Source organism: Nonomuraea helvata, from assembly GCF_039535785.1.
GTDB classification, from domain to species: Bacteria; Actinomycetota; Actinomycetes; order Streptosporangiales; family Streptosporangiaceae; genus Nonomuraea; species Nonomuraea helvata.
In genome coordinates this window covers 2526269-2982818 of sequence record NZ_BAAAXV010000009.1, presented here as the reverse complement: position 1 = coordinate 2982818, position 456550 = coordinate 2526269, and the positions used below count along the sequence as shown (strand labels likewise).

422 protein-coding genes, 3 tRNA genes, 3 rRNA genes, 2 pseudogenes and 1 riboswitch (2 of these 431 cut by a window edge) are annotated in these 456550 nt (G+C 68.9%); of the genes and pseudogenes, 200 read left to right on the top strand and 230 right to left on the bottom strand.

Translation table 11 applies throughout. From position 1 onward, the window contains the following. From ABD830_RS47345 to ABD830_RS47335, 3 genes are all read right to left on the bottom strand, one after another. On the bottom strand, positions 1 to 152 hold the 5' portion of the coding sequence (locus tag ABD830_RS47345) for a hypothetical protein (protein WP_345002071.1). Its footprint begins 241 nt before the window's first position; the window shows 152 of its 393 coding nt (coding positions 1-152); it begins with the start codon at positions 150 to 152; the stop codon falls past the left edge of the window. Between the two features lie 161 nt (positions 153 to 313). Further along, positions 314 to 751 carry a DNA-binding protein gene (locus tag ABD830_RS47340; protein ID WP_345002069.1) on the bottom strand — a complete coding sequence of 146 codons (438 nt, stop codon included), beginning with the start codon at positions 749 to 751 and terminating at the stop codon, positions 314 to 316. A gap of 59 nt (positions 752 to 810) precedes the next feature. Further along, on the bottom strand, positions 811 to 1389 hold the full coding sequence (locus tag ABD830_RS47335) for a TetR/AcrR family transcriptional regulator (protein ID WP_345002067.1): 579 nt from the start codon (positions 1387 to 1389) through the stop codon (positions 811 to 813). A gap of 72 nt (positions 1390 to 1461) precedes the next feature. Here ABD830_RS47335 and ABD830_RS47330 point away from each other — a divergent pair, with 72 nt between their 5' ends. Continuing rightward, positions 1462 to 2034 carry a dihydrofolate reductase family protein gene (locus tag ABD830_RS47330; RefSeq protein WP_345002065.1) on the top strand — a complete coding sequence of 191 codons (573 nt, stop codon included), beginning with the start codon at positions 1462 to 1464 and terminating at the stop codon, positions 2032 to 2034. A 17-nt stretch (positions 2035 to 2051) separates the two neighbouring features. Then, positions 2052 to 2210, top strand: a complete 159-nt coding sequence (locus tag ABD830_RS47325; protein ID WP_345002063.1) for a hypothetical protein — start codon at positions 2052 to 2054, stop codon at positions 2208 to 2210. A 70-nt stretch (positions 2211 to 2280) separates the two neighbouring features. Here ABD830_RS47325 and ABD830_RS47320 read toward each other — a convergent pair whose 3' ends face one another. Beyond that, positions 2281 to 2754 carry an NUDIX hydrolase gene (locus ABD830_RS47320; RefSeq protein ID WP_345002061.1) on the bottom strand — a complete coding sequence of 158 codons (474 nt, stop codon included), beginning with the start codon at positions 2752 to 2754 and terminating at the stop codon, positions 2281 to 2283. Between the two features lie 358 nt (positions 2755 to 3112). On the opposite strand from ABD830_RS47320, the gene ABD830_RS47315 reads away from it, so the two are divergent. After that, positions 3113 to 3667, top strand: a complete 555-nt coding sequence (locus ABD830_RS47315) for an EF-hand domain-containing protein (RefSeq protein ID WP_345002059.1) — start codon at positions 3113 to 3115, stop codon at positions 3665 to 3667. Between the two features lie 327 nt (positions 3668 to 3994). Here ABD830_RS47315 and ABD830_RS47310 read toward each other — a convergent pair whose 3' ends face one another. Next, complete coding sequence (locus ABD830_RS47310; protein ID WP_345002057.1) at positions 3995 to 5374, bottom strand: ankyrin repeat domain-containing protein; 1380 nt, start codon at positions 5372 to 5374, stop codon at positions 3995 to 3997. A 363-nt stretch (positions 5375 to 5737) separates the two neighbouring features. Here ABD830_RS47310 and ABD830_RS47305 point away from each other — a divergent pair, with 363 nt between their 5' ends. Beyond that, positions 5738 to 6148 (top strand): RNA polymerase sigma factor, encoded by a 411-nt coding sequence (locus ABD830_RS47305; RefSeq protein WP_345002055.1) that lies wholly within the window; start codon positions 5738 to 5740, stop codon positions 6146 to 6148. A gap of 77 nt (positions 6149 to 6225) precedes the next feature. On the opposite strand, the gene ABD830_RS47300 is transcribed toward ABD830_RS47305, so the two are convergent. Continuing rightward, complete coding sequence (locus ABD830_RS47300; RefSeq protein ID WP_345002053.1) at positions 6226 to 7149, bottom strand: zinc-binding dehydrogenase; 924 nt, start codon at positions 7147 to 7149, stop codon at positions 6226 to 6228. Between the two features lie 619 nt (positions 7150 to 7768). Continuing rightward, a complete protein-coding gene (locus ABD830_RS47295) occupies positions 7769 to 8377 on the bottom strand; it encodes a helix-turn-helix domain-containing protein (protein ID WP_345002051.1) in 609 nt (202 codons plus the stop codon). A gap of 94 nt (positions 8378 to 8471) precedes the next feature. Between ABD830_RS47295 and ABD830_RS47290 the strand changes: the two genes are divergently transcribed. Beyond that, on the top strand, positions 8472 to 9290 hold the full coding sequence (locus tag ABD830_RS47290) for an MBL fold metallo-hydrolase (RefSeq protein ID WP_345002049.1): 819 nt from the start codon (positions 8472 to 8474) through the stop codon (positions 9288 to 9290). A gap of 146 nt (positions 9291 to 9436) precedes the next feature. Here ABD830_RS47290 and ABD830_RS47285 read toward each other — a convergent pair whose 3' ends face one another. Together ABD830_RS47285 and ABD830_RS47280 are read right to left on the bottom strand one after the other, a co-directional pair. Then, entirely contained in the window at positions 9437 to 9736 is a 300-nt protein-coding gene (locus ABD830_RS47285) for a hypothetical protein (protein WP_345002047.1), read from the bottom strand. A 376-nt stretch (positions 9737 to 10112) separates the two neighbouring features. Then, on the bottom strand, positions 10113 to 11966 hold the full coding sequence (locus ABD830_RS47280; RefSeq protein WP_345002045.1) for an extracellular catalytic domain type 1 short-chain-length polyhydroxyalkanoate depolymerase: 1854 nt from the start codon (positions 11964 to 11966) through the stop codon (positions 10113 to 10115). Positions 11967 to 12211: 245 nt separating this feature from the next. Between ABD830_RS47280 and ABD830_RS47275 the strand changes: the two genes are divergently transcribed. The 6 genes from ABD830_RS47275 to ABD830_RS47250 all read left to right on the top strand — a co-directional run bounded on the left by ABD830_RS47275 (position 12212) and on the right by ABD830_RS47250 (position 19487). Beyond that, the gene (locus ABD830_RS47275) at positions 12212 to 12724 is read left to right on the top strand and encodes a MarR family winged helix-turn-helix transcriptional regulator (protein ID WP_345002043.1); all 513 of its coding nucleotides are present in this window, start codon (positions 12212 to 12214) and stop codon (positions 12722 to 12724) included. A 718-nt stretch (positions 12725 to 13442) separates the two neighbouring features. Further along, complete coding sequence (locus ABD830_RS47270) at positions 13443 to 14276, top strand: SAM-dependent methyltransferase (protein ID WP_345002041.1); 834 nt, start codon at positions 13443 to 13445, stop codon at positions 14274 to 14276. A 629-nt stretch (positions 14277 to 14905) separates the two neighbouring features. After that, entirely contained in the window at positions 14906 to 16540 is a 1635-nt protein-coding gene (locus tag ABD830_RS47265) for a cellulose binding domain-containing protein (RefSeq protein ID WP_345002039.1), read from the top strand. 785 nt (positions 16541 to 17325) lie between these two features. Continuing rightward, on the top strand, positions 17326 to 17883 hold the full coding sequence (locus ABD830_RS47260) for a TetR/AcrR family transcriptional regulator (protein ID WP_345002037.1): 558 nt from the start codon (positions 17326 to 17328) through the stop codon (positions 17881 to 17883). After that, positions 17880 to 19202 carry an FAD-dependent oxidoreductase gene (locus tag ABD830_RS47255; protein ID WP_345002035.1) on the top strand — a complete coding sequence of 441 codons (1323 nt, stop codon included), beginning with the start codon at positions 17880 to 17882 and terminating at the stop codon, positions 19200 to 19202. The genes ABD830_RS47260 and ABD830_RS47255 overlap by 4 nt, the downstream gene beginning before the upstream one ends. 48 nt (positions 19203 to 19250) lie before the next feature. Beyond that, positions 19251 to 19487 (top strand): hypothetical protein, encoded by a 237-nt coding sequence (locus ABD830_RS47250; protein WP_345002033.1) that lies wholly within the window; start codon positions 19251 to 19253, stop codon positions 19485 to 19487. Positions 19488 to 19616: 129 nt separating this feature from the next. Here the strand turns inward: ABD830_RS47250 and ABD830_RS47245 are convergent, their stop codons facing one another. Both ABD830_RS47245 and ABD830_RS47240 read right to left on the bottom strand, forming a co-directional pair. Next, positions 19617 to 20510, bottom strand: a complete 894-nt coding sequence (locus tag ABD830_RS47245) for a hypothetical protein (RefSeq protein ID WP_345002031.1) — start codon at positions 20508 to 20510, stop codon at positions 19617 to 19619. 2 nt (positions 20511 to 20512) lie between these two features. Further along, the gene (locus ABD830_RS47240; RefSeq protein WP_345002029.1) at positions 20513 to 21112 is read right to left on the bottom strand and encodes a hypothetical protein; all 600 of its coding nucleotides are present in this window, start codon (positions 21110 to 21112) and stop codon (positions 20513 to 20515) included. Between the two features lie 174 nt (positions 21113 to 21286). Between ABD830_RS47240 and ABD830_RS47235 the strand changes: the two genes are divergently transcribed. The 3 genes from ABD830_RS47235 (at position 21287) to ABD830_RS47225 (ending at position 24506) form a co-directional block, all read left to right on the top strand. Next, a complete protein-coding gene (locus ABD830_RS47235; protein WP_345002027.1) occupies positions 21287 to 22111 on the top strand; it encodes a class I SAM-dependent methyltransferase in 825 nt (274 codons plus the stop codon). Next, positions 22108 to 22758 (top strand): TetR/AcrR family transcriptional regulator, encoded by a 651-nt coding sequence (locus ABD830_RS47230; RefSeq protein ID WP_345002025.1) that lies wholly within the window; start codon positions 22108 to 22110, stop codon positions 22756 to 22758. The genes ABD830_RS47235 and ABD830_RS47230 overlap by 4 nt, the downstream gene beginning before the upstream one ends. Before the next feature lie 404 nt (positions 22759 to 23162). Continuing rightward, complete coding sequence (locus tag ABD830_RS47225; protein WP_345002023.1) at positions 23163 to 24506, top strand: MFS transporter; 1344 nt, start codon at positions 23163 to 23165, stop codon at positions 24504 to 24506. A 389-nt stretch (positions 24507 to 24895) separates the two neighbouring features. Here the strand turns inward: ABD830_RS47225 and ABD830_RS47220 are convergent, their stop codons facing one another. Next, entirely contained in the window at positions 24896 to 25681 is a 786-nt protein-coding gene (locus tag ABD830_RS47220; protein ID WP_345002021.1) for a hypothetical protein, read from the bottom strand. After that, positions 25678 to 26229: an RNA polymerase sigma factor gene (locus tag ABD830_RS47215; RefSeq protein ID WP_345002019.1), complete on the bottom strand. Its 552-nt coding sequence runs from the start codon at positions 26227 to 26229 to the stop codon at positions 25678 to 25680. The genes ABD830_RS47220 and ABD830_RS47215 overlap by 4 nt, the downstream gene beginning before the upstream one ends. Before the next feature lie 102 nt (positions 26230 to 26331). On the opposite strand from ABD830_RS47215, the gene ABD830_RS47210 reads away from it, so the two are divergent. Both ABD830_RS47210 and ABD830_RS47205 read left to right on the top strand, forming a co-directional pair. Next, positions 26332 to 26694 carry a hypothetical protein gene (locus ABD830_RS47210; RefSeq protein ID WP_345002017.1) on the top strand — a complete coding sequence of 121 codons (363 nt, stop codon included), beginning with the start codon at positions 26332 to 26334 and terminating at the stop codon, positions 26692 to 26694. Continuing rightward, a complete protein-coding gene (locus tag ABD830_RS47205; RefSeq protein WP_345002015.1) occupies positions 26691 to 27281 on the top strand; it encodes a site-specific integrase in 591 nt (196 codons plus the stop codon). Before ABD830_RS47210 ends, ABD830_RS47205 begins: the two co-directional genes overlap by 4 nt. A gap of 225 nt (positions 27282 to 27506) precedes the next feature. Here the strand turns inward: ABD830_RS47205 and ABD830_RS47200 are convergent, their stop codons facing one another. After that, a complete protein-coding gene (locus ABD830_RS47200) occupies positions 27507 to 28025 on the bottom strand; it encodes an NUDIX hydrolase (RefSeq protein WP_345002013.1) in 519 nt (172 codons plus the stop codon). 274 nt (positions 28026 to 28299) lie between these two features. After that, complete coding sequence (locus ABD830_RS47195) at positions 28300 to 28713, bottom strand: NUDIX hydrolase (RefSeq protein WP_345002011.1); 414 nt, start codon at positions 28711 to 28713, stop codon at positions 28300 to 28302. Between the two features lie 438 nt (positions 28714 to 29151). Between ABD830_RS47195 and ABD830_RS47190 the strand changes: the two genes are divergently transcribed. Further along, entirely contained in the window at positions 29152 to 29640 is a 489-nt protein-coding gene (locus tag ABD830_RS47190; RefSeq protein ID WP_345002009.1) for a hypothetical protein, read from the top strand. Between the two features lie 284 nt (positions 29641 to 29924). On the opposite strand, the gene ABD830_RS47185 is transcribed toward ABD830_RS47190, so the two are convergent. After that, positions 29925 to 30239 (bottom strand): helix-turn-helix domain-containing protein, encoded by a 315-nt coding sequence (locus ABD830_RS47185; RefSeq protein ID WP_345002007.1) that lies wholly within the window; start codon positions 30237 to 30239, stop codon positions 29925 to 29927. A 72-nt stretch (positions 30240 to 30311) separates the two neighbouring features. On the opposite strand from ABD830_RS47185, the gene ABD830_RS47180 reads away from it, so the two are divergent. Genes ABD830_RS47180 through ABD830_RS47170 form a run of 3 tightly spaced genes read left to right on the top strand, consistent with a single transcriptional unit; the run spans position 30312 to position 32958 of the window. Further along, positions 30312 to 31235, top strand: a complete 924-nt coding sequence (locus ABD830_RS47180) for a hypothetical protein (RefSeq protein WP_345002005.1) — start codon at positions 30312 to 30314, stop codon at positions 31233 to 31235. Then, positions 31232 to 32482, top strand: a complete 1251-nt coding sequence (locus ABD830_RS47175) for a hypothetical protein (protein WP_345002003.1) — start codon at positions 31232 to 31234, stop codon at positions 32480 to 32482. The genes ABD830_RS47180 and ABD830_RS47175 overlap by 4 nt, the downstream gene beginning before the upstream one ends. Then, positions 32449 to 32958: a hypothetical protein gene (locus ABD830_RS47170; protein ID WP_345002001.1), complete on the top strand. Its 510-nt coding sequence runs from the start codon at positions 32449 to 32451 to the stop codon at positions 32956 to 32958. Before ABD830_RS47175 ends, ABD830_RS47170 begins: the two co-directional genes overlap by 34 nt. A gap of 244 nt (positions 32959 to 33202) precedes the next feature. Here ABD830_RS47170 and ABD830_RS47165 read toward each other — a convergent pair. From ABD830_RS47165 to galU, 7 genes are all read right to left on the bottom strand, one after another. Further along, a tRNA-Ala gene (locus ABD830_RS47165) sits at positions 33203 to 33279 on the bottom strand. A gap of 49 nt (positions 33280 to 33328) precedes the next feature. Next, on the bottom strand, positions 33329 to 33907 hold the full coding sequence (gene sepX / locus ABD830_RS47160; protein ID WP_345001999.1) for a divisome protein SepX/GlpR: 579 nt from the start codon (positions 33905 to 33907) through the stop codon (positions 33329 to 33331). Between the two features lie 124 nt (positions 33908 to 34031). Next, the gene (locus tag ABD830_RS47155) at positions 34032 to 34685 is read right to left on the bottom strand and encodes a GNAT family N-acetyltransferase (RefSeq protein WP_345001997.1); all 654 of its coding nucleotides are present in this window, start codon (positions 34683 to 34685) and stop codon (positions 34032 to 34034) included. 46 nt (positions 34686 to 34731) lie between these two features. Next, a complete protein-coding gene (locus ABD830_RS47150; protein WP_345002260.1) occupies positions 34732 to 35211 on the bottom strand; it encodes a MogA/MoaB family molybdenum cofactor biosynthesis protein in 480 nt (159 codons plus the stop codon). After that, on the bottom strand, positions 35211 to 35696 hold the full coding sequence (gene moaC, locus ABD830_RS47145; RefSeq protein ID WP_345001995.1) for a cyclic pyranopterin monophosphate synthase MoaC: 486 nt from the start codon (positions 35694 to 35696) through the stop codon (positions 35211 to 35213). The genes ABD830_RS47150 and moaC overlap by 1 nt, the downstream gene beginning before the upstream one ends. After that, the gene (glp, locus tag ABD830_RS47140; protein WP_345001993.1) at positions 35693 to 36880 is read right to left on the bottom strand and encodes a molybdotransferase-like divisome protein Glp; all 1188 of its coding nucleotides are present in this window, start codon (positions 36878 to 36880) and stop codon (positions 35693 to 35695) included. The genes moaC and glp overlap by 4 nt, the downstream gene beginning before the upstream one ends. Next, positions 36867 to 37769, bottom strand: a complete 903-nt coding sequence (gene galU / locus ABD830_RS47135) for a UTP--glucose-1-phosphate uridylyltransferase GalU (RefSeq protein ID WP_345001991.1) — start codon at positions 37767 to 37769, stop codon at positions 36867 to 36869. The genes glp and galU overlap by 14 nt, the downstream gene beginning before the upstream one ends. A gap of 24 nt (positions 37770 to 37793) precedes the next feature. Between galU and ABD830_RS47130 the strand changes: the two genes are divergently transcribed. From ABD830_RS47130 to mscL, 6 genes are all read left to right on the top strand, one after another. Then, complete coding sequence (locus tag ABD830_RS47130) at positions 37794 to 38363, top strand: 5-formyltetrahydrofolate cyclo-ligase (RefSeq protein WP_345001989.1); 570 nt, start codon at positions 37794 to 37796, stop codon at positions 38361 to 38363. A 23-nt stretch (positions 38364 to 38386) separates the two neighbouring features. Further along, positions 38387 to 39892 (top strand): potassium/proton antiporter, encoded by a 1506-nt coding sequence (locus ABD830_RS47125; protein ID WP_345001987.1) that lies wholly within the window; start codon positions 38387 to 38389, stop codon positions 39890 to 39892. A gap of 43 nt (positions 39893 to 39935) precedes the next feature. Then, a complete protein-coding gene (locus tag ABD830_RS47120; protein ID WP_345001985.1) occupies positions 39936 to 40265 on the top strand; it encodes an FmdB family zinc ribbon protein in 330 nt (109 codons plus the stop codon). 100 nt (positions 40266 to 40365) lie between these two features. Further along, positions 40366 to 41172, top strand: coding sequence for an S-methyl-5'-thioadenosine phosphorylase (locus ABD830_RS47115; RefSeq protein ID WP_345001983.1), 807 nt, complete (start codon positions 40366 to 40368; stop codon positions 41170 to 41172). After that, positions 41169 to 41756, top strand: coding sequence for an RcpC/CpaB family pilus assembly protein (locus tag ABD830_RS47110; protein WP_345001981.1), 588 nt, complete (start codon positions 41169 to 41171; stop codon positions 41754 to 41756). The genes ABD830_RS47115 and ABD830_RS47110 overlap by 4 nt, the downstream gene beginning before the upstream one ends. Positions 41757 to 41777: 21 nt before the next feature. Continuing rightward, positions 41778 to 42170, top strand: a complete 393-nt coding sequence (mscL, locus tag ABD830_RS47105; RefSeq protein WP_345001978.1) for a large conductance mechanosensitive channel protein MscL — start codon at positions 41778 to 41780, stop codon at positions 42168 to 42170. A 9-nt stretch (positions 42171 to 42179) separates the two neighbouring features. Here the strand turns inward: mscL and ABD830_RS47100 are convergent, their stop codons facing one another. Continuing rightward, positions 42180 to 43223, bottom strand: a complete 1044-nt coding sequence (locus tag ABD830_RS47100; protein WP_378520720.1) for a D-alanyl-D-alanine carboxypeptidase family protein — start codon at positions 43221 to 43223, stop codon at positions 42180 to 42182. A gap of 810 nt (positions 43224 to 44033) precedes the next feature. Here ABD830_RS47100 and ABD830_RS47095 point away from each other — a divergent pair. From ABD830_RS47095 to ABD830_RS47085, 3 genes are all read left to right on the top strand, one after another. Beyond that, a tRNA-Arg gene (locus tag ABD830_RS47095) sits at positions 44034 to 44106 on the top strand. A 492-nt stretch (positions 44107 to 44598) separates the two neighbouring features. Then, positions 44599 to 45726, top strand: coding sequence for a pentapeptide repeat-containing protein (locus ABD830_RS47090; protein ID WP_345001974.1), 1128 nt, complete (start codon positions 44599 to 44601; stop codon positions 45724 to 45726). A 968-nt stretch (positions 45727 to 46694) separates the two neighbouring features. After that, on the top strand, positions 46695 to 46829 hold the full coding sequence (locus tag ABD830_RS47085) for a hypothetical protein (RefSeq protein ID WP_345001972.1): 135 nt from the start codon (positions 46695 to 46697) through the stop codon (positions 46827 to 46829). A 191-nt stretch (positions 46830 to 47020) separates the two neighbouring features. On the opposite strand, the gene ABD830_RS47080 is transcribed toward ABD830_RS47085, so the two are convergent. The 5 genes from ABD830_RS47080 to ABD830_RS47060 form a co-directional block, all read right to left on the bottom strand. After that, positions 47021 to 47452: a hypothetical protein gene (locus ABD830_RS47080; protein ID WP_345001969.1), complete on the bottom strand. Its 432-nt coding sequence runs from the start codon at positions 47450 to 47452 to the stop codon at positions 47021 to 47023. Positions 47453 to 47459: 7 nt separating this feature from the next. Continuing rightward, positions 47460 to 48554: a UbiA prenyltransferase family protein gene (locus tag ABD830_RS47075; RefSeq protein WP_345001967.1), complete on the bottom strand. Its 1095-nt coding sequence runs from the start codon at positions 48552 to 48554 to the stop codon at positions 47460 to 47462. Positions 48555 to 48574: 20 nt separating this feature from the next. Next, on the bottom strand, positions 48575 to 50431 hold the full coding sequence (locus ABD830_RS47070) for an nSTAND3 domain-containing NTPase (RefSeq protein ID WP_345001965.1): 1857 nt from the start codon (positions 50429 to 50431) through the stop codon (positions 48575 to 48577). An 80-nt stretch (positions 50432 to 50511) separates the two neighbouring features. Then, on the bottom strand, positions 50512 to 51255 hold the full coding sequence (locus ABD830_RS47065; protein ID WP_345001963.1) for a toll/interleukin-1 receptor domain-containing protein: 744 nt from the start codon (positions 51253 to 51255) through the stop codon (positions 50512 to 50514). 20 nt (positions 51256 to 51275) lie between these two features. Next, complete coding sequence (locus ABD830_RS47060; protein WP_345001961.1) at positions 51276 to 52565, bottom strand: NsdA family TPR-like regulatory protein; 1290 nt, start codon at positions 52563 to 52565, stop codon at positions 51276 to 51278. 435 nt (positions 52566 to 53000) lie between these two features. On the opposite strand from ABD830_RS47060, the gene ABD830_RS47055 reads away from it, so the two are divergent. After that, positions 53001 to 53351, top strand: a complete 351-nt coding sequence (locus ABD830_RS47055) for a hypothetical protein (protein WP_345001959.1) — start codon at positions 53001 to 53003, stop codon at positions 53349 to 53351. 6 nt (positions 53352 to 53357) lie between these two features. Here the strand turns inward: ABD830_RS47055 and ABD830_RS47050 are convergent, their stop codons facing one another. Together ABD830_RS47050 and ABD830_RS47045 are read right to left on the bottom strand one after the other, a co-directional pair. Then, a complete protein-coding gene (locus ABD830_RS47050) occupies positions 53358 to 53651 on the bottom strand; it encodes a hypothetical protein (RefSeq protein WP_345001957.1) in 294 nt (97 codons plus the stop codon). A gap of 2 nt (positions 53652 to 53653) precedes the next feature. After that, complete coding sequence (locus ABD830_RS47045; protein ID WP_345001955.1) at positions 53654 to 55417, bottom strand: DUF6571 family protein; 1764 nt, start codon at positions 55415 to 55417, stop codon at positions 53654 to 53656. 370 nt (positions 55418 to 55787) lie between these two features. Here ABD830_RS47045 and ABD830_RS47040 point away from each other — a divergent pair, with 370 nt between their 5' ends. Continuing rightward, positions 55788 to 55979 carry a hypothetical protein gene (locus ABD830_RS47040; RefSeq protein WP_345001953.1) on the top strand — a complete coding sequence of 64 codons (192 nt, stop codon included), beginning with the start codon at positions 55788 to 55790 and terminating at the stop codon, positions 55977 to 55979. Positions 55980 to 56387: 408 nt separating this feature from the next. On the opposite strand, the gene ABD830_RS47035 is transcribed toward ABD830_RS47040, so the two are convergent. The 9 genes from ABD830_RS47035 to ABD830_RS46995 all read right to left on the bottom strand — a co-directional run bounded on the left by ABD830_RS47035 (position 56388) and on the right by ABD830_RS46995 (position 62466). Continuing rightward, positions 56388 to 57668 carry a tyrosine-type recombinase/integrase gene (locus ABD830_RS47035; protein WP_345001951.1) on the bottom strand — a complete coding sequence of 427 codons (1281 nt, stop codon included), beginning with the start codon at positions 57666 to 57668 and terminating at the stop codon, positions 56388 to 56390. 80 nt (positions 57669 to 57748) lie between these two features. Further along, on the bottom strand, positions 57749 to 57940 hold the full coding sequence (locus tag ABD830_RS47030) for a helix-turn-helix transcriptional regulator (protein WP_345001949.1): 192 nt from the start codon (positions 57938 to 57940) through the stop codon (positions 57749 to 57751). Next, entirely contained in the window at positions 57937 to 59268 is a 1332-nt protein-coding gene (locus ABD830_RS47025; protein WP_345001947.1) for a replication initiator, read from the bottom strand. Before ABD830_RS47025 ends, ABD830_RS47030 begins: the two co-directional genes overlap by 4 nt. A gap of 122 nt (positions 59269 to 59390) precedes the next feature. Beyond that, complete coding sequence (locus ABD830_RS47020; RefSeq protein WP_345001945.1) at positions 59391 to 59549, bottom strand: hypothetical protein; 159 nt, start codon at positions 59547 to 59549, stop codon at positions 59391 to 59393. A 3-nt stretch (positions 59550 to 59552) separates the two neighbouring features. Further along, the gene (locus ABD830_RS47015; protein WP_345001944.1) at positions 59553 to 59714 is read right to left on the bottom strand and encodes a hypothetical protein; all 162 of its coding nucleotides are present in this window, start codon (positions 59712 to 59714) and stop codon (positions 59553 to 59555) included. An 11-nt stretch (positions 59715 to 59725) separates the two neighbouring features. After that, positions 59726 to 60058: a hypothetical protein gene (locus ABD830_RS47010; protein WP_345001942.1), complete on the bottom strand. Its 333-nt coding sequence runs from the start codon at positions 60056 to 60058 to the stop codon at positions 59726 to 59728. A 12-nt stretch (positions 60059 to 60070) separates the two neighbouring features. Beyond that, positions 60071 to 60766 carry a DUF2637 domain-containing protein gene (locus tag ABD830_RS47005; protein WP_345001940.1) on the bottom strand — a complete coding sequence of 232 codons (696 nt, stop codon included), beginning with the start codon at positions 60764 to 60766 and terminating at the stop codon, positions 60071 to 60073. A 4-nt stretch (positions 60767 to 60770) separates the two neighbouring features. After that, the gene (locus ABD830_RS47000) at positions 60771 to 62120 is read right to left on the bottom strand and encodes an FtsK/SpoIIIE domain-containing protein (protein WP_425567255.1); all 1350 of its coding nucleotides are present in this window, start codon (positions 62118 to 62120) and stop codon (positions 60771 to 60773) included. Positions 62121 to 62133: 13 nt separating this feature from the next. Then, on the bottom strand, positions 62134 to 62466 hold the full coding sequence (locus ABD830_RS46995) for an SCO3933 family regulatory protein (protein ID WP_345001936.1): 333 nt from the start codon (positions 62464 to 62466) through the stop codon (positions 62134 to 62136). A gap of 145 nt (positions 62467 to 62611) precedes the next feature. Here ABD830_RS46995 and ABD830_RS46990 point away from each other — a divergent pair, with 145 nt between their 5' ends. After that, positions 62612 to 62995: a GntR family transcriptional regulator gene (locus ABD830_RS46990; protein ID WP_345001934.1), complete on the top strand. Its 384-nt coding sequence runs from the start codon at positions 62612 to 62614 to the stop codon at positions 62993 to 62995. 190 nt (positions 62996 to 63185) lie between these two features. Here the strand turns inward: ABD830_RS46990 and ABD830_RS46985 are convergent, their stop codons facing one another. Then, the gene (locus ABD830_RS46985; RefSeq protein ID WP_345001932.1) at positions 63186 to 64400 is read right to left on the bottom strand and encodes a helix-turn-helix domain-containing protein; all 1215 of its coding nucleotides are present in this window, start codon (positions 64398 to 64400) and stop codon (positions 63186 to 63188) included. A gap of 777 nt (positions 64401 to 65177) precedes the next feature. Here ABD830_RS46985 and ABD830_RS46980 point away from each other — a divergent pair. Together ABD830_RS46980 and ABD830_RS46975 are read left to right on the top strand one after the other, a co-directional pair. Next, a complete protein-coding gene (locus ABD830_RS46980) occupies positions 65178 to 65477 on the top strand; it encodes a winged helix-turn-helix domain-containing protein (RefSeq protein WP_345001930.1) in 300 nt (99 codons plus the stop codon). Between the two features lie 10 nt (positions 65478 to 65487). After that, on the top strand, positions 65488 to 65961 hold the full coding sequence (locus tag ABD830_RS46975; protein WP_345001928.1) for an NUDIX domain-containing protein: 474 nt from the start codon (positions 65488 to 65490) through the stop codon (positions 65959 to 65961). Between the two features lie 607 nt (positions 65962 to 66568). Here ABD830_RS46975 and ABD830_RS46970 read toward each other — a convergent pair. The 3 genes and pseudogenes from ABD830_RS46970 to ABD830_RS46960 form a co-directional block, all read right to left on the bottom strand. Further along, positions 66569 to 67939: pseudogene (locus ABD830_RS46970) on the bottom strand (IS481 family transposase); the annotation flags it as partial. Positions 67940 to 68216: 277 nt separating this feature from the next. Continuing rightward, entirely contained in the window at positions 68217 to 70760 is a 2544-nt protein-coding gene (locus tag ABD830_RS46965; protein ID WP_345001926.1) for a DEAD/DEAH box helicase, read from the bottom strand. Next, positions 70757 to 72814 carry a site-specific DNA-methyltransferase gene (locus tag ABD830_RS46960; protein ID WP_345001924.1) on the bottom strand — a complete coding sequence of 686 codons (2058 nt, stop codon included), beginning with the start codon at positions 72812 to 72814 and terminating at the stop codon, positions 70757 to 70759. Before ABD830_RS46960 ends, ABD830_RS46965 begins: the two co-directional genes overlap by 4 nt. A 413-nt stretch (positions 72815 to 73227) precedes the next feature. Between ABD830_RS46960 and ABD830_RS46955 the strand changes: the two genes are divergently transcribed. Continuing rightward, a complete protein-coding gene (locus ABD830_RS46955; protein ID WP_345001922.1) occupies positions 73228 to 73821 on the top strand; it encodes a hypothetical protein in 594 nt (197 codons plus the stop codon). Between the two features lie 376 nt (positions 73822 to 74197). On the opposite strand, the gene ABD830_RS46950 is transcribed toward ABD830_RS46955, so the two are convergent. From ABD830_RS46950 to selA, 4 genes are all read right to left on the bottom strand, one after another. Beyond that, positions 74198 to 74608, bottom strand: a complete 411-nt coding sequence (locus ABD830_RS46950) for a rhodanese-like domain-containing protein (RefSeq protein ID WP_345001920.1) — start codon at positions 74606 to 74608, stop codon at positions 74198 to 74200. Between the two features lie 30 nt (positions 74609 to 74638). Then, positions 74639 to 74734: transfer RNA gene (locus ABD830_RS46945), tRNA-Sec, on the bottom strand. Positions 74735 to 74743: 9 nt separating this feature from the next. Further along, positions 74744 to 76447, bottom strand: coding sequence for a SelB domain-containing protein (locus ABD830_RS46940; protein ID WP_345001918.1), 1704 nt, complete (start codon positions 76445 to 76447; stop codon positions 74744 to 74746). Then, on the bottom strand, positions 76438 to 77736 hold the full coding sequence (gene selA, locus ABD830_RS46935; protein ID WP_345001916.1) for an L-seryl-tRNA(Sec) selenium transferase: 1299 nt from the start codon (positions 77734 to 77736) through the stop codon (positions 76438 to 76440). The genes ABD830_RS46940 and selA overlap by 10 nt, the downstream gene beginning before the upstream one ends. A gap of 29 nt (positions 77737 to 77765) precedes the next feature. On the opposite strand from selA, the gene selD reads away from it, so the two are divergent. Next, on the top strand, positions 77766 to 78758 hold the full coding sequence (selD, locus tag ABD830_RS46930) for a selenide, water dikinase SelD (protein ID WP_345001914.1): 993 nt from the start codon (positions 77766 to 77768) through the stop codon (positions 78756 to 78758). A 424-nt stretch (positions 78759 to 79182) separates the two neighbouring features. On the opposite strand, the gene ABD830_RS46925 is transcribed toward selD, so the two are convergent. The 10 genes from ABD830_RS46925 to ABD830_RS46880 all read right to left on the bottom strand — a co-directional run bounded on the left by ABD830_RS46925 (position 79183) and on the right by ABD830_RS46880 (position 85117). Then, a complete protein-coding gene (locus ABD830_RS46925; RefSeq protein ID WP_345001912.1) occupies positions 79183 to 79680 on the bottom strand; it encodes a hypothetical protein in 498 nt (165 codons plus the stop codon). 336 nt (positions 79681 to 80016) lie between these two features. After that, entirely contained in the window at positions 80017 to 80517 is a 501-nt protein-coding gene (locus ABD830_RS46920) for a hypothetical protein (RefSeq protein ID WP_345001910.1), read from the bottom strand. 69 nt (positions 80518 to 80586) lie between these two features. Continuing rightward, positions 80587 to 80751, bottom strand: a complete 165-nt coding sequence (locus tag ABD830_RS46915) for a hypothetical protein (RefSeq protein WP_345001908.1) — start codon at positions 80749 to 80751, stop codon at positions 80587 to 80589. Further along, complete coding sequence (locus ABD830_RS46910; protein ID WP_345001906.1) at positions 80745 to 81302, bottom strand: hypothetical protein; 558 nt, start codon at positions 81300 to 81302, stop codon at positions 80745 to 80747. Before ABD830_RS46910 ends, ABD830_RS46915 begins: the two co-directional genes overlap by 7 nt. Continuing rightward, positions 81292 to 81792 carry a hypothetical protein gene (locus tag ABD830_RS46905; RefSeq protein ID WP_345001904.1) on the bottom strand — a complete coding sequence of 167 codons (501 nt, stop codon included), beginning with the start codon at positions 81790 to 81792 and terminating at the stop codon, positions 81292 to 81294. Before ABD830_RS46905 ends, ABD830_RS46910 begins: the two co-directional genes overlap by 11 nt. Further along, complete coding sequence (locus ABD830_RS46900; protein WP_345001902.1) at positions 81789 to 82532, bottom strand: hypothetical protein; 744 nt, start codon at positions 82530 to 82532, stop codon at positions 81789 to 81791. Before ABD830_RS46900 ends, ABD830_RS46905 begins: the two co-directional genes overlap by 4 nt. A gap of 436 nt (positions 82533 to 82968) precedes the next feature. Further along, a complete protein-coding gene (locus ABD830_RS46895; RefSeq protein WP_345001900.1) occupies positions 82969 to 83097 on the bottom strand; it encodes a hypothetical protein in 129 nt (42 codons plus the stop codon). A gap of 63 nt (positions 83098 to 83160) precedes the next feature. Beyond that, positions 83161 to 83388, bottom strand: coding sequence for a hypothetical protein (locus tag ABD830_RS46890; protein ID WP_345001898.1), 228 nt, complete (start codon positions 83386 to 83388; stop codon positions 83161 to 83163). A gap of 409 nt (positions 83389 to 83797) precedes the next feature. After that, the gene (locus ABD830_RS46885; RefSeq protein ID WP_345001896.1) at positions 83798 to 84253 is read right to left on the bottom strand and encodes a hypothetical protein; all 456 of its coding nucleotides are present in this window, start codon (positions 84251 to 84253) and stop codon (positions 83798 to 83800) included. Positions 84254 to 84535: 282 nt separating this feature from the next. After that, positions 84536 to 85117 carry a dihydrofolate reductase family protein gene (locus ABD830_RS46880; RefSeq protein ID WP_345001894.1) on the bottom strand — a complete coding sequence of 194 codons (582 nt, stop codon included), beginning with the start codon at positions 85115 to 85117 and terminating at the stop codon, positions 84536 to 84538. 186 nt (positions 85118 to 85303) lie between these two features. Between ABD830_RS46880 and ABD830_RS46875 the strand changes: the two genes are divergently transcribed. The 4 genes from ABD830_RS46875 (at position 85304) to prfH (ending at position 88672) form a co-directional block, all read left to right on the top strand. Then, positions 85304 to 86002: a hypothetical protein gene (locus tag ABD830_RS46875; RefSeq protein ID WP_345001892.1), complete on the top strand. Its 699-nt coding sequence runs from the start codon at positions 85304 to 85306 to the stop codon at positions 86000 to 86002. An 11-nt stretch (positions 86003 to 86013) separates the two neighbouring features. Then, positions 86014 to 86661 carry a helix-turn-helix transcriptional regulator gene (locus ABD830_RS46870; protein WP_345001890.1) on the top strand — a complete coding sequence of 216 codons (648 nt, stop codon included), beginning with the start codon at positions 86014 to 86016 and terminating at the stop codon, positions 86659 to 86661. A 215-nt stretch (positions 86662 to 86876) separates the two neighbouring features. Further along, positions 86877 to 88052 carry an RNA ligase RtcB family protein gene (locus ABD830_RS46865; protein WP_345001888.1) on the top strand — a complete coding sequence of 392 codons (1176 nt, stop codon included), beginning with the start codon at positions 86877 to 86879 and terminating at the stop codon, positions 88050 to 88052. Further along, on the top strand, positions 88049 to 88672 hold the full coding sequence (gene prfH / locus ABD830_RS46860; protein ID WP_345001886.1) for a peptide chain release factor H: 624 nt from the start codon (positions 88049 to 88051) through the stop codon (positions 88670 to 88672). Before ABD830_RS46865 ends, prfH begins: the two co-directional genes overlap by 4 nt. Before the next feature lie 202 nt (positions 88673 to 88874). Here prfH and ABD830_RS46855 read toward each other — a convergent pair whose 3' ends face one another. Next, complete coding sequence (locus ABD830_RS46855; RefSeq protein WP_345001884.1) at positions 88875 to 90122, bottom strand: benzoate/H(+) symporter BenE family transporter; 1248 nt, start codon at positions 90120 to 90122, stop codon at positions 88875 to 88877. Positions 90123 to 90222: 100 nt separating this feature from the next. Here ABD830_RS46855 and ABD830_RS46850 point away from each other — a divergent pair, with 100 nt between their 5' ends. Then, positions 90223 to 90765 carry a helix-turn-helix domain-containing protein gene (locus tag ABD830_RS46850; RefSeq protein ID WP_345001882.1) on the top strand — a complete coding sequence of 181 codons (543 nt, stop codon included), beginning with the start codon at positions 90223 to 90225 and terminating at the stop codon, positions 90763 to 90765. Between the two features lie 47 nt (positions 90766 to 90812). On the opposite strand, the gene ABD830_RS46845 is transcribed toward ABD830_RS46850, so the two are convergent. After that, the gene (locus tag ABD830_RS46845; protein ID WP_345001880.1) at positions 90813 to 91808 is read right to left on the bottom strand and encodes an aldo/keto reductase; all 996 of its coding nucleotides are present in this window, start codon (positions 91806 to 91808) and stop codon (positions 90813 to 90815) included. A 130-nt stretch (positions 91809 to 91938) separates the two neighbouring features. Between ABD830_RS46845 and ABD830_RS46840 the strand changes: the two genes are divergently transcribed. Next, positions 91939 to 92790, top strand: a complete 852-nt coding sequence (locus ABD830_RS46840; protein ID WP_345001878.1) for a helix-turn-helix transcriptional regulator — start codon at positions 91939 to 91941, stop codon at positions 92788 to 92790. 367 nt (positions 92791 to 93157) lie between these two features. Continuing rightward, on the top strand, positions 93158 to 93901 hold the full coding sequence (locus ABD830_RS46835) for a hypothetical protein (RefSeq protein ID WP_345001876.1): 744 nt from the start codon (positions 93158 to 93160) through the stop codon (positions 93899 to 93901). A gap of 234 nt (positions 93902 to 94135) precedes the next feature. On the opposite strand, the gene ABD830_RS46830 is transcribed toward ABD830_RS46835, so the two are convergent. Next, the gene (locus tag ABD830_RS46830; protein ID WP_345001874.1) at positions 94136 to 94999 is read right to left on the bottom strand and encodes an SDR family oxidoreductase; all 864 of its coding nucleotides are present in this window, start codon (positions 94997 to 94999) and stop codon (positions 94136 to 94138) included. Positions 95000 to 95995: 996 nt separating this feature from the next. Between ABD830_RS46830 and ABD830_RS46825 the strand changes: the two genes are divergently transcribed. Next, positions 95996 to 96589 (top strand): hypothetical protein, encoded by a 594-nt coding sequence (locus ABD830_RS46825; RefSeq protein WP_345001872.1) that lies wholly within the window; start codon positions 95996 to 95998, stop codon positions 96587 to 96589. A 194-nt stretch (positions 96590 to 96783) separates the two neighbouring features. Here the strand turns inward: ABD830_RS46825 and ABD830_RS46820 are convergent, their stop codons facing one another. Then, positions 96784 to 97905 (bottom strand): methyltransferase, encoded by a 1122-nt coding sequence (locus ABD830_RS46820; protein ID WP_345001870.1) that lies wholly within the window; start codon positions 97903 to 97905, stop codon positions 96784 to 96786. Between the two features lie 103 nt (positions 97906 to 98008). Then, entirely contained in the window at positions 98009 to 99169 is a 1161-nt protein-coding gene (locus ABD830_RS46815; RefSeq protein WP_345001868.1) for a serine hydrolase domain-containing protein, read from the bottom strand. 190 nt (positions 99170 to 99359) lie between these two features. Between ABD830_RS46815 and ABD830_RS46810 the strand changes: the two genes are divergently transcribed. Beyond that, positions 99360 to 99743 (top strand): DoxX family protein, encoded by a 384-nt coding sequence (locus tag ABD830_RS46810; protein ID WP_345001866.1) that lies wholly within the window; start codon positions 99360 to 99362, stop codon positions 99741 to 99743. Between the two features lie 10 nt (positions 99744 to 99753). Here the strand turns inward: ABD830_RS46810 and ABD830_RS46805 are convergent, their stop codons facing one another. Continuing rightward, on the bottom strand, positions 99754 to 100302 hold the full coding sequence (locus ABD830_RS46805) for a hypothetical protein (RefSeq protein WP_345001864.1): 549 nt from the start codon (positions 100300 to 100302) through the stop codon (positions 99754 to 99756). Positions 100303 to 100486: 184 nt separating this feature from the next. On the opposite strand from ABD830_RS46805, the gene ABD830_RS46800 reads away from it, so the two are divergent. After that, a complete protein-coding gene (locus tag ABD830_RS46800; RefSeq protein WP_345001862.1) occupies positions 100487 to 101539 on the top strand; it encodes a helix-turn-helix transcriptional regulator in 1053 nt (350 codons plus the stop codon). Between the two features lie 140 nt (positions 101540 to 101679). Here the strand turns inward: ABD830_RS46800 and ABD830_RS46795 are convergent, their stop codons facing one another. Next, positions 101680 to 103278, bottom strand: coding sequence for an FAD-dependent monooxygenase (locus tag ABD830_RS46795; RefSeq protein ID WP_345001860.1), 1599 nt, complete (start codon positions 103276 to 103278; stop codon positions 101680 to 101682). 72 nt (positions 103279 to 103350) lie between these two features. On the opposite strand from ABD830_RS46795, the gene ABD830_RS46790 reads away from it, so the two are divergent. Continuing rightward, complete coding sequence (locus tag ABD830_RS46790) at positions 103351 to 103914, top strand: TetR/AcrR family transcriptional regulator (protein ID WP_345001858.1); 564 nt, start codon at positions 103351 to 103353, stop codon at positions 103912 to 103914. A 7-nt stretch (positions 103915 to 103921) separates the two neighbouring features. Here ABD830_RS46790 and ABD830_RS46785 read toward each other — a convergent pair whose 3' ends face one another. Continuing rightward, positions 103922 to 104827, bottom strand: coding sequence for a LysR family transcriptional regulator (locus ABD830_RS46785; protein WP_345001856.1), 906 nt, complete (start codon positions 104825 to 104827; stop codon positions 103922 to 103924). A 170-nt stretch (positions 104828 to 104997) separates the two neighbouring features. Here ABD830_RS46785 and ABD830_RS46780 point away from each other — a divergent pair, with 170 nt between their 5' ends. Next, positions 104998 to 106281 carry an MFS transporter gene (locus tag ABD830_RS46780; RefSeq protein ID WP_345001854.1) on the top strand — a complete coding sequence of 428 codons (1284 nt, stop codon included), beginning with the start codon at positions 104998 to 105000 and terminating at the stop codon, positions 106279 to 106281. A 39-nt stretch (positions 106282 to 106320) separates the two neighbouring features. On the opposite strand, the gene ABD830_RS46775 is transcribed toward ABD830_RS46780, so the two are convergent. Further along, on the bottom strand, positions 106321 to 106893 hold the full coding sequence (locus tag ABD830_RS46775) for a GNAT family N-acetyltransferase (RefSeq protein WP_345002258.1): 573 nt from the start codon (positions 106891 to 106893) through the stop codon (positions 106321 to 106323). 69 nt (positions 106894 to 106962) lie between these two features. Beyond that, positions 106963 to 107922: a Gfo/Idh/MocA family protein gene (locus ABD830_RS46770; RefSeq protein ID WP_345001852.1), complete on the bottom strand. Its 960-nt coding sequence runs from the start codon at positions 107920 to 107922 to the stop codon at positions 106963 to 106965. 83 nt (positions 107923 to 108005) lie between these two features. On the opposite strand from ABD830_RS46770, the gene ABD830_RS46765 reads away from it, so the two are divergent. After that, positions 108006 to 108893, top strand: coding sequence for a LysR family transcriptional regulator (locus ABD830_RS46765; RefSeq protein ID WP_345001850.1), 888 nt, complete (start codon positions 108006 to 108008; stop codon positions 108891 to 108893). 18 nt (positions 108894 to 108911) lie between these two features. Here ABD830_RS46765 and ABD830_RS46760 read toward each other — a convergent pair whose 3' ends face one another. After that, positions 108912 to 109565: an alpha/beta fold hydrolase gene (locus tag ABD830_RS46760; RefSeq protein ID WP_345001848.1), complete on the bottom strand. Its 654-nt coding sequence runs from the start codon at positions 109563 to 109565 to the stop codon at positions 108912 to 108914. Positions 109566 to 109695: 130 nt separating this feature from the next. On the opposite strand from ABD830_RS46760, the gene ABD830_RS46755 reads away from it, so the two are divergent. Further along, positions 109696 to 110256 carry a hypothetical protein gene (locus tag ABD830_RS46755; RefSeq protein ID WP_345001846.1) on the top strand — a complete coding sequence of 187 codons (561 nt, stop codon included), beginning with the start codon at positions 109696 to 109698 and terminating at the stop codon, positions 110254 to 110256. A gap of 9 nt (positions 110257 to 110265) precedes the next feature. Here ABD830_RS46755 and ABD830_RS46750 read toward each other — a convergent pair whose 3' ends face one another. After that, positions 110266 to 111408 (bottom strand): hypothetical protein, encoded by a 1143-nt coding sequence (locus ABD830_RS46750; RefSeq protein WP_345001844.1) that lies wholly within the window; start codon positions 111406 to 111408, stop codon positions 110266 to 110268. 103 nt (positions 111409 to 111511) lie between these two features. Between ABD830_RS46750 and ABD830_RS46745 the strand changes: the two genes are divergently transcribed. The 4 genes from ABD830_RS46745 to ABD830_RS46730 all read left to right on the top strand — a co-directional run bounded on the left by ABD830_RS46745 (position 111512) and on the right by ABD830_RS46730 (position 115069). Beyond that, on the top strand, positions 111512 to 112825 hold the full coding sequence (locus tag ABD830_RS46745; protein WP_345001842.1) for a hypothetical protein: 1314 nt from the start codon (positions 111512 to 111514) through the stop codon (positions 112823 to 112825). 19 nt (positions 112826 to 112844) lie between these two features. Beyond that, the gene (locus tag ABD830_RS46740) at positions 112845 to 113345 is read left to right on the top strand and encodes a MarR family winged helix-turn-helix transcriptional regulator (RefSeq protein WP_345001840.1); all 501 of its coding nucleotides are present in this window, start codon (positions 112845 to 112847) and stop codon (positions 113343 to 113345) included. Positions 113346 to 113425: 80 nt separating this feature from the next. Beyond that, positions 113426 to 114289: a hypothetical protein gene (locus tag ABD830_RS46735; protein WP_345001838.1), complete on the top strand. Its 864-nt coding sequence runs from the start codon at positions 113426 to 113428 to the stop codon at positions 114287 to 114289. A 48-nt stretch (positions 114290 to 114337) separates the two neighbouring features. Further along, positions 114338 to 115069: a class I SAM-dependent methyltransferase gene (locus ABD830_RS46730; RefSeq protein ID WP_345001836.1), complete on the top strand. Its 732-nt coding sequence runs from the start codon at positions 114338 to 114340 to the stop codon at positions 115067 to 115069. Here ABD830_RS46730 and ABD830_RS46725 read toward each other — a convergent pair. Continuing rightward, positions 115066 to 115206: a hypothetical protein gene (locus ABD830_RS46725; RefSeq protein ID WP_345001834.1), complete on the bottom strand. Its 141-nt coding sequence runs from the start codon at positions 115204 to 115206 to the stop codon at positions 115066 to 115068. The two genes, ABD830_RS46730 and ABD830_RS46725, sit on opposite strands and share 4 nt — an antisense overlap. 278 nt (positions 115207 to 115484) lie before the next feature. Here ABD830_RS46725 and ABD830_RS46720 point away from each other — a divergent pair, with 278 nt between their 5' ends. The 4 genes from ABD830_RS46720 to ABD830_RS46705 all read left to right on the top strand — a co-directional run bounded on the left by ABD830_RS46720 (position 115485) and on the right by ABD830_RS46705 (position 119372). Next, entirely contained in the window at positions 115485 to 116006 is a 522-nt protein-coding gene (locus ABD830_RS46720; protein WP_345001832.1) for a hypothetical protein, read from the top strand. A 382-nt stretch (positions 116007 to 116388) separates the two neighbouring features. Then, positions 116389 to 116955, top strand: coding sequence for a hypothetical protein (locus ABD830_RS46715; protein WP_345001830.1), 567 nt, complete (start codon positions 116389 to 116391; stop codon positions 116953 to 116955). Between the two features lie 16 nt (positions 116956 to 116971). Next, complete coding sequence (locus ABD830_RS46710; RefSeq protein ID WP_345001828.1) at positions 116972 to 117970, top strand: hypothetical protein; 999 nt, start codon at positions 116972 to 116974, stop codon at positions 117968 to 117970. A gap of 292 nt (positions 117971 to 118262) precedes the next feature. Next, positions 118263 to 119372: a Vgb family protein gene (locus tag ABD830_RS46705; RefSeq protein WP_345001826.1), complete on the top strand. Its 1110-nt coding sequence runs from the start codon at positions 118263 to 118265 to the stop codon at positions 119370 to 119372. 50 nt (positions 119373 to 119422) lie between these two features. Here ABD830_RS46705 and ABD830_RS46700 read toward each other — a convergent pair whose 3' ends face one another. The 4 genes from ABD830_RS46700 to asnB form a co-directional block, all read right to left on the bottom strand. After that, a complete protein-coding gene (locus tag ABD830_RS46700) occupies positions 119423 to 120523 on the bottom strand; it encodes a Gfo/Idh/MocA family protein (RefSeq protein ID WP_345001824.1) in 1101 nt (366 codons plus the stop codon). Then, positions 120508 to 121212 carry a ThuA domain-containing protein gene (locus tag ABD830_RS46695; RefSeq protein ID WP_345001822.1) on the bottom strand — a complete coding sequence of 235 codons (705 nt, stop codon included), beginning with the start codon at positions 121210 to 121212 and terminating at the stop codon, positions 120508 to 120510. Before ABD830_RS46695 ends, ABD830_RS46700 begins: the two co-directional genes overlap by 16 nt. Positions 121213 to 121304: 92 nt before the next feature. Further along, the gene (locus tag ABD830_RS46690; RefSeq protein ID WP_345001820.1) at positions 121305 to 122135 is read right to left on the bottom strand and encodes a glycerophosphodiester phosphodiesterase; all 831 of its coding nucleotides are present in this window, start codon (positions 122133 to 122135) and stop codon (positions 121305 to 121307) included. Between the two features lie 183 nt (positions 122136 to 122318). Then, positions 122319 to 124139, bottom strand: coding sequence for an asparagine synthase (glutamine-hydrolyzing) (gene asnB / locus ABD830_RS46685; RefSeq protein WP_378520714.1), 1821 nt, complete (start codon positions 124137 to 124139; stop codon positions 122319 to 122321). Positions 124140 to 124355: 216 nt separating this feature from the next. Here asnB and ABD830_RS46680 point away from each other — a divergent pair, with 216 nt between their 5' ends. Further along, on the top strand, positions 124356 to 124703 hold the full coding sequence (locus tag ABD830_RS46680; protein ID WP_345001815.1) for a luciferase domain-containing protein: 348 nt from the start codon (positions 124356 to 124358) through the stop codon (positions 124701 to 124703). A 7-nt stretch (positions 124704 to 124710) separates the two neighbouring features. Here the strand turns inward: ABD830_RS46680 and ABD830_RS46675 are convergent, their stop codons facing one another. After that, positions 124711 to 125343, bottom strand: a complete 633-nt coding sequence (locus ABD830_RS46675; RefSeq protein WP_345001813.1) for a nucleoside/nucleotide kinase family protein — start codon at positions 125341 to 125343, stop codon at positions 124711 to 124713. A gap of 71 nt (positions 125344 to 125414) precedes the next feature. Between ABD830_RS46675 and ABD830_RS46670 the strand changes: the two genes are divergently transcribed. The 9 genes from ABD830_RS46670 (at position 125415) to hypF (ending at position 136524) form a co-directional block, all read left to right on the top strand. Continuing rightward, entirely contained in the window at positions 125415 to 125882 is a 468-nt protein-coding gene (locus ABD830_RS46670) for a PPOX class F420-dependent oxidoreductase (protein ID WP_345001811.1), read from the top strand. A gap of 121 nt (positions 125883 to 126003) precedes the next feature. Then, the gene (locus tag ABD830_RS46665; RefSeq protein ID WP_345001809.1) at positions 126004 to 126588 is read left to right on the top strand and encodes a hypothetical protein; all 585 of its coding nucleotides are present in this window, start codon (positions 126004 to 126006) and stop codon (positions 126586 to 126588) included. A gap of 28 nt (positions 126589 to 126616) precedes the next feature. Then, positions 126617 to 130909 (top strand): cation-translocating P-type ATPase, encoded by a 4293-nt coding sequence (locus tag ABD830_RS46660; protein WP_345001807.1) that lies wholly within the window; start codon positions 126617 to 126619, stop codon positions 130907 to 130909. A gap of 100 nt (positions 130910 to 131009) precedes the next feature. Next, positions 131010 to 131135: a hypothetical protein gene (locus tag ABD830_RS46655; RefSeq protein WP_345001805.1), complete on the top strand. Its 126-nt coding sequence runs from the start codon at positions 131010 to 131012 to the stop codon at positions 131133 to 131135. 96 nt (positions 131136 to 131231) lie between these two features. Then, positions 131232 to 132179, top strand: coding sequence for a metallophosphoesterase (locus ABD830_RS46650; RefSeq protein ID WP_345001803.1), 948 nt, complete (start codon positions 131232 to 131234; stop codon positions 132177 to 132179). A gap of 71 nt (positions 132180 to 132250) precedes the next feature. After that, positions 132251 to 132526: a GlsB/YeaQ/YmgE family stress response membrane protein gene (locus ABD830_RS46645; RefSeq protein ID WP_345001801.1), complete on the top strand. Its 276-nt coding sequence runs from the start codon at positions 132251 to 132253 to the stop codon at positions 132524 to 132526. A 73-nt stretch (positions 132527 to 132599) separates the two neighbouring features. Then, positions 132600 to 133277 (top strand): alpha/beta fold hydrolase, encoded by a 678-nt coding sequence (locus tag ABD830_RS46640; RefSeq protein ID WP_345001799.1) that lies wholly within the window; start codon positions 132600 to 132602, stop codon positions 133275 to 133277. 159 nt (positions 133278 to 133436) lie between these two features. Continuing rightward, positions 133437 to 134162, top strand: coding sequence for a WD40 repeat domain-containing protein (locus tag ABD830_RS46635; RefSeq protein WP_345001797.1), 726 nt, complete (start codon positions 133437 to 133439; stop codon positions 134160 to 134162). Between the two features lie 112 nt (positions 134163 to 134274). Continuing rightward, complete coding sequence (hypF, locus tag ABD830_RS46630) at positions 134275 to 136524, top strand: carbamoyltransferase HypF (RefSeq protein WP_345001795.1); 2250 nt, start codon at positions 134275 to 134277, stop codon at positions 136522 to 136524. 52 nt (positions 136525 to 136576) lie between these two features. On the opposite strand, the gene ABD830_RS46625 is transcribed toward hypF, so the two are convergent. Continuing rightward, positions 136577 to 137092, bottom strand: a complete 516-nt coding sequence (locus ABD830_RS46625) for a hypothetical protein (protein WP_345001793.1) — start codon at positions 137090 to 137092, stop codon at positions 136577 to 136579. 108 nt (positions 137093 to 137200) lie between these two features. On the opposite strand from ABD830_RS46625, the gene ABD830_RS46620 reads away from it, so the two are divergent. The 13 genes from ABD830_RS46620 to hypE are packed head-to-tail and all read left to right on the top strand — an operon-like array spanning position 137201 to position 146663. Beyond that, positions 137201 to 138247 (top strand): NADH-quinone oxidoreductase subunit B family protein, encoded by a 1047-nt coding sequence (locus tag ABD830_RS46620; RefSeq protein ID WP_345001791.1) that lies wholly within the window; start codon positions 137201 to 137203, stop codon positions 138245 to 138247. Between the two features lie 16 nt (positions 138248 to 138263). Next, positions 138264 to 140069, top strand: coding sequence for a nickel-dependent hydrogenase large subunit (locus tag ABD830_RS46615; RefSeq protein ID WP_345001789.1), 1806 nt, complete (start codon positions 138264 to 138266; stop codon positions 140067 to 140069). Positions 140070 to 140078: 9 nt separating this feature from the next. Beyond that, positions 140079 to 140516 carry a hypothetical protein gene (locus tag ABD830_RS46610; protein ID WP_345001787.1) on the top strand — a complete coding sequence of 146 codons (438 nt, stop codon included), beginning with the start codon at positions 140079 to 140081 and terminating at the stop codon, positions 140514 to 140516. Next, positions 140513 to 141133 (top strand): DUF5947 family protein, encoded by a 621-nt coding sequence (locus ABD830_RS46605; RefSeq protein WP_345001785.1) that lies wholly within the window; start codon positions 140513 to 140515, stop codon positions 141131 to 141133. Before ABD830_RS46610 ends, ABD830_RS46605 begins: the two co-directional genes overlap by 4 nt. Then, positions 141130 to 141348 carry a hypothetical protein gene (locus tag ABD830_RS46600; protein WP_345001783.1) on the top strand — a complete coding sequence of 73 codons (219 nt, stop codon included), beginning with the start codon at positions 141130 to 141132 and terminating at the stop codon, positions 141346 to 141348. Before ABD830_RS46605 ends, ABD830_RS46600 begins: the two co-directional genes overlap by 4 nt. A gap of 11 nt (positions 141349 to 141359) precedes the next feature. Continuing rightward, positions 141360 to 141998, top strand: coding sequence for a DUF6084 family protein (locus ABD830_RS46595; protein ID WP_345001780.1), 639 nt, complete (start codon positions 141360 to 141362; stop codon positions 141996 to 141998). Positions 141999 to 142004: 6 nt separating this feature from the next. Next, positions 142005 to 142883 carry a hypothetical protein gene (locus ABD830_RS46590; protein ID WP_345001778.1) on the top strand — a complete coding sequence of 293 codons (879 nt, stop codon included), beginning with the start codon at positions 142005 to 142007 and terminating at the stop codon, positions 142881 to 142883. Beyond that, a complete protein-coding gene (locus tag ABD830_RS46585) occupies positions 142880 to 143677 on the top strand; it encodes a hydrogenase maturation protease (protein WP_345001776.1) in 798 nt (265 codons plus the stop codon). Before ABD830_RS46590 ends, ABD830_RS46585 begins: the two co-directional genes overlap by 4 nt. An 11-nt stretch (positions 143678 to 143688) precedes the next feature. Then, the gene (locus ABD830_RS54515; protein WP_378520715.1) at positions 143689 to 143796 is read left to right on the top strand and encodes a DUF6893 family small protein; all 108 of its coding nucleotides are present in this window, start codon (positions 143689 to 143691) and stop codon (positions 143794 to 143796) included. Between the two features lie 5 nt (positions 143797 to 143801). Beyond that, positions 143802 to 144167: a hydrogenase maturation nickel metallochaperone HypA/HybF gene (locus tag ABD830_RS46580; RefSeq protein ID WP_345001773.1), complete on the top strand. Its 366-nt coding sequence runs from the start codon at positions 143802 to 143804 to the stop codon at positions 144165 to 144167. Then, on the top strand, positions 144145 to 144417 hold the full coding sequence (locus ABD830_RS46575; protein WP_345001770.1) for a HypC/HybG/HupF family hydrogenase formation chaperone: 273 nt from the start codon (positions 144145 to 144147) through the stop codon (positions 144415 to 144417). Before ABD830_RS46580 ends, ABD830_RS46575 begins: the two co-directional genes overlap by 23 nt. Positions 144418 to 144438: 21 nt before the next feature. Beyond that, positions 144439 to 145593: a hydrogenase formation protein HypD gene (hypD, locus tag ABD830_RS46570; protein ID WP_345001768.1), complete on the top strand. Its 1155-nt coding sequence runs from the start codon at positions 144439 to 144441 to the stop codon at positions 145591 to 145593. Continuing rightward, on the top strand, positions 145590 to 146663 hold the full coding sequence (gene hypE, locus ABD830_RS46565) for a hydrogenase expression/formation protein HypE (protein ID WP_345001766.1): 1074 nt from the start codon (positions 145590 to 145592) through the stop codon (positions 146661 to 146663). The genes hypD and hypE overlap by 4 nt, the downstream gene beginning before the upstream one ends. On the opposite strand, the gene ABD830_RS46560 is transcribed toward hypE, so the two are convergent. From ABD830_RS46560 to ABD830_RS46540, 5 genes are all read right to left on the bottom strand, one after another. After that, complete coding sequence (locus ABD830_RS46560) at positions 146646 to 147245, bottom strand: D-sedoheptulose-7-phosphate isomerase (RefSeq protein ID WP_345001763.1); 600 nt, start codon at positions 147243 to 147245, stop codon at positions 146646 to 146648. The two genes, hypE and ABD830_RS46560, sit on opposite strands and share 18 nt — an antisense overlap. Continuing rightward, positions 147242 to 147454: a HypC/HybG/HupF family hydrogenase formation chaperone gene (locus ABD830_RS46555; protein WP_345001760.1), complete on the bottom strand. Its 213-nt coding sequence runs from the start codon at positions 147452 to 147454 to the stop codon at positions 147242 to 147244. Before ABD830_RS46555 ends, ABD830_RS46560 begins: the two co-directional genes overlap by 4 nt. After that, on the bottom strand, positions 147451 to 147936 hold the full coding sequence (locus ABD830_RS46550) for a phosphoheptose isomerase (protein WP_345001757.1): 486 nt from the start codon (positions 147934 to 147936) through the stop codon (positions 147451 to 147453). Before ABD830_RS46550 ends, ABD830_RS46555 begins: the two co-directional genes overlap by 4 nt. Positions 147937 to 148060: 124 nt before the next feature. Further along, a complete protein-coding gene (locus tag ABD830_RS46545; RefSeq protein ID WP_345001754.1) occupies positions 148061 to 148423 on the bottom strand; it encodes a YciI family protein in 363 nt (120 codons plus the stop codon). A 95-nt stretch (positions 148424 to 148518) separates the two neighbouring features. Further along, a complete protein-coding gene (locus tag ABD830_RS46540) occupies positions 148519 to 151248 on the bottom strand; it encodes a helix-turn-helix transcriptional regulator (protein ID WP_345001752.1) in 2730 nt (909 codons plus the stop codon). A 98-nt stretch (positions 151249 to 151346) separates the two neighbouring features. Between ABD830_RS46540 and ABD830_RS46535 the strand changes: the two genes are divergently transcribed. After that, on the top strand, positions 151347 to 151811 hold the full coding sequence (locus ABD830_RS46535) for an SAM-dependent methyltransferase (protein ID WP_345001749.1): 465 nt from the start codon (positions 151347 to 151349) through the stop codon (positions 151809 to 151811). 18 nt (positions 151812 to 151829) lie between these two features. Beyond that, entirely contained in the window at positions 151830 to 152993 is a 1164-nt protein-coding gene (locus ABD830_RS46530) for an FAD-dependent oxidoreductase (RefSeq protein ID WP_345001746.1), read from the top strand. On the opposite strand, the gene ABD830_RS46525 is transcribed toward ABD830_RS46530, so the two are convergent. The 4 genes from ABD830_RS46525 to ABD830_RS46510 all read right to left on the bottom strand — a co-directional run bounded on the left by ABD830_RS46525 (position 152983) and on the right by ABD830_RS46510 (position 156263). Next, entirely contained in the window at positions 152983 to 154206 is a 1224-nt protein-coding gene (locus tag ABD830_RS46525; RefSeq protein WP_345001744.1) for a cytochrome P450, read from the bottom strand. The two genes, ABD830_RS46530 and ABD830_RS46525, sit on opposite strands and share 11 nt — an antisense overlap. 38 nt (positions 154207 to 154244) lie before the next feature. Then, complete coding sequence (locus tag ABD830_RS46520) at positions 154245 to 154445, bottom strand: ferredoxin (RefSeq protein ID WP_345001741.1); 201 nt, start codon at positions 154443 to 154445, stop codon at positions 154245 to 154247. Next, positions 154429 to 155100: a TetR/AcrR family transcriptional regulator gene (locus tag ABD830_RS46515; RefSeq protein WP_345001738.1), complete on the bottom strand. Its 672-nt coding sequence runs from the start codon at positions 155098 to 155100 to the stop codon at positions 154429 to 154431. The genes ABD830_RS46520 and ABD830_RS46515 overlap by 17 nt, the downstream gene beginning before the upstream one ends. A 215-nt stretch (positions 155101 to 155315) precedes the next feature. Further along, positions 155316 to 156263 (bottom strand): pectate lyase family protein, encoded by a 948-nt coding sequence (locus ABD830_RS46510; RefSeq protein WP_345001735.1) that lies wholly within the window; start codon positions 156261 to 156263, stop codon positions 155316 to 155318. A 336-nt stretch (positions 156264 to 156599) separates the two neighbouring features. Here ABD830_RS46510 and ABD830_RS46505 point away from each other — a divergent pair, with 336 nt between their 5' ends. Beyond that, positions 156600 to 157457 (top strand): hypothetical protein, encoded by an 858-nt coding sequence (locus ABD830_RS46505; protein ID WP_345001732.1) that lies wholly within the window; start codon positions 156600 to 156602, stop codon positions 157455 to 157457. Positions 157458 to 157574: 117 nt separating this feature from the next. Here the strand turns inward: ABD830_RS46505 and ABD830_RS46500 are convergent, their stop codons facing one another. Next, complete coding sequence (locus ABD830_RS46500; protein ID WP_345001729.1) at positions 157575 to 158111, bottom strand: TetR/AcrR family transcriptional regulator; 537 nt, start codon at positions 158109 to 158111, stop codon at positions 157575 to 157577. Positions 158112 to 158195: 84 nt separating this feature from the next. On the opposite strand from ABD830_RS46500, the gene ABD830_RS46495 reads away from it, so the two are divergent. Beyond that, positions 158196 to 159089 carry an LLM class F420-dependent oxidoreductase gene (locus ABD830_RS46495; RefSeq protein WP_345001727.1) on the top strand — a complete coding sequence of 298 codons (894 nt, stop codon included), beginning with the start codon at positions 158196 to 158198 and terminating at the stop codon, positions 159087 to 159089. 16 nt (positions 159090 to 159105) lie between these two features. Here the strand turns inward: ABD830_RS46495 and ABD830_RS46490 are convergent, their stop codons facing one another. The 7 genes from ABD830_RS46490 to ABD830_RS46460 all read right to left on the bottom strand — a co-directional run bounded on the left by ABD830_RS46490 (position 159106) and on the right by ABD830_RS46460 (position 166473). After that, positions 159106 to 160023, bottom strand: a complete 918-nt coding sequence (locus tag ABD830_RS46490) for a TIGR04222 domain-containing membrane protein (protein ID WP_345001725.1) — start codon at positions 160021 to 160023, stop codon at positions 159106 to 159108. A 51-nt stretch (positions 160024 to 160074) separates the two neighbouring features. After that, on the bottom strand, positions 160075 to 161499 hold the full coding sequence (locus ABD830_RS46485) for a pyridoxal phosphate-dependent decarboxylase family protein (protein ID WP_345001723.1): 1425 nt from the start codon (positions 161497 to 161499) through the stop codon (positions 160075 to 160077). Positions 161500 to 161540: 41 nt separating this feature from the next. Next, positions 161541 to 162350, bottom strand: a complete 810-nt coding sequence (locus tag ABD830_RS46480; RefSeq protein WP_345001720.1) for an AraC family transcriptional regulator — start codon at positions 162348 to 162350, stop codon at positions 161541 to 161543. A gap of 73 nt (positions 162351 to 162423) precedes the next feature. Further along, complete coding sequence (locus ABD830_RS46475) at positions 162424 to 162969, bottom strand: helix-turn-helix domain-containing protein (protein WP_345001718.1); 546 nt, start codon at positions 162967 to 162969, stop codon at positions 162424 to 162426. Between the two features lie 49 nt (positions 162970 to 163018). Continuing rightward, on the bottom strand, positions 163019 to 164023 hold the full coding sequence (locus ABD830_RS46470; RefSeq protein WP_345001716.1) for a cytochrome d ubiquinol oxidase subunit II: 1005 nt from the start codon (positions 164021 to 164023) through the stop codon (positions 163019 to 163021). Positions 164024 to 164025: 2 nt separating this feature from the next. Then, positions 164026 to 165456: a cytochrome ubiquinol oxidase subunit I gene (locus tag ABD830_RS46465; protein WP_345001714.1), complete on the bottom strand. Its 1431-nt coding sequence runs from the start codon at positions 165454 to 165456 to the stop codon at positions 164026 to 164028. Between the two features lie 39 nt (positions 165457 to 165495). Continuing rightward, positions 165496 to 166473 carry a LacI family DNA-binding transcriptional regulator gene (locus ABD830_RS46460; protein ID WP_345001712.1) on the bottom strand — a complete coding sequence of 326 codons (978 nt, stop codon included), beginning with the start codon at positions 166471 to 166473 and terminating at the stop codon, positions 165496 to 165498. 73 nt (positions 166474 to 166546) lie between these two features. Between ABD830_RS46460 and ABD830_RS46455 the strand changes: the two genes are divergently transcribed. Together ABD830_RS46455 and add are read left to right on the top strand one after the other, a co-directional pair. After that, positions 166547 to 167491, top strand: a complete 945-nt coding sequence (locus ABD830_RS46455; protein ID WP_345001709.1) for a nucleoside hydrolase — start codon at positions 166547 to 166549, stop codon at positions 167489 to 167491. Further along, positions 167488 to 168399 (top strand): adenosine deaminase, encoded by a 912-nt coding sequence (gene add, locus ABD830_RS46450; RefSeq protein ID WP_345001707.1) that lies wholly within the window; start codon positions 167488 to 167490, stop codon positions 168397 to 168399. The genes ABD830_RS46455 and add overlap by 4 nt, the downstream gene beginning before the upstream one ends. A gap of 141 nt (positions 168400 to 168540) precedes the next feature. Here add and ABD830_RS46445 read toward each other — a convergent pair whose 3' ends face one another. Continuing rightward, a complete protein-coding gene (locus ABD830_RS46445) occupies positions 168541 to 169980 on the bottom strand; it encodes an alpha/beta fold hydrolase (protein WP_345001705.1) in 1440 nt (479 codons plus the stop codon). Between the two features lie 151 nt (positions 169981 to 170131). On the opposite strand from ABD830_RS46445, the gene ABD830_RS46440 reads away from it, so the two are divergent. Further along, positions 170132 to 171331 carry a sensor histidine kinase gene (locus tag ABD830_RS46440; RefSeq protein WP_345001703.1) on the top strand — a complete coding sequence of 400 codons (1200 nt, stop codon included), beginning with the start codon at positions 170132 to 170134 and terminating at the stop codon, positions 171329 to 171331. 27 nt (positions 171332 to 171358) lie between these two features. Continuing rightward, positions 171359 to 172015 carry a response regulator gene (locus tag ABD830_RS46435; RefSeq protein ID WP_345001701.1) on the top strand — a complete coding sequence of 219 codons (657 nt, stop codon included), beginning with the start codon at positions 171359 to 171361 and terminating at the stop codon, positions 172013 to 172015. A 10-nt stretch (positions 172016 to 172025) separates the two neighbouring features. Here the strand turns inward: ABD830_RS46435 and ABD830_RS46430 are convergent, their stop codons facing one another. From ABD830_RS46430 to ABD830_RS46370, 13 genes are all read right to left on the bottom strand, one after another. After that, the gene (locus ABD830_RS46430) at positions 172026 to 173348 is read right to left on the bottom strand and encodes an MFS transporter (RefSeq protein ID WP_345001699.1); all 1323 of its coding nucleotides are present in this window, start codon (positions 173346 to 173348) and stop codon (positions 172026 to 172028) included. Between the two features lie 114 nt (positions 173349 to 173462). After that, complete coding sequence (locus ABD830_RS46425) at positions 173463 to 174740, bottom strand: serine hydrolase domain-containing protein (RefSeq protein ID WP_345001697.1); 1278 nt, start codon at positions 174738 to 174740, stop codon at positions 173463 to 173465. 64 nt (positions 174741 to 174804) lie between these two features. Next, positions 174805 to 175404: a hypothetical protein gene (locus ABD830_RS46420; protein WP_345001695.1), complete on the bottom strand. Its 600-nt coding sequence runs from the start codon at positions 175402 to 175404 to the stop codon at positions 174805 to 174807. Positions 175405 to 175714: 310 nt separating this feature from the next. Continuing rightward, entirely contained in the window at positions 175715 to 176092 is a 378-nt protein-coding gene (locus ABD830_RS46415; protein ID WP_345001693.1) for a hypothetical protein, read from the bottom strand. 348 nt (positions 176093 to 176440) lie between these two features. After that, positions 176441 to 178573 carry a glycoside hydrolase family 43 protein gene (locus ABD830_RS46410; protein ID WP_345001691.1) on the bottom strand — a complete coding sequence of 711 codons (2133 nt, stop codon included), beginning with the start codon at positions 178571 to 178573 and terminating at the stop codon, positions 176441 to 176443. Positions 178574 to 178660: 87 nt separating this feature from the next. Then, positions 178661 to 179470 (bottom strand): carbohydrate ABC transporter permease, encoded by an 810-nt coding sequence (locus ABD830_RS46405; protein ID WP_345001689.1) that lies wholly within the window; start codon positions 179468 to 179470, stop codon positions 178661 to 178663. Then, positions 179467 to 180381: a carbohydrate ABC transporter permease gene (locus tag ABD830_RS46400; protein ID WP_345001687.1), complete on the bottom strand. Its 915-nt coding sequence runs from the start codon at positions 180379 to 180381 to the stop codon at positions 179467 to 179469. The genes ABD830_RS46405 and ABD830_RS46400 overlap by 4 nt, the downstream gene beginning before the upstream one ends. After that, positions 180381 to 181715, bottom strand: coding sequence for an ABC transporter substrate-binding protein (locus tag ABD830_RS46395; RefSeq protein WP_345001685.1), 1335 nt, complete (start codon positions 181713 to 181715; stop codon positions 180381 to 180383). The genes ABD830_RS46400 and ABD830_RS46395 overlap by 1 nt, the downstream gene beginning before the upstream one ends. Positions 181716 to 181854: 139 nt before the next feature. Beyond that, positions 181855 to 183681: an ABC transporter ATP-binding protein gene (locus tag ABD830_RS46390; RefSeq protein WP_345001683.1), complete on the bottom strand. Its 1827-nt coding sequence runs from the start codon at positions 183679 to 183681 to the stop codon at positions 181855 to 181857. Next, entirely contained in the window at positions 183681 to 185516 is a 1836-nt protein-coding gene (locus tag ABD830_RS46385) for an ABC transporter ATP-binding protein (RefSeq protein WP_345001681.1), read from the bottom strand. Before ABD830_RS46385 ends, ABD830_RS46390 begins: the two co-directional genes overlap by 1 nt. 104 nt (positions 185517 to 185620) lie before the next feature. Then, positions 185621 to 186052, bottom strand: coding sequence for a pyridoxamine 5'-phosphate oxidase family protein (locus ABD830_RS46380; RefSeq protein WP_345001679.1), 432 nt, complete (start codon positions 186050 to 186052; stop codon positions 185621 to 185623). 17 nt (positions 186053 to 186069) lie between these two features. Beyond that, positions 186070 to 187497, bottom strand: a complete 1428-nt coding sequence (locus tag ABD830_RS46375; protein WP_345001677.1) for an MFS transporter — start codon at positions 187495 to 187497, stop codon at positions 186070 to 186072. A 71-nt stretch (positions 187498 to 187568) separates the two neighbouring features. Further along, on the bottom strand, positions 187569 to 188048 hold the full coding sequence (locus ABD830_RS46370) for a MarR family winged helix-turn-helix transcriptional regulator (protein ID WP_345001675.1): 480 nt from the start codon (positions 188046 to 188048) through the stop codon (positions 187569 to 187571). A 100-nt stretch (positions 188049 to 188148) separates the two neighbouring features. Here ABD830_RS46370 and ABD830_RS46365 point away from each other — a divergent pair, with 100 nt between their 5' ends. Together ABD830_RS46365 and ABD830_RS46360 are read left to right on the top strand one after the other, a co-directional pair. After that, positions 188149 to 189033: an alpha/beta fold hydrolase gene (locus ABD830_RS46365; RefSeq protein ID WP_345001673.1), complete on the top strand. Its 885-nt coding sequence runs from the start codon at positions 188149 to 188151 to the stop codon at positions 189031 to 189033. Next, the gene (locus tag ABD830_RS46360) at positions 189030 to 190286 is read left to right on the top strand and encodes an MFS transporter (RefSeq protein ID WP_345001671.1); all 1257 of its coding nucleotides are present in this window, start codon (positions 189030 to 189032) and stop codon (positions 190284 to 190286) included. Before ABD830_RS46365 ends, ABD830_RS46360 begins: the two co-directional genes overlap by 4 nt. Before the next feature lie 42 nt (positions 190287 to 190328). On the opposite strand, the gene ABD830_RS46355 is transcribed toward ABD830_RS46360, so the two are convergent. From ABD830_RS46355 to sigJ, 3 genes are all read right to left on the bottom strand, one after another. After that, positions 190329 to 193589, bottom strand: a complete 3261-nt coding sequence (locus ABD830_RS46355) for a glycosyl hydrolase 2 galactose-binding domain-containing protein (protein ID WP_345001669.1) — start codon at positions 193587 to 193589, stop codon at positions 190329 to 190331. An 84-nt stretch (positions 193590 to 193673) separates the two neighbouring features. Next, positions 193674 to 194033, bottom strand: a complete 360-nt coding sequence (locus tag ABD830_RS46350; RefSeq protein ID WP_345001666.1) for a hypothetical protein — start codon at positions 194031 to 194033, stop codon at positions 193674 to 193676. After that, positions 194030 to 194974, bottom strand: coding sequence for an RNA polymerase sigma factor SigJ (gene sigJ / locus ABD830_RS46345; RefSeq protein ID WP_345001664.1), 945 nt, complete (start codon positions 194972 to 194974; stop codon positions 194030 to 194032). Before sigJ ends, ABD830_RS46350 begins: the two co-directional genes overlap by 4 nt. A gap of 153 nt (positions 194975 to 195127) precedes the next feature. Between sigJ and ABD830_RS46340 the strand changes: the two genes are divergently transcribed. The 3 genes from ABD830_RS46340 to ABD830_RS46330 all read left to right on the top strand — a co-directional run bounded on the left by ABD830_RS46340 (position 195128) and on the right by ABD830_RS46330 (position 197134). After that, complete coding sequence (locus ABD830_RS46340; protein ID WP_345001662.1) at positions 195128 to 195634, top strand: carboxymuconolactone decarboxylase family protein; 507 nt, start codon at positions 195128 to 195130, stop codon at positions 195632 to 195634. A gap of 91 nt (positions 195635 to 195725) precedes the next feature. After that, a complete protein-coding gene (locus ABD830_RS46335) occupies positions 195726 to 196238 on the top strand; it encodes an RNA polymerase sigma factor (protein WP_345001660.1) in 513 nt (170 codons plus the stop codon). Then, a complete protein-coding gene (locus tag ABD830_RS46330) occupies positions 196235 to 197134 on the top strand; it encodes a hypothetical protein (RefSeq protein WP_345001658.1) in 900 nt (299 codons plus the stop codon). Before ABD830_RS46335 ends, ABD830_RS46330 begins: the two co-directional genes overlap by 4 nt. Positions 197135 to 197190: 56 nt before the next feature. Here ABD830_RS46330 and ABD830_RS46325 read toward each other — a convergent pair whose 3' ends face one another. The 4 genes from ABD830_RS46325 to ABD830_RS46310 form a co-directional block, all read right to left on the bottom strand. Next, positions 197191 to 198114: a TolB-like translocation protein gene (locus ABD830_RS46325; RefSeq protein ID WP_345001656.1), complete on the bottom strand. Its 924-nt coding sequence runs from the start codon at positions 198112 to 198114 to the stop codon at positions 197191 to 197193. Between the two features lie 32 nt (positions 198115 to 198146). After that, on the bottom strand, positions 198147 to 198374 hold the full coding sequence (locus ABD830_RS46320; RefSeq protein ID WP_486348599.1) for a hypothetical protein: 228 nt from the start codon (positions 198372 to 198374) through the stop codon (positions 198147 to 198149). Between the two features lie 280 nt (positions 198375 to 198654). Next, on the bottom strand, positions 198655 to 198780 hold the full coding sequence (locus tag ABD830_RS46315) for a hypothetical protein (RefSeq protein ID WP_345001654.1): 126 nt from the start codon (positions 198778 to 198780) through the stop codon (positions 198655 to 198657). An 84-nt stretch (positions 198781 to 198864) separates the two neighbouring features. Next, the gene (locus ABD830_RS46310) at positions 198865 to 199509 is read right to left on the bottom strand and encodes a TetR/AcrR family transcriptional regulator (RefSeq protein WP_345001652.1); all 645 of its coding nucleotides are present in this window, start codon (positions 199507 to 199509) and stop codon (positions 198865 to 198867) included. A 116-nt stretch (positions 199510 to 199625) separates the two neighbouring features. On the opposite strand from ABD830_RS46310, the gene ABD830_RS46305 reads away from it, so the two are divergent. The 4 genes from ABD830_RS46305 to ABD830_RS46290 are packed head-to-tail and all read left to right on the top strand — an operon-like array spanning position 199626 to position 203803. Then, positions 199626 to 200123 (top strand): (2Fe-2S)-binding protein, encoded by a 498-nt coding sequence (locus ABD830_RS46305; RefSeq protein WP_345002256.1) that lies wholly within the window; start codon positions 199626 to 199628, stop codon positions 200121 to 200123. Further along, positions 200120 to 201097, top strand: coding sequence for an FAD binding domain-containing protein (locus ABD830_RS46300; RefSeq protein ID WP_345001650.1), 978 nt, complete (start codon positions 200120 to 200122; stop codon positions 201095 to 201097). Before ABD830_RS46305 ends, ABD830_RS46300 begins: the two co-directional genes overlap by 4 nt. Continuing rightward, entirely contained in the window at positions 201090 to 203324 is a 2235-nt protein-coding gene (locus tag ABD830_RS46295) for a xanthine dehydrogenase family protein molybdopterin-binding subunit (RefSeq protein ID WP_345001648.1), read from the top strand. Before ABD830_RS46300 ends, ABD830_RS46295 begins: the two co-directional genes overlap by 8 nt. A gap of 20 nt (positions 203325 to 203344) precedes the next feature. Continuing rightward, positions 203345 to 203803 (top strand): nuclear transport factor 2 family protein, encoded by a 459-nt coding sequence (locus ABD830_RS46290; protein WP_345001646.1) that lies wholly within the window; start codon positions 203345 to 203347, stop codon positions 203801 to 203803. Here ABD830_RS46290 and ABD830_RS46285 read toward each other — a convergent pair. The 8 genes from ABD830_RS46285 to ABD830_RS46250 all read right to left on the bottom strand — a co-directional run bounded on the left by ABD830_RS46285 (position 203796) and on the right by ABD830_RS46250 (position 217481). Continuing rightward, positions 203796 to 205088: an ArsB/NhaD family transporter gene (locus tag ABD830_RS46285; protein WP_345001644.1), complete on the bottom strand. Its 1293-nt coding sequence runs from the start codon at positions 205086 to 205088 to the stop codon at positions 203796 to 203798. The two genes, ABD830_RS46290 and ABD830_RS46285, sit on opposite strands and share 8 nt — an antisense overlap. A gap of 103 nt (positions 205089 to 205191) precedes the next feature. Further along, the gene (locus tag ABD830_RS46280) at positions 205192 to 206385 is read right to left on the bottom strand and encodes a site-2 protease family protein (RefSeq protein ID WP_345001642.1); all 1194 of its coding nucleotides are present in this window, start codon (positions 206383 to 206385) and stop codon (positions 205192 to 205194) included. A 54-nt stretch (positions 206386 to 206439) separates the two neighbouring features. Then, positions 206440 to 208419 (bottom strand): sensor histidine kinase, encoded by a 1980-nt coding sequence (locus ABD830_RS46275; protein ID WP_345001640.1) that lies wholly within the window; start codon positions 208417 to 208419, stop codon positions 206440 to 206442. Between the two features lie 279 nt (positions 208420 to 208698). Next, positions 208699 to 212610 (bottom strand): Ig-like domain-containing protein, encoded by a 3912-nt coding sequence (locus ABD830_RS46270; RefSeq protein WP_345001638.1) that lies wholly within the window; start codon positions 212608 to 212610, stop codon positions 208699 to 208701. 99 nt (positions 212611 to 212709) lie between these two features. Then, the gene (locus ABD830_RS46265) at positions 212710 to 214542 is read right to left on the bottom strand and encodes a glycoside hydrolase family 127 protein (protein ID WP_345001636.1); all 1833 of its coding nucleotides are present in this window, start codon (positions 214540 to 214542) and stop codon (positions 212710 to 212712) included. Continuing rightward, positions 214535 to 215299: a carbohydrate ABC transporter permease gene (locus ABD830_RS46260; RefSeq protein ID WP_345001634.1), complete on the bottom strand. Its 765-nt coding sequence runs from the start codon at positions 215297 to 215299 to the stop codon at positions 214535 to 214537. Before ABD830_RS46260 ends, ABD830_RS46265 begins: the two co-directional genes overlap by 8 nt. Further along, positions 215296 to 216210, bottom strand: a complete 915-nt coding sequence (locus tag ABD830_RS46255) for a carbohydrate ABC transporter permease (RefSeq protein WP_345001632.1) — start codon at positions 216208 to 216210, stop codon at positions 215296 to 215298. Before ABD830_RS46255 ends, ABD830_RS46260 begins: the two co-directional genes overlap by 4 nt. Further along, a complete protein-coding gene (locus tag ABD830_RS46250; RefSeq protein WP_345001629.1) occupies positions 216207 to 217481 on the bottom strand; it encodes an ABC transporter substrate-binding protein in 1275 nt (424 codons plus the stop codon). Before ABD830_RS46250 ends, ABD830_RS46255 begins: the two co-directional genes overlap by 4 nt. Before the next feature lie 111 nt (positions 217482 to 217592). On the opposite strand from ABD830_RS46250, the gene ABD830_RS46245 reads away from it, so the two are divergent. Continuing rightward, positions 217593 to 218606, top strand: a complete 1014-nt coding sequence (locus ABD830_RS46245) for a LacI family DNA-binding transcriptional regulator (protein ID WP_345001627.1) — start codon at positions 217593 to 217595, stop codon at positions 218604 to 218606. 7 nt (positions 218607 to 218613) lie between these two features. On the opposite strand, the gene ABD830_RS46240 is transcribed toward ABD830_RS46245, so the two are convergent. Then, positions 218614 to 219552 (bottom strand): beta-ketoacyl-ACP synthase 3, encoded by a 939-nt coding sequence (locus tag ABD830_RS46240; protein ID WP_345001624.1) that lies wholly within the window; start codon positions 219550 to 219552, stop codon positions 218614 to 218616. Positions 219553 to 219597: 45 nt separating this feature from the next. On the opposite strand from ABD830_RS46240, the gene ABD830_RS46235 reads away from it, so the two are divergent. Both ABD830_RS46235 and ABD830_RS46230 read left to right on the top strand, forming a co-directional pair. Continuing rightward, positions 219598 to 220260, top strand: coding sequence for a TetR/AcrR family transcriptional regulator (locus ABD830_RS46235; protein WP_345001621.1), 663 nt, complete (start codon positions 219598 to 219600; stop codon positions 220258 to 220260). A gap of 52 nt (positions 220261 to 220312) precedes the next feature. Then, entirely contained in the window at positions 220313 to 220981 is a 669-nt protein-coding gene (locus ABD830_RS46230; RefSeq protein WP_345001618.1) for a TMEM175 family protein, read from the top strand. A gap of 113 nt (positions 220982 to 221094) precedes the next feature. On the opposite strand, the gene ABD830_RS46225 is transcribed toward ABD830_RS46230, so the two are convergent. From ABD830_RS46225 to ABD830_RS46195, 7 genes are all read right to left on the bottom strand, one after another. After that, positions 221095 to 221310, bottom strand: a complete 216-nt coding sequence (locus tag ABD830_RS46225) for a hypothetical protein (RefSeq protein WP_345001616.1) — start codon at positions 221308 to 221310, stop codon at positions 221095 to 221097. Between the two features lie 37 nt (positions 221311 to 221347). Beyond that, positions 221348 to 221698: a nuclear transport factor 2 family protein gene (locus tag ABD830_RS46220; protein ID WP_345001613.1), complete on the bottom strand. Its 351-nt coding sequence runs from the start codon at positions 221696 to 221698 to the stop codon at positions 221348 to 221350. A 4-nt stretch (positions 221699 to 221702) separates the two neighbouring features. Then, positions 221703 to 222020 (bottom strand): DUF3140 domain-containing protein, encoded by a 318-nt coding sequence (locus tag ABD830_RS46215; protein WP_345001611.1) that lies wholly within the window; start codon positions 222018 to 222020, stop codon positions 221703 to 221705. A 77-nt stretch (positions 222021 to 222097) separates the two neighbouring features. After that, the gene (locus tag ABD830_RS46210) at positions 222098 to 222544 is read right to left on the bottom strand and encodes a YdeI/OmpD-associated family protein (protein ID WP_345001609.1); all 447 of its coding nucleotides are present in this window, start codon (positions 222542 to 222544) and stop codon (positions 222098 to 222100) included. Next, on the bottom strand, positions 222541 to 223332 hold the full coding sequence (locus tag ABD830_RS46205) for an alpha/beta fold hydrolase (protein WP_345001606.1): 792 nt from the start codon (positions 223330 to 223332) through the stop codon (positions 222541 to 222543). Before ABD830_RS46205 ends, ABD830_RS46210 begins: the two co-directional genes overlap by 4 nt. Before the next feature lie 352 nt (positions 223333 to 223684). Further along, on the bottom strand, positions 223685 to 224701 hold the full coding sequence (locus tag ABD830_RS46200; protein WP_345001604.1) for a LacI family DNA-binding transcriptional regulator: 1017 nt from the start codon (positions 224699 to 224701) through the stop codon (positions 223685 to 223687). A 68-nt stretch (positions 224702 to 224769) separates the two neighbouring features. Next, the gene (locus ABD830_RS46195; protein ID WP_345001602.1) at positions 224770 to 225039 is read right to left on the bottom strand and encodes a sulfurtransferase TusA family protein; all 270 of its coding nucleotides are present in this window, start codon (positions 225037 to 225039) and stop codon (positions 224770 to 224772) included. 103 nt (positions 225040 to 225142) lie between these two features. Here ABD830_RS46195 and ABD830_RS46190 point away from each other — a divergent pair, with 103 nt between their 5' ends. Continuing rightward, positions 225143 to 228004 (top strand): AfsR/SARP family transcriptional regulator, encoded by a 2862-nt coding sequence (locus tag ABD830_RS46190; RefSeq protein WP_345001599.1) that lies wholly within the window; start codon positions 225143 to 225145, stop codon positions 228002 to 228004. Here ABD830_RS46190 and ABD830_RS46185 read toward each other — a convergent pair. From ABD830_RS46185 to ABD830_RS46175, 3 genes are read right to left on the bottom strand one after another with little or no spacing between them, the layout of a single operon-like run. Further along, complete coding sequence (locus tag ABD830_RS46185) at positions 227926 to 229242, bottom strand: FAD-dependent monooxygenase (protein WP_345001597.1); 1317 nt, start codon at positions 229240 to 229242, stop codon at positions 227926 to 227928. The two genes, ABD830_RS46190 and ABD830_RS46185, sit on opposite strands and share 79 nt — an antisense overlap. Positions 229243 to 229289: 47 nt before the next feature. Continuing rightward, positions 229290 to 230174: a phosphotransferase enzyme family protein gene (locus ABD830_RS46180; RefSeq protein WP_345001594.1), complete on the bottom strand. Its 885-nt coding sequence runs from the start codon at positions 230172 to 230174 to the stop codon at positions 229290 to 229292. 10 nt (positions 230175 to 230184) lie between these two features. Then, on the bottom strand, positions 230185 to 230406 hold the full coding sequence (locus ABD830_RS46175; RefSeq protein ID WP_345001592.1) for a hypothetical protein: 222 nt from the start codon (positions 230404 to 230406) through the stop codon (positions 230185 to 230187). A 52-nt stretch (positions 230407 to 230458) separates the two neighbouring features. On the opposite strand from ABD830_RS46175, the gene ABD830_RS46170 reads away from it, so the two are divergent. The 4 genes from ABD830_RS46170 (at position 230459) to ABD830_RS46155 (ending at position 234355) form a co-directional block, all read left to right on the top strand. Further along, on the top strand, positions 230459 to 231595 hold the full coding sequence (locus ABD830_RS46170; RefSeq protein ID WP_345001590.1) for a sensor histidine kinase: 1137 nt from the start codon (positions 230459 to 230461) through the stop codon (positions 231593 to 231595). Beyond that, positions 231592 to 232260 (top strand): response regulator, encoded by a 669-nt coding sequence (locus ABD830_RS46165; RefSeq protein ID WP_345001586.1) that lies wholly within the window; start codon positions 231592 to 231594, stop codon positions 232258 to 232260. Before ABD830_RS46170 ends, ABD830_RS46165 begins: the two co-directional genes overlap by 4 nt. A 97-nt stretch (positions 232261 to 232357) precedes the next feature. After that, complete coding sequence (locus ABD830_RS46160; RefSeq protein ID WP_345001584.1) at positions 232358 to 233605, top strand: cytochrome ubiquinol oxidase subunit I; 1248 nt, start codon at positions 232358 to 232360, stop codon at positions 233603 to 233605. 9 nt (positions 233606 to 233614) lie between these two features. Continuing rightward, positions 233615 to 234355, top strand: coding sequence for a cytochrome d ubiquinol oxidase subunit II (locus tag ABD830_RS46155; RefSeq protein ID WP_345001581.1), 741 nt, complete (start codon positions 233615 to 233617; stop codon positions 234353 to 234355). A gap of 17 nt (positions 234356 to 234372) precedes the next feature. On the opposite strand, the gene ABD830_RS46150 is transcribed toward ABD830_RS46155, so the two are convergent. Next, the gene (locus ABD830_RS46150) at positions 234373 to 236121 is read right to left on the bottom strand and encodes a bifunctional metallophosphatase/5'-nucleotidase (protein WP_345001579.1); all 1749 of its coding nucleotides are present in this window, start codon (positions 236119 to 236121) and stop codon (positions 234373 to 234375) included. Between the two features lie 39 nt (positions 236122 to 236160). Next, positions 236161 to 236895, bottom strand: a complete 735-nt coding sequence (locus tag ABD830_RS46145; protein WP_345001576.1) for an SDR family NAD(P)-dependent oxidoreductase — start codon at positions 236893 to 236895, stop codon at positions 236161 to 236163. Positions 236896 to 236962: 67 nt separating this feature from the next. Between ABD830_RS46145 and ABD830_RS46140 the strand changes: the two genes are divergently transcribed. From ABD830_RS46140 to ABD830_RS46125, 4 genes are all read left to right on the top strand, one after another. Beyond that, entirely contained in the window at positions 236963 to 237559 is a 597-nt protein-coding gene (locus ABD830_RS46140) for a TetR/AcrR family transcriptional regulator (protein WP_345001574.1), read from the top strand. 276 nt (positions 237560 to 237835) lie between these two features. Further along, entirely contained in the window at positions 237836 to 238210 is a 375-nt protein-coding gene (locus ABD830_RS46135; protein ID WP_345001572.1) for a lactococcin 972 family bacteriocin, read from the top strand. A 123-nt stretch (positions 238211 to 238333) separates the two neighbouring features. Next, a complete protein-coding gene (locus ABD830_RS46130) occupies positions 238334 to 240439 on the top strand; it encodes a hypothetical protein (RefSeq protein ID WP_345001570.1) in 2106 nt (701 codons plus the stop codon). An 18-nt stretch (positions 240440 to 240457) separates the two neighbouring features. Then, a complete protein-coding gene (locus ABD830_RS46125) occupies positions 240458 to 241105 on the top strand; it encodes an ABC transporter ATP-binding protein (RefSeq protein WP_345001567.1) in 648 nt (215 codons plus the stop codon). Here the strand turns inward: ABD830_RS46125 and ABD830_RS46120 are convergent. The 4 genes from ABD830_RS46120 to ABD830_RS46105 all read right to left on the bottom strand — a co-directional run bounded on the left by ABD830_RS46120 (position 241092) and on the right by ABD830_RS46105 (position 245158). After that, positions 241092 to 242753, bottom strand: a complete 1662-nt coding sequence (locus ABD830_RS46120) for an alpha-amylase family protein (RefSeq protein WP_345001565.1) — start codon at positions 242751 to 242753, stop codon at positions 241092 to 241094. The genes ABD830_RS46125 and ABD830_RS46120 overlap by 14 nt on opposite strands. A gap of 85 nt (positions 242754 to 242838) precedes the next feature. Further along, positions 242839 to 243984, bottom strand: a complete 1146-nt coding sequence (locus tag ABD830_RS46115; protein ID WP_345001563.1) for a PucR-like N-terminal domain-containing protein — start codon at positions 243982 to 243984, stop codon at positions 242839 to 242841. A gap of 63 nt (positions 243985 to 244047) precedes the next feature. Further along, entirely contained in the window at positions 244048 to 244248 is a 201-nt protein-coding gene (locus ABD830_RS46110; RefSeq protein WP_345001561.1) for an EF-hand domain-containing protein, read from the bottom strand. 31 nt (positions 244249 to 244279) lie between these two features. Further along, positions 244280 to 245158 (bottom strand): LysR family transcriptional regulator, encoded by an 879-nt coding sequence (locus ABD830_RS46105; protein WP_345001559.1) that lies wholly within the window; start codon positions 245156 to 245158, stop codon positions 244280 to 244282. Positions 245159 to 245220: 62 nt separating this feature from the next. On the opposite strand from ABD830_RS46105, the gene ABD830_RS46100 reads away from it, so the two are divergent. Next, complete coding sequence (locus tag ABD830_RS46100; RefSeq protein ID WP_345001557.1) at positions 245221 to 246201, top strand: aldo/keto reductase; 981 nt, start codon at positions 245221 to 245223, stop codon at positions 246199 to 246201. Between the two features lie 65 nt (positions 246202 to 246266). Here the strand turns inward: ABD830_RS46100 and ABD830_RS46095 are convergent, their stop codons facing one another. Together ABD830_RS46095 and ABD830_RS46090 are read right to left on the bottom strand one after the other, a co-directional pair. Next, positions 246267 to 247562: a hypothetical protein gene (locus ABD830_RS46095; RefSeq protein ID WP_345001555.1), complete on the bottom strand. Its 1296-nt coding sequence runs from the start codon at positions 247560 to 247562 to the stop codon at positions 246267 to 246269. Between the two features lie 93 nt (positions 247563 to 247655). Next, on the bottom strand, positions 247656 to 249932 hold the full coding sequence (locus ABD830_RS46090) for an MMPL family transporter (RefSeq protein WP_345001553.1): 2277 nt from the start codon (positions 249930 to 249932) through the stop codon (positions 247656 to 247658). Between the two features lie 180 nt (positions 249933 to 250112). On the opposite strand from ABD830_RS46090, the gene ABD830_RS46085 reads away from it, so the two are divergent. Then, positions 250113 to 251357, top strand: coding sequence for an MFS transporter (locus tag ABD830_RS46085; protein WP_345001551.1), 1245 nt, complete (start codon positions 250113 to 250115; stop codon positions 251355 to 251357). On the opposite strand, the gene ABD830_RS46080 is transcribed toward ABD830_RS46085, so the two are convergent. Both ABD830_RS46080 and ABD830_RS46075 read right to left on the bottom strand, forming a co-directional pair. Next, the gene (locus ABD830_RS46080; protein WP_345001549.1) at positions 251326 to 251811 is read right to left on the bottom strand and encodes a hypothetical protein; all 486 of its coding nucleotides are present in this window, start codon (positions 251809 to 251811) and stop codon (positions 251326 to 251328) included. The two genes, ABD830_RS46085 and ABD830_RS46080, sit on opposite strands and share 32 nt — an antisense overlap. Positions 251812 to 251932: 121 nt before the next feature. Further along, positions 251933 to 252604: a hypothetical protein gene (locus ABD830_RS46075; protein ID WP_345001547.1), complete on the bottom strand. Its 672-nt coding sequence runs from the start codon at positions 252602 to 252604 to the stop codon at positions 251933 to 251935. Positions 252605 to 252619: 15 nt separating this feature from the next. Here ABD830_RS46075 and ABD830_RS46070 point away from each other — a divergent pair, with 15 nt between their 5' ends. The 7 genes from ABD830_RS46070 (at position 252620) to ABD830_RS46040 (ending at position 259266) form a co-directional block, all read left to right on the top strand. Further along, entirely contained in the window at positions 252620 to 253249 is a 630-nt protein-coding gene (locus tag ABD830_RS46070; protein ID WP_345001545.1) for a helix-turn-helix domain-containing protein, read from the top strand. A gap of 93 nt (positions 253250 to 253342) precedes the next feature. Then, complete coding sequence (locus tag ABD830_RS46065; protein ID WP_345001542.1) at positions 253343 to 254512, top strand: homogentisate 1,2-dioxygenase; 1170 nt, start codon at positions 253343 to 253345, stop codon at positions 254510 to 254512. After that, positions 254494 to 255267 carry a hypothetical protein gene (locus ABD830_RS46060; protein ID WP_345001540.1) on the top strand — a complete coding sequence of 258 codons (774 nt, stop codon included), beginning with the start codon at positions 254494 to 254496 and terminating at the stop codon, positions 255265 to 255267. The genes ABD830_RS46065 and ABD830_RS46060 overlap by 19 nt, the downstream gene beginning before the upstream one ends. A 64-nt stretch (positions 255268 to 255331) precedes the next feature. Further along, a complete protein-coding gene (gene fahA / locus ABD830_RS46055; protein WP_345001538.1) occupies positions 255332 to 256435 on the top strand; it encodes a fumarylacetoacetase in 1104 nt (367 codons plus the stop codon). A gap of 74 nt (positions 256436 to 256509) precedes the next feature. After that, complete coding sequence (locus ABD830_RS46050; protein WP_345001536.1) at positions 256510 to 257676, top strand: L,D-transpeptidase; 1167 nt, start codon at positions 256510 to 256512, stop codon at positions 257674 to 257676. Between the two features lie 78 nt (positions 257677 to 257754). Continuing rightward, complete coding sequence (locus tag ABD830_RS46045) at positions 257755 to 258186, top strand: NfeD family protein (RefSeq protein WP_345001534.1); 432 nt, start codon at positions 257755 to 257757, stop codon at positions 258184 to 258186. Positions 258187 to 258189: 3 nt separating this feature from the next. Beyond that, entirely contained in the window at positions 258190 to 259266 is a 1077-nt protein-coding gene (locus tag ABD830_RS46040; RefSeq protein WP_345001532.1) for an SPFH domain-containing protein, read from the top strand. Positions 259267 to 259319: 53 nt separating this feature from the next. Here ABD830_RS46040 and ABD830_RS46035 read toward each other — a convergent pair whose 3' ends face one another. The 5 genes and pseudogenes from ABD830_RS46035 to ABD830_RS46015 all read right to left on the bottom strand — a co-directional run bounded on the left by ABD830_RS46035 (position 259320) and on the right by ABD830_RS46015 (position 262600). Next, positions 259320 to 259835, bottom strand: coding sequence for a hypothetical protein (locus ABD830_RS46035; RefSeq protein ID WP_345001530.1), 516 nt, complete (start codon positions 259833 to 259835; stop codon positions 259320 to 259322). Positions 259836 to 260196: 361 nt separating this feature from the next. Beyond that, on the bottom strand, positions 260197 to 260787 hold the full coding sequence (locus ABD830_RS46030; RefSeq protein WP_345001528.1) for a hypothetical protein: 591 nt from the start codon (positions 260785 to 260787) through the stop codon (positions 260197 to 260199). Next, the gene (locus ABD830_RS46025) at positions 260784 to 261362 is read right to left on the bottom strand and encodes an RNA polymerase sigma factor (RefSeq protein WP_345001526.1); all 579 of its coding nucleotides are present in this window, start codon (positions 261360 to 261362) and stop codon (positions 260784 to 260786) included. Before ABD830_RS46025 ends, ABD830_RS46030 begins: the two co-directional genes overlap by 4 nt. A gap of 68 nt (positions 261363 to 261430) precedes the next feature. Then, a pseudogene (locus tag ABD830_RS46020) lies at positions 261431 to 262084 on the bottom strand (Gfo/Idh/MocA family protein); the annotation flags it as partial. An 18-nt stretch (positions 262085 to 262102) separates the two neighbouring features. Then, a complete protein-coding gene (locus tag ABD830_RS46015) occupies positions 262103 to 262600 on the bottom strand; it encodes a Gfo/Idh/MocA family protein (protein WP_345001523.1) in 498 nt (165 codons plus the stop codon). A gap of 258 nt (positions 262601 to 262858) precedes the next feature. On the opposite strand from ABD830_RS46015, the gene tdh reads away from it, so the two are divergent. From tdh to ABD830_RS45990, 5 genes are read left to right on the top strand one after another with little or no spacing between them, the layout of a single operon-like run. Next, positions 262859 to 263956, top strand: coding sequence for an L-threonine 3-dehydrogenase (gene tdh, locus ABD830_RS46010; RefSeq protein WP_345001521.1), 1098 nt, complete (start codon positions 262859 to 262861; stop codon positions 263954 to 263956). Further along, the gene (locus ABD830_RS46005) at positions 263956 to 265125 is read left to right on the top strand and encodes a glycine C-acetyltransferase (protein WP_345001518.1); all 1170 of its coding nucleotides are present in this window, start codon (positions 263956 to 263958) and stop codon (positions 265123 to 265125) included. Before tdh ends, ABD830_RS46005 begins: the two co-directional genes overlap by 1 nt. Positions 265126 to 265165: 40 nt before the next feature. Further along, entirely contained in the window at positions 265166 to 266068 is a 903-nt protein-coding gene (locus ABD830_RS46000) for a LysR family transcriptional regulator (protein ID WP_345001516.1), read from the top strand. A gap of 27 nt (positions 266069 to 266095) precedes the next feature. After that, the gene (locus ABD830_RS45995; protein WP_345001514.1) at positions 266096 to 266230 is read left to right on the top strand and encodes a hypothetical protein; all 135 of its coding nucleotides are present in this window, start codon (positions 266096 to 266098) and stop codon (positions 266228 to 266230) included. A gap of 23 nt (positions 266231 to 266253) precedes the next feature. Further along, positions 266254 to 267447, top strand: coding sequence for an MFS transporter (locus ABD830_RS45990; RefSeq protein WP_345001511.1), 1194 nt, complete (start codon positions 266254 to 266256; stop codon positions 267445 to 267447). On the opposite strand, the gene ABD830_RS45985 is transcribed toward ABD830_RS45990, so the two are convergent. Continuing rightward, complete coding sequence (locus ABD830_RS45985; RefSeq protein ID WP_345001509.1) at positions 267433 to 269151, bottom strand: GTPase family protein; 1719 nt, start codon at positions 269149 to 269151, stop codon at positions 267433 to 267435. The genes ABD830_RS45990 and ABD830_RS45985 overlap by 15 nt on opposite strands. Further along, positions 269148 to 270839 carry a GTPase family protein gene (locus ABD830_RS45980; RefSeq protein WP_345001507.1) on the bottom strand — a complete coding sequence of 564 codons (1692 nt, stop codon included), beginning with the start codon at positions 270837 to 270839 and terminating at the stop codon, positions 269148 to 269150. Before ABD830_RS45980 ends, ABD830_RS45985 begins: the two co-directional genes overlap by 4 nt. 188 nt (positions 270840 to 271027) lie before the next feature. Here ABD830_RS45980 and ABD830_RS45975 point away from each other — a divergent pair, with 188 nt between their 5' ends. After that, on the top strand, positions 271028 to 271915 hold the full coding sequence (locus ABD830_RS45975; protein ID WP_378521066.1) for an IS5 family transposase: 888 nt from the start codon (positions 271028 to 271030) through the stop codon (positions 271913 to 271915). 24 nt (positions 271916 to 271939) lie between these two features. Here ABD830_RS45975 and ABD830_RS45970 read toward each other — a convergent pair whose 3' ends face one another. The 5 genes from ABD830_RS45970 to ABD830_RS45950 form a co-directional block, all read right to left on the bottom strand. Then, entirely contained in the window at positions 271940 to 272617 is a 678-nt protein-coding gene (locus ABD830_RS45970) for a response regulator transcription factor (RefSeq protein WP_345002255.1), read from the bottom strand. A gap of 44 nt (positions 272618 to 272661) precedes the next feature. After that, entirely contained in the window at positions 272662 to 274074 is a 1413-nt protein-coding gene (locus ABD830_RS45965; RefSeq protein WP_345001505.1) for a sensor histidine kinase, read from the bottom strand. Next, positions 274074 to 274766 carry a response regulator transcription factor gene (locus ABD830_RS45960; RefSeq protein WP_345001503.1) on the bottom strand — a complete coding sequence of 231 codons (693 nt, stop codon included), beginning with the start codon at positions 274764 to 274766 and terminating at the stop codon, positions 274074 to 274076. The genes ABD830_RS45965 and ABD830_RS45960 overlap by 1 nt, the downstream gene beginning before the upstream one ends. 17 nt (positions 274767 to 274783) lie before the next feature. Further along, positions 274784 to 275974 (bottom strand): L-2-hydroxyglutarate oxidase, encoded by a 1191-nt coding sequence (lhgO, locus tag ABD830_RS45955; protein ID WP_345001501.1) that lies wholly within the window; start codon positions 275972 to 275974, stop codon positions 274784 to 274786. A gap of 67 nt (positions 275975 to 276041) precedes the next feature. Next, positions 276042 to 276416, bottom strand: coding sequence for a hypothetical protein (locus ABD830_RS45950; RefSeq protein ID WP_345001498.1), 375 nt, complete (start codon positions 276414 to 276416; stop codon positions 276042 to 276044). 156 nt (positions 276417 to 276572) lie between these two features. Between ABD830_RS45950 and ABD830_RS45945 the strand changes: the two genes are divergently transcribed. From ABD830_RS45945 to ABD830_RS45935, 3 genes are all read left to right on the top strand, one after another. Next, positions 276573 to 277133 (top strand): RNA polymerase sigma factor, encoded by a 561-nt coding sequence (locus ABD830_RS45945; RefSeq protein ID WP_345001496.1) that lies wholly within the window; start codon positions 276573 to 276575, stop codon positions 277131 to 277133. Then, the gene (locus ABD830_RS45940) at positions 277130 to 277810 is read left to right on the top strand and encodes a hypothetical protein (protein WP_345001494.1); all 681 of its coding nucleotides are present in this window, start codon (positions 277130 to 277132) and stop codon (positions 277808 to 277810) included. Before ABD830_RS45945 ends, ABD830_RS45940 begins: the two co-directional genes overlap by 4 nt. 370 nt (positions 277811 to 278180) lie before the next feature. After that, entirely contained in the window at positions 278181 to 281360 is a 3180-nt protein-coding gene (locus tag ABD830_RS45935) for a S8 family serine peptidase (RefSeq protein ID WP_345001491.1), read from the top strand. Between the two features lie 47 nt (positions 281361 to 281407). Here ABD830_RS45935 and ABD830_RS45930 read toward each other — a convergent pair whose 3' ends face one another. Next, entirely contained in the window at positions 281408 to 281569 is a 162-nt protein-coding gene (locus ABD830_RS45930; RefSeq protein WP_345001489.1) for a hypothetical protein, read from the bottom strand. A 79-nt stretch (positions 281570 to 281648) separates the two neighbouring features. Between ABD830_RS45930 and ABD830_RS45925 the strand changes: the two genes are divergently transcribed. Further along, positions 281649 to 282527 carry an alpha/beta fold hydrolase gene (locus ABD830_RS45925; protein ID WP_345001486.1) on the top strand — a complete coding sequence of 293 codons (879 nt, stop codon included), beginning with the start codon at positions 281649 to 281651 and terminating at the stop codon, positions 282525 to 282527. A 161-nt stretch (positions 282528 to 282688) separates the two neighbouring features. Further along, entirely contained in the window at positions 282689 to 283621 is a 933-nt protein-coding gene (locus tag ABD830_RS45920; protein WP_345001484.1) for a GNAT family N-acetyltransferase, read from the top strand. A 45-nt stretch (positions 283622 to 283666) separates the two neighbouring features. On the opposite strand, the gene ABD830_RS45915 is transcribed toward ABD830_RS45920, so the two are convergent. Both ABD830_RS45915 and ABD830_RS45910 read right to left on the bottom strand, forming a co-directional pair. Beyond that, positions 283667 to 284323 carry a response regulator gene (locus ABD830_RS45915; protein ID WP_345001482.1) on the bottom strand — a complete coding sequence of 219 codons (657 nt, stop codon included), beginning with the start codon at positions 284321 to 284323 and terminating at the stop codon, positions 283667 to 283669. Next, positions 284320 to 285423 carry a sensor histidine kinase gene (locus ABD830_RS45910; RefSeq protein WP_345001480.1) on the bottom strand — a complete coding sequence of 368 codons (1104 nt, stop codon included), beginning with the start codon at positions 285421 to 285423 and terminating at the stop codon, positions 284320 to 284322. Before ABD830_RS45910 ends, ABD830_RS45915 begins: the two co-directional genes overlap by 4 nt. Positions 285424 to 285554: 131 nt before the next feature. On the opposite strand from ABD830_RS45910, the gene ABD830_RS45905 reads away from it, so the two are divergent. Beyond that, complete coding sequence (locus ABD830_RS45905; RefSeq protein WP_345001478.1) at positions 285555 to 286853, top strand: alpha/beta hydrolase family protein; 1299 nt, start codon at positions 285555 to 285557, stop codon at positions 286851 to 286853. A gap of 3 nt (positions 286854 to 286856) precedes the next feature. Here the strand turns inward: ABD830_RS45905 and ABD830_RS45900 are convergent, their stop codons facing one another. Further along, the gene (locus ABD830_RS45900; protein WP_345001475.1) at positions 286857 to 287879 is read right to left on the bottom strand and encodes a hypothetical protein; all 1023 of its coding nucleotides are present in this window, start codon (positions 287877 to 287879) and stop codon (positions 286857 to 286859) included. 75 nt (positions 287880 to 287954) lie between these two features. Here ABD830_RS45900 and ABD830_RS45895 point away from each other — a divergent pair, with 75 nt between their 5' ends. Further along, positions 287955 to 288482, top strand: coding sequence for a SigE family RNA polymerase sigma factor (locus tag ABD830_RS45895; RefSeq protein ID WP_345001472.1), 528 nt, complete (start codon positions 287955 to 287957; stop codon positions 288480 to 288482). Beyond that, the gene (locus tag ABD830_RS45890; RefSeq protein WP_345001470.1) at positions 288479 to 289627 is read left to right on the top strand and encodes a hypothetical protein; all 1149 of its coding nucleotides are present in this window, start codon (positions 288479 to 288481) and stop codon (positions 289625 to 289627) included. The genes ABD830_RS45895 and ABD830_RS45890 overlap by 4 nt, the downstream gene beginning before the upstream one ends. Here ABD830_RS45890 and ABD830_RS45885 read toward each other — a convergent pair. Further along, positions 289624 to 290892: an MATE family efflux transporter gene (locus ABD830_RS45885; protein WP_345001468.1), complete on the bottom strand. Its 1269-nt coding sequence runs from the start codon at positions 290890 to 290892 to the stop codon at positions 289624 to 289626. The two genes, ABD830_RS45890 and ABD830_RS45885, sit on opposite strands and share 4 nt — an antisense overlap. 87 nt (positions 290893 to 290979) lie before the next feature. Between ABD830_RS45885 and ABD830_RS45880 the strand changes: the two genes are divergently transcribed. Beyond that, entirely contained in the window at positions 290980 to 291948 is a 969-nt protein-coding gene (locus ABD830_RS45880; protein WP_345001466.1) for an aldo/keto reductase, read from the top strand. Positions 291949 to 292057: 109 nt separating this feature from the next. Here ABD830_RS45880 and thpR read toward each other — a convergent pair whose 3' ends face one another. From thpR to ABD830_RS45860, 4 genes are all read right to left on the bottom strand, one after another. Continuing rightward, positions 292058 to 292615 (bottom strand): RNA 2',3'-cyclic phosphodiesterase, encoded by a 558-nt coding sequence (gene thpR / locus ABD830_RS45875; RefSeq protein WP_345001464.1) that lies wholly within the window; start codon positions 292613 to 292615, stop codon positions 292058 to 292060. Positions 292616 to 292681: 66 nt separating this feature from the next. Further along, entirely contained in the window at positions 292682 to 293911 is a 1230-nt protein-coding gene (locus ABD830_RS45870; protein WP_345001462.1) for an MFS transporter, read from the bottom strand. 23 nt (positions 293912 to 293934) lie between these two features. Further along, a complete protein-coding gene (locus ABD830_RS45865; protein WP_345001460.1) occupies positions 293935 to 294387 on the bottom strand; it encodes a MarR family winged helix-turn-helix transcriptional regulator in 453 nt (150 codons plus the stop codon). A gap of 123 nt (positions 294388 to 294510) precedes the next feature. Continuing rightward, a complete protein-coding gene (locus ABD830_RS45860) occupies positions 294511 to 295953 on the bottom strand; it encodes an NCS2 family permease (protein WP_345001457.1) in 1443 nt (480 codons plus the stop codon). 83 nt (positions 295954 to 296036) lie between these two features. Between ABD830_RS45860 and ABD830_RS45855 the strand changes: the two genes are divergently transcribed. After that, on the top strand, positions 296037 to 296249 hold the full coding sequence (locus tag ABD830_RS45855; RefSeq protein WP_345001455.1) for a DUF2530 domain-containing protein: 213 nt from the start codon (positions 296037 to 296039) through the stop codon (positions 296247 to 296249). 23 nt (positions 296250 to 296272) lie between these two features. Here the strand turns inward: ABD830_RS45855 and ABD830_RS45850 are convergent, their stop codons facing one another. After that, positions 296273 to 299317: a sacsin N-terminal ATP-binding-like domain-containing protein gene (locus ABD830_RS45850; RefSeq protein ID WP_345001453.1), complete on the bottom strand. Its 3045-nt coding sequence runs from the start codon at positions 299315 to 299317 to the stop codon at positions 296273 to 296275. Between the two features lie 57 nt (positions 299318 to 299374). Next, positions 299375 to 300178, bottom strand: a complete 804-nt coding sequence (locus ABD830_RS45845) for a DUF3027 domain-containing protein (protein WP_345001451.1) — start codon at positions 300176 to 300178, stop codon at positions 299375 to 299377. A gap of 125 nt (positions 300179 to 300303) precedes the next feature. Here ABD830_RS45845 and ABD830_RS45840 point away from each other — a divergent pair, with 125 nt between their 5' ends. Then, positions 300304 to 301815, top strand: a complete 1512-nt coding sequence (locus tag ABD830_RS45840) for an MFS transporter (RefSeq protein WP_345001449.1) — start codon at positions 300304 to 300306, stop codon at positions 301813 to 301815. A 23-nt stretch (positions 301816 to 301838) separates the two neighbouring features. On the opposite strand, the gene ABD830_RS45835 is transcribed toward ABD830_RS45840, so the two are convergent. Both ABD830_RS45835 and ABD830_RS45830 read right to left on the bottom strand, forming a co-directional pair. Beyond that, positions 301839 to 302234 (bottom strand): cold-shock protein, encoded by a 396-nt coding sequence (locus ABD830_RS45835; protein WP_345001447.1) that lies wholly within the window; start codon positions 302232 to 302234, stop codon positions 301839 to 301841. Positions 302235 to 302323: 89 nt separating this feature from the next. Continuing rightward, positions 302324 to 302941 carry an HAD family hydrolase gene (locus tag ABD830_RS45830; RefSeq protein ID WP_345002254.1) on the bottom strand — a complete coding sequence of 206 codons (618 nt, stop codon included), beginning with the start codon at positions 302939 to 302941 and terminating at the stop codon, positions 302324 to 302326. A gap of 119 nt (positions 302942 to 303060) precedes the next feature. Here ABD830_RS45830 and ABD830_RS45825 point away from each other — a divergent pair, with 119 nt between their 5' ends. Further along, positions 303061 to 303456, top strand: a complete 396-nt coding sequence (locus tag ABD830_RS45825; protein WP_345001445.1) for a hypothetical protein — start codon at positions 303061 to 303063, stop codon at positions 303454 to 303456. An 80-nt stretch (positions 303457 to 303536) separates the two neighbouring features. Continuing rightward, positions 303537 to 304154 carry a TetR/AcrR family transcriptional regulator gene (locus tag ABD830_RS45820; RefSeq protein WP_345001443.1) on the top strand — a complete coding sequence of 206 codons (618 nt, stop codon included), beginning with the start codon at positions 303537 to 303539 and terminating at the stop codon, positions 304152 to 304154. On the opposite strand, the gene ABD830_RS45815 is transcribed toward ABD830_RS45820, so the two are convergent. After that, complete coding sequence (locus ABD830_RS45815) at positions 304147 to 305049, bottom strand: hypothetical protein (protein WP_345001441.1); 903 nt, start codon at positions 305047 to 305049, stop codon at positions 304147 to 304149. The genes ABD830_RS45820 and ABD830_RS45815 overlap by 8 nt on opposite strands. Before the next feature lie 45 nt (positions 305050 to 305094). Here ABD830_RS45815 and ABD830_RS45810 point away from each other — a divergent pair, with 45 nt between their 5' ends. Continuing rightward, the gene (locus ABD830_RS45810; RefSeq protein WP_345001439.1) at positions 305095 to 307437 is read left to right on the top strand and encodes a helicase-associated domain-containing protein; all 2343 of its coding nucleotides are present in this window, start codon (positions 305095 to 305097) and stop codon (positions 307435 to 307437) included. Between the two features lie 130 nt (positions 307438 to 307567). Here ABD830_RS45810 and ABD830_RS45805 read toward each other — a convergent pair whose 3' ends face one another. Beyond that, on the bottom strand, positions 307568 to 309007 hold the full coding sequence (locus ABD830_RS45805; protein ID WP_345001437.1) for a hypothetical protein: 1440 nt from the start codon (positions 309005 to 309007) through the stop codon (positions 307568 to 307570). Between the two features lie 352 nt (positions 309008 to 309359). Here ABD830_RS45805 and ABD830_RS45800 point away from each other — a divergent pair, with 352 nt between their 5' ends. From ABD830_RS45800 to ABD830_RS45790, 3 genes are all read left to right on the top strand, one after another. Continuing rightward, complete coding sequence (locus tag ABD830_RS45800) at positions 309360 to 310835, top strand: AMP-binding protein (RefSeq protein ID WP_345001435.1); 1476 nt, start codon at positions 309360 to 309362, stop codon at positions 310833 to 310835. A gap of 86 nt (positions 310836 to 310921) precedes the next feature. Next, entirely contained in the window at positions 310922 to 311284 is a 363-nt protein-coding gene (locus ABD830_RS45795; RefSeq protein WP_345001433.1) for a DUF4190 domain-containing protein, read from the top strand. A gap of 140 nt (positions 311285 to 311424) precedes the next feature. Then, a complete protein-coding gene (locus ABD830_RS45790; RefSeq protein ID WP_345001432.1) occupies positions 311425 to 313071 on the top strand; it encodes a DNA repair helicase XPB in 1647 nt (548 codons plus the stop codon). 230 nt (positions 313072 to 313301) lie between these two features. On the opposite strand, the gene ABD830_RS45785 is transcribed toward ABD830_RS45790, so the two are convergent. Further along, a complete protein-coding gene (locus ABD830_RS45785; protein ID WP_345001430.1) occupies positions 313302 to 313637 on the bottom strand; it encodes a hypothetical protein in 336 nt (111 codons plus the stop codon). Positions 313638 to 313839: 202 nt separating this feature from the next. On the opposite strand from ABD830_RS45785, the gene ABD830_RS45780 reads away from it, so the two are divergent. Together ABD830_RS45780 and ABD830_RS45775 are read left to right on the top strand one after the other, a co-directional pair. Beyond that, complete coding sequence (locus ABD830_RS45780; RefSeq protein ID WP_345001428.1) at positions 313840 to 315849, top strand: HelD family protein; 2010 nt, start codon at positions 313840 to 313842, stop codon at positions 315847 to 315849. Positions 315850 to 315929: 80 nt separating this feature from the next. Further along, the gene (locus ABD830_RS45775) at positions 315930 to 316460 is read left to right on the top strand and encodes a YbhB/YbcL family Raf kinase inhibitor-like protein (protein WP_345001426.1); all 531 of its coding nucleotides are present in this window, start codon (positions 315930 to 315932) and stop codon (positions 316458 to 316460) included. Positions 316461 to 316539: 79 nt separating this feature from the next. Here ABD830_RS45775 and groL read toward each other — a convergent pair whose 3' ends face one another. The 5 genes from groL to ABD830_RS45750 form a co-directional block, all read right to left on the bottom strand. After that, positions 316540 to 318165, bottom strand: coding sequence for a chaperonin GroEL (groL, locus tag ABD830_RS45770; RefSeq protein WP_345001424.1), 1626 nt, complete (start codon positions 318163 to 318165; stop codon positions 316540 to 316542). Between the two features lie 584 nt (positions 318166 to 318749). Further along, positions 318750 to 318950, bottom strand: a complete 201-nt coding sequence (locus ABD830_RS45765; RefSeq protein WP_238503559.1) for a cold-shock protein — start codon at positions 318948 to 318950, stop codon at positions 318750 to 318752. Between the two features lie 244 nt (positions 318951 to 319194). Continuing rightward, positions 319195 to 319470 (bottom strand): MoaD/ThiS family protein, encoded by a 276-nt coding sequence (locus tag ABD830_RS45760; protein WP_345001418.1) that lies wholly within the window; start codon positions 319468 to 319470, stop codon positions 319195 to 319197. Positions 319471 to 319494: 24 nt separating this feature from the next. Further along, positions 319495 to 320727: a threonine synthase gene (thrC, locus tag ABD830_RS45755; RefSeq protein WP_345001416.1), complete on the bottom strand. Its 1233-nt coding sequence runs from the start codon at positions 320725 to 320727 to the stop codon at positions 319495 to 319497. 13 nt (positions 320728 to 320740) lie between these two features. Beyond that, positions 320741 to 320882: riboswitch (SAM riboswitch) on the bottom strand. 79 nt (positions 320883 to 320961) lie between these two features. After that, positions 320962 to 321516, bottom strand: coding sequence for an RNA polymerase sigma factor (locus ABD830_RS45750; RefSeq protein WP_345001414.1), 555 nt, complete (start codon positions 321514 to 321516; stop codon positions 320962 to 320964). A 31-nt stretch (positions 321517 to 321547) separates the two neighbouring features. On the opposite strand from ABD830_RS45750, the gene ABD830_RS45745 reads away from it, so the two are divergent. Continuing rightward, on the top strand, positions 321548 to 322978 hold the full coding sequence (locus ABD830_RS45745) for an alpha,alpha-trehalose-phosphate synthase (UDP-forming) (RefSeq protein ID WP_345001411.1): 1431 nt from the start codon (positions 321548 to 321550) through the stop codon (positions 322976 to 322978). 27 nt (positions 322979 to 323005) lie between these two features. Here the strand turns inward: ABD830_RS45745 and ABD830_RS45740 are convergent, their stop codons facing one another. The 3 genes from ABD830_RS45740 to ABD830_RS45730 are packed head-to-tail and all read right to left on the bottom strand — an operon-like array spanning position 323006 to position 324719. Then, positions 323006 to 323575, bottom strand: coding sequence for a hypothetical protein (locus tag ABD830_RS45740; RefSeq protein ID WP_345001409.1), 570 nt, complete (start codon positions 323573 to 323575; stop codon positions 323006 to 323008). Between the two features lie 35 nt (positions 323576 to 323610). Then, a complete protein-coding gene (gene otsB, locus ABD830_RS45735; protein WP_345001407.1) occupies positions 323611 to 324381 on the bottom strand; it encodes a trehalose-phosphatase in 771 nt (256 codons plus the stop codon). 38 nt (positions 324382 to 324419) lie between these two features. Next, entirely contained in the window at positions 324420 to 324719 is a 300-nt protein-coding gene (locus ABD830_RS45730; RefSeq protein ID WP_345001405.1) for a DUF3263 domain-containing protein, read from the bottom strand. Between the two features lie 111 nt (positions 324720 to 324830). Between ABD830_RS45730 and ABD830_RS45725 the strand changes: the two genes are divergently transcribed. The 5 genes from ABD830_RS45725 to ABD830_RS45705 all read left to right on the top strand — a co-directional run bounded on the left by ABD830_RS45725 (position 324831) and on the right by ABD830_RS45705 (position 329111). Further along, positions 324831 to 325637 (top strand): SAM hydrolase/SAM-dependent halogenase family protein, encoded by an 807-nt coding sequence (locus tag ABD830_RS45725; protein ID WP_345001403.1) that lies wholly within the window; start codon positions 324831 to 324833, stop codon positions 325635 to 325637. Positions 325638 to 325799: 162 nt separating this feature from the next. Further along, entirely contained in the window at positions 325800 to 326324 is a 525-nt protein-coding gene (locus ABD830_RS45720) for a hypothetical protein (RefSeq protein WP_345001401.1), read from the top strand. Next, positions 326321 to 327460 carry a S8 family serine peptidase gene (locus ABD830_RS45715; protein ID WP_345001399.1) on the top strand — a complete coding sequence of 380 codons (1140 nt, stop codon included), beginning with the start codon at positions 326321 to 326323 and terminating at the stop codon, positions 327458 to 327460. Before ABD830_RS45720 ends, ABD830_RS45715 begins: the two co-directional genes overlap by 4 nt. Before the next feature lie 65 nt (positions 327461 to 327525). Continuing rightward, on the top strand, positions 327526 to 327930 hold the full coding sequence (locus tag ABD830_RS45710) for a Zn-ribbon domain-containing OB-fold protein (protein WP_345001397.1): 405 nt from the start codon (positions 327526 to 327528) through the stop codon (positions 327928 to 327930). Then, positions 327927 to 329111 (top strand): lipid-transfer protein, encoded by a 1185-nt coding sequence (locus tag ABD830_RS45705; RefSeq protein WP_345001395.1) that lies wholly within the window; start codon positions 327927 to 327929, stop codon positions 329109 to 329111. Before ABD830_RS45710 ends, ABD830_RS45705 begins: the two co-directional genes overlap by 4 nt. A 52-nt stretch (positions 329112 to 329163) precedes the next feature. On the opposite strand, the gene ABD830_RS45700 is transcribed toward ABD830_RS45705, so the two are convergent. The 5 genes from ABD830_RS45700 to ABD830_RS45680 all read right to left on the bottom strand — a co-directional run bounded on the left by ABD830_RS45700 (position 329164) and on the right by ABD830_RS45680 (position 334759). Further along, the gene (locus ABD830_RS45700; protein WP_345001393.1) at positions 329164 to 330177 is read right to left on the bottom strand and encodes an ABC transporter ATP-binding protein; all 1014 of its coding nucleotides are present in this window, start codon (positions 330175 to 330177) and stop codon (positions 329164 to 329166) included. Next, entirely contained in the window at positions 330164 to 331198 is a 1035-nt protein-coding gene (locus ABD830_RS45695; RefSeq protein ID WP_345001391.1) for an ABC transporter ATP-binding protein, read from the bottom strand. The genes ABD830_RS45700 and ABD830_RS45695 overlap by 14 nt, the downstream gene beginning before the upstream one ends. Before the next feature lie 13 nt (positions 331199 to 331211). Beyond that, the gene (locus tag ABD830_RS45690; RefSeq protein ID WP_345001389.1) at positions 331212 to 332186 is read right to left on the bottom strand and encodes an ABC transporter permease; all 975 of its coding nucleotides are present in this window, start codon (positions 332184 to 332186) and stop codon (positions 331212 to 331214) included. Continuing rightward, entirely contained in the window at positions 332179 to 333123 is a 945-nt protein-coding gene (locus ABD830_RS45685) for an ABC transporter permease (protein WP_345001387.1), read from the bottom strand. Before ABD830_RS45685 ends, ABD830_RS45690 begins: the two co-directional genes overlap by 8 nt. 127 nt (positions 333124 to 333250) lie before the next feature. Continuing rightward, a complete protein-coding gene (locus ABD830_RS45680) occupies positions 333251 to 334759 on the bottom strand; it encodes a peptide ABC transporter substrate-binding protein (protein WP_345001385.1) in 1509 nt (502 codons plus the stop codon). 600 nt (positions 334760 to 335359) lie between these two features. On the opposite strand from ABD830_RS45680, the gene ABD830_RS45675 reads away from it, so the two are divergent. From ABD830_RS45675 to ABD830_RS45665, 3 genes are all read left to right on the top strand, one after another. Continuing rightward, on the top strand, positions 335360 to 336295 hold the full coding sequence (locus tag ABD830_RS45675) for an ABC transporter permease (RefSeq protein WP_345001383.1): 936 nt from the start codon (positions 335360 to 335362) through the stop codon (positions 336293 to 336295). Then, positions 336288 to 337154 (top strand): ABC transporter ATP-binding protein, encoded by an 867-nt coding sequence (locus ABD830_RS45670; RefSeq protein ID WP_345001381.1) that lies wholly within the window; start codon positions 336288 to 336290, stop codon positions 337152 to 337154. Before ABD830_RS45675 ends, ABD830_RS45670 begins: the two co-directional genes overlap by 8 nt. A 169-nt stretch (positions 337155 to 337323) precedes the next feature. Then, entirely contained in the window at positions 337324 to 337479 is a 156-nt protein-coding gene (locus ABD830_RS45665) for a hypothetical protein (RefSeq protein ID WP_345001379.1), read from the top strand. 761 nt (positions 337480 to 338240) lie between these two features. Here ABD830_RS45665 and ABD830_RS45660 read toward each other — a convergent pair. After that, positions 338241 to 339263, bottom strand: a complete 1023-nt coding sequence (locus ABD830_RS45660; protein WP_345001377.1) for a hypothetical protein — start codon at positions 339261 to 339263, stop codon at positions 338241 to 338243. 321 nt (positions 339264 to 339584) lie between these two features. Continuing rightward, positions 339585 to 340901, bottom strand: a complete 1317-nt coding sequence (locus ABD830_RS45655; RefSeq protein ID WP_345001375.1) for a KamA family radical SAM protein — start codon at positions 340899 to 340901, stop codon at positions 339585 to 339587. Positions 340902 to 341079: 178 nt separating this feature from the next. On the opposite strand from ABD830_RS45655, the gene ABD830_RS45650 reads away from it, so the two are divergent. The 5 genes from ABD830_RS45650 to ABD830_RS45630 all read left to right on the top strand — a co-directional run bounded on the left by ABD830_RS45650 (position 341080) and on the right by ABD830_RS45630 (position 348268). Beyond that, positions 341080 to 341637 (top strand): DUF1707 SHOCT-like domain-containing protein, encoded by a 558-nt coding sequence (locus tag ABD830_RS45650; RefSeq protein ID WP_345001373.1) that lies wholly within the window; start codon positions 341080 to 341082, stop codon positions 341635 to 341637. A gap of 107 nt (positions 341638 to 341744) precedes the next feature. Further along, positions 341745 to 342764 carry a phosphate acyltransferase PlsX gene (gene plsX / locus ABD830_RS45645; protein ID WP_345001371.1) on the top strand — a complete coding sequence of 340 codons (1020 nt, stop codon included), beginning with the start codon at positions 341745 to 341747 and terminating at the stop codon, positions 342762 to 342764. A gap of 52 nt (positions 342765 to 342816) precedes the next feature. Further along, on the top strand, positions 342817 to 345099 hold the full coding sequence (locus tag ABD830_RS45640) for an HAD-IC family P-type ATPase (protein WP_345001369.1): 2283 nt from the start codon (positions 342817 to 342819) through the stop codon (positions 345097 to 345099). Beyond that, a complete protein-coding gene (gene argS / locus ABD830_RS45635) occupies positions 345096 to 346823 on the top strand; it encodes an arginine--tRNA ligase (protein ID WP_345001367.1) in 1728 nt (575 codons plus the stop codon). Before ABD830_RS45640 ends, argS begins: the two co-directional genes overlap by 4 nt. A gap of 113 nt (positions 346824 to 346936) precedes the next feature. Beyond that, a complete protein-coding gene (locus ABD830_RS45630; protein ID WP_345001365.1) occupies positions 346937 to 348268 on the top strand; it encodes a hypothetical protein in 1332 nt (443 codons plus the stop codon). A 26-nt stretch (positions 348269 to 348294) separates the two neighbouring features. On the opposite strand, the gene ABD830_RS45625 is transcribed toward ABD830_RS45630, so the two are convergent. Next, the gene (locus ABD830_RS45625; RefSeq protein ID WP_345001363.1) at positions 348295 to 348678 is read right to left on the bottom strand and encodes a cell division protein SepF; all 384 of its coding nucleotides are present in this window, start codon (positions 348676 to 348678) and stop codon (positions 348295 to 348297) included. Between the two features lie 519 nt (positions 348679 to 349197). Then, positions 349198 to 351498 carry a hypothetical protein gene (locus tag ABD830_RS45620; protein ID WP_345001361.1) on the bottom strand — a complete coding sequence of 767 codons (2301 nt, stop codon included), beginning with the start codon at positions 351496 to 351498 and terminating at the stop codon, positions 349198 to 349200. A gap of 428 nt (positions 351499 to 351926) precedes the next feature. Here ABD830_RS45620 and ABD830_RS45615 point away from each other — a divergent pair, with 428 nt between their 5' ends. From ABD830_RS45615 to ABD830_RS45605, 3 genes are all read left to right on the top strand, one after another. Next, complete coding sequence (locus ABD830_RS45615) at positions 351927 to 352424, top strand: hypothetical protein (protein WP_345001359.1); 498 nt, start codon at positions 351927 to 351929, stop codon at positions 352422 to 352424. Continuing rightward, positions 352414 to 354186, top strand: coding sequence for a DUF4012 domain-containing protein (locus tag ABD830_RS45610; protein WP_345001357.1), 1773 nt, complete (start codon positions 352414 to 352416; stop codon positions 354184 to 354186). Before ABD830_RS45615 ends, ABD830_RS45610 begins: the two co-directional genes overlap by 11 nt. Before the next feature lie 62 nt (positions 354187 to 354248). Next, positions 354249 to 354824, top strand: a complete 576-nt coding sequence (locus tag ABD830_RS45605) for an arsenate reductase/protein-tyrosine-phosphatase family protein (protein WP_345001355.1) — start codon at positions 354249 to 354251, stop codon at positions 354822 to 354824. Here ABD830_RS45605 and ABD830_RS45600 read toward each other — a convergent pair. The 7 genes from ABD830_RS45600 to ABD830_RS45570 all read right to left on the bottom strand — a co-directional run bounded on the left by ABD830_RS45600 (position 354802) and on the right by ABD830_RS45570 (position 362891). Next, positions 354802 to 356202 (bottom strand): tyrosine-protein kinase domain-containing protein, encoded by a 1401-nt coding sequence (locus ABD830_RS45600; protein WP_345001353.1) that lies wholly within the window; start codon positions 356200 to 356202, stop codon positions 354802 to 354804. The two genes, ABD830_RS45605 and ABD830_RS45600, sit on opposite strands and share 23 nt — an antisense overlap. 4 nt (positions 356203 to 356206) lie before the next feature. Beyond that, positions 356207 to 357235, bottom strand: coding sequence for an MraY family glycosyltransferase (locus ABD830_RS45595; protein ID WP_345001351.1), 1029 nt, complete (start codon positions 357233 to 357235; stop codon positions 356207 to 356209). 8 nt (positions 357236 to 357243) lie between these two features. After that, positions 357244 to 358233, bottom strand: a complete 990-nt coding sequence (locus tag ABD830_RS45590; protein WP_345001349.1) for an NAD-dependent epimerase/dehydratase family protein — start codon at positions 358231 to 358233, stop codon at positions 357244 to 357246. A 57-nt stretch (positions 358234 to 358290) separates the two neighbouring features. Next, complete coding sequence (locus tag ABD830_RS45585) at positions 358291 to 359244, bottom strand: NAD-dependent epimerase/dehydratase family protein (RefSeq protein ID WP_345001347.1); 954 nt, start codon at positions 359242 to 359244, stop codon at positions 358291 to 358293. Beyond that, positions 359241 to 360422: a glycosyltransferase gene (locus tag ABD830_RS45580; RefSeq protein WP_345001345.1), complete on the bottom strand. Its 1182-nt coding sequence runs from the start codon at positions 360420 to 360422 to the stop codon at positions 359241 to 359243. The genes ABD830_RS45585 and ABD830_RS45580 overlap by 4 nt, the downstream gene beginning before the upstream one ends. Positions 360423 to 360662: 240 nt before the next feature. Then, on the bottom strand, positions 360663 to 361679 hold the full coding sequence (locus tag ABD830_RS45575; protein WP_345001343.1) for an NAD-dependent epimerase/dehydratase family protein: 1017 nt from the start codon (positions 361677 to 361679) through the stop codon (positions 360663 to 360665). Between the two features lie 66 nt (positions 361680 to 361745). After that, on the bottom strand, positions 361746 to 362891 hold the full coding sequence (locus ABD830_RS45570; RefSeq protein ID WP_345001341.1) for a glycosyltransferase family 4 protein: 1146 nt from the start codon (positions 362889 to 362891) through the stop codon (positions 361746 to 361748). A gap of 519 nt (positions 362892 to 363410) precedes the next feature. Between ABD830_RS45570 and ABD830_RS45565 the strand changes: the two genes are divergently transcribed. Next, entirely contained in the window at positions 363411 to 364505 is a 1095-nt protein-coding gene (locus ABD830_RS45565; protein ID WP_345001339.1) for a glycosyltransferase, read from the top strand. Positions 364506 to 364619: 114 nt separating this feature from the next. Then, the gene (locus tag ABD830_RS45560; protein ID WP_345001337.1) at positions 364620 to 365732 is read left to right on the top strand and encodes a glycosyltransferase family 4 protein; all 1113 of its coding nucleotides are present in this window, start codon (positions 364620 to 364622) and stop codon (positions 365730 to 365732) included. 1112 nt (positions 365733 to 366844) lie between these two features. Here the strand turns inward: ABD830_RS45560 and ABD830_RS45555 are convergent. The 8 genes from ABD830_RS45555 to ABD830_RS45520 form a co-directional block, all read right to left on the bottom strand. Continuing rightward, positions 366845 to 368161, bottom strand: a complete 1317-nt coding sequence (locus ABD830_RS45555) for a lipopolysaccharide biosynthesis protein (RefSeq protein WP_345001335.1) — start codon at positions 368159 to 368161, stop codon at positions 366845 to 366847. 121 nt (positions 368162 to 368282) lie between these two features. Next, complete coding sequence (locus ABD830_RS45550; protein ID WP_345001333.1) at positions 368283 to 369410, bottom strand: glycosyltransferase family 4 protein; 1128 nt, start codon at positions 369408 to 369410, stop codon at positions 368283 to 368285. Continuing rightward, entirely contained in the window at positions 369407 to 370429 is a 1023-nt protein-coding gene (locus tag ABD830_RS45545; RefSeq protein WP_345001331.1) for a glycosyltransferase family 4 protein, read from the bottom strand. Before ABD830_RS45545 ends, ABD830_RS45550 begins: the two co-directional genes overlap by 4 nt. A 483-nt stretch (positions 370430 to 370912) precedes the next feature. Then, positions 370913 to 371899 (bottom strand): NAD-dependent epimerase/dehydratase family protein, encoded by a 987-nt coding sequence (locus ABD830_RS45540; RefSeq protein ID WP_345001329.1) that lies wholly within the window; start codon positions 371897 to 371899, stop codon positions 370913 to 370915. Between the two features lie 4 nt (positions 371900 to 371903). Further along, the gene (locus tag ABD830_RS45535) at positions 371904 to 373256 is read right to left on the bottom strand and encodes a nucleotide sugar dehydrogenase (RefSeq protein ID WP_345001327.1); all 1353 of its coding nucleotides are present in this window, start codon (positions 373254 to 373256) and stop codon (positions 371904 to 371906) included. 370 nt (positions 373257 to 373626) lie between these two features. Then, positions 373627 to 374643, bottom strand: coding sequence for a glycosyltransferase family 2 protein (locus tag ABD830_RS45530; protein WP_345001325.1), 1017 nt, complete (start codon positions 374641 to 374643; stop codon positions 373627 to 373629). A gap of 392 nt (positions 374644 to 375035) precedes the next feature. Further along, the gene (locus ABD830_RS45525) at positions 375036 to 377234 is read right to left on the bottom strand and encodes a hypothetical protein (protein WP_345001323.1); all 2199 of its coding nucleotides are present in this window, start codon (positions 377232 to 377234) and stop codon (positions 375036 to 375038) included. A gap of 264 nt (positions 377235 to 377498) precedes the next feature. Next, positions 377499 to 378797, bottom strand: coding sequence for a UDP-glucose dehydrogenase family protein (locus ABD830_RS45520; RefSeq protein ID WP_345001321.1), 1299 nt, complete (start codon positions 378795 to 378797; stop codon positions 377499 to 377501). Positions 378798 to 379091: 294 nt separating this feature from the next. Here ABD830_RS45520 and ABD830_RS45515 point away from each other — a divergent pair, with 294 nt between their 5' ends. The 6 genes from ABD830_RS45515 to ABD830_RS45490 all read left to right on the top strand — a co-directional run bounded on the left by ABD830_RS45515 (position 379092) and on the right by ABD830_RS45490 (position 386997). Continuing rightward, complete coding sequence (locus ABD830_RS45515; protein WP_345001319.1) at positions 379092 to 380666, top strand: hypothetical protein; 1575 nt, start codon at positions 379092 to 379094, stop codon at positions 380664 to 380666. A gap of 149 nt (positions 380667 to 380815) precedes the next feature. Beyond that, complete coding sequence (locus tag ABD830_RS45510; RefSeq protein ID WP_345001317.1) at positions 380816 to 383155, top strand: hypothetical protein; 2340 nt, start codon at positions 380816 to 380818, stop codon at positions 383153 to 383155. A 78-nt stretch (positions 383156 to 383233) separates the two neighbouring features. Then, a complete protein-coding gene (rffA, locus tag ABD830_RS45505; protein WP_345001315.1) occupies positions 383234 to 384388 on the top strand; it encodes a dTDP-4-amino-4,6-dideoxygalactose transaminase in 1155 nt (384 codons plus the stop codon). After that, positions 384388 to 385170, top strand: coding sequence for a GNAT family N-acetyltransferase (locus tag ABD830_RS45500; protein WP_345001313.1), 783 nt, complete (start codon positions 384388 to 384390; stop codon positions 385168 to 385170). The genes rffA and ABD830_RS45500 overlap by 1 nt, the downstream gene beginning before the upstream one ends. A 163-nt stretch (positions 385171 to 385333) precedes the next feature. Beyond that, positions 385334 to 385798, top strand: a complete 465-nt coding sequence (locus ABD830_RS45495; RefSeq protein WP_345001311.1) for a GtrA family protein — start codon at positions 385334 to 385336, stop codon at positions 385796 to 385798. A gap of 131 nt (positions 385799 to 385929) precedes the next feature. Beyond that, positions 385930 to 386997, top strand: coding sequence for a glucose-1-phosphate thymidylyltransferase (locus ABD830_RS45490; RefSeq protein WP_345001309.1), 1068 nt, complete (start codon positions 385930 to 385932; stop codon positions 386995 to 386997). A gap of 517 nt (positions 386998 to 387514) precedes the next feature. Here the strand turns inward: ABD830_RS45490 and ABD830_RS45485 are convergent. Both ABD830_RS45485 and ABD830_RS45480 read right to left on the bottom strand, forming a co-directional pair. Then, the gene (locus tag ABD830_RS45485) at positions 387515 to 390637 is read right to left on the bottom strand and encodes a DUF4082 domain-containing protein (protein WP_345001307.1); all 3123 of its coding nucleotides are present in this window, start codon (positions 390635 to 390637) and stop codon (positions 387515 to 387517) included. 959 nt (positions 390638 to 391596) lie between these two features. Further along, positions 391597 to 393750, bottom strand: a complete 2154-nt coding sequence (locus tag ABD830_RS45480) for a DUF4082 domain-containing protein (RefSeq protein WP_345001305.1) — start codon at positions 393748 to 393750, stop codon at positions 391597 to 391599. A 719-nt stretch (positions 393751 to 394469) separates the two neighbouring features. Here ABD830_RS45480 and ABD830_RS45475 point away from each other — a divergent pair. From ABD830_RS45475 to ABD830_RS45465, 3 genes are all read left to right on the top strand, one after another. Further along, positions 394470 to 395414: an ice-binding family protein gene (locus tag ABD830_RS45475; RefSeq protein WP_345001303.1), complete on the top strand. Its 945-nt coding sequence runs from the start codon at positions 394470 to 394472 to the stop codon at positions 395412 to 395414. Positions 395415 to 395698: 284 nt separating this feature from the next. Next, the gene (locus tag ABD830_RS45470) at positions 395699 to 396943 is read left to right on the top strand and encodes a nucleotide sugar dehydrogenase (RefSeq protein WP_345001301.1); all 1245 of its coding nucleotides are present in this window, start codon (positions 395699 to 395701) and stop codon (positions 396941 to 396943) included. Between the two features lie 628 nt (positions 396944 to 397571). Next, entirely contained in the window at positions 397572 to 398450 is an 879-nt protein-coding gene (locus tag ABD830_RS45465) for an FkbM family methyltransferase (protein WP_345001299.1), read from the top strand. A gap of 176 nt (positions 398451 to 398626) precedes the next feature. Here the strand turns inward: ABD830_RS45465 and ABD830_RS45460 are convergent, their stop codons facing one another. The 4 genes from ABD830_RS45460 to ABD830_RS45440 form a co-directional block, all read right to left on the bottom strand. Beyond that, the gene (locus tag ABD830_RS45460; RefSeq protein ID WP_345001297.1) at positions 398627 to 399424 is read right to left on the bottom strand and encodes a choice-of-anchor C family protein; all 798 of its coding nucleotides are present in this window, start codon (positions 399422 to 399424) and stop codon (positions 398627 to 398629) included. Positions 399425 to 399949: 525 nt separating this feature from the next. Next, positions 399950 to 400066 (bottom strand): 5S ribosomal RNA (gene rrf, locus ABD830_RS45450). Positions 400067 to 400144: 78 nt separating this feature from the next. Next, positions 400145 to 403248 (bottom strand): 23S ribosomal RNA (locus ABD830_RS45445). 293 nt (positions 403249 to 403541) lie between these two features. Beyond that, a 16S ribosomal RNA gene (locus ABD830_RS45440) occupies positions 403542 to 405060 on the bottom strand. The 16S, 23S and 5S rRNA genes sit together here, the layout of an rRNA operon. Positions 405061 to 405500: 440 nt before the next feature. Here ABD830_RS45440 and ABD830_RS45435 point away from each other — a divergent pair. Both ABD830_RS45435 and mgrA read left to right on the top strand, forming a co-directional pair. Beyond that, complete coding sequence (locus ABD830_RS45435; RefSeq protein WP_345001296.1) at positions 405501 to 407588, top strand: S9 family peptidase; 2088 nt, start codon at positions 405501 to 405503, stop codon at positions 407586 to 407588. Next, the gene (mgrA, locus tag ABD830_RS45430) at positions 407585 to 408580 is read left to right on the top strand and encodes an L-glyceraldehyde 3-phosphate reductase (RefSeq protein WP_345001294.1); all 996 of its coding nucleotides are present in this window, start codon (positions 407585 to 407587) and stop codon (positions 408578 to 408580) included. Before ABD830_RS45435 ends, mgrA begins: the two co-directional genes overlap by 4 nt. 40 nt (positions 408581 to 408620) lie before the next feature. Here mgrA and ABD830_RS45425 read toward each other — a convergent pair whose 3' ends face one another. Beyond that, positions 408621 to 410996, bottom strand: coding sequence for a lysylphosphatidylglycerol synthase transmembrane domain-containing protein (locus ABD830_RS45425; protein ID WP_345001292.1), 2376 nt, complete (start codon positions 410994 to 410996; stop codon positions 408621 to 408623). 181 nt (positions 410997 to 411177) lie between these two features. Here ABD830_RS45425 and ABD830_RS45420 point away from each other — a divergent pair, with 181 nt between their 5' ends. Then, positions 411178 to 413193: a molybdopterin-containing oxidoreductase family protein gene (locus ABD830_RS45420; protein ID WP_345001290.1), complete on the top strand. Its 2016-nt coding sequence runs from the start codon at positions 411178 to 411180 to the stop codon at positions 413191 to 413193. On the opposite strand, the gene ABD830_RS45415 is transcribed toward ABD830_RS45420, so the two are convergent. Further along, complete coding sequence (locus ABD830_RS45415) at positions 413171 to 413920, bottom strand: alpha/beta fold hydrolase (RefSeq protein WP_345001288.1); 750 nt, start codon at positions 413918 to 413920, stop codon at positions 413171 to 413173. The two genes, ABD830_RS45420 and ABD830_RS45415, sit on opposite strands and share 23 nt — an antisense overlap. Before the next feature lie 70 nt (positions 413921 to 413990). Between ABD830_RS45415 and ABD830_RS45410 the strand changes: the two genes are divergently transcribed. Next, entirely contained in the window at positions 413991 to 414533 is a 543-nt protein-coding gene (locus ABD830_RS45410; RefSeq protein ID WP_345001286.1) for a PadR family transcriptional regulator, read from the top strand. On the opposite strand, the gene ABD830_RS45405 is transcribed toward ABD830_RS45410, so the two are convergent. Both ABD830_RS45405 and ABD830_RS45400 read right to left on the bottom strand, forming a co-directional pair. Then, on the bottom strand, positions 414512 to 414976 hold the full coding sequence (locus tag ABD830_RS45405) for a GNAT family N-acetyltransferase (protein ID WP_345001284.1): 465 nt from the start codon (positions 414974 to 414976) through the stop codon (positions 414512 to 414514). The genes ABD830_RS45410 and ABD830_RS45405 overlap by 22 nt on opposite strands. Before the next feature lie 74 nt (positions 414977 to 415050). Then, the gene (locus ABD830_RS45400; protein ID WP_345001282.1) at positions 415051 to 416856 is read right to left on the bottom strand and encodes an acyl-CoA dehydrogenase; all 1806 of its coding nucleotides are present in this window, start codon (positions 416854 to 416856) and stop codon (positions 415051 to 415053) included. A 102-nt stretch (positions 416857 to 416958) separates the two neighbouring features. On the opposite strand from ABD830_RS45400, the gene ABD830_RS45395 reads away from it, so the two are divergent. From ABD830_RS45395 to ABD830_RS45385, 3 genes are read left to right on the top strand one after another with little or no spacing between them, the layout of a single operon-like run. Beyond that, a complete protein-coding gene (locus tag ABD830_RS45395; RefSeq protein ID WP_345001280.1) occupies positions 416959 to 417756 on the top strand; it encodes a class I SAM-dependent methyltransferase in 798 nt (265 codons plus the stop codon). Further along, a complete protein-coding gene (locus ABD830_RS45390) occupies positions 417753 to 417998 on the top strand; it encodes a DMT family transporter (protein ID WP_345001278.1) in 246 nt (81 codons plus the stop codon). Before ABD830_RS45395 ends, ABD830_RS45390 begins: the two co-directional genes overlap by 4 nt. Before the next feature lie 31 nt (positions 417999 to 418029). Continuing rightward, on the top strand, positions 418030 to 418413 hold the full coding sequence (locus tag ABD830_RS45385) for a VOC family protein (RefSeq protein WP_345001276.1): 384 nt from the start codon (positions 418030 to 418032) through the stop codon (positions 418411 to 418413). Positions 418414 to 418460: 47 nt separating this feature from the next. On the opposite strand, the gene ABD830_RS45380 is transcribed toward ABD830_RS45385, so the two are convergent. Next, entirely contained in the window at positions 418461 to 418910 is a 450-nt protein-coding gene (locus ABD830_RS45380; protein ID WP_345001274.1) for a hypothetical protein, read from the bottom strand. A 108-nt stretch (positions 418911 to 419018) separates the two neighbouring features. Between ABD830_RS45380 and ABD830_RS45375 the strand changes: the two genes are divergently transcribed. Beyond that, positions 419019 to 419957, top strand: a complete 939-nt coding sequence (locus ABD830_RS45375) for an MBL fold metallo-hydrolase (protein ID WP_345001272.1) — start codon at positions 419019 to 419021, stop codon at positions 419955 to 419957. 71 nt (positions 419958 to 420028) lie between these two features. Beyond that, complete coding sequence (locus tag ABD830_RS45370) at positions 420029 to 420253, top strand: hypothetical protein (protein ID WP_345001270.1); 225 nt, start codon at positions 420029 to 420031, stop codon at positions 420251 to 420253. Here the strand turns inward: ABD830_RS45370 and ABD830_RS45365 are convergent. Next, complete coding sequence (locus ABD830_RS45365) at positions 420250 to 420543, bottom strand: Dabb family protein (RefSeq protein ID WP_345001268.1); 294 nt, start codon at positions 420541 to 420543, stop codon at positions 420250 to 420252. The genes ABD830_RS45370 and ABD830_RS45365 overlap by 4 nt on opposite strands. 199 nt (positions 420544 to 420742) lie before the next feature. Here ABD830_RS45365 and ABD830_RS45360 point away from each other — a divergent pair, with 199 nt between their 5' ends. Both ABD830_RS45360 and ABD830_RS45355 read left to right on the top strand, forming a co-directional pair. Next, positions 420743 to 420886 carry a hypothetical protein gene (locus ABD830_RS45360; protein WP_345001266.1) on the top strand — a complete coding sequence of 48 codons (144 nt, stop codon included), beginning with the start codon at positions 420743 to 420745 and terminating at the stop codon, positions 420884 to 420886. Between the two features lie 309 nt (positions 420887 to 421195). Then, the gene (locus tag ABD830_RS45355; protein ID WP_345001264.1) at positions 421196 to 423415 is read left to right on the top strand and encodes a zinc ribbon domain-containing protein; all 2220 of its coding nucleotides are present in this window, start codon (positions 421196 to 421198) and stop codon (positions 423413 to 423415) included. On the opposite strand, the gene ABD830_RS45350 is transcribed toward ABD830_RS45355, so the two are convergent. Genes ABD830_RS45350 through pdhA form a run of 3 tightly spaced genes read right to left on the bottom strand, consistent with a single transcriptional unit; the run spans position 423412 to position 426869 of the window. Then, positions 423412 to 424788 (bottom strand): dihydrolipoamide acetyltransferase family protein, encoded by a 1377-nt coding sequence (locus tag ABD830_RS45350; protein ID WP_345001262.1) that lies wholly within the window; start codon positions 424786 to 424788, stop codon positions 423412 to 423414. The two genes, ABD830_RS45355 and ABD830_RS45350, sit on opposite strands and share 4 nt — an antisense overlap. Positions 424789 to 424800: 12 nt before the next feature. Continuing rightward, positions 424801 to 425781, bottom strand: coding sequence for an alpha-ketoacid dehydrogenase subunit beta (locus ABD830_RS45345; RefSeq protein ID WP_345001260.1), 981 nt, complete (start codon positions 425779 to 425781; stop codon positions 424801 to 424803). Further along, positions 425778 to 426869 (bottom strand): pyruvate dehydrogenase (acetyl-transferring) E1 component subunit alpha, encoded by a 1092-nt coding sequence (gene pdhA / locus ABD830_RS45340; RefSeq protein WP_345001258.1) that lies wholly within the window; start codon positions 426867 to 426869, stop codon positions 425778 to 425780. Before pdhA ends, ABD830_RS45345 begins: the two co-directional genes overlap by 4 nt. Before the next feature lie 233 nt (positions 426870 to 427102). Between pdhA and purS the strand changes: the two genes are divergently transcribed. The 7 genes from purS to ABD830_RS45305 all read left to right on the top strand — a co-directional run bounded on the left by purS (position 427103) and on the right by ABD830_RS45305 (position 435431). Continuing rightward, positions 427103 to 427348, top strand: coding sequence for a phosphoribosylformylglycinamidine synthase subunit PurS (gene purS / locus ABD830_RS45335; RefSeq protein ID WP_345001256.1), 246 nt, complete (start codon positions 427103 to 427105; stop codon positions 427346 to 427348). A gap of 219 nt (positions 427349 to 427567) precedes the next feature. After that, positions 427568 to 427951, top strand: coding sequence for an ATP-binding protein (locus ABD830_RS45330; protein ID WP_345002253.1), 384 nt, complete (start codon positions 427568 to 427570; stop codon positions 427949 to 427951). A 243-nt stretch (positions 427952 to 428194) separates the two neighbouring features. After that, a complete protein-coding gene (gene purQ, locus ABD830_RS45325) occupies positions 428195 to 428875 on the top strand; it encodes a phosphoribosylformylglycinamidine synthase subunit PurQ (RefSeq protein ID WP_345001254.1) in 681 nt (226 codons plus the stop codon). Next, positions 428872 to 431121: a phosphoribosylformylglycinamidine synthase subunit PurL gene (gene purL, locus ABD830_RS45320; protein WP_345001252.1), complete on the top strand. Its 2250-nt coding sequence runs from the start codon at positions 428872 to 428874 to the stop codon at positions 431119 to 431121. The genes purQ and purL overlap by 4 nt, the downstream gene beginning before the upstream one ends. A 106-nt stretch (positions 431122 to 431227) precedes the next feature. Continuing rightward, positions 431228 to 433240, top strand: coding sequence for an adenylate/guanylate cyclase domain-containing protein (locus tag ABD830_RS45315; protein WP_345001250.1), 2013 nt, complete (start codon positions 431228 to 431230; stop codon positions 433238 to 433240). A gap of 33 nt (positions 433241 to 433273) precedes the next feature. Then, entirely contained in the window at positions 433274 to 433936 is a 663-nt protein-coding gene (locus tag ABD830_RS45310) for a Crp/Fnr family transcriptional regulator (protein ID WP_345001248.1), read from the top strand. Between the two features lie 34 nt (positions 433937 to 433970). After that, positions 433971 to 435431 carry an MFS transporter gene (locus tag ABD830_RS45305; RefSeq protein ID WP_345001246.1) on the top strand — a complete coding sequence of 487 codons (1461 nt, stop codon included), beginning with the start codon at positions 433971 to 433973 and terminating at the stop codon, positions 435429 to 435431. Here the strand turns inward: ABD830_RS45305 and ABD830_RS45300 are convergent. Beyond that, the gene (locus tag ABD830_RS45300; RefSeq protein ID WP_345001244.1) at positions 435392 to 436138 is read right to left on the bottom strand and encodes a methylenetetrahydrofolate reductase; all 747 of its coding nucleotides are present in this window, start codon (positions 436136 to 436138) and stop codon (positions 435392 to 435394) included. The two genes, ABD830_RS45305 and ABD830_RS45300, sit on opposite strands and share 40 nt — an antisense overlap. A 9-nt stretch (positions 436139 to 436147) precedes the next feature. Further along, a complete protein-coding gene (locus ABD830_RS45295; protein WP_345002252.1) occupies positions 436148 to 436786 on the bottom strand; it encodes a TetR/AcrR family transcriptional regulator in 639 nt (212 codons plus the stop codon). 72 nt (positions 436787 to 436858) lie between these two features. On the opposite strand from ABD830_RS45295, the gene ABD830_RS45290 reads away from it, so the two are divergent. Next, positions 436859 to 438316, top strand: coding sequence for an MFS transporter (locus tag ABD830_RS45290; protein WP_345001242.1), 1458 nt, complete (start codon positions 436859 to 436861; stop codon positions 438314 to 438316). 16 nt (positions 438317 to 438332) lie between these two features. Here the strand turns inward: ABD830_RS45290 and ABD830_RS45285 are convergent, their stop codons facing one another. Both ABD830_RS45285 and ABD830_RS45280 read right to left on the bottom strand, forming a co-directional pair. After that, entirely contained in the window at positions 438333 to 440207 is a 1875-nt protein-coding gene (locus ABD830_RS45285) for an ABC transporter ATP-binding protein (RefSeq protein ID WP_345001240.1), read from the bottom strand. A 35-nt stretch (positions 440208 to 440242) separates the two neighbouring features. Further along, complete coding sequence (locus ABD830_RS45280; protein ID WP_345001238.1) at positions 440243 to 442306, bottom strand: PhoX family protein; 2064 nt, start codon at positions 442304 to 442306, stop codon at positions 440243 to 440245. Between the two features lie 114 nt (positions 442307 to 442420). On the opposite strand from ABD830_RS45280, the gene ABD830_RS45275 reads away from it, so the two are divergent. Next, positions 442421 to 442858, top strand: coding sequence for a sterol carrier family protein (locus ABD830_RS45275; protein WP_345001236.1), 438 nt, complete (start codon positions 442421 to 442423; stop codon positions 442856 to 442858). Here the strand turns inward: ABD830_RS45275 and ABD830_RS45270 are convergent. After that, positions 442855 to 443889, bottom strand: coding sequence for a DUF4190 domain-containing protein (locus tag ABD830_RS45270; protein WP_345001234.1), 1035 nt, complete (start codon positions 443887 to 443889; stop codon positions 442855 to 442857). The two genes, ABD830_RS45275 and ABD830_RS45270, sit on opposite strands and share 4 nt — an antisense overlap. A gap of 225 nt (positions 443890 to 444114) precedes the next feature. On the opposite strand from ABD830_RS45270, the gene purF reads away from it, so the two are divergent. Both purF and purM read left to right on the top strand, forming a co-directional pair. Further along, positions 444115 to 445551, top strand: a complete 1437-nt coding sequence (gene purF / locus ABD830_RS45265) for an amidophosphoribosyltransferase (RefSeq protein WP_345001232.1) — start codon at positions 444115 to 444117, stop codon at positions 445549 to 445551. Beyond that, positions 445548 to 446573 (top strand): phosphoribosylformylglycinamidine cyclo-ligase, encoded by a 1026-nt coding sequence (gene purM / locus ABD830_RS45260; protein ID WP_345001230.1) that lies wholly within the window; start codon positions 445548 to 445550, stop codon positions 446571 to 446573. Before purF ends, purM begins: the two co-directional genes overlap by 4 nt. Positions 446574 to 446737: 164 nt before the next feature. Here purM and ABD830_RS45255 read toward each other — a convergent pair whose 3' ends face one another. Then, positions 446738 to 446965 carry a DUF3073 domain-containing protein gene (locus tag ABD830_RS45255; protein ID WP_345001228.1) on the bottom strand — a complete coding sequence of 76 codons (228 nt, stop codon included), beginning with the start codon at positions 446963 to 446965 and terminating at the stop codon, positions 446738 to 446740. 150 nt (positions 446966 to 447115) lie between these two features. After that, positions 447116 to 448195, bottom strand: a complete 1080-nt coding sequence (locus ABD830_RS45250; protein WP_345001226.1) for a Glu/Leu/Phe/Val family dehydrogenase — start codon at positions 448193 to 448195, stop codon at positions 447116 to 447118. A gap of 105 nt (positions 448196 to 448300) precedes the next feature. On the opposite strand from ABD830_RS45250, the gene ABD830_RS45245 reads away from it, so the two are divergent. Then, on the top strand, positions 448301 to 449164 hold the full coding sequence (locus ABD830_RS45245) for a DUF8083 family protein (protein WP_345001224.1): 864 nt from the start codon (positions 448301 to 448303) through the stop codon (positions 449162 to 449164). 322 nt (positions 449165 to 449486) lie between these two features. Beyond that, on the top strand, positions 449487 to 449690 hold the full coding sequence (gene bldC / locus ABD830_RS45240; protein WP_013133571.1) for a developmental transcriptional regulator BldC: 204 nt from the start codon (positions 449487 to 449489) through the stop codon (positions 449688 to 449690). 130 nt (positions 449691 to 449820) lie between these two features. On the opposite strand, the gene ABD830_RS45235 is transcribed toward bldC, so the two are convergent. Beyond that, on the bottom strand, positions 449821 to 450471 hold the full coding sequence (locus ABD830_RS45235) for a TetR/AcrR family transcriptional regulator (protein WP_345001221.1): 651 nt from the start codon (positions 450469 to 450471) through the stop codon (positions 449821 to 449823). Between the two features lie 155 nt (positions 450472 to 450626). Between ABD830_RS45235 and ABD830_RS45230 the strand changes: the two genes are divergently transcribed. From ABD830_RS45230 to ABD830_RS45215, 4 genes are all read left to right on the top strand, one after another. Further along, entirely contained in the window at positions 450627 to 451676 is a 1050-nt protein-coding gene (locus tag ABD830_RS45230) for a LacI family DNA-binding transcriptional regulator (RefSeq protein ID WP_345001218.1), read from the top strand. Between the two features lie 215 nt (positions 451677 to 451891). After that, positions 451892 to 452140 (top strand): hypothetical protein, encoded by a 249-nt coding sequence (locus tag ABD830_RS45225; protein ID WP_345001216.1) that lies wholly within the window; start codon positions 451892 to 451894, stop codon positions 452138 to 452140. A 92-nt stretch (positions 452141 to 452232) separates the two neighbouring features. Then, positions 452233 to 453060 (top strand): N-acetylmuramoyl-L-alanine amidase, encoded by an 828-nt coding sequence (locus tag ABD830_RS45220; RefSeq protein WP_345001214.1) that lies wholly within the window; start codon positions 452233 to 452235, stop codon positions 453058 to 453060. Beyond that, positions 453057 to 454649: a beta-N-acetylhexosaminidase gene (locus ABD830_RS45215; protein WP_345001212.1), complete on the top strand. Its 1593-nt coding sequence runs from the start codon at positions 453057 to 453059 to the stop codon at positions 454647 to 454649. The genes ABD830_RS45220 and ABD830_RS45215 overlap by 4 nt, the downstream gene beginning before the upstream one ends. Position 454650: 1 nt before the next feature. Here the strand turns inward: ABD830_RS45215 and ABD830_RS45210 are convergent, their stop codons facing one another. The 3 genes in view from ABD830_RS45210 to ABD830_RS45200 are tightly spaced (at most 10 nt apart) and all read right to left on the bottom strand, a layout consistent with a single transcriptional unit that may run on beyond the window. Next, positions 454651 to 455205, bottom strand: coding sequence for a GNAT family N-acetyltransferase (locus ABD830_RS45210; protein WP_345001210.1), 555 nt, complete (start codon positions 455203 to 455205; stop codon positions 454651 to 454653). A 10-nt stretch (positions 455206 to 455215) separates the two neighbouring features. After that, complete coding sequence (locus ABD830_RS45205; RefSeq protein ID WP_345001208.1) at positions 455216 to 456268, bottom strand: quinone-dependent dihydroorotate dehydrogenase; 1053 nt, start codon at positions 456266 to 456268, stop codon at positions 455216 to 455218. A 6-nt stretch (positions 456269 to 456274) separates the two neighbouring features. Then, positions 456275 to 456550, bottom strand: partial view of a response regulator gene (locus tag ABD830_RS45200; protein ID WP_345001206.1) — the end only. The gene runs 375 nt beyond the window's last position; the window shows 276 of its 651 coding nt (coding positions 376-651); its start codon lies off the right edge, out of view — the gene reads right to left on this strand; its stop codon occupies positions 456275 to 456277.

The following is a 456550-nucleotide window of genomic DNA, read 5'->3' as shown; positions in this document are numbered from 1 at the left end:
CACTCAGCTCTGCAGCGTCCGTTCCGGAGATCTTCCGCGAGGCTGTCGTTGTAGGGGCCCGGCAGTGCGTTGAAGAGGTTCATCTCCTCTGGTCCGGTGATCGGGCGGAAGATCAGGTCGGAAATCACGACGTATGACTCCAGAAGTTTCATTGATGAAACAAGCGCATGATGCCGTTCATCCTCGCCAAGGCCTTGCGCAGCGAGCGCGCTGCTGACTCGACGCCTGCTCCGCTCGCTGACCGGCGGACAACAGCTTCACGCAACCGACGCCGAGCTTCGGCGAGCACGGATGACGGTGGTGGAGGCCCGTGCTACTCCAGACCTTCGACACGGTCCGCGAGGCGTTCGTGGCGTTGCCTGGCAGCTTGTGCGGTGCCGAGCCCGAGCCCGAACGCGATCTCCTGCCAGGTCATGCCGCGGCCCCGCGCCATCTGCAGCAGGCCGGCCTCCAGCGCGTCCAGCTCCCCGCGCACCAGCGGAAGGAGGCTCAACGCCGCGGTGATGTCGGCGTGATCGACCTCCGGCTCATCGTCATCCAGCTGTGCGGCTCCGCTGAGCAGGAACGCCACGAGCCTGACGGCTTCGTGCGGGCCGATGGTGGACGCGTGGACCTGCCGGCCGCGCTGCTCATCGGTGGCCCCGTGCCGCTCGGCGATCCGGAACAGGGACGCGTGCACGCGTTGCGCGCGCGCCTGCTCCGGATGCGGAGGAGTGAAGGGATCGGGGCTTTGATCGACATTCGCAGACATGTGGCTCACGATGCCGCAGCACTCGATTCGATGTCAACTTCCCGTTTTAAACAGATTGTTTAAGAAGATCCATTCAGCGACCTTCGCACGATGGCGTCCACCAGCTCGTGGATCTCTTGCTCCGTGAAGATGTCGGGCAGGGTCAGCCGCTCCACGATGAGCCAGTTCAGCGCGAGGTAGAGGAGCACCACCGAGGTCGAGTCGCCAGGCAGACCTGAAGTGGCGTGGTAGCCGATGTTGGCGTCGATGTCCTCGCGGATGCGCTTGGTCAGCACGGCGCGCAGCTCAGGGCGCCGCGTGGACTCCAGCCGGAGCTCGAGCAGGGCCAGGTAGCCGGAGTTGAAGGCGGAGACCCGATCCACCAGTTCGTGCATGAGCTCGGCATAGCGGGTTTCGTCCTGCACGCCCTCCCGACTGCGGGCGATCGCGGCCTCGTCGGGCAGCAACCGCTCATAGATGCGCCCGCCGACCTGGGTGAACAGGTCGTCGCGGTTGGCGAAGTAGTTGGAGGCCGTGCCCGTGGGCACGGCCGCCTCGGCATCGACGGCCCGGAAGGTCAGCCCCCGCGCTCCCTCCCTGGCCAGCACCTCAATGGCCGCGTCGATCAGCGCCTGCCGCCGCTCGGGATTCTTCCGCACTTGACACCACTCCAGTTGTAGTACTACGTTCAAACCACTCCAAACAGAGTACTACATCAGGAGTTGATTGGTATGCGGAAGCTTGTCAACTACATCGGCGTCTCACTTGACGGCTACATCGCAGGCCCCAACGCCGAGTTCGACTTCTATCCCGTGTCGGACCAGATGGCCGCCTGGATCAACACCCGCTACCCCGAGACGCTCCCCACCCACATCCGCAAGCTCGTCGGCCTCGAGGGCGTGCCCAACAAGGTCTTCGACACGCTGGTGATGGGCCGCGGCACCTACGAGCCGGCCCTGGACGTCCCCACCACCAGCCCGTACTCCCACCTGCGCCAGTACGTCGTCTCCAGCACGCTGACGATCGACGACGCGACGGTGCAGGTGGAGACAGGCGACCCGATCGAGCTCATCCGGCGGCTGAAGGTCGAGGACACCGGCATGGACATCTACCTCTGCGGCGGCGGCAAGCTCGTCGCCTCCCTGCTCCCGGAGATCGACGAGATCATCCTCAAGAGCTACCCCGTGGTGGCGGGTACGGGCATCCCCATGTTCTCCGGACAGTTCCGCCCCACCCTGTTCACCCCCACCCGGCGCGAGTCCTTCGACAATGGCGCCCAGGTCACCTGGCTCACCAGGGCCTAGAACCGCAAGGAGAAAGCATGCATATCAAACTCCCAGCCTCGATCAACCAGGCCGGCACCGACCACCGGTCCCGATCGTCACACCGGCACGAACACCCGGCGCGCGACCTCAAGCCCACCGTCCGGACCAACCTCTCCCGCCGCCCGACCGCCGCCCCTCGCCGCAGCGGGTATTAAGCGGGCCGGTACGGCATCACCGCCTTGAGGGTGCCTCAGCCGGCCGAGATAGCGGCTCACCTGACGGACGTCACCCTGCGGCCAGCACATCGGCCAACAGCTCCGGAAGTCCCACAGGCCGCAGAGTCTCTGTGGTCTCGGCTGCGACAAGCTCAGCCAAGGACCACCATCGGTGGTCAATGATTCCTTCCTGTTCGCCCGGCTCCAGGTAGGCGCGGGTGATGGTCTGTGTGCCGTGCGCCCGCGCCAGGAAGTACCGCTCGTGCATGTGCAGGGGTTCGCCGCCCCACCGGACGTCCGCATCGAGGGTCCACAGGCACGGCCCCCACTCGACCTCCGTCAGTCCGGTCTCCTCCAGCAGCTCCCTACGAGCGGCCTGAAGGAAGTCCTCGTCCTCCTTCAATCCTCCGCCTGGGGGCACCCAGAAGAACTCCCGGACCGGAGACCCGGGAACGACGATGACGCCGTCGTACCTGTGCCGGATCATCAGAATCCGATCGTCCTGGTCCAGCAGCACAATCCGGGCACCTCGTCGGGTCTGCATCGCTTGCTCCCATCTGGCGTGGTCACCGCAAGGCGGTGGCTCCCAAAATTGCAGTCAGCGCATCTGACCGCTGCTCCAGGCCCAGGCGGCGATGTCGGCATTTCTGTGCCCTCGCGCCACAGCGCCTCCACTCCAGATGAGCCGTACTCGTGAACACCCTAAGGTCGACCTTGCAGGGCGGGCAGGGGCATGCGGCTGTATCGCCGGCGGATAGTCCAGCAATAACAAGTGACTAATACGCTTTGGAGTCAATCGACAACCCTTAGTAGCTATGCGGTGTCGGTGACTCGATCGACGCGGGAGCACGGTCCCGCTTCGTGAGCGAGCCTCCTTGCCCGTAGCTCGCGGAGGAGTACGCATGTCCCAGGAATTGATCGAGGCCAACCTCAGTGGCGCGTTCGCCGTACTCGACACCGATGGCGATGGCCACATCACCGCAGCCGACTTCACCGCGAAAGCCGACCAGATGTGCGCTGCCTTCGCGCTCGAGCCGCGATCCCCGCACCACACCGCTCTTCAGCGGGCCTACGCCGCCTGGTGGGAGCAGATCCGCGACGGCGCCGACCGCGATGGCGATGGGAAGGTGAGTCAGGCGGAGTTCGTCGCGGCGATCCGTTCGGGCACCACCACCGACCCGCGTTATCTCCAAACCGTCGACGCGGTATGTCACACCGTGTTCGATGCTGCCGACAGCGACGGTGACAGCCGCATCAGCTGGGAGGAGTTCGCGCGCATGTACGGCGCGGCGGACATGCAGGCCGACACCGCGCGAGTCGCCTTCGACCACCTGGACACCGACAAGGATGGCGCGATCTCCCGCGAGGAGTTCTTGGCCGGCGCGAATGCCTTGCTCTCCAGCGCGGACGTCAGCCAGCCCGGCACCTGGATGCTGGGCGCGACCAGCGCCCACTGAGCGTTGCCCCATGTGACTGCGGGGATGAAGCCGGACTGCCGCGCATCGCGCCGCAGTCCGGCATCGGCCCGCAGACGAGTGCCTGTGTCACAACCTGATGAAGCGTCGTGATCATGCGGTTCCTGTCGGCTCTCAGGAGGCTTTCGGCTGCTCGTTGTCTGTCTGGGGCCAAGGATGATGTCCCATAGACACGCAGATGGACGGGCTACGCCCACGACCCGAGCCCCCGACGAACCTGAATGTCGGGGGCGGGGTCCCTCGTGGACTCGAAGACGAGGCGAAAGCGGATGATCTGCACGGTGTGCAGCCCGGACCCGCGGCAGCAACTCAGCGCGATCGAGACTCGATCAGATCATGGAGCTGCTGAGCCACGGGATCGTGCGGGCGGGCCGCGAAGGCTATGTGCAGCCAGCCGTCGGCGTCGATTTGGAGGAGATCGTCGCGGATGGATGGGTCGGCCCCGCGTTCCAGGAGCAGGCGGATCACGTGGAGACGACCGCCCGGAATTGCCCAATGCAGGCCGGTCCGTCCGAGGTAGGGCGCGACGTCGGGATGGACGCCGCGGTCCAGGAACCAGCGCACGACCTCGATCCGGCCGTGCTGGCAGGCATGGACGAACGCTTCTCCCACGATCTCCTCCGGATCATCGGTCGGCGGCAACCGGGAGGGAAAGCCTGCGCCGGTGTCGGCGAGGTTGGGGCGCGTCGACGCGGCGTCCGGCCGGAGGCTGCCGTCCGCGTCGAAACAGGACTGCACGAGATCCAGCCGGCCGCAGGCGGCGTACGTCCAGAGCGCCTGCGGGACGATTGCGTGCTCGGCGAGCAGGTCGACGACCTCCGTGTTGTCGTGGTAGATGGCGTTCTCCAGCGGGGTGATGCCCCATTTCCGGATGCCAGGATCGGCGCCGGCGTCCAGCAGCAGACGCACGTACTCGACCCGGTTGCAGCGAGCAGCCCAGGCGAGCGGGAGATCCAGGTTGCCGGCCTTGCCGAGCAGTACATCGACTGCGGCGCGTGGTACGCCGAGCTCCCTCTCGAGCCGGACACCGGGGATCATCTCGGGGCCCGCGAGCATGTGCAGCAGGGTGTCGGCCTGCTCGGCGGTCAGATCGGCCAGCCGATGAGTGTCGCCGGCCAGCAGGGCTTCGGCCTCGCGGTGCAGCCGCCGCCGCTTCTCCCGACGGTCGTCGAGATCGCGCCGGGATTTCTCGCTGAACGACACGAGCTCCTGCCAGGTCGGGAAGCCGAGCTCCCGCGCGATGATCAGCCGCGCGTCGCGAAGATCGGCGGTCGTGGCGGAGGTCGCGGTGGCGTGCCGAGGCACGTAGGCCCGCAACCGTTGCAGCGCGCCGGGATCGTCGCGGCGCAACTCGACGAGGAGAGTGTCGGCCATCGAGGCGTAGATGCCCGAACTGATCCCCAAGAGGCGGGAGACCGGCCGGTCCTCGGTGGCGCTGCGGCTTTCGACGTGGGCGCGAAACTCTGCCCAGGTCCGGAATCCGTGTTCCTGAGCAAGCACGAACTGTGCGTCGCTGAGCAAGAACCGCTCGGCGGCCCGCTCGCCCAGCACGTCGGCGACCCGGGCTCCGGCTGTCGCACCGCCCGCCGCGTAAGCGTGATGCAGGTGCTTGGCCTGCTTGCGGTAGTACTCCAGATTCGGATGGGCCGGCAGCTCGAAATGACGATCGGACATCGCAACCCCCTCCATCGCCGAGGTCCGCTTGCCCGGCCGGAAAGAGGTTGATCTTGTCCGGTGCGTTGACGTGCTGCTCGAGGTGGGAAAATCCCTGCCCGCGGACTGGCAGCGCCCTCGCACGCTCCTTTCAGGATAGTGATCGGCTCTGCGCGGAGGCAACCGTTAGAAAGCGTCGAGGAGTCTCCTGATGGGTCAAGGTGCGGCGCCTCGCAGATTCCGGACAGCTGTCAGGTGGCCGATCCGGAGCGGGAATCGTCGGGTGCCGCCGAATCACCGCATCTGAGTCACCCCGCGAGAAGATCGCCGATTTGACGGAAGGGGCTGCCCGGAACGGGCAATCACTGTTGTCCATGTTTCCTGGCAAGAGAGACTTGCATGACCATGTCCCTGGACGGAGCGATCGCCGATCCCGAGCGGTTCGCCACCGTCTTCGATGCGCACTATGAGGAGATACGCCGCTACATCGGCCGTCGCCTCGACATCGACATCGCCGAGGACCTCGCCGCCGAGACCTTCCTCATCGCATTCCGCCGGCGCGGCAGTTTCGACGCCGCCAAAGGCGGCATCAGAGCCTGGCTGTACGGCATCGCCACCCACCTCATCGGCAGGCACCGGCGTGTCGAGCTCCGGCGCTACCGGGCACTGGCCAAATCCGCCCCGTCTGCTGCCGACGGCTTCCACGACCTTCGCTCGTCGTTGGTAGCAGCGGGCCAGGCGGGTACGCGCCGCAATGCCGGCGTTGTAGGCGCCGGATTGCGTTTGACCAGGACGAAAGGCCCCTGCTAGGAGATCGCTTCCCGCGTACCGGGTGATCGTTTCCCGCTCGCTGAGCGCGACACCACGGAGCGAGCGTCGACGTGTGCTCACGCGTGAGGCTTGACGTCGAAGACCGCCTTGCCTGCCACGCGCCGGCCGCGCAGCGCGTCGGCTGCCTCGGCGAAGCGTTCCCAGGAGCCGCGCCAGCTGATCTCGGGAACAAGGGTGCCTTCAGCGACGAGTCGTACCAGTTCGGCCAGGTCGTCGGCGGCTGCGAACTCGTTGACATACGACGTGAGCGTCTTGGGCGGGCCGACGGTCGCATAGGGCGGGAAGACAGCCGGCTCGCCCGAGGTCCACCCGACGGACTGGAGGCTGCCGCCGGGAGCAAGGAGCTCCCAGGCGGTGACCAGATGGGGTCCGCCGACCGTCTCCACGACGATGTCGACGGCTTCTTTGAGGTCGTCCAGGCCGACGACCACTTCATCGGCGCCCACGTCGGCGAGGCCGGCGCCGCGCGTGGGGGAGCCGACAGAGGCGATGACATGCGCTCCGGCGTGGGCGGCGAGTCGCACGGCGTATCGTCCCACGCCACCCGAGGCGCCGGTCACCAGCACGCGCTTGCCGGGTGCGATCCCGGCGCTCCGCAGCGAGCGGAGCGCGGCCAGACCCGCCGTCGGCAATGCGGCCGCCTCGGCCAGTCCTACACCGGCCGGAACTTCGGCTACCGCCGACACATCGACGGCCACCCGCTCCGCGAACGCACCGTAGGCGAAGAGGACGACACGCGTTCCGACAGCGGGGCCGGAGCCGTCCGCCGCTCCCTGCAGGACGACCCCGGCCGCGTCGAGGCCCAGCGGCGCCCCGACCGGAACGCGTCCGGAGAGCGCATTGTTGAGGTCCGCATAGTTGAGCGAGACATGCCGCACTTCAACGAGCAGTTGTCCAGGCCCGGCGACGGGAGTGGCGATCTCCCCGAAGCCGATGCTGGTAGGGGTGGACGGGTCGACGATGAGGGCGCGCGTGGACATTGACATCTCCTGTCGGTGAAGGCCGCGACGAGTTAGGACAGTAGCAGATTGTTTTGTAAAAGACTATCTGCTTATCTACTACTTTTCTCTGGAGGCCGGCGACACGTCGATGCCTGCTGGGGGGTACACGGTGCCGATGAGGTCGGCCAGGAACGCACATCCGCAGCTCACCATGGGCTATTCACAAGTGATTCCGACCTGGGTGAAACGAAGGATTGAGAGGATCGCTTCCCGGCCTCAGGGGGTATTGCCGCAGGAAGCGGCCCTCATCGCCGCCCGGCGATACGAAGGCGTAGCCGATCCCGCAATCGCCGACGTTGATGTGGAACAGCAGATCGTCCGTCAACGTGGACCACCAGCTGCCAGCCTCCCCCGGCTGCTCCTCTCCCTGCAGTCAGTTCGGTTCGACACCCGGTCCCCCCAAGAACTGCTACACATCCCGGCCCGTACGGCGACAGGCCAAGGAAACTCGAGCTCAGCCGACGAGGCCAGGGCTGACAAGAGGTTGTGGCCATATTCCGACGAGGCCTCTCGATAAGCGCTGAGCCGCAGGTCAGCCGAGTGCTGGGGAGTGGCGATGCCCTTGCCGGCTTTGTCCAGGCCCGCAAGCTGCGGACGATCAGGTTCTGCGCGAGATGACCATGATGTATTCGCAGGGAGCGTTCGTTCGGTTGGCGAAGCCGTGGTCCGCGTCGGCCTGAAAGAACAGGGAGTCGCCTGTGTTCAGAGTCTCGCTGATCCCGCCGATCGCGACAGTGAGGGTGCCTTCGAGCACCACGAGTTGTTTCTCCGTACCCGGCGGATACGCGGGCAGCAGCCCGGTAGAGACCTGCGCGGGGAGGTAGTGGACGACCATCTCGGCTCCTCCCGCGCCCGGGGCCGCTGACACCATGTGCCGCTCGAAGCCGGTTTCCGGGTCACGGAAAACGGGGCGATCGTTCTTGCGCATGACAATGGCCACACCAGACGCGGCAGCAGCCGGCGCACCGATCAGGTCCGAGAGTGACGCGTCGAGCGCGTGGGCGATTCTGGACGCGACGCCGATCGTCGGGCTCTTCTCACCGCGTTCGACCTTGGACAGCATCGCCCGGCTGACCGACGACTGTGTGGACAGTTGCTCCAGCGTCAGGCCCGCCTCTTCGCGGCGTCGCCGCACGTTACCGCCGAACGCGCCAGCCAGGTCGTCACCGTGCTGTGGTTCGGCCGCGTCTCCGTCTTGCTCGACCACTGTGCTCCTCGATCGATGGATACCTCGCCGCCCACAGTGTAGTGTTTCTCCTAAAGAAGATAAGATCTTCTATAGGAGACATGACGGAGGTTCCATGCGTTTGATCTCGAGTGGCCGGCACCATGCCACGTTCGAGTTCGGCGATCTGCAGGTGATCTCGTTGCGAGACGGGTACATCGACATGCCGCCGACACGGCTCCGCGACGAGGACGGGCGCACGTTCGATGAGCTGCCGGCCGCCGTCCCGCTGGCCGGCGACAACTTGCGGCTGTCGGTCAACGCCTTCTTCGTCACCGACGGCACGCGGTCGGTTCTCATCGACACCGGCGCGTCCAACGCCTGGCACGACCCCACCATGGGATTGATCTACGACGCGCTCGACGAAGCGGGAATCGACCGCGCGCATGTCACCGATGTGGCCATCACCCACAAGCACGAAGACCACGCGAGCGGCCTGATCGCGCCGGACGGTTCAGAGGCGTTCACCAAACTCGAGCGCGTGTGGATCGGCGCGGGCGACACCTCGGTGTTCACGGGGCGGCTCGAACCGATCCGCGACCGGGTCGTGCCCGTGTCGGAGAAGGTCGCGATCAACGACTGGACCACCGCGATCCCGACACCGGGCCACACACCCGGTCACACCGTCTACGACGTCAGGAGCGGCACCGGCCACCTTCTCGTCTGGGGCGACACCGTTCACGTTCCCACGCTCCAATTCGATCAGCCGAACGTGTCCTGGGAGCTCGACGGCAACCAGTCCCAGGCCCGCGCCGCGCGAGCGGCCCTTCTCCGACAACTGACCCGACCACACCACTTCGTAGCCGGCGCCCACCTCGACTCACCCGGCATCGCCCGTGTAACCCCTTCCGGCGACGGTTATGCGCTGGAATACCTCGCACCACCGATCGGCTGATCGAGCCTGTCGGCTCCGCACCGCGCTCGCGATGGCGGACAAGGGAGGGCAAGCTCGTCCGGCCCGGCTGGGCGCCCACGGACTCGACCACCTGGACGGCCGCCGCGAGGGTGCGTCATGGCTCGTCGGAGTCGAACGAGCCGGCCTCAGGGCCCGCACGACCGCTGGCCTCTTCCGGCGGATTTGGCGAATTGTGCGGCGGGCCGGGTGAACAGCTCCAGCATCTCCAGCGGCAGGTCGTAGACCTGGTTCCGCGGCGCCTTGGCGGCGTACGTGCGCAGATGCTGCAGCAGCTCCTCGTAGTCGGTCATGACGGTGTCGGCCGCGTCCAGTTCCTGCAGCGCCGAGCCGAAGGTGTTGTCCCAGACAAGGTCGGAACGCGTGATCAGCAGCTCGCCGATCAGCTCCTGGACGGTCTTGAACTCTCTGTCTTGCACGGTGATCATGAGCTCTCCTCGGGTGCACCCGGGCCCCGAGACCCGCACGCCCGCCCGCCAGCCCTCCACGCGCTCCCAGCGGTCAACACCACCAGCGCCCTTCGCCACGAACGCCACACGAGCCAGAACCAGCCCGCCCAACGATCCGAAGACCTCGGAAAACACGAAATCCCGTCCGATTCAGATGATCGGACGGGATCCCATCAACCTCAATCCAGCTGTTTCAAGAACGGCCCCGAGCTGGCCCGCGCGGGATTTTGGTCGCCCGGCCGGCACAGCACGATGGCGGTACGCAGCCGGTTCTCCCGCCGACGCGGATCCCTTGATCACGGCCCGCTCCCACCTGTCAACGACCGGGGCCGTCATCAGGGAAGTGCGCTGACGGTCAGGCGCAGGTGTAGCCGGACGGCAGGGCGGTATTGCCGTTGGGCCTGCTCGCTTGGAAGCCGAAGCTGGTGGTGCTGGCTCCCGGCGCGAGCGTGCCGTTGTGGCTGACACTTCTGACCGTGACGGTCTGGCCGCTGGTGGTCACGGTGGCGTTCCACGAGCCGGTCAGGGTGTGCCCGGCCGGCAGGGTGAAGGTGACGGTCCAGCTGGTGATCGTCGAGGTGCTGGTGTTGGTGATGGTCAGCGGCTGGATCACATACCCGTTGCCCCACTGGGACTGCACGGTCGGGGTGGCCGAGCAGGCACCGGTCGTGCCTCCCTGTGTGGTGATCTGCACGGTGTTGGAGATCGGTGAGACGTTACCAGCGGCATCGCGCGCCCGGACCTGGTAGCGGTAGGTGGTGTTCGCGGTCAGGCCCGTGTCGGTGAATGAGGTCGTGGCCGAGGTGCCGACCAGGGTGAACGTGCCGCCCGTCGCGCCGGGAGCGCGCAGGATCTCATAGCCGGTCACACCGGTGTCGTCAGTGGAGGCCGTCCAGGTCAGGCTGGTGCCGGTTGCGGTGGTGCCCGAGGCGGTGAGCCCGGCCGGGGCGGTCGGCGGCGTGGTGTCGCCTCCGGTGGCGGCCGTGGTGAAGGTGGCCGGCACGGAGTTGCCCGACAGGTTGCCCGCGCCGTCACGCGCCCGTACGTACACCTGGTATTGGGTGTTGGCGCTCAGCCCGGTCAAGGTGATCGAGGCGGTGGTGGACTGGCCGAGCTGCGGGTCGGTGGCGCCCTGCTCCCGGTAGATGTTGTAGCCGGCCAAGCCGGAGCCGCCCTGGTCGGTGGACGCGGTCCAGGTCAGTGTGGCAGTGGAGGCGGTCACGTTGGACGCGACCGGGGTGCCTGGCGTGCTCGGCGGCGTGGTGTCGGCCGGACTGGTGGTCAAGCCGAAGAACTCGATGGCGTAGCGGGCCATACCGCTCTGCGGAAGAACATGCCCGGCGCCCTGGATGCTGTACGCCTCCACCTGCACGGTGCCGGACGGATTGGCGTACCGGCTGCGGGTCCAGTTCGCCTGCGGGGTGTCGGTGCTGGTCGGGTTCTGGCTCAGCCCGAACACATTGGTCCACTGCTCGATCGACTCTCGCAGCAGCGAGTAGGGCACGAGGGTGTCGCTGGTGCCGTGCCACAGTTGCATGCGCGGGCGGGGGCCGGAATATCCCGGGTACGCCTGGCGGACCGCATCGCCCCACTGCTGGGGTGTTCGGTCCATGCTCCCGCCGGTGCACCTGCTGCTTCCGGGCGGATAGTCGGAGGCGCCGGCGAAGCAGTTGAAGGGCACACCCATGAAGGAGGCCCCTGCCTTGAACACGTCCGGGTAGACGGCGAGCATGTGCTGGGTCATCATGCCGCCGGACGAGCTTCCAGTGGCGTAGACCCGGTTCGGGTCTCCCTGATAGTTCCGCTCGACATAGTTGATCATTGAGATGATCGAGACCGGATCGCTGCCGCCGCCGCGCTGTTTGGCCGCGTCCGACCAGGTGTCGAAGCAGTTGCCGAACCCTGCCGACTGGGTGGCGGTCGGGTAGATGACGATGAAGCCATATCGATCCGCCAGCGAGGCGAACTCACTGCCCTGGTAGAAGCCAGGACCGGAGCCGCCGCAGCCATGCATCGCAACCACGATCGCCGGCGAGGCCGGGTGCGAGTCCGGCACATAGACGTGCATCCGCATGTTGCCCGGGTTGTTGCCGAAGCTGGTCACCTCCACCAGAGTGGCGGCGACGGCCGGCGATCCGAGTACCACGGTCATGACGGCAAAGAGCGCCGCGGCGCAGGCACTAGCCAGCACCGTGGTCAATCGTCTCATTCGCGCTCCTCCTCTCCGCATCCGCGGCGCGCCGCGGATCGGTCCGCCGCGTATTGACGTCGGTCGCTGGAAAATAGAAGGGCCACGATCCACCGTCAATGCACGCTTGGTGCGTATGCCCGCCAGTTCACCTGGCAGAAAGCTGTTTCCCCTGGTTATCAAGTAACTTGTTATCAAGGACCTTGATAACGGTGCGCGAAACTTACATCGGGGCCCGTTCTGACGGGGCGCGATATCGTCTCCTGGTGACCGATCCGGGTGTCCCCGCGGCCGCTGCGCCGGACGCACCGCCGCCCCGTGTGAGCTACCTGGTGTTCCGGCTGGAACGCCGCATCCGCGCCTGCCTGGATGAAGCGCTCGCCCGGCACGGCATGACGACCACCGAATACATGGCGCTCAGCGAGCTGCGCCTGCGCGACGCCCCATCCTCGGCCGACCTGGCCCGCATCGCCTTCGTCACCCCGCAGGCGATGAACCTGGTCATCCGCGATCTCGAACAACGCGGCCTGATCCGCCGCGACCCGCACCCCCGTGGCGGCCGCGCTCTGCGCACCCGCCTTACCCCGAAAGGCCTGAGCACCCTCCGGCGATGCGACCGCTCCCTCGACAGCATCGAAGCCGTCATGCTCGCCGAGATCGACGACCCGGACCGCACGACAATCGCGGAAACGCTCACGCTGTGCGCCCGAGCCCTCCACCCGGACACGCAGGCCCTGACCCCAGTCCTTCGCTCGCAGAAGCCACCGCCGTCGCCCTAGCCATAGGGTGGTCCATGGCCCGCCATGGACCACAAGCAGCAGCCAGCGCCGTACTCGACCAACCACAGGACGGTGACGGCGTTGGGGTCGTTTCCGCGGACGTCTCCCGGCCCGTAGGCGCTGATGGTCCGGTCATCGTGGCGGCTCCTCAGTCCTGGGGTGGAGGGACGGGCTGTCACGCGATCGCGCGGGATCCGGACGGCGCGGCCCCGTCCGGAGGCTGTGGTCACGGCCGGAGCCGGCCGCGTTCCGGACGGTCGGCGATCAGTGGATCAGTTGTTGCTGGGAGCGCTAACATTCCCGGGCTGACTACAACCCTCTGGCGCGGAAATTTCACAAGGTCGAGCGAGCGGTTAATGTTCATGCAAAGCGCCGTGCCGGGCGAACATGAGGAGAGCGCCCTGTGTCAAGACTCTTCCGCCGGACGATGCCGATCGGCCTAGTGCGGAGCAATCGAGAAGTGAAACGTTCAGCGCCCGCCGCCCCCTGCAGGCCAGTCACCTCGGCGAAGTTTTCACGTGGGAGGGCCCGGGGCCCACGGACGCTACCGGAGCGAGTCGGCGCGCATCGAAACGATCGGGGCGTCGCTGTGGCAAGTTTCGACGCCGTTTCCCGCCAACCCCCCACAGTCGGGCAGTAATTCTTTATCGTTAACAGGCCGCTTCCCGGAGGCACGGGAGCGGCCCTCCTATGCCATGCCAGAAAGCGCAGGGACCAGATGTCCGAGCTGATCGAGCCCGATGCCGCACCGTGGCGGATCAACCCCATGATTCCCCATCCCGCACGGATCTACGATTACCTGCTGGGCGGGAAGGACAACTTCGCGGCCGACCGGGAGGCGGCCGAGCAACTGGTGGCGATCTCCCCCGGCACGCGTGAGGGGGTCCGGGCTCACCGGGCGTTCCTCCGGCGTGCGGTGCGCCATCTCGTCGGCGAGGCGAGGATCGGGCAGTTCCTCGACATCGGCGCGGGCCTCCCGACGCTGGGCAACGTCCATGAGATCGCCCAGGAGGCGATCCCGGACGCTCGCGTGGTCTACGTCGACAACGACCCGATCGTTCTGACACATGGCCGCGCCCTGTTGACCAGCAGTCCCACCGGCGTGACCGAGGTGATCGAGGCCGACCTGCGCCGGCCGCAGGACATCCTGACCCATCCCGACGTGCTGAGCGTGCTCGACTTCAGCCGGCCGATCGCCCTCATCATGGCCGGGGTTCTGCACTTCGTCGCCGACGCCGAGGATCCGTACGCGAGCGTCGAGCAGTTCAAGGAGGCGGTGCCGTCCGGCAGCCACCTGCTGCTCTCACACATCACGCTCGACTTCGCCCCGCAGGTCAGCAGCGACGAATTCAGCAAGCCGTACGACAACAGTGCGGCCCGCATGGTCCCCCGGACGCGCGCCGACGTCCTGCGATTCTTTGACGGCTGGCGGCTGATCAGCCCTGGAGTGGTGGAAGTGGTGGACTGGCGTCCTGACGAGGACGAATACCAGGAGCCGATCCCGGGCGGGGGCCACGCCTGGGCGTACGGCGGCATCGCGGTCAAGCCCTGACATCCCTCGCGGGAGCCCGTGTTACCGAAAGAATTGGGCCCAGGCCGTGGAACCTTTCGACGGGCCGGCGGCGGGGCGGTGCTCGGCGTCGCCAGGTGTAGCACGCTTGTTGCCCTGAAACTTTCAGCATGTCTGCGGGTGAACGATTCGATACGTGCCAGCAAGACAGGCATGGGTCGCCGCTCGTCCCGACAGAGGAGCGGGCCACGCCTTGACGGGGCCTGCACGCCTCGTATTTGCTCCGTCGCACCACCCATCGGCGGAGGGCAGGCGCGGCAGAGCGACGTTAGCAATAACACGATTTTCCGGTCACGCTCTCCAACCGCCACCAAGTCTGCACGGATGAGAGGACTGATCAACCTCATGTTAACGCTAACCGAGGCCCTGGCAGCGCCCTTCCCGGCGGTGCCACAGGCAGGTGAGTGATGTTGCGGCGTAAATCCGTCTTCGCCGCTGTCATGGTCGCGGCGCTTCTCGTGGTGGCCACCGGTGGCACGGCGCTGAGCAGCAGCGAAACCACGTCACGCGCGGCGACCGCCGCCGCAGCGACGCCAGGATGCGGCAAGACTCCAACGCTCAGAAGTGGCACGCAGTCGATTCAGAGCAGCGGCCGGACTCGCTCCTTCATCTTGAGAATTCCCGACAACTACAACAACAACAACCCCTACCGGTTGATCTTCGGGTTCCACTGGAACGGCGGCACCGCCAACGACGTCGACTCGGGCGGGTCCAGCGGATTCACCTGGTCTTACTACGGGCTCAGGCAACTGGCGAACAACACCGCGATCTTCGTCGCCCCCCAGGGGCTGAACAACGGCTGGGCCAATTCCGGCGGCGAAGACCTGACCTTCGTCGACAACATGATCAGGCTGATCGAAGCAGACCTGTGTGTCGACACCACGCAGCTGTTCGCCGGAGGTTTCAGCTACGGCGGCGGCATGAGTTACGCCCTGGCCTGCGCCCGGGCGACGGTCTTCCGCGCGGTCGCGGTCTACTCCGGCGCACAGCTCAGCGGATGCAGCGGCGGCACCCAGCCCATCGCCTACATCGGGCTACACGGCATCAGCGACAACGTCCTTAACATCTCGCTGGGCCGGTCGCTGCGGGACACGTTCGTCAGGAACAACGGTTGCACTTCCCAAAACCCCCGCGAGCCGGCACAGGGCAGCCTGACGCACATCGTCACCGCCTACTCGGGATGCCGATCCGGGTACCCGGTCGTATGGGCGGCGTTCGACGGTGGTCACACCCCCGGTCCAGTGGATGGGTCCACCGCCGACGACGGCGCACGGACCTGGACGAAGGGAGTGGTGTGGAACTTCTTCAACCAGTTCCAGGGCACGAACGACACCACTCCGCCGACCGCTCCGGGCACTCCCGCCGTCTCCAACGTGACCGCTACCAGTGCCGCCCTGACCTGGACGGCATCCACCGACCAGGGCGGCTCCGGCCTGGCCGGCTACAACGTCTACCGGGAGCAGGGCGCCACCGACCCGCTACTCGGCCAGTCCACCACCACCTCGATCACCCTGACCGGGTTGACCGCCGAAACCCAATACCAGGTCTACGTACGAGCACGGGACGGCGCGGGCAACCTGTCGGCCAACTCCGCGCTCGTCACGTTCACCACGGCCTCCACCGGAGGCGACACCACGCCACCGACCGCCCCGGCCGGGCTGGCGGCCTCCGGCACCACCACCGGCAGCACCAACCTGTCCTGGACCGCTTCCACTGACGACGTCGGAGTGACTGGCTACGACATCCTGCGCGCACCCGGGGCCACCGGCGGCACCTTCGCCCAGGTCGGCACCTCGGCCACGACCTCGTTCAGCGACACGGGCCTGACCCCGAGCACCACCTACCGTTACCAGGTCCGCGCGCGGGATGCCGCCGGCAACCTCTCGCCGGTGTCCAACACGGTCCAGGTCACCACCAGCGGCGACACCACCGGAACCTGCACGGCCACGCCGACCGTGCAGTCCCAGTGGGGTACCGGCTACGTGATCCAACCGCTGACCATCACCAATACCAGCACCTCGACGATCACCAGTTGGACGGTCACCTTCACGCTCCCGGCCGGGCACACGCTGACCGGCTCATGGAACGCCACCGTCACCACCAGCGGGCAGACCGTCACGGCCAAGAGCGTGAGCCACAACGGCACGTTGGCCCCCGGAGCCAGCACCACCAGCTTCGGCTTCCAGGCCAGCCGTCCCGACGGCAACACGGCCCTGCCATCCGGATACACCTGCACCGGCCCGTAAACGCCATTCAAGGCCGCCCACACCGGCACCCGCCGGTATGGGCGGCCCCATCGCGAGCAGCGCGGCATTGCCGCTCAAGTGCGGGGACGATGGACGCGCCCGCTCACCTGACCGCTCCGATCGAGCCATCTGGGAATCCCTGCCCGTCGACGGCTCCCTGGCCTGCCCACTGATGCCCGACCGGCTCGCCCCGCCTCCACCAGCGCAGACCCAACCGACCAACCGCGGTCGACCTCAACAACACCCGGCAACGAGCCGCTCACCCGGCGGCCAAACCCCGCGTCCTTCCCCCACAGCCCGACCTGAAAGCCGACGAACTGCCGAGGATCTGCCACCAACACACCATCACCATCCGCAAGGACGACCTCGCCCACCTCGATGAGTTCCGCCAGGACCTGGCCTACCTCAATCCTGCCTGGATCGGAAACCCACAAGTCCGTCCGGCCAACACCGAGGGCCTCAACGGCAGACTCAAGGGACACGACCTCGATCTCGCGACCCCGAGAACCGGCTCGCCCACGGACGCGTCGCCCAGACCATCCTGGTCGCGCTGCTCGTCGCGGTCGCCGACGACCACTTCCTCGATCAGTGGCGCCACACCCACGAGCCCAGACGAGCCCGTCACACTCGCCGACACTCCGCGGACCCCAAACCAGAACGAACCCGATGTCGGTTGTGCCTCACGGCCGCCGAAGGCGGAGTAATCCATCAACCAGTTGGTTGACCGCGTTTGCTGCCATGCACTACGCTCCACCAAGCAGTTGGTTGATAGTGAGGTGTGTGGGATGGCCGAACAGGTCGACCGCCGGCAGGCGCTGGTCAATGCGGCGTTTTCGGCGATTGCAGAGCGGGGCTTCGAAGGCTTCCGGTTGCGCCCGATCGCTGCCGCTGCGGGCATCGACCATTCCACGCTGCACCACTACTTCCCGACCAAGGCGGATCTGATTGCCGCGGTGCTCCAGCACGTCACCAGCCAGTTCGAGGCGACCATGCATGTTGCCCTGGAGCCCGCGGCGCGCTTGCGCCGCCACCTGGGTGAGATCGCCGCGGCAGTGGTGGAGCGGCCCGAGCTGTTCATCGTGCTCGACGAGTTTGATCTACGTGCCCGCCGCGACGCATCCATGGCGGCCACCATCAAACGCGACGAGCAGGGCTGGCGAGACGCGCTCGTGGCGATCTTCGAAGAAGGCGTCGAGCAACGGATCTGGTCAGTGGATCTCGACGTCAACGCCAGTGTGGAGCTGGTGATCGCCACCCTCAAAGGCAGTCGCCTGCGTCCCGAGACGGCCGAGGCCGTCGCCAAGCAGCTGTGCGACCTTTTCTCAACAGGAGCCCGAGCGTGATCAATGTAGTCGTCATCGGTGGCGGCATCGGCGGCCTTGCGCTCGCGCAGGGCTTACGCAAAAACGGCGTCAAGGTCGCGGTGTACGAGCGTGACACGCACCGCGACGACCGCGTGGACCGCTACCGGCTCGCCATATCCCCGGCAGGCAGCCGATCGCTGCGTGCCTGCCTGCCGGACCAGCGGTGGCAGGCGTTCCTGGACACCGCGGGGCGCCCCGGCGGCGGCTTCGGCTTCCTCCGCACCGACCTGCGCCCGCTGGTCGTTGTCGAGGACGCGATCATGTACCCGGAGACCGCTGATCCCGCCGAGCGGTCCTATCCCGTCGACCGCCACACGCTGCGTGGCATCCTCCTCGATGGGCTCGCCGACGTCGTCCATTACGGCAAGATTTTCGAACGCTACGAGCTCGCCGCTGACGGCCGTCCCACCGCCCACTTCGCCGACGGCACCTCGGCCACCGGCGACGTCCTCATCGGCGCCGATGGGATCAACTCTCGCCTGCGATCGCAGTACCTGCCCGCCGCCACCCGCCGCGACGCCCGCGCGTTTGGAGTCGGACTCAAGTTGCCACTTGACGATGACACCCGGGCCTGGCTGCCCGCACGGCTCGGTCAGGGCATGAACCTTGTCCTGACCGGCGCGCCGTACTTTCTTTTCACCTCCGTGTTCGAACGTCAACAACCCGGCCGGGACGACTACCTGCTGTGCGCCTTCGTCGCCCGCAACGACCAGTTCCCGCCACACCCCGAGCGTCTCGACGGCGCCCGGCTCAAGGCTCACATAGCCGAGTTGGCAACCGGCTGGCACCCGCTGCTACGCCGGCTGATCGACGAGTGCCCAGTCAACGACGTGAGCGCTTTCCCGTTCCAGGCCTCGGACCGGCCGGTGCCCTGGACACCCTCGCGGGTCACCGCGCTCGGCGACGCCATGCATGGCATGCCGCCTGCAGGCGGCAACGGCGCCAACACCGCCCTGCGCGACGCCGCCCTGCTCACTCACCAGTTGTCGCAGGCCGTCAGAGGCGAGGCGCCCCTACGCGACATGATCGGCGAGTACGAAGCCGAGATGCGCGAATACGGCTTCCAAGCGGTCGACCTGGCCATGAAGACCCTCCGCCAGGGTCTGATGAGTAACCCGATCGACGTATTCTTCTCTCGCAGCTGGTTCCGTCTGTGCAGCATGGCTGCGCCACTGCGCCGAATGACGTTCGGCAGTAGCTGGGCAAAGATCAGCGAACCCCGCGCATGGGAGCAGGCGGAAACCCGACCGAACCACGAGCCCACGCCGACGACACCCACGACTCCTCAGCGCCGATAGTGATCTGGTGAACGCTTCACGTCCGGTGAGATTCGGTTGTGGGACACCATGACCGGCCAGCAGGCAGGGCCGCCGTTCGCCGGCCCTGCCAACGCCGAGTCGCTGGCCTTCGACTCGGACGGGACGCTCCACGCGACCAGCGACGGACGGGACCTGCTGGACTATTCGACCGACCCCGCACGCGCCGCGAACGCCGTCTGCGCGAGAGCGGGACGGTCGCTGACCGAGGCCGAGTGGCGGCACTACATCCCCTACGTCCCCTACCGGTGGGATGTGTGCGGCTAGCACCGCAAGGGCGAGGACCGCGACATTGGAGCTGCTCAACTGGCATAGGGGTGCCTGCTGCGGATCGGCGACTCGATCAGATACGGGGGCGGCCCGGTCGTCGTAAAGGCCGAGGCCAGGTCGGCCGGCTCAGCACGAGGAGGAGTCCACCGCCGTCCCCTCGGCGCAGGCCGCGGTGACCAGCGTCGTGCGCAGGGTCGTCAGGCTCGGCGGCGTGCTGTTCGCCGGCTCGGTGCCGCCCGCGGGAACCGAGGTCGCCGTAGCCGAAGGCTTGCTCGTCGGCGTGTAGCAGGGGTCGATGAGGTCGTCGCACGTCGGCGAGGGAGACGGCTCTGCTTCGCCGTCCTCGGAGACATAGGTGTACCCGAGGAGCTGCGCCGCGCGCTGGCCGTCCATGAGCGGTGCGATCACGGGGCTGCCCGCCGACTCCTCGACGAAAAGACCCTCGCCGATCGGCGTGTAGACGGACTGAGCATAGGCCAGCTGGGTGGCGTCGGTGATGGGGCGACCGAGAAGCTGCTGCCGTTCCGCCAGGTTGTGGACGAACATCAGACCTGTGCCCGCCGTACCCATGGACTCCTTGAGTTCGGCGAGCGTGGTGGTGACCGGCTGCTCGACCTGGATCCGGATCTTGCCGTCGGTGTAGCCCTGGCCGAGCCGGCCGGCCAGCACCTTGTCGACGCGTACCACCAGGCTGGCGTAACGCATGGCCGCGGCCTCGCTGTCGTAGGCCACGACGGCCGAGCCGCCCGCCGAGTCGTCGGAGGCGAAGGCGATGCCTGGCTCGATGTCTACGACGGTGCCCTGGACGAGCGCTCCGGCGGCCTTGAAGGCACCGGAGTCAGGCGCTCCGGGGACGATGTCGGCCACCGAGTCGAACAGGTAGTCCCCGTCGGACATGCTGACGCCGTAGCTGAGCCGCTGCCAGAAGGAGGGTTCCGGATTGTTGAGGAACGTGCCTGCGAGGGTGCCGGTGGCGATGGCGGCGACGAGGGTGAGGATCACCGCGAAGCGGTTCTTCATGGTTACCACGCCCCGTTGACGTGCGAGCGGTCGTGGCTGCTGTAGGTCTGGGTGGTGGATGTGCCCTGCTTCATGCAGGAGGTCAGATTGGTGTGCCCGAGGCCGATGGCATGCCCGATCTCGTGACAGGCCGTCTTCTTACGGACGGTCGAGCTGGTCATGTCGGCCAGGTCGAAGCGGAGTTCGGCGCGGTCGCACAGGTACTCTCCGCCGATCTGGTAGAGGGCTCTGACGCACTTGGTGGATGCGGTGATGTTGACGCCCGTGCTCGAGCCGTCCCAGTCCTTGCCCCAGTAGTCGGTGTAGTAGGCGTCGTACATCACCAGATCGGTGTGCGTGCCCGCGGTGCTGTCGTAACCGCCGATTCTCAGGTCGGTCTGGTAGTCAAGGTTGGCCATGCCGTAGTCGGCCGCAGTGATCATGTTGCTGGTGAGGGTGGAGCCGTTCCAGTAGACGTCGCGGTTGTCCGTCTTGGGGCAGCACCAGGTGGGGTGGTAGGCGTAGAAGCCAAATGTGTTGGCAACCACTGGGGTGGCGGCCGCGAGCCCGGCCGAGAGTGACGCCACGATGGCGAACACCAGAGCTAGTGCTGACTTGCGCATGGATGAGCAATCTAGGCATTCGCCAGGGTCGCCAAAAAGATCGAAAAGGTGAATCAACTCGCAACAGGGGATGCACAGTGGCTGACTTCAGTGGCCATTGTGGCGCTTGACGGAGGATCAGTCGTCCATCATTATGAACAAATGTTCATGAACGTTCGTTCATAAGGAGCCGACATGACGATCGTCAACACCCATCAAGCCGAGGCCTGGAACGGCTACGAGGGTAAGCACTGGGCCGACCACCATGATCGGTACGACGCCGTGAACAGCGGGTTCAACGACTACTTGCTGCAGAGCGTCAGGGCGGGGGACCGAGTGCTCGACGTGGGGTGCGGCAACGGTCAGGTGAGCAGGCTGGCCGCCCGGCGCGCCGGGCACGTCACAGGTGTCGACCTGTCGGCGCCAATGCTGGGCAGGGCCCGCGCCGCTGCGGCCGATGAGGGTGTCGCCAACATCGACTTCGAGCAGGGCGACGCTCAAGTTCACCCCTTTCCCGCAGACTCGTACGACCTGGCCATCAGCCGCTTCGGGATCATGTTCTTCGCCGATCCGGTGGCCGCCTTCGCCAACATCGCCCGCGCCCTGCGGCCAGGCGGTCGCGTGGCCTTCCTGAGCTTGCGCGGCATGGCCGACAATGACCTCGGCCCCGTGTTCGCCGCCATGGCTTGCCACCTGCCGAAGCCCGAGCCCGTGCCGGACGGAGACGGGCCGACCTCGCTGTCCGATCCGATCCGGATCCATGAGGTGTTCACCGCGGCGGGCTTCACCGGCGTGACGGCGACGCCTGTCGAGGCGTTGCAGGTATGGGGCAGAGACGCCCAGGACGCCGCCGATTTCCTGGCCGCCTGGGGGCCCGTCCGTTTCCTGCTCGATCGAGTCGATGCCACCGCCGCGTCGCGCGCTCGTGCTGCGCTCGTCGACGCTCTTCTCCCTTACGGGCAGGCTGATGCCGTACGGCTGCGCGGCGCCGCCTACCTGATCACGGCGACCCGCCCGTGAGCGCCCGCAAGGCCGCCGCTCTGGGGGAGGGCCATACGCTGCGCGAGCATCTCGTCGCGACCGCCGAACGCCTGCTCGGCCGGCACGGCGCCGCCAATCTGACGGTCCGGGCGATCGCCCGCGAGGCCCAGGTGGCCGACGGGGTGCTGTACAACCACTTCGCCGACAAGGAGGAACTGCTCGCCCTGGCGCTGCACGCGCACGTCCGAACGGTCCAACAGAGCCTCCCCCCGCTGCCGAGCCGTGCGGGTCACGGCGATCTGGAGGACAATCTGCGCGCTTACGTCACGTACGGCGTCAGGCTTCACCTGGCGATTCTGCCCGCCTTCGCCGGCCTGCTGGCGCAGCCCGCCGTTCTGGCCCGTTTCGCTGAGCTGGGCAACCCCATGGGCCAGGGCCGCGGCCTGCACGCCGAGCTGACCGCCTACCTCGGCGCCGAGCAGGCCCTGGGCCGCCTCAGTCCCGAAGCGCATCCCGATGCCGCCGCCACCATGATCGTCGGGGCGTGCCATGAGCTGATCCTCCCCCGTCTGTTCACGGGCGACTCCGTGGCCGACATCGAGGTCCCGCCGAAATTCGTCGATCACCTCGTCAGCACGTGCCTCCACGGCATCACGCTTGCTCCGAGGCAAGAATCGTCGAGGTAACGCCCACCGTTCTCGCCCTGCTCTGCTCAGACAGCGCGGCGGCCCAGGCCGCGCAACTGGTCGGCGGTCAGCGCGGAGACGTTCTGGGGTGTTCACGAGTGTGGGTGACCTGGCCGGACTGAGGGCTCTAAAGATCGCTTCCCGCGCGAGGAGTGATCGTTTCCCGAACTCTGCCGGTACAGTTCTGCATGTTCGGACACGTAGGTCCCTCGGTGGCTAGAGTTGTAGCTGTTGCGGAATCCCGCCCGCCTGGGGAATTGAGGAGCATTGATGTCTACAACGATGACCGGAGCTTCCGTTCGCCCCTTGGTGACCGCGATCGCAGGCTTGTAACGCCGCGCGTGTAGCAGCAAAGTCGGCACACATCCCGGTCGCCGGGGCGAGGTGACACGTATCACCGGCCCTTGGCGCTGTTTGGCGTCTCCGTTCGCCTTTCCGGGAGTTCTGCTGTGTCCGCTCGTCATTCTTCGCTGCTCCGCGCACGTGTCCTGGTCGAACGCCTGATCGCTGCCCCGTTCGGCAGGAAATCTCAACGGCCGAGGTCGGCTCCGCCCGCTCCGGACTCCGCTGATCAGACTGTCAACCGGAATGTCCGCCTGCTGAGCTGGTTCAACTTCTTCGGCGACTTCCGCATGTACGGGCCGATCATGGTCATCTACTTCGCGCAGGTCACCGGCTCGTACACCGCCGCCGCCAGCCTCCTGGCGGTGAAGATGCTGTCTTCGGCAGCGTTCGAAGTCCCTACCGGGGTGCTCTCCGATCGCCTCGGCCGACGCGGCACGATGATCGCCGGTGCCGTCGTCATGGTGGCCGCCCATCTCGGGTACGCCGGCGCTTGGGGCTACGGCCTCCTCCTGGCAGCTGTCGTGCTGGAGGGATTGGCGACCTCACTGTGGAGCGGCAACAACGAGTCTCTGCTCTACGACACGCTGCTCGAAGCCGGCAGGGAGGAGGAGTTTCCCCGGCACTCAGGCCGGGTGAACTCGATGTTCCAGATCGCGCTCGCGCTGGCGGCAGCCATAGGTGGCGTGGTCGCCGGCGCGTGGTCGCCGCGTGTGGTGGTCGTGCTGTCGGTCGTGCCGCAGGTGCTGTGCGTGCTCGTCGCCTTGCGGGTCAGGGAACCGCGGGCGCGCGGCCCGCTGGAATCGAACGTGCTGGTGCATCTCGGATCGGCCCTGCGCGGCATCCGCCGTAATCCGGTGCTCCGCCGGATGACTCTGGTGTCGGCGCTGCGTTACAGCGGCGAAAGCGCGGCCCAGTTGTCGCCTGTTTTCGTGGCAGGGCTGTGGCCGCTCTGGGCGCTGGGTCTGTGGCGCACCTTCGGCCACGGCGTGGCCTTCGTCGGCTTCCGCGTCAGTGGTTGGACGATCGGCCGGGTGGGCGCAGCCCGCACTCTGCTGTTCGGTGAGCTGTTCGACAACATGGCCAACTTCGTGGCGCTGCTGAAGCCGACGGTATTTTCGCCCGTGCTGCTTGGGTCACCGGCTTACGGCATGTCGACAATCGCCCAGCAGACGTTGCTGCAGCGCGAGTTCACCGACCGGGAACGCGCGACAATGGGTTCGCTCGCGTCGCTGTTCGGCAGCGTGCTCTACGCGCTCGTCGCCCTGGGAGCCGGCCTGGTGGCAGACCGTTGGGGCATCGTAGCGGCGTTGCTCGCGATCCAGGCGGTGGCGCTGATCGCACTTCCGCTCGCCTGGTGGGTGCACGCGCACGCTCTTCGCTCCCCGCGGGCGCTGGGACGGTGACGGGCTGAGCGCCTTCTCGGCCCCGGCTGACACCACCCCGGCCTTCCCGGACACCCGCGCTGCGGTTCCCCGCACCAGGACGAACCCGATTAGGAACCCCTGAAACGACAAGATCCCGCCTGATCTCAACGATCAGACGGGATCCCGTCAACTTCAGTCCAGCCGTTTCAAGAACGGCTCCTGGGTGGGGTGTTCACGAGTGAGTCCGAACCGGCATGTAGCGGGCAGTTCGAAGATCGCTTCCCGGAAAGACAGTGATCGTTTCTCGCACGTCCATCCGGCTTCCGCCCTATCCGAAGACCAAGGCCCCGCCCCCTGCCCAGGGGCCGGGTTGACGAGCGCAGTGCCGGTTGGGGTGCGGCGGGCGTCCGCACCCCAATCGGCATATGTCAGCTTCCGGCCATCTCCTTCACCATTGCCGCATCGGGTTCCGCGTCCACGAGGGTGCAAGGCGCGACCGGGCTACCGGCCTTGGCCAGATAGGTGCCGAGCCGCCAGGCCATTCCCAGGTGGTTACCTGGCCGGAACTCCAGCACCAGCGTCTCCCCGTGCCGGATGTAGCTCGGGGAGACCACGAAGGTGTTCCGGTTGATCGGGCTGGCGGCGTCCCGGGAGCGCCAGTTCTCCGGCTTGTCGAACTCCTTGCGCTCCTGTTCGGTCATGTTCTTGGTGCTCGGCGGATCGTAGGTCAGGTCCGCGCCGGCGAAGCGGCCAGGGGCGCACTGCTTGTCCGCTTCGGTGAAGGTCACGTCCGCTGTGATGCCCTCGTCCTTGAGCCTGACCTCCAGCTCGTCAGGATCCCGGAACTCCCGGACCGTCACCTGGACGGTGCCGTCGTCCTTCTTCACCACGGCGTACGCGGCGCTCTGTGCCCCGAAGGTCAACGGCACCGCGATCGCCACAGCCGCGGCGAGGCCTGCGACCGCCGTCCCCGCCAGCAGGCGGCGGCGCAGCGGGGAGGGGCCGTGCCGCGGCGCCGCCGCCGTGACCTCCGGGGACGGGTGGGCATGCCCCGGCCCGGTGGCACGCCTGCCCGGCAGCCAGGACGCGCGACGGCGCACGGGCGGCGTGGCGACGATCTCTTCCAGGAGTTCGTCCATGCCCTGGCTCAGGACGAGTTCGTTGTGCTCGGAGGCCGGGTCGATGGCGGCCAGCATGCGGTCGATCTTGTTCATCGGGTTTCTCCGCTCAGTGAGGTCATGACAGGGGTTTCATCCGTCGTGCCGAGTAGCCGGGCCAGTCGTTTACGAGCCTTGTGCAGTCGCAGCCGGGCGGCGGTGTTGCTGCAGCCCAGTACCGTGGCGATCTGGGGGCCGGTCAGCCCTTCCCACGTGGCCAGGGCGAGCACCTCCCGGTAGGCGGGGTTCAGGGCCGCGAAGGCGGCGCGAATCTCCTCGGTTCGCGGATCGGCGGATGCGGGCTCCTGGCGGACGGCCAGTTCGCCGCGAAGCCGCGCGGCCAGCGCGCTGCGGCGCGATTCCCCTCGTCGATGATTGGCCAGGACGCGACGGGCGGCTCCATACAGCCACAGCAGGGCGGCGTCCCCCTCTGGAACGTCGTCCAGCCGCCGCCACGCGGCGAGAAAGGTCTCCGCGATCACATCGGCGACGTCGTCCACCGAATCGGTACGGCGGAGCGCGTAGCGCTGTATCGCCGGATAGCAGGCGCGGTAGAGGGCCTCGAAACGATCGCGCGCGCCGAGGGGCACGCGTGGATCTCGCACAGGTATCTCCTTGCCGAAGAGTGGCGGAACACCTCACTAGGTGTCCGGCATCTGCGTCAGTGTTTCCTCCCCCGCTCACACGCACAGAGGGGCAGCTGTGGCTTGGCAAGGACCAGTTCGTACGCCGAGCTGATCATCGTGCCCGGCATCACCAAGCTACGCATCCTCGCCGAGACGCACGTCATCCCAGGACTGGGGAAGATCAAACTCCAGCACCTACGTGCCGATCACGTGGATGAGTGGCTTGACCAGCTCGCCAGCAAGCTGGCCAGCACCACCCTCCGCGAGATCCACAGCGTGCTCAAGAGAGCCATCCGGCAAGCTCAGGCACGCGACATGGTCCTCAGGAACGTTGCCGAGCTGGTCACCACACCCACCGGTACGGATGGACGGCCCAGCAAGGCACTCACGCAGCAACAGGCACAAGCCGTGCTCAAGTCTCCGAACTCCACGCCTACGTGGTGATCAGCCTCACCACGGGAGTCCGCACCGAGCAGGCACGGGCGCTGCGCTGGGATCACGTCGTCGCCTGGATACCGAGCCTCAAGACCTGGCATCCGGTGACCGGGGTGGGATTCAAGCACAAGAAGTTCGCCATCTACGTATGGCGTGCCGACCGAGAAGGAGGGGACACCAAGACCCGCAAGTCACGCCGCACGCTCGAACTGCCCAAGCTCGCGGCGCAGGCGCTCCGGCAACACCACACCCACCAAGCCGTGCTCAAGCTCAAGGCCGGCGAGGCTTGGCAAGATCACCGACTGGTGTTCTGCACGAGCGTCGGCACCCCGTTGAACGCCTCGAACGTACGACGGGCATTCCGCAAGATCACCAAACGAGCGGGACTCGGAACCGCCTGGAGTCCCCGAGAACTACGTCACTCGTTCGTCTCCATCATGAGTGACCAAGGCGTACCCATCGAGACCATCGCCGATCTCGTCGGGCACGCGGGCACCAGCTTCACGGAAGCGGTCTACCGGCACCAGCTCAGACCAGTGATCACCAAGGGCGCCCACACCATGAACACCATCTTCGGCGAGAAGTCCAAGGGTTGAGAGTCCGACTGAGATGGCTCCCATCGACTTCCAGACATGAGAAAAGGGCCTCCGGATTACTCCGAAGACCCTTCTCACCTGCATCTTCCTGGTGGGGTGTTCACGAGTAGGTCTGGCCTGGGGCGCTGAGGGTATATCGAAGATCGCTTCCCGAGGCGACGAAGATCGCTTCCCGAGGCATATCCAGCGAGGGCCCCGGGCGGACGGGTATGGCGCTCAGGAGGGTCAGGGGCCGTCACCTGCCACTGCCTCGTCCAGAGCACGGAAGGAGACCCGGGTCGCGGCCAAGTCGGGGTCGCGGACGTATTTCTTCGCCTCGGACTCGGGAACCACCCGCCGATGCCGTATCTCGAACTCCGGCTCCCATTCCTGCAGCCGGACCTCCGCACGCCAGTAAGAGCGGATGAGGACCAGGCCAAGCTCGCGCCCGCGCACGCATTCGCTGCGGGAATATCCAAGCAAGCGGCTACCGATGACGGTGACGCACGCTTCTTCAAGCATTTCCCGGCGAAGGGTCTCCTCGATAGTCTCTGTTCCTTCAGGACGTCCGGCCGGGAAACCCCAGTGCTCGCCGTCATGGCTGATCAGGACCATCTCATTGGCAGCCGTCACGCAGATGCCGGCGGCTCCATGAGCCTTGCCTTCCTGTGGGTCGTCGACAGGGTGCCAGGACACAAGCCAATCCTGGCCGTTCGAATGCGTCAGCATCCGCTCGCCGTCCCGGGCAGGGACAATAGGTGTCATGTGGCTCTCCCCTTGAGGTTTGTGGGCAGAAGGACTGGCCACGTCCGGCTGCCGGATGACTCCGGCATCATGACAGTGATCGACGCAACTCGGCCCACGCTCCGGACCGGCGGGAGTGCCGATCCGGGCGGTGCTCGTCTGTCTGATGGTCTCGATCCACCACAGCGGCAAAGCGTCGAGAAGATCGCTTCCCGAAGGGGTGGTGATCGTTTCCCGTACTGCCGCGTCGTCGACGGGGGCAGACGAGTGGACGCTTGCTGCAGTACGTCGCCTGCTATGGAGCGCCTGGCAGGTCTCGGCGCTGAATCCGCTGGTCGAGTTCCCAAAGCGCTGTCTTGTCGTCGTCGTAACGCAGCGACTCGTATGCGGCCTGATACGGCAGCCACTGTGTGTCTCGATGCTCCGAGGAGAGCACTATCTGAGCCTTTTCTCGGGTGACGTCGCAGGCGAAGAAGTGCTTAGGCACGATATAGAGGTTGTCGGGCCAGAGCTTGCTCGCCGCAAAGCAACTCTTCTCTACTCCGCTTACCATGTCGAGCTTGAACAGCGGTCCTGCCGCAGGCAGGCCGGTCTCCTCGGCGAACTCGCGACGGGCCGCGCTCTCCAGATCCTCGCCTTCCTCGACGCCGCCGGCCACGCTCTGCCAATGAGAATCATCCGCTCTCTGAAAGAGAGCGTATTCCGGCATACCCGCTGTTATCCGGAAAGGAAAACGAGCACGGTGTAGGGCTGGCGCATATGACGTGTCCGATCTGAGAGGCAGGGTCCCTGAATGTGCCGAACAGCGGGAGAGTGACAGCTCAGCGATTACTCCCTGACGATGGATGGTCTCTTCCTTCCCGTCCACAGGCCGCCGGAGCCTTCACCTTGCGTCGCAGGCAGCGGCTCATCCTCAACAGCAGTTTGCGATCTTACTGAACCCTGCCGGTACAGCGCCGCTGTCGAGCCTTCAGGCGGTTTGCAGTCGTGGAGGTGGAGCTGTGCTCGACTGTGAGGGCTGTTGCAAATGTGTCTCTTCACGCGAGCTGCAAAGCCATCTACAGTACGGTTTGCAGGCGCTGCGTGACTGTGTGTGACTGCACACTCCCTGTGGGTTACGCACAGCGCCAGTACGTGGAGGTCGAGCATGACGTGCGAAGCATCGCTGCTGGAGCAGTTGGCTGCGGACGAGGAGTCCGTCCGCGGGCAACTTGAGTCGCTGCGTGAGCAGGTGGCGACCCTGGAAGAGCAACTGCGCGACCTGGCCACCGCCCGAAGGATAGTCGCGCCGATGCTGGCCGGGCGTTCCCGGCCCGAGCAAGCGCCTTCTGACGGAACGCCTGACGCCCCGACGCACACCTCGCCGAAGGAAGCCGCGCCGGCGCCGAAACCGGTCACCGGGCTCGACAAGCAGGTCGTTGTGATCATGGCGAGTTCCGGGCGGACGATGCGCGCCAAGGAAGTGGCTCAAGCGTTGGGCGAGCCCGACGTGCGGGGGCGGGTGGAGACCACCCGAGCACGGCTCAAGCGGCTGACGGCGCTGGGCTGGCTGACCCAGCACGAGCCGGGCCTATTCTCCATCGCCCCGCACATCAATGGCCACGCGCTGGGGGGAGTCGCCAACGACGAGGCATAGAGCAAGAGACACATCGCAGGTCAGGCGCTCAACAACGACGGTCGTGCGGGCGCCGGACAAGACGAGCAGGGTGCCGCCGAGATTAGGCCCTCGGCGGCACCCGAGGTTGCGTGAGCACCCTCCAGGTTCTAACTGACAGTGGCTCGCGCACTCCCGAGAGTAACTCAAATGGGGTCCTTTGGGGGAGGCGTCGAGCCTGGATTTCGCCTGCCCTGCGATCGGCAGGGCAGGGGCAGGAAGGATCGACGATGCCCTCACCAGGGCGAGAAGGGATCCGGCGCGGGTCAGCTTTCACCGGTCCCGGTGTGCGAAGTAGGCCACAGCCGGACGGCCAGGCCAGCCTCCAGTTGGGCGATGGTGGCCACATCCGGCCAGCAACGCCCGACGACCACGTCATTGACGGTCTGCCGGTTCACCCCACTAACCTCCGCCAACCGGCGGAAACTCAGCCCCCGCTCGGCCATCACTCCTCGCAGAGCCGCGGCGATGGCCTGGACGACGGCGGCAGCCGGATGGCCGGACAGATCCGCGTGGGGCCAGTTCTCCGGGTCCTCGGCCAACTCCCGGGGAGAACGGGAACGCCCGCGTCCTCCGACCATGACAAACGACTCCTTTCGGTAGATGTCGTCGCCCTCCGTAACGGCAGATTGTTCTGCCGCTATGGATGGGGTGTGACCCTCGACGCGGAAACCTCCGCCACGATCACCAGCTACCGGCCACAACAGGCCCCGCCGGAATGGGAACAGATCGCCGGGCACGTGCGGATGCTGGTCGCCGCCAGCGCCGACCGCTCCCCCTACCGGGTGCAACGGCTGCTCACCGCGACCACCCGGCTGGCCGTGTGGTGTCACCGCTCCGGACTCCCCGATGACCCGGAAGTGTGGCTGCGGCACGAGACAATCGACGCGTTCATCCTGACCGGCTGCACCGACCTGGCCCCGAGTTCGGCACAGACCTACCGCAGCTGGCTGCGGCACATGCGCGCCACACTGGCCTGGCTGGAACGCGGCGAACAGGCGCCGCCACCGATGACGGCCCCCAAGACGGTCAGCCCGCCCTACTCGCCCGCCCAGCTCGGCCGCCTCCGCGGCTGGGCCGAACCCCTGCCCAGCCAAGCCAGAAGCGACGCGCTGGCGTTGATGGCACTCGCCTGCGGCTGCGGCCTGACCTCCGGTGAGGTGGCCGCCGTCCAAACCGGGCATCTGCGCCGCCTGGACTCCGGCGCGGTCGTGGTCACCGTCCCCGGCACAGACCGGTTGATCGTCTGCCGCGCCGCCTGGCAGAACGTCCTGGCCCACGCCGCCGACCAGCCCGACGACCGGTTCGTGTTCCGGCCCGGGCGCGCCGCCCGGCACGCCAAGAACCTGTTCAGCTCCTGGACCGCCCGCCACACCCCGACCGGCGGCCTGCCCGCCCTGTCGGTGCGCCGGCTGCGCTCCTCCTGGATCGTCGAACTGCTGAGCGCCCGCATCGATCTGGGAGTCGTGGCCGCCGCGGCCGGAATGAGCACCTCCGCACTGGCCCGCTACCAACATTTCGTCCCCGCTTTGGACGAGCCCACCGCGGTCGCGCTGCTGCGCGGCCGCGCCATGTGAGTACGGCGAAGCCACGCGCCTGGCCGCCGCGCACCACCCGAGCCCGAGCCACCCGGCCTCGGCCTCCTGCCAAGCAGACGGCACAGATCCCCAACGCCGTCGTCGGTCACTACGCCCGGCTGCTGGACGACTCCGGCATCCTGCCGCTGATCGACGACGAGCTCGGCCCGAGGCCCGGCCCGCCCGGGCTGCCCATCGCCGCAGTGCTGACCTGCCTGCTGCTGTCCATCAACCACACCGGCAAAGCCACTCTCATCAAGGCCTGGCGGATCGCCGCGTTCTGTCTGAGCGCCGTCGCACGCCATCGGCTCGGCCTGCCCGACATCAACCCCGCAGATGTCCACCAGGTGCTCGCCTCCTCGCGCCGCTTCTACCGGGCCTTCGACCGGCTGACCACCGTGCTGGATCCAGCCCGCCACGATCGGCGCGCCCGCCTGCCCCAGCAGCAGGCCGACACGCTGGCCACCGCCTGGGAGGACGACGACCCAGCACACTCGCGCAAGCGGGAACTGCTGCAGGACATCGCCACCGCGCTGGTTCTCACCCCAGTGCACTGGGCCAAAGGCCGCGGCTACCTCCACCACTTCCGCGGCGACGTCGGCATCGACACCACCGCCACCCCAGTCTTCGCCCGCCCACCCCGAACCCGCCGCTCCACCGGGGAACTCATCGCCTCCACCGAGATCACCGCTGGCTGGCACCACTCGGCCGGCAACGGCCCACCCGAGTACGGCTACAGCGCCACCCTCACCGTCGCCGCCCGCACCCGCCCGGCACTCGGCTCCTTCCCGCAACTGGCGCTCGGCCTGGTCCTCGACACCCCGCACAAACGCATCGGCGCCAACGCCATCGCCACCCTCAAACCCCTGGCCACGCTCGGCTTTCCCACCGGCTTCGCCGTCGCCGACCGCGCCTACACCGACCAGCAACCTGGCCACTTCGCTCAGCCAGCACGCGAACTCGGCTACCGGCTCGCACTCGATTTCAAAGTGGAGCAGCGGGGAGTGCAGGGCAGCGTCCACGACAGCCCGCTCATCGACGGCTCCCCAGCCTGCCCGCTGACGCCCGACAGGCTTGCCCACGCCACCACCGGCCTGGACGACGCCGCCATCCGCACACCATCGCAAGAGCTCACCGCGTTGATCGCCGCGCGAGAGCCGTACTTGCTGCGCCTCAAACAGAGCGCGAACGCAGACGGCACCGTCCGCTACCAGTGCCCAGCGGCCGCCCCACCGCAGTCGACCTGACCGACGCCCGGCAGCGAGCCGCCCACCCCGCGGCCAAACCCCGCATCCTGCCGCCACAACCTGATCTGAAGGCCGACCAACTGCCGAAGATCTGCAGCCAGCACACCATCACCGTCCGCAAGGACGATCTCGGCCACCTCGACAAGTTCCGCCAAGACCTGGCCTACCTGAGTTCCGCCTGGATCGGGACCTACAAGTCTGTCCGGGCCAACACCGAAGGCATCAACGGCAGACTCAAGGGACACGACCTCGACCTCGGCAATGCCAAGAACCGGCTCGCCCACGGCCGCGTCGCCCAGACCATCCTGATCGCGCTGCTCGTCACCGTCGCCAACGACCACTTCCTCGACCAGTGGCGCCACATCCACGAGCCCCACGACGAGCCCGTCACACTCGCTGACACTCCGCAGACTCCAGCCCAGCCCTTCGACGACACACCATCCGCCGGCCAGAGCAGGCCACCACCCACCCCATAAGCCGCAAAACCCGCCACCCTGCCGCAGCGCCCCGCTCACCGTCGGCTTCGCCATGCCCAACGGCCGGATCTCTGTCCTCCACCAGCGGCCTGACACCACCCTGGCCTTCCCGGACACCCGCACTGCGGTCCCCAAACCGGGACGAACCTGATTCGGAAACTCCTGAAACGACAAGATCCCGCCTGATCTCGATGATCAGACGGGATCCCGTCAACCTCAGTCCGGCCGTTTCAAGAACGGCCCCTGGTGGAGATGAGGGGATTCGAACCCCTGACCCCTTCGATGCGAACGAAGTGCGCTACCGGACTGCGCTACATCCCCAAGGACTCGACCAGATTAGCAAACTCCTGAGGGTCCTCGCGCCACCCTTTCAGTCACCCACTGCCCGCTTGGGCGGCTCAGCGTACTGATCGAACAGAACGTCCGGATGCAGCGTCGTGAGATCGATGATCTCCGCCTGGGCGGCCTCGTCCGCCGCCCGCCGCTGTTCACGGGCCCGCCGCAGCCGTTCCGCGCGCATCCGGCGGGCGCGTTCGCGCCGTTCCCGGTCCACTTGTACGGCGATGCGGAGAAAGGCCGCGTACGCGAACATGACGACGACAGAGGGCGCCACGCCCCACCACGGGATCATCTTGACCGCGGCCGTCACGATCGAGGCCAGGACCAGCAGGGCCGTGAAGAACAGGAGCCGCCGCCGACGGGCCACAATGATGGCGCGGCGCCGGAGCCGGAACTGGCGCACGTCGACCTTCTCCACCTCGGCCCCGTCGTCCTCGTCCGCGTCCGAAGGGCCCAGATTGTCGAGGTCGGGAAGCTGATGCTCGCCGGTGTAGTGCTCTTCGAGCTCGGCCAGCTCGGCGAGGTTGGTCTTGTCTCTGCGCAGCCACATCGGAATCAGGACACAAAGCCACATCACGACGATGGCCAGATAGAGGAGGACGCTGCTCACGGCCACCTCCGGGCAGCACAAAGACGCGAGTCTGCTCGTCGCGCCTTCAATGTGCTCACGTCACGCACCGTAAGACCGCGTGTCACTAATTGACGAGCATTCGGTGCGGTGTGTCGCGAGATCGTCAAACCTCTTCGACGGGAGACCCTCCATGAGCGGCTGACTCACGGGCGCGACGCCACTGCACGAGAAGCCCGCCGGGAACGTCCTCGACGGTCAGCGCGTAGCAGATGTGGTCGCGCCAGGCCCCGTCGATGTGGAGTTGGCGCCGCCGAATGCCTTCTTCCCGAAATCCGAGCTTTTCAACCACCCGACGGCTGGCCTGGTTCTCGGGACGGATGTTCGCCTCGAGCCGATGCAGCCCCGTGGTGAAGAAGCAGTGGTCGACGGCCATGGCGAGGGCGGTGGGGGTGATGCCCTTGCCGGCCAGCGCGCCGTCGATCCAGTAGCCGACCTGGGCGGAGCGGGCCGACCCCCACACGATCGCGCCGACGGTCAGCTGCCCCGCGAAGCGCCCCCCGTACGTGATCACCCACGGCATCGCCAGGCCCTGCCTCGCCTCGCGGCGCAGGGTGCCGACCATGGAGACGTAGGGCCCGAGGCCGGTCCTGAACAGCGGAGTCTCGGGGTTGCTCGGCTCCCAAGGACGTAGCCAGTCGGCATTGCGCAGCCGCGTCTCGCGCCACACGCGCACATCGCCCAGCCGCAGCGGCCGGAGGCCTACCGGACCGTCGTTCAGTGTCGCCGGCCAGCCACGAAGTCGATCCACACCACTCATCATCCCCCCATCGGGCATGATGTCGCCACGGATCACGGAATCGAGGTCAGCGCGGGTGATCGCCGCCCCGAACCTGATCGACCGCGTGCTGGAGAATCGGCGCGAGTACGGCGACGCCATCGCGTACGCCACCGGACGATCCGGGCAGATTCACGATCAACGTGTCACCTGCCTGGCCTGCGAGACCTCTGGACAGCACGGAGGCAGGGACCTTGTCCCGGTTCGCCAGCCGGATGGCCTCGGCTATACCGGGAATTTCCCGAGAAATTACCCGGGCGGTCATCTCCGGCGTCAGGTCCATGGGGGTCAGCCCGGTCCCTCCGGTGGTCACGATGACGTCGTATCCCTCCGCCACCCCGTCACGAAGGGCGCCTTCGACCGCCTCCCCGTCGGGCACCACCAGGGGGCCGTCCACGACCTCGCAGCCCGCCTCACGATGGAGCAGATCGGCGAGGAGTGGACCGGATTTGTCGGCATAAATCCCGGCGGACGCCCGGTTCGACACGGTGATCACGAGCGCCCGCATCACGTCGCGTCCCTGCTCCAGCGACCGGTCTTGCCGCCCAGCTTCTCCTCCACCCGCACATCGGTGATCACCGCGCCCGGATCCACCGCCTTGACCATGTCGAACAGCGCCAGCGCCGCCACCGAGACCGCCGTCAACGCCTCCATCTCCACCCCGGTGCGGTCGGCCGTCTTCACCCGGCAGGTGATCGCCACGCCCCAGTCCTCGACGTCCAGCGTGACCTTGACCCCGTGCAGCGCGATCGGATGGCAGAGCGGGATCAGGTCGGGCGTCCGTTTCGCACCCATGATCCCCGCGATCCGCGCCACCCCCAGCGCGTCCCCCTTGGGCACCTCGCCAGAGCGCAGCAGCGACACGACCTCGCCGGACAGCAGCACCCGTCCGGTGGCCGTGGCAGTCCGGGCCGACACGTCCTTGGCGGACACGTCCACCATGCGAGCGGCCCCTGTCTCATCGACATGGGTCAGCCCACTCTGCTCACTCACAGCGGAATCACCTTTACCATCGACCCCTCGGGCACTTCGGTCACGTCCTCGGCCACCACGATCAGCGCGTTCGCCGCGGCCAGGGCGGCGAGCTGGTGCGAACCCTGCCCGTGCACCGGCGTCACCGTGCCGTCGGAGGCCAGCACTCCGCGCAGGAACGACCGGCGCCCCGCAGGCGACCGCAACGGCCCGGTGACGCGAGCGGTGACCGCCTCCGGCACCTCCGCGGGAAGCCCGCGCATCCTGTCGAGCGCCGGACGTACGAACAGCATGAAAGACACGAAAGACGACACCGGGTTGCCGGGCAGCGCGAAGATCGGCACCTGGTCCTCCCCCAGCACGCCGAACCCCTGCGGCATCCCCGGCTGCATCGCCACCTTCTCGAACCGGACCGTCCCCAGCGGCGACAGAGCCTCCTTGACCGGCTCGTACGCCCCCATGGACACCCCGCCGCTGGTGATGATCGCATCGGCCCGTACCAGATGCGTGTCGAGCCGGTCGAGCAGCACCGCCGGATCGTCCCCGACGGACCCCGCCCGGAACCCCTCGCCTCCCGCCTCGCGCACGGCCGCGGTCAGCGTGAAGCTGTTGGAGTCCCAGATCTGCCCGGGAGCCAGCGGGCCGCCCGGCTCGACCAGCTCCGCGCCCGTCGAGATGACGACGACCCGGGGCCGGGGCCGCGCCCAGACCCGCCGCCGCCCCACCCCGGCGATGATCCCGAGCTGGGCCGGCCCGATCACCGTGCCCGGTTTGAGAACGACCTCGCCGGCCCCTACGTCCTCCCCTGCCCGCCGGATCGCGTTGCCGGCGCTCGCCGGACGTGTGATCCGTACGGAGACCGTCCCCCCGTCCGTCCACTCCACCGGCACCACGGCATCGGCCCCGGCAGGCATGGGAGCGCCGGTCATGATCCGTACGGCATGCCCGGGACCCACGGCCCGCAGCTCCATGGAACCGGCCGCCACATCGTCGATCACCGGCAGCGTGACGGGGACATCCGAGACGTCGGCGGCACGTACGGCATATCCGTCCATGGCCGAGTTGTCGAACGGTGGCAGCGGCACCGGCGACGAGACCTCCTCGGCCAGCGTCGCCCCCAGAGTCTGCTCCAGCTCCAGCTCGATCGGCGCCAGCGGACGGACGGTGGCCAGGATGTCAGCCAGGTGCTGATCAACCGACTTCATCGAGGAACTCCCGCAGCCACGGCAGGAACTCCGGCGCAAGATCCTCCCGATCCGCCGCGAACTTCACCACCGTCCGCAGATAGTCGAGCTTGTCACCGGTGTCGTACCTGCGCCCTCGGAACAGCACCCCATGCACGGGACCGCCTTCCGAGGAGCCGCGCCCGGCGAGCGTCCGCAGCGCGTCGGTGAGCTGGATCTCGCCTCCACGCCCCGGCGGCGTGTTCTCCAGCACCTCGAACACCGCCGGATCGATCACATAACGTCCGATGATCGCCCAGTTGGACGGCGCCTCGTCGGCCGGCGGCTTCTCCACCAGATCGGTCACGCGTACGACGTCGTCCTCGGCGGTCGCCTCGATGGTCGCGACGCCGTACAGGGAGACCTGCTCCTTGGGCACCTCCATCAGCGCGATCACGCTCCCACCGAACGTGTCACGCACCTCGATCATGCGCTTGAGCAGCGGGTCGCGACGGTCGATCAGGTCGTCGCCGAGCAGACAGGCGAAGGGATGGTCACCGACGTGCTGCTTGGCGCAGAGCACCGCGTGGCCGAGCCCCTTCGGCTCGCCCTGCCGTACGTAGTGAAGGGTCGCCAGCGAGGCGGGCTCGCGTACCTGGGACAGCCGGTGCTCGTCTCCCTTAGCCTCAAGGGCCTCCTCCAGCTCGAACGCGCGGTCGAAATGATCTTCGATGGACCGTTTATTCTTGCCGGTGACCATGAGCACATCGAGGAGCCCCGCCGAGGCGGCCTCCTCGACGACATACTGGATCGCGGGCTTGTCGACGATGGGCAACATCTCCTTCGGTGTCGCCTTGGTCGCCGGAAGAAACCGGGTGCCCAGACCCGCGGCGGGCACGACGGCTTTCGTCACAGGGTCGAAGTCAGCCATGAGTAGACCCTAGTGGAGGTACCTGTGGACAAGCTGAACCTGCGTCGGGAGCTGAGCTCCGCGCGTGCCTCCCTCTCCCCCGAACAACTGCGCGCAAACGCCATCAGGGTCCGCGAAACACTGCTCGACCAACCGTGGGTCCAGATGGCCGGTCTCGTGGCCTGCTACTGGTCAACGGGGTCCGAGCCGGAGACGCACGGGCTCGTGTTCGCTCTGTGGAAACATGGAGCCACCGTTATCCTCCCCGTCCTCCGTGAGGACTATGACCTGGATTGGGCGGTGTACGACGGGCCTGACTCGCTGGCCCCGGGCCGCTTCGGGATCATGGAGCCGGTCGACACCCGCCGCGGCGTCGACGCCATCCGCACTGCCGCGCTCGTGATCGTGCCCGCGCTGGCGGTGGACAGGAAGACAGGTGTACGGCTCGGACGCGGCGGCGGCTCGTACGACCGCGCCCTGGCCAGAGTCGGTCCCAACGTCCCGACGGTCGCGCTGCTCCACGAGGGGGAACTGATGGACGATCTCCCCGCGGAGCCGCATGACCGGCACGTCCGTTTTGCCGTGACACCAGAAGGACTCACTAGTCTTATGTGAACGCAGGTACGAGAGGGGGCCAGATGACGCTGGATGTCTGGCTCCTTCTTGGCGCCGCGATCGTCATCGCGGCCATCGCGTCCGTACGCGTCGCGCACCGCACCGGCCTGCCCAGTCTGCTGGTGTTCCTCGGGTTCGGCCTGGTCCTGGGCGAGGCCGGGTTCGGGATCCCCTTCGACAATCCGCAGCTCGCCCAGCAGATCGGGCTCACGGCGCTGGCGGTGATCCTGGCCGAAGGCGGCCTCACCACGAACTGGTCCCATGTGCGGCGTTCCGTCCCTTTGGCCCTGGTGCTGGCGACGGTGGGCGTGGCGGTCAGCATCGTGGTGGTGGCGCTGGTCGTACAGGGACTTCTCGGCATAGACCGAACGTCGGCGCTGATCCTCGGCGCGGTCCTGGCCTCCACGGACGCCGCCGCAGTCTTCTCCGTACTGCGCAGGCTGCCGCTGCCCGCGCGGCTCGCGGGCGTGCTGGAGGCGGAGTCCGGTTTCAACGACGCGCCCACGGTGATCGCGGTCGTGCTGCTGAGCGGGGCCTCGCAGTCGTCGCCGAGCCTGGGAACGTTCCTCTTGGAGACCTCGCTCGAGCTGATCATCGGCGCCGCGGTCGGCCTGGCCGTCGGCCCGGCAGGCGCGTACGCGCTGCGCCGCGTCGCCCTCCCCGCCTCCGGCCTCTATCCCCTCGCCGTGCTGTCGCTCACCTTCGTCTCGTACGGCGGCGCCGTGCTGCTGCACGGGTCCGGATTCCTGGCCGTCTACCTGACGGCGTTGATCCTGGGCAATTCGCGCCTGCCGCACCGGGCGGCGACCAGGGGGTTCGCGGAGGGCGCGGCGTGGCTGGCGCAGATCGGGCTGTTCGTCATGCTCGGTCTGCTGGCCAGCCCCAGCGAGATGCCGTCGGCCATCGTGCCCGGCCTGATCGCCGGCACCGTCCTCGTGCTGGTGGCGCGGCCGCTGTCCGTCATGGCGAGCTCGCTGCTGTCGTGGGTGCTGCGGGTCGGCCGCGTGACCTGGCGTGACCAGGCGTTCCTGTCGTGGGCGGGGCTGCGCGGCGCGATCCCGATCGTGCTGGCGACCATTCCGTGGGCGTCCGGCGTCGAAGGGTCCAAGGAGATCTTCAACGAGGTCTTCGTGATCGTCATCGTGTTCACCCTGCTCCAGGGGCCGACGCTGCCGTTCGTGGCCCGGCTGCTCGGCGTGGCCGCGCCTGGGGAGGCGCACGATCTCGAGGTGGAGTCGGCGCCGCTGGAGGAGCTCAAGGCGGACCTGCTGCAGGTCAAGGTGCCCATCGGCTCCAAGCTGCACGGAGTGGAGGTCTTCGAGCTCCGCCTGCCCGCGGGCGCGCAGGTGACCCTGGTCGTCCGCGACGGCAAATCGTTCGTACCCGAGGGCAACACCAGGATCAGGGCGGACGACCAGCTCCTGCTGGTCACCACGGCCTCCTGCCGCGACCAGGTGGAGCGCCGCCTGCGCGCGGTGAGCCGCAGCGGCAAGCTGGCCGGTTGGTACGGCGAGCGGGGACTGGAATAGGCGTTTGACCTAATCGGTTAGCATTAGCAGTCGCATCCCTCGAGTGCCAGACCTGAAGGAGGAGCGCGTGCCGACCTACCAGTACGCCTGCAACGACTGCGGTGAGCAGCTCGAGGTCGTTCAGAAGTTCACCGACGACGCGCTGACGGTTTGCCCAGCTTGCCAGGGAAACCTGCGGAAGGTCTTCTCCGCTGTCGGCATCGTGTTCAAGGGCTCGGGCTTCTACCGGACTGACAACCGCTCGTCCTCGACCTCGGCTTCCACCACTTCTTCCTCGTCGTCGTCGAAGACCTCGGAGAGCAAGTCGGAGAGCAAGTCCGCCGACACGAGCTCGTCGAAGCCTGCCGCCGCTCCGGCCGCCGCCTCCAGCTGACCTGTGCGTGGCCGCCCAGCGCGGCCACCTATGGCGAGTTATCCACAGAACGGGATTCGGGCCGCCCGGGCCCGCCGCCGATCCGGCTACTCTCTCGGCCATGGTCACTCGCGCAGACATCGGCGTCATCGGCGGATCGGGCTTCTACTCCCTGCTCGACGACGCGGAGGAGATCGAGCTCGCCACGCCTTACGGGCCCCCGAGCGATGTCGTCACGGTCGGACGCATCGGCTCGCGTTCCGTCGCGTTCATCCCCAGACACGGGCGAGATCATCGCTTCCCGCCGCACCGCATCCCCTATCGCGCCAACCTCTGGGCGCTGCGCTCCCTGGGCGTCCGACAGGTGCTCGCGCCCAGCGCCGTAGGCTCGCTCAGACCGGAGTACGGCCCCGGCGCCATGGTCATCCCCGACCAGCTCGTAGATCGCACCTCAGGGCGCGTACAGACCTATTACGACATCGACGGCGCGGTCCATGTCTCCTTCGCCGACCCCTACTGCCCGTCAGGCCGCGCCACCGCGGTGGAGACCGCCCGCGCCGCCGGCTGGGAGACCGTCGACGGCGGCACCCTGGTGGTCATCGAAGGCCCGCGCTTCTCGACCCGGGCCGAGTCGCAGTGGTTCGCCGGCAACGGCTGGTCGATCGTCGGCATGACCGGGTTCCCCGAGTCGATCCTGGCCCGCGAGCTGGCCCTCTGCTACACGTCGCTCTCCCTGGTGACCGACCACGACGCCGGGGTGGAGGCCGGCCAGGGCGTCACGCACGACGAGGTCCTCGAGTTCTTCGCCCAGAATGTCACGCGCATGCGCACCCTGGTGGCGGAGGCCGTGCAGGCCCTGCCCGAGGAGCGCACATGCCCCTGCGGCACGGCCCTCGACGGGATCAAGCTCCCCTTCGAGCTGCCGTGATCCAGTCCTGGCTGACCCGCTACGGCCGCCGTCGCCGCCTCATCGCGGCGGCGCTGGCCGCCCTCGCCGTCATGTCCGCATTCGTCGCCACCCGCCCCACCCCCGAGGCCACCGTCCTGGTGGCGACCCGCGACCTGTCCCCCGGCCCTCTCAGCCCGGGCGACTTCGTCCCCGCCTCGCTCAACCATCCACCCACCGGCGCCGTACGCGCGGCCGCGGCGGGCCAGGTGCTGGCGAGCCCCATGCGCAAGGGCGAGCCGCTGACCGACGTCCGTCTCCTCCAGTCGTTCCGCCTGCCGCCCGGCATGGTGGCCACACCTGTGCGCATAGCCGACGCGGCTGCCGCGAAGCTCCTCTCCCCCGGCGCCACGATCACCGTCCTGGCCACGTGGGAGGAAGCCCAGCCGGCCCGCCCTGTGGCCGAGGAGGTACGGGTCATCACCATCCCACCGCCGGCCCAGGCTGCGAGCGAGGCCCACGGCGCCCTGGTGGTGCTGGCGACCACTCCCACCCAGGCGGCAGAGCTGGCGGCGGCCCAGACCACCGGCCATCTCTCGATCACCATGAAACCCAACTTAACGTAATCGATCGATTACGATTCCCCCATGAACGGACTCAAGAGGTTCCTCATGCAGGGAAGCGTCATCGACCTGGCCGCGGCGTTCGCCATCGGTGCGGCCTTCACCTCGGTCGTGCAGTCGTTCGTGGCCGACGTCCTCACGCCGCTGATCTCGGCCCTCGGAGGCCTGCCCGACTTCTCCACACTCAAGATCACAGTGGGCCGATCCGACTTCACGTACGGCCACTTCGTCAACGCGGCCATCTCGTTCCTGATGATCTCCGCAGCGATCTACTTCCTGGTGATGAGGCCGTACAAACATCACAGAGACCGCACCGCAGCCAAGATAGGGTCCAGAACCCGCGACTGCCCCGAATGCCTGTCGAAGATCCCGAAGGCGGCGTCCCGCTGCGCCTTCTGCACCGCGCAGATGGCTTAGGACCAGCCGCTAGAGCAGCGAATTGCTCTTCGGGTCATACTCCCAGTGCCATGGCTCGAACGGGCCGGTGTAGGCCCAGGAGGGATGGAACCACCCATACTTCTTGGAGTTCCGCTCCATCCAGACGAACTCCGTGGACCCGGACCTCTCCACCCCGCCACACAGGTCCACGGCCAGGCCGAGCCCGTGGTTACTACGCCCTGGCACGGCGGCGAACCCCGGCCGCCGGTAGTAGATCGACTGCTGCTCGGCCAGGCTCCGATAGGCGTCCCTGACGCACATGCTCTTCCCGAACCGCCGCCGATAGGCCTCGTTCAGGCTCACGAAGGCGATGGTGGCGTCGGCCCGCAGGCTGAACCCCTTCTGCTGCAACGGGCAGAGCATGGCCTTGGGAATCAGACCATTGGGATACTCGTTGGCCGTCGCCGCCCGCAGCGGGTTGCACCCCAGCGCCGCCCGCCCGACCTTGTCAACCTTGATCCCCATCTTCACGAGCGCCGCCGTGAGCGACTTCACGATCTTGTCCGACCGCTGCCGCAACGTGTCCACCTCGGCCGACTCCTGAGCCTCGGCCAGCAGGTTCCCGGCGCGGAGCTCCTGCGCCTCCGCGGCCAGCCGCTCCGCCTCCTGGTAGAGCGCGCTGGTCTGCTCGACAGCCTGCTGCCGTACGGAAAGGATCTGCGTCACATCGCTGAGCGCCCGCAGCGTGTTCTCATTCGCGCTCCCGGACACGAACGGCGTGATCCCGTCCCCCAGGAGCGGCTGCTCATACAGCAGCTCGGCCATCTGCGACACGGGCTGCCGCATCACCGCCACCCGCCGCTCCAGCTCCTGCAGCGCCGCCAGCTTCTCCTTCAGCTGCTTGTCGGATGCGGCGATGTCCGCCCGCCGCTTCTCAAGGGCCTTGGTGGCGTCCTCGAGCTCCTTGGCCGACTGCTCGGCCTCTTTCCGCAGCGCGCTGAGGCTGCCGGGATCCGGCTTCTCCTGCACCCGTACGGCCTGCGCCTGCGCGCGCCCCTGCCCGGAAGGCACCAGAAGAGAAGCCACCGCCATGACAACCGCGATCAGACCCGCTGATCGAGGGGCTGGCACGTTCGACTCCTCCGTTTGCAAACTCGTTACCCTGGTCAGGCACGCACGTTACTACAGCCCCCCGAGTGCCCGAGCCGAACTCGGGAGAGCTGTTATGAGACAAAAGACCCACCCTGTCCCGTCACCTCCACATAAGCGCCCCCGACGTACCGCCCCTCACAGATCAGGCGCGCCGGACCCCAGTACCGGGATCCCGATCTCCATCCCCGCCTGCCGCTCCTTTTCGAGGCACATATCCCACAACCAGGTATCCGCCCACTCCTCAGGACACCCGCCCTCCTGCGTCCGCACAGGAGCCGGCGTAACGGGCTCCTCATACCTGGGCTCTTCAGTAGCGACGGGACGGGGAGCCACAACGTCCTGCGGCCGCGACGCCTCGCGCACGGGCCCCGGCACACCACCCTCGTACACCCGATCCGGATGCGCCGGCGCCCGCATCAACACCGGCCCGAAGCCCAGCCTCCCGACGCCCTCCCCCAACACCACCCGGCCGCCGCCCCCCTGCTCAAACCCCCGCATCTCCCCGGCCAACAACCCCCCGGCCAGAATCGCCGGCGCCAACAACGCCCCGAACAACACGACGGGGCGCCGACGTGCTTGCTTGCATCGCCTCGTGGTCACAGGCAGACGCTATCCACGCGGGATGCGGCGGATTCTGATCACTTGTCATGCCTTTACCGCAGCTCAGAGCTCCCATAACCAACCCCACCAAACTGACCCCGGCCCTACGTCCCACGCAGTGCCAGACTTTCGCTAGGCTTACGAGAGTCCGCCTCCGTAGCTCAGGGGATAGAGCACCGCTCTCCTAAAGCGGGTGCCGCAGGTTCGAATCCTGCCGGGGGCACTCTTCTTCACCAGGCATTTCAGCCTCTGACCTGCGGTTTTCCTGCCGCAGGTCTTTTGCTTGTCAGGCGCAGGTAGGTCGCCGAGAGCATCCATATGCAGCCGTAGGACCATGATCCGGGGATATGCTCGGGATGATCTTGATGGTGTACCCCCAGGTCAGACCTCAATTCTGAGTCATTCAGGTCTCCAGCAACCACCACGATCATCAGGCCAGCGTGACCGGGACACGTCACGCCGAACGCCGACAGCCCCCGCCACCGAAGCGAATCCAACTTGATCGGTGTCCGCCTCCGGCCGTACCTCGCTGGACGCGAAACATAGCAACTCGGCTCCCACCCGACTTGGGATCAGGTGGCCCCTTTCTGTAGCCATCGTGCCAAAGCACCCCGGGAGACGACTGCGGGCTGCCAAGCTTGGGCAGGTGGCAAAGAAACCCCTCGCTCGCAACCGAAGAGAAGTCCTTCCCCCGAGCGAAATGGGGGGCGTCCGCTTGACGCCGATCGGCGTGGCCATAGCAGGCGCCTTGCTGCTGGCCGTTGTTGGAGTAGCCGGCCTGGTCACGGCTCTGCTGCTTGTCTGGGGAGCTCCCGTGATGGAGCGGACCCCCACGCTGTCACTTGCGAGCCTCCTGGAAATGATCAAAATCTCTGGCGCCTCAGTCGCCGGAGTCGGCGGCGTGATCGCGCTCGTTGTGGCCTACCGGCGGCAGCGCGTGGTTGAGACGACTTCCGCGCTCGAGCATTCCAAGGAGGACCGTGAACGCTCTCGTGTGTTCAACGAACGCTTCGCAACCGCCTGCGGCCAGCTCGGCGAGGACAACGCGGCGGTGCGGCTGGCAGGCGTCCATGCGCTCGCCGGGCTCGCTGACGACTGGCCTGCTGGCCGTCAGACGTGCATCGACGTACTGTGCGCCTACCTACGCATGCCCTACGAGATCAGCCCCGAGCCAGATGCCTCCATGGAACACCGGCTCCATCTGCGGTCGATGACCGAGGTCAGACGCACGATCTGGCGGATCATCGGAGCTCACCTGCGGCTGGAGGCAGGACCGTCGTGGCGCGGGCACGACTTCGACTTCACCGGCGCCATGATCGACTGCGATGTCCCCTTCTTCGGGGTGCGGCTTTCAGCCGGCACGCTGATGTTCAACGGTGCCCAGATCGTCAGTGGAAACGTCTGGTTCCACAACGCCGAGTTCTCAGGCTGTGAGGTGGTCTTGTCCAACATGGAGTTGATCGGAGGCGAGCTGTCGTTCCAGGGCGCAACATTCTCCAACGGCGTGATTTGGCTGGTGGGCGCGGAGTTCCGCGGCGGAGAGGTGTCCTTTGGACATGCCGACTTCTGCGGTGCCGAGGTCTGGTTCCACAACGCACAATTCGGCGGGAGCAAGGCGTGGTTCGACCAGGCACGGTTCGGCAACGGTAAGGCCTATTTCGGCACAGCGACGTTCAACGGGAGCGAGGTCACCTTCGAAGGGGCACGGTTCGAAGGCGGCGAAGTGGATCTGCGAGCCGCCTCCGGCGTGGCCCCCTCCTCGTTCGGACTGCCCGCCGCCGCTCCTGGTCTACTTCTGCCTCCTCCGGAGGAGTGCACTGTTCACCAGGATCCGGATCAGTAGGGCGTGCGATGGCGCTTCCGCGGACACGTTCGTCTCGGAAGTGGCAGCGGTGTTCAGCCGGACCACTAGATCGACATCCGGTCAGCCCCAACCTTTCGTGGTCTGATCTGGCCGGAATTGGCCAACACCAGCCGCTCCACCAGGGCGCTTGAGGCGAAGATCCCGGTGTCCAGCTGGGCGAGGCAGGTCGTCATGCCCCAGTGGGAGCCCGTCCTGTCGATCAACACTCAGCAGGATGGGGGCATTCTTGTCGAGACCGAGCCAGGACTGTTCGCTCAGCCTCGCCCCCCAGCCCGACTGATAACGCCCTGACCAGCCCGCCTTCCCTAAGGCAAAGGACGAAAAGGGCATCAACTCGCGCGATGCCCACTCCGACCTCAACAAAGGGCCCAAGTGTTCGATTGACTCTGTATGGCGCTGAGATGGCCGTAGACGCCTGCAACCCGCGCTCCGCCCTTCGATGCCAACACCAAAGGAAAAATGAGATGCGGTAACCGCAAATTATCGGGATCTAAAACGGCGAAAATAACGGCACCGCATAAGCACATACGGACGGTGGAAAAGATGGCAGCAAAAATGGTCGACAGAACGGTGGAGTGAACGGGCGCGCGTAGCGCCTAGCGCGGGGTGCACCACGCGGCCGACCTGGCGCACGAGTACGGCGCTGCGCTGCCGACGTGGACAGTGTGGAGTTGACTGGTTAACCAGTCCACTGATCTTCCGAGCGCTACGACGCTACAGATTCTTTGTAGCACCGTAGGGTTCTGTAGGAACTCGGGAATGCCCGGCAAACGGAAGCGGCACGGGTTACGATGTCGCACGAGAAAAGCCCAACCCCTGGCACGGGGTTGGGCTATTCACGGGTCCGGCCGGGGCCCGGCGCGAACATCATTAAGATATGACCACTCTTAAGGATAGCGCGCTAACCCCAGGTCGGGCCCTCGTTCCCCAAGTTAGGAGGGCTCGCTTTGAGGCGCGTCAAGATCATTATTGAGATTCCTGCGTGGGTCATCCACCTGGCGTGGGCGGCTGTCGCCACCGCCGCTGCGGTGGTGTTGGCGAAGTCGGGTGCGACCATCGGGTTCGCCATCGGCAGCAAGTAGCGCTTGGACACAGTGGAGGCGGCCGTTGTGCGATGTGGTCGCCTTCACTGTGTCCAACTGCCTGGCGTCCTTACGTGCCTCGTTTGCAGGGGCCGAGGTGTCCTTGATCTGGGATTGGATGGCGACGACGCCTTGGGCTCCCCGCGGCAATGTGAGGTGGACCGGAGACAAGCTTGTCTGCGCCCTGTCCGTTAATCACCCATGGTTCCGCCAGTGCGCCCGTCCGGTGGAGCGTGGAAGGTGGATCCTTCGATACGCCCAGCCTGGATGACCAGGCCTGACCGAACTCGACCGCTGATGTGGTTATAAACGGTGCCCGCTGATGGAGCCGGAAGGTTCTGCAGCTCCTCAACGAGGCTGGGATCTCGTCTAAGCAGGGGCAATAGGCGGGTGCGCCATTCCGCCTCGATCGTCGCCACCCGCGTGTCATCGCCGCTCGCGAGGGCGTACAGGAGGGCGGCGCGGGAGCTCTCCAGCTCCTGCAGCAGGTTGCCTTCCTCATCGTCACCCCGACCGAGCATGTGCGTGAGTCTCCCTTTCACCTGCGTCCAGGCATCGGAAATCATCAAGGTGATCAAGGTCGTGGCACCGGAGGTGGCCAATGCGATCAGTTCGGCTTCCATGGTCTCCTCAGTTCTGTTCGTAACGACCGTCCTGCCGGTAGTCGTCTTGGTCGTCCTGGAAGGCATCCGGCTTGTTGGCCGTGGTGTCCGGTGGCACATCGTCGTCATAGGCGGCTCCAGGGTCGGCCAGGCCGAACCTGAGTAAGATCTCATCGGCCACATCGGCCCGGCCGTATTTGCTGACCAGCATGGCGATCTGGTGGATGAATAGGTCTCTCTGCTCCTGTAGATCGAGGGTGCGGAGGAAGGCGGCCAGGCAGTCGGCCGGTGAAGCGCCGTTCGTGGACGGCTTCTCGCCGTAATGTCCGAAGGGCAGGCTCGTGTAGGTGGCCGGCTCGGGCATTTCCTTGTTGTTGGCCGCCGATGACAACGTGGCGAGCAGGCCTATGTCGTTCACCGTCTTCTCCACATGGTCGTCGTTCTTGACGAGCCACCAGACGACCGCACTGCCGGTGTCCTTAAGCACGTCCTCGCCGAGGTACTCGCGTTTGCTCTGCTCGTACTTGCGGTCGTGTTCCCAGACCACTCGGTCCTTGCGCACCATGGCGAGCTTGTCCAGACGTTCCTGATCCTGGGTGGAAAGAGTGACCTGCACGGATTCGGCCATCGCCTGTACATAGCCGGTGGCGTCGTCCCGCATCGTGCCCAGGACGCCGCCCAGCTCATGCGCGACGAGCGCGGCCCGTCCCGGCTCCCGGCGTTCGGTGATATCCCTGGCACGCCTGAGTATCGCGTCCACGGCCAATGCCGCGGGATTGACCAGCGTGTTGTCCCACGATTGCTTGAGGGGTGACCAGAGAACCGTCGCGGAGAACAGGAAGTCGTAGTCCTCTTCCTGGCTTGGCAACGGGACCTGCTCGACCCGCTGTTCACGGGGCTCGATCGGAGGCGGCGGAGGAGGTACGTAGAGGGTCGACGGCTCTACCGGACCGTGCCTCCCGCGCTGGCCCCAGAGCCTGAACAGCAGTACCGTCAAGGCCACAAGCGCGATCCCGACGGCTGTGAGCCATATCCCACGCGGAGCGAAGGCAATGAGGCCGGCCAGCAGGATCCCACCGACGGCGAACGCGTAGATCGTGACCGTGTTACGGCCGGAGCTCATGATGTACTCCACATGGTTGATCAAGTGACCTGGATGCCTTGGGCGGTGCAGATCTTCCGCAGGACGAGATCGACGAAGGCGGCGGAGCGCTCCCGGCCGCCCGCGATGAAGCGGGGCAGGGCGCGGGCTTCGGTGTAAAGGCGGCCCAGGACACCGCCGCGCTGCTCGCCTCCGGCGACGAGGACGCCGATGAGGGCGTCACGGTGTCGATCGTCATGGAAGGCCGCGATGAGCCATTGGCGCAACCCTGGTTTCCAGGCCACCTCACCGCGTTCGTGAAAGGCGCGCCTCCACCCCTCGGCCAGCATGTCGCGAACGTCTGCTTCGGCGATCAGCGGCCGGTTGCGGTTCACGGGATCAGTGAACGCCGCGGGATTAGCCAATTCTAGGAAGAGATCGATGTCAATGTCCCATTGCCTGCCGACCGTGGGGAGCCGGGTGAGCCGCTGGAGAAGGTGCCGGAGCATCCATGGGTCACCGGCCACCATCCCTAACAGTGCGGTTCGAGCATCCGTACTCTGGCTCTCCCGCCTGGCCAGATGGTGGAGGCGCACGATGGCCTGATCCGGGTGCGTGACGGCGATGACGTCGGTGCACATCATGATGATCACCTGGGCCAACGCCTCGGAGGTGCGGCGATCGGTCGCCCAGTTGTAGATCTGCTGGCGGAAGAATCTGCCGTGCTCTTCAACACTCAGCGCGTGTCGCAGTGCCCGGTCGGCCGCCATCTGTCTGCGGTAGGTCTTTGATCCCCTGGTCCATCCGGTAACTGAATCGACCAGTGTCTGCCGGTACCTCGGGTGCAGACACTGCTCAGCGAAGCGCATGACTAGGTCGTCGCGCTCCATTTCGTCCAGTTCCGGATGGTCGACCATCGCTGCGACCCACCGCTGTATGCCGTCACGCAATCCTGGCATGTTGTGCCAGAAGTGCGTGCGGACCGCAGCGTCGTACCCTAGCTCCCTGAAACGAACATGACGGTTGCTATCCAGCTTCGCACCGATGTGGTCCAGGCTCTCGACCAGATCGGAACGCTCCAGAGTATGGCGCTCATCCGCATACTCGACGCTTTCAAGCAGCGCCGCGGCGGCGCTGTAGACATGGTCTACGTGGGCCTGATGCAGCATGGCCGTGGCCAGGAGCAATGCCCGTTGAGGACCGAGACGCAGCTTGGACACTGCCGTAGCGACGTCAGCGCCGCGGCCGGTGGACGCAGACTCCGCCGCCTTATACCAGGCGAGGTAGCCGGCGCCGGGCGCATTCTCGTACGCCTTCCTGACGAAACCGGCGAACCCGGCAACCTCCAGCATGGCCCTGTCGGTACTGAGGAACGCGGGCTGAGGGCTGGTAGTGGCCTCAGGGACACCCTCCAACCGCAGGTGTCGACGAAGCACCTCGTGTGCCGAGGGACGCTTGATCCAGGAGTGGAACTGCCCGAACTCCGGCCGAAGCGTTTCACTCCCTCTAACGGGCAGCACGACCACCAGCAGAGCGCCGTGCTGATCGACGCGCTTGCGCAAAGACGAAAGATCTTCCTGGAGGGCGTGCCAGGTCCCCTCGTCGGCACGTGACAGGTCGAGCCACACGCGATCATCGTCGACGATGAAATCCGGCTCCACCTGGTACTTTCCGTTCTCGTCCTCCCAGGACAGCTCGTAGAATCGCTCGCCGCCTGAGGACAACTCGCGTAAGAGCACCTTGGCTGCGGTAGTTCTGCCGCTGCCCGGCTCTCCGTCAAGGAGCAAAAGCCGGTGTGTCGCCAGGGTTTCGTGCGCCTGACCGTAGCCGGGAGGGTGCACAAAGCGCTGCCAGAGCCAATCCAGATCCTTGATGGAGGTCAAGCGTGCTTTCCGGCTTCGAGCTTCCGCATCGGCCATGATCGCCGTGTAGTACAAGTTGCCTGCCCCCGCATGGACGGGCCCGTGAACGTCCGAGATGTGAGGCGGCACGGGGCCGGTCAACGCTCGTCCTCCCCCTCCTCTTTGCGGGGCGAGCCCCCGAAGTCATGTCGGATTCCGCCCTGGTTGTCGCCCGCGATGTACGTCGCTCCTGTCCCCGAGACATGCGGGGAGTTGTGATAAAGGTCGCCTCTGCCAGTGTGGATCGGCCCTTGGTTTCCCTTGATGACGGTGCCGGCGACGTCGCCTGTGAATTCCCGGCTCTGGACAACATTCCCGCGCACCTCGTCGACCGAGTTACGCACCTCGCCCACCTCCGGCTCCTGATGTGCGATCCGATCCGCGGTCTTGAGCTCGGGCACTTTCGCGGCGAGCAGGTTCCCGATGCGCGTCAGACCTGCTTGGAGGTCATGTAGGTCCAGTCGGACCGACTGGACGTCGGCTAGCCGCTGCAACTCCGCAGGCAGGTCGGCGGGGTTCAGCCGCTCAGTCTTCCGCCCATCCAGGACTGGGATCACTTCAATGCCGCAGGTGAAGGCTTCCAGGATCTCCTTGCGAACCCAGTCGCTTTCGTTGTGCAGTTTGGGGTGCTTGGACCAGCTCTCGCCGATGACAGCCAGCACGACGGAGCTGCGGCGTATCGCGCTGATCAGCTCTTCCTGATATACGGCTCCTGGCTGAATGGACTTGGAGGCGCGGAAGAAGTGTTCGGTGCCGAAGCGGTGAGAGAGGTCCCGCTCGAGCAGGCCTGCGATCTTCTCGCCATCCCCAGTGCGGTAGTTGATGAACACCTCGTTCGCCACTTGATACCTCTTCTCTGGGTCTACGGATTGACGGCGTCGAAGGCCGCGCCGAGCTCGGGCGCCAGCTGGCGCACCGCCGCGTTATTCGGGTGCCGAGCCAGCGTTCGCGCGAGCTTGCGCATGTCCTGAGCGATGGTCGCTGAGCTCACGGCCATGGCGCTGCCGAGCAGCTGCCCTATCAGATGACAGGCCTGCTCGATCTCGCCCGCCACTGCATGGGCAAGCGCGTGGCGCATGCCATAGCGGACCTGTGTGCGCAGCGCCTGTGGCGGTACCAGGGCGATCTGCCGGCCGATAATCTCAGCCGCAGGCTGAGGACGTCCGAGGTCGTACAAACACCAACCCTTGATCATCTCTACCGGGTCGGACAGGTTCATAGTGCCGATGGTGGGCGTATTCGGTTGCGGCGTCTCCCGGGCGAGCAATGAGCGAGCCCTGTCGAGGCTGCGCATGCAAGCGTCGTAGTCACCGGCGAGGGCGTGGCCCTGGGCTTCACGCTGCGCGGCTAATCCACGGATGCGCGGCGGCAGCCTGCTGGCCTGTGCCTGCCTGGCCAGCGCTATTGTCTGTACGGCGTCGTCGCGATACAGCTTGACCAGGGCGCGGCGGACGTGCCCGTACGCGGCCATATCACCATCGCCACCAGCTGCGGCGAGGTCAATCGCCCGCTGCGTCCACCACAATGCGGCCTCATCATTTCCGGCTTCTTGCATCATCCATCCGGTGTATTCGGCATACCGCGAGGCCAGCCGGAGGAGCCCTTCGCGAGTAGGTGGCCTCGTACGAGAGGACAGCTCCTGCAGCGAATGCGTCTGAGCAATGAGGGCCGGTAACACCAGGCCCGGGCCCGCCACCTGGCCGAGCTGCCGATAGTGGTCGAACAGAGCCCTGGACATGCCCAGCAGAGTCGTGTCGGCGGAGAAGGTGATGTCCGGAGGACCGATGCTCATACCGGCGACCGACGCGACACCCATAGCCATCATCTGCCGACGGCTCAATGGTTGGAACCAGCTCTGCCCGTCACTGGACAACCGCATCAACCACACCTCCTCCTCCCCGCTGTTATGTGCCTCGATGGCCTCCGTGTTGATAGGCCGAATGGGGGCAAGGGTCGCGAGGTCGCCCCCAGCGTCAAGCGCGGTGTCACACAGGCGCGCCAGCTCCCGGCTTGGCGCTTTCAGCCCTCGCTCGACCTTGCTCAACTGAGCCTTGCTGTAATGGACGAGCTTGGACAGGCTCGTGAGTGTGAGACCGGCGGCTAGACGTCGCCTGCGAAGTTCCCGGCCGAAGCTGAGCGGCTCCTGAACCACCTGGACCTCCCTCGCAGTCCGCTGCAGCCGAGAGTCACTGCTTGTAAGAGTGCGTCAGCGGTGCCGGTCGAACAAGCCCCGCTATCGTGTTTCCCGTTTCCACCTGCGCGCCCGCGTCTGGCCGGCCAGGCAGAGCTGTGGCGGCCCCTGATCGCCTGGCCGTATCTCACTGCGGCGGGTGCCGGGTGGACTGTTATGACGGCGTTCGCGGCAGCGCGGATTGACCTCTATCACGGCTCGCTATAGCAGGAACGAATTGGATGTACGAGCGGGGACTGGTCAGATAAGGTCCGAATCGTGCGCCTGAGTGCGTTATCTAGGGCAGTTGCCGCGATACTTGCCTGTTTCGCGGTCCTAGCAGGCTGTTCGGGAGAGTCGGACCCGCCAACGTTTGATGAGTCGACCCGCCAACTCGTGAGCGACGGGGACGCACTAATGTCGCTGATTGAGTCAGACCTGACGGGGCTGACGAAGGAGCGGGCCGACCAGGACCGGACGACTTCATGCAGCACAGGCCAATCCCAGCGATATTTCGTGGCCAAGGGGAACTTTGCTGACCCGGCCAGGCAGGATCCGCTCAGCCGTATCGCGCTGCTGAAAGGCAAGCTTGACACCATGGGGTACCGGGAGGTTGTGGATGAACTCGACCTCTCAGAGGACGATCTCGGCGTGACGGTGGTAGTCAACGACAAGGCCAAGCTGACCTTTGTGCTCCTAGGGCGCTTGTCCGACACTCCCAATCTCGTGATCGTCGGAAAGACGGAGTGCTATCCCCGCAACGGCTGAAGCCGCTTACATTGGATCCGACACTTGAGCGGCCTCCTCGCGGAGTTGCCTGGCGCGGCGGCGGAGGTTCTCGGCAGTGGCCAAGCAGCCGTTTTCGAGGTTGGCCATCTGGCGCCTGAGCTGGACGGCGTGGGTGAGGTACCGGTCTGCGGCCGGTCCCTTCCAGAACGACTCACTGCCGCTTCGTTCCGACGGGATACCGGCAAACACGTCGGCAAGGGTCTTGGCATATCGAATGAAGGTAGTGGCGAGTGCCTCCTTCTCCGCCGCCTCACGAAGCAGTTGGTGTTTGATCGGCATGGTCAGCCACCCCGTATCCTTAGTGCTTCAGTCAAGGCGCTCAGGAGCCGTCCCTTGATCGCCTCTCGCATCATGGCTCTGTCTGCCGCCCCGAGCGGCGGCTGCCCATGGGCCTTGAGCGACTCAGCCAGGAAAGCCACCTGCTGTTCCACCAGCTTGTTGGCAACGGCATCGGCTGTCTCAGGCGTCTTCTTATCGAGATAGTCCGTGATCATGTCCTTCATGACGTCTTTGAAGTCGTCGAGAGCCTTGTCCTTGCCAGTCGAGACGAGCGCGCTCTCTATGGGCAGGTACTTGTTGTTGAAGTAATCGACGGGCATGAGGACGTAACCGGCTATCTGTTCGGCGTATTCGTCGTCGCTCCACTCCGCGTACGTTGAGCCTGACAGCAAGAGGTTCGCCATCGCCCCCGTGCGTTCGGCGAGGTTCACGTGTGCTTCTCGGCTGTAGGAGTCCGGGGCGAAGGGATGGAAGCGACCCATGTCCAGTTCCTTGGTGTACTCCTTCGCCGCCTTCATCAACGTGTCGGCTGCGGCTGGGTCCTGCATCAGCGCACCCATGAAGCGGGCGCTCACGGTGGCGTCCAGCTTGTCCCACGGCGGTCCAGGTTTCAGATAAGGCACCTCCGGCGAATTGCGCACAGCCTGTCCTCGGGCGAGCTTGTCGAGGATAGGCTTTATGTCCTGGGCCAGCATTCGGCTGATAGGCGAGTTGGCGAAGGTTCCGAGACTGCCGCCGACCCAGAGACTGTTCTCGGATCCGATGCTGTTGATGACGGTGAGCCAAGCCCGATCTCGCGCGTCGTCCGTCCCGGAGCCAGGCTTCAACGCGCCATGAAGAGCCTTCGCCAGCATTTCCTCATACGCGGGAACACCAGTCGACCTGATGGTGTAGGCGTCCAGCAGGACACCGGCCTCCTTGGGGTGCTCGGCCAGCAATCGCTGGAACGCCTCTGGATTGGCTTCATACGCCTTGGCCAGGTTGTACAGGTTCCAGTTGGGATCGGTGGGAAACGCGTCGGAGTTCGGAGGCCGGTTCAGCAGACTGGTCGCCACCTTGTTGAGGAACGTGCCAGACTGCGGAGCTAACCCAACAAGAGCCGTCAGGATGTCCGATGGGGCCGTCTCGGCCATCTTCTGCCACTCGTTTCCGAGTCGCCCGGAGCCCTCTGCGCTGGCGAAGGCCCTAGCCAGGAGGCCCGGCGAGGCATCAGCAGCCCGCTTCAGCGCGTCCGGGGTCAATCCTCTGCGGTCCCCTTTGGCTTGGGTGTTCATCCAGTCACGGAACAACTTCTCGAGTACCTCGGGGCCGAGCGCGGTAAGGAGCGTCGCGGCGTAGGCAGGATCGTCGGCCCTACCCTTGAGTGCCGCCAGCGCCTTCTCCACCTCGCTCCAGCTCTGCCCCGATAGGTACTGATCGTGGTGTTTGAGCGCTTCGGTGATGGCGGTGGCATCCCTTTTTGCCGCCTGCACTGCATCCGCCTCGCTGCTGAAGGGCAAGGTACCGGTTAGCATGCCCTTCTGCTGTGTCGGCACCACTCGTTTAAGGGTGTCGACACGCCATTTGAGGTCCTGCTGCGACTCATGGAAGAAAGCCCAGGTGCGGTGCATGGGGGTAACCCCCTCGTGGCCTGCCCAGTCCTCACCGGCCTCAGCAATCGCCGCTTCCAGCCCTGGCCGCGCCCTCCCCAGGACATCCTTTCCGGCCTCCATCTGCCGGATCAGCTTGTCTGCGCCGAGGGGATCGATCCCGACGAACTCCCCCATGGACCCTCCCGGAGGGTGTGGCTACACGCCGGGAGTTAAGCACAACGGACGTCTCGGGTAAACATGTTATGCATTCTTACAAAGAGGTTGAACCGTCTATATGCGTTTGACCGTAATAAGTCTGGACGTAGCCGAAGCTTCGCCAGGGTCGAATACCTAACCCAACAACTCATGGCAAACACGGTTGCGAATCCGGAACTCGGGACGGGAAGGTGGGAACAGCTCGTCGCACCGCGCGGAGATCAGCGAGGCCACGCGATTCCTATTGCTGTCCTTCGGATCGACGTCCCTGGTCGTTCTCGCACGATCAGCGATGATCGTGGTCTTCCTCCGTGGGGACTCCGGGACATGCCGATGGCGCTGGCGAGGCATGGCCGAGGCCGCCGATCGACGACGGTTCCCCGACGATATCGCCTGGCTCTTCGACGCTTTGAGGCTTGGGTTCGGCGTCGCCGCGGACAGCGTCTGCGGTGCAGGCGTGGACGTCGGCGGCGAGGTGGCCACAATCGAGCGTGCGCCAACGCTCTGGCGGGGTGTCGGCATCGAGACGACGTTCGATTGAGTCGAGGCGCTGTCGGTGCCCCACGCACTCGACCAGATGCCGAGGCCTACGCAGGCTAGAAAGCCAACGATGAGCGCCGACCGGGTCAGGCGAGCCCGATCTCTCAGCATTGAGGGCTCTGGTGGAGTTGGGGTCGAGTACCTTCGCCAGCTGAAGGAGTCGGACGCTGCGAGGAGCCGGGGCCGGGCTCGGATCGGCAGGCCGCACGGCGGGCGCCGCATCGGACGGGGTTCTTCGGGCGAGGGGGTGGGGTGGCCTTGATCTTTGTGCATAATCCTCCCTACTCACTACCCGTGACTGCCAGCGTGCCGCAGCGCGACCATGACCAGTGGGAACGACTCGGCAAAGAGAGCAGTGCCAGTCGAACCGGCCCCGGGACGACCAGGGCCGGAGACGGATAAATGTGGGCTATAGGTCCAGGGCGCTGTTGATTTTGCTGTTGACCTGCTCTTGCTGGCCATCGATGCACTTGGCGTAGACCCGCAGGAGCACGTCAACGCTGTGGCCGGCACGCTTGGCGACCTCAGGTGCAGGAACGCCTGCGTTCAGCCAGAGCGAGACTGCGGCGTGGCGGAGGTCGTACGGCCGGGCGGCCAGCGACGAGGCGACCTGTTCTGGGGTGAGGGCGAGTTTGCGGGCTTCCTTCCAGACGGAGGAGTGTGCCGAGCTGGAGTAGGTGCCGCCGGTGCTCGTGGTGAAGATCCTGCCGTCCTCCGCGCTGCCGTACTTGGCGATGTGCTCGCGGAGCATCGCGACCAGTACGGGCGGGATGGGGATCTCTCGAGTCTCCTTGTCCGCGCGGTGCTTCAGACGGCGCGATTCGTGGGTCTCGCCCGAGTTGGTCCAGCGCTTCGTTGCCTGGGGTCGTGCTCTCTCCAGGACGATCAGACCCCAGCCCGTCTCGGGCAGCGTGCAGTTTCTCAGCCTGAGGTCAGCCGCCTCCTCCGGTCGGAGCGCGGCGTAGTACATGCAGGCGAACAGCGCTTGGAGCCGCGCGCCTCGCTTGCGACCGACCTTGGGAACGGCGTCGAGGAGTTGCCGCGCTTGTGCAGGGTTGACCACCGTGCGGGGATCCACGACTGTCACGGCCTTGGGCACTGTCCATTTGATCTCGTCCAGCGGGTTGCTGCTGAACACCTTCTGCTCTACCGCGTGCTCCAGGAGGTGATGCAGGACGGCGCGCTTGCGTCGTACCGAGTTCGCCCCCGCGGGGGCGCCGGCGAAGGTGACTGAGATGGCGTCGAGCGCCGTACGAAGGACGTTCGCGTCTGCCAGCTCTGACAGCGGAAGGGATGCCCTTTCCAGCCAGCTCAACGCTGCAGCCTGGGCCGTAGAAAGGGCAGTCCGCCTGCTCTCGGGAAGGAGAACGTGATCCCTGAGGACCTCCCGCAGCTCTTCTGCGGTGGGACGACGTGGCCCATCAGCCACTAGCACTGGGATCAGCGTCAGGAGCGCGTATGTGTCGGTCTCGCGAGTCCTGGCAGCCGAGGTGTTCCACCGCCGAAGGACATACGCCTGACCGAATTCCAGGAACGACGGTCCCGAGGTCTTCTGCGCGAGCATCGACACTGGCAGGCCAGTGGCGATGTCGAACTCCTCCCCCGCTTTGACCGCCTGGCGTAGGTCGGACATGAAGGCGTTGGCCAGCCCCTTAGTGCGAAAGGTCTTGGATCTGTCCTTGCTCGCCACTCGCCAACGCGCGATGTAGGCGGGCGTGCCGCGGTTGGTGCGCTGCTGGACCTGGCCGATCTGGACGTAATAGGTAGTGTTCACTTCGCCTCCCGCCGCGAGTCGAGCCAGGTCATGAGGTCGCTCCGCCAGACGCGGAGTTCGAGGTTGGGCAGTTGGACGCAGACCGGGGCACGGCCGAGCTCGCGCCAGCGGTAGAAGGTGCGGCGGGAGACTCCGCCCAGTTCGGCGCAGACCTGCGGAACAGTCAGCAGTTCGTCACTTCTGCTCATTGGGGATCACCGCCGACGCTTGGGAGCCGAACGCCGGTGAGCGCAGCCGCCAGGAATTGCTCTCCTAGGGAGAGCCCGCGCCCGGCGTACTGCCAGTGGGTGACGACCAGGACGGTGTCCTCCTCGAAGAGCGGGAGCCGTCCGGTGGTGATTTCTTCGGTGCGCATGTGTTCTTCGCGGGCGGCGCGGAGTTCGCCGAGGGTGGTGGAGTAGTGGCGGCTCTTGGTGGAGAAGTGGCCGCGGAAGCCGAGCATGTGAGCCCAGTGGATCAGCCGGAGGTCGGCCAGGTCGGGGTGGCTGCCCAGGCGCATGCAGGCGGCGATGAGCCGGCGGGCGTGCTCGCGGATGGGCAGGGCGGCCAGGTCATCGAGGGGTTGGATGCGGCGATCGAGGGTGCCGACGCACTCGGCGGCCTTGGTGGCGTACTTGGCGATGTAGCCGGCGACGGCCTGTTCGGTGAGGTCGCCGTCGAGGGTGATGCGGCGGACGTCGAGTTGGGTGCCCCAGCGGAAGGTGCGGCTCAGTGGTTTGATCTCGGCTGTCACCGCGGAGGCTGCATGATCGACGGCTTGGGCCAAGGCGTCTGCCGTCGCCCAGCAGGGGGGCGGTGAGTGGGGTCCGTCTGGCCCGTCGAGGCGGATGACGGCGTGGAAGTGGACGACGCCGCGGCGCTGGTATTCGGCGACCTTGGCGAAGGCGATGGTGACGTGTTCGCGCAGGGCCTTGACGGTCAGGCCGTTGATCTTGGCGAAGCGGCGGCACAGGGCGAGGGTGAAGCGGCGCCAGAGTTCGGGGCTGATGGCGTTGAACAGGACGGAGCCGTCGTAGTCGTAGCAGTCGGGGCACAGCGGCTCGCCGAGTCGAGGGTCGTCGGCGCTGTGGCGCGTGGTGCAGGACATCACGCGCCCGTGCGGGCAGGTCTGGGCTTCGCGGCGGGCGTGGCAGGGCAGGGTCTTGCCGTTCTTCTCTCGCTGCACGTGCACGGCTCCGAAGGAGGGTGCGGTGAGGGTGACGAACAGGCACGGGTGGGCGCTGACGGTCTCGGGCACGCCCTTGCCTCCGACGAGGCCGGCGCGGATGAGTTGGTAGGTGTCGGCGCGGTAGACCTCGGCGCAGGCCGGGCAGCGGGAGGCGCGGCGGGTCTTGCACGGTACGCGTAGGACGCCGTCCGGCTCGTGAATGGTGCTGTAGCGGTGGAGAAGTTGACCGGTTGCGCGGTCGTAGTGTTCGACTTTGCCGCGCAGGTGGATGGGCTGGCGGCATCCGCCGGTCCGCTTGATCTGGCAGGCCCAGCGGTCGTAGTTCGGGTCATGAAGTCGGGAGATCATCCCGGCTATGGCGTGTGGGTGGTGCAAGATGGATCCGTCCTATCCGGATGTTCTCTGGAGTGGGATGGCCCCTCACCTGGCGCGGAACTTGGCGGTTGTGTGGCCAGGTGAGGGGATCTCGGCTATGCGCCGTGGTTGTCGATGCCGGTGCCGTCGCAGTCCCGGCAGGTGTCGCGCTCGCTGTCGAGGCCCGTGCCGTTGCAGGTGCAGCAGCGGCCGTGGGCGAGCAGGACGACGTCGAGGATGTCGGGCCAGTCGGCCTCGGGCACTTCGGGCTCCATGGCTCAGTGGCCCTTGCGCGGGGTGATCGTGACGTATATCCGGTAGTTGCGCGGACGGTTCCGGTCCGGGAAGGCCCGCGACATTGACGTGACGGTGAAAAGCTGGCGGAGGTGGATCATGCCGAGGGTGAGCTCGGCGCGGTTGCCTTCAAGGCGGATTCGCATGGTGGTATCTCCTAGAGGTCGTCGGTCTTAATGCAGTCGCGGTAGCTGTCTATGGCGGCGTGGCGGGCTCGGGCGGCGGCGAGGATGGCCGTGAATTCGTAGCGGACCGGCCCGAAGTCGATGGCGGTCATGTAGTGGCCGTGGGGCAGGTGATCGAGGTCGATTTCCGTGCCCAGCAGGGCGGCGACCTTGTCGACCTCGGCGCACATCTGGTGGTCGGGGCCGTTGGCGGGGAAGGCGCGGATGATGACGGGTGCCACCGAGACCGGTATCTCGGGGTTGGCTTTGAGGAATCCCGCCAGGGCGATGAGTCCGGCGATGAGGGCGTCTCGTTCGTTGTTCATGGTGATCGCCTTTCAGGTGGCTTCCGATGTGGTCCGCAGGGTGCGGAGCAGGTCGGAGGCGAGTTGGTTGGACACGCCCAGGCGGGCGCGGAGAATGTCGCGGGTGATGGGCTTGCCGTGCCTGGCCTGGTGTTCGTCGGCTACGCGGTGGGCGTAGTCGACAAGTGCCGGGGACGGTCCTGGTTGTTCGTCCTGGCCGTCCCGGGCTGGGACGAGAGCAGGACGATCGGCGGCAGGGACGGCTGCGGGTTCGTCGGGACGGGGACGGGACGGTGAGACGTCTGCCGGGGATGTCTCGGAGACGTCCGGGGACGGGATGGGACGAGGGCCGGACGTCCGGCGTTCGAGCATCGAGACCGCGACGAGGAAGGCGGCCGCCGGGGTTGCCGCGGTGATCCAGCCCCACACCGTTGGGTCGGCTTGTTGCAGGTTGGCGGCCAGGGACAGGACGATTCCGCCGGCCAGGACGAGGACGGGCCAGGAGATCAAGCCGCGCCGCCTGCGGCCGGTCTTCTTGTCGCGTTGGCGTTCGCGAGCAGCCATGACGCAAGTGAGGTCGATGCAGACTGCCACGGCCCAGGCCATCCAGCCGGACTGTCCGTGTTCGCTGGCGGTGTCGCGGATGTGGGTGAAGGACCCAGCTCCAGCGATGAGGGCCAGGACGAGGACGGGGCCGGTGTCCAGCAGCCAGCGGGCGAGGCGTCGCATCGGTTCAGGCCTTTCGCGGATCCGGGATGGAGTTGAGGAACTCGGCGAGGTCGGCGTCGCTCATCTGCGCGGCATGGCCGGAGACGAGGTCAGCCCAGGTGGGTGTTCTGTCGGCGTAGGCAGTGGCAGCGTGTTCGGCGGCTTGCTCGCTGACGTAGAAAGAGCGGGCCCGGTACCACTGACCGTCCTGCGAGGCGACGATCGCGACGCCCGGTGTCTCGGCGGGGATCGCGCGCGCCGAAGCGAGCGCGGCAGGGTCGAGGTCGCCGAGCGTCATGGTGGCGGTCTCTGGATCGTTGACGCGGTGACAGATCCGTCCCGAGCACTGGGCCCGCAGTGCGGTCACCCCGGGCCCGAGGTCGGAGCCGATCCGCTGGCCACAGCAGAACAGGTAGATGCCGAACGCCCGCCCGAGCTGTGCCACCCGCAGGAGAGCTGTCGAGGTCTTGGCGATCTCGTCTTTCTCGCTCTTGTCGGCCATCAGGTACAACTCGGCCAGTTCGTCGACGAGCACGACGATGGGCGTGGGCCGCTGATCGTCCGGCAGTTGCCAGATGTTGCGGGCGCCGGCCTCTCGGCACAGGGCCATGCGGCTGGTCATCAGGCCGACGAGGTCATCCAGCAGAGCGACGCATTCGGCCCGCGTGGTGGCCAGCGCCGACAGGCGCGGGCTGTACGGGGTGAACTCCACGCCGCCCTTGAGGTCGAAGCCGACCAGCGCGACCGGTTGCGGTGCCAGCCCTTGGACAAGGGCGTTGGCGAGGTTGGACTTGCCGGACTGCGTTGCTCCGGCGTTGAGCCAGTGCGGGACGGTTCTGAAGTCGATGATCCAGGGGCCGCCGGTTTCCAGCCGGCCCACGTTGACCTTGAGCAGTTCGGGTGAGGAAGGCAGGGTCTCGACCCGGACGAGTGGATCTCGCACGGTGGCGGACAGGACGACTCGTCCGGGACGAGGGGACGAGACGCGAACGGCGTGCACGCCCCAGGAATGTGCGAGCCGTTCGGCAGCGTCGGCGTAGTCGGCGGGGATCTGGCCCTCGAGCGTGTGCAGGGTGACCCGCCAGCCGTACCGGGTGGGCTTGGGCAGCCACATGAATGGCTTGGTGTCCACGGCGATGCGCTGCCACTTACGCCGGACGCGGACGACGCCGGTCGAGGCGACGAGGCCTGGGACGGTGGTGAACCAGAAGCGCTGGCGCTTCTTGGTGAGATTGCAGCCGAGGGCGACCTTGCGCCAGGTGGCCCGTACGGTGATCGCGGTCAGCGGGAAGGCAACCACGAGCCAGAACGACCGGTAGTGCCAGCGGCGCCAGGCCCAGAGCCCGGCCGCCGAAGCGGCCAGGACTCCGAGCATCAGGAGGGTTGTGTCAGACACGGAGCGGCTCCGCGTCAACCGGTAGGAGGGCCGCGGCGCGGTAGGAGATGCCCCACCGGCCGGCGATCTCCCACACGTAGCCGACCAGGCCCGTGGGGTTGATCTGCTGACCGGCGCCGATCGGGGGCTCCCCCGATGTGGCGATTTTGACGAGTTCGATCCGGCCGAACTCGTCTTCCACCGACACGGTCACCTCGTACACGGTGTTGCCGTTCTTGTCGGTCTTGATCTCGCCCGTGTCCTTGTTGAGCAGCCGCGGCTTGGGCGACTTCACGCAGGTGATCACGAGCTTGGAAGTGTCGACAGGGATGGGGACGGTGCGCATGAGAGCTGGTCTCCTTTGAAGGTGATGTGCTAGATACAAAGATATCTAGGTATCTAGCTCTGTAAACCGAGATAGCTAAGTTGGCTCGAGATTTTCTTACAGGTTGCCCAGAGACCTAGGCATCTAGAACCGCTACTGTGGGGATATGGCATCCACTGACCGGCGCCGGCCGTACCTGAGGATTGCCGAGGACATCCGGCGCGACATCGCATCGGGCCGGTACGCGGTCGGGGAACGCCTCCCCGTAGCCCGCGAACTGGCGGAGCGGTACGGCGTTGCCATGATGACCATCGGCAACGCCCTGGCCGTGCTCCGCGACGAGGGACTCATCGAGACCCGCCAGGGAGCCGGCAGCTTCGTCAGCCGTACGCCCGACGACGAAACCGCCGCCCCCACCCCTGGCGAGCACAGCGAAGAGTTCCGGATCATCTCCGAGCAGCTGCGCGAGATGCGCCAGTACATGCACAAGCTGACGGTCAGGCTGGACGAGCTAGATGCTCGGACCCGTCCTGATCAAGCCGAGCAGTGATCCTGATCGCTCGACGCTGGAGTTCGGCCAGGTCGACCGCGATCTCTGCCAGCTCGCGTAGCAAGATCTGTCGTTCGATCTCACTGAGACCCACGAGTTACTACCCCATTCGTGTAGGCAGGACGCCGATGCGCCCCCGGGTTACCTGACGGGTGGGGAACCAATGCGCGGATAGGCTCCGTTCTTGCGGTCAGAGCAGCCGCATCACCTTGGCGAGATTAAGGATCTCGCGCTGACGATGCAGCCGCCCGCTGTCGCGAAGGTCACGCACGATGTTGCGTACCAACGGACGGTTGCGGACATGCTGCGGAGCGATCCGATCGGCCCGCAGCAGAGCGTCCGCCGCTTCGTTGTCCTTTCTGTTCATGTGATATCCCGCCGCAGTACAGGTCCAGTAGTGAGCCTGCCGCTCCGACGAGGCGATCTCGGCGATCTCTACGTGTTCAGCCCGGGAGATGACATCGCGTGGCCGACCGAGCTCCATGCTGACCTCGACGGCGTGGATAGTGGTGTTCACCCGGTTGAACTGCGTCTGGAAGACGTTGCCGTCCCGCGGCAGGACCTCGGCGACGCGGCGAGCCTCCTCAAAGTGGCTTTCCGCTTCTCTTTGATCCCACAGCCGGGAGTACGCCACGGCCGCCCGCAGGTGCAGCGCACCCCACATCGCTTTGATGGTGTCGTCCGTACCCACGTGCGGTTCGATCTGGTCGAGCGCTGACAGGGCTGCGTCCTTGGCGGGGTCGAGCTGGGCCTCATGCAGCCATACCCCGCACAGATCCCAGCTGGCTGCCGCGATCAGGCCGGGCGAGCCCACCCGTTGAGCGGCGACGAGTTCGCGCTGTACCGCAGTCCAGCCCAGGTCGTGATGTCCCAGGAGATTGGAGGACACCCGTGCCATATGGCAGGCCCGCAGCATCAGCGCTTCGGCTCGATCGCGATCGGCTGACGAATCGTTCGTGATGGCGATCAGGTCGGTGAGGATCCTGGGCAACACCTCACCCAGGGCGGTGAACTTGGCGTCCTGGCGGAGTTGCTCCGCGAGCCGAACGTTCGCCTCCAGTTCCTGCAGTGCGTGGGGCTCCCCCGCCGCCGGCCGCACCACCCCGCTCGGTAGCGAGGCCTGTTGGAGTGCGAGGCGAAGCCCCGGCACGGCGGCGTGCCCGGAGTCGAGTTCCGTCGTCTCGTGTCGGTACGGCTGACCGGTCAGCTCGGCGACCTCCACCCCGAGGACGTCAGCGAGCTGCCCGACGACGCTCATCCGATCGAGCGGCATCCGACCGTTCTCGACCTTCGACAGCCAGGAGACAGAACGGCCGATCTTCTCAGCGAGGGTTGCTTGATCCCAGCCCTTGCGGTGACGAGCCCGCGCGATCCGCTGGCCTTGCGTCACGTACTCTGTTGCCACGTCCCCGCCCCTTCTTCTCGTCGTCGCTTGCTTCGACGATAAGACGGGTGACCTGCGTCACTGGCAGAAAAACTGCCAGTGGGCGAGCATGCGAAACCGCAGGTCGGCCCTCGACCTGCGGAAACGCGCCGTCACGCAGTAATTGCAAAACGTGACGCTACGTGTGCGGGCTGTCAGTTCGGCGTGTCCTCACCTCGCCTGGCCGTCCATGATCCGTCGCCAAAGCGCCTCGGCGTCAGCGACCCTCACCCACGGGCTCTCGACGACGGTCACCGGGGAGACGGATCGGTCGTACCGCCGCACGAATCCCAGCCCAGCGGAAACGCACTGCTCGAAGACCAGCGGCGAGCACTCGCACGTGTAGGCCCGGACTCGGATACAGTTCGCGCGTCGCTCGCTGGGCAACCATCTGACCGCAGCCGCATCAGGGCGGGGCGGTGCAGGGTGCATGCTGTGAAGGCCGTCAAACTCAGTCACCGCTCACCGTCCTCGTCTCACACGAGCACCCACGCCCGGTCGGTGGCACCAGGCGAGGACCAGGAGGCTTAGGTAGGCGTTGGTGAGCCAGCGGCCAGCTTTGGTCACATTGTGCGCTCTTGTGAGGCGCCCAGTTGAACCGCACAAGCGGAGCCCCACCCGGAGGGGTCCTGGACCAACGCTCACCAACGCCATGCCTCCAAGCTAGCAAGCCTGTAAGTGCCTGTCTACCCCATGAAGCTCCATGGCGCTTCATGATCTGGTGCGAAGGGCCGTGAAACGCCCTCCTACTCTCATAGCGTGGCCAGATATGTCGAGCACACGCGCACCTGGGAGTTCGACGAGGACCGTTCCCGCTGGGAGCAGATCCTCGAAGTCCTCGTCGCGCGCATCGACTCCGGTGAGTGGGGACCCAAGTTCAAGATTTCCGAGGTCAAGCTCATGGAGGAGTTCGGGGTCGCCCGCCCCACCATACGTAAGGCCATGGAACGCCTCAGAACCGCCGGCAAGGTCTACACCGTCCCGAACCTGGGCAGCTTCGTGAACGCCGACGGCGAGGTACGCAGAAGCAAAGAGGCCAAGGAGCCGCCGGCGGAGTAGGCTCCGGCCCGTGAGCCAACGGATCGACTACCACAACGACCCGAACGCCCCCGCGGCCAACAGTCTCGTCCCGTCCGTGAATGTCGTGGTGACCAACGACGCCGGCGAGGTGCTGCTGATCCGCCGTTCCGACAACGGCAACTGGGCTCTACCCGGCGGCGCCATCGATCTTGGCGAGTCCATCCCGCAGGCAGCCATCCGGGAGACACTCGAAGAGACCGGGATCACCTGCGAGATCACGGGACTGGTCGGCACCTACAGCGATCCCCTCCACGTCATCCACTACACCAGCAACGACGAGGTGCGGCAGGAGTTCTCCCTCGTTCTCATCGCCCGGGCCATCAGCGGCCAGCCGACTCCGAGCAGCGAATCGAGAGAGGTGCGCTGGGTGCCGCGGCACGAACTCGACATGTACAGCATGCACCGCTCCATGCGTATGAGGGTCAACCACTACCTCGAAGACAACGGCCCACACATCGGCTAAATCAGCCATAGACACCGGCTGTCAAGCATCAACCGCGACGGATGCGACAACGACACATAACCGCAGCTCAGAGGCATGATCGATCGATCGATCTTGTCTAGTCCCATGAGATGCCTGACGTTTCTGTCCCAGGACACAGGCGACAGGTGATCTAGGAAACATGGTCGACCTTGTAGGGCCGATGCGCTTTGACGTTGCGGACCGGAAGGTCGGTGGTGCGGTGCACGGTGCGCGGCCCTTCGTCCAGGTCGATGGTCAGGGTGGTGTCGCTGACGTGCACGGTGACGACCCGGCCGACATACAGCCGGCCGAGGGAGACAGTCTGCCGGGTGACCATGATCACGCCGAAGGAGTTCGCGCGGCGCTGCACCATGATCGGCGACCGCTCCGGGACCGGCGGCGGGCCGGCGGGGCGGGCGCCGCGCAACTGCAGGCACTTCTGCCAGATCAGCGGATTCGGCCGGACCCGCAGCAACTGCCGGGTGTCAGGGTCAAGGAACATCAGCGTCTTCTCCTCGATCCGGATGGTGACCCGGCGCCCGCCCAGAATCTCGGCAGCCAGCAGATAGCGACCGGCCAAGCTGACCAGGCCGTACTTGTTCACCGTCCGCTCCACCTCCACCACGGCGTCGTTCTCGGCCTGCGGCAGCGGCGACGGCCCGGCCACACGGCCACCGCCGGCGAACAGGCGGGCCAGGTCGTTGGTGGACAGATGCGAGCGCAGGCTCTTTAGCCGCGCCCCGCCCACCAGCAGATGGATCACGTTCACGTCCGCCCAGAAGGTGATCACCTGGCCGGCGCGGGCCGGGCCGAGCCAGAACTGCTTGCCCGCCACGCCCAGGTTGCCGCTGGCCGGCACCACCCGATCGAACTCGATCGGCCCACCCGACCAGGACGCCGCCGATGTCGTCGGCCGCTTGGCCACCTGTGTGTCCTCGTCGCTGCTTTTCCGGTGCTTCGGCGGCGCAGCAGTGGCGTCGGCAGCTGTCTCGTCCATCACGCCATCTGCAGCGGGTGCCGGGTCCGGCTGGACGGTCAGAATCGCCGGCAGCCGCAGCGGCAGCAGCTCCCGCTCGGTCGCGCTCACGGGCGTGAACCGGTCAGTCGGGACCGCCATGTCCAGGCTCTGATGCGGCCGGGCGGTGTTGTAATGCTCCACCCACGCATCCAGCTCAGCCTGGAACGCCGCCAGGTCCTCGAACGGGCCGGCGTCATCCAGCAGCTCACGACGCAGGCTCTGATGGAAACGCTCCACCTTGCCCGTCGTGGTCGGCGAACGCGGCTGGGTGAGCCGATGGACGATGGCATTGTCCCGGCAAATCCGGTCAAACAACACCTCACCGCCGTGCCCGAACCGCGCGGTGAACTGCTTGCCATTGTCCGTCAGCACCTCACCCGGCGCCCCGAACGCCCGCAACGCCTCGACAAAGGCCAGACAGACCGCCCGACCGGTGGCCCGCACCACCGCCTTGGCAATGACGCAGAAGCGGGAGTGGTCGTCGACGCCGGTGACCACCTTCACCTCGCGACCATCGGCCAAGAACACACCGCCGACGATGTCCATCTGCCATAACTCCATCGGCGCCTCACGCTGCCAGCGACGGAAGACCCGCTTACGCCGCCCAGCACCCGGCTCGATCAGGCCATGGCGCACCAGCGCCCGATACACCCCCATCCGCGACGGCGTCGGATCCACACCCCGACGCCCAGCCTCATGCGCCAACCGGACCGGTCCCCACCGCGGATGCTGGCGCCGCAGCTCACACACCAGCACCTCTACCTCCGGCCGCATCTGCGACGGAGACGAATGCGGCCGCCGAGAACGGTCCACCAGACCGCCCAACCCCGACTCCCGATAGCGCGACACCCAGCCCGACAACGTCTGCCGCGCCACCCCCACCTCCCGCGCGACCTCGGTTACCGATGCGCCGGCCAGCACCGCCAGCACAGCCCGATACCGCTGCTCGACAACGGACATATCCACCAGGGCCAATCCCGGCCTCCTGACGCGCGACGCCGCAACGACGCACGCCAGACTGGCCGAAAACAGCACCTGTCGCCGATGTCTTGGGACTCACGCGTCAAGCATGTCCCGGGACAGCACATCGATCGATCGATCTGCTGGATGAGACTTTTCCCTACGACTTCAAGGCAGGCCACCTGCGGCGGCCTGCCGCGCGTCCGGGCGGTCTGCTGGCCGCGCTGCGGCTCTCCGGCCGGTCGCGGCCAGCACCGCCCACGCGCCAGCAACGCAGCTATGGGTAGTTGATGCCGTCGCTGTCGAAGAGATCCTCGATCAGGGCTTTGTTGGTGGCCACGGAGAGTTTGGCGTCGATGCCGCTCCTCGTGAGGTCGAGCGCCCGCAGGCTATTGTCGACTCTGATGACCGCCAGGCATCGTCGAACCCAATCGGGGTGATCCTGCGCGTATTTGGCTAGCGCCGTCCATTTGGCCGAGGTGTCGCCTAGGTCATGCCGGTGCGGATCGACGATGTCCAGCACGTAATTCTCGTCGCCGTCTTCATGCCAGAACAGGAAGTCCGGGTGCATAAGTAGGTGCTTGTCGCCAAACTCGTATGGAACGGCGAGCGCGTGACGCCCGGAAGATGGGTTGCGGTACCAGCCGACGAGGGTCTCGGCGGCCAGTTCTGCGTCGAGCACTTCTTTCTCCCACGATGATCGGGAGGTATCGACCGGGAACCTGCCCGCGTTGGGCTTGCCGTCACCGATGACGTACAGGTGGTGCGCATACGTTGGGATCGACTCGGTCTTACCTTTGATGATTCTCTCCGTCGCCACCGGATAGACGTCGCGGGCTTGGACGGTGGTCGGGTGCATCGGTGAGGTGCCGATGTAGAAGAGCGGTTCGATCAGATCACGAACATCGTGCGGTTTGACGGAGACCTTGGCCTGGTGTTGTTTGCGCCATGTGCCGATCAACTCGGCTGCCTGCTCTTCTATGACATTCTTGAAGCCGAGTCCGGCCATTGCGGCGACCCGGGCGGCGGCGTCGATTTCGTCGTAGCCGCGATCGCACAGGTCGTTGTAGTACCAGGCTGCCGATGCGTCGGGAAGCAGCCGTACCGCGCGGGCGTAATAGGCGTCCAGGTCACGTTCGGACGTGGCCGCCTCATTGACCCCGGTGGTCAGCATGATCGCGGCGTCGTAGTTGACCACAGTAGTGTTCACCGTCAGGGCGAGAATGTCGTCCACCTTGGCGTCGATCTCGTCCTTACGCTGGCCGTCAGCTGCCTTCATCTGGTCGACGATCCAGGCTCGCGCCCTGGCATTGGCACCTTTAACCAGGTCGTGTTCGTTGAGTGCGGCGGCCAGACGCAACAGCTGCGCCGTTCGCGTCGGAAAGGTGGCCTTTGGCCTCGTGTACGACGGCAGAGTGTCGAGCAATTCGAACAGCCTCGCTGGGACTGTTTTCGACCGGCCGCAGACCTCGGGCGTGATCATCACCTCTACCTGAACCGTCTCATCTTCGGTCAGTGCTTTAACAACGCGCGCGACGTGTTCGGTGCGGAACCCCGGCAGGTAGGCCGCCACTTCGTTGAGCCGGTCATCGCCGGAGTCGACGCGCTTGGCCAGTGGGGTGCGGACCAACCGGCCGATCAGCTGGGCGATCTCGGTGTAGGAGTCTTTGCCCTGGAACGAGACCAGCACTTCGGCACGAGGGCAGTCCCAGCCGGTGGTCAGAGCGGACTTGAACAAGACTACGCGGGCCTGGTCGTCGCCGGAGATCGCCTCAGGAGGCAGGTAGCGGACGATCTTGTCCCCCACCTTCAGCGGTCCATGCGGGTCGCCGAACGCATGAGCCACGGAGTAGTCGCTCAGCTCCGGCCACGCAGACTCCAGGACGGCGAGAATCTCGGCCAGCCGCTTATCGGTGACTTTCGGCTCGACCTGAACCACAAGGAGCGGCTCCACCAGCCGGTCGCCGGTGTTGTCGTGATGCGTGCGCCAAGATTGGCTCGCGGCTTTGAGGTCGTCAACGGCCAAGGCCAGCATCGTGTTGTCCGCCGACTGAGCTTCGGCAATGTTACGCAGCAGGATGCGGTCTTTGAGCAGGCCTGATTCGCGAACGTCGCCGGGCGGGATGTTGACCAGTCGCATCGTGCGGCTCGCCGCTTCCATCGCGGCGTGGAACCGATCCGGCGTCGCCGAAATGCCCAGCACGACCGGCGCGGCCGGTTGGACGGTACCGATGTTGGTCAGGCCTCCATTGACGATGGTGCCCGCGATCGTCCTGCGTTCGGTCTTGGTCGTGCCCGAGCCCCGGTGCGCCTCGTCCCAGATCACGAGGAAGTCCTGGCCACGTTGTTTGACGGTGTTCGCGATCATGTCCCAGGCGCCGAAAGTACGCTTGTCGTTCCTGGACCCGTCAGGTCGCGTAGCGTGCAACGTGGAGTTCTTCTGCAACGCCTGGATGTGGACGAAGTAGATGTAGCCGGCCTCCAGCGTGGGTTCGTCGGTGTCGCCGAGAAACCGGACCCGGTTCACGTCGATCTCGCCGCCGGAGGCTTGAAGGATCTTGTTGATCGTCTGTGCGTTTAGAGACCGGTCGTCGGTCAACCACAGCACCGTCAGGTCTGGATTAGGCTCACGTGTCGGCGTGCCCAGGTACAGACCCTCCAGAACGGCGGTGGCGATCACCGTCTTACCTGCCCCGGTCGGGGCGGTGAGGCCGACGGCGGTGAGTTCGCCATCGTCGGCGAACCCTGCGCGAGCCTTGGCGAGGTTTGTCAGGACGTCCTCGGCTGCCTTGGTTTGGTAGTCCTCCAGCGTGAACTTCACCGGGCACCACCCGGGATGTTGATCGTGTAGTTCGACAGGTATTCGTCGTACAGGCGAACCGTCTCGATCCCAGTCGGAAGTCGCTCGACGGCCGTCTGATACTCCGTCGGCGAATCTGTGATGATGAACAACACCTGCGGCGGCGCTTCTCCCGCTGCTGCCTTGGCCACGGCATTTGCGAACGGCGTCAGTGCGTCGATCGAGAACAGCACCCCGTAGGACTCCGTCAGTGCCCATCCGTCGTCAGGGACCTCGTCGACCCGCTCACCACGAGCGCCACCTTCCATCCACATCAACGGCGCGACCAGACCATACTCACTACCACGCCGCACACGCCCCGGATCAAGATACGTCAGGCGGAACATCTCAACGTTCGCGGCAAGGCCGTCGGAGTACTTCGAACCGTCTGGTCGCGCGCCTGTCACCACGGTCGAGATACGAGGGCGGCAGACATTCTCGAACACACCCTTCGATTCCCACTCTGCATCGCCGGGGTAGATCCCTTTCTTCCGGAGCGAGTTGGCGACATCTATGCCAACCTCGTTGTTGGTGACCAAAATCGACTGCCGCCGGCCGTCATCCTCGGCGTTCATATCCATCACGGCGTGCGTCGTCGACCCGGAGCCGCCAAAGAAGTCAAGGACCACAGCGTTGGGAGAATTGTTGGCCCACCGGATCAACTGTTTGATGAGCCGCACAGGCTTCTTACCGTTATTAAAGTTGACACCACCCTCTTTGGCGATGTTACCCATATCGCTATGAAATCCCTTCCAGAGGTCTCCCCGGATAACCGTTCGCCCGTAGCGGGGCCTGTAATCATCAGATGTCCGATAGTTGCGGCTGAGTCGATAGACCTGATTCAGAGTGCCGGTCGACAACCTCGTCAACGTATATGTGCGGTGGTCCGCTTCCACGTCGATCCACCCTTGCACAGGGGCGTCTATGTCCTTACATGATACGGGAGGACTATCGGGACGAGCAATCTGATCGAGATGACTCAGCACAAACTTGTTGGCCGCATCCGACACCGTAAGCAGTTTGTCCATGCAGCGCATGCCAAGGAACTCGCCCCTGCTGTTGACGAAGCCGAATTTCTTGATGTCGGCAGCGACCGCCGGGTCGGCTGCGAGTTCGTCAACGAATTTAGTGATGGTCCCATCTTCGTTCAACCACATGGAGTAGTGGCTATCCCATTCGGCAACGCCATCCAGGAGCGGGGTATGCGTAATCTGATCGAAGGCATCACTTCGCTGGTAAACGAGGACGAACTCGATGTTTTTGACGATGATGCCGTCTTGTGCGTTGGTCGTCTTAGGGCCGGAGGTGGTCGACATCTCAATGGCTAGCAGATTGACGAAATTTTCTACCCCAAATACCTGGTCCATGAGCATTCGGAGACGGTGCTGTTCGTCATCCCCGATACTGATGAAGATGACGCCCGACGGCTTGAGAAGGTCGCGAGCAATCTTTAGACGCCGTTCCATGAACGACAACCACTTTGACGACTTAGCGCGATCTGCCCGGTCCACAAACCGGTCGTTATAGAGCCAGGAGGTCTTGCCGCCAGTGTTGTACGGAGGGTCGATATAGATGATGTCCACCGCGCCTCGATGGGTCCAGCGAAGCGCCTGGAGGACGTGGAAGTTCTCGCCGTTGATGACTGTGTGCCATGGGGCGTCCGCCGGGCCGTTCTGGATACGTTCGATCGACTGGAGGCCAGGGTAGATCGGCTCGCCAAACTCGCGGACCACCACAAGATCGGCAACGGCCTGCTCGCCGCCGTCGCCGTCGAGCACCGCGACTGTACGGGTCATGTCGGCAAAGCCGACCACTCGCCACGTCAGTGCGCTCGACTCGTCGCGCAGCGCGACCTTGACGCCCTTGCGGATCGGGTGGTCGGTGAGCTTGACGGACTCGGGCAGGTGCCTGTCGAACACGAGACCAAACCGGCGCGAACCTCTAAGCAGCTCGATCTCACGCGCCAACCGGCTGCGCAGAGTCTCGTCGGTGACTCGGCTGAGCAGCTGATCAAGGACATTGGTCTCGTGGTCCACGTACCCCACCCTCGCAGGTTTCTCGGATCGTCACGGAAACACTATCGGCCGGGCCCTCTGCCCCTCTTAGTTTCTGCTTGGCCGTGCCGAAACCGAAATGCGAGCTTTGCGGGTGTGGAGGTGGATGGTCTTGACCATTTAGCCGGCGCGGTGTGGCAGAGGCCTAGCAAGATGGAACGCGCTCACTCTCCTAAGCGGGGTGCTGGCCCAGGCTGCCGCGCCGCTTCCGGTGCTCGGGCCTTGGCGGCCCTGCGCTCCGGGTCGGCTTGCCATCGGATGTCGTGGTGGCCGCAGTCAGCAGCAATGCGGGACATCTGCGGGATGATCCAGCGAGTCAGACACTCTTGCACCCGTGTTTCAGCAGGTCAATCCACATAGAGATAGGCGGCACCGCCCGCGCTCTCCTGCAGCGAGTGGAACTTGCTGGGGCCCTGACGATCGTCCACTGCGGTGCCCCACAGTCGCAGGTCGCGTTATGGGATAACGTGCCGGTCGTGGTTGCGTACCTATTGATCCTCAGTGAGCGCGAGGCTGTCGCGTGGGTGCTGCGTGAGTCACAGATGGCCTTCCCACAGACCAATCGCAGCGAGGTGAACCGGCTCAAGGTCGGAGACGATCTTTTCGTCGTTACCACCCGACGGTGCTGGCACAACCCAACCCGCGACCGCACGCGGGTCATCGGCACAGCCGTGGTCACCTCAGAGGTCGTGCCTTACGAGAAGCCTGTCGCTATCGCAGGCCGTGACTTCACTCGCGGTTGCGACATCACGGTGAGAGCGCTCGCGCCATATCTCATGGGTCTCGACCTTGCTTCTCTCATTCCACGGCTGGACGCCTTTCCGAACAAAAGCGCCTGGTCCATCCGCCTCCGGCGCGCCTTGCTTGAGATCAGCACGTCAGACGCCACCCTGCTCAAGCAGGAATTTGAGGGTGTAGCCCGCGAGCCCGCTGCGGTTATCCCGATCTACCTGTCCTCAATCCGTCCAATACGGCGTGCACCCGCTTGATGACCCATACGTGCCAGCAGTACGGGACATATGAGGGACGATCTTCATCGACACAGGCCGTCCAGAGGACTATCACCCAGCTCAACATGTCAGAGGAGCCGTAGGAGCGCTCGCTCTCCTAAAGCGGGTGCCGCAGGTTCGAATCCCGCCGGAGGCACGCACCTGATCAGGCATTTCAGCCCCTGACCTGCGGTTCCTCTGCCGCAGGTCTTTATTTTCCACTCCCGTTATCTCCAGCGGGTCGAGTTCGCCACCGGTGGCCACGCCGAGATCATCACCGGGCGCCTATGGCTGACGACGAGCAACCATGAGCAGCTCGGAAGTCCTCGGCCCGGAGACGACAAGCTCCTGGAGCTGGGACCGTAACGCTCAGTGCTCAAGCTTCGCGGGGTCCCTCGCCCGGGCCCCGCGGGGGCGTCAGCGACTCGCGGACGATGATCGGCGTTCCCGCGCCTAGCCAGGCTTGGAAGCCGCCGATCACATCGGTGCTGCGGGAGAGGCCGAGATCGTGCAGTGACCGGGCGGCGAGGCTGGAGGAGTATCCCTCGTCACAGAGAATGATCCAGCGGATGTCAGCGTGTTCGGCTTCGGGGATACGCGCCTCGCATTGAGGATCCAACCGCCATTCCAGCTGGTTGCGCTCGATGATGATGGCCCCTGGAACCTCTCCCGCACGTCGCTGAGCGGCGGGCCGGGTGTCGACGATGAAGCTGTCAGCCTGGCTTGCCGCTGACCATGCCTGCGATGGGCTCAGCCGGGTCAGTCCGGCGCGGGCCTGGGCTAACACTCCGTCGATATCGATCGGAAGCTCCTTGATTGGCGGAGGCGGACGGGAATCGAACCCGCCGCGCCGAGCGACTCGGCGCCATCGGTTTTGAAGACCGTGGGGGCCACCAGACACCCTGACGCCTCCACCGCCACCCTAGCGATCAACGAGGTCTCTTGAGAAGTCGGCTCTTCTGCGGGTAAGGCCCAGCCGATCCAGATGTTCGAGCAGGGGAATGGCCACGCGCCTGGTGGTTTGCAGAACCTGGCGCGCCTGGGCGGTGGTGAAGGGCTGGGGCAGCGTCCGCAGGAGCGTGATCGCACGCTCGGCCGCGTCGGGCGGCAGCACCACCCCGGGCGAAACTCGCAGCAACCGTCCGGCCATCTCACCCATCGCCAGTTCGCGCGCCCCCAAGCCCAGCTCGGCCAGGGCCTCGCCGGAAGGCGCGACGAAGGGCTCCCGCAGCCAGCCCCGTGCGACCGTGGCAAGCGCCTTGTCGATCTCCACGGGCAGCGCGGGCTCTGCTGGGACAAGCCGCCCACGTAGTCGTCGCAAGCCGACCTCGGCCGCGAGCGCGTCGACCAGTGCGCGGTCGGCCAGGTTCAGCGCTCGCCTGGCCTCCTCCTGGCCGATGCCTTGGTCGCCGGCCAGTTCGGCGAGGCGGGCACGGAGGTTCGCCCAGTGATCGGGGTCGGCCAGCCAGTCGCCCACCACAGGTGCGCCGTTCGGGCGCACCCCCATCATGGCCAGCTCCGACCGGGTGATCAGCCCGCGTCTGCGCAGCTCAGACGGCAGATCGGGTCGGCCGTTCATCGACTCCAACTCGAGCGCCCGCACCCGGGCGCCGCCTCGGCGCCGCAGGTCGGGTGGGCGCACGTCCAGCACCGTGCCGCCCCAGATCCTGCGGCTGCTGGGCTCGCGGAGCAGGACACGGTCCCCGATCCGAACCGGCAGCCCTGGCAGAGTGACCCGGGCGGTATCGGTTCCGAGCATTCTGACCCTGGCTGGTACGGCCGCCGTTCCCTGATGCCAGGTCAGCCACACCGGTACCCGCCCCAGCTCCATGCCGGGACCGCCCAGCCGTACATCCACATGGGTGACCTCAAGCCAGCGCCCGGGAGAGACGAGCACGTTCCCCCGGCGCAGCCCCTCGGTGTCACCTCGCAGATTGACCGCGACTCTGGCACAGCCGGTGATCTGATCGCAGGCCTGGCCGCGGCTGTGCAGACCACGGACCCGCAGCGGTTCGCCCGCCACGTGGACGGCGTCCCCGACGCGCATGGTGCCCTCAGCCAGGGTGCCGGTGACCACGGTGCCGTGACCGGCCAGGGTGAACACCCGGTCGATCCACAGTCGGATGTCGCCCTCGGGGTCCGGCTGTGGCACCGGCATCGCCGCCAGAGCGGCGCGCAGCCGCTCCAGCCCGAATCCGGTGACAGCGCTGACCGGGATCGCGGCAATGTCGGCGAGGGTGGTGCCGGCCAGCCTGCCGGCCGACTCGGCCAGCGCCGACGAAGGGTCAGCAAGATCGCTACGGGTGACCGCGAGTACGCCGTGGGTGATGCCAAGAGCGTCGCATATGGCCAGGTGCTCTTCCGACTGCACCTGCCAGCCGCCATCGGCGGCGACCACGAACAGCACGGCGGGCACCGAGCCCACCCCGGCCAGCATGGTGGTGATGAAGCGCTCGTGTCCCGGCACGTCCACAAAGGTCAGCTCGTCGGTCCAGACGAAGCCCAGATCAAGGGTGAGCCCGCGACGCCGCTCCTCTTCCCAGCGGTCAGGCTCCATCCCAGTCAGAGCGCGCAGCAGGGTGCTCTTGCCGTGGTCGACATGCCCAGCGGTCGCGATCACTTGCATGCGGTCACGACCGCCGCGAAGAGGTCCTTGTCCTCGGTGGGAACCACCGCGCGCAGGTCCAGCAGGTAACGCGCCCGTTCCAGCCGGCCCAGCACCGCGGGCCTTCCCATGCGCAGCGGTACGGCCAGCGTCTCGGGCACTGCCACTGCGGCGCTGGGCAGGTCGACGCCAGGGGCTCCACCGCCCCCCACCGCGGCCGTGGTGGAGACGGCTTGGGCGGGCACACCCACGGCGGTCAGTTTCGCGGCCAGTTGCCACGCCCGTTCCAGCAGAACGGCCGGATCGGCCTGTAATGCCGCCTGAACGGGGGTCTCCTCGGCACTCAGCGTGGCCTCCAGCGCCGCCAGGGTGAGCTTGTCGGCACGCAGCGCCCGGGCCAGCGGATGCCCGCGCAGCAGTTCCACGAGATCGACGCGGCCCAGCACCAGGCCGCACTGCGGGCCGCCCAGCAGCTTGTCGCCGCTGGCGGTCACCACATCAGCACCGGCCTTCAGCCATGAGGTCGCGTCAGGCTCGTGCGGCAGCCGGGGTTCGGGATGCAGCAGCCCCGATCCGACATCGGCCACCAGCGGCACCTCGGCTTGTCGGCATATCTCCGCGAGATCCGCGACGGTCGGAGCGCTGACGAACCCCTCGATCACATAGTTGGACGGGTGCACCTTGAGCACCAGACCGGTCTGCGGCCCCATGGCCTCGGCGTAGTCGCGCGGGTGAGTGCGGTTGGTCGTGCCGACCTCACGCAACCGGGCGCCGGTGGAGGCCAGCAGATCGGGCAGCCGGAAACCGTTCCCGATCTCCACGAGTTCGCCTCGGCTGACGACGATCTCCCTGCCCCTCGCCAGGGCTGTCGCGGCCAGGACGAGAGCGGCGGCGTTGTTGTTGACCACATGCACGTCCTGCGCCGCCGGCACGGCCGCGGCCAGCGCCGCCAATGCCGTACGGCCCCTCCGCCCCCGTCGCCCCGTAGCCAGATCGAGCTCCAGATCGGTCACCCCGGCGGCCACCGCCACGGCCTCGATCGCCCGCGCCGACAGCGGAGCGCGACCCAGATTGGTGTGGAGCAGCACCCCGGTGGCGTTGATCACCCGGCAGGGCCCCGCGAGCGGGAGATTCGCCAGCGCGGTGGCCCGCACGTCGGCGGGAGTGATCGCCCCATCCCTGGCCAGCCGCTGAGCCTGACGGATCGCGGCCTTGACCCGCTCCCTGCCCAGACTGGCCACAGGCACGGCGAAGCCCGGGTCGTTCAGCAGGTCGTCGGTGCGAGGAATCGACCGCAGAGAATCCGCCATAGCGGCCATTATCTCCCTAAAATATGATCATGAAGAGGCTCACACAGTACGCCCAGGGCGGCGGCTGCGCCTGCAAGATCCCCGCAGCCGACCTGGAAGCGCTGCTGGCCAACGCGAAGATGCCACTCCCCCGGAATCCCGCAGCAGAGCTCCTGGTGGGTCTCGAAACCGGCGACGACGCCGCCGCGGTGCGCACGCACGACGGAACCGCGATCATCAGCACCGCCGACTTCTTCACCCCGGTGGTCGACGACCCCTACGACTGGGGCCGCATCGCCGCCGCCAACGCTCTATCCGACGTCTACGCCATGGGCGGGCGCCCCCTGGTCGCACTCAACCTCCTGTGCTGGCCACCCGACCAGCTGCCCTACGACCTGGCCTCTGAGGTACTGCGAGGCGGCGCGGACGTGGTCGCGCTGGCCGGCTGCCATCTGGCCGGCGGGCACAGCGTCACCGACGCCGAACCCAAATACGGCCTGGCCGTCACCGGCGTCGCCGACCCCGACCGGCTCCTCCGCAACAACGCAGGCCGCCCAGGCCAGCCCCTATCCCTGACCAAGCCACTTGGCCTGGGCGTCCTCAACAACCGGCACAAGCGCACCGGCGAAGTGTTCCCGCACGCCGTGGAAACCATGACACAGCTCAACGCGGCCGCCTCCCGCGCCGCCCTGGCCGCCGGAATCCAGTGCGCCACGGACGTCACGGGCTTCGGCCTGCTGGGCCACCTGCACAAACTCGCCCGCGCCTCCGGCGTGACCGCCGTGATCCAGGCGTCTGCCGTTCCCATCCTGGACGGCGCGGCGCAGGCCGTGCAGGAGGGTTTCGTCCCCGGCGGCTCCCGCCGCAACCTCGACTGGATCACCCCGTACCTCGACCCCCGCGACACTCCGGAGGAGACGCTGCTGCTGCTGGCCGACGCGCAAACTTCGGGAGGCTTGCTCACGGCCGGCGAGATCCCGGGCGCCCCCGTGATCGGCGAGCTGATCCCTTATATGGGGCACACCATCATCGTTCAGCGATAGACGGAGGTTGTGGCTGTTTGATCGGGTAACCATGCTCTGCCTTGGGGCGGGCGCGTGCGGTGGTAGTGAACTGTGGGTTCGCTGCTGGAGAAGCCGGCGCGGCGGGAGCCGGGGTCGGCAGCCGATCGAGGAGATCCGGGAGCAGATCGCCGCTTTGGAGCCGCAACTGGAGGCCGATCAGGTCGGTTGTCACGGCTGGTGATCACGCGGAGACGGTGGAGAAGATCTTGGGCGATACAGCCCGGCTGATCCACGACGTCACAGGCGATGCCGTCGTTAAGGCGCCGGCCTGGGCCGTCGACATGGCCGAGATGGCCGAGATGGCCGACGTGACCGGCTCGGCACATAACGGTTGGATTGAAGTGCCGAATATGAATCTGCCCTACTGCCTGGAGATCTCCGCCGGCACACCGAGCAGGGCGATCTACCGCACCGGCGGCCGCGGATGCGACCTACAGGTGACATCTGGCGGTTGCGGAGGCTTCGTCGGCAGGCCGAGGGTGTGAAGGATGCTCCTCACGTACGACGGTGCGCGGAGCCATCCGTGCTGGACCGCACCGCTCTGACGAGGCGTGCGGACCACCGGGCCACGCTTGGCGTAGGGGTAGACATATTGGGTCAGCGCCAGAGTGTCGCCGGGCGGGCCGTACCACTCCAGGCGGTAGCAGGGACCGAGCCTGCCCTTCGGGCGCGCGCCGAATGCTTGGGGCAGGCCCCGGTAGAGCGCCGCGTGCGCGGCGGTGCCGGTGCGCAGACTGTTGAGACGGTCGTCCCTGGCCTGGCTGCCGGGCTTGATCACGATCGGCGCGGACAGGCCGGGGCCGGTGAGCTCACCGTGGGAGATGGCCTTGGCCTGGGCGGGCGCGGCCATCAGGACGGTCAGCAGGATCACCGGTACGGTGAGGGTGAGAAGTCTTCTCATGACCGCTCTGCCTTCTGTGGAGACGAGAGGTTCCGAGCAGGTGCGCCGCTCGCAGCCGTACTACCCGCAACGCCAGCCGCAGCGCGGCCGCACGCCTGCCGGGTGCCACCAGCCTGCCCGCTCGCCAGAGCAAGCGGAAGCCCGTCAGCACCCGGTCTTCATGAAGCGCCAGCGGGCGGGCGCACGGACGGCGGCCCGCCAGCACGGGGAACTCCTCGGCCAGGTGCGGGTCGCGGCACGAACGCACCACGACCGTCACGGCCAGCACGCCGCCGAGCGCGGCCGCGATCGCCGAGCAGCCCCCGCAGGCACTGTCGGCAACCACGACCAGCCGCTCTACCAAGGCCACAGTCCCCACGCGAGCGCGACGACCGTGGCGACCCCCGTGACCGAGGCCAGCAGGCGGGCGTTCATCGACCAGACATCGCTCCAGCCGCCATCCTCGCTGTGGCCGATGCTGGCCGCCGCCATGATCCAGCGAGCGACCGCGAAGCCCGCCCCGGCCGCCAGCGCGCCGTTCCATGGCAGTGCGAGCAGCACCGCGGCCAGCACGAGGTGGGGGAGGGAGGAGGGCGAGTACGTCCGCATCCCGGTGCCCATCTCGAAGCCGAACTGGATGCCTCCCAGCACCCGCCCGCGATGCAGCACGTGCTCGGGCACGAGCCTGGCGTTCTCCGGCACCGGCAGCTTGATCAGGCCAACCTCACGCAGGAGTACGGCGGCCGCCAGCACGGCGAGCGCCGCCAGCCGTACCGGCAAAGGCAGAAGGCCCTGCACGATACCGCCCAGAATCACCCCGACGGCGGCCACCGTCAGCGCGCCCAGCAACAATCCCACGCCGAAGTAGGCGAGGGCACCACGACCGCGCCAGACCGACGCGCTCAGCAGGAATGCCGAGTTGTGGCTTCAAGTGCTGCCGGAGTTCGCGTATCCGGCATTGAGCCCCGCGAAGAAGAAAACGAGCGCCAGCGGGCCCCCCACCGTGATCGGCAGTACCGGCCCCAGAGCGATGGGGACGGCCAGCGTCAGCGGGTTGAGGGCCAGCCGGCGAAGGGCAGGCGGCATCAGCACATCGCGATCGTCAGGTCGGTGTGGTGAGTGCCGTCACGCCAGGTCACGGTGGTGAAGGCGTCGGAGCAGATGTACTGCTGGCCGCCGGACTTCCAGCGCCAGGCGTTCTTGGTCGAGGTGGTGCCGCAGCTCTCGTCGATGCGCGTCGCGTTGGTGTACTTCTCCTCGTCGGAGGCGCCGGGCTTGTGCGTGCGACTGCCCTCGAAGTGGCGGCGCGTGCTGTTGCACGGGTAGGCGCCCATGCGCCAGCCGCCGAAGCAGACGGCCTTGCCATCGCCCCACCAGTTGTTGCGTCCCTCCTCGTAACCGCCGTCGGGGTAGGACCTCTCGCAGCTGTTCTCGTCCCAGACCGAGGTCGGCCCGGCCGCCTTGGCCTGCCGCTTGTTCAGCGCCCAGTCCAAGGGGACGAGCGCGGCGGCCATCACCGAGACGGCCATGCCCTTCACCAGGGTGCGGCGGCTGGACGGCAGCGCGCCGATCAGGTTTCTGACCCGGCTGGGCTGGGCGCCCTCCGGCATGGCGTCGATCGCCGGGATCTCGTCAAAGCGCATGGCTGCTCCTCGCAGCTAGAAGTGAGTTCATCAGCTCGGGCAGGTCCGTGTCGCCGTAGACGAACCGGCGTGCGATGACCGCCCCCGAAGGATCGATCGCGAACAGGCAGGGCGCGTACCCCTCATACAACTCGCGCCACTGGCCGGCGTCGGCGAGCACCTGGCCGGTGGTGAACGCCTCGGCCATCTCCTTCTCGACGACCAGCCCGAGGACGCGGACGCCCGGCCAGGAGGACTCGTGCAGCGTCGTCCACGCCTGATGGCAGACCGCGCAGGTGCTGTCCATAAGGAGGACGACCGATGCCACCTCGCCGTCCTGCGGCCGGAGCGCGGGAACGACCGTCGTGCTCTCGTTGTCCAGCCGTGCCGTGTTCGGGTTCAGCACGTTCTGCTCCAGCGCGCGCAGCCTGGCGTAGACCGCCCCGACGGCGACCAGCGTGAACAGGGAGACGAGGAGTGCGAGCAGCGAGACGGCCAGCGGCAGGCTCACGCCGCCCACTCGACCTTGAACCCGGCCAGGACGTCCTCGACGAAGCCTTCGTCGGCCGCGCGGAAGGAACCCGCCTCCGGGTCGAAGGTGAACTGCACGGTGAAGACCGCGGTGCTGTTGGCGTAGATGTACTTGTGCTCGTACGGCGTGCCGCCGACCCTGGCCTTCTGCTCCGGATCGAGGTCGAGTGGGATCTTCCACACCTCGGCGTCACCACGGCGGGCGCCCTGGAACTCGGGCAGCGTCTCGCGGGCGGCACGGGCGTCGCCCGCCATCACGATGAGCCGGTCGTTGCGCCCGATGACCTTGGTCGCGAACTGCTGGGTCGCCGCACGCACGCGCGGCCTGAGCGTGGCGCCCTCAGGGCTGTCGGTGAACTCGACCGCCGCGACGAGCGCGTTGAGCACCGATCGGCGTGGCGCCGGACCGGCGAACCACGTCTTGGCCTCGTTGTACGGGCCGACCCAGACCAGGCAGCTGTTCGTGCGGTCGATGCTCTCGTAGAGGGTGAGGTCGTAGCCGTGGCGGCGGAAGGTCTCGACCCGACCACCCGGGAAGATGTGCGTTGGCAGGGCGCTGTTGCCGCCCTTCTGGACCAGCGTGAAGGCGTGGGCGAAACCCGGCCCTGCCATCTTGGTGAGTCCGTGCCATTCGAGTGCGCCCACCGAGTCCGGCAGTTCGATCGTCAGCCGGGCGGCATCAGCCGCGGCGCGCGTGAACCGGGAAAGCATGATCGTCATAAATGTGCCCCCAACAAGGAGCGGTCGCCCCAGACCGCATGATCACTGCTGGCTTAGACATTATGAGGACGCCACCCGAAACAGCAATAGATATGTCGATAACAGGACTTTCCTGATGTGACTAGATCGGCGACTGACAGTGATGATGTGAATGAACGCCTCCCGCCAGGGTTTGACCCAGCGACTGACTGACCTTGGGTCCTGAACGGGATCTGTCGGCCCTGGCCGGGAGGCGCTCATGTGCACTCACCGGACGTGGCGTTGTGACTTCATAGGAGCCTGGCCAGAGGCCCCTTCCCTGTCTTGTCCACGCTGCCCGGCCGGTGCGTGCCGCCCTGCCCATCGGTCAACGGCACAGGACGACGATGCCCTCCGTTACACCTGAAGACCCGGCGATCAACGGAGTCGCCGGCGGAGTCGACACCCACCAAGACACTCACACCGCAGCCGTCATCGACACGGTCGGCCGGGTCCTGGGCAGCGAGCAGTTCACCGCCACCAGCACCGGATACGCCGTGCTGCTGACCTGGATGCAGTCGTTCGGCACGGTGACGGTCGTGGGCATCGATCGCGTCAGAACAGGATTGGCCGATCTTCAGTGGACCGGAGTTGTAGTCGACGGCCCCGGTCACGGGAGTGCCTCGCTGCCCCAGTTGAGGCCGTCGAGCACGTAGCGCAGCGTGCTCCCGTCGTACACGAGCGCCAAGTGGATCCAGTCTCCGGAGAATCCCCCGATCCACTCGCCGTTGTGGTCCTGGCCGCCCGTCCTGATGCCCCAAGTCTCCCCCATCCAGTAGGAATTGTCCTTGGCCGCGAGGATCGGGCAGTAGCTGTCGGTCTTGAGCCAGGCCTCCACCGTCAGCCGGCCTGTGTGCGCAGGCTCGGCGCGTCCGGCACCGTCAGTCTTCCATCCCGTAAGCGGCCACCAGATCCGCATCTGCCGACGCCGGTGTGGCCACCAGAAGCGCTGCTACTACGAAAAACCCCGTGATGACGCGGCATAAACCATGCACTGTGCTTTCTGCCCGTCTATCTCAAATGGGCCCCCGGGATAGACGGTAATCATGAGAGGGGGCGTATGAGAGTGTCCTGAAGGTAAGTCGGCCAGTCGTACGACAAACGCCTCCCACTCCCCCGTTCGCTCGCTTGCTCCACTCGACCAGGCCGCCTGCCTTGGCGTGGTGGCCCGGCAGGGCGACCCAGGACAGATCCCGACATGCTCGCGAGAGCAGCGCCCAACGGCTCGAACGCGTATTCGAGCGCGGTTAGGAGGCGAGCAGGTCGAAGTGGAAGCCGACGAAAAACAGCCCCAAGGACACCCATTTCAGCGTCATCGGCAGTTCGGGGTCCTGCAGCGTGCGGCCGACCCTGACAGCGAGCAAGCCTGCGGCCCCGCCGAGCATTCCCCCGAGCAACAGTTCCAACGGCCAAGGGACTCCGATTGGTTCGGCAACGAAGAGGACTGCTATTCCCGTTACGAGACCGGCGATGAAGGGACCTCCGGTGGGCCTTCGGGCCATGAACCTTGTCATGCGTTCGCCATAGCGGGTCAATCTCTCTGGACCGACCAGATCAACGACGACCGCCGCGCCGGCTACGAACGAGAGGATCTTGCCGAAGCGGCCCCACCAGATCATCGGCAGGCCGAGAAGGTCATGGCCCAGCGTGGATTTGCCGGCCAGCCACATGCCCCATGCGTCGAAGTAGCTGATGTCCGCCACGGAGAAAGCGTAGAAGCGGCCGGGGCGACCGACCAGGGGGCAAAGCCGCACTGCATCAGTCGGCGGTTATCGGATCAACCTGAATGGTGGCTGGGCATCCAGTTCATCACTATGTCTCTGAGCACTACGGGCACCACCGTAAGCCGGCCCACGCCCCGACCCAGCGGCCACCGCCGGCGCAGCGGAAGAAGCTCACGCCGTCCCTCTTGGTGGATGGCCCGGCCAGAGCGCCGGAGCGGCGGTTCAGCGTGCATGCGATTCGCCGGACGGCACCCCCGCAGGTCAGCCGGTCGTGGCGTAGCGCAGCAGGACGTTGTCGGAGCCGTCGAGGCGGCGGACCTCCGCGACGGTGAGCCCTTCGACCGGCTGGGTGAAGATCGGCGTCCCCTCGCCGAGCGCCTTCGCCCCGACGACCAGGTGCAGTTCGTCGACGAGCCCGGCGCGGAGCAGGGCGTTCCACGTGATCCGGCTGCCGAAGGTGACGATGTCGCCGCTGGTGCGTTGCTTGAGCTCCTTGACCCACCCCTCGGCGTCGGCGCGCTTGACCACGGTCGTCCGGTCGGCCCACGGCGAGACGTCCACGTCCGTGAGCGAGTCCGAGATGACGCTGACCTCGATCCGCCCGTAGACCCCGCCGAACTGCCGGTTCACCGTGGACGCCTCAGGGTTGCCCGCCTGGGCGGGCCAGAACCCCATGAACATCCGGTACGAGTCGGCGCCGAGCAGCAGTGAGCCGGCGGCCTGGATCCGCTCCAGGTTGTAGGCGTCGAAGGCGGCGTCCATCGGCAGCACGAGCGGGTTGCCGTCCGCCGCCGCGTAGAAGCCGTCAAGGGACATGATGTTGCAGACAACGAGCTTCGCCATGTGCGGCACTCCGTTTCCTCCATCGATCAGCTTGTGGTGCCCACCATGTCCGAAGGGGGCGGCGTCCAACAGAGGCAAATGTCACCAGAGCAGCAGTGGTTTTCGCTACATCGACCGAGGTCAAGCATGTTGCGGGAACCCGCAACACGCTGTTGCTCGCGCCGCTCGAGCGCCCAGTATCGCCTCATGCTCAGTGCTGCGATCAACAGGAGAGGCGCGCTGCGGGCGGGCGCCGTGGCCGGACTGGCCGCCGCAGGCGGCATCGTGATCACGGAGACGGCCGCGCAGGCCGCCACCACCTACGTGACCACGGAAACAGCCGCGCAGGCCGCCACCGCCTACGTGACCCGCGAGCCGCTGCTAGCCGGAGCCAACCCGTACGTCACCCTGTACGACGGCACCACGCCCACCGGATACGCGTCGATGTGGAAGGTCGACTGGTCCACGCACGGCACCGGCGCGGTGCTGGTGGTGTGGACGCCCGCCGGACTGCGCGTCGTGGGGGACGACCCGCGCCTGGCGGCGTGGATCGAGGAGCACTTCGTGCGGCACTTCGACGAGGCCACGGCGCTGCCGTCCTGGCCTGCCGTACGGGTGGAGCGGGCAGCCGTGCATCTGCGCATCGACCCCGCGAAGGGCGCGTTCGCCAGAGCGGCCGGCCTGGAGGTCAGCATCACCGGCACCCTCGACGCCAGGCCCTTCGCGCTGGCCGACTTCCCCCTGCAGGGCGTGAGCCACGGACTGTCCATGCAGGTCATCCCCTGCGAACACGCCTCGATCACCGTCAACGGCCACGCCGTGCCCGGCAGCCCCACCGTGATCCGATCCGACGGCCGGCCCGCCTCCTCGGCCGTCACCACCGTCCACGAGGCGTGGAGCATGTGAGAATGGGCGCCGTGCTCATTCCTGCCGCCCCGCGGGGGCCTCAGGTGCAGCGGATTCCCGCCGACCAGGTGGGCACGCGAGTGCGTGAGCTGCTGTCCCGCGCACGGCACGAGCATCTCGCCATGTACGACGCCATGACCGTGGACGACGAGGCGGTCCAGCGTTCCCTGCCCGGGGCCAGGGAACGCCGGGCACGGGGAGTGCTCCTGCGCACGATGGCGCCGATCGGGGCCGCCACGCCGGCGGTGACCGCCGACGACCTCGCGGTGCTCGACGGCGACCATCGGAGAGCGGCCGAGCTGCCCACGTCGCTCACCGTCCTCGACCGCCGGGTGGCCCTGCTGCCCGCCCGCCAGGACGACCCGGAGGCCGGCTACCTGGAGATCTGGTCCCGTCCCCTGGTGGCCGGCCTGATCGCGCTGTTCGACCGGCACTGGTCCGCCGCCCCGCCGCCCGCCTTGTCCTGCCGTGAGCGGGAGGTGGTGGCGTTGCTGGCGGAGGGCTGGACGGACACGGTCGTCGCCCGCCGTCTCGGGATCAGCGAGCGGACCGTCACGGCGACCGTACGCGCCCTCATGGACCGGTACGGCGCACGCAGCCGCTTCCAGCTCGCGCTGGAGTTGTCCAGGGTTGACGCAGAGCCAGGATCCGTTTCCTGATCGTCCAGCCGCCGTCGTCCACCCTCGAGGGCAGCAGGTCAAGGGGCTCAGAGTAGAGCCGTACGGGCCGAAAACCACTTGCCTCGCGTGGTGAGCTCGGGGAACGTGGTCTCCATGATGCTCTGACGGACAGCACCCGCTATTTCGAGATGCCACGGCGCCTGCTCGCGCCGTCATGCTGCCCCGCCCATACTCTGTTCAGCGAAGAGAGCGTTTTGTCTCAGCAACACTCCCGGCAGGAATTTCTGCCGCCAGCCACCACGGCCACCGTCACCGTGTTCGCCTCCCCCACAAGCTGGATCGAGTCCGACGCCGTCGCGCAGTGCCACCAGGTGGCCGCGCTCGACGGCATGATGCACGTCGCCGCCATGCCGGACCTGCACCCCGGCAAGGGCGCCCCCATCGGCGCCGCCATGGCGTCGACCATCCTGTACCCGTTCCTGGTGGGCTCCGACATCGGATGCGGCATCGCCGTGTTCCCCATCAAGCTCAAGCGCGCCGTACCCGAGAAGCTGGCCGCCCGGTTCCCCGATCTCGATCGCGCGCTGGACCCTGAGCAGGATGCCGACGATCCCGCCTGGGCCGTGGTGAAGGGTGATATCCCCGCCGGTCACGTCGAGGGTCTCGGGACGGTCGGCCGGGGCAACCACTTCGTCGAGCTGGCGCGGATCGGGACCGTTTTCGAGCCGGGCCACGTGAGCCGTCTCGAGCTCGCCGCCGGTGACCTGGTTCTCGTCGTCCACAGCGGCTCCCGAGGGTTGGGCGAACGGATCCTGCGGGCGCACACCGAGGTCCACGGCGCGGGCCCGGCCCCTGATCCCGATGCCTACCTGGCGATGCATGACGACGCCGTACGCTGGGGATCGCTCAACCGGCGGCTGCTGGCCGCCCGGGTCGCCCATGCCCTGGGGACCGAGCCCACCGAGCCGATCGTCGACCAGTGCCACAACCTGGTCGAGGTCCGCGACGGGATCTACCTGCACCGCAAGGGTGCGGCGCCGGGCGACGGCCGCGACGTGCTCATCGCCGGTACGCGAGGCACCCCTTCCTACCTCGTGGCCGCCCACGCCGGGCCGGAGGCCGGCCATTCCGTGGCGCACGGCGCGGGCCGCAAGATGTCGCGTGCCGACGCCCTGCGCCGAGGCCGGGCCAAGCACACGGTCGAGGAGCTGCGCCGCACACCGGTGGGGTCGCTGGTGGTGTGCGGGGACCGGCAACTGCTCTTCGAGGAGGCGCCGACGGCCTACAAGCGCATCGAGCAAGTGATCGACGACCTCGTCGACCATGACCTGGCCACGCCCGTGGCCACCACGATCCCTCTGGTCACCTACAAGACGCCCGATCTAGGGTCCACACCCCGGGACCGCCGCCGCAAGCGGGGGCGGTCGTGAGCGTCCACCTGCTCCTGTCGGCCGGGCGCGGCCCGCAGGAATGCGCCTGGGCGCTGGCCCAGCTGCTGCACCGCCTGGAAACCGACGCCGTCCGGCAGAACCTGGAGACCCATCGGGCCCAGAGCGTTCCCGGCGACCGACCCGGCACCTACCGATCGGTCCTCGTCCAGATCGCCGGAGACGGCGCCGAGGCATTCGCCGCCTCGTGGACCGGAACCCTCTGCTGGCAGGCCCCCAGCCCGTACCGGGCCGGCACCGGCCGGAAGAACTGGTACGTCATCGCCCAGCCGTGCCAGGTCGGCACCCCGCGCACCACGTTCGCGGAAGCAGACGTCGACATCGTCGCCTGCCGCACCGGCGGCCCCGGCGGTCAACATCGCAACAAGGCCAGCACGGCGGTACGGGCGACCCACAGGCCCACGGGGATCGTCGTCGTGGTCGACACCGAGCGGCAGTTCAGCCTCAACCGCCGCATCGCCATGCGGCTGCTGCGAGAACGCATCGAACACGGCGACGAGGCGGCGGAGCTCGCCGTCACCACAGCCCGCTGGCGCATCCACGACGAGCTCGTACGCGGCAACCCCACCCGTATCGAACGCCCGGTCCGGTCTCCGCACTGACTCAGGCATCGGACCGCCGCCAGGCGCGCGGCCACAAGATCAGCGACCAGCCGACCGTCTCGCCGCACCGCCTATCCGGCAATCGCCGCGCGGCGGAACAAGTCTGCAGGCATATCCGGGATCGGAGCATCGGTCATCTCATGCCCTCGGAGACATAGGAAGATCACATGTCTAGCCGATGCCGCCCGGGGACGGCAAGGGGTCACGAGGCGCCCTTGTCCGTGGTGGCGGACATGACCTCCGTCCGGCCCTCGGGACCTTCCGCCCCGGCTTCCGCGGTGGATGGCGATCGCTGTTCCGACGGTGGTCGCCTGTGCAGCAGGAGTGCGGTCAGGCCGCCCGCGACCAGGCCCCAGAACGCCGCGCCGATGCCCAGGATCGTCATCCCCGACGCGGTGACCACGAAAGTGACCACCGCGGCCTCCCGGCCCTCCGGCTCGGTCACCGCACCGGCCAGCGACGAGCCGAGCGCCGACAGCAGCGCGAGGCCGGCCACCGCGGTGACCAGCACGGGTGGGGACAGCAGCACCAGAGCCATGGCCAGGCCGGCGCCGAGGCCGAGCGTCAGCTGCCCGGCGCCGAGGGCCACGGTCGCGATCCACCGGCGGCCGGGGTCAGGGTGGGTGTCCGGGCCGGCGGTCAGCGCCGCGGTGATCGCGGCCAGGTTGACGGCGTGACCGCCGAACGGCGCCGCCGCCGCGCTCGCCAGGCCGGTCGCGACGAGGACCGGGCGCAGGGGCGGCCGGTACCCGTACGTCGCCATGACCGCCATACCGGGGACGTTCTGCGCGGCCATGGTGACGAGAAACAGCGGGATGGCGATGCTCACCACGACGGACGGGTTCAGCGTCGGGGTGGTCAGCTCGATCGCCGGCCGCAGCGCCGCGGCGGGCAGGCCGTTGCCGGTCCCGTGCACCGCGATGGCGATGACCGCCACGACGAGCGCGCCGGGAACGGCCCACTGCCGGAGATACCGCTGCAACACCGCCCAGGTCAGGACGACGGGCACGGCCAGCAGCGGGACGTCGACGACGGCGCGGACCGGTGCGGTGCACAGGCTGAGGATGACGCCCGCCAGCATGGCACCGGCGATCGGGCGCGGGATGGCGGCGATCGCCCGGGCCGGCCAGGGTGACAGGCCGGCGAGGACGATGAGCCCGGCGCAGACGATGAACGCGCCGACCACGGCCGGGAAGCCGCCGGGCACGGGACCGGTCGCCACCAGCAGCGCCGCGCCGGGGGTGGACCAGGCGATGCTGATCGGCATGCGGTACCGCAGCCCAAGGAAGATCGCCACCGCCCCGACGCCGCAGCAGAGGGCGAGCAGCCCGGACGCGGCCTGTCCCGGCGTCGCCCCGACGGCACGCAGCCCGGCGAGCACGACGGTGAACGAACTGGCGTAGCCGACCACCGCGCTGACCAGCCCCGCCATGACGGCCTGAACCCGCACGCCCACCCCTCAACGTCGCCAAGCGTTCCGTTTACGGAACGAACCATAGCCACGTGGCCACCGCGGGACAAGTCCGGCGGTGGAATGCAAGGATTGGCGGGTGGACGGCCGTGACACGGATATCGGGAGCCGGCTGCGGCGATTGCGGGAGGCCCGCGGCATCTCCCTGTCGGCGCTGGCCCGCAGCGCCGGCATCGGCAAGGCCACCCTGTCCGGCCTGGAACTGGGCACCCGCAACCCGACGCTGGAGACGCTCTACGCGGTGGCGGGAGCCTTGGGCGTACCGTTGACGGCCCTGGTTCTTGAGCCCGGCGCACCGCCCGCAGAGGCCGTCCTTGTCCCCGGCGCCGCCGTGACGGCCACGCTACTGGAGGTCTTCGAGGAGCCGACTGCGACGTTCGAGCTGCTGCGCATGCGCGTCCGCCCCGGCATCGTGCAGCACTCGCCGCCCCACGCCCCCGGCGTGACCGAGCACATCACGGTCCACGCGGGCGTGCTGCGCGCCGGCCCGGCCGACGCTCCCCTGCTGGCTGCGCCGGGCGAGCACATCTCCTGGCAGGCCGACGTCCCGCACGTCTACAGCACTGTCGGACCGGAGGAAGTACTGGCCACCCTACTGATCCGCTCCCCGCGACAGGCCTGAGCCACCGCCCCGACGCGCGTGGGTGGTGATCGAGTCGCGGGCCGGACTCAGTTGCCCACGCCGAGGTTGGACATGAACGCGGACGGGTAGCGGTCGCCGCGCGCAGCGCCCGGCGGCACTGCTTTCTCGATTTCGGCGAGGTCGTCCGCGGTGAGGTTCAGGTCCATCGCGGGCAGCGCCTCGGCCAGCCGCTCGCGGGTACGGGCGCCGACCAGCGGCACGATGTCCTGGCCCTGTGCGGCCACCCAGGCGATGGCCAGCTGTGCGACGGTGCGGCCCTTCGTCTCGGCGACCCGGCGCAGGGCGTCCACGAGGGCGAGGTTGTGTTCCACGTTCCCGCTGGTGAACCGTGGGCTGAAGCCGCGGCTGTCGCCGGGGCCGGGGGTGTGGCCGGTGGTCCAGTGCCCGGAGATGAGGCCGCGGCTGAGGACGCCGTACGCGGTCAGGCTGATGCCGAGCTCCCGCAGTGTGGGCAGGACGTCCGACTCGACCGCCCGCGAGATCAGCGAGTACTCGATCTGCAGGTCGGCGATCGGGTGCACGGCGTGCGCCCGGCGGATCGTCGCCGCGTCGACCTCCGAGAGCCCGATGTGCCGTACGTACCCGGCGTCGACCATCTCCTTGATCGCGCCCACCGTCTCCTCGATCGGTACGGCAGGATCCAGCCGGGCGGGACGGTAGATGTCGATGTGGTCGGTGCCCAGCCGGGTCAGCGAGTAGGCCAGGAAGTTCTTCACCGCCTCCGGACGGCAGTCATGCCCGCCGAACCCGGGGCCCGGCCCGCGCAGCATGCCGAACTTGACGCTCAGCCGGTAGCTGTCGCGATCCCTGCCGCGCAGCGCCTCGGCGAGCAGCAACTCGTTGTGGCCCATGGCGTAGAAGTCGCCGGTGTCGATCAGCGTGACGCCGGCCTCCAGCGCGGCGTGCACGGTGGCGATGCTCTCCGCGCGGTCGGCCGCGCCGTACGCGCCCGACATGCCCATCGCGCCCAGGCCCAGCGCGGAAACGGCCGGTCCGGTGCGGCCCAGGGTTCGTGTCTGCATCACGTTCTCCCTCGTTGTCGTTGTCGTCCCCTCAACCCTGGGCCCGGTTCGGGACGGGCGGAAGCGGAGCGTTCATCATGGGAGAGCCGCTCCCTGGCTCGGCCCGCCGGCCGCCAGGCAGGATGAAGCCATGCAACGTGACCAGCTCGCCGACTTCCTGCGCCGCCGCCGCGAGGCGATCCGGCCGGCCGAGGTGGGCCTCGCCGACGGCCCCCGCCGCCGCGCGACCGGCCTGCGCCGGGAAGAGGTGGCGATGCTCGCCGGCATGTCGGTGGACTATGTCGTACGCCTCGAGCAGGGCCGCAGCAGTCAGCCCTCGACGCAGCTGCTCGGCGCGCTGGCCCGGGCGTTGCGCCTGTCCGACGACGAGCGCGACCATCTGTTCCACCTGGCCGGCCACCGGCCACCGCCCGCCGACGGGGTGGCCCGCCTGGCCCGCGCCGGCCTGATACGCATGCTCGACCTGCTCGGCGACACCCCGGCCGTGGTGCTGTCCGACCTGGGCGAGGTCCTCGCCCAGAACCGGGCGGCCGTCCTGCTGACGGGCGACCAGACCGGCTTCTCCGGCGACCGGCGCTACGTCGTGTACCGCTGGTTCACCGAGCCCGCCGCCCGCGCCGTCCGCCCGACCGAGGAGCAGGAGCATCACGCCCGTCAGCTCGTGGCCGACCTGCGCGCGGCCATGGGCCGCCGGTCCGGCGACGCCACGATCGCCGGGCTCGTCGACCGTTTGCGGGCCGCCAGCGCCGACTTCCGGCGGCTCTGGGCCGAGCACGAGGTGGCGGTCCGGCGCGCCGACCGCAAGACCCTGTTGCACCCGCGGGTGGGCCGCCTGGTGATGGACTGCGAGACCCTGGTCACTCCCGACCAGGGTCAGGAGCTGGTGGTGCTCACCCCGGCGGACACCGAGACCCGCGAGCGGTTGGAGTTGCTGCGGGTGCTCGGCATCGAGGAATTCTCCGCGGAGGCACGCGGGCAGTGACAGGGTTCGCCGGGGATCTCTTGTACGGTCACGCGCATGAAGCAGAATCCGGTGGCCGCAGCGAACGCACTGACCGCCCGGTGGGTGGAAACCTGTTCGGGTGGATCGGTCGTGATGGCCGGCGTAGGCGCCTGGCGGTGATCCGGTCGGCGCTGGGCTTGTGGTCCCGGCCGAACCTGCCGCTGCACCCGGCTTGGGCCACCGCGCTCGGCCTGGCCACGGTCACCGACGCGACCCACGGGCACTTCCCCGCATCAGCACCGAACCGCTCGCCGTTAGCCAGGCTCAGCAGAATGACGTTGCCCGGCTGGGTCGCTGAGCCCGAACCCTGGTCCATGGAAGCCAGTGATCGTTATATGGATGGAGTATGAGGTTTCGCCGGTTCAGTCTGCGGCCGCGCCGCGTGTCGTTGCCCCAGCGTTCCCTCCGGCGGTGGATCGTGGTCGCGCTCGGTCTGGGTGTGCTCGTGGCGGCACTCGCCGGCGCGGCCGGCCCCTTACGGCAGACCCAGGAGTTCCACCAGGTCATGGCCTGCGAGCGGGGCGTCGGCGACTGTTTCGGCAGCGAGCCGGGCTCCATTGCCGGACGGCGCACGTACACCACGACCTCGACGACGACGCACACCGACGCCAACGGCAGCACGTACACGACGACGAGCACGACCACCCACTACGAGATCACTTGGCAGCGCGCCGACGGATCCCGGCAGGCCCGCGACGTGTCATCCAGCCTCTACTCCAAGGCCAAGCAGGGACAACCGGCCACGCTGCGGCTCTGGCGCGGGGAGGTCGTCGGCGTGGAGGTGATGGGTGGCGCGCAGTGGTTCCTGCCGAAGTCCGGCACCACGCTCGGCGGCTGGCTGTACCTGGCCTTCTTCGGCCTCGGGGTCCTGCTGTGGGGGCTGCTGTTCGGCTGGTGGGACGGGCTCTTCATGCTCGCCTTCCGCACCTTCGCCTGGATGTTCATGAGCTTCCTGCCGGTGGACATGACGACGGACGCCTTGGCCTACGGCCTGCCCACCGGGACTGACCTCGTCGTACAGATCCTGTTCGCCCTCTTCTTCACCGGGATCGCCGGCGCGCTGCTGTTCGGCTCACTCAACGGCCCGTGACCGGCATGACCGGACGATCATTGCCGGTCGCGCCCAGCCCGTGTCTCGTGATGGCCTTCGCCCTGGTCGGCGAGAGGTTGACGCCCAAGCGGGCCTCCGAGCAATCCCCGCCCCACGATCCACCACACCTGGCTCATCGAGGGCCCCCGAACGGCACAGCAGTGTCGCCTCGTGGGACCGCAGTCTCATCCCCCATGAACCATCAGTACCGCTGTCGGGCGGACACTACGCGCCTCAACCGGGCAGGGTCTCTCCGCCGATCGGGGCCAGGACCTCGCCCGTGTAGTAGGACGAGAGGCGTTCGGCCGCGAAGAACACGTACGACGGGGCGATCTCGTCGGGGTCGGCGGCCCGCTTCATCGGAACCTGCTTGCCGAACTGCTCCACCTTCTCCTCCGGCATGGTCGCCGGAATCAGGGGGGTCCAGACGGGTCCCGGAGCCACCGCGTTGACGCGGATGCCGCGCTCCACGAGGCTCTGCGCCATCGAATAGGTGAAGGCGTTGATCGCTCCCTTGGTGGCGGCATAGTCGATGAGCGATTTGTTGCCGCGTAGCCCGTTGATCGAGGAGGTGTTGATGATCGCCGCGCCCTCGCGCAGGTGCGGCAGCGCCGCCTTGGTGACGCGGAAGAAGCTGTGGATGTTGACGTCGAAGGTGTGCTGCCACTGCTCCTCGGTCAGCTCTTCCAGCGTTTGGACGGGCTGCTGGTAGGCGACGTTGTTCACCACGATGTCCAGGCCGCCCAGTTCGGCGACCGCACGTTCGACGACGGAGGCGCAGTGGTCGCTGTCAGCGAGGTCGCCCGGGATCAGCACACATCGCCGGCCCTCGGCCTCGACCAATTTCAGCGTGTGTCCGGCGTCCTCGTGCTCACTGAGGTACGCGATGGCGACGTCGGCGCCCTCCTTGGCGAAGGCCACGGCCACCGCCCGGCCGATCCCCGAGTCGCCTCCGGTGATCAGGGCGCGCTTGCCGTCCAGCAGGCCGGTGCCGGTGTAGTGACGCATCTCGTCACGCGGCTCGGGCTCCATGCGTTCGGTGTGCCCCGGGTACGGCTGCTTCTGGGCGGGTGGCGTACTGTCCGGTTGTTCTGGCATGGCTGGCGCATGCCCTGACTTGGTCATGTTTAACGCCTGTCGCCGGCGATCTGCGAGGCAAGCCATGCCCGGTCGAAGTCCGCCCCGCTATGGGCAGCCTGGCTTGGTGAGCCTGATGCAGGAAGGTCCGGTCCTCAAACAGAGCGAAAGGCTCGGCTAAGGAGGGAGAGTCTCGTGCCCGTCCTCGATGACGGATCCGGTTCGTCGTTCGGGCACCGCCATCGCCACCGAGGCGGCGAACCCCACATCCCGCAAGGCCGGCCGCCGGCTTGGACGCCGGTGTGACCGGTAGGAGAGCTGCTGGTGCCGGCCGTGGCTTCTGCCCATGAGGGAACGCCGCATGGCAGGGGCGGTTACCGGCGCGGGTGAGGTGGCGGGCTCCTCGGGCGGACGTTCAGGTTCCGGGGAATCGGGCGTAGAAGGCTGAGGCAGCAACGCCTCTTCCAGAAATTGCATGAGCATCAAGCAGATCAATCCCACGACGGGGACGGCGAACGCCAGAACGAAAATGGGTCTCGACCTCCCCCGTCATTGCCTGCGCGTACCGGCCGGCAGGCCTGCTTCGGGCTCACGTCGCCGATCATCGCTCCACAGATCCGCACGATGACCTCGGGGTGACAACGCCACGATCTTTCACCTCCACGGTGAGGGGCGGCGGCCACCACATCGGGGTTGGGCCGGCGGCCGCCCACGTCTGCTGGGGTACCTGTCACCGCTACCGCTCACGAGCCGAGCTAAACCGGGCACCCGGCATGAGCTGCCACGGCGGCTCTGATCCGTTGTCGTAGACGTTCGTTCGGAGAACGCCGACAGCACCGGCGACGACTGGTTGACGACGCGCTCGTCCCCAGGGCGCTCACGTCGACGACCACCTGCAGCGGGCCGGCGTCGAAGGCCCGCCCGGGACCGCAGAGCCGATGTCGTGGTACGCCTGCGACGCGGCGCGGATGCGCGAACCAAGCCGTTCCCGCGGGCGTCCAATGGTGCATGATCAGCGTGGCACTCTCCTTACTGCTGGCTTTCTCCCCGGCGACCGTGACCGAGATCCCGAAGAACTTCCTGCTCACCGAACGCGACGCGCGCAGACACCCCGGCCCCATGGAGGCAGAAGAACAGGGCTACAAGATCAGCGACAACCTCACCACGCCATTGGAGCTGAACCCGTGTTGGCGCCGGCGCGCCGTCGACCGCGGCAGGGTGGCAGCCCGTACGATCACGCGCTGGACCAGCGCCCCCAGCGGCTCCTCCGAACAGCTCGTCATCTACAAGAGCCCCCGTGCCGCCCAGGCCGCGCTCACCCAGCTGCGCGCCGAGGTCAAGCGGTGTGCGCGCAAGGGCGACCCGGCGGAGCCCGAACTCACGATCCGGTGGCGGACGACCAAGGTCAGAGTGGGTGAGGAGGCCGCGGGCATGGGTTACCAGACCTGGCAGCACGGCAGGATGATCGAGACCGTCACCGGTGTGGTCGCGCGCCGAGGCAGCGCACTGATGATCTACACCACCTCCGAGGGATCCTACGAGCCCGGTCGGCTGACCAAGGACGCCAAGAAGATGGCCGCCAAGGTGTGCAAGTTGCCCGGCGTCTGCTGACCCGGCCCCAGCCCCCGCGAATGCCGACGCGACCATCGCGACCGCGCTGTGCCTGGTGTTCGGGGCGCCGCCGGCCCGGGTCGAGTTCCCCGGGCTGCCGCCGCGACGCTCGGGGCCTCGCGCTGGACCGTCTTCCGCCGCCCCGACGAACCCGAGGTGTGCGCCCGCTACCGCATCACCCGTGAGCGGGTCCGCTACTGCGGCCAGGTCGAGCCGTACATCGCCCTGCGCTGGGCCGATCCGCCTCCGCCCTGCTCCTGCGGCGCCTGACCCGCGGCCCGTAGGTCGAGGACGACGTGGCCGAGCGGGGTGCGGTGGACGTCGGCGAGGTCCAGCCCGGCCCCGGCAGCGAGGGCGACGTAGTCCTCGGCGGTGCGCTCGCGGCCGCCGAGGAGCACGAGCATGCGCAGGTTCATCTCGGCGAACATGGCCGGGTCGGCGCCGGAACCGCCGGACGAGTCGATCACGACGACCCGTCCGCGCTGCCCGGCCGCGTCGGCGCACCGACGCAGGATCAGCAGGGCGTCGTCGTCGCTCCAGTCGTGCACCACGCGCCTGAGGACGTACACGTCGCCCCCGGCGGGCAGCGGGTCGAAGAAGCTCTGGCCGGCGAACTCGCACCGCGTCTCCAACCCGCGCTCGGCCAGGTGCCGCCGGCCTCGATCCACCGTCTCCGGCAGATCCACGAGCGTGGCCCGGATGTCCGGGTACGCGCGCAGCACCTCGGCGAGCAGCGCGCCGGTGCCGCCGCCGACGTCGACCACGTGCCGCACGCCGGACCAGTCGTATCCGCCGGCCGCGTCGGCAACGTAGTCCGCGCCGGCGGCCATCGTCGCGTCGAACGACAGGCTCAGCTGTGGGTTCGCGGCGAGATGGTGCCAGAACGGGGCGCCGAAGACCGTCTCCCACGCCGGTCGCCCCGTGCGGACCGTGTGCAGCAGACCGGTGAACGCCAGGTCCATCTGCCCGCCGAAGGCTCCCAGGTCGAGCTGCTCCCGCATCCCGGAAGGGTGGTCGGATGCCAGCAGCGCGGCGGGCTTGTTGACCGCGAACCTGCCCGGCTCGCGTTCGGTGAAGACACCGTGGCAGACCAGGTGACGCAGCAGCCTGCCCAGCGCGTCCGCGTCGGTGCCGGACCGGCGTGCCAGCTCCTCGACGGGCACCACGTCGCCGGCCATCAGATCGGTCAGGCCCAGCGTGGCCGCGACCCGTACCGCCATCGGCGTGACCAGGTCCGTCACGGGTGCCAGTACCTCCCATGCCGCTTCCCATGCCGACGGCCGGGCTTGCTCGTCTCCGGTGCTGGTCACAGCCACGACCCGCTCCTCTCGTGGGATCAGGGCTCGCTCTGCCCGGAAGCTACCACGCGACCGATCCGCTCGGTCTTGGACGAATGGGAGCCCGGCTGCCCGGAGACGGTCACCGGCACAGGGCGGTGTCCATCGCGTCGATCACATGCTGCATGGCCTTCTCGGAGCCGGGCAGCGCCGTGACGGCGACGGTGGCGGCCCGGCCGTCCTCGGTCACCCCGTTGCGGGTCTCGTAGCCGTCGATGTCGCCGCCGTGCCCCCAGGCGACGTCGCCGCAGGTCAGTCGCATCTTGATCAGGCCGAGCCCGTACTCCCAGCCGGCCGGGAAACCGGGCGCCTTCACCGTGTCCTTCATGGCCGCGAGCTGCTCCGGCTTGAGCAGCTTGCCGTCCATCAGCGCGCTCATGAACCGGTTGACGTCGCTCGGGGTGGCGATCAGCTGGCCGGCCGCCCACCCCCAGGACGGGTCCAGGTTCGTGATGTCCACCGGCTTGCCGCCCGGCTTCTCCGACCCGTACCCCTTCGGGTGAGGCCCGCGGATCGTCTGGTCCCGCTTGGCCGGCCAGTACGTGTGGCGCAGCCCGATCGGCTTGATGATCCGGTCGTTGAGCTCATCGCTCACCGGCCGCCCGGTGACCTTCTCGATCAGCAGACCGAGCAGGACGTATCCGGTGTTGCTGTACTCCCAGCTCTTGCCCGGCGCGAACGACGCCTTGTGCGCGAACGCCATCTTCAGCAGGTCCTGGGGCGAGCGGTAGACATCACGCGTCTTGAACGCGCTGGGCATCCAGCGGGTGTAGTTCGGCAGGCCGCTGGTGTGCTGCAGCAACTGCCGTACCGTGATCTTCCTGCCGTCGATGCCCTTGCCGCGGACCACCTTCGGCAGGTACGTCTCGATCGGCTCGTCCAGGCCGACCTTGCCCTCGCCGACGAGCTGCAGCACCGCCACCGCGGTGAACATCTTGGTGTTGCTGCCGATCCGTACCCAACCGTCGACCGGGACCTTCGCCCTGGTCGTCAGATCCGCGACTCCTGCGGTGTAGTGGCGGGTCCGCCCCTTGCCGTCCTGCACCGCGGCCAGCGCCGCCGGGAACTTGTCCTTCGCGACCAGCCCGTCCAGCTTCTGCTGCACGACCCGGTCGCCGCGGTCGAGGCCGGTGGCTGCGGCGGCCGGCGTCCCCGCCACGACCAGCCCTGCCAGCCCGGTCAGCGCCGCCGCCAGAACCGGCGCGCGCCGGGAGGACTGCGGCTCGGAAGAGATACGCGACATGGAAACGCTCCTGATTTCTTGGTGGGGGTCGTCCGCTTCGGACATCACCCAGCATGTCGACGGAGGACGCCCTTGATCGATCCCGCCCACTGGAGCGTTCAGGTACAGCCAGCCGTACCTCCCTGACCTTCCGAGGGGCTGTGTCGTCGTACTCCTGAGGCGAACACATCACCTGCGAGGAGAACCCCTCATGAACATCGCTCTGTGGATCATTGCGGCGCTGATGGCCGTGGCCCTGCTGTCCGGCGGCGTCCTCAAGCTGACCCTGTCCAAGGAGAAGCTGGCCGCCGCCCCCGGCGGGGGATGGACCGAGGACTTCGGCGCCGGCGCCATCAAGGCCATCGGCGCCGTCGAGGTTCTGGCCGCGGTGGGCCTGGTCCTGCCCGCGGTGCTCGGCATCGCACCGGTCCTGGTGCCGCTGGCCGCCGTCGGTGTGGCGTTGCTGATGGTCGGCGCGATGATCACGCACCTGCGCCGTCACGAGAACCGGGTGATCGTGGTGAACCTCGCCTATCTCGCCCTGGCCCTCTTCGTGGCGTGGGGCCGCTTCGGCCCTCAGTCCTTCATCGGCTGAGTCGGCGCGTTCAGAGCCAGAAGATCACCAGTACGGCAAGGCAGAGGCTCAGGGCCATGAAGGCCGGCGTTCTGGGCTGGCTGACGGCCTCCCTGCGGGAAGAGGCCACCAGCGCGACGCCCAGGGCCAGTGCCGCGAGAAGGTGCAGACCGTACCAGAGGAGAACGGGGATCCTGCCCAGGACGGTGTCGGCCAGCAGGTCGTCGGCGGATCCGTAGCCGGCAAGCGCGCCGAGCAGGCTCAGGCCCAGCCCTGCCAGCGCGAACGCGTACCGGAAACGACCGAGCAGCGCCCACACGACGGTCCCCACCACGAGCAGGACGGAGGACTGGTGGTGCAGTTGCCGCATGAACACGCCGCCGCGCACGTCAAGGCTGATCTTCAGCACGGAGTCGTACGCGGCGCTCATGGGGATGTTCCGTAGCGGCTCATAGCTGCCGCCGTACGGCACCATCCGGCCGCTCGGCACGTAGAAGTACGCGAGGAAGGCCCCCGAGGCCAGGGCAACCACAAAACAGTAGATGAGCATCTCCCCCACCAGCTGCCTCATGCGTTCCATATGCATATTTCACCATATGGCGGGACTGACCGCATTGAGCGCCGAGAGGGATCTCCCATGAGGAATATATGAATCACATCAACAAAATCCCACACACATGGTGCAGACGATAGAAAAAGCACCAACAATTACCGAATTCTAATGGCTGGTTATTCTTTTGGGCGGCAACTAGAATTCATATCTGATGGAAGCGCGAATTGCCCGCGAGCTGTGCTCGGCGCTCGGCTCACCCGGCAGCCCGGCCGAGGTGGGTGCGGCGATTTCGCAGATCGTCGGACGCCGGGTGGCGCACGACGCGCTCCGGCTGGTCGGCCTCAATCCGGCGCTCGGCATCGGCCTGGGAGCGTTCAGCTTCTGGCACGAATACCGGCCCGCGCTGATCAGCGACCTCGTCCTCAACCGCTATCTGCACGGCGACCCGTGCCCGCTGCCGGTCCTCGCCCAGCAGAGCGTGCCGGTGTGCGTGGTGGGAGCGGGCGCCGGCGACGGCCGGCGCAACACGCAGATCCGACGGGTGCTGGCCTCCCACGGGGCGGGCAGCGAACTGCGCCTGCTGATACGCGACCGCCAGGGGGTGTGGGGCCTGCTCGGCCTGCTCCGCGCCGAGGGGTGCAGGCCCTTCGGCGAGACGGACGTCCGCCAGGTCCAGCAGCTCGCCCCCGCGCTGCTGGCGGCGTTGCGCGGATATGTGACGGCCGGCCCGCTGGCGCCGACCGTTCCGGCGCTGCCGACGGGGGTCATCACGATCGGCGCTGATCACACGGTCCGGTCGATCTCGCCCCAGGCGCGGGCGTGGACGCGGCAGATGTGGCCGGCCGCCGGGAGCGGGGTGCCGGACTGGATCGCCGACGCATTCTGGGTGGGGCTCTCCTTGCACGTACGGACACATACGCGTGATCCGCACGCCTGGACGCCGTTGATCTGTGCGCCGGCGGCCAATTTCGGGCGCTGGGTGCTGATCCACGGCCAGCCCCTGGATGAGAACGGCGACAGCGACGTGGCCATTCTCATCCAGGCGGCCGGCGGCAAACTGCTGCTGCCGTCATTCTGCGATTGGTACGGCATCACCGCCGGCGAACGCCGCGTCATCGAGCACCTGTATGCCGGGGCGGCGGCGAAACAGATCGCCCGCGCCCTGGACCTGTCCACCTACACCGTCAACGACCACCTGAAATCGGTGTACCGGAAGACCGGGGCGCAGAGCCGGGACGAACTCATCGCGGCGATCGCCGGCTGATCGGCGTCGCCCCTGGCCTGTGCCGGCGCCAGGACCAGCTCCACCCTTAACGCAGTATCGGCTTGCGTTTGCGTGCTCCCTCGCCCATCACCGGCTGCTGGCCTTTCTCGGCCGCGCCGTCGCGCCGCGCTGACCTGCCTTCAGGCCGTGGCGGGTGCGGCGGCCGGCGACAGGGTCCGGGCGAGGTAGTCGTCGACGGTGCGGGCGCTGGTGGCGCGCAGGGCGAGGTAGCCGTCGGGGCGGATCAGGACCAGCGTCCCCGGGTGCGCGCGGAACAGGCGCCCGGCCTCCGGACCGGCCAGCATCGTGGGGAAGTCCGCCGGGCCGGAGTCCACGACCAGGCAGGCGCGGACGTACGCGCCGTGGGTGGCCTGGAGCTCCCGCAGCAGCCCGGCGGTCTCGGCTCCGAAGCCCAGCACCGTCCAGTGCGTGCCGCGCGTGATGTCGAACAGCCGGACCGGGGCGCCGTCCGCCGTGATGCCACGGGCGTCGGGGGCGCGGTCGCCGGCGCGCGGGCTGCCGTGCCTCGAGTCCTCGGTCACGGTGAGGGGGGAGTCGGGGTAGGCGATGGCGAGCTGGTTGGTCTTCGCAAGCAGGCGGCTCATGATGGCGGGCCGCTTGACCAGCGGGAAGATGAGGTGGTCGCGGAGGAAGCGGCGAGCGCCGCGCAGCGCGAACACCGACTCGAAACCCCGGGAGCTGCCGGCCAGCACCTCGGCCGCGACGGGGATGCGCTCCGCGTCGTAGCTGTCCAGCAGTGCGCCGGGAGCGCCGTCGAGGACGGCCGCGAGCTTCCAGCCGAGGTTGTACGCGTCCTGGATGCCGGTGTTCATGCCCTGGCCGCCCGCCGGGGAGTGGACGTGGGCGGCGTCGCCGGCGAGGAAGACGCGGCCGTGGCGGTAGTGCTCGACCATGCGGGCGTTGAAGCGGTAGCGCGACAGCCAGGTCGCCTCGGTCAGCGTCACGTCGGTACGGCCGGAGCGGGCGGCGAACAGCTCGCGGAAGATGTCGAGGGTCGGGTCGGGCACCGAGCCGTCGGGTCCGGGGACCACGTTGGCCTGGTACTGCCAGGCGCCGTCGGCGTTCGGCAACGGCGACACGGCCAGGTAGCCGCCGTCGTCGCCGAACCAGGCGTAGGCGGCGTCGTCGCGCAGCCCGTCGATCGTCACGTCTCCGACCAGGAAGTACTGGTCGTCGTGGGTGCGTCCGTCCATGGTGGCGCCCAGCTGCCGCCGTACGGTGCTGTGTCCTCCGTCGCAGCCGACCAGGTACCGGGCGTGGACGGTCTCGCCGTTCTCCAGCACGGCGGTGACACCGTCGGCGTCCTGCTGGAAGGAGGCCAGCCCGGCCCCGTACAGGACCTCGCCGCCGAGCTCGGCCAGGCGGTCCCGCAGCACCTTCTCCACCCGCCACTCCGGAAGCAGCACCAGGTCCGGGTACGGGACCCCCGGCCGGGCGCCGGTGCCGGCGGCGGTGGCCAGCTCCACGCTGAGGGTGTGGCCCTGGTGCAGGCGCAGCGGCAGGCCGGTCTCCCCGTTGGCCAGGATCTCGTCGATCACGCCCAGGTCGTCGAGCACCTCCAGGCTGCGCGGCTGCAGGCCCTTGCCGCGCGAGCCGATCGCCGGGCCGGCGCTCTTCTCGGTCACCAGGTAGGGCACGCCGCGGCGGGCCAGCTCCAGCGCCAGGGTCAGGCCGGTCGGTCCGGCACCCACCACGAGGACCTCGATGTTCCGCGTCATCAGACCGCCCCTTTCCGAATCACTACGTTGTAGTACTTATTTGTAGTACTACGGCGTAGTAGAGTCAAGGGCATGCCGAAGAGAACCGACCGACGAGAGCTGCTCGCCGACACCGCGCTCCGCCTGATCGACGAGCTGGGCCTGGCCCAGGTGACGCACCGGGCCGTCGACCAGGCCGCCGGCGTGCCGGCCGGGACCACGTCCAACTACTTCCGCACCCGGGCCGCCCTGTACGAGGCCATCGCCCGGCGCATCCTGGACCAGCAGCTGGCCGCCGAGCAGGAACAACCGGCCGGCCCCAGCGCGGCCACCCCGCAGGACGTCGCCGACCTCCTGGCCGCCGCCGTGGACGCCGGCACCGGCCCGGCGCGCAACCGCTACCTCGCCCGGTTCGAGCTGTCCCTGGAAGCCGCGCGCAGCCCAGAACTGGCCGCCCTCATGCGCGAGCTCCGCGCCGTCACCCTGCGCAGCCGCGCCACCCAGATCCGGGCCGCCTACCCGCACGTGACCCAGGAGCAGGTGGACGCGATCGCCTCCCTGCTGACCGGCATCGCCTTCGACCGCCTCACCCTTGACGTGCCGGCCATGGAGACCCCCGCCATCGCCCGTGCCGTACTCCGCGGATTCCTCGACTGAAGGTTGCTCAGCCGTGGCCGCCGAGGACCTCGCGCACCAGCTCCCGCAGCCACACGTGCGCGGGGTCCACGTCGTATCGGGGATGCCACGCCTGCGACAGCGTCATCTCCGGCAACGGGACCGGGATCGGGAACCTCACCAGCCCCAGCGCCTCCACCAGCGGCCCGGTCAGCCGCTCCGGCGTCATTCCCACCAGATCGGACTGCCGCACCACCGCCAGCGCGGCCTCGAACGTCGGCACCGAACCCGCGATGCGGCGCCTCAGCCCCATGCCGGCCAGGATCTCGTCCACGGGGCCCTCCGCGCGGCCCCGCCGGGAGGCGATCACGTGCTCGGCCGCCGCCAGCCGCTCCGCCGTGACCGGGCCGTCGAGCAGCGGGTGCCCGGGACGTACGACGCCCACCGCCCGGTCCACCATGATGGGCTCGACGCGGGTCTCCGGCGCCGGGTCCGAGATCACGGTCACCTCCAGGTCCGCGCTCCCGTCACGCAGCGCCTGCGCGTCGCCGTACCCCTCGGGGATGAAGTGGAAGCGGACCCCCGGAGCCGACCTGGCCGCCTCCGTCAGCAGCGCCACGCTCATGGCGGTGATCACCGCGTCCGAGGCCAGGATGACGAACCGCCGTACCAGCGTGGCCGGATCCAGCCGGCCCGGCGGCGTGAACACCTTCCTCGCCGCCTCCACCAGCCCCCGCACCTCCGCCTGCACGGCCAGCGCCCGCGGCGTGGGCACCATCTGCCGCCCCGAGCGGACCAGCACGGGATCCCCCATCGCCTTGCGGATGCGGCCGAGCGTGCGGCTCATGGCCGGCTCCGACAGGTGCAGCCGCTGCGCGGCGGCCGAGACGCTGCACTCCTCCAGCAGCACGTCCAGAGCGATCAGCAGGTCGAGGCTCGGTTGCGTCTGGCGCATATATCACCTGCCAAAGATGCATTTGAGGTAAGGCCGCGGCCGAGTCTACGGTGAATCACGCGGGAGGCCTCCGCTCGACAGATCACCCATCTCCACCAACCGGAGGTTTCGCATGCCCGCACCAATGCTGGAAACCGGACATCCGGCCCGAAACGCGGATCATGGCCGTGATGGCCTCCTCCGTGGTCCTCGCGGTCGCCTTGGTCGCCGCCGTCAACCTCGCCATCCCCACGATCGCCGCAAGCGACCTGCGCCCGTCGCCGTCGCAGATCCTCTGGATCGTCGACGCGTACGTCATCGTCTTCGCCTGCCTGCTCATCCCCGCCGGAGCGGCCGGCGACCGGTTCGGCCGCAAGGGGGTGCTGCTGGCCGGCATGGGGGTGTTCGCCGCCGGCTGCCTGGTGGCCGCGCTCGCACCGGACGTCGGCACGCTGATCGCCGCCAGGGCGGTGAGCGGCGCGGGAGCGGCCATGGTCATGCCCGCCTCCCTGGCGCTGACGGTGGGCGCCTACCCGGCCGCCGAGCGCGGGCACGCCGTCGCCGCATGGACCGCCGCCACCGGCGCCGCCGGGGTCATCGGCAACGTGGGCGGCGGCGTGGTCATGGAGTACCTGCCGTGGCGGGCCCTGTTCGGCGTGCCGGTGCTGCTGGCCGGCGTGCTGGCCGTGCTGGTCGCCGTGGTGGTGCCGCGTGCGCCCCGCCTGGAGGCGGCCCCGCTCGACCTGCCGGGGACGGCGCTGCTCACGGCCGCGTCCGTGGCGCTGCTCGCCGGGGTCATCGAAGGGCCCGAGGCCGGGTGGGGAAGCGGGCTCGTGCTGTCGGCGTTCGGCGCGGCGGTGGTGCTGTTCTGCGTCTTCGTCGGGCACCAGCTCCGCGCGCGGCGGCCGCTGCTCGACCCCCGGCTGTTCGCGCTGACGCGCCTGCGGGCGGGGACGTTGGGCGTGGCGGTGACGTTCTTCGGGTTGTTCGCGCTGTTCTTCGTCAACGCCCGCTACCTGCAGGAGGTCAAGGGCTTCTCGCCGCTGGTCACCGGCCTGGCGATCGTGCCGCTCACCATTCCCATGATCATCCTGTCCCGCCTCTCGGGCCGCCTGCCCGCCCGCACCGCCGTCCCGGCCGGGCTGGCGGGGATCGTGGCGGGGCTGGCGCTGCTGTCGTTCGCGGACGCGGCCATGCCGTACCCGGTGTACGCCGCCGGACTGGTGGTCATGGGCGCGGCGATGGGGGTCTGCCTGCCGGTGCTGTCGCACGAGATCATGGCCGCGCTGCCGCGCGAGCGGGCCGGGCTCGGCTCCGGGCTCAACAGCGCCACCCGTGAGCTCGGCAGCGCGGTCGGGGTCGCCGTCATGGGCACGGTGATGGCCACGTACGGGATGAGCGCCGGCTACCGCGTCGTAGCGGCCGTGGTCCTGGCCGGCGCGGTGCTCGTCACATGGTGGCGCAGGCGGGCCTGAGACAGACCTGTCAGGACCGCTGGGCGCGCCTGATGATCGTCAGGACCCCTGGGCGCGGGTGCGTGCCGACCGCCACTCCGGCGCGAGCACCGACCAGATCTCGATGTCGTGCCGCTTGCCCCGGTAGGGGTAGCTCTCCCGCAGCACGCCCTCTTTCGTCAGCCCGAGCCGCTGGGCCACCGCGACGCTGGCCGCGTTCCCCGCCGCGACCTGCCACTCCACGCGGTGGATGCCCCGCTCCTCGACGGCCCAGTCGATGATCACACGTGCGGCCCTGGTCACCAGCCCCTTGCCCACCGCCGCCGGCTCCAGCCAGCAGCCCACTTCCGCGTTGCCGAGCGTGACATCCATCGTCCGGAACAGCACCCCGCCCACCAGCGTGCCGTCCGCTGCCCAGATGCCGTAGACCCGGCCGGTGTCCGCAGCGGCCTTGTCCGCGTACGACTGGAGGTACGACCGGCTCGACTCCACGTCCGTGACGGCGTCCGGCACCTTGATGTACTGCCCGATGAACTCCCGGCCCCGCTCCATGTGGGCCAGAAACTCCTCGGCCCGCCACGGCTCCAGCGGACGCAACTCCGCGCCGTCCTCGCCCAGGGAAATTGCGTACATCATGCCCCCAACGCTCGAACCAGGCCATATCGCCAGGAGATCCTCTCACGGGTGGACTGCGATCCCGCTTCAGGGTGTTCTGTGGCGGTGGAAGTGCTCGACGAGGTGCTGGACTCGCAGGCCGTCGGCGAAGTCGGCCAGGGTGGTCTCCTCGCCGCGCATCGCGCGGGCGAACTCGCTGAGCCGGGTGTGCTCGCTGCCGCGCGGCTCAGCGAGGTCCACCGGGGTCCAGTCCCGGTGGTCGCCGTGCCAGAGGCGCGACCAGTCGGTGATCCGGTACGACCGGTCGGATCCGTACAGGGTCCACTCGTACGTCTCCGGACCCGCGGCGACGTGGCCGGAGAGGGTGACGGGCACGTCGCCCGCCAGGAACAGGCCGTGGGCGGTGTCCTCCGCGGCTGCGCCGTAGGTGACGTGGGTGTGGACGGGTGAGAGCGGCCCGAGCAGCCGGTCGGTCAGGAACAGGTAGTGCGAGGCCACCTCGCGCAGGAACCCGCCCTGCGCCCGCCCGGCCACCCACCCGGCGCTCTCCTGGAACGAGCGGGGCCACTCGGGGAAGGTGAACCGCAGCTCGACCCCGCGCACGGTGCCGGCCTGACCGGTACGCAGCGCCTCCGCGACGGCCAATGCGGCGCCCCGGTCGGACATGACGAAGTTCAGCGCGTTCACCGTGCCCGTCGCCGCGGCCACGGTCACCATCTCCTCGCCCTCGGCCAGGTCCACGGCGAGCGGCTTCTCGGCGAAGACCGCCAGCCCTGCCTTCATGGCGCGTACCGCGTAGTGGGCGTGCGTGGCCGGCGGCGAGGCGATGTAGACGGCGTCGAGCGCGTGGCGGGCGAGCAGTTCCTCCGGGTCACCGACATAGGCCGGTCCGGGGTGGGCCGCCCGCGCCCGTTCGACCGCCTGCTCGCTGGGATCCGCGGCCACGACCACCTCGAACCGCGGGTGTCGCTGCGCGACGTCGAGCATTTCAGCGCCCATCACGCCCAGGCCGATGACGCCGAGGCGGATCTTGCTCCCCATTTCCATGGACAAATCCTCGACTATGGGGAAATTTCAGCACAAGCGATGATTTCTTAACCATTGTGAAGTGGGACTGTATGATCGGCCCCGTGCTGGACGTACACCGCCTGGCCGTGCTGCGGGCCGTCGTGGAGACCGGCTCGATCCAGGCCGCCGCCGCCAACCTCGGCTACACGCCCTCCGCGATCAGTCAGCACATCGCCGCCCTGCAGCGGGAGACGGGCACGGTGCTCATGGAGCGCCACGGCCGCGGCATCCGGCCCACCGAGGCGGGCCGGCTCCTGGCGAGCCACGCCGGGCAGATCCAGACCCAGATCGCCCGCGCCGAGACCGCCCTCGCCGACCTGCGCGCGGGCAGAACGCGCCGGCTGACCGTCCGCTACTTCGCCACCGCCGGAGCCGTGCTGATCCCGCCCGTCATCGCCGAGTTCAACCGCCGCTTCCCGGAGGTCAGAGTCGAGCTGCGGCTCGGCAAGGGACTGACCGGTGAGGCCGCCGACGCCGAGATCATGGTGCTGGACGACACCGTTCAGGTGCCGGTCGGGCTGCGGGCCGTGCACCTGCTCGACGACCCCTTCCTGGCGATCCTGCCGCCGGGGCACGCGCTCGCCGCCGAAGAGGTCATCGAGCTGGGCAGGCTACGCGGCGAACCGTGGATCGACAACGAGTGGCCCACCAGCGTCTGCCGGCAGACCATGCTCGACGCGTGCGGCGCGGCCGGCTTCAGCCCCAACTTCGTGGTGGAGGCCCACGACTACGCCACCGCGGTCGCCTTCGTCGCGACCGGACTGGGGGTGACCATGGTTCCCCGGCTCGCGCTCAGCACCATGCCGGCCACCACGTTCACCTGCGTGCCGGTCACCCGGCCCGCTCCGGTCCGCTCCATCTTCGTCGTCGTTAAGGAATCGACCGAAGGCCATCCGCCGCTGTCGGCGTTCCTGGGCCTGCTTCGCGAAGCCGCCGCCGCGCATCGTTGACCCTGTACCGCCTGCGCGTCATGACCCGCCGACCAGGTAGTCGGCCAGCTCGCGCGGGTGCGACAGCATCGCCATGTGGCTGCCGGGCAGCTCGTCCGGGACGATGCCGAGGCGCTCCTTCACGTGGCGGCGGACGAAGTCCGGGGTGAAGAAGCGGTCGTCGCGGCAGAGCGCGTACCTCGTCGGCACGTCCGGCCAGGCCGCCAGCGGCCACGGCTCGCGAACCGCCCGGTCCATGCTCATCTTCTCGGCGAGCGCGCGGTCATGGGCCAGCACCCGTTCGCCCAGCTCGCGCGGGACGTCGTGCAGGAAGAGCTCGTACTCGTCCTCGACGTCCGACGCGGGCCGGCCGCTGCGCTCCCACCAGTCGTCCGGCGTCTCCCCCGGGCTCGGGATCATGGCGGTGACCAGCACCAGCGCGTCGGCCTTTGCCCGCGCGCAGACGAGCGGGCCGACGAAACCGCCCCACGAGTGGGCCACCACGACCAGGTCCCGGCGGCCGTCGACTGCCTGGACGACGGCGTCCGCGTAGTCCCAGAGCCCCGCCTGCGGGTCGGACATCGGAAGGTCCACCGCGACCGTGTCGTGTCCCTGGGCGCGCAGCTCGGCTTCGACCAGGTGCCAGTCGAAGGCGCTGCCACCGCCGCCGTGAATCAGAGCGAAGGTTGTCATGACTGTGTTGACCGACGGCGGGGCGGAAACTCATCGCGACCGCGGCGACCAGCTGGCCCTGGCATAAGCTCCTCCGGTGGGCACATCAAGGGCTTCGTGGCGTAACACGACACATGACTGGGCAAGTGGCGTGGACCTCGAGCACCTCGCCCAGATCCGTCAGAACCCGCTCGTGTTCGCTCCTGGCGGTCTTCGCCACCTGGTGCTCGAAGTCGTCGCGTACGCGGCCGACGAGGCCGAGAGCGACGGCGGCGGGCACTGCACCGTCACCCTCCATGCCGACGGCTCGGTGTCGGTGGCGGATGCCGGGCGGGGCACCGACACCCGCCTCGACGAGCATGGCCACGCCGTGAAGAAACCGATCATGGCCTCGAAGGACCTGCGGTTCTTCGACCACCCCGGTACGCAGGTGCTTCCCGACGGTCAGCCGCGCCGGGGCATGTCCGTCGTCGCGGCGCTCAGCGAGTGGCTCGTCCACACCAACCGCCGCCGGGGCGGGGCATGGACGCAGCGGTACGAGCACGGCGTCCCCGTGACCGATCTGGTGCCGATCGCCGACGACGGCACCACAGGCACGGTCGTCCACTTCCGCCCGGACGGACTCCCAGGCGCGACGGACGGGGAGCTGGCACGCCTGCTCTCCTCGTGGGAGGTGCTGTCGGTCGAGATGGACGACCGCCGCCTCTCCTGACAGTGCCCCTCAAGAACGGCGCGGCGTGTACGGGGCCGGCGCGGCGAGGTCCACGTCGGCGTCCGGCCAGCGCCGGCGTAAGGCGTCGGCCAGGCGGCGGCACCAGCCGGCCAGTCGCGGCAGGGCCCGCCAAGCCTCGGCGGTGCGGGCGGCGGCCTCCAGGACCGCGACGAGCTGGGCCCGGCTGTCGTCACCGGCCGGACGGGCATCCAGCACGGACAGGCGCCACAGGCGGGCCAGCGCGAACGCCACGCACGCCGCCGCCAGGGCCGTGCCGTAGCGCCGCTCGTCCTCGGCCTCCGGCACACCGGCGGCCAGCGCGCGCCGGTAGGCATCGGCCGGCTCCCGCTGAGCAGCCGCTGCGGGCGTGCCCACCGACATCCAGGCCGGGCCCGGGACGTACAGGCAGACGGCGTCGTGCAGGGCGTGGGTGAAGCCCGCGAACTCGAAGTCGATCAGGCGCGCGTCAGGCGGACCATCGGCGTGCACCAGCACGTTGTTGGCCTCCGGGTCGCCGTTGCTGAGCACCAGGAACGGCCCGGGATCGGCCAGCACCTCCAGCGCCGAGGCGAGTTCGTGCTCGACCGCGCCGGTGACCGGCGCCCCCAGCACCTCGGCCTGCGGCACTCCTTCCGCGCGCAGCCGCGCGACGCGCCCGAGCCGGTCGGCCTCCGCGTCAACCGGCCCGAGCGCGGCCCGGCGCCGGTAGTACGGCTCCGCGCGGCCGGCGGTGAGCGCCCCGAGCTCGCCGCGAGCGCGGGCGGCAGCGGTCAGCCGTTCCAGATGGGCGTCGGCGCCGTCACGGCGCAGCAGCCCGTCCAGCGCGATCCGAGGCGCGAGGTCCTCCAGCACGATGCGCCCGCCGGGCAGCTCCTCCAGCACGATGCGCCCGCCGGGCCGGTCCTCCGCCGGCACGCGCGGAGCCAGGCCGACTCCCAGGTCCTCCGCCAGCACGCGCGGAGCCAGGTCCGCTCCGAGGTCCTCCGACAGGAACCTGAGCGCCGCCACCTCCGTGCACAGCCGCCATGCCTCACTGTGCCTGCCGTCGACGTGGGGACCCGTCCATTTGACGATCACCGTCTCGTCGCGGTCGGTGCGGGCGCGGGCGACCCGCCACGGCTCCAGCCTGGTCCATGCCACCACGTTGAGCATCGCCGATCACCTGTGTCCTCTGGGTGGTCTGGAGCCGGCCTATGGTCACGTCCACGTGCATGGTGTATGAGTCGATCTTAGTGGGTGAACAAGGGAGACCTTCGTGGCCGAGCAGTGGATGACGTCCGCTCTGACCTGGTTCGTACGTATGGCAGCCGCATGCGCCCTGGCCGCGCCCGTGATGTCACCTACCGGCGCGGCGGCACTGACGACCGCCGCGGCGCCGCTCCAGCCGCTGAGCCTGACGGGCCTCGCTCTGCGCGCCGGATCCGACCCCTACACGGTGCCGCTCTCGGCGGAGTACGAGCAGGTGGGCATGGGCGGCGTGCTCAGCGGCAGCGACCGTACCGCGTTGCCGGGCAGCGAAGACGCCGGCTGCGCGGCCCGGGCGGCGTACCGGCCGCTGGTGCCGGTCAGCACCTGGTTCTGCTGGGACGCCGCCGTTCAGGGCGACAAGGACGACCTCCCGCACTCTCCCTGGGCGCCGCAGGGGCTGGCCACCTCCGGCGAGGCCCAGCTCGGCGGCACCCCGATCGGCAGCGAGCACAGGGCGCTCATCACCAGCTGGGCCTGGCTGAACTCACCCGACCCGAACACCCCCGACTACCGCACCAACTCCGTGATCCTGAAGGTCGTCGACCTCGACGACCGCCGCTACCGCAACGTCCTGCCCGTGTGGGTGGACAGCCAGGGCAAGCTGCGACGCGTCTACGGACACGGCGGCGGCCTGGCGTGGTACGGCCCCTACCTGTTCATGACCTCCAGCTCCAACTGGAACGGCTACTCAGGCCCCGACTCCACCCGGCACACGATCCGGGTGTTCGACACCCGCAAGATCTACCGCCAGCGGGACGGAGGGGGCGGCGACTACCGTTACGTCATTCCGGAGGTACGCCACTACGTCACCCCCATCCTGCTCGACTTCGTCTCACTCGACCGCCGCAGCTCCGGCGGCGCGAGCCTGGTCGCGGGCACGTACAAGCGCTCCAGCGGCACCTCCGCCTCCCTGGCCGGCACCAAGCTGGTCCGCTACCGCTTCCAGCCGCCGCCCGACGGCGACTACCGGCTCATCACCACCCCCGTGCAGGCCTGGGTGTCCACCGTCCCGGCGAACCCGGCCGACGCCATCAGCGACGTGCAGGGTGTTCAGGCCGACGGCAACGTCCTCCATCTCAACATGTCGGCCGGCTCTCACCCCGGCCCCGACCCCAGTAGGCGCTTCGCCACCGTGAACGTCAGCGGCGCCGCCTCCACCTGGACGATCCGCGCCCACACGAGCTGGGCCTACCGGCCGGAGGACCTGTCACTCTGGTACGGCACCGGCGAGCTGTGGGGGGCTCACCGAAGGCGAGGAGGAACGGGTCGTCTTCTCCGTCAGGATCGCCGACGCCAGTCCGACATAACAGTATTTATATAAGGACTGTTATAATTCGGGCATGGCGGAAGACCCAACACCAGATCCCACCGGTCAGAGCCTCTGGCGGCCGCTGCGGCTGCTCCAGGAGTCGATGGACGCGGACATCGCCCGGCTCTACACCGAGAACCAGATCGACGGCCTCAAGCCCAGCTTCGTGATGGAGCTGCTCCGGCTGCACGCCCGCGGGCCGATGACGATCACCGAGCTGGCCGAGTCGGTCGGCCGGACGCATTCGGCGCTCAGCCAGAAGGTGGCCGCGATGCGCACGGCCGGTTGGGTGGAGACCGTCACGGGCGACGACGCGCGCAGCAAGAAGGTGACGCTCACGGACGACGCCCGCGCCGTCGTCGGTCGCCTGGCGGCGGAGTGGCGGGCCACCGAGGCCGCCCTCGCGGACCTCGAGGCGGAGATCCCTTATCCGCTCTCCCGGGTCGTCACCGACATCGAGCGGGCTCTCGAGCGCAAGAGCTTCCACGACCGGATCGCCGAGAAGCTGGCCCAGGACCCGGCGTGGGGCTGAGGCACGCGCCGAACGAACTGCTCGGCCGCGTCAGCGCCGACCAGCTCGTAAGGCCCCGGCGCTCGTGCCAAGATCACCACATGGACCGATTAGTCATGACACTTCTGGTGGCGATGCTGCTCCTCAGCGGTGGCAGATACCTGATCGGACCGCTCGAGTTCGAGGACGACGCCGCGCAGGCCGTCCGGACCTGGCGGACCAGCGGCGCCGCGGAGATCTGGCGCCACGGTTTCGTACCACTCGGGGACCTGAGCGCGATGTCGCCGGAGGTACGCAAGCAGATCGAGCATGACGACGAGGAGTACGGCTGGGTCGTGGCCGGCCCGCTCCCCGCTCCTCCGGCCGGGGCCCAGATCCGCTGGGACGACGGGTCCACGATGCGGGTCCCCGTGATCGAGCCACGGGAGGCGCTGATGGCGCTGTCCCCCTGGCCGGAGGAGTACACCTTTCCGGACGACAAGACACACAAGCTGACCGGGGCCACCCTCACGACGATGCGGCTGGAGACCGTACGCGGCCTGGCGACCGTGCCCGCGTGGCGGCTGCACTTCGCGAACCTGCCCGGCCCGATCGACCACGTCGCGGTCGATCAGGACGCGATCGGCAGCGTCGAAGACGCCGTCGGCGAACACGCGTCAGGCGAGGGGGTCACAGACGTCAAGGTGCTCGACGAACGTACGCTGCTGGTGGGATACGACTACGGCTCCTGCGGCGGCGAGCCGCCCGACGTCCGGCTACGCGTCAGCGAGCGGCCGGACGTGGTGGTGTTGGGGCTCTATGTCCCTGGTCTGAGCTTCGGTCCGTGCGCGGGCGTCGGCCTGTTCGGCAAGGACGTCATCAGGCTGGAGCAGCCGCTGGGCGATCGCGTGATGCTGGACGCGGGCAGCAGGCTTCCCGTCCTCTGTCACGATGCGCCGTACGGGTGCTCTTCCAGGGACGGGTGACCTTGATATTCGGTTGGCAGCCGCTGACGGTGTCGTGATACTGCACAGATGTTCACGGATGCCGACGCCGCCGCCCTGTACGACCTGCTCAACCCGTGGGACCCCGTCCGGTATCCCAGCAGCGCGTTCTATGACGAGTTCGTGATGGCCGCGGACGCCGTGCTGGATGTGGGGTGCGGCACCGGAAGCATGCTCCACCAGGCCCGCGCGCTCGGCCACCGCGGGCGGCTCGTCGGGCTCGATCCGGACCTGGCCGCGCTGGAGCGGGCCCGGCGGCGCACGGACATCGAGTGGGTCGCCGGCGTCGCGGCGGACGCGGCCTGGGATCGCGAGTTCGACCTGGCGATCATGGCCAGCAACGCCTTCCAGTGCTTCGTCACCGACGAAGAGCTGTCGGAGTCGCTGGCCGCGATCCGGAGGGCGCTACGTGACGGCGGGCGGTTCGTCTTCGAGACGCGCAACCCCCGGGCGCGCGGGTGGGAAGAGTGGAACCCGTCGAACGCCATCGACGTCGTGGACGGAGAGGGCCGTCGGCTTCGCGTGTCGCACCACGTCGAGTCGGTGGTCGACGATGTGGTGACGTTCACCGAGACGACCGGCGACCAGGAGGGCGCCGTCCTGCGCGTCGATCGTGCGAGCCTGCGCTTCCTCGACGTGCCGGAGCTCGGGACGTTCCTCAGCGAGGCGGGCTTCGAGATCGAGGCGCAGTACGGCGGCTGGCACCGAGAGCCTGTCACCGATGCCGGCCGCTCGATCGTCACGATCGCGCGCAGAGCCTAGCCGCGCTGATCAGGCGCCAGGGTCGTGCCACGGGCGACCTGGAACGGCCCGGTGCTCATGGGGCTTGGCCCTTCCGTCAGCGTCAGGTGCCCGTCGATGTCGATGGCGCGCTCGCCGGTGTTGGCGACGGCCGCCACGACCTGGGCTGTCCACCGTCGGTCCCCGGTCGAGCTTGATCCATGACGCCGGCTCGTTGGAGCCACGGTCCGGCACGACGGCGAAGCGGCCGAAAACCTCATGTGGCTTTGCCGGAGAATTTACCGGTCGCAGGCGAGCTCCAATATCGCGGCTCTACGCTCTGCGCTCTAGGCTGCCACCACTTCCCACCAGCCGAAGAGACGCGCCAGGCACATGTGCCCAGCAGGGAGTAAGGAGTCGCAACGTGAGGAGAGCAGGGCGAGCCCCCGCATCGCTGATGACCGCGATCGCCTTGACGCTCGCCGTCGGAGCCCCGTGCGCCCAAGCAGCCGATGCCCGACATGCACGACACGCCACCCTCGCGGTGCGCGCGCTGACCTTGTCGATGACCGCCCCCACCACGGCGAGCCTGGGTAGCGCTGGTGCCAAGGGAACAATCAGCGCTACTCTCGGCACGGTGACCGTGGTCGACTCCCGTCCGGGCAACCCCCTCTGGACGGCCACCGTGTCGGCTACCGATTTCACCACCAGCGGACCCCCAGCCGGCACCATCGCCAAAGGCAACATCGCCTACTGGTCCGGCCCGATCACCGCCCAATCCGGTGCCAGCAACCGCACCCCGGGGCAGCCCACCGCTGCCGATCGCGTCTCTCTCTCCGCGCTCATCACCGCGTTCAGCGCACGCAAGCTCCTGGCGGTCACGACATCCACCAGCTGGAAACCGACCCTCGTCGTCACTATTCCGGTCTCCGCTGTCAGCGGCACCTACACCGGCACCATCACCCACTCAGTCGCCTGAGTTGTTCGAATCCTTCGCGCCGCTCGGCCGGTGAATTAAAGACTCATGACCCGGCCATGCCCTTGGCCCTGACAGCAAAATGCGCCCGTATCCGCGCACGCCGCTCCCACCAGACGGCCGCCCGCTGCGCTCCTTCGTTGAACCCCGCCGCCAACCCAACGTCACTGTCGGGACAAAACATACGTTGCGCAACGCTCACTACTCACAACTATGCGCCAAGACCTCGTCAATTGACTGCCAGCATGCTGAGCGTCATTTCACTGCACCGTATCCGCGCAACGTAGCCTCATCTCATCCGGGTGGGGAAGATCGTCTAGCAACCCCTGGAGCCTCTGGAGCGATCACCAGGCCGGACCCGACCTCGATCACAAAGGAGTTTCCCATGCGGTTCAAACCCGGCAGGTGCCTGGCGATGCCGGCGGCAGGGGCGATCATCTTCGCGCTGCTCGGCCCCGCCCCCGCCGCTCAGGCGGTGCCATGTCCGAGCGGGTCGCCGTCCACGCCCTGTGACACCACGGTGACATTCGAGGTGACGGCGGGCGCTCTCGGTATGACGGCACCCTCCAGCGTCACCCTCACCTACAACAACACCACTCGGCAGGCCACCGGCTCTTGGCCTGCCGGAGACCCGGTGACCGTTACCGACAACCGGAACAGCAACCTGGCCTGGCAGGCCACAGTCGTGTCGACGGCATTCACGGCATCAGGACAGCTCGACATCGCGCCCAGCCAGGCAAGCTACTCTCCAGGGACTCCCAGCACTAACAACGGGTCCGTAACTCCCCATGACTCGACCAACATGACCGCAGCCACCCTCATCATGGAACACGCGTCAGGGGCTGGGAGCAGCACCACCACGTGGGTCCCGACCATGAGCGTCAACGTGCCGATCCAAAATGGCGCGGCCATTTACACCGGAACGGTGACTCACTCTGTCACCGCTGCTTAGCCTCGGCCTGAGGCGATTGGCCGCACTGATCGTGCTGCTGCCGATGGCCGCACTCTTCCAGACTGCGGCCATCGGCGATTCCGGTGCGATGGTGGTTCAGCGGGGACAAGACGACCAGCCTGGAGAGCCGAAGGGAGTGTTCACCCTCCGTCTGCTGGAGGCACCAGTCGCCCGGCGCGACGATCCCCGCGCCTACACCTCCATCGTCGATCACCTCAGCCCGGGCACGACCATCCACCGGCGGGTGGAGATCAGCAATACGACCTCCCGCACGCTGAGCATCGATCTCTATGCTGCCGCGGCCTCAATCGCCAAGCGGACCTTCACCTATGCCGCCGGTCGCGCCCAGAACGAGCTCACGGAGTGGACCTCGGTTGACCATCCCGTGCTCAAGCTGGTGCCGGACAGCAAGAAGACCGCGCGGATCACCATCCGCGTACCGCCCACCGCTTCGCGAGGCGAGCGGTACGGCGTTGTCTGGGCCGAGGTCGCCAGTACCGGCGCAGGCACGGTCAAAGTGGTCAACCGGGTTGGGATCCGGATCTATCTCGACGTGGGCCCCGGCGGTGAGCCACCCTCGGCATTCGAGATCTTGGAACTCGTTCCGGCACGCTCTGCCCAGGGCGAGCCACAGCTCACCGCCCACATTCGCAACACCGGCGAACGCGCTCTGGAGATCACGGGACAACTCTGGCTCTCCAACGGTCCAGCAGGCCTGCAAGCAGGCCCTTTCGCCGTACCGCCAGGCACGTCCCTGCTACCAGGCGATACGGCACAGGTGACCGCCACACTGGATAAACAACTACCTGACGGCCCCTGGCAGGCACGACTGTGGCTACGCAGCGGCAGAGTAGAGCACACCGCCACCGGCACGATCACCTTCCCCGCCGCCGGCGTGGGTAAAGCGATCAACTTGAATGCGTCACACATACCCTTCTACGTGGCAGCGGTGGCGGTACTCGCCTGCATGATGATCTTGTTCATCGTCCGGCGGCGTCGGGTGCGTACCAGGTAGCCGGGGCGCGCCTCGTGTACGGCGTGCGGCGAAAGTGCGTCTTGTGGCAACCGGCGAGAACCAAGCGGCCCTCTGATGGGTTTGGCACTTCCATGACCAGCCACGAGCACAGATGGCACGAGTCGGGCGGTAACCGTGCGTGATATTGGGAGTGCCGGAGCGACCATGGCCAACCAGGGCTTCAAGGCCTGCACCGGTGCCGCAGGGCCCTGCCGGCGGCGGCCTGACAGCCCCGGCCCCGATGCGCCAAGCGGGTCCAGCGGCCTTCCGTTCTTCGTCCGGAAAGGATGTCATGCGTTCTCGACGTCTGAAGTACCCGATCGTGGTCATGGCAATGGCCCTGGCGGCAGGCACGCTCTCGACCGCATCCGCTGACGCGCAAGCCGACACGTCACCACGACGCCCGTGGGTGAACCTCTGTCTCAAACTCAAACGGATGCCCGACCACCGGCGTATACGCTGCCACTTCCCGCCCCCGCCCCGGCATCGTTCGGCTGCCAGGCTCGCGGCGCAGGCCCAGCGCGCGACGATCAACGAAATCGCGATTCCGACCAGCCCCGCCACTCCCGTCGGCATCACGAGCGGACCGGACAGCGCACTGTGGTTCACCGAGAACTACGCCAACAAGGTCGGACGCGTCACCACAGGGGGGCTGTTCACCGAATATTCCATTCCCACCAGCGATTCCCAGCCGGCTCACATCGCCGTCGGCTCGGATGGCGCCCTCTGGTTCACAGAGGCGGTCGGCAACAAGATCAGCCGGATCAGCACCAGCGGGACCATCACCGAATACACCCTGCCGACCAGCGACGCCTACCCCTGGGGTATCACCAGCGGGCCGGACGACGCCTTGTGGTTCGTCGAGTATCTGGGCAACAAGATCGGCCGGATCACCACCAGCGGGACCATCACCGAATACAGCCTGCCGACCAGCGGCGCCTACCCGATGCGCATCACCACGGGACCGGACGGCAACGTGTGGTTCACGGAGCCAATGGCCGGCAAGATCGGACAGATCACCACCAGCGGGACCATCACCGAATTCAGTGTCCCCTCCTCCGGAGCCATGCCCGTCGGAATCACCACGGGACCGGACGACAACCTGTGGTACACCGACGCCAACGGGAAGGTGAGCTCCGTAACCACCGGAGGAGACTTCACCGAATATGGGCTGGAAGACATCAACAGCTTCCCGTGGGGCATCACCACCGGTTCCGACGGCAACCTGTGGTTCGCCGAGCAGATCGGCGACAAGGTCGGCAGCATCACCACGTCCGGAACGATCAGTGAGTACTCGCTGCCCACGAGTTTCTCGGGGGCGTTCGACATCGCGGACGGGCCCGATGACAACCTCTGGGTCACCGAGGACTACGTCGACCAGATAGCGATCGTCACTCCTTGACCGGACCGGCCGGCGGCGCACTCCCGGAGCAGGAACGCGCCGCCGACCGCCTAACCCTGCGTGCCTTCGGCCGGAAGCAGGTCCACGGGGCGAGGCCGTGCGCAGGTGCTCGTGATGGTCACCGCCGCCCCGGAGTGGGCCGAGGCCAGCAGCGACTCCATGACGTCGAGCACGTGGAAGGCCAGCGATCCGTCCGTACGGGCCGTCTCTCCCGCCGGGGTCGAGGCGAAGTCCGCCAGACCCACGCCGCGCCCGGCCTCGACGTAGCCGGCCGCCTCGGGAAGGGCGTGCCAGCCCTCCTCACCCATCCCCGACACGAGGACGGACCCGTCGAAGCGGTTGGGATCGGGTACGACGAGCGAGCCCTTCTCCCCGTGCACCTCTATGTTGGGCGACTTGGTCGCCACCCCGTCGAAGCTCATCACCAGCGTGGTCAGCACTCCCGACTCGTGCACGAGCACTCCGGTGACATGGGTGTCGACGGTGACCGGGATCTCCTCACCCCGGCGGGGGCCTGACCCGATCGTGCGCTTGGCACGCGTACGGCTGGCGGCGCCGATGACCGTCGTCACGGGCCCGAGCAGGGTCACCAGGCTGGTGATGTAGTAGGGCCCCATGTCGAGGAGGGGGCCGCCGCCGGGGACGTAGTAGAAGTCGGGGTTGGGGTGCCAGCGCTCGTGGCCGGGCGTCATCATCGTCGCGGTCGCCGCGATCGGCCTGCCGATCAACCCGTCGTCGATCGCCTTGCGCGCCGTCTGCGTACCCGTCCCCAACACCGTGTCAGGCGCGCAGCCCACACGCACCCCGGCGGCGTCGGCCGCCTGCAGCATCCGCCCGGCATCCGCCACGGTCGCGGCAAGGGGCTTCTCGCAATAGACGTCCTTGCCCGCCGCTATGGCCTGCAGCGCGATCTCGGCGTGCGCGGCCGGAACGGTGAGGTTGAGCACGACGTCCACGCGCGGATCCGCCATCAGCTCCGCCACGCTCACCACGTCGACCCCCGCGTAGGGCCGCACCGCCTCCCGCGCCCGGTCGAGGTCGAGGTCGGCGACGGCCACCAGCCGCACGTGCGGCAGCCGGTCGATGGTCTGGAAATACTGGGCCGAGATGGCGCCGCATCCGACCACGCCGACGTTCACCTGCTGGCCCACAGCATCCCCCTCTCGATCACGGTGCGCACGCTGTCGTTCTCCAGGACGTCGAGGCTGTGCCCGGGGGTCGCGACGAAGATCCGCCCGCTCCCCCACTGCCGGGTCCAGATCGCCGGCGAGGTGACCTCCCGGTGCCAGGGGTCCCACGGGCGCACCTTCTGCGTCGTCGTCGCCAGCACGTCGATGTAGTCGTCGGTCAGGACCCAGTACTGCTCGGTGACGAGGTCGAAGTCCGCGATGCCCTCGGTGATGGGGTGCGTGGCCGCCTCCGGCAGCATGTTCACGGTGTACGGCACGAAGTTGTCAGCCTGCGAGCCCTCGCGCTCGGCCGGGTCCTTACCCGGATGGCAGGCGAACTGCCCGCCGATGAGGTGCAGGTAGTCGGAGGAGTTGCGGAAGGAGTCGGCGATGCCGCCGTGCCAGCCCGCCATCCCGGTGCCCGCCTGGATCGCGGCCTCCAGGCCCCGCAGTTCCGCCTGCTCGATCGTGCCCATCGTGTAGCACTGCACGATGAGATCCACGCCGGACATGAACGCCGGATCCGCGTACGGGGCCGGAGAGTCCGACCGGTGCACCTCGAACCCGTTCTTCTCCAGGAAGGGGACGAAGAGCTCGGTGGCCGCGACCGGGGCGTGCCCTTCCCAGCCGCCCCTCACCACGAGAGCCCTTCGCCCGTGTTCGTCTGTCATGCATTCGCCTATCGCTCAGGGGACAAACGACTCCAATCATCGCATTTACTAACGAACTATCTGAATGGGCTAGTACTGACATTTTTCGCGACTTACCAGTACCGCTTGATGCTGTCGAGCTCGCCAGGCCGGTTGGTCATGATGGCGTCGACGCCGTACGAGAGCAGGCGGCGCATGACACCAGGCCGGTCCGTCGGCCCGGTATAGACCCGCATGCCCTTGCCGTGCACCGTCCTGACCAGTTCCGGCGTGAGGCTGGAGCGCGGCAGGCTGAGCCCCTTGGCGAAGGTGCCCAGGTCGGAGAGCTTGCTCAGGTCCGGCTTGCCGAGCAGCGTGATGGGGACCTCGGGGATCATGCGGTGGAAGGACCGCATCGCGTTCCAGTCGAACGCCTGCACGACCAGCCCGCGGCCGCTCCACACGGAACGGTTCTGTCGCAGCAGGTTGGCCACCCGCTGGTCGATCCCGGCACTGCCCGGCGCGTGCTTGATCTCCAGCAGCAGCCCGACGCCGTACCGCCTCATGGCCTGCAGCGCCTCGCCGAGCGTGGGCACCTTCTCGCCGCGGTACCCCGAGGAGAACCACGAACCGGCGTCCAGCCGACGGATCTCCGCGAGCGTGAAGTCGGCGACCCGCCACGGGGACCGGTCGGGGAAGACCTGCTCGACGTTGGTGGTGCGGGACAGCGTCTGGTCGTGGATCAGGACGAGCTGCTGGTCCTTGGTCTGCTGGATGTCGAACTCGCATGCGTCGGCCCGCTGCATCCACGCCATGGTGCAGGCCGCGATGGTGTTCTCGGGGCCGTACGCGGCGCCGCCTCGGTGCGCGATGTTGTCGACCGACGGCGAGGCGTGAGCCGCACCCGGCATGCAGATCATGGTGGCCAGGGCCGCAGTGAAGGTGGCACCAAGCGGGCGATACATACTTCCTCCTCGGGCTAGTAACCCGAACCCGACAAAGCGTCTCTTATGTCGAATGCGAGGAAAGTTCCCGCTAGATGCCAGCAGCGATCGGTTTACCCGGCGTGTCGCTCATATCGGCACGAACTCTTTGCCCTGGTGGAAGCGCGGTTGGCGAGAGTGCTCCGCCGGCCAAGGATTCGTCGATCAGAGGGCGAGCCGGACCTCGTACTCCCCGAGCCACGCGTCGAGCTGCAGCATGCGCTCCAGCGCGGCGCGGTCGCCGCCGTTCTCGGCCGCCGGCCCGTCGATCAGCGCACGAACCCGGTCCAGGTCGATCACCTGTGCGCAGGCCGGGTCGCCGCGCTCGATCAGCGCGCGGGCCTCCTCACGCAGGGCCCGGTCGTACCCCGGGTCCTGGGTGGCGGGGTAGGGGCTCTTGACGCGCTGGAGGACCGAGTCGGGCAGCAGGTCGGCGGCGGCCGCGCGCAGCAGGCTCTTCTCGCGCCCGTCGAAGGTCTTCAGCGCCCAGGGGACGTTGAAGACGTACTCCACCAGCCGGTGGTCGCAGAACGGCACGCGCACCTCCAGCCCGACGGCCATGCTCATCCGGTCCTTGCGGTCGAGCAGGATCTGCACGAACCGGGTGAGATGCAGGTAGCTGATCTGCCGCATGCGCCGCTCGTGCCCCGTCTCACCGGGCAGCGCGGGCACCTCGGCGAGCGCCCTGCGGTAGCTCTCGTCCTGGTAGCCGGGGAGGTCGAGGAGGCGCAGCACGTCGTCCTCGAGCAGGCGGTCCACCCCGGTCAGCGGGGAGAGCCCGCCGACGAGCCAGGGGAAGGTGTCGGCCCCGACCGCCTCGGGGTCGTGGAACCACCGGTAGCCGCCGAAGACCTCGTCGGCCGACTCCCCCGAGAGTGCCACGGTGGAGTGCCCCCGGATCGCCTTGAACAGCAGGTACAGCGAGCTGTCCATGTCGCCGATGCCGACCGGCAGGTCGCGGGCGCGCAGGACGGCGGCACGCACGGACGGGTTCATCAGCTCGGCCGAGTCGAGCACGATGTCGGTGTGCTCGGCGCCGACGTGCCCGGCGAGCTCGTGCACGTACGGCGCGTCGGGCGTCGAGCGGGTGAGATCGGGCTTGAAGTGCTCGGTGTAGCCGGCGAAGTCGACGGCGAACGAGCGGACCGGGCCCAGCCCCTGGTCCCGCAGGCCCTTGGCGGCGATCGCGGTGATGGCACTGGAGTCGAGGCCGCCGGACAGCAGCGAGCACAGCGGCACGTCGCTGATCAGCTGGCGGGTGACGATGTCGTCCAGCAGGCCGCGCACCGTCTTGACCGTGAAGTCCACGTCGTCCGGGTGCTCCTTGGACTCCAGCTGCCAGTAGCGGCGCTTGCTGATCCCCTCGCGGCCCACCCGTACCAGCTGGCCCGGACGCACCTCGTACATGCCCTTGAAGATCCCGTGCTCCGGCGTCTTGACGAACGACATCAGCTCGCGCAGCCCGTCGGCGTCCAGCACCCGCTGCGCGAGCGGGTTGGCCAGGATCGCCTTGGGCTCCGACCCGAACAGCACGCCGTGCGGCGTCGGGTAGTAGTACAGCGGCTTGATGCCCATGCGGTCGCGTACGAGGAGCAGCTCCTCGCGGGCGGCGTCCCAGACCGCGAAGGCGTACATGCCGTTCAGGCGGGCGGCCAGCTCCTCGCCCCATTCGAGGTAGGCGCGCAGGACCACCTCGGTGTCGCTCTGGGTGCGGAAGCCGTGCCCGCGGGCGGTCAGCTCCGCGCGCAGCTCGCGGTAGTTGTACGCCTCTCCGCTGTACGTCAGCACGGCCGGCGCCCGACCGGCGTCGTCGGCGACCATCGGCTGCCGGCCGCCCGGGAGGTCGATGATGGCGAGCCTGCGGTGGCCGATGGCGGCGTGCGGCGCCGTCCAGAGCCCCTGGTCGTCGGGGCCGCGGCAGGCCATCGTGTCCGTCATGGCCTGGGCGATGTCCCCGGCGTCCCGCAGGTCCCGCTCGAAATCCACCCATCCGCAGATGCCGCACATATCGCTTTCCCCCGATTTCTCCGCAAGACCTGTCAGCTGCCCCGGCCTTGGCGGGATATCACTCGGGTAAACGCCTCTTGACCAGGAAGAACGGCTGGTACGCGCTGCAGCGGCGGACGGCCGACCTTTTCCCGCGGATAACAGTTGAAGAACAGCCGATAGCGGGATTGTGGCCGTATGCAGCAGCATGGATATGTGTCAGTCATTTCCGCCAGGCGGAGATCGACCTTGCGCCGCGGGCCGTACGTGGCCCGAGCGGTGGTGCAGCTGCTGTCCTGGCCGGCGCTGGAGGTGCGCGACACCCGGCGCGGCATCGCGTTCACGGTCCAGGGAATCGAGATCCTGCGCCTGACCGGCGCGGACGAGGTGCGCCTGCGCCTGACGGCGCCCGCGATCGAACGGCTGGAGCCCGAGCTGGGCGACTGCGATCAGGTCCAGCTCTGCGCCGACCACACGTGGGTGACCTTGAAGGTCGAGGCCGAGCCCGACCTCGACCTGCTCCTCGCCCTGACCAGCGTGGCGATCAAGGCGCACGCCGCATAAGGGCTTTTCAGGAGAGCGCGTCGAGGTCCACCAGCAGGTCGGCGCTCTCGCGGGTCGCGCGGATGGCGGCGGCGTTGGGCTCGTCCACCTCGGCGACCCAGCGGACGGCCTGATCGGGGGACTTGCCGAACGTGATGTGCCGCTGGGTGAGGCGGTCCAGGCGTACGCGGTCGTCGATCTCGACGTACCAGACCTCGGTCATGGCCGCTCGCACCTGCCGCCACGGATCGGCGTCGGCCAGGAGGTAGTTGCCCTCGCTGACCACGACGCGCGCGGCCGGCGGCACCGGGATGGCCCCCGCGATCGGCTGCTCGATCTCACGGTCGAACGACGGCGCGTACACGACGGCGGCGGTCTCGGCGCGGATGCGGCGCAGCAGCGCCAGGTAGCCGTGGGCGTCGAAGGTGTCCATGGCGCCCTTGCGCCGCAGCCGGCCGAGGCGTTCGAGCTCGACGTCGGCCAGGTGGAAGCCGTCCATCGGCACCCACACCGCCGGCAGCCCCGACGCCGTGAGGCGCTCGGCCAGCCGGCCCGCCAGCGTCGACTTGCCCGCGCCCGGGCATCCCGCGATGCCCACCACGACCCGCTCACCACTCGCGGCCAGCCCGTGGACCCGCTGGAGGAGCTGCTCACCGTTCACCGCACGAAGGATAGAGGTCGATGAGGGATGGAAGGATCGGAGTACTGAGGATTGACAGAAAGGCACATGAGATGGCTCCGAACATCGCCACCGCCCGCCACGTGGACCTGCCCGAACTGCTCGAGTTCCTCCGCCCCAGGCACCACGGCCTGCTCTCCACCACCCGCAAGAACGGGCGGCCCCAGCTCTCGCCCGTCACCTGCGGGGTGGACGAGGACGGCCGGATCGTGGTCTCCACGTACCCCGACCGCGCCAAGGCGCGCAACGCCCGCCGTGACGAGCGCGTGTCGATCTGCGTGGTGTCCGACGACTGGAACGGCCCGTACGTCCAGGTCGACGGCCGTGCCGAGGTCCTCGACATGCCCGACGCCCTCGAGGGGCTCGTCGAGTACTACCGGTGCATCTCCGGCGAGCACCCCGACTGGGACGAGTACCGCGCCGCCATGCGCCGTCAGGACAAGTCGCTGATCCGCATCCACATCGACGGCTGGGGTCCCATCGCGACCGGCGGCTTCCCCGCCCGCCTGGTGTCCGACTGACCCCTGCATCCCTAGCCCCAAATTTGGGTCGGCAAAAACCTTCAAATACCCCCTGTCCGGAATAACGGGCCTGGTGGTGGATAGGGAGACCTACAGGTTTCCTCGTCCTGGAGGAGGGGTCATGGCTGTTGCCCAGCCGCGAGCCACGTCCGACGGTAAAAAGCAGTACACGCTGGACCTGCCGATGATGAGCATTCAGGTCCGGCAGCCGGACGTCCGGTTGCCGCACATCGAGATGCCACACATGGAGATGCCGCGCATCAGCAGGCGGGAGATCGGCCACTACATGGACGTCGCCCGAACGTTCCTCCCGGCACCGGAGCGCATGGCCTATTACGGGGCGCTCGGCGCGCTCGCGGTCTTCGGCGTGCTCGACTGGCCCGTGGCGGCCGCCATCGGCGCGGGAACGGTCATCGCGCAGCGGCGGCCGCGGCAGGCACCGATGTTCGGCCGGCAGCCGAGCCGGCCGCAGGAGACCGCAGCGGCGGCCAAGGAGCCCACACCAACGAGCGGGCGGGCCACGACCACCCGGCGCGGCGCCGCGACCACCCGGGCCACGTCCACCCGGGGCAAGGCCGCCACGACCACCGCGGGGGCCGGCGGGCGCAAGACCACAGCAGGAAAGACGACCGCCGGGAAGACCACCGCCGGGAAGACCACGTCAACGTCGACCAGCAGGCGAAAGAGCACCTCGCCGAGCAAGTGAAGCCGCGACGCCGTAGACGGGAGGCCACATGGCGTTGTTCGGCCTGCTCTGTGCTGACACGCTGCTCGACATGCTCCCCCAGCCGATAAGGAGCATCCTCCCGCGCTCCCGCCGGGTACAGCCGTGCCCCGGCGGGGTCCGCATCGAGTTGCGGAACATCGGCGGACCGCGGACCGAGCGGCCCGCCCGCCTGTTGGAAGGGCGGCTGCGCGCTCTGGGCTCCCCGCGCGCCGAGGTGAACGGGGCGCTCGGCTCCGTGTTCGTGGCGTGCGACACCGAGACGGACGACGTGGACAAGTTCGTGGCCGTCGTGGAGGAGCTCGACGAACCGGACGGGACACCCGCCCCTGCTCGTGTGCTGGACGGCGCGGAGCAGCAGGCCCGCGCCGCCGTCAGTCTCGGCCTCCACCTGGCCGGCACCGGACTGGCCCTGGCGGGCCGGCTGGCCCGCGTCCCGCGGCTGTCCACGGCGGTCCCCGGCTTCCTCTCGCTGGCCGAGAACAGCCCGCGGGTCCACCGGGAGCTGGAGCAGCGCATCGGCAAGCCGGGCGCGGACGCGCTGATGACGGCGACCAGGATCGTCACGTACGCGCTGGCCATGCGGCCGTCGTCGCTGCTGATCGACTCCATCGCCGCGGCCGGCCGGTACGCCGCCGCGCGTTCCGGGTCGCAGGCCTGGGAGCTGCGCGAGAAGGAGTTCGCCGCCGCTGAGGGGGCCTACCGTCACACCAGGGCCGCCGCGGCCCCGCGCCCGGCCCCGCTGCCCAACGGGCCGGTGGAGCGCTACGCCGACGCGGCGAGCGTGGCGGCACTGGCCGGGCACGGCATCACCACGGTGCTCAGCCGCGACAACCAGCGGGGGCTGTCCGTGCTGATCGCCGGCATCCCCAGGGCCGCGAGCCACGGCAGGGACGCCTTCACCAGCGCCGTCGGCCGGAGCCTCGCCGGACGTGGCACGATCGTGCTCGACCGCGACGCGCTCTACCGCATGGACCGCATCGACGCCGTCGTCCTCGACGCCGCCGTGCTCACCACGGGCGCGTGGACGATCGACGGTGTCGTCCCGCTCACTCCCGAGGTGGATCCGGAGGAGCTGCACACCCGGCTGTACGCGCTCCTCGACCTCACCGACCCCTCGGCCCGGCGGGAGCTCGACGGGTGGAGCGCCGAGCCGCGTACGGAGACGCCCGAGGAGGGGGTCCGCTCGGTCGAGGTGGCGCGGGAGGGGACCCCGGTCGCCCTCGTCCACCTGGCCCGCGAGCTGCATCCGCTCGCCGAGGCCCTGGTGACGGCCCCGAGGGCGACGTGCGAGGTGATCCTGGCCGGCGGGGACCCCGCGCTCGCCCGGCGGCTGGGCGTGGAGCGGGTCGTCGAGAGCGGGAACCGGCTGGCCTCGTCGGTGCGGGCGCTGCAGGCCGAGGGGTACGCGGTCGCCGTGGTGTCGCGGCGCGGCCGGCGCGGGTTGCGCCAGGCCGACCTGGGCATCGGCGTGCTCGGCGGGATGCGCGCGGTCCCGTGGGACGCGGACGTGATCGGCCCGCTCGAGGGCGCGTACCTGCTGCTCCGGTGTCTGCCGGCGGCCAGGAAGGCGAGCGTCCGCAGCGTGTGGGTGGCGGGGGGCGGCTCGATCGCGGGGGCCGGGCTGGCACTGCTCGGCCCGGCCACGGCCGCGGTCGGACGTGCCAACCTGGTCCGCGACTGCACGTCGCTCGCCGCCATCGTGGCCGGGGAGTGGGCGGGCCGGAGCGCCGGGCGGACGGCCGCGCCAGTGCGCGCCGACCACACGCCCTGGCACGCCATGGCGGCCCGCGACGTCCTGGCCCGCCTCCGTACCTCGCCCGAGGGGCTGACCGAGGCGGAGGCCGAACGCCGCAGGACGGCCCCGGCACGCCCGCTGGTCACCGGCCCGGAGTCCCTGTTCAGCGCGTCCATGCACGAGCTGGCCAACCCGCTGACCCCGGTGCTGGCCGCCGGCGCGGGCGTGTCGGCCGCGGTCGGCTCGCTGCTCGACAGCGTGCTGATAGGCGGCGTGATGGGGGTGGACGCGCTGCTCGGCGGCGCCCAGCGGCGAAGCGCCGACCGGGCGCTGCACAGCCTCACCGAGACCACCGCCGTCCGGGTACGCCTACGCCGCCCCACCGGTGCCGTGGCGGGCTACGCCGACTCCCTGGTGCCCGGGGACGTGATCGAGCTGCGGGCCGGCGATGCCGTACCGGCCGACGGGAGGCTCATCCAGGCGCACGGGCTCGAGATCGACGAGTCCCCTCTCACCGGCGAGTCGCAGCTCGTCACCAAGACCGACGCGCCGACCGCGGCGCCCGCCATCGCGGAGCGCGCCTCGATGGTGTACGAGGGGACGACCGTCGCGGCGGGGCACGGTCTCGCCGTGGTCGTGGCCACGGGAGAGGCGACCGAGGCGGGCAGGACCGCCAGGCTGACCCAGGAAGGCCCGCCGCCGAGCGGGGTGGAGCTGCGCCTGCGCGCGCTGAGCCGCCGCATACTCCCCGCCGCCCTCGGCTCCGGCCTGCTCCTGATGGCCGTCGAGCTGCTCCGCGGCTCGCCGCTGTCGCAGGCGGTCGGACCCGCGGTGAGCATGATGGTCGCGGCGGTCCCCGAAGGGCTGCCCTTCGTCGCCACCGTGGCCGAGCTCGCCTCGGCCAAGCGGCTGTCGGCACACAACACACTGGTACGCAACCCGTCCACGATCGAGGCGCTCGGCCGGGTGGACGTGCTCTGCTTCGACAAGACGGGCACCCTCACCGAGGGCCACATCAGCCTGCGCCGGGTGTCGGACGGCCGGGTCGATCAGGCGGTGGAGGAGGCCACGCCCGAACTGAGGGCCATCGTCGGCGCGGCGCTGCGCGCGGGGCCCAGGTTCGAGGGCGGGCGCGCCATCCCGCACCCGACGGACCGCGCGATCGTGGACGGCGCGGGCAGGCTCGGCGTCACACCCCGGTACGGCCTGCGCACCTGGCAGCGCGTGGACGAGCTGCCCTTCGAGCCGGCCCGCGGCTACCACGCCGTGCTCGGCCGGTCCGAGTCGGGGCAGCTGCTGAGCGTCAAGGGCGCTCCCGAGATCGTGTTGACCGCCTCCACGAGCATCGTGATCGACGGGAAGAAGGTCCCGCTGGACGACCGGATCAGGCGGCAGCTGGAGGAGGAGGTGGACCGGCTCGCCCTGCGCGGCTACCGCGTGCTCGCCGTCGCCGAGCGTCCCGCCTCCAGCCGCGCCGACCTCGACGAGTCCCGCATCGAGAGCCTGTGCTTCCTTGGGTTCCTCGGTCTGGCCGATCCGGTGCGCCCGACGGCCAAGCGGAGCGTGGAGGGGCTCATCCGGGCCGGCGTACGCGTCGTCATGCTCACCGGCGACCACCCCAGCACGGCTGAGGCCATCGCCGCGGAGACCGGCGCGCTGAACGGCCTGCGCGTCATGACCGGCCCCGAACTCGAGGAGCTGGACGACGACAAGCTGGCCGAGGCGCTGGCGGAGGTGGCGGTGTTCGCCAGGGTCACACCCGAGCACAAGGCCCGGATCGTCACCTGCCTGCGCAAGGCCGGCAGCGTCGTGGCCGTGACCGGCGACGGGGCCAACGACGTGCCCGCGATCCGGCTGGCCGACGTGGGCGTGGCGCTGGGGTCGCACGCCGCCCCCGCCACCAGGGCCGCCGCCGACATCGTGGTGATCGACGACCGCATCGAGACGATCATCGACGCGATCGTCGAGGGCCGGGCCATGTGGGCCTCCGTACGCGACGCGCTCGGCATCCTGCTCGGCGGCAACGTCGGAGAGATCGCCTTCACCCTCGGATCGAGCCTGCTCACCGGGCGCAGCGCGCTCAACGCCCGCCAGCTCCTGCTGGTCAACATGCTCACCGACATGCTGCCCGCGATGGCGGTGGCCGTCCGGCCGCCCAGCGCCGCGAGCCCCGAGAAACTGCTCGCCGAGGGCCCCGAGGCCTCGCTCGGCGCGGCCCTGACCCGCGACATCTACCTGCGCGCCGTCACCACGGCCGTCGCGGCGGGAGCGGCGTGGCTGCTGGCCCGGATGACCGGCACCCGCGGCAGGGCGGATACGGTGGGGCTCATCGGGCTGGTGTCGGCCCAGCTGACGCAGACTCTGGCGCTGGGCGGCCGGGATCGGACGGTGGTGCTCGCCGCGGTGTCGTCCCTGGCCGCGCTGGGTGTGATCGTCTCGGTGCCCGGGCTCAGCCAGCTCTTCGGCTGCCGCCCGGTGGGCCCTGTGGGCTGGGGGATCGGGCTCGGCTGCGCCGTGGCCGCGGCCGTGGTGGCGGCGATGATCGAACGGCCGGCCTCGGAGTAGTCATCGTCTGTTCACCGAATGGACACCTGAAGCGTGACCGTATAGACACCTTTCTACCGAAATATGTCCTTAAGTGAAGTTTCGTTAGTGAGGTAGAGAGTTGTCCGAGTTCCTGGCCTCCCTGCTTGCCAAGGCCGCCCTGATGCTGCTTGAGGCGCTGATCACGCGCTTCATCCAGAGCTTCGCCGCGTCGATCTTCCAGCCCGCGGGTTTCCGGTTCGCCTAGAGGCCTCGTCGGCCAGGGTTCTCCGAGCCGTCGGCTCGACGTCATCGGCTGGTGTACGGCGCCTGCTGAGAATCGCGCATGCGCAAATCTCTGTTCATGGCTGCCCTCATCGCATCGTCGCTGGTCGTGCCGTCCGGCTCGGCGCACGCCGCCCCCTCCGGCACGGAGGGCGGGTCCGCCGTCACCTTCGCCCTCATCGGCGACACCCCGTACGGCGACGAGCAGCAGGCCGCGCTGCCGAGCCTGATCGGAGCCGTCAACGCCGACCGGGACGTACGTTTCGTGCTCCACGCGGGCGACGTCAAGAGCGGCTCCACCACCTGCGACGACGCCCGCTTCGCCACTCTGGCCACCCTTTTCGGCACCTTCGACGAACCGTTCGTGCTGACCCCCGGCGACAACGAGTGGACCGACTGCCACCGCACCGCCGCGGGCGGTTACCTTCCCACCGAACGCCTGGAAGCGGTCCGCCGCGTGTTCTACCCCGTCGCGGGGCGTACGCTCGGCGGGCACCCGATGGGCGTGCGGACCCAGGCCCGCGACCCACGCCACCGTGACTACCGGGAGAACGTGCTGTTCACCCGGGCCCGCGTGGTCTTCGCCACGGTGCACGCGGTCGGCAGCGAGAACGACCTGGCGCCGTGGAGCCAGTTGCCCGGCGGCGACCGCCCGCAGGAGCGGCTGGCCGAGTTCGAGGCGCGCAAGGCCGCCGCGCTCGACTGGATCGACGACGCCTTCGCCGTCGCCGGCCGTACGAACGCGCCGGGCGTGCTGCTGATGATGCAGGCCGAGCCCACGGACACGCCGGGGTTCGCCGACATCAGGGCCAGGATCGTGGAGCGGGCGCGGGCCTACGGCAAGCCGGTCCTGCTCGTGCACGGCGACGAGCACGTCTACGAGGTGGAGCCCGGGTACGCCGGGGTGCCCAATCTGACCCGCCTGGAGACGTACGGCGACACCGCCGCCCACTGGCTGCGGGTCACGGCCGACCCCAGGACCTCCGCCGTCTTCTCCTGGCAGCCGCAGACCGTGACCGGGTCCTGACGCAGGAACGTCACCGTGGCCGCGTTCGTTGTGCAGGACAGGCGGACCACCGAGTTTCCCGGGAGTTCAGCGTGGAGATCACTGGCATCATTTCCGGCCTCATCATCGGCATCGTGATCGGCGCACTGGGGCGGCTCGTCCTCCCAGGCCGCCAGCGCATTCCCATCTGGCTGACGATCGTGATCGGCGTGATCGCGGCGCTCGTGGGCACCGCGATCGCGGCCGCTCTCGGCGTCGCCGACACCCGCGGGGTCGACTGGATCGAGTTCGGCATCCAGATCGCCCTGGCCGCTCTCGGCGTCTCGCTGGCCGTCGGCCTGTACGGCGGCAAGCGGCGGCGCGAGTAGCGGTGTTCCGAACGGCCACAGGTCAGCGATCCTGTGGCCGTTCGCGCGGGCGCGCCGCTGCGAGACTGTGGGGATGGACACAGTTGAGGTGAATGGTCTGCGGCTGGCCTACAGCACACGGGGAGCGGCGTCGGCGCCGCCCGTGATCCTGCTGCACTCGCTCGGCGAGAGCGGCTCCACGTGGGACGTCGTGGCGCCCGCGCTGGCCGGGACCCATCGCGTGTACACGGTGGACCTGCGCGGGCACGGCAGCAGCGACCGGGCCGGCGAGTACTCGTTCGAGCTGATGCGAGACGACCTGCGTGCCGCCCTGGACACGCTGGGCCTGTCCAAGGTGACGTTGATCGGACATTCGCTCGGAGCCATGGTCTCCTGGCTCCTGGCGGGCGAAGATCCCGAGCGCGTGGACCGGCTGATCCTGGAGGAGCCGCCGCCACCGGTGGCGGCGAACCCGCCACGGACGTTGCCCGAGGACCCCGACCCCGACGCGCCCTTCGACTGGAACGCCGTCGCCGCCGTCTACCGCCAGCGCAACGAGCCCGATCCCGCCTACTGGGACCTGCTCAAGCACATCACGGCCCCCACCCTGGTCATCGCCGGAGGGCAGCAGAGTCAGTTGCCGCAAGATCAGCTCGCCCGGATAGCGGAACTCGTACCCGACGGGCACATGACGACGATCCCGTCGGGACATCACGTCCACCGGGACCGGCCGGAGGCGTTCATCGCCGCGGTGAGCGCCTTCCTCGCGTGAGACCGGCCGGCCGGCGCGCCCATCCGGTCAAACTCCCCGAATCGCAGACATCAGCCGATTTTTCGGACGATCGTGTGCAAATCTCCCGAGATCATGGCATCCTCTCGCAGATGCGGCCGAACTGGCACGCGCATCCACAATCTGTAAGAGGAGCTTGACATGGACCGGAGAGGGTTTCTCACGCTGACCGGCGCCACCGGACTGGCCACCCTCGGACTCGCCGGCCCGGCCGAAGCGGCCGGCGGCTATTTCTTCAACCGCCGCATCCCGGACGAGGCGCACAAGACGATGGGGAAGATGGCGCCCTCCGGCATCACCACGTTCTCGTTCACGCCGTCCAACGGCTGGGTCATCGTGACGCAGAAGGGCGGCTACTTCGCGCGCAACATCCCTGACGAGTGCTTCGCCAAGCTGAAGCAGATGATCGCGGACGGCAACCGGATCCATTGCGTCGCCTTCACCCCTGGAGGCGGCTGGGTGATCACGGGTGACCGCACGCTGTTCGCCCGCAACATCCCCGAGGAGTGCTACCAGCGGATCCTCTCGTACTACAAGGCCGGCCAGCAGGTCGTGCACGTCGCCTTCCCCCCGGGGGGCGGCAACCGCTGGGTCGTGGTCGCCACGAAGGGCTTCTACGCCCGCAACATCGACGAGGCGTGCTACCAGAAGATGCGTGAGCTGTCGCGCGCCGGGCACCGCGTGACCCGGGTCGCCTTCCCCTACACCGGCGGCTGGGCCGTCGTCGCAGGGAACGCCTTCTACACCCGCGGCATCGACAACGAGTGCTTCCAGACGATGCGGAAGTTCGCCGCGAAGCGCCTGCCGATCCACAACGTGGCCTTCTCCCCCGTCAACAACGGCTGGTCACTGATCTCCCGCGGCTGACCGAGACTCCCCCCAGGTAGGCCCGGCTCCTCAAGGAGCCGCCGCCTCCCGACACGCGGGGCAGGCGGCGAGGGTGATTCAGTCTGTGCTTATTCCGTTGCAGACTGTAATGATGGGGGTTCGGGTGCGGGTCGAAGGCGTGGTCCAGGGGGTGGGGTTCCGGCCCTTCGTGCACGGGCTGGCGACGCGGCTGGGCCTGGCGGGCCGGGTGGGCAACGACGCCCACGGCGTCTTCGTCGAGCTGGAGGGCGGCCGCGATCAGATCGGCGAGTTCCTCGTACGGCTGGAATGCGACGCGCCCCCACTGGCCTCGATCGAACGGGTCACCGTCACCTCGACCCCCCGTGCGACGCGGGCAGGCGGCCGGTTCCGCATCGTCGAGAGCGACCCGTCGGGAACGTCCCGCACGCTGGTGTCGCCCGACATCGCGACCTGCGACGACTGCCTGGCCGAGCTGGCCGACCCCGCTGACCGGCGCTACCGCTACCCCTTCGTCAACTGCGTCAACTGCGGGCCGAGAATGACGATCGTGCGGTCGATGCCGTACGACAGGCCGCTGACGACGATGGCCGGGTTCGAGATGTGCGGCGACTGCCGCGCCGAATACCACGATCCGGCCGATCGCCGCTTTCACGCCCAGCCCATCTGCTGCCCGGCCTGCGGCCCCACGCTCAGCCTGATGGGCGCGGCTGGCGACCCGCTGACCGGGGCCGCCGAGGTGCTGCGGGCGGGCGGGGTGCTGGCGGTGAAGGGCATCGGCGGGTACCACCTCGCGGTGCTCGCCTCCGACGAGAGCGCCGCCGCCGAGCTGCGGCGGCGCAAGCGGCGCGCGGACAAGCCGTTCGCCGTCATGGTCGCCGACCTGGACGAGGCCCGGCGGCTGTGCGAGGTGGGCGGCGCGGACGGCGTGGGCGCGGCGCTGCTGACCGATCGCGCGCGCCCGATCGTGCTGCTGCCGCGCCGCCCGGAGGCGGTGGTCGCCGGCGCGGTCGCACCGGGCGAGCGCTGCCTCGGGCTGATGCTGCCGTACACGCCGCTGCACCACCTACTGCTCGCCGCCGTGGGCGCGCCCATCGTGCTGACCAGCGGCAACGGCTCGGACGAACCCATCGCGTACGACGACCGCGACGCCCTGGACCGGCTCGGCGGCATCGCGGACGCGTTCCTCACGCATGACCGGCCCATCCACCTCCGTGCCGACGACTCGGTGGTGCGCCCCTTCCGGGGGCGAGGGATGATCCTGCGGAGGTCGCGCGGCCACGCCCCTCGCCCCTTCACGCTGCCGTACGAGGCGCCCCGGCACATCCTCGGCTGCGGCGCCGAGCTGAAGAGCACGTTCTGCCTGGGGAAGGGGCGTCACGCGTTCGTCTCCCCGCACATCGGCGACCTGGAGAACTACGAGACGCTCCGGTCCTACGCCGAAGGGATCGAGCACTTCGCCGCGCTCTTCGGTGTGCGCCCTGAGGTGGTCGCGTACGACCCGCATCCGGAGTACCTGTCCAGCAAGCACGCCCTGGACCTGAGCGACGTCGAGCTGACCGCCGTACAGCACCACCACGCGCACATCGCCTCCTGCCTGGCCGACAACGGCGAGCACGGGCGGGTGATCGGGGTCGCGTTCGACGGGCTCGGCTACGGGCTCGACGGGACCCTGTGGGGCGGCGAGTTCCTCCTGGCGGACCTGGTGTCGTTCGAGCGGGCCGGGCATCTGGCGCCCGTGCCGATGCCGGGTGGCAGCGCGGCGATCCGTCAGCCGTGGCGCATGGCCGCCGCGTACCTGGAGGGTGACGGCGCGGAGCTGGACGTGGCCCGGCGTCATGAGCGGTGGTGGGCGAGCGTGACGTCGCTGATGCGCGGCGCGCCGGTGACCTCGAGTGCGGGGCGGCTGTTCGACGCCGTGGCGGCGCTGCTCGGCGTGCGGGACACGATCAGCTACGAGGGGCAGGCCGCGATCGAGCTGGAGCGGCTCGCCGATCCGGCCGAGCGGGGCGCCTACCCGGCGGCCGTGTCCGACGACCTCGTCGTGGCGGGCGCGGATCTGGTGCGGGCCGCCGCGGCGGACCTGGTCGCGGGGGTCGAGCCGGCCGTCATCGCCGCCCGCTTCCACAACGGCGTCAGCGAGGTCATCGTGCGCTGCTGCCGCCTGCTGCGCGACGCCACGGGGTTGGCGACGGTGGCCCTGTCCGGCGGCGTCTTCCAGAACGTGCTGCTGCTCGGGCGCACGGTGGAACGGCTGAGCGGCGCGGGGTTCCGGGTGCTCACCCACGCCGGCGTGCCGGCCAACGACGGCGGCATCAGCCTCGGCCAGGTGGCCGTGGCCGCCGCCCGTGACCGGCTCCGCGCGTACGGGGATCAGCCCTGAGGCCGGCTCCGCGCGTACGGGACCCTGCGACCGCCTCCAGCCGCGACGGCGATCAGTCCTCGGCGGGTTTCTCCTGATGCGGCCAGGGCGAGGCGCCGACCACGACCCCGTACAGCAGATGGTCGGCCAGTAGCGCGAGCCGCTCCACGGTGGTGCGGGGATGGCGGGGCAGGCCGAGCGCGGGCGCGATGGCCGTCTCGAAGGCGGCCCAGATCGCCGCCCCGTAGACCGGGCCGACCCAGGGACGGCCGCGCACCGTGGAGGGCAGCAGCCCGAACAGCACCCCGCCGCACGCGCCGTACCCCCAGTGCGCCAGCTCGACGAGGGCCGGCCGCTGCTTGGGACGCACCCGGCGGAAGATCCTGGGCATGGTGCGTTCGAGCACGGACTCGGGCGGGACCTTCGCCACCAGGCCGATCGACGTCGTCAGCTGCCGGAGCCCGGACATCGCCATGGCGCCGATCGCGCCCCGGGCGCCGGCGCGCGGAAGGGAGCGCCGGGGCCGGACGGCCACGCGTTCCCGCAGGTCCGCGTATGGCCCGGTACGGGGCGGCAGGGTGTGGGTCATGGTTTACAACCCTCCTCAATACGGTATGTCCGCTACGTAGAGTTGCAGGTCCGCTACCAATCGAAGCGCGACCTAAACCTCTACAGGGCCAAGAAGGGGGCTTGGGCCATGACAACCACGCAAACGCCGACTGCTCTTGAAGAGGTGCACATCCTGTGGACCTCGGAGGGCATGAGCTGCGACGGTGACACCGTCTCGGTCACCGCCGCCACACTGCCGAGTCTGGAGGACGTCCTCCTCGGGCTCGTGCCGGGACTGCCCAAGGTGCACCTGCACAACAAGGTGCTGGCCGCCGAGGTGGGCGACGCCTTCATGGCCCCATTCCACCGGGCGCACAGGGACGAGCTCGGCCCGTTCATCTTCGTCGTCGAGGGCTCCATCCCGAACGAGCGGATCAACGGCGACGGCTACTGGACGTCGATGGGCAACGACCCGGTCACCGGAGAGCCCATCACGGTCAACGAGTGGATCGACCGGCTCGCGCCCAAGGCGTGGGCGGTCGTCGCGGCCGGCACCTGCGCGACGTACGGGGGCATCCACGCGATGGCCGGCAACCCGACGGGCTGCATGGGGCTGGCCGACTATCTGGGCAAGGACTTCCGCTCGGCCGGCGGCCTGCCCATCGTCAACGTGCCGGGCTGCCCGGTCCAGCCGGACAACTTCATGGAGACGCTGACCTGGCTGCTCTACCAGGCCGCCGGCCTGGCCCCGATGATCCCGCTGGACGAGATGCTCCGCCCGACCTGGCTGTTCGGCAAGACGGTGCACGAGGGCTGTGACCGGGCCGGCTACTACGAGCAGGGCGACTTCGCCCGCGACTACAGCTCGCCGAAGTGCCTGGTGCGCGTCGGCTGCTGGGGCCCGGTGGTCAACTGCAACGTCACCAAGCGCGGCTGGATGGACGGCCTCGGCGGCTGCCCCAACGTGGGCGGCATCTGCATCGCGTGCACGATGCCCGGCTTCCCCGACAAGTTCATGCCGTTCATGGACGAACCCCCCGGCGCGGCGGTGTCGGTGGCGCTCAGCAGCCAGTACGGCCGGCTGATCCGCCGCCTTCGCGCCTTCACCAACAACGCGGCGAACAAGGAGCCCAAGTGGCGCCACAACCGCCGCAAGCTGACGAGCGGGTTCGACCCCCGCTGGGGAAACGGTTGAGAGGGAGAGCGGCGAGGTGGCAATCCGTACGGAGCCGACCAAGAAGCGGGCGGGCGAGACCCGCGAGCTGGTGGAGATGTCCTGGGACCCGATCACCAGGATCATCGGCAACCTGGGCATCTACACGAAGATCGATTTCAAGAACCGCGAGGTCGTCGAGTGCAAGAGCACCTCGTCGCTGTTCCGCGGCTACAGCGTGTTCATGAGGGGCAAGGACCCTCGCGACGCGCACTTCATCACCAGCCGCATCTGCGGCATCTGCGGCGACAACCACGCGGTGTGCTCGATCTACGCCCAGAACATGGCCTACGGGATCAAGCCCCCTCCCCTGGCTGACTGGATCATCAACCTGGGCGAAGCGGCCGAGTACATGTTCGACCACACGCTCTTCCAGGACAACCTGGTCTTCGTCGACTACTGCGAGCAGATGGTCAAGGAGACCAACCCCAACCTGCTGCGCCGGGCCGAGACGACCGATGCGCCCAACGCCGGCGTCCACGGCTACCGGACGATCGCCGACATCATGCGCGCGTTCAACCCGTTCAGCGGCGACCTCTACAAGGAGGCACTGCAGGTCAGCCGGATCACCAGGGAGATGTGCTGCCTGATGGAGGGCAGGCACGTGCACCCGTCGACGCTGTACCCGGGCGGCGTGGGCACGGTCGCGACGCCCCAGGTGTTCACCGACTACATGTCACGGCTGCTGAAGGTCCTCGACTTCGTGAAGAGGGCCGTGCCGATGAACGACGACATCTTCGACTTCTTCTACGAGGCGCTGCCCGGCTACGAGGAGGTCGGCCGCAGGCGCGTGATGCTCGGCTGCTGGGGCGCCTTCCAGGACCCGGCGGTGGTCGACTACGACTACCGGAGCATGAACGGCTGGGGCCGCCGGATGTTCGTCACGCCGGGCATCGTCCTGGACGGCGAGCTGCTGACCACCAACCTGGTGGACATCAACCTCGGCATGCGGATCCTGCTGGGCAGCTCGTACTACGACGACTGGCAGGCCGAGGAGACGTTCGTCACCCACGACCCGCTCGGCAACCCGGTGGACCAGCGCCACCCGTGGAACCAGACGACACTGCCCAGGCCGCAGAAGCGCGACCTGGAGAGCGGCAACTACAGCTGGGTGATGAGCCCCCGCTGGTACGACTCGCGCACCGACGACTACCTGGCGCTCGACACCGGCGGCGGCCCGCTGGCCCGGCTGTGGTCCACGGCGCTCGGCCGCCTCGTCGACACCGGCACGGTCCGCTCCACCGGGCAGAGCGTGGAGATCAACCTGCCCAGGAGCGCGTCCCTGCCGGAGACGCAACTGGAGTGGAAGATCCCGCGCTGGGCGAACACGCTCGAGCGCAACCGCGCCCGCGCCTACTTCGTGGCGTACGCGGCGGCGATGGCGTTCTACTTCCTCGAGCAGGCGATGGGCGAGGTCAGGGCCGGGCGCACGCAGGTGTTCACCGACTTCGACGTGCCCGACGAGGCGATCGGGGTCGGCTTCCACGAGGCGGTGCGCGGGGTGCTCTCGCACCACATGGTGATCCGCGAGGGCAAGATCGCGAACTACCATCCGTACCCGCCGACGCCGTGGAACGCCAGCCCGCGCGACATGCACGGCACGCCGGGGCCCTATGAGGACGCCGTGCAGGGCATGCCGATCTTCGAGGAGAACGGCTCCGAGTCGTTCAAGGGCATCGACATCATGCGTACCGTGCGCAGTTTCGACCCGTGCCTGCCCTGCGGCGTGCACATGTACCTGGGCGACGGCAAGGTGCTCAAGCAGGTGCATTCGCCCACCTTCGGCGCGAGCTTCTCCGGCTAGGGACGGGCGATGAACGAGCGCATCGACAGGATCGAGTCCCTGCTCGAACAGGCCGGCCCGGACGCGACCGAGCTCGTCGGGGAGCTGCTCGACCTGTACGGCGAGGGCCTGGCACGGGTCATGGCCGTCGCGGGCGAGGAGGCGGCGGCGCGCCTGGCCGCGGACGAGCTGGTCTCGCCGCTGCTCCTGCTGCACGACCTGCACCCGCTGGACACGCGGGCCCGGGTGGAGACGGCGATCGCCGGCAGCTCGGCCGACGTGCTCGCCGTCGAGGACGACCTGGTACGCCTGCGGCTGCGGGCGGGCGGCTGCCGCTCGTCCACGGCCGCCATGCGGCAGGCGGTGCAGGACGCGGCGCCGGAGATCGAACGGGTCGAGATCGAGTTCGAGGACACGGCCCTGATCCCGGTCGAGAGCCTGGCCGTCCGCCGGGCGCCGGCGACATGACCGGTCTGCTGCGCCGGCTCGCCACGCGCTCCCGCGATCAGTCGCATCCGGCGCAGGAGTGCGAGCTGTGCGGCGAGCCGCTGCCCGCCACCCACCGCCACCTGCTCGAACTGCCCAAGCGCGAGCTGCGCTGCGCGTGCCGGGCCTGTCAGGTGCTGTTCGACCACGCGGCAGCCGGCGGCGGGCACTACCGGCTGGTGCCGGAGCGCCGCCGGCGGCTGAGCGGCCTGAGCCTGGACGAGGAGACCTGGGCGGGCCTGCGGACGCCGGTGCGCACGGTGTTCGTGATCCACGACTCGGGCACCGGGCTCCCGGTCCAGTACTACCCGAGCCCGGCCGGGGCGGTGCAGGCGTCCGTCGATCTGACCGCCTGGGAGCGTCTGCTGCGCGACAACCCGGCGCTCCAGGAGCTGGAGCCCGATGTCGAGGCCCTGCTCGCCGACCGCGACCGCGGCGCCTGGATCGTGCCGGTGGACGACTGTTACGCGCTCGTCGGCGCCGTCCGTACGCGGTGGCGCGGTCTGACGGGCGGTCCGGACGTACGCCAGCACATCACCCGATTCTTCACCGACCTCGACGACCGGTGCTCGCCGGTCACCGACAGGAGCACGACATGACCAAGAAGAGCACGATCAAGACGGGCCGGCGCGACGTACGCCCCGACGCCCCCGCCCACGTCAAGGGCGTCCACGAGGGCAACACGAGCGGCAACTACGACAAACAGGACGGACACCTGTCCGACGGCCGCTCCACGGCCAAGCGCTCGACCGGCATCAACGCCGCCAAGCACGACCCGATCGACCCCGACATGCCCAACCTGTCGCCCGCCTGACCCCGACCACCATGCCACCGACATCACCGGCGCTGCGGATCGAGGTGCGCGGCGTCGACGCGACCGAGCCCGCCGTCGCGCCCGCGCTGCGTTTCCTGCTCCGTCTGGAGGCGGACGCGCCGATCCGCGCGCTCACGCTGACCACGCAGATCCGCATCGACGCCACCGGCCGCGGCTACGACGAGCAGGCGCGGGAGCGGCTCGCCGAGCTGTTCGGCCCGCCCGCGGCCTGGGGACGCAACCTGTCCAGCCTGCTGTGGACGCAGACGGTCACGCACGTGCCGGCCTTCACCGGCGCCACCACCGCGCCGGTCACCGTCCCCTGCACCTACGACTTCGACGTGGCCGCGGCCAAGTACCTGCACGGTCTGCCCGACGGCGAGGTGCCGCTGCGGTTCCTGTTCACCGGCACCCTGTTCTACGCGGAAGAAGGGCGCCTGCAGGCCGCCCACCTGCCGTGGGACACGGAGTCGGCCTTCCGCATGCCGGTGGAGGTGTGGAAGGAGCTCATGGACCGCCACTTCCCGCGTACCGCCTGGATCCGGCTGGAGCGCGACACGTTCGACCGCCTGTACGCGCACCGGGTGCGGCACACGCTGCTCGGCTGGGACGACGCGGTGCGGTCGCTGTTGGAGACGAGCGGAGGCTGACCACGCATGGACCATGTCAGGCAGATCGCGCGGGCCGTGCTGTACGAGGGCTACCTGCTGTGGCCGTACCGGGAGTCGGCGCTGAAGAACCGGCACCGCTGGACGATCGGCGGCGTCCACCCCGAGGGATACGGCAGCCCGTCGATGATGCGTACCGAGTGCCTGCTCCAAGCCGGGCCCCGCGACACCGTTGACGTGTGCGTGCGCTTCCTGCACGTCGTGACCCGCAACCCGCCCGGCCAGGAGGCACGGGAGCGCGAGGTGAACGTGCCGGGCCTCGTCCTGGACGAGCTGCTGTCCGGCCCCGTCATCACGAAGCTCGACATTCCGGACGGGCTCCGCCGCGGCCCCGGAGACGTGGCGCGCGGCTGGGAGGCCCTGTGCGGCCGGATCGAGGCGAGCGCGCGGCGGCTGCGGCCGGACCTGTTCCGGATCACGGTCGAGGTGGCCAACACGACGCCCTGGCACGGAGGCACCCGCGACGAGGCCATGCGGCGCACGCTGGTCTCGGCGCACACCGTGCTGCGCGCGCGGGGCGCCCGGTTCGTCTCGCTCATGGACCCGCCCGAGGAGCTGCGGGCGGACGCGGCGGGCTGCGACAACGTCGGCGCCTGGCCGGTGCTCGTCGGGCAGGACACCGTCCTGTCCGCACCGATCATCCTGTACGACAACCCGAAGATCTCGCCGGAGAGCCCCGGGGACCTGTTCGACGCGACCGAGATCGACCAGCTCCTCACGCTGAGCGTGCTCGCGCTCAGCGACGAGGAGCGGCACGAGATCCGTGACGGGGATCCGCGCGCCCGGGAGATCCTCGACCGCTGCGAGTCCCTCACACCCGAGGAGCTGATGCGGCTCCACGGCATCATGCGCAGGACGGAGCCATGAGCGAATTCTGGGACCAGATGGAGAGCCGCGGCCCCGGCGAGGTGGTCGTCGGCGGAGTGCCGGTCGGGCCGGGCAGCAGGGTCCGGCTGCGACCTGGCAACCGGGCCGACATCTTCGACCTCGTGCTCGACGGCCGCGTCGCGGTGGTGGAGAGCGTGGAACAGGACGACGAGGGCGCCTTCCACGTCGCGGTCACGCTCGACGACGACCCCGGGCGCGACCTGGGCGAGGCCCGGCTGCCCGGGCACCGGTTCTTCTACTCCGCCGAGGAGATCGAGCCCCTCGAAAGCCCCGCCCGCGTCCTGGTCGCCGGGATCGGCAACGTGTTCCTGGGCGACGACGGGTTCGGCGTCGAAGTGGTCCGGCGTCTCGCTGAGGAGGCGGCCGTCCCGGGCATGGACGTCGTCGACTTCGGCATCCGCGGCATGGACCTGGCCTACGCCCTGCAACGGGAGTACGCGGGCGTGGTCTTCGTGGACGCGGCGGCGCGCGGCCAGGCTCCCGGCACGCTCACCGTCCTCGAGCCCGAGCTCCCGGACGAGAGCGACACGCTGGTGGAGACGCACGGCATGGACCCGGTCAGGGTCCTGCGGCTGGCCCGGCAGCTCGGCCGGCTCCCCGCCCGGGTGCGGGTCGTCTGCTGCGAGCCGGTCTCGGTCGGGGAGGCGCTGTTCGAGCTGAGCGAGCCCGTACGGGCGATGGTCGGCGAGGCCGCGAGCCTTGTGAAGTCCCTGGTTATGGAAATGATTGCGGAAAGCACCGTTCCGGGCTCCCGCGATCCGGCATCCCGGTGAGGTGATCTGAGATGAGGAAGTCACGCGTGATATCGCTGCTCATGGTCTGCGGGCTGGCGGCGCTGATTGTCCACCAATGGCCGGACATCCGGCGGTACCTGAAGATGGAACGAATGTAGGCAGCATGCATGAGATCGGGATGTGCGAGGGCCTCGTCGAGCTGATCCAGCAGCGGGCGGGGGGCAGGCGGGTCAAGGCCGCCCGGGTACGCGTCGGCGCCCGGCACGCCGTCGTCGGCGACGCCTTCGACCAGGCGTTCACGATGGCTGCGGCCGGCACGGCCGCGCAGGACGCCGAGGTGGAGCTCGTCGTCACGCCGATGACCGTGCGCTGCGAGACCTGCGGCAGCCTCTCCGAATCGGTGGACGCGCTGGCCGTCTGCCCGGTCTGCGGCGGTGACGACGTCGACCTCAGCGGCGGCGAGGAGCTGGTACTGGAGTCCGTCACCTTCGGCGAGGAGGTGCCCGGTGTGTCTCGGCATCCCCGGTGAGCTCGTCGAACGCGTTCCCGAGCACGACGACCTGGCCGTGGTGGACGTCAGCGGCGTGCGCCGGCGCATCAACATCGGCCTGCTCTCCGAGGAGCGGCTCGTGCCGGGCGACTGGGTGCTCGTGCACGTCGGGTTCGCGCTGTCCAAGATCTCCGAGAAGGAGGCGCAGGCCGTGCTCGACTACCTGGAGGGGCTCGGGCAGCCGTACGCGGACGAGCTCGACGCGCTGCGCGCCTCGGACATCACGTGAGATCGGGCGAGGGGGCCTCTGATGCGGTTCGTCGATGAGTTCCGCGACGCGGACCGGGCGCGGGCGCTCGCCGCGCAGATCGCCGCGCGCTGCCGGCCGGGCCGCCGGTACACGTTCATGGAGGTGTGCGGCGGCCACACGCACACCATCTACAAGCACGGCCTGGAGGACCACCTGCCGTCCGAGGTGAACCTCGTGCACGGTCCCGGCTGCCCGGTCTGCGTGATCCCGATGGGCCGGGTGGACGACGCCATCCACATCGCCCGCCAGCCGGGCGTGATCATGACGTCGTTCGGCGACATGATGCGGGTGCCCGGCGGTACGGGCTCGTTCCTGGACGCCAAGGCGGCCGGGGCCGACATCCGGATGGTCTACTCGCCGCTGGACGCGCTCAAGATCGCGCGGGCCAATCCGGACCGGAGAGTCGTGTTCATGGCGATCGGGTTCGAGACCACCGCGCCCTCCACCGCGATGACCGTACTGCGGGCCGCGGAGGAGGGCCTGGCCAACTTCTCCGTCTTCTGCAACCATGTCATGATCATTCCGGCGATCAAGGCCATCCTCGACTCGCCGGACCTGCGACTCGACGGGTTCATCGGCCCCGGCCACGTCTCGGCGGTGATCGGCTGCGAGCCGTACGAGTTCATCGCCCGCGACTACGGCAAGCCGATGGTGGTGGCCGGGTTCGAGCCGCTGGACATCCTGGCCTCCGTGCACATGCTGCTCGGCCAGCTCGCCGAGGGCCGCTGCGAGGTGGAGAACCAGTACGCCCGCGTGGTGCCCTGGCACGGCAACCGCGTCGCGCTGTCGGCCATCGGCCGGGTGATGCGGCTGCGACCGCACTTCGAGTGGCGCGGGCTCGGGTTCATCGCGCACTCCGCCCTCGCCATGGCCGACGAGTACGCCGCCTTCGACGCCGAGCGGATCTTCGACCTGCCCGGCGTGCGCGTGGCCGACCCCAAGTCGTGCCAGTGCGGCGAGGTGCTCAAGGGTGTGCTCAAGCCGTGGGAGTGCAAGGTGTTCGGCACCGCCTGCACGCCGGAGACGCCGATCGGCACCTGCATGGTGTCCTCGGAAGGCGCCTGTGCCGCGTACTACAACTTCGGGCGGTTCAGCCGGGAGCAGATGCGCGCGGCGGCCCGCGAGCCGCTGGCTGAGGAGGCGAGCCGGGCATGAGCCGCGAGCAGCAGGTGCTCGACCGCATCGAGCGGATCCGGCGGCGCAAGCCGGTCATCAGGGAGGAGCTCATCACGCTCGCCCACGGCGCCGGGGGCAAGGCCACGCAGACCCTGATCGAGGCCGTCTTCCTGGAGGCGTTCCGCAACCCGCTGCTCGCCCCCTTGGACGACGGCGCGCTCCTGCGGATCGAGGACGGGCAGCTGGCCTTCACCACCGACTCCTACGTGGTGTCGCCGCTGTTCTTCCCCGGCGGCGACATCGGTGACCTGGCCGTCAACGGCACCGTGAACGACCTGGCCATGTGCGGGGCCAGGCCGGCCCACCTGTCGGCGGGCTTCATCCTGGAGGAGGGCTTCCCCGTCGCCGACCTGCGGCGCATCACCGACTCGATGGCGGCCGCCGCGGCGGCGGCCGAGGTGACGATCGTCACCGGCGACACCAAGGTCGTCCAGCGCGGCAAGGCCGACGGCTGCTACATCACCACGGCCGGAGTCGGGCTCGTCGAGCAGCCGGTCACGCTGTCGGCCGCGCGTGCGCGGCCGGGGGACGCCGTCATCGTGTCGGGCCCGATCGGGGAGCACGGCGCCGCCATCATGCTGGCCAGGGGCGACTTCGACATCGAGGCGCCGATCACGTCCGACACGGCCCCGCTCCACGGGATCGTCTCCGAGCTGCTGAAGGCGCTGCCGCAGCACGTCAGGGCGCTGAGGGACGCCACCCGGGGAGGGGTGGCCACGGTGCTCAACGAGGTGGCCCGCGCGTCGGAGGTGGCCGTCGTGCTGCGGGAGGATCAGATCCCGGTACGGCCCGAGGTCACCGGCGTGTGCGAGCTCCTCGGCCTCGACCCGCTCTACGTGGCCTGCGAGGGCCGCTTCGTGGCGGTGGTGGACGGCGAGCACGCCGGACAGGCACTCGAGACCCTGCGCTCCCACCCGCTGGGCGCCGACGCCGCGATCGTCGGGACCGTCGCCGACGCGCCGGCCGGGCTGGTCCTGCTCCGCACCGCCTTCGGCGGCACCAGGGTGGTGGACGTGCTCGTGGGCGACCCGCTACCCCGCATCTGCTGAGACCAGGACGGCCAGCACGTGGTAGAGCGTCGCCTGCGCCTCCTGGATGCGGTGCACCGACGACGACGGGACGACGAACAGGTGCTCCGCCAGCCGCTCCTCGGCCATGCGCCCGCCTCCCGAGCCGGCGAAACCGATCGTCACCATCCCCTGGCTCCCGGCCTGGGCCAGCCCGCTCAGCACGTTCGCCGAGCCGCCGCTGGTGGACAGCGCGCAGGCGATGTCGCCCGCGCCGCCGAGCGCGGCGAGCTGGCGCGCGAACACCACGTCGAAGCCGATGTCGTTGCCGAGCGCCGTGACCAGCGCCGAATCGCAGGCCAGCGACACCGCGGGCAGCCCGCGCCCGGTGAACAGCGCCGCCACCGACCTCGCGTCCGTGCTGCTGCCGCCGTTGCCGAACGTGAACAGCCGCCCGCCCGCGCGGAACGCGGCGGCCACCGCCGCCGCGCACGCCACCAGCGGCGCCTCCAGCTCGTCGAGCACCCGCCGCCGCAGCTCCAGGCTCTCGAGCGCCTTCTCGGCCGTGGACACCGTCAGGTCGAGCGGGTCACGCCGCAGGAACGGATAGAGCGTCCCGGTCACTGTTCGTCCCTTCCGAGCACGGCGATGGCCTCGCCCGCGTGCACCAGCACAGTGTCGCCGACCCGCACGTCCACGAGCGCCACACTGATCTGCTCAGTCCCGGCGCCGGTGTCGGCCCGTGCCAGCCCCGCGGGCAGCAGGCCGACCACCCGGACCTGTACGGCGACGTCGCCGCAGGTCACGCAGGAGTCACAGGCGTCCTCGGTCATGCGGCGGCCTCCTGGAACACATGGACCAGCTCCCAGAGCAGGTGGTACACCGTGATGTGGATCTCCCGCGCGACCAGCGGATCCTCGCTCCGCGCCGACAGCACGTGATCGGCTTCCCGGCACTCCTCGTTCGCCGTCAGGGCGACGGTCAGCATGCCGAGCGCGCGGGCGGCGGCGAGATCACCGGCAGCGGGCCGAACCCCCACGGCGATGTCCTGGGGCCGTCCCAGTACCGGCAGCAACGAGGGATCGGCGCCCAGGCAGAGCGCGGGCAGCGCGCGCTTGCCCACGATCACCGGGTGCGTGAACTCCACCGCCACGTGCGCCGCGTCCGCGGCCGCCTCGGCCCGGCCGAACGCCAGCAGCCTGCCGCCGCTCCGGAACCGCCCGGACATGTCGGACGCGGCCGCGATGACGGCGCCGACGTCTGCCACCAGCGCCATACCCGCGGCGTCACGGACCCGATCGAGCACTTGCGACATCCCGTCTTCTCGGATGCACGACATCGCCCATTCCACCGCGGGACGGCATGAATGATGGGGTTTTCTCGGCCACCGATTCGGCAAGGTCCCGGCAAGATTCCCCTTGCCGGGACCCTGCCATCGGCTACTCCAGGTGGTCGCTCGGTTTGCCCTGGAACTCGCGGACCTCGATCGGGAGCGTGGTCGCGCGGGCGAGCTTGCGGCCCCATTCGAGCGCCGACTCCAGGTCGGGCGCCTTGATGATGGACAGGCCGCCGACGTGCTCCTTGCCCTCGACGTACGGGCCGTCGGTGACCAGGGGCTCGCCGCCCCCGGGACGCACCACGACGGCCGCCCCCGCATCGTGCAGCCCGCCCGCGAAGACCCAGGCCCCGGCCGCCTTGAGCTCCTCGTCGAACGCCGCAACATCACGCATGATCGGCTCCAGGAGCTCGGGCTGCAGCGGGCCGCCGTCTGGCTGCTGGATGCTGAGCAGGTAGTGCCTCATGTCGCTGTGACCTCCCTTGATGTGGTGGATGATGCCCACTGGGCTTCACCGGCTACACGAACGGCCTCCCGCCGATTCGACAGCGAAGGGAGATCTCACGCCATCCGATTTCCGAGGTCGATGCCCGACAGGTCGGCGCGCGAGGAGACGCCCAGCTTCGGGAAGGCCTTGTACAGGTGGAACCCCACCGTCCGCGGGCTCAGGAACAGCTGGGCGCCGATCTGCCGGTTCGTGGCGCCCGTCGCGGCCAGGCGGACGACCTGGAGCTCCTGAGGGGTCAGCGCGTCGAGCGGTCTCGCCTCGACCCCGAGCTCCGGCATGTCGGCGCGGGCGCCGGTCGCGGCCAGCTCCGTACGGGCCCGTTCGGCCCATGGGGCGGCACCCATGGCGGCGAACCGGCCCATCGCGGCGCGCAGCCGCACTCCGGCGTCGGAGCGGCGGCGCGCCCGCCGCAGCCATTCGCCGTACAGCAGCTCGGTCCTGGCCCGCTCGAACTCGCACCCTCCCCGGGCGTGCCACTCGAGCGCCGCGCCGTAGTGCGTCTCGGCCTCGTCGCGCGGAACGAGCAGGGCGCGGCAGCGATGCGTGACGGCGGCGGCCCACGGCTGTCGGCTGGCCGCCGCCCAGGCGTCGAACCGGGCGAACGCCTCGGAGGCACGCTCCGGCTCCCCCAGCCGGGCGCAGGCCTCGACGTAGCCGGCTATGGCGAAGGTGACGATCACGGTGTGGCCGAGCGGGCCGTCGAGGACCCGCGCCATCCGCCCGGCCACCGCCTCATAGCGGGCACGTACGAGGTCGAGCAGGGTCAGCGCGCAACCGCCCCACCCGGACCCGTGGCGTTCCTGGGCGGCGCCCTCGGCCTGCCGGGCGAGCCGTACGCACGTCTCGTCCTCGCCCTCGACGGCGGCGAGCCACGCCAGGATGCCGTGCAGGTGCCGCAGCCGCCCCACCTGCCCGGTGTCGTGGGCGATCTGCCAGGCCTCGGCCCCCGACTCCGCCGCCTCCGCGTGCCTTCCGCGCAGGATCTGCGCCTGGGTGAGCAGTTGCAGGGCATGCGGCAGCGCGCCGATCAGGCCCTGCTCCCTGCAGGCGGCCACGCGCGCGGCGGCCAGCTCGCCGGCCGCGTCGGCGTCGCCGGTCATCAACGCGCTGAACACCGCGTACGTGCCGGCGACCGGGTCGGCGGCGTCGCGCGGCGAGAGAGCGGCGCGCATGAGCGGCAGGCCCGAGGCCGGGTCGCCGGCCGCCACGCGCTCCATGCCGCGTACCGTTCCCGCCACGGGATCGCCGCCGGGCACGACGGATTCGAGCAGTTCGGCGGCCTGCCGCAGCGCGGCGTGGTCGCCGGCGAACCAGGCCTCGCCGGCGGCGGTCGCGAGCAGGGACGCGGCGTCGGCCGGCGCGGTGCGGGCGATGCCGGCGGCGGCGTCGATCAGCGCCGCCGGCGCCGGGGTGCCGTGCTCGGAGTCGACCGCCGCCCGCACGGCGACCAGCCGGGCCAGCACGACGGGCTCGTCGGTCAGGCGCCGGCCCCGGTCGGCCGCGGCGCCGGCCCGGTCTAGCTGCCCGGCCCCCAGCGCCGCGTCGGCGGCCGCGGCCAGCCGGCGGGCCCGACGCCGCTGATCGACGGTCAGCTGCGCCGCCCGCTCGTACGCGGTGGCGGCCGAGGCATGGCTGCCGCGCTGCCGGGCCCGATCTCCGGCGGCGGCCAGCACGCCGGACGTCTCCTCGTCGGGCCCGACGGCGGCGGCGGACAGGTGCCAGGCCCTGCGGTCGGCCTGCTCGTCGCCGTCGAGCGCGTCGGCCAGCGCGCGATGGGCGGCCACACGCCGGGCGAGGGGCGCCTCGTGATAGGCGGCCGTCTTGACCAGGGGATGGCGGAAGCGCAGCAGTCCGTCGGAGACCGTCACCAGCTGGCGGCGCTCGGCCGGCTCCAGGTCGGGCAGCCCCGCCCCGAAGCCCTCCGCCGCCCGCAGGACGAGCTCCAGGCCGCCGGCGCCCTCGGCCGCGGCGACCAGGAGCAGGAGCTGCGTGCGTTCGGGAAGCTGCCGGATCGCGGCGCGTAACGACTGCTCGAGCCGCCCGGCCAGGGAGAGCCTGGGCGGTTGCAGCGGCAGCGGGGCCAGCTGCCCCGCCCGCTGCTCGGGTGTGAGGACCGCGGCGAACTCCAGCAGAGCGAGCGGGTTCCCCTCGGATTCCTCGATCACGCGGTCCCGGACCTCGGGCACCAGATCGGCGGCCTCGGACTCCGCGAGCAGCGTCTCGCAGTCGGCCCGCGTGAGACCGGTCAGCCTCAGCTCGGGAACGCCGTGGACGGGCGAATCCGTACCGTCGTCGCGGGCGACCAGGATCATGGTGATCCGCTCGGCCTCCAGCCGGCGCGCCGCGAACACCAGCGCGTCCACCGACGCCCGGTCCAGGCACTGCACGTCGTCGACCAGGCAGAGCAGGGGACGCTCCTCGGCGAGGTCGGCGAGCAGGGTCAGCACGGCGAGCCCGACGAGGAAGCGGTCCTGGGCGCCCTCCTCGCTCTCGCCGAACGCGCCGAGCAGCGCCGCCCGCTGCGCCGCGGGAAGGGCGGGGATGAGGTGCCGCGCCGGTCGCAGCAGCAGGTGGAGTGCCGCGAAGGGCAGCTCCGCCTCGGACTCCACGCCGGTGACCCGCAGCACCAGCAGATCGTCCCCCGCCGTACGGGCGGCCTCCGCCAGCAGCGCCGACTTGCCGATCCCGGCCTCGCCGCGCACCAGGACGGCGTTGCCCCGGCCGGTCACCGACTCGGCGATCATCTTCTCGAGGAGGGCGATCTCCGCATTACGCCCGATCATGATGCCCCGACCCTACCTAAGCGGCAGCCGGCGCCCGCGAGCCGCCCGGTCATCGTGACTTATTCACCGGCGAGGCCCGACCCGTACGGTCAGGAGCCATGACGACCGTGACCCTGCACCCGGTGGGCACCGTGATCGGCGGGCGCACCGAGGCGTTCGACGACGACTGGAACACCGAGGAAGCACTGATCCGCCTCGACGGGACGCGCTTCGCACCGGACGCGCTCGCCGGGCTGGACGAGTTCTCGCACCTGGAGGTGGTGTTCCTCTTCCACCTCGTGGACCCGGCTTCCGTGCACACCTCGGCCCGCCGCCCCAGGGGCAATCCGGACTGGCCGCCGGTGGGCATCTTCGCGCAGCGGGCCAAGAACCGGCCGAACCGGCTGGGGGTCTCCCGCTGCCGCCTGCTCGCGGTGGACGGCCTCGACGTGCGCGTACGCGGTCTGGACGCCATCGACGGCAGCCCGGTCCTCGATCTCAAGCCGTACATGGCGGAGTTCGGCCCGCAGGGTGAGACCGCCCAGCCGGCCTGGGCGACCGAGCTGATGCGCACCTACTACTGAGACAAGGGGATCCCGGACATGAACGCAGAGCTTCCGGAGAGCACGGACGTCCTGATCGTCGGCGCGGGCCCGGTGGGCCTGGCCCTGGCCACCGCGCTGGCCCGGCAGGGCGTGCAGGCAGTCCTGGTGGACAAGGCGGCGAGCGGCGCCGACACCTCGCGGGCCTCCGTCGTGCACGCCCGCACCTTGGAGGTGCTGCGCGAGATCGACGTGAGCGACGAACTGGTGTCCCTGGGCGTCACCGTGCCGCGCTTCACCGTACGCGACCGCGACCGGATCCTCCTGACGGTGGGCTTCGACGAGCTGCCGACCGACTTCCCGTACACGCTGCTGGTGCCGCAGGACGTGACCGAGCGGGTGCTGCTGGACCGGCTGCTGGCCGCGGGCGGCACGGTGCACCGCGCGTGCGAGGTCACGGGCGTCGAGCAGAGCTCCACGGGGGTCACCGCCACGACCGCCGACGGCCGGCTGATCCGCGCCTCGTACGTGGTCGGCGCCGACGGCATGCACAGCACGGTACGCGAGCACAGCGGCATCTCCTTCACCGGCGACACCTACGCCCAGTCGTTCGTGCTCGCCGACGTGCGCCTCGACTGGGCGGGAGCCGCCGACGAGGTCTCCCTGTACTTCGCCCCGGCCGGGGTGACCGTCGTCGCCCCGCTGCCGGGCGGCCGCCACCGGATCGTCGCGACGGTCGAGGAGGCCCCCGAGCGCCCGGACATCCCCGACATCCAGGCGCTCCTGGACACCCGCGGCCCGGTCGCCCACCCGGCCACGGTCACCGACCTGGTCTGGAGCTCACGGTTCCGCGTCCACCACCGCCTCGCGGACCGCTATCGGGCAGGCCGGATCTTCCTGGCCGGGGACGCGGCCCACGTCCACAGCCCGGCCGGCGGCCAGGGCATGAACACCGGCATCCAGGACGCGCTCAACCTGGCGGGCAAGCTCACCGCCGTGCTGCGTGACGGCGTCCCGGAGACGGTCCTGGACGCGTACGAGGCCGAGCGCCGCCCGGTCGCCGAGGAGGTCGTCGCCTTCACGCACAAGATGACGAGAATCGCGACGGTGGGCAACGGCCCCCTCCGCTCCCTGCGCAACACGGCCCTGCGCGCCCTGGACTTCATCCCGGCGGTTCACCACACGATGGCGATGAACCTGTCGGAGCTGGCGGTCACCAAGTGACGGGGAGCTCGTAGACGCCGTAGACCGCGCCGTCGTGCTTGAACGGGATCCGGTCCAGGTCCGTCGCCAGGCTCAGGGTGGGGACGCGCCGGTAGAGGGTGCTGTAGGCGACCTGCAGCTCCATCCGGGCCAGGGGCTGGCCGAGGCACTGGTGCACGCCGAAGCCGAAGGCCACGTGGCGGCGGGCGTCGCGGCGGATGTCCAGCTCGTCCGGGTTGTCGGGGAAGACCGAGGGGTCACGGTTGCCGATGTCGTTGGCCATGATGATCCCCTCGCCCGCCCTGATGGTCCGGCCGGCGATCTCGATGTCCTCCAGCGCGACGCGGCGGCGTCCGTTGTGGGTGATGTTGAGGTAGCGCAGCAGCTCCTCCACCGCCCCGGCGACCAGCTTGGGGTCGTCGGTCTCGCGCAGCAGGGCCAGCTGGGCAGGGTGCCGCAGCAGGGCGAGAGTGCCGAGCGCGATCATGTTCGCGGTGGTCTCGTGCCCGGCGATCAGCAGGAGCACGCCCATCTGGGCGGCCTCCTGACGCGTCAGGTCACCGGCCTTCACCCGCTCGGCCACCCGCGACAGCAGGTCGTCGCCCGGCTCGGTGAGCTTCCTGCCCACCAGGTCGTCCAGGTACTGGGCCAGCCGCCCGCCGGCGGCGGCCCGCTCCTCAGGCGCCACGCTGCGCTTGATGATGGTCTTGCTGTTCTCCTGGAAGAAGTCATGATCCGTGTACGGCACGCCGAGCAGCTCGCAGATCACCAGCGAGGGCACCGGCAGCGCGAACGCCTCGACCAGGTCCACCGGCTTCGGCCCTGCCAGCAGGTCGTCGATCATGTCGTCCACGATCTGCTGCACGGCCGGGCGCATGGACTCCACTCGCCTGACGGTGAACGCCGCCTGCACCATGCGGCGCAGCCGCGCGTGCTCGGGGTCGTCCATCAGGATGAAGCTGAGTCCGATGCCGCCGCCGCTTCCAGCGGGAACCGGGATCGGGAAGCCGGGGCGGGTGACGTCGGAGCTGACCCTCCGGTCGGCCAGCAGGGCCCGCTGCTCCGCGTACGTCGTCACCAGCCAGGCCGTGCCACCGCTCTCGGGGATCCGGACCCTGGCCAGCGGCCCTTCCTGCTGGAGGTCGCGCAACTGCGGCGGAGGGTCGAACGGGCACCCGGCCGCCCTGGCCATCGGGAAGTCCGGAAGCTCGGCCGGGCTCAAGGTGTCGGTCATCGCGTGCTCTCTTCTGGGAGAAGTCGGTAGGAAGGGGATTACGCGTTCTCGCTGAGCTCGATGGCGGCCGCGGGGCAGACGGCGGCGGCCTCGCGGACGGACGCGTGCAGATGCTCGGCGGGCTCCACCTCCAGCAGGATGACGATGCCGTCGTCCTCACGCTGGTCGAAGACGTCCGGCGCGAGCAGCACGCACTGGCCCGCACCGCAGCACTTGTCCTCGTCAACGCGTACTTTCATCTGATGTTCCTCTCTGTTCGTCGGGTGTGAAAGGGGCCGCCCACAGCGCGACCACGGCGTCGATCAGCCCGGTCGCGGCGTCGTGCCAGGTGGCCCTGGGCGTGGGCCGGCCCTCGGCCAGAGCGCGTTCGCGCTCGGCGCACATGTGGACCATCAGCTGGCTCGTCATTTCGCTGCGCTCCGCGCGTACCTCGGGGGGCAGCTGGGGCAGGCACCGGTTGAGCCCGGTGACGATCTCGACGAGCGTGGGCGAAGTCAGGGCCTCGTCGATCATGATGTCGCGCAGCGCGGGGTCGGTCGTCACCTGCGCGCCGAACCTGGCGAACCACGTGGGGCTGCCCAGCGCGTCCAGGTGCTCGGTGACCGGGCGGATCAGGCAGGCCGCCCAGTCGCGTGCGTCGGCCGAGTCGCCGATCTCGGCCAGCATGCGCTCGCGGATGCGCTCGAGCTGCTCGGCGTGCTTGCGCACGATCGCGCGCACCAGATCGGCCTTCGTGCCGAAGTGGTAGCCGACCGCCGCGTTGTTGCCCTGGCCCGCGGCCTCGCTGACCTGCCTGTTGGACACGGCGAACACGCCCTGCTCGGCGAACAGCCGCTCCGCGGCCGTCAGGATCTGCTCACGGGTCGCGCTGACCCGCTCGGCTCGCACGGCCATCCTCACCACCGCACCGGGGCTTCCTCCTGCTCACCGCCGGATTGACTCACCGTGACCTCCCAGAGTGGACATCGATCCGGGTTCACCCAACCAAAGCGTGAATGCTTAAGTCAAGCGACTGAATTAAAAACTACCCTCTTCGAGGCGTACGCGAGCATGGGACGGCCTCCCACGGGTGTGGAGGGGACCCGGGGGAGGCCGTCAGCGAGTGGGGGTCAGATGCTGATGCGGCCCGCGCCCGCACCTCCGGTCACGATCGACTTCACGCTGGAGGGGGTGTCCAGGGTGAAGGAGTACGGGATCGAGCCGACGCTGCCTCCGGCGCTGCCGCTGCCGGAGTTCACGAAGTAGTTGTTGCGGGCGACGAGGTTGCCCGCGGGAGAGCTGCCCTCGCCACGGTGGAACGGGTCCTTGGTGTTCTCGAAGTAGTTGCCCTCGACGAGGACGCCCGCCTCACAGGTGGACGCCACACCGTAGCTGCCGATGTTGGAGTAGAAGTTGTTGTACACGTGCACCGGGTTGCCGAAGCGCACCCGCGGGTGGCGCTGGTTGGTCCCGTCGAACCAGTTGTGGTGGTAGGTCACCCTCAGGTGGCCGCGGTCCTCGCCGCCGTTGCTGTCGCTGTGGCCGAGCAGCATGGTCTTGTCGTGGCTCGAGAACCTGTTCCAGGAGACGGTGACGTAGTCGCTGGCGCGCTTGATGTCCACCGCTCCGTCGTAGCCGTTGCTGAAGGAGTTGTGGTCGATCCACACCCGCGTGGAGTACTGGACGTTGATACCGTCGTCGTTCCAGTTGCGGAAGGTCAGGTTGCGGATGATGACGTTGGACGCGTTGGAGACGTTGAATCCGCAGCCGGCGATCACCGCGCCGGAGTTGCCGATGACGGTCTTGTTCGAGGCCACGCGGAGCATGCCGGAGCAGGAGATCGTCCCCGACACCCTGATCACCGCGGTGGAGCCGGACGACAGGGCGCTGGACAGGGCGGAGGACGAGCTCACCGTCGTCGGGGACGTGTTGCCACCGCCCGTCGTGCCGCCGCCCTGCGTAGCCCATCCGACCGGGGCGCTGTCGGCCGCCGACGCGGGCTGCGCGGTCATGGCCGGCCCGGCCACCCCGGTGATCGCGGCGGTAAGGCCGCTGACCAGTTTGGAGGTGCGTCGCATCTCTGTTCTCCTCCCGTGCTTGCGAGTCGTTTCCTGACTGCCGTTCACATTTGTGAACGCCACACACATGAGCGAACGACCGCAACGGTAGGAAAGCGCTTTCCTAGCGTCAATGCCGGGACCGGTGACGATCACTGCCGAAAAAGCATCGCCGCTGGCCAGCGACCCACCTCGGGGCTTTCTCACGGTGAAACTTTCATGTCGGGCCGCCCTTGAGGGTGCCGAATCGGAAATTTACGATCTCCGGCAGTGTGGACAAGCGTGTCCGTCGTCGTGGCATCCTGATCGGCTGCGATGTTGGGGTTCCAGGTCTTCGCCGTCACTGGAGCGCAAGGAATGATCGATCTTCACTTCGTCGGGCCCAGCCGCCCGGCCAACGACTACCCGTTCGTCGACGTGACCGACGGCGACACCCCGAAGATCGAGATGTCGGTCCGCATGGTGTCGATCGACACCCCGGAGAGCCACTACGGCGGCAGCCCGCCGACCGCCCAGGCAACCCTTGAACGCACCAAGGCCCGGCTTCAGGACGGCACGTACGACGCTCTCCCCCAGCACCTGCGCGACTACCTCGTCTCGCGCATCACCTCCGACGCCGCCCTGCACCACCTGACCGCCGGCGAGCTGGCGGCCGAGGCACACCGGACCATGGTGAAGACCCGGCTGACCCGCCGGGACGGGACGCGACGCAAGATGGCGGTCGTCGCCACCGGCGAGCTCGTCGAGGGCCACGGGCGCCTGCTGGCCTACACCGCGCCCTGGTTCGCCGGCTCCGCGTCCGATCCGCTGCCGCCGCGCGACGATCCCGAGCGGCGTACGTTCAACCTCGACATGGTGGCGCTCGGCTGGGCCGCCACCTTCGTGATCTACCCCTCCATCCCGCCCACTTTCGACCTGAACCTGCTGCTCACCGAGGCCGAGGCGGCATGGCAGGAGAAGCGCGGCGCCTGGTCACATTTCGGCCCGGATCTGCTGCTGGGGTACGAGTACCGCGCCTGCGTCAAACTCGGCACCCAGCACCTGGACGACCCCGCGGAGGCGATCGGGGAGGCCTATCAGCGCGTGTGCGTGGACCTGCGTACGCTGACCGAGGTCGGCCTGTACGGCTACCACGAGGTGCCGCCGCCGTACCGGCTGTGGATCTGGGCCAAGGACCTGGACCAGGCCCGAAGGGACCTGCCCATCAAGCACTGACCCGCCGGGGCGGTTCGTTCTTGGGCCCAGGCGGGCGCCGGTGGCGGTCTCCTCCGTGAGGAATTCCAGGCGAAGCGCCGCAGCTCCGGGTCCAGCGAGACCTCACGGGCAAGGCGGTCAAGCGGTCCTGCGCGCCCTGAGGCCATCGAGCAGCACGGTAGTGAGCGGGTCGTCGGGCCGGGCGCCAGGGCGGCAGACCATCACGTTGAGCAGCTCGACGACCTGCTCCGGCGTGAGGTCGCGGCGCATCGTGCCTTCTTCCTGCGCTTGCTCGACGACCTCGGTCAGCAACGCGTTGACCTCCCGTACGAGCTCGCGGGTCGAGGGCGGCGCCGGGGGCGTCCCGACGAGTGAAGTGATCAGGGCGAACGGCTGACCGGCGCAGTGACGCACGACGCGCAGGAGCACCTCCCAGCGGGAGATGTCCTCGGCCGATTGCGCCAGGGCGTGGTCGCGCAGAGCGTGCAGCGCCGTGTTCGCGATGTCCGTGACGAGGGTGAGCCGGTCGGGGAAGTGGCGATAGAGCGTACCCACGCCGAGTCCCGCCGCGCGGGCGATGTCCTCCATGGACACGGCGGGTCCGTGCTCGGCGAACAGGTCGAGCGCGGTCGTCGTGATGCGTTCGCGGTTGCGCCGCGCGTCAGCTCTTACCATTCACCCCCCTTACCGGAATTTCCGATTCAGGTTATCGTAGCCGCCTTCCTTAAGCGGAATATTGTCTTCACCTTAGGAGCAGCCATGAAGCTCGGTGTCTACCTCCACAGCGGCGGCGCAAGCGTGGACTCCCTGGTCGGGCATGTGCGCGACGCGAAGGCCGCGGGTTTCGAGAGCGCCTTCTTCAGCCAGCTGACCTCGTGGGACTCGATCACTGTGGCGGCGCTGGCCGGACGGGAGGTGCTGGGCATCGACGTCGGCACGGCCGTGGTGCAGACGTACCCGAGGCACCCGCTGGCGCTGGCCGGACAGGCGCTCACCGCCCAGTCCGTCAGCGGGAACACCTTCACGCTCGGCCTCGGCCCGAGCCACCGGGAGATCGTCGAGGGGGCGTTCGGCCTGTCCTATGACCGCCCCGCCCGGCACGTGCGCGAGTACCTCAGCGCGCTGATGCCGCTGTTGCGCGGCGAGACGGTCGAGTACCGCGGCGAGACGCTCTCGGCCGTCGGACAGGTGGACGCGCCCGGCGTCGCCGCGCCACCGGTGCTGCTGTCGGCGCTCGGCCCGATGATGCTGCGCATCGCGGGAGAGTTGGCCGACGGCACGGTCACCGTCTGGACGGGCGCCCAGGCGATCAGCGAGCACATCGTGCCGCGCATCACCGAGGCCGCGCGGGCGGCGGGCCGCCCCTCACCACGGGTGGTGGCCAGTGCCATGGTGGCCGTCACGGACGATCCCGAACGGGTCCGTGGCGAGATCGGCGAACGTTTCGGCTTCGCCGGGAGCTTCGCCAGTTACGGCTCCATGCTGGAGCGCCAGGGCCTTTCCGGCGTGCACGAGACGGTTATCGCCGGAGACGAGCGCACCGTCGAGAAGTCGATCGCCCAGTACGCGGACGCCGGCACGACGGAGTTCCTGGTCAGCCCGGTCGGAGACGCGCAGGAGCGGGCCCGCACCCTCGACTTCTTCCGCCGCTGAGACCAGGTGGCGGGGATCACCCACTCCCGCCGCCGCCACAACCCCCGCCGCCGCAGCCACCGCCCCCACAACCCCCGCCACCGCATCCCCAGCCGCCGCTGCCGGGGATGGCCCCGTACGAGTGGCTGAGGCCCAGGTCAGCCGGGTAGAGATGGCCGTCGGGGATCGCCCGGGTGCTGAGCTCGGCCGACAGCCCGGGGTCCCCGAGGTGGCTCAGCCCGTAGAGGGCCAGCGGCATGGCCACCGCGTCGGCGACGACCCCGTGCGGGTGCTCCCGCCGCGCCTTCTCCACGTGGTGGCGCCCCGCCCGGCCCAGCGTGACCCGCCGGTTCCCGGCGTACAGGGGTGCGAGCTTCTTGGCCACCAACCAGCTCGCGCCGAACCCCAGCAGGCTCGCCACCGACAGCTCCGGCGAGCCCATCACGATCATGACGATCACGTTGACCACCGCCCCGCCGACCGCGATCGCGGGGATCCACCTCAGCAGGTCCCGGCAGACGCGGTACCCGGCCACGGCCCGAGGATCGACGATCAGGCCCAGGCCGACGAGCCTGTCCCTGATCTCGGCGACCTCCGCGCTCCCCGCCAGTTCGCGCTTGACGCGCATGGCCGGGCGGCCGACCGACCGCGCGGCCATGATCTCGAGCAGTCGCTGCTCCACCGGGTGTCCCGCGGAGACGGCGGTGCGGACGCGGTGCAGCTTGCCCCCTCTCGAGACCCGGATCTCGCCCTCCCTCGACAGCAGCCCCACTACGGTGTCCGCCACCCGCCAGGGGCCGCCCGCCAGATAGGCGAGGTCGTAGTAGCCGAGCTCGACGTCCCGCAGCCCGCCGATCCGCAGGCGGGCCCGGGCCAGCGACAACTCCGCCGTGAGAACCGTGCCGACGGTGACCGCCCCCAGCAGCGCCGACACGAGAGCCAGGACAACGTCCATGAGACCTCCCCGTTTCCCGATCAACGCATTAGGGGGAGATAAGGGTTCCGGTCAACGGACTTCCCGTGAGGCCGCGGTGCGGATGATGCCCAGCGCCTCCTCGAGGCGGTCCGCGTGGGTGCGGAAGTTGAGCACGCACAGGCGCAGGAAGAACCTCCCGTCGATGGTCGTGCTGCTCAGGTACACGCGCCGGGTGGCGTTGATCTCGGCCAGGAACCGCCTGTTGCGTTCGTCCGTACCGCGTAGCCGGAAGAGCACCACGGTCAGGTCCGGCTGCCACGGCACCTCGAAGCGCGCGTCCTGGGCGAGGCGGCGGTGGAGGTCGGCGGTGAGATCGAGCTTCTCGTCCAGTTCCCGTTCGAAGGCTTGTACACCGTGCAGGTGCAGCGGCAGCCAGAGCCGCAGCCCGCGGAACTCCCGGGTCAGCTCCACCCCGAGGTGCCCGAAGTCGGGCAGGTCGCCCGTCGGGCTGAGGTCCTGGAGGTACCGGCCGTCGGCCGCGTGGGCGGCATGCAGGACGTGCGGGTCGCGCACCAGCAGCAGGCCGGTGCCGTACGGGAGGAAGAGGCTCTTGTGCGGGTCCAGCACGATCGAGTCGGCCGTCTCCATCCCGGAGAGGCGGGCCCGGCCGCGCTCGGTGAGCTGGAATCCCCCGCCGTAGGCGGCGTCCACGTGGAACCACAGCCCTTCCCTGCGGGCCAGCTCGCCCAGCTCGGCCAGCGGGTCGACGGTGCCGGAGCTGGTGGTCCCCGCGGTGCCGACCAGCAGGAACGGGCGGAGCCCCGCGGCGCGGTCGGCGGCGATCATCGTGGCCGCCGACGGGACGTCCATGCGCAGGTCGGCGGTGGCGGGCACGATGCGGATCCGTTCGGCGGGCAGACCGGCGATGCGGGCGGCCTTGGCGACGCAGTAGTGCGTGTGCTCGGTCACGTAGATCGTGCCGTCCCCCAGGGCGTGGCTCGCGGCTGCCGTGCCGTCCGCCAGCGACTGGCGCGCGGCGAGCAGGGCTGACAGCGTCCCCACCGAGCCGCCTGTCGTGACCAGCCCGCCCGCTCCCGGCGGCAGCCCGAACCGGTCGCAGAACCAGGTCAGCACCCCGTGCTCCATGGCCACCAGCGCGGGCGCCGTCTGGGCCACGCCGGTGAACCGGTTGACGGTCTCGGCCAGCAGCTCGGCCAGCGCGGCGGTGACCAGCCCGCCCGCCGGGAAGTAGGCGAGATAGCCCGGCCCGGCCGTGTCCACGCCCTGCCCGGCGGCCTCGCGGAAAAGCTCCAGGAGCGCGCCGAAGTCGCCGGGGCCGTCGCCGGGCGGCCGCCGCAGGGCGGTGGTCAGCCGTTCGGCCTGCTCGTAGTCGCTCGCGGGGGCCGAGTCCAGCTCGCGGACCCAGTCGGCCAGGAAGTCCACCGCGTGCCGGCCCAGGCGTGCGATGGCGGAGGGGTCGAGGTCAAGGGGAAGAGCACGTTCGTCGGTTGTCACCCGGGCACGGTAGACAGGCGGCGTACGTGAAGGATTGGACGTTATTGCACCCCGCGCTGGTAAGCGCGCGGCGGCACGCCGACGAGGCGGCGGAAATGCCGCGACAGGTGCGACTGGTCGCAGAACCCCACCGTCACGGCCGCCTCGGCGGGCGGTGTGCCCTGCCGCAGCAGTTCACGGGCCTTCGCCACGCGCAGCTGGGTCACGTAGGCGTGCGGCGGCATGCCGTACGCCCGCCGGAACGAGCGCACCAGCGCGTACGGCGTGACCCCAGCCACGGCCGCCAGCTCGGCCAGGCCGGGCGGGTCCGGCATCGTGGCGTGCAGCAGGTCGCGTACTCGGGCCGCGCTCCGCCTGCCGATCCCACGGGTCTGGCGCTGCGGCCGGCGCGTGCCGTACGTGCGGATCATGAGGACCAGCAGCGTGTGGAGCTGGGAGTCGGCGGCCAGCGACGCGCCGGTCTCCGCCGCGCGGTGGGCGGCCAGCACCCGCCGGGCCATCGGCGCGTCGGCGATCACCCGCCGGTCGAACGACGGCGTCCCGCCCGGCACACCGAGCTCGTCCGCGACCTCGCGCACCTGCTCGACGCTCGGGTACAGCACCCGGTACACCCAGCCGTCGGCGGTGTGGGACTGGCCCGTGTGGACGACGCCCGGCTCGATCAGCACGACCTCGTCCACGCCCGTGCGCTCCACCCCGTCGGAGAAACGGATCTCCTCCAGGCCGGCCTCCACCGTCCCGAGCGCGTACGTCTCATGGCTGTGCCGGGCGAACCGGTGCCGGACGAACTGCGCGCGCATCAGGTCCAGGCCGCCGAGCCCGTGATAGCGCCAGTAGCGGGCAAGTTCCACATGTCCCTTCATAGCGCGAAATCACCCGCGGCAGCAGGGTGAGCTCCGTCGTCACCGGACCAGGTTTGGGGGATCAGCCGGGATCGCCTGACGGCTGCTCGATCGGGAACTGGATCGGGCTGATCAGGTACTGCGTGCGCCCCGGCGCGGGGGCGTTGTCCAGCACCGGCACGATCGCACGGCGCAGCTGGGCGATCAGCTCCAGCAGCTCGTCCCGCGTGAGCCAGACGGCGTGCTGGCGGTAGCCGACGAGGTCCGCCGCCGGATCGGCGTGTTCCTTGTCCAGATAGGCGTTGAACTCGGCGAGCAGGGCGGCCATCGCCACGGCGAACCCGCGCCGGTGGTCCTCCGTCGTCAAGGATCCGGCGGTGCCGGCGTCGATCGTGGCCCGGTCCTGGCGCAGCCGGTAGAGGCGCTCCACCGCGCCGCGCACCCGCCGCTCCTCGGCCACCTCCAGGATCCCCCCGGCGGCCAGCAGCTCGATGTGCCGGTAGACGGTGGCCTTCGAGACGTCGGGGATGCGAGCGCACAGCTGGGAGGTGGTCAGCGTCCGGTCGCCGCGTAGCGCGTGGACGATGCGTAGGCGTACGGGCTGCCCCAGAAGCTCCAACGGGTCCATTCCCCTACGATCTCATGCTCTGCCACCTTTCTCGAAAGTCGAGAAAGCCTTACCGCGACTTCCCACGGTCCCGCTGGAAGGTGGCGTACAACCACCACAGCGAAGGCAGCAGCAGGACCGCGCCCACGGCCAGCGATCCCAGGCTGGCCGCCAGGACCGCGTCGGTGGCGGCCGCCTCGTCCAGGGAGACGCCGGGGAGCGGCGCGGGATACTGCCCGACGCCCCAGCCCCACAGCAGCCCCATCACTGCCAGGGCGGCGGTGAGCCGTACGGCCACGTACGCGCGCCACCACATCAGCGCGAGCGAGGCCAGCCCCGCCACCACGGAGAGCAGGAGGAGCGGCAGAGCCCGCCCCGACGTCAGCTCGGTGTACAGATCAGGCGTGTCGGCCCGCAGGACGATCAGGCCCACGGCCGAGAGCGCCCCGACGGCCACGCCGCAGACCAGCGCGCGCCGGCGGAAGGCCGCCACGAGGTCGGCGGCGCCGGCGCGCTGGGCGTCGCGGGTCAGGTAGACGCAGGCGAGGTAGGCGGCGACGCCGACGGCCAGCGCCCCCGCTGTCACGGAGGTGGGGTTCAGCCAGCTGCCCACCAGGTCGCCCCTGGCGATGCCGAGCGGCACCCGGCCCGAGGCGATGGCGCCCGCGACCGTGCCCAGGAAGAACGGGGTGACGACGGAGGAGAAGGCGAACGTGGCGCCGAACAGCCGGCGCTGCCACAGCTCCGTGGAGACCTTGCGGAAGGCGAACGCGGCGCCGCGGCCGATGATGCCCAGCGCGGCGAGCGTGAGCGGGATGTAGAGAGTGGAGGCGACGGCGGCGAACACCGATGGGAGCCCGGTCCACGTCAGCACGATCACGAAGATCAGCCACACGTGGTTGGCCTCCCAGACCGGGCCGATCGAGTGCTCGATCAGCTCCCGCTGCCGATGCCCGGTCTTGGCGCCGCCGGCGAGCAGGTCCCAGACGCCGCCGCCGAAGTCCGCGCCGCCGAACAGCACGTAGGCGGTCAGGCCGACCCACAGGACCGCGAGCATGATCTCCGGCAGCGACATGCTCACACGACCTTGTAACCGCTGATGTCGCGTTCCTGGGGCGCGACCGGCACCGGGACGTCGCGGGCCAGGCGGCGCAGCACGTAGACGGTGGCCACGGTGAGCAGCAGGTAGACCACCGTGACGAGGACGAACCCGTACACCAGGCCGGGCGCCGGGTTGACCGCCTGCGACGTGCGCAGCACCCGGAAGACGATCCACGGCTGGCGGCCCACCTCGGTGACGACCCAGCCGGACTCCAGCGCCAGCACCGCGGCCACGCCCGACGCCGCCGCCGCGCGCAGGAACCAGGGCGAGCGGGGCAGGTCACGCCGCCGCCGCCACTCCCACGCCAGCCAGGCGGCCAGGGCCAGCAGGGCGAAACCGAACGCGACCATGATCTGGAACGCCCAGTGCACCACGTTGACCGGCGGACGGTCGCCGGGCGGCACCTCCTCCAGCCCGTGGATCTCGGCGTTCGGGTCCCAGTGCGCCAGCAGCGACAGCCCGTACGGGAGCTCCAGGGCGTACCGCATCTCGCCGTCGATCGCGATGCCGCCGAGATGGAGCGGGACCCCGCGCCCGGTCCTGAACACGCCCTCCATGGCGGCGAGCTTGACCGGCTGCTGGTCGGCGACGGCGTGGGCGGCCCAGTCTCCCACGCCGATCTGCACCGGGGTGATGACCGCCGCCACGGTCAGCGGCAGCAGCAGGCCGAGCCGGTGGTAGCGGTCGCGGCGGCCGCGCAGCATGGCGACGGCGTAGACGCTCGCCATGCCGAACCCGGCGACCATGAACGCGGCCAGGATCATGTGCGTGGTCATCGGCGGCGTGGCCGGGTTGAACATCGCCCCCCACGGATCGACCGACACGACGCGGCCGTCCTTCACCTGGAAGCCGGTCGGCCGCTGCATCCAGGCGTTGGCGCTGACGACGAAGAACGCGCTGGCCACCCCCGCCAGCACGATCGGGACCCCGGCCAGCAGGTGCGCCCTGGGTGGCAGCCGGTCCCAGGCGTACAGGTAGATCCCCACGAAGATGGCCTCGATGAAGAACGCGATGCCCTCCAGGGAGAACGGCAGGCCGATGACCTCGCCGTACACGCCCATCATGCCCGGCCACAGCAGGCCCATCTCGAACGACAGGATCGTGCCCGAGACCGCCCCCACCGCGAACAGCACGCCCATCGCCTTGGCCCACCGGCGGGCCAGCAGCCGGTAGTGCGAGTCGCCACTGCGGTGCCCCCGCCATTCGGCGATCAGCGTGATGGCCGGCATCCCGACGCCGAAGCAGGCGAGCACGATGTGCCAGCCCAGCGAGAGCGCCATCTGCATCCGCGCGGCGCCCAGGTCGGCACCGTTCAGGACATGAACGGCGATCCCGGCCCCGTGACACATGACCTTCGCTCCCCCGCTGCTCGGCTCGATCCCGCCGTCGCGGGTCCTGCCCGGCATCGGGTACAGGTAATGCCACGCCTATCTGTAGCTCTGGTGTCACTCCGAGCAGCCGCAGCTACGCCGCGGCACCAGGGCCGCTGCCGGCGGCTCGGCGCGCCCGTCAAGGGAGAGCAGCAGGTCCACGGCCTGTTCGGCCATGGCCTGGAGCGGCTGTTCGGTGACCGTCAGCGCGGGAGCGGTGTAGGCGCTCTCGGGGGTCCCGTCGAGGCTGATCAGGGCGAGTCGGTCGGGGACGGGAAGGCCGCAGGCCCAGGCGCCGGACAGGACGCCGATGGCCTGCTCGTCGGTGGCCGCGATCAGGGCGCGCGGCAGGGCGCCCTCCGAGATCAGGCGGCGGGTCAGTACGTCCGCCGCGGCCCGCGAGTAGTCGGAGCGCAGGAGCACGGAGCCGGGGTCACCGCCGACCGCCGCCTCCCAGGCCTCCCGCCGCACTCCCACGGGGCCTCCGTCGTGCGGACCCGCCAGGAAGGCGACGCTCCGGTGCCCGTGCTCGCGCAGGTGCGCGACCGCCTGCCGCACGGCCGCGCGGTTGTCGGCCGCCACCACCGGCGCGTGCCCGTCTGCGGGGCCATGGTGGACGTACACGGCGGGTACGCCGGTCGGCGCCGCCGCGTCACCGGCGGTGTCAGATGAGACGATGATCAGCCCGTCGACCTGGGCGGCCAGGAAGCGCTCGACGAGATGCCCCTGGCGCTCCGGGGAGTATCCCGCGTTGCCCACCAGCGTGAGCCGGTCGTGCCTCTCCAGCGCCTGCTCGACGTGCCTGGCCAGAGCGCCGAAGTACGGGTTGGACGCGTCCGCCAGCACCAGGCCCACCACCCCCGTGGTGCGCGAGCGCAGTGCGCGGGCGATGCGGTTGGGGCGGTAGCCGAGCTCGGCCGCCGCGGCCAGGACGCGCTCGCGGGTCGCGGCGGCCACGGGACGGGGGCCGTTGTTGATCACATAGCTGACCACCGCCGTCGAGGTCCCCGCTCTGCGGGCGACGTCGGCCAGAGTGCTCGGGCGTTTCGTCATAGCGGTTTACATTCTCGCATCTAATCGTTTAGATATAGCCTTCTAAACGATTAGATTCTTGGAGGTGTGTGCCGTGCTGCCCTTGATCGTCGACACCGACACGGGCTCCGACGACGCGGTGGCGCTGCTGCTGGCCGCCGCCAGCGGTCGGGGCGACGTCCGCGCCGTGACCACGGTGGCGGGCAACGTGCCCCTGGCGACCGGGACCCGTAACGCGCTCATCTCCTTAGTGGTGGCCGGGCGCGGCGACATTCCCGTCCACCCCGGCTGCGAGCGTCCGATGACCCGCCTGCTCTCCACCGCCCAGCACGTGCACGGCCATGACGGGATGGGCGACATCGGCCTGCCGGCCCCCGAGCACGCTCCCCAGAGCGAGCACGCGGTCGACGTCCTCGTGCATCACCCGCGCCGGCACCCCGGCGAGCTGACCCTGGTCACCCTCGGGCCGCTCACCAACCTCGCCGTCGCCCTGCTCCGCGACCGAAACCTGCTCGACCGGTACCGGCACGTCTACTGCATGGCCGGCGCCGCCGACATGCGCGGCAACATCTCGGCCACCGCCGAGTTCAACGTGTGGGCCGATCCCGAGGCCGCCCGGGTGGTGCTGGAGTCGGCCACGCCGGACAAGGTGACCTGGATCGGCTGGGACGTCTCGCGCAAGGACGCCGTCATGACGCCCGCCGACCAGCTCTGGCTGGAGCAGCTCGACACCCCCATGGCCGCCTTCGCCCACCGCGTCAACCGCAAGGTCGCCGCGTGGGCCCGGAACGTCACCGGCCTGGACGGATACGACCTACCCGATCCCGTCGCGATGGCCGTGGCGCTCCGGCCCGAGCTGATCGTCGAGCAGGAGCAGGTGCACGTGGACGTCTCCCTCGGCGACGAGACCTGCGGCCAGCTGATCATCGATCGTCGCCGCTCCGCTCCGGCCCCGAACGTGACGCTGGTCCGGCGGGTCGACGAGCACGGCTTCAAGCAGTTGCTGTTCGACACCTGTGCCCCGGAAGGACATCGATGACCCCGCGCTACGAGCTCCACTGCCACCTCGACGGATCGGTACGCCCCGGCACGGTCGCCGACCTGGCCCGCAGCCAGGGCATCACCCTGGACGGCCCCGTCGAGCGGCTGGTCACGGCGCCCGCCTGCGGCAGCCTGGCCAAGTTCCTCACGTACATCGACGTGCCTCTCCAGGTGCTGCAGACCCCCGACGCGCTGAGCAGGGCCGCCCGCGAGCTGGTCGAGGACTGGCAGGCCGACGGCGTGGTCTACGGCGAGGTGCGCTTCGCCCCCCAGTTGCACGGCCGGCACGGCATGTCTCAGGACGAGGCGGTCGAGGCCGTCGCGGAGGGCCTGGCGGCAGGGCGGGCGGCGACCGGAGTGCGTACCGGGCTGCTGCTGTGCTGTCTGCGGCACCAGACGCCGGAGGAGAGCCTGTCCATCGCCGAGACGGCGCTGCGGCACCGCGACAAGGTGGCCGGGCTCGACCTGGCCGGCGACGAGCGGCTGCACCCCGGCGCGCCGCACCGGGCCGCCTTCGACCTGGCCCACGCGGCGGATCTGCCGTGCACGGTGCACGCCGGCGAGGCGGCGGGTCCGGAGAGCATGTGGGAGGCGATCGACGTGCTCGGCGCCCGCCGGATCGGCCACGGCGTACGGTGCGCGGCCGACGTCGCGCTGCTCGACCGGCTGCGGCACGACCGGATCGCGCTGGAGATGTGCCCGATCAGCAACGTGCTGACCGGCGCCGTCCCCAGCCTGGACGGACACCCGGCCACCCGGCTCCTGGCCGCCGGGCTGCCCGTCACCATCAGCACCGACGCGCGCACCACCGCGGGGACCACGCTGGCCAGGGAGTTCGAGGGGTGGACGGCCGAGCAGGAGGAGCTCGCCCAGGCCCACGCGGCCGCCGCGGCGTTCGGGAACTGAAATTTTCACCGCCCGTGTTGTCGGCCCGAACACTCTATGCCGCTTCGAAGACGTGACAACCAGGGCTCGGTCGGGCTGCTGGAGGTACGCGCTTACGGCTGACGCCGAGGAGGGCACCCGGGCCGGGTGCCCTCCAAGGGGTCACTCAGCGGGACAGACCGTGCCGGGCGGCGGCAGCTTCAGATCCACCAGGTACGTGGTGGCGTGCCTGATCGGGCATTTCTTTCCGGACAGGTACATGACGTGCCCGGGCCCGTCGTAGGCCACGGTGACCGAGCCCGGGATCAGCTTCGTGAAGCTCTCGGTCCATCCGTAATCGACCCACGTGGTGCCGACACCCAGGAAGGGCGGCAGCCCGCGGGCCGGCAAGGGGCGGGACGGGTTGGCCACCGGCAGGGGCCAACCGGCGCAGCCCAGCGCGTCGAAACTGGCTGCGCCGAAGTTGGGCGAGACCGCGCGCGCCCGGATGCGGGCTTCCTGGAACCGGGCGTAGCTCGCGAACCCTCGATCGTCCCCGCAGCTCATCGCGAGGGCCGCGGGCGTGGCCCAGACGCGTGCGTTGCCGAGGGCGAAGTCGGCGAAACCGGAGCCGTCGCCCCGGCGTGCCTTGTCCACGGCGTCGGCGAAGGCCAGCCACCGGGAGTTCCCCGGTCCCGGGTCCCTGACGAAGCCGAAGCTCCGCAGGTGCCAGCCGGTCAGCTCGCCCTTGCCGAACTGCGACGAGGTGACCGGGATGGGCTTGCGATCGGCGTCCCGGGTGAGCTTGAGCCAGACCGCTCCGGCGTCCTCGCCGTGCAGCGCGCAGGCAGGAGTGGTCGCGCACCAGTTGGTGAACGTGGGGAACACCAGCCGCTCGATCTGCCGCAGCGACAGGAGCTGCTGACCGAGCCAGCCGGTGGTCTGGTTGATCGTTCCGTCCAGGTACATGGCCCTGATGCGCTGCGGGAAGAGCCGGGCGTAGGCGGCCGCGGGGACCCCTCCGTAAGAGTTGGCCATGAAGCTCAGCCGCTCCTCGCCCAGCGCCGCGCGGACGGCCTCCATGTCCCTGGCCACCGAGAGCGAGTCCATGTGGGCGAAGAGCCCGGTCTTGTCGTCGTTCTGGCAGGTCCTGAACGCCTTGGCCATCGCCGCCGACAGGGCCTCGTACTGCTTCCGGTTCTTGGGCTCGTACAGCGACGTCCCGGGCTGGTTACAGGACGCGGGCAAGTGGTCCCGCCACACGGTGTTGCGCGGGTTGTAGGCGACGAGGTCGAAGCGGCGGCCCAGTTCGGCGAGGTCGGACACGGCCCGCTTGAGCTCGTCGATGCCCTTCGCGCCGGGGCCCCCGGGGATGCCGAGCACGCTGCCGATGCGGTGTGCGGGCTCGGTGGCGGGCAGCCTGGCCAGGTCCAGTGCGACCTTCGGCCCGTCCGGCTTCGTCCAGTCCAGGGGCACCTCGATCGTGGCGCACTCCATGCCCCTGGGCACGTTCTCGCCCGGGCATGCGCGCCACGTCAGCCCCTGGGCGACTGCCGCGGGTGTGCCCGTCAGCGCCGCCGCCAATGCCATACCGACGACCAAGGCTCTGGTCTTGCCAGGCATGTCGAATCCTCCGTTTCCTGGAACTCTTGATGACCACGCTCGCCGAGCGGAGCGGCCGGACACCACGGGGACGTCCGCCGTATCGGCTTCGGGATGTCCCCCGGGGCTGTCCGGCTGGCCTCCCGGCGCGGGTCTTCGCCAAGCTGGACGGGTGGACAAGTGGCGAGCGGCGGTCACCGCGCCGGTGGAGGCACGAGCGTGGCGGGAGCTCGGGTACGCGCTGACCATGCCGCTGATGGCGGGGGCCGGTCTGGTCTATCTCCTCGTCGTGCTGCTGTGCGGCCTGATGGCGGCCAACATCGTCGGGCTCCCGCTCCTCGCCCTCTCCGTGCGGGGGGCCAGGGGGTTGGGCGCGGCGAACCGGGGGCTGGCGCGGGCGCTGACGGGGGTGCGGGTGCCCGCGCCGGCCCCGTTCCGGTCCGAGCCTGGCCTGCTCAACCGGATGATGGCGGCGCTCGGCGAGGTCGCGGGATGGCGGGCGATCATCCACAGCCTCGTCAGGCTGCCGGCGGCGGTCCTCGCCTTCGCCGTCGCCGCCGGGCTGTGGGGCGGCGGCCTGTTCCTGCTCGTTTCCCCGCCATGGTGGCCGGCCGTGGTGGCCGGGCCGGTGCTGCTGGTGCTGGCACCGTGGGGCGTACGTCTCGCCCTCGTCCCCGAGCTGAAGCTCGTACGGACGCTCCTCGGACCGGCCCCTGGCACCGCGCGGATCCAGGCGCTGGAGCGCACGCGGGCGCTGGCCGTGGACGACGCCGCGGCCGCGCTGCGCCGGATCGAACGCGACCTGCATGACGGGACGGCGGCCCGGCTGGTCACGCTGGCGATGAGCCTGGGCATGGCGCAGGAGGAGCTGGCCGAGGCTCACGAGCCCGACCGGCTGGAACGCGCCCGCTCCCTGGTCGACAGCGCGCACCGCACGGCCAAGGAGACCCTGACCGAGCTGCGCGACCTGATCCACGGCATCCACCCGCCCGCGCTGGACAAGGGGCTCGAGATCGCCGTGGCCACGCTCGCCGCACGCAGCCCGCTCCCCGTCGAGCTCGACACCGACCTGCCCGAGCGGCCGTCCCCCGCGGTGGAGAGCATCGCCTTCTACTGCACGGCGGAGCTCCTCGCCAACGTGGCCAAGCACAGCGGCGCCCGGCGCGCCTCGGTCGAGGTACGGTCGCGGAATGGCCGGCTTAGGCTGCTCGTGTTCGACGACGGCCACGGCGGCGCGGCGATGGACCATGAAACCGGGACCGGGCTGCGCGGCCTCGCCGACCGCGTGCACATGGTGGACGGCCACCTCGACCTCCGCAGCCCGGCCGGTGGACCTACGATGATCAGCATCGACCTTCCCCTGCACGTCTGACTCCCCGCACCTCCGAACGGAACCCGCATGCGCATCGTCATCGCCGAGGACGCCGTGGTCCTCAGAGACGGCCTCTGCCTGCTGCTCACCTCCCGGGGCCACCAGGTCGTCGCCGCCGTGGGAGACGGCGACGCGCTGCGGGCGGCCGTGGCCGAGCACCGCCCCGACGTGGCGGTGGTCGACGTACGCATGCCGCCGGCCCACACCGACGAGGGTCTGCGTGCCGCGATCCGGATCCGCCGCGACCACCCGGACCTGGGCGTGCTGGTCTTCTCCCAGTACATCGAGACCCGGTACGCGGCCCAGTTGCTCGCCGAGGGGGCCCGCGGGGTCGGTTACCTGCTGAAGGAGCGCGTCGCCGACGTCAAGGACTTCCTCTCCGCCCTCGCCCGGATCGCCGACGGGGAGACCGTGCTGGACCCTGAGGTCGTCACCCAGATCATGGGCGCCAGCCGGCGCGTGGAGGCCCTCTCCATGCTCACCCCCAGAGAGCGCGAGGTGCTGGCCATGATGGCGGAGGGCCGCTCCAACAGCGCCATCGCCGACGCGCTGTTCCTCTCGTACGGCTCGGTGGAGAAGCACGTGACGCAGATCTTCACCAAGCTGGGCCTGTCGCCCTCGGACAGCGACCACCGCCGGGTCCTCGCCGTCCTGCACTACCTGCAGGACGGCGATAACACGTGACGCGGGGGCGTCACACGTCGTCGTACTCGACCGCGTAGTCCTGCTGCGACCGGTCCTTCAGCATGGCCGCCGCAACCACGCTGATCAGCGCACATATCGCCATATATACGGCGACGGCGAACGAGCTCTTGTAGGTGGCGTACAACCACACCGCGATCAACGGCGCGGGCCCGCCCGCCGTCACCGAGGCCAGCTGGTATCCGAGCGAGGCCCCGCTGTAGCGCAGCCGCCCGGTGAAGCTCTCAGCGATGAACGTGGCCTGCGGGCCGTACTGGATGTCGTGGATGGGCGCGGCCAGCACGATGGCCAGGAAGACCAGCGAGGGCACGCGGGTGTCGAGCAGCGGCCAGTAGATGAACGACCAGGCCACCATGGCCGCGGCGCCGACGATGTAGAGCCTCCGGCGCCCCACGAGGTCGGAGATGTATCCCCAGAAGGGCACGGTGAACAGGGACACGATCCCGGCGGCGATGACGTACGGGTAGATCTCCCCCGCTTCGAACCCCAGGGTCTTGGTGGCGTACGTCAGGATGAAGACGGTGAAGATGTAGAACGGCGCCTGCTGCCCGGTCCTGAGCAGCGCGCTCAGCACGATCTCCCGCCAGTTCCTGACGATGACCTCGCGCACGGGGACCCGCTCGACCCGGTTCTCCTTCAGGACCTTGGCGAAGACCGGCGTCTCCAGGATGCCGAGCCTGATGTAGAGGCCGACGCCGGCCATCACGATGCTGAGCAGGAACGGGATGCGCCATCCCCAGTAGGGGTCGAGCGGCTGGAACACCTCGAGCGCCAGGTAGCCGAGCACGAGCCCGACCGGCACCCCGAACTGCGGCCAGCTGCCCAGGAAGCCGCGCCGCCCGCCGCGCGACCTGCCCCACTCGGTGGCCAGCAGCACGGAGCCGCCCCACTCGCCTCCGACGCTGATGCCCTGGAGCAGCCGGAGCGCGGTCAGCAGGATGCCGCCCCAGACGCCGATCTGCTCGTACGTCGGGACCACGCCGACGAGCGCGGTGGCGACGCCCATGCTCAGGAGGGTGATGATGAGGGTGGCCTTGCGCCCGATCCGATCGCCGTAGTGCCCGAAGATCGCCGCCCCGATCGGGCGGGCGGCGAACCCGCCGAAGTAGGTGCCGAGTGACAGCAGCAGACCCGTCGTGGGGTCACTCTTCGGGAAGAACAGGTTCGCGAAGATCGTGCTGGCGGCGAAGCCGTACAGGAAGAAGTCGTACCATTCGATCGAGGTCCCCACGGCGGAGGCGATCACCGCCCGGACCAGCTGCCTTCTCGTCTGTGATGGTTGTCCTGTCGCGTCGAGTCGCTGCTCCTCTACCATCTACCGCTCCTCGGTAGGTCTTGCCTTTCCCGCGACGGTACATGAGTCGTGATCGACGGTCACCAGTCCGATCACCGGGTGCCCGCGCGCACGGACGCCCGGTGATCGTGCCGGTCAGAAGTACTTCGAGGTGAGGTCCGTGGTGGGCCACGTCTTCACGGTGCCGATCGCCTCGCCGAGGATGGGGTCGATCGAGTCGAAGTCGGGCGACCCCGTTTCCTCCCTGCGGTTGAAGATCGCGCAGTAGCTGACGCCGTTCTGCACCCGCGCGAGGAAGCTGAACGTGCCAGGCAGGCTGCCGGTGTGCCAGGTGTTCAGGCCTCCGACGTTGTTCGTGCGCACGTTCCAGCCGAGGCCGTACCAGGAGCCGTTGCCGGTCACGCCGGTCTCGGGCTTGGCGAAGATCCGGGAGAGCGACGTGGAGTTGAGCACGGGCCCGGCGGCGTTGAAGACGAAGCCCCACTTGACCATGTCGACGGCCGAGGCGACCCAGCCGCCGTTGGCGTCCATGTTCGGCAGGTTGAAACCGCCGTAGGGGAGCGGCACGACGGCGCCCGACTGGTCCACGACGCTCTTGCCGGTGAGCTTCGACGTGTAGGTCACCTCGGTGGAGAAGGCCTCGGCGCGGAGGCTGCGGCCCAGCCGCGGCCGCGTGATCCCGACGGGGGCGAGGAGCTTCTGCCGCACGTACGACTCGTAGCTCATGCCCGAGACCTTCTCGATGATCCGGCCGGCCAGCATGTAGCCGTAGTTGCTGTAGGCGTACTTCGTGCCGGGGTCGTAGTCGAGCTTCCTCGCGGTGACGTACTTGATCATGTCGTCGTGGTCGATCGGCAGCGGCACGCCCAGCGACGTGGAGATCGTGTAGTCGTTGAAGAGCGGGTCCTTCGACACGGCACTGTCCCAGCCGCCGAGGTGCTGGAGCAGCCGCCACAGGGTGACGTTCGCCAGCCGGGGGTCGGCCGTGGTGGACAGCCCCAGCAGCGAGGCCACCTTTGCGCCCAGCGTCAGCTTGCCGTCCTGGACCAGCCGGACGATCGCGGCGGCGGTGAGGCTCTTGCTGAGGCTTGCGATCCGGAACAGGGACGTCGGCTGCACCCGCACGAGGGCGCCCGGCTTGGTGTAAACCCCGTAGCCGCGCGCGAGCAGGATCTTGCCGTTCTTGGCGACCGCGAGCTGGGCGCAGGAGATGTCCCGCTCGGTGATGAACGTCTTCATCGCCTGGTCGAACCCGGCCATCGAGCTCGGCACGACACCGGTGGTCAGCGGCTCGGCCGCGGCGGCCCACGCGGGACGCGTCCCGAGCGCGATCGCTGGTACGGCGCCGGCGCTCGCCTGGAGGAGCCGTCGTCGGCTGAGCATGGTCACATTGCCCCCTACTGTCACTTTCATCGCAATAGGGGTACTTCGTACCACACCAGCCTGGTGCCGCCCGACCGCGTACAGCCGCCGGCGGCTAGAACTCGCTGAGTTCGAAGACGCCGATGTCGTCGGCCGAGGTGCCCTGGCTCGGGGAGGTCTGGTTGAGTGACGCCTCCACGGCGACCCAGCCGTGGAAGCCGCCCGCGCTGTCGATGATCTGCAGCATGGGCTTCACGTGTGAGTTGCCGGTGTAGCAGTGCTCGCCGCGGGCGTCGGCAAGTTCGCGCCGCCAGTGCCAGATGGTGTCCCTGCGGTCGGTGGACGTGGCGTTCGCGGTGGACAGGTAGTAGTCGGTGGCCGTCGTGGCGCCGCCCAGGCACCGGCCGCTCGAGCAGGGTCGCCACCCGAGCATCCAGAACGGCGTGCCCGCGCCCTCGTCGAGGTACGGCGTGCCCGCGTCGGTCTTCCACAGGTGGTAGCCGTGCTTGAGCCGGGTGTGGTCGAAGGCAGCGATCTCCGCCATCGACGCGCGCTCGCTCCATGTGGCGTTGCTGCCGTAGCCGTACCCGTGCGTCGCGCCGAACGAGCTGTCGCGGTAGGTGAGCTTGGCGAGCCGCCCGGCGATCGGCTCGCTGACCGTCCATTCCTCCCATCCGTTCCCGTCCCAGGTGATCCTCAGCACCGAGCCCGTCACCGCGTAGGTCCCGCTGAGGCACGAACCTGTACATTCCGGCCGGCGCCGCCGTGGCCGCGGCAGCCGGTACGGCGGGCAGCGCGACAGAAGCCGCCACCATGGACGCGAGGAGTACACGCAGGAAGACCGTCACAGGGACCTCCGGAGGCGAGGGCGTGCCATCGATCATGATGACCACCGGTGGCCGGCAGGGGAACTGCACGGAAAGACCGGATGACCTTCATGAGCCGACCGCCGAGCTCGCCGAGACCCCGGAGACCTGAGATCGCTCAGCGGCGCCTGATCTCCCGAGGCCGGGACACCGCACCCGTCAGACGCTGACCTTCAACTGGTGGACGCGCTGCTTGGACAGGCCCATGACACGTGCGGCGTCAGGCTCCGACCAGTGGCTCGTGAGGGTCTTCGCGACCTTGACCGCCAACTCCGCCGCGCGCTTCGTGTGAGCCTCGGCCAGCTCTTTCTCGCGGTGGTATTCGGCCACCACACCAGCCAGATCCTCGGGCAGGTCGAAGACCAGCTCCACGCCGGGAGTGTCCTCAGGCCAGGCCCAGGCGTGGATCTGCGCCAGATCACGCTCCATCTGCGACAAGGAGCCGGCCACGCCGACGCCCTCGGTCTCTCCGGTGGGGCAACGCGACACCCATCGCCCGCGTTCGTAGGTGATGACGTAGGTGATCGCCTTGCTCATCGGCTCATCCTTTCGACGACCGCCTCCAGGCGCTTCAGAGCTTCACGAAATAGCTCAGGGTCGCGTCGGGGTTTGCAGGGATCATGACGGGAACCGAGATGATGCCATCTTTGATCACACGCAGCGCGCACATGTCGCCCTTGAGGTGGTAAAGCCAGTCAGCGGTGGCCCCTGGGCAGCCACTACCGCTGCCACCTCGGCGAGCTGGCGTATGTGTGGGGGAGGCTGCTCGGCCACAACCATGAGGATACTGCATTAGGAAGCTTCCTCCTATCCGAATAGGAAGCAGGAGTGCCGGGGCGATCGCGTGGGCCGCCCCAGCGCTTCCGCGCACGATCCGGCGAGCTGTCAGCCGTTCACCGATGCTGCGCCAGGCGAGCGATAGATGCGTACGTAGTCGAACTCGGCGTTGACCGCCGGCTGCGCCCCGCCGTGGGCGACGAGGCCGATGCGCGGCGCGGTGTCCTTCGGGAACGTCCACACGCCGCCCCACGTCCACGTCTTTCCGTCGCGGCTCGAGCCGGCGCGGAACTCGTGCTCCCCGCTCACCGGATCCACGTGATGCGCCAGCCTGAGCCAGGTCGTCCTGGCCGGCGGGCCGACGATGTTGCCGCCGTAGGAGAGGCGGCCGGCGAACGAGAGCTCCCGACCGTACTCCACCTGGCGGGTGTTCCAGATGGCCACCTGGGAGAGGCGGGCGAAGTCGTCGTCGGAGACGTAGGCGACCAGACCTGCCTGCTGGTAGTTGCGTACGGTGTCCTCGCCGAGGTCGAGCGTCACCTTGGTCTCGGCGATGTAGTCGCCCTCCGGCGCGTCGCGGAGCAGGACGCTCGCGGTGTTGGCGGTGCCCACCAGGTCGGAGCCCTGGACCGGCCAGCGCAGCACGCCGCCTTCCACACGGGCGTCCGGGTCCTGGCGGACCCACTGCCAGGCGGAGTCCGTGCCGTCGAACTCGTCGGCGTCGACCAGCTTGCCGGTACGGGGCACCGGCGCCGGACGGGTGACGGGCTTGGCGAGCTTGGCCACGCTGACGTTGTCGAAGTCGGCCACACCATCGGCTACCAGTGCGAACGTGCCCGACAGCGGAACCGGCGAGTCGAGTCGGACCGTGGCCTGGGGATCGCCGAGGCGGCTCGACGAGACCTCGGCCGTGATCGTCCGCCCCTTGACCGTGACAGCCAGGTTGCGCCACGTCGTGGCCCCGCCCGGCAGGGCGACCGTACGGCGCGCGCTTCCCGCCGTGACGGTCAGGCCGCTGCCGGACACCGTCACGGTCGCGCCGCCGATCCGCAGCCCGGCCGACTGCCCGATCGACTGCCCGGCCAGCTCTCCGGCCGACTGCCCGGACAGGCGGAGGTCCGTTTCAGCGCGGACGTCCCCGCCGACCGCCTGCCGCGCCGTCAGCGCGCCCTTGTCGGTGTGCCGGACATAGCCATCCTGTATGGCCCAGCCCGCGCCCCGCCACCCCGACAGATCATCGGTCAGGCTCACGAACCCGCGCGTGACCGGCGTCTCCTCGGACCGCTCCGAGGGCCCGGCGCCCGCCCGCACCGCCGGCCAGCCGTCGATCCAGTCCAGCCGGTCGAGCAGCATCGGCCGCTCGTTGATCCCGTACGGCTGGTCCAGGAACGGGTCGGCCCGGTCGATCGCGTGGTACAGCATCCAGTCCTGACCGGAGAGGTCGGTGAGCTGGGCGTGGTGTCCGGTGCCGATCCAGCGGTTGCCGTTCTGGTCGAGGACGGGGGTGCCGCCGGCGCGGGACGCGAGCAGCGGCTGCCCTTCGCGGTCGACGAACGGGCCGCGCGGGCTGGTGGCGCGACCGGCCAGGACGGAGTAGCCGGTGGTGGGGCCGGCGCAGCAGTTCGCGGACGAGGCGAGCAGGTAGTAGTAGCCGTCGCGGCGCACCACGTACGAGCCCTCGAACTTGTTGTCGATGGCCACCTGCGCAGGCTGCCCCACGGTGTGGAGGCCGTCGGGGGTCAGCTCAGTGACCCACAATCCCCCGAAAAATCCGCCGAAGTAGAGGTACTTCCGGCCGTCCACGTCCGTGAACTGCGCCGGATCGATCGTGTTCCAGTACGAGTCCCCGGACGGCCGCGGCGCGACCACCGGGGCCGAGAGGTGGGTCCACGGGCCGGTCGGCGTCGGAGCGGTGGCCGCCCCGATCGAGTAGTCCCACTCGTGCGGAGTGCTGGTGGTGTTGGTGACCGTGAAGTACATGACGTACCGGCCGTCGAGGTAGCGGACGTCGGGCGCCCACAGCAGGCTGCCGGGGGCGGCGTACGGGGGCAGGTTGTCCGCGCCGAACGCGTCGCCCACGTACGTCCACGAGACCAGGTCGGTGGAGCGGGCGATCGGCAGCCGGTGGTGCTTGCCCTCGCCCTCGCGCAGCGGGTCGGAGGTGCCGTACGAGTACCAGTAGCCGTCGAGGCCGCGGATCACGGCCGGATCGGCGAAGGTGTCGGCGAATGCCGCCGACACGGGATTGTCGTACGACTGCCCAGCAGAGGAGGGCGTGGGTGAGAGTAACGACATGACCAGCGAAACGACCGCTGCGATCCGCATATATCAGCCTTTCAAGCCACTACGAGAGATGCCTTCGATGACGTACCGCTGGGTCAGTGCGAACAGGATCAGCACCGGAACGCTCGCCAGCACGGCGCCCGCCATGATCACCGGATAGTCGATCGTGTACGCGCCCTGCAGGATGGACAGCCCAGGCGGCAGAGTGAAGTAGTCGGGACTGAAGATCACGAAGACCGGCCAGATGAAGTCGTTCCAGTTGCTCATGAAGCTGAGCACCGCCAGCGTGGCCAGCGCGGGCTTCGACAGCGGCAACGTGACCCGCAGGAAGATGTGCCAGTGGTTGGCGCCCTCCATGAGCGCCGCCTCGTCCAGCTCGCGTGGCAGCCCGAGGAAGAACTGCCGCAGGAAGAACACCCCGAACGCGCCCGCCGCTCCCGGCACGATCAGCGCGGTCAGGCTGTCCAGCCAGCCCAGCTGGTCGATGATCAGGAACTGCGGGATGAGGAAGACGAACCCGGGCACCAGCAGCGTCCCCACGATGACGCCGAACATCAGCCTCTTGCCCCGGAACTCCAGCCTGGCCAGCGCGTACGCGGCCAGCGACGAGACGGCCAGGACGAGCAGCATGTGCCCGGTGGCCGCGATCAGGCTGTTGAGGAACCAGCGCAGCACCGGCGTCTGCGTGGTGCCCTCGAAGAGCCTGCCGTAGGCGTCGGCGGCCGGCTCGGCGGGCCACGGCGTGGGCGGCACCCGCGTCGCCTCGCTCTTGCTCTTGAACGAGGTGCCGAGCGCCCACAGCAGCGGCGCCACGAAGACCACGGCCAGCGCGACCAGAGCCGTGTACCGCCTCACGACCGCCCCCTGAAGAGCCGGAAGTTGAGCAGGCTGATCACGATCAGGGCCAGCGTGAGCACGTAGCTCATCGCTGAGGCGCTGCCCATCTTGTACTGGTTTAGCCCCATGTCGAGCATGTAGACGATCGCGGTCCTGGTCTCACCGCCGGGCGCGCCCTTGGTCAGCAGGTACGACTGCCCGAACATGTTCGCCGAGGCCAGAATCGTCGTCGTCACCACGAACAGCGCCACGGGCCGCAGTCCGGGCAGCGTCACGTGCCGGAACTCGGCCCACCGCCCGGCCCCGTCCACCTTGGCGGCGTCGTACAGCTCGCGCGGGATGTCCTGCATGCCCGCCAGATAGATCACGCCGTTGAACCCCAGCGTCCACCACACGGTGACCCCCACGAGGGCCACCCACGCCCAGGGCAGCGAGGTCGTCCACGCGATGTCGGTGCCGAGCAGCCAGTCGACGAGGCCGAGGTTCGGGTCGAGCAGCAGCCGCCACATCAGGCAGACGACCGCCACCCCCAGCACGTACGGGGCGAAGAACAGCCCACGGAAGAACGTCCGCCCCCGGAACCGGCGGTTGAGCAGCAGCGCCACCCCGAGCGGCAGCACCACCAGGAACGGCACGCTGAACAGCGTGAAGATCCCGGTGGCCCGCATCGACATCCAGAAGTCGTCATAGACGGCCGAGGCGGGGTCGAACAGCGCGGAGTAGTTCTCCAGACCGACGAAGGGCTTGCCTTCGAGCATGTAGTCCCAGTCGTGGAGGCTCACCCAGATCCCGAAGACGGCCGGGGCCAGCACGAAGACGCCGAAGAGCACAAGGTACGGGGCCATGAAGAGGTACGGCGTGGCCCGCCCTGACCAGGTGAGCGCTCCCGATCCGGCTTTCCTGGCCGTGGTGACGGTGAGCGTGGCCATCAGGCGCCGTACTTCTTCCGGTTCTGCTCGAGGATCTTGTCCGCCTTGGCGGCCGCCTCGGTGAGCGCGTCCTTCGGGCTCTTCTTGAGCAGGACGGCCGCGTTGACCGCCTGGTCCACCACCGCCGAGGCGTCACCGATCCCCGCCACGGACGGCAGGAAGTACAGATAGTCGATCTGGGAGCCGATGGCCGCCTGCTCCTTCAGCGCCTTGAACTCCGCGCTCTCGCGGATGGCTCTGCGCGCCGGGACCTGCCCCGCCTTGGCCCACTCGATCGAGTGGCCGCTGATCCAGTTGATGAACACCTTGGCCGCGGCCAGCTTGTTCTGGTCGGGCTTGCGCTGCCGGAAGACCACGAACTGGTGCGAGCCCGCCCAGGCGGAGGGCTGCGTGCCGATCTGGGGCAGCGGCGCCACGCCCCACTCCAGGCCCTTGACCTCGCGCAGCGTGTTGATGGACCAGATGCCGTTCCAGTTGAAGGCGGCCTTGCCGTTCTGCAGGGCGATGAAGTCGGCGTCCTGGCCCACGTTCTTGGGGCTGTAGCCCTTGTTGATCAGGTCGACGAGCCAGGTCAGCGCCTGCACGCCGGGCTCCTCGGCGAAGCGCGACACGCTGGCGTCGTCGGCGAACAGCCGGCCGCCGTTCTGGTGGAGCAGGGTGCCGAACTGCATGCTCCCGGTGAACGGGAACGGCGTCGCCCAGTGCCCCTGGATGCCGGCCTTCTTGAGCTTCTCGAGCGCGGCCAGGTACTCCTCGCCGTTCTTGGGCGGGTTGTCCGGATCGAGCCCGGCCTTCTCCATGACCGTCTTGTTGTAGAACATGCCGAGCGGATGCACGTCGAGCGGGATGGAGTACCGCGCGCCCTTGTACACCCCGGCCTGCCAGACCGGCGGCGAGAAGTCGGCCTCGGTGAGGCTGAGTGCCTTCGCCACGTCGTCGAGCGGCAGGACCACCTGGCGGGCGGCGTTGGTGGCCACGCTGTCGACGTGCATGATGCCGATGTCCGGCCCCTGACCTGCGGTGACGGCGGCCGGGACCTTGGTGTAGTAGTCCGACCACTGGTAGACGTTCATGGCGACCTTGATGTTCGGGTGCTCGCCGTTGAACTGCTCGACCAGCCGCTTCATGAACGGGCCGTCACCGCCGGTGAAGCCGTTCCAGAACGCCAGGGAGACGGCGGGGCCCGTGTAGCTCGTGGGGGCGGCCGTCGCCTGCGCGCCCGTCTGCTGCTGCGCCGCCTGCCGCGGGCCGCCGCCCCCGCCGCATCCGGTGAGGACCAGTGCGCCGAGACCGAGACCGAGCGCACGCCGCCGGGTGAGGCCATCCAAGGACATCTCCATCACACTCCTGCTGCCCATGTGGTGATGCCTCGTTCTACATCGTTGTATCCAACGTTGTAAACAGCGGCGGAGAACTTGTTACATCGTTGTAAATCCGGTAATCCGCTCTCGCCTCCCGAGGCGGGAGCGGCGATCAGCCGCCGTCCGCGACGGAGACGAAGCCGGTGCCGGCCCGGTAGTGGGGCGACTGGTGCCGGAAGTAGGTGTTGTAGACCTCGCAGTAGCGGCCGCCGCGCGCCAGCAGGCTCGCGTGGTCACCCTCCTCCACGATCCGCCCGTGATCCAGCACGATGATGCGATCGACGTGCTCGATCGTGGAGAGCCGGTGCGCGATGACGATGGACGTCCGCCCGGCCAGCACCAGGTCCAGCCCCTCCTGGATCTGGGCCTCGGTCAGCGGGTCGACGCTGGCCGTGGCCTCGTCCAGCACCACGATCGCCGGATCCTGGATCAGCAGCCGCGCCAGCGCGACGAGCTGCCGCTGCCCCATCGACAGGGCACGTCCGTGCTCGCCCACATCCGTCCGCAGGCCGTTCGGCAGGGCGTCGATCCAGTCGCCGCCGCCGACCGCCGCCGCGGCCGCCCGCACCGCCTCGTCACTCGCGTCCGGCCTCGGGTAGCGGATGTTGTCGGCCACCGTGCCGCTGAACAGGAACGGCGCCTGCGGCACCGCGCCGATCTGGCTGCGGTAGGCGCCCAGCTCCAGGCTGCGGATGTCACGCCCGTCGATCAGCAGCCGGCCTTCCTGGAACTCGTAGAACCGGGTGATCAGCTTGCTGAGCGTCGACTTGCCGGCACCGGTGTGGCCGACGAGCGCCACGGTCTCCCCCGCCTCGATGCGCAGGTCGAAGTCGCGCAGCACCGCGTGGTCGGGGTCGTACCCGAAGGTGACGCCCTGGAACTCGATGCGGCCCGCCAGGCGCCCCGGAGCCTCCGCCGCGCTCTGCACCACGCGCGGCGAGGCGTCGATCAGCGCGAAGACCCGCTCGGAGGCGGACAGGCCCTGCTGGAACTGGGACCAGAACGCGGCGATGGACGTCAACGGGAACCAGAAGAGCGACACCCCTTGCAGGAACAGGTACCAGTCGCCCGCGGACAGGCCACCCTCCAGCACCGCCGTGCCGCCCAGCTGGACGAGGCCCACCGTCGCGAGCCCGGCCACGAGGAAGAGCACGGGGAAGATGGTGGAGAAGACGAACCCCTGCCTGAGCGTCACCTGATAGCTCTGCCGGTTGATGGGCCCGAACTCGTCGTAGACCTGCTGCTCCTGGCGGAAGTTCTTCGCCACCGCGATGCCGCCCATGGTCTCCTGCAGGTTGGCGTTGACCCGGCTCAGCGAGCGCTGCGCCCTGCGGGTGCTGATCCTGGCCAGGCGCCGGAAGAGCAGCGCGAGGCCCACCACGACCGGCACCACCAGCAGCGTCAGCAGGGCCAGCTCGGCGCTGCGCGCGAACAGCAGGACCGTGACGAAACCCACCATCAGCGTCTGGCTGATCAAATCCATGGTCAGCGTGGACACACTGGCGAAGTCGTCGGTGTCGGACGTCACCCGGCTGACGATCTTGCCGGATGGCGTCTCGTCGTAGAACGAAAGGTCGCGCTCCAGCACCGCGTCGAACGCGTCCTCGCGCAGCCGCAGCACCACGTCACCGGTGACCCGCGCGCTGTACTTCTGCCGGACGAAGTTGAACACCCACGAGAACGCCCCGGCGACCAGGATCCCCGCCGTGAGCAGCCAGCCCACCTGACCGATCGTCCCGTCGGCGAGCGCGTCGACGGCCAGGCTGCCCAGCGCGGGTATCGCCGCCTGGCTCGCGGACACCAGCACGATCATGGTGGCGACCAGCAGCATCGTCCCCAGCTTCGGCCGGAAGTACGACATGATCCGGCGCAGCAGGTCACGGTCGCTGTATGTGCGGTCGTAGTCCTCGGCGTCAAGGCCGTCCATGATGAAGCCCATCAGCGCACCCCTCCCTGCTCCCCTGCCAGGACCCCGTGCTCGGCGCCCTCCCTGTCCGTCTCCACCTCGTCGTAGTGCGCGAAGATCCGGCGGTAGAGACGGCTGCGGGTGATCAGCTCGTCGTGGGTGCCGAAGTCGACGACCTCGCCCCGCCGCAGCAGCAGCACCTTGTCCGCCCAGCGGATCTGGGACAGGCGGTGGGTGATCAGCAAGGTCGTACGCCCTTCGAGGATGCGCCCGATCGCCTGCTGGATCAGGTCTTCAGTCGCAGAGTCGATGGCGCTGGTCGAGTCGTCGAGCACGAGGATCGCCGGATCGGTCAGCAGGGCCCGCGCGATGGCCAGCCGCTGCCGCTGCCCGCCGGAGAGCGTGACCCCGCGCTCTCCGATCACGGTGTCGTAGCCGTCGTCCAGCTCGGCGATGAACTCGGCGGCCTGAGCGTCCTCGGCCGCCCGCACCACGGCCTCGTGGTCGGCCCGCTGCCCCAGGCTGAAGGCGATGTTCTCGGCCACGGACCGGGAGAACAGCACGATGTCCTGCTCGATGGTGGAGATCTGCGACCGCAGCGAGTCGAGGTCCCAGTCGCGCACGTCGACCCCGTCGACGAGGATCCGCCCGGACGTGACGTCGTAGATCCGCGGCACGAGCTTGGTCAGCGTGCTCTTGCCCGAACCGGTCTCGCCGACGATCGCCACCGTCTCCCCGGGCCGCACGGTGAACGTCACACCCCGCACCGCCGCATCCTGGCCGTCCTCGTACGCGAACGTGACGTCGTCGAAGACGATCTCCCCGCTGATCGGCGCGGCATGCCCGTCCGCCCGCTGCTCGATCTCGCTCTCCGCGGTCATGATGCCGAGGATCCGCCGCGCGGAGACGATGCCGATCTGCATCAGCGAGAAGGTGAAGATCGACATCTGTGTCGGGAACCCGAGCATGCCCATGAGTCCCATGAACGCCACCAGCTCTCCGATGGTGATCGCCCCGGTGCTCTGGAGATAGAGGGCGTGCCACAACGCACCCGCCATGGCGAAGGAGAACAGCAGCGTGGGCAGGTAGCGCGCCTGCACCAGCCCGTTCTTGACGAACGAGTCGCGGTAGCGCCGCGCGTCGGCCCGGAACCGGCGCCGCTCCTGACCCTCCTGCGCGGTCACCTTGATCACCTCGATGCCCCGCACGGCCTGGTTGAGCCCCGCGTTGAGCTCGCCGAACTGCTCCCGCATGCGCGTCGCCACCGGGTTGAGCTGCTTCATGTAGCGCCAGAGCGCGATCGCGAACACGACCGCGAACACCCCGGGCACCAGCAGCAGCCGCAGGTCGATCGCCCCGATGAAGAAGATGGGCACCAGCCCGGTGAGCCCCGAGTCGACGATCAGATCGGCACCGGGCGTGACCATGATGGAGAGCTGCCGGATGTCGTTGGCGGCCCTGGCCATCAGGTCGCCGACCCGCTGCCGGTTGTGGAAGGTCTGGCTCTTGCCGAGCAGGCTCACGTACAGCTCGTCACGTGCGTCCCGCTCCAGCCGCTTGGCCAGCACCTCGCTCGACAGCCGGGCGACGAGGTCGAACAGCCCGCGGGCCAGCACGATCGCCAGCAACGCCAGGGCGATCAGCCCGAGCGCGTCCAGCGGCTCTCCTCGCTTGCCCAGCACGGCGTCGAAGGCGTCACCGGTGAACTGCGGCACCATGGCGTTGAGCACCACCATGACCAGCGACCCACCGAGGAAACCGATGAGGTGGAGGGGATGGCGGCGCAGATGGGACCAGAGCCAGCGCACCGGGCCACGCCGGTTGTAGCGTGGCCCGGAGACGGAGAACTCCGAATGGCTGGTGGTCACAGTCAGGCCCTCCCCCGGCCGCAAGCTGGCGAGTATCGAACCTGCTTTCTATCACCGGGCACCGACAGTTTCCCATCGGTTTTCCCCGGCGCGCCAGGAGGCTGTCAGGTGATGTCCAGGGCTGTGCCGTACAGGCGCCGGACCTCGATCCTGATCACGACGCGGCCCTCGCGCGCCTGCTGCTCCAGATAGGCGGCCGGATCGGCCTGATCGCCGGCGAAGGCCAGCAGCTCGTCGGAGCTGTCCGACACCTCGGCCTCCCCCTCTGCCACGGCGAAGGACCAGACGTTCGGACCGCTCACGTGGAGGGCGACGTGCGGGTCGTTGCGCACCTGCCGGGCCTTGAGCCGGTCGGCCGTCGTGGAGATCCGGATGATCCGTTCGGCGGAATCCCACCGGTACAGGACGGTGGACATGGCAGGGTGCCCGCTGCGCTTCACCGTCGCCAGCACGCCGAACTGCTGCTCGCCGAGGAGCTTCACCAGCTCCTCCTCTGTCAGCGAGCGGGGGGCGGGCCCTGACTGCTTCTCGTTCATGTTCTCTCCTGTCACGTTCACGAGGTGGCCAGCGCGACCTGCTCGGGCTCCGGAGCGGGAGCCGGGCGGCGCAGTACGGCGAGGCTGACGACGAGGGCGGCCACGAGGAGCCCGGCGGAGACGGTGAAGGCCAGCCGGTACCCGCCCGTCAGCGCCACCGCCTCGGAGGCCCCCGAGGCCAGCAGGTCGCCGGTGCGGGAGGCGGCGAGCGTGGACAGGACGGCGACGCCGAGCGCCATGCCGATCTGCTGCGTGGTGTTGAACAGCCCGGACGCGAGGCCCGCCTCGTCGGCCTTGGCGCCGGACATGCCCAGCGTGGTCAGCGCGGGGAGCACCAGCCCGCCGCCCGCGATGAGCAGCATCACCGGGAGCAGGTCGATCGCGTACGAAGCCTGCACCGGCACCCTGGTGAGCCAGCCCATCGCACCCAGCAGCAGCACCAGGCCCGCCACCAGGACGGCGCGCGCGCCGAAGCGGGTGTTGAGCCGCGCGGAGACGAACAGCGACACCCCGCCGATGGCCACCGCCGCGGGCAGCATCGCCAGCCCCGTGGCGAGTGCGCCGTAGCCGAGGACCTTCTGCATGTAGAGGGCGACGATGATCTGGAAGGCGAACATGGCCGACAGCGTCAGCATCTGCACCAGGTTGGCGCCCGAGACGTTACGCGAACGGAGGATGCGCAGCGGCATCAGCGGGGTGCGCGCGGTCGCCTGGCGGACGAGGAACGCGGCCAGCAGGACGATCGACACGGCGCCGAGGCCCAGCGTGTGGGCCGCCAGCCAGCCGTACTCCTCGATCTTGACGACCGTGTAGATCCCCAGCATCAGCCCCGCGGTCACCAGAAGAGCGCCGAACACGTCGGCACCTCCGGCCAGGCCGGCTCCCTCGTCGGCGGGGATGGCCTTGATCGCCAGCGCGACGGTGGCGATCCCGATCGGCACGTTGATGAAGAAGATCCAGTGCCAGCTGAGCGCGTCGGTGAGCACCCCGCCCAGCACCTGGCCGATCGAGGCCCCGGCCGCGCCGGTGAAGCTGAAGACGCCGATGGCCCTGGCCCGCTCGCCGGGCTCGGTGAACAGCGTCACCAGGATGCCCAGCACCACCGCCGAGGCCATCGCGCTGCCCACTCCCTGCAGGAAACGTGCGGCGATCAGCAGGCCGGGACCGGTGGCCGCACCGGCGAGCAGGGAGGCGGCGGCGAAGACCGCGTTGCCGGCCAGGAACATCTTCTTGCGTCCGACGAGGTCGCCCAGCCGGCCCGACAGGAGCAGCAGCCCGCCGAACGCGATCAGGTACGCGTTGACGGTCCAGCTCAGCCCGGCGGGGGTGAAGCCGAGGTCACGCTGCATCGCGGGCATGGCCACGGTCACGATGCTGCCGTCGAGGACCGTCATCAGCATCGCGGCGGACAGCACGATGAGGGCACGGAGTTTGGAATACGACATGGTCTCTCCTGTTCAGTCGTAACAGGAGAAACCGTAGCAGATAGTTTTGTTGTAGACGATCCCTAGCGGACCTATTGTCGGGCCCGGCGGGCCGGTCGCGGCGTCTCCATCGGGGTGGACAGGTGCCCTTCGACCAGCCGGTTCATGGCACGGAGCAGCACCTCGCGCTCGTCCTCCGGCAGCGCGTCGAGTGCCTTGCGGTGAACGCCGTCCACGATCCGCTGGCTGTGCTCGGCCACTTCCCTGCCCTTCTCGGTGACCGCGATGATCCTGGCCCGCCGGTCGGTGCTGGAGGGGCGGCGCTCGGCCAGCCCGGCCTTCTCCAGGGCATCCACCGTGACCACCATCGTGGTCTTGTCCATGTCCCCGATCTCCGCGAGCTGGATCTGCGTGCGCTCCTCCTCGATCGCGTGGACCAGCACGCAGTGCATGCGGGCGGTCAGCCCGATCTCGGCGAGCGCCGCCGCCATCTGCGTACGCAGCACGTGGCTGGTGTGGTCGAGCAGGAACGACAGGTCGGGCTCCGCGCGTGATGGCGCCATTGCGGTCATGGACCCATTCTAGTTTCGTTGCGGATTATCTGAACCGGGCCCAGTGAGAGGTCCGATATCCGCCGTCGCTCCGGCTCCCGGCTTGTCCAAGATGAACGCCATGATTGAACATCCTCCCGGCCAGGTGCACGAGGTCCGCGGCCGTCGCATCTGGGTGGAGCAGCACGGAGAGGGCGACGCCGTCCTGCTGCTCGCGGGGCTGGGCCCGGCCGGCTCGCATGTGATCTTCCACCCGCACTTCGACGCCCTGGCCGTGGACCACAGGGTGATCTACGTGGATCTGTACGGCCGCGGCCGGTCCGACCGTCCCCAGGACCTCACCGAGATCACCTTCGCCGACGACGTCGCCGACGTGGTCGCGCTGCTCGACCAGCTGGGCCCCGCACACCTGTACGGCTTCTCGTACGGCGGCCTGATCGCCCAGGCGATCGCCCTGGACCACCCCGCCATGGCGCGAACCGTCACCCTGGCCAACACCCTGCACAGCCCTGAGATGTGGCAGCTCAACCACGCCAACATCAACCGTGAGCTGGCCACTCAGCTCCCCGAGGTGTGGGAGCGGATCCAGGCACTGCGGCTGGACGGGCTGCGCTCCACCGACGAGGCGCTCAGGCAGGAGTTCGCCAAGGCGGCGGCGCTGGTCCGGTTCTACCATCCCGCCAACGCCGCCCTGCTGGCCGACGAACCCGGCGCCAGGAACCAGGAGCTGTACCCGATCTTCTGCGGCGACGACGTCGATTTCGTGATCGGGGGCGAGGTGGCCAGGACCCCGGATTTCCGTCCCCGGCTCAAGGAGATCGGCATGCCCCTGATGGTGCTGGCCGGCCGCTACGACCGGGCGTTGCACCCGGCGCTGCAGGGTGACTTCCGGCGCTTCGCGCCCCAGGCCCGTTTCCACATGTTGGAGCGGAGCGGCTCGTTCGGCCATGTCGAGGAGGCCGGAACCGTCCACTCGCTGCTGCGTGACTTCTGGCACCAGGCATGACGTCCTTGGTGGAAGGGGCCGGGCGTACCCGGGCACGCCGTGACTTCGGGCTGCTGTGGGCCGGGCAGTCGTTGTCGCTGTTCGGCGACCAGTTCATGACGCTGGCGCTGCCGCTGCTCGCGGTGACGGTGCTGGGGGCGACTCCGGCCCAGGCGGCCCTGCTGCCGTTCGCCCTGTTCCTGCCCTTCCTGCCGCTCGGCCTGCCGGCGGGCGCCATCGTGGACCGGTTGCCGCGCCGTACCGTCATGCTCGTCTGTGACGGCGTGCAGGTGGTCGCGTTCGGCGCGATCTGGGTCTCGGCGGCCACCGGCGTCCTCAGCTTCCCCCTCTTGTTCGCGCTGGTTCTGGTGAGCGGTTGCGCGGTGGTGTTCTTCCAGGTCGCGTACACGTCGTATCTGCCCGGGCTCTTCCCCGACCCGGGCGAGCTACACACCGGGAACACCCGCCTGGCGCTGTCGGAGTCGACCGCCAAGGCCGTGGGACCGATGGCCGCGGGCCCGGTCATCGGGCTGCTCGGCGTGGCCGGCGCGCTGCTCGCCAACACGCTGAGCTTCGCCGCCTCGGTCGTGACGCTTGTCCTGATCCGGCACCGGGAGGCGCCGCCCGCCGTCACCGTGCGGGAGCGGGGCTGGATACGGCGGGACGTCGCCGCCGGGCTCAGGTTCGCGCTCGGGCACCCGGTCCTGGAGCCGGTCCTGACCTGCGGCACCGTCTACGTCCTGTTCCTCTCCATGGTCGAGACCAGCCTGGTCCTGTACTGCCGCAACGTGCTGGGGCTGTCCCCGCAGTGGATCGGGATCGTGGTGGGCGCCGCAGCGGCCGGCTACCCGATCGGCAACCTCGCCTCCGCCGTGCTCATCAGGCGCCTCGGCAGCCCGCGCGCGCTCATGCTCGCCGCCACCGTGTCGGTGCTGGGCATCGTGGCCATGCCCGTGCTGGGCACCTACACCGGACTGGGAGCGATCGGCCTGGTCGTCGGCAGCATCGTGCACTGCGTGGGCGAGGGCGCGTTCAGTCCCACTTCGATGACCCTGCGCCAGACGCAGACCCCTCCCGAACTCCTCGGACGGGTCTCCGCCGTGCAGCGGTTCCAGCTGTGGGGGGCGGTCGCGCTCGGAGCCCTCCTCGCCTCCGCCGCCACCGCGCTCGCCGGGTTGGAGGTCACGGTGTGGATCGGCGCGCTCGGCACGATCCTTTGCCTTCCCGCCCTGCTGCGGCGCGGCATCCGCACCGCCACGTTCGCCCGTGGGTGAGTTCTGAGCCCCCCAGCAGGGGGGGGCTCAATCGGGGCTCGGTCAGTTCACCGCGAGCCGATCGACATTGGGGCCTCCGTTCGACGTGGTGGCCGTGGCTCTGATCTTGTTCACCCCCTGGACGAGGTCGGCGGGCACGGTGACCGTCTGCCAGGTGGTCCAGTCGCCGGTGCCGGTGAAGTCGCGGGTGACCGTGGTGCCGTTCACCGCGATGGTCATCGCCCGGTTCGTCGTGGTGCCGTTGGCGAAACGGAACTCCAGGGTGGCCGGGCCGGCCGCGGCGGCGTTCACCGTCCACTCGACGTAGCTGCCCGTCACGTTGTCGTAGTTCACGAACCCCGTACCGGTGTAGCCCTCATGGTTGGACTCCACCACGCCCTGCGAGATCGTCGCGTCCTCCGCCTGGTAGACGGCCGGGCCGCTGCCGGTGGTCTCGGTGACGGCGTTCGACGGGCCGGAGGAGTTGCCCGCGGCGTCGCGCGCTCTGACCGTGAACGTGTACGCCGTGCCCGCCGCCAGGCCGGAGACCGTGGCGGTGGTGCCGGTGACCGTCGTGGCGAGTGCGGTGCCGTTGTAGACGTCGTAGCCGGTGACGCCGACGTTGTCGGTGGCGGCGTCCCAGGCCAGCGAGACGCTGGACGAGGTCTTGCCGGTCGTGCGCAGGTTGCCGGGCACGGACGGGCTCTCGGTGTCGGGCGGCCCGGTCGGGACGGTGAGTGTCGCCGTGTTCCACCCGGACACGCGCACGCTCGCCGAACCGCTCAGGTCGGAGGCCCGATAGGTGGCCGTGAGCGTCTTGGACTCCCCCGGCCAGAGGCTGATCGCGTTGTCCGACCACTGGATCGGCAGCACCGGCTTGCCTGCCGCGTCCACCACGTGGGCGTCCAGCATGAAGGCGGGGATCGCGCCGGTGCCGGTGTTCTTGACGGTCACGGTGACGCTGCCCGGGGACGGCGCCGATGCGGTGGCGGTGATCGGGGCCTGGGCCAGGTTGCTGAGGCCCTTCAAGTTGGCGTAGCTGGAGGTCGGTACGTAGTACCAGTCGTTGTTGTCCCAGTCGATCACATCGTCCGAGGTGGACAGCCAGTAGACGTTGCGGTCGATCTCCTGGCCGCCGCGGAGCAGCGTCAGCCGTACCAGATAGGTCGTGGAAAGACCGCTGATGGACGGTACGGTCACCGGGGTCGCCTTGCCTCCGTCGGCGGGGACGCTGACCGTCGCCGTGTTGGTGTACTTGCCGGCTCCGTCCGTGTTGAACACGTCGGTCTTCACGGTCAGGCCCGAGGCGGGCGAGATGCCGGAGTTGACCACGACGACGGACTTGTTGTCGTACGAGTACTGCACGTGCAGCGGCTTGTTGGCCTCGCGGGCGCCCCAGTAGGAGCCGCCCTGGTCCAGGTAGTAGTCGAAGAGCTGCCAGTGGAGCGACGACCAGCCGCTGTTGAGCATCCAGTAGATGACGCCTGTGGACGGGTTTGACGAGTCCGTGAAGTTGCGGCCATAGGCCTCGAACTGCGCTCGCACCGCCTCGTACTGGGCGAGCTGCGCCTTCTTGACGTAGTCCGCCAGCCCGGACGGCACGCCGTATCTGCCTCTGAGGGCGTTGTGATAGATCGTCAGGTCGTCGAAGGTGTCCGACGGCGAGCGGTGATACTGGGTGGCGCTCGGGCTTTTCCAGAGCGAGTCGATCTGCGCGGAGGTCATCATCCGCTTGAGCGAGTCGAGCGTCGGCACGTCGGGACCCGCGCTGGTCTCCGAGTTGAAGCCGAACGCCCCGCCTTCGCGCTTGTTGTACCAGTAGCTCGGCGGCACCCAGTCGTACGGTCCGGGCATCTTCAGGCCCGAGTTGCCCAGCTGCGGGCTGGACTTGTCGGAGGCCACGGGCACGATCGGGAGCTGCCACTCGGCCGCCGTGAGCGCGTCGAGATAGCTGGTCTCCTTCTGCGCAGTCGGCGGGTTGTCCGAGCCGATCAGGAACGAGATCACGCTGGGGTGGTTGCGTAACCGCGTGGCCTCCGCCTGCATGGACGCCTTGGCGATCGGATAGTCGGAGCTGCTGAACGAGCCCTCCCACTTGTCGCAGCACTCCCAGCCGGGCATGGTCAGGATGCCGTACCGGTCGGCCAGGTCGTAGAGCTCGTCGGTGTCCAGGTGGCCTTCGACGCGGATCGTGTTGAGACCGAGGTCCTTGACGTAGCGGATCCGGTCCTCCAGGTAGCCCAGGTTCTTGCGGAGGAAGATGTCGGGAGACCAGCCACCGCCTCTGATCAGGATCGGCCTGCCGTTGATCTTGTAGAAGCGGCGCCCGTTGGCGTTCTTGCCCGACTCCACCTTGCGGACACCGAAGCGCTGGGTCAGCGTGTCGCTCTCCACGCCGCCGACCGTCGCCGTGAGGTTCAGGTCGTAGAGCGGCTGCGCGCCCATCGTGTGCGGCCACCACACCTGCGGGCCGGTCAGCGTCTGGTTGAACGTGATCCGCTTGGTCTGGTTCGCGGCCAGCGTGACGTCCTGGGAGAACGCGAGCGAGCCGATCGTGCCCTTGACCGTGGCGGTCACCGCGCCGCCCGTGCCGTTGCGTACGTCGGCCTTGATCGTGAGGTCGGCGCGGTCGAGCGCGGGCACCGCCAGGTCCGTGATCACATGCGCGTCGCGGAGCGAGACGTCGCCGCTGCGCCTGATCACGACGTCGCGGAAGATGCCCATGTTGTCGTCGCGCGGCACCTGCACCCAGTCGATCCAGCCGATCGTGAGGTGGTTGTTGGGGTTGTTCGGGTTGACGCGGAAGGCCACGGAGTTGACGCCGGGGTGCACCAGGGTGGTGATGTCCCGTTCGTTCCTGGTGTAGGCCCCCGCCACCTGGGCGGCGGTGGCGACCTGGGTGCCGTTGACCCACACGTCGGCACTGGAGATCACACCGCTGACGTCGAGGAACGTCCGCAGGCCCGACTCGCTTCCCAGGGTGAAGTCGGAGCGGTACCACCACGGCACGTCGAAGTCCGCCGTCGGGATCGACTGCATGTTCGTGGAGTAGAACGGGTCCGGATAGACGTTGTTCTGCAGCAATCCGGCCAGCACGGTCGAGCGGGGGCCGACCGCGTACCAGCCGCCGGCCGCATAACCGGGCGTGGAGATCGCGGCCCCGGAGTCCGACACCTTCGCCGAGGACTGGATCTTGTATCCCGTCAGCGACGTCGGTGCCGGTACGGCCTGCGCGGCCGGGGCCACGGCCAGGGCGACGCCTCCGGCGTTCACCAGTAATGCGCAGGCCGACAGCAGGATGAGGATGAGCCGAGAGCGCGCCACGAGGCCTCCCAAGGCCGATCTATTTGTTAATAAACCTTCTTAACAAATAAACCGGGCCTCGTAAATGCCCAAATTTCGGGGTACTCAGGTGCGGCGGCCCACCACCACCTGGCTCAGTTGAACGAGGCTCAGCCCGAACAGCAGCGTGCCCAAGGGGACGTGCAGGGTCTTCACCCCTGCGATGCCCAGCGCTATCTGCGCCAGCGTGAGACCGAAGAGCACGGCCGCGTACAGGATGGGCCGGGGCGAGCCGCCGCCGGGCCGCCACATCAGGATCGCGATGATCAGGTGCAGCAGCGTCACGGTGAACACGCTGTACGCCGAAGCACTGTGCAACGTCCGCCCGCTGGGCACGGTGAGCAACAAGCCGGCGGTGATCGGCGCGGCGAAGAGAGTCAGGGTCTGCAGGATGATCGCGATACGCAGGAACACGGGTGATCTCACAGTGCGCCGCCCTGCGCGTCCACGGTCCACGGCCGGAGCTTCTCAGGGTTGCGCACCGCCCACATGTGCGTGATCTGGTCGCCCACGACCTCGAACGCGATCACCGCCACGGTCACGCCGTCCTGCTGCAGCACCAGACCGGGCTGACCGTTGACCGTACGCTCCAGAAGCGCCGCGTCGGGTGTCCTGCCGGCGAGATTCAGGGCGTACCGGGCGATCCGCTCGCCGCCGATGATCGGGCGGAGTACGGCGCTGACCAGGCCACCGCCGTCGGCGATCACCGTGGCGTCGGGGTCGAGGAGGGCCATGAGGGCCTGGATGTCCTTGGCCTCCCACGCCTGCTTGAACTTGCTGACGATGCCGGCCTGCTGGGCCACGGGAGCAGCGGGAGCCTGCGAGGCGCGGATGCGCCGCCGGGCCGAGGTGGCGAGTTGGCGACATGCCTCCGGCGAACGGCCGACGATGTCGGCCACCTCGGGGAAGGAGTAGCGGAAGACGTCGTGCAGGATGAACGCGACGCGCTCGGCCGGGGTCATCGACTCGAGCACGACGAGGAAGGCCATGTTGACCGACTCGTCGAGGGTGATCCGGTCGGCCGGGTCCGCGCCGGGCCGTACGCTGATCCAGTCCGTACGCTCGGGCAGCGGCTCGGGGATCCACTCGCCCACATAGCGCTCCCGCCGGGCCCGTGCCGAGCCGAGCAGGTCGAGGCAGATGCGACTGGCGACCTTCGTCAGCCAGGCGCCCGGCGATTCGATGGCCTCCTGCTGCTGCCCGGACATGGCGTACCAGCGCGTGTACGTCTCCTGGACGACGTCCTCGGCATCGGCCAGGGAGCCGAGCATGCGATAGGCCAGATTGATCAGATGGCGCCGCTCGCTCATGATCGCGCTCAGGCTCTGATCGGCCGGGGCGTGTCCCGGCTCGGTGGGGGTGGTCATGGTGTCGCCGACTTTCCTTCGTCGCATCTGCCGTCATCCGCTCGACGAGACAGCGCGCAGAAGTGTGAGGCTAGCGCGTCACCTCACATTTCCCACGGTCGTGACGTCGGACTCCGAGACGGCATCCAGCAGGCAAGAGAGGAAGACCTCACCATGTCCACGCCCACGATCGCCGAGCAGGACGAGTTTCAGTCGCGTCTGCCCAATCCCGCCCAGTTCCTCCCCGAGGTGGCGGCAATAGCCGGAGCCATGGCCAAGGCCACCCACAACGGTTCGATCCCGCGGACCACCGTCGGCCTGGTGCAGCTCCGAGCCGGGCAGATCGTCGGCAGCACGTACCACACCGTCCGGCAGACCGGTAACCTCCGCAAGGCCGGCGAAACGGACGAGCGCATCATCGCCGTGGCGTCATGGCGGGACGCCCCCTACTTCACCGACGCCGAGCGGGTCGCGCTGGAGCTGGTGGAGGCCATCCTCACGCCCAACCCGTCCGGAGAGCGCGTCCCCGACGAGCTGTTCGCCAGGCTCTCCGCCCACTACGACGAGAAGGCGCTCTGGACGCTCACCGTGACGATCAGCCAGATCCTCTTCTTCGTCCCCGTCGCTCTCGTCGCCAAGCCGATCCCCGGCAAGCCCCTCGGAAAGAACTACAGCGAGTAACGCCCTCAGGCTGGGGGGCGGCTCGCTGCAACACGTCGGAGTGCGCCGGACACTTAACCAGGTGTCCGGCACCCTTCGGCTAGGAGACTTCGTGACCCAGCGAGATCGCTTCGAGGCGATCTATGACGCCTATTACCCGGCGGTCCATCAGTACGCCGCCCGCCGTACCGGCTCCCCCGACGACACGGCCGACATCATCTCCGAGACGTTCCTCACCGCCTGGCGCCGCATCGGTGACGTTCCCGAGGGTGACAGGACGCTGCTGTGGCTGTACGGCGTGGCCCGCCGCGTGCTGGCCAACCAACGGCGCGGGGCGACGCGCAGAGCGGTGCTCGTCGACCGGCTCCATGACGAGCTGGCCGCCGCCCGGCCGGTGACGCCGGTCGATCTGGAGCATGTGCGAGCCGCCTTCGACGAATTACCCGAGCGAGATCGCGAGGTGCTGGCGCTGGCCTGCTGGGAGGAGCTGACCAGCGAGGAGATCGCGGAGGTGGTGGGCTGTACGGCGATCGCCGCGCGAACCCGCCTGCACCGTGCCCGCAAGAGGCTGGCGACGCTGCTGGAGCGGCGGCCGTCGTCGAGGATCGCGATGGGGGAATCATGAACGACATCGACAAGCTGGTGAAGGCCATCGACCTCGCGCCGCACCCGACCGCGCCGGGACCGGCGGCCCGCGCACTGCGTACCGCGATCATGGAGAGCCCGCCCGCGCGCCGCCGAGCAGGGATCCTGCGCCGCGCCCGCCTGCCCATCCTGATCTCGGCGGTCACCGCCGTGGCCGCGGCCGTGGCGATCGGCGTCGGCCTGCCGGGCGGCAGCCCGGTCATCCAATACGCCAACGCGGCTGTCTCCATCTCCAAGGCCGACGACTATTTCAGCGTCACCATCACCGATCCCGCCGCCGATCACCAGCGGTTCGAGGAGGCGTTCCGCGCGGTCGGGCTGAACGTCCGGGTGAAGGTCGTCCCGGTGGCCCCCGGTGACGTGGGCAAGCTGCTCGGCCCGATCGTTCCCGAAGGCTTCAAGGGGCCGGGAAGCGTGGGGGTGCAGAGCATCGAGCCGTGCGCGTCGGCGTTCTGCGGCAAGGTCTGGCTACCCGCCCACCTGTCCCAGCTGGTCGTGTTCGGCGTCGGCCGCCCCGCCAAGCCTGGGGAGCCGTATGCGGAGGACGCCGCCTACGATCCTCTTGGGGAAGAAGCCCTGAGTGGTTACACCACACACGGCAAGAGTGTTGCCGCCGTGCGGGCCGAGTTGCGGCGGCGGGGGCTGAAGGTCGTCTATCGCCTGCTGTGGGTCACGAAGGAAAGCGATGGCCAGACCGGATTCTTCGACGAGACCGTCTCCGCCGGTCGGATCAAGGACGACTGGATCGTCAGCGGCACCCGCTTTCACAGCTCCGACACCGTCGACATCTACGTCACCCCGGGCCCCGGTGCCGGCCCCATGCCCGACTCGCGAAAGGTCGCCACTCCTCAGTGGTACGACGGGCTCACCGGCTGACAGAGGCGATTGCGATGGCGGCTGTTCCGCAGGTACCGGCCGCCGTCGCAGCCTCATTACTGAGGCGTCTTGCCTTTCCTTTCCGTCCACACCTCGTACGTGCCGTCCCCCGGGAGCACCCAGACCTTCGCATCAGGCCTGGCAATCGTCCGCAGCAGCGTCGCCTTGCCGGTCGCCTTCGAGACCCGGTAGACCGCCACCCCCGTCCTCGTCCTCGACCGGACGATCACGTGTCCTGCCCGGTTGAAGTCGAGGTCGTCGACGTACTGGCCGCGCGGCAACCGCACGGTCACCGTGCTGCTCGCGCGGCCGGTACGCAGGTTGAGCAGGCGCAGCTTGCGGTGCTTGGCCGTGCCGGCGAGCACCGCCGCCGTGACGTGGTCATTCGCCAGCGCGACCGGACCCAGCCGCGTCTTCAGCCGCGTCCGGGCGCGCAGCCCCCGGTCGAACACCATCAGCCGGTCCCCTGCCAGCAGCAACCGCTTGCCGTCCGGGCTGAACCCCACGAAATTCCACGAGTCCGTCTTCCCCGGACTCGGCAGCACCTTGCCTTTCCGCAGGTCCGCGAAGATCCCCACCCCCGGCGCCGAGGTCTCCGTGACCACGTAACTGCCGTCGTACGACACCCACGGCCACTCCTCGTAGATCGAGTCCGTCGTGAGCTCCCGCGACACGATCCTTTCCTTGCCGTTCAGGGTCCGCTCGACGAAGAGCCCATCCGATTTCCTGAAATAAAAGAAATGCCGCCCATCTCCGCTGACCAGGAACGGCGCGCGCGACCCCGCATTGGCCGCGTCATCAGGCGCCACGGCGAGCGCCTCCGGCACCTGCACCACGTCTCCGTTGGTCAGCACCAGCTCCCAGGCCTGTGTTCGCTGCGCGTACGCGATCGTGGCCGGCGTGGCAGCCGCCGCAGGCTGTGCGAACAGCGTTCCGGAGGTCAGGAGGAAAAGTGTCCCGAGAGCCGTACGAAATCCCATGTTTCATGAGATGACAAGAAATATACGAATGTTCAGGCGTCTGTAACGAGGCGGTCCAGGGGTGTGGTGGGCAGGGCGATCCAGCCCTCCGTGGCCGCCACGCCTGCCTGCTCCTCCGTCGGTACGGTCACCAGGCCGAGAGCCGCTGCACGTGCGGCGAGTGCGGACACGACGGCGTCGGTGGCGTCGTCGGAGGCCCGGCAGAGGGGCTCGTACTCGCCGAGCTCCAGCCAGGGCGCCGCCTCCAGCAGCCGGTCCACGAGCCGGCCCAGCTCGGCGAGGTTGGCGGCGCGCTTGTAGCCCCGGTACGGCAGCCCCCGCCCTGCCGGCGCCCATCACCGCCTCGACGATCAGCGCGTCGTCCGCCGCGACCACCACCCTGACGAGCCGGGCACGGCCGTCCGACCAGTCGAGCCAGGCCACCGCGGTCCGCACCGCCTCGGCGGCGAGATCGACGCCGACCGTCACCATCCCCTCACGATAAGAGCACCTCTCCAAGATTGCTGTCAGATCGGGCCATGGCGAATGAGGCCACGGCCCCTAACGGTCCCATAGCACGCTGATCGGCAGCGCGGCCAGTCCGGTGTCGGTGCTGTGCAGCTTGGGTCGCCGTACGGCTCTGGCGTTGAGGTTGCGCGACCATGCGGGCACCGGCTGCACCGACATTTCACAGCTCGTTGAACCGACATCTGTGACATCAGGCACCGACAGTTCACAGCACACCAACCGACAGACGGCTGCTCCCGGAGCTCAGTCCTCCCTGAGCGTGGGCAGCCCGGCGAGGAACGCCTTGAGCGCGCGGACGAGGGTGGAGAGGAAGTCGGGGCAGGCCGCGGCGAGGTCGGGCTCCTGGGCGTACAGCTCGGCGAGTGCCGGCGAGGGGTTCGACATCGGATAGAGGGCACCGGCCAGGGCGCCGGCGGCGCCGACCAGGTCCACGCCCTCCCCGTCGCGAAGGCCCGTGACCCGGACGACCTGCTCGCCCAGATCGGCGACGACGGCCAGGATGGCGCGCTTGAACGCACGGGCCGCCTCGACGGACACGTTCTGTTCCAGGGTGGTCGCGGTGTGGCCGAGGAGGTCGCAGAAGAGCGGCCGGTCCGCGAGCGTCTCCGCGAGGATCACCGGGACGTCGCCGGAGACCTCGAGCCGGGCGGTGACGGCCGCCGCCCACTGGCGCCATTCCTCGGCGGCCAGGATGAGGAAGATCTCCTCGCGAGTACCGAAATATCGCACGATGTTGGACTTTGCCAGCCCGACGGCCTCCGCGACCGCACCCAGGCTGACGTTGCGCACCCCGGAGGCGACGGCGAGCTCACGAGCGGCCGCGAGGATCGCCTCGCGCCGCTGCTGCTTGTGCTCCGGCCGCCTGGCCCGGAGGAATGCCCGCGTCATGTCGCGCCCCAGCATAGCTACCCCATCTTTAAAGAACACCGTTCTCTTGTTAAGGAAACACCGTTCTGTTAGCGTCAGGACTCCGGACAGAGGGGGAAAGAGTGACCCAGATACGGATGCGGGTGAACGGCGTGGTCGAGTCGCTCGACATCGAGCCGTGGGTGAGCCTGCTCGACGCCCTGCGCGACCACCTGGGGCTGACCGGCCCGAAGAAGGGCTGCGACCAGGGCGCGTGCGGCGCCTGCACGGTCCTCGCGGACGGCGTGCGGATCAACGCCTGCCTGGCCCTGGCCATGCAGTACGCGGACAAGGAGATCACCACGATCGAGGGGATCGCCAAGGACAGCGCGGACACCCACCCGATGCAGCAGGCGTTCGTGCGCCATGACGGGCTCCAGTGCGGTTACTGCACCTCGGGCCAGATCTGCTCGGCCGTCGCCATGCTGGCCGAGCACGCCGCGGGCATGCCCAGTTCCGTCACCCCGCGCCAAGGGGGCACGCACCTGACCGACGACGAGATCAGAGAGCGCATGAGCGGCAACCTGTGCCGCTGCGGCGCCTACAACGGCATCCTCGACGCCATCAAGGACGTCGCCGCGCAGGAGGCGCCATGAAGCCGTTCGCGTACGTGAAGCCGCTCGACGTCGCCGAGGCCGTGGCAGCCGTCGGCCCCGGCACGAAGTTCCTGGGCGGCGGCACCAACCTGGTCGACCTCATGCGCGAGGGCATCGAACACCCCGAGACGGTGGTCGACATCACCGGGCTGCCGCTCGACGAGGTGGACGAGCTGCCCGGCGGCGGGCTGCGGATCGGCGCGCTGGTGCGTAACAGCGCCCTGGCCGCCGACCGCCGCATCCGCGCCGCCTACCCGGTCCTGTCGCAGGCGCTACTCGCCGGAGCCTCGCCGCAGCTGCGCAACATGGCCACCGTGGGCGGCAACCTGCTGCAACGCACCCGCTGCCGCTACTTCTACGACCAGGCGTACGCCTGCAACAAGCGCGAGCCGGGCGCCGGCTGCGACGCGCTCAGCGGGTTCACGCGCGGGCACGCCGTCCTGGGCGTGAGCGAGAGCTGCATCGCCACGCATCCCTCCGACATGTGCGTGGCGCTCGCCGCCCTGGACGCCACGGTCGAGGTCGCGAGCGTGCGCGGCACGCGGCGGATCCCGCTGGCGGACTTCCACCTGCTGCCCGGCGACACACCCCAGGTCGAGACCGCGCTGGCCGCGGACGAGCTGGTCACGGCGGTCGAGCTGCCGCCCGCCCCGGTCGCGGCCAACTCCCGTTACCGGAAGGTGCGCGACCGGGCGTCGTACGCGTTCGCCCTGGTCTCCGTCGCGGCGGCGCTGGACGTGCGGGACGGGACCGTGACGGCGGCCCGGCTGGCGCTGGGCGGCGTCGCGACCAAGCCGTGGCGCGCCCGCGAGGCGGAGCGGATCCTGATCGGCGGTCCGGCGACCGAGGAGGCGTTCGGCCGGGCGGCCGAGGCCGAGCTGGCGCCCGCGACCACGCGGCCGGGCAACGCGTTCAAGGTCGGGCTGGCCCGCGCCACGATCGTGGCCACGTTGAGGGAGCTTACGGATGAGTGAGAAGTACGTCGGCCGCCCCGTAGACCGGCTCGACGGCCTGGCCAAGACCACCGGGCAGGCCCGTTTCGCGGCCGAGCACCCTTACCCGGACCTCGCCCACGCCGCGCTCGTGCACGCCACGGTCCCCCGGGGCCGCATCACCGCCATCGACACCGAGGCGGCGCGGGCCGTGAAAGGTGTGATCGACGTTCTCACGCACGAGAACGCCCCCGCCATGAAGCCTCCGCCCTCCCAGAGCCTGCTGAACCCCAGCACGCTGGTCATCGGGACGTCGGTGAACTACCTGGCCACGGACGAGGTGCACTGGAACGGCCAGCCGGTGGCGGTCGTGGTGGCCGAGTCGCCGGAGGCGGCGCGGCACGCGGCGGGCCTGGTGCGGCCCACGTACGAGGAGCTGCCCGCCGTGGTGGACTTCGCGGCCGAGGAGCCGAACGCCACCCCGCAGAAGGGCAGCGCGATCATGCCGGCGGCGACGAACAAAGGGAACGCCGAGGCGGCGCTGGACGCCGCGGCGGTCTCGGTGGACCTGCGCTTCACCACGCCGCCGCACAGCCACAACGCGATCGAGCCGCACGCGACGACCGCCGTGTGGGACGGCGACCGCCTGACCGTGCACGAGAGCACGCAGAGCATCGCGTGGCTGCGCAGCCACCTCGCACAGCGGTTCGGCGTCCCCCAGCGGAACATCCGCGTGCTCTCCCCCTACGTGGGCGGCGGGTTCGGCGGCAAGGGCTCGGTCTGGGCGGGCACGCTGCTCGCCGTGCTGGCCGCCCGGGCCACCAAGCGCCCGGTACGGCTGGCGCTCACCCGCGCGGCCGTCCACCACACGGTCGGCGGCCGGACCCCGACCACCCAGCGGGTCGCGCTGGGCGCGGAGTCCGACGGGAGGCTGCTCGCGCTGATCCACACCAGCGTGGCCAGGACCGGCCGCGTCGGCGGCATGCCCGAGCAGGTCACCTCGGCCTCCCGGCACCTGTACGACTCCCCGAACATCCGCCTGCGCCAGAGCCTCGTCCGGCTCGACCTCCTCCCCAACACGAGCATGCGGGCCCCTGGCGAGTCCATCGGCACCTTCGCCCTGGAGTCGGCCGTGGACGAGCTGGCCTGCGAGCTGGGCATGGACCCGATCGAGCTGCGGATGCGCAACGAGCCGGCGCGCAACCCGGTGGACGGCAAGCGGTTCGCGAACCGGATGCTGCGCGAGGCGTACGAGCTGGGGGCGGAGCGGTTCGGCTGGCGTGAGCGCGATCCGCGACCCGGCTCGATGACGGACGGGCGGTGGCTGGTCGGCATGGGGGTCGCGTCGGCGTACCACCCGTCGTTCCAGCTCCCGGCGAACGTCACCGTGCGGCTGGGCGCGGACGGCGGCGTCGTGGTGCGGTGCGCCCTGCAGGAGATCGGCGTCGGCGCGGCGACCGCGCAGGCGCAGATCGCCGCGGACGAGCTGGGGGTGCCGCTGGAGTCGGTACGCGTCGAGGTCGGCGACTCCGAGCTGCCGGAGGGCCCGATGGCGGGCGGCTCGGGGCAGACGGCGAGCGCGGCGGCCGGCGTGGTGGAGGCCTGCCGCAAGCTGAGGCGCTCCGCCCTCGGCCTGGCCCTGAAGTCACCGGACTCCCCGCTGCGCGGCGTGACCTCTCCGGAGGCCCGGGATGGCGGGCTCTACCAGGGCTCCCGCGGGGAGACGTACGCGGCGATCCTGACCCGCGCCGGCCGCGACCACCTGGAGGCCGCGGCCGGGATGGGCATGCTCCGGTTCCTCGCGAAGACCGTCCGTGACCAGCGGCGCTGGGTGAAGGCGGCGTGCGGGGCGCAATTCTGCGAGGTGCGGGTGGACCGGGACACCGGTGAGGTACGGGTGTCGCGCTGGGTGGGCGTGTTCGACGTCGGAAGGGTGATCAACGCCAAGACGGTGGCCAGCCAGCTGCGCGGGGGCATCGTGATGGGCATCGGCATGGCGCTGTCGGAGGAGACGCTGATCGATCAGCGCACGGGGCGGGTCGTGAACGCGAGCCTGGCCGAGTACCACGTCCCCGTCCACGCCGACATCCCGCGCATCGACGTGCACTGCCTGGACGAACCGGACCCGACGATGCCGCTGGGGCTGCGCGGGGTGGGCGAGGTCGGCATCACGGGAGTCGGCGCGGCCGTGGCGAACGCCGTGCGCCACGCCACGGGCAAGCGGGTCCGCGACCTGCCGATCACCCTCGATAAGCTGCTTCCGCTGTGACGCCCCGCCTGGAGACGATCATGTCGAAGCCGCCGGTCCCGCCGTTCACCGAGGAGAGCGCCCGCGTCAAGGTGCAGGCCGCCGAGGACGCCTGGAACACTTGCGACCCCGACCGGGTCGCGGCGGCGTACACGGAGGACTCGGTGTGGCGCAACCGCGACGAGTTCGTGACCGGCCGCGACGAGATCAGGGCCTTCCTGCGCCGCAAGTGGGACAGGGAGCTGGACTACGCCCTGCGCAAGGAGCTGTGGGGCGTGCTCGGCAACCGCATCGCGGTCCGCTTCCAGTACGAGTCGCGCGACACCACCGGGCAGTGGTGGCGCAGCTACGGCAACGAGCAGTGGGAGTTCGACGAGTCGGGGCTGATGCGGCGCAGGGAGGCGAGCATCAACGACGTGCGCATCGAGGAGGGCGAACGCCGCATCTTCGGCCCGCGCGGTGACGACGAACGTGGCGTGGACGTGCTGCCACTCAGGTGAGGTAGCGGAGCCACAGGTACGGCACCGACAGCGCCACGGTCACGAACGTGACCACCAGCCCGTACTTCGTGAACTGCCAGAAGCTGATCGGGGTGCCGTTGCGGGCGGCGATGCCGAGAATGACGACGTTGGCCGCCGCCCCGACGGCCGTGGCGTTCCCGCCCAGGTCGGCCCCGATGGCCAGCGCCCACCAGAGGACCTGAGCGGGACCGTCGCCCCCGTTGGCCTGCACGAGGTCGGCCACGATGGGGCTCATGGTGGCGACGTACGGGATGTTGTCCACGACGGCCGACAGCCCGGTCGAGACCCAGAGCAGCAGCATCGTGGTCAGGCCGAGCTGCCCGTGGGTGGCCTCCGAGGCGGCCTTCGAGATCTGGCCGATGACCCCGGTCTCCACCAGCGACCCGACCATGACGAACAGCCCGGCGAAGAACACCAGCGTCGGCCACTCGACCTCGCGGATGGCCTCCTCGGTCGACACCTTCGTGGCCGCCACCAGCACCCCCGCGCCCAGCAGCGCGACCACGGACGGCGCGTAGTGCAGCACGGGATGCAGCACGAACGCCGCCATCACGAGGGCCAGCACGGCGAGCGACTGCCACAGGAGCCTGCGGTCGGCGATGGCCTCCCGCTCGTTCAACGCCATGATCTCCGCAGCCCGCTCGGGGTCGTACCGGAACGACTCCCTGAACAGCCACCTGCACAGCCCGACGAACACCACCACCAGCACGACGATCAGCGGCGCCATGTGGACGAGGAAGTCGTTGAAGGTCAGGCCGCCGCGGCTGGCGATGATGATGTTCGGCGGGTCGCCGACCAGCGTGGACGCGCCGCCGATGTTGGACGCCATGGCCTCGGCGATCAGGAACGGCGCCACGGGAGCCGACAGCCGCTCGCACACCAGGAACGTCACGGGGGCGATCAGCAGCACGGTGGTCACGTTGTCCAGCAGCGCGGAGGCGGACGCGGTGATGACGATGAGCAGCGCCATGAGCCTGAACGGCCGCCCTCTGGCCCGTTTCGCCGCCCAGATCGCCAGATACTCGAATATCCCGGTCTGTTTCAGGACACCGACGATGACCATCATGCCGAGCAGCAGGAAGATCACATTCCAGTCGATCCCGGAGTGCTCGTCGAAGAACGCCGCGCCCGCATCGGTGGCGTGGATCAGCAGCATGACCCCGGCGCCGCCGAGCGCCGCGGCGACCCGGTGCACCTTCTCGGTGGCGATCAGCGTGTACGCGCCGAGGAAGGCCACCACCGCCACCCACGCGGTGACGGTCATGCGGCCTCCGGATCATCAGGGAACAGCGAAACGATCGCCGACCAGACTTCCCGGCACACCTGCCCATAACCTATCAAAAATGCTCAGACGCCCCAGGGAGCGCTCAGGCGGCGTCGCGGTGGTGGCCGTGGTAGGGCGGCGCGAGGTCCGTGCCGCGCGGGCCCGAGAGCGCGCTGCGCAGGTCGGCCGTCTGGACCGTCCGGCTGATGTCCGTGGGCGTCAGCAGCCCGACCAGCCGCCCCGCCGGATCGAGCACGACCGCCCGCCCGTCGGCCCGCCCCGGCATCCTGGCCAGCAGGTCGGTCAGCGGCTCGTCGGGCCTGGCCTGCGGCACGTCCTGCGGCGGGCAGGCGATGTCCGCGAGCCGTACGGTGTCGCGCAGCTCCGGCCGCACCTCGCGGATCCGGCTGAGCGTCACCATGCCGCGGAAGGAGCCGTCCACACCCACCAGCGGATATGTGGACAGCCGGTGCCGCAGCACCACCCGCTCGACGAGCCCGGACACGGTCTCCTCCGGCGAGGCGACCACCGGCTGCGCCGTCATCGCGTCCACGACGCGGATCCCGCGCAGGGCGGTGCCGAGCCGGGTCTGCTGCTCCTCGGCGGTGGCGGCGCTCACCAGGAAGAGGCCGATCAGCGCGAGCCACAGCCCGTCGAAGCTGCGCCCGGTGGCCACCTGCAGGAATCCCGTGATGATGAGCGCGTACCCGAACCAGCGTCCGGCCCGCGCGGCGGTGATCGCCGCCCGCGCCCGGTCGTGCCAGCGCATCCACAGGACCGCCCGCAGCACCCGCCCGCCGTCCAGCGGCGCGGCCGGGATCAGGTTGAAGACGGCGAGCAGCACGTTCACCCCGGCCAGGTACGCGAACACCCCCGTCACCAGCGACGCGCCCGAGAGCAGCCCCGCGCCCAGCCACGCCGCCCCGAACACCAGCCCGGCGACCAGGCTCGTCGCCGGCCCCACGACCGCGATCCGCAGATCCGCGCCGGGCGTGCGCGGCTCGCCACGCAGCTCCGCCACCCCGCCCAGCAGCCAGAGCGTGATCCGCTCCACCTCGATGCCCTCGCGCCGCGCCATGATCGCGTGCGCCAGCTCGTGCGCGAGCAGCGAGCCCAGGAACAGCACCGCCGCCACCAGCCCGGCCAGCAGGTAGACGGGCAGGGAGTGGCCGGGGAAGACCGCGGGGAAGCGCCCGTAGGCCAGCCCGAACACCAGGATCGCGACGATCACCAGCACACTGACATTGAGCCCCACCTGCACGCCCTTGATGCGGCCCAAAGGGATCGATGAACGCATCTCGGCCTCCCCGGGGATCGACTCCCCCTGGCCAGCTGCCCGCAAAGGCGCGTCTCAGGCCACCTCACGCGCGGTCAGGAGAGGGAGCATGACCTCCACGCGCGTTCCCGCGCCGGGCTCGCCGTTGACCACACAGATCCCGCCCAGCTCCGCCGCGCGCTCGCGCATCGATCCGAGCCCCACGCCCGCGCGATGCGCCTCGGGCAGGCCCTTGCCGTCATCGGCGATCAGCACGCGCAGCACCGACCGCTCCCGCTGCAGGACGATCCGGGCGGTGGCGGCCTGGGCGTGCCGCCGGACGTTGGTGAGGGCCTCCTGGACGATCCGGTAGACCGCCACCTCGACGGCCGCGGGCAGCTCCGACAGGTCTCCCTCCACCTCGACCTCGGCGGGCGGCGAGGACTGCTCCGCCAGCTCCTCCACCGCGCGGATCAGGCCCAGGTCGTCGAGCGCGGGCGGGCGCAGGCCGTACACGAGCTCGCGGATGTCCCCCGTGACCGCGCCCATGCCGGCGTGCAGCTCGCGCAGCAGCTCGTCGGCCGCCTCCGGGGACTTCTTGAGGCTGAGCCTGGCCATGTTGATGGTCATCGCCATGGCCGAGAGGGTCTGGCCGAGCCCGTCATGCAGGTCGCGGCGCAGGCGGCGGCGCTCCTCCTCCCTGGTCGTCAGGATGCGTTCTCTGGAACGTTGCAGGTCGGCGGCCATCCGCACCGCGTGCGCCACGTCGGCCGCGTACGGCGTGAGCGTGGCCAGCACCCGCTCGTTGTGCGCGGCGGGGAAACGGCGCGGGCCCGGCGGCCCCACGAGCAGGCGGCCGACGCGCTCCCCGTGCCAGATCAGCGGCACCTCGCGGACGTCGGCGCCCACCCGGCCGCTCTCGATGTAACGGGGCTCGCCGTCGGCCACCTCCACGGCCACACCCTCGACCGCCAGTCCGTCGCGCAGCACGCTCACCACCGAGGTCAGCGCCCTGGACGGGTCGCCGCGCCGCAGCGCCTGGGTCAGGCGCTCCGCCAGCAGGCCGGGGTCGCCGACGGCCCCGTACAGGAGCCGGTCCACGGCCCGCTGCAGCGCGCGCCGCAGCGGCTGGAAGAACGCGCCCGCGAACAGCGCGGCGACGACGCTGGCCACCTGGCCGTAACCGGAGACCAGCAGGCTCGACAGCGCGCCCGCGCCGAAGTAGACGGCGCTGATCACGGCCACCACCCCGGCGGCCACGAAGGCCCGGCTGATCACCGTGTCGATCCCGTAGAGCCGGTAGCGCATCACGGAGAACGCCGTCGCGACCGGGATGAGCGTCGCCCAGCCGACCGCGATCCACCCGAACTCGGGCACGAACGCGGTCACGACCAGGAAGAGGATGTACCCGGCGAACGCCAGCAGCGGCCAGCCGATCTGCCGCCTGGTGACGGAGTCCGCCCGCCGCAACCGCACGGCCAGCGACAGCGCCGCCAGCGCCATGGAGACGTAGATCCCCGTCCAGGCGATCACCGATACCGTCTCGGCGTACGGGGCGAGCTCGAGAACCTGCAGCGGGTTGGGGATGGCCCGCGGGTACGGCGTGTGCGCCGGCGGCACGCGGAGCACGGCGCGCAGGAAGTCGGTCGTGATGGAGGCGAAGCCCAGCACCAGCACCGGCCGCCAGCGAGGGGAGGGCAGGCGACCGTCGGGCGAGTACAGCGGCAGGACCATGGTGAGCGTCACGCCGCACACCGCCCACCCGAGCTGGGCCGGCAGGCGCAGGCAGCCCGCGAGGAGGAACTCCCCGTCGGCGGCGGCGCGGAACATCAGCGCCTGCGAGAGGTCGCTGATCGCCGCCGCGAGGCCGCCCGCGCACATGAGCCACGCCAGGTTCAGGCGGGGGCGGTGGAAGAGGAGGAACGCGCCCACCGCGGGGAACGTCAGACCGGCGGCCGTCTGGGGGCTCACCGTCCTGGCGGGCGTCCACGCGTCGGGCAGCCCGGCCCAGAGCGCCACCGCGACCACGATGAGCAGCGGCGACAGGACCGCCATGGCGATGGCGGCGAGCCGCACGCCCGTCACTCCACCGGCCCCGACACCGACACCGACACCGACACCGACACCGACCGTATCGCCGACCGTATCCCCGGCCGTATCCCCGACGGCATCACCGGCGGTCTCGGCGAACCCCCCAGCCATTCCCCTCGCCCCGCCCTTCCGATGCCAGGTACGCCTCCCGTTGAAGAGGATTATGACCGCTTTATCGGGATAAACGTGCCAAACGTTTCGGCGAGCGTGGAGACCCTGCCCTGGCCCGCGATCTCGCAGAGGCCAGGGCAGGGAACCGAGGGGCTACTCCACCGTGACCGTGACCTTGGCGGCGACGGCCGTGCCCGGCACCTGGCCGTTCACCGTGAACGTCCCTGGCTGGGCGTACTTGTCAGGGCTGATCGCCTCCCAGGTGACCGCCACGGAGCTGTCCTTCGACCCGTCGTTGTACGTCGCCACGACGGTCCCGGGCAGCGAGGGGGCGACCCCGGCGCGGGTCGTGACCGCCTCCTCCGCGATCGAGGTGATCGTCACCGCCGACGTCGTGCGGACGTACACGGTGGCCTCGGCGGGCCGGCGCACGCCCTCGGCCAGCCCGACGACGGTGAAGCTGGTGCCGCCGGTCTTCACCTGGTCGGCCGTCACCTGCTGCCAGGTGACGGCGGCCGAGCTGCGGGCGCCGTCCGCGTACAGGGTCTCCACGGTGGCCGGCAGCTTGGGCAGCGCGCCGACCAGGGTGGGGACGTGCACGGGGCGCACGGAGTCCGGCGGGACCTCGAAGGCCTTGACCTCCAGCAGCCCCACCGACGCCCCGTCGGCCTCGAGCTGCACGCGCAGCTTCGAGGTCGTGACCGTGTCGAACGAGACGGTGTTGTAGGCGTCGATCGCCTTGGGGTACGAGGCGACGCCGGTGACGTCCTCGAACGAGTCGCCGTCCCACTGCTGGATCTTCCACGAGGCGGGCACGCGCACGCCGCCGCCGTCGTCGAAGAAGTACACGTCGGCCTTGTTCAACCGCACCGGCGACGGCCATTCGAGCTGCACCCACTGCGTGTCCTGCTGCGGCCAGGTGCCCCAGCGCGGGTTGGACCCGTCGTTGGAGCGCGGCGGGTCGATGCCGTCGTTGATCGCGGCGACCTTCTCCCACGGCGAGGTGTAGGAGGCGGTGGGCGTGGCCTTGGGGGCCACGTTCACCTGCGCGGCCTGGGCCGTCGCGGCGACGGTCACGGTCGTCGAGGTGCTCTTCGCGCCGTCCGTGGCGGTCAGCTTCAGCCGGTACGTGCCCGGATCGGAGAACGAGACGACCGTGCTCGTGCCCGTCGGGTCGGTGAAGAACGCCTCACCCGGACCGTCGACCTTGGCCCACTGGGTGGTCAGCCTGCCCGACGGCAGCGCGTCGTCCTTGGCCACCGCGTCGATCCTGGCCTGGCCTGGGCGGCTGAAGGCGGGATCGACGACGGCCACCACGTACGGGGCCCGGTTGGCGACCGAGCCGGCGTCCGCGCCCGTCCGGTACGCCTGCACCTCCTTCAGCCCCGTGGCGTACCCGGGCCGATGTGTGACCAGCACCCGCAGCTTCTGCGCCGTGACGGCCGGGAAGCGCACCTCGTTGAGGTTCGCGCGGGGATAGACGGGTTTCTTCGCCTGGTTCGGCACGTCCTTCCACGCGTCGCCGTCCTGGTACTGCAGCTGGTAGAACGCGGGCTCGCGGTACCCGGCCGCCTTGCGGTCGTTGAAGAAGTACAGCTTCACGAGGTCCACCTGCTGGGCCGAGCCGAGATCCACCTCCAGCCAGTCCTGCGCCTTGCCCGAGCCCTTGCTGCCCCAGTACGGCTCGTTGATCGTGAACCCGTCGGCCGCGCCCGCCGCGTCGCCGAAGGAGGCGGTGGCGGACCTGACCAAATTGGGGCGGTCGGAGCGCAGGTCCACGCCGGCCTTCTGGAACAGGTCCTCGATGCGGTCACCGGTCAGCTTGACCTGGGCCGGTGCCTTCATCGATCCGGCCTTCTCCGAGTGGACGACCTGGCCGCCCTCGACCTGGCCGGTCGCCGGGTCCCACACGGCGTGCGCGAGCCCGGACAGGGTGACCTTGCGCTTGCCGTCGATCAGGATCGAGTACCCCTCGGGCACCCCGGCGTAGTGCCTGGTCCCGTCGCCCGGCTTGTCCCAGACGATGGTCAGGTCGCTGCCCCGGTAGTTGATGCCGTTGACGGTGAAGTGGTCCCAGCCGATGTCCACCGGCCAGAGCTCGACCTTGCCGTCCGAACGTGGGCGCAGGCCCATGACGTCCTCGATGACCGTCCAGTTGCTGCTGCCCAGGATCGTGTGGTGGATCCAGGAGCGGTAGCCGATGCTCTTGGTCGCGGGGTCCCAGTCGGCCCAGAACTCGTTGGCGTCGGGGTAGCGGGTGTCGCCGCCGATGTACTGCGACCAGGCGTTCCAGTACAGGAGCTGCTTGTACTGGTCAGCCGTGATGTACGGCGAGGTGTACTGCCTCAGCGCCTTGGAGAACAGCGCGAAGTTCCGGGTGGAGTTGATCTGCGAGAAGTTGTTGGAGCCGGGGTTCCCGGCGGCCGCGGCCTCCGCCTTGTCCTTCTGGTTGGCGGTGTACGCCGGAAATATCGGGTACTCCGCGGGGTCGGTCCACAGCCGCAGCGCCTCCCGGTACTTCGGGTCGTCCGTCGGCACGAGCCCGGTGGCGTACGGGATGTAGTTGTTCGACTCCTTCCACGGGATCAGGTTGCCCGTCTGGAGGTCGCGGTGCTTGAACAGCTTGTCCTTGTCGTCCCAGAGCAGCGTGAGGATGCCGTTCTTGACCTTGTCGGCCACACCGCGCATCTCGGCCGCCTTGGCGGAGTCGCCCGTGAGCTCGTACGCCTGCGCCGCCGCCATCGCGTTGGCGTACACGTACGCGCCTTCGAGCCGCTCGTTGGCCCGCCCGTAGTAGTGGAACGACACCGCGTCGGCGTCGTTGCCGGTCATGTACTCCCGGTCGTACTCGATGACCCCGTTCTTGTTGGAGTCGTACGCGTTGAGCTGGCCGTACACGTCCTTCTCGGCGTAGCGGGCGAGGTTGCGCAGGATGGACGGCTGCCCGCCGTGGATCTGGTAGCTCTCCAGCGCAGAGGCCGAGATGTACTGCGTGTAGCTGTTCGACCAGTTCTCGGGGTCGCCCGGATTGTCGGTGTACTTCGAGTTACGCGAGACCTCGCCCACCGACACCCACGGCCCGTACGAGTAGATCGGGTTGCGCAGGTACTTGAGGTCCTGCAGGAACATCGGCACGGTCAGCACGATCGCGTTGTTGTAGCCCAGCGCCCCCTCGACCGAGGTCGGGAACTGGAAGTCGTTCCCGGGGATGTCGGCGTCGAGGAAGTTGAAGCGCATGAGCCACCAGCGGTAGTACACGAACTTCTTGATGTTCTCGTCGGGCACGTCGATGTAGGGGACGTTCTCGGCCCACCAGGCGTTGTAGTCCTGGAGCTGGCGGCGCAGCGCGTCCTGCGGCGAGCGCCCCTTGTAACCGTCGTACTCGGCCCGCGACCCGGGGAGCTCCTCGGTGACGAAGCCCATCTGCACCTTGGTCCGCACGGTCTTGCCCGGCTCGACCGTCACCGAGCCCTTCAGGGCGCCGTCGGCGACCTTCAGCCCGTCACCGCTGAGCCGGGGGAAGATCGTGGTCAGCCTGTTCTTGGCGAACACGGCGCCGGTCAGCTCCCGGTCGCCGTCCGCCGTCCTGGTGTAGGGCGAGGTCACGGTGATCGGCACCGAACGCGCGGCGGACCCGGTGTTGGTGATCTCCAGCGTCGTCACGGCCACGTTCTCGTGCGTGATGAACTTCTTCACCCCGACCGACAGGCCGTCGCCCGCGTACTGGCCGGTCCAGTGGCTGGGCATCTGCAGCCGCTTGGCCACGTCCTCTTTCAGCTCGCCGCCCAGCGAGATCTCGTACGCGCCGCGGTTGTCGATGCTCTCCCAATAGGCCACGTACCCGCCGAAACCGATGACCGACGGATCATGCTCCTTCATGAACAGCGCCCGCCCACGCGACATCAACCACGTGCCCGCCGGATCGTCGCCCGGCCGGGCCAGCATGCGGTCGATCCAGTACGAGTCGCCGCCCTTCTCCTTCCGGTAGATCTCGTCCATCATCTTGCGCGGGTGGTACGCCACGGGCTCGGCGGGCACGGGATCGGCGCCGGTGAACACCGGCATGCCGAGACTGTCCTGCGCGGCGTACGAGGGTGACCCGGCAAGCGAAGCTGTGAGCGTTAACACAGCTAAGCACACCAACGGTTTACGCACTTGCCTCTCCTAGATCGGTAGCCAGACACGCATGGTCGCGGGACCGCGGTTGCCCCACCGGTGGTAGGGCACCAGCCGGAGCGTGACGTCGGTGCCGCTCGCCCGCCCGTCGGAGGCGGGCGCGTACGGCCAGCCATTGCCGTCTCCGGACCCGAGCGACGCCTCGACCTCCAGCTCCACGACGCCGTCCGCCGCGCGCTCCACGGGCGGCTGGACGCGCGCGGTCAGGTCGCCGAGCGGCGGCTCGTCGCTCACCGACTCCGCGCAGTAGACCAGCGGCCCCCGCTCCACCGCCGCGCTCCCCCGCAGCGCGTCGATCCGCCGGTCGGGGTACGTCCACCGGGGCGCCATCGGCAACTCCAGCCGGATCTCGTCACCGGCCCGCCACGGACCCTCGACATAGGCGTAGCCGGGATCGACGGGACGGACCGCCGGGCTCTCCTCCAGCGGCGCGTCCGGCGCGGACGCCGGGACGTGCGCCAGCGTGGCGTCCGTGGCCCAGGCCGGGACGCGCAGGCCGATCCGGCCCTCGCCGCCCTCGAGCACCCGGACGGTCACCGAGCCGCGCCACGGGTAGCCGGTCTCCACCCGCACCGCCAGCCCGTCGTGCCGGATCTCCGACGGCGTGTGGTGGTGGATCTGGATGCCGTCGGCCGACGAGGTCGCGAGGTAGGCGGGCAGCGAGGCCAGCGTCCGGGCGATGTTGTGCGGGCAGCAGGCCACGTCGAACCAGGGCGAGCGGAGCCCGCCCTCGGCGGCGTGGTTGACGCCTTCGAGCGGCGTCGCGGGCACCCGCACCTGCAGCGGGTTGGCGTAGAAGAACGACTTGCCGTCCAGCGCCACCCCCGTGGCGAGCATGTTGTACATGGTCCGCTCGGCCAGGTCGGCGTACCGGGCGTCGCCCGTGGCCAGCAGCAGCCGGTGCGCCAGCATGATGGAGGCGATGCTCGCGCAGGTCTCGTTGTAGGCCCGGTCCGGCGGCAGCTCGTAGTCGTCGCCGAACGACTCGTCGATGTGGCGCGAGCCCATGCCGCCGGTGAGGTGCGTGCGGCGGGCGATCGTGCGCTCCCACTGCGCCTCGACCGCCTTCAGCAGCTCCTGGTCGCCGGTCTCGACGGCCACGTCGACCACACCGGAGGCCAGGTAGAGTGCGCGCACCGCGTGCCCGCGGAACACCTGCGCCTGCCTGGCCGGCATGTCGTCCTGGTAGTAGCCGCGGCCGAAGGGGATGTCGGCGAGCGCGGGCAGTCCGCGGCGCTCGACGAAGCGGCGGGCCATCTCCAGGTAGCGCCCGGCGCCGGTGACGCGGTAGAGCTCGACGAGCGCCATCTCGATCACGGGGTGCCCGCAGGTCTCGGTGCCCTGCATGAAGCGGCGGCAGACGTGGTCGGCGGCCCGTACCGCCACCTGGGTCAGCCGGTCCTCGCCGTGCATGCGCAGCCGGGCGACCCCGGCCTGGATGAGGTGGCCGTAGCAGTAGAGCTCGTGGCCCCACTCGAAGTCGGTGTAACGGCTGCCGGACCAGCGGGTGTTGATGTAGCCGTCGCCCTCCTGCGCCTGGGCCACCGTCTCGGCCAGCGCGGGCAGCCCCGGATGGTCGGCCCAGGCCATGGCCTCCAGCAGCTTGTAGGTCTCCGAGTCGCTGAACTCCCTGCCCCTGCGGGGACGCACCCCCCGGAAGTTGGGTATCCAGCCTTCGCGCTCCTCCCATTCCACGCAGTGGGCGATGGTCACCTCGCTGTTGAGCGCGGCCCGGTCGCCCCAGAAGCCCGGGTTCAGCCGTACCTTGTCGAGGCCGAGGGGGGACAGGACGCCCGATGAGGGCAGGACAGGGTTAGCCACGCAGAGCTCCTGACATGAATCCGCGCACGTAGTGGCGCTGCAACACGATGAAGAGGATGAGACAGGGGACCGCCATGACCATGACGCCGGCCTGGAGCATGCCGTAGTCGATCGCGCCGAACGTGTGCTGCGTCATGCTGACCACGGCCACCGGCAGGGTGAACGAGGATCCGTCGTTGAGCAGGATCAACGGTGCGAAGAAGTCGTTCCAGGAGGCGAGGAACGCGAACAGGCCCACCGTGATCAGCGCGGGCCGCACGGCGTGCAGCAGGATCCTGGCGAACGCCCTGAACGTGCCGCACCCGTCCACCAGCGCCGCCTCCTCCAGCTCGCGTGGCAGCGCCTCGAACGCGTTGCGCATCATGAACAGCGCGAACGGGAGCTGGAACATGACGAACACCAGCGACAGGCCGACTAGCGAGTTCTGCAGCCCCAGGTAGCCGAGCAGGACGTAGAGCGGGATCAGGATCGTCGCGTACGGCACCATGAGGATCGCCAGCGTGGCCAGGAACAGCACGTTCTTGCCCGGGAAGTCGAAGCGGGCGAAGCCGTAGCCGCCGAGCGCGGAGATCACGAGCGTGCCTGCCACGGTCATGACCGACACCAGCACGCTGTTGGTCGCGTACGTGCCGAGCCCCTCGCCGAAGCGGGCCATCTCCAGGTAGTTCGACGGCTCCTCCAGCGAGGCGTAGCCGCTCCACACCAGCGGGAACAGGAACAGCACCGCCAGGGCGGACAGCGTGAGGTACCGGCTCATCGCAGCCTCCGCATCATCACCGTGTTGAGCCCGACGAGGGCGACGAGCAGGACGACCGAGAGCGCCGCAGCGCCGCCGAGGTCGAAGCGGAAGAACGCGTCCCGGTAGACGACCATGACCATCGAGACCGTGCTGTTGTCCGGGCCGCCGTTGGTGAAGACGAAGAACTGGTCGAAGGCCAGCAGCGAGCCGGTGACGCTGAGGATCAGCATCAGCGCGAGCGTGGGGCGCAGCAGCGGCAGCGTGATCTTGGTGAACACCTGCCGGCGGTTCGCGCCGTCGCTCCTGGCGGCCTCGTACACCTCGGTCGGTATCGCCTGCAGGCCGGTCAGCAGGATGAGCATGTTGAACCCGGCGAAGCGCCACAGCACCAGCGCGATCGTCGAGAACAGCGCCATGTTGGGCGTGCCGATCCACTTGACCGGCTCGCTGGTGATGTGCAGCGCCTGGAGCAGGGGGTCGATGGGGCCGAAGTCGTTGTTCAGCATCCCGTAGAACAGCAGACCGGCGGCGGCGAAGCCGACGGCGCCGGGCAGGAAGAACGCGGTCCTGAAGAAGCCGATGCCCGGCCTGCGGTCCTGCACCAGCAGGGCCAGGCCGAGCGCGACGGCCGACAGCAGGACCGTCGTGATGGCGGTGTACTTCAGCGTGAAGAGGACCGCGTCGATGAAGAGGGGGTTGTCGCCGATCTTCAGGTAGTTGTCGGGGGCGTTGAACGTGGCCTGGCCGAGCAGGGGCCAGCGGTTGAGCGACATCCAGACGACCAGCGCCAGGGGTGCGATGAAGAGCACTCCCACGATGACGGCCGTCGGGGCCGCGTAGAGCCAGCCCTGGACCTTCCTGCTCCGCCACCGGGCGGACGGCGCGGTGTGCGCCGGCCGCCGCCCGGATCGCGTGATCGTCAAGGTCATTGCTGCAGCGACTTCGTGATCTCGGCGTTGAGCTGGGGGACCTTCGAGGCGTCACCGAACACGGCCTCGCGGGCCATCCGGAGCCACGGCCCCTGCGGGTCGTTGAACGTCTGGCCGAAGCGCAGCGCGTACGGCGTCTGCCCCTTGGCCACCAGCGAGTTGATCAGCACCACGCGCGGGTCCTCGGCGGAGTACTTGTTGCCGGCCAGGTCGGTGCGCGCGAGCACGTCCTTGTTCTTGGCCATGACCTCCACCTGGGCCTCGTCGGATACCGTCCAGGACAGGAAGTCCCAGGCCGCGTCGGGGTTCTTGGAGGTGGCCGAGATGCCGACGGAGTCGCCGCCCACGAACGTCGACTCGCCACCGTCAGGGCCCGCGATCGGGGTGACGCCGATCTTCATGTCCTTGGGCATCAGGCCGAGCGTGGTGGAGGGCATCGGCATGACGCCGATCTCACCCTTGGGGAAGAAGCCGGTCCAGGTCGGGCCCTGCTCCTCCTTGGCCGTCGGGCCGGTGACCTTCTTCTCGTACAGGTCGCGCCAGATCTTGAAGACGTCGGTCATCGCGGCCTGGTCGTTGAGCGACTGGGTGCCCTCGGCGTTCATCACCTGGCCGCCGGCGGCCCAGACGGAGGGCCAGAACGTGAAGACGTAACAGCCGCCGCAGTTGCCGCCGAAGAACGTACCGTGAACCTTGCCGTCCTTGCCCAGCTTCTCCTGGATCGTGGTGGCCTGCTGGGCGAACTCCTTCAGCGACTTCGGTCCCTTCTCCGGGTCGAGGCCGGCCTTCTGGTACAGGTCCTTGTTCCAGAACCAGACCGACAGGTCGAGGGTGTGCGGGAGCGTGTACTGCTTCCCGTCGAGCGTGCCCAGCTTCATGTGCGAGGGCGCGAGGCCGTCCTTGTACGGCAGCTTCGCGATCCTGTCCGTGATGTCCATGAACAGGCCCTGCGAGGTGTAGTTCGGGACGAAGATGACGTCGGCTGCGAACACGTCGGGGAGCTGCTTGGCACCGGCCGCGGCCGCGATGCGCGGCTGGTAGTTGTCGGTAGGAATGACGGTGAGCTTCACCTGGATGTTCTTGTGACTGCCGTTGTACGCCTTGACCAGCCGCTCGCTCTGCGCCTGGGTGGCGGCGCGGGTCCACATGGTGATCGTCACGGGGCCTTCCGACGGCTTCGCGCCCCCGCCACCTCCGCCACCGCTGCCGCAGGCCGCCGCTGTGAGCGCTAACACGCCGAGTAGGGAGATCCCGGCCAGCCTTCGTCTCATGATGTGCTCCTGGACTTAAAGGTTTTCGGAAACGTAGAAGAAACAAGAGTCCATGTCAATGGGTGCTAGGGTTCTAGGCAGTTCACAGGTGACCGAAAAGGGTTTCGAAACATGGCGACTAAGCGGGCGACCATCTCCGATGTGGCCTCGCTGGCGGGGGTCTCGATCGCCACGGCGTCCAAAGCACTCAACGGGCGCCAGGACGTGCGGGCGGCAACGCGCGAGCGCGTGCTCGCCGCCGCGGCGGAGCTCTCCTTCCAGCCGAACGCCCTGGCGAGGGGGCTGATCTCGGGGCAGACGCGCACGGTCGGCCTGCTGACCTCCGACAGCGTCGGCCGGTTCGGCATCCCCGTGCTGCTCGGGGCGGAGGACGCGTTCGGGGCCGGCGAGATGGCCGTGCTGCTCTGCGACGCCCGGGGCGACGCGATCAGGGAGCAGCACCACGTACGGGCGCTGCTGTCGCGCCGCGTGGACGGGCTGATCGTGGTGGGCGAGAGCACGAACCCGCGGCCGTCGGTGAGCAAGGAACTGCCGATCCCGGTGGTGTACGCCTATGGCCCGTCGGAGGACCCGGAGGACGTGTCGTTCGTGCCGGACGACGTGGGCGCGGCGGCCATGGCCGTCAACCACCTGCTGGCCATGGGCCGCCGCAGGATCGCCCATATCACCGGCCCGACGCACTACAAGGCGGCACGCGACCGCGAGGAGGGCCTGCGCCAGGCGCTCGAGGAGGGAGGCGTGGCGCAGGCCGGGCAGACGCTCTCAGGGCCGTGGTCGCAGCGGTGGGGGCGGCACGCGGCCGAGATGCTGCTGATGGCCGAGCCGGAGATCGACGCGGTGTTCTGCGGGAGCGACCAGATCGCGGCCGGTTTCGTGGAGGCGGCCAGGGAACGCGGGCGCCGGGTGCCGGACGACATCGCGGTGGTGGGCTACGACAACTGGGAGGTGCTCTCCACGGAGACCCGGCCCGCGCTGACCACGGTGGACATGAACCTTGAGCTGCTGGGCAGGACCGCCGCCCAGCACCTCTTCGCGGCCATCGACGGCAAGGCGACGCCGGGGGTGCACAAGATGCCCTGCCAGCTCGTCATCCGCGACTCCACCTCCCCGCCGGGCATCTCCTGAAGCGCTGTCAGGGGCAGCGTACGATCATTCCCGCGTAGGACAGGTTGCCTCCGAAGCCGAAGAGGAGCATCGGCGCGCCGCTCGGGACCTCACCCCGTTCCAGCAGCTTCGACAGGGCCAGTGGCACGCTCGCGGCGGAGGTGTTGCCCGAGTCCACGACGTCGCGCGCCACGATCGCGTTGACCGCCCCCAGCTTGGCCGCGAGGGGCTCGATGATGCGCAGGTTCGCCTGGTGGAACACCACCGCCGCCAGGTCCTCCGGCCGTACGCCGCCGCGCTCGCACGCCCGGCGGGCGATGTCGGGGAGCTGGGTGGTGGCCCACCGGTAGACGGTCTGGCCGTCCTGGGAGAAGCGGGTCGGGGTGCCCTCGATGCGTACGGCGGTGCCGAGCTCCGGCACCGAGCCCCACACCACCGGGCCGATCTCCGCCTCGGCCGCCGCGCTGACCACGGCCGCCCCCGCCCCGTCGCCGGTCAGCACGCATGTGGTCCGGTCGGTCCAGTCGGTGACCGCCGTCATCTTGTCCGCCCCCACGACCAGGGCGTTGGTGGCCGCCCCCGCACGGATGGCCTGGTCGGCCAGCGCCAGGGCGTGGGTGAAGCCGGAGCACGACACGCCGACGTCCATCAACGCCGCGCCCGGCACGCCGAGCCTGGCGGCGACGCGGGAGGCGACGTTGGGGGCGCGCTCGGTCTGGGTGCAGGTGGCGATGAGCAGGAGGTCGATGTCGGACGCGGCCAGGCCACTCGCCGCCAGGGCCTTCGCGGCGGCGTGCCCGGCGAGGTCGGCCACGCTCTCGTCGGTCTCGGCCACATGTCTGGTACGGATGCCGACCCGCTTGCTGATCCACTCGTCGCTGGTGTCCACCATGGCCGCCAAATCCTGATTGGTCAGGATTTTTGCTGGTTGATAGTGGCCTGTGGCGACAAGGCGTGATCCGTTCATAGGCCGGACTATAGCAACCGAACGTTCGGACGCTAAAGTACCGGCATGAGCCCGCGCAAGTCCGTCGCCGAAGCCCTCAGCACGCGTGCGGCCATCCTCGACCGCTCGGTCGCCATCGCCTCCGCCGAAGGGCTCGAAGGGCTGACCATCGGCCGCCTCGCCGGCGACCTGGGCATGAGCAAGGCAGGCGTGCTCGGGCATTTCGGCTCCAAGGAGGCATTGCAGCTCGCCGTCCTCGCCCGGGCCGGCGAGGTCTTCCGTGCCGAGGTCTGGGAGCCCGCCATTCCCGCCGCGCCCGGCCTGGCCCGGCTGCGGGTGCTCTGCGAGGCGTGGATCTCGTATCTGGAACGGGAGGTCTTCCCCGGCGGGTGCTTCTTCGTGGCCGCGGCACACGAGTTCGACGGCAGGCCGGGACCGGTGCGGGACGCGGTCGAGTCCCGGTTCGACGCCTGGCGCGGGCGGCTGCGCAAGGAGGCCGGGCGCGCGGTGGACGCCGGGGAGCTGCCGGAGCGGACGGATCCCGGCCAGCTCGTGTTCGACCTGCTGGGCACGGCCATGGCCCTGAACCATGCCATCCAGCTGCACCGCGACCCGCGGGCGCCGGAGCTCGCCCGCCGCACCGTACAAGCCCGTCTGGGCCGCCCTGCCGCTGCGACCGGTCAGGTCCGCCGCGATCCTCCGGAGCCGGCCACCGACCCGGCGCGCTGATCCTCTCCGGGTTGATGCCGAGCGGATCGCGTCCGTGGCACACTGGCAAACCGTGTCAAATAAGGGCAGGACGGATAGCCAGGTCTCCCCTCACTTCACCGACGAAGAGGACCGGCGGCATGTCCGCGAACGGCTGGTCTTCTTCTCCGATGCGGTGATCGCCATCGCGATGACGCTACTCGCACTGGAGCTGCCCGTACCGCATGGGCAGACGAACGCCGAGGTCTGGCACTCGTTCGTGGAGTTGCTCCCCGACGAGTACCTGAACTTCGTGATCAGCTTCGGGGTCATCGCCGCGTTCTGGGTCGCCCACCACCAGTACTTCCGCGAGATCCACGTGGTGGACGCCACACTGCGGCGGTACAACCTCGGCTGGCTGTTCCTGGTCGTGGTGGTGCCGTTCGCCACCCGGGTGAGCAGCGAGGTCGGGGATCTCATCCTGGGCCCGGTCCTGTACGCCGTCGTCATCAGCGCAATCGCGCTGCTCATGGTGCAGATGGTGCGGCACGCGACCCGCGCTCACCTCATGCGTACCGAGGCGCCCACGCAACGGATGCGCGGGTTGGTGGTCGGCACGGGCACGGCGGCGGCGGTGTTCCTCCTGTCGATCCCGGTGAGCTTCGCCAGCCCCTCCTGGGGCAAGTACTTCTGGCTGCTCACGGTCGTCGCATCGCGCGTCACGAACCGTGTGTTCGAGCGCCGCACCGCACCCGCCTCCTAGCCCGCCCCCTCGACCCGCGAGCGGGGACGCGCATCCCCGGGTACGGGATCGAGGGCAGCGTCCTACGCCCGGCCGCGTGCTCCGCAAGGGCGACCGGGGAGCCGGGCCGTGTGCTAGGCGCCCGCCGACAGCCGTTCGAAGAGCGCCACCGCCGCCTCCCGGACCTCGTCCGGAGAGACGCCGTCCAGCGTCATCCTGGCGTGCGAGATGTCACGGGTCGTGGCCAGCGTGATGGCCACGGACGAGGCTGCGGCGTGGTCGATCGATCCCGTCGGGGCGGCGTCAGCCAGTTCCTGGGCGCTCGCGGCGAGGTCGAGGTTGTCTCTCAACGGATCTCCTCGGATGAAGACGGTTCGGCCCATTGCATCATTTGACGTCCTGTCGCATCCACCATTCGGTGAATTCCCGGCATCGGCCGTCGGGTACGAACCTGATCACCCACAGGTTACTGTACGTTTTGTCCGGATATGAAGTGACCCCCTCGATAACGCTCACGTCATCGGCCACGGTCACCGGCTGCCACTCGAATGTGGCCTCACCTGGCTTGTCCCGCCGCCCCAGCCACTGCGAGACGATCTCGTCACGCCCCTGCCAGGGCGGCCCGTACGGCTCGGTGTAGTAGATGGCGTCCTCGGTGAAGAGCGCGGAGATGTCGTCGGGGTCGTTGGAGTTCCAGGCGCGTACGTACCCCTCGATCCACGGGCGCGGCTCGACCATCGGCCTACCCTCTCAGCGGATCGTGGCCCACGGACATGAGCTCCCGCCGTGACTCGTCGTCCGTCCGCTCGCCCAGGGTCTCGACGAGGTCCACGACCTGGCGCATCAGCTCGACGTCGTCCTCGGTGAGGTCGCCCTTCCGCTTGCTCAGGACGTGCAGCACGCCGCGCCCCAGCTCGTCGATGCCCAGGTCGGGGTCGGGCGGGAAGCTGTCCTCGCCGGAGGCGTCGGCCAGCAGGTACGCGCGCAGCTCCTCGGAGTTCATGTTCACCAGCCGGTGGAACTCGTCCCACAGCAGGTCGGTGTCAAAGCCCTCAGTCATGGTGGCCGCATACCCGCCGAACACTGCGTTACGCGCCTGTCGCCGGGTCGGACGGGACCCAAGCTGGGCGAACGCCCTCAGCCGATGCCGTCGGCGAGCTTGGCGACCGTGTCGGCGACGCGCCGCTGCCTGGTCTCCGGCTTCTTGGCGCCCTCGATCTGCAGCACGTACCGCCGCTTGCGCGAGTAGGACAGGCTCTCGAAGAACTTCCTCGCCTCGGGGGCGCGCTCGAGTGCCTCGGCCAGGTCCGCGGACACCTCGACCTCCCGGGGCGCGGCGTCGATCGCGACCTCCACCTCGACCTCCTCGCCCGCCGACACGCCCGCGCCCTGCCGGTTCTCGGCGCTGAGCGGCAGCATGAACCGGCCGCCCATCGGGGCCACCGTGCTGCGGTAGGTGTGGGAGTTGATCGTGACCGTCACGGAGGGCCGCTTCCCGGCGCCGAGCCCCTCGACGACCTCGGCGGGGACCTCGAATCCCGTGGCCGTCTTGCCACCCAGCTCGATCGTGGCGCGGAACCTCATCGGAAGAAGCCCTCCAACACGGGCGCCAGCGCCGCCGGCTTGACGATGTGGGTCTGGCCTTCGAGCGTACGGTGCTCGGCATTGGGCAGCAGCTCGGCCAGCGACCTGGCGGCGTTGCGGATCCACGCCTGGCTCTTGCCGCCGTCCATGACGAGCGTGGGGACCTTCACGGAGGACCAGCTCGACGCCGGGTACGGGGTGCCGCGCTCATACGGGGTCACGAACGCCGCGTCGTACGGGAGCGTGTGCGCCACGGCCTTGATCGTGGACCAGGCGGGCATGAACCGCATCAGGGCCACGACCACCGCCGGCAGGCCGACGCCCTTGCGCATGAAGTAGCGGACCGCGTCGGCGCTGCGGCCCTCGGCCACCATCTCGTCGAGCCGGCGCTCGTAGTCGTCGGGGATGGGTGGGCGGCTGTCGTCCACGATGAACGGCGGCTCGTACAGTGCCAGCTTCTCGACCGGCAGCCCGCTCTCGACGGCCGCCAGCGCCACGGCGGCGCCCGACGACGTGCCGTACAGGCGGACCTCGCCGGCCTCCGCGACCAGGGCGGCCAGGTCCTCGATCTCCCGCTCGGGGGCGAACGGCCTGGTGTCGCCGCTCTCACCGCGTCCGCGCCGGTCGTAGGTGTAGACCGTGAAACTCGCGGCCAGCGCGGTGGCGAGGTCGGTGTTGATGCTCTGGCCGCGATAGCTCATCGCGCCGTCCACGAGGATGACCGGCGGGCCCTGGCCTGCGCGGGTGTACGCGATGGAGGTGCCGTCCGCCGAGATGACCTTGCTCATGATGTCCTCCGTTCCCTGGGATGAGAGTACGTGCCGACAAAAAAAATTGTCAAGACGCGGCGGGCGGCTTCGGTCACGGTTTGTGCCATTTCACATCTCGTTTAGGTATAGGCGTACTCAGGCGGTCTGCCCCGAACTCCGTCATGGTTGGAGCCGTCCCGGCGCGGGGGACGCGGGGGCGGCTCCGGGGGGCGTGCCGCGAAGGAGGGGACGGCACGTGCCGCGGGTGCGGGACCCGGCGGTCTGCCAGCCGCCCGGCTCCCACCCGCGGCACGTGCCGGGACGCACAGGGCGGGTGCGACCGGCCTACCCTCGGCGCCGCACGGCCGTCGGGCGCCTGGGGGGCGAAGGTCTACGTACTGGAGTGGACCGGCCCGGTGCTGCCGCGCGGCGTGAGCACCGCCGCCTGGTCCTCGTACGGGGGCACGCTCTCGCCCGCGATCAGCGCGAGCAGCCGCTGGGCGGCGTGCGCGCCGTACGCGGGGATGTCGCGGGTGAGCGCCGTCAGCGGCGGCCGGACGACCTGGGCCAGCGGCGAGTCGTCCCAGGCCACGATGGACAGGTCGCGCGGCACCTCCACCCGCATCTCCTGGGCGACGGACAGGCCCGCCACAGCCATGATGTCGTTGTCGTAGACGATCGCCGTGGGGCGGTGGGGAGAGCTGAGCAGCCGCCTGGTGGCCCTGGCGCCCTCCTCGCCGGTGTAGTCGGTGTGCACGGTGACGTGCTCGGCCACGCCCTCGCACGCCTGGGCGAACGCCTGGTCGCGTACGGTCGTGTGCACCAGCTCGGGCAGCCCGGCCACCCGCGCGATGCGGCGGTGGCCCAGCGCCACCAGGTAGCCGACGGTCTCGCGCACCGCCTCGCCGTCGTCGGACCAGATGGCCGACAGCGAGCCCGACTCCGAGGGGTGGCCGATGACCACGACCGGCATGCCGAGCTGCTCCAGCTCGGCCACCCGCGTGTCGGAGTAGTGCAGGTCCACGAGGAACACGCCGTCGATCCGGCTCTCACCCCACCAGCGCCGGTAGACCTCGCTCTCCTGCTCGTGGCCCGTGACGACCTGGAGCAGCAGCGCGTAGGAGCGGTCGGCGAGCACGCCCTCGATGCCGCTGATCAGCTCCATGAAGAACGGCTCGACGCCCAGGATGCGCGCGGGACGGCAGAGCGCGAGGCCGACGCAGTTGGCCCTGGCGCCGTTGAGTGCCCGCGCCGCGCTGTTGGGCTGCCAGCCGATCTCCTCGGCGATGGCCACGATCCTGGCCCGCGTCGCCGCCGACACGCCCGGCTGCCCGTTGAGCGCGTAGGAGACCGCCACTTTGGACACCCCGGCCCGGCTGGCGATGTCGGCGATCGTGGGTCGCTTCACGGTCTCCCTCTCTGAACCGGATAACCCTCATACTCTAGGGCACCCCCTCCGGTAAGGGAATTAACCGCTTAAGCCACGTGCCACGGCTTGGCCGCCTCGGTCTCCTTCGCCGCGCCGGCCACGCGCAGCGCGTACGTGGGCCGCTCCGCCCCCGGCACCGGCCCGAGATAGGTGTGCCCGGTCAGGTGGCACCAGGCGGGCAGGTCGACGGGCGCGGCGGGATCGGCGGCGATCAGGTGGATCACGGCTCCGGGACCGGCCGCGCGAACGTGCCCGCGCAGCTCGATGAGCAGCTGTACGCAGAGCTTGTCGCCGCCGTCCACCACTAGATCAGGCATACATCCAGGAAACCACCAGAGCTCACGAACCGGGAACGTCCCGCCCCGCCGCTGGGTCGAGACGGGGTCGTAATGTGGAGTCGGCGCGCGAGGGGAGTGCGGGGTGCGGGTCGGGATCCTGGGGCCGCTTCAGGTGGCTGGGAGCGAGGTCGCGGGTGCTCGGGTGCGGGTGCTGCTGGTGCGGCTGGCGCTGGACCCCGGCCGCGTCGTGACCGCCGACCGGCTGATCGACGACCTGTGGCCGGACGAGCCGCCCGCCCATCCCATGGCGGCGCTGCAGTCGCTGGTGTCCAGGGCCCGCAGGGAGGCGCCCGGCCTGATCACGTCCCATCCGGCCGGATACGTGCTCGACGTGCCGCCGGACGAGGTGGACGCGTGGGCGTTCGAGCGGCTCGTACGGGCCGGTGACGTGCACAGGGCGCTGGCGCTGTGGCGGGGCACGGCCTTGGCGGACGCGTACGAGCTGCCCTTCGCCGAGGCCCCGGCGGCCCGCCTGGAGGAGCTGCGCCTCACCGCCCTGGCCGCGAGGATCGCCACCGACCTCAATGCCGATAATCCCGAAGCCGAGGATCGCACGGAGCTGGTGGCCGAGCTGGAGGAGCTGGTCGCCGCCCATCCGTTACGCGAGCCGTTCCACGCCCTGCTCATACGCGCGCTGACCGCGAACGGGCGGCGCGGCGAGGCACTCGGCCTCTTCGAACGGACAAGAGCCGCCCTGGCCGACGAGCTGGGCGTCGACCCCGGCCCCGAGCTGCGGGAAGCCCACCTGGAAGCACTCAAGGACCAGGAGCCGAGCACCAACCTGCCCGCCCGGCTCACCAGCTTCGTCGGCCGGTCGGAGGACGTCTCCCGGCTGAACGTGCTCCTCGGCCGCGCCAGGCTGGTCACGCTCGTCGGCCCCGGCGGGGCGGGCAAGACCCGGCTGGCCGTGGAGGTGGCCGCGGGCCTGGCGGTGCCGGACGGCGTGTGGCTGGTGGAGCTGGCCGCCGCCACCGACGTACGGGCCGCCATGGAGAGCGTGCTGAGGACGACCGACCTCGCCAGAGCCCTGCGCGGCACCGCGCCCCTGATCGTGCTGGACAACTGCGAGCACGTGATCGAGGACGCCGCCCGGATCGCGCAGTGGCTGCTGTCCGAGGCAGGAGGGCTGCGGATCCTCGCCACCAGCAGGGAGCCGCTCGACATCCCGGGCGAGGCGCTGCACCAGGTGCTGCCGCTGCCGGAGGAGAAGGCGGCCGAGCTGTTCATGGACCGGGCCGTCGCCGCCAGGGCCGACGTCAGGCTGAGGCGGGAGGAGGCCGTGCGGATCTGCCGCGAGCTCGACGGCATCCCGCTGGCCATCGAGCTGGCCGCCGCGCGCCTGCGGACGATGCCGGTGTCCGTGCTGGTCGAGCAGCTCGATGACCGGCTGGCCTTCCGCGGCGGCCGTACGTCCGAGCCGCGCCACCGCACGCTGCGCGCGGTCATCGACTGGAGCTGGAACCTGCTCTCCGAGCGCGAGCGCGAGCTGCTCCGCGGCCTGACGGTGTTCTCCGGCGGTGCCACGTACGAGGCGATCTCCCGGGTGTGCGGCGGCGACCTCGACCTGCTCTCCTCGCTGGTGGACAAGTCGCTCATCCAGCTCTCCGGCGACCGCTACACGATGCTGGAGACCATCAGGCAGTACGCCGCCGCCGACCTCCCCGAGCTCCGCCTGGCCCACGCCCGCTACTACACCGGGCTGGCCGAGACTGCGGAGCCGCACCTGCGGACCGGCGAACAGCTCAGGTGGCTGGCCGTGCTGGACGCCGAGCAGGGCAACCTGGACGCGGCGCTGCGCCACACCGACGACCCGCTCAGGCTGATCCTGCCGCTCTTCTGGCCGTTGACCCTGCGGAGCAGGCACCGCGAGATCCGGCAGCGGGCCGAGTCGGTGCTGCGCAGGGCGGGAGACGTGCCGCCGCCGGGCCGGGAGCTGGCGCACGGGCTCTGCCGGGTGGTCATGGGGGCCGAGCCCACCCGGGCGGTGCTGGAGTCGGACCATCCGGCCGCGCTCAACTCCTGGGCGATGGAGATGATCAGCGGAGGCGCGCCGCCCACCGACGTGGTGAGCCGCACCGATCGGGCCGCGGAGCGGCTGCGCGACCATCCCGACCTGTGGACCAGGTCGGCGGCGCTGCTGATCGCGGGCATCGTGCGCTTCGAGTACGGGGTGGTGGCCGAGGCCGAGGACCTGCTGAGACCGGCGCTCGAGGGGCTGAGGCGCACCGGCGACCGGTGGGGGCAGTGGGCCGGGCTCTTCTGGCTCTCGCTGGCCGCCGAGAACCGCGGAGACTACGCCGCGGCGGTCGCCCTGGCCGAGGAGCCGGAGCGGCTGGCCGCCGAGCTGACGGGGCCCGACACCTCGATGGGGGTGATGACGTTCCTGCTGCGGCTCGGGCAGCTCAAGGGGCGCGCGGGTGACCACGCCGGGGCCGCCGCCGCGCTGGAGCAGGCGTGGGGCGCTGCCGTCAGGTCCGAGGACCGGGCGATCGTGGCCAGGGTCATGCATGCCAGGGCCGAGCTGGCCAGGCGCACCGGCCGCCCCGAGGAGGCCGCCCGGCTGCTGGAGTCGGCGCTCGCGCTCGACGTCGAGCTGCCCGCGCAGGCCAGGGCGTTCATGTACGTCGAGCTCGCCAGGGTGGGCGAGCCCCGCGAGCCGCTGCGCCGGGCCCTGGAGCTGATGGTCACGTGCTCCGACAGCACCGCGCGGGCGACCGTGCTGGAGGGCGTGGCCGAGCACCTGGAGCCGGGGGTCGCGGCCGAGCTGCTCGGCGCGGCGCGGGCACTGCGCGGGATCGGCGAGTCCGCCGCTCCCCACGTCAACGAGCTCGCGGCGAGGTGCCGGGCCGCGCTGGGCGAGGACGGCTACCGCGCGGCGTCTGAGCGGGGCTCCACGATGCCGAACCCCGAGAGGTACGCGCTGAGCCCGCTCTCGTCCCCGTGATATCCGATGTAGCCGTCGGGGCGGACGAGGATGACGCCCTCCTGGCCGTCGAGCGGCGGGAGCACCTTGAACGGGTACTCCGCCGCGGTGTCGGCCAGCAGCAGGAAGCCGGTGCCGCGCTGCTCCTCGAAGAGGGTGCCGAGCCGGTCGCCGCCGCGCTCCCCCACGGACAGAGGGCTGCCGAGGTAGGCCAGGCCGAGCTGGTTGGTGTCGTCCCCGCGCTTGCTGTCCTTCTCCCTGTACAGGCGGGTGCTGAGGCCCAGCACGTGCTCCGCGACCGCCATCCGCTCGTCCTCGTACGTCTCGAGCAGCGCCTCGGAGCCGATGGCCAGCTTCCAGCCCAGGTTGTAGGCGTCCTGCACGCCGGTGTTGAGCCCCTGGCCGCCCGCCGGCGTGTGCACGTGGGCCGCGTCCCCGGCCAGGAACACCCTGCCGACCCTGAACCGCTCCGCCATGCGGATGTTGACCCGGTACTCGGAGCGCCACACGATCTCGTCGATCCGCACGTGCGGGGCGTGCTCGGCGACGAGCCCGACCAGGTCGTCGTCGCCGGTGTACGGGGCGACGAGCTGGAAGACGTCGGTGTTCGGCAGCGGGCAGAGCGTGAAGTGGAGGGTCTGCTCCGCCGGCGAACCCCAGACGTGCCAGTGCTCCCGGTCCAGGTCGCCCGTCCTGATGTCGGCCAGCAGCATGCGCTCGCTCTCGTGGGTCTCACCGGCGAAGCCGACGCCGAGCTGCTTGCGTACGGTGCTGCGGCCGCCGTCCGCCCCGACCAGGTACGCGCAGTCGACGCGCTCGCCCGTGCTCAGCTGGGCCGTCACGCTCGCGTCGTCCTGCTCGAACCCGGTCAGCTCGACCCCGAACTCCACCTGATGCCCCAGCTCGGCCAGCCGGTCGCGCAGGATCTGCTCGGTCCGCCACTGCGGCTGCATGATCAGGTTGGGGTACGGCACGCCTTCCGACGCGTCACGGATCTCGTCCATGCGCCCTTCCCAGACGACCTGGTCGCCCTGGTAGCTGCGCAGGACCGGGTACTCCCGGCCGGTGGCGAGGATCTCGTCGATCACGCCGAGGTCGTCGAAGACCTCCAGCGTGCGCGGCTGCAGCCCCTTGCCGCGCACGCCGGTGGGCGGCTGCGGAGATCTTTCGATGATGCGGAGGTCGACGCCCCTGCGGGCCAGCTCGATGGCCAGGGTCAGTCCGGTCGGCCCGGAGCCGACGATCAGCGTGTTCGTCATGGGAAGGACGATGCACGGGGGCGCTGCCAGATCTCTGTCAGCCGCTTTCAGGGGCGCAGCTGATGGAACAGCGCCACGCGGGCGCGGTGGTACTCGAGGTCCTCCTCGTCGTGCCGCACCCCCGCGCCTACGGCCTTGCGGAAGTAGGCGTACTCCCTGCGGAGCTTGTGCCTGATGAGCTGGGCCAGCGCCTCCTCGTCCAGCTCTCCGGCGGTGCCGCCCGCCTCGTGGTACGCGTCCACGAACTCCTTGCTCGGCCCGAGCTCGTCATCCCCCCATTCGAGGGCCGCGGCGGCGAGCTCGACCTCCGGGGCGCCGACGAACGTCTCGTCCCAGTCGAGCACCGCGACGATGCCGCCGTCCCTGGCCAGCGTGTTGCCGGTGTAGTAGTCGCCGTGGAGCGGATGGCGCAGCGGGCGCCGGGCGTGGAACTCCGCCAGCCAGCGGTCCAGCGCGGGATCGTCGAGGTCGGGGGCGTCCTGGGGCGGCTCGCCGTACAGGCCGGACTCCTGGAAGGCGGGTACGGGGCGCGGGCCCGGGCGGAACGTGGCCAGCGACTCGTGCAACCTGGCCAGCAGCCGCGCGCCCGCCGCGCGCTGCTCCGGCACGTCGGAGTCCGGCCAGTCACCCTCGACGTAGGGCCAGCAGGAGACCGGGTGGCCCGCCACCATGATGACCGTCGCCCCGTCAGCGGTGGGAACGGGTGCGACGGCCTCGGGCAGAGTGGTGGCGGCGTGCAGGGCTGTCGCGTGGCACCACTCGGACTCGGCCGCGGCGCGCCCCGCGGGGCCGATGCGGACGACGTGGCCGTCCAGCCGGTAGGCGGCGGACTCCTCGCCGCCGTGCAGGCGCTCGCCGTCGCCCGTGAACCCCCACGTCAGGGCCACGGCCTCGCGGATCTCGGGGGTCAGCGGGGTCTTGGTGTAGATCACCCTGCCAAACCTACGTGACGCCTTCCTGCTGGAGGCGCTGGAGCAGGGTGTCCCGGCGGCGCTCGAGCTGGGTGATCAGCTCTTCCTGCTCGTCCGCCTGACTGATCACGGCCGAGATCTCCACCTGGTCGGTCGCGCCGAAGTCGCGAACCTGGTTGCGCAGGTCCTGGTTCTCGGCTCTCAACCTGGCCAGGTCCTCTTCGACCTGCTGGAGTTCGTCCTTTGTGGTCATTTACCTGCTCTACCCAGATGCGTCCCTCCGATTACCCCCCACAATGGGAGGCATGCGAAGGCCGTCCACCAGCACGATCGTGTCACTGGTCGTGATCGCGGCGACCCTGGTCGGCGTGGCCGTGACGTACGCGTTCGGGGGTGCCGAGCAGCCCAACGCCCTCGACCTGGTGCTGCCGATCATCGGCTGCGGCGTGCTGCTGCTGCGGGAGCGCTACCCCGTCGGGGTGCTGATCCTGGTGATGGTGGTCGTCGCCGTGTACTACCGGTACGCGGGCCTCGACGGGCCGCTCGCCATCCTGCCGTTCGTCGCCCTCTACACCGCGGCCGACCGGGGCCACCTCACCGCGGCCATCGCCATCGGGGCGGCGTCGGTGCTGGGCATGGGGATCGGTGAGACCGGCGGTGTCAGGCACGTGGACAACAGCCTGTTCCTCATGATCGCCGGCTGGGAGGTCGCCGCCATCGCGTTCGGCGGCGTCACCCGCAACCGCCGCGCCTACCTGCGGGCGGTCGAGCAGCGCGCGCTCGAGGCCGAGCGCAGCAAGGAGGAGGAGGCCAGGCGGCGGGCGAGCGAGGAGCGGCTGCGGATCGCGCGCGAGCTGCACGACGTGCTCGGGCACAACATCTCCATGATGAACGTGCAGGCCGCGGCGGCGCTGCACGGGCTGAAGAAGCGGCCGGAGGACGCCGAGACGGCACTTCGGACGATCAAGGACACCAGCAAGGAGACGCTGCGCGAGCTGCGTACCACCCTGGGCGTACTGCGCCAGGTGGACGAGGACGCCCCGACCAGGCCCGCGGGCAGCCTGGCGCGCGTGGACGCGCTGGTCGCGGCGTCGGGGCTGGAGGTGCGTACGGAGCTGTCCGGGCCGCTCGACGCCGTGCCGGCGGAGGTGGACCTGGCCGCAGTCCGGATCATCAGCGAGTCGCTGACCAACGTCTCCCGCCACTCCGGCACGACCCAGGCCACGCTCACGATCAACAACGCATCCGGAAATATCATGATCTGCGTGGAGGATGATGGGCCGGGTGCCACGTACGACGAAGGCAGCGGCTTCGGTCTGCAGGGCATGCGCGAGCGCGCCACCGCGCTCGGCGGCACCCTGGAGGCCGGCCCCCGCGCCGAGGGCGGCTTCCGCGTCGTCGCCCACCTGCCACTGAACCAGCCATCGAATGGGGCCGGATGATCCGCGTACTGCTCGCCGACGACCAGACCCTGGTACGCGCCGGGTTCCGGTCCATACTCAGCGACGAGGACGACTTCGAGATCGTCGCCGAGGCCGCCAACGGCGCGGCGGCCGTGGCCGGGGCCCGCGAGCACCGGCCCGACGTGGTGCTCATGGACATCCGCATGCCCGAGCTCGACGGCCTGGAGGCCACCCGTCAGATCACCGCCGACGCCCGGCTCGAGGGCGTCAAGGTGATCATCCTGACCACGTTCGACCTGGACGACTACGTGTACGCCGCGTTGCAGGCCGGCGCGAGCGGCTTCCTGGTCAAGGACACCGAGCCGGCCGAGCTCATCCACGCGGTCAGGGTCGTGGCCAGGGGCGACGCGCTGATCGCGCCGTCGATCACGCGGCGGCTGATCGCCGAGTTCGCGGGCCGGGTCAAGCGCCCCGAGCCCGGCCCCGAGCTGAACGCGCTCACCGAGCGCGAGCGCGAGGTCATGGCGCTGGTGGCCGGCGGCCTGTCGAACGACGAGATCGCGGCCCGGCTCGTGCTCAGCCCCGCGACGGCGAAGACGCACGTCAGCCGCATCATGACCAAGCTGTCGGTACGTGACAGGGCGCAGCTCGTGATCATCGCGTATGAGGCCGGCATGATCGTCCCGGGCTGGGTTACACCCTGAGTCGTACGCCGGGCGATCTTCGTGCGACCGGAGATGTACGGCAGGTTGCCGCCCCGGCATGACGCGGCAGGCGTAGCCGTACCGGGAATCTCTGAGCATGGACACCGTGGATCTGGCCCGCCTGCAGTTCGCCCTCACGGCGGGTGCGCACTTCCTCTTCGTGGCGCTGACGCTCGGCCTGGCGACGCTGGTCGCCGCCATCCAGACCAGGGCGACCTTCAGCCGCGACCCCGTGCACCTGAGGATGACGCGCTTCTGGGGCCAGCTCTACATCATCAACTACGCGATGGGCATCGTCACCGGACTGGTGATGGAGTTCCAGCTCGGGCTGTCGTGGAGCGGGCTCACGGAGTACGCCGGGAACGTCTTCGGGTCGGCGCTGGCCATCGAGACGCTGGTGGCGTTCTTCGTCGAGTCCACGTTCCTGGGCCTGTGGATCTTCGGCTGGGACCGGCTGAACCGGTGGGCGCACCTCGCGCTGATCTGGGTCGTGACGCTGACCGCGTACGCGTCGGCGTTCTGGATCATGGTCGCGAACGGCTTCCTGCAGCACCCGGCCGGCCACGTGGTGGACGGCGGCGTGCTGCGGCTGGTGGACCTCGGGGCGATGGTGGCCAACCCGGCGGCGCTGGTCGCGTTCGGCCACATCATGGGCGGCGCGATGATCACCGGCGGGTTCTTCCTGGCCGGGGTGAGCGCGTACCACCTCCGTAAGCGCACCGCCGAGCAGGACTTCTTCCGCAAGTCGCTACGGATCGGGATCGGGATGGCGGTGCCCGCGCTGTTCGTCACCGTGACGTTCGGCGGGCTCGGGTTCCAGACCCTGCAACCGACCAAGACGGCGGCGTGGTCGGGCTCGCCCGCCGAGATCGCCGCACTCCAGGCGCAGATGGCGGCCGCCCACGGCCCCGGCGACTACATGCCGCCGGTGGGCCCCGTGCACGGCGCGGGCATCACGATGATGACGCTCTGGCTGGTGATGACGGTGGTCGCCTCGCTGAGCGGGCTGCTCGTGCTCTTCCGCCCGGTCGTGCGCGGGTTCCGGCTGTGGCACTGGCTGCTGACGCTGATGATCCCGGTCCCGTTCGTGGCCATGCTGTCCGGCTGGATCTTCCGCGAGCTGGGCCGCCAGCCGTGGGCCGTGTACGGGCTGCTGAAGACGGCCGACGCGATGTCACCGGTGTCCGCGGCCCAGATGCGCTTCTCCATCACCGCTTTCGCCACCGTGTTCGCCGTGCTGATCGCGATCAACTACTGGCTCCTGGCCAGGCACGCCCACCGTGGGCCCGCCGCTGCGGCGCTGGGCGCCACCGCTCCCGCTCCCGCCCCCGCCCTTTCCTTCTGAGGAGCCGACATGGAGATCTTCATCCTGGCCTTCTTCGCGCTCGGCTACCTCTTGCTGGCCGGGGCCGACATCGGGGTCGGCATGGCGCTGCCGTACCTGGGCAGGTCGGCCGGCGAGCGACGGGAGGTGATCGCCGCCATCGCGCCCTTCTTCCTGGGCAACGAGGTCTGGCTGGTGGCCACGGCGGGCGTGCTCGCGGGGCTGTTCCCCGAGCTGGAGGGCACGCTGCTGAGCGGCAACTACTCCCTGGTGGTGACGCTGCTCCTGGCATGGGTCGTCCGCGACATGGGCCTGTGGCTGCGTGGACGGGCGCCGGGGCCGCGGTGGCAGGCGTTCTGGGACGGCGCGATCGTGGCCGGGAGCTGGGGGCTGGCCCTGAGCTGGGGTTCGCTGCTCAGCCACGTGCTGCTCGGCATCCGCGGCCCGCTCGCCGTGCTGCCCGCCCTGGTGCTGGCCGCCCTGTTCGCCACGCACGGGCTCGCCTTCGCGGCGCTGCGGCTGCGCGCCACCCTGCGGGAGCGGGCGGCCGTGCTGTCGGGCGGGACGGGCGAGGCCCGCACCTACGCGCTGACGGCCGCCGCGCTGCTGGCCGTGGGGGTGCTGGCGGGCCTCCGGCTGCCGCTGCACCCCGGCACGTCGGGCGACGTGCTGGCGCCGGTCATCCTGACCCTGATCCCGCTGCTGGTGGCCGCCCAGGGCTGGGTGTGGTGGACGTTCAGGCACCGGGTCACGGGACCTTCCTACCTCTGACCCGGTGCCCGTACGCGCTAGAAGACCGGCACGCCGTCCCTGGTCAGCTTCCAGTTCTGGACGGCGAAGTCACCCGGGTCGACGGTGCCCTTGGCGGTGGCGTAGTCGATCAGCGCCTGGCGGATCTCCACCTGCGCGTTGTAGAGCACCGGGGCGCTCGCGACGTGCGGGAAACCGCCGCCGCCCGACTGCCGGTAGTTGTTGATCGCGACCACGAACTCCTTGTCGGCCGGGACCGGGGCGCCGTCGTAGGCGAGGTTGGCGATCCGCTGCCCGACCGGCTTCGAGATGTCGATGTCGTACGACACCCCGGAGAGCTGGTCGTAGTTGTAGTCGGGGGTGTTGCCGGCGTTCGTCAGCTTGGTCACGTCCACCGGGGCGCCGGGGGCGAGCTGGTTGAAGTACTTGGCGGAGTACTCCAGGTAGTCCTTGATCTGCGCGCCGGTCAGCTTGACCGCCAGCAGCGTGTTGTCGTAGACGTACAGGCCGGCCACGTCCCTGACGCGGATGTCGCCGGCGGGGAAGACGGCGGTGCGGCTGAAGGGCGCGGCGATCGACAGCACCGGCAGCGTGTTGCCCGGCAGCGCCTGCTTGACCGTCTCCACCTGCACGTGCTGGATGTAGTCGAGGATCGCCGTGTCCTTGTACGGCGACTCCGCGGCCGACAGCTCCTGCGCCGACTTGGCCACGACCTTGTTCACGTAGCCGACGGTCGCGTCGTGCTGCGGCTTGAGCAGCTGGACGATCTTGGGGTCCTCCTGGACCGTGTTCGTGTTGACCGTGGCGGACGACTTGCCGGTGACCACCCACCTGCCGTGCTGCTTGGTGAGCTGGAAGTCCAGCCTCGACAGGCGCTGGCCCCACTTGCCCGGCTCGGTCAGCAGCACCTGCCGCCCCGTCACCTTGTTCGTGACGAACCGCTGGGGCACGTCGTTGTGCGCGTGCCCGAACAGCACCGCGTCGATGCCCGGCACCTGCTCGGCCACCATCGCGGAGGCGTTCTCGACCGGCAGGTCGCCGCCGTAGGAGGACATGCCGTTGTCGCCCGCGTGCGCGGTCACCACGACCACGTCCGCGCCGAGCCCGCGGATGACCGGCACCCACTTCTTCGCCGACTCGACCAGGTCGGTGAAGCGGAGCTTGCCCTCGACGTTCGCCTTGTCCCAGATGGCCACGCCGGGGTTGGTCAGCCCGAGCACGCCGACCTTGATCGGCTTCTCGCCCTCGACCCTCATGGTCTTGATCACGAACGGCCGGTACGCGGGCAGCCCGCTCTTGTCGTGGACCGCGTTCGCGCCGAGCACCGGAGCCTTCATCTGCTTGATCCAGGTGGCCAGCAGCGGCAGACCGTAGTTGAACTCGTGGTTCCCCAGCGTCACGGCGTCGTACCCGATGGCGTTCATGGCCTTGGCCATGGGGTGGATCTGGCCGGTCTGGGTGATCGGCTCGACCTTGGCGTAGTAGTACGCAAGCGGCGTGCCCTGGATGGTGTCACCCGAGTCGAACAGCAGCGTGTGGTCCGCCCCGCGCTCGGCCCTGATCTGGTTGACCAGGGATGACACCTTGGCCAGCCCGACGCTGTTGCCCGCGCTGTCGGCGTAGGCGGTGTCCTTGAAGTAGTCCCAGTTGAGACCGTTGCTGTGGATGTCGGACGTGCCCATGACCGTGACGGTGACCGAGGCGGCACCGGCCTGCGCGGGGGGAGCCACCAGGGCCAGCGCGCACAGCGCGGCGGCCCCGGTGAGGGCGAGCTTCTTGGTCTGCATGAAAGTGGAGAGTAATCAGGACGAATAGCCCGCGCTACCTCAGAGGTTCCCGCCGCCGGTGGCGTCGATGGTGCTGCCGGTGATGAAGCTCGCCTCGGGCGAGGCGACGAACGCCACCGCGTTCGCGATCTCGTCCACGCGCCCGATCCGGTTGACCGCGTGCCTGCTGGCCGCGTACGCCTCGGCCTCCGGGTTGCCGCGCAGCCAGCCGGCGTTGACGTCGGTGTCGATGATGCCGGGGGCGACGTTGTTGACCGTGATGCCGCGCGGGCCCAGCTCCTTGGCCAGCGCCAGCGTGAACACCTGCACCGCGCCCTTGGTCATCGCGTACGCGATGCTCTCCGGGAAGGCGATGCGGACCACGCCCGAGGTGATGTTGACGATCCTGCCGCCGTCGGGGATCAGTGGCAGCAGCTGCTGGGTGAGGAAGAACAGACCCTTGACGTTGACCGCGAACAACCGGTCGTAAGCCTCCGGCGTCTCCTCCGCGATGGAGCTGGACCTGCCGATGCCCGCATTGTTGACCAGCACGTCGAGGACGTCCGCCTCACCTCTCACCCGCTCCGCGAGCCGGTGCACGTCCTCCTGCCGTCCCAGGTCGGCCTGTACGGCGAACGCGCTGCCGCCGTCCTGCTCGATCAGGCGCACGGTCTCCTTGGCGGCCGCCTCGTCCGCGGCGTAGTTGACGGCCACCCGGAGGCCGTCCCTGGCCAGGCGGAGCGCGATGGCGCGGCCGATCCCCCTGCTGGCTCCCGTCACTAGGGCGGTCCTCATCCTTCGCAACCTTTCTTTAGCGATCGATACAGTAAACATAACATAGCGATCGCTATAGAATGTGCGCATGGCCAGACAGCGGGCGTTCGACAGAGAGGTGGCGCTGGAGCGGGCGCTGCTCTCGTTCTGGCGGCACGGCTACGAGGCGACCTCCGTCGCCGAGCTGACCGCCGCCATGGGGATCAGACCACCCAGCCTGTACGCGGCCTTCGGCGACAAGCGCCGGCTGTTCGAGGAGGCGGTGCGGCGTTACCAGGAGACGTACGGGGCCTTCACGGCACGGGCGCTCGCCGAGGAGCCGACCGGGCGTGCGGCCATCGAGCGGGTGCTGCGGGAGTCGGCCGCCGAGTTCGCGAGCGACTCGCACCCGGCGGGGTGCCTGATCATCACGGCCGCCGTCAACTGCGGGCCCGAGTCGGCCGAGGTCCAGGAGCTGCTGCGGGGGTTCAGGGAGGCCACCAAGGCGGCGCTCAAGGCACGGATCGACGAGGACGTGGCGGCCGGGCGCCTCCCGGCGGACACGGACACGGCGGGGCTGGCGACGTTCTACGCGGCGGTGATCCAGGGCATGTCCACGCAGGCTCGCGACGGCGCCTCCCACGCGGCCCTCCGCCGCGTCGCCACCCTCGCCATGTCCGCCTGGCCCGCTACTCCCTCACCCTGACCCGACTGCTCGACGTTGTCGCCACCCGGACGTTGCATCGAGGCGCAAGGTTCTTCAAGATCGCCTGGGATCGTGGCAATCTCCTGTTGTCGCTTTCCGGAAGATTCTGCGCTTCCGGTGGTCCCGTGCGGTCCGCTGGAGGTGGCGGGAACAGGGGGACCCGGAGAAGCCGAACGCGACGGCCGGACGGCCGCCGCGCTCGGGCTTAGATGCACTCCAAGATTACTCCCCTTCCCGGTAGGCATCGGCATGTCCGTATCAAGGGAGAGGATCTCCATGCGAAAGACGTTCAAGCGCAGCCTCGTGATGGTCGCCGCGATCGGCGCAGTCGTCCTGGGCGGGGTCAGCGCGGCTGTGGCCGCCGAGGGAACGGACGAACCCACCGAGGGATCGGTGCTCATGACCCCGGGTGACGTGAGTGCCCAGACGGTCAAGAGGATCGGCGGCGGCACGTGGAATTACGGCACCCACGTCACCAATGGCTACTCGGACTACCTCCACAACAGGAAGTGCCACGGCTCGTCCACGTCGTCGGGCCACCACTACAACGCCGACCACGACGTCGCGAAGGGAAACTGGGCGCAGTCGAAGGTCTGGAGGGACGGCAGCGCCGGGATCAAGGCGTTCTGGACGAACACCGGCAATTGCTGAGGATCGGCGAGCACGTCGCTCAGCCTGTCTGAGTGAGCACGCCGTAGGGGTGACGTGGAAACGGATCTTCACGTCACCCCTGCGCATCAGTGAACGACGTCTGGTCCGAGGAGATGGTCTTCCATGCGCCACCACGGCGTGCGGCTCGTCTACGTTGTCATGCTCGTTGTCTCGGTGCTGCTGGCCTTCCTGGTGCTGCAGGATCTCGACAAGGAGCCGACGCTGGGTGAGACGGCCACGATCTGGATCCAGGACACCCGCGGCTCGGCGAGCGGCGTCCAGACCGCACTGATGGTCACCTCCTACGCGCGTGACCATCGTGTCTCGATTGTGCGGGAGGTCGACGACTTCCGGGATCCGGACGGCCTCCTGCATCTCTACATCGCCGCGGGCGATGCCGGATCTGCTCCCGCGGCCTGGCTTCGGCGGGGGTTCTCCTCCTTCGGCGGCTTCCCTCACGTCGAAACCCATCCGTTCGAGCGGATCGGCGATCTCGATCCGAGAGGCATGTACCAGGTGTACGGTCCTCGCGGCGCGGTCGGGGGGCTTCGCGCCGAGTTCGCCGGACTCGGCCTCACCGGCGATGTGGTCGAGCCCCTCGGGCTCGGCTTCCGAATCAGCCGTTTCGCGCTGCCTCCGCTGGGACCGGCCTTTCTCGTCGTGGCACTCAGCGTGGTGCTGGCCGTGGGCGCGAGCGTGCTGTTGAGCGCCAAGGGCTACGGAGTGCTCCGCCTTCAGGGCATGTCGTTCCTGGCAATTGCCCGGTGGGATCTACGCCGGCTGGCGCCCTTCTGGCTGATCGCCGCCGCGAGCATCACCGCGATCACACTGGCCTTCCTCGGCCTGTACAACGGATTCGCCCGCCTGGGGCTGTTCGCCGTGGTGGCCGGCGGCGTGGCGGCCACACTCAGCCTGCTGGCCCTCATGGCCCACCTCGGCGCGCTCGCCCTGGTGGCCCGTAGCGACATTCTCCACGGCCTCAAAGGTGCGGTGGCGCCCGGCCCCGCGATGGCGAGCGCCTATCTGGTCCGGATCATCGCCGCGCTCCTCGTCCTCGTCGTCGGCGGCAGCACTTTGGTGTTCGGGCAGGACCTCGCGCGCAGGCAGGAGAGCGGCAAGTACTTCGCCGCGCTGGGTGCGGCGACCTACATCGCCCTTCCCGGGAGCCGCACGCGAGAGGGGGGCGAGAAGATGCTTGAGCAGGTCGGCCGGTGGCTGCGCCAGGCCGACAAGCGCGGGCAGGTCGTCGCGGTCTTCCGGTGGCCGCTGGAGCAGTTCGGGTCCACGGGAGCGCGGCTGCCCCACGGCGACCTGCTGTTCGTCAACGAAACCTTCCTCACCGAGCAGCCGATCCTGGACCCGTCGGGAAGGCGGTACGGCCCGGATCCCCGGGGCCGGGTGCGTGTCATCGTGCCAGAGAGACTCCGCCGACATGCCGGCGTCATCACCGCGAACGCCCCCCTGGCGATCAACCCAGCGGACGAGGGCAAAGGGGTGCGCCGGACAGGGGTGGAGCAAGTATGGGCCAGGGACGGCCAGACGGTCTTCACCTTCGGAGCCTGGCCCAGGGGGTACGAGGGCGAAGGGCCGGACGGATTCCCGCTGGACAGATCGCTGGTGCGCGATCCTGTGCTCGTCGTCATTCCGAACGGGTCCCCCCTCGTCACCGAGCGCAATTACTCGGCGCGGGCGACGCAGGACGGGATCGTCTTCACCAACCCCCGGGACGTGCTGGCCGCCCTCGGGCGAGAGGTGCCGAAAGAAGACATCGCAGACATGGCCCCGGTCGCCCAGCGCGCCGCCGCGGACTACGCGCAATCCGTCCACAAGCTATGGATCAGCGTGCTCAATCTGACGGCGGCCCTGGCAGTGCTGTTCATCACCGGGATCGGGGTATGCGAGATCTATGCGCGGAAGGACGCGCAGGCGGTCTTCGCCAAGCACATCAGCGGCTGGTCGTTCTGGGCGATCCACTGGAAGCTGTTCGTCCTGGACGGGGTCGTCGCCATCGCGATCCTGGCCTGGGTCGGCTGGGACAACTGGACCAGGCTCGCGACCTCCGGCGAGTTCACCGCCCAGGGGGTTCCCCCGCCGCCGGACCTGCCGCCGGCCGACTGGTGGGAGCTGGCTCCCGCCGCGGGGGTGACCGTGCTGGCGACGGCCCTGCTGGTGGCCGCGCTCCGCCTCGCCCACCACCGCATCGTCACCGAACACGCCGCCGATGTTTGAGCAAGCCGGGAGCCGACTGTGATCCTTGTCAAGGAGCTGTCCAAGTCCTTCGGTCGCCGCACGCTGTGGGCGAACCTCGACCTCACGGTCGCCGGCGGCCAGATGCTGGCCCTGACCGGCCCCAGCGGAGCGGGCAAGTCCACCCTCCTCAACTGCATCGGCCTGCTCGAATCGCCAACCAGCGGGCAGATCCTGTATGAGGGCGCGGATATCACCCGATTCGGTAAGAGGGCCGGACGCCGCTTCCGTCGTGACGTGCTCGGCTACCTGTTCCAGAGTTATGCGCTCATCGAGAACGCCACGGTGGCCGAGAACCTGGAGATCGCGACCACCGTCCGGGCGGATCGGCGTTCCCGCTGCCGTGACGCGCTCGAACGCGTGGGCCTCGCCGGACGCGACAAGGAGAAGATCCACCATCTCAGCGGCGGCGAACAGCAGCGCGTCGCGCTCGCCCGCCTGCTGGTCAAGCGGCCCTCCCTGATCCTGGCCGATGAGCCGACGGCTGCCCTTGACACCGCCAACGCCGCCATGGTCCTCGACACCTTGCGAGAGATGAGCGACGCCGGAAGCGCCGTGATCATCGCCACTCACAGCGAACACATCCGGGGCAGGTGCGATGCCGCCTTCGAGGTCGGCGCCGTCGGCACGGCTGTCACAGGGCCTTGACCGAGGCGTCCTCCGGGGCGACCTCGGGGCGTGAGGCGCGGAACCAGCGGCAGCCGTGGGGGTCCAGCGGGACCCGTACCGAGCCGTCCGCCGAGACCTCCAGTGTGCCGTCCACCAGGAGGTCCGTGAGGTGGTAACCCTCCAGCCCCTCCAGCGTCAGCTCCACGTCCACGGCCGTTTCGCACAGGTTGTGCGTGACCACCACCGTGGCCCCGTCGGCGTCGCAGCGGTGGGCGAGGACCGAGGGCCGGCCGGTGTCCAGCACCGTGTAGCTGCCCCACGCCAGCTCGGGGCACTCGCGGTAGCGCTCGATCAGCAGTTGGAACCAGCGCAGCAGCGAGTTCACGTCCCGCTTCTGGTCGGCCACGTTGACCCGGTCGGGCGCGAAGGAGCCCTCCGGGATCTCGCGTACCGGCTCCGCCTGGGTGAAGCCGCCGTCCGCCGACCACTGCATGGGGATGCGGACCGCCATGCGGCCCTCCTCGTCGAGGTTCTCGCCCATGCCGATCTCCTCGCCGTAGAAGATCACGGGTGTGCCGGGCAGCGAGAACAGCAGGCTGTAGGCCATCTTGATGCGCCGCAGGTCCCCGCCGAGCATGGTCGGCAGGCGGCGGCGCAGGCCGCGGCCGTAGATCTGCATGTCCTTACGCGGCCCGAACGCCTCGAAGATCTCCTGCCGTTCCTCCTCCGTGAGCTTGTCGAGGGTGAGCTCGTCGTGGTTGCGCAGGAACATGGCCCACTGGCAGTCCTTCGGCGGCTTGGGGCGCTCGCGCAGGGCGCGGGCGAGCGGCGTGGCGTCGCTGCGGGCCATCGACAGCCAGGCGTTCTGCATGCCGATGAAGTCGAAGCACATGGTGAGCTGGTCGCCGAGGCCCTCGCCGAAGTACGACGGCAGATCCTTGTAGGGGACGTTGACCTCGCCCAGCAGGATCGACCCGCCCTTGCGCCGCGTCATGAACGCCCGCAGGTCCGCCAGGAACTCGTGCGGGTTCGCCAGCTGGGGGTTGACGTTCTCGATGAGGAACGGCACCGCGTCCACCCTGAACCCGGACAGCCCGAGCTCCATCCAGAAACCGAGTATGCGCGCGATCTCGTCCCTGACCTCGGGGTTGCCGACGTTCAGGTCCGGCTGGTGCCGGTAGAAGCTGTGCAGGTAGTACTGTTCCGTCTTCTCGTCGTACTGCCAGACGCTGTTCTCCTTGTCGGGGAAGACGATCTGCGAGGGGTCGTCCGGCTCGGGGGTGTCGGACCAGACGTACCAGTCGCGCATGGGCGAGTCCCTGCTCGACCTGGATTCGACGAACCAGGGGTGCTGGTCTGAGGTGTGGTTGACCACGAGGTCGGCGATCACCCGCAGGCCCCGGTCATTGGCGGTACGCATGAACTCCACGAAGTCGCCCAGCGTGCCCAGTCGCGGGTCGATGTTGTAGAAGTCGGTGATGTCGTACCCGTCGTCCCTGTTGGGGGTGGGGAAGAACGGCATGAGCCAGAGGCACGTCACGCCGAGCCCCGCGAGGTAGTCGATCTGCTGCGTCAGCCCGCGGAAGTCGCCCACGCCGTCGCCGTTGCCGTCCTTGAACGTCTCCACGTCGAGGCAGTAGACGACGGCGTTCTTGTACCAGACGTCGGAGGTGTACGTCAGTCGCATGCGACGACCGCTACCCCCAACGGGCGCGCTCAGGCTCCTGGAGCCGCCGGAGCGCCGAGCGCGCAGGTCAGGGCATGAGGTGGGCTCAGGCCCCCTGGACGGCCTGTCTGGCGCGGAGCGCTATCTCCAGCTCGAAGCGGATGTCAGGATCGGCGAGTTGGTCCCCGTACAGCTCCTCGAGCTGCCGCAGCCGGTAGCGCACGGTCTGCGGGTGCACGTGCAGCCTGGCGGCCACCTCGCCCGCGCCGCGCCCGTACCGCAGCCAGGCCAGCAACGTCTCCGCCAGCCGGTCCTGCTGCGCCGGCCGCAGGTGCGCCAGGGGCGCGAGCCGCACCTCGGCCAGCGCGTTGACCAGCTCCTCGTCCTTGAACACCACCAGCGTCGCCATGTGGTCCTCGCACCGCAGCGTCCCCCGGGGCAGGACGCCGCGCCGCGACAGCTCGAGCGCCTCGCCGGCCCACCGCAGTGAGGTCGCGGCGGCGGCCAGGGGCACGGCGGGACCGATCGCGGCCCGGCGCCCGCGCAGGGCGTGATCGAGCAGCCGGGCCCGGCCGGGTCCGTTCGGGTCGGGCGCGAGCAGGCACGGGACCGGCCGGTCGAGGCCCAGGAGCACGTCGGGAGCCGGCGCCGGCATGCCGTGCCGGTCGTCGAGCGCCACGCAGGCGACGGTCTTGGGCAGCCGCCACCCGGCGGACTTGGCCAGCTCGGCGACGGCCTCCGCGCCGGCGGGCGGGTGGCTGAGCAGCAGGTCGAGCAGGCGGGCGCGGCGGCGCTCGATCTCGCCGGCGGCGCGCGCGCCGGCCTCCTCGAAGCCCTCGGCCGCCGCGTCGGCGAGCTGGTCGAGGTAGACGAAGATGGCCTCGCCCAGGTCGTACAGGGTCTGTGGGGACAGCCCGAGCGGCTCCGCGAGCTCCGTGAGGCGCCGCCAGCCGACCCGGGCGCCGAGCCGCATCGCGGTCTGGAGCGGCTCGAGGTTGCGGCCCTCGGCCGCCTCGCCCTTGCCGATCATGCGGAACGGCTCCGGGTCCCAGGGGGTGTCCGGGTTCTCGATGCGGTTGAGGAAGCCCTCGATGGCCTGCTCGACCGCCATCCTGATGACCTTGAGGTAAAGACCGTCCGATGGCCGGGCGTACTCGGGGATCCGGGTCTGGATCTCCTCGATCACCTCTTCTGTGACCGTGCCGACCCCCGCCCTGAGGGCTTGCACGGGGATATCACTCGTGATGACCATCGTCCCTCCCGTCGCCATTGTGACCCAGGCAACAGGAGATTGTGTAGCAAGAGCTTGTTTTTATCACTTCTGGAGGAAGTCGGCGAACTCCCGCTTGTCGATCAGGCCGTCGCCGTCCTTGTCGAGCTTCCGCACGCCGTCCTGCGCGGCCTCCAGGCTGATCGGCTGGCCGAGCACCTCCATCAACCGTACGAGCTCGACGGCGGAGATGCGGCCGTCGTTGTCGGCGTCGATGAGGTCGAAGGTGATGTCGTGATCGCTCATGTCTCGCCCTTCCACGGGATCAGCTGTCCCGTCAGACCTTAGTGGCGACTTGTCGTAGCGCGTTGATGAATGCCGCTACTTGTGGGCTTCTATCCTCTTCGCGCCAGGCGATGGCGAGCTCTCCAGGGGGCAGCCCCGTCACGGGACGGTAGACCAGGCCGGGCCTGTTGTAGAGCGTGGCGTTGCCCTCGGCCACGAGCACGACCCCGAGCCCGCTGGTCACCGCCTCGAACACCTCCTCAGGCGTGTTCGCGGTGACCCCGATCACCGGCTCGTCGTCGCGGGCGTCCAGCCCCAGCCAGAAGTCGCGCAGCGGACCCGCCGTCGGCGGCAGGGCGATGAACGGCTCGTCGCGCAGCGCCCCGAACGGGATCTCCGGCAGCTCCGCCAGCGGGTGATCGTCCGGCATGGCCACCCCTCTGTCCTCGGTGGCCAGCACGTACGTCTCCAGCCCCGGCGGCACCGGCAGCCAGATGAAGGCCACGTCGGAGGACCCGTCAGCCAGCCCGCCGCTGGGATCGTCCCAGCCCACCAGCCGGAGCGACACCTCCCACCCCGGCATGGCCGCCCGGAACCGCCGCAGCGCCGCCTGCTGCAGCCCTCTGCCCACGGCCGTCTGCATCCCGATCACCAGAGTCCCCGAGGGAACCGCCGCCCGCGCGGACTCGACCCCGGCCGTCCACCGTTCGAGCAGGTCGCGGGCGGCAGGCAGGAGCACCTCGCCCTGCCGGGTGAGTGCCACGCCGCCGTGCACCCGCTCGAACAGCGGGAACCCGAGCTGCCGTTCCAGCACCCTGAGCTGCTTCGACAGCGCGGGCTGGGAGACGAACAGCCGCTCGGCGGCCCGCGTCACGTTCAGCTCCTCGGCCACCGCGACGAAGTACCGCAGCTCTCGCAGGTGCACATCCATAACCAGTGGTTATAGCAAAGGGTCTTGGACGCGCCGGGCCTCCGCCCAGCAGGATCGAGGGCATGAAGACACGAACGCTTGGCAGCCTGCAGGTTCCCGCCCTCGGCTTCGGCGCCATGGTGCTCTCGCCGGGCGTCTACGGCGAGATCGACGACGACCGCGCCGAGGTGGCGCTCAAGGCCGCGCTGGACGGTGGCGCCACCCACGTGGACACCAGCGACGCGTACGGCGTGGACGGCCACAACGAGCGCCTCGTGGGGCGCGCGATCAAGGGCCGCAGGGACGAGGTCGTGGTCGCGACCAAGTTCGGCCTGGCGATTCCCGAGGGTGAGCCGAGCCGGTCGCATCCGGTCGGTTACGCGTTCAACGAGCTGCGCGTGAACACCGAGCCCCGCCTGATCCGCGGCTACGCGGAGCGCAGCCTGCGCAACCTGGGCACGGACGTGATCGACCTCTACTACTCGCACTATCCGGACCCCGGCGTCCCCATCGAGGACGTGGCCGGCGCGCTGGCCGGGCTCGTACGGGACGGACTGATCAAGCACATCGGCCTGTCCAACGTGACGGCCGCCCAGCTCAGGGCCGCGCACGCGGTGCACCCGGTGACGGCCGTGCAGAACGAGTGGTCGATGTGGCGCCCCATCGACCCCGACCTGCTGGCGACCGCGAGGGAGCTGGGCGTGGGGATCGTGGCGTGGAGCCCGCTGGGCACCGGATTCCTGACCGGCACGGTGCGGACGCTCGAGGAGGGCGACTTCCGCCACAACGCGCCCCGCTTCTCCACCGAGAACCTGGCGAGCAACAACGACCGCTACGCCCCGATCAGGGCCTTGGCCGCGCAGCTGGGCATCACGCCCGCGCAGCTCGCCCTGGCCTGGCTGCTGCACCAGGACGAGCACGTGGTGACCATCCCGGGCAGCCGCACCCCTGCCCACATCGAGGAGAACCTCGCGGCGGCCGACCTCACCCTGCACCCCGACACGCTGGCCCGGATCGACGCGGCCCTGACCAGGTTCGAGGTCACGGGCGGGACTCTCCTCTGAGACCCGGCTCATGACGAAGGCCCGGGTACCGGCGAAGCGGTGCCCCGGGCCTTACGGAGGGAGAGTCAGGCGGCGTGCAGGTAGACCTGGCCGAAGACCTCCGAGAGGTTCTTCAGGTCCGTGGTCACGTCCACCTCGGGGTTGGCCGGGTCGTAGATGGTCGCCAGCCGGGCGCGGACCGAGTCGAGCTTCTTGAGCTGCTCCCAGGTGGTGTTGGCGGCCCACTTCTCGCCGTACACCCGGTTGACCTGGCCCTGGTTGTTCTGCCAGCGCGTCCACAGCGTGACCGTCTCCGCCGCGTCTTCCTGGAGCGGGGAGGCGATGCGTTCGGTGATGGCCTTGGTGGCCTGCTCCTCGTTCAGCTGGGAGGACCCCGAGGCGGCGAAGGAGGCGTCCTCGACGGCGATCTGGGCGTAGGCGTCCCAGGCGCGGGCGCGAACCTGGATCGACTGGTTGCGCTGGGCCTCAGCGGCGTCGATCTTCCAGGTGGCGTACTCGGTGGCCAGGTGGCCGTTGTCGAGGGCGAGCTGGTCGATCAGGCCCTTGTTGAGCCAGGCGCCGATGCGCTCGGGGTCGAGCAGCGGGTACTTCTTGGTCATCTCGGCCTTGCAGGCGTCGTTGGCGCCGCAGCCGAACACCGGGACCACCGTGTGCGCGGCCAGCTTCTTGCCCGGCACCGCGGTACGCAGCGCGGCCGTGGTCTCGGCGACGAACTTGTCCAGCTCGTCCGCCGTGGTGAACGTCTGGTTGAAGCCGAGCTGCGAGGTGAACCTGACGCCGACGACGCCCGGCTGCGCGGCGACCAGCGCGGCGACCTTCTTGACGGCCTCGGCCAGCTTGCCCGCCTTGTAGTCGTCGGCGAGCTCGGTCTCGATCCAGAGGCGCATCTTCGTCTGTACGACGGCCTGCGCGGCCTTGCCCGCCATGCTCTCCTGGGCGGAGGTCTTCTCGGCGGCCGTGACTCCGGTCGGGTCGACGTAGCCGCACTCGGTGCCGTTGTTGCATTCGGGCGTGCCGCCGTCCTCGGCGCCCGGGACGTCCGGGGAGTCGACGTCGTGCATCTCGCCGTCGCCCTCGGAGTCGGTCGGGCACACGTTGCCCTCTTCGGTGCAGTCCACCGTGATGGGGTTCTGGGGCCCGGCTTCCTGCATGTGCTGACCGTCGTTGTCGAGCCAGAACTTCGCGATGTCCGCGGCCTCCTCGGGGGTGGCCAGCCACCGGCACATCACGTACGCCGGGGTGTCGGCGGACATCAGGTCGTTACAGCTCCTGGGGTCGTCCTCCGACCACGCCGGAACGCCGATGCCTAGGAGTGAGAGAGCGAGTCCGATGACGAAGAGCTGCCGTAACCGCCGTCGCATGGCACCTTAACTTCCAGGGGATGATCGTGGGCATATCGCACACTATCCGGACGATCAATAACGTTCAATGAAATCCATGACTTCACGTCAGCCTCATTCGTCCACCTCGACCCATTTCCAGCCTGATCCGTCGGTATTGGCGCGCACCGCCCTGGTACGTCCCTCCGCCACCTTCTCCCACGCGGGCCGGTCGAGCTCCGCGGGCTCGGCGGGCACCGGCACGGGATCGGTGTCCGCGCCGAAGACGGCCGGTCTTCCCTTGAGGGTCAGCATCGGGCGCTGATCGGAGCCGCCCGCCGTGATCGGCCGCCGGTCCGCGGGCGGCAGCGGAAGGGGCGGCGGGTCCTCGCGCGGCCCGGCGCGCTCGCGGGGCCGGAGCGGCCACCAGCTCGCGGAGCCCAGCAACCACAGGGAAGCGGGCCCCAGCAGCACGCACACCAGCACCGCGTCCACCGCGATCGCCACACACAGCCCCACACCGAGCAGCCGCACCACCGTGATCCCCGCCGTCGCGAACGCCCCTGCGACGGCCATCGGCAGGAGCGCCGCACCCGTGATCACCCCGCCCGTCTCCCGCAGCCCCGCCGCCACGGCCCCCGCGTGGTCCCCGGTACGCAGCCACTCGGAACGCGCCCGGGAGACCAGGTACACCTCGTAGCTCACGGACAGCCCGAAGAGCACGACCACGATCAGCAGCGCCACGGAGACGTCGACGGGTCCCGCGAACCCCAGCCACCCGCCCTGGAAGGCCCACGCGAGCACCCCGAACGACGCCCCCACGGACAGCGCCATGGCCGTCAGCGCGCGAACGGGCAGCACCAGCGACCCGGAGCCCGCGCACAGCAGCACCGACATCACCGCGCAGACCACCAGCGCCAGCCACGGCAGGGTGGCGGAGAGGCTGCCGGAGAGGTCGAGCCGCGCGGCGGTGGACCCGCCGACCACGACCTGCCTGACCTCCGGCTCGGGCGTCAGGGACCTGATCGACGTGACCAGCGCCTCGGCCTGCGCCGACATGGGGTCGAGATCATGCCGTACGGCGAGCCGCACGTCGCCGTTCTTCCTCGACTCCCCCGCCACGTCGACACCCGTGACGTGCGGCAGCCGCTCCACCTGCTCCATGAAGGGCCGGGCGTAGAGCACGCCGTCGGCCAGGACGTGCACGTCGATCGGCGAGAGAGCGTTCCCGCGGAAGTCCCGGTCGAGAGCCTCGGCCACCAGGCGGCTGTCGGAGGCGGCGGGGAGCGCCCTGTGGTCCGCGTTCCCGAACTGGAGGTGCGAGAGCGGCGCCGACAGCGACACCAGCACGACCGTCACCGCCACCAGATACGCGACCGGCCGGCGCACCACGCCGGACGCGACGGCGTGCCACAGGCCGCCGCCCTGCGGTAAGTCGGGTACCGGCCTCAGCGCGTCCACGCGGGACCCGAGTATCCCCAGCAGGGCAGGCAGCAAGGTGAGCGCGGCCACCGCCGCGATCAGCGCCACCGCCGCCGCCCCCAGCCCGATCGAGCGCAGGAACGGCTGCGGGAACAGCAGCAGCGCCAGCAGCGACGCGGCCACCGTCGCCCCGGAGACGGCGACGGCCCGCCCGGCCGAGGCCATCGTCCGCGCCACCGCCTCCTCGTTCGACGCCCCGCCTCTGAGCTCCTCCCTGAACGTCCTGAGCATGAGCAGCGAATGCCCGGCGGCCAGCCCGAGCCCGAGCAGCATGACGGCGTACCAGGAGTAGACGGACACCTCGGGGAGCAGCGCCAGCGCGCAGAGCACCGCGAGCGCCCCCACGAGCAGCGGCAGGAGCGCCGCCACCAGGCTCCCGAACACCGCCACCAGCAACACCAGCAGCACCGGCGCCCCGACGGCGGCGGCGCGGCCCAGGTCGGCGGCCGCCTGGGCGTCCAGCTCCGCCTGCGTCGGCACCGCCCCGCCGACCTTGACGTAGAGGTTCCTGGCACTCCTGAGCCGCCCCGCGATGGCCGCGTAGCTCTCCCTCTTGGCGCCCTTCAGCGTGATCAGCGCGTACGTCGAGTGCTCGTCCCCGGACACCATCTCCTTCGACCCCGTCGTCCAGTACGTGGCCATCCGCCGCACATAGGCGTCCGGCAGCCGGCGCAGCGAGTCGTGCACTGCCTTCTTGTACCGCGGGTCGCGTACCTTGACCGCCGGATGCCGGTAGAGGACGACCACGTCGGGGCTCTGGCCGCCGTACCACTGCTCGCTCCAGCGCGCGGCGATCGCGGAGCCGGTGCGCGGGTCCTCGAAGCCGCCGCCGGTCACCCGCCCTGACCTGGCCAGCGGCGCGATCAGCAGGGCCGCCACCAGGCTCAGCGCCAGGAGCGTCCACCTACCGCGATAGACCAGCCGACCCATGGAGTCCCCTCGCCGACAGCCGGGCCCTAGCAAATTACGGGAGAAAGGGGACCGGAGTCTTGCCAAAGGCGGACACATTCCGTGTCAGGTCTTGTTACCGGAGGAATATTCGCACGACAAGGGCCATGGAGAACGGCAGAATAACGGAGTTTGGCCGTTTTCCATGGGGGGTTGCGCCCGGTGCAGAGCTATCTACGCGATCTCGGGCTGCTCCGGGATCGCCGGTTCGCGTTGCTGGTGTCGGCGAGGACCATCGCGGTCCTGGGCAGCGCGTTCGCACCGGTGGCCCTGGCGTTCGGCGTGCTCGGCCTGCCCGGCGCCACCGCCTCGACCCTGTCCGCGGTGCTCACCGCCGAGGCGGTGCCCATGATCGCGTTGACCCTGTTCGGCGGCGTGCTCGCGGACCGGCTGCCGCGGACGTCGGTGCTGATGGCCGGCGACTTCCTGATGGCGACCGGGTATCTCGCGCTGGCGGCGATGCTGCTCACCGGCTGGACCCCGCTGCCCGCGCTGTGCGCGGCGGCCGCGTTCAGCGGGGTGGCGACGGCGATCGCGTTCCCCGCGTTCACCGGGATCATCCCCGAGGTCGTGCCCGTCGACCGGCTGCAGGCCGGCAACGCGCTGATCGGCCTGGGCGCGAACGCCGCCCGTGTGCTGGGCGCGGTGCTCGGCGGCGGCGCGGTGGTGCTCCTCGGCGGCGGCTGGGCGCTGATCGTGAGCGGCGCGATGTTCACCACGGCCGGCCTGCTGATCGCCATGATGCGGATGAAGCCGGACACGGCCCCGGAGCCGAGGCGGCGGCACTCGGTGGTGGCCGATCTGCGGGACGGCTGGCGGGAGTTCGCCTCGCGGCAGTGGATCTGGGTGGTGGTCGCGCAGTTCTCGCTGATCGTCATGGCCATCCAGGCCGGTCACGGGGTGCTGGGCCCGCTGCTGGCCAAGGAGACCCTGGGCGGCCCGGCGGCCTGGTCGGCGTTCCTGGCGGGCGAGGCCGTCGGGACGATCGTCGGGGTGCTGATCGCGATGCGGTTGCGGCCGCGCCGCCCCATTCTGATGGGTGTGCTGCTCTGCCTGCCGGTCGCGCTGCCGTACGTGCTGCTCGGGCTGGACGCGCCGCTCTGGGCCATCGTGATCGGGGCGTTCGTGCTGGGGGTGTGCTTCGACGTGTTCGGCGTGCTGTGGCAGACGACGATGCAGCGGGAGATACCGGGCGAGTCGCTGTCGCGGGTCAGCGCGTACGACATGCTCGGGTCGCTGATGTTCGGCCCGATCGGGCTGGTGCTCGCGGGGCGGGCGGCGGAGTGGTTCGGCACGGAGGAGTCGCTGCTCGGGTGCGCGGTCATCGTCGTGCTGTCCACGCTCGCCGCCCTGCTCTCCCCCGGCGTGCGCAATCTCAAGGCGCCGGCAGGCGAGCCGGTCTCTTGAAGTAGGCGTTGGCCCTGGGCTGGAACATCAGCGTCACCGCCCCCAGCACGGCCACCACGTGCATGATCCTGCTGCCCGCGAAGATCAGCCCCATCACGTCCGCCCCGGCGACGGCCTCGCCGATCGAGCCGCCGGCCAGCAGCCACTGGACGGGGCCGATGACGAGCGAGAGCGTGCCGAAGATCCCCAGTGTCACGGCGAGGGTCAGGCGCGCCCAGTTCTCGCCGCGCCTGAGCCGCAGCGCCAGGAAGACGGCCGCGGCGAACACCGCCAGCCGGATCCCCGCCTGGGGCAGCAGTTCGGCGACCGTGGCGGTGCCCTCGTACAGCAGCTGGGCGACCATCAGGACGGTCTCGAACGCGCCGAACGCCACGGCCGCCAGCCAGAGCATGGCGGCGGTGTGCACGACGGGCGGCAGGGGGTCGGTTCTGGGTGCTTCCATGACGGTGCTCATGGCGGACCTCCGTAGGTGAGCGATCTGTACCTGAAGTGTCCGCCGCGCACCCGGGCGGAATCATGCCCGCCGTCCCCCGACTTGTGGTGAGGCGGGCCCTACCAGGGACCGTCCGCGCCGCTCAGACGACGATGAGCCGGACCACGACGCCGGCGCAGTTGCCCGCCACGCAGATCCGTACGGGCACCTCCGAGATGCCGGCGGCCGCGGGCACGCCGCCCACGTGACCGTCGGGGCCGATGGTCACGCCGGCGGGCAGCCTCGCGTAGTCGGTCACGGTGAAGGTGGGCACCACGCCCGGCGGGCCGCCGTTGACGCCGATCTCGCTGTCCAGCGGGGTGCCCATCTGGCCGGGGAAGGTGAGCTCACGCGGCTCCCAGGGCACGTTGCCGTGCACGATGAGGGTGAGCGGCTGCTCCTGGCACGACTGGCCGACGCAGATCCCGATGGGGGTGACGTACGTGCCGGAGCGCTGCGGCGTGCCGTAGAGCCTGCCGCTCTGGTCGACCCTGATCCCGACGGCGAGGTAGGCGGGGCGGAACGTGACGCCCTTCGTGGTGGGCAGCAGCTGCTGGCGCACCTCGATGCCCTGGGTGAGGTCGAACGTGCTCTCGACCAGGCTGTCGGCGGGGGGATGGAGCGGGATCTGCCGGGCCATGAACGTCATGGCGAGCCTGGGCACGGTGGTGTACAGCGCGCACATGGCGAGCACACCGAGCACGAGCACCCACCCTTGCCGCAGCATCATCATCCCCCCGACCCGGTACGTACCCCTCTCAGTGCGCAGAGTCACGGGATAATCGTTCGTATGGCCGCTGAATCCGCTCAGACCCTGGAGCGCGGGCTCCGCCTGCTCAGACTGCTCGCCGACGGCAAGGGCGGCCGCACACCGACCGAGCTGAGCGCCGAGCTGTCGCTGAGCCGGCCCGTGGTGTACCGGCTGCTGACGACGCTGATGAGCGAGGGGTTCGTACGCAGGGACGCCGAAGGGCGGGTCCACCTGGGGTTCGGGATGCTGGTGCTGGCGCAGGCCGTGCAGCCGCTGCTGCGGGCGGCGGCCGTGCCGACGCTGCGGCGGCTGGCCGAGGACGTGGGCGCGACCGCGCACCTGACCGTGGCCGAGGGCGAGGACGGGCTGGCCGTGGCGGTCGTCGAGCCGTCCTGGACCGACATGCACGTGGCCTACCGCGAGGGCTCGCGCCATCCGCTGGTGAAAGGGGCGGCCGGGCAGGCGATCCTGGCGCTGCGCCAGGGGCGTGACGACTACTTCACGACGGAGGGGCAGTTGCAGGAAGGTGCGCGGGGCGTCGCCGCGCCCGTCACCGGGTTGTCCTGGTTGGAGGCGTCGGTGGGGGTGGTGACGTTCGGGCCGCTGGAGGAGTCCACGGGCCCTCGGGTGGTCGCCGCCGCCGCCGAGCTGGCCGCCGCGCTGGGTTGACATCTCCAGGCCGATGGCGGACGGTTGTTACATATAAAGGACACTTCCGTCCGATTAACGGACATCATTACGGAGTTGTTACGGAGGCAGGAGATGCCGTACTACCGCGTCGTTGGGGAGGTGCCGCGCAAGCGACACGTGCAGTTCAGGCGGCCGGACGGCGGTCTCTACGCGGAGGAGCTGATGGGCGAGGAGGGCTTCTCATCCGACTCCTCCCTCCTGTACCACCGCTACCTGCCGACCGCGATCGTCAAGGCGGAGGCGGTCACGCCCACGGGCGAGACGCGGCTGGAGCCCAACCTGCCGCTCTCGCCACGCCATTTCCGCACGCAGGAGCTGTCCAGCGCGGGCGACCTGGTCACGGGGCGCATGCTGCTGGCGGGCAACGGCGACGTCCGGTTGTCGTACGCCACCAGCGGCCGGGCGAGCGAGCTCTACCGCAACTCGATGGGCGACGAATGCGTCTACGTGCAGCGGGGCCGGGTCAGGTTCGAGTCCACGTACGGCGTGATCGAGGCCGGGGAGGGCGACTACATCGTCATCCCGACCGGCACGATCCACCGCTGGGTGCCGGACGGCCAGGTCAACATGCTGGCCATCGAGGCGAGCGGGCACATCAGACCGCCCAAGCGCTACCTGTCGCAGTACGGGCAGCTCCTGGAGCACGCGCCCTACTGCGAGCGCGACCTGCGCGCCCCGGCCGAGCCGCTCCTCGTCGAGGGCGAGGAGGTGCCGGTGCTGGTGCGCACGCGCGGCGGGCTGAGCAGGCTGGTCTACCGCAACCACCCGTTCGACGTGGTGGGCTGGGACGGCTACCTCTATCCGTTCGCGTTCAACATCGACGACTTCGAGCCGATCGTGAAGAAGACGCACGCGCCGCCGCCCGTCCACCAGACGTTCGAGGGACCGGGGTTCGTGGTGTGCTCGTTCTGCCCGCGGCCGCTCGACTTCCATCCCGAGTCCGTGCCGATCCCGTACAACCACCACAACGTGGACTCCGACGAGTTCATGTTCTACGTGGGCGGCGACTACTCCGCGCGCAAGGGCTCGGGCATCGACGTCGGCTCGATCTCGCTGCACCCCGCGGGCTTCACGCACGGGCCGCAGCCCGGGGCGGTCGAGGCGGTGATCGACGCGGTCTCCCGCGGCGTCACGACGACGAGCGAGAAGGCCGTCATGGTGGACACGTTCCGCCCGCTCGACCTGGGCCAGGGCGCGCTGTCCTGCGAGGATGCCGGCTATGCGTGGACGTGGTCACGATGAACGTCTACACGGCACTGGTGGACGACGCGGGGCTGTTCCCGCCGACGTCCCTGCATATGGACGAGGCGCTGGCCCGCAACCGGCGGGATCTGGAGCACGGCAGCTCCGTGCTCACCCACCGTTTCCTCTGCCCGGCCAGCCGGCTGCACCGGCTGCGCGACATGGACTACCGGCCGCGGCGGATCGGGCTGATCCTGGACCAGGAGGAGGTGCCCGGTTTTGACGACCTGCCCGTCGACTTCGTCGAGGCCGCGCTGCCGCCCGACATGACGATCGACGTGCTGGCCCGCGGGCTCGGGCTGACGGAGAGCGTGCGGCTCTTCGTGGAGCTGGCGCCGGCGAGGCTGGGCGTCGACGTGCCCGACGGGATCGGGCTGAAGGTGCGCTGCGGCGGGCTGACCGCGGAGGCGTTCCCGCCGGCGGAGCATCTCGGGGCGTTCATCAGGTTCTGCGTCGAGCACGACATCCCGTTCAAGGCCACGGCCGGGCTGCATCACGCCGTACGCCACTTCGACCCCTCGCTCGGCGTCGACCGGCACGGCTTCCTGAACCTGGTGCTGGCGGTCTGCGAGGCCGTGGAGGGGCGCGACCCCGTGCCCCTCCTGCGCACCACCGACGTGGGCCACATCGTACGGCTCGCGCACTCCGTACAGGAGGACACCGCGAAACGGGCGCGGCAACTGCTCGTGAGCTACGGCTCATGCAGCACCAGCACCCCCGTCGAGGACCTGCGCACACTGGGGCTGATCACGTGAACGAGCGAAGCGAGAGAACCAATAGACACAGCACTTTTGTCACAGGACCGACGAAGGAGGGCCTGTGACATTCGGTGTGGACAATCTTCCTTACGGCGTTTTCTCGCGTCCCGGTGAGGCGCCCCGCGTGGGTGTGCGGTACGGCGACCACGTGCTCGACCTGGCGCCGGCCCTGCACGACGAGGTCTTCGCCGCCCCGTCGCTCAACCCGTTCATGGCGCGCGGGCGCACGGCCTGGCGCGACACCAGGGCGCTCATCCAGAACAAGCTGACCGACGACACCTCCATGACGGAGCGGCACCTGATCCCGCTGGAGCAGGTGCGGCTGCACCTGCCGTTCGAGGTGGCCGACTACGTCGACTTCTACTGCTCGATCGACCACGCGAGCAACATCGGCCAGATCTTCCGGCCGGGCACCGAACCGCTGCAGCCGAACTGGCGGCACCTGCCCGTCGGCTACCACGGCAGGGCGGGGACGGTCGTCGTGTCGGGCACGCCGGTCAGACGCCCGCGAGGGCAGCTCGGGCCCGACGCGTTCGGGCCGTGCGCGAAGCTGGACATCGAGGCGGAGCTGGGGTTCGTGGTCGGGGTGCCGACCACGCTCGGCTCGCCCGCCGGGGCGTTCGAGGAGCACGTGTTCGGGGTGACGCTGGTCAACGACTGGAGCGCGCGTGACATCCAGGCATGGGAGTACGTGCCGCTCGGGCCGTTCCTGGGCAAGTCGTTCGCCACGTCGGTCTCTCCGTGGATCACGCCGCTGGAGGCGCTGCCCAGGATCCCCGGCCGCGCCCAGCTTCCCGAGCCGGTCGGCTACCTGCGCAGGCAGAGCGACTGGGGGCTGGACATCTCGCTCGAGATCGTGCTCAACGGGGAGGTCGTGTCGCGGCCGCCGTACTCGAGCATGTACTGGACGCCCGACCAGATGCTCGCGCACATGACGGTGAACGGGGCCTCGCTGCGCACCGGAGACCTGTTCGCCAGCGGCACGATCTCGGGGCCCGCGCCGGGCGAGCGCGGCTCGCTCATCGAGCTGACCTGGAACGGGAGCGAGCCTCTCAAGTTCTCGAGCGGCGAGACCCGCTCGTTCCTGGAGGACGGGGACACGGTGACCATCCGGGCCAGGGCCGGTGAGCTGACATTGGGAGAAGTTTCCGGAACCATCGTGTAAGTGACTCAACGTGCTTGATCGCTGACTGACCGCTACTCTGGGTTCGCCCCCTCCCTCGTACCCTCAGGAGTGACATGCGGCAGGCGGTGCTGACTTGTGTCACCTTGCTCCTCCTGGCCTGCGGTTGCACGTCCGTGACGGCGGGGACCCCGTCCTCGCCGCCGGTCGTGCAGGTCTCGCCGGCCTTCGACGCCAGGCGGGCCCGCACCGACCGCGGCCTGGTGATCAGGTCGCTCGGCGGCACGCTCGACCGGGTGCTGGTCTCCGTGGGCGGAGAGCAGGTGCCGGGGCGGCTCGACGGCTCCCGTACGATCTGGCACTCGGCCTGGACGCTCAAGCCCGCGGCCGAATACACGGTGACCGCCACGGCCCAGGGCGCCCGCGGCCCGGCCACGGTGGCGATGGGCCGCTTCCGCACCCGCCCGGTCGAGCACACCTTCCAGGTGGCCTCGACGACGCCGCTGCCGGGCGAGACGGTCGGCGTCGGCATGCCGGTCATCATCGACTTCGACAGCCCGATAGCGGACAAGGCGGCCGTCGAGCGGACGCTGGAGGTCAAGGCGGAGCGCCCGGTCGAGGGCGCGTGGCGGTGGACCAGTGACACCCAGGTGATCTACCGCACCCACCGCTTCTGGACCCCGCACCAGCGGGTCACGGTCACCGCGCATCTGGCCGGCGTACGCGCGGGCGCGGGCCTCTACGGCGCCACCGACTCCACCTTCTCCTTCACCGTCGGCCGCGCGCAGATCAGCGTCATCAACACGAGGACCCACCAGATGCGCGTCCGCCGCGACGGTGCGATCGTGCAGCGGATGGCCATCAGCGCGGGCATGGCCACCACTCCCGAATACACCACGACCAGCGGCATCCACCTGACCATGGACAAGGGCGACCCGGTCCGCATGATCTCCCCGGGGCGCGTCAAAGGCGAGCCCGGCTATTACGACGTGATGATCGACCATGCGGTACGCATTTCCAACAGCGGCGAATATGTGCACGCCAAGGACAATGTGTGGGCACAGGGCCGGGCAAACGTCAGCCACGGCTGCATCAACGCCAGGCCTGACCAGGCGGCCTGGTTCTACGACGGCTCGCTGCGCGGCGACCCGGTCACGATCATCGGCACCGACCGTGAACTCGAATGGAGCAACGGATGGGGTTTCTGGCAGCTGTCGTGGGAGAGATGGCGGCAAGGGAGCGCCCGGCCCTACGTCGATCCCGCAGGTGACCGGGTGCCGTAAGGATGATTCCAGGATTACGGTAGAGAAGGGGGAACCAGTTACAGACACAGGCCCGTTGTCCCATCAGGAGGGCCGGACATGGCAGATTGGATCGTCTGGGTAATCCTCGCGGTAGTCCTCGGGGTGGCCGAGATATTCACCCTCACGGCCTCGCTCGGACTGCTGGGCGCGGCCGCTCTTCTGACCGCCGCCACCGCGGCCATCGGATTGCCCGTCCCCCTGCAACTGCTCTGCTTCGCGGTCTCGTCCGCGACCGGCCTGCTGGTGCTCAGGCCCATCGCGATGCGCCACATCAGGCAGCCGCCGCTGCAGCGGTTCGGCGTGGAAGCACTGGTCGGCAAGCCCGCCTACGTCGTCTCAGAGGTGACGGGCCGCGACGGTCGCGTACGCATCGGGGGCGAGGAGTGGTCGGCACGCGCCTACGACGAGACGCTGGTGATCCCCGAGGGAGCGACCGTCGACATCATCGAGATCGAAGGGGCGACAGCCCTCGTCTATCCCCGGGAGTGACTCATGGATCCACTGTTGCTGGTCGGACTCCTGATCATACTGTTCGCCGTGTTCACCGTGCTCAAGGCCGTACGGATCGTCCCGCAGGCGCGGGCACGCAACGTGGAGCGACTCGGCCGTTACCACCGCACGCTCAAGCCGGGTCTCAATTTCGTCATCCCGTACATCGACCGCGTCTACCCCATGATCGACCTGCGCGAGCAGGTCGTCTCCTTCCGGCCGCAGCCCGTCATCACCGAGGACAACCTCGTCGTCGAGATCGACACGGTCCTCTACTTCCAGGTCACCGACCCGCGGGCGGCGGCGTACGAGATCGCCAACTACATCCAGGCCGTCGAGCAGCTGACCGTCACCACACTGCGTAACGTGGTCGGCTCCATGGACCTGGAGAAGACGCTGACCTCGCGCGACACCATCAACAGCCAGCTGCGCGGGGTGCTCGACGAGGCCACCGGCAAGTGGGGCATCCGCGTCAACCGCGTCGAGATCAAGGCCATCGACCCGCCCAAGACCATCAAGGACGCGATGGAGAAGCAGATGCGGGCCGAGCGCGACAAGCGCGCCGCGATCCTCACGGCCGAGGGCCAGCGGCAGTCGCAGATCCTCACGGCCGAGGGCGACAAGCAGAGCCGCATCCTCCGCGCCGAGGGCCAGCGCACGGCGGCCATCCTGGAGGCCGAGGGCCAGTCGCGCGCCATCGACCAGGTCTTCCAGGCGGTCCACCGCAACGACCCCGACCCGAAGCTGCTGGCGTACCAGTATCTGCAGGTGCTGCCGCAGCTGGCACAGGGTGACGGCAACACGTTCTGGGTGATCCCGAGCGAGGTCACCTCGGCGCTGCAGGGGGTCTCGAAGGCGTTCACGGAGGCCCTGCCCAGGTCGGCGGCCACGCGCGAGGAGGTGCCCGAGACGTCGCAGACGGACGAGGAGGTGCTCAAGGCGTCGGAGGCGGCCGCCGAGGCGGTCGCGGACGCCCAGGAGGCGGAGAGCCCCAGCGGGCCGCGCCAGCTCACGCAGGGCGTCCAGGAGCCGTCGCCGTTCCCCGAGGTGGACCGGGAGCCTAAGGAGGCCGAGCGCTGATTTTGTTCCCGGCGGACGGCAGGTCGGTTGAGGGGTGAGCCGTCCGCCGGGGATCAGCAGGCGATCTCGTAGAGGTGACCCACCTGGGCCTGCTGGTGAGTCTCCCTGGCGCGGCAGGCCAGTTTGACCGCGGCGTCGGCGATGACGATGTCGCGGTTCACCGACGGGATGTCGTCGCCCATCGTGGTGCGCAACCACTCCGAGATTTCGGCCCAGGAGTAGAGGCTGATGTTGTCGGCCTCGATCAGCGGCTTCGGGAAACCCCCGGGACCGCGCTGCCCTGTCGCTAGCTGCCGCAGGCTGGCCTGCGTACGGCCCCCGTGGCGGCGCGCCGCGTCTCCCAGCGTCACCCCGTCGTCCTCGCCCACGCCGGTCGCCCAGAGACCCGGGACCGTCCTGATCTGGAGGAGAACGGATTCGATCGCGTCCATCAGGGTCTCCGCCTCACGGTCGCAGTGGAGGTAGGTGCCCCCGATCGAGCAGTCGTCGAGACCGGCCTCGTAGAGCACATCCAGCTCTTCGTCGATGGGTTCGCGGTTCAGAGTGATGCTGAAGTCCCACTCGATCATGACTCCTCCTCGCTCTTGGCGCACACCGCATGCTTACCGACCCATTTGAGAATGTCTCTCGCGTGGTTGCCCGGGTTTCGCGGCGTGCACCAGATTGTGTACGGATCGCGTCCGCAGACGCAGTCGGCCCTTCCCCAGCGGTGACCGTTGTGGGTCTCCACCAAGGTCAACCACCCGATCTTGCGGATCGCCTTGAGGGCCGCGTTGATCTCGTTGTGTTGGTGTCTTCCTTTTCCGACCATGTAGCAAGCTTGCAACAGTGTTGCACAGTTAGAACGGCGATTCCAACCCTGGAGTCCCCACTAATGACAACGGCGCCCACCGCACACGAGCGTGCGGCGGGCGCCGTCGTTTCACCTGGTCAGTGCGACAGTGGTGCGTCCTGGGTGTCCACCAGCGTGCAGTCGGCGATCGGGCCTTCGCCCACGCGGGCCCAGATGCCCGCCACGACGCCGCCCCCAACCTCACTGACGCTGAACTCCAGCACCCCCGTCTGGCCCGGCTTGATCACGCGCGGGTCGATGAGGAAGCCCGGCTCCGAGCCCTCCGTCGGCTCCCAGCCCTTCGGGTTCGGGAAGACCGCCAGCGGCGCCTCCTCCTGGCTGAGGAAGTGGCTGCTACGCGGCTGCGGGCTGCACTTCTTGCCGTGGGGGATGTAGTCCACCACCACGTTCGCCCCCATGGTCTGCAGGTCCGCCTGGAGCTTCTTCGGATCCTTGGCCTCGTTGATGGTGATCTGGATGAGGCCGTTGGGGCCCCTGGTCACCGCGTACGCGGGAGTGCCGCCCAGGAACAGCGGGACGGCCACCGCGGCGGCGGCCGCCAGCCCCGCGACGGGGGCCAGGACGGTGAGGCGCCTCCACGTGGGCTTGCGGTCGATCTCGGTCATGACGAACTCCTTGAGCAGTCGGTGACGGCCCTCGGGAAGATCGCGTTCGGCCGGCCAGTTCATCGGATCTCCTCCTTCTCGGGGCCGAGGTCACCTACTACCTGTCGGGGATCCGGGGGCGGTTCCCGATCCGCGAGCTTCTTCCTGGCCCGCGACAGCCGGGACTTCACGGTTCCCACCGGGACGCCGAGCGCCTCGGCCGCCTGGGCGTAGTCGAGACCGGCCCACACGCACAGCGCGAACACGTCCTGCTCCTGGCGGCGCAGCCGCCCGTACGCCTGCCGCACCGCCGCCAGGCGCTCGGCGTCGTCGATGCGGCCCACGACCTCGTCGGCGAAGTCCGGCACCTCCTCGCCCCGGGGCAGCCGGGCCAGGGCGTCGTCGTGCCTGCGGGCGGCCCGGCGCACGTTCCGGGCGACGTTGGTGGCGATACCGAGGAGCCAGGGCCGCAGCGAGCCGCCCTCGGGGTCGATCCGCTGCCGTAATCGCCAGGCTTCGAGGAACGTCAGCGCCATCACGTCCTCGGCCGTGGACCAGTTGGCGGTCAGGCGGAAGGCATGGTTGTAGACGGATTTCGCGCAGTCGTCGAAGAGCTCGCCGAACGCCGCCTTGTCCCCGCCGCGTATGCGGGCACGCATCGACATATCCACATCTGTCTACTGTCCGCAGGACGCGGCCGGGTTCCGCGGCACTCAGCGTATTCCGGTCAGCCCTGCCCGGCGTCGAAGTACGCGGCCAGCTCAGGATCCAGCGGCGGCACGTCGTACGGCATGCCCCCGTTCCGCAGCGACATCGTGGCCATGTAGCCGGCCGCCACGCTCATCCTGGCCGCCACCGGAGAGGTGTCCGTCGCGCCGCCATCGCGGACGAACCGGCAGAACTCCGCCATGATCTGCGCGTCCGCGCCTCCGTGCGACCCCTCCGCGAGTGGCACCTTGTACGCGATGTCGCAGTCGTCCCGGTAGGCCGTGGGGCCCGTGTTCCACACCTTGACCGTGTCGCCCGGCCCGTCGCCGAAGTTCTCCAGGCGGCCCTCCGTGCCGATGACCGTGTAGTTGCGCACGTAGTCGGGGGTGAAGTGGCACTGCTGGTAGGCGGCGATGACGCCGTTGTCGAGCCGCATGTTCATGACCGACACGTCCTCGACGTCCACGACGTGGTGCAGGCCGGTGCGTGAGACCGGCGGCCACTCGTACTCCTGGAGCCACCCGTCGGGCCGCGGCGTGCCGGGCGCGCGGCGCGGCAGGTCGCCGTAGACCATGAGGTCGCCGAACGCGTTCACCCTGGAGGTGTAGCCGCCGGCCAGCCAGTGGATCACGTCCAGGTCGTGCGCCGCCTTCTGCAGCAGCAGGCCCGTGGTGCGGGTGCGGTCGGCGTGCTAGTCCTTGAAGTAGTAGTCGCCGCCGTACGACACGAAGTGGCGCACCCAGACGGTCTTCGGCTCGCCGATGACGCCCTTGCGGATGATGTCGCGCATGAGCCGTACCACGCCCATGTGACGCATGTTGTGCCCCACGTACAGGCGGGTGCCGGTGTCGCGGGCGGCGCGCAGGATGTTGTCGCAGCCCTCCACCGTGATCGCCATCGGCTTCTCCAGGTAGACGGGCTTGCCGGCCTGGAGGCAGTCGACGGCGATGGCCTCGTGGGTGTCGTCGGGGGTGTTGACGATGATCGCGTCGAGGTCGCGCCGGGCGAGCAGCTCGCGGTGGTCCCCGGTCAGGAACCCGGCCTCGAACCTCCCCGCCTGCCGCTTGAGCACCGCCGGGTCGGAGTCGCACAGGGCGGTCACGACCGAGCCCCCGCCCGGCCGGTGCGCGTGCAGGGCGAGGCTCGTACGCAGGCCGAGGCCGATGACGCCGATGCGCAGGTCTTCCACTGGTACGTGTGTCCTTTCTCCGATCAGCCGCAGCCGGCCCAGGCTAGTACCTATTTATGCAAATAACTAGCGCAAATCGCGCAGCTATGAGCACAGCCCCTGCACCGATGCCGCCGAACCGACACGGCCGTGCGCCGAAGGGGCGGCTTTGCTGCGGCGTGAAGCAGAGCTGTGGGGGCACTTAAGAATCCCTCGATGGACATGCTCGGAGGTGAGCGGGCACAGTGCGTTAGGTTCGGACTAGGGGGAAATGGAGCCATGAAAGCGCTGGTCAAGGAGAAGGCCGAGGCCGGCCTCTGGCTTGTGGACGTGCCGGAGCCGGAGGTGGGCCCCGGCGAGGTGAAGATCCGGGTGCTACGGACCGGCATCTGCGGCACCGACCTGCACATCCGGAAATTTGATGATTGGGCGCGGCAGACTCTGCGGCTTCCGCTGATCGTCGGGCACGAGTTCTGCGGCCACGTGGTCGAAGTGGCGCCGGGCGTCGAGGACGTGGCCGTCGGCGACCTCGTCAGCGGCGAGGGCCACCTCGTGTGCGGCAAGTGCCGCAACTGCATGGCGGGCCGCCGCCACCTGTGCCGCAACACGGTCGGACTCGGGGTCAACAGGAACGGCGCCTTCGCCGAATACGTCACGCTGCCCGCATCCAACGTCTGGGTGCACCGGGTCCCCGTCCACCCCGACGTGGCGGCCATCTTCGATCCGTTCGGGAACGCCGTACACACGGCCCTGTCGTTCCCCTTGGTCGGCGAGGACGTGCTGATCACCGGCGCGGGCCCGATCGGGCTGATGGCCGCGGCCGTGGCCACGCACGTCGGCGCGCGCAACGTGATGATCACCGATGTCAGCGACGAGCGCCTCGACCTGGCCGGCAAGCTCGGCGTCTCTCTCGCCCTGAACGTCTCCAGGTCGTCGATCGCCGACGGCATGCGGCAGCTCCACATGCGCGAGGGCTTCGACGTGGGGCTGGAGATGTCCGGCAACCCCCAGGCCATGCGCGACATGATCGCGAACATGACCCACGGCGGGAAGATCGCCATGCTGGGGCTGCCCGCCGAGGAGTTCGCGATCGACTGGGCGACCGTCGTGACGTCCATGATCACGATCAAGGGTGTGTACGGCCGGGAGATGTACGAGACCTGGTACAACATGTCCGTCCTGCTGGAGAAGGGTCTCGACCTCGCCCCCGTGATCACCGACCGGTTCCCCTACCGAGACTTCGACGCCGCCTTCGACACGGCCGCCAGCGGCCGGACGGGCAAGGTCATCCTGGACTGGAGCGGAGGAGCTTGGCCGGAGAGAGCGAAGCCAACGAAGGCCGAAGCGGCCGCGACCATGAGCAGGAGCGACGCCTGATGTTCACACATGTGCGCGAGCAGTTGCGTACGACGCTCGACGAGATCACCGAGGCCGGGCTGCTCAAGCCGGAGCGCGTGATCACCACCCCGCAGAGCTCGTCGGTGAGCGTGGCCGGGCGCGAGGTCCTGAACTTCTGCGCCAACAACTACCTCGGCCTCGCCGACAACCCCACCGTGGTCGAGGCCGCCAAGGAGGCGCTGGACCGGTGGGGGTTCGGCATGGCGTCCGTACGGTTCATCTGCGGCACCCAGGAGGTGCACAAGGAGCTCGAGACGCGCCTGTCGGACTTTCTCGGCATGGAGGACACCGTCCTCTACAGCTCGTGCTTCGACGCGAACGGCGGCGTCTTCGAGACCCTGCTCGACGCCCAGGACGCGGTGATCTCCGACGCGCTCAACCACGCCAGCATCATCGACGGCATCCGGCTCTCCAAGGCCCAGCGCTTCCGTTACGCCAACCGCGACATGGCCGAGCTGGAGGCCAGGCTGAAGGAGGCGTCGGAGGCGCGGCGGCGGCTGATCGTGACCGATGGCGTGTTCTCCATGGACGGATATCTCGCGCCGTTGCGGGACATCTGCGACCTGGCCGAGCGGTACGACGCCATGGTGATGGTCGACGACTCCCACGCGGTCGGCTTCGTCGGGCCGACCGGTCGTGGCACGCCCGAGCTCCACGGCGTCACCGACCGGATCGACATCATCACCGGCACGCTGGGCAAGGCGCTCGGGGGCGCCAGCGGCGGCTACGTCTCGGCCCGCAAGGAGATCTGCGAGCTGCTGCGGCAGCGCTCCCGCCCGTACCTGTTCTCCAACTCGCTCGCCCCGGTCATCGCCTCGGCGTCGCTGCGCATCCTCGACCTGCTGGAGACCTCGAACGAGGCCCGCGAGCGGCTCCGCTCCAACACCGCGCGCTTCCGCAGCGAGATGACCAAGGCGGGGTTCGACATCCTGCCCGGTGATCACCCGATCGTGCCCGTCATGATCGGCGACGCCGCCGAGGCCGCCGCCATGGCCGATCGCCTGCTCGAGCTGGGCATCTATGTGATCGGCTTCTCCTATCCTGTCGTACCGCACGGCCAGGCCCGGATCCGCGTCCAGCTGTCGGCCGCCCACTCGGAGGAGGACGTGGACCGCGCCGTCCAGGCGTTCATCCAGGCCCGGGGCTGAAGGCGCGTGCTCATGACCGCGGGGTGAGTATTCTCGCTGCGTGATAGACACGCGGCGGCTGCGCACGCTGCGGGCGGTGGCCGACCACGGCACGGTCACCGCCGCCGCGGCCGCGCTGCACCTCACCCCCTCGGCGGTGTCCCAGCAGCTCGTCGCCCTGGAGCACGAGGTGGGACACCGGCTGTTCACCCGTGACGGGCGCGGCGTGCACCTCACCGCCGTCGGCAAGATCATGCTCGGGCATGCCAACGAGGTCCTCGCCCAGCTCGAACGCGCCGAGGCCGAGGTGGCCGCGTACACCACGGGCGAGGCGGGCGAGGTCACCGTGGCCTGCTTCGCCACCGCGATCAGCGCCGTGCTCTCCCCCGCCATCACCGCCCTGCGTGCCACCTCCCCCGGCGTGCGCGTACGCGTGCTGGACGCCGAGGGCGACCACAGCCTGGCCATGCTGCTGGACGGCGAGGCCGACCTGGCGATCACGGTCGAGTACCGGGGCGCGCCCGACGCGGCCGACCGGCGCCTGGCGCGTCTGCCGCTGTACGCCGAGCCGTTCGACCTCGTGCTCCCCCAGGAACACCCGCTGGCGGAGTCGGCCACCCTCGTGTCGCTCTCCGATGCGACCTGGATCGGGCCATATCCGGGCAATCCGGTGCACGACGTGATCACGTTCGCGTGCCGGCAGTCGGGGTTCACTCCGAACCTCGCGCACTGTTCCGACGACTTCCGCGCCGTGGTCGCCCTGGTCGGAGCGGGGGCGGGGGTGGCTCTCGTGCCACGGCTGGCCCTGCGCGACATGGCGCTGACGGGGGTCGCGGTACGCCAGACGCCGGGGCCCGAGCGGCGCGTCTTCGCCGCCATACGCCGGGGAGCCGACGCCCATCCCCTCCTGCGCCCGCTCCTGTCGGCACTGCGCGCGATCGCGGGCTCGCTCGGCACCGACTGAAACATCCCGGCTTATCCGGACATCTCCGTGCCCGACACCTGGCTGGTGAACGGCGGTGTCCTCACCGAACCCGGAGTGGCCAGTGTGATGGCACACACGACCCCGGTGCCGCATAAGTTCATCGACAACCGCAACAAGGCCAACGGCTGCCTCACGTCCTGATCTTCCGGGATAGCGTACGGCGTATGGAGCCGGTGCCGTACCGCAGGTTGCTCGGGCTGCCCGGCGTGCCCGCACAGGCCGTCCTGGGGTTCCTGGCGCAGCTCACCCAGCAGGTCGCGCCTGTCGGGATGGTGCTGGTGGTGCAGGGCTCGAGCGGGTCGCTGGCGCTGGCCGGGGTGACCGCGGCGGCGTTCTCCGTGGGAGCGGGCATGGGCCGGCCGGTGCAGGGGCGGCTCATGGACCGGCGCGGGTCCGGGCCGGTGCTGGCCGCCACTGCGCTGCTGCACGTCGCGGCGCTCGTCGCGCTGGTCGTGGGCGCCGGCCGCTGGCCCTCGTGGATCGTGGTGGCGCTGGCCTGGATGGCGGGGGCCGGGCTGCCGCCGATCTCCGTCAGCATGCGGATCGAGTGGGGCCACCGGATGGCGGGCGAGGGGCGTACGGCCGCCTACAGCCTCGTGTACCTGGTGCAGGATCTGGCCATGCTCCTGGGACCGCTGGCGTTCGGGACGTTGATCGCGATCATGCCCACGTCCGGGGGCACGGCGGTTTCCGGGGCTCCGCTGGGGCTGGTCCTCGTGGCTGTGGCGGCCGGAGCCGGGACGCTGGGCTTCGCCCGCGCGCTGCGGGCCGGGTCCGGCGTGCCCTCGCGGGAGCGGGGGCGGGTGTTCGCGGACCCGCGGATGCCGGTGCTGCTGGCCGTGGTGCTGCTGCTCGGCGGGACGATCGGAGCGCTGCAGGTGGGCGTGCCCGCGCTGGCCGCCGCGCGTGAGGTGCCAGCGGCGACCGGGCCGCTGGTGGCGGCGCTCTCCCTGGGCGGGATCGCGGGGGCCGCCGCCTACGGCGCCCGCTCTTGGCGGTCCGGGGCCGGGGCGCGGATCGTCGGGCTGATGCTGGTGCTCGGCGTGCTGCTGGCGCCGCTGGCGGTGGTGGAGGCGTGGCCGCTGTTCTGGGCGGTGCTGTTCGGCGGCGGGCTGGTGCTCAATCCGGCGCTGACCACGTCTTCGCTGCTGGTGGACGAGCTCGCGCCGGCGGCCCAGGCGGAGGCGTTCGGGTGGATCTCCACGGCCATCGGCGTGGGGGGCGCTCTGGGGTCGGGGGCGGCCGGGGTGATCGGGGAGCGGTTAGGGGCGTCGGCGCCTTTCCTGGCGGCGTCCGGGTTCGCGGTGGTAGGGGCGGGGCTGGCGGTCGTGCTGCTCCGGCCGTCACGTGCCGTCTAGGGCTCGGTTGACTGCCTCGGTGAAGCGGGCGTACCGGTCGAGCTCCGCTCTGACGGGGGCCAGCACGAGCTCGTCGCTCACCTGGCCGATGGCCGTACGCAGAGCTCTGGCCGTACGCCTGGCCCTTCTCCTGCCGCCTGCCCACGCGGCCAGCCGCGACAGCAACGCGATCAGCACGCCGGCGAGTGCTCCGCCCAGCAGCAGCACCGTCGGCCACGGCACCACGCCCACGGTCGGCAGCGGCGGCTGAGGCAGGCGCAGGTAGTCCATCGCGAACAGCCCTCCCAGCCACAGGGCACCGGCGAGCATGGCCGCGAATACCAGCCACTGCAGGGCGTTCACGGCCCGCCACCACCTGGGACGCCTGGTGGCGCGGACGGAGTTCATGGCCACCGCCCGGTCCACCGCGTCGGCCAGTTCCCGGGAACGGGACCGCGCCGCCTGCCGCGCCGCCGCCGCCCACGGGCCGGGCAGGCCCGCCGCGGCCGCCTCGCCGACGTCCCTGATCGCCGTCTCGACCTTCGCCCTCTGTACGGCCGAGGCAGCGGGCACGGACGTACGGCCCACGATCCCCGCTCCCGACGCCGACGGCAGCCGCTCGGCCGCTCCGCCCGACGGCTCGTCCAACGGCTCGCCCGCCAGTTCGCCCTGCGGCTTCGTCGACAGAACGGCGCTCGGACGCGTGCCTGCCGGGACGGTGGTGCCGATGCGCAGTCTGCGCAGCGGGTCGGGCCTGAGCTTCCGTATCCAGCGGGTGACGGGCCACCCCGTGGCCACGACGGCACGGTGCCGATGTCCCTTGGCCACGGCCTCGACCACCAGCGGCACCCCGGCCGCGTCGTACAGCGCGCCGGTGAGCGCCCGGTCCATCCCCACCGTCCGCCCCGCGCCGCCCTCCGCCGGTGCTCCGCCGAGACGGGTGGCGGCGGTGGTGATGTCGGCGGCGAGGCGCGTGGACCAGGACCTGCGGTGGGCGACGCGGTCACCGAGGAGCGAGCGGAGCTCGCCGAGCCCCGCGCCGGTACGGGCGGACACGGCGAGGACCGGGACGCCCGCGAGGCCGTCCTCGTCCAGCAGGCGGCGGAGATCCGCGAGGCAGCGCTCGACGGCATGCGCGGGGAGGCGGTCGGCCTGGTTGAGCACCACCAGCATCACGTCCCGGTGCGCGGCCAGCGGGCGCAGGTAACGCTCGTGAAGGGCGGCGTCGGCGTACTTCTGCGGGTCCACCACCCAGACCAGCAGGTCCACCAGCCCCACCAGGCGGTCCACCTCCAGGCGATGGGAGAGCCGGATGGAGTCGTGGTCAGGCAGGTCCAGGAGGATGAGCCCGGACAGGTCGGGGGCGGGGGCCGTGGAGTGGCGCTGGGGGATGTCCAGCCAGTCCAGCAGCGGGCCGGAGCCCTCGCCGTCCCACAGCGCCGCCTGCGCGGTCGAGGTGGTGGGCCGTACGACACCCACCGCCGCCAGGTCCTCTCCCGCCAGGGCGTTGTAGAGCGAGGACTTGCCGCTGCCCGTCGCACCCGCCAGCGCGGCCACCGTGTGGTCGATCGAGAGGTTGCGGCGCGCCCCGGCCCGTTCCGCGACCTCTCGGGCGCCGGACACCGCCTCCTCGGCCAGCCGCCCCTCGGCCAGCGAGGCCGCCTCGAACAGGGCCGCCAGCCGGGAGTCGAGAGACGGGCCTTCCTTCCTGCGGAGCAGCTTCATGGCTTCTCCATCATCCGGACGCGCTCGGCCGCCACCAGGAGCGCGCTCGCCGTCCCGCTGGGCGGCTCCACCGCCTCCAGCTGGGCCGTGAACCGGTAGGACTCCTCGTCCAGCAGCCTTCGCACCCGATCCCGCAGGTCGGCCCGCGCGGAGACGGTCAGCGTACGCACCGCCTGGTCCCCGAAGACGGCCTCGAGCAGTTTCTGCGACAGCAGGCTCGTCCCGCCCGCGATGCCGACCTCGATCCCGGTCAGCCCGCCCGTCGAGGCGAACGCGGCCAGCATGAGCAGCAGGCCCGCCCCGTTCACCCCGAACGACGCCACGCGGGCGGCCGTCCGCCTCTCCGAACCTTCCTCCCGTACGAGATCCAGCACGAACTCCTGCCAACCGCGGACCGCTGACTCCGAGCGCTTGCCCAGGTCGGGCGAGGCGCGGCCGAGGCGGGCGGCCTCCATGGGGCCGAGCCGTTCCAGCAGGCCGGGACCGCCGGGCGCGGCCGCCCAGCCTTCCAGGGCGCGCTCGGCGGCCCCGTCGGCGGCGCCCCTGATGAGCGCCTCCACGCCGCTCTCCAGGGCGTCCCTGAGCTGGACCTCCGGCATCCGCCCCGTGAAGAAGCCGACGATCCGGTCGCGCAGCCAGCCGACCCGGCTCTCCAGGGAGCGCATGAGGTCGCCGGTGCCGATGAAGTCCTGCCAGCGGGCCAGCACCTCGCCGCGCAGCAGCGACCCGTCACGCATGCCCGCGTCGAAGTCGGCCAGCCCGCCCGCGTACGCGCTCTCCACGATGGAGCGCAGGCCCTCGAAGGCCGCCTGCTGGCGTTCGACGGCCTCGGCCAGCACGGGGACCCGGGTGGCCAGGCTGTCGAGCGCTCCCGACAGTGTCTGGCGTACGACGCGGGATCTCTCCTGGGCGTCGGCGGCCAGCCCGGTGAGCCAGGACGAGACGGGCCGCACGGTCTCCGCAGGCAGCCTGGCCCGCTCGGAGGGGAGCACGGCCTCGGGGACGGTGAACAGCAGGGTGCCTTCGAGGCCGTTCTCGGCGAGGAGCCGGGACAGGTCGCGCGAGACGGGATCGACCGCGTCCAGGGGCACCCGGTCCAGTACGAGGGCCAGGGCGGTGCTGCGTTCGCGGGCGGAGCGCAGGAAGCTCCACGGCACCTCGTCGGCGTAGCGGGCGGCGGTCGTGACGAACAACCACAGATCGGCGGCGGCCAGCAGCTGCGCGGCGAGCTCCCGGTTGGCGACCACCACGGAGTCGATGTCGGGCGCGTCGAGCAGCGCGAGACCGGGACCCAGCGCGTCGGAGGCGACCACCCGCAGCTCTCCGGGTCCGGTGCCGGTGGCACGGGACAGGCCGGGCAGCACGTTCTGGCCCATGAACCAGGCGCGGTCGGCCGGGCTGACCACGAGCGTGGGCACCAGCGTGGTGGGCCGCAGCACGCCGGGCTCGGTCACATCGGCCCCGACCAGCGAGTTGACCAGGGTGGACTTGCCCGCCCCCGTGGACCCGCCGACGACGGCCAGCAGCGGCGCGTCGAGGGCGCGCAGCCGGGGCAGCAGGTAGTCGTCGAGCTGTCCGGCGAGCTCGCGCTGCGCGCGCCGGTCGACCGCCGCCTCGCCGACCGCCAGGGGGAACAGCTCTCGATCCAGCGGACGGCGCAGCGCCTCCAACGCGCCCAGCAGGTCCATGGACTTACGCTACCCACGGTGGGCCGTGTTCAGCGGTCCACCGCAGGCAGCGATTGTTGCGCCTAGGCCGTGTTTCGAAAGATCACGTGTGTGAGGCGTGTCGGTGATCGTTGAACGAAGAGGTCTCCGGTAGGTGGTTCAACGACCAAGAAGAACGAAATACCGGAGACCTCGTGACCAGCGTAGTGGTGACGAGGCGGCACGACCTCACTGATGCGCAGTGGGCGGCGCTGGAGCCGCATCTGCCTGCCGCATCGGGCAAGGGGCGTCCGCCGAAGTGGAGCAAGCGTCAGTTGATCGACGGGATCCGGTGGCGGATCCGGACCGGGGCGCCGTGGCGGGACGTTCCTGCCTGCTACGGCCACTGGTTCACCGTGTATGGCTTGTTCCGGCGCTGGCAGCGGGAGGGGATCTGGGCGCGGATCCTGGCGGCCTTGCAGGCGTGTGCGGACGCCGCCGGGAAGATCGATTGGACGGTGAGCGTGGACTCCACCATCACCCGGGCTCACCAGCACGCGGCCGGAGCACGCCGGGACGGTCACCTGCAAAAGGAACCACCCGGCGGGGTGCACAGCGAGCCGGCCGATCATGGCCTGGGGCGCTCGCGCGGCGGGCTGACCACCAAGACCCATCTGGCTTGCGAGCAGGGCCGCAAGCTGCTGGCTGCGGTGGTGACCGCCGGGCAGCGGGGCGACAGCCCGCAGTTCATACCGGTGCTCGGCAAGATCCGGGTGGCCCGCCTCGGCGGTGGCCGTCCCAGGACCCGCCCGGACCGGGTCCTGGCCGACAAGGCCTACACCAGCAAGGCCAACCGGACTCATCTGCGCCGGCGTGGGATCAAGGCGTGCATTCCGAGCAAGGCCGACCAGGACGCTCACCGGCGAGCCAAGGGATCGAAGGGAGGTCGCCCGCCCGCCTTCGACCCCGCGTTCTACCGGCTGCGTCACGCTGTGGAGTGCGGCATCAACCTGCTCAAAGGCAACCGCGGCATGGCGACCCGTTACGACAAGCTCGCCGTACGCTACGAAGCCGTCGTCATCATCGCTGCGATCAACCAGTGGCTCAATGCCTTATGAAACACGACCTAGGAGGGGCCGCGTTCAGCCTGTGGGCGGCTCTCTCAGCACGTAGCCGACGCTGCGCAGGGTGTGGATGAGACGCGGCTCGACGTCGTCCACCTTGCGTCTGAGGTAGGAGACGTACGACTCGACGACACCCGCGTCACCGCCGAAGTCGTAGTTCCACACGTGGTCCAGGATCTGCGCCTTCGACAGCACGCGGCCCGCGTTGACCATGAAGTAGTGCAGCAGCTTGAACTCCGTCGGCGACAGGCGCACCTGCCGGCCGGCCCGCCACACCTCGCGGGCGTCCTCGTCCAGCTCCAGGTCGGCCACCTTGAGCTTGCTGGCGGGCGCGCCCTCCCCGCGCGTACGCCGCAGCACGGCCCGGATCCTGGCCTGCACCTCCTCCAGGCTGAACGGCTTGGTGACGTAGTCGTCGCCCACCCGCAGCCCGGCGATCTTGTCCTCGGTGTCGCCGCGGGCGGTCAGGAACAGCACGGGCGCGTCGATCCGCTTGGCCACCTCGAACCCGTCCAGGTCCGGCAGCATCACGTCGAGCACCACGAGGTCGGGCGAGGTCCGATCGGCCACCTCGACGGCCTCCTGCCCGTCGGCGGCGGTCAGCACCTCGAACCCGGAGAAGCGCAGGCTGGCGGACAGGAGGTCCCGGATGCTGGGCTCGTCGTCCACCACCATGATCAGCGCCTCGGGTTTCATCACCTACTTAGAGTGACTCAGCGACCTGAGGGTTAGCTGAAGGCTCACTCCAAGGCAAGTGGGAGTTCGACCCGGAAGGTGGAGCCGGCCTCCGGGGAGCTCTCCAGCGTCACCGTGCCGCCGTGGGCGTGGACGAGCGCCTGCACGATGGCCAGGCCGAGCCCGCTGCCCCTGTCCTCGCCGGAACGGCGGCGCGACCTGGCGGAGTCGGCGCGGTAGAAGCGCTCGAAGACGCGCTCGACCTGCTCGGGGGTGAGCCCGGGGCCCTGGTCGACCACCTCGAGGAAGAACGTGTCCGCGCCTGCCCCGGCCCGGAGGATGATCGGTGACCCGGGCTCGGTGTAGATGATCGCGTTGCTGACGAGGTTGCTGATGACCTGGCGCAGGCGTACCTCGTCGCCCGAGACGATCAGGGCCGCGCCGCCGACCACGTCCAGCTTGATGAGCCGGTCGGGCGCGAGGATCCTCGCGTCCTGCACGGCGTCGGCGGCCAGGGCCAGCATGTCCACCGGGCGCATCTTGAGCGGCCGCTGCTGGTCCACTCTGGCCAGCAGCAGCAGGTCGTCCACCAGCAGGCTCATCCGGCCCGCGGCCTTCTCCACGCGCTGCATCAGTTCGGCGGGGTCGGCGCCGGGGTTCTGCCTGGCGTACTCGGCGAACCCGCGGATCGAGGTCAGCGGGGTGCGCAGCTCGTGCGAGGCGTCGCCGACGAACTGGCGCATGCGGTCCTCGGAGCGGCGGGCCGCCGCCTCGGACGCCGACCTCGCCGTGAACGCGGCCTCGATCTGGGCGAGCATCCCGTTCAGCGACCTGGCCAGGCGTCCCACCTCGGTACGCGGGTCGGCGTCCGGTACCCGGCGGCCCAGCTCTCCCTCGGCGATGGCCTCGGCCGTACGCTCGATCTGGCCGAGCGGGCGCATGCTCCGCCGCACGATGGTGACGCCCACGACGGCCAGCAGGAGCAGGATGCCGCCGCCGCCCAGCAGCTCGATGAGCACGAGCCGCCTGGTGATCGCGTCGACCTCCTCCAGGTCCACCGCGACCACGAGCGTGCGCCGCTGCACCGTGCTCTCCAGCACCCGCCACTCACCGTCGCCGCTGATCGCGTGCGTGGTGTACGGATCCGAGCCCGGCGACGGCGACAGCATCGGCTTCGGCTTCGCGTCCACGTCGCGGTCGGTCAGCATCGGCACGAACTGGCCGCCGGGCTCCTTGACGAGGACGATCGCGTCGGACTCGATGAGGATCGGCCGGTCGGTGGTCTCCCTGTCGTTGCGCCAGTCGCTCCTGACCTTCTTGACCATGCGGGCGCTGAGCAGGGTGAGCTGGCTGTCCACCCGATCCAGGAGATAGCCGTGCAGCACCGAGACGCTCACCAGGCCGATGAAGGTCAGCCCGAACCCGAGCAGCGCCACCATCGACGCGATGAGCTTGATCCGCAGCGGCAGGCCGCGCATCAGGGGCTCGGTGGCAGGCGCAGCACGTATCCGACCCCGCGCAGGGTGTGGATGAGCCGGGGGCTGCGGTTGTCGATCTTCCGGCGGAGCACGGACACGTACGACTCGACGATGCCCACCTCGCCCCGGAAGTCGTAGTCCCACACGTGGTCGAGGATCTGCGGCTTGGACAGGACGCGGCCGGCGTTCGTCATGAAGTAGCGCAGCAGCTTGAACTCGGTCGGCGACAGCGCCACCGCGTTGCCTCCGCGCCACACCTCGTGGCTCTCCTCGTCCAGCTCGATGTCGGCGAACGTCAGCCGTGGCGGGGGCACCGGGAGGTCGCCGCTCGTACGGCGCAGGACCGCGTGGATCCTGGCGACCACCTCCTCCAGGCTGAACGGCTTGGTCACGTAGTCGTCGCCGCCGATCGTGAGCCCGCGGATCTTGTCCTCGGTCTCGTCACGGGCGGTGAGGAACACCACGGGCGTGTGCAGCCCGCCGCCGCGCAGCCGCCTGACGATCTCGAAGCCGTCCAGGTCCGGCAGCATCACGTCGAGCACGACGAGATCAGGGCGGTGCCGCTGGACGGCGGCGACGGCGTCGTGGCCGCTCTTGGCGGTGGTCACGTCGAAACCCGCGAACCTCAGGCTGGCGGCGAGCAGCTCGAGGATGTTCGGGTCGTCTTCGACGATCAGTAGGCGTGATTCCATCACGTTCAAGGATGCACTCATCGGACGGGTGCTGGGACAATTCCGGCAATATGCCGGGCAATTGCCAGGCTTGACGTGGCCGCGGGCGAAGGCGCATTGCGTACCAGGACGATGTTTCCGTGCACGTCGACCACGAAGTCGTCGAGCAGGCGGCCGTCCCTGGCGACGGCCTGGGCGCGGACGCCGCCGGGGGCTCGTACGAGGTCGGCGGCGGTGAGCTCGGGAACGTAGCGGCGCGCTCCGTTGAGGAAGGCTTTCTTGACGAAGGAGCCGTAGGCCTCTTTGATCCCGGTACGCCAGTGGGCCATGGCCATGCGCAATGTCCCCGGCCAGCTGAGAATCCGCCCGAAATCACGGATATTTCGCCATTGGTAGCCCTCGTAGGCGAGGGCGAGCACCGCATTCGGCCCGACCAGCACCCGGCCGTCGATCTGCCGCGTCAGATGCACCCCCAGGAATGGGTACCGCGGATCCGGCACCGGATAGATCAGCCCGCGCACCAGGTCCTTCGCCTCACCCCTGAGCGCGTAGAACTCCCCTCTGAACGGGACAATCCGCACATCACCCGGATGCCCCGCCATCTCGGCCACCTTGTCGGTCCCCAGCCCACCGCACACCACCAGGCGGTCGAAGGCGAACTTCCGCTTCGCCGCCACCACCTCGACTTTTCCGGAACGCTCCCTGATCCCCCTGACCGGATGCGCAAGGCGTACAGAACCGCCCATCTCCGCCACGTCGAGCGCGAGCCGGCGTGCGACGGCCGGGAAGTCGCAGATCGCGGTGTACGGCGAGTGGATCGCGCCGACGCCGACCACGTGCGGCTCGATCTCGCGCAGCGCGAGCGCGTCGAGCTCGGCGATGCCGGGCACGCCGTTGGCGCGCGCCCGCTCGGCCAGCGCGCTCAGCAGCGGCCGCTCGGCCTGGTTACTGGCGACGACCAGCTTGCCGACCTCGTCGTACGGCAGCGCGTGCGCGGCGCAGTACTCCTTGAGCAGCGCCACGCCCTCGCGGCACAACCTGGCCTTGAGCGAGCCGGGCGGGTAGTAGATGCCCGCGTGCACGACGCCGCTGTTGTGCCCGGTCTGGTGGGCGCCGACGTGCGGCTCCTTCTCCAGCACGGTCACCTCGGCGCCCCTGGTCCTCGCCAGCTCGCGCGCCACGGCCAGGCCGACGATGCCGGCTCCCACGACCCCGATCTTCTCCGTCACATGACGATTTTCCGCGCTAACCGGCCCTCCCCGCCATATCCATACGAATCCGCGCCTCTTGAGCACCTCATCGGGAGTTGCGCATGGTCGCGGTGAACATGTCGCCACGCAACGCTTGCTCCACAACGGTGATGGAGCGGGCCAGGCGGACCAGACGCGGCCCCTCCTCGCGATAGACGTCGAGCACCGCCTCGACAGCATGAGGAGGGAGCTGACCTTTGAGATCCACCGCGGCACTCCGGTATCCCGCCCGAGCCGCTTCAACCGCCGCGTTCACGTGGTGAAGAGCCATCCTGGCCAAGGCGATCGGGAAGCGTTTCAAGATTTCATAGGCCCTGTAGTCCGGGGGCACGGCATCGAGCAGCCAGGCCACGGCCGAGGTCTCCCAGTCGGGAACGCTGGGTGGACGGACCTCGGGCGGCCACTCCGGCGGCAGATACATGAGTCCATCGTACTCACGTTCGATTCTGAGCCGTGAGGCCGTCGGGACAAGATGCTCTGACGGCGACCTGTCCGTCGAAGCGCACCCGTTCACTCTCATAACGCTTTTCCCGTTGCTGACCAAGAAGGGGTGTAAACGACGAAGGGAGCACGGCCGGTGCGTCGCAGACAGGCCGACATCGCTACGGACCCGGACGCTTTCGAAGCGTTCTACCGCCGCCATGTCGACGCGATCACTTCGTTCCTCGCGCGCAGGGTCGATGATCCGAACACGGTCGCCGACCTGGTGGCGGAGGTCTTTCTCGCGGTGCTCGACTCCGGTCACACCTACCGGCCCGGACTCGGCAGCGAGATCGCGTGGCTGTACGGCGTGGCTCGCAACACCCTCTCGGCCGAGCGGCGGCGGGCGTTCAAGGAGACGAGACTGGCCGACCGCGTAGGCGGACGAAGGCCGCTCGACTCCGACGACGTCGCCGAGCTCGAAGAGCGGATCGACGCGGAGAGCGTGGCCAGGCGGGCCTTCCAGGCCATGGCCGGACTACCGGACGGTGATCGCGCGATGCTCGAACTGGTCGTCATCGACCAGCTCACGATCAGCGAGGCGGCCTCCGCGCTGGGCATCCGGCAGGGCGCCGCCAGGGCCAGACTGCACCGCGCTCGACAGGCGCTCAGGAACGTACCGGAGATGGCTCCCTTCGTCATGGAAGGAACGAGATGAACTTCAAGGAGCACACGCTGATGGAACTCAAAGCCGAAATCGTGGCCCGGAACAAGGCCCGACGCCTGCGCATCAGGCGACGCCTGCTCGCCGGAGGAGCGGTGGCCGCGATCGCGGCGGCAACGGCCGTCGCGGTACCGATCCTGACCGGGTCCGAGACTCCGGCCTACGCGGTCACCAAGAACACCGACGGCACGATCACCTTGAAGATCAACGAGTTCAGGGACCCGGATCAGGTCGAGGAGGACCTGGCGAAACTCGGCGTGACCGCCGACGTCTCCTATGTCAAACCCGGCACCCGGTGTGCCCCCAACCGGGGCGACGCCGATCTCGGCCCCTCGTTCTCCAAGGAGGAGCTCAAGAGCAAGGATCCCGAGGTCCACAAGAGGATCAGGGAAGCGCTCGCGAACTCGGCGAACGGCAAGACGTTCAAGCTGGGCGGCGGGCAGGTGCGGATCAGCCCGCAGTACATCAAGCAGGACCAGACAGCCGTCATGGAGTTCACCGAGAACGCGGACCAGACCTCGGGCCCGGAGAAGCCCAGAGTCCTGTGGGGGTTCAGCGGCTACCTCGTCACCGGCCCGGTCAAGCCCTGCAAGGTCATCGCCGACCCGTCCTGGGACAAGATGCCCGACCCCAAGACGAACCCCGAGGCGTACCCGCCGCCCGGTAGCTGATCCTCGCCGGCGGCGTGGCGGTCGGTGCGCTGGGAACGCACCTGTGAGGCCCGCGGGCGGGCGCATACGCGCTTCCAGTTTGGTCATGGGCCGCACATTCATGCCAGAAGAAGTCGTCTGCGAGCTGATCAGCCAACTGGCCCCCGGCCTGGAGAAGGTCGAACTTGACGGCAGACCCTGGCGTTTCCAAGCCGGGGAAGTGGAACAGCGCAGACAAACAACCTGCACCGACATGGCATCTCCATACTGTCGCCGCCCTGCTCACCGGCGGCTTTCCAGGAAACCCCCGGCGGCGACAGAACCGGTGCGAATCGAGATCCCTTACATCTAGGCGCCCCAAGTCGTCCCTCGGCGCAACGAAGAGGTGTGTATGAATTCAGGCAGTGTGCTGTTGGCCGCGGTTCTGGCCGGAACGGTCGGCGTGGTGGCAACCGGGGCGCCACCCACGCCACCCACGCCACCCAGCCAGACGGGCGGGTCGGGAGGGAGCGTCACTCTCATCACGGGAGACCGCGTGGTGACGGGCGAGGGCCGGTTCAGGGTGGAACCGGGGCCGGGCAGGAAGGTGCGGTACGCCACGCGGTACCGCAAGGGGCATCTCCTGGTCTTACCCTCCGACGCGATGCCGCTGGTGGCCGAAGGGGTGCTGGACGAGCGGCTGTTCGACGTCACCCAGCTCCTGGAGTGGGGGTATGACGACGCACACCGCGGCGACATCCCGTTGATCACGCAGTCGTCCCAGGGGATCGCGCCGGCACCGCAGGCCGCGCGGCAGACCCGGCAGATGTCCAAGCTGGGTATGACCGCCTTACGCGTCCCCAAAGCGAGTGCGAGCGGGACGTGGAAGGACATCGTCTCCGGTCCGCGCGCGCTCTCCGGCGGCAAGAGCAAGATCTGGATCGACGGGCGACGTGCGTTCGCACTGGACCAGAGCACCAAACAGATCGGCGCCACCGAGGCATGGAAGCAGGGCATGACGGGCACCGGGGTAACCGTCGCCGTCCTGGACAGCGGCTACGACCACGACCACCCAGACCTCAAGGGCGTGGTGACCCAGGAGCGGAACTTCTCCGACGATCCGGACACGCAAGACACCTTCGGCCACGGGACCCATGTCGCTTCGATCATCGCCGGCCGCGGGGAGAAGTACCGGGGCGTTGCGCCGGAGGCCAAACTGGCTATCGGCAAGGTGGGCAGCCGGGGCATCACCGATTCCGCCCTGCTGGCAGGCATGGAGTGGGCCGCCACCGAGGTGAAGGCGAAGATCGTCAACATGAGCATCGGCGGGACCGATACCCTCGGAGCCGACCCGTTGGAGCAGGCTATCGACTCGCTGTCGGCGCAGACAGGAACGCTGTTCGTCGTGGCGGCCGGCAACGAGGGCCGTGCCGGGTCGGTGGGCAGTCCCGGCTCCGCGGACGCCGCCCTGACCGTCGGCGCCGTCGACCGGGGAGATCGAATGGCGAGCTTCTCCAGCGCCGGCCCGAGGCTGGGTGACCATGCGATCAAGCCCGAGATCGTCGCCCCCGGTGTCGGCATCGTCGCCGCAGCGGCGGCCGGCACCGCCGACGGGCCATATGTCGCTCGCAGCGGCACCTCCATGGCGACGCCGCACGTGGCCGGAGCCGCCGCGATTCTCGCCCAGCGTCACCCTGACTGGAACGGAGAACGGCTCAAGGAGGCGCTGGTCGGCGCCGCCAAACCGACGGCGGACGACGCCTCCCCCTACCAACAGGGCGCCGGGCGGGTGGACGTGGTCCGCGCGCTGGCACAGCAGGTGATCGCTGTGCCGTCCCACACCTGGGCGTACTTCCCCTGGCGGGACTCAGGCAAGCGGGAGGCGACCGGGACCATCACCTACGTCAACTCCGGTGCCGCTCCCGTCACGCTCGACTTGGCCGGCGGCGGCGACACGGTACGGCTGTCGCCAGGACGGTTGGAGGTGCCCGCCGGAGGGGAGGCGTCGGTCACGCTCACGATCGACGCCACGCAGAAGGCGCCGGGGGACTACCCGGGGATCGTCACCGCCGCCTCCGAGGGCACGGTGATCCGGACGCCGGTCGGTGCCTACGTGGAGCCGGAGATGTACGACATCAAGATCACTGGCATCGACAGGCACGGCGAACCGGCGCTCGGCCAGGGGGAGGCCTACAACCTCGAGACCGGCGACCGCCGGAGCCTGCCGTTCGAGAACGGCGTGGCCAAGGTCCGGCTACCGAAGGGCCACTGGAACGTCTACACGGACCTGATCAACTCTGTTGAGCCGTTCCAGGCCACGACGGCCCACGTCCCCCTGGAGGTCGACGGCGACAAGGACGTGGTGCTGGACGCCCGTAAGGGCAAGCAGGTACGGTTCTCGCTCGACGATCCCACGGCCGTGCCAGACTCCAGGTTCAGCCTCACCATCGCCAACGGATCGTGGTTCTTCGGCTGGTACGCCCCGGGCGACCCCAACACGATCTACTTCGTGCTTCCCACTCGCCAACCCAGCGTGCGCTACATGACCAGCACGGTTTGGTACAAAAAGGATGCCTCGCCCAGCCCGTACCGCTACGACCTCGTCGACTACCGCACCGGCGGCATCCCGGACGACCCGACCTACAGCGCCCGGACGAGGGACCTGGTGAAGGTGACCGCGTCCTACCGGGCGTCCGGCACGCCCGGAACGGGCCAGGTGTTCCTCGGGCCCCGCATGCCGGGGATCGACCTGGGGTCGCAGCTCCCAGGTCCCGCCCTCGACCCGCCCGGCGTCATGACCCACTACCGCACCCCCGGCTTCACCTGGGACACCGAGTTCGACGCCGGCACCTCGACGCTGCTCGGCAGCGACCGCCTCCCGGACCGGCGGCCCCGCAGCGAGGTGTGGAACGCCGCCGTGACCGGTCCCGCGTTCACGGCGCGGGCCGGCGAGCGCACGGGCAACCGGGTGAGCTTCCCGGCCGTACAGCTGTTCAGTGATGGTGTGGCCGGGCGCACCGGCTTCGACACCGCGGCCACCGGAACCGCCACCCTCACCCGAGGCGGCAAGGTGATCGCGAAGAGCGAACTCTCCGCCTGCGCCTCTTGGGATCCGGCCAAGTGCACTCTGGCGGCCGAGCTGCCGGCAGACCCGGCCACCTACACCCTCACGGTGTCCGCGCACAGGCAGTCGCAGGACGTGGCGCTGTCCACGTCGGTGGACACCAGCTGGACGTTCGCCTCGGCGCACACGGAGACCGCCCAGCCGCTGCCGCTGGCGGCGGTCCGCTACGCGCCGGTCGGACTGGACGGCTCCAACCGTGCCAAGCCCGGATCGCTGCTGCGGACCTCTCTCTGGATCGAGAAGAATCCCGGGGCGCCCGAGGCTGCAGTGCGGTCGGTGCAGCTGGAGATGTCCACCGACGACGGCGCGAACTGGCGCCGGGTCCCCGTCGTCCCGTCGGGAATGGGGTGGACGGCGCTGCTCTCCAACCCACGCACCCCGGGATTCGTCTCACTGCGCTCCACCGCGACGGACACCGCCGGTGGCCGCGTCAGCCAGACGATCGCCCGCGCCTACGCCGTCGGATGACGAAAGAGGAACGGGGGCCGGCGTACGGCGCCGCCGCCTGACACGTGCTACGGCAGGGTCGGCACGGCTGGCGCGGCATCGGTCCAGCCGGCCTGGAGCACGGTCTGGGACTTCTTCCGGTTCGCCGCCACCACCTCGAAGATCGCCGTCCTGGCCAGGGCGAGCGGATAACGCTTGAGGACCTCGTACGCGCGGTAGTCCGGCGGCACGGCATCCCCTCGTACGGATCTGGCGCGACCAGTAGTTCTACAGAAGGCACCGGTAGCCGGCGACGGCATGCTTTGAGGCATGCAAAACGTGAACATCTGGAGCGAAGAGTTCGGCGCCGAGACGGATGCGCCGATCCTGTTGATCATGGGTTCGATGTCGCAGGGCATCCTGTGGCCGGACGAGTTCGTCGGCCGACTGACCGCCGGAGACCGCCGGGTGATCCGGTACGACCACCGTGACACCGGCATGTCGGGCACCGTCGACTTCGAGGCGGAGCCGTACACATGGGACGACATCAAGAACGACGTCTACCGTGTGATGGATGACCACGGCCTGGAGAGCGCGCACCTGGTCTGCCACTCGGCGGGCGGCCTGCTCGGCCAGTTCGTCGCCGTGGAGCGGCCGGAGCGGGTGCGCTCGCTGACCGTCATCGGCTCCTCCCCGCTCGGCGGCGGCGAGGGTCAGGTGATCATGCGGGCCCTGATGGGACAGCCGCAGCCCGAGGGGAGCCTGCCGGAGCCGGCACCGGAGTTCGTGGCCTTCTACCGTACGCTGATGGCCGCCCCGCCACCGGCGGACCGGCGCGCGCGGATCGACGGCATGATCGCCGAGCAGCGCCTGCTGCACGGCACCGGGTTGCCGTTCGACGAGGACGCGGCGCGGCGCCTGCAGGAACGGATCTACGACCGGGCCCGCGACCTGTCGGCGGTGGTCAACCACCGGCTGGCAGCCATGGCCAAGCCCGACTTCGAGCCGGTGGGCGTGCTCCATCAGGTGAAGGCGCCCACACTGGTCATCGAGGGCAGCCATGAGCCGGCCAAGCCGGGCCACAGCGCGATCATCGCCGAGCAGATCCCCGGGGCGCGGCTGAGGATCGTGGCGGGCATGGGGCACACACTGCCGCCGGAGGTACACGAGGAACTGGCCGCCGCCATCCTCGGGCACACGGCCGAGTGACGCGCGTTCAGCCCCGGGTAGCCTGCGTCCGCCATCGCGCCGACGCGATTTCACCCCTCATGAAGGTGTGCGCCGCCGCCTTCGGGCCGCACAAAGGTGGGCTTCAACACGTGAGCGGATATTTTGCTCAGATGATGACAAAGGTTAGGTATTTTACCCAGATGATCTCCTACCGCCCTACCGTCGCCGCCGACCTCGACCGCGTGACCGCGTGGAGCGTGACCGAGCCCGTCGGCTGGATCTCCGCCGACCGTTATCTCGCAGATCTGGCCGAGAACATGTACCGGCCGGAATGGACGTGGATCGCCGAGGTTGACGACCAGGTCGTGGGACGGGCGCTGTGGTGGGGGCCGAGGGACAGCGCGTACCCGGTCGCGCTCGACTGCCTCGACGTGGACCCCGCGGTGGGTGAGCGCACGGCCATCGCCGCCGAGCTGATCAGGGCCGCGCTGCCCGGATTCCCGCAGCCGGTGCAGTACGCGATCAAGGCAGCCGGCGGCTGGCGCGACGATCCGCCCACCTCGGCGGCCGTGGAATGGCGGCGGGCGGCAGCACACGCGGCCGGCCTCACCCGGGAAGTGGAGCGGCTGCAGTTCGAGTGGACACCCGCCGACGGGGTGCCTCCGGCGACCGGCGTGCTGCGGTTCGCCGAGGCGTCCGACGAGGAGTTCCTGACGGTGTTCACGAGAATCGCCGAGGGCAGCCTGGACGCACAGACCCGTGCGAACCTGACGGCCAAGGGCGTGGACGCGACCGCGCGCGAAGAGATGGACTTCTATCTCAGGGCGCCGGGCAAGCGGGAGTGGTGGCGGATCGGCTATACGCACGAGGGCGAGGTGGCGGGAATGGCGATCCCCTCCGCGACGCCGTACAGCGTGAACGTGGGGTACCTCGGGGTGGTCCCGGAGTTCCGGGGGCGCGGCTACGTGGACGAGATACTCGGCGAGATCACCCGCATGCACGCGGCCAACGGAGAGCTACGCATCACCGCCACCACCGACGCGGGCAACGCGCCGATGGCGGCCGCGTTCGGGCGCGCCGGATACCGCAACACGGAGATCCGGATCAACCTCTCCAACGACCTCCGGCCCTAGCCCGTCCGCTGCCGGGAGCGCAACATCGCCGCCTTCACATATCGCTCACCCGCCGGGCTGGATGAGGCCCGTCTCATAGGCGGCGATGACGGCCTGGATCCGGTCGCGGAGGCCGAGCTTGGTCAGCACGTTGCTGACGTGCGTCTTCACCGTGTGCTCGCTGACCACCAGCTCCGCCGCGATCTCAGGGTTCGACAGGCCGCGGCCGAGCAGGGTGAGGGTCTCGCGCTCACGCCCGGTCAGCCTGCTCAGGTCCGCGGGGGGCGGCCCGGGGCGGGCCCGCTTGCGGACGATGTCGTCGATCAGCCGACGCGCGACCGCGGGCGCGAGCAGGGCCTCGCCGCCGACGGCGACCCGTATCGCGTGAACGAGGTCGTCGGCGCGCACGTCCTTGAGGAGGAAGCCGCTCGCCCCGGCCTGGAGCGCGTCGTAGACATAGTCGTCCTGGTCGAACGTGGTCAGCATGATGACCTTCGTGGTCGTCTCCGCGCACACGACCCTGGCGGCCTCGATGCCGTCCATGCCGGGCATGCGGATGTCCAGCAGGGCCACGTCGGGAGCGTGGCGGCGGACCGCTTCGACCGCCTCCCGCCCGTCGCCGGCCTCGGCGACGACCCGCATGTCCGGCTGGGAGTCCACGATCAGCGCGAACCCGCTCCTGACCAGCTCCTGGTCGTCCGCCACCACCACGCTGACGGTCACGCCGGCTCCCCGACGGGCAGCCTGACGACGACCTCGAACCCCGTGGGGCCCGCGCCGTACGTGACGGCGCCGCCGCAGGCCGCCGCCCGCTCGCGCATGCCCACCAGGCCGTGGCCGCCGCCCCCGGGTGCCGGCCCGCGGCCGTCGTCGGAGATCGTGATCATCAGTTCGTCGTCCTTCCAGTCGAGCCTGACCTCGCCGGTCGCGGCCTGGGCGTGCTTGACCATGTTCGTGAGCGCTTCCTGGACGATGCGGTACGCCGCCACCTCGGCATCCGCGGGCAGGGCGGCCGGGGTGCCCGCGACGGCCAGCCGTACGGCGGGGCCCGTCTCGGAGACCCGGGCGACCAGGTCCGGGAGACCGCCCAGGGTGGGCTGCGGGGCACGCGCGGAGTCGGCGCCCCTGAGCAGGTTGAGCATGCGGCGGAGCTGGCCCTGCGCCTCCCGGCCCGTGTCGGCTATCGCCCGGAACGCCCGCTCCGCCCGCTCCGGCGCGTTGCGCACGGCGTACGGCCCGGCCTCAGCCTGGACGATCATGACGCTGATGCCGTGGGCCAGGATGTCGTGCATGTCGCGGGCGATCCTGGCCCGCTCCCGCTCGGCGGCCCGCTCCTCCACCAGAGCCGCGTACTCCCTGTGCTGCACCACGGCACGGCCCATGACGTAAGCGGCCCCGGCGGTCAGCGCGCTGCGTACGAAGGTCGCGGGTGAGACCGTGAACCCGGGGGCCAGGCTGAGCAGGATCGCCAGCGCCCGCTGCCAGCCGGGACAGAGCTCGGCGACCGTGTAGAGGCCGGCCAGCCAGCCGTACGGAACGGGCTGGGGCGGGATGTCGGGATCCTTGAGCGAGTACACCGCCGAGGCGGCCGCCACCACGACGAACACCGTCATCGGGAAGCGGCGGCGCACCAGCAGCGGCAGCGAGCTGAGGAGCACCGGCCAGTATTCGGCCAGGGTCCACGGTTCGGGGCCGGACATCCTCCGCGTGAACAGGAACGGGACGGTCTGGCCGATCAGCACGGCCAGCGTGATGGCGAAGTCGACGCCGGCCGGTGGGATCGCGCGCAGGCGTTCCCCGAGTCTCTTCAGCAGATCGGGCACAAAGGCCAAGTATCCCCCGCATCTCCCCCACGTGAGGGAGGCGCCAGATCGCCTGCGTCGGCGATGCCCTCAAAGGCCTATTTTTCGAGACTTGTCGGTGTTCGCAGCACCTCGTAGACGGAGAAACACCGATGAAGCTCGTGGCCGCCGCTCTCCTGGCAGCATCCCTGCACACCCCAGCCGGCCAGGACGTGTCGCTGAAGACCACCGACGTCACCTTCACGACCACGGACGGACAGCGGCTGGGCGGCGAGATCTTCCGGCCCGCGCACGCGACCGGCAAGCTGCCGGGTCTCCTCCTCGTGCACGGCTCGGGCGCCGGCAACAGCTGGCGGGAGCTGCGGGCCGAGGCGGAGGCCTTCGCCAAGCAGGGCATGGTGGTGCTGGCCCCAGACAAGCGGGCCACCGGCTACTCCAAGACGCACCGCGACTACTCTCAACTGGCCGATGACGCGCTGGCGGCGCTGACCGTGCTCAAGCGGCAGCCCGGCGTGGGACCCACGGGGATGTGGGGACTCAGCGAGGGCGGCTGGGTGGCACCGATCGCGGCCGTCCGATCGAAGGACGTGAAGTTCCTGGTCACCGTGGGCGGCCCCGGTCTCGCTCCGCTGCGCACCCAGTCCTGGAACGCGATGAACAAGCTCGACCGCGCCGGCGTGCGCGGATCGCTGCGCAGGGCGTACGCCGGCTCCCTGCACCGGCTCGCGGCCGACGCCGGGCTCTTCCCCGAGGCGTACTACGACCCGGCGGTCACGCTCGGCAGGCTCACCCAGCCGGTGCTCGCCATGTGGGGCGCAGCCGACAACCAGGTGATGCCGGCCGAGAGCGCCCAGCGGTTCCGCGCGAACGTGCACAGCAGCCTGACCGTGAAGTTCTTCCCTGGCGCTCCCCACGCGCTGCACGTGAACGAGAGCACCCTCACCCCCGGGTACGCCGAGGCGGTGGGGTCGTGGGTGAGGGGCGTGGCCGCGGGAGACGTCCCGTCCTCCAGCGCGGAGCCGTACCCCGCGCAGGAGCCGCACAGCATCGACACCCCGCCGTCGGCCTGGTGGGAGTCGTGGCAGCTGATGTTCGGCGCCATGGCGCTGATGCTGCTGACCTTCCTGGCCTACGCCGTGCGCCGCCTGGGCGCCGGCTCCTGGGCCGCCCGCGTCCTGGCCGTCTCGGGCGCCCTGTCCATCGTCGTCATGGCGTGCACGCTGACGAGCCTGCTCATGACGTCCAACGGCCACGGCGTCACGACGGGCCCGATGCTGCTCGGCCGTCCCGTCGCCTGGCTGGCCGCCCAGCTCCTCGCCGCCGTTGCCGCTGTCGCCGCGATCACCTGTCTCACCCGGTGGCGTACGGCCTCGCTCAGGGTGCGCATGGTCGCGGTCGCGGGCACCCTGTTCATCCCCTGGGCCCTGTACTGGGGGCTGCTCATCCCGTGACCGTCACCGGGTGCGGCGGGCGATGAAGGTGATGGTGCCCAGGGCGGCCACGGCGGCGGCGAGCCAGATCAGGATGTTCTTGGCCGTTAAGCCGGTCCCTGCCGCCCGCGCCTGCCCCTTGTCGGCGACCGGATGCGTGGCGGGGCTGGGGCTCTTCGCGGTAGCGGACGGGGTGGGGGTGCTGCCGGCGGCGCCGGCCGGGAGGGGGACGCGGTAGACCGGGCTGCGGGGACCCTCCGTGCCCGTGAGGAGGGCCTTGCCGTCGGCCGTGTACGCGATCGACTCCGCCTGCTTCAGCTCCGGCATCGACACCCTGGTGATCATCTTCCCCGAGGGCTCGTAGAGGGTGGCGGAGAAGTACGTCCGGATGACGTACGAGGAGCCGTCGGGAGCGTAGGCGGCGTCCGTGGCCATGAGGGGCGCGGAGGCCACCTTGCGCAGGACGTTCGTCCTGTCGGTACGGAGCTTCTTCGGCGCGGCGTAGACCGACCCCGCGAACTCCTTGGACACCACGTAGAGGCGGCCCGTCCGAGGGTTGATCATGATGCCCTCGGCGTTGCGGCCGCCGTCGGCGTAGCGGAAGCGGTAGCGGGTGGCGGGCAGCGTGGCGTCCTGGAGGGTCTGCGGCTCCATCACCCGGTAGATGGAGACGTCCGGCCACGCCCCGTCGAGGTTGTCGCCGATGTCGGCGAACCAGAGCACGCCCCGCCCCGTCGCCGGGTCCTTTGTCGCGGCCATGGCCTCCCAGTCCCTGGCCTGGGCGCCCTGTACCTGGAAGGTGGCCTTCGTCCGGCCCTTGCCGTCGACGGCGTAGAAGGTGGGGGCGGCGGAGCTGTCGTTGTGCGTGTAGTAGACGCCCTCGTGGGTCGGCGAGACGGCCAGGCCGCTCGACTCCGTGATCCGGCGGTCCTTGAAGGTGAACAGCTGCTCGCCCCCGTCGTCCGCCGCCGCCTGGGCGGGAACGGCCAGCAGCACGCAGCCCGCCGCCGCAACAGCCCCCAGCGCCCGATAAACGACATCCCCCACGCGGACATCATGCCCCACGTGCCGGCTTCCAACGCCGCCGCTCCTGTGCGCGTTGATAGGGGTGGAAGGAGACGCATGGACCCATATGAGGGCTTCAGGGAGTTCGTCCGCGGGCGCCAGCACGCGCTGATGCGTACCGCGTACCTGCTCACCGGCGACGGCCCGCAGGCCGAGGACCTGCTGCAGACCGTCCTGATGCGTACGGCCAGGCACTGGCGGAAGCTGATTAAGGACGGCAATCCGGAGGCGTACGTACGCAGGGCGCTCGTCAACGAGCACATCTCCTGGCGGCGGCGCAGGCGCGCCAAGGAGACACTCACGGCGTACCCGCCGGAGATCGAGCGCGGGGGCGGCCCCGAGGACGAGAGCCTGCACCGCATGGCGCTGCAGCGGGCCCTCCTGCGCCTGACGCCACGGCAGCGGGCCGTGCTGGTGCTGCGGTACTACGAGGACCGCAGCATCGACGAGACCGCCGACCTGCTCGGCTGCTCGCCGGGCACGGTCAAGAGCCAGACCAACCACGCGCTCGGCCGCTTACGCACGCTCGCCCCCGAGCTGGCCGATCTGCTCCACGACGTCGATCCCGAGGAGGCCTACCGATGACCCGGTTTCGTGACGAGCTCCACCTGATCGCCGCCCAGGCACCCGAGGTCGACCTGGCCGAGCGGGCGGTGCGGGGGGCGCGCAGGCGGAAGGCGGCGACGTTCGGCTCGGCGGTGGCATCGCTGGTCGCGACGGCGCTCACGGCCACCGTCCTGATCACCGCTCCGGGCGGCGCCACGATGACCAGCCAAATCGCGGACGTGCTGCCCGCCTCCGGCGTGGACCCGGCCGCGTACGCGTACTACGACTTCTGCGGCCGGCGGTGGGACCCACAGAAGAACACCCGGACCTTCGGCCAGGAATGCGCCCAGTGGCGGCTGGTGACCATCACCGGCGAGAGCTTCCGGATGCCCGAGGCAGTCAGCGTGTACACCGAGCAGAGCCCCGACAACTACATGAACACCGGCGGACCCGTAAAGATCTCCTCGGACGGGAAGCGGGTGGCGTACTACAGCGAGAAGGACCAGAGGTTCGCGGTCCGGGACCTGGCCGACGGCCGGATCTGGCTCACCCCGCAGACCGTCACGCGGCAGACGATGGTGAAGGGCGGGATGAGGATGGTGCTCTCCCCCGACGGGCGCTTCCTCGGCCAGCAGAGCTGGACGAGCACCGTGACGGACATGGAGACGGGCCGGCTGACCGAGATCCCCGAAGGCTGGCACGTCCAGCGGATCGGCAACGGCGGGAGCCCGGTCGTGGTCAGTGATGATCATGACCGGCTGGGGCTGTTCGACGGCGGGAAGGTGACGCCGTTGAACACGTCCGAGGCGGAGATCAGCGAGCTGTCCGCGGACGGGCGCACGCTGGCCTATCTCGACGGTGAGGAGATCAAGGACAACGTCGTGACCCGCGGCGTCGACGAGATCGTCACGGTCGATGTCACCACCGGCAAGGTCCTGTCCAAGGCCAAGTTCACCGATGTCCCCAAGGACCTCCGTTTCCCGCGGATCGGCGGCTGGCACAGCCCCACGGAAGTGGTGATCAGCGACGTGCGGAAAGACACCTCCTGGCGGGACGGCAAGGACGGCGTGCCCACGCAGGGCGAGGTCACGTACGCGATCGACGTGAACACCGGCCGGGTCCGCAAGCTCGCCGAGTACACGTACAAGGCATGGGCGGGCAACCTCTCCCTCCCGGGGTTCTAGCCGACGAGGACCCGCCCCACCTTGGCGCTGTGGCGGTGGAAGCCGGTGCCCTGGAGCACCACCAGGAGCCCGTTGGCCACCGCCATGGCCGCCCACAGGCCGGTGATCCCCCAGGTCCTGGCCACGGGTACGGCGGCCACGACCAGCAGGCCGTACCCGACGGCGAAATAGCCCAGGCTCGAGGAGGATTGCTTGAGCGCGGTGAGTCCGAAGCCCTGCACGGCCTGGGCCCCGTCGAGCATCGACGACAGCAGCATCAGCGGCAGCAGCGACAGCACGCGCTCGCGCACGGCGGCGTCGTCGCTGAACAGCACCAGCAGCCGATCCCCGAACCCGAGCAGCAGCCCGGCTCCGACCAGCGTCCCGGTCACGGCGAGCAGGGCCGCGGTCCGGCCCACCCGCCGCACCTGGGCGGTGTCGGAGGCGCGGGCCATGTCCGGCACGGCCGCCTGAGCGATGGAGAGCGAGGCCAGCATGATGAAGCCGGTGAGCGTGGTCAGCACCGCGTGGGCGGCGGTGTCGCGCGTGCTCGTGGTGCTCGCGGCGAAGGTGACGACCCCGAGCACGCCGAACTTGGTCAGCACGGTCCCGGCCAGCGGGATGCTGACCTTCGCCAGCCGGACGATCTCGCCGACCCTGGGCCTGGCCTGCCCGACGGGCCGCCCGAGCGCGCGCCGCACGTTGTAGGTGGCCGTGGCGGCCGCCGCCGCACCGGAGATGACCCAGGCCAGGCCCACCCCGGTCAGCCCCAGCGACGGCACCAGCGCGGCGGTGAGCACGCTGAGCACCCCGCCGTAGACCAGGGTCGGCCAGAGCACGCTACGGCTCCGCCCGAGGGCGACCAGGATGGTGCTCGCTCCGCCGGTGGAGGCGAAGACGAGGAGATACACCGCCAGGAAGTACGGCAGCAGGCCCATCTCGGCCACCACCTCACCGGGCACCCCCGTGGACCTGGCGAGCAGCGGCACGCAGATCACCGCGAGAGCCCCGAGCAGGCCGGTGGCCAGACTGAGCCAGCGCGCGTCCCGCACGATCGGCACGGCCGCCGCCGGGTCTTCCCGGTAAGGGGCGATGAACGGCCCGAGCCCGCGCAGCGCGCCCTGAACCGCGGCCGTGGCGGGATTGAGCACGGCGGTCACGACCGCGAACGCGGCGAGGGTGACGGTGTCATGCTTGCCCAGCACCGAGGTGACCACCAGCGAGCCGACCATGCCTGCGATCATCGCGAGGAAGAGCGGCACGGCGGTGCGGAGTAAAGCGATCATGAAGCGCGGGTTTTCCTCGGCGCTCCAGTCGAGATCATGGACCTAGTGTATGGCCTGGAGTGCGCTCCAGGTCCTTAGGGTTGAGTCATGGACTATGTCAATCTCGGACGCAGTGGACTCCAGGTGAGCCCGCTCTGCCTCGGCACCATGAACTTCGGCCCGCAGACCACGGAGGAGGACTCCTTCGCGATCATGGACAGGGCCCTCGATCTGGGGATCAACTTCTTCGACACGGCCAACGTCTACGGCTGGAAGCTGGGCGAGGGCATCACGGAGCAGATCATCGGCCGGTGGTTCGCGCAGGGCGGCGGGCGCCGGGAGAAGACCGTCATCGCGACCAAGCTCAACGGCAAGATGAGCGACTGGCCCAACGACCAGAAGCTCTCCGCGCTCAACATCCGCAAGGCCTGCGACGCCTCGCTCAAGCGCCTGCAGACCGACTACATCGACATCTACCAGGCGCACCACGTCGACCGGGACACCCCGTTCGACGAGTTCTGGGAGGCGATGGAGATCCTGCGCCAGCAGGGCAAGATCATCTACGTCGGCTCGTCGAACTTCGCCGGCTGGCACATCGCCAAGGCCCAGGAGACGGCCGCCAGGCGCAACTTCAACGGCCTCATCAGCGAGCAGTCCCACTACAACCTGCTCACCCGCACGGTCGAGCTGGAGGTGCTGCCCGCCTGCGAGGACTACGGCCTCGGCGTGATCCCGTGGAGCCCGCTGGCCGGCGGCCTGCTCGGCGGCGTGCTCCGCAAGATGGACAAGGGCCGCTCGGCCGCCGACCACATGGTCAAGCAGCTCGAGAAGCACCGCGACAAGATCGAGCAGTACGAGAAGCTCTGCGACGAGCTGGGCGAGGAGCCGGCGTACGTGGCCCTGGCCTGGCTGCTCAAGCAGCGGGCGGTCACCGCGCCGATCATCGGCCCGCGCACCCTGGAGCAGCTCGAGGGCAGCCTGCGCACTCTGGAGATCGACCTCGACGAGGCCACCCTGGCCCGTATCGACGAGATCTTCCCCGGCCACAGGACGGCCCCTGAGGACTACGCCTGGTAAATCAAGCCTGGTAAATCACGTGAGCAGCGCGCCGAGCACGACGATGAGCAGCAGCAGGCCGAGCACGACGGGCAGCAGCCACGGGCGAGGACGATCCACGTCCTGGAGCCTAGCTCCGCTCGACGGGTGCCAGCGCCCATTCGGCGAGTGACTCGTACCTCACCTGGGGCCCGGTGTGACTGCGGACGAGACGGACATGCTCCGCCCGCCACGGCGAGCCGCTGAACCCGGAGAGCGACTCCACCAGCGGGCGGAGGTCCGTCTCCGTCTTGGCTCGGGCGAGCGTGAGGTGCGGGTGAAACCGCTTCTCATCGGTCTGTACGGCTCCCGCCCGCCGCGCACCCGCCTTGACCGAGTCGGCCAGCCTGGTCATGGAGTCACCGGTGAGGCCGACCCAGAAGACCCTGGCCCGGCGTACGGACGAGAAGGCCCCGAAGCCCTCGAAGGCCAGGTCGAGCGCGCTGTAGCGGCGCACGGCGCGGGCCAGGCGCACCTCCAGCTCGGGCAGGACGTGCTCGGGCACCTCGCCGAAGAAGCCCAGCGTGATGTGCCAGGTGGCCCGGTCGGGCCAGCGCAGGCCCGGCACCTGCCCGACGTGCGGGGCGATGGCCTGCGAGATCTCGTCCAGCACCTTGTCGGGTGGCACCAGCGCGGCGAAGAGCCTCATACCACCCGATTGTCCCACCTCCAGCACGGGCAGCTCAGGACTCGGGCGGCTCAGGGCTCGGGCGGCTCAGGCGACGGCGAGTGCCGTCGCCGGCTTGGCGACCCGGGCGCTGATCAGTCGCGTCATCAGCACCGCGAGCCCGGTGCCGACCAGGACCAGCACGCCGGACAGGATCACGCCCGTCCGCGGACCGCCCAGCTCGGACAGCCACCCGATCAGCGGCGCGCCCAGAGGAGCCCCGCCGGTGAACACGAGCATGTAGATCCCCATGACGCGCCCCCGCATGTCCGGCGACGTGGCGATCTGGACGCTGGCGTTCGCGGCCGTGTTGATGGTGATCAGCGCGATCCCGGTCGGGATCAGCAGCAGCAGATAGACGGGGTAGAACGGGGCCAGCCCGGTGGCGATCTGGAAGAGCCCGAACCCGAGCGCCCCCGCCATCAGCACCTTCCGCGACAGCCGCGCCCGCCGCGCCGCGAGCAGCGCGCCGCCGAGCGCACCCACCGCGAACATGCTGGAGGCCAGTCCGAACGAGGACGCCCCCGCGCCGAACTCCTGGCGGGCCATCAGCGCGATCGACATCGAGAACGACTGCGAGAACATCGACACGAACCCGATCAGCAGCACCGGCATGAGCAGCTCTTCGCGCTGGATCACATACCGGAGCCCCTCGCGGAGCTGTCCCTTGGCCCGGGGCACGGGCGCGGCGGGGTTCAGCTCGGACTTCCGCATGAAGATCAGGCTCGAGATCACCGCGCCGAACGTCAGCGCGTTGATCAGGAAGATGGGCCCGGTGCCGCCGAGCACGTAGATCAGCACACCGGCCAGCGCCGGGCCGACCACGCGGGCGAGGTTGAAGATCGAGCTGTTCAGGGCGATCGCGTTGGGCAGGTCCTGCCGGCCGACCATCTCGACCACGAACGCCTGCCGCGTCGGAACCTCGACGCAGGAGATCATGCCGAGCAGGAACGCCATCACGTACACGTGCCAGACCTGGGCGGCGCCCGTCATGGTCAGCACGCCGATGGTGAGGGCCAGCGTGGCCATCAGCGACTGGGCGGCGATGAGGATGGGCCGCTTGGTGTAGCGGTCGGCGAGCACGCCGCCGAACATCCCGAACAGCAGCATCGGCAGGAACTGCAGCGCGGTCGCCGTGCCGAGCGCCGCCGCGCTGCCATGGGTCAGGTCGAGCACCAGCCAGTCCTGGGCGGTGCGCTGCAGCCAGGTGCCGACGTTGGAGACGATGCCCCCGGCTGCGAACATGCGGTAGTTACGAACCTTGAGAGACCGGAACATCCCGGTCTTGGGTTCTTCAGGCTCTATATCCTGCTGAGCTTCTCCAGGATCGGTGCCGCCTGCCTGAGGATCGACCGCTCCTCCGGCGTGAGCTCCTTCAGTCGCTGCGTCAGCCACGCCTCCTTGCGGCGTCGCTCCTCCTTCAGCAGCTTCTGGGCGGCCTCGGTCACGCTCACGGTCACCTGTCGCCGGTCGCTCGGATGCGGGGAGCGCGACACCAGACCGCGCTCCTCGAGCGTGGCGATCACGCGGGTCATCGAGGGCGGCTGTACCTTCTCGAGCTCGGCCAATTCGCCGGGGGTTATCCCGGAATGCCGTTCCACTGCGGCGAGCGTCGCGAACTGTGTGGGAGTCAGCGAGTGGGCTGCCGCCTGTCGTCGTAGGCGCCTGGTCAGCCTTGCCAAGGAGACGCGCAGGGCTGAAGCCAGGCCTGCGTCGCTGCGCAGGTCTGTCTTGTGCGGGGTGTTGGTTAGCATGTGTCATTACCTTTGCTAACTATACGGCATCTCAAGATATTTCCCCAATCAATATCCGGGGGCCCTGCCTTCTTGGTACCTCGAAGCCGCCCCGCGCGCGCAGGGCGGCCTCTTCCCACGTACTCAGATTCCGAACAGCGCCCGGATCGGCCCGATCGCGAAGTACAGCACGAACAGCAGTGTGACCACCCACATCAGCGGGTGCACCTCGCGGGTCTTGCCCCGCACCGCCTTGATCAGCACGTAGCTGATGAAGCCGGCGCCGATGCCGTTCGAGATCGAGTAGGTGAACGGGATGACGACGATCGTGAGGAACGCCGGGATGGAGATCTCGTAGTCGTTCCAGTCGATGTCGCGGATCGCGGTCATCATCAGGAAGCCGACGACGACCAGCGCGGGCGTGGCGGCCTCGTACGGGACGACCGTGACGAGCGGCGCGAAGAAGATCGCCACGAGGAACAGCAGCCCGGTGACCACACTGGCCAGACCGGTGCGCGCGCCCTCGCCGACGCCGGCGGCCGACTCGATGTAGGTGGTGTTGGAGGAGACGGAGCCCGCGCCGCCGGCCGCCGCGCCGATCGAGTCGACGAGCAGGATCTCCCTGGTACGCGGCAGCGTCCCGTCCTCCTGCACCAGGCCCGCCTGGCGGCCGACGCCCACGATGGTGCCCATCGTGTCGAAGAAGTCCGTGATGAGCAGCGTGAAGACGAACAGCACGGCCAGCAGCACAGAAACCCGGCTGAACGCGCCGAACGGGTCGAACTCCGTGAACAGCGTGAGCGGGTTGTGGAAGCCGAAGATCTCCTTGGGGAGGGTGGGGACGTTCAGCTGCCAGCCGCCGGGGTTCTCGGGCGAGGACGCGCCGGACTTGGTGAGCTGCTCCACGATGATCGCCAGCACGGTGGTGCTGACGATGCCGATCAGGATGGCGCCCTTGACCCTACGCGCGACCAGCACCGCCGTGGCGAGCAGCCCGACCAGGAACACGAAGACCGGCCACGAGGTCAGATTGCCCCCGATGCCCATCTCCAGCGGCGGTCCGGCCGGCACCCGCCGCACGAAGCCGGCGTCCACGAAGCCGATCAGCGCGATGAACAGGCCGATGCCGACGCTGATAGCGGTCTTGAGCTGGGCCGGGATGGCGTGGAAGACCGCCGTCCTGAGCCCTGTCAGCACCAGGATGGCGATGATGACGCCTTCGAGGAAGACCAGGCCCATGGCCTCCTCCCAGGTCATCACCTTGGCGATGTTGAAGGTGACGAAGGCGTTCAGCCCCAGCCCGGCCGCCATCGCGAAGGGCACCCTGCCGACGACGCCCATGAGGATCGTCAGCACGCCCGCCACGAAGGCCGTCCCGGCGGCGACGAGGGCCACGTTGGGCGTCGTGCCGTCGCCGATGACCTGCTTCTGCACGTCCGTGCCGTTGGCAATGATGATGGGGTTCAGCACCACGATGTAGGCCATGGTGAAGAAGGTGGCCAGGCCACCTCGTACCTCACGGGAGACTGTTGACCCTCTTGCGGTGATTGCGAAGAAACGATCTATTGCGTTACGAGTGTCACTCACGACGCGAAGAGTGACAGTCGCGGTGACCTGCGAAAAGAGTCAGTAATGAGATCGAGACCCGATTGGAAGCTAGGCTGAACAACGTGAAGCAGCAGTGGCATCCCGATCCGGAGCCCATCAAGACCAACGACACCGCCGCCGTCGCCGTCGGCACCGGGATCTGGGCGGTCGCGCTGGTCGTCCTGCTGATCTTCCGCCCCGGCCCGGAGCACACGTGGTGGATCTGGACCTGCCTGACCGGGGTCGGGTTCGGGTTCTTCGGCATGTGGTTCGTACGCCGGCCGCGCCGGAGCTGACCTGCTCCTGCGCGCGGCGGCGGTCAGGACAGGTCGGACTCCGCGAGAAGCAGCGGCACCGACTCGGGATCACGCAGCAGCGCCGCCGCGGCGAGGCGGTCGTTCCACTGGCCGGTGGCCCAGGCCAGGCCGCGGGCCAGCCCGTCGAGGCCCGTGCAGTGCACCGCGCCCTCGAAGAAGCGCCACGTGCACTCCACCCCGTCCACCAGCAGCTTCTCGTGCTCCACGTACGTGGACGGCGCGGTGGGCAGCAGGGCCAGCACCTCGGAGGGAACCGGGCGCACCTGCCCCTGCGAGGTGACCTCCCCCGACGTCAGCTCCCCGGCGAGCGGTAGATCGAGCAGCTCCGACAGAGCCTCCGCCAGATCGTACGGCGCCAGCACCAGCGGCCGGTCGGCCACGAGCTGCAGCAGGTCGGGCGCCTCCACCACCACGGCGTCGTCCGCGGCGGCCACCACGATGGAGCCTCGCAGCACGGCACGCACCTGGGACGGCGGCGCCACCCGAGAGGGATCGACGGCGGCCAGCGCGATCCACAGAGCGCGCAGCTGTGCCCGGTCCACCTCGATGGAGGCGTCGGCCATCAGGTCGAGGAGCTCCTCGGGCCCGCCGTGCGACGCCAGCAGCTCGGACAGCGTCGTACGGACGCCCAGCATGGACAGGGCCGCCTCGTCGAGCCCCGCGGGCGCGTCCTCGTACAGGCCCTGGAGCAGCGGGTCGGCCCCGGGGAGCCGCAGCTCCTGCGGCTTGCGCCCGCCCAGCACCGGGTGGTTGGCCAGCCACCACGCCGTGTAGGACGGCACCTCCACCCCGGCCACCCGCACCGGGTGGAGCGCGGCACGCAGCGGCGGGCGGGCCAGCAGCTCCAGGGCGGCCGGCCAGTCGGCCACCAGCTCCAGGTCGCGCACCGCCACGAACTCCGGCACCAGCGGCGGCACGCCGAGCTCGGGCAGCAGGTCGAGCACGTGGTCGAGCCAGTCGGCCTCGCCGTCGAGGTCGTGGTCGCAGTCGTCGGGGTCGAGCAGCACGTCGGCCTCGTGGACCACCGCGAACCCGTCGAGCACGCCCGCCGCCGCCAGCACCCGCGCGCCGTACTCCTCCTCCAGCTCGGAGGCGGCCACCCCGAGATGCGTGTCGGGCTCCAGAAGCCCGGCCAGCGCCCCGCCGGCCAGCATGAGCTCCCCGGCCGGGTAGAGCTCGCCGTCGGAGCCGCGCAGCGCCAGCTCGGCCAGCCACGGCGCCTCCCCCGGCGCCAGCGCCGACGCCTCCACCAGCGACAGCACGGCCCGGGCCACCGGCTCGGGGTCGGGACTGTCGAGCGACTGCGCCACGGCGGCCCTGGTCAGCGGGTCCTCGAGGATCGTCCGCGGCGTGGCCTCGGCCGCCCCCAGCCTGAGCAGCGCGGAGTGGGCCGCCTCGGGGTGCACGATGCGCAGCCCCAGCGGCGTGAGGTCCAGCTCCGCGCCGCCGTCGGTGAGGATCAGCGTGCCGCGCGGCCCGCGCACCAGCCGGCCGTCGGTCAGCGGCACCGGCAGAGCGCCCAGCGACTCGGGGTCGTCGGCGGGCAGCACCTCGTAGAGCGAGCGCCACCACGACGGCTCACGCGCCTCGACGGCCTCGCCCGACAGCAGGTCCACCACGTCGGCCAGCTCGACCCTGCGCACGCCCAGCGCGGCCATGGCCGGGTGCCTGGCGGGCCACCCGGCCGGCAGCAGGCCGGGCACGAAGTCGGCGACCGTCGCGAGCAACTCGGCCGAGGCGGACGGCACCACGGCCGCCTCCCGGCCGGCGACCACCCAGCCGTCGCCGTCGGGCTCGCGCGCGGGGTGCTCGACCTGCCACTCGGCGTCGGGCTCGTAGACCTCGGCGTCGGCGAAGGACGGGGTCTGCACGGCGGGCGCGGGCGCGGACAGCGCGGGCAGCAGCGGCGTCGAGGGCAGCCTGGCCAGCACGGCACGGCGGATCCTGGCGTCCAGCTCGCCCTTGCCCATCAGGGACGGCACCAGGTCGAGCAGCCTGGGCGTGCGCGGCAGCTCACGCAGCAGCCGCACGTAGGCGTCGGCCACCCGCTCGACCAGGAAGTCGGCCAGCGGCCCCTTGGCGAAGTGACGCCGGTCGGTGGCCATCGGGAACGACGCGATCAGCAGCGCGGGCAGGTCGAGCGGCTCGTCGCTGGGCGTGGGCGCGTGCACCACGGGCGGCACCGCGGCGGGCAGCGGCCCGGGCTCGCCGGTGCCGGTGACGGGGACCGCCCAGCGCAGCGACCAGTAGGGGCGGGCGCGCTCCTCGGTGGGCCGGTCGGCGAAGAGCCGGCTCACCTCCTCGGGCGTGAACTCGCCCGACTCCGACACGACGTGCCAGCCGTCGGCGACCACGGTACGTACGGACCCGTCGAGGTGGATCTCGATGGCCTCCAGCGCCGGCAGGCCGAGCAGCAGCGCCGGGCTCGTCTCGTCGAGCATGCGGCGGACCGCGTCGACGGAGGCCCGGTCGCGCAGCGGCAGGCGTACGAGCGTGTCGAACCCCTCGGGCACGTCGAGCGGCGGCGCGTCGAACGGCAGCCTGAGCAGCGGAACGTGCCCCGAGCGGTCGGCCAGCTCGCCCACGAGCGCGTGGATCTCCGACACCGCCGCCGCGGTGTCGGCACGCGACCAGCGGACCGCGCCGCTCCCGCGCGAGCCGATGGACGGCTCGTCGCAGACCGACACCACCGCCGCGAACCCGACCCCGAACCGCCCCGCGGCGCCGAACTCGTCGCGCTTGCCGGAGACGCGCAGCGTCGAAAGGCCCTCCACGCCGGTGGCGTCGAGCGGGGCGCCGGTGTTGGCGGCCGTCAGCACGTCGCCGTCGAGCGTCAACCGCAACACCCCGGGCACGCCCGCGCGCAGGGCCGCGTCGGCGGCGTTCTGGGCGAGCTCGACGATCAGCCGGTCGCGGTAGCCGCCGAGCGCGAAGTCCTCTTCCGCGTTGGCGTCTTCGCGGAACCGGGCGGGCGAGGCCGTCCACGCGGAGAGGACGGCGGCTCGCATCCGGTCAGTGCCGTAGGTGCCAGAGATGTCGGACGTCATCGATCACGATCCTGATAGAGAGGTAGAGGCCAGGCGTAGGCTAGCGGCCTTTCGCGATCAGGAGTGGCCGAGTTCTTCGGCGGCGGATTCGTCGACCGAGCCCGCCGCCTCCTCCTCCATCAGGTCGTAGCCCAGGTCGTCGAGGATGGGGATGGCCTGCTCGACGGGCGGCGGCAGCACGGCGGCCTCGGAATGGGCGCCGCAGCCGTGGTCGGCCGCGACGACCTTGCCGTCGTCCGGCGCGTACTCATTGGCGCAGACCCCGAACATATGCCGCAAGCCACCCGTGAGCATCCAGTAGAAGCCGCAGGTAGAGCACTGCGCGGGAGCGGCGTGTGCGATCGGCGTGTGCGGCCCGTGCTCGCCCGAGTGCCAGCGCCTGGCTGCCCGGTCCTTGCCGATGGCCGAGAGCACACGGGCCCGGCCCAGGCCGTACTCGAAAACCGCCTGATGCTCTGCCTCGTCGTCGGTCTCGGTGAAACCCGGCGCGAGCCTGTCGTCGTCCTCGGGCGTCGGCAGCAGGTCGCCCACGCCGAGGTCGCCGGGGCGCAGCCGCTCGCTCCACGGCAGCCACTCGGGCGCGAGCAGCGCTCCGGTGCCCGGCAGCAGGACGGCCTCGCTGACCGTGACCTTCTTGGCCCGCGAGGCGCGCGTGACCGTGACGGCCCAGCGCCAGCCGCGATAGGCCTTGTCGAGACAGGCGAAGTAGTGGGTGACGATCCGGTCGCCTTCGCTCTCGAAGCCGAGGTGCTCGCCGGGCTCACCCGGACGCGCGAGCTCCTCCGCCGCGCCACGCGCCAGATCGACCGCGGCGACACACGCCTCGTCGGGAGCGGAGACGCGGGCCCTGGTGCGGCTCATCGGGCAGCCTCCGCCGAAAGGTGCTGTTCGCTCACACTTCATTCTCACCCATGGGCGGACCGGAGACGCCCACAACAGGGGATCCTGCTCCGAGATCGCGGACGAATCGGGTAAGACTGGTAGTCGTGGAGGGTGGCTGGGGCCGGGCACGGGAGATCTCGCGGCGGGTGGCGCGCGGCGTCACCGACGCGGGACGCGCGACTGCGCGCGCGAGCCGGGCCACGGCCGGCGGCACGGCCAGGGCCGGCAGGGCCACGGCAAAAGGTGCGCGAAAAGTCGGCAAAGCGACGCGGCGCCTCACGTACGCCAACGGCGCGGACCGCACCGGGCTCGGCCGCCTGATCGAGCTTTCGGCGGGCAACAGCGCGGGCGACGCGCTGGTCACGGTGGCGCTGGCGAGCACGGTCTTCTTCGGCGTGCCCGTGGGCGAGGCCCGCGGCTCGGTGGCTCTCTACCTGGTCATCACGATGCTGCCCTTCGGGCTGCTGGCGCCGTTCGTGGGGCCGATTCTCGACAGGTTCAGGTCGGGGCGGCGGTACGTGATGGCGGGCACGCTGTTCGGGCGGGGGCTGCTCTGCTTCGCGATGGCCGCCGCGGTGGGGCCGGGCGACCTGCCGACGCTGTTCATCGGGGCGCTGGGCGTGCTGGTGCTGTCGAAGGCGTACAACGTGTCGCGGGCGGCGATCATGCCGAGCGTGCTGCCCGCCGACATCACGCTGGTGTCGGCGAACGCGCGGGTGGCGCTGTTCACGTTGGTCTCCGCGGGCGTCGCGGTGCCGATCGGCGCGGGGCTGACCGCGTGGCTGGGCAGCGCGATGGTGCTGCGCGTCGCGATGGTGGCCTTCCTGCTGCTGGGAGTCGCCGCCGTACGTCTGCCGCGCCACATCGACTCGCCCGACCTGGAGGAAGAGGGCGCGGCGCCCCGGTGGCGCACCCTGCTCAAGGTGGGCCCCGCGGTCGCCGAGGCCGTCTGGGCGAACGTGGCGCTCCGGGTCTTCTCCGGGTTCCTGCTGTTCTTCCTGCTCTTCCTGGTGCAGGACAAGGCGGTGCCGTGGCTGGCCGCGGGGACGCAGGACCCGTTCTTCGACATCACGAAGACGATCGCGCTGCTGGCGGCCGCGGCCGGGCTGGGCGGCCTGGTCGGCGCCGCCGTGGCCAACTGGACGCGCAACCACGCGCCGCAGCTCATCGTGCTGGTCACGCTGGCCGTGACCGTCGCGACCGCCATCGGGACCGCGATCTTCTTCGGCCTGTGGACCGCGCTGGCCATCTCGCTGATCACGGCCTTCGCGCAGGAGCTGGGCAAGCTCGCGCTCGACGCGATCGTGCAGCGGGAGATCGGCGAGGAGGTGCGCTCGTCCACGTTCGGCGTGGTCGAGGCGATGCTCCAGCTCGCCTGGGTGTTCGGCGGCCTGGTCGGGCTGGTGCTGTCGCTGTCCCAGAGCAGCCTGGCCGGGCTGGTCACGCTGGCCGTCGCTCTGACGGCCGCGCTCGGCTGGCTGCTGATCGCCAGGAGGAAGCGCGTGCGCGCGACCGACGCCAAGCTCCACAGGGAACGGGCCGAGGCCGGCGAGCGCGACCCTCAGCGCTCCGACGCCCTCGACCCGACCAAACCCCTCACCAACCCCAACGGCTGAGACGACCCCTGGGGCGCGGTCGGTCAGGCGTCGAGGTCGTCGGCGACGGCCCTGAGCACCTGTGCGATCTTCTTGGCATGCGCCGCGTCCGGCTGCTTGCCGCGCTGGTAGGAGGTCGAGACGCCGTCGAGCAGCTTGATCAGGTCTTCGACGATGACGACCATCTCGTCCGGCTTCTTGCGCTTGCCCTTGGGCTTGACCTTGGCCAGGGTCGGCGGCTGCTCCAGGATCCTGACCGACAGCGCCTGCTGGCCACGACGCCCTTCGGCCACCCCGAACTCGACCTTCTGACCAGGCTTGAGCGGCCCCGCACCGGTGGGCAGCGCGGATGAATGCACGAAGACCTCACCGCCGTCGTCGCGGGTGAGGAAGCCGAATCCCTTGTCGGCGTCGTACCACTTGACCTTGCCACTCGGCACAGGAGGACCTCGTTCAAACAGTCGAAAAGATGGATGGATGTAGGTTATGCCCCTGAGCGCGCCAGGGCGACCGGGTAAATCCCGAACAATTACCGGAGTTCATCATGCTTGCGCCAACCGGCGAACCAGGCGGCGAATTCGGTCAGGTCGGCCAGCGCCACATCTGTTCCGTGTTCACGCAGCTCTCCCACCGTGTAAGGGCCGGTCGCGACTGTCACGCTCACGGCGCCGCCCGCACGTGCCGCCTCGATGTCCGCGACATGGTCACCAACATAAGCCGCCGCGCCGAACTGCGCGAGAGCCGAACCCTTGGCCGCACCGAAGACCGAGCCGACCACTTCGTCCACGGCGAGGCCGAGAAGCTTGACCGTGCCGATGGCGTCCCGCAGGTTCTTGCCGGTCACCACGATCACCCGGCCGCCGGCGGCGCGTACGGCCTCGATCGCGTCGTACGCGCCCGCCATGGCCGTGTGCACCGGCACCCCCATTTCCGGATATATCTCCCTATAGAGGTCGGCGGCCGCCGCGACCTCCTCGAGAGGCAGCCAGTTGGCCAGCTCCATCTCCAGCGGCGGGCCCAACCTCCTCACCACTGCCGCGGAGTCAATGGTCACGCCCAAACGCACGGACAGCTCGTCGTAAACGGCGGCGATCCCCGCTCGTGTGTCAGCCAATGTCATGTCGAGGTCGAATCCCACCGAAGTCATCACATGTGCAGGATGCCAAACGGCGTCCAAGCACACGTAACGGCGGTCCCCTACTGACAGCCCTGTTGTGGGACCGTAAGAATGCGATGAAAGGAATTACTTATCGGAGAGGAGCGGCTGTGACCGAACCCCCCAAGCCGCCACACGCCGGAGACCGGCTCGTCGCCTCCTCCGCCCCGCCGCGCCCGCACCGGCCCGCCAGACCGGCCCGTCCGACGGTGACGGCCTGGCACCGGACCGTGTCGGCCCTCGCCTATCTGGTCAAGGTCGCCTCCAGGGTCGCCGCGCTGATCATGGTGCTGTACGCGGTGTTCACGGTGTTCAAGGCCAACCCCGCCAACGTCTGGTACCAGTTCGTGGAGTCGCTCGCCGCATCGCTGTCGCTGGGCCTGGCCAACCTGTTCGAGCTCGCCGACCCGCGCTGGACGACGCTGGTCAACTGCGGCCTCGCCGCGGTCGTCTGGCTGATCATCGGCTCCGCCCTCGCGGGCCTGATCCGGCGCGCCGCTCCATGAGCGCGCTCCGCCGCTTGCGGCCACCCGCTGGACGCATCCGCCGTTAGGACTACCCTCAACCTGGAGGTACCAGGATAAACATGACCAAATCAACCCGTGAGCGGATCATCGATGAGGCCCTGCGGCTGTTCGCCGAGCGGGGCTACTCCGCCACTTCGGTAGCGGAGATCGAGGCCGCCTCAGGGCTGTCTCCCGGCGCCGGAGGGCTCTACCGGCACTTCAAGTCCAAGTACGAGGTGCTGGCCGCGGCGATCAACGAGCACGCCAGCCGCACCAGGAGCCAGGTGGCGGAGAGCCTGGCCGAGCTGAGCGCCATGGAAGCGTCGGTGGACCTGGAGGAGCGGCTGTCCCACGTGTGCCGCGCCGGGCTGGCCAAGGTGCGCGAGGAGTCCGAGCTGACCCGGGTGTTCTTCCGCGACCTGAGCCAGTTCCCCGAGCTGGTCGCCGTGGTGCGGGAGGGGCTGCTGCAGCCCATGTTCGACGCGATCGTGACCTGGTTCAGGGCGCAGCCCGAGTACAGGGACGTCGAGCTCGACTGGACGGGCATCTCGGCGGTGCTCGGCGGCTCCGTGGTGCACTACCGCCTGTTCCAGGAGACCGTGGGCGAGCTGCCGGGGCACGCCGACAAGGACCAGTTCGTCGCCGCCTGGGTACGCCTGGCGGTCGGGCTCCTCCCGAGCCCCGCGCCGGTCAGCTGACGTCGAGCAGCCGGTAGGCCAGCCACGCCACGCCCAGCCCGGTCCCTATCATGAACATCGTGCCGCTGACGTCGTAGAACTGCGTGAAGAACGCCTGCAGCCCCGGCTCGCTCCCCACCCGCAGCCCCCCGACGAGCACGCCGCCCACCGAGTAGCCGAGCAGCGGCGCGCCGATCCCGAGCAGCTTGTCGCCCGGCTTCCAGCTCTCGCTGAACAGCACGATCACCGCGCCGGCCGCCCACACCAGCACGGGGATCTCGAAGATCGCCACCGGCGGCAGGTCGAACGGCAGCAGCAGCGCCGCCAGCACCAGGATGACCATCGCGGCGGTCTCGCGCGAGTGCTCCTTGACGATGGTCCTGGCGTCCCTGCCGCCGGTCGCCATCGGGTTCGCGCTGGACTCCGCAGCTGGAAGTCCGCTGCGAGAGGGCATGGCCAGCCTGCGCAGCCCGGCGAACGGCAGCCCGCGGCCCGGCCGCCCGCCGAGGCTCTCCTGAGCGATCCTCCGGTACGTCCGCACGCCCGGAGGCACGTCACCGTCGTCCACGATCGCGGGAAACCGCCTTGTGGACGCGGCATCATGTTCTGCGGCAGCCGAGGGAGTAGAACCGTGAGCCGCGGTCCCAGGGACTCCCGCCGCCGCGGCGCGCTTCGTGGGTACGCCCGCCTCGGCCAGCCGGCGAGCCTCGCGCTCCACCAGGGCCACCGGGTCGCCGAACCTGGCCAGCACCTTCGACACCTCGCGGGCGTTCTGGCTGCCGTGCCGCTCGACCTCGATCCTGGCCCGCAGCCGCTTGGCGAAGTCGAGCCGCTGATCGGCCCTGAGCACGCCGTGGGCGGCGTCGGCCGCCTTGGAGACGTAGTTCAGGACGAGCTGGCCCGCGCGCTCTATCACGTCTAGCCATGCTGCCCCAATCAGGGGGGACATACCATGGCAACGATGGAGTTCACGGAGTGGATCAGGGGGCGCACGGACGAACAGCTACGGGCGCTCGTCTCCGCGCGGCCCGAGCTGATCACTCCGGTGCCCGCGCATCTGGAAGGGCTGGCGTCGCGGGCAGGCAGCCCGTCGGCGATCGGCAGAGTGCTCGACCGGCTCGACCGTTTCACGCTCGCCGTCGTGGAGACGCTGGCCGTACAGGACGGTCCGGTGTCCGAGGAACGGCTGCGCGAGCTCGTGAGCGCGGCCCTGGGCGGCGATCGGCCAGGCGCCGACGCCGGGCCCGCGCTGTCGGCGGCGCTCGACAGGCTGTGTGACCTGGCGCTGGTCTACGGGTCCGACGACGCGCTCGACCTCGGCCCCGGTGTGCGCAAGGTGCTCGAGGACCCGGCGGGGCTCGGGCCGAGGGCGGTCGACGCGTTCCGGCATCACCCGCCGGAGCAGCTCGACGAGATGGCCGACGACATCGCGCCGGACACCCGCGGCTCAGGCAAGGAACGGCTGGCGGCCGCGCTGGCCGAGCCCGCCGCGCTCATCGAGTCCGTCTCGCCCGAGGCCAGGGGCGCGCTCGACCAGCTCACCTGGGGTCCGCCGACCGGGCGCGTGCCCAACGCCAGGCGCGAGGTACGCGTGGCGTCCGCCCGTTCGCCCATCGAGGAGCTGCTGGCCAGGGGGCTGCTGGCGGCCACGGGCGAGGAGAGCGTGACGCTGCCCCGCGAAGTGGGGCTCCACCTGCGTGGCGGGCGGGTGCACCGTGATCTGCTGGCCGTCCCGCCCCCGCTCGAAGGGGCCACGCGTGACAAGGACCTGGCCGACCGCACGGCGGCGGGGCAGGCGTTCTCGTTCGTCAGGTCGGTCGAGGAGCTGTGCGACCGGTGGAGCGTCGATCCGCCGGGCGTGCTGCGCACCGGCGGCCTCGGCGTGCGCGATCTGAAACGCACGGCGAGCGAGCTGGATCTGCCCGAGTGGGTGGCGGCGCTGGTGGTCGAGGTCGCGCACGCGGCCGGGCTGATCGCGGCCGGCGGCGGCGTGGACGGCGAGTGGCTGCCGACCTCCGGCTACGACCTGTGGCGGGTCAGGGCGACCGCCGACCGGTGGGTCGCGCTCGCGTCCACGTGGCTGCAGATGGACCGCGTGCCCGGCCTGGTGGGTGAGCGGGACGAGCGTGACAGGCCGCTCAACGCCCTGCACACCGACCTGCGCCGCGCCTCCCTCCCCGGGGTCAGGGCCGCCACGCTGGGCGTGCTGGCCGCCGCGCCGGGCCTCGCGCCCTCACGTGACTCCGTGCTCGAACGACTGGCGTGGGAGCAGCCGCGCCGCAAGGGGCCGTTGCGGGAGCGGCTCACCGAGTTCACCCTGCGCGAGGCCGAGCAGGTGGGCGTGACCGGGCTGGGCGCGCTGTCGACGCACGGGCGGGCGCTGCTCGACGGCGGCGAACCGGCCGAGGTGCTGGCGCCGCTGCTGCCCGAGCCCGTCGATCACGTGCTGCTCCAGGCCGACCTCACCGCCGTCGCTCCAGGGCCGCTCACGAGCGAGCTCAACCGCTGGATGACGCTCACCGCCGACGTGGAGTCGAAGGGCGGTGCGACGGTCTACCGGTTCAGCGAGAGCTCGATCCGGCGGGCGCTCGACGCCGGGCACGGGGGCGAGGAGCTGGTGTCGATGCTGGCCCGCCACTCGGCCACGCCGGTGCCGCAGGCGCTGTCGTACCTGGTGACCGACGTGGCCAGGCGCCACGGCCGCATCCGCGTGGGCACCGCGAGCGCGTACATCCGCTGCGACGACCCCGCGCTGCTCGACCAGATCACCGCCGACCGGCGCTCCGCCGCGCTGCGGCTGCGCCGGCTGGCCCCCACCGTCATCGCCTCCCGCTCGTCCAGGGCGGCGCTGGTCGACTCGCTGCGTGCCATGGGGTACGCGCCCGTGGCCGAGTCGCTCGACGGCGACGTGATCATCTCCCAGCTCGACAGCCGCCGTACCGAGGGGCCCGCGCCGGTCCGTACCGTCTCCTCGGGCAACGGCCTGGACCCCGAGGTGGCGGTGGCGGCCGTACGCGCCATGCGGGCCGGCGACGCGGCGCACCTGGCGCGGCGCGAGCCCGTGGAGGCGCCGGGCGGCCAGGTGCCGCGCGGGCCCGCGACGGCCACCATCTCGGCCCTGCAGGAGGCGATCAAGCAGGGCGTACGCGTGTGGATCGGCTACCTCGACTCCCAGGGCAACGCGACCTCGCGCATCCTGGAGCCGGCCCGGATGGAGGGCGGCTACCTGACGGCCTACGACGAGACCCGGGCCGCCGTCCACCGCTTCGCCCTCCACCGCATCACCGGCGTCGCCGGCCTCTGACCTCCCTGCCTGCCCCGCCGGGCGGCGCCGGGGCCTTGGCCCTTTCGTGCCACGCAGCGCCGTGACGGTGGCGGCAGGCGCGCGGCCCGCAGCTCCGAGGCGAGCGGGCAGGGATGCGATGAGCGCTGTATCAGGGGCCGGTGGCAGTGGTGGCGGCCAGGGCGATCAGGGTGCGGGCGTGGGAGTCGTCGCGTTTGCCCGCCTGACGGAGCAGCAGCGCCAGCGATCCCCTGGCCACCGTCGCCGTGGGCCCGTCGCAGGATGCCAGCCGCCGTAGGTGCCGCAGCGCGTCGACCGGGTACCTGACGGACAGCCCGCCGCCCAGCGCCACCGCCGCCGCCGCGGCCCGCGGGTCCCCGGGCTCGTCGGCCCAGGCCAGCGCGAGCCGCAGCGCCTCAGGGGCGAGCGTGTCGTCGGCGCACATGTACGACAGCGCGTTCCCCGCCGCCAGCGGCTCCGCGCCACCTCCCCGCGCCCACACCTCCAGGAACTCCTCCCGGACCTCCCCCAGCGAGTACGCCGCCAGCGACGCCACGCCCTCCGAAGCCCGTACCGACTCCTCGAGCCCCTCCAAGGGCAGCGACCGCACCCATTCGCGCAGCGGCTGCCACAGCCAGAACCCGTACCGTCCGGCCAGCTCGGCGAGCACCTGGCCACGGTGGCGCGGCGACAGGAAGCCCACCCGCCCCTCGTGGGAGCCGAGCAAAGGGTGAGGAGCCCCGGCCGGCTGCGGCCCGCGCTTCTCGTGCGTCTGACAGATCCGCTCGAGCCGGGCGAACTGCCGCTCGAAGACCGGCTCGGCCGCCCCGTACAGGAACGCCAGCGCCGCCGCCTCCCGCACCTCGTGCGGTGGCGGCTTGGTGTCGAACCAGGCCGTCACCTCCTCCCCTGCCGGCTCCTCGTCCTGCGCCTGCCGCGTGGCCAGGCTCACGACCTCGGACGGAGTCGGCAGGACCAGCGCCAGGTCCCTGGCCCGGGCCAGCTCCTCCGGGGTCCGCACGGCACGCACGTCGTACGTCCTCAGGCAGAAGTCGAACAGCTCCCCGGGGTCGGGCGCGGACCACGGCTGCTCCACCTCGACCGCCTGCGAGGGTGCGCCGTTCCTGGTGATGACCAGGTACGAGCCCAGCTCGGCCAGCTTGCGCGCCAGGTTGACCAGCTCGACCGTGTCGGTGCTCTCCGCGATCCAGTCGTGCAGCAGGTACGCCCTGCCCGGCTCGTACTCGGTCCTGGACAGCAGCTCGGCGGCGGTGCGGGCGGGCGAGAGCACGGTGATCGCGTCGCCGTCGGCCAGGGACATGCGGGAGAGCAGGGCCATGGCCCCCGATCGTTTGCCCGTCTCCTCCTCGCCCACGAGCACGAGCAGGTGGCGGACGGAGAGCCGGCGCACCGCCTCGGGGAAGCAGTCGGGCTCCAGGTAGGAGCGCAGGAGCGCGTCCGCCTCCCGCCTGCTGAGATCTCTGGTGACCGGCGCCGCGACCGACCGTACGTAGTCGGAGATGGTTATGAGGTGCCGGCGGAGCGTTCTGTCGTCGAGATCGATCTCGCCCGATTCAGGCGTTTCGGCCACGAAAGTCACCTCAGGGTTGACTGGAAACTTTTCTACGGAAAATATCGTCGCCTAACAAGTTTTTTCGCTTAATACCAGACGGTCGCACAGCGTCACGAACCCTGTCCGACCAGGCTTTCCGCGCGGGACTCACCGCCAGGGCCGCTGTCGCGGACATGTCGATCATGCCCTCCATTGCTCTCGGCAGGCCCCACGGCCCCTAGATCTCCACCATTACACGATCTAGACGAACGAGAGAACAAGAATAGCCACAAGGGAGATATATCGCCATTTACTCCCCCACCCCGCCCCGTCCACTGAGAGTAGTCAAGACTTGACGGCAGAACCTCGATCACATCAGGTTGGGCATGTGATGAGCGAGCAAACGTTGGGCCGGTTGGCCGAGGAGTCATGGGGCCGCTTCGACGATCACGACGCGGTCTTCTACGAGGGGGTCTGGCATCGCAGTCACGTGCTCGCCGAGCGGGCGCGCCGGATGTGCGGCGGCTTCGTCGAGGCGGGGATCAGGCCAGGTGACCGGGTGGTCGTGATGATGGCGACCTCGCCGGAAGTGCCGCTGATCTACCAGGCGCTCTGGGCCGCTGGCGCGGTGGTGACGCCGGTGGTGTTCCTGGTGGGCGCCGAGGAGTTGCGGCACATCCTGCTCGACAGCGGCGCGTCCGCGATCGTCACCTCGCCCGAGCTGGTGGAGACCGTACGGGCTGCCGCCGCCGATATCCCGATTTATGTGGACACGGACGAGCTGGAACGGGCGCCCGAACGCGGCCCGGTGGCCCGGGACCCGGGTGATCTGGCGGCCCTCATGTACACCGGCGGCACGACCGGCAAGGCCAAGGGTGTCATGCTGAGCCACCGGGGGCTCTGGAAGGTGGCCAAGGACGTCTGGGACACCTCCCATCAGGAAGGGAAGAGCCGCGCCCTGCTGCCCGTGCCGCTCTCCCACGCGTACGGGCTGATCATCTCGGTCGCCTCCATGCACGCCACGGAGCCGCAGCAGGCGGTGCTGATGCGCCGGTTCGAGCCGGAGGCGTTCCTCAGGCTGGCCGCCGAGCAGCGCGTCCAGTTCGGCACCGTCGTGCCCACCATGATCCAGCTGCTCCTCGCCGAGCCGCTCGAGTCGCACCCGCTGCCCGACCTCTCGTACCTCACCTGCGGCGCGGCGCCGCTCGGGAGGGACGTGCTGGAGGAGTTCGAGCGCAGGATGCCGGGCGTGCGGATCCTCGAGGGGTACGGCCTGACCGAGACCAGCGCCGTCACCACGTTCAACCCTCCGGACGGGCGCAAGGCGGGCAGCGTCGGCCTGCCGCTGCCCGGCTACACGATCACCATCCGCGACGGCGACGGCGAGGCGGTGGAGATGGGGGACGTCGGCGAGGTCTGCGTCTCGGGGGACTCGCTGATGCTCGGTTACTGGGGCGAGCACGAGCCGGACCCCGAGGGCACCGCGCTGGTCGGCGGCGAGCTGCGTACCGGCGACATCGGCTGCCTGGACGACGACGGCTACCTCTACATCGTCGACAGGAAGAAGGACCTGATCATCCGCGGCGGCTTCAACGTGTTCCCGCGCGACGTCGAGGACGCGCTCAACCGGCACCCCGACGTGGTGGTCTCGGGCGTCGTGGGGCGGCCCGAGCCGCGGATCGGCGAGGAGGTCGTGGCGTTCGTCCAGCTCCGGCAGGGGGCCTCGGTGACGGCCGAGGAGCTCATCGAGTGGGCGCGCGAGCGGGTGGGGCGGGTGAAGTATCCACGGGAGGTGCGGTTCGTGGACTCGGTACCGGTCACGAGCGTGCTCAAGCTCGACAGGAAGGCCCTGCGGGCGCGGCTCTAGATCCCCCTCATCCCCTTGCCGGATCGCACACTCAGGTCAGGCACGTCGCATTTCCGTGATAAGTGTTGACGTGTCTGGAGGTGACCATGAGCCAGGAAGATCCGTCGGGCTATCCGTACCAGCCCTATGGCGCGCCCTACGGTGAGCAGCCGCCCCCGCAGTACGGGTACGGCTACGGCTATCCCCCGCCGCCGCGCAACGAGGGGCCCAGCGCCAACGCGATCGTCTCGCTCGTGCTCAACCTCCTCGCGCTCGTCTCGTGCTGCAACATCCTCGGCCTGCCCGGCGCGATCCTGGCCGGCCTGGCACTCGGCAAGGCCCGCACGGAGCCGCAGGCCGCCCGCACGATGGTGATCTGGAGCTGGGTCCTGTTCGGGGTCGGCTTCGTGCTGGGCATCGCTGTCTTCCTCTTCCTGGGCCTGGCCGGCTACCTGGACGACCACTCCTGAGCCCGGCCACAGCACTTCGGCGGGGCTTCTTGGACTAATCCGGGCTCGCGGGTTGTTGGAGTCTCGGAGCGGGGGAGCCGGGATCAGGAGACGATGGTCCTGTTGCGCGAGGCCCCCGTACGACACCACGGAGAATCCCAGTGAGCGATGGACCGCTGATCGTCCAGTCGGACAAGACGCTGCTGCTCGAGGTCGACCACGAACGCGCGGGCGAGTGCCGCAAGGCGATCGCGCCGTTCGCCGAGCTCGAGCGCGCTCCCGAACACGTGCACACCTACCGCGTCACCCCCCTGGCCCTCTGGAACGCCCGCGCCGCCGGACACGACGCCGAGCAGGTCATCGACACGCTGATCAGCTTCAGCCGCTACCCCGTGCCGCACGCGCTGCTGGTGGACATCGCCGAGACCATGGCCAGGTACGGCCGGCTCCGGCTGGAGAAGGACCCGGTCAACGGCCTGGTGCTGACCTCCACCGACCGGGCGGTGCTGGAAGAGGTGCTGCGCTCCAAGAAGATCCAGCCGATGCTGGGCGAGCGGCTCGGCGCCGACTCGGTCATCGTGCACCCGAGCGACCGCGGCAACGTCAAGCAGGCCCTGCTCAAGCTGGGCTGGCCGGCGGAGGACCTGGCCGGCTACGTGGACGGCGAGGCCCACCCGATCAAGCTGCTGCAGGAGGGCTGGGCGCTGCGGCCGTACCAGCGGGAGGCGGCGGACGCGTTCTGGAACGGCGGCTCGGGTGTGGTCGTGCTGCCCTGCGGCGCCGGCAAGACCATCGTCGGCGCGGCCGCCATGGCGCACGCGCAGGCCACCACGCTCATCCTGGTGACGAACACGGTCTCGGCCCACCAGTGGAAGACCGAGCTGCTCAAGCGCACGTCGCTGACCGAGGACGAGATCGGCGAATACTCCGGCTCGAAGAAGGAGATCCGCCCGGTCACCATCGCCACGTACCAGGTGATGACGACCAGGCGGAAGGGCGTCTACTCGCACCTGGAGCTGTTCGACGCCCGCGACTGGGGCCTGATCGTCTACGACGAGGTGCACCTGCTGCCCGCGCCGATCTTCAGGATGACCGCCGACCTGCAGGCCCGCAGGCGCGTGGGGCTGACCGCGACGCTGGTGCGCGAGGACGGGCGCGAGGGCGACGTGTTCTCGCTGATCGGTCCCAAGCGGTACGACGCGCCCTGGAAGGAGATGGAGAACCAGGGCTGGATCGCGCCCGCCGACTGCGTGGAGGTGCGTGTCACGCTGACGGACGAGGAGCGGCTGGCGTACGCGATGGCCGAGTCGGAGGAGCGCTACCGCTTCTGCGCCACCACGCCGTCCAAGACGCACGTGACCGAGGCGCTGGTCCGCCGCCACCTCGGCGAGCAGGTGCTGGTCATCGGCCAGTACATCGACCAGCTCGACGAGCTCGGCGAGCACCTCAACGCGCCGGTCATCAAGGGCGAGACCCGGATCAAGGAGCGGGAGCGGCTCTACCAGGCGTTCCGCGACAAGGAGATCCAGGTGCTGGTGGTGTCGAAGGTGGCCAACTTCTCCATCGACCTGCCGGAGGCGGCCATCGCCATCCAGGTGTCGGGCACGTTCGGCTCACGCCAGGAGGAGGCCCAGCGGCTCGGGCGGGTGCTGCGGCCCAAGGCCGACGGCGGGGGCGCCCGGTTCTACACGATCGTGAGCAGGGACACGGTGGACCAGGAGTTCGCGGCGCACCGTCAGCGGTTCCTGGCCGAGCAGGGGTACGCGTACCAGATCATCGACGCTGACGACGTGTTCGGCGAGGTGTGATGCCCGGCCGCTCACCTCGAGCGGCCAGGCATGTTCAACGTGGCGTCACGTCCACGAGACTCCTCGGGCCGAAGACAATCGAACCACCCCCCTCACCTGCGTACTATCACGCCGCCTGCGACATACCCCCATGATCCGACAAACCCACCTGATATGCCCGATTTTTTCGGTATTGGCCGTTAGTGGCCAGTCGGAGGGGGCTCGCTACGCCGAGGGCTGGGGCCTGGTTTCTATCGCACCATCAGACCGCCGAGGAACAGCACGCCCTCCGCGACGATCCAGGAGAGCACGCCCGCGCCCATGATCCGCCCGAACGCGCGCGGGTCGTTCCTGGACCACGGGAGGAGCCAGGCGGCCACCGTGCAGCAGGCGGCGAGCACGGCGAACAGCCCTGACACCGTGGAGACCGTGCCGAGACGTTGTGAGCACGTCGAAGCGGACTCGCCGCCCGCGCAGAACGCCTCCAGGCCCCAGTCCGCGAACACCGACAGCGCCCAGAGGGCTGCAAGCAGGAAACTCGCGATCGTGGGGATGATCGGCGAGAAACGCAGCTGAATCCGCGCCACCACCCGTCCCTACCCCGCCCGGACGACCGCTACTCCGCCCGTCCCCCACGCACCTCCTCCCGCGCCGGTGCGGGACAGAAGTCCGTCAGACGCAGGGCCGGACACGGGCGGTAAATGCTTTGGAAGCCGCCCAGAGTCGCCACTAGACTGGCCGATTCGCTGCCTTTACCACCTCCGAAACCAGCCAGGGAGGCGCTTTCGCATGCCCGGACACCAGTTGGCTCCCGACATACCTTCCGACGTGCTCGCCGCCGAGCAGGCCCACCTGGCAGAGTCCAGAGCCGCGCTCAAGGCCATGCGCGCACACGCCCAGTCGCTGTCCGCCGACGCGGCGGGTGACTGGGTCTCGCAGCAGATCCTCCAGGCCCTCCTCGACCAGCGGGTGGCTGCGCTCGCCGACCATCCCGACACGCCGCTGTTCTTCGGCCGCCTGGACCGCGCCTCGGACGACGACCTCCCGAGCACGATCTACGTCGGCCGCCGCCACGTGCACGACGGCCACAGCAAGCCCCTGGTCATCGACTGGCGCGCCCCGGTGTCGCGGGCGTTCTACCAGGCCAGCCCCGCCGACCCCATGAGCGTCGTACGGCGGCGCCGCTTCGGCTACCACGGCGGCGCGCTGACGGCGTTCGAGGACGAGCCGCTCGGCGAGGGCGTCGAGATCGGCCCGTCGAAGATCCTCACCGAGGAGATCGAACGCCCCCGAACCGGCCCGATGCGCGACATCGTCGCCACGATCCAGCCGGACCAGGACGAGATCGTCCGCTCCGCCCTCGCCCAGACGGTATGCGTCCAGGGTGCCCCGGGCACCGGGAAGACCGCCGTGGGCCTGCACCGGGCGGCGTACCTGCTGTTCACCCACCGCGAGCGCCTCGCCAGGGCCGGCGTCATGATCGTCGGACCCAACCGCGCCTTCCTCTCCTACATCTCCTCCGTGCTCCCCGCGCTCGGCGAGGTCAAGGTCGACCAGACCACGGTCGCGGGACTGCTCGGCGAGCACGCGGCGCCGGAGGACCCGATGGTGGCGGCCGTGAAGGGCGACGCCAGGATGGCGCCGGTGCTCGAGCGCGCGCTCTGGCTGCACATCGTGAAGCCGGAGGAGGGCATCGTCTTCACGAAGGGGGCGTACCGCTTCCGGGTGGCCGACTACGAGGTACGCGAGATCGTCGCCTCCCTGCGCGGCACGACGCGATACAACCCGGGCCGGGCGGCGCTGGCCCAGCGACTGGCCCATATGGTGCTGGTGCGAATGGAGCAGCGCGGCGAATCGCCCGACGACCGAGTGCAGGACGCCGTGGCCAGGTCGAAACCGGTGAAGCAGCTCGTGGATACGGTCTGGCCAAAACTAACGCCAGAACAGGTCCTTTATCGCCTGCTCTCCGACCCGGAATTTCTCGCTGCAGCCGTCAAAGCAGCTAAATCCGATTTGTCGCCTGAAGAGCAAGAAATGCTCATTTGGCGGAAGCCGTACCGGAGCTGGAAGTCCGCCAAATGGTCGGCCGCTGACGCCGCGCTCCTGGACGAGCTCCGCGACCTGATGGAACGCACCCCGTCCCTCGGCCACCTGGTGGTGGACGAGGCCCAGGACCTCTCGGAGATGCAGCTGAGAGCGCTCGGCCGCCGCTGCCGCAACGGCTCGGCCACCGTACTCGGAGACCTGGCCCAGGGCACGACCCCGTGGTCGACCAGCTCCTGGAAGTCGGTGCTCGAGCACCTGGGCCAGCGCGAGGGCGAGGTGACCGAGCTGACGCTCGGCTTCCGCGTGCCGAGGGAGGTCCTCGACTACGCTGCCCACCTGCTCCCCTCCATCGCCCCCGACCTGGCCGCGCCCCGCTCGCTCCGCCCGGGCGTCGGCTCGCTCACCGTGCGTCCCGGCGGCTCGGTCGCGGAGGCGGCCGCGGAGGCCCTGGCCAAAGAGGGCTCCATCGGCGTCATCGTCCCGGACGCCCTGGTCGCCGACGTCTCGCGCGCGCTGGCCGGCGTTCCCCATGCCGTGCTCGACCCGGACTCCGCCGAGGAGCACCGCCTGCTGATCGTCCCCGCGACCCTGGCCAAGGGCCTGGAGTACGACCACGTCATCGTCGTGGAGCCCGCGGACATCGTCGCGGCCGAGCCCCGGGGCCTGGCCAGACTGTACGTGGTGCTGACCCGAGCGGTGACGTCGCTGACGGTCCTGCACGACAAGCCGCTGCCCGCGCAGCTGCCGACGTAGCCGCGCGATCACCTGACCGGCGGCGGGCACGGCCGCTTCTAGGATGGCTGGGCAAGCAGCTCTCACCCTAGGAGGATGCCGTGCCCGCACCGCTGCCACACGAATACCTGCCGTCGGTTCCCGCGCTCGTGGTCGAGAGCGACGACGTCCGGGACGGCGAGAGGCTGAGCGACCTCCACGCCTTCAACGACTGGGGCATGACGGGCCAGAACCAGTCGCCCCATCTCCGCTGGTCGGGCGCGCCCGCCGAGACCCGTGGCTACGCGGTCACCTGCTACGACCCCGACGCCCCCACGGGCAGCGGCTTCTGGCACTGGCTGCTGTTCGACCTGCCTGCCTCCGTGACCGAGCTGCCCGGGGGCGCGGGCACCGGCCCCGAGTTCAAGGGCCTGCCCGCCGGGGCGGTCCACGCCCGCAACGACTACGGCAAGAAGGAGTACGGCGGCGCGGCCCCGCCTCCCGGCGCCCCGCACCGCTACGTCTTCACGGTCCACGCGCTGGGGGTCGACAAGCTGGGCGTGGACGGCGACGTCAGCGCGGCGGTGGTGGGCTTCAACATCACCGCCAACACCCTGGCCCGCGGCCACATCATTCCCGTCTACGGGGTATGACCAGCGGATCTGTCATGAGACGCACAAGGGCGGCCCGGGAAGACCCGGACCGCCCTTCGCTCTTGCGGCGAGGAGAGACCTAGAAGTCCATGTCGCCGCCGCCCGGCATGGCCGGAGCGGCAGGGGTCTTCTCGGGCTTCTCCGCGATGACGGCCTCGGTGGTGAGGAAGAGCGCCGCGATGGAAGCGGCGTTCTGCAGCGCGGAGCGCGTCACCTTGGCCGGGTCGAGGATGCCCGCCTCGAACATGTTGACGTACTCGCCGGAAGCGGCGTTCAGGCCCTCACCCGGGGTGAGGTTGCGAACGCGCTCCACCACGACGCCGCCCTCGAGGCCGGCGTTGACGGCGATCTGCTTCAGCGGCTCCTCGAGGGCCTTGCGCACGATCGCCGCGCCCGTGGCCTCGTCACCGTTGAGCTCGAGCTTGTCGAACGCCTTGGCGCCGGCCTGCAGCAGCGCCACGCCACCGCCGGGCACGATGCCCTCCTCGACGGCCGCCTTGGCGTTGCGCACGGCGTCCTCGATGCGGTGCTTGCGCTCCTTCAGCTCGACCTCGGTCGCGGCGCCGGCCTTGATGACGGCCACGCCGCCGGCCAGCTTGGCCAGGCGCTCCTGGAGCTTCTCGCGGTCGTAGTCGGAGTCGGTGCGCTCGATCTCGGCGCGGATCTCGTTGACCCGGCCGGCGATCTGCTCGGCGTCACCGGCGCCGTCCACGATCGTGGTCTCGTCCTTGGTCACCACGACCTTACGGGCGCGGCCGAGCAGGTCGAGGGTGGCGTTCTCGAGCTTGAGACCGACCTCCTCGGCGATGACCTGGCCGCCGGTCAGGATGGCGATGTCGTTGAGCATGGCCTTGCGGCGGTCACCGAAGCCCGGAGCCTTGACCGCCACGGAGCGGAACAGGCCACGGATCTTGTTGACGACCAGGGTCGCCAGGGCCTCGCCCTCGATGTCCTCGGCGATGATCAGCAGCGGCTTGCCCGACTGGACGACCTTGTCGAGCAGCGGCAGCAGGTCCTTGTTGGCCGAGACCTTGCTGTTGACGATCAGGATGTACGGGTCCTCGAGCACGGCCTCCATGCGGTCCGAGTCGGTGACGAAGTACATCGACGTCATGCCCTTGTCGAAGCGCATGCCCTCGGTGAGCTCGAGCTCGAGGCCGAAGGTGTTGCTCTCCTCGACGGTGATGACGCCTTCCTTGCCGACCTTGTCCATCGCCTCGGCGATGAGCGAGCCGATCTCGGGGTCGGCGGCGGAGATGGAGGCGGTGGAGGCGATCTGCTCCTTGGTCTCCACGTCCTTGGCCAGCTTGGAGAGCTCCTCGCTGACGCGCTCGACGGCGGCCTCGATGCCCTTCTTCAGAGCCATCGGGTTGGCGCCGGCGGCGACGTTGCGCAGACCCTCACGCACCAGCGCCTGGGCGAGCACGGTGGCGGTCGTGGTGCCGTCGCCCGCGACGTCGTCCGTCTTCTTGGCGACTTCCTTGACCAGCTCGGCGCCGATCTTCTCCCAGGGGTCCTCGAGCTCGATCTCCTTGGCGATGGACACACCGTCGTTGGTGATCGTGGGAGCGCCCCACTTCTTCTCCAGCACGACGTTGCGGCCCTTGGGACCCAAGGTCACCTTGACGGCGTCGGCGAGCTGGTTCATACCGCGCTCGAGACCGCGCCGGGCGTCCTCGTCAAACGCGATCATCTTGGCTGCCATAAGGCTAGACCTCCCAGATGCAGGGTGGCTTGTCGTGGACCGAGCCGACGCCCGCGACGGCATGGGTCAGCGTCTCCTTCGGCAGACCCCATCGTCCCGATCCAATCGTTGGCACTCTGCATCAGAGAGTGCCAACGAACTGTTTAGCACTCTACCCTGCCGAGTGCAAGCGAGAGCCCACCCCCCGGGTGTTCCTTCCCTGGTGGGGAGGCGCCGACCCCCTGAACATGCGAGGGAGCGCCGTTGCCTGGACTGAGGAACGCAGGGAGCGTAGCGACCGGAGTGACGAGGGAAGGCAACGGCTCAAAGCGACCAAGCGCGCCTCTGCGGAGCAGAGGCCATGAACAGAGCGAGGGAGCGCCGTTGCCTGGACTGAGGAACGCAGGGAGCGTAGCGACCGGAGTGACGAGGGAAGGCAACGGCTCAAAGCGACCGAGCGCGCCTCTGCGGAGCAGAGGCCATGAACAGAGCGCGGCGAGCTGCCCCATGTAGCTCGCCGCACCCGAGTCGACGAAAGAAAGGTGGCAGGCTCGCACGGACTGCGCTACCGCGCGATCCTGCCGGTGCATACCAGGTGGGGCGTGTCAGACCGCGCGAACGGCCTCTGCCTGGGGACCCTTCTGGCCTTGCGTGATCTCGAACTCGACGCGCTGCCCCTGTTCGAGAGCTCTGTACCCGTCCATCAGTATCGCTGAGTAATGGACGAATACATCCTTACCACCGTCTACCGCGATGAAGCCGTAGCCCTTGTCCGCGTTGAACCACTTGACGGTGCCCTGCGCCACTTCCGACTCCTCTTACTGGGCCCACAGATCTCGCCCATTCCTCCGCGAGACCCGTAATCGACTGACATAACGGAAAATCAGCCAGACGATCGCCCTCGACCATACCTGTGGCACGGGGTTTGGCAACAGAGTCAATCCACAAAAGAAGCATTTCTCCGCATCCAAGCTCCATGAAACGTTCATTTGCCCTGGAAAAGCAGAAGGCGCCCACTAGGGGCGCCTTCAAGGATGTGATCTATAGCACTCAGCCGCCGGCGACCGCCGGGATGATAGAGATCTGAGTGCCCTCAGGGGCTGCAGTGTCGAGCCCCTCGGCGAATCGGACGTCCTCTTCCCCAACGTAAACGTTGACGAAACGACGAATCTTGCCCGATTCATCCAAAATTCTCGCGCCGATCCCCGGGTAGTCGGAGTCGAGCTTGATGAGGACGTCACGAAGAGTCGCGCCCTCGCCACTGACTTCCGCGTTACCCCCGGTGTACGTGCGCAGAATGGTGGGAATCCGCACAGTAACGCTCATGGTTAAACTCGCCTTTCCTGGTTGTCAGACAGCCGCGCGGAACGCGTCGAGGGAGGGCCGGATCACGGCCGTGGGCTTGGCGTCGTCGCTGATCGCGTCGAGCGTCTTGAGTCCGTCGCCGGTGTTGAGGACCACGGTCTCGGCCTCGGGATCGAGCCGCCCGCTCTCGGCGAGCTTCTTCAGCACGCCCACGGTCACCCCGCCCGCCGTCTCGGCGAACACGCCCTCGGTCGAGGCCAGCAGCTTGATCGCGGCCACGATCTCGGGGTCGGTGACGTCCTCGACGGCCCCGCCGGTGCGCCGGGCGATGTCCAGGACGTAGGGCCCGTCGGCCGGGTTGCCGATGGCCAGGGACTTGGCGATGGTGTCGGGCTTGACCGGCTGTACGACGTCGTGCCCCGCCTTGTACGCGGTGGAGACCGGCGAGCACCCGGCCGCCTGCGCCCCGAAGATCTTGTACGGCGTGTCCTCGACCAGGCCCAGCTGCACCAGCTCACGGAAACCCTTGTCGATCTTGGTGAGCTGCGAGCCCGAGGCGATCGGGATGACGATCTGCTCGGGCAGCCGCCATCCGAGCTGCTCCGCGATCTCGTAGGCCAGCGTCTTCGAGCCCTCGGCGTAGTACGGCCGCAGGTTGACGTTGACGAACCCCCACTTGTCGCCCAGCGGGTCGCCGATCAGCTCGGAGCAGAACCTGTTGACCTCGTCGTACGTGCCGTCGATGCCGATCAGCTTGCCGCCGAACACCCGGGCCATGGCGATCTTGGCCGCTTCGAGGTTGGCCGGGATGAACACGCACGCCTCGAGCCCGGCCCGCGCCGCCGCGGCGGTGACCGCGCCCGCGAGATTGCCGGTGGAGGAGCAGGAAAGCGTGTGGAAGCCGAAGTTACGCGCCGCCTCGACGGCGATGGCGACCACGCGGTCCTTGAATGAATGGGTGGGGTTGCCCGAGTCGTCCTTGACGTACAGGGACTTCAGACCGAGCGCGCGCCCAAGGTTTCCGGCCTTGACCAGTTTGGTCCATCCGGGGTTCATGTTGGGCTTACTGGCGACATCGACAGGAACGGGGAGCAACGACCGGTAACGCCAGATGTTGGATGGACCCGACTCGATGTCCGCGCGGGTCACGGTGCCGAAGGAATAGGCCGCTTCGAGCGGCCCGAAACACTCCAGACACGCGAAGCTGGGACCGAGGGGGTAACGCGTACCGCATTCGCGGCAGGACAGACCGACAGCAGGACCAAAGTCGAGCGACATGAAGCGAGGCCTTCCCTCATCTTCGCCCGCGGCCACCTTGACCGCAGACCGGAATTGGCACCTTGTCCCGGTCGGCCTCGCCAGGTCGCGAGCCTCAAGCCGGGAGGGTTGCCGGGGCTTCGTAGGGCCGGTCCCTCCACCCCTCTGGATGAGCAATATTCAGTTGTTGAAATGGACTCTACCTGCCCAGGGGGCCTAAATGGCCACTTGTCTCAGCAGGTGAGATGCGATGTCTCAACGATAGTCATCACCCAGCACGCCCTGCACGTATTTCCGCGCCTGGTGAATGCGCGACTTGGCGGTGCCGAGCGGGATGCCGAGCTGCTCGGCCACCTCGTTGTAGTCGAGCTGGACGATGTCGCGCAGCACCAGCGCCTGCGCCAGGTCCGGCTTGTCGGCCTCCAGCGCCTCCATGGCGTCCAGCAGGTCGAGCCGTGATCCGGCGATCACGCTCACCCGCCGCACGTCGGGCTTCTGCATGGGCAGCTCGTCGGAGCTCTGCTCGGCCGCCCTCCGCTTCAGCGACCTGTACGTGGTGCGCGCGCAGTTGGCCGTCACGATGTGGAGCCAGGTGCTGAACCTGGCCCTGCCCTCGAACCGCCCGATGTTGCGCGCCACGGCCAGCAACGTGTCCTGCGAGGCCTCCTCGGCGTCCTGGTGGTAGGGCAAGATCCGGGCGCAGTGACGCATCACATCGGGCTCGATCCGAGCCAGAAGTTCGCCAAGTGCGCGATGATCTCCGGCTGCGGCGGAACGTGCGAGTTCCTCGGTTAGCTCATCAAGCGCCATAGCTGGGATCCTATGGGCGAAGGGAGCCTAGATGAACAGCGTTCTGGTGGCCTCCAACAGAGGACCCGTCTCGTTCACCGTCTCCGACGACGGCGAGCTGACCATGAAACGCGGTGGCGGCGGCCTGGTGTCCGGGCTGTCCGGGGTGGTCAGGAAGGACGGCGTGCTGTGGGTCTGCGCGGCGCTGTCCGACGGCGACCGCAGCGCCGTCCGCCTGGCGCCCGGCGGCAGGATCGATCAGGCCGGCTACGACACGGGCCCGCTGCGCATGCTCGACATCCCGCCCGCCACCTTTCACCGGGCCTACAACTCCGTCGCCAACTCGACCCTGTGGTTCGTCAACCACCTGCTCTACGACATCCCCAACTCGCCCAACTTCGGCACGAGGTTCGAGCGCGAGTGGGAGTCGTACCGCGACTACAACGGCGCGTTCGCGCTGGCGCTGGCCGAGGAGGCCGGCCACGGCGCCCGCGTGATGGTGCAGGACTACCACCTGACGCTGACCCCGGCGATGCTCCGCGCCGAGCGGCCGGACCTGCGCATCGCCCACTTCAGCCACACCCCTTGGGCGCCGCCGGAATACTTCTCCCTGCTGCCCGACGAAGTGGCCGGAGAGGTCCTGGAGGGCATCCTGGGCGCCGATCATGCCGGGTTCCTCACCGACAGGTGGGCGCAGGCGTTCATGGACTGCTGTGAGGCGCTCCTGGGCGCGGAGGCCGACCGCGCCGGCCGCAGCGTCACCTACGAGGGCAGGACCACCCGCATCGGCGTGCACAGCCTGGGCGTGGACGGCGAGGCGCTGTGGGAGCGGGCCTGCGAGCCCGACGTCGAGTCGCACATGGCCGCGCTCAGGGAGCAGGTGGGCGACCGGCGGCTGATCGTCCGCATCGACCGCACCGAGCTGTCGAAGAACATCGTGCGCGGCCTGATCTCCTACCGCGAGTTCCTCGACGCGCACCCCGAGTGGCACGGGAAGGTGGTGCATCTGGCGTTCGCGTACCCGAGCCGGCACGACCTGCCCGAATACCGCGAGTACACCGCGTCGGTGCAGCGCCGCGCGCAGGAGATCGAGGACGAGTACGCCACCGAGGACTGGGACCCGCTGATCCTCAACGTCAACGACGACTACCCGCGCTCGCTGGCCGCGTACCGGATGGCCGACGTGCTGCTGGTCAACCCCATCCGTGACGGGATGAACCTGGTCGCCAAGGAGGGCCCGATCCTGTCGCCGCGCTGCGCGCTGGTGCTCTCACGGGAGGCGGGGGCGGCGGCCGAGCTGGGCCCGCACGCGCTGCTGGTGAACCCGTACGACATCAGCGGCACGGCCGCCGCGCTGCACCAGGCGCTCGTCATGCCGGAGGACGAGCGCCGGATGCGGCGCGACAAGCTGCACGCGGCGGCCACCGCCCTGCCGCCGCAGAAGTGGCTCGCGGCCCAGCTCGACGCGCTCGCCGAGATCTGACGCACTCGCCGGGATCCGGCGAGTGCGTCAGTTCCAGTCGGCGTTCTTGAGCGTGTCGGCCAGGCCCGGCGTGTTCCACTGGTCGACGACCAGGATCTTGCTCTTCGGCAGGTACCACTCGCGCTGCGTGAAGCGCGCGTGCACCTTGTTGCCGGAGTAGGAGACGCACGTGGACTTCCACGCGTTGTACGTGGCCTTGTGCCCCGCGCCGACCTGGCGCAGGCCCCTCGTCACCGTCGGGCCGATGAGCTCGCCCCACTTGGGGTTGAACGGGCAGGGCTGCACGTCGCTGGCGGTGTAGAAGGGGTTCTTGCCGGTGTAGGGCCCGAATCCCTCGGCGCCGCGCTTGATGTACTTGGGGCCGAAGACGTAGAACGCGTCACACCTGGACGAGCCCCAGCCCTGAGGCTTGGCGCACTTGCCGGTCACGACCTGGACCGCGTCGGTGCCGGTGCCGTAGACCTTCCACTGGATGGGGATGTAGAGGGTCAGGCCGTTGCGCAGCTTGAGCGGCTGCGCGGTCGCGGCGTTCGCGGGCACGGCGGCGAGGAGGGCGGCCGCGGCCACGGCCGAGGCGGCGAGGTATCGCTTGAACATGCGCCCGACCCTAGGGATCGGGACTTGCAAACCAATCACGAATGGCTGAAAGCGGACGCAAGTTCGTGCAGCAGGGCCACCACTCCGTCCGGCCCGTCCACCACGATGTCGGCCTGCTCGGCCAGGGCGGTGACCTCGGCGGAGCCGCTGCACACGGTCACGCCGGGCAGCCCGGACGCGCGTACGGCCGCGAACGCGGCCAGGTCGCCCAGGTCGTCGCCGACGAACATGACGGACCTCGCGGCCCGCTCGGCCAGGAACAGGCTGAGCGCCTGCCCCTTGTCCATGCCGGGCGGCCGCAGCTCCAGCACGAAGCGCCCGGGCTCGACCACCAGGTCGTGCTTCCCGGCCAGCTCGGCCAGCGGCTCGCGCAGCCTGGCCAGCGCGCCCTCGGGGTCGGGACTGCGCCTGGTGTGCACGGCCACGGCCCGGACCTTGTCCTCTACGGTCACGCCCTCCAGGGCGAGCTTGTCGAGCAGCAGCGGCAGCTCCGCCTCCGCCCTGAGCACGCCCGCAGGGGGCGGGGGGCCGGAGATCCGGCCGTTCTCCCAGCGCTCGAAGCCGTAGTGCCCGAGCACGACCAGCCCGGGCACGTCGGCCAGGCCCGGCCCGAGCTCCAGTGCGGTGGCCGGCGGCCTGCCGGTCACGATGGCCACCGCCAGGACGTGGGCGCCCAGCGCGGCGAGCACCTCGGGGGCCTTCGGGTGGATCACGGCCTTGGCGGGGTCGGGCACGATCGGCGACAGCGTGCCGTCGAAGTCGAGCCCGATCACGGCGCCTGCCGGATCGCTCAAGATCGCTTCCATTCCAGGGATGTTCCTCACGCGGCTGCCGTACCCAGCGGTCAGGGACGCATGCCGAGCCTCCTGGCCGCACGGTCACGCTGGCGGCTGGACCGTAACCTGCGCAGCCTCTTGACCAGCATCGGATCGTGCTCGAGCGCCTCCGGCCTGTCGATCAATTCACCGAGCAACTGGTAATAGCGCGTGGCGGAGAACCCGAAGCTCTCCTTGATGGCCTGCTCCTTGGCGCCCGCGTAACGCCACCACTGGCGCTCGAAGGCGAGGAGCTCGATGTCGCGTTCTGAGAGTGGTTGGCGGGACGGTTCCTGGGCAGCATTGTCACCGCTGAGCGGTGCTCCCATGGTGTCCTCCTCGAAAGGGGCTTGGGTCGATGCACGCATGCGGCCCGTCCCAATCGTAATGTGCCGAGTGCGGCTGTTCACGGCGGATTGAGAGACGTACAGTCACGAAATGTGACCTCAGTCATCACACTCCTCACCGACTACGGGCTCGACGATGGTTATGTGGCGGCGTGTCACGGTGTGATCGCCGGGATCGCGCCCGAGGCGCGCGTGATCGACGTGTGTCACCTGGTCCCCTCGGGAGACGTACGGCGGGGCGCGGCGATTCTCGCCCAGACCATTCCGTACCTCCCCCAGGGCATCCACATCGGCGCGGTGGACCCGAGCGCGGGCGGCGCCCGGCGGGCGGTGGCCGTCGAGGCGGGCGGCCGGGTGTTCATCGGTCCCGACAACGGGCTGCTGTCGTGGGCGGTGCGGGCCAGCGGCGGCGCCGAGACGGCGTACGAGATCAGCAACCAGGAGCACTTCCTGCGGCCGGTCTCCCCGACCTTCCACGGGCGCGACGTGTTCTCGCCGGTCGCGGGGCGGCTGTACGGCGGGCTGCGACCTTGCGAGCTGGGGCCCGAGGTGCCGGTCGGCAGGCTGGTCTCACTGCCCGTGCCGACGTCGCTGCTGCGGGACGGCTCGGTGGAGGGCGAGGTCGTCTCGGTGGACCGCTACGGCAACACCCAGCTCTCGATCGCGGCCGGCGACCTGCACGCGCTGGGCGTGCGGGTCGGCGACACGCTCGGGGTGTGGCTGGGCAGGCGGCAGCTCGCGCTGCCGTATCGGGAGACGTTCGCGGCGGTGCCGCCGGGGGAGCTGGTGGCGTTCGCGGACGCGGCGGGGCTGGTCGCGATCGCGATCAATTCGGGTGACGCAGCGCAGCGGCTGGGGCTCCCGCCTGGAGCACACGTCCGACTCTCTCCCACTCCTTAGCGCGAAACTTCGCAGATCGGAATTACTCCGCGTATCGGCCTGTTTACCAAATGAGCTCCTGACACGTGTCAGAATGCACACGCGGGCATCCTCCCCTCCCGAGATCTCCCGCTCGAGGTCGACGTGTTCCAGCTGTCCGTTGTACTGCTCTCCATACTGTCCGTGATCTGGCCGCTGCCGGAGCCGCCGGTGTCAGAGCGCTGGCGCGCCTGGCCGGTGTCGCAGATCTTTCCCGAGACCGTGCCCGGCGTCAGCCCGTCGGGGGCCCGGGTCACGTACGTGCTGGCCGGGGTCGCGCCGGAAGCGCCCTGCCGGACGGCGTTCCAGCTCGCCGCCTTACGCCGCGGCTGCCGCGTGGCCCTGCGCGCCACGTACGCCGACAGCACCCAGACGTTCGTCGCCACCGTGGGCATCGCCGTGCTCGACAGCCCCTGGTCCGGCTCGTACCGCGCGGGGCGGCTCGCGACCGTGCGGCCGGTGGCCTTTCCCCGTGGGCCCGCGGAGCGGTTCGGCGAGCGCCAGTACTTCACCGGCGTGGTGGTCGGGTCGCATGAGAACTACATGGTGGCGACGGCCGCGGGATACACCGACGGCAGACCGTACCAGCCGGGTGACCGCGTCCTGCCGCGGCTGCGCGACACCGCGCGCCAGCTCGCGACGGCGCTGTACCGGGCGCTGACCCGATGAGCCGGCTCCTTGTGCCCGCCCTGGTGGCCGCGCTGGTGGTCGGGATCGCCCCGGCGAGCGCCTCCGACGACGTGGGCTTCGACGACGTGGGCGAGGCCGCGCGGGCCGGGCAGTGGCAGCTCGCCGCGATGCGGCTGCCCGAGGCGTGGCGGTCGAGCAGGGGCGAGGGCGTGGTCGTGGCCGTGCTCGACACCGGCGTGAACGGCCGCCACCCCGACCTGCGCGGCGCCGTGATCGAGGGCCCCGACCTGACCGGCGCCGCCAAGGGCCTCTGGGGGCGGCACGGCACCGCCATGGCCGGCCTGATCGCCGGCCGCGGGCACGGCGACGAGCGCAGGGGCGGCGTCATCGGGGTGGCGCCCGCGGCCAAGGTGCTGTCCATCAGGGTCACGCTGGAGAACGGCGACCCGCTGCGCGTGCAGCAGCGCTCTCGCGGGCACGACGCGCTGGCCAGGGGCATCCGGTACGCGGTCGACCACGGCGCCGACGTGATCAGCATGTCGCTGGGCGGCGGCAGCGGCGCTTGGGAGGGCTCGGCGTTGGAGGAGGAGGCCGTCCAGTACGCCATCGCCAAGGGGGCGGTGCTGGTGGCGTCGTCGGGCAACGACGGCGAATCGGCCAACAGGAAGAACTTCCCCGCCGCCTACCCCGGGGTGATCGCCGTGGGGGCGGTGGACCGGTCGCTGAACGTGGCCCGGTTCTCCAACCGCCAGGACTACCTCTCGGTGGTCGCCCCCGGCGCGGAGATCGTCACGGCGGACGGGGACGACTCGTACGTGGTGAGCGACGGCACCAGCTCGGCGGCGGCCATGGTGGCGGGCATCGCGGCCCTGATCAAGGCGGCGCATCCGGACATGTCGCCGTACCACGTGCGGATGGCGATCGAGCTCGGCACCCGCAGGCGTCCCGCGGACGGCTACAGTCCCGCCTACGGGCACGGGGTGGCCAACGCGCTGCTCGCCCTGCGAGAGGCCGACCGCCTGGACGTGCCGGCGCCGCCCCTCCCCCGCCCCGGCCCGTACTTCGGCAACGGCCCGTCACCCGCCTCCAGGGGGCCGGTGGTGGCGGGCATGCTGCTGATCATGGCGGGGATGTCGGCACATGTGATCCCCCGCCACCGCAGACGCCGCACTTGACCCCTCCCGCTCCAAAGCGCCGGCCGGCCTCCACCAAAGCAAGCGCTTGTGCGATACTCCGGAGTATGACGTTTGCGATCGAGGGCTGGTTCGCCGTCGACGACGACGGCGCCTTCCTCCTGGGCGCCAGGTGCGCCGCCTGCGGGACCGTCTGCTTCCCGCCCCGCGGCGCCCTCTGCCCCAACCCACGCTGCGAGGAGACGTCGATGGAGACGGTCCGGCTGCCCCGTCGCGGGAGGGTGTGGTCGTACACGAACGCGTGCTACCCGCCCCCGGCGCCCTACGTCGCGGCGGAGCCGTACGTGCCGGTGACGCTGGCCGCGGTGGAGCTCGACGAGGTGGGGATCGTGGTGCTCGGGCAGGTCAAGGGCCTCACGGCGGCCGAGCTCGAGGTGGGCATGGAGCTGGAGCTCACCTCTGGGCCGCTGGCAGACGGGCCGCTGGTGTGGATGTGGGGTCGGACATCGTGAATGTCGTGGTGCTGGGCGTCGGGATGCATCCGTGGGGAAAGTGGGGCCGGCCCTTCCTGGAGTACGGGGTGGCGGCGGCCCGCGCGGCCCTGCGCGACGCCGGGGTGGCGTGGACCGACGTGGAGTTCGTGGTCGGGGCCGACACGATCAGGAACGGCTACCCGGGCTTCATCGCGGGAGCCTCGTACGCCCAGGCGCTGGGCTGGTCGGGCGCCAGGGTCGCGTCCTGCTACGCGGCCTGCGCCTCGGGCGCCCAGGCGGTCGAGATCGCCCGTACGCGCATCCTTGCGGGCCTGTGCGACGTGGCGCTGGTGGTGGGAGCGGACTCGACCTCGAAGGGCTTCTTCAAGCCGGTCGGCGGTGACCGCCCGGACGACCCGGACTGGCAGCGCTTCCGGCTGCTGGGCGCCACGAATCCCGCGTACTTCGCCCTCTACGCCCGCAGGCGCATGGCCCTGTACGGCTCGACGACCGCCGACTTCGCCGCCGTCAAGGTCAAGAACGCGCTGGCCGGATCGCTCAACCCCATGGCCCGCTACCGCAGGACCGTCACCGCCGAGGAGGTGCTCGCCTCCCCCATGGTCGCCGACCCCCTGCGCCTGATGGACATCTGCGCCACCTCGGACGGAGGCGCGGCGGTGGTGCTGGCCTCCGAGTCGTACGCACGCCGGCGGGGCCTGTCCCACCCGGTACGCGTGGCCGCCGTGTCCACCGTCACCCCGACCTTCCCCAACACGGTCCTGGAGCTGCCGAACTTCGCCACCGACTCCTGCGTCGCCGTGCCCGCCCCTGAAAGGCCCTTCAGAGCCGCGATCGCGCACGCGGCCTACGAGGAGGCGGGGATCGGCCCGGAGGACGTCTCCCTGGCGGAGGTGTACGACCTCTCCACGGCGCTGGAGCTCGACTGGATGGAGGACGTCGGCCTCTGCGCGCCCGGCGAGTCCGCCAAGCTCCTGCACGACGGGGCGACAGGACTGGGCGGCCGGATCCCGGTCAACCCCTCGGGCGGCCTGGCCTCCTTCGGCGAGGCGATCCCCGCCCAGGCGATCGCCCAGCTCTGCGAGCTGACCCTGCAGCTACGCGGCGCGGCGGGCCCGCGCCAGGTCGCGAACGCCCGCGTCGGCCTCGCCGCCAACCAGGGACTCTTCGGCCACGGATCCGCCCTGATCGTCACCACATGACGGGAAGGCCCTCCGAGGAGAGCTCCTCGGAGGGCCTTCTCGTCACAAAAGGTCAGCCCACGTGCACGACGTCGTGCGTCTCCGCGAAGTGGCAGGCGCTCTCGTGCCCGGTCCCCGGCCGCACCTGCAGCAGCGGCTCCTCCTGGGCGCAGATCTCCTGCGCCTTCCAGCACCGGGTACGGAAGCGGCACCCCGACGGCGGGTTGGCCGGGGACGGCGGGTCGCCCTGCAGGATGATCCGCTCCCGCTGCTCCCGTCCGTCCGGGTCCGGCACCGGCACCGCCGACAGCAGCGCCTGCGTGTACGGGTGCGCCGGCCGGTCGTAGATCTCGGTGTCCTTGCCGAGCTCCACGAACTTGCCGAGGTACATCACGCCCACCCGGTCGGAGATGTGCCGCACCACCGACAGGTCATGGGCGATGAAGATGTACGCCAGGTTGAACTCGTTCTGCAGCCGCTCGAGCAGGTTGATCACCTGCGCCTGGATGGACACGTCCAGGGCGGACACCGGCTCGTCACAGACGATGATCTCCGGCTGGAGCGCCAGCCCTCGGGCGATGCCGATGCGCTGCCGCTGCCCTCCGGAGAACTGGTGCGGGTAGCGGTTGACGTGGTCGGGGTTGAGCCCGACGACCTCCAGGAGCTCCTGCACCTTCTTGCGGCGGTCGCCCCGGGGCGCCACCTCGGTGTGGATGTCGTACGGCTCGCCGATGATGTCGCCGACGGTCATCCGGGGGTTCAGCGAGGTGTACGGGTCCTGCATCACCATCTGGATGTTGCGGCGCATCCGCTTGAGCTCACTGCCCTTGGCCTTGCCGATGTCGCGACCGTTGATCCGGACCGAGCCGGAGGTGGGCCGCTCCAGCGCCATCAGCACCTTGGCGAGGGTGGACTTGCCGCAGCCCGACTCGCCCACGATGCCCAGCGTCTCGCCCTTGTGCAGGTCGAACGACACGCCGTCGACGGCCTTGATCGCGCCGATCTGCCGCTTGAAGACGATGCCCTGGGTCAGCGGGAAGTGCTTGACCAGGTCCCGTACCTCGAGGATGCGCTCACCGATCGCCATCGAGGACCTCCCTCCAGTAGTGGCACGCGCTGCCTCGGGTGCCGCTGATCTCGTGGAGCGGGGGGATGTCGGTCACGCAGTCGTCCTGCCGGTACGGGCACCGGGGATGGAACGCGCAACCGCTCGGCAGGTCGAGCAGGTTGGGCGGCAGGCCCTTGATCGCGTACAGGTCCTGGCCCTTGAGGTCGACCCGGGGGATCGACTCGAGCAGGCCCTTCGTGTACGGGTGGGCGGGCGCCTTGTAGATGTCGCGCACGGGGGCGTTCTCCACGATGCGCCCCGCGTACATGACGGCGATCTTGTCGGCCACGTCGGCCACGACGCCGAGGTCGTGCGTGATCAGGATCAGGCCCATCTGGCTCTCGCGCTGCAGCTCGGCCAGGAGTTCCATGATCTGCGCCTGGACGGTCACGTCGAGCGCCGTGGTCGGCTCGTCCGCGATCAGCACCTCGGGGTCCAGCGCGATCGACATCGCGATCATGATGCGTTGCCGCATGCCCCCGGAGAACTGGTGCGGATAGTCGTTCACGCGCTGCTTGGCGGCCGGGATGCGCACCCGGTCCATCAGCTCGACGGCCTTCTTCATGGCGTCGCCCTTGGACATGCCCCGGTGCACCCGGAACATCTCGCTGATCTGCCAGCCCACGGTGAACACCGGGTTGAGCGCGGACAGCGCGTCCTGGAAGATCATCGCGATGCGCTGGCCGCGCACCTGCGAGCGTGCCTCTTCCGACAGCTTGAGCAGGTCGGTGCCCCTGAAGCGGATCTCCCCCTGGGGGACGACCGCCGGCGGCACGTCCAGGATGCCCATGATCGCCTGAGCGGTCACGGACTTGCCCGAACCCGACTCGCCCAGCACGGCGAGCGTCTCACCGGGGGCGACCGTGTAGCTCACGCCGTTCACCGCGTGGACGACCCCCTGGCGCGTGTGGAACTCCACGTGCAGGTTGTCGACCGCGAGCAGTGGTTCGTCGCCCAGCCCTCCCTCGGCGGGCAACACATCGGTTGACGTCTTCTTCACTTGATCCCCCCTTCTACCTGAGCTTCGGGTCGAGAGCGTCGCGTACGGCGTCGCCCATCATGATGAACGCGAGCACCGTGATGCAGAGGAACACGGCCGGGAACACCAGCGGCAGCGGCGCCTCCAGGAACCTGGTTCGCGCGTCGGCGATCATGAGGCCCCAGGAGATGTCCGGCGACTGCACGCCGACGCCGAGGAACGACAGCGCCGCCTCGGCCGCGATGAAGCCACCGAGGTTGATCGTGGCCACGACGATGACCGGGGCCAGCGAGTTGGGCAGCAGGTGGCGGAACATGATCCGGCCCGAGCCCGCGCCCAGCGCCCTGGCCGCGACCACGAAGTCCTGGCTCTTCGCGGTGATCACGGCTGCTCTCATGATGCGGAACGTCATCGGCCAGCCGAGCACCGCCAGCGCGACGATGACCAGCATGATGCTGTTGGCCTTGCCGCGGAACGTGGCCGCGATGAGCAGCGCGCCGAGGATCGGGGGGATGGCGAAGAAGATCTCGGTGAGCCGCGACGACACCGTGTCGACCACGCCGCTGCGGTAACCGGCCACGATGCCGAGCAGGCCGCCGATGAGCGTGGTGATGATCGTGGTGAACACGCCGATCAGGATGGAGTTGCGTGCGCCGTAGATCGTCCTGGCGTAGACGTCGCAACCCAGGTTGTCCCTGCCGAACAGGTGGCCGGCGCTGGACACCTGCCTGGCTGTGGACAGGTCGCAGGACCTGGCGTTGTACGGGTCGATCGCCGTGAACAGCGACGGCCAGACCGACATGATCAGCAGGATCAGGATGATGATCACCGAGACGATGAACATCGGCCGCCGTCGGAGGTCGTACCAGGCGTCGGTCCACAGGCTGGCCGGCTTGCCGTCCTTGGACTTCTTGCCATGTCGTGCCGGCGCCGGGGCCGGCACCGCGTCGGTGACCAGGGTCTGCGTCTCCGGGAGCCCGGGCCCCACCGGCGGGGTTGGGTTACTCATAGCGGATCCTCGGGTCGAGCACGGCGTACAACAGGTCGACGACCAGGTTGGCCAGGATGTAGATCAACACCAGGATGGTCACGATACCCACGACAACTGGTTGTTCTCGCAAGTAGACGCTCGTGTAGAGCTGGTTCCCGATTCCCGGCAAATTGAAGATCGTCTCGGTGATCACCGCACCGCCCATCAGGTTGCCGAGGTCGGCGCCCAGATAGGTGACCAGCGGGATCAGCGCGTTACGCAAGCCATGTCTGCCGATGACGCGGCGTCTCGGCAGGCCCTTGGCGGTGGCCGTGCGGATGTAGTCCGCTCTCAGCGTCTCCGCCAGGCTGGTTCTGGTGAGCCTGGTCAGGTAGGCGATCGACGTTCCCGCAAGCACGAAGCCGGGCAGCAGGTAGCTGCGCCAGCCCGCGAACGTGCCCGCGACCGGGAATATGTCCGCCCCGGTCCACTGCTTGAGCTTGACGCCCAGGATGAGCTGCAGCACGAAACCGGTCACCAGCGTGGGCACCGAGATCAGCAGCAGCGTGGAGGCGAGGATCATGGTGTCGGTGGCCTTGCCACGGCGCAGCGCCGCCCACAGTCCGAGGCCGACGCCGATGAGCGCCTCCATGACGAGGGCGGTCAGGGCGAGGTTCAGGGTGACCTGGAACTTGCCGGCCATGATCTGGGACACGGGCACGTCGGCGAAGTTCACGCCGAAGTCGCCGCGGAAGAGCACACCGCTGATGTAGTACCAGTACTGCAACAGCAGCGGATCGTTGAGGTGATACTGCTCGCGCAGGACCTCGGCCACCGCCGCGTCCGGGCGCTTGTCTCCGAAGAGCGCCGCGATGGGATCACCGGGCAGCGCGAAGACGATCACAAAGATGAGTAGGGTGGCGCCGAGCAGGACGGGTATCGCCTGAATCAGACGCCTGATGACATAACGGCCCATTGAAGCCCTCCGGTACATGACTTGGAGGCAGCCCCCGGAGCCCGTGGTTCACCCGGCTCGGGTGGCTGCCTCCAAGCTCAGCCCTTCGACGGGTGGACGGCAAGGACCGTCCACCCCGCGAATGACGTCAGGCCTTCTCGATGTCCGCCCACTGAACCTGGTTGAGCAGGTTCAGCTTGACGTTCTTGACCTTGGTGGAGTGACCGAAGTTGCTCCGGTAGAAGTAGACCGGGATGTACGGCAGATCCTTGATCAGGATGTCGTCCGCCTGCTGGTAGAACTTCAGGCCCTCGGCGGGGTCGGCGGCCTGGTCGCCCTTGGCCACCAGTTCGTCGAAGTCCTTGTTGGAGTACCCACCGTAGTTGGAACCGGTGCCGATGGAGCCGGTGCCGAAGATCGGGGTCAGGTAGTTCTCAGCCGAGGGGTAGTCGATGGACCAGCCCATACGGAACAGGCCCTTGTACTCCTTGGCGTCGAGAGCGTCCAGGATGCCCTGGAACTTCTCGAACGGCTTCGGCGTGACCTCGATGTTCAGGTTGGCGCGGAGGTTGTTGGCGACCGCCTCGATCCACTCCTTGTGGCCGCCGTCCGCGTTGTAGCCCAGCTCGATCTTGGACGGGCCCTTGGCGGCGTCGTACAGCTTCTTGGCCTCGGCCGGGTTGTACGTGCACGAGGTGCACGCGCCCTGGCGGTAACCGGGGATGGCCGGGTTGATGAAGTCGTCGGCGGGTGCGCGGGTGCCCGAGAAGACCGTCTCGGTGATGGTCTTCCTGTCGATGGCCATCGAGATGGCCTTGCGCACGTCCGGGTTCTTGAAGTCCGGGTTGTACTTCAGCGGCACGCCGATGTAGCCGACAGCGGCGTCGGGCTCGTCGAAGTAGCGGTCACCCAGCGCGGCCTTGGCGCTGGCGATCGCCGAGGCGGGCAGCGAGTCGTCGACGTCGAGGTTCTCGGCCTGCAGGTCGTTGTACGCGGTCTCGGCGCTGGTGTAGATCTTGAACTGGAGCTTCTTCCAGTTCTTCGGCTTGGCGCCCGGGAACTTGTCGTAGACCGTCATGTCGATGGTCTGGTCGGTGCCCTTCTTGTAGGGCTTGTCGACCTTGAACAGGCCCTGGCCGATCGGCTGCTCGCCGTAGGCCTGGGTCACCTTGCCGTCGGCGCCGAAGGCCGCCTTCGGCAGCGGGTAGAAGGCGGTGTAGCCGAGCATCGTCTTGAACTGCGAGAACGGCGCCGTGAGCGTGACCTCGAGCGTGAGGTCGTCGACAGCCTTGAGACCCTTCATCTCCTTGGCCGTCGGCGTCTTGCCCTCACCCGGGTGCACGTCGTTGTAGCCGTCGACACGGCCGAAGAAGTAGGACGAGGCCATGGCGTTGTCCTGGTAGGCCGCGTAGTTCCACGCGCGGGCGTAGTCCGCGGCGGTCACCGGCGTGCCGTCGTGCCACGTGTAGCCGGACTTGAGCTTGATCGTCCAGACCTTGCTGTCCGACGTGGTGATCGACTCAGCGGCCTCCTCGACTGGCTGCTTGTTCTCGTCGTAGCGTACGAGCGGCGAGAACACCGCGGCGAGGACCTCGGAACCCTCGGTCTCCGTCGTGTTCTGGGGGTTCAGGAGCTCCTGGGGCTCACCGACTTCCATGCGGACCGGCGTTTCGCCGCCGCCGGCGGCAGTCCCGCCACTGTCAGAGGCACCGCCGCCACACGCGGCAACCGCGAGGGCAAGCAGCGCGGTACCGGCGACGATCTGTGCGCCCTTAGTAACACGCATGGTGAAAGAATTCCTCCCTCTACAGGTGGGCGTAAGCGCTGAGCTGCGGTGATCGTGAGCAGCCTGACGGGGGGTCCTGGTATCCCCCGGGTTTGGCTGACATGGTCAAACCAGCCGACGCCCTGCCAGTCGATCGCGACTATCCCTTACTACTTGCCACCAGGGAGTCTCTGGCGCGTTGCAGTTCGGTCACACGTGTGCCAATCCAGCGTCACAGACATTCAGTGCAGGAAGCGTCAAACCGTACAAAGATGATGCAACCGGCACAGCCTGGACGTGAACAGTCGATGAAAATTACCCCCTATCGGAGAGTGGTCGTGCCCTTGCCACCACACCCCGGCTCGCTGGGCTACGGTTGAGCAGGTCTTGACGGCGCTTTGGGAACCCGGCGTCGCGAGACTCCGTCCAACTGACTGTCGCCAACCCGCGTGACAGGCACCCCATCGACCTGGATCCAATAGAGTCCTTGCCATGAGCCAGCCGGAATCCGCTGTCGCGGACGCCCAGGCGGGCGGCCGAAGCGGGCAGGAGCCGCTGGCCAAGCTCGCCAAGAGATACGGGCTTCGCCGTGCCATCGCGCGGCCGAGGTTCCCTGTCTATGTGCGCCAGCTCTGGGAGCGGCGTCACTTCATCCTCACGTACGCGACCTCGCGCAACGTCTCGAAATACTCGAGCTCGGCCCTCGGCCAGCTGTGGCAGGTGCTGACGCCCCTGCTCAACGCGGCGATCTACTACGTGATGTTCGGCGTCATCCTCGGCGGCAAGAACGGCATCCAGAACTACCCGGCCTTCCTCCTGACCGGGATGTTCGTCTTCACCTACACGCAGCGGACCGTCACCGCGGGCGCCAAGTCGATCTCGGGCAACCTCTCGATGATCCGGGCCCTGCACTTCCCCAGAGCCTCACTGCCGTTCGCCTACACGATCCAGGAGTTGCAGCAGCTCGCCATCTCCATGGGCGTGCTCCTGGGCATCGTGGTGCTCACCCAAGAATGGCCCACCTGGTTCTGGTTCATGATCCCCGTGGTGCTGCTGCTCCAGACGATGTTCAACGTCGGGGCCGGCCTGGTCGTCGCCCGGCTGGGCGCCCAGATGCGCGATCTCAACCAGTTGCTGCCGTTCATCACTCGTTTCTGGCTCTACGCCTCCGGCGTCTTCTTCTCCATCCAGGACAAGGTGGTGACCTCCGCCAAGCTGCCCCAGTGGGTCGCCAACGTGATGTATCTCAACCCCACCGCTTCCTACATCGAATGGATGCGGGAGATCCTCATCTCGTCCCACAACAAGGCGTCCGGCCACCACCCGCCGACGATGGTGTTGGTGTCTTGCGTATTCTGGGCGGTGTTCGCGCTTGGATTCGGCTTCTGGTACTTCTGGCGAGCCGAGGAGAGGTACGGGCGTGGCTGAACTGACCAAGGAGCTGTCACAGGTGAAGGGCGAGAAGCCCGCCGTCCCCGGCAAGGATGTGAGGGTGCATCCCAATCCGGAGCCCCAGGGCAAGTCGCCGATCGACGTCCCCACGGGCACTCCGACCGTCATCGTCGACGACCTCCACATCGTCTACCGCGTCTACGGCGCGGCCTCGGACGCCGAGAAGGGCAACGCGGTCAACGCCCTCACGCGCCTCCTCAAGCGCCAGGGCCGGCCGCAGATGAAAGAGGTCCACGCGGTCAAGGGCGTCACGTTCGTGGCCTACCACGGCGACGCCATCGGCATCGTGGGCCGCAACGGCTCGGGCAAGTCCACGCTGCTGCGCGCCATCGCGGGCCTGCTCCCCCCGCACGAGGGCGCCGTCTACACCGACGGCCAGCCCTCGCTGCTCGGCGTCAACGCGGCCCTCATGCGTGAGCTGACCGGCGAGCGCAACATCATCCTCGGCTGTTACGCCATGGGCATGACGCCTGCCGAGGTCCGCGAGAAATACCAGGAGATCGTCGACTTCTCCGGCATTGACGAGTTCGTCCAGCTGCCCATGTCCACCTACTCCTCCGGCATGGGCGCCCGCCTCCGCTTCGCCATCTCCTCGGCCAAGACCCACGACGTCCTCCTCATCGACGAGGCCCTGGCCACGGGCGACCGCGAGTTCCGCAAGAAGAGCGAGGAGCGGATCCGCCAGATCCGCGAGTCCGCCGGCACGGTCTTCCTCGTGGCCCACGATCTCAAGGTCATCGAGGAGACCTGCAACCGCGTCATCTGGCTGCACAAGGGCAAGATCAAGATGGACGGCGACCCGAAGGAAGTCATCGCCGCCTACAACAAGGGCTGACTCCGCCTTTCCACCAGCGCCGCCCTGCGGGTGGCGCTATTTGTGTGTTCGATCTTGCGTGCGAAACTCCGGCGACCCGTGTGACAAAAGACTGACAGCGAGCCTGCCGTTCCGATAGAATTCGAACGTCAATTCGATCCGAGGGTCGCTGATGGAGTGGGAGCGCGCGATGGTGGAGCTTTCGACCGCGATCGACCACCTGGCCACCGAGGACGTGTCCGAGATTCCCCGGATGCAGCTCGCCGAGCAGCTGCTGGAGTTGCACTGGCAGATGGCCAGGCTGCAGGCCCAGATAGCCCGCCGCACCGGCGTCCGCCTGCCATAGTCAGCTGGTTCCAGACCCCACCGGCAAAAAAGGCCGCCGGCCCCGATGAAGACGGGACCGGCGGCGGAGCTCGTGCGGCGCCGCTGCCCTGCAGTTGGCGGCGCGGTGCACGAGCCAGGGCGTGGGCGCGTCCGCCCAGGCCCGTCATGAGACCGCCTGCTTTCGCGGGGTCTCAACCCACGCGCGTCAGTGCCTCGGGCGCCTCTGGCACCTGCGAGCGCCCGTCGGCCTGTCGCGTCGGTGTGACGACGTCTCCCCATCGGCCCCGCCGACCTGCCGCACCAGAAACGGCGGCACCGGGCCTCCAGCACCAGAACGAACGGCACTCGGGCCGCCGCGCTCCGGCAACGGGCTTACGGCCTGCCTGGCCGGAGCGGCGGCACATCGACCACCGCGCCACGGCAACGGCATGCGGTCTGTCGCGTCAGGCCTGCTGCGCACCACAGGCGCATGCAGGCCGGCGCGCGCCTGACTGACGCGTACAGACCATCGTGCGGACAGACCCGCACAGATCACCGTGCGGACCGTCGTGCCGGCGGGCGGGGTGCTGACCGCCGTACAGACGGACGGCACAGATCGCCGCACCGGGACGCCGGCGCCGGGCCCGGGAAAGGGAAAGGACGTCGAGGGAACAGCTGGGGCGCGCGAACGGGACCGCGTTGTCGCCGGCATGGCCGGTCCCCGGGCGTCGGCACCTATGACACCCGCGAACCGTCGCACCGGCTCTCGGCGAGCCGCCGCTCTGGCGCCTGCATCCGCGTCTAGTTGCGGATCCAGGAGTCCCGCACCGAGCTCGTCAGCGCGTCGGTGGTCCATCCAAGCGCGGTCAGCACGTCGCTGTACGTGCCGGCCGCCTTGGTCGCATTGGTGGAGACGAAGCTGGAGGCGTCCTCGGCGAGCGGCGTGAGGCCGTCCGCGGAGGCGGCATGCGTGGCGCCCGGCAGCGCCTCGATGACCGGCGCCATCTCGGACGGCGCGACCTGCCCGATCAGGGGCGACAGCCGGCCGCTCCCGGCGCGCGGCAGCGCGCGCCTGGCCGCCTGGCTGAGGCCGCTCACGACGCCGTCGGCCGACAGGGAGTCGGCGCCCTTGGTGGTGCTGTTCATGACCCTGGCCGCGGTACGGCTCACGTCCGCGACGCTGGAGCCGGTGGCCGGCAGGAGGGTGGCGCTGTGGACCTGGTTCACCATGTCCCCGGTGGGGGTGCGGAGCAGGCCCGTCAGCGCGTCGTAGGCGCCGCCCGAGGTCACGGTCTGGCCGCCGCCGTTCTTCACCGAGGGCAGCTGCGTCAGCGGTACCGCGTCCGGCAGGACGGGCACGGGGAGAGCCTCGGTCAGGCCACCGCCGCCGAGCGGCAGCCCGCTCGCGATCTGCGACAGCTCGGGCAGCGGACCGCCCTGCCGGGTGACGTCCTCGGCCGCGTTCGGCGTGATGACACGCTTCCGGCGGTTGGTGGGTACTCCGTTCCGGCGGTTGACCTGCGCGCCGTCCTGCCGGTTCGCGTGCGTGCCGTCCTGGCGGTTCGCCGGTACGGCGGCCGGCTCGGCCCCCGGCCTCCGGTTGGCAGGGCGCGCGCCCGGCTTGGGCTGGGCGGTGCCCTGCAGCATGCCGTTCAGCAGGCGCCCGCCGACCACGCCGCCCAGCAGGCCGCTGATCGGGATCCCCGCAGTGGTGCCCCCGCTCTGTCGCTCGTACCTGGCGGTGTCCGCCTGGGCCGGCACGGCAAGAGCCGCCGCCAGGCCAAATGCTGTGACGGCTGCCGCCGTCTTGACTAGTCGATTCATGATTGCCTTCCCGGCTCGTGATCGATCGCTCTCGAATGAGGTGGAAATGCGAATCGATAACCCCCGAATGCCGTGGCGGGCGCGCTATGGGCACCACACGCTACGTACCGTCACGGCTGAGCTACGCGAGAAGTTCTATCACCGGCCATGATCGGCCGCAGGCGCATGAATGCCCATGTAACCGGGGTTTGCAGGCCGGTTACCGAGCGGAGGGAGGCGTACCCACGAAAAATCCGCCCCCGGCGGCCCGCGAACAAGAGGGGTGGCGAAAACAAATGCCACGGGCCGGGAGAGCGGATTTCTCGGTGGACGGGCAGCCGGTCAGGCGGGCAGCAGCGCGCCCGCCGGCTCGAACGGGAAACGGTCGGCGAAGGCCGGGCGCAGGTCCGTCAGCCACACCGCGGTCGGGTCGTAGCGGGCGAAGAACGGCCGCCCGACCAGCGACGGGTCGCGCGCCTGGATGAGGTGGAGCATGAACACCTGCTCCCCCGCGATCTCGGTGACACCGTCGACGCACACCTTGCCCGGCGTGGCCGACATCGACGGCCCGCGGACCGTGCGGCAGAGCCCCGAGACGCTCGAGTACGCGTCCCTGAAGATCTCGTACGCGCGCGCCAGCGGCACCGCGAAGTAGTCCTGCGGCCCGGTGTCACGCTCGATGAACATGTAATAGGGGATCATCCCCATCCGCAGCTGCCGCCGCCACATGTGCGACCACACGGCGGGGTCGTCGTTGATGGACCTGATCAGCGGCGCCTGGGTCCTGATCGTGGCGCCGCTGCCGAGGATGCGCTTGACCGCCGACTCGACCAGCGGTGACTCCAGCTCGCGCGGGTGCGAGAAGTGGGCCATGAACGCGAGGTTCTTGCCCGCGTTCACCACCTCCTCGAACAGCCCGAGCGTGGCGTCGGCGTCGGGATCGGTGGTGAAGCGCTGCGGCCAGTAGCCCAGCGCCTTGGTGCCGATCCTGATCGACTCCACCTGCTCCAGATCCAGCAATGGCTCGATATATCGTCTGATGACAGGCTCGCCCATGATCATCGCGTCGCCGCCGGTGATCAGGACGCTGGTGACCTCGGGATGACGGCGAATGTAGGCCACCATCTGGTCGATGTCGTCGGAGGCGAACTTCAGGTCCGCGTCACCGACGAACTGCGCCCATCGGAAGCAGTAGGTGCAGTACGCGTGACAGGTCTGCCCCTGCTTGGGGAAGATCAGCACGGTCTCCGAATACTTGTGCTGCATGCCGGGCACCGGCTCATCGCCCATCTTCGGGACGTTGAGCTCTTTCTGGCCGGCGGGGTGCGGGTTGAGCTGCGCACGTACGCGGTTGGCCTCGGCCTGGATCTCTGCGTTGGGCGCCTCGGCCTTGAGCAGGTCGGCCAGCCGCGCGACGTCGGCGGCGGGCAGCATGTCCGCCTGCGGGAAGACGAGCCGGTAGATCGGGTCGTCGGGCGCGGCCGACCAATCTATGAGTTGATCGACGACGTAGGCGTTGGTCCGGAACGGCAGCACCGTGGCGACGGCGCGGACTTTCAGCCGCTGCTCGTCGTCGAGCCCCGCTCGCTTCAGAAGCTCGTCAAGGTGCTTGGACGTGTACGCCTTGAAGCGTCGCGTGCCTGCCTGGTTCAAGATCACTAGGCCGTTCCCATCTTTTTTGTTCGATCGGATGTAAACCTCACGACCCGGTCGCGCGTCTACGGTTCTTAATACCCGGACGCTGTCAGCGGCGTCAGCGGTTCCGCTGGACTCCAAGTTTTCCCTCAGGTTTGTGAACACTCGCGACATATCGCGATTCGTCATACACTGATATCTCGTGACCCACGATCCGGACATGCGCGCCTCAGACGCCGATCGCGACCGCGTGGCCGCGGTCCTGGCCGAGGCGCTCGCGACAGGAAGACTCACCAGCGTCGAGCACGCCGACCGCCTCGACGTCGCCTACGCGGCGAAGACGATGAGCGAGCTCGTCCCCCTCACCCGGGACCTTCCCGAGGTGGCCGCGTCCAACGTGCCCGCCACCATCGAGCAGCAGGTCATCGACTCGAAGTTCAGCAAGATCGTCCGTAAGGGCCGGTGGGTGGCGTCCCGCAACACCCGGCTGTCCGCCCGGTTCGGCGCCCTCATCGTCGACCTGTCGGACGCGGTGCTGCCCGGACGCGAGATCACCATCGAGACGAACGCGTGGTTCAGCAAGCTGATCGTGCGCGTGCCCGACAACGCCCATGTGATCGACGAGGGCAGTTCGGTGTTCGGCAAGCGCAACGTGACGGGCGGATCGCAGGCGGACGGGCCGATGATCCGGGTCACGGGGTCGTCGAAGTTCTCCAAGGTGATCGTGTCGCGCGGGATGGACGACTGGAACCTCCACTGATACCCGCCGGTTAACCTGGCTAGTGCCTTGCCTACGATGCGGACATACCCCGAGCCCGTGTCCCGGTCCAGCCGTGCCGGCGGGCTCGATGCCGTACGAGGTGATCATTGTCCGACAGCAGGCCCATCGCGCTCGACGCCATGGGCGGCGACCACGCACCGCATGAGACCGTGGCGGGAGCGGTGCACGCCGTGCGCGAGCGCGGCCTGTCCGTCGTGCTCGTCGGCTCCCCGCGCGTGCTCTACGAGGCGCTCGCCGACCACGACGCCACCAAGGAAGTGCCGATCGTACGGGCCGAGGAGGCCCTGGCCATGGACGAGGGCGCGCTGGCCAGCCTGCGCCGCCCCCGCTCCAGCCTCGCCGTCGCCTGCCACCTCGTACGCCGCGGCGACGCCGCCGCGGTCGTGTCCGCGGGCTCCACGGCGGGGATCGTGGCCACCGGCAGGCTCCGGCTCAAAGGCCAGCAGGGCGTGCTCAGACCGGCCATAGCGGTCCCCATCCCCACTCTTCCTCAGCCCACCCTGCTCATCGACGCGGGCGCGAACGCCGAGGTCAAGCCGGAGATGCTGGTGCAGTTCGCCCATCTGGGGACGGCCTACGCCGAGCTGGCGTACAACATCGAGACGCCCAGAGTCGGCCTGCTCACCATCGGCAGCGAGGCCGAGAAGGGCAACAAGCTGGTCAAACGCGCCCACGAGCTCCTCCTGACCTCACCCGGCGTCAACTTCACCGGCAACGTCGAGGGCCACGACCTGCTGGCCGGCAAGGCGGATGTGATCACCACCGACGGTTTCACCGGGAACGTGGCGCTGAAGACCATGGAAGGCGCGGTCCGTTACGCGTTCTCCGAGCTCAGGGAGGTCGTCAGCGAGAGCCGGCTGGCCAGGCTGGGCGCCGCCATGCAGCGCTCGCGCATCCGCGAGCTGCGCCGCCGCCTCGACCCCGAAGCGTACGGGGGCGCCGTGCTGCTCGGCCTGAACGGCACCGTCGTCATCGCCCACGGCTCGTCCAGGGCCGAGGGCATCAGCGCGGCCTGCAAGCTCGCGGCCGACCTGTCCGCGGCCGGAATCGTCTCCCGCATCGGCGACAAGCTGAGCGCCACACATCGCTCCCACAGACTCTGGTGACACCGTAAGGTGGCACCGATCCACAGAAACAGGGGGTTATGTGGAGTCAGTGGTGCATGGGCTCACTTCGGCACAGGCAGCGGGGGCGAAGCCCAACCAGGTGCCGCGGCGGTCGAGCAGATCGCTGAGCGCGATCATCAGGGCGAACGTCTTCACGCTGTTCAACCTGGTCATCGGCGTGCTCTGGGCGCTGGTCCTGATCTTCGGCGAGTGGCAGGACAGCCTGTTCGGGCTGGTCATCGTGGCCAACGTGCTGATCGGGATCGTTCAGGAGTTACGGGCGAAGCGCACGCTCGACAAGCTCGCGGTGATCAACGAGGCTCCGGTCAGGGTACGGCGCGACGGCGAGGAGCGGCAGGTCCAGCCGCACCAGGTGGTGCTGGGTGACCTGGTCCTCCTGGGTCCGGGCGACCGCCTGCTGGTCGACGGCGAGATTGTCGAGTCCGACGGGCTGGAGGTGGACGAGTCACTGCTGACCGGCGAGGCCGACCCCGTGCACAAGCTGCCGGGCGACCAGGTCCTGTCGGGCAGCTTCGCGGTGGCGGGCGCGGGAGCGTTCGTGGCCACGAGGGTCGGCACCGACGCGTACGCCGTGAAGCTGGCCGAAGAGGCGAGCAGATTCCACCTCGCCCATTCCGAGCTGCGCGAGGGCGTGGCGAACTTCATCAAGTACATCACCTGGCTGGTCGTCCCGATCGGCGCCCTGCTGATCTACAGCCAGCTCAAGCACTCGGCGGACTTCGGCACCGCGATCACCGGCGCGGTCGCGGGCATCGTCACCATGATCCCCGAGGGGCTGGTGCTGATGACCTCGATCGCGTTCGCGGTCGGCGTCATCCGGCTCGGCCGGCACAAGTGCCTGGTCCAGGAGTTGCCCGCGATCGAGGGTCTGGCCCGGGTGGACGTGCTCTGCCTGGACAAGACGGGCACGCTCACCGCCGGCGGCATGGACCTCGACCAGGTGCTGCCCCTGCGTGACGGCCAGCCGATCGAGAACGCGCTGGCCGCGCTGGCCCACCTCGACAGCCGCCCGAACGCCACCGCCGAGGCCGTACGGGCCCGCTACCCGGTCCCGGGAGACGGCTGGACGGCCGGGACGACGGTGCCGTTCTCCTCGGCGCGCAAGTGGAGCGGGGCCGACTTCGGCGAGCGGGGCGCGTGGGTGCTGGGAGCTCCCGACGTGCTGCTCGACGGCGGGGACGGCTACGACAGGGCCGCCGAGCTGGCCGCCACCGGCACCAGGGTGCTCGCGCTCTGCCGTGTGAACGCCCTACCCGCGGGCGAGGGAGCGGAGCCGGTGGCGCTCGTCACGTTCAAGCAGCGCGTCAGGCCCGACGCCCGGGAGACCCTGCGCTACTTCGCCAGACAGGGCGTCACCGTCAAGGTCATCTCCGGCGACAACCCGGCCGCCGTCTCCGCCATCGCCGCCGACCTGGACATCCCGGACGCCCACCGCTCCGTGGACGCGCGGACCCTCCCCCAGGACGACCCGGACAAGCTGGGCGAGCTGCTCGACTCCCACACCGTCTTCGGCCGCGTCAGCCCCCAGCAGAAGCGCGAGTTCGTCGGGGCACTCCAGGCCCGGGGCCACACCGTGGCCATGACCGGCGACGGCGTCAACGACGTGCTGGCGCTGAAGGACGCCGACCTCGGCATCGCGATGGGCGCGGGCAGCCCGGCCACCAAGGCCGTGGCTCAGGTGGTGCTGCTGGACGACAGGTTCGCCACGCTGCCGCACGTCGTGGGCGAGGGCCGACGGGTGCTGGCCAACGTCGAACGGGTCTCCAACCTGTTCCTCACCAAGACCTTCTACGCCATCGTGCTGTCGCTGTGCGTGGGGGTGGCCGGGGTGATGTTCCCGTTCGCGCCCCGTCACTCCACCCTGACGAACGCCCTCACCATCGGCGTCCCCGCGCTCTTCCTCGCGCTCGCGCCCACGCTCGAACGCTCGGAGCCCGGCTTCGTCCGCAGGGTGCTGCGCTTCGCCGTACCGGCCGGGGTGCTGTGCGCGGCGGCGGTGCTGATGTCGTTCTGGGCCGCGCACAGCGGCACGTCCACCCTCGTCGAGGACCAGACGTCGGCGGTGATCACGCTCTTCCTCACCACCTGGTGGGTGCTGGTGCTGATCGCCAGGCCGCTCAACTGGTGGCGGATCGCCCTGGTCGGCGCGATGGCGGCGGCGTTCGCGATCGGGCTGACGATCCCCTTCGTCAGGCATTTCTTCGCGCTCGAACCGGGCGACATCAGCAACGACCTGACCGCCGTCGGCATCTCGATCGTGGCGGCGTTAATGATAAGCGTCGCCGTCAAGGTCGCCGGTACCCTTAGAACATGACCGACCCGCAGATCATGCTCGCCGAGCGCGTCCAGCAGGCGCTGGCCCGCGCGTTCGGCTCCGAGCACGCCGACGCAGACCCGCTGATCCGGCCGTCCCAGTTCGCCGACTTCCAGGCGAATGTCGCGATGAGCCTGGCGAAGCGACTGCGACGGGCGCCGCGGGAGGTCGCCGAGGCGATCAAGGCGGAGCTGTCCGACTTCCCCGGCACGGTCGAGGTCAGCGGCCCCGGCTTCCTCAACATCACGCTCGACGGGTCGTGGATCGAGTCCGAGGCCACGCGGATGCTGGCCGACCCGCGGCTGGGCGTCGGCACGATCACGCCGTCGCAGACCGTGGTGATCGACTACTCCGCGCCCAACGCGGCCAAGGAGATGCACGTCGGCCACCTGCGCACCACGATCGTGGGCGACTCGCTGGCCCGGCTGCACGAGCACCTCGGCAACACCGTGATCAGGCAGAACCACCTGGGCGACTGGGGCACGCCGTTCGGCATGCTCATCGAGCACCTGCTCGACATCGGCGAGGAGGCCGCGGTCGCGCAGCTGGAGGCCGGCCAGGGCACGGAGTTCTACCAGGCGGCGCGGGCCAAGTTCGACGGCGACGACGCGTTCAGGCAGCGGGCCCGGGTGCGGGTGACCACGCTGCAGTCGGGCGACCCCGACACGCTGCGGCTCTGGCACGTGTTCATGGACGCGACCGTCCGCTACTTCAACAAGATCTACAGCCTGCTGGGCGTGACGCTGACCGACGCCGACATCGCCGGCGAGAGCATGTACAACCCCATGCTGCAGAAGACGTGCGACGACCTGGAGGCGGCCGGGACGGCGGTGATCAGCGAGGGCGCGCTCTGCGTGTTCCCGCCCGGCTTCACCGGCTCCGACGACAAGCCGCTGCCGCTCATCATCAGGAAGAGCGACGGCGGCTACGGGTACGCCACCACCGACATGGCGGCGATCCGCTACCGCGTCCACGACCTCAAGGCCGAGCGCATGCTCTACGTCGTGGGCGCCGATCAGGCGCTGCACTTCCGGATGGTGTTCGCCGCGGCGCGGCAGGCGGGCTGGCTGCCCGACTCGGTCTCGCCCGAGCATGTCCAGATCGGCATGATGCTGGGCAAGGACGGGCGCAGGTTCAAGACCCGCTCCGGCGAGTCCGTCAAGCTGATGGACCTGCTCCAGGAGGCCGTCGACCGGGCCACGGCGGCCATCGCCGAACGGGGCTACGACGAGGCCACGACCAACGAGATCGCGCACGCCGTCGGCATGGGGGCGGTGAAATATGCCGATTTGTCGGTCAGCCACGACAGCGAGTACGTCTTCGACTTCGACCGCATGCTCGCCTTCACCGGCAACACCGGCCCCTACATGCAGTACGCGACGGCCAGGATCCGCTCCATCTTCCGCAGGGCGGGGGTCGACCCGGCCGACGCGGCAGGGCCCCTCGTGCTGGCCGCGCCCGCCGAGCGCGCGCTCGGCCTCCACGTGCTGGGTTTCGGTGAGCTGATCTCCCAGGTCACCGCCGAGTCCGAGCCGCACCGGCTGTGCGCCTTCCTCTTCCAGACCGCCAGCCTGTTCAGCACGTTCTACGACGAGTGCCCGGTGGTCAAGGAGGGCGTCGACCCGGAGACCAGGCAGCGGCGGCTGGCCCTCTGCTCGCTGGTCCTGCGGGTGCTGGAGACCGGGCTCGACCTTCTGGGCGTCCCTGTCCCCGAGCGTATGTAACAACGCAAAGTCCGCAGATCCGTCGTGGGCGCGTCTTCACGTGGTTGACGCGCCCCAACGGCTAGGCTTTTGCGCGGTCATGAACAGAGGCCGAATTGGGGGAGTTCTCTGCCTTGAGCACTGACCTGTCTGCGAGTCCCCCGGCGGCTGCGGAGGTGCATCGCTACGCCGAGGCACTGCTGGCGCACCTCGCCGCCAAGGGCGCCGCGCCTCCCGCCACACCTAGTTTTCGCGACATACCTGGTTATTGGCTGCCTCCGGCCGTCGAAGCCCTCGTCGCCATCCTCGCGGGCGAGGACCCGCTGGAGCCCCTGAGCAAGGCCGCGGGCCGCGACCAGCAGCAGACCGCGCTCTTCCTCTGCCTGGCACTCGCGGTGTCCGGGCAGGGCAGCCGCATCCACGCCTCCTGGCTCGGCACCGCCTTCGGCGAGCTGTCACTCGAACGGCCGGTCTCCCACGGCCAGCGCTCGCTCTGGCTGGCCGCCGCCAGGGGCGCGTACGGCCCCGCCGGCAAGATCTTCGTGCTGCGCAAGCTCGACGCCCTGGCCGTGCAGGAGCACACCGACGCTGATCAGTGGGTACAGGCGCTGGCGCCGGGCGAGCCGTCGGTCGTCGTACCGCCCTCGCTGGTCGACTTCCCGGAGATGGCGGAGATCCCCGAGCTGGCCAGGCCCGCGGTGGCGGCCGCCCGGCTGGCCAGGCTGCGCGGGCGGTGCGCGGAGATCACCTCGACCCGGCAGACCGAGCGCGACATCTCCGCCCCGCTCGACAACAGCTCCGGCAGTCCGGCCACGACCTGGGCCGAGGACGAGCCGCTGGCCGTCCTGCGCTCCCTGATCGGCTCGGGCGGCCCGGCCGGGCCGATGGCCTCGCTCAGCACGTACCTGCTCGAGGACCTTCGTCCCGGCGCCGACCCGCACCTCGCCGCCATCGCCCTGCATGTGGCGGCACCGGTCCTGCGCGGCGTGGCCGAGGAGCTCGAGGCCGACAGCCGCCTCGCGCCGCCCGCCACGCTCACCGTGGCGCTGCTGGGCCATCGCATCGAACTGCGCCCTGAGGGGCCCGAACCGTCGTCGCTCGCCGTCGCCGAGAGCGTGATCATCGCGGACGGCTTCGCTCCCCGCCCTCGTCCGTGGGCGGCCATGATGCTGCTCGTGGCGGGGGTCGCCTGCCTCATCGGCGCGGTGTTCGCCAGCATTCTGCTCGCCGCCGCCGGGGTGGCCATGCTCGGCCTGGGGGGCTGGCAGCTCTGGCAGCGCCGCAAGCTCGTCGAGGCCGACGCCCGATACGCGGCCGCGCAGGTCAACGAGCTGAGAGAGCTGGCGGAGGGCGCGGTGTGGGCCCTGCACGCCTACGCGCGGGAGGCGGACACGCGCGCGAAACAGGCCGCGGAGGACGCAACCGAGCTGACCCGGCTGATCCGTCGCGGCCCGCGCGCCGGATAGCTCGCCGGCCGAGGCCGGCGCCTGGCTCAGGTGGTCTCGATCTCCACGTGAGCGGGCGCGAGCAGGAAGACGCGGTCGGCGATGCGCTCGATCCGCCCCTCGCACCCATAGGCCAGACCGGCGGCGAAGTCGACCATCCTCGTCGCCTCAGGCATCGCCATGCCCGAGACGTCCATGATCACTGTCTGCCCTTCACGGAAGTGCTGACCGATCAACGGCGCGTCGTTGTACTTGAGCGGCTGGATCATCACGATGCGCGACGCGTCGACGTTGGCACGCCACCGCCGGGCGGCCCGCTCGGTCGCGGGGACGTACTCGTCCTCATAGCCGTCGTCGTCGTCATAACCCTCGTCGTAGTGATCGACCCCGCTCAGGCCAAGGTAGCTCACCACCTTGCGTACTGCCCCCATCGGCTTGTCCTTTCTTCAGGAACTCACCGTAATCGGCACGTCCCTACTCATTGGACGGTAACCGACGATTCCGCATTCGCCACGCGACACGCCCAGCCCTAATTCCATTTTGTACGGCTTGCAGCCCGCTTGCAGCTGGATATCCGACCCCCAGGATGAGGCGGATCCCTGCGCCTGTTCACTGTGGGTGCCTTCACAGACACAGCTTTCCACGCCTATCCCACCGGTGTCTGCCCCCTGGGCTCTCGAGTTACTGACCGTTGGACGCGGACCGTAGCAGCCGCCTCCGACATCTTCCGGACCGCCGCCCTGCTCGGCGATCCGGCATCGAGACATACCCAGCTCACGGGCTTTATGCGGCGGACGCCGCCGCGAGCCCGCTCGAATTCCGGCGGCAGACCGCTCGCCTGTCATGAATCGCCTGGTGGACGGCGGAATTCAGCGGCCATGGCAGTGAGTCTCGCCCACCCGGAGAAAGCACTCGCGCGGGCTCGAAAAAGCCCATCTGGCAGGCTCCGGCTACCTCTGTCGGCTCGGGAGCCGGTAGACGGCATAATCGCCCGCTCGGTACCGGCACTCGGCGAACCCATCAAGGCTGACACCGGCGGGCAGCCGGCGTTCGTCGGCCAAGAGCCAACGCACTCCGAAGTCGTTTCGCAGGCGGCCGATCGTTTCAGCCGAGGGCTGCTGGAACGCGGAATCGTTGGCCCGGATCCGATCGAGGTCCCAGAACGGCAGGTCCTCCGCCACCTGACCGGGACGCCACCGGTCCATGTTGGTCGCCGTATAGGTCCAGCCCTCGACCAGCACACGGCGTTCGCTGAGCGCGGCGACCCAGAACTCGCGGGTTTCACATTTGCTCACGATCGCGATACGGCAATGCACGTTCGTGGCGACGAGGTCCCCCGGCCGCGAATGGGCCCGTAGCCACCGCCCGGCGGCGAACAGGCCGACCGGGACCGCCCAGGCAGAGGGGATCTTGCTCGGCGGTACGCGCGTACCGGGCAACGCCCGAACGAACCAGGCGGCAGGCGATCCCGCGGCCGTCACCATGCACAGGATCAGGGCACAGACACGCCGCTTGTCCTGCCGCAGGACCCGTAGCACGAGCGCGGTGAGCAGGACGACTCCCAGCAGCGCGAGGTAGGGCAGGTACAGGATGATGTCGTCACCGGATCCCAAGGGGATCTGGACGTTGAAAGCGATCTTGATGATGTACACGGCAGCCATGGCGAGACCTGCCACGAGCACAACTGCTGCCAACGGCGCCCGTGCACTCCGTACGACGAGGGTCAGTCCGTGGGCCGCGACCATCGCGAGGTAGGGGTAGGGCCCCTGAAGGAAATACGCCTGCGACAGGTGCGGGTGAGCGAAGAGGAGCGCCACCGCGCAACCGCTCACGCTCATGGCGAGCGCCAGCACCACCACTGGACGCAGCAACAGCAGTGGCCGGCGGAGTAGCCCCAGCACTCCGCACCATGCGATGGCCCCGCACAGCAGGCACAGCAGGGTGACGCCGGCCATGGTGGCCGACGGCACCTCGGCCACCCGGCCGAGTCCGGTCAGGTTTCTCCAGGTGACCCGGACGAGCGACAACGGATCGAAGACCATCCCCTGGCGGGCCCCACCGAAAAGCACGAACTGCGCGAAGATCAGGCACACCGCGGAAAGCCCGAGAGCGCCGAGCACTCGCCAGGGCGCGCGACGCCGCCTGAGCGTCTCGACGGCTGCGACAGCGACGAGCCCCGCCGCGAGAAGAGGCAGATAGGTGGCCTTCGCCCCCGTGACCGCCACCAGCATGACGCCCAGAAGCACCCACCGGCCCCATGTCGGACGCCGAAGCTCCAGCACGTCGATGAGAAGCAGGACGACCGGAGTGAAGAGCACCGCCCCGAAGACCTGGGTCGGGCTCGACCATGACTGCACAGGGTTCCAGGTGAACAATCCGGAAATCGTATGCAGGTACAGGTCTGGTGCCAGCAGGAAGACCGTGCCCGCGACTGCGCACAGCGCGCCGCCCCTCGAACCCGTCACGCGGCGGCCCAGTGCCGCGAGAGTGATCACGAGCGCGGCGTACATGGGCAGCATCGCCAGGCGGAAGAGCAGCACCAACGGCTCGATCCCGGTCACCCAGCTCGTGGCCGCGAGGTGGGCGTAGACGAACCAGTGGTACACGAGGGGCTCGCCGGCGACCGTGGGCACCATCGGTGGCATGTGGTGCTTCAGCTCGCCGACCAGCGACAGATGGAAGGGCATGTCGACGGACGACACCCCCAACACGGGCCAGGTGAGGGAGTTCGTGCTGTAGAGACTGACGGCGGTCCACACGACCAGGCAGATCATGATCAGCGCCAGACACCACGACCACCAGAGAGGCGTGCGCCCGGCCCGCGCGTCGCGTTTCCAATACCGGCGCAGCCTGGGCACGGCAAGAAAGACCGCATAGGTGCTGATCGGCCAAGCCAGGAAGAGCAAGGGCAGCCCGAGCGCGCGGGCCGGGACATACGTGAGAACTTCCAGGGCGTACCCGAGTGTCAAGCCGAGCGCGAGTTCCTCCGGGAGCGGGTGCGCACGCCGCGAGAACGCCCGAACCAGCAGCAGGCCGGGAAGCACGATGCCGAAGAGCACGTACACGCTGAAGAGAGCCAGATCGGCGACGGAGACACCGTAGACGACAGCGGTGCCGCCGGCAGAGAGGACCACCGCCGTCGCAGGCAACCAGGCCGCAGCACGTCGCAGTGATCCATCCGCCGGTGGCTCCTTCTTCTCCGGTCCCGGAGAAGGGGCCACCGGACGAGCAAGCGATGGTGCTTCCGCCATATGCGCCAGCTTGGCGACGGTCCGCGCCACAGACCGGCACGAATTCCGCCCTATGGAGATGTCCTTGCATGTTCTTTATTGCCGACCATTGATGGCCACCATCGGATGGCGTGTTCCGGATGAAGCTTCGGGCCGGAATTATGCGGCATTGGCCCCTTTGTTCCACACGCCGGAGACGCGCCATCTATGCAGGCATGCCACAGCATTTAGTCGCTTTTGTCCTGGTCAGAGCCTATTCTCAAGGTCCCCACGCATGGATCCGGCCCGACCGTCAAAGTACGGAGAACCTTCAGTGACCATTTGGCAAGAAACGTACGGGGGAAGGAGTATCCATGGGCTCACCGCATATAACCGTTCCGTAGCGAACATGTCGCCAGCATTCCGGGCGAAATGTTCGCTTGGCCGAGGAACCGTTACGGGAGACCGATATGCCAGACAAGATCACGAAACCAGTATTGCTCGCGGCAGTGCTCGGGACCGGCCTCGCGTTGGGGAGCGCCGGACTGGCGCTCGCGACCGCGGCACCGATCGACGGGGTTCATGCGAAGAGCGCACCCACCACGACCATCACCACGATCACGCCCACGCAGACCACCACCACGGCGTACCCGCCTACGCCCACCGCCACCGAGACAGAGGTGGAGTTGGAGATCGACCCGCGGGAGACGGAGTTCGAGAGCGACCGTGACGAGGACGACGACGCGCTGTTCAACCGCAACCAGTCGTTCGTGGACGTGGAGGTCGATGATCGCGGTGCGCGTAACTTCCACAACAACTTCCGTAGTCCCGAAGAGCACGGCGAGGAGCTGCCGTTCACCGGCGCGCCCCTGTCCACCCTGGCCGCGGCGGGCGCGGGCCTGCTGCTTCTAGGAGCCGCGGGCACGATCATCGCCGTACGGCGTCGCCGCACTGCCAGTGCCAAGTAAGAAGCGCCGGCGCGTCGTCACAGGTCTGCTCTGCTCCTCGGCAGGCCTCGCGCTGGCCACGGGTTGGTCGGCGTACCTCGGCCTGAGCGTGCGGGACAACCTGCAGGCGACCAGGGACGCGCTGGTCCGGCTCCGCATGAGTGACCCGGCCGGATCGGCCGCGGCGCTCGCGAACGCGAAACGGCGTGCGGAAGAGGCACGCCGGCTCACCAGCGGTCTGGACTGGTCGTTGCTCACCCACGCTCCCGTGGTGGGAGAGGGCGCGACGACCGTCCGCGGGCTGGCCGAGGCCGCGGCGGAGCTGACGAGTACCCTGACGGGCCTCCAGCAGGCCGGCGCGGGGCTGATGACGGCCAAAGGGCTCTCCATGGGCAACGTGGGGTCCCTGCTGGCCGGACTGGAAGCCGCTGCGCCGGCCCTGCGTTCCGCCTCCGACCGCGTCGATCTGACGTGGTCACGCCTGGCGGCCACCCCGGGCGACACCGGCTCGGCCGAGGTCGACCAGGCCCGTGCCGCCGCTCTGGACGAAGTCGAACGGCTGAGCGGCTGGATCGGCGCCGCCGACGACGCCGCTGCCCTGCTGCCCCCGATGCTGGGCCGGCATGGCACGCGCCGCTACTTCCTGGCCTTCCAGACCAACGCCGAAGCACGCGGGACCGGAGGGCTGGTCGGCGCGTTCGGCATCCTGAAGGCCGGGCAGGGCCGCATCAGCATCGAACGGCTCTCCCCCAACAACGACCTGGAGTCCGGTTCGGCCCAGGTCGCCGATCACGGGCCGGCCTTCAGCTCACGCTACGGACCCAGCGCGGTCTCCCTGCTGTCCAATTCCAATCTCTCCCCGCACTTCCCGTACGCGGCGGAGACCTGGACGGCGCTGTGGCGTCGGCAGACCGGCCGGGAGCTGGACGGCGCGATCGCGACCGATCCGGTCGGCCTGTCCTACCTGCTGAAGCTGATCGGGCCCGTCAAACTGCCCACCGGCGAGACGGTGACCGCGGACAACGTGGTCTTTCTCACCGAGGGAGCGGCCTACGCCCGCTACACCGACCCGCTCGACCGCAAGAGGTTCCTCATCACGGTCGCCAGCGCGGTGAGCGAAGCGCTGACCAGGGAGCATCTGGATTTCATGGCGGCGCTCCCTACCTTGTCGAAGCTGCTGAACGAGCGACGGATGCAGGTCTGGAGCCGCAGGGACGCCGAACAGGAGCGCCTGGAGGCGACCCCGCTCGGCGGCGTACTGCCGAGCGAGCCCGGGCCGTTCGCCGGGCTCGTGATCAACAACTCCGCCGGCACCAAGCTCGACTACTACCTGGACCGCTCGCTCCACTATGAGCTGGACGCCTGCCGCACCGACGGGCAGCGTGTCACCAGGGCTCGGATCCGGCTCGGCAACGACGTGCCGCGCATGAAGCTGCCCTCGTACGTCACCGACCGGCTCGACAGCTGGAAACACCGCCCTGTCGTCGGATCCAATCTGACGTGGGTGTCGTTCTACGGCGCGGTCGGCGCCAAGCTCCAGGCCGTGCACATCGACGGGAAGCCCGCCCCGGTCGCCCAGGAGACCGAGCGAGGCCATCCCGTCTACTCCACCGTCATCCAGTTCGCTCCGAGGCAGACCCGGACGCTGGAGTTCGTCATGCTGGAACCCACCTCGGCCACACCGCCGGTGGTGCCCGTGCAGCCGCTGGCCCGCCCGCAGCAGACGAGGGTCACCGAGAACCGCGGGCCCTGTGTCCCGGTGGTTCGTGACACCGAGCGATAGAAGAGGTAAAGCCCGGTGCGCCGCGAGCGGCCGCCGGGCCGACTCCTCCTATCGTCACGCCCATGACGTCAGGGCAGGTCCTCTTTCACATCCTGTTCGTGTGCACGGGCAACCTGTGCCGCTCTCCGCTGGCCGAGCGGCTGACCCGGTCGGCCCTCGGCCCGCCGTTCGTGGTGACGAGCGCGGGCACCCACGCCGAGCCCGGTGTGGAGATGGCGGAGCGGTCTCGGCAGGTCCTGGTAGGCCTCGGCGGTGATCCGGACGGCTTCGTCTCGCAGCCGCTGACCGCGGAGCTGCTGGCCGGCGCCGATCTGGTGCTGACCGCCGCCAGGGAGCACCGGGCGGAGGCGGTGACGAGGCATCTGCAGGCCGCGCCCCGCGTCTTCACGATCGTCGAGTTCGGCGCCCTCGCCGCGGCGGCGGAGCGCGAGCAGATCACGTGTCATCGGGACGCCGTACGGCGGGCAAACGCGCTCGTCGAGCAGGCGCAGGCGCTGCGTGGCCTGGTCACGGTGGACCGGCCGGACATCCCCGATCCCATGGGGCGCTGGGTCTGGGCCCACAAAGCAGCGGGACGGAGAATCGCCAAGGCGCTCTCCGTCCCGCTGGAACTGCTCAAACAGCCGTGGTCGTCATGACGGTGTCCTTGGCCTCTTCCTTGGCCGACTCCGACTCGTAGTACCCGTATCCGTATCCGTAGCCGTCGTACCCGCTCGCCTTGGCCGGGACGAAGTTGAGCACAGTGCCGACGATCCTGGCCTTGACGGACGTCAGTTGCTCCATGGCCCGCTGGACGTGTTCCTGCCGCGTCTTGCCGTACCTGGCGACGAGCAGCACGCCGTCGCAGACCGCCGCAAGGGTGGCGGCGTCGGTGACGGGCAGCAGCGGCGGCGCATCGATGATCACCATGTCGTACTTGTCGGTGAGCTGGTCGAGCAGCTGATGCATCATGCGGGAGCCGAGCAGCTCGCTCGGGTTGGGCGGGATCTGGCCGCTGGGCAGCACGGAGAGCCGCGGCTCGCCCCACGTCTGGATCACTTCGGCCAGCCGCGCCTTGCCGATGAGCACATCCGTCAGGCCGACCGCGCCCTCGATCCCGAAGTAGTCGGGGAGGCGCGGACGGCGCAGGTCGGCGTCCACGAGCAGGACCTGCCAGCCCGCCTGCGCGAGCGTGATGGCAAGGTTGGAGCAGGTCGAGGACTTGCCCTCGTTCGGCAGGCAGCTGGTGATCACCAGCGACTTGGGCTGCTTGTCGATCCCGATGAACTGCAGGTTGGTGCGGAGCGAGCGGAACGCCTCTGCTCGGCTGGACCGCCCGTGCGGCCGCAGGATCAGGGGGTGGCGGCGGGCCGCGCGCTCGTAGCCGATGATGCCCAGCGTGGAGCTGTTGGAGTTCCGCTGCAACTCATGGGGGCTCTTGATGGTGGTGTCCAGGCGATCGCGGAGCACCAGCGAAGCCGCGGCGACAAGGAGCCCGATCAGCACGCTGAGCAATATGTTGACCACGGGCCTTGGGCTGACAGGCGCCTGAGGGACCTCGGCCTGGTCCACCATCGTCACCTTGATGGGCGGGCCGCTGTTCGGTGTGGGACGCTCGATCTTGTCGATGAGGGCGGAGAACCGGGCCCCCAACGCGTTCGCCAGCGATGCCGCTCGGGCGGCATCGCTGTCGCTGACGCTTGCGCGAATCAGAACCGTTCCCGGGACGACCTCCGTCGAGATGTTCGACTGCACCGACCCTATGGACTCCGGTCCGGTGATCTGACTGACCACCCGGCGGCTGGACAGCAGCGTGGCATAGGACTGCACCCTCTGCTCGGAAAGCATCCCCGCCTGGTACGCGGTGGAGGGGCTGCCTTCCTTGTCGTGACCGGTGACCAGCATGGAAATCGTCGCGACATACTTCGGCGGCGTATTGGCAGTGACCACAACCGCCGTGACCACTGAGAGGACCAGCGCCAGAAGGATGAGAAGCCAGTTCCTGCGTGCGAGCCGCACATAGTAGAGCAGATCCACTGGTTCAACGCCGCCTTTCACGGATTCTCGAAGAACTCTTGGCGTGATCCGTCGACGGATAGGCGTTCACGCCTTGCAGCAAGATGATGAGGACGACGGCGGTGCCGACCGTGACCATGGCTGTGATCAGCGGAGATGTCCAGCGCAAGGCCATCGCGACCAGGAAGCCGCCAAGGATGGCTGCGATCAGGCCGAGCCCCGCGGCGACCGCCCACGTGGGGAGACCCAGGCGGCGCAACCGGTGCGACACATGATCAGTCCCGCCCCGCAGCGGCGAATGTCCCGCCCTCAGCCGTGAAACCAGCACGACCCCGGTGTCGACGGTCGCGACGAAGGTCGGCAGGAGCAAGCCGGCGATCAGCGTGGGCGGCCCCTGCCCGGCCATGAGGAGGACGGCGGAGCAAGAGAGCAGGAAGCCGATGAACAGGGAGCCGGAGTCACCCATGAAAACCCTTGCGCGCGGCCAATTGTGCTTCAAGAAGCCCAAAGTGGCGCAAGTGAGCACGGTCATGAGCAGCGCCAGCGATGTCTGGGCCGACACGAAGGCTGATACCGCCAGGAACGCCGCGGTGACCGTGGCGACGGATCCCAGCACGCCGTCCATGTTGTCCAGCAGGTTGAAGGAGTTGGCCAGCACGACGAGCCAGACCACCGTGGCCACACCGTCCAGCCATCCACCCACGAGGGTGACATGGACGCCGGAGAGCACGACCTCAACCGCCGCCACGGTCTCCACGACAAGCCTGGTGACCGGGGGCAGCGGCCTGATGTCGTCGATCAGGCCGAGTAGCCCGACCACGGTCGCGCCCAGAAGAATCGCGATGACACGTCGATCCGTGAGTTCTGGCAGCGCGAGCGCGGGAACGAACGTGCCTAGCATGATCCCGATGCCGCCTACGTACGGGGTCGGGCGGGCGTGAGCCTTCTTGGCGCTGGGACGATCGGTCAGGTCCCAGCGCACCGCCAGGCGCTTCAGCGGCACGATCGCCGTGCCGCAGATCAGAGCGGCGGCTGCGCCCGAGGCGACAGCCATGATCCCGTTCACCGTATGGATGCCGTGAGGTCTTGGCGCGCTTCTTTGACGACCTCGGCGAGGATCTCGTCGAGCGTGCGCCGTGGAGCCCAGCCGGTGAGCTCGCGGAGCTTGCCGGTGTCGGGCACCCTGCGGACCATGTCCTCGAAACCCTGCTGGTATGCCTCGTCGTACGGAATGAGGTCCACCCGCGACGTGGACCCGGTGAGATCGATGATCAGTTTCGCCAGCTCCAGGATGCTCACCTCCTCCGCCGAACCGATGTTGAAGGTCTGCCCGATCGCCGCGTCGTGGTCGAGCAGCCTGAGCAGCGCCTCGACGACGTCCGTGACGTGGGCGAAGCAGCGCGTCTGGGTCCCGTCGCCGAAGATGGTGAGAGGTGCGCCGTGAACCGCCTGCCGGACCAGGCGCGGGATGACCATGCCATAGGCCGGGCTCTGCCGCGGTCCGACAGTGTTGAAGAGCCTCACCACGATCGTCGGCAGGCCGCGCTCTCGGTGATAGGCGTTGGCCAGGATCTCGTCGACGGCCTTCGCGGTGCTGTAGGCCCACCTCACGACCGCCGGGCTGCCCAGAATGCGATCCGCGTCCTCCCGCAACGGCCCTGAGGAGTTCTTGCCGTAGATCTCGCTGGTGCTGGTGATGAGAACCTTCTTGCGGTACCGATGGGCCGCCTCGATGACGATCTCAGAGCCGCGGATGTTGGTCGTCAGGCACCGGAGCGGCTGCTCGATGATCAGTTTGACGCCGACCGCGGCCGCGAGATGGACGACGACATCGCATTGGTGGACCAGCTCGTCCACCATGAGCTCGTCCAGCACCGAGCCGTGCACGAAGCGGAGGCGAGGATGCGGCCGGAGATTGTCGAGCCGTCCGGTCGACAAATTGTCCAGGACCACGACGGAGTCACCCCGTGCGAGCAGCGCATCGGCCAGATGCGACCCCACGAATCCACTGCCGCCCGTTATCAGGTAGGTGTTCTTTATTGCTTCGCTCACAAGCTTCCCCTAATCACATGCACACGGAGAGATTTGACTGCCGGAGGGAAGCGCAGGTCAGGCCAGGACACTGGGGCCGGCGGCCGCTGCCTTCTCGAACCAGGCCACCGTGAGACGGAGCCCTTCTTCCAGCGCGATCGGATGAGCCGCGGGGAACAGCTCGCGCAGCAGGCGCGGCGAGGCCTGCGATTCCCGGATGTCGCCACTCCGCGGAGGCAGGAAGACCGATTCGATCGGCCGGCCGAGAACGTCACCGAGCACGTCCTTGAGTTCCAGAAGGCTCACCCGCGTCCCGAAGGCGAGATTGACCGGCGTCGTGTGCGTGACCCGGCGGAGGATCGCCTCGACGAGCACGTTCACCACCGAACCCACATAGGTGAAGTCCCGCGCCTGGTGCCCGTCGCCGTGGATGGGCACCGGTCCCCCGCCTAGCGCCTTGGACACGAACGCCGGAACGACGGCGGCGTAGGCATGATCGGCGGCCTGCATCGGACCGTACACGTTGAAGAACCGGAAGCCGAGGACGGGCAGCTCGAAACTGCTCGCATACGCGAGAGCGTAGGCCTCGGTCGCCAGCTTGCTCGCACCGTACGGGCTGAGCGGCCGAGTAGGCAGGTCTTCGTGCTTGCACGGTTCCGCGCAGTCTCCGTACACAGAGGACGAGGAGGCGAGGATGACGTGCTGTTTCGCCGTACGGCAGGCTTCCAGCACATGGAGCGTTCCAGTGGCGTTGACGGAGTGCGAGGCCAGCGGGTCCGCCAGGGAGCGGGGGACGGAGGGCCGCGCAGCCAGGTGGACGACGGTGGTGGCATCCGCGGCCAGGTCTGCCAGCAGATCGCGGTCCAGGATGCTGCCCCGCACGAGCTCCACCCCGACGCCGTCGAGGTTGGTGGCATCTCCGCTGCTCAGATCGTCCAGCACCGTGAGCTGTTCCACCTCGGGCCGGGTCGCGAGCGCATGGCACAGGTTCGCGCCGATGAATCCGGCGCCGCCTGTCACGAGTATCTTCATCTGTTGCTTCCCCCTGGGATTCGCCGACGCCGCGACGACATGTGCAGCGACCTGTAGAGGTCCTGTGTGTCTGCGACGAGTCGTTCCACGCCGAACGCTTGTGTCGTCCAGTCCCTGGCTGCCTCGCCCATCCGACGTGCGAGGTCTCGGTCGGACAGGAGTCTCAGAGTGTGTGCCGCCAGCTCGGCGATGTCGGTGCCGCCCAACAAGCCGGTGTGTCCGTCTTTGACGACCTCCGCGACGCTTCCCACCCGGGTGGAGACGACCGGCACTCCGGCCATCCCCGCCTCGATGAGTGACAGTGGCGTCCCCTCGTTGTCGGAGGTCAACATGATCACGTCGGCGGCGGCGTAGACCGTCTCCACGTCTTTCCTCCAGCCGAGCAGGCGGAAGGTGTCCGGAGCGGTCTCGCCTCGCCGCTTGACCTCGGGTGTCAACTCGCCGCCTCCGCAGATGACGAACCGGCATTCCGGCGAACGTCGGAGCACCGCGTCGGCCACGGCGAGGAACCGGTCCGGTCGTTTCACCTGGGTGAGCCGGCCTACATACCCGACGACGGGCGCGTCCTGCGGAAGACCCAGCGCCGCGCGTGCCTCCAGCCGATCAGGGATCGGGCCGAGCCGCACACCGGGCGGAATCACCACGTACTGCTCTGCCTTGCCGATCCCGGCCTGGAGCAGGTCGTCCCGCACCTGCGTGCCGACTGTGACGAGCCGGTCCGATATGGAGGCGAGGAGTCGCTCGGAACGCACATAGAGACCGCGCCTGGCCGGCGAGAAATAGCCGTGCAGGAGGTGGCCGTGAAAGACGTGAACGCAGGCCGCGCGGATACCCGCAAGGCGGGCGGCCACCCGGCCCAGCGCCCCGGCCTTGGCCGTACGCGTGTGGACGATGTGCGGGCGGAACGCCCGCATGGCACCGATCAACCAGATGAGTGACCTGACATCGTCGCCGGGCCTGACCGATCTGCCGAGGCCCGGGACGCGGTTGACCCGCGTCTCCGCCTGCCGCAACTGGAGATGGTCCGCCTCGCCGCCGTCGACGTGACCGGCGTAGAGCCGATGATCGAACTCATCGGCGTCCAGCCTCTCGCACAACCCCATGACCTGCGTAGCAGGACCGCCGACGTTCAGGCGCGCGATGATTTCCATGACACGGATACGGTCGCCGTACGTCATCGCGGACTCCTCGGTGATGGCCTGGTCACGTCGGAGAAACTAACCCGCCGCCGGATATTTCAGTGACGCCGTGACGGGTGGTTACGAAATGTTTTCCATATTCACTACCTCCGCATGAGCTGGCGAAATTCACATACCTACTGGCGAACCTGGCGGTGAGTTTCCACATTATGGCAAGATGTCCGGATATTCTGGAGGCGCGGCACCGGACATCTGCCGGTGAGGCGTCGGGTGGCTACGTCATTGCGACAACGGCACGGCCGGCCGGTTCAGTGTCCATTTCCATTGGCGAGTCATGCCTTCGATCAGTGATGTCGACGGCCGATAGCCCAGCAGTTGCTGCGCTCTTGTCAGGTCTGCCGCTGTGGTTTCCACGTCGCCTGATTGCCGGCTGTCGCGCACGATCGGAATGTCGAGACCGGTGATCTTCGCAGCGCACTCCAGGACCTCCAGCATGCTGAAGGTTCTGCCACCTCCGACGTTCACCACCTCGGCTCGCGCGGGAGCAGAAGCGGCCGCGATCGTTGCTGCCACCGCATCGTCCACATACGTGAAGTCGCGACGCTGCGTCCCGTCTCCGTACAGTCGCATCGGCCGGCGGGTCAGCGCGGCCTCAAGGACTCTGTAGATCGCCATGTCGGAGCGCTGTTGAGGGCCGTAAACGGTGAAGTACCGCAGAGCCACGACACTCGTCGGCGTGCTGGGTCTCAGCGCATAGGCAAGAGCGAGGCGCTCTGCAGCCAATTTCGTGACTCCGTAGGGAGACAGCGGCGTCGGAAGATCCTCTTCGTGTGAGGGACGGTCGGTGCCGGTGCCGTACACGCTCGATGAGGAGGCCAGAACGAGCCTGGGCACATCCGTGGCGGCACAAGCTTCGAGCAGGCGCTGCGTCGCCATGATGTTCGACGCGAGATAGTCCGTGAACCTGTCACCCCATGACGGGCGTACACCGGGCACACCCGCGAGGTGGAACACCGCCGACGCGCCCTTCGTGAATCGTGTCAGGTCCAGATCCGTCAGGTCTCCCTCGATCAGCGTGAATCCCGGCTCCGCGATCAGGTCGGCGAGGTTCTGGGCTGCCGTGGGATCGTGCGAGGGCGGGCGCCGGTCTATTCCAAGGACACTCGCCCCCTGCTTCAGCAGGACCTCCGCCAGATGCGAGCCGATGAACCCGGCGACCCCCGTCACCACCACGTGCTCGAGTTGCTGTGGACCTTTCACTTTTCCCCCGTTCGAGATGCGGGTGCGCTGCCGCATCCCGCGCGTATTTGAGATCAGGCGTGTCGCGCCATCGCGCCGGCGGTACGTGGCAGATCCATCGCCTCAATGATCGCGACGGAGAGGGGCCTCCACGGTTTCATGGCCCCCAGCCCGTGGAATGCCGTTCAGCGCCGTGCCGTACCACTCCTCGATCCGGCTCGTGACCGCGGGCCAATCCAATGCCGCGGTCACGCGCGGTCCCAGGTCACTCATGCGACGGCGGGTTTCCTCATCGTCGAGCAGGGACCCCAGGACAGCGATCAGTTCGTCGACCGATCCGGAGGTGAAGGTTCGGTACGCTCCGCGGTCCTGGACAACCGGCTCGAGCGCGGCATCTGTGGATACGATGACCGGCGTGCCAAGAGCGAGCGCCTCCAGGGCGGCTGTCGGTACACCCTCGCCTTTACCGTCGAGGCGACGTGAGGCGAGGACGAAAACCTCTGCGGACCGTACGAGCCAGTAGATCTCGTTTCGAGACAGCCGGCCCGGAAGCTCGATGCCCGCCCCTTGGCCGGCCAGCCGCTGCAGCCGCTTCCTCTCGGGGCCGTCGCCGGCGATGACCAGCCGAAGCCCTGGCCGAGTACGGCGCACCGCCTGAAATGCCGCGATGAGAAGAGCATGATTCTTCATCGGCTCGAGAGAGCCGACGCTGACGACCAGGCCCCGCTCGCATCCGCCACTTCCGCGGACCTTGGCAATGCCCTCGAGATCAAGTCCGCTGGAGGCCACCCGGATCCGGCGTGGATCGACACCCAGGCGAACCAGGTCGTCGCCGGTGCTGCAGCCCAGAGCGATGCAGGCGTCGACGTTACGCAAGGCCATCCGGGCAAAGCGCTGATGGCGTTTTGACAGGGTGGCATGCACGGTCAGGACAAGCGGGAGGCCGAGAAGCCTGCAGATCGGGCCCAGGACGGCAGCCTCGACATGGTCTCCGTGCAGGTGCACGAGGTCGGCGGAACGGTGTCTCCGCAGCGCTCCCCCGACTTCGGCCGAGAAAGCCAGCACGTCGGACTTCACGGCCAGCGCGCGTGACACCAGCGTGGGCCTTGTGGCCAGCACCGTCGCGCCTTCCGGCACGACCCCGCCTCTACGGAACGCGAGTACGACATCATGGCCGCGCTTGAGTTGTTCTCGGGTGAGGCATTCGACATGCCGTTCCTTACCGCCCGGCTCGGGTGGTATGCGATAGCTGACACGTATGATTCTCATGCTCGTGACACGCTGCCCTTGTTCTTTCCGCCAGAGAGCGAACGAATTCCGCATGGCGGTCCATGCTTACTTCGAAGCCAGCGACCCATATGGGCGACGAGGAAGTTCGGGGCCCGTGACGAGCCGATGAGCAGAGCGCATCACCTTGTTGCTCCGTGGCGGAGGTGAACCCCGCTCGACGACGCTCCCGTGGCGCTCGTCTTCCCATCGGCTCCGGAAGGGAAAAGCGTGTGATCTGTCGTGCTCACGAGCTCCCCTTCAGATCGGCGGCGAGGTTGATCAACTACGAGATTGAGTGTACAGAAAGTAACGAGCTGCAACGATGTGTGGCGAAGGCGTGTCGCGTGACGGGCCCACCACGGCCACCGGAGCTGATTGCGGTGTCCCGTCGAACGCCGCGATCACCCTGTACGCGTGGGCCTGAGCGGACGCGACATCCAGCACAAAGCTCTTGTAATTTCTGTGGCCGCCGGGAGTGCCGCCGCGGTTTCCGGAAGCCCGATGGCGATGATTGTCACGGTGAAGCCCAGATTGCATGTCTGCGAAATCATCAAAACGCTGGACGTCGGTGGTGCGGAGGTTCTCCTCGTCTCACGTCTGCTCGCCATGCGGCCTACCGGCAAGCGATACACGGTGGTGTGCCTGCGGGCCTCCACTGGCGAGCTCATCCAGCGGTTGCGGTCCGCGGGCATCCGCGTCGTCGATCTGACCTCGTGCCCGTCGGCATTGCGCCTTCTGCGCTTGGCGACGGTCGTCAGAAGATTGCGTCCGGACGTGCTCAACCTGCACTCGCCGCTGCCCGCCGCGTTGATCCGGCTGACCTCTCGCCTGTCATGGCCACGCCCCGCGCTGGTCTCGACCGTGCACAATGTGCGCTACCGCGTGCCCACGATGTTGCTCGACCGGGCCACGAGATGGCTCGACGCCCGCACCGTCGCCGTCTCTCCCCAAGTGGCTCGGGCCGTCGTAAGCCGCGGAGCACGCCGTCTCCACACCAGGATCCATGGGGTCGACGTCGCCGAGCAGCGTCGTGCGGCCATGGACGCCGCACGGACGAGAATCGAATGGGACATACCGGAGTCGGCTTTTCTGATCGTGCATGTGGCCAACCTGCGCCCGCAGAAGGACCATGAGACGCTCATCCAGGCGGCGGCCACGGTCGTGGCGCGCGATCCACGGGCAATGTTCGTCCTGGCCGGCACTGGGCCGCTGCACCACCAGGTAGCCCGCCGTGTCGCCGGGCTCGGGTCGGACTCCGTGCGGTTCCTCGGCGGCGTGCCCGGTGCCGCTCGCCTGATCGCGGCTGCGGACCTGCTGGTGCTCAGCTCCGCCCACGAAGGACTGCCGGTCGTGATCATGGAGGCGCTCGCCGCGGGCGTGCCGGTCGTGTCCACCCGCGTGGGCGGCGTTCCCGATCTCGTCCAGCACGGTCAGAACGGCTTCCTGACCCGGCCGGGAGATCCCGAGGCACTCGCAGAGGTGATCATGCGCGCGGCGTCACCGGCGAACCACACACGTCTTCGAGCGGGCGCGCGTGACAGCGCCGACCTGGTCGACATCGACCAGGCGGGGGCATGGTTCGACAAACTCTACGACGAAGTGTGCTCGCGGTGACCGGTCCCTGCCGCCCGGTGGTGCAGTCATACGCGAACTGCTGATCGGTTACGGCGAGTATTTGGACGCGTGTCGGTTCTTGTCGCGCGGCGGGAGCTCCGAGACGGTGGCGATATGAACTTCCATGAGATCAAAATCGCCGATCTCAGGCGCGGGAATATTACCGAAAATCGGATATTTCATACTAATATATGGTTCAAGAGCTTCAATAACGCCCGATATACCGCGCTGCTACCCATTCTGGAGCGAGTGGACAGTCTCATGCTCCGCTGCACCGACCGGAGAATTATGCGCGGAGTACAGTTCCGGACATTGAACCGCTCCATCGGAGTGCATGGGCGCCTTCTCTTCCAGCTGGCCGCCAGGCGTTACAGATACGGATTCATCACGAATACCAAGCACATTCCGTTTGCAATGTTCCCTGTCGTGGTGGACATGGACGATCCGTACTTCACCGACGACGAGGTACGGATCCTGCGGTCCTCTCGGCAGATCACGGCGCTTGTCGTCACCAACCAGGCGGCTGCTGACCGTTACCGCGAACTGGGTGTGACTTGCCCGATCAACGTCATCGGCCACGGCCTACGGACGGTGGAGCCCGACCCCGGCCTGGTGGAGGAGGTGCAGCGCCGCAAAAGACCAGAAGAGCTGACGGTCGGCTACGCCGCCGCATGGCATCTCTGCGACCGGGATCGCGGCGCCGATCCCATGTACAACGTGACGCACCTGGTCGAGGAGCTGTGGCCCGGCGTGGTCGCCGCTTGCCCACAGGCGCGGCTCTGGCTGGTCGGTAGCGTCAGCAAGGTTCTGGCGCGCATGCTCGCGGGCCGGACCGACATCGAGGTAGTGGGACACGTACCGGCGGAGCACGTTCCCGCGTACTTGGCCGCCTTCGACGTGGGGCTGTATCCCCGCCGGATCCAGCATGAGCGATCCTCGGTAAAGGTGGCCCAGTACCTGGGATGCGGAGTCCCCGTGATCGGCTACCGGGCAGTTCCCACAGAGCTGATCTCGGGTACGGGATCAGGGCTCATCGTGGAGTCGCCTGAGGAATTTCGGGGCGCGCTGGTGCGACTCCTGCGCGATCCGGCCCTCCGGGCTGAGCAGTCAGCCCGTGCGCGGGCGGCGGCGCGCCAAGTGAGCTGGGACGTCCTGGGCGAGAGATACCAGGCACTGCTCGATGACATGCTTCCTCGAAAGGCCGGGCTCGGACTGCCGAGGAGATGACGGTGAAGAAGAGCAGGGTGACCACCGAGTCGCCGTAGAGCGGCGTCTCGGTGAGCGACATGGCCAGGATGCCGGCCAGGAAGAGGTACGCGGAACTACGGGCCCGAGAGGTCTCGGCAGACAGCAGGACGATGTAGGCAAGGAACAGGAGGATGCCGACGATCCCTGTGGCCACTCCCAGGTGGACCCAGAGGTTGTAGACGGTGCCACCACCGTCCAGGTGGTCGAGGACCGCCCAGCCGTGACCGGTGAGGGGTTGCTCGCCGAACTGCCGTAGGCCCACCTGGATCGCTTCCTCTCGGAGGAGACCGGACTCCCGGTTGAGGCCCAGGAACGTGGTGAGCCTCGGCACGATGAGGAGTCCGACCGGCGCCAGGATGAGCGGCAGCATCCCAGGGAGGTACCACCGCCTCGGCAGCGCCGCCGCAACCACCACGGCGACCAACGCGAACCAGATCGACCGCGTCTGAGTGGCGACCACACCGATCACGAGCAGGGATCGGAGCAGGAGCCGGACGCCGAGCGGCAGCGCCGAGATGGGCCCGAGGAGGAGTGCCGCCAGCAGGAGCGCGCCCACCTGCGCGGGATCCGCCATGAGGCCATAGAGCCGGTCCGTCACGTTGGGCAGATGGACCACCACCTGGTAGACGCCCAGCCCGAGCACCGCCCAGAGCAGGCCACGGCGGGCTGTGGGGCTGTGCGTCAATCCGATTCCCACAGCCGCATACAGCATGAGGTGAACGAGCGACCAGAACGTCCCCCCATGGGCGGAGGTCACCAACACGGCCCAGGCGAAGAAGGCCGCGAGAGCCGCTTGGGACGGCGCGAACCGGATGTTCATGATCGAGCCGCTCACGGTCAGCCGTACCAGATAGGCCGTGGCAATCACATCGCACAGGTTCAGACCGCCGAACGGCAGACCCATGCGGATGACGCACACCATCAACGCGGGGAGCGCGGCAAGCGGGAGGACCACCACAGCCAGCACCCAGATCATGTGCCCTGTCTCGGCCTCGCCGAGCTGGTCGGCGGCCACGCCGGCAAGCACCATAGCGACTCCGAGCAGGAGCCTCGCGAGTGCGACGCCTGGCTTTCCCGTCGGGTGCGCGGCCTCAATCATGGCAAACCACCAGTCTCCGAAGTGAGAGGACCCAGAACGCGGATCCGAGCACGGTCAAGGCCAAGGCCCCCCAGCCGAAGGTGACTGCCGTGGCAATCGGCTCTGGAGCGACCCAGACAGCGGCAAGCAGCAGCCCGAGATTGAGGAGTCCCTCAATGGTGAGAAAGGCCAGCCGCCAGCCTGGCTTGCCGATGGCGAGCGGAAGCACCTTGGACCAGGACACGCCTCCCTTCGCGCAAGCCACGGCGAGAAGCAACAGCGCGGCCGTGCCCGTCTGGGCGTACGAGGGTCCGTAGGCCAGTCCGAGCGCGGGCCCGATGAATGGGGCGGCGGCGACGAGCGCGCCTGCTCCCAGAGCCCCCAACGCCAGACTCGACCGGGTCACGTCTGTCCTGATCCGTCGCCCCTCGCCGACAGCGGCCGCCTCAGCCAGCCGGGGCTGCAGCATGGAGGCCACAGGGCTGATCAGGCTCGTGTAGATCCGGGCCGGGGCCAACGAGATCTTGAGGATGGTGACGAGTGTGGGTCCGCCGACTACGCCCGCCAACGCGAGGAGGCCCGACTCCGAAGCGGCTGCCGCCGATGTCGCGGTGGACGCTTTGACGGAGAATCTCACCAGACCGGTGGGCATAGCGACGCCCGGAACGGGTGGCCCGTAAGTACTGTGGATGGATTTCATGGCCTCACGGGCGAGCACCGCCGCGGTCACCAGAGCACCCGCGGCCTGGCCGGCGAGATAGCCGGCCGGCCCGCCTACGAGCAGACCACCGAGGGTGAGCAGGAAGAGCACGACGGCGCACCGCAGCCGGACCCGCCCGAGCCACTTCAACCGTCCGGTCAGCGCGAAGGCCGCACCGGCGGATCCCGTCGACGAGATGGCACCGCCCGTGATGATCGCGAGAGTGAGCAGCACCGCGAGATCACCCGGAACACCGCCGATCTGGTACCCCGCCAGAGTGATCAGCAACGCGACCCCGCTCGCTCCCGCGCCGATCCCCACATCCCATCTCAGGAGGCGGCCGAACAACGCGGCACCGCCCCCATCGCGGGACTGCTGGAGCGGCACGTACCGTTGCGCCGCGTCCTCCAGCCGGGGATCGCACAGCAGGAACCAGACAGACATCAGCGATTGCGCGAAGAACACCTTCCCCGCCTCGGACGCTGTGGTCGTCCGCGCCAGGGCGATCGTGCTCAGGACGGAAAGGATCGCCTCGCCCTGGCTGCCGACAGCGAGCCAGGCGAACGTCCACAGCTGCCGCCGTGCCGGCATGCGTGCGTGCCGGATCACCGTTTCCCGCAAGGAGGTCATCGTCAGAAGCCGACCTCGTCCCCGGAGCCCGGATCAGCCGGCCACTCGAGCCGGCCAGGTTCAGGGCTCTCTCCGACGTTGACGCGGCCTGCGTACCTCAGGACGAAGTCCATGGGGATCCTCATCGCCCCGTCCTTGGCCGCATGGCGATGTCTCGGATGAAGTCGGCGAACATGTCGATCATCACGTCGAAGTCGTGGTGTTCCGCGACGTATCGCTGTCCGGCGGCCCCGGCCGACCAGGCGCGCTCGGGGTCGGCAAGGAACGAGACGATGCCCTCCGCCCACTCGCGCACGACGCCGGGAGCCAGCAGCGCACCGGTCTCGGGTCGGATGATCTCCTGGTGCGCGGGGATGTCGGAGCAGAGCACCGGCAAGCCGCAGGACATCGCCTCCAGAACCGCCCGTGGCAGCCCCTCCGACCAAGAGGGATGGACGGCGAGCCGCGTCTGCCGGAACGTGTGGACGACCTCGTCGCGCGGTACGGAACCACGCAGCTCGACATGGTCCTCAATGCCGAGATCGTTGATCAGCCGTTGCAGCCGCGGACGCTCGGGCCCCTCACCGAGCACGACGAGTCTCGCGCCGGGGACACGGCCGAGCACGTGCGGCCACGCGCGTAGCACGGTCGCGTGGTTCTTCACGGGCAGCAGGTTGCCGACCATGGCCGTGTGGATGGGCCGGGGACCCGGAACGGCCGGGGGCGCGAAGAACCGGGTGTCCACCCGGCTCGGAATGCAGGCGACCGGGCTACGCGTCCATTGCTCTGCCCGGCGTTTGATCCCTTGACGTACGGCGCGGACCGCGGTGGCGCGGCGCACCGCCGCTCGTGAGACCAGGGCCAGCCCGGCTCTCTTCACCACACCGCCGTACGCGGGGCCAGGGTCCAGAACGTCCCCCTGGATCTGCACGATGTGCGGCGTCCGAGCCCGGGTCCGGGAGAGCTCGACCGCCACGGCGGCGAGCGGGTCACTGGACAGAAGGATGTCGCTGGACCTGGGGAGGCCGTGGTCCACCGCTCGCCGGGCCGCTCGCAGAAAGGCCGGCCGTGACCGGCCAGGGACTCGGTACAGATGGACGGAGCCAAGATCGGTGAAGCCGGGCTCCGCTCCCCCCGAGGGCACGATCACGCTGTAAGGTCCGCCGAGCCGTTCTGCCAGCGCTCGCGCCGAGCGCAGGTCGCCGTCGTCGGGCCGCAGGTCGCGTTTCCAGGGGCTCGACACGACCAGGGTGACGGAAATGGGCCTCACAGGATGTCCTCCAACATGCCGGCGACGTGCTGCGGGGAGAACCGCTGCTGGGCACGCTCGCGCATTCGGGCCCCGAGAGCATCGCGTTCGGAGTCCGTCAGGCGCGCCACCTCGATGGTCATCCTGATCAGAGCGGGCAGGTCCCCAACGTCGCAGAGGAAGGGATAGCCGGATCCCACCACGTCCGCCGAGCCGCCGGCCCTGGTCGTCACGAGTGGCACTGCCGTGCTCATGGCCTCGAGGAGCACGCGCGGAAAGCCTTCCTCGTAGCTGGGCATCACGAAGCAGTCCGCCGCTCCGTACAGCGAGGGCAGCTTCCGGTTCGGTACCGGCCCCATGAGGTGCAGGTCCGCCCGGTCGCGACCCAGCCGCTCCAGGTACGAACGGTCGGGCCCGTCGCCCACGACCACCAGCCGGACGGGACGGTCCAGCTCGGCTCGAACGGCGTCAAGGTACGGGACGAGCAGGCGCGTTCCCCTCCGGAACGAGAGGCGGTGTACGAAAAGAACCACGAACTCGGTTTCGTCCCAGCCGAGGCGGCGGCGGGTCTCCTGGCGCACAGCCGGAGGCAGGGGCGCGAACCGGTCGCTGTCGATGTCGTTGTAGAGCAGCCGCATCCGGTGGGCCGGGACCTGCCATCTGGCACGCATGATCGGGACCATGCTCTCCGGGCCGGTCACGAAGCCGTGAACGCAGCGGGCGAGCAGCGTGCCGAACAGGTCCTCCAACCGGTGCCGCACCGTTCTGCGCCTGTCGCCGTCCATCAGGTCGGCCGTTCCGCTGCGCCACAGAAAGATGCGATGCCGGAAGAACGGATAGGTCAGGATGAGCATGACGAGCAGGAAGCGTGAATAGCGGAGGAAGTATGTGCGGTACCCGGCGCGCGCGCACCAGCGGATCGCCGACAAGACGCGGACCAGACGGGTAACCCGGCTCGGGCCGACCGTCGAGATCACCTTGCGCACGCCGGGCAGCTGCGCGGGTGGCGTACCCCGTTCCACCAACGCGATCACGTCCATTCTCGCACCGAGAGCGGCGAGAAAAGCCGGGAGGTGCGCGAAATGCTCGGACTCCTCGGAGGACAGGTGAGGTATTGCGTAAACGACTCTCGAACGGGCCGGGAGCGATTCGGTCCTCATATTCACTGGTTCATCGTGACAATCGAGGGGCCGCCGCCGCTGATGGCGCTCCGCGTACCATCCGTTATTTTGCCGTCATTGCACAAGTACGAACCTCGATGACTCAGGCCCTGTCCTGATGCCGCCACCTTTGACCATCTCTGCTGACCAGGCTGCCTGCGATCGCATGGCGGAGGCAGGTGCCGAGACGGCGATGTCGCGCGCCTGCGATTCCGCTCCGGCGATTGCGCTGATCTCGAACAGTACGGTGTGATCACCCTTCGACGAGGTCCGCGTCGGTCAGGCCGATGGCGCGGGGCCACGGCTCTTCGATACGGCTGCCGGCGCGGACCCCGGACTCGATCTCAGAGTGATACGAGACGACTAAGCCTGACCGCTGTCCGCCTGCTCCAACCACCAGGGGTTCACACGAGCCCACTCGATGGTCTTGGCCAGCCCCTCGCGCAGGCTTGTCGTACTGCGCCAATTGAGCACTTCCCAGGCTTTCGTGGTGTCGGGTATCCGCCGGCACAGATCCTGGTATCGAGTGCCAAGGCGCTCTCGAGTGTCGACGGGAATGACGGTCGATGCGCCCCCGGCCAACTCGATGGCCAATTGCACGGCCTGCTGGACCGTCGTCTCGTCGGAACTGCCGATGTTGAAGCATTCGCCGTCGGACTTCGCGCTTGAGCCGGCCAACATCGTGGCGGTGACGGCATCGTCGACGAACGTGAAACACCGAGTCTGTTCGCCGTCGTCGTAGATGACAGGAGCGAGGCCGCGGAGCGCCCGGTGAATCGTGCGACTGATGACGAACGCCGGGCGTTGGCGCGGACCGTACACGTTGAAATAGCGCACGATCGTCGCCCTCAACCCGCGCTGCCGGACGAGAGCGAACGTCAGATGTTCAGCCAGCGCCTTGCTGGAGGAGTAGCTCCATCTGTCGACGGCGGTGCTGCCCAGGACGCGATCGTCGTCTTCCGACCACGGCACCGCGGGATTTTTCCCGTACACCTCGCTCGTGCTGGCGACCACCACCTTCGCTCCGGCGCGGTCCGCGAGGTCCAGCACGTTCCTGGTCCCCATCAAGTTGATGTCGATGACGTCCAGCGGTTGGTCGAGGTATCGGTCGACACCGACCACGGCGGCAAGGTGGTACACGATGTCCACCTCTGGTGTGATGGCCGCGGCCAGTTGGTCGCGGTTCCGGATGTCGCCCGTTACGTAACGCGGCGCGATCGGGGCCGCGAGCCTGCCGGGCGGCGGTTCAGCATGGTCGAAGACTGTTACCTCGTTGCCTTCTGATAGGAGCCGTTCAACGAGATGGCTCCCGACGAATCCGCCACCGCCGGTGACGACGACACGATTCATACTCTTACCTTCCTATCCCCCGATAGACAAAGCCCAACTGCCGCAGCCGCGCGATCGTTTCGCGTGAGTAGTAAGCACGCCCGTCGATCAGCGCGCATGACGGAGCGACCTGCCGGCGAAGTTCCGCGAAGTCCAGGAGCTCGAACTGCCTGTGCCAGGCGAGAACTGCCAGGCAGTCGGCTTGCCGTACCGCTTCCTCGATGGAGGCCGACGGCCGAACCCCGAAGGTCTTCTCGGCCTCGTCGTCGTCCACCAGCGGGTCGAAGAGGGTTACCTCTGCCCCAGCCTCCCTCAGCGCCGAGACGACAGGCTGGGTGGGTGTCGCACGCAGATCGCCGGTGTCGTTCTTGAAGGCGAGTCCGAGTACGGCGACCTTCGAGTCGATCGGCTCCTTGCCGAAGTTGGCGAGCTCGTTGACGATGAGGTCGAAGGTGTAGCGGGGCATGGCGTCGTTCGCGGCCCGTGCGGCCGGGATCGTGCGGAGATCGACGCCGCCGTCCTGGGCAGAGCGCCATACCATCCAGGGATCCTTGGTCAGGCAGGACCCGCCGACGCCGACGCTGGGCAGCAGGATGTTCATGTGCCCATTGCCCTTTTTGATGGAGTTCGCGGCCTTGACTACGTCGAGCACGTCGACACCGGCCATGGCGCATACCTGGGCGAGCTCGTTGGCCATTGCGATGTTGTGATCGATCCACCAGTTGCTGGCGAGCTTGACCATTTCCGCGGTCTCGAGAGAGGGGCAGCGAATTACTTCGACACCGAGACTCCGCTGCCAAAAGGCCGCCGCGGCCTCTGTGCTGTCATCGCACCAACCGCCTGCCACGATGGGCAGGCTTCGGAGTTCGTTGAGCGCGTTCCCCTCTGAAAGCCGCTCCGGGCAGAACGCCAGGCCGAAGTCGACGCCGCACTTCATCCCTGAGCGTTCGAGCAGGGGAACGACGAGCCGACGCGTCGTCCCTACCGGCACGGTGCTCTTGAAGATCAGCAGCTGACCGGGCCGGATGTGCTTACTGAGCTCGGCACAGGCGCTCTTCAGCTGAAGGTCCATCAGCACGCCTTGGTCGCGGATGGGCGTGCCGACCGTGACGATGACCACGTCAGCGGACGACAGCGCCGCGTAGTCTCCGGTGCTCCGGACCCTGGACGAACCCGCCCAGCGGGACACCAACTCCGGCAGCCCCGTTTCGCTGAATCGGCAGTGCCCTCTGGTCAGTTCCTCCACGAGCGAGGTGTCCGTGTCCACGCCGATTACGTGAACTCCGTTGTCGGCAAGTGCCGCCGCTACACAGGATCCCACGTATCCGAGGCCGACCACCCCGGCCGTGAAGTTTTCCTGGGCTGAGAAGAAACGCACGATCACTCCGTTCGGTGATTTCTTTGTGCAACCGGCGAGATTCGGTATGGCCGATCTCCTGTTTTTCAGCCTGCGGCCAAAGAATTCGCCCAGGTGGCAAGTGCTGTTCTTGTTCTAGCCCTTGATCGCCGGTCCGGCGACGATGGCACGCGCCAAGGCAAGTTCACGGGCGATAGCTTGAGGCGCCGGTGACGATTTTCTGACCGGATCGAACCGTTCACGCGCCTGTCGGCACGGGCAGGGCTGAAGGAGTTCTCACATCATGGGTGCCGCAATCCCCGGCGTCACGTGGAGCGGGGATCTGCGTCCGGACCTGGCGAAGATCGGTCAGATCCACGACCTCGCCACCTGGAGTCGTCTTACGTGCCCCTCATCGGCTGGACGCCGTATGCGGGGAGACCTGTGGCGGGGCTGAACGTTCATCGCCATGCTGAGCGCTCGGCAGAGACGCGTCGAAGAGCGACGAAGATCCAACGCGTTCCCTCACGACGTACACGGGGCGCCCCATCCCGCTTCCGTGAATGCGGCCGATGTATTCGCCCAGGATTCCGAGGGACATCAACTGTGCGGCGGAGAACAGCGCGACCATCGAGGCAATCGTGGTGAACCCCGCCGTCGTCGTGTCACCGGCAGCGAAACGCCACAGCACCGCACCGCCCAGCAGCAGGCCGAACAGGCCGGAGAAGAATCCCAGGTAACTCGCCAACTGGAGCGGCGCAGTGCTGTAGCCCAAGACCATGTTCGCGGTGTGCCGGATCAGCAGGCGCAGAGAGTAGTTCGACCGCCCATGTTGCCGGTGGTCCATGTGCACCGGCAGCGAGCCGATTTTCGCGGTGGCCCATGACAGGGCCACATCGACGGACACGTGAGGACCGGACAACTCCTTGAAGCCGTCACGAAGGTGCGTACGGAAGACGCGGAACGCGCTGATCTTCCGTGCTGAGCGCACGCCCAAGGTGGCAGACATGCCTGCCTTCACCGATCGGGACGCGAGACTGCGGAGGAACCCATGCTCTTCGACGTGCGGAACTCCGTAGAGCAGATCGAGGCGATCGCCCTCGAGGGCGGCCAGCATGAGCGGCACCTGCTCCGGGAGATGCTGCAAGTCGTCGTCCATCGTGACGACGACCTCGAATTGAGCCTCTCTGATTCCCGCGACCAGGGCGTTGTGCTGGCCGTAGTTGCGGGAAAGGTGGATCGCGCGTACTCCGTCAGTTCTTCGGGCCAGCTCCGCGGCGGTCGCCCACGTGTCATCCGGGCTGCCGTCGACGACGAGAATGACCTCGTATTGGACCGACATGGCGTGCAGGACCGACACGAGTCTGGACACCAACTCAGGAAGAGTCTGTGCTGAGCGGTAGCACGGAATCACCACGGACACCGACATTAATCCTCCGAGTGTTCCTCACGGCCTGCCACAACCCCGTTGTTTTCCGGCGCGCAGCGGAGCGGCGGCGGCACGGTCGAAGCGAGCCGACTGCGGCAGCCCGCGTCAATGACGCAGGCTTGTCGTGCTCGCTCTCGATGGCCAGCGCATCACATGCCTGATGGTCGGTGCCATGACGACCTCGGGGTATTGCGCTCTCCTTGGCGCGGGCTTACTCGTGGTCGTGGGGGCGGTGCCCTGCTTTTTGCCCACGCTGATTGTCGGCGGCGAGCAGCCCTGGCCCGCCCGCGCAGCCGCCCGCAGCCGTGATTCGCTGTCCTCCCAGAAGAAGCACCCGATCTGCCGCAGAAGTGAGCTGGACACCGCGCTGATCAGGCGGGCGTCGCCGGATTTCACCGGCCGGCGGCGACACGGTAGACGGCGTAATCACCGGACCGGAACCGGAGTTCGGCGTAATCTCCTATCCTCGGCTCGGCACCGGTGAGCCCCTCATGGACGAACAACCACCGGACACCGTAACGACCGGTCAGTTCCTCGATCGACGCCGGCGACGGCGACCGGAAAACCGCATCGTTCGTCCTGAGGCGGTCGCCGTCCCAGAACGGTTGCTGCTCCGGGATGAGCCCTGGACGCCAATCGGCATAGTTGCGTGGGACGAACGCCCAGCCTTCCACGAGCATGCGCCTTTCGGTCAGCGCGCTCACCCAGAACTGCCGGCTGTCGCACGGCTCGGTTGATCCCCAGCGGCAGTGTTCGTTGGTGGCGACCAGTTCCTCAGGCTGTGAATGCTCCCGCAGCCACCGCGCGGCGGCGAAGGCGCCCTCCGGAATCGCCGGCGCCGGCGCCGTGGGCGGAGCGGCCGCGGACGCACCACTGTCACGCGGCCCCCCGAAAGCCGCCGAGACGATCCTCGTGCCCCATGCCGCGGGCAACCCCATGGCGGAGACCATGACCACCGTGAGCGTGCCCGCGACGACGCGACGATTTCGCATGACCAGGAACAAGGCGGCGGTGGCCATTGCCATCATGACCCCGAGCGCGACATATGGCCTGTAGAGAAGAGCCTCGGCATGGCCAGGTCCCAGGGGGACTGCGACTCCCCACAGGCCACGAACGAGGAACGCGATGAACGTGGCGGCAACGGTCACCAGCGTGACCGTTCGCAACGACAACCGCACACGCCGGTACGCGACGACGAGCCCGTAAGCGGCCAAGATCGTCAGGTACGGATAGCAGGCCCAGAAGAAATGGAGCTGGCTCCGATGGGGATGGCCGAGCATGAGCGTGGCCCCGAGCCCGGTCGCGCCGATTCCCAGCATGAGGACGACTGGAGGCCGCAGGAACAGCCGCGGCCGGGTCAGCAGCCCGAACACGCCGGCCCACTCAAGGGTCCAGCTGAACACGTACAAGCCGGCGATGCCGAGGAGCGAGCCGGCGTACGCCAGGTCGGAATCCCGCCCGGTCAGCCCGCCCCAGTTGATCCGGGGCAGGGACAACGCGTCGACGTGCATACCGAGCCTCATCTGGCCGAACAGCACGAGCTGCGCATAGGCGAGGCACGCCACCGTGCCACCAAGCACCGCGAGTGAGATCACGCAGAGCTTGCGGCGCCGGGCGAGCTCCACCACGACAACCGCCGCCAGCCCGGCAGCGAGCAGCGGAAGATAGGTCGCTTTGGCGCCCATCACGGCAACAAGGAAGATGCCGAGCAACGCCCAGGTCCCCCGGTCGTGGCGCAGCCTACGGAAGTCCGTCAGGAAGAGCACGATCGGAGCGAAGAGCATCGCACCGAAGGTCTGCGTCGGGCTCATCCACGACTGCACCGTCCGCAGCGTGAACACGCCGACGTCGATCCCCTGGTACAGGTTCGGCATGGCCATGAAGATCGTGCCAACGATGGCCAACAGTCCGCCGATCCATGAACGGCTGAGGCACCGACCGATCATGCCGATGACGAAGGTGAGAGCGACCATTATGGGCAGCATGCACAGCCGCAGCAGCAGGACGATGGGATCGATCCCAGTGATCCAGCTGGAAGCGGCGAAGTGCGTGTAGACGAACCAGTGGTAGGAGAGCGGCTCGCCGGCCACCATCGGCACGGTCGGGGGCATGTGGTGCCGGAGCTCGCCGATCAGGGTCAGATGGAACGGCATGTCGATGTAGATGTGTGCCAGGGCCGGCCAGGCAAGCGCGTTTTCCTTGAAGAAGCTGAGCGCGCTCCACAGCACCAGATACCCGGCGACGAGCGCCAGGGAGAATGACCACCAGACCGGAGCCCGCAACCGGGGACCGCCTCTCCAGTGCCGGCGCAGCGCCGGCACCCCGGCGAAGGCCGCGTACACCGCAGCCGGCCAGGCAAGCACCAGCAGCGGCACCCCCACCGCACGCGCCCCGATGTAGGCGAACACCTCCAGCGCATACCCCAGGCAAAGCCCAAGTGCGAGCTCATCCACCAGGGTCCGGTCCCGCCGGTACAGCGCCCGCACCAGCAGCATCCCGGGCAACAGCACGGCCAGCACCAGGTAGGCGGCGAACACCACCACATCACGTAGGGAGACGCCGTAGAAGCACAGCACGCCCACTGTGAACACGCCCACACCCGCCGCGGGCAGGAACCGCCACCATCCGCGTCTCCCGAGCCGGCGAGCAGGGGGCAGCTCGGATATCACCCGCCCATCGAGCGGTGGCTCGATGTCGTGCAGATACGTGTTTCTTGACATGTTCAGCAGTGTTGAACGGATTGCAAGCCATTCCCCTGATGACAGCCGTACCTGGCACGGTCTTTTGCCGTCCTTTGCGTACGTCTTGAGCCCTTGGCAAAGACCCTCGCGCTCTGGAGACGCAAGCCGTCAAGACTATGGACGCCCGACACTGAGATATGTGAAGCCGAGAGCACGCATCGCGGCCGGATCGAACAGATTACGGCCGTCGAACAGCACCGGCCGACGCATTGATCTGACGACTCCCGCCCAGTAGACCTCCTCCAGTTGCGGCCACTCTGTCACCACGATCGCCGCGTCTGCGTGCTCGACCGCCTCCTCCGGAGTCGCGTACCGGCTCGTCGACGTCCATGGCTCCGTCTCGGCTGGGCGAGCCATCGGATCCCAGCAGGACACCTCGGCCCCTTCAGCCAGCAGCCGGGCCGCCAGCACCGTGCTCGGCGCTTCCCGCATGTCGTCGGTCCCCGGCTTGAACGTCAGCCCGAGCAACGCGACCCGCGCACCGACCAGGCTGCCGAGTTCTTCTTTGAGCTTCTGAATCGCTCTCCGCTTCTGCACGTTGTTGACCTCGACCACGGCCGACAACAATTGCAGGTGATAGCCAGTGTTGCTGGCCAGCTGCCGCAGGGCCTCGGAATCCTTGGGGAAGCACGAACCGCCCCAGCCGATGCCGGCCCGCAGGAAGTGCCGGCCGAGACGGTGGTCCAGGCCGACAGCCTGCGCGACTTCCTCGACATCGGCGCCGGTCTTCTCGCACAAGGTGGCGATCTCGTTGATGAAACTGATCTTCGTCGCGAGCAGGGCGTTCGAGGCCAGCTTCACCATCTCGGCGGACCTCACGTCCATCACGACAACCGGTCCGACCACGCCCTCATGCAGCTCCGAGATCAGGCGGGCAGTCGCCTCGTCGGATGCGCCCACGACGATCCGGTCGGGGTGGAGGAAGTCGCGTACCGCGGTGCCTTCGGCGGTGAACTCCGGATTCGCGGCATACCCCACGTCTCGGAGGCCGGCCGCGTCGAGGGCGGCCCGCACACGACTCCCCGTACCCACTGGCACGGTGGACTTCATCACCACCGCCCTCAGGTGCGACGTGCCCTCCAGTGACCGCACGACCGACCAGACCCGGGACAGGTCCGCATCGCCGGACGCCGACGGCGGCGTGTCCACGCACACGTACGCGATCTCGGACCCGTCGAGAGCCTCCTGAGCATCCAAGGTGAAGGTCAGGCGTTCCTTGTTCTGGGCGATCATGTCGCCCAGTCCCGGCTCGTAGATCGGCACTTCACCGGAGCGCAGGAGCCTGATCTTCTCCGGGTCGATGTCTCGAACCAATACCTGGTGACCCAGTTCGGCCAGGCAGGCACCGGTCACCAGACCGATGTACCCGGCGCCGAACACAGCCACCTGCCGCCGTTCCGGCATGCCAGCCATGGCTTACCATCCGTTCCCAAGAGGCCGAACCGCACGTCGACCACTGTCTGAGGCGTTAGTGCCGATGCTCGTGGAGGATGCCCCACCATAACCCGGCACACGCGCTCGCCTGGGCGTATGAGGGCAATGGCACCAATTGCCCGCGATTCGCGGTCAGCGGGTCGGCGCGACGCACGTTTCCTCCATCAGTCGTAGAAAAGGGAGAAAACAGGCGATAAAGCGTATGTGATGCGACACACGACTGCCGAAGCGGGAAATCCCGACCTTCATTACCAATCCTGCTACCGTCATGGCATGAGCGGTCCGATCAAGTCATTGAAGTATGCTTCGATGATCTCACCCTCCGCCAAGAATAGGCCGGCAGGGGCGAATCATCCAGCAGGGCCACCGCATGCCTCCCGCCGACGCAGGTGGGTAAATACAGCCGCCTGGGCCGTCATTGCCATTTCTCCCGCTCTGGTCACAGTGTTTCTCGTACAGCATTACTTCAACGTCGGCCTGCTCAGTTATACTCCCGGATGGTCTGACGAAATCGAATACTGGCACCAGGTTGCGACCTTTCGAACGGTCGGCTTCGGGGGCGGCGTCTACAGCGTCGACGAGGCAGAGGCGAAATTGCCCTTCCTGCGCTTCGGTTCGCATGGACCCGCATTCCCTATGCTCATGTCCGGCATCAGCGCGATCACGGGCTGGCACCCCTTCTCCGCTCCGCTCGTCAATCTGGTCCTCGTGGCAGCGGCGATCTTCAGCTACCTCGCACTGACCAGGGCCGGGTGGCTGAGAGCCGTCCTTACCGGCGCCCTCGTGCTCACGTTCTGGCCCATGATGCTGTACCTGCCGAGCACCATGCAGGAAACCGTCCACCAAGCGCTGGCCATTGTGCTGGCCGGGGTGTTCTTCCTGCTCATACGGCACGATCCGCGCGCGACTCGCACGCTGTTCGCCGCCGGAGTCGTCTTGCTCGCGCTGGCCAGCCTGCTCCGCCCCACATGGGCGCTGCTGTTCCTACCCCTGTACTTCCTCCGTGGCGGAACGATGTCGGGCCGGAAACTCGTGCTGGCGGCTCTCAAGGCGATCCCGGCCATCGTTGCCGCCTTCGGTCTCTGGGTGGCCGCATCCACACCCTTTCCAGGGTTCGTCTCACACCTGTCCGAGCTCACCCCGCGCTCACCATTGGCCGGAACGAAGCTGCTACTGCTGCACATCTGGATCAATGCCAAGGGCTTCGCCAAAGGCGAATGGGTGCAGGTGGGATTGCGAGCCGCGCTACTGACGATCTCCGTGGCGGCGGTCATCATCGTTGTCCGCCACCTTCGGCGTGGCACCGCAGATCACCACGAGGATCTGGTCGCCGACAGCGTGTTCCACCTCCTCAACTTGGTGCCTGCGCTCGTCATGGTGGTGCTGCTGTACGACGTCTCCGACTGGCGCGACTACCGAGTTCTGGCCCCTCACCTCCTGCTCTCGGCACTGGTTGCCCTGGCCCGCTCAGAACGCATCGTCGTCATTCTCGTGCTGGCTGCCGACCTGGCCCTCGTCGGTGCCTTCGGAGCCGCCTTCTCCGAACTCCACCGACAACATTTTGTGCAGGTGGACCCCAAGGCCACCTCGCTCAGCCGCTACATCGCGTACAAAAAAGGGGCACCGGCATGGGAGAACACGCTCATGGTCGACATGCCCAATTATGATGCGGGGCTCCTGAACGTGCCCGCCGGCGTGGGCCTGACCCTGCGGATATACGGAGAAAATCGCCAGGTCCGGTCGCGGTACTTGCTCGTGACGAAGGAAACCGCCCTGAAGATCGGACTGGATCGGCTCCGGCTGCTCACTTCGACCGGACGGGGCGGTCTATATTTGCGATTGAACTGATCTCACGGTGTCGGCCTCAGGTGTTCAGGCGGACGCCTGGTGCGGCTGGCGGGACATCATCCTTGGCGCACGCCAGGAAACGGCAAGAAACATGCCAACGGAGATGTTCTGCGCGGATTGATCCGCTCTTTATCTCTACGCTTGCCGCCATGAACCAGAGCATGCCCATTAATGGCCTCGCGCCGAGCTCCACCCCTTCCGAGGGCATCTCCCATACGTCGGAGCCTTCACCGGGCGGGAGAAGCGCATCCGTACGGTCCAACGCTTGGCGGAGATGGCTGCCCACGGGCTTGGTGATTGCCTTCACCGCGGCCGTCCTCAATCGATATGGGGTATCCGGCCGGGACATGGCAGTCTTTTTCGCTTATGTTGCGGTAGGTCTCACTTTGCCGGGCGTATTGGTGATCCGCGCGCTCTATGCGGGATCGCGCACACTGGTGGAGGAGATCGCGCTGGGGCTGGCGCTCGGCTACGCCATGGAGATCCTGCTCTACATCGGTGCCCGCGCCGTCGGCGTGCCTCGGCTTGTCGTGGCAGGTCCGCTGACCGTGTACGTGCTCTTCCTCGCTGTCCCGTCACTGCGCCGCTATTGGCGGAGCAGTCGGCGGCTGGCCGCACCTTGGTGGTGGTCGTGGCTCCTCGCCCTGCTCACAGTTCTCCTGGTGGCATGGAGCGGTATCAAGTTCTTCGGCACCCACGCCGTGACGTGGCCTGACCTCGGGGCGACAGGCCACGACATGCCGTTCCACCTGGCCCTGATCAGTGAGCTCAGACATCACATGCCGCCCTCGGTGCCGATGGTCGCGGGCGAGCCCCTCTTCTACCACTGGTTCGTGTACGCCCACCTCGCGGCGGCCAGCCACCTGACCGGAGTGGAGCCGCTCATCCTCCTGTTCCGCCTCGGCATGCTTCCCATGCTCGCAGCGCTCGTCGTCCTCGCGGGCCTGACCGGGCGTCGAGTCACAGGCTCGTGGTATGGCGCGGCGATCACGGCCGTGGGCACGGTCTCGGTAGGGGTGACGAGCCTGTACCTGGGCGCGAACGGAAGGTTCACCTGGGGTGGGCTTCCGGACATGGCATGGACCAGCCCGACCCAGACTCTCGGCGCGCTACTGTTCGCCCCGCTTGTCCTCATACTCATCAACCTGATCGGTCCACGAGGATACGACCCACGTGCGTGGGGGCCCGCCCTGGTGTTGCTGATGGCGATCACCGGCGCCAAAGCCACTTACCTACCGCTCCTTCTCGCCGGCCTGACCTTTGTCGCAATAGTGCAGTTCGTCCAGCGGCGCCGACTGTCGCGGAATCTCGTCATCGCCTTCGCTGTGACGACGGCCTGCTTCCTTTTCGCACAGGTCATCCTGTTCGGCCTGGCCAAGCAAGGGCTAGTCGTAGATCTCTTCTCCTTCACCCGCATAGCCTGGGGGGAATTGACCGGCGTGGATCCAGGCGGCTCTGTACCTGGCCTGGCGGCGGTGCACCTGCTCTCCTGGGCCATCTCCTGGGCCGGGACGTTCGGCCTGCTCGTCCGGCCCCGGCAGCTCGCCCGCCCCGCGGTGGCCCTACTGCTCGGCATCGGCATGGCCGGCGTCGGCGCCGCGCTGGTGCTCGGGCATCCTGGCCGAAGCCAGCTCTTCTTCTTCTGGGGCGCGTGTCCCTACCTCACGGCCCTCTCTGCATGCGGGCTGCTCGCCCTCCTACGGCGAGCAAGGGTAGCCCCCACGACGACGGCGCTCTGGGCCGCCTTGGGGGTCCTCACGGCATACCTGATCTCCTTCTTCTGCGACGTCTCCATACCGCTGGCGCCCGGACAGGACGGCGGCGTGCTCTACCGTCCCTACTGGGTGCTACTGGCCGCCATTGTGCTGGCGGGTGCCGTCCTGACCGTCCTGCGTGGCGCGCTGACCGCCGCGACCCTCCTCGTGGTGGCCTGCACGGCGATAGGTCTGCCGGCATACTGGCACGCACGCGTTCTGTCCGCGCTCGACGCTTTTGGCAAGGACGACGTCAGGCCTGACGTCCAGCCCGCCGCCGAGCCGTCGATCCGGATCCCCCAGGGAGGCCTGACCGCCGCACGCTGGTTGCGTGCCCACTCCGATCCCGACGATCTGGTCGCCACCAATGTGCACTGCCGCTGGGGGCGGGAGAGCCCGTGTGACAGCACGTCCGCGTGGGCGTCAGCGCTGACCGAAAGGCACATGCTGGTCGAAGGATGGGCTTACACGGCAACCAACCTCACGAGGTGGCGTCCAGGGCTGACACAGGAAACCCTCCCGTTCTGGGACAGCCGGCGGCTCAGCCTCAACGATGCCGCCTTCCGGGCACCGACCGAGAGGGTCATGCGGCTGCTCGGCCAGGATTACGGTGTGCGCTGGCTTTTCGCGGAGGAATCGCAAGGGGAAACCAGTTCGGCGATCGGCGACTTCGCCCGACTCCGGTTCCGTTCAGGTGACTACGCTGTATACCGGCTAACCGGCTCTCCGGCTTGAGGTAATGCTTACGCAATACTCGTCCGGCGTGCGACATGTCGCCGTGCCGCACCATTCGCCGCGTTGTTCACTGCGTTCGTGCATGCGACTGACCTGAGGATGGTTCCGTCCAACCGGACGTACATCGCGGACAACGAGCTCGACTATCTGGTGGAGGCCGTACGCGGCCACTCCACCTGCGGTGACGGGCCCTTCACCCGGCGGGCCACCGCGCTCGTGAAGCAGATCACGGGCGCCGGGCAGGCGCTCCTGACCACCTCCTGCACACACGCGCTGGAGATGTCGGCAATCCTGCTGGACCTGCGGCCCGGTGACGAGGTGATCATGCCGTCGTTCACCTTCATGTCGACGGCCAACGCCTTCGCCCTGCGCGGCGCCGTGCCGGTGTTCGTCGATTGCCGGCCCGACACTCTGAACCTGGACGAGCGGCAACTGGAGGCCGCGATCACCGAGCGCACCCGGGCTGTGGTGGTGGTCCACTACGCCGGTGTCGCCTGCGCGATGGATACGATAGGAGAGCTGGCCAACCGGCACGGCTTGGCCGTCATCGAGGACAACGCCCACGGGCTGGGCGGCCGCTACAGGGACCGGCTACTCGGCTCGTTCGGCTGCATGGCAACCCAGAGCTTTCATGAGACGAAGAATGTCCAGTGCGGCGAGGGCGGCGCGCTGCTCCTGAACGACGGGGCCCTGGCCGAGCGTGCGGAGATCATCCGGGAGAAGGGCACCGACCGCAGCCGGTTCTACCGCGGCCAGGTCGACAAATACCGGTGGGTCGACATCGGGTCCAGCTATCTCCCCTCCGACGTGCTCGCCGCGCAGCTGACCGCCCAGCTCGAGGCGTTCGACACGATCCAGGTGCGCCGCCACGCGGTGTGGGACCGCTACCACGAGGAGCTGGCCGACTGGGCGGCGGGCAACGGGGTCGCCCAGCCGACCGTCCCCGACGACTGCGCGCATCCCGCGCACCTCTACTACCTGCTGATGCCGGACCTGGCCCACCGCCAGGCGTTCATCGCGCACCTCGCCGAGCGCGGCGTGCGGGCCGTGTTCCACTACCAGCCTTTGCACTCCTCCCCTGCCGGCGTCCAGCACGGGCGCACCGCTCCGGGCGGATGCCCGGTGACCGAGGAGGCCGCCGATCGGCTGGTCCGGCTGCCGCTCTTCGCCGGCCTCGACGAGGCCGACGTGACCCAGGTGATCGCCGCGGTCCGCGCCTATGAGGTGAGCTGATGGCCTGGCACGACGTGATCGAGGCGCCCACGCTGCGGGCCCAGGAGTCGCCGCTGGAGTCGGCCCGCTTCGGCTGCTCGGTGGAGCGCCTCACCGTCTCCGCCGCCTCTGAGACGCCGCTCGTCGCGGTCCGTGAGGCGATCCTGGGCTCCACGGCGGACGTCGTCATCCTGCGGTACCCCGCCGAGCGTATCGGCTGGTTCGCCCCGCTGACCGGTCTCGGCAGGACCGCGGTCTTCGCCGACTCCTTGGTGTACTGGCGGCTGTCCGCCGGCCGGGGCCGCGCACCCGCGCCCTCACACGAGCTGTCGGTGACCGCGGCGCCCGGTATCGCCGCCGTCGAGGCGCTGGTGGCCGACATCTTCTCCGCGTACGGCTGCCACTACCTGGCCAACCCGCTGTTCGACCCCGCGCAGGCGCTCGCCGGTTACCAGGAGTGGGCTCTGCGGTCGGTCGCCGAGGACGGATGCCTGGCACTGCGCGGCCCGGACGGCAACGGCTCGAGCCTGCTCGCGTTCGCCACCCTGGACGAGGACGCGGACCGCTCCGAGATCCTGCTCGCCGGAGTGGTCCCCGCCCAGCAGGGGCGGGGACTCTACGCCCACCTGCTCAAGGCGGTCGAGGATCGCACACTGGCACGCGACGCGCGCGAGGTGGTCATCTCCACGCAGGGGCACAACACGCGCGTGCAGCGCGCCTGGGCCCGGTACGGGTTCGAACCAGTCCAGACGCTGCTCACTGTTCACCTGGTCCGGAGCCCGCTCCTGCATGGACAGGGATGACCGTTCCTCAAGGCGAGCCTGCTCATGATCGTGGATGGAGTACGCACCGACCGATAACACGAATTACCACCGACACCGACATGGATGCCCCGATCGTCCAGTGCAAAAAGGTTATAATCGTGCAGCCCCCACCACGCGATTCGAGATGCGGAGTGTGGGCCACATGGTCGATCAGAAAGTCCGGACAAAGCGCGGCGAAGGAACGTCATTCGGATGGCGGAGCCTGCTCTCGACCCTTGTCGGTCAGCGCGTCGCGTATCTGCTGGCGGGTGCCATGACGGCGGTGGTCTATTACATTCTCCTGGGGCTGGCATCGATGCTCGCAGAGAATGCGGCGCCCTATCTTGTGCTGGTCGCGGTCAGCCACTTCGTCACCGTGGTCATCGTCTACCCGGGCTATCGGCTGCTGGTATTCCGCATTTCGGGCGATTCCTGGATTTCTGGATATTTCCGATTCTATGTGGTGGGGCTGGGCTTTCTCGGAGCGTCACTGGGCGGTCTCCCCATCCTGGTGGAGTTGGCCGGGATGCCGCTGATGCTGGCACAAGGTCTGATCATCGCGGCAAGTCCGCCGTTGACCTATCTCATCCACCGCACATGGACGTTCCGCACAAGGCGCAGCATCTAGCATCGGCAACGTTCTGGGTGTGCTTGAACAAGCGCGCGCGGCAGAGCGCCTCCCCAGGTAGAACCGTGCCTAGGCTGCTGCCCGCAGGCGGCCACTACGGCCACGTCCTCTTCACGGAAGGACCAGGACCGATGAAGGCACTCGTGCTGGCAGGCGGCAAGGGGACGCGGCTACGCCCCCTCACCCACACCTCCGCCAAGCAGCTCGTCCCAGTAGCGAACAAGCCGGTCCTCTACTACGGACTCGAGGCACTACGCGACGCCGGCATCACCAGCGTGGGCATCATCATCGGTGACACCGGTCAGGAGGTGCGTGACGCCGTCGGCGACGGTTCACGATTCGGCCTCGAGGTCACCTACATCCCCCAGGATGCTCCTCTGGGCCTGGCCCACTGCGTGCTCATCGCCAAGGAGTTCCTGGCCGAGGAGCCGTTCGTCATGTACCTCGGCGACAACTTCCTGGTCGGTGGCATCAGCGACCTGGTCGACGCGTTCCGCCGGGCCGACCACGACGCGCAGATCCTGCTCACGAGGGTCGCCGAGCCGCAGTTCTACGGGGTGGCCGAGCTCGGATCCGGCGGGGAGATCATCAGGCTGGAGGAGAAGCCGGAGCACCCGCGCAGCGACCTCGCGATCGTGGGGGTCTACATCTTCTCCCCCGCCATCCACGACGCCGTGAAGGCCATCACGCCGTCCGCACGAGGCGAATTGGAGATCACGGACGCCATCACCTGGCTCATCGACAACGGCTTCCGCGTCCACTCTCATATGGTCAGCGGCTACTGGAAGGACACCGGTCGGCTCCAGGACATCCTGGAGTGCAACCGCATCGTCCTCGAACAGGTGGAGCCGGAGGTCAACGGCTCCGTCGACGGCTTGAGCGAGGTCACCGGCAGGGTCATCATCGAGCAAGGCGCCGTAGTGGAGAACTCGGTGCTGCGCGGGCCGATCGTGGTGGGAGCCAACACCAAGATCACATCTGCCTACCTGGGCCCCTTCACGTCAATCGGGTCTGACTGCGTGGTGGCGAACGCGGAGATCGAATACTCGATCGTCCTCGACGGCTCATCCGTGGTCGGCGTCTCGCGCCTCGCGCGTTCCCTGATCGGGCGCAACGTGGAAGTGACCAGCGCGGCGGGCACACCCAACACCCACGAGCTCATGGTGGGCGACCACAGCAAGATCAAGGTGCGCGCATGAACATCCTTGCTCAGGTCATATCCGAATAGGCAGATGTGAGCGTCAACGTTCTGGACAAGCTCACCGACGCCTGAAACCTCGACAACCTGCCCCCCACCCCCGGCGAGACCCACGTCGGCCGGTCCATCGCCGGTGCCCCTCGTCGCCACCGATATCCTCGATCGCGAGCCCGTCCCGCTTCCTGGTGACGGGCTCAGCGTGCGCGGCCGGCCGCATGTCGGCGCCCCCTGTCGGGGCATCCGGTCAGTGCTGGAGAAGGGGTCGCCAGGCGAGGTCTACAACATCGGCGGCCGTCTGTCGTGCCCTCTCCGGCGCTTACCCCAGGCGCCTCAGCGAGGAGCCATGGGATTCGGGGCCGGTGTGATCGGCCAGAGCGGTCCCCGGACACGGGAGTACCCGCCCAACGTCGTAGCAGTGATCATCATCGGCATGCACGTGGGCACGCTCCAGGATCATGCGATCTCACACCAGAGCGCGCCCGCGGGCGCCTTCCGACGCCCGCGGGACACCCCATCAACTAGTCCGATACCGCGAACGCCACGTCGACCCAGTAGTTGGTGGACTGGTACGTATTCGTGGGGAACGTGTTCGTGGCGCCGTAGGAGTACACTCCGTTCCCGCTCAAATTACTGCTCGCCAGCGCGGTCAACGGACCATTGATGTACGGATTGACGAAATACAATCGCGACACCGAGTAAAAACCTGACGACGTATAATAGGACGCGATATACGTGGTGTTCGCAGTCACCGCCACCGGTGTGGAGAAGTTCACCTGTTGCCAGCCCGACGCCGACTCATTGGTGAAGGTCGCGCTCGCCAGCAACGTCCCGCTCGAGCTCCACAGACTACCCACATGAGTCCCCGTGTTCAGCGAGCCCTTGTAGAACCGGATGCCGCTGATGAAGCCGTTCGTCGTTGTCGTGAACTTCACCCCGAGGGTGACCGCCTGATTGTCGGCGAACGACTGAGTAGCGGGAGTCGCCGTGTCGTCCCACAGACTGAACGTCGGCGCGTACACCACGTCGACCCAGTAGTTGGAGGACTGGTACGTACTCGTGGGGAACGCGTTCGCGGCGCCGTAGGTGTACACCGCGTTCCCGCCCGAAGTACTGCTCGCCGGCGCGGTCAAAGGACCGTTGTTGTACGCGGTCCCGAAATACGGTCGCGTCAACGAATAGAAACCCGACGGCGTAAAATAGGACGCGATATACGTAGTGTTCGCAGTCACGCCCACCGGCGTGGAGAAGTTCACCTCCTGCCACCCCGACGCCGACTCATTGGTGAAGGTCGCGCTCGCCAGCAACGTCCCGCTCGAGCTCCACAGACTACCCACATGAGTCCCCGTGTTCAGCGAACCCTTGTAGAACCGGATACCACTGATGACGCCGCTCATCGACGCCGTGAACTTCACCCCGAGGGTGACCGCCTGATTGTCGGCGAACGACTGAGTAGCGGGAGTCGCCGTGTCGTCCCACAGACTGAACGTCGGCGCGTACACCACGTCGACCCAGTAGTTGCTGTCCTGGAAGGTCTCGGTCGGGAATGTGCCCGTACTGGCATAGGCGTACACACCGTTCCCACCCGAATCGGCGCTCGCCGGCGCGGTCAACGGATAGTTGCTGTACCCCGTGGTGAAATACGGTCGCGACACCGAGTAATGACCGGACGGCGCAAAATAGGACGCGATATACGTGGTGTTCGCACTCACCGCCACCGGGGTGGAGAAATTCACCTGCTGCCAGCCGCTGGCTGTTTCATTCGTGAAGGTGGCTTGCGCGAGGAGCGTCCCGGTGGACGTCCACAGATGGCCGACGTGCGTGCCCGTGTTGGCCGAGCCCTTGTAGAACCTGATTCCGCTGATGAGACCAGGGGTGGTGGCCTTGAACTTCACCCCTAGTTCCACGGAGTGGGAATCGCTGTACGACGCCACTGCCGGGACAGTCGTCGACGACCAGAGCGTGCAGCATGTCCCCCCTACGGTCACATTCACCGTGGTCGGATTCGTCTGGAGGTTGCCGATGTCATCGACCGCGCGAACCCTGATCGTCGCAGGTCCGTTGCCCGTGGGCGTCCATTGGTACTGCCAGGCGTTCCGGCCGGTCGCGTGAAACCATCTTGTGCCGTCGAACGAGACCTCCACACCCCCGACGACGCCGCCCCCGGTATCGCTCGCCGTTCCCTGAATGGTGACCGTCCTTCCCGGAACCACACCGGCGCCGGTCGACGGATTGACGACAGTCGACGTCGGTGGCGATGTGTCCGTCGACGGTGTCGCCGGAACCAGGCCGGACTGGAGGCTGGCCGGCTGGGCACGCATGTCGGCGAAGAGGTTGACCGTCGCCTGCTGCATATTGATGTCCGTTGGACTTCCGGCCCGATCGTGCACGGCATCGAGCCCCCACGCCCACTGGGTGGTTCCCGCGCCGAAGACGAGCGCTCCACTGGAAGCCCGGTAGAGCACCAGACTGTGTGTGGCGGTCCCATCACCGTACAGGCTTCCGTAGTTCAGCAGAAACTTGCTGGTCGTGTGCACGGTCGTTCTCGAGAACTTGACCAGTCCGGGCGGCGTGACCTCGTTGTCCGGAGCCTCGTCCCACTCGTACCCCAGCGTGCCCGCTGGAAAGGTCACCACCTGGCCCGGAGAGAGATTGGCGATTGCCGTGTTGCGCCACAATCGCATGTCGCTGAAGTCGGACGGGACCTGCATCGAATCGTTGACGACCCCGTTGACCATGAACAGCGTGCCTGTCAACGCGTTCTCCGGTCGCCCTCCGTCCGCCGGTGGCGAGTAGCGCGGGTCTCGCCAGGTCCCTGTCCATGTCGAAGTCGGATCGAGCCTCGTGTTGTTCGCCAGTGTCTCTTTGTAGCAGACCATTGTCCGGAACGCGGTGCCGTCCGCGATGCTGCTCTCCCACCTGGTCTTCCAGAAGATCTCGTTGCCCGAGAAGAAGGTGAGGTTCACACCGTTGTCGCGGGCGTTCTGCACGTTGCTCCGCATCTCGTTCGACCAGTACTCGTCATGGCCGGAGGACATGAACACCTTGTGCCCGAGGATTGCCGCTCCCCGCGTGACGGTGTCCACGTTGGTGGTGTAACTCACGTCGTACGCGTTCGCCTCGAGCCATCTGACCATCGGATATTCGGAGTCGAAGAACCAGCTGTACGGACTGTAACTTCGGGTGTTGAACGGACGGTTGTAGCTGACCTTGAACGCCCGGCCCACCGGGGCGCCCGTATAGAGGTTGTTGCCCCCGTAGTCGTTGTACGCCTGCCACGTGGCATCCGACGTCTGCACCAGCAGATCCGACTGCCTGGTGTCGTCCCTGACCACGAAGATCATCTGGCTGGCTTGATCCGACACGTCCTCCCGCACCAGCTTCGCGATGTAGACGCCGGAGACCGCGTCCGCCGGCACGTCCCATGAGGCCGACACCGCCCAGTTGCCACAGTCGATGAGGCCGGTGCTGCTGTCGGTGAGGCATGCCGGCTGCGTCTGCGGAAGCGGGACGGACGGCTGAACCGTCGTGATCAGACGCGCTCCCAAACCGCTGTAGTAGCCCATGCGGTAGATGTCCAGGCGATAGTCGGTTGATGGGGTAAGCACCTTGAACTGCACTGTTTCCCCGTGGTTGACACTCATTTGAGTGGCATATCCCTGGATGTTGGGCGAACCCGATCCGACGATGTCCCACTGGCTGGGCGGGCTGCCGGGAAGGCTGTTCTCGATGCAAATGATGGACGTAGGCGGACATGCGGCCCTGCGGAGGCGCGCGCTGCTCTTGGCAGTTCGGCGCTTCTTCGGAGGCGGTGTTGGGAGGGCCGAGAGCGTGTCAGCGGGCACGGCGACGGGTACGTTCCTCGATGGCGCCGCCGACGGTGTCGTCGAAACGCTGGAGGTCTCGGGCGTCGTCGTCGAAACGCTAGGGGGCTCGGACGTCTGCTCACCGGGCTCAGGAGTGGACGCGCGTGTGGGACTGGAGATGGCACCGAGCAGACAAACCAGAATGATCAGACTGTTCCCGCAGGCGATCCATCGCTTCAGGCGCCGACGCCGTGGCTCTCGCCTGCGCGCACCGTCTCGCACCGTCAATCTGCTCACCGCATTCAATCCTTCGAACGGGACCTGCATGAGGCATCGGAAGCCTCCCCGTACGAGCGCCGGAGGAAGTGCCGGACACTCGCGGCCGAGGACGTTCTTGCCAGCCTTGGATATGGCTGCTCGGCGGACAGTTCGTCCATGCTGGACTCACATTCCGGAGTCCGCGGGATCGCTCGATCGCCGTTGACGATCGTCAGCTCAACGTGCCGGCCCTTTCCCAGAAACCGGCCGTCACCGAAGCACCGCGGCTCGAGCACCGCGGAACTGACCGCCCTTCCGCGCTCTGCCGGGACATGGGCCGGAACCCGATGAGCCCATCGCGACCACGCGACAGGGAGCGGCCTCGAGCACGGTAAGGCGTGAAACTTCAGCCATGCGTGCAGCTTGACAACGCCAGCGCCGCGACCGGATGCAGACGCCCGGTCGCGGCGATGTCTTTTGCCAATGATTTGTTGCGTATTCAGATTTCGCTGGACAGCGAGCCGAACCGGATAGCTCGGCTAATCCGCGCTGAAGATCAGGTCCACCCAGTAGTTGGTGGCCTGGTAGCTGTTCGTCGGGAAGGTGCTGGTTGCGCCGTAAATATAGACGCCGTTGCCACCTTCGGCACCGTTCGCCAGCGCGGTAAGCGGCGAGTTCACGTATTGAGACGCGAAATAAGGCCGATTTACCGAATAACGCCCAGACGTGGTGTGATAAGAAGCGACATACGTCGTGTCCGCGTTAATAACGACCGGCGTCGCGAAGTTCACCTGCTGCCAGCCCGATGCGGTCTCATTAGAGAACGTCGCATTCGCCAGCAACTGACCGGACGACGTCCACAGCGCCCCCGTATGCGTACCCGTATTCAGCGAACCCTTATAGAACCGGATACCCGTCACCATCCCACTCGTCGACGCCTTGAACTTGACGCCCAGCGTGACCGCGGATGCGTCGTTGAGAGACGCGACGGCCGGCACATCCGCGGTGTCCCACAGAGCCCTTGCCGGCACGAACACCACGTCCACCCAATAGTTGGTGGCCTGATAGCTGTTCGTCGGGAAGGTGCTGGTTGCGCCGTAAATATAGACACCGTTGCCACCATCGGCACCGTCCGCCAGCGCGGTAAGCGGCGAGTTCACGTATTGAGACGCGAAATAAGGCCGATTTACCGAATAACGCCCAGACGTGGTGTGATAAGAAGCGACATACGTCGTGTCCGCGTTAATAACGACCGGCGTCGCGAAGTTCACCTGCTGCCAGCCCGATGCGGTCTCATTAGAGAACGTCGCATTCGCCAGCAACTGACCGGACGACGTCCACAGCGCCCCCGTATGCGTACCCGTATTCAGCGAACCCTTATAGAACCGGATACCCGTCACCATCCCACTCGTCGACGCCTTGAACTTGACGCCCAGCGTGACCGCGGATGCGTCTGGGTAAGAGGCGATATCCGGGGCATCCGCATTGCTCCACAAGCTTGTGCGAACGACTTCGTTGATCGAAGGTGAGGTGCTTGGGGCGAAGTTGACCGGGTTTTCGCCGTCAAAGGTTGTTCCGCCGAGGTAGACGGCGGTCATGCGGTGCTGGCCTGCGCCGAGGCTGGAGGTGGTGAAGACGGCGGGTTGGGTGGTGCTTTGGAAGGCCGTGCCGAGTACGGTGTCGCCGTCCTTGAACGCGACGTCTCCCTGGGGGACGAGAGTGCCGCTGGTGGGGTTGACGTTAGCGGTGAAAGTGATGGATTGCCCTGGTCGAGCGGGGTTGTTGTTGGTGCTGAGTGTCGTGGTGGTGGGCCGGTCGTCAGGGAGCTGCAGGAGCGTGGCGGGTTCACTGCCGGCGCCGCTGATGGTGATGGCGTTGTTGAGGGTGAACAGACGCCCGATTGCGTTGGCCCGCGTGTTCACGGTAATGGCATTCGAGGCGATGAGGTCTCCCCGGAAGGTGGTGAAGGTGTTCAGGGTGGCGGAGTCACTGATCACCCAGTAGAGGTTGTCCGCTTGAGCGCCGCCGGTGAGGGTGACGGTACTGGACATGGCGGCGGTCAACGTGGCGGCCTTGAAGACGAAGAGAGCGTCCGGATTGGCCTGGGCATCCAGGGTCAGGGTTCCATTGATCTGGAAGTTGCCCGTAGTGGAAGCGTAGACGCCGGGCGTTTTGGTGGTGCTGCCCAGTTCCGCGGGCACGGTGGCGTTCGGGGGGCGACCGGAGAGGTCGTTGTATGCGGCGACCACGTCCGACTTGGCGTTCGCCGCGGTGGAGTCGCCGGCGTGGATCGTGCCGGTCACGATGCCGGGCGGGAAGCCCGTGACGCTGGAGCCCGGGCTCGTTCCCAGATCTCCGATGACCCTGGTGAGATTGCTGTTGCTCACCGCCGATCCCGCCAGCACCGCGAACGGCGCGGCATCACCAATACTCACCGGATCCGCTTCTGCGCTTGGCGCTGTCACGACGACGGCGCCCATCGCGAGCAGGATCGTCAGGGCCGCGGACGACCAGGAACGAACGACGTTTCCTGAGCCGCGCGGGCGCGCGGCATCTTCCATGGTCGCGGCCTTCCTCCAGAAGCGCAGCTTGCTTCCTTCCGGAGCGCCTGAACGCTGTTGAGCGTTCTCACCACGCTCCAGCGCGGCCGTACCGGCCGCGTCATCGCTTGCGTCGTAACGGAACATCGACATGCGACACAACTCCCTAAAAGCCTCGTACCGGAGCTCGCACAGCCACGATCATCGGGCGCGAAATACCGCGCGAATGTCATCATCGGCGATGCGCCGTCACGACATGCGACGATGTGTGCGCCTAGAACGGTAGCAAGCGCGCGTTTTATTCAATCAACCAAGACTCCGGTTAATGGGCTTTTAGTGCGGACATTACCCCTCCATGTCCGGGCCCGTTGCTTACTTGGAGGTTTTAACTAGATATATTGCGATCTTCGCGCGCAGGCCGCGACTTCTCCCAGCGCGTCGAATCCGAGTACGGAAGCGATAAAATTCTCATAATGAACAAATGGCGATAGAGGGCCAAAATCTGCTCACTGCCGGAACCGCGCCCATTCTCGCCCCTACCAGCGGCTACGACACGTGCGAAGCTGGGCCCTCGGCCGCATGGAAGACCGATCAGCACTTGGGCGCCCAGATGTTTACCGGAACAGTGGATAACACCTGAATGACGGTTCCGGCTTCTAGGGCGGCGAGCAGTAACGTCACGCTTACAGCCGCCATCATTGCTGGGCACTATCTCCGCCAATTCCCGACATAAGGGGGATGTTGTGGTATTTACTGAATCCCGGATACCTCTCGCATCGAAAGTACGCTTCTCATTGGCAGCGCCTCTGACGGCTCTTCTTGTCGCGACCGGAGCCAATGCAATTCACAGCCATCGGGTCAAGGCGGATCCGGTGAGTATCGGTGATGCCGCGCCGTTCGCGGTGCTGGCGGGATCGGCGGTGACCAACACCGATCTCACCAGGGTCATCGGAGATCTGGGAACGAGCCCCGGCTCCAGCGTCACGGGCTTCCCACCCGGCACCGTGACCGGCAAGATCCACGCCGGCGACTCCACCGCTGCGAACGCCAAGTCCGACGTGGTCACGGTCTACAACGACCTCTCGGCACGCGCGCCCGATGCCACCGTGCCCGCAGAACTGGGCAACACCACCAAAACGCCCGGCGTCTACGCTTCCACCACGGGCAACTTCCAGATCAACGGGACGCTCGTCCTGGACGCCCAGGCCAATCCGGACTCTCTCTTCGTCTTCAAGGCCGCCACGTTGACCGCCGCCAGGTCCAGCACCATCACCCTCGCCGGCGGCGCCAAAGCCGAGAACCTCTACTGGGTGATCAGTGACTCCGCCACCCTCGACACCTTCACCACCTTCCGGGGAGACCTCATCGCCGCCAATGCCATCACCGTCAACAGCAGAGCGAATTCCATCGGACGCCTGTTCACCCTCAACAAGGCCATCACCATCACGGGGGCAACCAGCCAGCCACCCACGCTTCTCCAGGTACCCGACGATCTCCCCACCACCACGACACTGAGTTCCGACAACAATCCCTCTCACGCAGGAGAACCTGTCACCTTCACCGCCACCGTCAACGCCGTCGACGGCACCACCACCCTGGTCCCCCAAGGAAATGTCGTCTTCAAAGACGGCGGCACCGTCCTCGGCACCGCATTTCACGGCGAGAACCAACCCGCCACCATCACCACCTCAAACCTCAGCACGGGACAACACCACATCACCGCCGTCTATCTCGGCGGAACCAGCTTCAACAACGAAGAGCCCATACACTTCGCCCCAAGCAGTTCGCCCTCGCTTACGCAGACGGTCAACCCATAGCGAGGGCCGACCACGTGCGGGGAGGGTTCCGTCCCATCCGGGAAGAGGCGGGAACGGCGGGCCGGCGCGACGGATCGGGACCCTCCTCCGCGCTGTCGCGCCGCGGCGCGGAAGAAGACGTCGGGCCCATGCACGCGGAAGAAGGCTCCTGTCGCCACCTTGTCGGCCCTGCCGCGCGACGACACGCCGACGTCTCCGTCGAAGCAGCAGCGTGTCAAGCCGGAACTTCTACAGTCGTCTTATCTCATCCTGAAGTGCGGGGACTTGATATGAGAGAGAAGCTAGTGGTCGTCGGCCAGGGGTATGTAGGGTTGCCTCTGGCGATGCGGGCGGTCGAAGCCGGGTTCGACGTCGTGGGGATCGACGTGGACGAATGGCGTGTCAAACGGTTGAACGCCGGCGAATCCTATGTCGAGGACATCGGCGACGATCAGATCATGGCCGCGCAGAGTTGCGGCCGTTATTTCGCCAGCACCGATTACGCCGACGCCAAGGGGTTCGACATCTGTGTGATCACGGTGCCGACGCCGCTGTGCGACGGCGCTCCAGACCTTCGTCACATCACCTCGGCCGGCCAGTCCATCGCTCCTCTGATCCGACGAGGAGCCGCAGTGGTCCTGGAGTCGACCACCTATCCCGGCACCACGGAGGAGTGTCTCCGCCCTCTGCTAGAGGACGGCTCCGGATTGCGTGCGCCCGACGACTTCTACCTCGGCTACAGTCCGGAACGCATCGATCCCGGCAACCCTCGGTGGCGTCTGGAGAACACGCCGAAGGTCGTGTCCGGCATCGACGAGTCATCTCTCGCCAGGATCAGGCGCTTCTACGAGTGCATCGTCCGTGAGGTCGTTCCCGTCTCCTCGGTCCGAGGGGCCGAACTCTGCAAGCTGTTGGAGAACACCTTCCGGCACGTCAACATCGCCCTGATGAACGAGTTGTCCATCTTCGCGCAGCGGCTCGGCATCGACGTCTGGGAGGCCATCGAGGCCGCCTCCACCAAGCCGTTCGGCTACATGCGTTTCTTCCCTGGCCCCGGTGTCGGCGGGCATTGCCTGCCCATTGACCCGTCATACCTGTCATGGGCCGTCAAACGGGACCTCGGACACAACTTCCGGTTCGTGGAACTGGCCAACGACATCAACAACAGCATGCCGGACCACGTGGTGCACCGGCTCGCCATGGCCCTGAACGAGCGTGCCAAGCCCATCAAGGGCAGTCGCGTGCTTCTGCTGGGGCTCGCGTACAAGAAGAACGTCGGAGACTGCCGTGAGTCCCCGTCTCTCGAGGTGGCCAAATCGCTCAGTAAGCTTGGCGCGCACGTGCGGGCCGCCGACCCGTACGTCGAAGACTCCCTGGTGCCGGCCAACATCGAAATTGTCGAGGCCACAGCTCGGGCGATCTCGGCGGCGGACGCCGTGGTGATTCTCACGGACCACGACTGCTTCGACTACAACCTGATCGAACAGACGAGCCCCTTCGTTTTCGATACCCGCAACCGCTGCCGGGGTCCCAACGTGGAACGCCTCTGACCGGAACCGGACTACCCAGACGTCGGTCCCGCCTTGAACGGCGCGTCGCGTTCGGCGACGAGGGGCGATCGCATGAGCTCCGCGTGAAACCGCCACGTGACACGTACAGGAAGATCAACGCGATGTCCCTGGACCGGCCTGACCTGTCAGAGCGCTAGATAGTCAAGCCTCTGCGGCGAGCCGGATCCGGGCCCCATGCCGACCTGGTCGCCACGATCGGTGCGGCCGCCTTGCTCGGCGCCACCCGGTCTGTTGTTCCTGTTGCGGTTGGCCGACGGCCGGTTGTCACTCGTCCTACGCCGCTCTCCCTCTGGAACGAAACCTTGATCGGCACTTTGCGTGCCTTCAGGGACACGGGCGCGAGTGTCAATGAGAAGGCATCCTCTTGCCCCTTTCTACAGGCAAGTCATGTACGCCTCCCAAAAGAGCACAGCCGGGGTGTGGCCTGCGGATGCTTCCCGGATTCATACGGCAGCCTGACAAAAGGAGAAAGCCATGGCCAGACGGTCCGCCGGCAGGACGAGGACGGCGACAAGGCCAACGCGGGCGATCAGTGCTCTTTGAGGTCAATGTCAACCACACCGCCAAGAGAACGCGACACCCCACGAGATCGGAGAGGATCACGCCGATGAGCGCCCAAGGAACACTGAAGGCCATTCTGAACCACCCTGCCAACCGTGGCAATCGAGGGGCGGCTCTCATTCGCACCGCTATGTGGCAGACCTGGAAGAGATTGATACGCCAGCCTTTTGATTTGACCGTGTACGAGAACATGAAGCTTCGGGCCCACCCCAACGGCCAGGCCGGTCGGTTCTTCTACTTCGGCTCATTGCCGGATCACCAGGAGATGACCTTCATGCGGCGCTATCTCCGACCCGGTGACGGCTTCATCGACTGCGGCGCCAATGAGGGCGTCTACACGCTTCTCGCCGCAAAGCTGGTCGGTCCGGCGGGAGAGGTGCATGCGTTCGAGGCGGTTCCTCTCTTCGTCACCAGACTGCGCCGGAACATCCTGGCCAACCACCTCACGATGGTCGAGGTCCACTCGGACGCCGTCGGCGCGGAGCCAGGCCGGACGCCTTTCGTGATCCGTGGAGTCGGCTCGCGTATCCAGACGCGGGAAGACGTCGCAGCTGGCGGCAACACGGTCGACGTGAACGTCGTCCGCCTCGATGACGTGCTGCCTGACCGCAGCTGGGCGATGGGCAAGCTTGATGTCGAGGGGGCGGAGCACCAGGCCCTGAGAGGTGCCGAGAAGCTTATCGCTCGGGGGGAGCCCGCCGTCTTGATGCTGGAACTCGTCGATCGTTTCCTCACGCGATTCGGTTCCAGCGTGACGCAGGTTCGTGAGTGGCTCGCAGATCACGGCTACGAGTTCGTGTGCTACGAAGCCGGCCCCAACCGGTTGATGACGGCGCCAGAGTCGTTCGTTCCGAAGCCGAACATCCTCGCTGTTTCGCGGCAGCGACGAGCCGAGGTTGACGCTCGGCTACGCCGCGCACTGTAAAGGCGCATGGGCTCGGGCGGAGATCCCATCATCAGGGATCCGCAACGCCCGTCCGTCGACCGCTTACCTCCGGGCCGGAGCATCGTCGTGTGGGACAGACAGACTCACGGCCCGGTCGGCAAGCAGACAGGCGCAGCGGGTCGCACTTACGACTGGCAGCGCCTCGACCAACTACGTCAGGGGCTGCTGCAGGCACATCGGTCAACGTCTACGTCGTCGATGACCGGGCCGTAGGCGCTGCTGGTCGTGCTCCTGAATTCCAGAGTGGCGGAGAGCCCGGTCGCTGTGAACCTCACCTTCCGCGTCTGGTAACCCATGTTGGCCTTGGTGGCACCTGAGATGTCGAAGCTGAAGCTCTGCACGACGGCCCCGTTGACGAGGACCTGTCCCGTCTTCACTGTCGGAAGACCGCCTGGATTCCCGGCGAGTGAGAAGACCACCTCATAACTCTCGCCTGGACGCGTGGCGATGGTCTGACGGACCCCGCCGGGAGGGCTGTCTGTCCCGCCGTTGAGGTCCACTGACTGGCTCCCGTCCGACGCCTGCCAGAAGTTGGTCCGGGCCAGGTCCACACTGCCCGCGCTGACCTGCCACGTTCCGATGGACTCTCCGATGATGAAGTTCTGGAAGTAGTCCGGTGTTATGTCGAGCTGCTCGAAGCTGCCGTTCCCCAGCTTCGCCGTGGCCGCCGCCGGCGTGGGTGCGAGGGCTACCGCCAGCGCGCCCGTCAGGCCGGCGCCGACGCAGAGCCGGCGCCAAGGGCTCGCGTGGGCGGATCTGTCGCGGAGACGCGACGGAGCAGAAACCCGGCGGTGGGCAGAAGATATGTCAGCAGTCATGATCTTCCTTCGGAGTACGCGATTCCGTGAATGGATGGCGGACTTGATCCCGTCATCCAGGTGCTCATTCTCAAGAGCCATGGCGACAATCGCCCGCTTGACGGAGCACCTCAAAGTAATCACCGACAAGCTCATCCGTCCAGGACGGACACGCCAGTCCGCTACCGCGTACGCTTCGTTGGAATATGCCAGTAAATCCCGTCATTACTTGTTGATTTTCTGTAGCGTGTCGCCACTGCGCCATCGCCTCGTGGAACTGCTCCTACGCGCCCTCCTCAGACACGCAGCCCGCAGTCACCGGGCCGCGCCCGTTGAGATCGACCGATGGGATTTCTTGCTCATCACCGATCACTGTATTGGGCCTTTGTCGGAATAATCCATATTCGGACATGTCTCCGGCGCAGTACCGAATCGCCGACAAAGGAAGGGCCGTTCGCCCAATGCCGACAGCAGCGCAGTCTGTCCAGAATGTCCCAGGCCTTCAAAGTGACGACGGCACGTTCGCCGCAGGCACCGCCGCCGGCGTGGGAGCGGTTGACCTCTTGCTGGTGACGCGAGAAGCGGCGGCCGATGCCGGTGGCGCTTGCACGGGGTGCGATGGTGCAACAAAAAAAAGGGGGTTCGACGCACGTGGCGTCGAACCCCCTTCTATTAATGATTGTGCGGCGGTGACCTACTCTCCCACACCCTCCCGAGTGCAGTACCATCGGCGCTGGGAAGCTTAACTTCCGGGTTCGGAATGTAACCGGGTGTTTCCTTCCCGCCATAACCGCCGCAACCCCTCGAGCAGCAACTGTTTGCTGTCTCAGAATTGCCTAGTGGACGCGAGCAAGAACGACTCGAAAAGTCTGCTTTGTGGTCAAGTCCTCGGCCTATTAGTACCGGTCAGCTCCACACGTTACCGTGCTTCCACCTCCGGCCTATCAACCCGGTCGTCTACCGGGAGCCTTACCCACTCTCGTGGTGGGAGACCTCATCTCAAGGCAAGCTTCCCGCTTAGATGCTTTCAGCGGTTATCCCTCCCGAACGTAGCCAACCAGCCGTGCACCTGGCGGTACAACTGGCACACCAGAGGTTCGTCCGTCCCGGTCCTCTCGTACTAGGGACAGCCCCTTTCAAGTCTCCTGCGCGCGCAGCGGATAGGGACCGAACTGTCTCGCGACGTTCTAAACCCAGCTCGCGTACCGCTTTAATGGGCGAACAGCCCAACCCTTGGGACCTACTCCAGCCCCAGGATGCGACGAGCCGACATCGAGGTGCCAAACCATCCCGTCGATATGGACTCTTGGGGAAGATCAGCCTGTTATCCCCGGGGTACCTTTTAGCCGTTGAGCGACACCGCTTCCACACGCCGATGCCGGATCACTAGTCCCAGCTTTCGCTCCTGCTCGACCCGTCAGTCTCACAGTCAAGCTCCCTTGTGCACTTACACTCAACACCTGATTGCCAACCAGGCTGAGGGAACCTTTGGGCGCCTCCGTTACTCTTTGGGAGGCAACCGCCCCAGTTAAACTACCCACCAGACACTGTCCCCGATCCGGATCACGGACCAGAGTTAGACATCCAAAACGACCAGAGTGGTATTTCACCAATGACTCCACCCGAACTAGCGTCCGAGCTTCCCAGTCTCCCACCTATCCTACACAAGCCGTTCCAAACACCAATGTCAAGCTGTAGTGAAGGTCCCGGGGTCTTTCCGTCCTGCTGCGCGAAACGAGCATCTTTACTCGTACTGCAATTTCACCGGGTCTGCGGTTGAGACAGCGGGGAAGTCGTTACGCCATTCGTGCAGGTCGGAACTTACCCGACAAGGAATTTCGCTACCTTAGGATGGTTATAGTTACCACCGCCGTTTACCGGCGCTTAAGTTCTCACCTTCGCCCAACAAGTTGAGCTAAGCGGTCCCCTTAACGTTCCGGCACCGGGCAGGCGTCAGTCCGTATACATCGTCTTACGACTTCGCACGGACCTGTGTTTTTAGTAAACAGTCGCTTCCCCCTGGCCACTGCGACCCCCACCAGCTCCGAGTGCAAAACTCATCACCAGCAGAGGTCCCCCTTCTCCCGAAGTTACGGGGGCAATTTGCCGAGTTCCTTAACCACAGTTCACCCGATCGCCTTGGTATTCTCTACCTGACCACCTGAGTCGGTTTAGGGTACGGGCCGCCACAACACTCACTAGAGGCTTTTCTCGGCAGCATAGGATCATCCACTTCGCCACAATTGGCTCGGCATCACATCTCAGGCATAAAGAACGCGGATTTGCCTACGTTCCGCCCTACATGCTTACCCCAGGACAACCATCGCCTGGGCTGGACTACCTTCCTGCGTCACCCCATCGCTTACCTACTACCCGATCGGTTCGAGCGTTCACTCTGACCCCAAGCCCGAAGGCTCAAGCGAGTTAAGGACTCTTAGCATCACGAGGTTCAGTATGGGCGCATTGAAGCGGGTACGGGAATATCAACCCGTTGTCCATCGACTACGCCTGTCGGCCTCGCCTTAGGTCCCGACTTACCCTGGGCGGATTAGCCTGCCCCAGGAACCCTTGGTCATCCGGCGCGAGGGTTTCTCACCCTCGATTCGCTACTCATGCCTGCATTCTCACTCGCACAGCTTCCACAACTAGATCACTCTGCTGCTTCACCAGCTGCACGACGCTCCCCTACCCACCAACAGCTCATAGCTGTCAGTGCCACGACTTCGGCGGTGTACTTGAGCCCCGCTACATTGTCGGCGCAGAATCACTTGACCAGTGAGCTATTACGCACTCTTTCAAGGGTGGCTGCTTCTAAGCCAACCTCCTGGTTGTCTCTGCGACTCCACATCCTTTCCCACTTAGCACACGCTTAGGGGCCTTAGTCGGTGATCTGGGCTGTTTCCCTCTCGACTACGAACCTTATCGCCCGCAGTCTCACTGCCACGCTCTCACTTACCGGCATTCGGAGTTTGGCTGACGTCAGTAACCTTGTCGGGCCCATTAGCCATCCAGTGCTCTACCTCCGGCAAGAAACACGCGACGCTGCACCTAAATGCATTTCGGGGAGAACCAGCTATCACGGAGTTTGATTGGCCTTTCACCCCTACACACAGATCATCCCCCAGGTTTTCAACCCTGGTGGGTTCGGTCCTCCACCCAGTCTTACCTGAGCTTCAACCTGCCCATGCGTAGATCACTCCGCTTCGGGTCTACAGCATGCGACTCAAACGCCCTATTCAGACTCGCTTTCGCTACGGCTCCCCCACACGGGTTAACCTCGCCACACACCATAACTCGCAGGCTCATTCTTCAAAAGGCACGCAGTCACATCACACAACAGCAAGCTGCTGTAAGCTCCTACGGCTTGTAGGCACACGGTTTCAGGTACTATTTCACGACCCCTCACCGGGGCACTTTTCACCTTTCCCTCACGGTACTCGTGCACTATCGGTCATCAGGGAGTATTTAGGCTTACCAGGTGGTCCTGGCAGATTCACACAGGATTTCTCGAGCCCCGTGCTACTTGGGATCCCCTCCGAGAGTCCATCCAATTTCGCCTACCCGGCTCTCACGGTCTACGGCGCCCCTTCCCAGAGGCTTCAACTATCAGATGGATTTATCACTCTCCGAGACAGCGGCAGCTACCTCAAGAAGGTCCCACGACCCCGGACATGCAACGCCTGCCGGCTATCACACACGCCCGGTTTAGCCTCATCCGCTTTCGCTCACCACTACTCACGGAATCACATATTGTTTTCTCTTCCTACGGGTACTGAGATGTTTCACTTCCCCGCGTTACCACCAACCGCCCTATACATTCAGGCGGAGGCAACACCACATGACTGGTGCTAGGTTTCCCCATTCGGACATCCCCGGATCAACGTCTGGTTGGCGACTCCCCGAGGCTTAACGCAGCCTCCCACGTCCTTCATCGGCTCCTGATGCCAAGGCATCCACCGTGTGCCCTAAAAAACTTGGCCACAAAGATGCTCGCGTCCACTATGCAAATCTCAAACAACAAACAGCAACCAGCTCCAAACCCCCGCAAGAGTTCTTCGCTGGTCCTGTAATCCAGAAGAACCGGTCACCCGTTTCCTCAGGACCCAACAGTGTGTCCAACCAACCCCAGCCCCCTCGCGGCCGTTCCCACTCCCCTCCGAAGAGAGGCGGTACTAACCCACAGACAACCAGGCTTGGTTGAGTAGCCAGTGCTCCACTAGTGAGCTGTCACCCCACCGATCGTGCGCCGGTGACGGGCGAGTGTGCTCCTTAGAAAGGAGGTGATCCAGCCGCACCTTCCGGTACGGCTACCTTGTTACGACTTCGTCCCAATCGCCAGCCCCACCTTCGACCGCTCCCCCCCTTACGGGTTGGGCCACGGGCTTCGGGTGTTGCCGACTTTCGTGACGTGACGGGCGGTGTGTACAAGGCCCGGGAACGTATTCACCGCAGCATTGCTGATCTGCGATTACTAGCGACTCCGACTTCATGGGGTCGAGTTGCAGACCCCAATCCGAACTGAGACCGGCTTTTAGGGATTCGCTCCACCTCACGGTATCGCAACCCTCTGTACCGGCCATTGTAGCATGTTTGCAGCCCAAGACATAAGGGGCATGATGACTTGACGTCATCCCCACCTTCCTCCGAGTTGACCCCGGCAGTCCCCCATGAGTCCCCACCACCCCGAAGGGCGTGCTGGCAACATGGAGCAAGGGTTGCGCTCGTTGCGGGACTTAACCCAACATCTCACGACACGAGCTGACGACAGCCATGCACCACCTGTCACCCAGTCCGAAGAGGGCCCCATCTCTGGAGCTTTCCGGGTGATGTCAAACCTTGGTAAGGTTCTTCGCGTTGCGTCGAATTAAGCAACATGCTCCGCCGCTTGTGCGGGCCCCCGTCAATTCCTTTGAGTTTTAGCCTTGCGGCCGTACTCCCCAGGCGGGGCGCTTAATGCGTTAGCTCCGGCACGGAGATCGTGGAAGACCCCCACACCTAGCGCCCAACGTTTACAGCGTGGACTACCAGGGTATCTAATCCTGTTCGCTCCCCACGCTTTCGCTCCTCAGCGTCAGGTAAGGCCCAGCAAGCCGCCTTCGCCACCGGTGTTCCTCCTGATATCTGCGCATTTCACCGCTACACCAGGAATTCCACTTGCCCCTACCTACCTCTAGCCGGCCCGTATCCACCGCAGACCCGCAGTTAAGCTGCGGGCTTTCACGGCAGACGCGACCAGCCACCTACGAGCTCTTTACGCCCAATAATTCCGGACAACGCTTGCGCCCTACGTATTACCGCGGCTGCTGGCACGTAGTTAGCCGGCGCTTCTTCTGCAGGTACACGTCAACTTCGTCCCTGCTGAAAGAGGTTTACAACCCGAAGGCCGTCATCCCCCACGCGGCGTCGCTGCGTCAGGCTTCCGCCCATTGCGCAATATTCCCCACTGCTGCCTCCCGTAGGAGTCTGGGCCGTGTCTCAGTCCCAGTGTGGCCGGTCGCCCTCTCAGGCCGGCTACCCGTCGTCGCCTTGGTAGGCCACTACCCCACCAACAAGCTGATAGGCCGCGAGCCCATCCCCAACCGAAAAACTTTCCACCACCACCCGATGCCAGGGGCGGTCATATCCGGTATTAGACCCAGTTTCCCGGGCTTATCCCAGAGTCAGGGGCAGGTTGCTCACGTGTTACTCACCCGTTCGCCGCTCGAGTACCCCGAAGGGCCTTTCCGCTCGACTTGCATGTGTTAAGCACGCCGCCAGCGTTCGTCCTGAGCCAGGATCAAACTCTCCAAACAATGTCTCGTCTGGATTGTGAATCCAAGCAATAACCGTCAATCATGACGGGGTCATGCATGTGTATCTCATGCACTGGCTTTTAACACACTGTTGAGTTCTCAAGAAACGGACGCGTACATCCTCACTCGAGCCGTTCAGGCTTTTCGCTCGGAGGCGTTCATTTCGTTGTGTCTTAATTCTTTCAGCTGTTCAAGTCCCTGTCAAATTGACCCGACTTGCTCGACCTGCTGGAATTAATCTGCGCCCCGCTTCCGGGACAACCCCTCTAACTTACCAGCCCATCCGGAGTGATGCGAACATCCACCGGAGTGAGGGAGGAGAAGAAGGGTTGCGCCGTACTGCGTCGGCTGTTCAAGATTAGCAGCGCTCCCGAGCCCTCGAGCCGGTTCGCCATGTTCTACGGACACAGATCGATCACGACCGAACATAGACTCCCCACGTGAGCAGCAACACGCCGCCAGTGGCGAAGAAGATCCCGGCGAAGCGCACCCATCACGGTGACACCGTCATAGACGAGTACGCCTGGCTGAGCAACAAGGAAGATCCAGATACCACCGCCTATCTCGAGGCGGAGAACGAATTCCTCAAACAGCAGACCGCTCACCTCTCCGATCTCCAGGAGGAGGTGTTCCAGGAGATCAAGGGACGCACGCAGGAAACGGATCTCTCCGTCGCCAGCCGCAAGGGCGCATGGTGGTACTTCTCGCGTACGGAGGAGGGCAAGCAGTACTCCGTCTCCTGCCGCGTCCCCGCGGAGGGCGACGCGCCTCCGGAGATCACCCCGGGCGAGAGGCTCGACCGCGAGCAGGTGATCCTCGACGGCAACGAGCTCGCCGGCGACAGCCCGTTCTTCTCGATCGGCACCAGCGCCGTCACTCCCGACGGGACGATGCTGGCCTTCGCGACCGACTACAAGGGCGACGAGCGGTTCACGCTCAGGTTCAAGAACCTCGAGACGGGCGAGGTGCTGCCCGACGAGATCACGGACATCTTCTACGGGGGCTGCTGGTCGGCCGACGGCTCGACGTTCTTCTACACGCGCGTGGACGACGCCTGGCGCCCGTTCCAGGTCTACCGGCACACCCTCGGCACCGAGGAGGACGTGCTGGTCTACGAGGAGACCGACGAGCGTTACTGGGTCGGCATCGGGCTCACGCGGAGCGAGAAGTACCTGGTGCTCGGCGCGGGCAGCAAGATCACCAGTGAGGTGCGCCTTCTCGACGCCACCGACCCCACGGGTGAGTTCAAGGTGGTGCGCCCCAGGAAGACGGGCGTCGAGTACGGCGTCGAGCACGCGGGCGACTTCTTCTACGTGCTCCACAACGAGAACGCCGAGAACTTCGAGCTGGCCACCGCGCCGCTCGACGACCCCGCCACCTGGACCCCGCTGACCGCCCACCGCGACGACACCAGGCTCCTGGAGATCGACGCGTTCTCCGACCACGCCGTCGTGCACTTCCGCCGCGACGGGCTGACCGGCCTGCGGATCCTCCCCTATCCCGAGGCGTCGGACTGGCGCGAGCGGATGGAGGCCGCCGAGCGGAACGCGTACGAGATCGACTTCCCCGAGCCGCTCTACGACGTCGGCCCTGCGGGCAACCCCGAGTTCACCACCACCCGGCTCAGGCTCGCGTACACGAGCATGATCACCCCGCCCAGCGTGTACGACTACGAGCTCGACACGCACGAGCTGATCCTGCTCAAGCGGCGCCCGGTGCTGGGCGGCTTCGACCCGGCCGACTACGAGCAGTTCCGTGAGTGGGCCACGGCCGAGGACGGCACGAGGATCCCCGTGTCCATCGTGAAGCGCAAGGACGCCGCCAAGCCCGCCCCGACCGTGCTGTACGGGTACGGAAGCTACGAGAGCTCCATCGACCCCGCCTTCTCGGTCCCGAGGCTCTCGCTGCTCGACCGCGGGTTCGTCTTCGCCGTCGCGCACGTCAGGGGCGGCGGCGAGATGGGCCGCCGCTGGTACGAGGAGGGCAAGCTCACCAGGAAGCGCAACACCTTCACCGACTTCGTGGCCGCGGCCAGGCACCTGAAGGCGACCGGCTGGAGCGAGCGGATCATCGCCAGGGGCGCCTCCGCGGGCGGCCTGCTGATGGGTGCGGTGACGAACCTCGCGCCCGAGGAGTTCGCGGGCGTGGTGGCCGAGGTGCCGTTCGTGGACGCGTTGAACACCATCCTCGATCCGTCGCTCCCGCTGACCGTGATCGAATGGGACGAGTGGGGCGACCCCCTGCACGACCCCGACGTCTACGCCTACATGAAGAGCTACACGCCGTACGAGAACGTGGACGGCAGGGCGTACCCCCCGATCCTGGCGATCACCAGCCTGAACGACACCCGCGTGATGTACCACGAGCCGGCGAAGTGGATCGCCAGGCTCCGCGCGACGGCGAGCGGCGGGCCGTTCCTGCTCAAGACGGAGATGGGCGCCGGGCACGGCGGACGCAGCGGGCGCTACGACGCCTGGCGCGAGGAGGCCTTCGCGCTGTCGTGGATCATCGAAAGGGGCACGTCATGACCTACCAGGCAGACGAACAGCGTTACGAGCGGCAGCCGTACAACCGCAGCGGCCGCAGCGGGCTGAAGCTGCCCGCGGTGTCGCTGGGCCTGTGGCACAACTTCGGCGACAACCGGCCGATCGAGAACTCCCGGGCGATCCTGCGGCGCGCGTTCGACCTCGGGGTGACGCACTTCGACCTGGCCAACAACTACGGCGTCCCGTACGGCTCGGCGGAGAAGAACTTCGGGCGCATCCTGCGCGAGGATTTCGCGCACTACAGGGATGAGCTGATCATCTCCACCAAGGCCGGGTACGACATGTGGCCGGGCCCGTACGGCGAGTGGGGGTCGCGCAAGTACCTCCTGGCCAGCCTCGACCAGTCGCTCCAGCGCATGGGCCTGGAGTACGTCGACATCTTCTACAGCCACCGCCCCGACCCCGAGACGCCGCTCGAGGAGACCATGGGGGCGCTCGACCGGGCCGTCCGCTCGGGCAAGGCGCTCTACGCGGGCATCTCCAGCTACTCGGCCGAGCAGACCACCCAGGCCGCGCGGATCATGCGCGAGCTGGGCACGCCGCTGCTCATCCACCAGCCGTCCTACTCGATGATCAACCGGTGGATCGAGGACGGCCTGCTGGACGCGGTGGAGGAGGCGGGCATGGGCTGCATCGTGTTCTCGCCGCTGGCGCAGGGCCTGCTGACCGACCGCTACCTCGAAGGCGTGCCGGCCGACTCGCGGGCGGCCACGAGCCGGTTCCTGAGCGAGGACCGGATCAACCGCGAGCTGGCGCGCGACCTCAACGAGATCGCGAAGGGCCGGGGTCAGACGCTGGCCCAGATGGCGCTGTCGTGGACGCTCAGGGACCCGCGGGTCACGAGCACGCTGATCGGGGCGAGCAGCGTGAAGCAGCTCGAGGACAACGTCGCCTGCGTGGACGGCCCCGCCTTCACGGAGGACGAACTTCAGGCGATAGACAAAATCACCGGCCCGACTTCGTCGGTCCGGTGATTAATAATGCTGCGTCCATTGGTTCGTTCGCTTCGCTCTCTCACAGAGCCTCGTGCCGCTGGAGGTAGGTGAAGGAGGCCCAACCGGGCAGCACCGGGAGCCAGAACGTGAGGAGCCGGTGCAGCAGCACGGCCGAGGTGGCCAGCTCGGCCGGCAGGCCCGCCACGGTCAGCCCCAGCGCGAGCGCGCCCTCGACCGCGCCCAGCCCGCCGGGTGTGGGCGCGGCCGAGCCGATCGCGTTGGCGGTGAGGTAGACGACGGCCACGGCGGTGAAGCTGAGGTCACCGCCGAAGGCCGCCACGCAGGCGTCCAGGCAGATCACGAACGCGATGGTGATCATGAGCGTGCCCGCGCACGCCTCGACCATCTTGCGCGGCGACTGCAGCACGTCGAGCAGCCGCGGCAGCACGTTCGAGAAGAGTTTGCGCATCCGCGCGGTGACCATCCTGCGTAGCGGCGGCACGCCGAGCACGACCACGACCAGGACCGCCACCGCCAGCAGCACCCCGACGAGCCCGCGCGACGGCGTGAACGAGGTGTTGGTGTTGGAGCCGGTGATGTAGGCGAACAGCAGCAGCAGCGCGATGTGGAACACCAGCATGATGAGCTGGGAGGCCCCCACACTGGCCACCGCGCTGGCCGGCGAGATGCCGCGCTTCTGCAGGTAGCGGGTGTTGATGGCGACGCCGCCCACGGCCGCGGGCGTGACGAGCTTGACGAACGAGGACGCGAACTGCACCAGCACCGTGCGCCAGAGCGGCAGGTGCTCGGGCACGAATCCTCTCAGCATCAGCGCGGCGGCCACGAAGCTGACGAACGAGGCGACCAGCGCGAGCCCCGACCAGGCCCAGTTGGCCGTGGTGACCACCTGGTAGACGTTGACCTGGCTGAGCTGGGAGAGCAGGAAGTACGCGGCCATCGTGCTGGCGATGATCGTGATCAGGGTGCGCGGCCTGAACCGCTCGAGGCGTACCTCCTCGACCTTGCCCTGCGGTTTGAGCGCGACGATCTGCTCGCGGATGCCGGGCAGCACGTGCTTGGCCTTCGACAGGGCCGAGCGGGTCTCCCGGGTCAGCGCGATCTGCTGGAGCAGCGGCATGGCGGCGGCCAGCGTGTCCGGCCCCATGACGGCCGCCGCGGCCCGCACCGAGCGCTCGGGGCCGACCCGCAGCGCCAGGTAGGTGAGGAGCTGGGCGACGTCGAGCCTGAGCAGCAGGTCTCCGGCGGCGATCTCGCCGCTGCGGGCGTCGGTCAGCACGACCCCGCCCGCCCCATCGAGGTGGATGCTGTCGCCGGTGAGCCGCCGGTGCGCCAGGCGCTGGACGTGCAGCAACTCGACCTGCTCCCAGATCTGGGCGAGCAGGTCGTCGTCGATCTGCTCGTCGGGCACCTCGTCGAGCGGGCGTGTCTCGAGGTGCTCGTACGCGAGCAGCGCGGCCTCGGTGCCGATCTCGCTGGTGCCGAGCAGCCGGGGCGTGCTGGCGCCGGCCGCCTGGGCCGCGTACGCCATGAGCGCCTCGCGTTCGAGCTCGGCACGGAGCGACCTGATGGCCCTGCGCCTGGTCTCGGAGTGGAGCCTGATGCGCCGCCACAGCCGGTACGGCAGCCCGGCCACCTGACGGTCGCGGTCGAGCACGGTGACGTCGAGGTTGGCGCCGTCCTTGAGCCCGATGGCGTAGCGGCGGCTGCCCTGGTGGTCGTCCTCGATGCGGCGGGCCGAGACCACCGAGAACTCCAGCTTGCGCAGCGCCGCCACCACGGCGCTCCCCGGCGGCCTGGTGTTGGGGCTGCCGACGCCGTAGAGCGTGGCGTAACCGATGGCCATGCCGACCAGCACGGTGACGATGGCGCTGGGCAGCGTGATCTGCCTGCCGGAGAAGAACGCGAGGATGTAGAGCGCGATCGTGGTCCACATCAGCATGCGCCACGTGGGCCGGCGCGAGATGCGGACGGCGGTGGCGTACGCGACGACCGAGGTGAGCAGCGTGTTCAGCGGCTCGATCGTCCTGTCGCCGGTCAGCAGCACGCGCAGGTCGTCGGCGTTGCCCGCGACGAGCCACTGCCCGAGCAGGAACGAACCGGCCATGCCGACGATCGCGGCGATCAGCCCTTCCGCGACACGCAGGCCGTCGCGGTGGAAGACCCGCTCGACCGCGAAGGCCGCGGGCACGATGAGCACCGCCGCGCCGCCCAGGAACGCGGCGACCCTGCTGAGCAGGGGCACCAGTTGGGCGCCCTCCTTGACGTCCTGCTCGAGGCCGATGAGCGTCTGCTTGGCGACCAGCATGAGCAGGACGGCCGCGCCGAGCGCGATCACCGTGGCGAAGAAGCGCAGCAGGTCGGAGGGGCGGCGTAGGCGCTGGGGCAGCAGCGGCTCTACGACGTAGACGTCGCTCTCCGCGCGTGACTCAGCCACGGCTGGATCCCCCTCCGCGAGGTCCTCCGCGTCATCTCGTTCCCTGATTCCGGCCACCGACAGAGATTCTGCACCTTCCAGGCCCGACCGTACGATCTCCAGAATTCCAGTCTGCTCAATCGTCCCCGTAGTCGTCGCACCGGGCAGGCTACACGTATTTCCAGAACGTAGTCTGTGAGCCATGTCGGGTGAACTGAGAGTTTTGGGCGCGTGTCCGCTGGACTGCCCGGATACCTGCTCCTGGATCGTCACCGTGGAGGACGGCAAGGCCGTCAAACTACGCGGAAACCCCGACCAGCCCTACACCAGAGGCGCCCTCTGCGTGAAGGTCAACCGCTATCTGGAGCACACCCAGGCGGACGACCGCATCCTCTACCCGCTGCGCCGTACGGGGCCCAAGGGGTCCGGCCAGTTCGAGCGCATCACGTGGGAGGAGGCGCTCGACGAGATCTCCGTACGGCTGCGCGCCATCGTCGAGGAGTACGGCGGTGAGGCCATCTGGCCCTATCTGGGCACGGGCACGCTCGGCTACCTGCAGGGCTGCGAGGGCGTGGCCGGGCGGCGGTTCTGGAACGTGCTCGGCGCCTCCAAGCACTGGCTCAACATCTGCTCGGCGGCCGGCAGCAGCGGCCTGGCCCGTACGAACGGCACCGCGGGCGGCATGGACCCGGAGAATTTCGCGCAGGCCAAGCTGATCCTGCTCTGGGGCACGAACACGCTGACCAGCGGCCACCACCTGTGGAAGTTCATCCAGGACGCGCGGGCGAACGGCGCGCACGTCGTGGCCATCGACCCGATCCGCACCAGGACGGCCGACCAGGCCGACGAGTACCTGGCGATCAGGCCGGGCACGGACGCGGCGCTCGCGCTCGGGCTGCTCAACGTCGTGCTGGCGGAGAACGCGCAGGACGAGGAGTTCCTGGCCGAGCACACGGAGGGCTGGGAGGACTTCCGCCAGGAGATCCTCAGATATCCGGTCGAGACTGTGGCCGAAATCACCGGCATCCCCGCCGAGGCCGTCCACAGCCTGGGGATACGGCTCGCGCACACCCGCCCCACCGCCATCCGCGCCACCATGGGCATCCAGCGCCACAAGGGCGGCGGCACCGCGATGCGGACGATCGGGGCGATCCCGGGCGTCACCGGCGACTGGCGCCACCCCGGCGGCGGCGTCGCGTACTCGACCAGCGGCCATGTCCACTTCGACATCGACATGCGCGACGACCTGCTGGCCAAGCCGGTTCGCACGCTGGTCATGACTAAAATCGCCTCACAGCTCGACGACGTGAAGTGCCTGTGGGTGTACGCGGCCAACCCGGCGGGCTCGAGCCCCGACGCGAACGCGATCAGGCGGCAGCTCGCCCGCGAGGACCTGTTCACGGTGGTCATGGAGCAGTTCCCGACCGACACCGTGGACTACGCCGACATCGTGCTGCCCGCGACCATGCAGACCGAGCACCATGACCTGCACGCCGGGTACGGGCACCTCTACCTGCTGTGGAACGAGCCCGCCGTGCCGCCGCCCGGCGAGTGCCTGTCCACGACGGAGACGTTCCGGCGGCTGGCGGCGCACATGGGGATGACCGAGCCCTCGCTGTTCGACTCGGACCTGGAGCTGGCCGAGCAGCTGCTCTCCAGCGGGCACCCGTCGCTGGAGGGCGTCACGCTCGACCGGCTGCGCAAGGAGGGGTGGGTGCGGATGAACTATCCCCGGCCCTTCACGCCGTTCGCCGAGGGCTTCCCGACGCCGTCCGGCAGACTGCGCTTCCCTCCGGCGGGCAAGGCGTACACGCCGCCCCACACGGCCCAGGCGCGGGGGCGCTCGCCGTACCCGCTGGCCCTGGTGACGCCCGCGTCGCACACATTCCTCAACACCACCTTCGGCAACAACCCGGAGCTGCGGCGGCGGGCCAAGGACCCCGTGGTGCTGGTCAACCCGGCCGACGCGGCGGCGCGCGGCCTGGTGGGCGGGCAGCGGGTACGCGTGCACAACGACGGCGGGGAGTTCCTGGCGGACGTGGAGATCAGCGACCGGGTGGCGCCCGGCGTGGTGGCCTCGCCCAAGGGCCGCTGGCCGAAGCTCACCCCCGGCGGCGCCAACCCGAACGCGGTCGTGGCGGAGCGGGACGGGGACATGGGGAGGGGCCCCGGCTTCCACGACAACCTGGTCGAGATCAGCCCTTGTGCCGCGCCATGAAGGCATCGATCGTGTCGAGCACCTGCTGCGCGTGAGGGCTCGCCAGCAGCGCCGAGGCGTGCAGGCTCTCCCCCGGGATGACCAGCAGCTCGTTGTCCGGGGCCTTGGTCGCGGCGTCGTGCGCCTTCGCCAGGTCGCCGGCGCCGCCGTAGCCGTCGTTCGCCGAGCCGATCTGGAGGAGCGGGACGGTCAGCCTGCCGGCGGTCTCCTGGCTGATCTGGCCTGACAGGGCCACGACGCCGGCCACCTTGGAGCCGAGCCTGAGTGCCGCGGGGACCGAGGTGGTGGCGCCGATCGAGCCGCCGACCAGGAAGACCCGCTCGACGCCCCGCTCCTTGAGCAGGCGCCGGGCCATGGCGACGGCGGTGTCTTCGGGGAGGGACTGCGAGGAGCGGGTGTAGACGAGCACGCGGTAGCGGGAGACCAGGCGGTCGAAGAGCGGGCGCCAGGAGCACACGGTGCCGCGGCGCTCGTAGGTGATCACCACGCCGACGGAGCCGGACCCTCCGATGATCCCGGGCATGTCGCCGTCGTACTTGAAGATCTTGCCGTCGTTCGCGTGGTAGCACCCTGAGACATCGGGTCCCGTGGGTGGCGGCGTGCTCGCGGACACGCTCGTGCTGGGGACGGCCGGGCTGCTCGGAGCGGGGGCCGCCCCCGTGCCGCCTCCGCTCCCGCACGCGGCCAGCGCCATCACGAACCCCATGACACCGATCAAGCCGCGCACGACCGCCCCCTCTCCGCAAACTATGTCAGAACTGACATAGTTCAAGGGGCACTTTATCCTTGGGCGAACCATGACCTCAACGCTCGGATTCGCGATTCTCGCCGTGCTCGCTCGTGGCGACCGCACGGGATACGACCTCGCCGCGGCCATGCGGCGGCCGGTCGGCTACTTCTGGACGGCCGGACACAGCCAGATCCACGCGGAGCTGCAGAAGCTGCGGGCGGCCGGGCTGGTCGGGTTCGAGGCCGAGCACGGGCCGGGGCCGCAGGGCAGGAAGGTCTACCACCTGACGGCCGAGGGCATGCGGGCGCTGCGGGAATGGGTCACCGAGCCGCCGCGCGAGCGGCCCGAGCGCGACGAGCTGGTGCTGAAGACGTACGCGTCGTGGCTGGCCGAGCCGGAACTGGTCAGGCGGATGTTCGCCGACCAGCTCGCCGCGCACGAGGCGCGGCTGGCCGAGTACGAGCGGCACGAGGCGTCGTTCGACGGGCCGCCCGCGTTCGGCGATCCCCGGTTCGGCAACTACGCGACGTTGCGGTGCGGACTGAGCTACGAGCGGCACCGGGCCGACTGGTGCCGGTGGATGCTGGCTCAGCTCAGCGAGAGCTTGTAGCCCACGTGGGAGTCCGTGAAGCCGAGGTTGTCGTAGAAGCGGTGCGCGTCCGTACGTGACTTGTCGGAGGTGAGCTGCACGATCGCGCAGCCGCGCTCCCGCGCCCTGTCGATGCCCCACTGGATCATCCGGCGGCCGAGGCCCTGGCCGCGGGTGGAGGCGGCGACCCTGACGGCCTCGATCTGGCACCGCTCGGCGCCCAGCCGCGACAGCCCGGCCAGGTACGTGAGCTGCATGGTGCCCACCACCTCGCCGTCCTGCTCGGCCACGATCAGCTCGTCGTACGGGTTGGCGTCGACGCGCTCGAACGCCGCCAGGTAACGCTCGTCATCCGGGTCGCCCTCGCGCGTGGCGCCGAGATGGTCGTCGGCGAGCATGGCCACGATCGCGGGCACGTCCTGCTTGCGGGCGGGGCGGAAGAGCGTTCTGTCTGTTTGCTGCATGTTCTGAATGATGTCAGGGGCGAGGGCGCCCGCACGCCGCGGGCGGGCGCACTCGCAGGGGGGCACAGAAGGCCCTAGAACGCCTCCTCCGGCAGGTCCATGAGCTCCTGGCCGGTGGAGTCGACCACGCGGCGCTCGGCGGCCAGACGGGGCAGGACGGTCTTGGCGAAGAACGAGGCCGCGGCGATCTTGCCCAGGTAGAACGGGTCCTCGCCCCCGGCCAGCTTCTCCAGCGCCACCTCGGCCTGCCGCAGCAGCAGCCAGCCGATCACCAGGTCGCCCAGCGCGAGCAGGAGCCTGGTGCTGTTCAGGCCGACCTTGTACACCTCGGCGGGCGTCTCCAGCGAGGCCAGCGCCCAGCCCGCCATGGTGTCGCCCATGGCCTTGACCTCGGCGGCGGCCTCGGCGAGCAGCTTGCGCTCCTCCTTCAGCCGGCCGTTGCCCGCCTCGGAGGAGGCGAACTCGCCGATCTCGGTCAGCAGCGACCCGACCGCGGCGCCCTGGTTGCGCAGGATCTTCCTGAAGAACAGGTCGAGGCCCTGGATCGCGGTCGTGCCCTCGTACAGGGAGTCGATCTTGGCGTCCCTGATGTACTGCTCGATCGGGTAGTCCTGCAGGTAGCCCGAGCCGCCGAGGGTCTGCAGCGAGCGCGAGAGCAGCTCGTACGACCGCTCGGAGCCGACGCCCTTGACGATGGGGAGCAGCAGGTCGTTCATGTCGTGGGCGTGCCGGTCGTCCGGGTCCACGAGGAGGGCGTCCTGGAACGTGGCCGTGTAGAGCACCAGGGCGCGCATGCCCTCGGCGTACGACTTCTGCAGCATGAGCTCGCGCCGCACGTCCGGGTGGTGGCTGACGGTCACGCGCGGGGCGCTCTTGTCGGCCATCCGCGTCAGGTCGGCGCCCTGCACGCGGGACCTGGCGTACTCCAGCGCGTTCAGGTAGCCGGTGGAGAGCGTGGCGATGGCCTTGGTGCCGACCATCATGCGGGCGTGCTCGATCACCATGAACATCTGCCTGATGCCCTCGTGCACGTCGCCCACGAGGTAGCCGACCGCCGGGTGCTTGTCGCCGAAGGTCAGCTCGCACGTCGTGGAGATCTTCAGGCCCATCTTCTTCTCGACGTTCGTGACATAGACGCCGTTGCGCTCGCCGAGCTCGCCGGTCTCCAGGTCCACGAGGTACTTCGGCACCAGGAACATCGACAGTCCCTTGGTGCCGGGGCCGTGGCCCTCGGGGCGGGCCAGGACGAGGTGGAAGATGTTCTCGGCCATGTCGTGCTCGGCGCTGGTGATGAAGCGCTTGACGCCTTCGATGTGCCAGGTGCCGTCCTCCTGCCGCACCGCCCTGGTACGCCCGGCGCCCACGTCGGACCCGGCGTCCGGCTCGGTGAGCACCATCGTGGCGCCCCACTCGCGCTCGATGGCCAGCTCCGCGAAGCGCTTCTGCTCCGGCGTGCCGACCTTCCAGAGCGTGTAGGCGAAGTTGGGCCCCGCCGCGTACATGTAGAGCGCCGGGTTGGCCCCGAGCACCAGCTCGGCCGTGGCCCAGGCGAGGCTCCGCGGGATGCCGGGGCCGCCCAGCTCGGCGGGCAGGTCGAGGTTCGCCCAGCCGCCGTCGACCAGCGCCTTGAACGACTTCTTGAAACCCTCGGGCATCGTCACGGAGCCGGTCGCCGCGTCGAACACGGGCGGGTGCCTGTCGCCCTCCTCGAAGGAGTCGGCGAGGACGCCGGTGGCCAGCCTGTTGACCTCGTCCAGAATGCCGCGGGCAACCTCCTCGTCCACATCCGTAAAGGGCCCGGTGCCGAGGATCTCGCGCCTGCCGAACACCTCGAAGAGGTTGAACTCCAGGTCACGCACGTTGCTCTTGTAGTGGCCCATGGGTGTCGATCTCCTTGAACCGAGGTTTATGTACTGGCGAGTAACCTTACTCTGAAATGCTACCCGCGAGTAACCCGTGCTATGCATGGCATGCTGCTCTCCATGGACGCCGAAGAACTCGCCGCGAGATGGCGAGAGCGACTGGATTCCTGGGCCATTCCCGCCGAGATCATGGCCAAGGCTCCCGTTGATCCGTGGAGCCACTCGCCCGAGCGGTTCGGCGCCCGTACCGACAGGGCGCTGGCCGAGCCGGACGACGGCCCGACCATGGCCCGGCTCTCCGAGGCGCTGCCCGACAAGGGCACGCTGCTCGACGTGGGCTCGGGCCCCGGCGCCTCGTCGCTGCCGCTGCACGAGCGCATCGGCCACCTCTACGCGGTCGACACCTCGCCCGCGATGCTGGAGGGGCTGACGGCCAGGGCGGAGAAGCTCGGTGTGCCGGTCACGGCGATCGAGGGCCGCTGGCCCGACGTGGCCGACCAGGTGCCCGTGGTCGACGTCGCCGTGGCCGCGCACGTGGTCTACAACGTCCCCGACCTGGCCGACTTCCTGCGCGCGCTCGACGACCGCACCCAGGGGCGAGTGGTGCTGGAGCTGCCGCACCGCCATCCCATGAGCTGGATGACGCCGCTGTGGGAGCACTTCCACGGGGTGGACCGGCCGGTGCGGCCCGTCGCGGAGGACTGCGTGGCGCTGGTGGCGGCGCTCGGCTTCGCGGTGCAGGTGGAGGAGCGGGAGGCTCCCCTGGAACGATTCACCTCGCTGGAGGAGCTGGCGGCGAGCGTGTGCCGCCGGGTCTGCCTCGACCCCTCAAGGGCGCAGGAGGTGGCGGACACCGTGCTCGCCCTGGGCATGTGGCCGGTGCCCCGCGACCGGTGGGTCACCGTCTGGTGGGAATGACCCCGCCGCGCGCCACATGGGCGCTGTCGTTCTTCGTGACGGCCGCACTGAGTTTCGGCCTGCTCTCGTACGCGCTCAAGACCCTCGAGGTCGGCACCGCGTACGCCGTCTGGGCCGGCGTCGGCGCGGCGGGCACCGCGGTGCTCGGCATGATCGCCATGGGGGACGAGGTCTCGTTGCCGCGCCTGATCTCGATCGCGCTGATCCTGGCCGGGGTCGTCGGGCTGCGGATACTGGCTTGACGTCGTGGGGCGGCCCCGGTTAGGTGACTGCGTGATCGAAATCCATGCCGTCACCTTCGACGCCGCCGACCCGTACGAGATCGCCAGCTGGTGGAGCAAGGCCACCGGGCTGCCCCTCGGCGAGGGTGACAAGCCCGGCGACGACGAGGTCATGCTGCGTACCAAGCAGGACCCGTACGTGCTGTTCATCCGCGTGCCCGAGGGCAAGACCGTGAAGAACCGGCTGCACCTCGACGTCAACGGCACCGAGGGCAGGACCCGCGACCAGGAGGTCGAGCGGCTGATCGGGCTGGGCGCGACCGTCTTCGAAGACCGGCGGCAGCCCGACGGCACCGGCTGGGTGACCATGCTCGACCCCGAGGGCAACGAGTTCTGCGTGTGCAGGAGCCAGGCGGAGAAGCAGGCGCAGAGCTGACCTCACGGCCCCGGTCCTGACTGCGCCGGTCCTCATCGGGCCGGGCCTCACTCGGAGGATCGGGCGCGGCCCTGCATGGCGAGCGTGAGGACGCCGGCGATCAGGTAGACCAGCGCACCGTGCCACAGCGCGTCCACCGCCGCGCCGAAGACCCCGTCGTCGTCGAGCACGAGCTGCACCGGGTAGTCCAGCACGGCCACGATGCCCGCGGGCAGCAGCGAGAACCGCCACGGGTGCCGCAACGACCAGATCCTGGCCTGGCGGGTCACCCGGTCGCCCTCGTGCGGCCTGGCGACCGCGCCGACCGCGGCGATCAGGGCGAACAGGCTGATGCCCAGGCCCAGCGCCCACACCAGGTCGGCACCGCCCGTGAGGACGCCCAGGCCGATGCTGGCCGCGGTGACGGCGCCGCCGCCGATGGCGGCGGCCTTCCAAGGGGCGCCGCGGAGCGCGGCGCCCGACAGCGATATCTCGTCGCGTCGGCTGATTTCGTTCATGTCATCCATGCTGCGTTTCCGGACATCCGGCTGCATCGGGGATGAACCCTGATTTCGACCCTGGGAGTCACGCCTGATCCCAGGGTTCGGTTCGGGTACCGTCGCGGCATGAGCTCGAGCACTCATGACCACCCCCTGGCGCCTCCCCAGGTCGAAGAGGTGTCCGACGGCGTCTACGCCTACATCCAGCCCGACGGGAGCTGGTGGATCAACAACACCGGGTTCCTGGCCGGGCGGCGTGGCGTGATCTGCGTCGACGCCTGCTCGACCGAGCGCCGTACGCGGGCGTTCCGCGAGGCCGTCCGCACGGTCACCGACCGGCCGATCACCACGCTGATCAACACCCACCACCACGGCGACCACACGTTCGGCAACTGGCTCTTCCCCGAGGCCACGATCGTCGGGCACGAGGGCGTACGCGAGCAGATCCTGGCCGAGGGCGTCCCGGCCTACCTGCCCGCGTGGTCGCCCGAGGTGGACTGGGGCGAGATGGTGGTGACGCCGCCGTTCCTCACCTTCACCGACCGGGTCACGGTGCACTCCGACGACCTGCGGTGCGAGGTCAGGCACGTCGGCCACGCCGCGCACACCACGAACGACTCGTACGTGTGGATCCCCGAGCGGCGGCTGCTGTTCTCCGGCGACCTCGTGTTCAACGGCGGCACGCCGTTCGTGCTGATGGGCTCGGTGGCCGGGGCGCTGGACGCACTCGGCCAGCTGAGGGCGCTGGGGGCGGAGACGGTCGTGCCGGGGCACGGAGCGGTGTGCGGGCCGGAGGTGTACGACCGGGTGGAGGGCTACCTGCGGTTCGTGCAGGAGACCGCCGAGCGGGGCCGGGCGGCGGGGCTGTCGCCGCTGGACGCCGCCAGGGAGGCCGACCTGGGCGAGTGGGGCGGGCTGCTCGACTCCGAGCGCATCGTGGGCAACCTGCACCGGGCCTACGCCGAACTCGACGGGCAGCCCCTCGGCGCCCCGATCGACCTGGCCACCGCCGTGCTCGACATGATCACTTACAACGGCGGCAAGCCGCTGTCCTGCCTCGCCTGACAAGCCACGGGTATGATCACTTGTACCCGGGTATTACCGTGGCTGTACTTGCCGTTTGCGTGGAGGTCGTCATGGGTGTCGGGGTCAGCATCTTCTTCCTCACGCTTGGCGCCATCCTGAAGTTCGCGATCGAGCCGGACGTGTTCGGCAAGAGCGTCCACATGGACGTCGTCGGCCTCATCTTCATGATCGTCGGCGGCGTGGGCGTGGTGCTGAGCATCGTGCTGGCCCCCAGGCGGGGGCGCACCTCCGACGACAGGCTGATGCACCGCGAGAACAACCCGCCGGAGATCTAGAGGCTCAGCTGCACCGCGGCGCGCGTGGCCAGGATCGGCTTGATGTGCTGCGCGATCAGCTCCTGGTGATAGGGGTGGTCGCGGTAGACCAGGTAGTCGTCGACGCTGTCGAAGTCGGCCACCACCCCGTAGTCGTGGTTGCCCTGGTTGAGGCCCGCGTCGGCGCCCACCGTGTACGCGCGCAGCTGGGGGATGACACCGGGCAGCTTGCGCAGCTCGGCCGTCACCGTCTCCTTCTGCTCGTCGGTGGCGTCGTCGGTCCAGGTGAACAGCACGATGTGACGAATCATGCGATCAACCTTATCGGTGGTGTATCAAACCGGTCCGACGTGACTCTGTACGAGGTGGGTGCGGGTGTCCCGGGCCTACGGCGATCGCCGGGGGAGGGGTCCTCCCGGCGGTCGCCGTGGTTCTTTCCCCCGGCTAAAAGAGCAGGACCCGATCGGGGTAGGCGAGCCCCCAGGGGTGGCCCGGCCCCAGCTTGTCGGGATGGACGTGGCACCGGCGGGTGATCAGGATGTAGAACGGGCGGCGGACAGCCCGGTCCAGATCTTCAGGTTGGCTGAGCGGCAGGTGGCCAAGCGCATCCCCATCCCGACGGTGACGCTGCGTAGGCAGAGTGGGACGTTCTGATCCATGATCTAGCTTGTGCGCCGTATGAAGGGCCCGACCCTGAACCGTTGAGCGTCGAAAATTGTCGTTGGCATGCGGCATGGTGAACCCATGACCGTGACAGGGCAGACGCATGGGGCGGGCGAGGCGGCCGGAGCCCGCCGTACCTCTGTCTCCGGGTCTGCCTCTGCCTCTGCCTCCGGATCGGACACCCGGACCGGCTCGAACACCGCGCCCGGATCGGGATCCGGGGCTTGGCCTGGCGGGCGCAGGTTCCGCGGCAAGAACAAGAAACCCGCCTGGAGGCGCGACCCCGACCAACCGGTATCGGTGATCCGGCTGGCCCTGTGCACCGACGACCCGGCCGTGCGTGCCCGGCTGGAGCAACTGTTCTCCGCCTCCTGGTCGTTGAAACGCGCGTTGCAACGCGACGCCCGTGACCGGGTCGACGCCTACTGGGCCGCGCCCAACCGGCGGGCCGCGGACGCCAAGGCCTGGCGTGAGCGGCTGGGGTTGTCCCGGGCCGGCCTGGAAAGCGCCGCCTCCGCCCATCTGGACGCCTCCGGTCACCTGAAACACCATCTGACCAAGGCGCTGGCGCTGCATCAGGCCGACGAGGTATGGGCCGGGGTGGAGCGGCACCTGTTCGGCGACACGAACGGCAAACGGGCCGGACGCCCGCGGGTGGGCTCGTGGTGGACCCATACCCGCATCCCCGGCCGGGCGCGTTCGCACACCACCCCACATAAGTGGGAGACATTTCGGCTGTATGGCAGCCTGGCCGCGCATCTGGCCGCCTACCCCCACCCGGATCTGACCAAGGGCGATGTTGTCACAGGACTGCGAGCCGAGACCGGGAGCACCGTCGCTGGCGAGACTGCGGGCGGCGCTTTGGTCGATGCCGAGCTGTCGCGGCCGGTCGGGGCGAGTGTGCTGGCCCAGCCGCGTCGTCTGCCCACCCCCACCGGCAGCAGGACCGGCGCGGACAGGACTGGTGACGGTGGGAATCGCGGCGCACGGCGGGCCTCGTGGTGGACCTACGACGGGCCGCTCATGGTGGTGTTCACCGGCGGCGCCACCAGCACCGCGCCAGATCTGGTGATCCCGGTCCGGCTCCCCCAGGGCGCGGGCCGTCTGCCCTACCTGGCCCATTATCTGGCCGACCCGGCCCGCTGGCATAAGATCGACCTGGTGCGGCGGGCCGATCCCGGCGTGCGGGGCGGCTGGCGATATGAGGCCCACCTGATGATCCTGGGCGCGGGATACACCTCCCCACGCACCCGCGAGCGCCGCGCCCACGCCGCCGGGCTGGAACGACTCGGCGGGGTGGACGGGAACGTCTCCAATCTGGCCGTGGTCTCCGCGCCCGCCACCTGGCCCAAACCGGCCGTAACCGAACCGGCCCCAGCAGCAACGGAACCCGACGGACTCGCCGCCAAGGGGCGTGGCCCCGGCGCGCCGACCATGGGCCGGACCGCTAGAACCAGCGAGCCCGCGAGACTCGCAACATCCGCAGAACCGGGCGGAACCGTGAAACCCAGCGGGGTCACCGGGACACGGCTGACGTTGACCGACGCAGAACGTGCTGTGGCGGCCCGAGCCCGCGCCAAGGCCAAAGGCCGCAAAAGAGCGCTGGACCGGTCCCGCCGCGCGGCCAACCCCACCCGCTACCAGCCCTCGCCCCGCCAGGCCGAACGCGCCCGCCGCCGTGCCGACCGTGGACTACCCGCCAAGACAATCAGCCTGCCGGGCGGTCCACGCGATGCCACCGCGGGCGGGATCCCCCGCCAGGCATATCGGACCGACACCCTCTCGCGCGGCTACCGAAAAGTCCGCGCTCGCCTGTCGGCGGAGGCAGCCGGGCAGAGCGAAGCCCGGCGTGCCCGCGCCGCCCACCTGGCCGTGAGCATCGTTGCCTCCCATGGCGCCCACCTGGTCGTCGAGGACTGCGACATCAGCACCTGGCACCGGTTGTGGGGCCGCGCCTGCGCCGCGTTCACCCCCGGTATGCTCATCACCGCGCTGGCCCGCGAATGCGCGGCGGCAGGCGGTGCCTTGCTGCGCGCCTCCACCACCCACACCGCGATGTCCCAGCACTGCCTGTGCGGGGCCCGGGTCCCCAAATCCTTGGCCGACCGGGTTCACACCTGCCCCGCGTGCGGACTGTCAGGGGATCGGGACCTGATCTCCGCGGCGTTGGCGTCATGTGTCACACTCGTCGACCCGGCCGACCCGCATACGGCCCGGGTCGACTATCAGCGGGCCCAGGCTCTGACCACTGCCTTTTCCCAAGGGCTGCAAGAAGCCCTGACCGAGTCAACCGTGATAAGCCCCGCCCCCGCCCCACCGGCGGGAACGGGCCAGACGGCAGCCTCCCCCCGACCGTGCCGCCCTCGGCGGTACCAGACGAGGACGGCCTCTGCTCGGCAAAGTTCCGGCATGGGTGACACGCCGACCCCGGATGAGACCACGACCGCTTCCAGCGGCCGGGGACCACACCGGACAGACGTGATCACGAACCGGACCATCCCGATAAGAGATGGGTCTTAGCTCCAGGCCAGCACGCGCAGCGGGTCCTCCAGCATGGCGCCCACGTCACGCAGGAACATCGAGCCCAGCTCGCCGTCCACGATGCGGTGGTCGAACGAGAGGGCGAGCGTCGTCACCTTGCGTACCGCCAGCTCGCCGTCCACCACCCACGGCATGTCCCTGATCTGGCCGACGGCGAGGATGGCCGCCTCTCCGGGGTTCAGGATCGGGGTGCCGGCGTCGACGCCGAAGACGCCGACGTTGGTGATGGTGAAGGTGCCGCCCGCCATCTCGGCCGGCTGCGTACGGCCCGCCCTGGCGGTCTCGGTGAGCTGGGCCAGCTGCTTGGCCAGGTCGGGGAGCGACAGGGCGTGGGCGCCCTTGATGTTGGGCACCACCAGACCCCTGGGGGTGGCGGCGGCTATCCCCAGGTTGACGTGATGCTTGACCACGATCTCCTGGGCCGCCTCGTCCCACGATGAGTTGATCATGGGGTGGCGTTTCACCGCCGTGAGCACCGCCTTGGCCACCAGGAGCAGCGGGGAGACCTTGACCTCCGCGAAGTCGGGGAAGGCGCGCAGGCGCTGGACCGTCTCCATGGTGTTCGTCATGTCGAGCTGGAGGAACTCGGTGACGTGGGGGGCGGTGAAGGCGCTGGCGACCATGGCCTGGGCGGTCATCTTGCGCACGCCCTTGATGGGGATGCGCTCCTCCTCCACCCGTTCGGGCGCTGCCACGGCAGCTGCCACCGGCTCCTTGGCCTCCGCCGCGGCGTGGATGTCCTCCCGGGTGATGGAGCCCTGAGGGCCGGTGCCGGTGATGCCCCCGAGGTCGACCCCGAGGTCCTTGGCCAGCTTCCGTACCGGCGGCTTGGCGAGGACCGAAACTCCGGAGGTGGGGGCGGTGGCCGGGTGGCCGTCCACCTCCACGCGGGACGGGTTGGCCACCGGAGTGGCCGGGATCCGGGCCGTCTCACGTTTGCGGGGCCGGCGCTTCGTGGCGCCGGTCTTGACACCGTAGCCGACCAGGACCGCCTGGCGCTCCTCCTTGGGGGCCGGGCTGCCGTGCGCGCCCGGCTCGACGGCGCTCTCCTCCGGCGGGTTGGGCACCATGTCCTCGGCCGCGGCCTGGACCCTGTCCGAGGGCTCCGAGGGCTCCGAGGTGTCGACGGCGATGATGGGGGCGCCGACGTCGACCGTCTGGCCCACGTCGGCCAGCAGATCCGCCACCGCCCCGTCCCACGGGATCGGCAGCTCGACGATCGACTTGGCCGTCTCGATCTCCACGACGATCTGGTTGACCTTGACGGTGTCACCCGCCTTGACGTGCCACCGGACGATCTCGGCCTCCGTCAGCCCCTCACCGACGTCGGGAAGCTTGAACTCGCGTCGCATGAACAACCCTCCTCAGTAGCCGAGTGCCCGGTCGACGGCGTCGAGCACCCGGTCCAGGTCGGGCAGGTAGTGCTCCTCCAGCCGCGACGGAGGGTAGGGGGTGGAGAAGCCGCCGACCCGGAGCACCGGCGACTCCAGGTTGTAGAAGCACTGCTCCGTGATCCTCGCGGCCAGCTCGGCGCCGAACCCGCTGTTGACCGGCGCCTCGTGGACCACCACCACCCGCCCGGTACGGCGTACGGAGTCCATCACGACCGGCTCGTCCAGCGGGTTGAGCGAGCGCAGGTCGACCACCTCGAGCGAGCGGCCGTCGTCCTCGGCGGCCTTGGCCGCCTCCAGGCAGGTCTTGACCATGGGGCCGTAGGCCAGCAGCGTGGCGTCACTGCCCGGGCGGACCACCTTGGCGGCGTGCAGCGGCGGCCACCAGTCGGTGGAGGAGGTGTCGATGTCGGCCTTCTCCCAGTAGCGGCGCTTGGGCTCGAAGAAGATCACCGGGTCGTCGCTGCGGATGGCCTGCTGGATCATGGTGTACGCGTCGGCCGGATTGGAGCAGGCCACGACGCGCAGCCCGGCGGTGTGGGTGAAGTACGCCTCGGGCGACTCGCTGTGGTGCTCGACCGCGCCGATGCCGCCACCGCACGGGATGCGTACGACCACCGGGAGCTTGATCGCGCCCAGCGAGCGCATCGGCATCTTGGCGAGCTGCGTGATGATCTGGTCGGCGGCCGGGAAGACGAACCCGTCGAACTGGATCTCGCACACCGGCCGGTAACCGCGCAGCGCCAGTCCGATCGCGGTGCCGATGATGCCCGACTCGGCCAGCGGCGTGTCGATGACGCGGTCCTCGCCGAAGTCCTTCTGCAGGCCGTCGGTGACGCGGAAGACGCCGCCCAGCTTGCCGACGTCCTCCCCCATGATGAGGACCTTGGGGTCGTCCTCCATGGCCTTGCGCATGCCCTCGTTGAGCGCCTTGGACAGACTCAGGATGGTCATTGGGCGAACCCTTCCAGGTACGCGGCGAACTGGGCTCGTTCCTGGTCGATCAGGGCGTGGGGCTCGCGGTAGACGTGGTCGAAGATGTCGAGCGGCTCCGGGTCGGGCATCGCCAGGCAGCGCCTGCGCAGGTCGGCTCCGAGCTGGTCGGCCTCGGCGTCGACGGAGTCGAAGAACGCCTGGTCGGCGTGCTCGTTCTTGAAGAGATACGACCTGACCCGCTCGATCGGGTCCTTGAGCTTCCACGCCTCCAACTCGCTGGCCACGCGGTAACGCGTCGGGTCGTCGGTGGTGGTGTGGGCGCCCATCCGGTACGTGAACGCCTCGATGAGCGTCGGCCCCTGGCCCGTACGGGCGGCCTCCAGGGCCTTCCTGGTCACCGCCAGGCAGGCGAACACGTCGTTGCCGTCCACCCTGATCCCGGGGAAGCCGAAGCCGGAGGCGCGGCGGTAGAGCGGGATGCGGGTCTGCTTCTCCAGGGGCTCGGAGATGGCCCACTGGTTGTTCTGGCAGAAGAACACGATCGGCGCGTTGAACACGCTGGCCCAGATGAACGACTCGTTCACGTCGCCCTGCGAGGTGGCGCCGTCACCGAAATAGGCGATCGTGGCGGCGTTCGCGTCGTCGCGCTGGATGCCCATGGCGTACCCGACGGCGTGGAGGGTCTGGCTGCCGATCACGATCGTGTAGAGGTGGAAGTTGTGCTCCTCGGGGTCCCATCCGCCGTGGTTCACGCCCCTGAACAGGCCCAGCAGCTTCACCGGGTCCACGTCGCGGCACCACGCCACACCGTGCTCGCGGTAGGTGGGGAAGGCCATGTCGGCGTCGGTCAGCGCCCGGCCCGAGCCGATCTGGGCCGCCTCCTGGCCCAGCAGCGAGGCCCAGATGCCCAGCTCACCCTGGCGCTGCAGCGCCACGGCCTCCAGGTCGATGCGCCGGACGAGGACGAGGTCGCGGTAGAGCGACCGGACCTCCTCGTCGGTCAGGTCGATGTCGTAGTCGGGGTGCTCGACCCGCTCGCCCTCGGGGGTGAGCAGCTGGACGAGCTCCGGAGGTGCTGAAGCACCACGAGAGGCTTCGGCTGTCACGTGCCACTCCTGTGCGTCGTTAAAGGGCCAGGTCTTCGATGGGGTTGCCACCTTAGGCCAGCCGTCCATGCGAGGAACCATCTGGTGGTGGTTCGTACGCGTTTGGGGCCATGGTGGCAGACATCACAACCCTCCGCGCAAGCCCCATCCTCTCCCCGTTCCCGTTGTGTCGTCAGCCACACGCGCCGGTAGGCTGTGCTTCCCAGTCACCCACCGCATCCAGGAGGAACGCAGTGGCCCGCGTCATCGTGGACGTCATGTTGAAGCCCGAGATCCTCGACCCGCAGGGCCAGGCGATCGCCAGGGCACTGCCCAGGCTCGGCTTCTCCGGCGTCTCGGCCGTGCGCCAGGGCAAGCGCTTCGAGATCGAGCTCGACGGCCCGGCCGACGAGACGGCGCTCGGCGAAGTCCGTAAGATGGCCGAGACCTTGCTGGCCAACACGGTGATCGAGGACTACAGCGTCCGGGTTGAGGAGTAAGGGAGATAAGCTCCCCCGATTCCCTCTTGGCCGGTTAAAGCCGGGTTCCGGCATGCCACAATGCCACGGGCATGCCAACACTAAATAACAACAGGGTGATTTTGCGGTTAGCCCCGTTTTCACAGGGAAACCTACTCCAGGTGACATTCTGGCGCCCGGAGGAGTCCGGTGGATATTGAGTTCTCGTTGGCACTGCCTCGGGATGCGATCGGCATACCGATGGTCAGGCGAGTGCTGGGCGATGCCATGCGTTCACTGAACGTGAGCGAGACGTGCATCGCCGACATGCTCCTCGCCGTCTCCGAGGCGTGCTCCAATGCGGTGCGGCACGGGGGTCCCGCCAACCGCTACGAGGTGACCGCCGCGATCGGCTACGGCCGCTGCGACGTACGCGTCGCCGACAACGGCGACGGTCTGCCGACGATGCCGCTGCACTTCCCCCCGCCGGACACCGAGAACGGCCGCGGCCTGCTGATCATGCGCTCCGTGGTCGACGAGATCTCCTTCGGCATCACGCCCGGCCGTGGCACGACGGTCCACCTGCGCAAGCAACTCGCCTGGGACGAGGCCGACGTCCGCCCCCGCGAGCTGGCAGCCGTCTGAACGTGCTCATGGCCTCCACTCCGTGGAGGCGGGCTCGGTCGCTTGGGAGCCGTCGCCTTCCCTCGTCACTCCGGTCGCTACGCTTCCTGCGCTCCTCAGTCCAGGCGACGGCGCTCCCTCGCACCTCCGCCGGACGCATGAGCCGATGCGGACCACGCGACAGCACCCGATAACCTGAGTAGACCGCCACCGTCCGACCGACGGTGGCGCGTGCGCGCGCATTCCTCGGAGGGGACGACTGTCATGAGCGCTGCCCGTGTGGGCGTAGTCACGTTTCCAGGAACTCTCGACGACCAGGACGCCGCCAGAGCCGTGCGCCTCGTGGGCGCGGAGGCGGTTCCGCTGTGGCACGCCGACCACGACCTGAAGGGAGTCGACGCCGTCTTCCTGCCCGGCGGCTTCTCCTACGGCGACTACCTGCGCTGCGGCGCCATCTCGCGGTTCGCGCCGCTCATGGAGGAGCTCATCCCGGCCGCCAGGGCGGGGCTGCCCGTGCTCGGCACGTGCAACGGGTTCCAGATCCTCTGTGAGGCGCACCTGCTGCCGGGCGCCCTGACCCGCAACGGCTCGCTCCACTACGTCTGCCGTGACCAGAAGGTCAGGATCGAGCAGACCGCGACCGCGTGGACCAACTCGTTCGACCAGGGCCAGGAGATCGTGCTGCCGATCAAGCACGGCGAGGGCCGCTACGTGGCCTCCGACGACACCCTGGCCGCGCTCGAGGCCGGCGGTCACGTGGTCGTGCGCTACGTCGGCAACCCCAACGGCTCGCTCAACGACATCGCGGGCATCCGCAACGAGGCGGGCAACGTGGTCGGCCTCATGCCGCACCCCGAGCACGCGGTCGAGGAGCTGGTCGGCGCCCCGAGCACCGACGGCCTCGGGTTCTTCACCTCCATTCTCAAGAAGCTGGTGAACGCATGACCGACAGTGTGAAGCGCGCGGCTGAGACGCCTGACGAGCCGATGCCCTTCGCCGAGCTGGGGATGAAGCAGGACGAGTACGACCGGGTCAAGGAGATCCTCGGGCGCCGTCCCACCGGCTCGGAGCTGGCCATCTACAGCGTCATGTGGTCCGAGCACTGCTCGTACAAGTCGTCCAAGGTGCATCTCAAGCAGTTCGCCACCAAGGCGCCCAAGTCCGAGGCCCTGCTGGTGGGCATGGGCGAGAACGCGGGCGTGGTGGACATCGGCGACGGCTGGGCGGCCACGTTCAAGATCGAGTCACACAACCACCCGTCCTACGTCGAGCCGCATCAGGGCGCGGCCACCGGCGTCGGCGGCATCGTGCGCGACATCATGTCGATGGGCGCGCGCCCGATCGCCGTCATGGACTCGCTGCGCTTCGGCGGCGCGGACGCGGTCGACACGCGCAGGGTGCTGCCAGGCGTGGTCGAGGGCATCAGCCACTACGGAAACTGCCTGGGCCTGCCCAACATCGGCGGCGAGGTCGTCTTCGACCCCTGCTACATCGGCAACCCCCTGGTCAACGCCCTGTGCGTCGGGCTGCTGCGGAAAGACCAGATCAAGCTGGCCACCGCGCCAGGGCCGGGCAACAAGGTCGTGCTGTTCGGCGCGTCCACCGGCCCCGACGGCATCGGCGGCGCCTCGGTGCTGGCGTCGGCGACGTTCGAGGACGAGTCGCAGGCCAAGCGGCCCGCCGTGCAGGTGGGCGACCCGTTCATGGAGAAGCTGCTCATCGAGTGCTGCCTGGAGCTGTACGCGGCCGACGTCGTCGTCGGCATCCAGGACCTCGGCGCGGCCGGCGTGTCGTGCGCCACGACCGAGCTGGCCGCCAAGGGCACCGGCGGCATGGACGTCGACCTCAACCTCGTCCCGCTCCGGGATCCCTCGCTCAGGCCTGAGGAGATCCTCATGAGCGAGTCGCAGGAGCGCATGATGGCGGTCGTCAGGCCCGACGACATCCCGGCGTTCATGGCGATCTGCGACAAGTGGGACGTCCCCGCCACCGTCATCGGCGAGGTGACCGACACCGGCCGCCTGGTCATGACCTGGGACGGCGAGGTCATCGTGGACATCCCGCCGGGCACCGCGGCCGACGAGGGGCCCGTCTACGAGCGCCCGTACCACGAGCCCTCCGGACAGGCGGCGCTCAACGCCGACACCCCCGACAGGCTGGAGCGGCCCGCCGAGCTGCGGGGCACGCTGCTCCAGCTCCTCGGCTCGCCCAACCTGGCCTCCAAGGAGTGGGTGACCTCCCAGTACGACCGCTACGTCCGCTCCAACACCGTGCTGGCCCAGCCGGCGGACGCGGGCATGGTGCGCATCTCGGAGGCCATGGCGGGAGCGGAGCCGACGACCAGGGGCATCGCGCTGGCCACCGACGGCAACGGCCGCTACGCCAAGCTCGACCCGTACGCGGGGGCGCAGCTGGCGCTGGCCGAGGCGTACCGGAACGTGGCCGTGACCGGCGCCAAGCCCCTCGCCGTGACCAACTGCCTCAACTTCGGCTCCCCAGAGGACCCCGAGGTCATGTGGCAGTTCGCCGAGGCCGTGCGCGGCCTGGCCGACGCGTGCAGGACCCTTGGCGTGCCGGTGACCGGCGGAAACGTCTCCTTCTACAACCAGACGGGCTCGACGGCCATCAACCCCACGCCGGTCGTGGGCGTGCTCGGTGTCATCGACGACGTGGCCCGGCGGGTGCCGTCCGGGTTCACCGCCGAGGGGCTCAAGGTCGTGCTGCTCGGCGAGACGCGCGAGGAGTTCGGCGGCTCCGAGTGGGCGCACGTCGCCCACCACCACCTGGGCGGGCTGCCGCCCCAGGCGGACCTGGCGGCCGAGCAGGCGCTGGCGACCGTGCTGGTCGAGGCCGGCAGGCGGGGGCTCCTCGAGGGCTCCCACGACCTGTCGGACGGCGGGCTGGCCGTCGCGCTGGCCGAGTCCTGCCTGGCGCGGGGCGTCGGCGCCTCGGTGGTGCTGAGCGGTGACGCGTTCACCGACCTGTTCAGCGAGTCCTCCGCGCGGGCGCTGGTCGCGGTGCGGCCGGAGGCCTATGAGGAGTTCGCGTCGCTGTGCGGGCGGCACGACGTGCCCTGCTACGGGCTGGGCACGACCGGCGGCGCGTCGCTGGTGGTCGAGGGCGAGTTCGAGGTGCCGGTCGAGGAGCTGCGGGAGACGCACTCGGCGGCGCTGCCCGCGCTGTTCGGCTGACGGTTCTTCTCGAGGGCCGGTACGGGTTCCGTGCCGGCCCTCTTCACTGACGCTGTGGGTAAAACGACGCATTGGTGGCCACGACCCCGCGTGGATAATCGGGTCTGTGCCGACCCCCTATCTGCCTCCGGCCACCCACCCCGTGCGCGGCGTGGTCTGGGGCATCCATCTGGTGCTGCCGCTGCTGGGCCTCTGGCTCCTGCTGTTGCACCCGGACGTCAACATCCCCTGGCAGCACAATCCCAGCCACTTCTGGATGATCATCACGGTGGCCGGGCTCAACGTGGTGCTGGGCGTCATGATCAGCGAGGCGTCGCGGCGGCGGCAGGACGCCCGGCTGTTCCTGGTCTCCATGGTCTTCCTGAGCAGTGCCGGGTTCTTCTTCCTGCACGGGCTGGCCACCCCCAAGATCATCCTGCCGACCGGCTCACTGGGGTTCGACCTGGGCCAGCAGGTGGGGCTCACGATCGCGGCGGCGTTCGCGTTCGCCTCCGCGCTGCCGCTGGGCGAGCGGGCGGCCAAGGCCGTGCTGGGCTCGCAACACTTCATCCGTGCGCTGCTCTTCGGGTTCATGGTCGTCTGGGGGCTGGTGTCGCTGATCCCGGGGCTGACGGTGCTCAGCGAGCCGCCGCTCGCGTCGCCGGTCCCCTGGCTGGTCTGGGCGTCCATTCCGGGCGTCCTGCTGTACGCCGCGGCGAGCGTGATGATGTTCCTGCTGCACCGGCGGCGCCCGTCGGCCATGCTGATCAGCCTGATCACGGCGTACGCGCTGCTGGCCGAGGCCATGGTCGCGGGGATGTCCCAGCTCAACTGGCATCTGTCCTGGTGGGAGTGGCACCTCCTGCTCACGCTGGCCTTCGTCTTCGTGGCCTACAGCGCGCACCTGCAGTTCAGGCGGGAGGGGTCGAGCGCGGGGCTGTTCGACTCGGTGACGCTGGCGGCGACCGTGGCGCGCATCCAGCAGGACTACGACCAGGCGCTGGAGGAGCTGGTCGAGCACGTACGCCGGGGTGAGCCGCTGGCCGCGACCCGGCTGTCGGGCAAGTTCCGGCTGAACGAGGGCCAGGCCGCCGTGCTCGACCGGGCCGGCCAGGCGCTGGCCAACGAGCGCGAGCTGTCGGGGCGGCTGGCCGCCCTGGTGGCGGTGAGCGCCCAGACCAAGGTGGGCCTGCCGGAGGACCGGCTGCTGGCCACGGCGCTGGAGCGGGTGCGGCAGGCGTACGGCGACGTCAAGATCGGTCTGGTCGCGGAGGGCAAGACCCAGATCGGCTCCCGCGAGTACGAGTTCGCCGGGAACCAGCCCATCAGGCGCGACAGCCTGCTGGCCTTCCCCTTGACGGTCAAGGGTCACCTCGCGGGCGTGCTGGAGGTGCCCGTCGGCCGTACTCCGCAGGACGAGGCGCTGGCCGCCACCCTGGCCGGGCAGCTGTCCATCTCGTTGGAGAACGCCCGTCTCTACCAGGAGCTCGACACGCTCTTCCGGCAGTACATGTCGCCGGACGTGGCCAACGCCCTGCTGGCCGACCCGGCGCAGGCGGCGCTCGGCGGCGAGCTGAAGGAGCTGACCGCGCTCTTCGCCGACCTCAAGGGCTTCACGACGTTCTCCGAGAAGGTCACGCCCGGCGAGATCGTGGAGATGCTCAACCGCTACCACACGGCCGCGGTCCCCTGCATTCTCAACAACGGCGGCACGATCGTGCAGTTCGTCGGCGACGCGCTGCTGGCCCTGTTCAACGCCCCCGCCACGCAGGCCGGCCACGCCAGGGCCGCGTGCCGGGCGGCGCTGGACATGCAGCGGGCCGCCGCCGAGGTGGCCGAGGAGATGGCGTGGAAGCGGGTGGACGACGTCGAGTGGCCGACGTTCAGGGTGGGCGTCAACACCGGTCCCGCCCTGGTCGGCAACATCGGCAGCCCCGAGCTGCGCGGCTTCAACGCGATGGGCGACTGCGTGAACGTGGCGGCCAGGCTCGAGGGCATCGCCGAGCCCGGCACGGTCGTCATCGGGGAGACGACGCTCAGGCAGTTGGGCCATGGCGCGTCGGTGAACCCTCTGGGCCGGCTCAGCCTCAAGGGCAAGGAAGAGCTCGTGGCCGCCTACGTTCTGACTGATTTGCAATAGAAGGGCGACACTCGTACCGACATAATCGGGCGCATGGAGCCTGAGCCCGGTGAGTTCCTTTCCCTGCTCACCGACGAGGAGGTCGCGGACCTGCGCGCGGCCGGCCGCCCGCGGCGGTGGGACCGCGGCACGACCGTGATCAACGAGGGCGACACGTCCGACTGGGTCCTCGTGCTGCTGGAGGGCCGGGTCAAGTGCTCGTCACACACGAGTGCCGGCACCGAGGTGGTGCTGGCCGTACGCGGTCCTGGCGCGCTGCTCGGCGAGATGTCGGCCATCGACGGGTCGCCTCGCTCGGCCACGGTGACCGCGCTGGAGCCGATCTCGGGGATCGTGCTGCGGGACTTCTCGTCGTTCCTGGAGTCCCACGGACGCATCGCCGTACTGCTGATGCAGCTCGTCACCGCCAAGCTGCGGGACGCGGACAGGAAGCGCATCGAGTACGGCGCGTTCGACACCACGGGCCGGGTCGCGACGCGCCTGCTGGAGCTGGCCGACCGGTACGGCGAGAAGACCAACAGCGGGGTGCGCGTGGCGCTGCCCCTGTCACAGGACGAGCTGGCCGGCTGGACGGGCGCCTCGCGCGAGGCCGTCAGCAAGGCGCTGCGCACGCTGCGCGACCGGGGTCTCATCGAGACCGGACGGCGGCGCGTGGTGATCCACGACCTCGACGGGCTGCGCAGGCGAGCCCGCTGATGATCTACGTACGCCGTACGTCATAGTGGAGGGCATGGTAGCCGTCACCCCCCACGACGACACCCGCCTGCGCTACGCGTGGCGCGTGTGCGCGGTCACCAGCCTGGGGCTCGTCCTCATCGGCATCGCCGGCAGCACGCTCAACGTCGCGCTCCCGGCGGTCGTGCGGCACTTCCACGCCGACGCGCTGGAGTCGGGGTGGATCCTGCTGGCGTTCCTGCTGGTCAACACCGCCTCGCTGGTGTTCTTCGGCCGGGTGGCCGACCTGCTGGGCAGGCGCGAGGTGTATCTGACGGGGTTCGCGCTGTTCACGGTGGCCTCGCTGCTGGCCGGGCTGTCGCCGAGCGTGTGGTTCCTCATCGCGATGCGCGTGCTGCAGGCGATCGGGGCGGCGATGATCCTGGCGAACGGCACGGTCATCATCACCGACGCGTTCCCGCCCGACCGGCTCAGCCAGGGCATGGGCGTCTACATCGGCACGCTCTCGGTGGCGCAGCTGGCCGGGCCCACGCTGGGCGGCCTGATCGCGGAGACGGCCGGCTGGCAGTGGATCTTCTGGGTCAACGTGCCCGCCGGGCTGCTCGCGCTGGGCGTGGGGGCGGCGATCTTACGCAGGATGCCCAGGCGGCCGAAGGAGCCGGTGGACGCGCTGGGCAACGTGCTGGTGTTCGCGGCGCTGTCGGCGGTGCTGCTGGCACTCTCGGAGGCGAACTCCGGCGGCCTCATGGTCGTGGCGGGATTCGCCGTCTTCGCTCTGCTGCTGCCGCTGATCGTGTGGGCCGAGCGGCGCTCGTCCAACCCGGTGCTGGACTTGCGGCTCTTCGGGGGGCGGCTGCTGGCGTACGCGAACCTGGCCTCGTTCTGCAACGCCCTGGCGCGGTCGGCGCTCATCCTGGTGGTGGCGCTGTACTTCCAGGCGGCGCGAGGGGTGGACGCGTTCGAGGCGGGGCTGAGCGTGCTGCCGGTGCCCGTCGGGATCGGGCTGGCCTCGCCGATCACGGGAGCGCTGGGGCGGAGGGTGTCGCCGTACGCGCTGTCCATCGGCGGGGCGGCGATGAGCGCCCTAGGACTCGGCACGCTGATGCTGACGGCCGATCCGGCCACGCCGTACTGGGTGATCGGGATCGGCCTGTTCGTGGCCGGCTGCGGCAGCGGGACGTTCCTGACCGGCAACACCACCCAGGTCATGCGGGCGCTGCCCAGCGGGAGCCTGGGGGTGGTCAACGGCTTCCGCGTCATGATCATGAACGTCGGCATCGTGATCAGCGTCGGCCTGTCGCTCAGCGTCCTGACCGCGTCCGTGGGGCCCGAACTGCGCGCCCAGGTGTACGCGGGCACGCTCTCCAAGCTCTCGCCGGTGGCGGTGGGGCAGCTCATGGACGGGTTCCGGCACGCGTACGCGGTGCTCTTCGCGGTGGCGCTCACGGGCGCGCTGCTCGCGTCCCTGGCCCGCCCTCAGAGAACGGCGGCGAGCCTGGACTCCACGTCGCGGTAGCGGGAGACCGGGATGAGGTGGACGCCGTCGAAGGCGCCCGAGTCGCGGATCGCGAGCACCTGCTCGCAGGCCGCCTCCACCCCCGCCATGCGGTCCGCGGCCACCTTCGCGATCAGCTCCTCCGGCAGGTCGATGTCGGGGATCGCGGTGGCCAGCATGCGGGCGTGGCGCTCGCTGGCCAGGACCATGACGCCCGCGTAGACCGGCATGTTCACCGGGTGGGCGTCGCGCCAGCGCAGCTGCGCCTCCAGCGAGAAGCCGACCTGGAGGAACAGGAAGTCGGCCGTGCGCTTCCAGGTGGGCAGCGAGCGCATCGAGGCCGCCGCGCCGAGGCGGACGCCCGGGGAGAACTCGCGGGCCTCCTCGATCATCGAGCGCACGGTGAGGTCGCTGGTGCGGTTGCCGCTCGTCGGCTTGTCGCCGTAGACGAAGAGGAACTGCTCCACCCCGTACGCCGCCGCCGTCAGCAGGTCGCGACGGAAGCCGAGCAGGTTGCGGTCGCGCGAGTTGAGGCAGGCGATGCCGCGCCCGCCCATGGCCTGGACCTCGTGGGCCACCGCCACGCTCGACACCGTGGCGCGGCCGATGTGGTTGTCGGGGATGAGGAACGAGTGGGCGATCTTGCTCATCGTGCCGATCTGGTGCCGGACGTGCTTCAGATCGGGCTTGGTGGGAGGTTCGATCTCGCAGATCAGCTCGAAGGTCACGGCACGACCCTAACGTCTGGCCGCCAGCGCCTCTATGCCGCTGAGGACGAGATCGACGCCGAACGTGTCGTACAGCCCCGGCTCCGTCCCCCTGACCAGCGGGGAGGCCATCTCCACCAGGTACGGGTACGTCTCCTCGGGCAGTGACTGCAGGCCGGCCAGCTTGGCCCGGACCGCGGCCGGGTCCACGGTCTTGACGTGGATGGGGGCGTCGGCGATGGCGATGGCGCTCTGCAGAATGTATTTGCTGATCAGGCAGCTCTCGTCGACGCCGAACCCGGCGCCGCGGGCCAGACCGAGCGCCTGGTCCCAGACGGCCAGGAAGTTCGGCACCTCGACGGGGTCGATCTGCTCGATCACGCTCTTGGCGCAGCGATGCGTGCGCAGCGTCCTGATCAGCCCCTCGATCAGGTCGCGGAACTGCTCCTGCCACGGGCGGTCGTCGGCCTGCTTGGGCGCGAAGCCGCCGATCAGATGGTCGGCCATGCCGACGATCAGCTGTTCCTTGTTCTTGTAGTGCCAGTAGAGAGCCATCGGGGTCACGCCCAGGTCCGTGGCCAGACGCCGGATGGTCACGGCGTCGAGCCCCTCGGTGTCGCCGATCTCCAGAGCCCGTTCCGCGATCGCCTGTGCGGTCAGTTTTCCCATCACGGTTGACAACTATACGCCGTACAAGTTCAACTATACGACGTACAAGTACGGCGTATAGGAGGAAATGTCGTGAGATGGTGGGCGCTGGTCGCGGTGACCTTGGGCACCTTCATGACCTATTTGGACAACAACGTGGGCAACGTCGCGTTGCCGACGATCCAGCGGGAGCTGGGGCTGACGATCTCGGGGCTTGAGTGGATCGTGAGCTCGTACATCCTGGTCTTCGCCGGGCTCATGCTGGTCGGCGGCCGGCTCGCGGACGTGTTCGGGGCCCGCAGGGTGTTCCTCGGCGGGCTGGCGGTCTTCACGCTGTCCTCGCTGGCCGCCGGGCTGGCCGGCTCGGGGACAGCCCTCATCGCGGCGCGGGCAGCGCAGGGCGTCGGGGCCGCGCTGCTCACGCCCACCGCGCTGACGCTGATCACCCAGATCTTCCCCGATCCGGGCGAGCGCGGGAGGGCTGTCGGCATCTGGAGCGCCGCGGGCGCGCTGTCCATGGCGCTCGGGCCGATCACGGGCGGCTTCATCAGCCAGCACCTGCACTGGGGCTGGATCTACCTGCTCAACGTCCCGATCGGGGTGGTGACCTTCGGCCTGGGGATGTGGGCGGTCAGGCCCGCCTTCACCCGCGTACGGCACCGCATCGACCTGCCGGGCCTGGCCACCTCCGCGCTCGCCCTGTTCGCCCTGACCTACGCGCTCATCGAGGGCGAGGGCGCCGGCTGGACCTCGCCGCAGATCCTGGCCGCGTTCGGCGTGTTCGCGGCGGCGGCCGTGGCGTTCGTGCTGGTCGAGGCGCGGGCCGCCGAGCCGATGATCGCGGTGTCGCTGTTCAGGGCCAGGGTGTTCACGGGCGGCCTGCTCACCATGGGCGTCTGGTCGTTCGGCGTCTTCGGGATCTACTTCTTCAGCGCCCTGTGGCTGCAGAACGTGCTCGGCTTCTCCCCCACCCAGGCGGGCGCCGCGTTCGTGCCGATGGCCCTGGTCATGGCCGTGATCGCGATGCTGTCGCAGCGGATCAGCGCGCGGATCGGCATCGGCCGCACGGTGGCGCTCGGCATGGCGCTCATGGGGACGGCGATCTACCTGCTCTCCGGCGTGGGCGCCGACGCCGACTACACGGACGTGGCGCCCTGGTTCCTGCTGTACGGGCTGGGCGGCGGCATGCTGGTGCCCCTGACGGCCGCGATCCTGGGCGGCATGCCCAAGGGCAGGTCCGGCGTGGCCTCGGGCGTCCTGAACGTGTCACGCGAGGTGTTCGGGCTGCTCGGCGTCACCGTGCTGGGGGCGATCCTCAGCTCCAGGCAGAGCGGCAGCGACCTGCCGCCGCTGCCCGCCTTCCTGGACGCGTACCAGTTCACTCTCGTCATCGCGGCCGCCGTGGTGCTGATCGCGATCCCGGTCGCGCTCTACTCCCTGCGCGTCACCCGGCGAGGGAGCGCCGTCGCCTGGAGGAGCGGCGGGAGCGAAGCGACCAGAGCGGGGGAAGGCGACGGCATCAAGGGCGTCCGAGCCGGCCTCACGAAGTGAGGCCATGAACACCGCCTCAGGCCACCGCTACCGTCGGCTCGTCGAACTGAGTGCGGTACAGCTCCTCGTAGCGGCCCCCGGCGGCGAGCAGGTCGGTGTGCGTGCCGCGCTCGACCACGCGCCCGTCCTCGATCACCAGGATGAGGTCGGCGGCGCGGATCGTGGAGAGCCGGTGCGCGATCACCACGGCGGTCCTGCCTTCGAGCGCCTCCCCGAGCGCCGCCTGCACGGCCGCCTCGGAGGTGGAGTCGAGCGCCGCCGTGGCCTCGTCCAGGATGACCACCCTGGGCCTGGCCAGCAGCAGCCGGGCGATCGTCAGCCGCTGGCGCTCGCCGCCCGACAGGCGGTAGCCGCGCTCGCCCACGACCGTGTCGAGCCCGTCGGGCAGCGACTCGATCAGGCCGGCCAGCCTGGCCCTGGTGAGGGCGTCCCAGATCTCGTCCTCGCTCGCCTCGGGCCTGGCGAGCAGCAGGTTCGCCCTGATCGTCTCGTGGAACAGGTGACCGTCCTGGGTGACCATGCCGAGCGTGTCGCGGATCGAGTCGGCGGTCAGGTCGCGTACGTCCACGCCGCCGAGCCGCACCGAGCCCGAGTCGACGTCGTACAGCCTGGGCAGGAGCTGGGCGATCGTGGACTTGCCCGCGCCGGACGAGCCGACCAGGGCCACCATCTGGCCGGGCTCGGCTTTGAACGAGACGCCGTGCAGCACCTCGACGCCGCCGCGCGAGTCGAGCGTGGCGACCTCCTCCAGTGAGGCGAGCGAGACCTTGTCGGCCGAGGGGTAGGCGAACTTCACGTCGTCGAACTCGACCGACACCGGGCCCTCCGGCACCTCGCGGGCGCCGGGCCGCTCCTTGATGAGCGGCTCCAGGTCGAGGACCTCGAAGACACGCTCGAAGCTGACGACCGCGCTCATCACGTCCACGCGGGCGCTGGCCAGCGCGGTCAGCGGCGCGTACAGGCGGGTGAGCAGCATGGCCATCGACACGACCGCGCCGGGCGCGAGCTGGTCGCGCAGCGCGTAGAAGCCGCCGAGCCCGTACACCAGCGCCAGGGCCAGCGCGGAGACCAGCGTCAGCGCGGTGACGAACGCCGACTGGGTCATGGCCGAGCGCACGCCGATGTCGCGTACCCGCCTGGCCCTGTGCGCGAACTCGGCCGACTCGTGCGCGGGCCGGCCGAACAGCTTCACCAGCGTCGCACCCGGCGCCGAGAAGCGCTCGGTCATCTGCGTGCCCATGGCCGCGTTGTGGTCGGCCGCCTCGCGCCGGAGCCTCGCGATCCTCGTGCCCATCCGCCGGGCGGGCAGCAGGAACACCGGGAGCAGCAGCAGCGCGAGCAGCGTGATCTGCCAGGAGATGCCGATCATCGCGACGAGCGTCAGCACGAGCGTCACGACGTTGCCCGCCACGCCGGACAGGGTGTCGGTGAAGGCCCGCTGCGCCCCGATCACGTCGTTGTTCAGGCGGCTGACCAGCGCTCCGGTGCGCGTTCTCATGAAGAACGCGATCGGCATCTTCTGCACGTGGTCGAAGACGGCCGTACGCAGATCGAGGATCAGGTCCTCGCCCAGGCTCGCCGACAGCCACCGGTTCAGCAGCCCGAGCCCCGCCTCGGCGAGCGCCAGGCCCGCGATCGCCAGCGCCACCACGACGACCACGTCCAGCGGCTCACCGTGGAAGATCGCGTCCACCACCCGGCCGGCGAGCAGCGGGGAGCCCACCGCCAGGCCCGCCATCACCACGCTGAGCAGCAAGAACAGTGCGATCCTGCGGCGGTGCGGCCGGGCGAAGCCGCCGATACGACGGAGCGTCGCCCTGGTGACAGGACGACGCTCCGTCTGGTTGTTCATCGAATACAGCTGGTACCGGGCGGTCATCTCCATGCTCATGGCATGGAACGGTATTGCCTCAAGTTAACTTGAGGTCAACTCCCGACCTTCTTGCCCTGGCCGTGCCAGACCACGGCGACCGCCGGGCGCGGCTGGGCGCCGTCGGGCCAGCGGCTGGAGGGCTTGTCCGGGCTGGCGCCGTCGGTCTCGCCCGGGTGCTGCACCGCCACGAACACGCTGCGCTGGTCCTGGGTGACCAGCGGGCCACAGGTCTCAGCCCCGACCGGGACGGTGAGGAACTGGCGCAGGTGGCCGCGCTCCCTGCCGCGCACGGGCATCACGAACATGCCGTCGTTGCTGCCGAGCTGGTTGCCGTCCGTGGCGATCCACAGGTTGCCGTCCCTGTCGAACGTCACGTTGTCCGGGCACGAGATCGGCGAGACCTTGGTCTTGTCGTAGCCGGCGAAGTAGGTGGCGGGGTCGTTCGGGTCGCCGCAGACCAGCGGGAGCGACCAGGCGAACGTCTTCTCGCCCGCGTCGTTACGCTTCTCGACGAGCTCCAGGACGTGGCCGTGCTTGTTGGAGGGGCGCGGGTTGGCCTCGTCCACCTGGGCCGCCGTGCGGTTGCTGTTGTTGGTGAGCGCCACGTACACGCCGCCGGTGACCGGGTTGCGCTCCATGTCCTCCGGGCGGTCCATCTTGGTCGCGCCCACCTTGTCGGCGGCCACGCGGGTGTAGACGAGGACCTCGGCGGCGGTCATGCCGTCCACGAACGACCTGTCGCCGGAGACCAGCGGGATCCACTCGCCCGAGCCGTCGAACTCGCCGTCGGAGGGCAGCTTGCCGCTCCCGTCGATCTCGGAGGCGGGGCTGTCGCCGGTGAACTTGGCCACGTACAGGGTGCCCTCGTCCAGCAGCGTGCGGTTGTGCCGGTCGAATCCCGGGATGTAGCGGTTCTTCGAGACGAACTTGTAGATGTACTCGAAGCGCGAGTCGTCACCCATGTACACGACCAGGCGGCCGTCGCGGGCCAGCGTCGTGTTGGCGGCCTCGTGCTTGAACCGGCCCAGAGCGGTCCGCTTGATCGGCGTGGAGTCGGGGTCGAACGGGTCGATCTCCACGATCCAGCCGAACCTGTTGGCCTCGTTCGGGTGCTTGGCCAAGTCGAAGCGCTCCTCGACCCGGTCGAACCTGCGGCTGCTCGACGGCGTGCCGGTGGTGATCGTGTAGCGGGAGATGTACGGCTTCTGCTCCGCGGGCACCTTGTCGCCGTTGACGAAGTACTGGTCGAAGTTCTCCTCGGCGGTCAGCACGGTCCCCCACGGGGTGGAGCCGCCCGAGCAGTTGTTCAGCATGCCGACGGGCTTGCGGCCCTCGGCGTCGGCGGCCGTCTTGAGCAGGTCGCTGCCGGCCGCGGGGCCGGAGAAGGACATGGGGGTCTGAGCGGTGATGCGGCGGTTGTAGCGGCGGCGCCCCTTGGTGACCAGCTTCCACTCGCCCGCGCCGTTCGCCCGCTCGATCTCCACGACCGAGCCGCCGTGCGCGGCCAGCGCGATCTTGATCTGCTCCTCGGTCGCGGCGGCGCCGCCGGTGTAACCGCGGAACATCAGGCTCTCGTCGGTGTACTCGTGGTTCACCCAGAGCAGGGCGCGGTCGCGGCCCATCGGGAAGAGCGTGACGTAGTCGTTGTTGTAGCCGAACTGCTTGTTCTGCGCGTCGGCGCTCTGGTTGTCGAAGTCGAAGGCGGGCGCGTCCGGCAGCACGGGGTCGCCCCAGCGCACGACCACGGACGAACGGTAGCCCTCGGGGATGGTCAGAGCGTCGTCGGTGTTGGGCGCCACCGGGGTGAAACGGATGTCGCCGGTCGGCCGGCCCTGGACCTCGGCCGCCGCCTCCGGCTCGTCGGCCATGGCCGGCACCGCCCCCGCGATGCCGGCGCCGGCCACGAGGGCGCCGAGCGCGCCGGCGCGCAGCACACCGCGCCGGGACAGCGCCTCCTTCACCACATCGCCGAAGTAGGCGTTGGCGGTGGTGTTGGCCACGTCATGCGCGCACGCGTTGCCGCAGCGGAACTGACAGGTCAGCGCGGAGCGACCGCCTTTGTGCGGGGTCGAGAGCAACGGCAGCAGCGGCCGTCCGCCCGCGTTGGGGTTCGCCACAGGTCCTCCATCATTGTGCGCGGTTGTACCGCCGGGAGGTTACGGTCGCCGGCGAAACCTGAGGTGAACGATGACCTCCGTCTTGATGAACGCTTCCAGGGAGACAATGGTGGGGTGCCACCACGCAAACCGGACCTTGAGAAGCTGAGATCTGCGCTCGACGGCCAGCTCGTCGCCCTGGACGAGCCACCCTACGACGGCCCCGCGTCCACGCTGCCCGACGCGCTCGTGGCCGCCGTGCTGGCCGCCTACGACCGCGGGGTCCAGCCCGAGCGCGACGCGGCCAGGCAGGCGGTGCGCCATCTGCTCGATCGGCTGGTGACCGCGGCGCCCGGCCGGACCGTCGAGGTGCGCGTCCCGCCGTACGCCGCCGTCCAGGCCGTCGAAGGCCCCCGCCACACCCGGGGCACACCGCCGAACGTGGTCGAGATGGACGGCCGCACCTGGATCCGGCTCGCCCTTGGCCGCCTGACCTGGGCCGAGGCCATGGCCGAAGGCCTGGTCTCGGCCAGCGGGGCGCGGGCCGACCTGTCGGCGCATCTGCCGCTCTAGCGGCTGCCGCTCATCCAGGGAAACTTCTGTTCGAAGCACCTGTCGGCGAGCTGGCCCGGCAGGTGGGCGCACTCCTGGACCACGTTCCAGAACCAGATGGCCACGATCGCGAAGAGGACGAGCGAGAACGCGCTGATCACGATGCCGGCGATGGCACGGCCCTTGCCTGCGCGCTTGGCGAGCGCCACGCAGCCGAAGACGATCGACAGGATGGCGGTGATCAGGCCGGTGAAGCAGACGAACACCAGGAACGGGCTGGCCACGCCGAGCACCAGCGACGCGGTGGCCAGGCCGCTGCCCGGCTGGGCCTGCTGGTACGGGGCGCCGTAGGGGGCTCCCGCGGGCGGCGGGCCGTAACCGGGCGGGCCGCCGTACGGGCTGGAGGGCGTGGTGCCCGGGACGGCCGGTTCCTGGCCCTGGGGAGCGCCGTACCCACCCGGGTACGCCGCCCCGCCGGGCACTCCCTGGCCGGGCGGCGGGCCTCCTGGCACGCCTGCCCCTGGAGGCGGGCCCCCTCGCGGCGGTCCTCCCACCGGCGGGGTGATCCCCTCAGGCGGAGTCTCGTCGGAGAGCGCCCCTTCACGCTGCGGCGCCCCTTCTCCCGGCGGCGTGAAGGACGGCTGCTCGCCCTCGTAACGCGACGGCGTCGGCCTGGCCGGCGGCTCCCCCTCCCCAGGGGCGCCGCCCCAACCGGGGTACGGCGGGGTGGCCCCCGGGATCGGGTACGCCTGGGTCGCCTCCGCGTCGCCGCCCACGGGCGGCGGGGTCTCGGGCGAGGTGGGCAGGTCGGGATGGCTCGGCTCGCCGCCCGGCCTCGGCTCGTGCGTCGGCGGCACGTCGGGCGGCGGCACCACGGGCGGCACGGGGGCGATCGGCTCCTCCCCCTGGCCGGGGCGCTCTTCGCCCTCCTCGGGAGGCTCCCCCTCGCGCCACCAATCGGGCGCCGGCCGGCCGGGCTCTTCCTCTTCCGGACGGCCTTCGCGCGGGTCCTGCCCCGGGCGGGGCTCGTTCGGGTCCCCAGATGTGGTCACGTCTGTCTCCCCGACGGGTTTGCATGCGGGATACTTCACCCTTTCGCGGAGGGCACCGGCTAAACCCGGCGACACGGTAAAAGGCCGTCCATACTTCCGTCTCCATCCGCCAAGCCGGCAGGCGGTGGCCATGCCCTGCGGACCTGGGATCCGCGGCGATGCCGCAGCCTCCGATATCGCCCCCGGGTGTGCGAGCACAGAAGCCGCCGACCTAGACTGAGGCATGTGCTGAAGGGCGACGGCCGGCTCGGCCATGACCTGGACCCCCATGACCGCGCTCCCAAGGACGCCTGTGGCGTCTTCGGCGTCTGGGCTCCGGGCGAGGAAGTTTCCAAACTCACCTACTACGGGCTGTACGCGTTGCAGCACCGCGGCCAGGAGTCCGCGGGCATCGCGGTCAGCGAGGGCAGCCGCATCCTCGTCTACAAGGACATGGGCCTGGTGGCCCAGGTCTTCGACGAGTCGGTGCTCAGCACCCTCCGCGGCCACCTGGCCGTCGGCCACTGCCGCTACTCCACCACCGGATCGAGCGTGTGGGAGAACGCGCAGCCCACGCTGAGCTCCACCGACGTCGGCGGGCTCGCGCTCGCCCACAACGGCAACCTGATCAACACCCCTGAGCTGGCCGAGCGCCTGGCTCCGGGCTCCATCCGCGCGACGACCGACACCGAGGTCCTCACCTCGCTGCTCGCGCAGGACCGCACGCGTTCCATCGAGGACACCGCGGCGGAGCTGCTCCCGCAGGTCAAGGGCGCCTACTCGCTCGTGTTCATGGACGAGAAGACGCTCTACGCGGCCCGCGACCCGCAGGGCATCCGCCCCATGGTCCTCGGCCGGCTTGAGCGGGGCTGGGTCGTGGCCTCCGAGACGGCCGCCCTCGACATCGTGGGCGCCACGTTCGTCCGCGAGATCGAGCCGGGCGAGCTGCTCACCATCGACGAGCGCGGCGTCAGGTCGCGCAGGTTCGCCCTGGCCGAGCCCAAGGGCTGCCTCTTCGAGTACGTCTACCTCGCCCGCCCCGACACCACCATCGCCGGGCGCGGCGTGCAGGTCACCCGGGTCGAGGTCGGCCGCGTGCTGGCCCGCGAGCACCCGGTGGAGGCCGACCTGGTCATCCCGACGCCGGAGTCCGGCACCCCGGCCGCCGTGGGCTACGCCCAGGAGAGCGGGATACCGTACGGGCAGGGGCTGGTGAAGAACTCCTATGTGGGCCGCACGTTCATCCAGCCCTCGCAGACCATCCGCCAGCTCGGCATCCGGCTGAAGCTCAACCCGCTGCGCGAGGTGGTCGAGGGCAAGCGGCTGGTGGTCGTGGACGACTCGATCGTGCGCGGCAACACCCAGCGCGCCATCGTCCGCATGCTGCGCGAGGCCGGGGCCAAGGAGGTGCACGTACGCATCTCCTCGCCGCCCGTGGCCTGGCCGTGCTTCTACGGCATCGACTTCGCCACCAGGGCGGAGCTGATCGCGGGATCGCTGACGGTGGAGGAGATCCGGGCCTCGCTCGGCGCCGACTCGCTCGGCTACATCTCCCTGGAGGGCCTGACCAAGGCCACCACCCTCCCCGCGGAGCGGCTCTGCATGGCCTGCTTCAACGGTTCCTACCCCATTCCCATCGACCAGGACAACGTGGGCAAGTTCGTGCTGGAGAGCAAAGCATGAGTTCGTACGAGGCCGCCGGCGTGGACATCGCGGCCGGCGAGCGCGCCGTCGACCTGATGAAGGACAAGGTGGCGGCCTCGCGCCGGCCCGAGGTCGTCGACGACGCCAGCGGGTTCGCCGGGCTGTTCGACGCCTCGGCGCTGCTGAGCTACCGGCGGCCGCTGCTCGCCACGTCCACCGACGGCGTGGGCACCAAGGTCATGATCGCCCAGCGGTACGGCAAGCACGACACGATCGGCATCGACCTGGTCGGCATGGTCCTCGACGACCTGGTGGTCTGCGGGGCCGAGCCGCTGTTCATGACCGACTACATCGCCTGCGGGAAGGTGGTGCCCGAGCGCGTCGCCGAGATCGTCGGCGGGGTGGCCGAGGGCTGCCGGCTGGCGGGCGCCGCACTGGTGGGCGGCGAGACGGCCGAGCACCCCGGTGCCATGGGGCCGGACGAGTACGACCTGGCAGGAGCCGGCACGGGCGTCGTCGAGGCCGACGCCATGCTGGGGCCCTCGCGGGTCCAGGCGGGCGACGCGGTGCTGGGCCTGGCGTCCTCGGGGATCCACTCCAACGGCTACTCGCTGGTGCGCCACGTGCTGCGCGAGGCCGGGCTCTCCCTCGACGCCGTGCTGCCCGAGCTGGGGCGGCCGCTGGGCGAGGAGCTGCTGGAGCCCACCCGGATCTACTCGCTCCACTGCCTGGAGCTGGCCAAGGCCGTTGACGTGCACGCGTACGCGCACATCACGGGCGGTGGCGTCGAGAGCAACCTGTCACGGTCGCTGCCGGGGCAGCTGGACGCCGTGCTGGACCGCTCCTCGTGGACGCCGCCGGCCGTCTTCGGCGTGCTGGCCGGGCACGGCGACATCGCGCAGGCGGACATGGACCGCACGTTCAACCTCGGGGTGGGGATGGCGGCCGTGGTGGCCGCCGACTCCGCGGACGAGGCGATCCGGGTGCTGGCCGCCCGGGGGCTGGACGCCTGGGTGATGGGTGAGATCGTCCCCGGTGACGGACGGGCGCGCTACCGGTAACACGACTTGAGCCCCCGGCCCGTGGACGGGCGGGGGCTCAACACGTTATAGAACGACCGACCACGTGACGAAGCCCCACGGTTGCCCGTGGGGCCCGACGAGCATGGGCGAAGATCCGGCGCGGCCCCGCGCCGGGCCTTTCACCACATCAACCCGGAGAACGGCTACCGACGGCCGGAAGGACGGCCATCGTCGTCGTCTCCGGCGCCATAGTCATCGGCGTAATCGGCATAGCGATCCGCCAGCTCATCGTTGAGGTCGTCGGCGTCGTCACTGCTGGAGTCTCCGACCCCGAGTTCGTCGCGAAGTCGGTCAAGATCTGTGCCACCGCTGTTGTACTTCAGCTGGCGAGCAACCTTGACCTGCTTGGCCTTTGCTCGGCCGCGCCCCATTGGCTCGACCCCCTCGTGTGGGGTCGTCCCCGACCCCTCGTCGCTAACGCACCACACACTGACGCCGCTCACTTTGGGCGTCAGCCTATCGTTCGCCTATTACCGTACCTGTTTTGTGCCCAGCTCGGTACGTCGTATGGGCGTGGGGAGTCAGCGGCCCAGCCAAATGCCCCGAATACGCCCGACTTCCGACATTCTGCGCTCGGCTAGCCTATCCGCTGCGACGGCGGGAGGAACGCCCTCATCGGCCGCTATTCGGAAGATCTTCAGAGTCGTGTCGTAGATCTGGGTCGCCTTCGACCTGGCTCTCTCCATGTCGAAGCCCTCGATCTCGTCCGCGACCTGGATCACACCTCCGGCGTTGACGACGTAGTCGGGCGCGTACAGGATGCCGCGCTCGGCGAGCTGCTTCTCGACGCCGGGATGGGCGAGCTGGTTGTTGGCCGCGCCGCAGACGATCCTGGCCCGCAAGCTGGCGACCGTGGCGTCGTCGAGGACGCCGCCCAGCGCGCACGGCGCGAACACGTCGATGTCGGACGCGCTCAGCTCCACCGCGTCGGCCACCACGTCCACCTCCGGACGGCGCCGGCGCACCCGCTCGACCGCGTCGGGGTCGACGTCGCAGATCACCACCTCGGCGCCGTCCTCGTACAGGAGCTCGACCAGGCGGTGGCCCACCTTGCCGACTCCTTCGACACCGACGCGCCTGCCGTGCAGCGACGGCGTGCCGTACACGCGCTCGGCCGAGGCACGCATGCCCTGGAACACACCGAAGGCTGTGAGGATGGAGGAATCCCCCGCTCCGCCGTGCGCACGGGTGCGGCCGGTCACGAAGCGGGACTCGCGGGCGACGACGTCCATGTCCTCGCTGTAGGTCCCCACGTCGCACGCCGTGATGTAGCGGCCGCCGAGCGACTGCACGAACCGCCCGTACGCGCGCAGCAGCGCCTCGCTCTTGTCACGGGCCGGGTCGCCGATGATGACTGCCTTGCCGCCTCCCAGGTCGAGCCCGGCCAGCGCGTTCTTGTAGGCCATGCCCTTGGCGAGGTTGAGCACGTCGGCCAGGGCCGCGCTCTCGCTCTCGTACGGGTAGAACCGCGTGCCCCCCAGGGCCGGGCCCAGCGCCGTGTTGTGGATGGCGATGATGGCGCGCAGGCCGCTCTGCTCGTCGGCGCAGAACACGACCTGCTCGTGGACGTCCTTGTGGGACGAGCCGAAGACGTCGGTCACGGTGGTGACTCCCTGTCCGGTCCGTCGCGCCTTCGCGACGGAGATCGCCTCAGCGTAGTAAGCCACAACGGTGCACGCAGGTTCGCTTCGTGACACGATGCCTCCGTGCTGCCCTATGCCGCCTACCTCCGCGTCTATGAGCCACTGACCGCGTTCGCCGAGTCCGAGCGCAAGGTGTGGGCCGACTACGCCGACTCACGTGACCGCCCTCGACGCGCGAACGCGCTCAATGCGGAGCACAGCGAGTCGGTGATGCGCCTCCTCGGCATGCCCCCTCAACCCGTTCCCGCGCAGGAGAGCCCCAACGCCTATCTGAGGCGCGTTGAGGACCGTCTCTACGTATGCCCTTGGCAAACCCGTCTGCGCTCGTGGCTGGCCTTCTCAAGGCTGCGTGGCACCGCTCCCGTGAGGCTGATGGACCGCCTCGTGCCCAAGGCGATCGCCGAGCAGACCGCCGACGACTTCGACCGGTTCAAGCGGCAGGCCGGTTCGTCCGCGTTGCGCACCCACATTCGCACCACGGCGTGGCATGTGCCGCCATCGTGGTTCGTGCCGTTCGATGGGAACGAGCGCTGGCTGGTGCTCGGTTCCTCCGCTCCGGGGCAGGACGTGACGACGGCTACCGGACGTAACTTGATCTACGTCACCTCCATGGCACAGGCCAGGAGGCGGACGGCGCGCGCGCTCGGCGTGCTGCGCAGGCACCTGGGGGATGCCGCGGCCAACTTCGACGTGGAGGACATCGCCAGGTGGCTGGAGGAGTTCCATCCCCACTCGCTGGTGGAGCTCGACTACGGCGGGCTCGTCCACCTCATGAACGATGACGCGCTGCAGGCGGACCAGTCGGTCGCCGAGCTTTCCGCCGCCCTGACGGGCCTGGACACGGGTCAAGAAGAACTTGCCTACGCCATGTATCAGAGGGTGATCCTCCGGTGGAAGTCAATGCAACAGCTGGAATCTGCCAACTGAGGCCCAATACGACCGTCTGACCTGCATGAGTAGGTCACGTCTCGCGGCTGCTCTCTTCTGCGAACTGAGTAGTTTGCCGTTTTCACTGCGATACCACGAACCGTGTCGCTAGAATCACCGAGCGTGACATCCCCATGGGGGCGGGCAGTTGGGTCAAAGAAGGGCTCGCCAATCGCTCTGCGTGGCGGTATGGTCACATCGGGTGATGCCGCATATGGCGCGGAAAAGCCGCACGCTCTGTGCCATAGGGGGACATCCGTGACACGCGCAAAGGCAGTCACAGGATCGCTAAGCCGGTCCACACGGAGGAGAGGCCGCACAAATGTCAGCTCGTACACCCGAGGCCGAGCCGCTGCTCACGCCCGCCGAGGTCGCGACCATGTTCAGGGTCGACCCCAAGACCGTTACGCGGTGGGCCAAGGCAGGCAAGTTGACGTCGATTCGCACCCTCGGCGGTCATCGGCGCTACCGGGAGACCGAGGTCCGGGCTCTGCTCGCGGGCATTCCGCAGCAGCGCTCGGAGTGAATGAGGGGTCGTCACGAACCTCAGGGGGGTTTGGTGAGCCAGGCCGACGGCCTGGTCCACCACTGTGACGACAACGTCGCATGGGAGAGGTGGCGTCGCCCGCCCGGCGCCATTCTTCTCCCCGCTCAACTCAAGCGAGGCGCTCGAGCAGTCCTGCCACCTCGCCGTCGTGCGCGGCGGCCACGCGGAGCAGCGCGACCATGTGCTCGACGAGCAGCTTCTCCAGCACCGGTCGTTCGATGTCGCGGCGCTCGAGCCAGTCGAGGCCGACCGTCTCCACGGAGGCGATCCACGACCGCAGGGTCATGCGGAGCACCGGGCTCGGCTCCTCCACTCGCATCTGCTTCTGGATGAGGCGGAAGAGGCGCTGACGGACACCGTCGACGATCTCACCGACCTCCCCCGCCCTGTCGGCGGGACCCCCACGCAGCAACGCGGCGAACCCGGTCGCGTGCTCCTCGACGAAATCGAAGTAGCGCCTGAGCCCCGAGGCCAGCTCGTCGAGCGGTCTGCCGCCCCCTTGGGGGCGCAGCCGGGACTCCAACTGCTCCGCCGCGCTCTTCAGCGCGGCCACATAGAGCTCCTGTTTGCCACCGAAGTAGTGGTAGACCAGGGCCCGCGAAGCACCTGCCGCGGAGGCGACGTCGTCGATCGAGACGTCTTCCGCGTCGCGGGTGCTGAACAGCTCGAGCGCGGCCGCCATGAGCTCCTCGCGACGCCGGTCGACGCTGAGCCTGCGCCGCGCGGGTCGTGCCGTCTCGGCTGACTTCCCGGGTGTCACACCTGCACAGTAGCCGACGCCGTGCCGTCAGCTGACGTGTGGATATCCGGTCAATGTCGGCATCCCTGAGTCAATCAGTGACGGAGGCCGTACCCTGCGGCTAACTCGATCGTTTGGTCAGACAGGTGCCCATATCCGCATCGCGGGGGAGACACATGTCAGGACCGCCCGTCAACACTTCAACCATTACTGAGCTCAGAGAGGTAGACGCACTGCCTCGGCCCAGACCGACCATCCGCAATGTCGCCGAGCGAGCCGGCGTCTCGAAATCGCTGGTCTCTCTCGTGCTGCGCGGATCCCCGCACGTGAGCGAGCACCGGCGCCAGGCCGTGCTGCAGGCCGCCCGCGAACTCGGCTACCGGCCGAACGCGGTCGCGCGGAGCCTGGTGGAAGGCCGTACGCATCTGGTGGGCGCGCTCGTCGCCGACCTGCACAATCCGTTCTACGCCGAATTCCTCGACGGCCTGCAGGAGAGCCTGCACGGCGACGGGCTGCGCATGCTCATCGGGAACAGCCAGTGGGACCCGGCTTTCGAGGACGAGGCCGTCGAGGCCTTCCTCGAGCTCCGGGTGGACGGGCTGGTCCTCCTGGGCATCGCGCCGACCAGCGAGACGCTGATCGAGGCCACCGCCTACACCCCGACCGTCGTCGTAGGGGAACGTGACATCGAGCTCGACGGCGTCGACATCGTGGTCGACGACGACCAGCTCGGCGCCCGCCTGGCCATCGATCACCTCGTCGAGCTGGGACACAAGCGCATCGCGCACATCGAGGGCCGCCGATCGTCGCGCTGCGAGGGCTACCTCGTGGCGATGCGCAGGCACTCGCTGGCGCCGTACATCATGGTCGAGGCCGCGGACTCGACCGAGGAGAGCGGCAAGGAGGCGGCGCTGGCGCTGCTGACCCGCGACCCCAGGCCTACGGCGATCTTCGCCGCCAATGACGTGGTGGCGCTCGGCGTGCTCTCAGCCGCGAGCGAACTGGGCCTGCGAGTCCCGCAAGACCTCTCGGTGGTCGGCTACGACAACACGCACCTGGCGGCCTCCCATCATGTCTCGCTCACCTCCATCGACCAGGCCCGCAGGTCCATGGGCAGGTCGGCGGCGGCGCTGCTGAGCGACCGGATCGGGGACCCCGCCAAGGTCTCCCGCCTGCGGGAGATCCACCCCGAACTGATCGTGCGACGGAGCACGGGGCCGGCTTGAAACGAACAAGAAATCTGCAAAGCCGACTGCCGCTATGGCGAGGATCACTCACCAGACGGTAGAGCGGCAGTCTGCTGGAGCAGGTTTCTTGTTCGCAGAGGATCAAAGCTGGGTCAAGCCGCGCGGAACCGTGGCCGCGCGGCTGTTTACTCGTCAGGGTCATGCTAATTGTGGCCGGATTCACTCCGGTCACGATCTGATCCGGGGGAACAGTCATGCGTGATCCGGAACTGGTGTCCTGCGCCCAGCGCGCGGCGTCCGAGCTCGAGCGCGCCTGGGGGCACTGGCGGGCGGGAAGGGGCCGGGCCAACGAGGGCGCCGCGGAGTCGGTCGCCAGCTACGTCGCCCACTCCCTCGACCACCCATGGGGCCGGCCCCGCGTCGTCCTCGGGCTCGACGCCGAGGACGCGCGGGAGCTGGCCGCGCTGCTGGAGCGGCAGGAGGTCGGCGAGCACGTCTGGTGAGTGCGCGCGCTCGCAGAGGACGCGCGGCACTCCACTCGCCGGAGTCGGCATAAAGCGGGATGCAGCTCCGGCGGTGCCGTAACTTGGATGTCATGCGTGCTCTGCAAGCTTCAGCACTCGCCGTTTGCGGCCTGATCGCCTCCGCGTGTGGCGGCACCGGCTCCGGTGGCGCCGCGGCAGGTCAGGCCGCTCCCGCGACCGTCGTGGAGCAGGCTCCCGCCAAGCGGACCCCCGCCAAGCAGGCCCCGCCCGACGCCGAGCCGCTCGAGGGCAAGGTCGTCGTGATCGACCCCGGCCACAACGGCGGCAACTACCGCGACCCGAAGGCCGTCAACCGCCAGGTCAACGTGCTCACCAAGTGGAAGCCCTGTGACACGACCGGCACCGAGACCAACAGCGGCTACACCGAGGCCGCCTTCACGTGGGACGTCTCGCAGCGGCTCGTCAAGATCCTCGAGGACCGCGGGGCGAAGGTCAAGCTGACCAGGACCGGCAACGACGGCGTCGGCCCCTGCATCACCCAGCGCGCCGCGATCGGCAACAAGGCCAAGGCCGACGCGGCCATCTCCATCCACGGTGACGGGTCCGCCCCGGGCAACCACGGCTTCCACATCATCATGCCCAGGAAGATCAACGGCCCGGTGGACAAGGTCGTGGGCGCCTCGAGCAAGCTCGGGATCGACGTACGCAACGCCTACGCCAAGGGCACCGGCATCCCGTACTCCAACTACATCGGCCGCAACGCGCTCGACTACCGCAACGACCTCGGCGGGCTCAACCTGTCGACGGTGCCGAAGATCTTCATCGAGTGCGGCAACATGCGCAACGCCGGGGACGCGGCCAAGATGACGGATCCGAAGTTCCGGCAGAAGGCCGCGGTGGCGCTGGCGAACGGATTGCAGCAGTATCTCAAGGCATGATCCCTCGCCCAGAGCTGCTCACCGATCTTTCCGGCTCCTTCGAGCTGGCCTCGGGTGCGACCGTGTCCGGCGACCTGCTCGACGCCGTACGTCTCGCGCTCCCCGGGCTTGACCTGCGCCCCGGCGACTCAGGTGAGATCGACGTACGGCGGGATCGTGGGCTGGGCGAGGAGGCGTACCGGCTGACGGTCGGCTCGCGGGGCGTGGAGATCGTGGCCGGCGGGCGTGCCGGCGCCTTCTACGCGGCGCAGTCGCTGCACCAGTTGCTGCCCCACGCCTCCTACCGCTTCTCCACCGGCGCCTCGTGGCCGGTGCCCGGGGTGCGGATCGATGACGCGCCGCGGTTCGCCTGGCGCGGGCTGCACCTGGACGTGGCCCGGCATTTCTTCCCCAAGCGGGAGATACTCCGCCTGATCGACCTGATGGCGATGCACAAGCTCAACCGCCTTCATCTCCATCTGGTGGACGACCAGGGCTGGCGGGTGGAGAGCAGGGCGTACCCGCTGCTGCACGAGGTCTCCTCGCACCGCCCGCGCACGATGACCACTTTCCACCGGGAGCCGGTGGCGTACGACGAGGTCCCGCACGGCGGCTACTACACCCTCGACGACCTGGCCGAGATCGGCGCCTACGCCCGTGCGCGGTGCGTCACGATCGTGCCCGAGATCGACGTGCCGGGGCACGCGTCGGCGATCCTGGCGGCGTACCCAGCGCTCGGGGCCACCGGGGAGCCGTGCGACGTGCTCGACCGCTGGGGCATCTCCCCTGCGATCCTGTCGCCGCTGCCGCCGACCGTCGAGTTCCTGACCACGGTCTTCGACGAGCTGATCGGGGCGCTGGGCGAGACGCCCTACGTGCACATCGGCGGCGACGAGGTCGTGCTGGACCACTGGGCCGGTTCGGCGGAGATCTCCGCGTACCGCGACTCGCTCGGGCTGGCCTCCGTCAACGACCTGCAGGCGTGGTTCCTGCGGCGGCTCGCGGACGCGCTGGCCGAGCGAGGCGCGCGGGCCGTGGTGTGGGACGAGGCGTTCGTCAGCGGCGGGCTGCGCGAGGACACGCTGGTCATGCCGTGGCGGGGCATGGGCGTGGGCCGCCGGGCCGCCGCGGCGGGGCACGACGTGGTGGCGACCCCGGTGTTCCCGCTGTACTTCGACTACGCGGAGTCGGCCTCCGCCGACGAGCCGATGGCCATCGGGGAGGCGATCACCGTCGCGGACGTGGCCGCCTTCGACGCCGCGCCGGACTCGTGGACGGACGAGGAGCGCGCGCGGGTGGTGGGCGTGCAGGCGCAGCTCTGGACCGAGCGCGTGCCGGACGCCCGTACGGTCGACTACCGCCTGTGGCCGAGGGCCTGCGCGCTGGCGGAGGTGGCCTGGGCGGGGTCGTCCTCTGACGGCTTCACGGGGCGGCTGGATGAGCACCTGGGGCGGCTGGACGCGATCGGGGTCGAGTACCGGCCCCTCGCGGGGCCGCACCCCTGGCAGCGGCGTCGCCCGCACCGGCCGGGCGTGGTGAACGTCTCCAACGTGATGGCCCGCATCGACGCCATGACCCACGACGCGGAGTCGACCCGGCCGAGCCTGTGACTCAGGGGGCCGGGCGGTCGTTGAGAATGCGCTGGAAGAGGCGGTGGTCCTGCCATCGGCCGTCGATCGCGAGATAGCGGTCCGCGGTGCCATACGGCTCGAACCCGGCCTTGAGCAGCACGTTCTGGGAGGCCACGTTGTCGAGCAGAGTGCTCGCCGCGACCCGGTGCAGGCCCAGCTCCTGGTCGGCGATGCGGCACACCTCCCGCACGGCCCCGGTGGCCAGGCCGCGGCCCGTGTAGTCGCCGTCGACCCAGTAGCCGAGGTCGGCGTTGAGCCAGGGGCCGCGGACGATGCCGCTGAGTGTCATGCGGCCCACGATCTGGTCGCCGTCCACGAGCACCCAGGGCATCGAGCGGCCCTGCGCCTTCTGCTCCAGCAGGTCCTTGAGCCGCAGGGCCTGGCCCTGAAGGGTGAAGAAGTCCGCCGGCCTGCGGGGCTCCCATGGCTTCAGGTGGTCACGGTTGCGGTTGTAGGCGTGCAGGAGGGCCTCGGCGTCCTGCTCGGCGGCCAGGCGCAGGATGACGCCGTCCGAAAGGGGTACGTCTTCGATCACCCGTCCTAGATTAGGCCGTTCGGCCTATGGCCTCGGTAACGGATTTCAGGCCGTGGCGGCGTACGCGCCTGGAGAGCTGGCGGTGGATCCGCGAGGCCCAGAACGGGCCGCCGTAGATCCAGCCCGTGTAGCCCTGGACCAGGGTCGCCCCGGCCAGCAGCCGCTCCCAGACGTCGTCCACGTCCTCCACGCCGCCCACCGACACCAGCGTGAGGCGGTCGCCGACCTTGGCACGCAGGCGCCTGAGCACCTCCAGCGAGCGGCCCTTGAGCGGGCGGCCCGACAGCCCGCCCGTCTCGCCGCCGTGCCTGATCGTGGTGTTGGTGGCGATGATCCCGTCGAGGCCCAGCTCGACCGCCAGGTCGGCGACCGCGTCCACGTCCTCGTCGGCGAGGTCGGGCGCGATCTTCACCAGCAGCGGCGTGGGGCGGGGCGTGGCGTCCGCGACCTGCTTGACCGCGGTGAGCAGCGGACGCAGCAGCGAGACCGCCTGGAGATCGCGCAGCCCCGGCGTGTTGGGCGAGCTGACGTTGACCACGAGGTAGTCGGCCAGCGGGGCGAGCTCCTTGGCGCTGGCCACGTAGTCGGCCACGGCCCCCGACTCGGGCACCACTTTGGTCTTGCCGATGTTCACCCCGATCACGACGGGGACGCCGCGGGTGCGACGCAGCCTGCGGGCGGCGGCCACGGCGCCGGCGTTGTTGAAGCCCATCCGGTTGATCAGCGCGTGCTCCCGCACCAGCCTGAACAGGCGCGGGCGCGGGTTTCCCGGCTGGGCGTGCGCGGTGATCGTGCCGACCTCGACATGGCCGAACCCGAGCGAGGCGAGCGCCTCGGCGCACGCGGCGTCCTTGTCGAACCCGGCGGCCAGCCCGAGCGGCCCGGGGAAGTGCACGCCGAACGCGGACACCCGCAGGGCCGGGTCGTGCGGCGCGAGCGCCCGGTGCAGCAGCCGCTTGAGCACGGGCAGCCGGGTGAGGAGCGCGAGGGCGCTCACGGTGAGATGGTGCACGGCCTCGGCGTCGAAACGCCGCAAGACCTGCGTGAACACGAGGCGATACATCACGGGTCAGGCTACCAATCCGGCCTCGTGGGCGACGATCGCGGCCTGAACGCGGTTGCGCACGTCGAGACCGGTGAGGATGGCGCTCACGTACGCCTTCACCGTGCCTTCGACGATGTGCAGCTCGCGGGCGATCTCGGCGTTGGACATGCCCGCGCCGAGCAGGGCGAGCACCTCGCGCTCGCGGTCGGTGAGCACCCCGATGCGGTCGCGGGCCCGCGCCCCCTTGGCCATCCTGCCGCCGGCGAGCTGCTCGATCACCCGCTGGGCGACCTTCGGCGA

Excerpts from the sequence above, each read along its gene's own strand:
- ABD830_RS47340 (WP_345002069.1), bottom strand. The coding sequence starts at position 751 with ATGTCTGCGAATGTCGATCAAAGCCCCGATCCCTTCACTCCTCCGCAT.
- ABD830_RS47330 (WP_345002065.1), top strand. The coding sequence starts at position 1,462 with ATGCGGAAGCTTGTCAACTACATCGGCGTCTCACTTGACGGCTACATC.
- ABD830_RS47325 (WP_345002063.1), top strand. The coding sequence starts at position 2,052 with ATGCATATCAAACTCCCAGCCTCGATCAACCAGGCCGGCACCGACCAC.
- ABD830_RS47320 (WP_345002061.1), bottom strand. The coding sequence starts at position 2,754 with ATGCAGACCCGACGAGGTGCCCGGATTGTGCTGCTGGACCAGGACGAT.
- ABD830_RS47315 (WP_345002059.1), top strand. The coding sequence starts at position 3,113 with ATGTCCCAGGAATTGATCGAGGCCAACCTCAGTGGCGCGTTCGCCGTA.
- ABD830_RS47310 (WP_345002057.1), bottom strand. The coding sequence starts at position 5,374 with ATGGAGGGGGTTGCGATGTCCGATCGTCATTTCGAGCTGCCGGCCCAT.
- ABD830_RS47305 (WP_345002055.1), top strand. The coding sequence starts at position 5,738 with ATGACCATGTCCCTGGACGGAGCGATCGCCGATCCCGAGCGGTTCGCC.
- ABD830_RS47300 (WP_345002053.1), bottom strand. The coding sequence starts at position 7,149 with ATGTCCACGCGCGCCCTCATCGTCGACCCGTCCACCCCTACCAGCATC.
- ABD830_RS47290 (WP_345002049.1), top strand. The coding sequence starts at position 8,472 with ATGCGTTTGATCTCGAGTGGCCGGCACCATGCCACGTTCGAGTTCGGC.
- ABD830_RS47285 (WP_345002047.1), bottom strand. The coding sequence starts at position 9,736 with ATGATCACCGTGCAAGACAGAGAGTTCAAGACCGTCCAGGAGCTGATC.
- ABD830_RS47280 (WP_345002045.1), bottom strand. The coding sequence starts at position 11,966 with ATGAGACGATTGACCACGGTGCTGGCTAGTGCCTGCGCCGCGGCGCTC.
- ABD830_RS47270 (WP_345002041.1), top strand. The coding sequence starts at position 13,443 with ATGTCCGAGCTGATCGAGCCCGATGCCGCACCGTGGCGGATCAACCCC.
- ABD830_RS47260 (WP_345002037.1), top strand. The coding sequence starts at position 17,326 with ATGGCCGAACAGGTCGACCGCCGGCAGGCGCTGGTCAATGCGGCGTTT.
- ABD830_RS47250 (WP_345002033.1), top strand. The coding sequence starts at position 19,251 with ATGACCGGCCAGCAGGCAGGGCCGCCGTTCGCCGGCCCTGCCAACGCC.
- ABD830_RS47245 (WP_345002031.1), bottom strand. The coding sequence starts at position 20,510 with ATGAAGAACCGCTTCGCGGTGATCCTCACCCTCGTCGCCGCCATCGCC.
- ABD830_RS47240 (WP_345002029.1), bottom strand. The coding sequence starts at position 21,112 with ATGCGCAAGTCAGCACTAGCTCTGGTGTTCGCCATCGTGGCGTCACTC.
- ABD830_RS47235 (WP_345002027.1), top strand. The coding sequence starts at position 21,287 with ATGACGATCGTCAACACCCATCAAGCCGAGGCCTGGAACGGCTACGAG.
- ABD830_RS47220 (WP_345002021.1), bottom strand. The coding sequence starts at position 25,681 with ATGAACAAGATCGACCGCATGCTGGCCGCCATCGACCCGGCCTCCGAG.
- ABD830_RS47200 (WP_345002013.1), bottom strand. The coding sequence starts at position 28,025 with ATGACACCTATTGTCCCTGCCCGGGACGGCGAGCGGATGCTGACGCAT.
- ABD830_RS47195 (WP_345002011.1), bottom strand. The coding sequence starts at position 28,713 with ATGCCGGAATACGCTCTCTTTCAGAGAGCGGATGATTCTCATTGGCAG.
- ABD830_RS47190 (WP_345002009.1), top strand. The coding sequence starts at position 29,152 with ATGACGTGCGAAGCATCGCTGCTGGAGCAGTTGGCTGCGGACGAGGAG.
- ABD830_RS47185 (WP_345002007.1), bottom strand. The coding sequence starts at position 30,239 with ATGGTCGGAGGACGCGGGCGTTCCCGTTCTCCCCGGGAGTTGGCCGAG.
- ABD830_RS47155 (WP_345001997.1), bottom strand. The coding sequence starts at position 34,685 with ATGAGTGGTGTGGATCGACTTCGTGGCTGGCCGGCGACACTGAACGAC.
- ABD830_RS47150 (WP_345002260.1), bottom strand. The coding sequence starts at position 35,211 with ATGCGGGCGCTCGTGATCACCGTGTCGAACCGGGCGTCCGCCGGGATT.
- glp (WP_345001993.1), bottom strand. The coding sequence starts at position 36,880 with ATGAAGTCGGTTGATCAGCACCTGGCTGACATCCTGGCCACCGTCCGT.
- galU (WP_345001991.1), bottom strand. The coding sequence starts at position 37,769 with ATGGCTGACTTCGACCCTGTGACGAAAGCCGTCGTGCCCGCCGCGGGT.
- ABD830_RS47125 (WP_345001987.1), top strand. The coding sequence starts at position 38,387 with ATGACGCTGGATGTCTGGCTCCTTCTTGGCGCCGCGATCGTCATCGCG.
- ABD830_RS47115 (WP_345001983.1), top strand. The coding sequence starts at position 40,366 with ATGGTCACTCGCGCAGACATCGGCGTCATCGGCGGATCGGGCTTCTAC.
- mscL (WP_345001978.1), top strand. The coding sequence starts at position 41,778 with ATGAACGGACTCAAGAGGTTCCTCATGCAGGGAAGCGTCATCGACCTG.
- ABD830_RS47100 (WP_378520720.1), bottom strand. The coding sequence starts at position 43,223 with ATGGCGGTGGCTTCTCTTCTGGTGCCTTCCGGGCAGGGGCGCGCGCAG.
- ABD830_RS47080 (WP_345001969.1), bottom strand. The coding sequence starts at position 47,452 with ATGGAAGCCGAACTGATCGCATTGGCCACCTCCGGTGCCACGACCTTG.
- ABD830_RS47075 (WP_345001967.1), bottom strand. The coding sequence starts at position 48,554 with ATGAGCTCCGGCCGTAACACGGTCACGATCTACGCGTTCGCCGTCGGT.
- ABD830_RS47070 (WP_345001965.1), bottom strand. The coding sequence starts at position 50,431 with ATGGCCGATGCGGAAGCTCGAAGCCGGAAAGCACGCTTGACCTCCATC.
- ABD830_RS47055 (WP_345001959.1), top strand. The coding sequence starts at position 53,001 with ATGTCGCTGATTGAGTCAGACCTGACGGGGCTGACGAAGGAGCGGGCC.
- ABD830_RS47050 (WP_345001957.1), bottom strand. The coding sequence starts at position 53,651 with ATGCCGATCAAACACCAACTGCTTCGTGAGGCGGCGGAGAAGGAGGCA.
- ABD830_RS47045 (WP_345001955.1), bottom strand. The coding sequence starts at position 55,417 with ATGGGGGAGTTCGTCGGGATCGATCCCCTCGGCGCAGACAAGCTGATC.
- ABD830_RS47040 (WP_345001953.1), top strand. The coding sequence starts at position 55,788 with ATGGCCGAGGCCGCCGATCGACGACGGTTCCCCGACGATATCGCCTGG.
- ABD830_RS47030 (WP_345001949.1), bottom strand. The coding sequence starts at position 57,940 with ATGAGCAGAAGTGACGAACTGCTGACTGTTCCGCAGGTCTGCGCCGAA.
- ABD830_RS47025 (WP_345001947.1), bottom strand. The coding sequence starts at position 59,268 with ATGATCTCCCGACTTCATGACCCGAACTACGACCGCTGGGCCTGCCAG.
- ABD830_RS47020 (WP_345001945.1), bottom strand. The coding sequence starts at position 59,549 with ATGGAGCCCGAAGTGCCCGAGGCCGACTGGCCCGACATCCTCGACGTC.
- ABD830_RS47015 (WP_345001944.1), bottom strand. The coding sequence starts at position 59,714 with ATGCGAATCCGCCTTGAAGGCAACCGCGCCGAGCTCACCCTCGGCATG.
- ABD830_RS47010 (WP_345001942.1), bottom strand. The coding sequence starts at position 60,058 with ATGAACAACGAACGAGACGCCCTCATCGCCGGACTCATCGCCCTGGCG.
- ABD830_RS47005 (WP_345001940.1), bottom strand. The coding sequence starts at position 60,766 with ATGCGACGCCTCGCCCGCTGGCTGCTGGACACCGGCCCCGTCCTCGTC.
- ABD830_RS47000 (WP_425567255.1), bottom strand. The coding sequence starts at position 62,120 with ATGCTCGGAGTCCTGGCCGCTTCGGCGGCCGGGCTCTGGGCCTGGCGC.
- ABD830_RS46995 (WP_345001936.1), bottom strand. The coding sequence starts at position 62,466 with ATGCGCACCGTCCCCATCCCTGTCGACACTTCCAAGCTCGTGATCACC.
- ABD830_RS46990 (WP_345001934.1), top strand. The coding sequence starts at position 62,612 with ATGGCATCCACTGACCGGCGCCGGCCGTACCTGAGGATTGCCGAGGAC.
- ABD830_RS46940 (WP_345001918.1), bottom strand. The coding sequence starts at position 76,447 with ATGCAAGTGATCGCGACCGCTGGGCATGTCGACCACGGCAAGAGCACC.
- selA (WP_345001916.1), bottom strand. The coding sequence starts at position 77,736 with ATGGCGGATTCTCTGCGGTCGATTCCTCGCACCGACGACCTGCTGAAC.
- selD (WP_345001914.1), top strand. The coding sequence starts at position 77,766 with ATGAAGAGGCTCACACAGTACGCCCAGGGCGGCGGCTGCGCCTGCAAG.
- ABD830_RS46925 (WP_345001912.1), bottom strand. The coding sequence starts at position 79,680 with ATGAGAAGACTTCTCACCCTCACCGTACCGGTGATCCTGCTGACCGTC.
- ABD830_RS46910 (WP_345001906.1), bottom strand. The coding sequence starts at position 81,302 with ATGCGCTTTGACGAGATCCCGGCGATCGACGCCATGCCGGAGGGCGCC.
- ABD830_RS46900 (WP_345001902.1), bottom strand. The coding sequence starts at position 82,532 with ATGACGATCATGCTTTCCCGGTTCACGCGCGCCGCGGCTGATGCCGCC.
- ABD830_RS46895 (WP_345001900.1), bottom strand. The coding sequence starts at position 83,097 with ATGCCCACGACCGTCACCGTGCCGAACGACTGCATCCAGGTCAGCAGC.
- ABD830_RS46880 (WP_345001894.1), bottom strand. The coding sequence starts at position 85,117 with ATGGCGAAGCTCGTTGTCTGCAACATCATGTCCCTTGACGGCTTCTAC.
- ABD830_RS46875 (WP_345001892.1), top strand. The coding sequence starts at position 85,304 with ATGCTCAGTGCTGCGATCAACAGGAGAGGCGCGCTGCGGGCGGGCGCC.
- ABD830_RS46845 (WP_345001880.1), bottom strand. The coding sequence starts at position 91,808 with ATGCAGACACGAACCCTGGGCCGCACCGGACCGGCCGTTTCCGCGCTG.
- ABD830_RS46840 (WP_345001878.1), top strand. The coding sequence starts at position 91,939 with ATGCAACGTGACCAGCTCGCCGACTTCCTGCGCCGCCGCCGCGAGGCG.
- ABD830_RS46835 (WP_345001876.1), top strand. The coding sequence starts at position 93,158 with ATGAGGTTTCGCCGGTTCAGTCTGCGGCCGCGCCGCGTGTCGTTGCCC.
- ABD830_RS46830 (WP_345001874.1), bottom strand. The coding sequence starts at position 94,999 with ATGCCAGAACAACCGGACAGTACGCCACCCGCCCAGAAGCAGCCGTAC.
- ABD830_RS46815 (WP_345001868.1), bottom strand. The coding sequence starts at position 99,169 with ATGTCGCGTATCTCTTCCGAGCCGCAGTCCTCCCGGCGCGCGCCGGTT.
- ABD830_RS46810 (WP_345001866.1), top strand. The coding sequence starts at position 99,360 with ATGAACATCGCTCTGTGGATCATTGCGGCGCTGATGGCCGTGGCCCTG.
- ABD830_RS46805 (WP_345001864.1), bottom strand. The coding sequence starts at position 100,302 with ATGGAACGCATGAGGCAGCTGGTGGGGGAGATGCTCATCTACTGTTTT.
- ABD830_RS46800 (WP_345001862.1), top strand. The coding sequence starts at position 100,487 with ATGGAAGCGCGAATTGCCCGCGAGCTGTGCTCGGCGCTCGGCTCACCC.
- ABD830_RS46795 (WP_345001860.1), bottom strand. The coding sequence starts at position 103,278 with ATGACGCGGAACATCGAGGTCCTCGTGGTGGGTGCCGGACCGACCGGC.
- ABD830_RS46790 (WP_345001858.1), top strand. The coding sequence starts at position 103,351 with ATGCCGAAGAGAACCGACCGACGAGAGCTGCTCGCCGACACCGCGCTC.
- ABD830_RS46785 (WP_345001856.1), bottom strand. The coding sequence starts at position 104,827 with ATGCGCCAGACGCAACCGAGCCTCGACCTGCTGATCGCTCTGGACGTG.
- ABD830_RS46780 (WP_345001854.1), top strand. The coding sequence starts at position 104,998 with ATGGCCTCCTCCGTGGTCCTCGCGGTCGCCTTGGTCGCCGCCGTCAAC.
- ABD830_RS46775 (WP_345002258.1), bottom strand. The coding sequence starts at position 106,893 with ATGTACGCAATTTCCCTGGGCGAGGACGGCGCGGAGTTGCGTCCGCTG.
- ABD830_RS46770 (WP_345001852.1), bottom strand. The coding sequence starts at position 107,922 with ATGGAAATGGGGAGCAAGATCCGCCTCGGCGTCATCGGCCTGGGCGTG.
- ABD830_RS46760 (WP_345001848.1), bottom strand. The coding sequence starts at position 109,565 with ATGACAACCTTCGCTCTGATTCACGGCGGCGGTGGCAGCGCCTTCGAC.
- ABD830_RS46750 (WP_345001844.1), bottom strand. The coding sequence starts at position 111,408 with ATGCTCAACGTGGTGGCATGGACCAGGCTGGAGCCGTGGCGGGTCGCC.
- ABD830_RS46740 (WP_345001840.1), top strand. The coding sequence starts at position 112,845 with ATGGCGGAAGACCCAACACCAGATCCCACCGGTCAGAGCCTCTGGCGG.
- ABD830_RS46735 (WP_345001838.1), top strand. The coding sequence starts at position 113,426 with ATGGACCGATTAGTCATGACACTTCTGGTGGCGATGCTGCTCCTCAGC.
- ABD830_RS46730 (WP_345001836.1), top strand. The coding sequence starts at position 114,338 with ATGTTCACGGATGCCGACGCCGCCGCCCTGTACGACCTGCTCAACCCG.
- ABD830_RS46720 (WP_345001832.1), top strand. The coding sequence starts at position 115,485 with ATGACCGCGATCGCCTTGACGCTCGCCGTCGGAGCCCCGTGCGCCCAA.
- ABD830_RS46715 (WP_345001830.1), top strand. The coding sequence starts at position 116,389 with ATGCGGTTCAAACCCGGCAGGTGCCTGGCGATGCCGGCGGCAGGGGCG.
- ABD830_RS46705 (WP_345001826.1), top strand. The coding sequence starts at position 118,263 with ATGCGTTCTCGACGTCTGAAGTACCCGATCGTGGTCATGGCAATGGCC.
- ABD830_RS46695 (WP_345001822.1), bottom strand. The coding sequence starts at position 121,212 with ATGACAGACGAACACGGGCGAAGGGCTCTCGTGGTGAGGGGCGGCTGG.
- ABD830_RS46690 (WP_345001820.1), bottom strand. The coding sequence starts at position 122,135 with ATGTATCGCCCGCTTGGTGCCACCTTCACTGCGGCCCTGGCCACCATG.
- ABD830_RS46670 (WP_345001811.1), top strand. The coding sequence starts at position 125,415 with ATGGCTCCGAACATCGCCACCGCCCGCCACGTGGACCTGCCCGAACTG.
- ABD830_RS46665 (WP_345001809.1), top strand. The coding sequence starts at position 126,004 with ATGGCTGTTGCCCAGCCGCGAGCCACGTCCGACGGTAAAAAGCAGTAC.
- ABD830_RS46660 (WP_345001807.1), top strand. The coding sequence starts at position 126,617 with ATGGCGTTGTTCGGCCTGCTCTGTGCTGACACGCTGCTCGACATGCTC.
- ABD830_RS46650 (WP_345001803.1), top strand. The coding sequence starts at position 131,232 with ATGGCTGCCCTCATCGCATCGTCGCTGGTCGTGCCGTCCGGCTCGGCG.
- ABD830_RS46640 (WP_345001799.1), top strand. The coding sequence starts at position 132,600 with ATGGACACAGTTGAGGTGAATGGTCTGCGGCTGGCCTACAGCACACGG.
- ABD830_RS46635 (WP_345001797.1), top strand. The coding sequence starts at position 133,437 with ATGGACCGGAGAGGGTTTCTCACGCTGACCGGCGCCACCGGACTGGCC.
- hypF (WP_345001795.1), top strand. The coding sequence starts at position 134,275 with ATGGGGGTTCGGGTGCGGGTCGAAGGCGTGGTCCAGGGGGTGGGGTTC.
- ABD830_RS46625 (WP_345001793.1), bottom strand. The coding sequence starts at position 137,092 with ATGACCCACACCCTGCCGCCCCGTACCGGGCCATACGCGGACCTGCGG.
- ABD830_RS46620 (WP_345001791.1), top strand. The coding sequence starts at position 137,201 with ATGACAACCACGCAAACGCCGACTGCTCTTGAAGAGGTGCACATCCTG.
- ABD830_RS46610 (WP_345001787.1), top strand. The coding sequence starts at position 140,079 with ATGAACGAGCGCATCGACAGGATCGAGTCCCTGCTCGAACAGGCCGGC.
- ABD830_RS46605 (WP_345001785.1), top strand. The coding sequence starts at position 140,513 with ATGACCGGTCTGCTGCGCCGGCTCGCCACGCGCTCCCGCGATCAGTCG.
- ABD830_RS46600 (WP_345001783.1), top strand. The coding sequence starts at position 141,130 with ATGACCAAGAAGAGCACGATCAAGACGGGCCGGCGCGACGTACGCCCC.
- ABD830_RS46595 (WP_345001780.1), top strand. The coding sequence starts at position 141,360 with ATGCCACCGACATCACCGGCGCTGCGGATCGAGGTGCGCGGCGTCGAC.
- ABD830_RS46590 (WP_345001778.1), top strand. The coding sequence starts at position 142,005 with ATGGACCATGTCAGGCAGATCGCGCGGGCCGTGCTGTACGAGGGCTAC.
- ABD830_RS46585 (WP_345001776.1), top strand. The coding sequence starts at position 142,880 with ATGAGCGAATTCTGGGACCAGATGGAGAGCCGCGGCCCCGGCGAGGTG.
- ABD830_RS54515 (WP_378520715.1), top strand. The coding sequence starts at position 143,689 with ATGAGGAAGTCACGCGTGATATCGCTGCTCATGGTCTGCGGGCTGGCG.
- ABD830_RS46580 (WP_345001773.1), top strand. The coding sequence starts at position 143,802 with ATGCATGAGATCGGGATGTGCGAGGGCCTCGTCGAGCTGATCCAGCAG.
- hypD (WP_345001768.1), top strand. The coding sequence starts at position 144,439 with ATGCGGTTCGTCGATGAGTTCCGCGACGCGGACCGGGCGCGGGCGCTC.
- hypE (WP_345001766.1), top strand. The coding sequence starts at position 145,590 with ATGAGCCGCGAGCAGCAGGTGCTCGACCGCATCGAGCGGATCCGGCGG.
- ABD830_RS46555 (WP_345001760.1), bottom strand. The coding sequence starts at position 147,454 with ATGACCGAGGACGCCTGTGACTCCTGCGTGACCTGCGGCGACGTCGCC.
- ABD830_RS46550 (WP_345001757.1), bottom strand. The coding sequence starts at position 147,936 with ATGTCGCAAGTGCTCGATCGGGTCCGTGACGCCGCGGGTATGGCGCTG.
- ABD830_RS46545 (WP_345001754.1), bottom strand. The coding sequence starts at position 148,423 with ATGAGGCACTACCTGCTCAGCATCCAGCAGCCAGACGGCGGCCCGCTG.
- ABD830_RS46540 (WP_345001752.1), bottom strand. The coding sequence starts at position 151,248 with ATGATCGGGCGTAATGCGGAGATCGCCCTCCTCGAGAAGATGATCGCC.
- ABD830_RS46535 (WP_345001749.1), top strand. The coding sequence starts at position 151,347 with ATGACGACCGTGACCCTGCACCCGGTGGGCACCGTGATCGGCGGGCGC.
- ABD830_RS46530 (WP_345001746.1), top strand. The coding sequence starts at position 151,830 with ATGAACGCAGAGCTTCCGGAGAGCACGGACGTCCTGATCGTCGGCGCG.
- ABD830_RS46525 (WP_345001744.1), bottom strand. The coding sequence starts at position 154,206 with ATGACCGACACCTTGAGCCCGGCCGAGCTTCCGGACTTCCCGATGGCC.
- ABD830_RS46520 (WP_345001741.1), bottom strand. The coding sequence starts at position 154,445 with ATGAAAGTACGCGTTGACGAGGACAAGTGCTGCGGTGCGGGCCAGTGC.
- ABD830_RS46515 (WP_345001738.1), bottom strand. The coding sequence starts at position 155,100 with ATGGCCGTGCGAGCCGAGCGGGTCAGCGCGACCCGTGAGCAGATCCTG.
- ABD830_RS46510 (WP_345001735.1), bottom strand. The coding sequence starts at position 156,263 with ATGCGACGCACCTCCAAACTGGTCAGCGGCCTTACCGCCGCGATCACC.
- ABD830_RS46505 (WP_345001732.1), top strand. The coding sequence starts at position 156,600 with ATGATCGATCTTCACTTCGTCGGGCCCAGCCGCCCGGCCAACGACTAC.
- ABD830_RS46500 (WP_345001729.1), bottom strand. The coding sequence starts at position 158,111 with ATGGTAAGAGCTGACGCGCGGCGCAACCGCGAACGCATCACGACGACC.
- ABD830_RS46495 (WP_345001727.1), top strand. The coding sequence starts at position 158,196 with ATGAAGCTCGGTGTCTACCTCCACAGCGGCGGCGCAAGCGTGGACTCC.
- ABD830_RS46490 (WP_345001725.1), bottom strand. The coding sequence starts at position 160,023 with ATGGACGTTGTCCTGGCTCTCGTGTCGGCGCTGCTGGGGGCGGTCACC.
- ABD830_RS46475 (WP_345001718.1), bottom strand. The coding sequence starts at position 162,969 with ATGGACCCGTTGGAGCTTCTGGGGCAGCCCGTACGCCTACGCATCGTC.
- ABD830_RS46470 (WP_345001716.1), bottom strand. The coding sequence starts at position 164,023 with ATGTCGCTGCCGGAGATCATGCTCGCGGTCCTGTGGGTCGGCCTGACC.
- ABD830_RS46465 (WP_345001714.1), bottom strand. The coding sequence starts at position 165,456 with ATGCCGGGCAGGACCCGCGACGGCGGGATCGAGCCGAGCAGCGGGGGA.
- ABD830_RS46460 (WP_345001712.1), bottom strand. The coding sequence starts at position 166,473 with ATGACGAAACGCCCGAGCACTCTGGCCGACGTCGCCCGCAGAGCGGGG.
- add (WP_345001707.1), top strand. The coding sequence starts at position 167,488 with ATGACCCCGCGCTACGAGCTCCACTGCCACCTCGACGGATCGGTACGC.
- ABD830_RS46445 (WP_345001705.1), bottom strand. The coding sequence starts at position 169,980 with ATGCCTGGCAAGACCAGAGCCTTGGTCGTCGGTATGGCATTGGCGGCG.
- ABD830_RS46435 (WP_345001701.1), top strand. The coding sequence starts at position 171,359 with ATGCGCATCGTCATCGCCGAGGACGCCGTGGTCCTCAGAGACGGCCTC.
- ABD830_RS46430 (WP_345001699.1), bottom strand. The coding sequence starts at position 173,348 with ATGGTAGAGGAGCAGCGACTCGACGCGACAGGACAACCATCACAGACG.
- ABD830_RS46425 (WP_345001697.1), bottom strand. The coding sequence starts at position 174,740 with ATGAAAGTGACAGTAGGGGGCAATGTGACCATGCTCAGCCGACGACGG.
- ABD830_RS46415 (WP_345001693.1), bottom strand. The coding sequence starts at position 176,092 with ATGAGCAAGGCGATCACCTACGTCATCACCTACGAACGCGGGCGATGG.
- ABD830_RS46400 (WP_345001687.1), bottom strand. The coding sequence starts at position 180,381 with ATGGCCACGCTCACCGTCACCACGGCCAGGAAAGCCGGATCGGGAGCG.
- ABD830_RS46395 (WP_345001685.1), bottom strand. The coding sequence starts at position 181,715 with ATGTCCTTGGATGGCCTCACCCGGCGGCGTGCGCTCGGTCTCGGTCTC.
- ABD830_RS46390 (WP_345001683.1), bottom strand. The coding sequence starts at position 183,681 with ATGGGCTTCATCATGGACGGCCTTGACGCCGAGGACTACGACCGCACA.
- ABD830_RS46380 (WP_345001679.1), bottom strand. The coding sequence starts at position 186,052 with ATGAACGAGAAGCAGTCAGGGCCCGCCCCCCGCTCGCTGACAGAGGAG.
- ABD830_RS46375 (WP_345001677.1), bottom strand. The coding sequence starts at position 187,497 with ATGTCGTATTCCAAACTCCGTGCCCTCATCGTGCTGTCCGCCGCGATG.
- ABD830_RS46370 (WP_345001675.1), bottom strand. The coding sequence starts at position 188,048 with ATGACCGCAATGGCGCCATCACGCGCGGAGCCCGACCTGTCGTTCCTG.
- ABD830_RS46365 (WP_345001673.1), top strand. The coding sequence starts at position 188,149 with ATGATTGAACATCCTCCCGGCCAGGTGCACGAGGTCCGCGGCCGTCGC.
- ABD830_RS46360 (WP_345001671.1), top strand. The coding sequence starts at position 189,030 with ATGACGTCCTTGGTGGAAGGGGCCGGGCGTACCCGGGCACGCCGTGAC.
- sigJ (WP_345001664.1), bottom strand. The coding sequence starts at position 194,974 with ATGACCACCCCCACCGAGCCGGGACACGCCCCGGCCGATCAGAGCCTG.
- ABD830_RS46340 (WP_345001662.1), top strand. The coding sequence starts at position 195,128 with ATGTCCACGCCCACGATCGCCGAGCAGGACGAGTTTCAGTCGCGTCTG.
- ABD830_RS46330 (WP_345001658.1), top strand. The coding sequence starts at position 196,235 with ATGAACGACATCGACAAGCTGGTGAAGGCCATCGACCTCGCGCCGCAC.
- ABD830_RS46325 (WP_345001656.1), bottom strand. The coding sequence starts at position 198,114 with ATGGGATTTCGTACGGCTCTCGGGACACTTTTCCTCCTGACCTCCGGA.
- ABD830_RS46315 (WP_345001654.1), bottom strand. The coding sequence starts at position 198,780 with ATGTCGGTGCAGCCGGTGCCCGCATGGTCGCGCAACCTCAACGCCAGA.
- ABD830_RS46310 (WP_345001652.1), bottom strand. The coding sequence starts at position 199,509 with ATGACGCGGGCATTCCTCCGGGCCAGGCGGCCGGAGCACAAGCAGCAG.
- ABD830_RS46305 (WP_345002256.1), top strand. The coding sequence starts at position 199,626 with ATGCGGGTGAACGGCGTGGTCGAGTCGCTCGACATCGAGCCGTGGGTG.
- ABD830_RS46300 (WP_345001650.1), top strand. The coding sequence starts at position 200,120 with ATGAAGCCGTTCGCGTACGTGAAGCCGCTCGACGTCGCCGAGGCCGTG.
- ABD830_RS46295 (WP_345001648.1), top strand. The coding sequence starts at position 201,090 with ATGAGTGAGAAGTACGTCGGCCGCCCCGTAGACCGGCTCGACGGCCTG.
- ABD830_RS46290 (WP_345001646.1), top strand. The coding sequence starts at position 203,345 with ATGTCGAAGCCGCCGGTCCCGCCGTTCACCGAGGAGAGCGCCCGCGTC.
- ABD830_RS46285 (WP_345001644.1), bottom strand. The coding sequence starts at position 205,088 with ATGACCGTCACCGCGTGGGTGGCGGTGGTGGCCTTCCTCGGCGCGTAC.
- ABD830_RS46280 (WP_345001642.1), bottom strand. The coding sequence starts at position 206,385 with ATGCGTTCATCGATCCCTTTGGGCCGCATCAAGGGCGTGCAGGTGGGG.
- ABD830_RS46270 (WP_345001638.1), bottom strand. The coding sequence starts at position 212,610 with ATGCCGGTGTTCACCGGCGCCGATCCCGTGCCCGCCGAGCCCGTGGCG.
- ABD830_RS46260 (WP_345001634.1), bottom strand. The coding sequence starts at position 215,299 with ATGAGCCGGTACCTCACGCTGTCCGCCCTGGCGGTGCTGTTCCTGTTC.
- ABD830_RS46255 (WP_345001632.1), bottom strand. The coding sequence starts at position 216,210 with ATGACCTTGACGATCACGCGATCCGGGCGGCGGCCGGCGCACACCGCG.
- ABD830_RS46250 (WP_345001629.1), bottom strand. The coding sequence starts at position 217,481 with ATGAGACGAAGGCTGGCCGGGATCTCCCTACTCGGCGTGTTAGCGCTC.
- ABD830_RS46245 (WP_345001627.1), top strand. The coding sequence starts at position 217,593 with ATGGCGACTAAGCGGGCGACCATCTCCGATGTGGCCTCGCTGGCGGGG.
- ABD830_RS46240 (WP_345001624.1), bottom strand. The coding sequence starts at position 219,552 with ATGAACGGATCACGCCTTGTCGCCACAGGCCACTATCAACCAGCAAAA.
- ABD830_RS46235 (WP_345001621.1), top strand. The coding sequence starts at position 219,598 with ATGAGCCCGCGCAAGTCCGTCGCCGAAGCCCTCAGCACGCGTGCGGCC.
- ABD830_RS46220 (WP_345001613.1), bottom strand. The coding sequence starts at position 221,698 with ATGGTCGAGCCGCGCCCGTGGATCGAGGGGTACGTACGCGCCTGGAAC.
- ABD830_RS46215 (WP_345001611.1), bottom strand. The coding sequence starts at position 222,020 with ATGACTGAGGGCTTTGACACCGACCTGCTGTGGGACGAGTTCCACCGG.
- ABD830_RS46210 (WP_345001609.1), bottom strand. The coding sequence starts at position 222,544 with ATGAGGTTCCGCGCCACGATCGAGCTGGGTGGCAAGACGGCCACGGGA.
- ABD830_RS46205 (WP_345001606.1), bottom strand. The coding sequence starts at position 223,332 with ATGAGCAAGGTCATCTCGGCGGACGGCACCTCCATCGCGTACACCCGC.
- ABD830_RS46195 (WP_345001602.1), bottom strand. The coding sequence starts at position 225,039 with ATGCCTGATCTAGTGGTGGACGGCGGCGACAAGCTCTGCGTACAGCTG.
- ABD830_RS46185 (WP_345001597.1), bottom strand. The coding sequence starts at position 229,242 with ATGACGAACACGCTGATCGTCGGCTCCGGGCCGACCGGACTGACCCTG.
- ABD830_RS46175 (WP_345001592.1), bottom strand. The coding sequence starts at position 230,406 with ATGACCACAAAGGACGAACTCCAGCAGGTCGAAGAGGACCTGGCCAGG.
- ABD830_RS46170 (WP_345001590.1), top strand. The coding sequence starts at position 230,459 with ATGCGAAGGCCGTCCACCAGCACGATCGTGTCACTGGTCGTGATCGCG.
- ABD830_RS46165 (WP_345001586.1), top strand. The coding sequence starts at position 231,592 with ATGATCCGCGTACTGCTCGCCGACGACCAGACCCTGGTACGCGCCGGG.
- ABD830_RS46160 (WP_345001584.1), top strand. The coding sequence starts at position 232,358 with ATGGACACCGTGGATCTGGCCCGCCTGCAGTTCGCCCTCACGGCGGGT.
- ABD830_RS46155 (WP_345001581.1), top strand. The coding sequence starts at position 233,615 with ATGGAGATCTTCATCCTGGCCTTCTTCGCGCTCGGCTACCTCTTGCTG.
- ABD830_RS46150 (WP_345001579.1), bottom strand. The coding sequence starts at position 236,121 with ATGCAGACCAAGAAGCTCGCCCTCACCGGGGCCGCCGCGCTGTGCGCG.
- ABD830_RS46145 (WP_345001576.1), bottom strand. The coding sequence starts at position 236,895 with ATGAGGACCGCCCTAGTGACGGGAGCCAGCAGGGGGATCGGCCGCGCC.
- ABD830_RS46140 (WP_345001574.1), top strand. The coding sequence starts at position 236,963 with ATGGCCAGACAGCGGGCGTTCGACAGAGAGGTGGCGCTGGAGCGGGCG.
- ABD830_RS46135 (WP_345001572.1), top strand. The coding sequence starts at position 237,836 with ATGCGAAAGACGTTCAAGCGCAGCCTCGTGATGGTCGCCGCGATCGGC.
- ABD830_RS46130 (WP_345001570.1), top strand. The coding sequence starts at position 238,334 with ATGCGCCACCACGGCGTGCGGCTCGTCTACGTTGTCATGCTCGTTGTC.
- ABD830_RS46120 (WP_345001565.1), bottom strand. The coding sequence starts at position 242,753 with ATGCGACTGACGTACACCTCCGACGTCTGGTACAAGAACGCCGTCGTC.
- ABD830_RS46115 (WP_345001563.1), bottom strand. The coding sequence starts at position 243,984 with ATGGTCATCACGAGTGATATCCCCGTGCAAGCCCTCAGGGCGGGGGTC.
- ABD830_RS46110 (WP_345001561.1), bottom strand. The coding sequence starts at position 244,248 with ATGAGCGATCACGACATCACCTTCGACCTCATCGACGCCGACAACGAC.
- ABD830_RS46105 (WP_345001559.1), bottom strand. The coding sequence starts at position 245,158 with ATGGATGTGCACCTGCGAGAGCTGCGGTACTTCGTCGCGGTGGCCGAG.
- ABD830_RS46100 (WP_345001557.1), top strand. The coding sequence starts at position 245,221 with ATGAAGACACGAACGCTTGGCAGCCTGCAGGTTCCCGCCCTCGGCTTC.
- ABD830_RS46095 (WP_345001555.1), bottom strand. The coding sequence starts at position 247,562 with ATGCGACGGCGGTTACGGCAGCTCTTCGTCATCGGACTCGCTCTCTCA.
- ABD830_RS46090 (WP_345001553.1), bottom strand. The coding sequence starts at position 249,932 with ATGGGTCGGCTGGTCTATCGCGGTAGGTGGACGCTCCTGGCGCTGAGC.
- ABD830_RS46080 (WP_345001549.1), bottom strand. The coding sequence starts at position 251,811 with ATGAGCACCGTCATGGAAGCACCCAGAACCGACCCCCTGCCGCCCGTC.
- ABD830_RS46070 (WP_345001545.1), top strand. The coding sequence starts at position 252,620 with ATGGCCGCTGAATCCGCTCAGACCCTGGAGCGCGGGCTCCGCCTGCTC.
- ABD830_RS46065 (WP_345001542.1), top strand. The coding sequence starts at position 253,343 with ATGCCGTACTACCGCGTCGTTGGGGAGGTGCCGCGCAAGCGACACGTG.
- ABD830_RS46050 (WP_345001536.1), top strand. The coding sequence starts at position 256,510 with ATGCGGCAGGCGGTGCTGACTTGTGTCACCTTGCTCCTCCTGGCCTGC.
- ABD830_RS46045 (WP_345001534.1), top strand. The coding sequence starts at position 257,755 with ATGGCAGATTGGATCGTCTGGGTAATCCTCGCGGTAGTCCTCGGGGTG.
- ABD830_RS46040 (WP_345001532.1), top strand. The coding sequence starts at position 258,190 with ATGGATCCACTGTTGCTGGTCGGACTCCTGATCATACTGTTCGCCGTG.
- ABD830_RS46035 (WP_345001530.1), bottom strand. The coding sequence starts at position 259,835 with ATGATCGAGTGGGACTTCAGCATCACTCTGAACCGCGAACCCATCGAC.
- ABD830_RS46030 (WP_345001528.1), bottom strand. The coding sequence starts at position 260,787 with ATGAACTGGCCGGCCGAACGCGATCTTCCCGAGGGCCGTCACCGACTG.
- ABD830_RS46025 (WP_345001526.1), bottom strand. The coding sequence starts at position 261,362 with ATGCGTGCCCGCATACGCGGCGGGGACAAGGCGGCGTTCGGCGAGCTC.
- tdh (WP_345001521.1), top strand. The coding sequence starts at position 262,859 with ATGAAAGCGCTGGTCAAGGAGAAGGCCGAGGCCGGCCTCTGGCTTGTG.
- ABD830_RS46005 (WP_345001518.1), top strand. The coding sequence starts at position 263,956 with ATGTTCACACATGTGCGCGAGCAGTTGCGTACGACGCTCGACGAGATC.
- ABD830_RS45990 (WP_345001511.1), top strand. The coding sequence starts at position 266,254 with ATGGAGCCGGTGCCGTACCGCAGGTTGCTCGGGCTGCCCGGCGTGCCC.
- ABD830_RS45985 (WP_345001509.1), bottom strand. The coding sequence starts at position 269,151 with ATGAAGCTGCTCCGCAGGAAGGAAGGCCCGTCTCTCGACTCCCGGCTG.
- ABD830_RS45980 (WP_345001507.1), bottom strand. The coding sequence starts at position 270,839 with ATGGACCTGCTGGGCGCGTTGGAGGCGCTGCGCCGTCCGCTGGATCGA.
- ABD830_RS45970 (WP_345002255.1), bottom strand. The coding sequence starts at position 272,617 with ATGAAACCCGAGGCGCTGATCATGGTGGTGGACGACGAGCCCAGCATC.
- ABD830_RS45965 (WP_345001505.1), bottom strand. The coding sequence starts at position 274,074 with ATGCGCGGCCTGCCGCTGCGGATCAAGCTCATCGCGTCGATGGTGGCG.
- ABD830_RS45960 (WP_345001503.1), bottom strand. The coding sequence starts at position 274,766 with ATGGAATCACGCCTACTGATCGTCGAAGACGACCCGAACATCCTCGAG.
- ABD830_RS45950 (WP_345001498.1), bottom strand. The coding sequence starts at position 276,416 with ATGTATCTGCCGCCGGAGTGGCCGCCCGAGGTCCGTCCACCCAGCGTT.
- ABD830_RS45940 (WP_345001494.1), top strand. The coding sequence starts at position 277,130 with ATGAACTTCAAGGAGCACACGCTGATGGAACTCAAAGCCGAAATCGTG.
- ABD830_RS45935 (WP_345001491.1), top strand. The coding sequence starts at position 278,181 with ATGAATTCAGGCAGTGTGCTGTTGGCCGCGGTTCTGGCCGGAACGGTC.
- ABD830_RS45925 (WP_345001486.1), top strand. The coding sequence starts at position 281,649 with ATGCAAAACGTGAACATCTGGAGCGAAGAGTTCGGCGCCGAGACGGAT.
- ABD830_RS45920 (WP_345001484.1), top strand. The coding sequence starts at position 282,689 with ATGATCTCCTACCGCCCTACCGTCGCCGCCGACCTCGACCGCGTGACC.
- ABD830_RS45905 (WP_345001478.1), top strand. The coding sequence starts at position 285,555 with ATGAAGCTCGTGGCCGCCGCTCTCCTGGCAGCATCCCTGCACACCCCA.
- ABD830_RS45895 (WP_345001472.1), top strand. The coding sequence starts at position 287,955 with ATGGACCCATATGAGGGCTTCAGGGAGTTCGTCCGCGGGCGCCAGCAC.
- ABD830_RS45890 (WP_345001470.1), top strand. The coding sequence starts at position 288,479 with ATGACCCGGTTTCGTGACGAGCTCCACCTGATCGCCGCCCAGGCACCC.
- ABD830_RS45885 (WP_345001468.1), bottom strand. The coding sequence starts at position 290,892 with ATGATCGCTTTACTCCGCACCGCCGTGCCGCTCTTCCTCGCGATGATC.
- ABD830_RS45880 (WP_345001466.1), top strand. The coding sequence starts at position 290,980 with ATGGACTATGTCAATCTCGGACGCAGTGGACTCCAGGTGAGCCCGCTC.
- thpR (WP_345001464.1), bottom strand. The coding sequence starts at position 292,615 with ATGAGGCTCTTCGCCGCGCTGGTGCCACCCGACAAGGTGCTGGACGAG.
- ABD830_RS45870 (WP_345001462.1), bottom strand. The coding sequence starts at position 293,911 with ATGTTCCGGTCTCTCAAGGTTCGTAACTACCGCATGTTCGCAGCCGGG.
- ABD830_RS45865 (WP_345001460.1), bottom strand. The coding sequence starts at position 294,387 with ATGCTAACCAACACCCCGCACAAGACAGACCTGCGCAGCGACGCAGGC.
- ABD830_RS45850 (WP_345001453.1), bottom strand. The coding sequence starts at position 299,317 with ATGACGTCCGACATCTCTGGCACCTACGGCACTGACCGGATGCGAGCC.
- ABD830_RS45845 (WP_345001451.1), bottom strand. The coding sequence starts at position 300,178 with ATGAGCCGCACCAGGGCCCGCGTCTCCGCTCCCGACGAGGCGTGTGTC.
- ABD830_RS45830 (WP_345002254.1), bottom strand. The coding sequence starts at position 302,941 with ATGACTTCGGTGGGATTCGACCTCGACATGACATTGGCTGACACACGA.
- ABD830_RS45820 (WP_345001443.1), top strand. The coding sequence starts at position 303,537 with ATGACCAAATCAACCCGTGAGCGGATCATCGATGAGGCCCTGCGGCTG.
- ABD830_RS45810 (WP_345001439.1), top strand. The coding sequence starts at position 305,095 with ATGGAGTTCACGGAGTGGATCAGGGGGCGCACGGACGAACAGCTACGG.
- ABD830_RS45800 (WP_345001435.1), top strand. The coding sequence starts at position 309,360 with ATGAGCGAGCAAACGTTGGGCCGGTTGGCCGAGGAGTCATGGGGCCGC.
- ABD830_RS45795 (WP_345001433.1), top strand. The coding sequence starts at position 310,922 with ATGAGCCAGGAAGATCCGTCGGGCTATCCGTACCAGCCCTATGGCGCG.
- ABD830_RS45780 (WP_345001428.1), top strand. The coding sequence starts at position 313,840 with ATGCCCGGACACCAGTTGGCTCCCGACATACCTTCCGACGTGCTCGCC.
- groL (WP_345001424.1), bottom strand. The coding sequence starts at position 318,165 with ATGGCAGCCAAGATGATCGCGTTTGACGAGGACGCCCGGCGCGGTCTC.
- ABD830_RS45760 (WP_345001418.1), bottom strand. The coding sequence starts at position 319,470 with ATGAGCGTTACTGTGCGGATTCCCACCATTCTGCGCACGTACACCGGG.
- thrC (WP_345001416.1), bottom strand. The coding sequence starts at position 320,727 with ATGTCGCTCGACTTTGGTCCTGCTGTCGGTCTGTCCTGCCGCGAATGC.
- ABD830_RS45750 (WP_345001414.1), bottom strand. The coding sequence starts at position 321,516 with ATGGCGCTTGATGAGCTAACCGAGGAACTCGCACGTTCCGCCGCAGCC.
- ABD830_RS45745 (WP_345001411.1), top strand. The coding sequence starts at position 321,548 with ATGAACAGCGTTCTGGTGGCCTCCAACAGAGGACCCGTCTCGTTCACC.
- ABD830_RS45740 (WP_345001409.1), bottom strand. The coding sequence starts at position 323,575 with ATGTTCAAGCGATACCTCGCCGCCTCGGCCGTGGCCGCGGCCGCCCTC.
- otsB (WP_345001407.1), bottom strand. The coding sequence starts at position 324,381 with ATGGAAGCGATCTTGAGCGATCCGGCAGGCGCCGTGATCGGGCTCGAC.
- ABD830_RS45730 (WP_345001405.1), bottom strand. The coding sequence starts at position 324,719 with ATGGGAGCACCGCTCAGCGGTGACAATGCTGCCCAGGAACCGTCCCGC.
- ABD830_RS45715 (WP_345001399.1), top strand. The coding sequence starts at position 326,321 with ATGAGCCGGCTCCTTGTGCCCGCCCTGGTGGCCGCGCTGGTGGTCGGG.
- ABD830_RS45710 (WP_345001397.1), top strand. The coding sequence starts at position 327,526 with ATGACGTTTGCGATCGAGGGCTGGTTCGCCGTCGACGACGACGGCGCC.
- ABD830_RS45700 (WP_345001393.1), bottom strand. The coding sequence starts at position 330,177 with ATGGCGATCGGTGAGCGCATCCTCGAGGTACGGGACCTGGTCAAGCAC.
- ABD830_RS45690 (WP_345001389.1), bottom strand. The coding sequence starts at position 332,186 with ATGAGTAACCCAACCCCGCCGGTGGGGCCCGGGCTCCCGGAGACGCAG.
- ABD830_RS45685 (WP_345001387.1), bottom strand. The coding sequence starts at position 333,123 with ATGGGCCGTTATGTCATCAGGCGTCTGATTCAGGCGATACCCGTCCTG.
- ABD830_RS45680 (WP_345001385.1), bottom strand. The coding sequence starts at position 334,759 with ATGGAAGTCGGTGAGCCCCAGGAGCTCCTGAACCCCCAGAACACGACG.
- ABD830_RS45675 (WP_345001383.1), top strand. The coding sequence starts at position 335,360 with ATGAGCCAGCCGGAATCCGCTGTCGCGGACGCCCAGGCGGGCGGCCGA.
- ABD830_RS45665 (WP_345001379.1), top strand. The coding sequence starts at position 337,324 with ATGGTGGAGCTTTCGACCGCGATCGACCACCTGGCCACCGAGGACGTG.
- ABD830_RS45660 (WP_345001377.1), bottom strand. The coding sequence starts at position 339,263 with ATGAATCGACTAGTCAAGACGGCGGCAGCCGTCACAGCATTTGGCCTG.
- argS (WP_345001367.1), top strand. The coding sequence starts at position 345,096 with ATGACCGACCCGCAGATCATGCTCGCCGAGCGCGTCCAGCAGGCGCTG.
- ABD830_RS45625 (WP_345001363.1), bottom strand. The coding sequence starts at position 348,678 with ATGGGGGCAGTACGCAAGGTGGTGAGCTACCTTGGCCTGAGCGGGGTC.
- ABD830_RS45620 (WP_345001361.1), bottom strand. The coding sequence starts at position 351,498 with ATGGCGGAAGCACCATCGCTTGCTCGTCCGGTGGCCCCTTCTCCGGGA.
- ABD830_RS45615 (WP_345001359.1), top strand. The coding sequence starts at position 351,927 with ATGCCAGACAAGATCACGAAACCAGTATTGCTCGCGGCAGTGCTCGGG.
- ABD830_RS45605 (WP_345001355.1), top strand. The coding sequence starts at position 354,249 with ATGACGTCAGGGCAGGTCCTCTTTCACATCCTGTTCGTGTGCACGGGC.
- ABD830_RS45595 (WP_345001351.1), bottom strand. The coding sequence starts at position 357,235 with ATGGCTGTCGCCTCGGGCGCAGCCGCCGCTCTGATCTGCGGCACGGCG.
- ABD830_RS45585 (WP_345001347.1), bottom strand. The coding sequence starts at position 359,244 with ATGAAGATACTCGTGACAGGCGGCGCCGGATTCATCGGCGCGAACCTG.
- ABD830_RS45580 (WP_345001345.1), bottom strand. The coding sequence starts at position 360,422 with ATGACGTACGGCGACCGTATCCGTGTCATGGAAATCATCGCGCGCCTG.
- ABD830_RS45575 (WP_345001343.1), bottom strand. The coding sequence starts at position 361,679 with ATGCGGCAGCGCACCCGCATCTCGAACGGGGGAAAAGTGAAAGGTCCA.
- ABD830_RS45570 (WP_345001341.1), bottom strand. The coding sequence starts at position 362,891 with ATGAGAATCATACGTGTCAGCTATCGCATACCACCCGAGCCGGGCGGT.
- ABD830_RS45560 (WP_345001337.1), top strand. The coding sequence starts at position 364,620 with ATGAACTTCCATGAGATCAAAATCGCCGATCTCAGGCGCGGGAATATT.
- ABD830_RS45555 (WP_345001335.1), bottom strand. The coding sequence starts at position 368,161 with ATGACCTCCTTGCGGGAAACGGTGATCCGGCACGCACGCATGCCGGCA.
- ABD830_RS45545 (WP_345001331.1), bottom strand. The coding sequence starts at position 370,429 with ATGGACGTGATCGCGTTGGTGGAACGGGGTACGCCACCCGCGCAGCTG.
- ABD830_RS45540 (WP_345001329.1), bottom strand. The coding sequence starts at position 371,899 with ATGAATCGTGTCGTCGTCACCGGCGGTGGCGGATTCGTCGGGAGCCAT.
- ABD830_RS45530 (WP_345001325.1), bottom strand. The coding sequence starts at position 374,643 with ATGTCGGTGTCCGTGGTGATTCCGTGCTACCGCTCAGCACAGACTCTT.
- ABD830_RS45520 (WP_345001321.1), bottom strand. The coding sequence starts at position 378,797 with ATGGCTGGCATGCCGGAACGGCGGCAGGTGGCTGTGTTCGGCGCCGGG.
- ABD830_RS45515 (WP_345001319.1), top strand. The coding sequence starts at position 379,092 with ATGAGCGGTCCGATCAAGTCATTGAAGTATGCTTCGATGATCTCACCC.
- ABD830_RS45510 (WP_345001317.1), top strand. The coding sequence starts at position 380,816 with ATGAACCAGAGCATGCCCATTAATGGCCTCGCGCCGAGCTCCACCCCT.
- ABD830_RS45500 (WP_345001313.1), top strand. The coding sequence starts at position 384,388 with ATGGCCTGGCACGACGTGATCGAGGCGCCCACGCTGCGGGCCCAGGAG.
- ABD830_RS45495 (WP_345001311.1), top strand. The coding sequence starts at position 385,334 with ATGGTCGATCAGAAAGTCCGGACAAAGCGCGGCGAAGGAACGTCATTC.
- ABD830_RS45490 (WP_345001309.1), top strand. The coding sequence starts at position 385,930 with ATGAAGGCACTCGTGCTGGCAGGCGGCAAGGGGACGCGGCTACGCCCC.
- ABD830_RS45485 (WP_345001307.1), bottom strand. The coding sequence starts at position 390,637 with ATGAGTGTCAACCACGGGGAAACAGTGCAGTTCAAGGTGCTTACCCCA.
- ABD830_RS45480 (WP_345001305.1), bottom strand. The coding sequence starts at position 393,750 with ATGTCGATGTTCCGTTACGACGCAAGCGATGACGCGGCCGGTACGGCC.
- ABD830_RS45465 (WP_345001299.1), top strand. The coding sequence starts at position 397,572 with ATGAGCGCCCAAGGAACACTGAAGGCCATTCTGAACCACCCTGCCAAC.
- ABD830_RS45460 (WP_345001297.1), bottom strand. The coding sequence starts at position 399,424 with ATGAGCTTGTCGGTGATTACTTTGAGGTGCTCCGTCAAGCGGGCGATT.
- mgrA (WP_345001294.1), top strand. The coding sequence starts at position 407,585 with ATGACCTACCAGGCAGACGAACAGCGTTACGAGCGGCAGCCGTACAAC.
- ABD830_RS45420 (WP_345001290.1), top strand. The coding sequence starts at position 411,178 with ATGTCGGGTGAACTGAGAGTTTTGGGCGCGTGTCCGCTGGACTGCCCG.
- ABD830_RS45410 (WP_345001286.1), top strand. The coding sequence starts at position 413,991 with ATGACCTCAACGCTCGGATTCGCGATTCTCGCCGTGCTCGCTCGTGGC.
- ABD830_RS45405 (WP_345001284.1), bottom strand. The coding sequence starts at position 414,976 with ATGCAGCAAACAGACAGAACGCTCTTCCGCCCCGCCCGCAAGCAGGAC.
- ABD830_RS45400 (WP_345001282.1), bottom strand. The coding sequence starts at position 416,856 with ATGGGCCACTACAAGAGCAACGTGCGTGACCTGGAGTTCAACCTCTTC.
- ABD830_RS45395 (WP_345001280.1), top strand. The coding sequence starts at position 416,959 with ATGGACGCCGAAGAACTCGCCGCGAGATGGCGAGAGCGACTGGATTCC.
- ABD830_RS45390 (WP_345001278.1), top strand. The coding sequence starts at position 417,753 with ATGACCCCGCCGCGCGCCACATGGGCGCTGTCGTTCTTCGTGACGGCC.
- ABD830_RS45380 (WP_345001274.1), bottom strand. The coding sequence starts at position 418,910 with ATGAACGAAATCAGCCGACGCGACGAGATATCGCTGTCGGGCGCCGCG.
- ABD830_RS45375 (WP_345001272.1), top strand. The coding sequence starts at position 419,019 with ATGAGCTCGAGCACTCATGACCACCCCCTGGCGCCTCCCCAGGTCGAA.
- ABD830_RS45370 (WP_345001270.1), top strand. The coding sequence starts at position 420,029 with ATGGGTGTCGGGGTCAGCATCTTCTTCCTCACGCTTGGCGCCATCCTG.
- ABD830_RS45365 (WP_345001268.1), bottom strand. The coding sequence starts at position 420,543 with ATGATTCGTCACATCGTGCTGTTCACCTGGACCGACGACGCCACCGAC.
- ABD830_RS45360 (WP_345001266.1), top strand. The coding sequence starts at position 420,743 with ATGGACGTGGCACCGGCGGGTGATCAGGATGTAGAACGGGCGGCGGAC.
- ABD830_RS45350 (WP_345001262.1), bottom strand. The coding sequence starts at position 424,788 with ATGCGACGCGAGTTCAAGCTTCCCGACGTCGGTGAGGGGCTGACGGAG.
- ABD830_RS45345 (WP_345001260.1), bottom strand. The coding sequence starts at position 425,781 with ATGACCATCCTGAGTCTGTCCAAGGCGCTCAACGAGGGCATGCGCAAG.
- ABD830_RS45330 (WP_345002253.1), top strand. The coding sequence starts at position 427,568 with ATGGTCAGGCGAGTGCTGGGCGATGCCATGCGTTCACTGAACGTGAGC.
- purQ (WP_345001254.1), top strand. The coding sequence starts at position 428,195 with ATGAGCGCTGCCCGTGTGGGCGTAGTCACGTTTCCAGGAACTCTCGAC.
- purL (WP_345001252.1), top strand. The coding sequence starts at position 428,872 with ATGACCGACAGTGTGAAGCGCGCGGCTGAGACGCCTGACGAGCCGATG.
- ABD830_RS45310 (WP_345001248.1), top strand. The coding sequence starts at position 433,274 with ATGGAGCCTGAGCCCGGTGAGTTCCTTTCCCTGCTCACCGACGAGGAG.
- ABD830_RS45305 (WP_345001246.1), top strand. The coding sequence starts at position 433,971 with ATGGTAGCCGTCACCCCCCACGACGACACCCGCCTGCGCTACGCGTGG.
- ABD830_RS45295 (WP_345002252.1), bottom strand. The coding sequence starts at position 436,786 with ATGGGAAAACTGACCGCACAGGCGATCGCGGAACGGGCTCTGGAGATC.
- ABD830_RS45285 (WP_345001240.1), bottom strand. The coding sequence starts at position 440,207 with ATGAGCATGGAGATGACCGCCCGGTACCAGCTGTATTCGATGAACAAC.
- purM (WP_345001230.1), top strand. The coding sequence starts at position 445,548 with ATGAGTTCGTACGAGGCCGCCGGCGTGGACATCGCGGCCGGCGAGCGC.
- ABD830_RS45255 (WP_345001228.1), bottom strand. The coding sequence starts at position 446,965 with ATGGGGCGCGGCCGAGCAAAGGCCAAGCAGGTCAAGGTTGCTCGCCAG.
- bldC (WP_013133571.1), top strand. The coding sequence starts at position 449,487 with ATGTCAGCTCGTACACCCGAGGCCGAGCCGCTGCTCACGCCCGCCGAG.
- ABD830_RS45230 (WP_345001218.1), top strand. The coding sequence starts at position 450,627 with ATGTCAGGACCGCCCGTCAACACTTCAACCATTACTGAGCTCAGAGAG.
- ABD830_RS45225 (WP_345001216.1), top strand. The coding sequence starts at position 451,892 with ATGCGTGATCCGGAACTGGTGTCCTGCGCCCAGCGCGCGGCGTCCGAG.
- ABD830_RS45220 (WP_345001214.1), top strand. The coding sequence starts at position 452,233 with ATGCGTGCTCTGCAAGCTTCAGCACTCGCCGTTTGCGGCCTGATCGCC.
- ABD830_RS45215 (WP_345001212.1), top strand. The coding sequence starts at position 453,057 with ATGATCCCTCGCCCAGAGCTGCTCACCGATCTTTCCGGCTCCTTCGAG.
- ABD830_RS45205 (WP_345001208.1), bottom strand. The coding sequence starts at position 456,268 with ATGTATCGCCTCGTGTTCACGCAGGTCTTGCGGCGTTTCGACGCCGAG.